Annotated in this window: 407 protein-coding genes, 1 tRNA gene, 1 other RNA gene, 4 pseudogenes and 1 riboswitch (1 of these 414 only partly in view); of the genes and pseudogenes, 207 read left to right on the top strand and 206 right to left on the bottom strand. The window is 68.7% G+C overall.

The features are described 5' to 3' along the window. Window positions 1–153, bottom strand: partial view of a DMT family transporter gene (locus tag Strain318_RS02065; RefSeq protein WP_367886877.1) — the beginning only. Its footprint begins 726 nt before the window's first position; 153 of the gene's 879 nt are visible here — the first part of the coding sequence; it begins with the start codon at window positions 151–153; its stop codon lies off the left edge, out of view. Window positions 154–226: 73 nt separating this feature from the next. Between Strain318_RS02065 and Strain318_RS02060 the strand changes: the two genes are divergently transcribed. Beyond that, window positions 227–649, top strand: a complete 423-nt coding sequence (locus Strain318_RS02060) for a DUF6941 family protein (protein WP_367886876.1) — start codon at window positions 227–229, stop codon at window positions 647–649. Here Strain318_RS02060 and Strain318_RS02055 read toward each other — a convergent pair. Genes Strain318_RS02055 through Strain318_RS02020 form a run of 8 tightly spaced genes read right to left on the bottom strand, consistent with a single transcriptional unit; the run spans window position 642 to window position 13776 of the window. Continuing rightward, complete coding sequence (locus Strain318_RS02055; RefSeq protein ID WP_367886875.1) at window positions 642–1601, bottom strand: P1 family peptidase; 960 nt, start codon at window positions 1599–1601, stop codon at window positions 642–644. The genes Strain318_RS02060 and Strain318_RS02055 overlap by 8 nt on opposite strands. Continuing rightward, window positions 1598–1777, bottom strand: coding sequence for a hypothetical protein (locus Strain318_RS02050; RefSeq protein WP_367886874.1), 180 nt, complete (start codon window positions 1775–1777; stop codon window positions 1598–1600). The genes Strain318_RS02055 and Strain318_RS02050 overlap by 4 nt, the downstream gene beginning before the upstream one ends. Window positions 1778–1786: 9 nt before the next feature. Next, complete coding sequence (locus tag Strain318_RS02045; protein WP_367886873.1) at window positions 1787–3133, bottom strand: sigma-54-dependent transcriptional regulator; 1347 nt, start codon at window positions 3131–3133, stop codon at window positions 1787–1789. 2 nt (window positions 3134–3135) lie between these two features. After that, on the bottom strand, window positions 3136–5085 hold the full coding sequence (locus Strain318_RS02040) for a PAS domain S-box protein (protein WP_367886872.1): 1950 nt from the start codon (window positions 5083–5085) through the stop codon (window positions 3136–3138). Next, window positions 5085–6023 (bottom strand): diacylglycerol/lipid kinase family protein, encoded by a 939-nt coding sequence (locus Strain318_RS02035; RefSeq protein ID WP_367886871.1) that lies wholly within the window; start codon window positions 6021–6023, stop codon window positions 5085–5087. The genes Strain318_RS02040 and Strain318_RS02035 overlap by 1 nt, the downstream gene beginning before the upstream one ends. Before the next feature lies 1 nt (window position 6024). Further along, the gene (locus tag Strain318_RS02030) at window positions 6025–10500 is read right to left on the bottom strand and encodes a translocation/assembly module TamB domain-containing protein (protein WP_367886870.1); all 4476 of its coding nucleotides are present in this window, start codon (window positions 10498–10500) and stop codon (window positions 6025–6027) included. A gap of 2 nt (window positions 10501–10502) precedes the next feature. After that, window positions 10503–12752 carry a BamA/OMP85 family outer membrane protein gene (locus Strain318_RS02025; RefSeq protein WP_367886869.1) on the bottom strand — a complete coding sequence of 750 codons (2250 nt, stop codon included), beginning with the start codon at window positions 12750–12752 and terminating at the stop codon, window positions 10503–10505. Window positions 12753–12756: 4 nt separating this feature from the next. Next, complete coding sequence (locus Strain318_RS02020) at window positions 12757–13776, bottom strand: NAD(P)/FAD-dependent oxidoreductase (RefSeq protein ID WP_367886868.1); 1020 nt, start codon at window positions 13774–13776, stop codon at window positions 12757–12759. 55 nt (window positions 13777–13831) lie between these two features. Here Strain318_RS02020 and Strain318_RS02015 point away from each other — a divergent pair, with 55 nt between their 5' ends. From Strain318_RS02015 to Strain318_RS01965, 11 genes are all read left to right on the top strand, one after another. Next, window positions 13832–14839 carry a serine/threonine protein kinase gene (locus Strain318_RS02015; RefSeq protein WP_367886867.1) on the top strand — a complete coding sequence of 336 codons (1008 nt, stop codon included), beginning with the start codon at window positions 13832–13834 and terminating at the stop codon, window positions 14837–14839. Between the two features lie 9 nt (window positions 14840–14848). Continuing rightward, entirely contained in the window at window positions 14849–15400 is a 552-nt protein-coding gene (locus tag Strain318_RS02010; protein ID WP_367886866.1) for a cob(I)yrinic acid a,c-diamide adenosyltransferase, read from the top strand. 10 nt (window positions 15401–15410) lie between these two features. Continuing rightward, window positions 15411–16529 (top strand): 3-dehydroquinate synthase, encoded by a 1119-nt coding sequence (gene aroB / locus Strain318_RS02005; protein ID WP_367886865.1) that lies wholly within the window; start codon window positions 15411–15413, stop codon window positions 16527–16529. 208 nt (window positions 16530–16737) lie between these two features. After that, window positions 16738–17631, top strand: coding sequence for a sigma-70 family RNA polymerase sigma factor (locus Strain318_RS02000; protein ID WP_367886864.1), 894 nt, complete (start codon window positions 16738–16740; stop codon window positions 17629–17631). A 167-nt stretch (window positions 17632–17798) separates the two neighbouring features. Further along, window positions 17799–19241 (top strand): FAD-binding oxidoreductase, encoded by a 1443-nt coding sequence (locus Strain318_RS01995; protein ID WP_367886863.1) that lies wholly within the window; start codon window positions 17799–17801, stop codon window positions 19239–19241. After that, the gene (locus tag Strain318_RS01990; protein WP_367886862.1) at window positions 19238–20137 is read left to right on the top strand and encodes an FAD-binding oxidoreductase; all 900 of its coding nucleotides are present in this window, start codon (window positions 19238–19240) and stop codon (window positions 20135–20137) included. Before Strain318_RS01995 ends, Strain318_RS01990 begins: the two co-directional genes overlap by 4 nt. Next, window positions 20137–21414 (top strand): (Fe-S)-binding protein, encoded by a 1278-nt coding sequence (locus Strain318_RS01985; protein ID WP_367886861.1) that lies wholly within the window; start codon window positions 20137–20139, stop codon window positions 21412–21414. The genes Strain318_RS01990 and Strain318_RS01985 overlap by 1 nt, the downstream gene beginning before the upstream one ends. A gap of 9 nt (window positions 21415–21423) precedes the next feature. Next, entirely contained in the window at window positions 21424–22113 is a 690-nt protein-coding gene (locus Strain318_RS01980) for an HAD family hydrolase (RefSeq protein WP_367886860.1), read from the top strand. Continuing rightward, window positions 22110–23048 carry a CAF17-like 4Fe-4S cluster assembly/insertion protein YgfZ gene (gene ygfZ, locus Strain318_RS01975; RefSeq protein WP_367886859.1) on the top strand — a complete coding sequence of 313 codons (939 nt, stop codon included), beginning with the start codon at window positions 22110–22112 and terminating at the stop codon, window positions 23046–23048. Before Strain318_RS01980 ends, ygfZ begins: the two co-directional genes overlap by 4 nt. Continuing rightward, on the top strand, window positions 23045–25123 hold the full coding sequence (locus tag Strain318_RS01970; protein ID WP_367886858.1) for a molybdopterin-containing oxidoreductase family protein: 2079 nt from the start codon (window positions 23045–23047) through the stop codon (window positions 25121–25123). Before ygfZ ends, Strain318_RS01970 begins: the two co-directional genes overlap by 4 nt. 53 nt (window positions 25124–25176) lie before the next feature. Then, entirely contained in the window at window positions 25177–26640 is a 1464-nt protein-coding gene (locus tag Strain318_RS01965) for a magnesium chelatase (protein WP_367886857.1), read from the top strand. On the opposite strand, the gene Strain318_RS01960 is transcribed toward Strain318_RS01965, so the two are convergent. After that, window positions 26587–27816, bottom strand: a complete 1230-nt coding sequence (locus Strain318_RS01960; RefSeq protein ID WP_367886856.1) for an MFS transporter — start codon at window positions 27814–27816, stop codon at window positions 26587–26589. The two genes, Strain318_RS01965 and Strain318_RS01960, sit on opposite strands and share 54 nt — an antisense overlap. A 142-nt stretch (window positions 27817–27958) precedes the next feature. On the opposite strand from Strain318_RS01960, the gene Strain318_RS01955 reads away from it, so the two are divergent. Further along, a complete protein-coding gene (locus Strain318_RS01955; protein ID WP_367886855.1) occupies window positions 27959–29242 on the top strand; it encodes a vWA domain-containing protein in 1284 nt (427 codons plus the stop codon). Here the strand turns inward: Strain318_RS01955 and Strain318_RS01950 are convergent. Then, on the bottom strand, window positions 29239–30072 hold the full coding sequence (locus Strain318_RS01950) for a hypothetical protein (protein WP_367886854.1): 834 nt from the start codon (window positions 30070–30072) through the stop codon (window positions 29239–29241). The genes Strain318_RS01955 and Strain318_RS01950 overlap by 4 nt on opposite strands. Window positions 30073–30122: 50 nt before the next feature. Between Strain318_RS01950 and Strain318_RS01945 the strand changes: the two genes are divergently transcribed. Continuing rightward, complete coding sequence (locus Strain318_RS01945; protein ID WP_367886853.1) at window positions 30123–31328, top strand: dipeptidase; 1206 nt, start codon at window positions 30123–30125, stop codon at window positions 31326–31328. An 85-nt stretch (window positions 31329–31413) separates the two neighbouring features. Further along, complete coding sequence (locus tag Strain318_RS01940; RefSeq protein WP_367886852.1) at window positions 31414–32355, top strand: IS481 family transposase; 942 nt, start codon at window positions 31414–31416, stop codon at window positions 32353–32355. A 9-nt stretch (window positions 32356–32364) separates the two neighbouring features. Here the strand turns inward: Strain318_RS01940 and Strain318_RS01935 are convergent, their stop codons facing one another. The 3 genes from Strain318_RS01935 to Strain318_RS01925 are packed head-to-tail and all read right to left on the bottom strand — an operon-like array spanning window position 32365 to window position 37873. Continuing rightward, window positions 32365–35439, bottom strand: a complete 3075-nt coding sequence (locus tag Strain318_RS01935) for an efflux RND transporter permease subunit (RefSeq protein WP_367886851.1) — start codon at window positions 35437–35439, stop codon at window positions 32365–32367. Then, window positions 35436–36482 carry an efflux RND transporter periplasmic adaptor subunit gene (locus tag Strain318_RS01930; protein WP_367886850.1) on the bottom strand — a complete coding sequence of 349 codons (1047 nt, stop codon included), beginning with the start codon at window positions 36480–36482 and terminating at the stop codon, window positions 35436–35438. The genes Strain318_RS01935 and Strain318_RS01930 overlap by 4 nt, the downstream gene beginning before the upstream one ends. Next, on the bottom strand, window positions 36479–37873 hold the full coding sequence (locus Strain318_RS01925; protein ID WP_367886849.1) for a TolC family protein: 1395 nt from the start codon (window positions 37871–37873) through the stop codon (window positions 36479–36481). Before Strain318_RS01925 ends, Strain318_RS01930 begins: the two co-directional genes overlap by 4 nt. A gap of 145 nt (window positions 37874–38018) precedes the next feature. Here Strain318_RS01925 and Strain318_RS01920 point away from each other — a divergent pair, with 145 nt between their 5' ends. Genes Strain318_RS01920 through Strain318_RS01910 form a run of 3 tightly spaced genes read left to right on the top strand, consistent with a single transcriptional unit; the run spans window position 38019 to window position 40138 of the window. Then, on the top strand, window positions 38019–38705 hold the full coding sequence (locus Strain318_RS01920) for a TetR/AcrR family transcriptional regulator (RefSeq protein WP_367886848.1): 687 nt from the start codon (window positions 38019–38021) through the stop codon (window positions 38703–38705). Window positions 38706–38717: 12 nt separating this feature from the next. Further along, complete coding sequence (locus tag Strain318_RS01915; protein ID WP_367886847.1) at window positions 38718–39356, top strand: spermidine synthase family protein; 639 nt, start codon at window positions 38718–38720, stop codon at window positions 39354–39356. Then, window positions 39341–40138 (top strand): A/G-specific adenine glycosylase, encoded by a 798-nt coding sequence (locus tag Strain318_RS01910; protein ID WP_367886846.1) that lies wholly within the window; start codon window positions 39341–39343, stop codon window positions 40136–40138. Before Strain318_RS01915 ends, Strain318_RS01910 begins: the two co-directional genes overlap by 16 nt. Here Strain318_RS01910 and Strain318_RS01905 read toward each other — a convergent pair. Continuing rightward, window positions 40135–41601: a serine/threonine-protein kinase gene (locus Strain318_RS01905; protein ID WP_367886845.1), complete on the bottom strand. Its 1467-nt coding sequence runs from the start codon at window positions 41599–41601 to the stop codon at window positions 40135–40137. The two genes, Strain318_RS01910 and Strain318_RS01905, sit on opposite strands and share 4 nt — an antisense overlap. A 106-nt stretch (window positions 41602–41707) precedes the next feature. Next, a complete protein-coding gene (locus Strain318_RS01900) occupies window positions 41708–43051 on the bottom strand; it encodes a citrate synthase (protein WP_367886844.1) in 1344 nt (447 codons plus the stop codon). Window positions 43052–43199: 148 nt separating this feature from the next. On the opposite strand from Strain318_RS01900, the gene Strain318_RS01895 reads away from it, so the two are divergent. Further along, on the top strand, window positions 43200–43991 hold the full coding sequence (locus Strain318_RS01895; RefSeq protein ID WP_367886843.1) for a sulfite exporter TauE/SafE family protein: 792 nt from the start codon (window positions 43200–43202) through the stop codon (window positions 43989–43991). Between the two features lie 396 nt (window positions 43992–44387). On the opposite strand, the gene Strain318_RS01890 is transcribed toward Strain318_RS01895, so the two are convergent. Next, window positions 44388–46694, bottom strand: a complete 2307-nt coding sequence (locus Strain318_RS01890) for a TonB-dependent receptor (RefSeq protein WP_367887971.1) — start codon at window positions 46692–46694, stop codon at window positions 44388–44390. 374 nt (window positions 46695–47068) lie between these two features. Between Strain318_RS01890 and Strain318_RS01885 the strand changes: the two genes are divergently transcribed. Next, window positions 47069–48541, top strand: a complete 1473-nt coding sequence (locus Strain318_RS01885; protein ID WP_367886841.1) for a pyridoxal phosphate-dependent decarboxylase family protein — start codon at window positions 47069–47071, stop codon at window positions 48539–48541. Window positions 48542–48619: 78 nt separating this feature from the next. Then, the gene (locus Strain318_RS01880; protein ID WP_367886840.1) at window positions 48620–49021 is read left to right on the top strand and encodes a DoxX family protein; all 402 of its coding nucleotides are present in this window, start codon (window positions 48620–48622) and stop codon (window positions 49019–49021) included. A 28-nt stretch (window positions 49022–49049) separates the two neighbouring features. Here the strand turns inward: Strain318_RS01880 and Strain318_RS01875 are convergent, their stop codons facing one another. The 6 genes from Strain318_RS01875 to Strain318_RS01850 all read right to left on the bottom strand — a co-directional run bounded on the left by Strain318_RS01875 (window position 49050) and on the right by Strain318_RS01850 (window position 54137). Beyond that, on the bottom strand, window positions 49050–49520 hold the full coding sequence (locus tag Strain318_RS01875) for an EVE domain-containing protein (RefSeq protein WP_367886839.1): 471 nt from the start codon (window positions 49518–49520) through the stop codon (window positions 49050–49052). 100 nt (window positions 49521–49620) lie between these two features. Next, window positions 49621–50928 (bottom strand): aminotransferase class V-fold PLP-dependent enzyme, encoded by a 1308-nt coding sequence (locus Strain318_RS01870; RefSeq protein ID WP_367886838.1) that lies wholly within the window; start codon window positions 50926–50928, stop codon window positions 49621–49623. A gap of 37 nt (window positions 50929–50965) precedes the next feature. Next, window positions 50966–52120 carry a glycogen-binding domain-containing protein gene (locus Strain318_RS01865; protein ID WP_367886837.1) on the bottom strand — a complete coding sequence of 385 codons (1155 nt, stop codon included), beginning with the start codon at window positions 52118–52120 and terminating at the stop codon, window positions 50966–50968. A gap of 7 nt (window positions 52121–52127) precedes the next feature. Next, window positions 52128–52796 carry a hypothetical protein gene (locus Strain318_RS01860; protein ID WP_367886836.1) on the bottom strand — a complete coding sequence of 223 codons (669 nt, stop codon included), beginning with the start codon at window positions 52794–52796 and terminating at the stop codon, window positions 52128–52130. After that, window positions 52793–53407 (bottom strand): isoamylase early set domain-containing protein, encoded by a 615-nt coding sequence (locus tag Strain318_RS01855; RefSeq protein ID WP_367886835.1) that lies wholly within the window; start codon window positions 53405–53407, stop codon window positions 52793–52795. Before Strain318_RS01855 ends, Strain318_RS01860 begins: the two co-directional genes overlap by 4 nt. After that, the gene (locus Strain318_RS01850) at window positions 53400–54137 is read right to left on the bottom strand and encodes an RNA polymerase sigma factor (RefSeq protein WP_367886834.1); all 738 of its coding nucleotides are present in this window, start codon (window positions 54135–54137) and stop codon (window positions 53400–53402) included. Before Strain318_RS01850 ends, Strain318_RS01855 begins: the two co-directional genes overlap by 8 nt. Between Strain318_RS01850 and Strain318_RS01845 the strand changes: the two genes are divergently transcribed. The 6 genes from Strain318_RS01845 (at window position 54111) to metH (ending at window position 61668) form a co-directional block, all read left to right on the top strand. Then, the gene (locus Strain318_RS01845; protein WP_367886833.1) at window positions 54111–54704 is read left to right on the top strand and encodes a YggT family protein; all 594 of its coding nucleotides are present in this window, start codon (window positions 54111–54113) and stop codon (window positions 54702–54704) included. The two genes, Strain318_RS01850 and Strain318_RS01845, sit on opposite strands and share 27 nt — an antisense overlap. Before the next feature lie 22 nt (window positions 54705–54726). Further along, complete coding sequence (locus tag Strain318_RS01840; RefSeq protein ID WP_367886832.1) at window positions 54727–55008, top strand: DUF167 domain-containing protein; 282 nt, start codon at window positions 54727–54729, stop codon at window positions 55006–55008. Window positions 55009–55011: 3 nt separating this feature from the next. Then, window positions 55012–55485, top strand: a complete 474-nt coding sequence (locus Strain318_RS01835; protein ID WP_367886831.1) for a hypothetical protein — start codon at window positions 55012–55014, stop codon at window positions 55483–55485. Window positions 55486–55533: 48 nt separating this feature from the next. Beyond that, complete coding sequence (locus tag Strain318_RS01830; RefSeq protein ID WP_367886830.1) at window positions 55534–56856, top strand: Vgb family protein; 1323 nt, start codon at window positions 55534–55536, stop codon at window positions 56854–56856. A gap of 79 nt (window positions 56857–56935) precedes the next feature. Continuing rightward, window positions 56936–57011: riboswitch (SAM riboswitch) on the top strand. 35 nt (window positions 57012–57046) lie between these two features. Further along, a complete protein-coding gene (gene metF / locus Strain318_RS01825) occupies window positions 57047–57967 on the top strand; it encodes a methylenetetrahydrofolate reductase (RefSeq protein ID WP_367886829.1) in 921 nt (306 codons plus the stop codon). Continuing rightward, window positions 57964–61668, top strand: a complete 3705-nt coding sequence (gene metH / locus Strain318_RS01820) for a methionine synthase (RefSeq protein WP_367886828.1) — start codon at window positions 57964–57966, stop codon at window positions 61666–61668. The genes metF and metH overlap by 4 nt, the downstream gene beginning before the upstream one ends. On the opposite strand, the gene Strain318_RS01815 is transcribed toward metH, so the two are convergent. Further along, the gene (locus Strain318_RS01815; RefSeq protein ID WP_367886827.1) at window positions 61669–62769 is read right to left on the bottom strand and encodes a 6-bladed beta-propeller; all 1101 of its coding nucleotides are present in this window, start codon (window positions 62767–62769) and stop codon (window positions 61669–61671) included. Window positions 62770–62908: 139 nt separating this feature from the next. On the opposite strand from Strain318_RS01815, the gene Strain318_RS01810 reads away from it, so the two are divergent. Continuing rightward, window positions 62909–64063 (top strand): EAL domain-containing response regulator, encoded by a 1155-nt coding sequence (locus tag Strain318_RS01810; protein ID WP_367886826.1) that lies wholly within the window; start codon window positions 62909–62911, stop codon window positions 64061–64063. Between the two features lie 42 nt (window positions 64064–64105). Continuing rightward, window positions 64106–65272, top strand: coding sequence for an acyl-CoA dehydrogenase family protein (locus Strain318_RS01805; protein ID WP_367886825.1), 1167 nt, complete (start codon window positions 64106–64108; stop codon window positions 65270–65272). 20 nt (window positions 65273–65292) lie between these two features. On the opposite strand, the gene Strain318_RS01800 is transcribed toward Strain318_RS01805, so the two are convergent. From Strain318_RS01800 to Strain318_RS01790, 3 genes are all read right to left on the bottom strand, one after another. Continuing rightward, window positions 65293–66741 carry a sodium:solute symporter family transporter gene (locus tag Strain318_RS01800; RefSeq protein ID WP_367886824.1) on the bottom strand — a complete coding sequence of 483 codons (1449 nt, stop codon included), beginning with the start codon at window positions 66739–66741 and terminating at the stop codon, window positions 65293–65295. Then, window positions 66738–67124, bottom strand: coding sequence for a hypothetical protein (locus Strain318_RS01795; protein ID WP_367886823.1), 387 nt, complete (start codon window positions 67122–67124; stop codon window positions 66738–66740). The genes Strain318_RS01800 and Strain318_RS01795 overlap by 4 nt, the downstream gene beginning before the upstream one ends. A 120-nt stretch (window positions 67125–67244) precedes the next feature. After that, window positions 67245–70034, bottom strand: coding sequence for a M14 family metallopeptidase (locus tag Strain318_RS01790; RefSeq protein WP_367886822.1), 2790 nt, complete (start codon window positions 70032–70034; stop codon window positions 67245–67247). Window positions 70035–70139: 105 nt separating this feature from the next. Between Strain318_RS01790 and Strain318_RS01785 the strand changes: the two genes are divergently transcribed. Then, the gene (locus Strain318_RS01785; RefSeq protein WP_367886821.1) at window positions 70140–71636 is read left to right on the top strand and encodes an aminopeptidase P N-terminal domain-containing protein; all 1497 of its coding nucleotides are present in this window, start codon (window positions 70140–70142) and stop codon (window positions 71634–71636) included. A gap of 9 nt (window positions 71637–71645) precedes the next feature. Here the strand turns inward: Strain318_RS01785 and Strain318_RS01780 are convergent, their stop codons facing one another. Continuing rightward, window positions 71646–73439 (bottom strand): M61 family metallopeptidase, encoded by a 1794-nt coding sequence (locus Strain318_RS01780; protein WP_367886820.1) that lies wholly within the window; start codon window positions 73437–73439, stop codon window positions 71646–71648. A gap of 95 nt (window positions 73440–73534) precedes the next feature. Here Strain318_RS01780 and Strain318_RS01775 point away from each other — a divergent pair, with 95 nt between their 5' ends. Continuing rightward, complete coding sequence (locus tag Strain318_RS01775) at window positions 73535–74044, top strand: hypothetical protein (protein ID WP_367886819.1); 510 nt, start codon at window positions 73535–73537, stop codon at window positions 74042–74044. On the opposite strand, the gene Strain318_RS01770 is transcribed toward Strain318_RS01775, so the two are convergent. Next, window positions 74045–74881 carry a glycerophosphodiester phosphodiesterase gene (locus tag Strain318_RS01770; RefSeq protein WP_367886818.1) on the bottom strand — a complete coding sequence of 279 codons (837 nt, stop codon included), beginning with the start codon at window positions 74879–74881 and terminating at the stop codon, window positions 74045–74047. Between the two features lie 70 nt (window positions 74882–74951). On the opposite strand from Strain318_RS01770, the gene Strain318_RS01765 reads away from it, so the two are divergent. After that, on the top strand, window positions 74952–76814 hold the full coding sequence (locus Strain318_RS01765; RefSeq protein WP_367886817.1) for a M61 family metallopeptidase: 1863 nt from the start codon (window positions 74952–74954) through the stop codon (window positions 76812–76814). Here Strain318_RS01765 and solA read toward each other — a convergent pair. Together solA and Strain318_RS01755 are read right to left on the bottom strand one after the other, a co-directional pair. Beyond that, window positions 76811–77914: an N-methyl-L-tryptophan oxidase gene (solA, locus tag Strain318_RS01760; RefSeq protein WP_367886816.1), complete on the bottom strand. Its 1104-nt coding sequence runs from the start codon at window positions 77912–77914 to the stop codon at window positions 76811–76813. The genes Strain318_RS01765 and solA overlap by 4 nt on opposite strands. 10 nt (window positions 77915–77924) lie before the next feature. Beyond that, the gene (locus Strain318_RS01755; RefSeq protein ID WP_367886815.1) at window positions 77925–78587 is read right to left on the bottom strand and encodes a hypothetical protein; all 663 of its coding nucleotides are present in this window, start codon (window positions 78585–78587) and stop codon (window positions 77925–77927) included. 175 nt (window positions 78588–78762) lie between these two features. On the opposite strand from Strain318_RS01755, the gene Strain318_RS01750 reads away from it, so the two are divergent. From Strain318_RS01750 to Strain318_RS01735, 4 genes are read left to right on the top strand one after another with little or no spacing between them, the layout of a single operon-like run. Further along, window positions 78763–80430: an amidohydrolase gene (locus Strain318_RS01750; protein WP_367886814.1), complete on the top strand. Its 1668-nt coding sequence runs from the start codon at window positions 78763–78765 to the stop codon at window positions 80428–80430. A gap of 3 nt (window positions 80431–80433) precedes the next feature. After that, complete coding sequence (locus Strain318_RS01745) at window positions 80434–80817, top strand: hypothetical protein (RefSeq protein ID WP_367886813.1); 384 nt, start codon at window positions 80434–80436, stop codon at window positions 80815–80817. Beyond that, entirely contained in the window at window positions 80817–81716 is a 900-nt protein-coding gene (locus tag Strain318_RS01740; protein ID WP_367886812.1) for a cobalamin-binding protein, read from the top strand. Before Strain318_RS01745 ends, Strain318_RS01740 begins: the two co-directional genes overlap by 1 nt. Before the next feature lie 11 nt (window positions 81717–81727). Continuing rightward, window positions 81728–82798 (top strand): M42 family metallopeptidase, encoded by a 1071-nt coding sequence (locus tag Strain318_RS01735; RefSeq protein WP_367886811.1) that lies wholly within the window; start codon window positions 81728–81730, stop codon window positions 82796–82798. A gap of 24 nt (window positions 82799–82822) precedes the next feature. On the opposite strand, the gene Strain318_RS01730 is transcribed toward Strain318_RS01735, so the two are convergent. Next, a complete protein-coding gene (locus Strain318_RS01730) occupies window positions 82823–84442 on the bottom strand; it encodes a HEAT repeat domain-containing protein (protein ID WP_367886810.1) in 1620 nt (539 codons plus the stop codon). A gap of 63 nt (window positions 84443–84505) precedes the next feature. On the opposite strand from Strain318_RS01730, the gene Strain318_RS01725 reads away from it, so the two are divergent. Genes Strain318_RS01725 through Strain318_RS01680 form a run of 10 tightly spaced genes read left to right on the top strand, consistent with a single transcriptional unit; the run spans window position 84506 to window position 93505 of the window. Next, window positions 84506–85831 (top strand): metal-dependent hydrolase family protein, encoded by a 1326-nt coding sequence (locus Strain318_RS01725; protein ID WP_367886809.1) that lies wholly within the window; start codon window positions 84506–84508, stop codon window positions 85829–85831. Window positions 85832–85885: 54 nt separating this feature from the next. Beyond that, the gene (locus Strain318_RS01720) at window positions 85886–86755 is read left to right on the top strand and encodes a histone deacetylase family protein (RefSeq protein WP_367886808.1); all 870 of its coding nucleotides are present in this window, start codon (window positions 85886–85888) and stop codon (window positions 86753–86755) included. Window positions 86756–86758: 3 nt separating this feature from the next. Then, window positions 86759–87652, top strand: a complete 894-nt coding sequence (locus Strain318_RS01715) for an alpha/beta fold hydrolase (protein ID WP_367886807.1) — start codon at window positions 86759–86761, stop codon at window positions 87650–87652. Continuing rightward, window positions 87652–88107, top strand: coding sequence for a hypothetical protein (locus Strain318_RS01710; protein WP_367886806.1), 456 nt, complete (start codon window positions 87652–87654; stop codon window positions 88105–88107). Before Strain318_RS01715 ends, Strain318_RS01710 begins: the two co-directional genes overlap by 1 nt. Before the next feature lie 8 nt (window positions 88108–88115). Continuing rightward, a complete protein-coding gene (locus Strain318_RS01705) occupies window positions 88116–89846 on the top strand; it encodes a helix-hairpin-helix domain-containing protein (RefSeq protein ID WP_367886805.1) in 1731 nt (576 codons plus the stop codon). Next, entirely contained in the window at window positions 89843–90505 is a 663-nt protein-coding gene (nth, locus tag Strain318_RS01700) for an endonuclease III (protein ID WP_367886804.1), read from the top strand. The genes Strain318_RS01705 and nth overlap by 4 nt, the downstream gene beginning before the upstream one ends. Next, the gene (locus Strain318_RS01695; protein ID WP_367886803.1) at window positions 90505–90981 is read left to right on the top strand and encodes an energy transducer TonB; all 477 of its coding nucleotides are present in this window, start codon (window positions 90505–90507) and stop codon (window positions 90979–90981) included. Before nth ends, Strain318_RS01695 begins: the two co-directional genes overlap by 1 nt. Window positions 90982–90990: 9 nt before the next feature. Continuing rightward, on the top strand, window positions 90991–91449 hold the full coding sequence (locus Strain318_RS01690; protein ID WP_367886802.1) for a peptidylprolyl isomerase: 459 nt from the start codon (window positions 90991–90993) through the stop codon (window positions 91447–91449). A gap of 42 nt (window positions 91450–91491) precedes the next feature. Then, window positions 91492–91659, top strand: a complete 168-nt coding sequence (locus Strain318_RS01685) for a hypothetical protein (protein WP_367886801.1) — start codon at window positions 91492–91494, stop codon at window positions 91657–91659. Between the two features lie 4 nt (window positions 91660–91663). Next, on the top strand, window positions 91664–93505 hold the full coding sequence (locus Strain318_RS01680) for a heavy metal translocating P-type ATPase (RefSeq protein WP_367886800.1): 1842 nt from the start codon (window positions 91664–91666) through the stop codon (window positions 93503–93505). On the opposite strand, the gene ccoS is transcribed toward Strain318_RS01680, so the two are convergent. The 8 genes from ccoS to ccoN are packed head-to-tail and all read right to left on the bottom strand — an operon-like array spanning window position 93471 to window position 101633. Beyond that, window positions 93471–93647, bottom strand: coding sequence for a cbb3-type cytochrome oxidase assembly protein CcoS (gene ccoS / locus Strain318_RS01675; RefSeq protein ID WP_367886799.1), 177 nt, complete (start codon window positions 93645–93647; stop codon window positions 93471–93473). The two genes, Strain318_RS01680 and ccoS, sit on opposite strands and share 35 nt — an antisense overlap. After that, window positions 93644–96091: a heavy metal translocating P-type ATPase gene (locus Strain318_RS01670; protein ID WP_367886798.1), complete on the bottom strand. Its 2448-nt coding sequence runs from the start codon at window positions 96089–96091 to the stop codon at window positions 93644–93646. The genes ccoS and Strain318_RS01670 overlap by 4 nt, the downstream gene beginning before the upstream one ends. Further along, a complete protein-coding gene (locus Strain318_RS01665) occupies window positions 96069–96800 on the bottom strand; it encodes a sulfite exporter TauE/SafE family protein (RefSeq protein ID WP_367886797.1) in 732 nt (243 codons plus the stop codon). The genes Strain318_RS01670 and Strain318_RS01665 overlap by 23 nt, the downstream gene beginning before the upstream one ends. A gap of 2 nt (window positions 96801–96802) precedes the next feature. Further along, window positions 96803–97285, bottom strand: coding sequence for a FixH family protein (locus Strain318_RS01660; protein ID WP_367886796.1), 483 nt, complete (start codon window positions 97283–97285; stop codon window positions 96803–96805). Continuing rightward, window positions 97282–98688 (bottom strand): cytochrome c oxidase accessory protein CcoG, encoded by a 1407-nt coding sequence (gene ccoG, locus Strain318_RS01655; protein ID WP_367886795.1) that lies wholly within the window; start codon window positions 98686–98688, stop codon window positions 97282–97284. Before ccoG ends, Strain318_RS01660 begins: the two co-directional genes overlap by 4 nt. Further along, the gene (locus tag Strain318_RS01650; RefSeq protein ID WP_367886794.1) at window positions 98685–99260 is read right to left on the bottom strand and encodes a cbb3-type cytochrome c oxidase N-terminal domain-containing protein; all 576 of its coding nucleotides are present in this window, start codon (window positions 99258–99260) and stop codon (window positions 98685–98687) included. The genes ccoG and Strain318_RS01650 overlap by 4 nt, the downstream gene beginning before the upstream one ends. After that, window positions 99253–99453: a CcoQ/FixQ family Cbb3-type cytochrome c oxidase assembly chaperone gene (locus Strain318_RS01645; RefSeq protein WP_367886793.1), complete on the bottom strand. Its 201-nt coding sequence runs from the start codon at window positions 99451–99453 to the stop codon at window positions 99253–99255. Before Strain318_RS01645 ends, Strain318_RS01650 begins: the two co-directional genes overlap by 8 nt. After that, the gene (gene ccoN, locus Strain318_RS01640) at window positions 99450–101633 is read right to left on the bottom strand and encodes a cytochrome-c oxidase, cbb3-type subunit I (RefSeq protein WP_367886792.1); all 2184 of its coding nucleotides are present in this window, start codon (window positions 101631–101633) and stop codon (window positions 99450–99452) included. The genes Strain318_RS01645 and ccoN overlap by 4 nt, the downstream gene beginning before the upstream one ends. Window positions 101634–102020: 387 nt before the next feature. Here ccoN and Strain318_RS01635 point away from each other — a divergent pair, with 387 nt between their 5' ends. The 10 genes from Strain318_RS01635 (at window position 102021) to Strain318_RS01590 (ending at window position 114515) form a co-directional block, all read left to right on the top strand. Beyond that, window positions 102021–102605: an HDIG domain-containing metalloprotein gene (locus tag Strain318_RS01635; protein ID WP_367886791.1), complete on the top strand. Its 585-nt coding sequence runs from the start codon at window positions 102021–102023 to the stop codon at window positions 102603–102605. A 103-nt stretch (window positions 102606–102708) separates the two neighbouring features. Beyond that, window positions 102709–103629 carry an IS481 family transposase gene (locus Strain318_RS01630; protein WP_367885752.1) on the top strand — a complete coding sequence of 307 codons (921 nt, stop codon included), beginning with the start codon at window positions 102709–102711 and terminating at the stop codon, window positions 103627–103629. A 159-nt stretch (window positions 103630–103788) separates the two neighbouring features. Beyond that, entirely contained in the window at window positions 103789–104331 is a 543-nt protein-coding gene (locus Strain318_RS01625) for an RNA polymerase sigma factor (protein WP_367886790.1), read from the top strand. Beyond that, window positions 104328–104714: a hypothetical protein gene (locus tag Strain318_RS01620; RefSeq protein ID WP_367886789.1), complete on the top strand. Its 387-nt coding sequence runs from the start codon at window positions 104328–104330 to the stop codon at window positions 104712–104714. The genes Strain318_RS01625 and Strain318_RS01620 overlap by 4 nt, the downstream gene beginning before the upstream one ends. Window positions 104715–104729: 15 nt before the next feature. Continuing rightward, entirely contained in the window at window positions 104730–105107 is a 378-nt protein-coding gene (locus Strain318_RS01615) for a hypothetical protein (RefSeq protein WP_367886788.1), read from the top strand. Continuing rightward, window positions 105104–106411 (top strand): TolC family protein, encoded by a 1308-nt coding sequence (locus tag Strain318_RS01610; protein ID WP_367886787.1) that lies wholly within the window; start codon window positions 105104–105106, stop codon window positions 106409–106411. The genes Strain318_RS01615 and Strain318_RS01610 overlap by 4 nt, the downstream gene beginning before the upstream one ends. Window positions 106412–106456: 45 nt before the next feature. Beyond that, complete coding sequence (locus Strain318_RS01605) at window positions 106457–108184, top strand: efflux RND transporter periplasmic adaptor subunit (protein WP_367886786.1); 1728 nt, start codon at window positions 106457–106459, stop codon at window positions 108182–108184. 4 nt (window positions 108185–108188) lie between these two features. Continuing rightward, the gene (locus tag Strain318_RS01600; protein WP_367886785.1) at window positions 108189–109409 is read left to right on the top strand and encodes an ABC transporter permease; all 1221 of its coding nucleotides are present in this window, start codon (window positions 108189–108191) and stop codon (window positions 109407–109409) included. Between the two features lie 247 nt (window positions 109410–109656). Next, complete coding sequence (locus Strain318_RS01595) at window positions 109657–111588, top strand: potassium transporter Kup (RefSeq protein WP_437436320.1); 1932 nt, start codon at window positions 109657–109659, stop codon at window positions 111586–111588. A gap of 194 nt (window positions 111589–111782) precedes the next feature. After that, window positions 111783–114515, top strand: a complete 2733-nt coding sequence (locus tag Strain318_RS01590; protein ID WP_367886783.1) for a M14 family zinc carboxypeptidase — start codon at window positions 111783–111785, stop codon at window positions 114513–114515. 9 nt (window positions 114516–114524) lie between these two features. On the opposite strand, the gene Strain318_RS01585 is transcribed toward Strain318_RS01590, so the two are convergent. Continuing rightward, window positions 114525–115361, bottom strand: a complete 837-nt coding sequence (locus tag Strain318_RS01585; RefSeq protein WP_367886782.1) for a carboxypeptidase regulatory-like domain-containing protein — start codon at window positions 115359–115361, stop codon at window positions 114525–114527. A gap of 223 nt (window positions 115362–115584) precedes the next feature. On the opposite strand from Strain318_RS01585, the gene Strain318_RS01580 reads away from it, so the two are divergent. The 3 genes from Strain318_RS01580 to Strain318_RS01570 are packed head-to-tail and all read left to right on the top strand — an operon-like array spanning window position 115585 to window position 120811. Continuing rightward, window positions 115585–118644 (top strand): SusC/RagA family TonB-linked outer membrane protein, encoded by a 3060-nt coding sequence (locus Strain318_RS01580; protein WP_367886781.1) that lies wholly within the window; start codon window positions 115585–115587, stop codon window positions 118642–118644. Between the two features lie 38 nt (window positions 118645–118682). Continuing rightward, a complete protein-coding gene (locus Strain318_RS01575; protein ID WP_367886780.1) occupies window positions 118683–120239 on the top strand; it encodes a RagB/SusD family nutrient uptake outer membrane protein in 1557 nt (518 codons plus the stop codon). Continuing rightward, on the top strand, window positions 120236–120811 hold the full coding sequence (locus Strain318_RS01570) for a hypothetical protein (RefSeq protein ID WP_367886779.1): 576 nt from the start codon (window positions 120236–120238) through the stop codon (window positions 120809–120811). Before Strain318_RS01575 ends, Strain318_RS01570 begins: the two co-directional genes overlap by 4 nt. Here the strand turns inward: Strain318_RS01570 and Strain318_RS01565 are convergent. Then, window positions 120789–121736, bottom strand: coding sequence for a PDZ domain-containing protein (locus tag Strain318_RS01565; RefSeq protein WP_367886778.1), 948 nt, complete (start codon window positions 121734–121736; stop codon window positions 120789–120791). The genes Strain318_RS01570 and Strain318_RS01565 overlap by 23 nt on opposite strands. 125 nt (window positions 121737–121861) lie before the next feature. Here Strain318_RS01565 and Strain318_RS01560 point away from each other — a divergent pair, with 125 nt between their 5' ends. The 3 genes from Strain318_RS01560 to Strain318_RS01550 all read left to right on the top strand — a co-directional run bounded on the left by Strain318_RS01560 (window position 121862) and on the right by Strain318_RS01550 (window position 127711). Continuing rightward, window positions 121862–125200 carry a VPS10 domain-containing protein gene (locus Strain318_RS01560; RefSeq protein WP_367886777.1) on the top strand — a complete coding sequence of 1113 codons (3339 nt, stop codon included), beginning with the start codon at window positions 121862–121864 and terminating at the stop codon, window positions 125198–125200. Between the two features lie 190 nt (window positions 125201–125390). Further along, window positions 125391–126551, top strand: coding sequence for an IS30 family transposase (locus Strain318_RS01555; RefSeq protein ID WP_437436301.1), 1161 nt, complete (start codon window positions 125391–125393; stop codon window positions 126549–126551). 221 nt (window positions 126552–126772) lie between these two features. Then, window positions 126773–127711, top strand: a complete 939-nt coding sequence (locus Strain318_RS01550) for an IS110 family RNA-guided transposase (protein WP_367886721.1) — start codon at window positions 126773–126775, stop codon at window positions 127709–127711. 32 nt (window positions 127712–127743) lie between these two features. Here Strain318_RS01550 and Strain318_RS01545 read toward each other — a convergent pair whose 3' ends face one another. Genes Strain318_RS01545 through Strain318_RS01535 form a run of 3 tightly spaced genes read right to left on the bottom strand, consistent with a single transcriptional unit; the run spans window position 127744 to window position 131627 of the window. Then, complete coding sequence (locus Strain318_RS01545) at window positions 127744–128340, bottom strand: YdeI/OmpD-associated family protein (protein ID WP_367886776.1); 597 nt, start codon at window positions 128338–128340, stop codon at window positions 127744–127746. After that, entirely contained in the window at window positions 128340–131114 is a 2775-nt protein-coding gene (locus Strain318_RS01540; RefSeq protein ID WP_367886775.1) for a UPF0182 family membrane protein, read from the bottom strand. Before Strain318_RS01540 ends, Strain318_RS01545 begins: the two co-directional genes overlap by 1 nt. Window positions 131115–131117: 3 nt before the next feature. Continuing rightward, window positions 131118–131627: a DinB family protein gene (locus Strain318_RS01535; protein WP_367886774.1), complete on the bottom strand. Its 510-nt coding sequence runs from the start codon at window positions 131625–131627 to the stop codon at window positions 131118–131120. 95 nt (window positions 131628–131722) lie between these two features. Between Strain318_RS01535 and Strain318_RS01530 the strand changes: the two genes are divergently transcribed. Both Strain318_RS01530 and Strain318_RS01525 read left to right on the top strand, forming a co-directional pair. After that, window positions 131723–132592: an alpha/beta fold hydrolase gene (locus Strain318_RS01530; protein ID WP_367886773.1), complete on the top strand. Its 870-nt coding sequence runs from the start codon at window positions 131723–131725 to the stop codon at window positions 132590–132592. 248 nt (window positions 132593–132840) lie between these two features. Continuing rightward, entirely contained in the window at window positions 132841–133020 is a 180-nt protein-coding gene (locus Strain318_RS01525) for a hypothetical protein (protein ID WP_367886772.1), read from the top strand. 84 nt (window positions 133021–133104) lie between these two features. Here Strain318_RS01525 and Strain318_RS01520 read toward each other — a convergent pair whose 3' ends face one another. Next, complete coding sequence (locus Strain318_RS01520) at window positions 133105–134784, bottom strand: DEAD/DEAH box helicase (RefSeq protein ID WP_367886771.1); 1680 nt, start codon at window positions 134782–134784, stop codon at window positions 133105–133107. A 24-nt stretch (window positions 134785–134808) separates the two neighbouring features. On the opposite strand from Strain318_RS01520, the gene Strain318_RS01515 reads away from it, so the two are divergent. Next, a complete protein-coding gene (locus Strain318_RS01515; RefSeq protein ID WP_367886770.1) occupies window positions 134809–135378 on the top strand; it encodes a rhomboid family intramembrane serine protease in 570 nt (189 codons plus the stop codon). 3 nt (window positions 135379–135381) lie between these two features. On the opposite strand, the gene Strain318_RS01510 is transcribed toward Strain318_RS01515, so the two are convergent. Further along, window positions 135382–137811 carry an ABC transporter permease gene (locus tag Strain318_RS01510; protein ID WP_367886769.1) on the bottom strand — a complete coding sequence of 810 codons (2430 nt, stop codon included), beginning with the start codon at window positions 137809–137811 and terminating at the stop codon, window positions 135382–135384. A gap of 142 nt (window positions 137812–137953) precedes the next feature. Here Strain318_RS01510 and Strain318_RS01505 point away from each other — a divergent pair, with 142 nt between their 5' ends. From Strain318_RS01505 to Strain318_RS01485, 5 genes and pseudogenes are all read left to right on the top strand, one after another. Continuing rightward, a complete protein-coding gene (locus tag Strain318_RS01505; protein WP_367886768.1) occupies window positions 137954–139633 on the top strand; it encodes a M14 family zinc carboxypeptidase in 1680 nt (559 codons plus the stop codon). A gap of 6 nt (window positions 139634–139639) precedes the next feature. After that, window positions 139640–141469 (top strand): M14 family metallopeptidase, encoded by a 1830-nt coding sequence (locus tag Strain318_RS01500; protein WP_367886767.1) that lies wholly within the window; start codon window positions 139640–139642, stop codon window positions 141467–141469. A 236-nt stretch (window positions 141470–141705) separates the two neighbouring features. Beyond that, window positions 141706–142014, top strand: a pseudogene (locus tag Strain318_RS01495) (leucine zipper domain-containing protein); the annotation flags it as partial. Window positions 142015–142108: 94 nt separating this feature from the next. Beyond that, entirely contained in the window at window positions 142109–142648 is a 540-nt protein-coding gene (locus Strain318_RS01490) for an integrase core domain-containing protein (RefSeq protein ID WP_367886156.1), read from the top strand. 70 nt (window positions 142649–142718) lie between these two features. After that, window positions 142719–142973: a putative signal transducing protein gene (locus Strain318_RS01485; protein ID WP_367886766.1), complete on the top strand. Its 255-nt coding sequence runs from the start codon at window positions 142719–142721 to the stop codon at window positions 142971–142973. 384 nt (window positions 142974–143357) lie between these two features. Here Strain318_RS01485 and dacB read toward each other — a convergent pair whose 3' ends face one another. The 10 genes from dacB to Strain318_RS01435 all read right to left on the bottom strand — a co-directional run bounded on the left by dacB (window position 143358) and on the right by Strain318_RS01435 (window position 156368). Further along, window positions 143358–144719, bottom strand: a complete 1362-nt coding sequence (dacB, locus tag Strain318_RS01480) for a D-alanyl-D-alanine carboxypeptidase/D-alanyl-D-alanine endopeptidase (RefSeq protein ID WP_367886765.1) — start codon at window positions 144717–144719, stop codon at window positions 143358–143360. A gap of 836 nt (window positions 144720–145555) precedes the next feature. Continuing rightward, window positions 145556–147142, bottom strand: coding sequence for a M12 family metallo-peptidase (locus Strain318_RS01475; RefSeq protein WP_367886764.1), 1587 nt, complete (start codon window positions 147140–147142; stop codon window positions 145556–145558). Between the two features lie 186 nt (window positions 147143–147328). After that, on the bottom strand, window positions 147329–148153 hold the full coding sequence (locus tag Strain318_RS01470) for a cytochrome c oxidase assembly protein (RefSeq protein ID WP_367886763.1): 825 nt from the start codon (window positions 148151–148153) through the stop codon (window positions 147329–147331). Window positions 148154–148260: 107 nt separating this feature from the next. After that, window positions 148261–148575: a cytochrome C oxidase subunit IV family protein gene (locus tag Strain318_RS01465; RefSeq protein ID WP_367886762.1), complete on the bottom strand. Its 315-nt coding sequence runs from the start codon at window positions 148573–148575 to the stop codon at window positions 148261–148263. A gap of 14 nt (window positions 148576–148589) precedes the next feature. Then, window positions 148590–149291 carry a cytochrome c oxidase subunit 3 gene (locus Strain318_RS01460; protein ID WP_367886761.1) on the bottom strand — a complete coding sequence of 234 codons (702 nt, stop codon included), beginning with the start codon at window positions 149289–149291 and terminating at the stop codon, window positions 148590–148592. 16 nt (window positions 149292–149307) lie between these two features. Continuing rightward, a complete protein-coding gene (gene ctaD / locus Strain318_RS01455; RefSeq protein ID WP_367886760.1) occupies window positions 149308–151224 on the bottom strand; it encodes a cytochrome c oxidase subunit I in 1917 nt (638 codons plus the stop codon). 17 nt (window positions 151225–151241) lie between these two features. Continuing rightward, the gene (gene coxB, locus Strain318_RS01450; RefSeq protein WP_367886759.1) at window positions 151242–152498 is read right to left on the bottom strand and encodes a cytochrome c oxidase subunit II; all 1257 of its coding nucleotides are present in this window, start codon (window positions 152496–152498) and stop codon (window positions 151242–151244) included. A gap of 199 nt (window positions 152499–152697) precedes the next feature. Further along, window positions 152698–153072, bottom strand: coding sequence for a hypothetical protein (locus Strain318_RS01445; protein WP_367886758.1), 375 nt, complete (start codon window positions 153070–153072; stop codon window positions 152698–152700). 15 nt (window positions 153073–153087) lie between these two features. Further along, entirely contained in the window at window positions 153088–154938 is a 1851-nt protein-coding gene (locus Strain318_RS01440) for an aspartate ammonia-lyase (RefSeq protein ID WP_367886757.1), read from the bottom strand. 8 nt (window positions 154939–154946) lie between these two features. Then, the gene (locus Strain318_RS01435) at window positions 154947–156368 is read right to left on the bottom strand and encodes a M20/M25/M40 family metallo-hydrolase (RefSeq protein ID WP_367886756.1); all 1422 of its coding nucleotides are present in this window, start codon (window positions 156366–156368) and stop codon (window positions 154947–154949) included. 87 nt (window positions 156369–156455) lie between these two features. On the opposite strand from Strain318_RS01435, the gene Strain318_RS01430 reads away from it, so the two are divergent. Continuing rightward, window positions 156456–157526 carry a N(4)-(beta-N-acetylglucosaminyl)-L-asparaginase gene (locus Strain318_RS01430; RefSeq protein WP_367886755.1) on the top strand — a complete coding sequence of 357 codons (1071 nt, stop codon included), beginning with the start codon at window positions 156456–156458 and terminating at the stop codon, window positions 157524–157526. Between the two features lie 104 nt (window positions 157527–157630). Here the strand turns inward: Strain318_RS01430 and Strain318_RS01425 are convergent, their stop codons facing one another. Next, window positions 157631–158911 (bottom strand): methyl-accepting chemotaxis protein, encoded by a 1281-nt coding sequence (locus Strain318_RS01425; protein WP_367886754.1) that lies wholly within the window; start codon window positions 158909–158911, stop codon window positions 157631–157633. Window positions 158912–158988: 77 nt separating this feature from the next. Between Strain318_RS01425 and leuS the strand changes: the two genes are divergently transcribed. Then, window positions 158989–161472 carry a leucine--tRNA ligase gene (gene leuS / locus Strain318_RS01420; protein ID WP_367886753.1) on the top strand — a complete coding sequence of 828 codons (2484 nt, stop codon included), beginning with the start codon at window positions 158989–158991 and terminating at the stop codon, window positions 161470–161472. 179 nt (window positions 161473–161651) lie between these two features. On the opposite strand, the gene Strain318_RS01415 is transcribed toward leuS, so the two are convergent. Both Strain318_RS01415 and Strain318_RS01410 read right to left on the bottom strand, forming a co-directional pair. After that, window positions 161652–162629, bottom strand: a complete 978-nt coding sequence (locus tag Strain318_RS01415; RefSeq protein ID WP_367886752.1) for an SRPBCC family protein — start codon at window positions 162627–162629, stop codon at window positions 161652–161654. Window positions 162630–162631: 2 nt separating this feature from the next. Beyond that, entirely contained in the window at window positions 162632–162985 is a 354-nt protein-coding gene (locus tag Strain318_RS01410; protein WP_367886751.1) for an ArsR/SmtB family transcription factor, read from the bottom strand. Window positions 162986–163043: 58 nt separating this feature from the next. Here Strain318_RS01410 and Strain318_RS01405 point away from each other — a divergent pair, with 58 nt between their 5' ends. Next, window positions 163044–163466, top strand: coding sequence for a secondary thiamine-phosphate synthase enzyme YjbQ (locus Strain318_RS01405; RefSeq protein ID WP_367886750.1), 423 nt, complete (start codon window positions 163044–163046; stop codon window positions 163464–163466). Here Strain318_RS01405 and Strain318_RS01400 read toward each other — a convergent pair. Further along, complete coding sequence (locus Strain318_RS01400; RefSeq protein ID WP_367886749.1) at window positions 163444–164034, bottom strand: thioredoxin family protein; 591 nt, start codon at window positions 164032–164034, stop codon at window positions 163444–163446. The genes Strain318_RS01405 and Strain318_RS01400 overlap by 23 nt on opposite strands. A 94-nt stretch (window positions 164035–164128) precedes the next feature. Beyond that, window positions 164129–165274, bottom strand: a complete 1146-nt coding sequence (locus Strain318_RS01395; RefSeq protein ID WP_367886748.1) for a saccharopine dehydrogenase family protein — start codon at window positions 165272–165274, stop codon at window positions 164129–164131. An 83-nt stretch (window positions 165275–165357) separates the two neighbouring features. On the opposite strand from Strain318_RS01395, the gene Strain318_RS01390 reads away from it, so the two are divergent. Beyond that, window positions 165358–165798 (top strand): CoA-binding protein, encoded by a 441-nt coding sequence (locus Strain318_RS01390; RefSeq protein ID WP_367886747.1) that lies wholly within the window; start codon window positions 165358–165360, stop codon window positions 165796–165798. Between the two features lie 20 nt (window positions 165799–165818). On the opposite strand, the gene Strain318_RS01385 is transcribed toward Strain318_RS01390, so the two are convergent. The 20 genes from Strain318_RS01385 to Strain318_RS01290 all read right to left on the bottom strand — a co-directional run bounded on the left by Strain318_RS01385 (window position 165819) and on the right by Strain318_RS01290 (window position 193159). After that, entirely contained in the window at window positions 165819–166910 is a 1092-nt protein-coding gene (locus Strain318_RS01385; RefSeq protein ID WP_367886746.1) for an outer membrane protein assembly factor BamB family protein, read from the bottom strand. Window positions 166911–166965: 55 nt separating this feature from the next. Then, window positions 166966–168432: an esterase/lipase family protein gene (locus Strain318_RS01380; protein ID WP_367886745.1), complete on the bottom strand. Its 1467-nt coding sequence runs from the start codon at window positions 168430–168432 to the stop codon at window positions 166966–166968. Window positions 168433–169533: 1101 nt separating this feature from the next. Further along, a complete protein-coding gene (locus Strain318_RS01375; RefSeq protein ID WP_367886744.1) occupies window positions 169534–170448 on the bottom strand; it encodes an alpha/beta hydrolase in 915 nt (304 codons plus the stop codon). Next, entirely contained in the window at window positions 170448–171290 is an 843-nt protein-coding gene (locus tag Strain318_RS01370; RefSeq protein ID WP_367886743.1) for a hypothetical protein, read from the bottom strand. The genes Strain318_RS01375 and Strain318_RS01370 overlap by 1 nt, the downstream gene beginning before the upstream one ends. A gap of 2 nt (window positions 171291–171292) precedes the next feature. Next, on the bottom strand, window positions 171293–172312 hold the full coding sequence (locus Strain318_RS01365) for a serine/threonine-protein kinase (RefSeq protein ID WP_367886742.1): 1020 nt from the start codon (window positions 172310–172312) through the stop codon (window positions 171293–171295). Next, the gene (locus Strain318_RS01360) at window positions 172312–173313 is read right to left on the bottom strand and encodes a threonine ammonia-lyase (protein ID WP_367886741.1); all 1002 of its coding nucleotides are present in this window, start codon (window positions 173311–173313) and stop codon (window positions 172312–172314) included. The genes Strain318_RS01365 and Strain318_RS01360 overlap by 1 nt, the downstream gene beginning before the upstream one ends. Beyond that, a complete protein-coding gene (locus tag Strain318_RS01355; RefSeq protein ID WP_367886740.1) occupies window positions 173292–174686 on the bottom strand; it encodes a hypothetical protein in 1395 nt (464 codons plus the stop codon). The genes Strain318_RS01360 and Strain318_RS01355 overlap by 22 nt, the downstream gene beginning before the upstream one ends. A gap of 178 nt (window positions 174687–174864) precedes the next feature. Further along, window positions 174865–175467: a SixA phosphatase family protein gene (locus tag Strain318_RS01350; protein ID WP_367886739.1), complete on the bottom strand. Its 603-nt coding sequence runs from the start codon at window positions 175465–175467 to the stop codon at window positions 174865–174867. Window positions 175468–175474: 7 nt separating this feature from the next. Beyond that, window positions 175475–175831: a DMT family protein gene (locus tag Strain318_RS01345; protein ID WP_367886738.1), complete on the bottom strand. Its 357-nt coding sequence runs from the start codon at window positions 175829–175831 to the stop codon at window positions 175475–175477. Between the two features lie 33 nt (window positions 175832–175864). Beyond that, a complete protein-coding gene (locus Strain318_RS01340) occupies window positions 175865–178876 on the bottom strand; it encodes an efflux RND transporter permease subunit (protein ID WP_367886737.1) in 3012 nt (1003 codons plus the stop codon). Then, on the bottom strand, window positions 178873–181989 hold the full coding sequence (locus Strain318_RS01335; protein ID WP_367886736.1) for an efflux RND transporter permease subunit: 3117 nt from the start codon (window positions 181987–181989) through the stop codon (window positions 178873–178875). The genes Strain318_RS01340 and Strain318_RS01335 overlap by 4 nt, the downstream gene beginning before the upstream one ends. Window positions 181990–182001: 12 nt before the next feature. After that, entirely contained in the window at window positions 182002–183135 is a 1134-nt protein-coding gene (locus tag Strain318_RS01330) for an efflux RND transporter periplasmic adaptor subunit (RefSeq protein ID WP_367886735.1), read from the bottom strand. 85 nt (window positions 183136–183220) lie between these two features. After that, window positions 183221–184384, bottom strand: coding sequence for an NHL repeat-containing protein (locus Strain318_RS01325; protein ID WP_367886734.1), 1164 nt, complete (start codon window positions 184382–184384; stop codon window positions 183221–183223). Window positions 184385–184494: 110 nt separating this feature from the next. Continuing rightward, window positions 184495–185763, bottom strand: coding sequence for an NHL repeat-containing protein (locus tag Strain318_RS01320; protein WP_367886733.1), 1269 nt, complete (start codon window positions 185761–185763; stop codon window positions 184495–184497). Window positions 185764–185929: 166 nt separating this feature from the next. Next, entirely contained in the window at window positions 185930–187063 is a 1134-nt protein-coding gene (locus tag Strain318_RS01315) for a hypothetical protein (RefSeq protein WP_367886732.1), read from the bottom strand. A 179-nt stretch (window positions 187064–187242) separates the two neighbouring features. Further along, entirely contained in the window at window positions 187243–189762 is a 2520-nt protein-coding gene (gyrA, locus tag Strain318_RS01310; RefSeq protein WP_367886731.1) for a DNA gyrase subunit A, read from the bottom strand. A 231-nt stretch (window positions 189763–189993) separates the two neighbouring features. Continuing rightward, window positions 189994–190713, bottom strand: a complete 720-nt coding sequence (locus Strain318_RS01305) for a mechanosensitive ion channel (protein ID WP_367886730.1) — start codon at window positions 190711–190713, stop codon at window positions 189994–189996. A 14-nt stretch (window positions 190714–190727) separates the two neighbouring features. After that, window positions 190728–191876: a hypothetical protein gene (locus Strain318_RS01300; RefSeq protein ID WP_367886729.1), complete on the bottom strand. Its 1149-nt coding sequence runs from the start codon at window positions 191874–191876 to the stop codon at window positions 190728–190730. A 25-nt stretch (window positions 191877–191901) separates the two neighbouring features. Further along, window positions 191902–192126 (bottom strand): hypothetical protein, encoded by a 225-nt coding sequence (locus Strain318_RS01295; protein ID WP_367886728.1) that lies wholly within the window; start codon window positions 192124–192126, stop codon window positions 191902–191904. Beyond that, the gene (locus Strain318_RS01290; protein ID WP_367886727.1) at window positions 192119–193159 is read right to left on the bottom strand and encodes a zinc-binding dehydrogenase; all 1041 of its coding nucleotides are present in this window, start codon (window positions 193157–193159) and stop codon (window positions 192119–192121) included. The genes Strain318_RS01295 and Strain318_RS01290 overlap by 8 nt, the downstream gene beginning before the upstream one ends. A gap of 26 nt (window positions 193160–193185) precedes the next feature. Here Strain318_RS01290 and odhB point away from each other — a divergent pair, with 26 nt between their 5' ends. Next, window positions 193186–194466 carry a 2-oxoglutarate dehydrogenase complex dihydrolipoyllysine-residue succinyltransferase gene (gene odhB / locus Strain318_RS01285; RefSeq protein ID WP_367886726.1) on the top strand — a complete coding sequence of 427 codons (1281 nt, stop codon included), beginning with the start codon at window positions 193186–193188 and terminating at the stop codon, window positions 194464–194466. An 8-nt stretch (window positions 194467–194474) separates the two neighbouring features. Here odhB and Strain318_RS01280 read toward each other — a convergent pair whose 3' ends face one another. Beyond that, a complete protein-coding gene (locus Strain318_RS01280) occupies window positions 194475–195008 on the bottom strand; it encodes a hypothetical protein (RefSeq protein ID WP_367886725.1) in 534 nt (177 codons plus the stop codon). Next, entirely contained in the window at window positions 195005–196630 is a 1626-nt protein-coding gene (locus Strain318_RS01275; protein WP_367886724.1) for a hypothetical protein, read from the bottom strand. Before Strain318_RS01275 ends, Strain318_RS01280 begins: the two co-directional genes overlap by 4 nt. Before the next feature lie 157 nt (window positions 196631–196787). On the opposite strand from Strain318_RS01275, the gene lpdA reads away from it, so the two are divergent. Continuing rightward, window positions 196788–198197 carry a dihydrolipoyl dehydrogenase gene (lpdA, locus tag Strain318_RS01270; RefSeq protein WP_367886723.1) on the top strand — a complete coding sequence of 470 codons (1410 nt, stop codon included), beginning with the start codon at window positions 196788–196790 and terminating at the stop codon, window positions 198195–198197. Between the two features lie 106 nt (window positions 198198–198303). Here lpdA and Strain318_RS01265 read toward each other — a convergent pair whose 3' ends face one another. Both Strain318_RS01265 and Strain318_RS01260 read right to left on the bottom strand, forming a co-directional pair. After that, window positions 198304–198828: a DinB family protein gene (locus tag Strain318_RS01265; RefSeq protein WP_367886722.1), complete on the bottom strand. Its 525-nt coding sequence runs from the start codon at window positions 198826–198828 to the stop codon at window positions 198304–198306. A 114-nt stretch (window positions 198829–198942) separates the two neighbouring features. Beyond that, window positions 198943–199881, bottom strand: a complete 939-nt coding sequence (locus Strain318_RS01260; RefSeq protein WP_367886721.1) for an IS110 family RNA-guided transposase — start codon at window positions 199879–199881, stop codon at window positions 198943–198945. 44 nt (window positions 199882–199925) lie between these two features. Between Strain318_RS01260 and Strain318_RS01255 the strand changes: the two genes are divergently transcribed. Continuing rightward, complete coding sequence (locus Strain318_RS01255) at window positions 199926–200471, top strand: GxxExxY protein (RefSeq protein ID WP_367886720.1); 546 nt, start codon at window positions 199926–199928, stop codon at window positions 200469–200471. An 85-nt stretch (window positions 200472–200556) separates the two neighbouring features. On the opposite strand, the gene Strain318_RS01250 is transcribed toward Strain318_RS01255, so the two are convergent. The 3 genes from Strain318_RS01250 to Strain318_RS01240 form a co-directional block, all read right to left on the bottom strand. Continuing rightward, entirely contained in the window at window positions 200557–200853 is a 297-nt protein-coding gene (locus Strain318_RS01250; RefSeq protein WP_367886719.1) for a hypothetical protein, read from the bottom strand. Then, a complete protein-coding gene (locus Strain318_RS01245) occupies window positions 200850–201398 on the bottom strand; it encodes an RNA polymerase sigma factor (protein WP_367886718.1) in 549 nt (182 codons plus the stop codon). The genes Strain318_RS01250 and Strain318_RS01245 overlap by 4 nt, the downstream gene beginning before the upstream one ends. Before the next feature lie 223 nt (window positions 201399–201621). Beyond that, window positions 201622–202722, bottom strand: coding sequence for a CaiB/BaiF CoA transferase family protein (locus Strain318_RS01240; protein WP_367886717.1), 1101 nt, complete (start codon window positions 202720–202722; stop codon window positions 201622–201624). A gap of 159 nt (window positions 202723–202881) precedes the next feature. On the opposite strand from Strain318_RS01240, the gene Strain318_RS01235 reads away from it, so the two are divergent. Genes Strain318_RS01235 through thyX form a run of 10 tightly spaced genes read left to right on the top strand, consistent with a single transcriptional unit; the run spans window position 202882 to window position 211516 of the window. Continuing rightward, window positions 202882–203364, top strand: coding sequence for a hypothetical protein (locus tag Strain318_RS01235; RefSeq protein ID WP_367886716.1), 483 nt, complete (start codon window positions 202882–202884; stop codon window positions 203362–203364). A 15-nt stretch (window positions 203365–203379) separates the two neighbouring features. Beyond that, a complete protein-coding gene (locus tag Strain318_RS01230; RefSeq protein ID WP_367886715.1) occupies window positions 203380–204564 on the top strand; it encodes an ArgE/DapE family deacylase in 1185 nt (394 codons plus the stop codon). Continuing rightward, a complete protein-coding gene (locus Strain318_RS01225; protein WP_367886714.1) occupies window positions 204552–204770 on the top strand; it encodes a hypothetical protein in 219 nt (72 codons plus the stop codon). Before Strain318_RS01230 ends, Strain318_RS01225 begins: the two co-directional genes overlap by 13 nt. Further along, on the top strand, window positions 204767–205387 hold the full coding sequence (locus tag Strain318_RS01220) for a ribonuclease H family protein (protein ID WP_367886713.1): 621 nt from the start codon (window positions 204767–204769) through the stop codon (window positions 205385–205387). Before Strain318_RS01225 ends, Strain318_RS01220 begins: the two co-directional genes overlap by 4 nt. 1 nt (window position 205388) lies before the next feature. Then, window positions 205389–206174, top strand: coding sequence for a zinc ribbon domain-containing protein (locus Strain318_RS01215; protein ID WP_367886712.1), 786 nt, complete (start codon window positions 205389–205391; stop codon window positions 206172–206174). Then, the gene (locus tag Strain318_RS01210; protein WP_367886711.1) at window positions 206135–207244 is read left to right on the top strand and encodes a hypothetical protein; all 1110 of its coding nucleotides are present in this window, start codon (window positions 206135–206137) and stop codon (window positions 207242–207244) included. Before Strain318_RS01215 ends, Strain318_RS01210 begins: the two co-directional genes overlap by 40 nt. Window position 207245: 1 nt before the next feature. Further along, window positions 207246–208019 (top strand): hypothetical protein, encoded by a 774-nt coding sequence (locus tag Strain318_RS01205; protein WP_367886710.1) that lies wholly within the window; start codon window positions 207246–207248, stop codon window positions 208017–208019. Continuing rightward, complete coding sequence (locus Strain318_RS01200; protein ID WP_367886709.1) at window positions 208016–209095, top strand: phytoene/squalene synthase family protein; 1080 nt, start codon at window positions 208016–208018, stop codon at window positions 209093–209095. Before Strain318_RS01205 ends, Strain318_RS01200 begins: the two co-directional genes overlap by 4 nt. 1 nt (window position 209096) lies before the next feature. After that, the gene (locus Strain318_RS01195) at window positions 209097–210752 is read left to right on the top strand and encodes an FAD-binding oxidoreductase (RefSeq protein ID WP_367886708.1); all 1656 of its coding nucleotides are present in this window, start codon (window positions 209097–209099) and stop codon (window positions 210750–210752) included. An 8-nt stretch (window positions 210753–210760) separates the two neighbouring features. Beyond that, complete coding sequence (gene thyX / locus Strain318_RS01190) at window positions 210761–211516, top strand: FAD-dependent thymidylate synthase (RefSeq protein ID WP_367886707.1); 756 nt, start codon at window positions 210761–210763, stop codon at window positions 211514–211516. Between the two features lie 36 nt (window positions 211517–211552). Here the strand turns inward: thyX and fusA are convergent, their stop codons facing one another. Together fusA and Strain318_RS01180 are read right to left on the bottom strand one after the other, a co-directional pair. Then, window positions 211553–213640 carry an elongation factor G gene (gene fusA, locus Strain318_RS01185; protein WP_367886706.1) on the bottom strand — a complete coding sequence of 696 codons (2088 nt, stop codon included), beginning with the start codon at window positions 213638–213640 and terminating at the stop codon, window positions 211553–211555. 165 nt (window positions 213641–213805) lie between these two features. Next, a complete protein-coding gene (locus tag Strain318_RS01180; RefSeq protein WP_367886705.1) occupies window positions 213806–214330 on the bottom strand; it encodes a hypothetical protein in 525 nt (174 codons plus the stop codon). Between the two features lie 155 nt (window positions 214331–214485). Between Strain318_RS01180 and Strain318_RS01175 the strand changes: the two genes are divergently transcribed. Beyond that, complete coding sequence (locus Strain318_RS01175) at window positions 214486–215427, top strand: polysaccharide deacetylase family protein (RefSeq protein WP_367886704.1); 942 nt, start codon at window positions 214486–214488, stop codon at window positions 215425–215427. On the opposite strand, the gene Strain318_RS01170 is transcribed toward Strain318_RS01175, so the two are convergent. Continuing rightward, window positions 215408–216004, bottom strand: coding sequence for a hypothetical protein (locus tag Strain318_RS01170; RefSeq protein ID WP_367887937.1), 597 nt, complete (start codon window positions 216002–216004; stop codon window positions 215408–215410). The genes Strain318_RS01175 and Strain318_RS01170 overlap by 20 nt on opposite strands. Here Strain318_RS01170 and Strain318_RS01165 point away from each other — a divergent pair. Next, a complete protein-coding gene (locus Strain318_RS01165) occupies window positions 215931–216239 on the top strand; it encodes a histidine kinase dimerization/phospho-acceptor domain-containing protein (RefSeq protein WP_367887869.1) in 309 nt (102 codons plus the stop codon). The two genes, Strain318_RS01170 and Strain318_RS01165, sit on opposite strands and share 74 nt — an antisense overlap. Window positions 216240–216515: 276 nt before the next feature. Further along, complete coding sequence (gene rho, locus Strain318_RS01160) at window positions 216516–218246, top strand: transcription termination factor Rho (protein ID WP_367886703.1); 1731 nt, start codon at window positions 216516–216518, stop codon at window positions 218244–218246. Between the two features lie 171 nt (window positions 218247–218417). Here rho and Strain318_RS01155 read toward each other — a convergent pair whose 3' ends face one another. Further along, window positions 218418–220178 (bottom strand): hypothetical protein, encoded by a 1761-nt coding sequence (locus tag Strain318_RS01155; RefSeq protein WP_367887936.1) that lies wholly within the window; start codon window positions 220176–220178, stop codon window positions 218418–218420. Between the two features lie 80 nt (window positions 220179–220258). After that, window positions 220259–220768 (bottom strand): annotated as a pseudogene (locus Strain318_RS01150) (serine/threonine-protein kinase); the annotation flags it as partial. Here Strain318_RS01150 and Strain318_RS01145 point away from each other — a divergent pair. Then, window positions 220733–220873, top strand: a complete 141-nt coding sequence (locus tag Strain318_RS01145) for a hypothetical protein (RefSeq protein WP_367887935.1) — start codon at window positions 220733–220735, stop codon at window positions 220871–220873. The pseudogene Strain318_RS01150 and the gene Strain318_RS01145 overlap by 36 nt on opposite strands. An 81-nt stretch (window positions 220874–220954) precedes the next feature. Here Strain318_RS01145 and Strain318_RS01140 read toward each other — a convergent pair whose 3' ends face one another. Genes Strain318_RS01140 through asd form a run of 4 tightly spaced genes read right to left on the bottom strand, consistent with a single transcriptional unit; the run spans window position 220955 to window position 224883 of the window. Next, window positions 220955–222349: a dipeptidase gene (locus Strain318_RS01140; RefSeq protein ID WP_367886702.1), complete on the bottom strand. Its 1395-nt coding sequence runs from the start codon at window positions 222347–222349 to the stop codon at window positions 220955–220957. Further along, window positions 222346–223866: a glycosyltransferase family 39 protein gene (locus Strain318_RS01135; RefSeq protein WP_367886701.1), complete on the bottom strand. Its 1521-nt coding sequence runs from the start codon at window positions 223864–223866 to the stop codon at window positions 222346–222348. Before Strain318_RS01135 ends, Strain318_RS01140 begins: the two co-directional genes overlap by 4 nt. An 11-nt stretch (window positions 223867–223877) precedes the next feature. After that, window positions 223878–224021 (bottom strand): hypothetical protein, encoded by a 144-nt coding sequence (locus Strain318_RS01130; protein WP_367886700.1) that lies wholly within the window; start codon window positions 224019–224021, stop codon window positions 223878–223880. Between the two features lie 4 nt (window positions 224022–224025). Continuing rightward, a complete protein-coding gene (asd, locus tag Strain318_RS01125) occupies window positions 224026–224883 on the bottom strand; it encodes an archaetidylserine decarboxylase (RefSeq protein ID WP_367886699.1) in 858 nt (285 codons plus the stop codon). Window positions 224884–225028: 145 nt separating this feature from the next. On the opposite strand from asd, the gene Strain318_RS01120 reads away from it, so the two are divergent. After that, window positions 225029–225484 carry a hypothetical protein gene (locus Strain318_RS01120; RefSeq protein ID WP_367887970.1) on the top strand — a complete coding sequence of 152 codons (456 nt, stop codon included), beginning with the start codon at window positions 225029–225031 and terminating at the stop codon, window positions 225482–225484. Window positions 225485–225506: 22 nt separating this feature from the next. Here Strain318_RS01120 and Strain318_RS01115 read toward each other — a convergent pair whose 3' ends face one another. The 8 genes from Strain318_RS01115 to Strain318_RS01080 all read right to left on the bottom strand — a co-directional run bounded on the left by Strain318_RS01115 (window position 225507) and on the right by Strain318_RS01080 (window position 234108). Continuing rightward, window positions 225507–226430 carry an IS481 family transposase gene (locus tag Strain318_RS01115; RefSeq protein WP_367886378.1) on the bottom strand — a complete coding sequence of 308 codons (924 nt, stop codon included), beginning with the start codon at window positions 226428–226430 and terminating at the stop codon, window positions 225507–225509. Window positions 226431–226528: 98 nt separating this feature from the next. Then, on the bottom strand, window positions 226529–227581 hold the full coding sequence (locus Strain318_RS01110) for a cytochrome d ubiquinol oxidase subunit II (protein WP_367886697.1): 1053 nt from the start codon (window positions 227579–227581) through the stop codon (window positions 226529–226531). Continuing rightward, complete coding sequence (locus Strain318_RS01105; protein WP_367886696.1) at window positions 227578–228897, bottom strand: cytochrome ubiquinol oxidase subunit I; 1320 nt, start codon at window positions 228895–228897, stop codon at window positions 227578–227580. Before Strain318_RS01105 ends, Strain318_RS01110 begins: the two co-directional genes overlap by 4 nt. Window positions 228898–228903: 6 nt before the next feature. Then, a complete protein-coding gene (gene nadC, locus Strain318_RS01100) occupies window positions 228904–229767 on the bottom strand; it encodes a carboxylating nicotinate-nucleotide diphosphorylase (protein WP_367886695.1) in 864 nt (287 codons plus the stop codon). Continuing rightward, window positions 229767–230780, bottom strand: coding sequence for a quinolinate synthase NadA (nadA, locus tag Strain318_RS01095; protein ID WP_367886694.1), 1014 nt, complete (start codon window positions 230778–230780; stop codon window positions 229767–229769). Before nadA ends, nadC begins: the two co-directional genes overlap by 1 nt. A 30-nt stretch (window positions 230781–230810) precedes the next feature. After that, on the bottom strand, window positions 230811–232322 hold the full coding sequence (locus Strain318_RS01090; protein ID WP_367886693.1) for an L-aspartate oxidase: 1512 nt from the start codon (window positions 232320–232322) through the stop codon (window positions 230811–230813). A 2-nt stretch (window positions 232323–232324) separates the two neighbouring features. Next, window positions 232325–233335, bottom strand: coding sequence for an MlaD family protein (locus Strain318_RS01085; protein ID WP_367886692.1), 1011 nt, complete (start codon window positions 233333–233335; stop codon window positions 232325–232327). Beyond that, window positions 233332–234108, bottom strand: a complete 777-nt coding sequence (locus Strain318_RS01080; RefSeq protein WP_367886691.1) for an MlaE family ABC transporter permease — start codon at window positions 234106–234108, stop codon at window positions 233332–233334. The genes Strain318_RS01085 and Strain318_RS01080 overlap by 4 nt, the downstream gene beginning before the upstream one ends. A 200-nt stretch (window positions 234109–234308) precedes the next feature. Here Strain318_RS01080 and Strain318_RS01075 point away from each other — a divergent pair, with 200 nt between their 5' ends. Next, window positions 234309–235523, top strand: coding sequence for an MFS transporter (locus tag Strain318_RS01075; RefSeq protein WP_367886690.1), 1215 nt, complete (start codon window positions 234309–234311; stop codon window positions 235521–235523). 290 nt (window positions 235524–235813) lie between these two features. Here Strain318_RS01075 and Strain318_RS01070 read toward each other — a convergent pair whose 3' ends face one another. From Strain318_RS01070 to Strain318_RS01050, 5 genes are read right to left on the bottom strand one after another with little or no spacing between them, the layout of a single operon-like run. Continuing rightward, on the bottom strand, window positions 235814–237169 hold the full coding sequence (locus tag Strain318_RS01070; protein WP_367886689.1) for an NAD(P)/FAD-dependent oxidoreductase: 1356 nt from the start codon (window positions 237167–237169) through the stop codon (window positions 235814–235816). Beyond that, window positions 237166–239829: a PIG-L family deacetylase gene (locus Strain318_RS01065; RefSeq protein ID WP_367886688.1), complete on the bottom strand. Its 2664-nt coding sequence runs from the start codon at window positions 239827–239829 to the stop codon at window positions 237166–237168. The genes Strain318_RS01070 and Strain318_RS01065 overlap by 4 nt, the downstream gene beginning before the upstream one ends. Beyond that, window positions 239826–242579, bottom strand: a complete 2754-nt coding sequence (locus Strain318_RS01060; protein ID WP_367886687.1) for a 2-oxoglutarate dehydrogenase E1 component — start codon at window positions 242577–242579, stop codon at window positions 239826–239828. Before Strain318_RS01060 ends, Strain318_RS01065 begins: the two co-directional genes overlap by 4 nt. Before the next feature lie 54 nt (window positions 242580–242633). Beyond that, window positions 242634–244643: a protein kinase domain-containing protein gene (locus Strain318_RS01055; RefSeq protein WP_367886686.1), complete on the bottom strand. Its 2010-nt coding sequence runs from the start codon at window positions 244641–244643 to the stop codon at window positions 242634–242636. 46 nt (window positions 244644–244689) lie between these two features. Next, window positions 244690–245409 carry a carboxypeptidase regulatory-like domain-containing protein gene (locus Strain318_RS01050; RefSeq protein ID WP_367886685.1) on the bottom strand — a complete coding sequence of 240 codons (720 nt, stop codon included), beginning with the start codon at window positions 245407–245409 and terminating at the stop codon, window positions 244690–244692. A gap of 60 nt (window positions 245410–245469) precedes the next feature. Between Strain318_RS01050 and Strain318_RS01045 the strand changes: the two genes are divergently transcribed. Then, entirely contained in the window at window positions 245470–246732 is a 1263-nt protein-coding gene (locus tag Strain318_RS01045) for a hypothetical protein (RefSeq protein WP_367886684.1), read from the top strand. A 33-nt stretch (window positions 246733–246765) separates the two neighbouring features. On the opposite strand, the gene Strain318_RS01040 is transcribed toward Strain318_RS01045, so the two are convergent. Genes Strain318_RS01040 through msrP form a run of 3 tightly spaced genes read right to left on the bottom strand, consistent with a single transcriptional unit; the run spans window position 246766 to window position 249530 of the window. Continuing rightward, window positions 246766–247938, bottom strand: coding sequence for a THUMP domain-containing class I SAM-dependent RNA methyltransferase (locus Strain318_RS01040; protein WP_367886683.1), 1173 nt, complete (start codon window positions 247936–247938; stop codon window positions 246766–246768). Then, window positions 247935–248585 carry a protein-methionine-sulfoxide reductase heme-binding subunit MsrQ gene (locus Strain318_RS01035; protein ID WP_367886682.1) on the bottom strand — a complete coding sequence of 217 codons (651 nt, stop codon included), beginning with the start codon at window positions 248583–248585 and terminating at the stop codon, window positions 247935–247937. The genes Strain318_RS01040 and Strain318_RS01035 overlap by 4 nt, the downstream gene beginning before the upstream one ends. After that, window positions 248586–249530 carry a protein-methionine-sulfoxide reductase catalytic subunit MsrP gene (gene msrP / locus Strain318_RS01030; protein ID WP_367886681.1) on the bottom strand — a complete coding sequence of 315 codons (945 nt, stop codon included), beginning with the start codon at window positions 249528–249530 and terminating at the stop codon, window positions 248586–248588. Between the two features lie 80 nt (window positions 249531–249610). On the opposite strand from msrP, the gene Strain318_RS01025 reads away from it, so the two are divergent. Then, window positions 249611–250048 carry a DUF6526 family protein gene (locus Strain318_RS01025; protein WP_367886680.1) on the top strand — a complete coding sequence of 146 codons (438 nt, stop codon included), beginning with the start codon at window positions 249611–249613 and terminating at the stop codon, window positions 250046–250048. On the opposite strand, the gene Strain318_RS01020 is transcribed toward Strain318_RS01025, so the two are convergent. Further along, a complete protein-coding gene (locus Strain318_RS01020) occupies window positions 250045–250542 on the bottom strand; it encodes a hypothetical protein (RefSeq protein ID WP_367886679.1) in 498 nt (165 codons plus the stop codon). The two genes, Strain318_RS01025 and Strain318_RS01020, sit on opposite strands and share 4 nt — an antisense overlap. Before the next feature lie 44 nt (window positions 250543–250586). Between Strain318_RS01020 and Strain318_RS01015 the strand changes: the two genes are divergently transcribed. Continuing rightward, the gene (locus tag Strain318_RS01015) at window positions 250587–251000 is read left to right on the top strand and encodes a VOC family protein (protein ID WP_367886678.1); all 414 of its coding nucleotides are present in this window, start codon (window positions 250587–250589) and stop codon (window positions 250998–251000) included. 23 nt (window positions 251001–251023) lie between these two features. Here Strain318_RS01015 and Strain318_RS01010 read toward each other — a convergent pair whose 3' ends face one another. From Strain318_RS01010 to Strain318_RS00995, 4 genes and pseudogenes are all read right to left on the bottom strand, one after another. Beyond that, on the bottom strand, window positions 251024–251554 hold the full coding sequence (locus Strain318_RS01010) for an integrase core domain-containing protein (protein WP_367886677.1): 531 nt from the start codon (window positions 251552–251554) through the stop codon (window positions 251024–251026). A gap of 97 nt (window positions 251555–251651) precedes the next feature. Next, window positions 251652–251960 (bottom strand): annotated as a pseudogene (locus Strain318_RS01005) (leucine zipper domain-containing protein); the annotation flags it as partial. An 85-nt stretch (window positions 251961–252045) separates the two neighbouring features. Further along, window positions 252046–253416, bottom strand: coding sequence for a TIGR01777 family oxidoreductase (locus tag Strain318_RS01000; RefSeq protein WP_367886676.1), 1371 nt, complete (start codon window positions 253414–253416; stop codon window positions 252046–252048). A gap of 17 nt (window positions 253417–253433) precedes the next feature. Next, entirely contained in the window at window positions 253434–254054 is a 621-nt protein-coding gene (locus Strain318_RS00995) for a DNA-3-methyladenine glycosylase family protein (protein WP_367886675.1), read from the bottom strand. Window positions 254055–254080: 26 nt separating this feature from the next. Between Strain318_RS00995 and Strain318_RS00990 the strand changes: the two genes are divergently transcribed. From Strain318_RS00990 to Strain318_RS00980, 3 genes are all read left to right on the top strand, one after another. After that, window positions 254081–255466, top strand: coding sequence for a sigma-54-dependent transcriptional regulator (locus Strain318_RS00990; RefSeq protein WP_367886674.1), 1386 nt, complete (start codon window positions 254081–254083; stop codon window positions 255464–255466). A gap of 162 nt (window positions 255467–255628) precedes the next feature. Then, window positions 255629–256339, top strand: coding sequence for a sigma-70 family RNA polymerase sigma factor (locus tag Strain318_RS00985; RefSeq protein WP_367886673.1), 711 nt, complete (start codon window positions 255629–255631; stop codon window positions 256337–256339). A 163-nt stretch (window positions 256340–256502) separates the two neighbouring features. Then, window positions 256503–256934, top strand: coding sequence for a hypothetical protein (locus Strain318_RS00980; protein ID WP_367886672.1), 432 nt, complete (start codon window positions 256503–256505; stop codon window positions 256932–256934). Window positions 256935–256980: 46 nt separating this feature from the next. On the opposite strand, the gene Strain318_RS00975 is transcribed toward Strain318_RS00980, so the two are convergent. Together Strain318_RS00975 and Strain318_RS00970 are read right to left on the bottom strand one after the other, a co-directional pair. Further along, on the bottom strand, window positions 256981–257640 hold the full coding sequence (locus Strain318_RS00975; RefSeq protein ID WP_367886671.1) for a hypothetical protein: 660 nt from the start codon (window positions 257638–257640) through the stop codon (window positions 256981–256983). Then, window positions 257637–258701 (bottom strand): DNA adenine methylase, encoded by a 1065-nt coding sequence (locus tag Strain318_RS00970; protein ID WP_367886670.1) that lies wholly within the window; start codon window positions 258699–258701, stop codon window positions 257637–257639. Before Strain318_RS00970 ends, Strain318_RS00975 begins: the two co-directional genes overlap by 4 nt. Window positions 258702–258834: 133 nt before the next feature. Here Strain318_RS00970 and Strain318_RS00965 point away from each other — a divergent pair, with 133 nt between their 5' ends. Together Strain318_RS00965 and Strain318_RS00960 are read left to right on the top strand one after the other, a co-directional pair. Continuing rightward, window positions 258835–261159 carry a 3-hydroxyacyl-CoA dehydrogenase/enoyl-CoA hydratase family protein gene (locus tag Strain318_RS00965; RefSeq protein WP_367886669.1) on the top strand — a complete coding sequence of 775 codons (2325 nt, stop codon included), beginning with the start codon at window positions 258835–258837 and terminating at the stop codon, window positions 261157–261159. Between the two features lie 22 nt (window positions 261160–261181). Continuing rightward, window positions 261182–262354 carry a thiolase family protein gene (locus Strain318_RS00960; RefSeq protein WP_367886668.1) on the top strand — a complete coding sequence of 391 codons (1173 nt, stop codon included), beginning with the start codon at window positions 261182–261184 and terminating at the stop codon, window positions 262352–262354. Here Strain318_RS00960 and Strain318_RS00955 read toward each other — a convergent pair. Both Strain318_RS00955 and Strain318_RS00950 read right to left on the bottom strand, forming a co-directional pair. Then, entirely contained in the window at window positions 262351–263820 is a 1470-nt protein-coding gene (locus Strain318_RS00955; protein WP_367886667.1) for a YiiX/YebB-like N1pC/P60 family cysteine hydrolase, read from the bottom strand. The two genes, Strain318_RS00960 and Strain318_RS00955, sit on opposite strands and share 4 nt — an antisense overlap. A 2-nt stretch (window positions 263821–263822) precedes the next feature. Then, entirely contained in the window at window positions 263823–266453 is a 2631-nt protein-coding gene (locus Strain318_RS00950; RefSeq protein WP_367886666.1) for a protein kinase domain-containing protein, read from the bottom strand. 144 nt (window positions 266454–266597) lie between these two features. Here Strain318_RS00950 and Strain318_RS00945 point away from each other — a divergent pair, with 144 nt between their 5' ends. Next, the gene (locus Strain318_RS00945; protein ID WP_367886665.1) at window positions 266598–266993 is read left to right on the top strand and encodes a hypothetical protein; all 396 of its coding nucleotides are present in this window, start codon (window positions 266598–266600) and stop codon (window positions 266991–266993) included. Window positions 266994–267240: 247 nt separating this feature from the next. On the opposite strand, the gene pufC is transcribed toward Strain318_RS00945, so the two are convergent. From pufC to Strain318_RS00890, 11 genes are all read right to left on the bottom strand, one after another. After that, window positions 267241–268284 (bottom strand): photosynthetic reaction center cytochrome PufC, encoded by a 1044-nt coding sequence (gene pufC, locus Strain318_RS00940; protein WP_367886664.1) that lies wholly within the window; start codon window positions 268282–268284, stop codon window positions 267241–267243. After that, on the bottom strand, window positions 268284–269366 hold the full coding sequence (pufM, locus tag Strain318_RS00935) for a photosynthetic reaction center subunit M (protein WP_367886663.1): 1083 nt from the start codon (window positions 269364–269366) through the stop codon (window positions 268284–268286). The genes pufC and pufM overlap by 1 nt, the downstream gene beginning before the upstream one ends. 12 nt (window positions 269367–269378) lie before the next feature. Further along, window positions 269379–270203 (bottom strand): photosynthetic reaction center subunit L, encoded by an 825-nt coding sequence (pufL, locus tag Strain318_RS00930; RefSeq protein ID WP_367886662.1) that lies wholly within the window; start codon window positions 270201–270203, stop codon window positions 269379–269381. Between the two features lie 144 nt (window positions 270204–270347). Continuing rightward, complete coding sequence (gene pufA, locus Strain318_RS00925; protein ID WP_367886661.1) at window positions 270348–270563, bottom strand: light-harvesting antenna LH1, alpha subunit; 216 nt, start codon at window positions 270561–270563, stop codon at window positions 270348–270350. 101 nt (window positions 270564–270664) lie between these two features. Continuing rightward, window positions 270665–270835: a hypothetical protein gene (locus Strain318_RS00920; RefSeq protein ID WP_367886660.1), complete on the bottom strand. Its 171-nt coding sequence runs from the start codon at window positions 270833–270835 to the stop codon at window positions 270665–270667. 25 nt (window positions 270836–270860) lie between these two features. Further along, on the bottom strand, window positions 270861–270992 hold the full coding sequence (gene pufB / locus Strain318_RS00915) for a light-harvesting antenna LH1, beta subunit (RefSeq protein ID WP_367886659.1): 132 nt from the start codon (window positions 270990–270992) through the stop codon (window positions 270861–270863). Between the two features lie 188 nt (window positions 270993–271180). Further along, window positions 271181–272635 carry a chlorophyllide a reductase subunit Z gene (gene bchZ, locus Strain318_RS00910; RefSeq protein WP_367886658.1) on the bottom strand — a complete coding sequence of 485 codons (1455 nt, stop codon included), beginning with the start codon at window positions 272633–272635 and terminating at the stop codon, window positions 271181–271183. A gap of 58 nt (window positions 272636–272693) precedes the next feature. After that, the gene (gene bchY, locus Strain318_RS00905) at window positions 272694–274220 is read right to left on the bottom strand and encodes a chlorophyllide a reductase subunit Y (protein WP_367886657.1); all 1527 of its coding nucleotides are present in this window, start codon (window positions 274218–274220) and stop codon (window positions 272694–272696) included. A gap of 4 nt (window positions 274221–274224) precedes the next feature. Then, a complete protein-coding gene (locus tag Strain318_RS00900; protein ID WP_367886656.1) occupies window positions 274225–275235 on the bottom strand; it encodes a chlorophyllide a reductase iron protein subunit X in 1011 nt (336 codons plus the stop codon). Next, window positions 275232–276173, bottom strand: coding sequence for a chlorophyll synthesis pathway protein BchC (bchC, locus tag Strain318_RS00895; RefSeq protein ID WP_367886655.1), 942 nt, complete (start codon window positions 276171–276173; stop codon window positions 275232–275234). The genes Strain318_RS00900 and bchC overlap by 4 nt, the downstream gene beginning before the upstream one ends. Window positions 276174–276316: 143 nt before the next feature. Continuing rightward, complete coding sequence (locus tag Strain318_RS00890) at window positions 276317–277456, bottom strand: methyltransferase (protein ID WP_367886654.1); 1140 nt, start codon at window positions 277454–277456, stop codon at window positions 276317–276319. Between the two features lie 224 nt (window positions 277457–277680). On the opposite strand from Strain318_RS00890, the gene bchI reads away from it, so the two are divergent. From bchI to Strain318_RS00875, 3 genes are read left to right on the top strand one after another with little or no spacing between them, the layout of a single operon-like run. After that, window positions 277681–278712: a magnesium chelatase ATPase subunit I gene (bchI, locus tag Strain318_RS00885; protein ID WP_367886653.1), complete on the top strand. Its 1032-nt coding sequence runs from the start codon at window positions 277681–277683 to the stop codon at window positions 278710–278712. Further along, window positions 278709–280487, top strand: coding sequence for a magnesium chelatase subunit D (locus Strain318_RS00880; protein WP_367886652.1), 1779 nt, complete (start codon window positions 278709–278711; stop codon window positions 280485–280487). Before bchI ends, Strain318_RS00880 begins: the two co-directional genes overlap by 4 nt. Next, window positions 280484–281263: a DUF3623 family protein gene (locus Strain318_RS00875; RefSeq protein WP_367886651.1), complete on the top strand. Its 780-nt coding sequence runs from the start codon at window positions 280484–280486 to the stop codon at window positions 281261–281263. Before Strain318_RS00880 ends, Strain318_RS00875 begins: the two co-directional genes overlap by 4 nt. Window positions 281264–281570: 307 nt before the next feature. Here the strand turns inward: Strain318_RS00875 and Strain318_RS00870 are convergent, their stop codons facing one another. Genes Strain318_RS00870 through Strain318_RS00860 form a run of 3 tightly spaced genes read right to left on the bottom strand, consistent with a single transcriptional unit; the run spans window position 281571 to window position 284095 of the window. Beyond that, window positions 281571–281900, bottom strand: a complete 330-nt coding sequence (locus Strain318_RS00870) for an ArsR/SmtB family transcription factor (protein WP_367886650.1) — start codon at window positions 281898–281900, stop codon at window positions 281571–281573. 1 nt (window position 281901) lies between these two features. Beyond that, complete coding sequence (locus tag Strain318_RS00865; RefSeq protein ID WP_367886649.1) at window positions 281902–283338, bottom strand: MBL fold metallo-hydrolase; 1437 nt, start codon at window positions 283336–283338, stop codon at window positions 281902–281904. A gap of 13 nt (window positions 283339–283351) precedes the next feature. Then, on the bottom strand, window positions 283352–284095 hold the full coding sequence (locus Strain318_RS00860) for a sulfite exporter TauE/SafE family protein (protein WP_367886648.1): 744 nt from the start codon (window positions 284093–284095) through the stop codon (window positions 283352–283354). A 443-nt stretch (window positions 284096–284538) separates the two neighbouring features. On the opposite strand from Strain318_RS00860, the gene Strain318_RS00855 reads away from it, so the two are divergent. Genes Strain318_RS00855 through Strain318_RS00835 form a run of 5 tightly spaced genes read left to right on the top strand, consistent with a single transcriptional unit; the run spans window position 284539 to window position 288156 of the window. After that, entirely contained in the window at window positions 284539–285357 is an 819-nt protein-coding gene (locus tag Strain318_RS00855) for a DUF1295 domain-containing protein (RefSeq protein WP_367886647.1), read from the top strand. Further along, entirely contained in the window at window positions 285354–285917 is a 564-nt protein-coding gene (locus tag Strain318_RS00850; RefSeq protein WP_367886646.1) for an SCO family protein, read from the top strand. The genes Strain318_RS00855 and Strain318_RS00850 overlap by 4 nt, the downstream gene beginning before the upstream one ends. Next, window positions 285880–286338: a copper chaperone PCu(A)C gene (locus tag Strain318_RS00845; protein ID WP_367886645.1), complete on the top strand. Its 459-nt coding sequence runs from the start codon at window positions 285880–285882 to the stop codon at window positions 286336–286338. Before Strain318_RS00850 ends, Strain318_RS00845 begins: the two co-directional genes overlap by 38 nt. 28 nt (window positions 286339–286366) lie before the next feature. Next, window positions 286367–286657, top strand: coding sequence for a cupredoxin domain-containing protein (locus Strain318_RS00840; protein ID WP_367886644.1), 291 nt, complete (start codon window positions 286367–286369; stop codon window positions 286655–286657). Next, the gene (locus Strain318_RS00835) at window positions 286654–288156 is read left to right on the top strand and encodes a glycoside hydrolase family 10 protein (RefSeq protein ID WP_367886643.1); all 1503 of its coding nucleotides are present in this window, start codon (window positions 286654–286656) and stop codon (window positions 288154–288156) included. Before Strain318_RS00840 ends, Strain318_RS00835 begins: the two co-directional genes overlap by 4 nt. A gap of 3 nt (window positions 288157–288159) precedes the next feature. On the opposite strand, the gene Strain318_RS00830 is transcribed toward Strain318_RS00835, so the two are convergent. Beyond that, window positions 288160–291384, bottom strand: coding sequence for a WD40/YVTN/BNR-like repeat-containing protein (locus Strain318_RS00830; protein WP_367886642.1), 3225 nt, complete (start codon window positions 291382–291384; stop codon window positions 288160–288162). Window positions 291385–291525: 141 nt separating this feature from the next. Here Strain318_RS00830 and Strain318_RS00825 point away from each other — a divergent pair, with 141 nt between their 5' ends. Further along, window positions 291526–291951, top strand: coding sequence for an HPF/RaiA family ribosome-associated protein (locus Strain318_RS00825; RefSeq protein WP_367886641.1), 426 nt, complete (start codon window positions 291526–291528; stop codon window positions 291949–291951). Window positions 291952–292284: 333 nt separating this feature from the next. Here Strain318_RS00825 and Strain318_RS00820 read toward each other — a convergent pair whose 3' ends face one another. Continuing rightward, window positions 292285–294459, bottom strand: coding sequence for a family 20 glycosylhydrolase (locus Strain318_RS00820; protein WP_367886640.1), 2175 nt, complete (start codon window positions 294457–294459; stop codon window positions 292285–292287). A gap of 121 nt (window positions 294460–294580) precedes the next feature. On the opposite strand from Strain318_RS00820, the gene Strain318_RS00815 reads away from it, so the two are divergent. From Strain318_RS00815 to Strain318_RS00805, 3 genes are read left to right on the top strand one after another with little or no spacing between them, the layout of a single operon-like run. Next, window positions 294581–294883, top strand: a complete 303-nt coding sequence (locus tag Strain318_RS00815; RefSeq protein WP_367886639.1) for a type II toxin-antitoxin system Phd/YefM family antitoxin — start codon at window positions 294581–294583, stop codon at window positions 294881–294883. Continuing rightward, a complete protein-coding gene (locus tag Strain318_RS00810; RefSeq protein ID WP_367886638.1) occupies window positions 294884–295264 on the top strand; it encodes a PIN domain-containing protein in 381 nt (126 codons plus the stop codon). It begins immediately after the preceding gene. Continuing rightward, complete coding sequence (locus Strain318_RS00805) at window positions 295261–296091, top strand: ion transporter (RefSeq protein ID WP_367886637.1); 831 nt, start codon at window positions 295261–295263, stop codon at window positions 296089–296091. Before Strain318_RS00810 ends, Strain318_RS00805 begins: the two co-directional genes overlap by 4 nt. A 22-nt stretch (window positions 296092–296113) precedes the next feature. Here the strand turns inward: Strain318_RS00805 and Strain318_RS00800 are convergent, their stop codons facing one another. From Strain318_RS00800 to Strain318_RS00780, 5 genes are all read right to left on the bottom strand, one after another. Beyond that, entirely contained in the window at window positions 296114–297037 is a 924-nt protein-coding gene (locus tag Strain318_RS00800) for an IS481 family transposase (RefSeq protein WP_367886378.1), read from the bottom strand. 91 nt (window positions 297038–297128) lie between these two features. Then, a complete protein-coding gene (locus Strain318_RS00795; RefSeq protein WP_367886636.1) occupies window positions 297129–298976 on the bottom strand; it encodes a DUF2779 domain-containing protein in 1848 nt (615 codons plus the stop codon). A 110-nt stretch (window positions 298977–299086) separates the two neighbouring features. Continuing rightward, complete coding sequence (locus Strain318_RS00790; protein ID WP_367886635.1) at window positions 299087–303241, bottom strand: Ig-like domain-containing protein; 4155 nt, start codon at window positions 303239–303241, stop codon at window positions 299087–299089. A 150-nt stretch (window positions 303242–303391) separates the two neighbouring features. Next, window positions 303392–303823 carry a TA system VapC family ribonuclease toxin gene (locus Strain318_RS00785; protein WP_367886634.1) on the bottom strand — a complete coding sequence of 144 codons (432 nt, stop codon included), beginning with the start codon at window positions 303821–303823 and terminating at the stop codon, window positions 303392–303394. After that, window positions 303820–304089 carry a hypothetical protein gene (locus tag Strain318_RS00780; protein WP_367886633.1) on the bottom strand — a complete coding sequence of 90 codons (270 nt, stop codon included), beginning with the start codon at window positions 304087–304089 and terminating at the stop codon, window positions 303820–303822. Before Strain318_RS00780 ends, Strain318_RS00785 begins: the two co-directional genes overlap by 4 nt. 68 nt (window positions 304090–304157) lie before the next feature. Between Strain318_RS00780 and Strain318_RS00775 the strand changes: the two genes are divergently transcribed. Together Strain318_RS00775 and Strain318_RS00770 are read left to right on the top strand one after the other, a co-directional pair. After that, entirely contained in the window at window positions 304158–305585 is a 1428-nt protein-coding gene (locus tag Strain318_RS00775; RefSeq protein ID WP_367886632.1) for a pyridoxal phosphate-dependent decarboxylase family protein, read from the top strand. A 67-nt stretch (window positions 305586–305652) separates the two neighbouring features. Next, the gene (locus tag Strain318_RS00770) at window positions 305653–307563 is read left to right on the top strand and encodes a DNA/RNA helicase domain-containing protein (RefSeq protein WP_367886631.1); all 1911 of its coding nucleotides are present in this window, start codon (window positions 305653–305655) and stop codon (window positions 307561–307563) included. Between the two features lie 28 nt (window positions 307564–307591). Here Strain318_RS00770 and Strain318_RS00765 read toward each other — a convergent pair whose 3' ends face one another. Further along, window positions 307592–308830 carry an HNH endonuclease family protein gene (locus tag Strain318_RS00765; RefSeq protein ID WP_367886630.1) on the bottom strand — a complete coding sequence of 413 codons (1239 nt, stop codon included), beginning with the start codon at window positions 308828–308830 and terminating at the stop codon, window positions 307592–307594. 123 nt (window positions 308831–308953) lie between these two features. Between Strain318_RS00765 and Strain318_RS00760 the strand changes: the two genes are divergently transcribed. From Strain318_RS00760 to Strain318_RS00710, 11 genes are all read left to right on the top strand, one after another. Beyond that, window positions 308954–309442 (top strand): MarR family winged helix-turn-helix transcriptional regulator, encoded by a 489-nt coding sequence (locus Strain318_RS00760; RefSeq protein WP_367886629.1) that lies wholly within the window; start codon window positions 308954–308956, stop codon window positions 309440–309442. Window positions 309443–309544: 102 nt separating this feature from the next. After that, window positions 309545–310621 (top strand): VOC family protein, encoded by a 1077-nt coding sequence (locus Strain318_RS00755; RefSeq protein WP_367886628.1) that lies wholly within the window; start codon window positions 309545–309547, stop codon window positions 310619–310621. A gap of 101 nt (window positions 310622–310722) precedes the next feature. Next, entirely contained in the window at window positions 310723–311256 is a 534-nt protein-coding gene (locus Strain318_RS00750) for a YceI family protein (RefSeq protein ID WP_367886627.1), read from the top strand. 112 nt (window positions 311257–311368) lie between these two features. Beyond that, complete coding sequence (locus Strain318_RS00745) at window positions 311369–311686, top strand: type II toxin-antitoxin system RelE/ParE family toxin (RefSeq protein ID WP_367887969.1); 318 nt, start codon at window positions 311369–311371, stop codon at window positions 311684–311686. Continuing rightward, window positions 311646–312026, top strand: a complete 381-nt coding sequence (locus Strain318_RS00740; RefSeq protein ID WP_367886625.1) for a HigA family addiction module antitoxin — start codon at window positions 311646–311648, stop codon at window positions 312024–312026. The genes Strain318_RS00745 and Strain318_RS00740 overlap by 41 nt, the downstream gene beginning before the upstream one ends. Window positions 312027–312100: 74 nt before the next feature. Continuing rightward, window positions 312101–312391: a helix-turn-helix domain-containing protein gene (locus Strain318_RS00735; protein ID WP_367886624.1), complete on the top strand. Its 291-nt coding sequence runs from the start codon at window positions 312101–312103 to the stop codon at window positions 312389–312391. A 60-nt stretch (window positions 312392–312451) separates the two neighbouring features. Then, window positions 312452–313984 (top strand): amidohydrolase family protein, encoded by a 1533-nt coding sequence (locus Strain318_RS00730; protein WP_367886623.1) that lies wholly within the window; start codon window positions 312452–312454, stop codon window positions 313982–313984. A gap of 91 nt (window positions 313985–314075) precedes the next feature. Further along, window positions 314076–316448: a S9 family peptidase gene (locus tag Strain318_RS00725; protein ID WP_367886622.1), complete on the top strand. Its 2373-nt coding sequence runs from the start codon at window positions 314076–314078 to the stop codon at window positions 316446–316448. 3 nt (window positions 316449–316451) lie between these two features. Next, window positions 316452–317327, top strand: a complete 876-nt coding sequence (locus Strain318_RS00720; protein WP_367886621.1) for an SDR family oxidoreductase — start codon at window positions 316452–316454, stop codon at window positions 317325–317327. A gap of 61 nt (window positions 317328–317388) precedes the next feature. Then, window positions 317389–318567, top strand: a complete 1179-nt coding sequence (locus tag Strain318_RS00715) for an acyl-CoA dehydrogenase family protein (protein WP_367886620.1) — start codon at window positions 317389–317391, stop codon at window positions 318565–318567. After that, on the top strand, window positions 318560–319606 hold the full coding sequence (locus Strain318_RS00710; protein ID WP_367886619.1) for a phosphotransferase family protein: 1047 nt from the start codon (window positions 318560–318562) through the stop codon (window positions 319604–319606). Before Strain318_RS00715 ends, Strain318_RS00710 begins: the two co-directional genes overlap by 8 nt. Here the strand turns inward: Strain318_RS00710 and Strain318_RS00705 are convergent. Next, entirely contained in the window at window positions 319593–320267 is a 675-nt protein-coding gene (locus tag Strain318_RS00705; RefSeq protein ID WP_367886618.1) for a hypothetical protein, read from the bottom strand. The two genes, Strain318_RS00710 and Strain318_RS00705, sit on opposite strands and share 14 nt — an antisense overlap. Window positions 320268–320360: 93 nt before the next feature. Between Strain318_RS00705 and Strain318_RS00700 the strand changes: the two genes are divergently transcribed. The 4 genes from Strain318_RS00700 to Strain318_RS00685 are packed head-to-tail and all read left to right on the top strand — an operon-like array spanning window position 320361 to window position 324168. Further along, window positions 320361–321464 (top strand): BamA/TamA family outer membrane protein, encoded by a 1104-nt coding sequence (locus Strain318_RS00700; RefSeq protein ID WP_367886617.1) that lies wholly within the window; start codon window positions 320361–320363, stop codon window positions 321462–321464. Further along, the gene (locus Strain318_RS00695) at window positions 321464–322603 is read left to right on the top strand and encodes a BamA/TamA family outer membrane protein (RefSeq protein WP_367886616.1); all 1140 of its coding nucleotides are present in this window, start codon (window positions 321464–321466) and stop codon (window positions 322601–322603) included. The genes Strain318_RS00700 and Strain318_RS00695 overlap by 1 nt, the downstream gene beginning before the upstream one ends. Further along, window positions 322600–323757 (top strand): BamA/TamA family outer membrane protein, encoded by a 1158-nt coding sequence (locus Strain318_RS00690; RefSeq protein ID WP_367886615.1) that lies wholly within the window; start codon window positions 322600–322602, stop codon window positions 323755–323757. The genes Strain318_RS00695 and Strain318_RS00690 overlap by 4 nt, the downstream gene beginning before the upstream one ends. 33 nt (window positions 323758–323790) lie before the next feature. Next, a complete protein-coding gene (locus Strain318_RS00685) occupies window positions 323791–324168 on the top strand; it encodes a VOC family protein (protein WP_367886614.1) in 378 nt (125 codons plus the stop codon). Here Strain318_RS00685 and Strain318_RS00680 read toward each other — a convergent pair. The 14 genes from Strain318_RS00680 to bchF all read right to left on the bottom strand — a co-directional run bounded on the left by Strain318_RS00680 (window position 324165) and on the right by bchF (window position 338115). Next, entirely contained in the window at window positions 324165–324605 is a 441-nt protein-coding gene (locus tag Strain318_RS00680) for a YdeI/OmpD-associated family protein (RefSeq protein ID WP_367886613.1), read from the bottom strand. The genes Strain318_RS00685 and Strain318_RS00680 overlap by 4 nt on opposite strands. 34 nt (window positions 324606–324639) lie before the next feature. Continuing rightward, window positions 324640–325146 (bottom strand): photosynthetic complex assembly protein PuhC, encoded by a 507-nt coding sequence (gene puhC / locus Strain318_RS00675; RefSeq protein ID WP_367887968.1) that lies wholly within the window; start codon window positions 325144–325146, stop codon window positions 324640–324642. Then, a complete protein-coding gene (gene puhB, locus Strain318_RS00670; RefSeq protein ID WP_367886611.1) occupies window positions 325143–325772 on the bottom strand; it encodes a photosynthetic complex putative assembly protein PuhB in 630 nt (209 codons plus the stop codon). The genes puhC and puhB overlap by 4 nt, the downstream gene beginning before the upstream one ends. Continuing rightward, a complete protein-coding gene (gene puhA, locus Strain318_RS00665) occupies window positions 325772–326311 on the bottom strand; it encodes a photosynthetic reaction center subunit H (protein ID WP_367886610.1) in 540 nt (179 codons plus the stop codon). Before puhA ends, puhB begins: the two co-directional genes overlap by 1 nt. Continuing rightward, window positions 326311–326514 (bottom strand): hypothetical protein, encoded by a 204-nt coding sequence (locus tag Strain318_RS00660; RefSeq protein WP_367886609.1) that lies wholly within the window; start codon window positions 326512–326514, stop codon window positions 326311–326313. Before Strain318_RS00660 ends, puhA begins: the two co-directional genes overlap by 1 nt. 93 nt (window positions 326515–326607) lie before the next feature. After that, window positions 326608–328056: a BCD family MFS transporter gene (locus tag Strain318_RS00655; protein ID WP_367886608.1), complete on the bottom strand. Its 1449-nt coding sequence runs from the start codon at window positions 328054–328056 to the stop codon at window positions 326608–326610. Between the two features lie 10 nt (window positions 328057–328066). Next, a complete protein-coding gene (acsF, locus tag Strain318_RS00650) occupies window positions 328067–329128 on the bottom strand; it encodes a magnesium-protoporphyrin IX monomethyl ester (oxidative) cyclase (RefSeq protein WP_367886607.1) in 1062 nt (353 codons plus the stop codon). A gap of 18 nt (window positions 329129–329146) precedes the next feature. Beyond that, entirely contained in the window at window positions 329147–329467 is a 321-nt protein-coding gene (locus Strain318_RS00645; protein ID WP_367886606.1) for a hypothetical protein, read from the bottom strand. Beyond that, on the bottom strand, window positions 329464–330210 hold the full coding sequence (gene bchM, locus Strain318_RS00640; RefSeq protein WP_367886605.1) for a magnesium protoporphyrin IX methyltransferase: 747 nt from the start codon (window positions 330208–330210) through the stop codon (window positions 329464–329466). Before bchM ends, Strain318_RS00645 begins: the two co-directional genes overlap by 4 nt. Then, a complete protein-coding gene (gene bchL, locus Strain318_RS00635; protein ID WP_437436319.1) occupies window positions 330210–331091 on the bottom strand; it encodes a ferredoxin:protochlorophyllide reductase (ATP-dependent) iron-sulfur ATP-binding protein in 882 nt (293 codons plus the stop codon). The genes bchM and bchL overlap by 1 nt, the downstream gene beginning before the upstream one ends. 87 nt (window positions 331092–331178) lie before the next feature. Next, window positions 331179–334811 (bottom strand): magnesium chelatase subunit H, encoded by a 3633-nt coding sequence (locus tag Strain318_RS00630; protein ID WP_367886603.1) that lies wholly within the window; start codon window positions 334809–334811, stop codon window positions 331179–331181. Further along, window positions 334801–336342 (bottom strand): ferredoxin:protochlorophyllide reductase (ATP-dependent) subunit B, encoded by a 1542-nt coding sequence (gene bchB / locus Strain318_RS00625; RefSeq protein WP_367886602.1) that lies wholly within the window; start codon window positions 336340–336342, stop codon window positions 334801–334803. The genes Strain318_RS00630 and bchB overlap by 11 nt, the downstream gene beginning before the upstream one ends. Window positions 336343–336346: 4 nt before the next feature. After that, the gene (locus tag Strain318_RS00620; RefSeq protein ID WP_367886601.1) at window positions 336347–337618 is read right to left on the bottom strand and encodes a ferredoxin:protochlorophyllide reductase (ATP-dependent) subunit N; all 1272 of its coding nucleotides are present in this window, start codon (window positions 337616–337618) and stop codon (window positions 336347–336349) included. After that, window positions 337615–338115 (bottom strand): 2-vinyl bacteriochlorophyllide hydratase, encoded by a 501-nt coding sequence (gene bchF, locus Strain318_RS00615; protein WP_367886600.1) that lies wholly within the window; start codon window positions 338113–338115, stop codon window positions 337615–337617. Before bchF ends, Strain318_RS00620 begins: the two co-directional genes overlap by 4 nt. 233 nt (window positions 338116–338348) lie before the next feature. On the opposite strand from bchF, the gene Strain318_RS00610 reads away from it, so the two are divergent. From Strain318_RS00610 to Strain318_RS00560, 11 genes are read left to right on the top strand one after another with little or no spacing between them, the layout of a single operon-like run. Next, window positions 338349–339119, top strand: a complete 771-nt coding sequence (locus Strain318_RS00610) for a cobalamin B12-binding domain-containing protein (protein ID WP_367886599.1) — start codon at window positions 338349–338351, stop codon at window positions 339117–339119. Between the two features lie 43 nt (window positions 339120–339162). Beyond that, the gene (gene ppsR / locus Strain318_RS00605; RefSeq protein ID WP_367886598.1) at window positions 339163–340593 is read left to right on the top strand and encodes a transcriptional regulator PpsR; all 1431 of its coding nucleotides are present in this window, start codon (window positions 339163–339165) and stop codon (window positions 340591–340593) included. 49 nt (window positions 340594–340642) lie between these two features. Beyond that, on the top strand, window positions 340643–341554 hold the full coding sequence (gene chlG, locus Strain318_RS00600) for a chlorophyll synthase ChlG (protein WP_367886597.1): 912 nt from the start codon (window positions 340643–340645) through the stop codon (window positions 341552–341554). Then, window positions 341554–342903, top strand: coding sequence for a BCD family MFS transporter (locus Strain318_RS00595; RefSeq protein WP_367886596.1), 1350 nt, complete (start codon window positions 341554–341556; stop codon window positions 342901–342903). The genes chlG and Strain318_RS00595 overlap by 1 nt, the downstream gene beginning before the upstream one ends. Window positions 342904–342905: 2 nt before the next feature. Continuing rightward, window positions 342906–344099: a geranylgeranyl diphosphate reductase gene (locus tag Strain318_RS00590; RefSeq protein WP_367886595.1), complete on the top strand. Its 1194-nt coding sequence runs from the start codon at window positions 342906–342908 to the stop codon at window positions 344097–344099. Beyond that, window positions 344099–344599 (top strand): TspO/MBR family protein, encoded by a 501-nt coding sequence (locus tag Strain318_RS00585; RefSeq protein WP_367886594.1) that lies wholly within the window; start codon window positions 344099–344101, stop codon window positions 344597–344599. The genes Strain318_RS00590 and Strain318_RS00585 overlap by 1 nt, the downstream gene beginning before the upstream one ends. Before the next feature lie 7 nt (window positions 344600–344606). Then, complete coding sequence (hemA, locus tag Strain318_RS00580; RefSeq protein ID WP_367886593.1) at window positions 344607–345911, top strand: glutamyl-tRNA reductase; 1305 nt, start codon at window positions 344607–344609, stop codon at window positions 345909–345911. Between the two features lie 26 nt (window positions 345912–345937). Then, a complete protein-coding gene (gene hemE / locus Strain318_RS00575) occupies window positions 345938–347008 on the top strand; it encodes a uroporphyrinogen decarboxylase (RefSeq protein ID WP_367886592.1) in 1071 nt (356 codons plus the stop codon). After that, window positions 347005–347970, top strand: a complete 966-nt coding sequence (gene hemF, locus Strain318_RS00570; protein WP_367886591.1) for an oxygen-dependent coproporphyrinogen oxidase — start codon at window positions 347005–347007, stop codon at window positions 347968–347970. The genes hemE and hemF overlap by 4 nt, the downstream gene beginning before the upstream one ends. A gap of 1 nt (window position 347971) precedes the next feature. After that, entirely contained in the window at window positions 347972–349315 is a 1344-nt protein-coding gene (hemG, locus tag Strain318_RS00565) for a protoporphyrinogen oxidase (protein ID WP_367886590.1), read from the top strand. Next, on the top strand, window positions 349312–349971 hold the full coding sequence (locus Strain318_RS00560; RefSeq protein WP_367886589.1) for a biliverdin-producing heme oxygenase: 660 nt from the start codon (window positions 349312–349314) through the stop codon (window positions 349969–349971). Before hemG ends, Strain318_RS00560 begins: the two co-directional genes overlap by 4 nt. Here the strand turns inward: Strain318_RS00560 and Strain318_RS00555 are convergent. Further along, a complete protein-coding gene (locus Strain318_RS00555; RefSeq protein WP_367886588.1) occupies window positions 349938–352145 on the bottom strand; it encodes a GAF domain-containing protein in 2208 nt (735 codons plus the stop codon). The genes Strain318_RS00560 and Strain318_RS00555 overlap by 34 nt on opposite strands. Window positions 352146–352363: 218 nt before the next feature. Between Strain318_RS00555 and hemC the strand changes: the two genes are divergently transcribed. Genes hemC through hemL form a run of 4 tightly spaced genes read left to right on the top strand, consistent with a single transcriptional unit; the run spans window position 352364 to window position 356399 of the window. Next, on the top strand, window positions 352364–353302 hold the full coding sequence (hemC, locus tag Strain318_RS00550; RefSeq protein ID WP_367886587.1) for a hydroxymethylbilane synthase: 939 nt from the start codon (window positions 352364–352366) through the stop codon (window positions 353300–353302). Next, window positions 353235–354083 carry a uroporphyrinogen-III synthase gene (locus tag Strain318_RS00545; protein WP_367886586.1) on the top strand — a complete coding sequence of 283 codons (849 nt, stop codon included), beginning with the start codon at window positions 353235–353237 and terminating at the stop codon, window positions 354081–354083. Before hemC ends, Strain318_RS00545 begins: the two co-directional genes overlap by 68 nt. A 7-nt stretch (window positions 354084–354090) precedes the next feature. Continuing rightward, window positions 354091–355092, top strand: coding sequence for a porphobilinogen synthase (hemB, locus tag Strain318_RS00540; protein ID WP_367886585.1), 1002 nt, complete (start codon window positions 354091–354093; stop codon window positions 355090–355092). 2 nt (window positions 355093–355094) lie between these two features. Beyond that, entirely contained in the window at window positions 355095–356399 is a 1305-nt protein-coding gene (gene hemL, locus Strain318_RS00535; protein WP_367886584.1) for a glutamate-1-semialdehyde 2,1-aminomutase, read from the top strand. Between the two features lie 111 nt (window positions 356400–356510). Here the strand turns inward: hemL and Strain318_RS00530 are convergent. Next, window positions 356511–356582 (bottom strand) — tRNA-Cys (locus Strain318_RS00530). A gap of 93 nt (window positions 356583–356675) precedes the next feature. On the opposite strand from Strain318_RS00530, the gene Strain318_RS00525 reads away from it, so the two are divergent. Next, window positions 356676–357356, top strand: coding sequence for a TVP38/TMEM64 family protein (locus Strain318_RS00525; protein WP_367886583.1), 681 nt, complete (start codon window positions 356676–356678; stop codon window positions 357354–357356). A gap of 45 nt (window positions 357357–357401) precedes the next feature. On the opposite strand, the gene Strain318_RS00520 is transcribed toward Strain318_RS00525, so the two are convergent. Beyond that, a complete protein-coding gene (locus Strain318_RS00520; protein ID WP_367886582.1) occupies window positions 357402–359093 on the bottom strand; it encodes an amidase in 1692 nt (563 codons plus the stop codon). A gap of 64 nt (window positions 359094–359157) precedes the next feature. Between Strain318_RS00520 and Strain318_RS00515 the strand changes: the two genes are divergently transcribed. The 4 genes from Strain318_RS00515 to Strain318_RS00500 all read left to right on the top strand — a co-directional run bounded on the left by Strain318_RS00515 (window position 359158) and on the right by Strain318_RS00500 (window position 364061). Beyond that, window positions 359158–360600 carry a hypothetical protein gene (locus tag Strain318_RS00515; RefSeq protein WP_367886581.1) on the top strand — a complete coding sequence of 481 codons (1443 nt, stop codon included), beginning with the start codon at window positions 359158–359160 and terminating at the stop codon, window positions 360598–360600. Window positions 360601–360758: 158 nt separating this feature from the next. Next, a complete protein-coding gene (locus Strain318_RS00510; protein WP_367886580.1) occupies window positions 360759–361295 on the top strand; it encodes a DUF4142 domain-containing protein in 537 nt (178 codons plus the stop codon). Then, window positions 361295–361636: a cupredoxin domain-containing protein gene (locus tag Strain318_RS00505; RefSeq protein WP_367886579.1), complete on the top strand. Its 342-nt coding sequence runs from the start codon at window positions 361295–361297 to the stop codon at window positions 361634–361636. Before Strain318_RS00510 ends, Strain318_RS00505 begins: the two co-directional genes overlap by 1 nt. Window positions 361637–361841: 205 nt before the next feature. After that, complete coding sequence (locus tag Strain318_RS00500) at window positions 361842–364061, top strand: glutamine synthetase III family protein (protein WP_367886578.1); 2220 nt, start codon at window positions 361842–361844, stop codon at window positions 364059–364061. A gap of 73 nt (window positions 364062–364134) precedes the next feature. Here the strand turns inward: Strain318_RS00500 and Strain318_RS00495 are convergent, their stop codons facing one another. Together Strain318_RS00495 and Strain318_RS00490 are read right to left on the bottom strand one after the other, a co-directional pair. After that, the gene (locus Strain318_RS00495) at window positions 364135–364638 is read right to left on the bottom strand and encodes a hypothetical protein (protein WP_367886577.1); all 504 of its coding nucleotides are present in this window, start codon (window positions 364636–364638) and stop codon (window positions 364135–364137) included. A gap of 6 nt (window positions 364639–364644) precedes the next feature. Continuing rightward, window positions 364645–365082, bottom strand: coding sequence for a hypothetical protein (locus Strain318_RS00490; protein WP_367886576.1), 438 nt, complete (start codon window positions 365080–365082; stop codon window positions 364645–364647). A 151-nt stretch (window positions 365083–365233) separates the two neighbouring features. On the opposite strand from Strain318_RS00490, the gene Strain318_RS00485 reads away from it, so the two are divergent. Further along, window positions 365234–368215 carry a M14 family zinc carboxypeptidase gene (locus Strain318_RS00485; RefSeq protein WP_367886575.1) on the top strand — a complete coding sequence of 994 codons (2982 nt, stop codon included), beginning with the start codon at window positions 365234–365236 and terminating at the stop codon, window positions 368213–368215. 32 nt (window positions 368216–368247) lie between these two features. Here Strain318_RS00485 and Strain318_RS00480 read toward each other — a convergent pair whose 3' ends face one another. The 6 genes from Strain318_RS00480 to glnA form a co-directional block, all read right to left on the bottom strand. Continuing rightward, window positions 368248–368640 (bottom strand): MmcQ/YjbR family DNA-binding protein, encoded by a 393-nt coding sequence (locus Strain318_RS00480; protein WP_367886574.1) that lies wholly within the window; start codon window positions 368638–368640, stop codon window positions 368248–368250. Between the two features lie 6 nt (window positions 368641–368646). Beyond that, window positions 368647–370095 (bottom strand): SET domain-containing protein-lysine N-methyltransferase, encoded by a 1449-nt coding sequence (locus tag Strain318_RS00475; RefSeq protein ID WP_367886573.1) that lies wholly within the window; start codon window positions 370093–370095, stop codon window positions 368647–368649. Then, window positions 370092–371243 carry a D-alanine--D-alanine ligase family protein gene (locus tag Strain318_RS00470; protein WP_367886572.1) on the bottom strand — a complete coding sequence of 384 codons (1152 nt, stop codon included), beginning with the start codon at window positions 371241–371243 and terminating at the stop codon, window positions 370092–370094. Before Strain318_RS00470 ends, Strain318_RS00475 begins: the two co-directional genes overlap by 4 nt. Before the next feature lie 85 nt (window positions 371244–371328). Continuing rightward, window positions 371329–372729, bottom strand: a complete 1401-nt coding sequence (locus tag Strain318_RS00465; RefSeq protein WP_367886571.1) for an MATE family efflux transporter — start codon at window positions 372727–372729, stop codon at window positions 371329–371331. A 1-nt stretch (window position 372730) separates the two neighbouring features. Continuing rightward, window positions 372731–373219, bottom strand: a complete 489-nt coding sequence (locus Strain318_RS00460; RefSeq protein ID WP_367886570.1) for an FKBP-type peptidyl-prolyl cis-trans isomerase — start codon at window positions 373217–373219, stop codon at window positions 372731–372733. Continuing rightward, window positions 373219–374580, bottom strand: coding sequence for a type I glutamate--ammonia ligase (glnA, locus tag Strain318_RS00455; RefSeq protein ID WP_367886569.1), 1362 nt, complete (start codon window positions 374578–374580; stop codon window positions 373219–373221). Before glnA ends, Strain318_RS00460 begins: the two co-directional genes overlap by 1 nt. A gap of 81 nt (window positions 374581–374661) precedes the next feature. Here glnA and Strain318_RS00450 point away from each other — a divergent pair, with 81 nt between their 5' ends. The 13 genes from Strain318_RS00450 to Strain318_RS00390 all read left to right on the top strand — a co-directional run bounded on the left by Strain318_RS00450 (window position 374662) and on the right by Strain318_RS00390 (window position 389917). Next, complete coding sequence (locus Strain318_RS00450; RefSeq protein WP_367886568.1) at window positions 374662–375381, top strand: hypothetical protein; 720 nt, start codon at window positions 374662–374664, stop codon at window positions 375379–375381. Between the two features lie 233 nt (window positions 375382–375614). After that, complete coding sequence (locus tag Strain318_RS00445) at window positions 375615–376685, top strand: HD domain-containing phosphohydrolase (protein ID WP_367886567.1); 1071 nt, start codon at window positions 375615–375617, stop codon at window positions 376683–376685. Between the two features lie 54 nt (window positions 376686–376739). Further along, window positions 376740–378167, top strand: a complete 1428-nt coding sequence (locus Strain318_RS00440) for a TolC family protein (protein ID WP_367886566.1) — start codon at window positions 376740–376742, stop codon at window positions 378165–378167. Then, entirely contained in the window at window positions 378167–379315 is a 1149-nt protein-coding gene (locus Strain318_RS00435; RefSeq protein ID WP_367886565.1) for an efflux RND transporter periplasmic adaptor subunit, read from the top strand. The genes Strain318_RS00440 and Strain318_RS00435 overlap by 1 nt, the downstream gene beginning before the upstream one ends. After that, window positions 379315–382500 (top strand): efflux RND transporter permease subunit, encoded by a 3186-nt coding sequence (locus Strain318_RS00430; RefSeq protein ID WP_367886564.1) that lies wholly within the window; start codon window positions 379315–379317, stop codon window positions 382498–382500. Before Strain318_RS00435 ends, Strain318_RS00430 begins: the two co-directional genes overlap by 1 nt. A gap of 69 nt (window positions 382501–382569) precedes the next feature. Further along, entirely contained in the window at window positions 382570–383298 is a 729-nt protein-coding gene (locus tag Strain318_RS00425; protein WP_367886563.1) for a hypothetical protein, read from the top strand. Window positions 383299–383361: 63 nt separating this feature from the next. Next, a complete protein-coding gene (locus Strain318_RS00420) occupies window positions 383362–383910 on the top strand; it encodes a MerR family transcriptional regulator (RefSeq protein WP_367886562.1) in 549 nt (182 codons plus the stop codon). A gap of 79 nt (window positions 383911–383989) precedes the next feature. Beyond that, on the top strand, window positions 383990–384829 hold the full coding sequence (locus Strain318_RS00415) for a replication initiator protein A (RefSeq protein WP_367886561.1): 840 nt from the start codon (window positions 383990–383992) through the stop codon (window positions 384827–384829). 116 nt (window positions 384830–384945) lie between these two features. After that, window positions 384946–386556 carry a S41 family peptidase gene (locus tag Strain318_RS00410; RefSeq protein ID WP_367886560.1) on the top strand — a complete coding sequence of 537 codons (1611 nt, stop codon included), beginning with the start codon at window positions 384946–384948 and terminating at the stop codon, window positions 386554–386556. An 18-nt stretch (window positions 386557–386574) separates the two neighbouring features. Continuing rightward, a complete protein-coding gene (locus tag Strain318_RS00405) occupies window positions 386575–387645 on the top strand; it encodes a TolB family protein (RefSeq protein WP_367886559.1) in 1071 nt (356 codons plus the stop codon). 30 nt (window positions 387646–387675) lie between these two features. Further along, window positions 387676–388707, top strand: a complete 1032-nt coding sequence (locus tag Strain318_RS00400) for an SPFH domain-containing protein (protein WP_367886558.1) — start codon at window positions 387676–387678, stop codon at window positions 388705–388707. A gap of 7 nt (window positions 388708–388714) precedes the next feature. Continuing rightward, on the top strand, window positions 388715–388936 hold the full coding sequence (locus tag Strain318_RS00395) for a hypothetical protein (protein ID WP_367886557.1): 222 nt from the start codon (window positions 388715–388717) through the stop codon (window positions 388934–388936). Continuing rightward, on the top strand, window positions 388937–389917 hold the full coding sequence (locus Strain318_RS00390) for a 3'-5' exoribonuclease YhaM family protein (protein ID WP_367886556.1): 981 nt from the start codon (window positions 388937–388939) through the stop codon (window positions 389915–389917). Here the strand turns inward: Strain318_RS00390 and Strain318_RS00385 are convergent. Then, on the bottom strand, window positions 389855–391129 hold the full coding sequence (locus tag Strain318_RS00385; protein WP_367886555.1) for a PepSY-associated TM helix domain-containing protein: 1275 nt from the start codon (window positions 391127–391129) through the stop codon (window positions 389855–389857). The two genes, Strain318_RS00390 and Strain318_RS00385, sit on opposite strands and share 63 nt — an antisense overlap. A gap of 115 nt (window positions 391130–391244) precedes the next feature. Between Strain318_RS00385 and Strain318_RS00380 the strand changes: the two genes are divergently transcribed. The 7 genes from Strain318_RS00380 (at window position 391245) to Strain318_RS00350 (ending at window position 396124) form a co-directional block, all read left to right on the top strand. Further along, on the top strand, window positions 391245–392771 hold the full coding sequence (locus Strain318_RS00380) for a fumarate hydratase (protein WP_367886554.1): 1527 nt from the start codon (window positions 391245–391247) through the stop codon (window positions 392769–392771). A gap of 8 nt (window positions 392772–392779) precedes the next feature. Beyond that, window positions 392780–393592 carry a TPM domain-containing protein gene (locus Strain318_RS00375; protein ID WP_367886553.1) on the top strand — a complete coding sequence of 271 codons (813 nt, stop codon included), beginning with the start codon at window positions 392780–392782 and terminating at the stop codon, window positions 393590–393592. Between the two features lie 10 nt (window positions 393593–393602). Then, the gene (locus Strain318_RS00370; protein WP_367886552.1) at window positions 393603–394325 is read left to right on the top strand and encodes a hypothetical protein; all 723 of its coding nucleotides are present in this window, start codon (window positions 393603–393605) and stop codon (window positions 394323–394325) included. Between the two features lie 61 nt (window positions 394326–394386). Continuing rightward, window positions 394387–394941 carry a LemA family protein gene (locus tag Strain318_RS00365; RefSeq protein WP_367886551.1) on the top strand — a complete coding sequence of 185 codons (555 nt, stop codon included), beginning with the start codon at window positions 394387–394389 and terminating at the stop codon, window positions 394939–394941. Further along, window positions 394941–395405, top strand: coding sequence for a nuclear transport factor 2 family protein (locus tag Strain318_RS00360; RefSeq protein ID WP_367886550.1), 465 nt, complete (start codon window positions 394941–394943; stop codon window positions 395403–395405). The genes Strain318_RS00365 and Strain318_RS00360 overlap by 1 nt, the downstream gene beginning before the upstream one ends. A gap of 265 nt (window positions 395406–395670) precedes the next feature. Beyond that, window positions 395671–395880, top strand: coding sequence for a hypothetical protein (locus Strain318_RS00355; protein WP_367886549.1), 210 nt, complete (start codon window positions 395671–395673; stop codon window positions 395878–395880). 37 nt (window positions 395881–395917) lie between these two features. Next, window positions 395918–396124 carry a cold shock domain-containing protein gene (locus Strain318_RS00350; protein WP_367886548.1) on the top strand — a complete coding sequence of 69 codons (207 nt, stop codon included), beginning with the start codon at window positions 395918–395920 and terminating at the stop codon, window positions 396122–396124. A 70-nt stretch (window positions 396125–396194) separates the two neighbouring features. Here Strain318_RS00350 and Strain318_RS00345 read toward each other — a convergent pair whose 3' ends face one another. From Strain318_RS00345 to argC, 10 genes are all read right to left on the bottom strand, one after another. Next, complete coding sequence (locus Strain318_RS00345) at window positions 396195–396524, bottom strand: hypothetical protein (RefSeq protein ID WP_367886547.1); 330 nt, start codon at window positions 396522–396524, stop codon at window positions 396195–396197. A gap of 95 nt (window positions 396525–396619) precedes the next feature. Beyond that, on the bottom strand, window positions 396620–397228 hold the full coding sequence (locus Strain318_RS00340) for an NrtR DNA-binding winged helix domain-containing protein (protein ID WP_367886546.1): 609 nt from the start codon (window positions 397226–397228) through the stop codon (window positions 396620–396622). A 69-nt stretch (window positions 397229–397297) separates the two neighbouring features. Further along, the gene (locus Strain318_RS00335; protein ID WP_367886545.1) at window positions 397298–397579 is read right to left on the bottom strand and encodes an oxidative damage protection protein; all 282 of its coding nucleotides are present in this window, start codon (window positions 397577–397579) and stop codon (window positions 397298–397300) included. 39 nt (window positions 397580–397618) lie between these two features. Next, window positions 397619–398527: an alpha/beta hydrolase gene (locus Strain318_RS00330; protein ID WP_367886544.1), complete on the bottom strand. Its 909-nt coding sequence runs from the start codon at window positions 398525–398527 to the stop codon at window positions 397619–397621. Between the two features lie 2 nt (window positions 398528–398529). Continuing rightward, window positions 398530–399666 (bottom strand): molybdopterin-synthase adenylyltransferase MoeB, encoded by a 1137-nt coding sequence (gene moeB, locus Strain318_RS00325; protein WP_367886543.1) that lies wholly within the window; start codon window positions 399664–399666, stop codon window positions 398530–398532. Window positions 399667–399768: 102 nt separating this feature from the next. Next, window positions 399769–401901 (bottom strand): M28 family peptidase, encoded by a 2133-nt coding sequence (locus Strain318_RS00320; RefSeq protein ID WP_367886542.1) that lies wholly within the window; start codon window positions 401899–401901, stop codon window positions 399769–399771. Window positions 401902–401918: 17 nt separating this feature from the next. Next, window positions 401919–402818: an aldo/keto reductase gene (locus Strain318_RS00315; RefSeq protein ID WP_367886541.1), complete on the bottom strand. Its 900-nt coding sequence runs from the start codon at window positions 402816–402818 to the stop codon at window positions 401919–401921. A gap of 85 nt (window positions 402819–402903) precedes the next feature. Then, window positions 402904–404064 (bottom strand): aspartate aminotransferase family protein, encoded by a 1161-nt coding sequence (locus tag Strain318_RS00310; RefSeq protein ID WP_367886540.1) that lies wholly within the window; start codon window positions 404062–404064, stop codon window positions 402904–402906. A gap of 31 nt (window positions 404065–404095) precedes the next feature. Further along, window positions 404096–404854 carry an acetylglutamate kinase gene (gene argB / locus Strain318_RS00305; RefSeq protein ID WP_367886539.1) on the bottom strand — a complete coding sequence of 253 codons (759 nt, stop codon included), beginning with the start codon at window positions 404852–404854 and terminating at the stop codon, window positions 404096–404098. Then, entirely contained in the window at window positions 404851–405813 is a 963-nt protein-coding gene (argC, locus tag Strain318_RS00300; protein WP_367886538.1) for an N-acetyl-gamma-glutamyl-phosphate reductase, read from the bottom strand. Before argC ends, argB begins: the two co-directional genes overlap by 4 nt. A 97-nt stretch (window positions 405814–405910) precedes the next feature. On the opposite strand from argC, the gene Strain318_RS00295 reads away from it, so the two are divergent. Further along, window positions 405911–406381 (top strand): arginine repressor, encoded by a 471-nt coding sequence (locus tag Strain318_RS00295; protein ID WP_367886537.1) that lies wholly within the window; start codon window positions 405911–405913, stop codon window positions 406379–406381. Between the two features lie 111 nt (window positions 406382–406492). Beyond that, a complete protein-coding gene (gene argH, locus Strain318_RS00290; RefSeq protein ID WP_367886536.1) occupies window positions 406493–407878 on the top strand; it encodes an argininosuccinate lyase in 1386 nt (461 codons plus the stop codon). A gap of 142 nt (window positions 407879–408020) precedes the next feature. On the opposite strand, the gene Strain318_RS00285 is transcribed toward argH, so the two are convergent. Further along, complete coding sequence (locus tag Strain318_RS00285; protein ID WP_367886535.1) at window positions 408021–408224, bottom strand: hypothetical protein; 204 nt, start codon at window positions 408222–408224, stop codon at window positions 408021–408023. Between Strain318_RS00285 and Strain318_RS00280 the strand changes: the two genes are divergently transcribed. Beyond that, a complete protein-coding gene (locus Strain318_RS00280) occupies window positions 408219–408419 on the top strand; it encodes a hypothetical protein (protein ID WP_367886534.1) in 201 nt (66 codons plus the stop codon). The genes Strain318_RS00285 and Strain318_RS00280 overlap by 6 nt on opposite strands. A gap of 85 nt (window positions 408420–408504) precedes the next feature. Here Strain318_RS00280 and Strain318_RS00275 read toward each other — a convergent pair whose 3' ends face one another. Beyond that, window positions 408505–408714 carry a cold shock domain-containing protein gene (locus tag Strain318_RS00275; RefSeq protein ID WP_367886533.1) on the bottom strand — a complete coding sequence of 70 codons (210 nt, stop codon included), beginning with the start codon at window positions 408712–408714 and terminating at the stop codon, window positions 408505–408507. A gap of 341 nt (window positions 408715–409055) precedes the next feature. Between Strain318_RS00275 and ispG the strand changes: the two genes are divergently transcribed. Further along, a complete protein-coding gene (gene ispG / locus Strain318_RS00270; protein ID WP_367886532.1) occupies window positions 409056–410294 on the top strand; it encodes a flavodoxin-dependent (E)-4-hydroxy-3-methylbut-2-enyl-diphosphate synthase in 1239 nt (412 codons plus the stop codon). A gap of 22 nt (window positions 410295–410316) precedes the next feature. Here ispG and Strain318_RS00265 read toward each other — a convergent pair whose 3' ends face one another. The 5 genes from Strain318_RS00265 to Strain318_RS00245 form a co-directional block, all read right to left on the bottom strand. Further along, window positions 410317–411240, bottom strand: coding sequence for an IS481 family transposase (locus Strain318_RS00265; protein ID WP_367886378.1), 924 nt, complete (start codon window positions 411238–411240; stop codon window positions 410317–410319). A 91-nt stretch (window positions 411241–411331) separates the two neighbouring features. Next, window positions 411332–411928: an HD domain-containing protein gene (locus tag Strain318_RS00260; RefSeq protein WP_367886531.1), complete on the bottom strand. Its 597-nt coding sequence runs from the start codon at window positions 411926–411928 to the stop codon at window positions 411332–411334. A 25-nt stretch (window positions 411929–411953) separates the two neighbouring features. Further along, window positions 411954–412394, bottom strand: a complete 441-nt coding sequence (locus tag Strain318_RS00255; RefSeq protein ID WP_367886530.1) for a DUF6992 family protein — start codon at window positions 412392–412394, stop codon at window positions 411954–411956. 6 nt (window positions 412395–412400) lie between these two features. Further along, the gene (locus tag Strain318_RS00250; protein WP_367886529.1) at window positions 412401–414047 is read right to left on the bottom strand and encodes a P-loop NTPase family protein; all 1647 of its coding nucleotides are present in this window, start codon (window positions 414045–414047) and stop codon (window positions 412401–412403) included. A gap of 102 nt (window positions 414048–414149) precedes the next feature. Then, window positions 414150–414647, bottom strand: a complete 498-nt coding sequence (locus tag Strain318_RS00245) for a plastocyanin/azurin family copper-binding protein (RefSeq protein WP_367886528.1) — start codon at window positions 414645–414647, stop codon at window positions 414150–414152. A gap of 375 nt (window positions 414648–415022) precedes the next feature. On the opposite strand from Strain318_RS00245, the gene hisG reads away from it, so the two are divergent. From hisG to hisIE, 9 genes are read left to right on the top strand one after another with little or no spacing between them, the layout of a single operon-like run. Continuing rightward, window positions 415023–415895 carry an ATP phosphoribosyltransferase gene (gene hisG / locus Strain318_RS00240; protein WP_367886527.1) on the top strand — a complete coding sequence of 291 codons (873 nt, stop codon included), beginning with the start codon at window positions 415023–415025 and terminating at the stop codon, window positions 415893–415895. After that, window positions 415892–417199: a histidinol dehydrogenase gene (hisD, locus tag Strain318_RS00235; RefSeq protein WP_367886526.1), complete on the top strand. Its 1308-nt coding sequence runs from the start codon at window positions 415892–415894 to the stop codon at window positions 417197–417199. Before hisG ends, hisD begins: the two co-directional genes overlap by 4 nt. Continuing rightward, complete coding sequence (locus tag Strain318_RS00230) at window positions 417196–418245, top strand: pyridoxal phosphate-dependent aminotransferase (RefSeq protein ID WP_367886525.1); 1050 nt, start codon at window positions 417196–417198, stop codon at window positions 418243–418245. Before hisD ends, Strain318_RS00230 begins: the two co-directional genes overlap by 4 nt. Beyond that, on the top strand, window positions 418245–418868 hold the full coding sequence (gene hisH, locus Strain318_RS00225; RefSeq protein WP_367886524.1) for an imidazole glycerol phosphate synthase subunit HisH: 624 nt from the start codon (window positions 418245–418247) through the stop codon (window positions 418866–418868). The genes Strain318_RS00230 and hisH overlap by 1 nt, the downstream gene beginning before the upstream one ends. Continuing rightward, window positions 418868–419581: a 1-(5-phosphoribosyl)-5-[(5-phosphoribosylamino)methylideneamino]imidazole-4-carboxamide isomerase gene (locus tag Strain318_RS00220; protein WP_367886523.1), complete on the top strand. Its 714-nt coding sequence runs from the start codon at window positions 418868–418870 to the stop codon at window positions 419579–419581. Before hisH ends, Strain318_RS00220 begins: the two co-directional genes overlap by 1 nt. Then, the gene (locus tag Strain318_RS00215) at window positions 419578–420120 is read left to right on the top strand and encodes an imidazoleglycerol-phosphate dehydratase (RefSeq protein ID WP_367886522.1); all 543 of its coding nucleotides are present in this window, start codon (window positions 419578–419580) and stop codon (window positions 420118–420120) included. Before Strain318_RS00220 ends, Strain318_RS00215 begins: the two co-directional genes overlap by 4 nt. Next, window positions 420117–420884 carry an imidazole glycerol phosphate synthase subunit HisF gene (gene hisF / locus Strain318_RS00210; RefSeq protein WP_367886521.1) on the top strand — a complete coding sequence of 256 codons (768 nt, stop codon included), beginning with the start codon at window positions 420117–420119 and terminating at the stop codon, window positions 420882–420884. Before Strain318_RS00215 ends, hisF begins: the two co-directional genes overlap by 4 nt. Then, on the top strand, window positions 420881–421642 hold the full coding sequence (locus Strain318_RS00205; RefSeq protein ID WP_367886520.1) for an inositol monophosphatase family protein: 762 nt from the start codon (window positions 420881–420883) through the stop codon (window positions 421640–421642). The genes hisF and Strain318_RS00205 overlap by 4 nt, the downstream gene beginning before the upstream one ends. Further along, window positions 421635–422234, top strand: coding sequence for a bifunctional phosphoribosyl-AMP cyclohydrolase/phosphoribosyl-ATP diphosphatase HisIE (gene hisIE, locus Strain318_RS00200; protein WP_367886519.1), 600 nt, complete (start codon window positions 421635–421637; stop codon window positions 422232–422234). The genes Strain318_RS00205 and hisIE overlap by 8 nt, the downstream gene beginning before the upstream one ends. 42 nt (window positions 422235–422276) lie before the next feature. Here the strand turns inward: hisIE and Strain318_RS00195 are convergent, their stop codons facing one another. Together Strain318_RS00195 and Strain318_RS00190 are read right to left on the bottom strand one after the other, a co-directional pair. Next, window positions 422277–423578 (bottom strand): M16 family metallopeptidase, encoded by a 1302-nt coding sequence (locus tag Strain318_RS00195; protein WP_367886518.1) that lies wholly within the window; start codon window positions 423576–423578, stop codon window positions 422277–422279. Next, the gene (locus tag Strain318_RS00190) at window positions 423575–424990 is read right to left on the bottom strand and encodes a M16 family metallopeptidase (protein WP_367886517.1); all 1416 of its coding nucleotides are present in this window, start codon (window positions 424988–424990) and stop codon (window positions 423575–423577) included. Before Strain318_RS00190 ends, Strain318_RS00195 begins: the two co-directional genes overlap by 4 nt. Window positions 424991–425038: 48 nt before the next feature. Between Strain318_RS00190 and murB the strand changes: the two genes are divergently transcribed. Beyond that, complete coding sequence (gene murB, locus Strain318_RS00185; protein WP_367886516.1) at window positions 425039–425965, top strand: UDP-N-acetylmuramate dehydrogenase; 927 nt, start codon at window positions 425039–425041, stop codon at window positions 425963–425965. On the opposite strand, the gene Strain318_RS00180 is transcribed toward murB, so the two are convergent. Then, window positions 425952–426548, bottom strand: a complete 597-nt coding sequence (locus Strain318_RS00180) for a hypothetical protein (protein WP_367886515.1) — start codon at window positions 426546–426548, stop codon at window positions 425952–425954. The two genes, murB and Strain318_RS00180, sit on opposite strands and share 14 nt — an antisense overlap. Then, window positions 426512–428665 carry a BamA/TamA family outer membrane protein gene (locus tag Strain318_RS00175; RefSeq protein ID WP_367886514.1) on the bottom strand — a complete coding sequence of 718 codons (2154 nt, stop codon included), beginning with the start codon at window positions 428663–428665 and terminating at the stop codon, window positions 426512–426514. The genes Strain318_RS00180 and Strain318_RS00175 overlap by 37 nt, the downstream gene beginning before the upstream one ends. A 62-nt stretch (window positions 428666–428727) precedes the next feature. Here Strain318_RS00175 and Strain318_RS00170 point away from each other — a divergent pair, with 62 nt between their 5' ends. The 3 genes and pseudogenes from Strain318_RS00170 to Strain318_RS00160 form a co-directional block, all read left to right on the top strand. Next, on the top strand, window positions 428728–430191 hold the full coding sequence (locus Strain318_RS00170; RefSeq protein ID WP_367886513.1) for an SLC13 family permease: 1464 nt from the start codon (window positions 428728–428730) through the stop codon (window positions 430189–430191). 30 nt (window positions 430192–430221) lie between these two features. Continuing rightward, window positions 430222–430746: a hypothetical protein gene (locus Strain318_RS00165; protein WP_367886512.1), complete on the top strand. Its 525-nt coding sequence runs from the start codon at window positions 430222–430224 to the stop codon at window positions 430744–430746. Between the two features lie 15 nt (window positions 430747–430761). Beyond that, a pseudogene (locus Strain318_RS00160) lies at window positions 430762–431358 on the top strand (DNA-3-methyladenine glycosylase I); the annotation flags it as partial. Between the two features lie 16 nt (window positions 431359–431374). Here Strain318_RS00160 and Strain318_RS00155 read toward each other — a convergent pair. From Strain318_RS00155 to Strain318_RS00145, 3 genes are all read right to left on the bottom strand, one after another. Beyond that, on the bottom strand, window positions 431375–431851 hold the full coding sequence (locus tag Strain318_RS00155; protein WP_367886510.1) for a hypothetical protein: 477 nt from the start codon (window positions 431849–431851) through the stop codon (window positions 431375–431377). 84 nt (window positions 431852–431935) lie between these two features. After that, window positions 431936–432925: a TerC/Alx family metal homeostasis membrane protein gene (locus Strain318_RS00150; RefSeq protein WP_367887868.1), complete on the bottom strand. Its 990-nt coding sequence runs from the start codon at window positions 432923–432925 to the stop codon at window positions 431936–431938. Between the two features lie 5 nt (window positions 432926–432930). After that, window positions 432931–433290, bottom strand: coding sequence for an arsenate reductase family protein (locus Strain318_RS00145; RefSeq protein ID WP_367886509.1), 360 nt, complete (start codon window positions 433288–433290; stop codon window positions 432931–432933). Window positions 433291–433316: 26 nt separating this feature from the next. Between Strain318_RS00145 and Strain318_RS00140 the strand changes: the two genes are divergently transcribed. From Strain318_RS00140 to Strain318_RS00130, 3 genes are all read left to right on the top strand, one after another. Further along, window positions 433317–434342 carry a hydrolase gene (locus Strain318_RS00140; RefSeq protein WP_367886508.1) on the top strand — a complete coding sequence of 342 codons (1026 nt, stop codon included), beginning with the start codon at window positions 433317–433319 and terminating at the stop codon, window positions 434340–434342. Window positions 434343–434379: 37 nt separating this feature from the next. Next, a complete protein-coding gene (locus Strain318_RS00135; RefSeq protein ID WP_367886507.1) occupies window positions 434380–435570 on the top strand; it encodes an acyl-CoA desaturase in 1191 nt (396 codons plus the stop codon). 90 nt (window positions 435571–435660) lie between these two features. Further along, window positions 435661–436506 (top strand): dienelactone hydrolase family protein, encoded by an 846-nt coding sequence (locus tag Strain318_RS00130; RefSeq protein WP_367886506.1) that lies wholly within the window; start codon window positions 435661–435663, stop codon window positions 436504–436506. A 3-nt stretch (window positions 436507–436509) separates the two neighbouring features. On the opposite strand, the gene Strain318_RS00125 is transcribed toward Strain318_RS00130, so the two are convergent. After that, window positions 436510–436800 carry a hypothetical protein gene (locus Strain318_RS00125; RefSeq protein ID WP_367886505.1) on the bottom strand — a complete coding sequence of 97 codons (291 nt, stop codon included), beginning with the start codon at window positions 436798–436800 and terminating at the stop codon, window positions 436510–436512. A gap of 46 nt (window positions 436801–436846) precedes the next feature. Here Strain318_RS00125 and mnmG point away from each other — a divergent pair, with 46 nt between their 5' ends. The 11 genes from mnmG to Strain318_RS00070 all read left to right on the top strand — a co-directional run bounded on the left by mnmG (window position 436847) and on the right by Strain318_RS00070 (window position 447754). Next, window positions 436847–438745, top strand: coding sequence for a tRNA uridine-5-carboxymethylaminomethyl(34) synthesis enzyme MnmG (mnmG, locus tag Strain318_RS00120; RefSeq protein ID WP_367886504.1), 1899 nt, complete (start codon window positions 436847–436849; stop codon window positions 438743–438745). Window positions 438746–438938: 193 nt separating this feature from the next. Beyond that, the gene (locus tag Strain318_RS00115) at window positions 438939–439697 is read left to right on the top strand and encodes an SIMPL domain-containing protein (RefSeq protein WP_367886503.1); all 759 of its coding nucleotides are present in this window, start codon (window positions 438939–438941) and stop codon (window positions 439695–439697) included. A gap of 124 nt (window positions 439698–439821) precedes the next feature. Next, entirely contained in the window at window positions 439822–440589 is a 768-nt protein-coding gene (locus Strain318_RS00110) for a ParA family protein (RefSeq protein ID WP_367886502.1), read from the top strand. Window positions 440590–440796: 207 nt separating this feature from the next. Further along, complete coding sequence (locus Strain318_RS00105; protein ID WP_367886501.1) at window positions 440797–441636, top strand: ParB/RepB/Spo0J family partition protein; 840 nt, start codon at window positions 440797–440799, stop codon at window positions 441634–441636. Then, complete coding sequence (locus Strain318_RS00100) at window positions 441636–442091, top strand: hypothetical protein (protein WP_367886500.1); 456 nt, start codon at window positions 441636–441638, stop codon at window positions 442089–442091. The genes Strain318_RS00105 and Strain318_RS00100 overlap by 1 nt, the downstream gene beginning before the upstream one ends. A 34-nt stretch (window positions 442092–442125) precedes the next feature. Beyond that, a complete protein-coding gene (locus Strain318_RS00095) occupies window positions 442126–442551 on the top strand; it encodes a bactofilin family protein (protein ID WP_367886499.1) in 426 nt (141 codons plus the stop codon). Window positions 442552–442775: 224 nt separating this feature from the next. After that, window positions 442776–443687 carry a BMP family protein gene (locus Strain318_RS00090; protein WP_367886498.1) on the top strand — a complete coding sequence of 304 codons (912 nt, stop codon included), beginning with the start codon at window positions 442776–442778 and terminating at the stop codon, window positions 443685–443687. Then, a complete protein-coding gene (locus Strain318_RS00085; protein ID WP_367886497.1) occupies window positions 443684–444460 on the top strand; it encodes a Nif3-like dinuclear metal center hexameric protein in 777 nt (258 codons plus the stop codon). Before Strain318_RS00090 ends, Strain318_RS00085 begins: the two co-directional genes overlap by 4 nt. Beyond that, a complete protein-coding gene (locus tag Strain318_RS00080) occupies window positions 444427–445911 on the top strand; it encodes an ABC transporter ATP-binding protein (RefSeq protein ID WP_367886496.1) in 1485 nt (494 codons plus the stop codon). The genes Strain318_RS00085 and Strain318_RS00080 overlap by 34 nt, the downstream gene beginning before the upstream one ends. Then, a complete protein-coding gene (locus Strain318_RS00075) occupies window positions 445911–446849 on the top strand; it encodes an ABC transporter permease (protein ID WP_367886495.1) in 939 nt (312 codons plus the stop codon). Before Strain318_RS00080 ends, Strain318_RS00075 begins: the two co-directional genes overlap by 1 nt. Then, entirely contained in the window at window positions 446849–447754 is a 906-nt protein-coding gene (locus Strain318_RS00070) for an ABC transporter permease (protein ID WP_367887867.1), read from the top strand. The genes Strain318_RS00075 and Strain318_RS00070 overlap by 1 nt, the downstream gene beginning before the upstream one ends. Here Strain318_RS00070 and Strain318_RS00065 read toward each other — a convergent pair. From Strain318_RS00065 to Strain318_RS00045, 5 genes are all read right to left on the bottom strand, one after another. Further along, window positions 447751–448086, bottom strand: a complete 336-nt coding sequence (locus tag Strain318_RS00065) for a hypothetical protein (protein WP_367886494.1) — start codon at window positions 448084–448086, stop codon at window positions 447751–447753. The genes Strain318_RS00070 and Strain318_RS00065 overlap by 4 nt on opposite strands. A gap of 32 nt (window positions 448087–448118) precedes the next feature. Beyond that, window positions 448119–448508, bottom strand: a complete 390-nt coding sequence (locus Strain318_RS00060; RefSeq protein WP_367886493.1) for a type IV pilin protein — start codon at window positions 448506–448508, stop codon at window positions 448119–448121. A 251-nt stretch (window positions 448509–448759) separates the two neighbouring features. After that, window positions 448760–451735, bottom strand: coding sequence for a DNA polymerase I (polA, locus tag Strain318_RS00055; protein ID WP_367886492.1), 2976 nt, complete (start codon window positions 451733–451735; stop codon window positions 448760–448762). A gap of 9 nt (window positions 451736–451744) precedes the next feature. Then, window positions 451745–452350: a diacylglycerol/polyprenol kinase family protein gene (locus Strain318_RS00050; RefSeq protein WP_367886491.1), complete on the bottom strand. Its 606-nt coding sequence runs from the start codon at window positions 452348–452350 to the stop codon at window positions 451745–451747. After that, complete coding sequence (locus Strain318_RS00045; protein WP_367886490.1) at window positions 452347–453723, bottom strand: GWxTD domain-containing protein; 1377 nt, start codon at window positions 453721–453723, stop codon at window positions 452347–452349. The genes Strain318_RS00050 and Strain318_RS00045 overlap by 4 nt, the downstream gene beginning before the upstream one ends. A 119-nt stretch (window positions 453724–453842) precedes the next feature. Between Strain318_RS00045 and Strain318_RS00040 the strand changes: the two genes are divergently transcribed. Further along, a complete protein-coding gene (locus Strain318_RS00040; RefSeq protein ID WP_367886489.1) occupies window positions 453843–454751 on the top strand; it encodes a serine/threonine-protein kinase in 909 nt (302 codons plus the stop codon). On the opposite strand, the gene Strain318_RS00035 is transcribed toward Strain318_RS00040, so the two are convergent. Next, window positions 454748–455656, bottom strand: coding sequence for a sensor histidine kinase (locus Strain318_RS00035; protein WP_367887866.1), 909 nt, complete (start codon window positions 455654–455656; stop codon window positions 454748–454750). The two genes, Strain318_RS00040 and Strain318_RS00035, sit on opposite strands and share 4 nt — an antisense overlap. A 42-nt stretch (window positions 455657–455698) precedes the next feature. On the opposite strand from Strain318_RS00035, the gene pyrE reads away from it, so the two are divergent. Then, on the top strand, window positions 455699–456250 hold the full coding sequence (gene pyrE, locus Strain318_RS00030) for an orotate phosphoribosyltransferase (protein WP_367886488.1): 552 nt from the start codon (window positions 455699–455701) through the stop codon (window positions 456248–456250). Between the two features lie 14 nt (window positions 456251–456264). Here the strand turns inward: pyrE and Strain318_RS00025 are convergent, their stop codons facing one another. Beyond that, complete coding sequence (locus Strain318_RS00025; RefSeq protein WP_367886487.1) at window positions 456265–457173, bottom strand: helix-turn-helix transcriptional regulator; 909 nt, start codon at window positions 457171–457173, stop codon at window positions 456265–456267. A 140-nt stretch (window positions 457174–457313) separates the two neighbouring features. Here Strain318_RS00025 and rnpB point away from each other — a divergent pair. Both rnpB and Strain318_RS00015 read left to right on the top strand, forming a co-directional pair. Beyond that, an RNA gene (gene rnpB / locus Strain318_RS00020) (RNase P RNA component class A) lies at window positions 457314–457695 on the top strand. 249 nt (window positions 457696–457944) lie between these two features. Next, window positions 457945–458616, top strand: coding sequence for a hypothetical protein (locus Strain318_RS00015; RefSeq protein ID WP_367886486.1), 672 nt, complete (start codon window positions 457945–457947; stop codon window positions 458614–458616). Window positions 458617–458640: 24 nt separating this feature from the next. Here Strain318_RS00015 and dnaN read toward each other — a convergent pair whose 3' ends face one another. Both dnaN and dnaA read right to left on the bottom strand, forming a co-directional pair. Then, window positions 458641–459747, bottom strand: coding sequence for a DNA polymerase III subunit beta (gene dnaN / locus Strain318_RS00010; RefSeq protein WP_367886485.1), 1107 nt, complete (start codon window positions 459745–459747; stop codon window positions 458641–458643). Window positions 459748–459975: 228 nt separating this feature from the next. Then, a complete protein-coding gene (dnaA, locus tag Strain318_RS00005; RefSeq protein WP_367886484.1) occupies window positions 459976–461373 on the bottom strand; it encodes a chromosomal replication initiator protein DnaA in 1398 nt (465 codons plus the stop codon).

Here is a 461373-nt window from a genome sequence, read left to right as displayed (position 1 = left end):
CACGCAGGCGATGCCCATGCGTAGCGCGTTGTAGACGGTCGGCACCATGGCCTCGGTGCCGTACTTCATCACCGAGAAGTTGACGCCCCAGATGACCGCCATGCCGACGAGGCTGAGTTCGGTACTGCGGCTGGCGCGGGCGAGAGCGGTCATAGACTGGGGAATCTAGCGGGATTTCCCTATGAACCCGGATGCGGACCCTCTCGTGCCCCGCTAGCTTCCCCTAATGCACGTCTCTTTCGCGCTTTTTGCGGACTCCGCCAACATCTCCCAGGAAGGCAAGCTCAACATCCTGGGCGTCTTTGACGCGCTGCAGGTCGCGGCGCTGCCGGCCGTGCACCCGCGCGCGACGATGGTCGTCCGCCTGAAGGCGCTGCCCGACGACATCGGGCGGCACACGCTGGGCTTCACCTGGCTCGGCCCGGAAGGCGACGAAATGTGGTCGTCGTCCGGCCAACTGGATGTCGGTGCCCCGCCGCCGGGTGCCACGGAACTCGACGTGCCGGTGATTGCGGCCATCGACCTGCCCATCCAGCACTCGGGCACCCACGTGATGCGCATCGTGCTCGACGGCGATGTCTGCGCGGAGCTGCTGCTGCACGTGCGCGCGGGCGCGCCGGTGATGCCGCCCGCCGGGATGGTCAGCTAGCGGCGAGTCCCGGTACGCCGTCGCGCCCGACCGCGAGGCGCACGGCGCGTTCGATGGCCTGCTCCAAGGCCTGACGCGCGAGCTGCTCGGCTTGGGCCGCCGATCCCTTGGGCCCGTCCATGGGCGCGAGCGCAAAGACCACGTCGCCATCGGCCAAGGTGCCCGCGGGCGTGATGCGCGAGAGCAGGCCCGTGCCCGCGCTGCGCGCGACGGCCTGCAGCTCCACGCGCGAGAGTGCGCAGTCCAGGGCAACCACGCAGATCGTCGTGTTGGTGCCGGCGGTGAAGCCACCCGACGGCGTGCCCGCGGCCACGGCGCGGGCGGTGTCGACGAAGCTGCCATCCTCGAGCCGCGCCCCGGCGATGATGTTGCCGGCCGCATCGCGCACGTCGCCGAAGGCGTTCACCACCGCGATGGCCGCGGCGGCGCAGCCATGGCCTTCCGCGACGGCGATGCCGAGTCCGCCTTTCATGGCACCGGCGGCGCCGCGCAACTTGCCGACCGTCGCGCCGGTGCCGGCGCCCACGCTGCCCTCGGCGATGCCCGTGCTGCGCGCGGTCTCGCAGGCCTCGTAAGCCATCTGCGCCGTGGGGCGGGCGTCGAAGCGCCCGAGCGGCAACAAGTCGAAGATGACGGCGGCGGGCACGATGGGCACCACGCCGGCGCCGACGTTGAAGCCGCGTCCGCGCGCTTCCATCCAGCGCATCACGCCCGCGGCCGCATCGAGGCCGTACGCCGAGCCGCCGGTCAGCAGGATGGCATCGACGCGCTCGACGAGATGCCCCGGCTCCAGCAGCGCTGTCTCCCGGGTGCCGGTCGCGCGACCGAGCACGGCGCAGGCGGCGCGATGTGCCGCGCTGACGCCACGGACGACCGTGCAGCCCGTGGCGCCGTCAGCATCCGTGGCGTGCCCGACCGCGAGCCCGAACCGCTCCAGCGATGCGGCGCTCACGCGTCCTCGTCGGCGTCCTTCGCGTCCTCGGCGGCCTGGCAGCTGGCGCAGAGCGTGACGCCCTTGAGGACGCAGATCTGGCAGATGAAGGTGCCGCAGGACTCGCAGGGATAGCCCTCGCTCGCCCGCTCCTGCTTGCCGCAGGCCCGACAGATCATCGCGTCGCGCTCGGACATCGGTTCCTCCTACTTCTGGCGGTCGGTGAGCTCGTACTCGCGGATCTTCTTGATCAAGGTCGCGCGGGAGATGCCGAGTTCCTTGGCGGCGTGCGCACGGTTGTGCGCGTGCGCGCGCAGCGTGCGGTCGATGTGCGCGCGTTCCACCTCGGCCAACGAGCGAGGCTCGTGGTGCGATACGTCGCCGCCGGCGGCATTGGCGACTTCGCGCGGCAGGTGCAGCACATCCACGGCGGGCAGCCCGCGAGCCATGAGCATCGCGCGCTCGAGCACGTTCCGGAGCTCACGGATGTTGCCCGGCCAGTTGTAGCGCAGGATGGCGTCGAGCGCCTCGTCGGTGAGCGCCGTCGGTGCACCGGGCAGCGACGGCAGCAACGCGTCCTGCACGGCGGCGATCAGCTCCAGCAGGTCCTCGCGCGTGCGCTGGCGCAGCGGCGGCAGGTGGATCGGCATCACCGCGAGGCGGTAGTAGAGATCCTCGCGGAAACGGCCGGCCGCAACGGCCGCCTGCAGGTCCACCGACGATGCGGCGATCACGCGGACGTTCGGCGTGATCTCCTCGCGGCCGCCGACGCGGCGGAAGCCCTTCCCTTCGAGCACGCGCACCAGCTTGGGCTGCAGCGAGGGCTCGAGGTCGGCGATCTCGTCGAGGAAGATCGTGCCGCCGTCGGCGATCTCGAAGGCCCCGGCGCGCGTGACGCCGTACTCACTGCCCGCCTCGACGCCGAAGAGCTCGCTGTCGAGCGACTCGGCCCGCAGCGTGGCGCAGTTCACTTCGACGAACGGCTTGCCCGCCCGCGGGCTCTGTGCGTGCAGCAGCTCGGCCACGCGACCCTTGCCGGCCCCGCTCTCGCCGAGGATCAGCGCCGTCGTGCGATCCGACGCGGCGAGCAGCTGCAGCTGCGCCTGGAGTTCGCGCATCGGCGGCGTGGAGCCGAACACGAGGCCCTTCTCGGCGCCGCGCTTGTCGCTGAGCCAGCGGCTCAGGCGACGCAACTGCGCCTTCTCGAGGGCACGCTCGGCCGCGGCCTTGAGATGGCTCAGGTCGACGGGCTTCGTGAGGAAGTTCTCGGCGCCCTTGTGCAGCGCGTCCACGGCCATCGGCACGTCGCCGTAGGCCGTGACCATGACGACGACCGGGTTGTGCTCGCGGATGGCGGCGAGCACATCGAAGCCGGTCATGTCTGGCAGGCGGACGTCGAGCAGGACGAGGTCGGGGCGAAGGCGCTCGAAGGCGGCGATGCCGTCCGCGCCGGTGTACGCCTCGGCAACGGTGTGCTGGCCATCGTGGCGGAAAAACATCGCGAAGGCAGTCGCGATCGCCACTTCGTCGTCAATGATGAGGATGCTGGCCATTGCTAGGGCGAGGGGGGCGCAGGCGGCGAGACGATCGGCAGCGCGACCTCGAACGTCGCGCCCTTCCCGGGCTCCGACTGCACGCGGATCGTGCCGCCGTGGTCCCGGACGATGCCGTCGGCGATGGACAGGCCGAGGCCCGTGCCGCTGCCGCGCGGCTTCGTCGTGTAGAACGGGTTGAAGATGTGCGGGAAGTGCTCCGGCGCAATACCGGGCCCGGAATCCGCGACGCTGACGATTGCGCTGTCGCCCGCGCGACGCGTCGTGACGCGGATGCGTCGCGCTCCGGGATGCTGCACCACCGCCTGCTCGGCGTTCCCGAGGATGTTGAGGAACACCTGCTGCAATTGGAACGGATCTGCCCAGGTGACGGGCAGGCTGCGGTCCAGCTCCACCTGCAGTTCGATGTCCTGCACGCGCAGCGGATAGCGGCGCAGCTCCACCGTGTCCTCGATGACGGCGTTCAAGTCGGTGGCCAGGCGCTCGGCGGGATTCTGCCGGGCGAAGGTCAGCAGCTTGTTCACGATGCGCGAGGCGCGGCGGACCTCGCTCGCCACGGTCGCCGCGCACTCGCGGGTGGCCTCGGGGAGCGCGGGCTCCTGCTCGAGCAACTGCACGTTGCTCAGGATGGTCTGCAGGGGCACGTTCATCTCGTGCACCACGCCGCTCACGAGCTCGCCGAGCGCGGCGAGCTTCTCGCGGCGCACGACCTGTTCCTGCAGGTTGCGCTCGTCGGTCACGTCGCGGGCGACGGCGAGCACGCCGGTGACGCGTCCGTGCTCGACGAGCGGCGTGGCCAGCACCGCGGCGATGCGCTGGGCGCCGTCCGGCCGCGTGAAGCGCAGCTCGCGGCGCTGCCGTTCGCCACCCAACGTGGCGGCGAACAGGCGCCAGAGGTCGGCCCGCTCCGAGGGCCGCAGGATCTCGACGAAATTGGTGCCGATGAGCGCGCTCCGCGGCTTGCCGCTCACCTTCTCGAGCGCGCGGTTCACGGAGGTGAAGCGGCCGTCCTCGTCGATGGTCGCGATGGCGTCTTCGGCGGAGTCGACGAGCCGCGTGTGCGTGGCTTCCAGCCGCTCGAAGGCGACGCTGCGCGTCCGCTCGTCGGTGAGGTCGCGGACCACGCCGAGGATGCCCGTGACCGTGCCGCGCGTGACGATCGGACTGTTCGCCACCGCGACCAGGCGGCGCGAGCCATCCTTGCGGATGATGTGGCACTCGTAGCGCTCGCGCTTGCCGCCGAGCACGGCCCGGAAGTGGCCGGCGACGGCGGACTGATCCTCCGGTGCGATCATCGGGATCGCGCTGCGGCCGAGCATCTCGCTGCGGCTGCGGCCCGCGAGCTCGAGCGTCGCCGGATTGACCGAGGTGAACAGGCCCCGGCGGTCCACCGTCCAGATCCCGTCCGTCGCGACCTCGGCGAGGTCGCGGAAGCGCGCGTTCGAGGCGGCGACCTCGTCGCGGGCGCGCGCCTCATCCGTGAAGTCGGTGAGCGAAACCACCAAAGCACTCACGTGTCCGTGCTCGCGCAGCGGGCTGATGCTCAGGTTGAGGCGGCGCAGGTCGCCGTCAGGCCGCACCACGGTGCACTGCGCCCGCACCGCATCGCCCTCGGCGGCACGCTGCACGTACTCGCGCAGCTGGACCTGCTCCTCACGCGCGACGAGCTCGGGCAGGCGTTGGTCGCGCAGGACGCGTCGGTTGACGAAGAGCTGGTGCGCCGCCTCGTTGGCGTACTCGATGACGCCGCCGATCGTGGTCACGAGGACGCCGTCCGTGACGGACTGCATCACCAGCCGATGCTGCTCGGCCAAACCCAACAGGCGCTCGCGCTCCCGCCAGAGCTCCTCGAGCACCGCGGCCTGCGCGGGCGGGAGCTCGCGCAGCAGCGCCCGCAGGCGCGGCTCCAGCGTAGCGTCGGGGATGATCCCCGTGGAATGGTGCTCCTGCATCACCGCCGATCCAGCGCGTGGTGGGGATTCGGAACGTACGGAACGGGCTGCGCCGGGGCAAACGTCGGCCTGGGCGCGAGGAAGCGCGCCGCCGCCGGCACCACCGACGCCTCGAGTATCGGCACGCGGAGCAGCTCGCCATCCGCTTGTGCCGGCACGTTGGCCGCCGCCTCGAGGCGGATGTGCCGGCCGCGGCGAAAGGTCATCCGCCGGTCCGGTCGGAAATCTCGGCGCGCCATGCGCCACGCGAGCCCCATCCCATCCCCGACGCCGGCCGCCGAGAAGAGGCAGAGGTCGAGTTGCCCGTCCGTCGGCGTGATGTCGGGGCCGAGCCCGAACCGGCCGTCCATCACCGCGCCCACGTTCGCGATCATGGCCAACGCCACGTCGACGTCGAGCGACTCGCCGTCCACGACGGCACGCACGCGGAACGAGCGCATGCCCGGCAGGGCCAGCGCCGCGCTCCACACATATGCGGCGACCCCGAAGCGACGCTTGGCCGCTGGATTCGCGCCCGCGATCATCGCCGCGTCGAGCCCGAAGCCGGCCGTGAGCGAGAAGTAGCGGCCGTCGCCGAGGCGCCCGAGATCCATCGCGGCGACCTCGGCATCTGCGACCGCGCGCACGGCACGGGAGACGTCGAGCGGAATGCCGAGATGCCGTGCAAGCTGGTTGCCCGTGCCGCCCGGCAGCACGCCCACGGCGATGCCGCGCCCCACCAACGCGCCCACCACTTCCATCACGGTGCCGTCGCCGCCGAGCACGAGCACGGAATCGCCATCGGCTTCGGCGGCGGCGATCTGCGCCGCGTGGCCGGCGGCCGTCGTGCGGCGCAGTCGCGGCTCGAGGCCCGCGGCACGACACGCCGTGAGCGCCGCGGCTTCGGCGGAGCGCCCGCCGCGCGCCGCGGGGTTCACGATCAGCAGCGGGGCGCGCATCTCAGAACCGCCACGCACGGAAGAGATCCACACCCACCTGCCGCGGCGTGGGCACGAAACCGCGCGCCGAGTTCGTGGCATCGGACGCGCAGAGCATCGCGCTGGTCGGCGGCTCCACACCGATCGAGGCGCTGAAGCCGCGGCCGAGGAGGTAGTCGAACTTCACGCCGAGGGCGTCGCCGAACGGCAGCGCGTTGCTGCCGCCGTTCTGCGAGACGAACTGGCCGACGCCGCAGAGCCCCGCGTCGAGACGCACGAAGGCGCGGTCGCCGACCTGCTTGGCGCAGTTGAAGCGCGAGCCCGAGAGGATGCCGCCGCCGACGTCGCGGGCACTGCCTTGGTATGCATCGAGGCCGGCCGTGGTGACCTGTGCATCGTCGCAGAGGCCGCCGGCGACCTTGCTGCCGAGCACCGAGCCCAGCGAGCCGAGGAAGACGCGCGCCGCCGTGGCCGACACGTTGCCGTCGCGCGCGATCTCGAAGCTCGGGCCGCCCGTCACGAGGTAACTCACGAGGTCGGAGTTCGTGACGCGCATCGAGTCCGGGGTCGAGAGTTCAGCCGTCGGTTGCCGGAGCGTGCCGCCCAGGTGTACGCGCACGCGCACATCCGGCCGCACACCCTGCTCCGAGTACTGCCGCACGGTGTGCAGGGCCGAGATGTTCAGCGTGGGATTGAGCTCGGTCTCGCCGAAGAAGCGGATCTCGCCCTGCTCCACGGTGAAGGTGCGCTGCACGGGTCCGAGGTTGAGGCGATACGTACCGCGCACCGTCTCCAGCGGGCCGGTGATGGCCAGCTGCACGCGTCCCGCGTCGGGACCGCGCGTGATGCGGCCGCGCGTGACCGTCAGCTGCCCGCCGAGGTTGATGTTCGCCTCGCTCGAGCGGATCCACACGTCACCACCCATCGCGATCGGGACGTTCGCGACGACGAGGTTCTGCAGGAACGGCGGCAGCCCACGCTGGCCGTTGCCGTTGCCGTTGAGCGTCAGCGTGTCGAGCGCGGCGAAGCGGTCCGGCCCCTGCAGCGAGATGACGTCCTTGGCGGCCAGCTCGGGAATGCCGATGATCGCACGGTCGGCCGTGAGGAATCCGCGCAGCGTGGCTTCGTCGAGGCTGCCGGCAAGGCGCAGCTCGCCGCTGAGGTCCACCTCGGCGGTGCCGGGCTGCGCGTACACGTTGAAGCCGCGGCTGGTGGCCCGCACATCGAGGCTGGGATTCTCGCGGTCGCGCAGGGACAGCCAGCCGTTGAGCGTCAGTCGCCCCGCACGCGAGATGCCCTGCACCGGCGAGTTGAGCGACACGCTGCGCACGGCGATCGAGTCGCCGAGGAAGCCGATGTCGGCTTCGACGTTGCGCCAGCGCACCTGACCGAGGCCGGGCGGCGTGAGGGCGCCGTTGCTCACGCGCAGGTCGCCGACGGCCGTCGGCTGTGCCCAGGTGCCGCCGAGCGTGAGGCCGACGCGCATCGTCCCGCGCGCGCCGCCAACGCCGGCGGTGAGGGACTCGAAGAGGCCGAGGTCAAGCGCATCGGCGGCGATGCGTCCGCTCACCGCGCCGTCCGGCACCATGCGCACGCCGCGGTCCGTGAGGTCAAGCTGCAACGGCAGCGTGGCCTCGGCCGTGGCGACGGGTGCCGCCGTCCGCCCGAGGGCGAGATTCAGGTTGAGGCGGTCGCGCTGCGCGCCGACGCGCGCGTTGAGCGTGTCGAGGCGCACGCCGCGCACGAGGGCGCCGCGCAGTTGGCCCTCGGCGTCGAGTGTCGGAGCCTCGCGCGTCCCGCCGAATCGCGCGTCGGCGTCGAGGCGGCCGCGCTCGAGATCGGGCGTCTGGAAGAGCTCGGCGATGTCGGCCATCGGCACATCGCGGCCCACGAGGCGGAAATCGAGCGGTCCAGTGGCGGGCAATCCGCCGCTGGCCTCGAGCTGGGCGCCGTTGCTCGCGGCGAGCCGCATCGGATCGATGATGAAGCCACCCTGCGAGACCCGCACACGCGAAGATTGCTGCAGCCGCCACGTATGCAGGGCCGTGCGGAGGAACAGCGAATCCGTGCGCAGCGTCGTCGTGTCGCTGCGCACGCTCAGTTCGCCACCGAAGGCGAGCTGCGTGCCGGCGGGTCCGGTGGCACGCAGCCGGATGGCCGCCGGGTCACGACCCGACAACACCGCATCGGCGCCGAGTGCCACCAGTTCCAGGCCGCCGAGAGTGAGCGTATCGCCGCGCAGCGACACGCTGCCGCCGGGTGCCGCCGGCAAGCCGGTGAGCGCGGCATCGAGCTGGGCCACCGTCGCGCGGTTGCCGTCGAAGAAGAGGCCGTTGGCCGTGGTCGTGACATCGGCGGCGAAGTCGCGAACCCAGCCGCGGAGACGCGCGTCGAGCAGCGCGCTGCCGGCCAACGAGTCGCCGACGGGGCGATCGAGCAAGGGCCGTACGCCACCGAGCGAATCGAGGCGGATGCGCAACCGCAGGGAGTCGGTGAATCCCTCGGCGAGCCCCAGCGCGCCCGCGCCCGCGACGTCGGCGGCAGCGGTCTCCAGCGTCAGGGTATCGAGCCGCGCGAAGCCGTCGGCGAAGGTGAGGCGCGCACGCCCGGCGAAGATGCGCACGCCCTCGAGCACGGAACGTTCGAGGTCTACGTCCACCGCCCCGATCAGGTCGGCCAGCGCCTCGAAGCCGATCTCGCTGCGCACGGTGCCCGTGAGTTCGCCCGTGGGTACCCGCGGATTGTCGAAGAGGATGCGCGGATCGACGGCCTCGCTGCGCAGCTCGCCGATCACGCGGTAGTTGGGCAGCGCGTTGTCAAGGCGCAGGTCGGTGGAGAAGCGGCCGGCGGGGCCGGTGAGCGTCGTGGCGAGCGTGAGGTCGTCGGCGGTGCCGCTGCTGCGCAATGGCCCGGCGTACTCACCGCGGAGGGTGAGCGCGGGAAACGAACGGGCGAGCGCGGTGAACGAAATCGGCAGGGCCTCGCCGTCGAGGTCCCAGCGCAGCGGCGAGGCGGCGTCCCAGCGCACGCGGGCGCGGCCCACGAGGTGCGAGGCCGGCGCGTCGCCGTCGACGAGGGTGAGGTCGGCCTCGCTCAGCCGCAGGTCGCCCCACGCGGAGTCGAGCACGGCGCGACCGCTGATCACGCCATTGAGCTTGGGCAGCGTCGGTTCCCACGCCTGCGCGGTGCGTAGGTCGAAGGCACCGAGATCGACGCTCACGCCGGAGAAGACCGGCACCGCGGGATCCGAGAGGTCGATGGTGCCACGGGCCCGCGCGCGCGCCACCGCGCCAGGCACGTTGCGGTCGTAGAAGGTCGCCGTGGCGTCGTCGACGGCGAACGCGGAGAGCGGACCGCCGCGCGCCCGCAGGCGGCCGACCACGCGGCCTTCGAGCGGGATGGGCAGCGGTCCGCGGTTGAAGCGGCGGATCAGCGCGGCGTCGAGCGGCGCCATCTCGAGGTCCACGTTGCGCAGCGCGACGTCGCGCCCCTTCACGCCCCAGGTCATCTGCCCGCTGAGTCGCGACGCGTGCGCCCGCACGTCCATCTGCGTGATGACGTACTCCATCAGTGCGGGATCGCGCGGGTTGTTGCGGATGTCCAACCGCATGCGCCCGCCGCCCTCGTTGGGAATCGCCGGGTTGATCCACGCGACGTCGGCGAGCGCCACGGAATCCGTGTCGATGCGGAAGAGGAAGCGCGCCTTCTCGCCTCCGCCCCAGGTCACGCGACCGATGGCCCTGCCCGCGGATCCGGGCAGCGTGAAGCGTGTGAGGTCGACACGTAGCGTGTCGGGGATGAGCGCGATGTTGCCCGCGACCTCGCGGAACGCGAACGGCGGATCGCTCTCGTCCACGTCGAGCCGCGCGATGTCCACGTGGAGACCCACCGAATCGGGGTAGGCGAAGCGCGCGCGCGGAACGTCCAACGCGATGCGTTCCCAGCGCCAGGCTTTCGTCCGCCGTGCCGAGGGCGCGCTGTCGGGCGCCCAGGGCAGGAGCAGCGCGAACTCACCGTCGCGCACGCTGGCCTGCTGCACGACGAACACCGCGCCGAAGGCCGTGCGGGCCCGGCGCGCCCGGCGGCGCTGCTGCCGGGGAAACAGCCGCTCGTGCGTCCATGTGCCGTCAAGCTCCTGCCGCGCCGCGACGAAGGGGCGTTCCACCTCGAGCGAGCGCAGGATGATGCGACCGTCCGCGAGGTCGCGCGGATCGAAGGTCACGCGGATCGGTCCCGACGCCACGAACACCGAATCATTGGCATCGGCGATGCGCAGCGAATCGACCCGCAGATCGGTGATGAACGAGCCGCTCAGCGTCCCCAGGTGCACCTTGGCGCGGAGCATGCGCTCGAGCTGTCCCTGGGCGACGCGACGGATCCACTCGCGGCCGCCCTCGGACTGGGTCGCCGCGACCAGCGCGCCGATGGCCGCCGCCCCGATGGCGATCATCAGGCCGGCGGAGACGAGCACGACCGCGGCGCGGCGGTTGAATCCCATGGCTAGAAGGCCTGCCCGATGGCGATCGACGGCGTCCAACGCCCGAAGAAGTCGCGCTGCGCGCGCGGCACGTAGCTGCCCGGGCAGCTCCCGCTGGCCTGGACGAGGACGACACCTTGCAGCGTGGCCGGCAAGCGGTTGGTCGGGCTGACGCAGTACAGTGCGCCACCGGCCGCGACCGGCGCGTCGAAGTACGCGGCGCCACCCGGGCGCGCGTACTGGTTGTACGCGAGGTCGGCGCGGAGGAAGCCGATCGGCGTACGAATCGAGATGCCGGCGCCCGGGGTCCACTTGAGTTGCTTGAAGCCAAGCCCGCGCACGCCGACGCCGCGGTTCCACAGCTCCCCGACGTCGGTGAACAGCGTCCACTTGATCAGCGAGGGCAGGAACGGACTCACGATGCGCAGCTCGAAGTTGCCGACGATGCTGGTGTTGCCGCCGGTGGGCACGGCGCGCTGGTTGACCTCGGCGCTGTTGGCGCGGAGGAAGACCGTATCGCCCGGCGCGACGGACGCCCGCGGAAGCCCGTCGGTGCCGACGGTATCGTACGACGTCGGGATATACACCTGTGGGCCAAGCTCGTTCTGGCGGAACCCACGCACGGAGTTCGGGCCACCGGCGTAGAGCCGCTCCTGTGGCGGCACGAAAGTCGCCGTGCGACTGAGCGAGAAGTCCGACCCGAACACCGTCCCGAGGCGCAGGCGCATGGCGAAGGTGACGTCGGCACCGAGCGACTTGAACCAGGCGCCGTCGAGCGTGACGCGCGCGAAGTCGATGTCGCTCTCGGCGCCGACGACGTCCGACGCGTAGCGCAGCTCAAAGCGTCCCATCACGCCGTTGGAGGGATCGATCGGATCGTTCGTGCGCTCGTAGGACGAGCCGCCGCTCAGCACGGCCAGGCGCAACGGACGTTCGAGCGCGGCGCGGTCGCGGTCCTCGCAGGCGTTGAACACGGCGCAGAACAGCGCCGGCTGCGCCTCGGTTCGGCCGTACTCCACCGTGTAGCCCAGCGATGCCGAGCGACGGCCGATGGCCCGCGCGAGGTTGAGGCTGCCACCGACGGGCGTCGTGCGCAGGTAGGCGTTGTACTCGGAGCGCCGTTCGGAGTAGAGCGTCAGCGTGGGCACGAAGCTGGCGCGCAGCACCGCGGGCTGCGAGAGCGTCGCACCGACGTAGTAGTTGAGGTCGCGCGAGTAGATGTCGTTCTGCGCCTGCGGGCAGAGCGACGAGGCACCGGCGAGCGGTTCGCCGATGCCGATCTTCGAGACGCGGCTGCGCATCTCCAGGCGCGTCGCCGAACGCAGCAGGTTGTACTCGGTGACGTCGGCGGTCATGCGGAAGCAGTCCAGCGAACCCCAGCCGCCGCCCAGGCGCGCCGCGCGGAGGTAGCCCTCCCGCAGGTCCACGTTCACGGCGATCAGCGAGTCCCCGAGCGCATCGCCCGGCTCGACGGTCACCTGCGCGAAGGCCTCGCTCTGGTAGAGCGTGCGCTTGGCGCGCTCGAGCAGCCGCTCGCGGTAGAGGTCGCCCTCTTCGATGCCGGCGAGGCGTCGCACGGCCCTGGGCCCGACATCGGGCGCCGCGCCATCGCGGCCCTGGTGCGTGATGTCGACGCGCCCGATGCGGCGGCGCGGACCGGTGATCACGCTGAGCGTGACCGTGGCGCGGCGCTCGCCGCGTCGCAGGTCGTACCCGAGGAACGTCTCGGCGTCGGGATATCCGTTGTCGCGCAGGCGGCGCGTGAGGGTGTCGCGCGTGGCGGCCGTCGCGTAGCGGTCGAACCACCCGCCCTCGACCGTCGGCAGGCGCCGCAGGATGCCAGCGCGCTCCGGCACGTCGTCGAGCCCGGCGATCACCAACGTGTCGATGATGACCGGCTCGCCCTCGACGATGAGGAAGCGCACATCCACGCGGCGCGGCGCGACGTTGCTGACGACGGTGTCGACCGTGGCGTCGAGAAAGCCGTGGTTGCGGTACCACAGCCGCAGACGGACGACGTCGAGCGGCAGCTCTTCCGGGTCGAGGCAGCGGCGTGCGCCGAGCACGCGCGTCAGCCGCCGCAGCCGCGAGCTCGGCGTGGTGACGATCCCCGCCTCGAGCTGCGCGTCGGGGAACGCCGTGTTGCCCTGGAAGCCGAGCGTGGCTACCTCGACGTCGCCGCGGTCGCAGCGGGTCTCCTGCGCGGCGACCGCTGCCGGCCCGAGGAGGGCCAGCAGCGCCGTCAGCGACGCCAGCGCTCGCGGCAGCCGCACGCGATCAGTCGTCCTTCTGCCCGAAGACCGCGAGGTTCGACGAGTGCCCCGGGTTCACCTTCTTCTCGGGGTAGATCCAGTGCACCGCCTGGTTCACCGCGATCGCCGACTCGGCGAATCCCAGCGCGATGAGCTTGAGCTTGCCCGGATAAGTGTTCACGTCGCCGGTCGCGTACACGCCGGGCCGGCCCGTCTCCATCTGTGAGTTCACGTGGATCTCGTCCTTCTCGACCGTGAGGCCCCACTGCGTGAGCGCGCCCATGTCGGACACGTACCCGAGCATCGGGAGCACCGCGTCGCAATCGATGCGCTTGGTGGTCTTGGCCTTGATGTCCTTGAGCTCGATCGCGTGCAGGCGGTCGCCGTCGCCGTAGACGTCGGCGAGCTCGTGGAAGGTGTGCACGCTGGCCTTGCCCTGCGCGGCGGCGGCCATCACCTCGTCCACGGTGGCCTGGTGCGCGCGGAAGCGGTCCGAGCGGTGCACTAACGTGATCTCCTTCGCGACGCCCTGCAGTTGGTGGGCCCAGTCGAAGGCGGAGTCGCCGCCGCCGATGATGACCACGCGCCGGCCGGCGTACTTCTTGGGGTCGAGCACGACGTCGTCGATGCCCTTGCCGTACCAGGGTTCGGCGCAGGCCTGCGGCAGGCGCCGCGGCGAGAACGCACCGATGCCAGCGGCGATGATCACCGCACGCGTGGGAAAGCGATCGGTCTCGGTGACGAGGACGAAATGGCCGTTCTCCTCCTCGAGCCCGACGACGTTCTGCCCGCAGTGGATGGGCTGGCCGAACTGGCCCGCCTGCTGCACGAGGTTGGTGACGAGATCCTTCGCGAGGACCTTCGGATACCCGGCCACGTCGAAGATGAACTTCTCGGGGTACAAGGCGGCGAGTTGGCCGCCGGGCTGCGGCAGGGCGTCGACGATTTGCGCCGTCGCGCCACGCATGCCAGCATAGAACAGCGCAAAGAGCCCCGCCGGGCCCGCGCCGATGATCGTGATGTCGCGGATGTCGTGAGTTGCCATCCATATAAAATCGCCCTAGGACGGGCGACTTCACAACGGCTAGTTTAGGGACACGATGAGTCTTGGACCCGACCTCCGGACCGAAACCCGCTTCCGCCTCCTCCGCGAGGTGGCCCGCGGGGGCATGGCCACGGTCTACGAGGCCGAGCAGCTGGGCGCGGCCGGCTTCTCCAAGCGGATGGCCGTCAAGATCATCCACGACCGCTTCGCCGAGCACCCCGAGTGGCTGCAGCTGTTCATCGACGAGGCCAAGCTCTCGGCCAACCTCGTGCACGGCAACATCGTGCAGATCTATTTCTTCGGGAACTCCGACCGCGGCCCGTTCATCGCGATGGAGATGATCAAGGGCATCACGCTGCGGACGCTGATCAACACGCACCGCAAGCGGAAGGAGCCGCTGCCGGCGGACATCGCCGCGTATTGCGCGAGCCGCATCTGTCGCGCGCTGGACTTCGCGCATCACTACGTGGATGACGACGGCGAGCGCATGGAGATCGTGCACCGCGACGTCTCGCCGGGCAACGTGATGCTCACCTGGGACGGCCACGTGAAGCTGGCCGACTTCGGCATCGCCAAGGCGCGCACGATGTTCGATCCGGCCAAGGACAAGACCGTCCTCCTTGGCAAGAAGCACTACATGGCGCCGGAGCAGCTGCTGGGCAAGCCCGTGGATGCGCGGGCCGACATCTTCTCGATGGGCGTCGTGCTCTTCGAGCTGTTCGCGCTCAAGACGCTGTTCACCGAAAACGAGACGCTGGCGGCGATCGAGGAGGTCGTGATCTCGCCGACGCCCGATGTGCGCTCGCTACTGCCGCTGGTGGACACGGGGATCCGCGGCATCATCTCGGGCGCGATCTCCAAGGAGCCTGAACAGCGTCCGAGTGCGGCGAAGCTTGGGCTCTCGCTCGACCGATGGAACATGGCGCAGGGCACGCCGGGCAGCCCCGAACGGCTGCAGCAGCACCTCGCCGCGCTGTTCCCCGAGAGCTATGCGCCACCGACGCGCCCGACACGGGCGATCGCCGCCGTCGACATCCCGGACACGAAGCCCCGCCAAGGCTAGATTTGGGGCATGACGCTCAAGATCTACACCAAGACCGGCGACGACGGGGATACCGGCCTGTTCGGCGGGGGCCGCGTGCCCAAGGATCACCCGCGGGTCACCGCGTACGGTGAAGTGGACGAACTCAACGCGGTGATCGGCCAGGCGCGCTCGGTCGAGATGATGCCGCGCATCGACGAAGTGCTCGCTCCCGTGCAGCGCGATCTCTTCGCGCTCGGCGCGATGCTCGCGACGCCGGACCTCGAGAAGATGAAGGAGCAGCTCGAGAAGGCGCGCATCTCGGACGCGCGCGTCGCGCAGCTGGAGCAGGCGATCGATGACGGTGAGGGCGAGCTGGAGCCGCTCAAGGCCTTCATCCTGCCGGGTGGCACGGCGAAGGCCTCGGCGCTGCACGTGGCACGCACGGTGTGCCGCCGCGCCGAGCGTGCGGTGATCCACCTGCAGCGCGATACGGAGGTGCCGCAGATCGTCATCGTGTACCTCAACCGCCTGAGCGACCTGCTCTTCGTGTTGGCGCGCGTCGCGAACAAGCGCGCCGGCGCCGGCGAAGTGACCTGGTAGGCCTGCGCCCATGACCACGCTCGCGCTGCACGGCTCGAGCATCGAGATCGCCCCGGGTGCGCTGGCATCGCTGGGCCAGCGCGTGGCGGCCCTGCATCCCGGGCGTCGCGTGGCGATCGTCGCCGACGCGCAGGTCGCGCAGCACTACGCCGCGAAGGCGCTGGCCAGCATGGTCGCGTCGGGCATGGCGCTGGGGTCCACGGTCGGCGGCACCGTCGCCCCGGGCGTGTTCACGTTTCCGGCTGGCGAGCAGCATAAGACGCGCGACACCTGGGCCAAGCTCACGGACCAGCTCATCGCCGCCGGTCACCGCCGCGACTCTGTCTTCGTCGCGCTGGGCGGCGGCGTCACCGGCGACCTCGTGGGATTCGTCGCCGCGACGTACCTCCGCGGCGTGCCGTTCGTGCAGATGCCCACGTCACTCACCGCCATGATCGATGCCGCCATCGGCGGCAAGACGGGCGTGGACACCACCGCAGGCAAGAATCTCGTCGGTGCGTTCCATCAGCCGTCACTGGTGCTTATCGACCCGCGGCTGCTGCGCACGCTGCCCCCGCTGCAGCTGCGGCAGGGGCTCGCCGAGGCCATCAAGCATGGCGTGATCGTCGACGCGAGCTATTTCGCGTGGATCGCCGCGTCGCTGCGCGACATCCTCGACGGCGAGATCGACGATGCGACCGCGATGCGACTCGTGCAGCGCTCGGTGGAGATCAAGGTCGGCGTCGTCGCGCAGGACGAACGCGAGGGCGACATCCGCAAGATCCTGAACTTCGGCCACACGATCGGGCACGCGATCGAGCATGTCACGGGCTACGGCATTCCGCACGGCGACGCCGTGGCGATCGGCATGGTGGCGGAGGCGACGTTGGCCGAACGGCTGGGCCTTGCGACACCAGGATTGGCCGACACCATCGCGACGGTGTGCGATGCCGCCGGCCTTCCCGTGCGACTGCCCGAGGGCGTGGCTCCGGCCGAGATCGTTGTCGCAACGCGCAGCGACAAGAAGACGCGCGGCGGCGTGGTCGAATACGCCCTCCCGAGCGCCCTTGGCGCCATGGCCGGAGCGGGGTCGGGATACGGCACGGCCGTCCCGGAGGCCGCCGTGCTCGAGATGCTCCAACATTTGTGAGCTTCCCTAACTCCTTGTACATCAAGGAGATGGCGTGATGATGTCGGCAACGAAATGGTTTGGCATGCTTTTTGGCTGTTGACCGTTTCGCGCCCCGACCCCTAGCCTATCGGTCCATGCCCCGGGGCAATGCACCCGGCTGGCCCGTCCGTGATCTTGGGGGTGCCCCCCGGCACCGTCTCCTTTCACACGCAGGTTTGGGGTGGGTATGCAGCACGAGTCCGCGACGCGTAGCAGAGGTTATTTCCGTTCGTCCCCGTCGTCCGCGTTCGACCAGTACCTGCTCGACATCCAGAAGCTCCCGCTCATCACCGACCCCGCCGAGGAGAAGCGCCTCGCGCGGCTCGCTCAGAAGGGCGACGAAGCCGCCGCCGAGCGGCTGGTGACGGCGAATCTCCGCTTCGTCATCTCCTATGTGAAGAAGTATCAGGGCCACGGCCTCGACCTTTCGGAGCTGGTCGCGATCGGCAACGAGGGTCTGTTGAAGGCGGTGCGCAAATTCGATCCCGACCAAGGCGTCAAGTTCATCTCGTACGCCGTGTGGTGGGTGCGCCAGGCGGTGCTGAAGGCGCTCGCCGAGCAGACGCGCTCGGTGCGCATCCCGCTGAACCAGAACTCGCAGTTGATCCGTCTGTCGCGTGCCGAGACGGTGCTGGCGCAGGTGCTGAAGCGTGACCCCACCGACCATGAGATCGGGCGTCTGCTCGACGAGACGCCGGAGCAGGTCCGGGCCGCGAAGTCGATGTCGTCCACGGAAGTGTCGCTCGACGCGCCGGTGGACCGCTCGGACCGCGAGGCATCGACGTTGGGAGAGCGCTTCGCCGACCGCGATGGCATCGAGATCGAAGAGCGCACGGATTTCAACCTGATGCGCGAGACGATCGACCGCGTGTTCCGGCAGTACCTGACGCCGCGCGAGCGGAAGATCCTGAACCTTTACTACGGGCTCGACGAGGGCGCCGAGGCGATGACGCTGGAGAAGATCGGCGCGTTGATGGGCGTGACGCGCGAGCGGATCCGGCAGATCCGGGAGCGGGCGTTTGACAAGCTGAGGACGTCGCCGGAAGGCCGGGCGCTGGCGGGCTTTTGGGGAGTGGCGTAACTGCAGACGGGAGATGTGAGATGTAAGATGTAAGTGCGTCGTCGCGCGCCCGGAATCCGCGGGACGACGGACCGATCGCTGAAGACGGACGGGGCGCGTGGGACGCGCTTCGTCCGTCTTCAGTTTTCCCCCTACACACGTCGCGGCGCCGGCGCCTAGTTTGCGGCATGGCCGGTGCCGCCTTGCGCGTGGAATCGCTCGCTGCCGATCTCGGGGCGATTGTGGGGGCGCGGCATGTGCTCACACGCCACTCGACGTTGCTGGCCTACGAGTCGGACGCGCTTCCGGGTTACCACAAGCGGCCGCGGCTCGCGGTGTTTCCGGGCACGCAGGAGGAGCTCGTGTCGGTGGTACGGCGGCTCGCCGCGGACGGCGTACCCTTCGTCGCGCGAGGAGCGGGGACCGGGCTCTCGGGCGGCGCGCTCGCCGATGATACGGTGCTCATCGGCGTGCAGCGCCTCCGCCGGATCATCAACATCGATGCCGACGCGCGCACGGCGACTGTTGAGCCGGGCGTCGTCAACGCCACGCTCACCCGCGCCGCCGCCGCGTTCCACCTGCACTACGCGCCCGACCCCTCGAGCCAAGCCGCCTGCACGCTCGGCGGCAACGTCGCCGAAAACGCCGGCGGGCCCCACTGCCTCAAGTACGGCGTGACGCTCAACCACGTGCTGCGCGCGACGGTCGTACTGCCGGACGGCGAGCTCGTGACCCTCGACCGCGGCGACCATGGCGGCTACGACCTGCTCGGCGCCTTCGTCGGCAGCGAAGGCTGCTTTGGCATCGCGGTGGAGCTCACGCTGAAGCTCACGCCGAACCCCGAAGCCATCATCACCATGCTCGCCGATTTCACGTCGGTGGCCGAGGCGGCGGATGCGACCTCGCGCATCATCGCGGCGGGCATCGTGCCGGCCGCGCTGGAGCTGATGGACCAGGCGACGATCCGCGCCGTCGAGGAAAGCGTATATGCCGCTGGATATCCCGTGGACGCCGCGGCCGTGCTGCTCATCGAAGTGGACGGCCCGCGCGCCGGACTCGACGCCGATGCCGACGCCGTCACGGCGATCTGCAGCGCCGCCGGCGCGCGCGACGTGAAGCGCGCGACCGATGCCGCGGCGCGCGAGCGACTCTGGCAAGGTCGTAAGAAGGCCTTCGGCGCCATGGGACGCGTCGCCCCGCACTTGGTGGTGCAGGACGCGGTCGTCCCGCGCACGCAGCTGGCCGAACTGCTCGGCGACATCGCGTCCATCGGCGCACGGCACGGGGTGCGCGTGTGCAACGTGTTCCACGCGGGCGACGGCAACCTGCATCCCAACATCCCGTACGACGCCGATGACGCCGACGAATCGGCGCGCGTGCATGCCGCCATGCAGGAGATCATGGAGCGCTGCATCGCCGCCGGGGGGACCATCACCGGCGAGCACGGCGTCGGACTCGACAAGCTGCCGTACATGGAACGGCTGTTCACCGCGGACACGCTCGACGCCATGTGCACGCTGCGCGAGACCTTCGATCCCGCGCGACGGGCGAATCCCGGCAAGGTCGTGCCCCTGCGCAGTTGCCGCGAGTGGCAGGGCCTCCCTGCCCTGCGCGGAGGATTGGCGGGATGAGTCTTGCACGCGAGGCGCTGCATCCGCATCGGGTGGAGGATGTCGCCGACATCGTGCGCGACGCCGTCGGGGGGCTGCGCATCCGCGGCGCCGGCAGCTGGATGCACGTCGGCGCGCCGGTGGTGGCCGCGCACGAGTTGCGGCTCGACGCGTTTCGCGGGGTCCGCCACTACACGCCAGGCGACCTCACCATCAGCGTCGGGGCGGGCACGACCCTCGCCGAGATCGACGCCGCGACGGCAGCGCACGGCCAGTGGTGTCCGCTGCTCCCGTGGGGCGACGACCGCGGCAGCGTCGGCGCCGCCATCGCCACGGCGACCGGCGGTCCCTTCGCCGAGGCGCTCGGGCGTCCGCGCGACTTGGTGCTGGGTCTCGAATGCGTGGATGGGCGCGGACGCATCGTGCGCGCCGGCGGCCGCGTGGTGAAGAACGTGGCCGGCTTCGACCTCACGCGGCTCATGGTGGGCAGCTGGGGCACGCTCGCGGTCATCACCGAGGTGCACCTGCGGCTGCGGGCGCGCCCGAGCGCGGATGTCACCCTGCTGGTGGAAGGCGCCACGACGACGGCGATGCGCGCGTTCCAGCACGGCGCGCTCCCGCCGTTGGCCGCACTCCCGTTGGGAGAGGCCACCGCACGGACGCTTGGCCATCCGGGGCCGGGCGCCTGGCTGCTGCGGCTCGGCGGCAACGCGCCGCAGGTCGCCGCGGCGCGTCAGGCGCTCGCTCGGATCGGCGCCTGCATTGAGCTCGGCGCCAGGAGTTGGGATGTCGTACGGCACGACCAGGCACCACCGCCGGCCACGCACTGGACGTGGACGCCACTGATGAAGCGCGTGCGCGAGGCCTTCGACCCACGTGGCGTGCTGAATCCCGGCTTGCTCGGCGAGGCCGCCTGATGCGCGAGACCAACAGCCACCGACACACCGTCGCCGACGACGCGATGCGCCACGGGCTCGACGCCTGCGTGCACTGCGGCTTCTGTCTGCCGGCCTGCCCGACATACCTCGCGCTCGACGACGAGAACGATTCGCCGCGGGGACGGCTGGTGCTCATGCGGGCCTTGCTGGACGGGCGCATCGCCGGAGACGATCCCGACGTGGCGCGGCATCTCGACCAGTGCCTCGGCTGCCGCGGCTGCGAGACCGCGTGCCCGAGTGGCGTGCCCTACGGCCGCATCCTCGAGGGCACGCGGGAGCGCCAACGCGTGACGACTCCGCTTCCCCTCCTGGCACGTGTCGTGCTCGCCGTATTCGCGCGCGACAGGCTACTGCGCATCGGCCTCTGGACGGCGCGCGTCGTCCGCGCGCTCGGCGTTACGCATGTGGCGGCGCGCCTCGCGCCGCGCGCGCTGCGCATGCCCGCCGCGATGCTGGCGACCACCGCGCGCGATCCGGTGCCGACCTACGAGCCACGGGGAACCGGAAGCCGCGGCCGCACGGCGCTGCTGACGGGCTGCGTGATGGAGGGCCTGTTGCCATCGCTCAACCGGGCGACGGAGCGCGTGCTGGTGGAGAACGACTTCGCGCTGGTGCGCGCCTCGGGCCAGGTGTGTTGCGGCGCGCTGCACGCGCACGCGGGCGATACCGCGACCGCGCGGGACCTCGCGCGCCGCAACATCGCCGCGTTCGAGGCCAGCGGCGCCGAGTTCATCGCCATGAACTCGGCCGGCTGCGGCGCCATGTGCCGTGAGTACGGCGAGCTTCTCGCCGACGATTCGACCTGGGCGGCGCGGGCCTCCGCGTTCAGCGCGAAGGTGCGCGATGTCTCGGAACTGCTGGTCCAGGCCGGCCCGAAACCGACAGCGCCGACGGCCAGCCAGACGCCTGTTGCCTGGGACGCGCCCTGCCACCTGCAGCACGCCCAGCGAATCGTCGAACCGCCGCTCCAGGTGCTGCACGCGGTCGGCGACGTCCGACTGGTCCCGCTGCAGGACAGTGCCCAATGCTGCGGCTCCGCCGGCATCTATGGAATTGTCCAGCCGGACGTCGCGCAGCAGGTGCTGAAGCCGAAGCTGGCCCGGATTCACGAGAGCGGCGCCCGCATCGTCGCGACCGCCAACCCGGGCTGTTTGATGCAGATAGGCGCCGGGCTGCTGGTCGAGGGATCGGCGGTGCTGGCGCGGCACCCGGTCGAGCTCCTGGACGCGGCCTACGCGAGGTCGCGGACCGATTAGCATTCGGGTATGGAGCTGCCCGTCCTGATGATCGAGTTCGAGAACGTCCTCGCGGACACCGCGACGCTGCGGCATGCCGCGCTCGCCGAGTCACTGGCGGCGGACGGCATCGCGCTGACGGGTGAGCTGTTGCCGCTCGCGCAGGGTCGCACGTTCGAGAATGCCATCCTGCGCATTCGCGAGGCGGCCGGTGCGCCGGACGATCCCACCGCCGTCGACCTCGCGCGGTTGCGCGCCGAACGGGCGTTCGCGGCGCGGCTCGGCAAGGGCGTCACGATGCCCGTGGGCCTGCGCGCCGCGCTCGAGAAGCTGTCGGCGATGGCGCGGCTGGCGGTGGTCACGCGCGCCTCGCGCCGCGACGTCGAGTTCGTGCTGCAGCTCGGCGGGCTCGACGGCGTGTTCCGTCCGGTCATCACGCTCGAGGACGTACCCGCCGCGAAGCCGACGGTCGCGCCGTTCAAGGCGGCACTCGCGCGGGTAGCCGAGCTGTTCCCGGGCCAAGTGCTGCGTGGCGTGGCGGTCGAGGACAGCGTCGTCGGCGTCCGCGCCGCGCGCGAGGCGGGCCTGCTCACGGTGCTGGTGGGCGCGCACCCACCGCAGGACGCGATGGAAGCCGATTGCTGGGTCGAGTCGCTGGCGGACTTCACGCCGGAACGCTTGCGCCTGCTCCTCAGCCCGGCGGTGAAGGGGATCGGATGACCGCGTTTCTCGTGGACCGCAGCACGCGGCTCCGGATGCTGTTCTCGGGTGAGAAGGCCAAGGAGTCGCTGGGTGGACTGGTGACGAACGACGTCGTGGCGTTGCAGCCGGGGCATGGCCAACGCGCCGTCGCGCTTACGCCGAAGGGCCGCGTCATCGCGATGATCCGCGTCGTCGACCGCGGCGCCGATCTCTTCGTCGACTGCGAGCCGTCGTCCGCCGACGCCTTCGTCGGGATGATCAGGAAATTCGTGAATCCGCGCACGGCGAAGTACGCGGTGATCACCGAGCAGACCGCCTGCCTCGGCGTCTACGGGGCGAGCGCGACGAAGCTCGTCGCGCCGTTGCTTGGCGCGTCGCACGAGGTCTTCGACGCGCTCGCACCGCTGGCGCTGTGGCGCAGCGAGGACGGCAGCGTCGACGTGATTCGCTCGGATGACTTCAGCGTCCCCGGCCTGGACATCGTGGCCGCTCCGGCGCGCATCGTCGAGTTGCGCTCGGCACTCGAGGCGCAGGGCATCCGCGACGTGAGCGCGGAGCAGCTCGAGGTCCTCAGCGTGGAGCGCGGCCTGCCGCGCTTCGGCGTCGAAATGGACGGCGAGACGATCCCGCAGGAAGCGAATCTCGACGCGTTGGGCGCGATTTCCTTCACCAAGGGCTGCTACACCGGCCAGGAAGTCGTGGCGCGCATCCATTTCCGCGGACACGTGAATCGGCACCTGCGCTGGTTGCGGGCGGAGTCGCCGCTGCCGCGCGGCGCGACGGTCGTCGACGCCGAGGGCAAGGAGATCGGCGAGGTGCGCTCGAGCGTGGTCTCGCCGGAGCGCGGCCCGCTGGCCATCGCGATGTTGCGCCGCGAGATCGTGCCGGGCAGTGCGGTGCAGGTCAAGCAGGGTGAGCTCGCGATGAGCGCGCAGGTCGAGGCGATCGCGTGACGGCGACCGTCGTCCGCGGCGCCTGCCCGCACGACTGCCCCGACACCTGCGCCACACTGGTGACGGTCGAGGACGGTCGCGCGACGCGCATCCAAGGTGACAAGGACCATCCCTTCACGCAGGGTTTCCTCTGCACGAAGGTGAACCGCTACCTCGAGCGCACGTACCATGCGGACCGCGTGCTCACGCCGCTCAAGCGCGTGGGACCCAAGGGTCCGGGCGCGACATTCGTCGAAGCAAGCTGGGATGAAGCCCTCGATGCGATTGCCGCGCGCTTGAATGCGATCCGCGCATCGGCCGACGGGCCGCAGAGCATCCTGCCGTATTCCTACGCCGGCACGATGGGCCTGCTGCAGGGCGAAAGCATCGACCGACGCTTCTTCCATTTGATGGGCGCATCGAAGCTCGACCGCACGATCTGCGCGACCGCTGGCATGTGGGGCATGCGCATGACCGTGGGCGCGAGCATCGGCGCGGACGCCGAGTTGGTGCCGGAGAGCGATCTCGTGATCCTCTGGGGCACGAACACGCTGACGAGCAATCCGCACCTCTGGCCGAAGGTGCTCGAGGCGCGCGCCAAAGGCACGCCGGTCATCTGCATCGATCCGATCCGTACACGCACGGCGGAGCAGTGCGATGAGTGGATCGGAATCCGCCCCGGTACCGATGCCGCCCTCGCGCTGGGCTTGATGCACGTGATCTTCGCCGAGGGGCTGCAGGACGACGACTATCTGACGCAGTACACGCTGGGCGCCGAGCAGCTGCACGAGCGCGTGAAGCGCTACCCGCCGGAGAAGGTGGCGGAGATCACGGGTGTGCCCGCCGAGCGGATCGTCACGCTGGCCCGGGAGTACGCGAAGGCCAAGGCGGCCTACGTGCGCATCAACTATGGATTGCAGCGCCACGGTGGCGGCGCGATGGCCGTGCGGACGATCGCCTGCCTCCCGGCGGTGGTCGGGCACTGGCGGCGTCCCGCCGGCGGCGTGCACCTCTCGTCGAGCGCGAACTTCGCGTTCAATCGCGCGATGCTGCACCGTGAGGATCTCTCGCCAGCCGGCACGCGCACGATCAACATGTCACTGCTCGGCGACGCCCTGACGAAGCCCGATGCGGGGGTCGGTGGTCCGCCGGTCAAGGCGCTGGTCGTGTACAACTCGAATCCCGCGGCGATCGCGCCGGACTTCCTGCGTGTGATCGAAGGCTTCAAGCGCGAGGATTTGTTTGTCGTCGTGCTGGAGCATTTCCGGACGGACACGGCGGACTACGCCGATTGGATCCTTCCTGCGACGACGCAGCTCGAGCACTGGGACATCCATTTCTCCTACGGGCACCTCTACGCCTCGCTCAACAAGCCGGCGATCGCGCCGGTGGGCCAGGCGTTGCCGAACACGGAGATCTTCCGGCGGCTGGCCGCACGCATGGGGCTCGAGCACGAGAGCCTGCGCGACGACGACGTGACGCTGGTGAAGCAGGCGCTGGATTCGCAGGCCGAGGCGCTCAAGGGCCTGAGCTTCGAGGAGCTGGAGAAGCACGGATGGCTGCGGCTCAACCTGCCCAAGCCGTACGTGCCGTTCGCCCGTGGCGGCTTCCGCACGCCGAGCGGCAAGTGCGAGTTCTTTTCGCAGCGCATGGCGGACATGGGGCTCGATCCCCTGCCCGACTTCACGCCGCCGCACGAGTTCCCCGAGCAGGTGCCGGCCTTGGCAGCGAAGTACCCGATCACGCTGATCTCCTCGCCGGCGCACCAGTTCCTCAACTCGACCTTCGTGAACATCGGGCCGCTGCAGCGTGCGGCGAAGGAGCCCGAGGTCTCGCTGCATCCGCGCGATGCGGAGCGGCGCGGCATCCATGACGGCCAGATGGTGATCGTCGAGAACGATCGCGGGCACTTCACGGCGCGGGCGCGGCTGCGCGAAGGCATCCGCGAGGCGGTGGCGTGGGCGCCGGGCATCTGGTGGGCCAAGCTCTCGACGGACGGCCGGAATGTGAACGCCGTGACGTCGCAGAAGCTCACCGACATGGGTGCGGGACCGACGTTCTACGATTGCCTCGTGGAGATCCGCGCGGCGGATTGAACCGCGGCGGCCCCTCGCGCGTTAGTGGGCTGGCCTCCAACCCCAGGCGTATCGTGACGAAGTCCCTGCCGCAGACCCTCGGCGCCCTGCGCGCCTCCGAGTTCGGTACCGCGCCCAAGAAGGGCCGCTCCGTGAAGGACGAGCTCCGCGCGAACCTGCTCGCGCGCATCAAGAGCGGCCAGCCGCTGTTCAAGGGCGTGCTCGGCTACGAAGACACCGTGATGCCGCAGATCGTGAATGCGCTGCTCTCGCGGCACAACTTCATCCTGCTCGGCACCCGCGGCCAGGCAAAGTCGCGCATCCTGCGCGCGCTGACGACGCTGCTCGATCCGGCGATTCCCGTCATCGCGGGCAGCGAGGTGAACGACGATCCGTTCGCGCCGATCTCGAAGTTCGGCCGTGAGCGCGTGAAGGAAGCCGGCGACGACACGCCGATCGCCTGGCTGACGTCGGACCAGCGCTACGTCGAGAAGCTCGCGACGCCGGACGTGACGGTGGCCGACCTCATCGGCGACTTGGATCCGATCAAGGCGGCGCGCGGCGGACACCTGCTCGCCGATGAACTGAGCATCCACTACGGCATGCTGCCGCGCGCGCACCGCGGCATCTTCGCCCTGAATGAACTGCCCGACCTCGCCGGCAAGGTGCAGGTGGGCCTGTTCAACGTGATGCAGGAAGGCGACGTGCAGATCAAGGGCTACCCCGTCCGTCTCGCGCTGGACGTGGTCCTCGCCTTCACCGCGAACCCCGAGGACTTCACGGCGCGCGGCAAGATCATCACGCCGCTCAAGGACCGCATCGGCTCGGAGATCCAAACGCACTACCCGAGCACGGTCGACCTCGCGCTGGAGATCACGTCGCAGGAAGCGTGGACGCAGCGCGACGGCCTGCCGGTCCGCGTGCCGGAGTTGGTGGCCGAGGTGGCCGAGCGCGTGGCCTTCGAGGCGCGCAAGGAGAAGCGCATCGACCAGCGCTCGGGCGTGTCGCAGCGGCTCAGCATCACGTTGATGGAGAACATCGTCTCGAACGCCGAGCGGCGGGCGGTGCGGTTGAATGAGCCGGCGGTGGTGCCGCGGCTCGCAGACCTCTACGCGGCGCTGCCGGCCATCACGGGCAAGATCGAGTTGGAGTACGAGGGTGAGCTCATCGGCGGCGCGGTGATCGCGCGCGAACTCATCCGCCGCGCGGCGGATGCCACGCTCAAGGAACGGGAGCCGTCGCTGCCGCTGGACGAGATCATCATCTGGTTCGACGAAGGCCAGGCACTGCAGGTGAGCGACGACGCGACGGCCGCGGCGGCGAAAGCCGGGTTTGGCGCGGTGCCGGGACTCATGGGCATCGTGCGCGAGTCATCGTTGCCGCACGGCGATGACGATGCGCTGGTGTCGAGCTGCGAGCTTGTCCTCGAGGCGCTGGTGGCGCGACGGAAGCTCTCGCGGTCCGAGGGCGGGCAGTACGGCCGCTCAGTGCGCCGTGAGCGCGGGTTCCCGTCGGAACACCCAGAGCGCGAAGAGTAGCATGAGCGCCGCGGTGCCGCCGATCGCCCAGGCGGTACCGACGGCTTTCGCGAGCGCGCCGGCCACGAAGCTGCCGATCGGCGAGCCCCCGATGTACACCATGATGTACAGCGACATCACGCGGCCGCGCATCGCGTCGGGGACGATCTCCTGCAGGCGCGAGTTCACCAGCGCGTTGTTGACGATCATCGTGATGCCCGTGGCGAAGAGCAGCAGCGCGTTGAGCTGCGGCAGGCGCACGAGGGCGAAGATCACGAGCAACAGCGGGAATGCGTGCGAGGCGATCCAGAGCGTGCGACCCTTGCGCCCACCGCCGCCCGTGGCGGCGATGGCCAATGCGCCGGCCATCGCGCCGATGCCCAGCGACGCCATCAGCGCACCGTAGCCCTCGGGCCCCAAGCCCAGCAGGTCGCGCGCGACGACAGGCAACAGGGTGATGACCGGAATGCCGAGGATCGAGAACACCATGGCGACGAGCATCAGCGCCGGCAGGGGCTTGGTGCTGCGGACGTAGCGCAGGGCCTCGAGCATGCCGTCGAGCGCGCCCTTGCGTGCGCCCTCGAGCTCGCGCGCCTCGACCGGGATGGCGATGAGCGCGAGGCTCAGCAGCACGGCGAGGAAACTCAGCGCGTTGAGGCCGAAGGTCCACGCGATGCCGAACTTCGCGATCACGACGGCGGCGATCGTCGGGCCCAGCACCCGCGCGAGGTTGAAGCCCATCGAGTTGAGACCGATGGCCTTGGGGAGGTCGTGCCGGTCCACCAGATGCACCCAGAGGGCCTGGCGCGCGGGAATCTCGAAGGCGGCCAGCAGGCCACCGATGCTGGTCAGCGCGATGAGCCAACCGATGGTGAGGTGCCCCGTCCACGCGAGCCACCACAGCGCCGTGGCCTCGAGCAGCATCAGCGCCTGGGCCGTGCGGATGATCTTCAGCTTGTCGGCGCGGTCGGCGAGGAGGCCGCCGGGCATCGAGAAGATGAGGATGGGGAAGGTTCCCGCCGCGGCGACGACACCGACCAGGAAGGCATCGTTCGAGAGTTCGAGCGCCAGCCAGCCTACCGCGATCTGCTGCATCCAGCTGCCAATGAGCGAGACGCTCTGCCCGATCCAGAAGATGCGGAAGTTCCGGTAACGGACGAGGGTCCGGAACGGATTCAGGGACGTGGCGGCGGACATTGCTGACGTAATCTCGCCGGATGCGGCCCCCCGTAACAGGTCACCGCCGTGAAGCGAGCTTCCATCGGCTGCCACGAGCCGCGTCTGGCACCTATCTCGCGCTTCTCGTGTTGATGCAGTAGCCCCGGCTGGAGAGGTTCGCGTGCGTTTCCATACCTACAAGAAGTTCAGCCCCGAGTCCGCGGATGCCGTGGACCTGCAGGCATTGCTGGACAAGCTCGCGGACTTCCTCCTCCAATCGGGATTCGCCGGCGGCGGACCAGCCAACCCTTGGGGCTTCGAAGACGAGGAACCGGGTGGCGACCGCTCCCTCGACGCGCTCAAGCAAGCCATCCTCGACGCGCTGATCCAAAGCGGCCAGTTCACGCCGGAGATGCTCGAGGCGCTGCGCGGCGATGGCGACGACATCTCCGAGGACAAGCTCGCCAAGCTGCTCGACGACATCGTGCAGCGTTTGATGGCCGAGGGCTTCCTGAAGGCCGAGCAGCCGCCCCAGGCGCCCGCGGGGCACCAAAGCGTGTTCGGGCCCGGAGGCTTGGCGAAGGCCGCAGCGCAGGACGTGCAGTTCGATCTTACCTCGAAGGGCATCGATTTCCTAGGCTACAAGGCGCTGCGCGGCATCCTGGGTGGCATCGGCAAGAGCAACTTCGGCTCGCACGACACGCCGTATTTGGCGACGGGCATCGAGGCCGATGCGGGCAGCAAGCCCTATGAGTTCGGCGACGTGCTGAACCTCGACGTCAACGAGACGCTCAAGGCCGCGATGCTCCGCACCGGCTCGCTCGACGTGCCGATGGACCTCGACTATTCGGACCTGATGGTGCGGCAGAGCGAGTACCGCTCGAGCTGCGCGACCGTGCTGATGCTCGACTGCTCGCACTCGATGATCCTCTACGGCGAAGACCGCTTCACGCCGGCCAAGAAGGTGGCGCTGGCGCTGACGCACCTGATCGCGACGCAGTTCCCGGGTGATTCCATCAAGACGATCCTGTTCCACGACTCGGCGGAAGAGATTCCCATCGGCGCGCTGGCCAAGGCGCAGGTGGGGCCGTATCACACGAACACGGCGGAAGGTCTCAAGCTCGCGCGGCGCATCCTGATGGCGCAGAAGAAGGACATGCGCCAGATCATCATGATCACCGACGGCAAGCCCAGCGCGCTGACGATGCCGGACGGCCGCATCTACAAGAATTCGATGGGGTTGGACGCCTACGTGTTGCAGGAGACGCTGCAGGAAGTGGCGGCCTGCCGAAAGAGCGGGATTCCCGTGAACACGTTCATGCTGGCGCGGGACCGCGCGCTGGTCGAGTTCGTGAAGATGGTGAGCGCGATCACGCGCGGGCGGGCGTACTTCACGAACACGATGTCGCTGGGGCAGTTCATCCTCATGGACTTCCTGAAGCGGAAGACCAGTCGGGTCAGCTAACGCCGACCGCCCGTCCAGATGGCGACGATGCCGCAGGTCCCGCGGCCTGAGCTTACGGCGGCCTGCAGCTCCGCCGGTGCGTTCGCAACGCTCGGATAGATCTCGATGGCCGCCATCTCGTTGCCGCCGACCAACCCATTGATGTCGAGGTTGCCGCCCCGTCCCATGGTCGGCGGCCGGTACGTGCCGGAGCGGTTGATGGACGTCGGCACCTGTTCCACCACCTCGTCCTGCGCGGTACCCTGCACCAGCATTCCGTCGACGACGATGTTCATCGGGCAGCCACCGCGGCCGAGCAGCACGTCGCGGCCCGGTCCCACGCGATTGATGTTCACATAGCGTGCGCTGCGCAGCGCCTGCGAGAGATTCATCGGAAGCTGCAGCTCGAGCTCCTCGGGCGTGATGAAGTGCCCGACCGTCGCGCCGCGCCGCACGCGCTCCATCCGGTCATAGAACCCGCGCGTGGCCAGCGGTGTGTCCCGCGCGCCGACGACCTCCACCGACTCGAGTTGCAGCACCACGCGTCCCAGCGTGAACTCGATGCTGTCCGGGGCGGGCAGCCGCACCCAGCGATCGAGCGGCGTGTACCCGATGCGGCGTACACGTACGAACACCGAATCACGCCCGCGCAGCGTGACCAGCGCCCGACCGGCGGAGTCGGCCGTCGCAGACGTACCCGAGACCGGCGCGACGTACGCGAAGGACACCGATGCGCCCGTGCCGTCACGGACGACCACCGTCGTGCGCTGTGCTCCTAGCGCGCTCGCTGCGACCATCGCACCAAGGAGCATCGCCGGCGCGCGCACGAGAAAACGAGGTGGCTTCGGCATGGTCTACGTTACCCCTTGTGAGCGATGACCGCCACGCGCACATTCGCGCGATGCAACGTCGCTCCCTCCTTCGCCTCCTCGCCGGCGCGTCGGCCGCGAGCCTCCTGCCGCGCAACGCCTTCGCCGCGCCGGCCATCCTCACGCGCCGCTACGCTCTCGGCCCGCTCGGCGACGAATACTCCGCGCGCACGATCCGGCTGATGCAGGAATCGCCCGTCGTCGACATGCTCTGCCAGTTCGCCTTTGCCGATATGCGCGAGCAGGGTACGCCCAGAGCCGACCGCTGGCTGCAGGATCCGGGCACGTTCACCGCCGAGGACTTCGCCGCGTTCCGCGGCTCCGGCGTAAAGACCCTCGCGTTGGGACGCGGCGGTCCAAGCTACGAAGCCATGCTGCAGTTCATGGCGCAGTGGAACGGATTCGTTGCCTCGCACCCGGAATGGTTCATCCGCGTGGATGACGCTGCGGACCTCGCCAGCGCGCGCGGCGATGGCCGCGTCGGCATCATGATCACCACGCAGAACTCGGACCATTTCCGCGCCGTCGGCGACGTCACGACGTTCCATCGGCTCGGTCAGCGGCTCTCACAGCTGACCTACAACGTCCAGAATCGCATCGGCGCGGGGTTCCTCGAGCACAACGACGGGGGCTTGAGCATCTTCGGGCACGAGATCGTGGCCGCGATGCAGCGCGTGGGCATGACGGTGGACCTCTCGCATTGTGCCGACAAGACGACGATGGACGCCATCGCCGCCGCCAAGAAGCCCGTGGTGTTCACGCACGCGGCTGCGCGGGGCCTCATGCCCGGCTACGCGCGCTGCAAGTCTGATGACGCGATTCGCGCGCTCGCCCGCAACGGCGGCGTCATGGGCATCGCCGCCATTCGCTTCATGATCAAGCCCGAGGGACCGGTGACGGTCGAGCATTTCGTGGATCACATCGACTACGTCATCAAGCTCGTGGGCGCCGAGCACGTAGGCATCGGCTCGGACCTCGACATGGCAGGCCTTGGCATGCCGATTCCGAGGGCCGGCGCCACGCCGGAGATCGCGAACCAAGTGAACTTCGATCGCTACAAGCCGCACTACGCCGAGGACGGCGGCGTGCACGTGGACGGCATGAAGCATCCCAAGCGGATCTTCGACGTGGTCGAGACGATGGTGCGTCGGCGGCACTCCGACGACACCATCCGCCTCGTGATCGGCGGCAGCTTCGTGCGCGCCGTCAGCGCCAGCTGGGTGCCCGACCCCGCTTAGCTGTCGGTTCTAAAGAGGTTGTTCACTGAGGCATAACTGAGGAAGCTGGAGGTGCGAGCCACCCAACCTTCAGCCAGAGGCCTCAGTGAACATCCACAACAATGCGCGATTGACCGCCTGGGGGCGAGCCGAGCTCGTCCGCCGGGTGGTCCTCGACGGCGAGCCGGTGCGCGCCGTCGCCGCGGCCCTCCACATCAGCCCGAGCACGGCTTACAAGTGGCTGCGCCGCTTCGCGGCCGGGGGCTGGGCGGCGCTGGCCGACCGCTCCTCGCGCCCGCATCGCTCGCCGACCGCCACGCGGCCGGCGCTCATCGAGCGGATTCTCCGCCTGCGCGCGACGCGGCTCACCGGGCCGGAGATCGCGGAGCGGCTCGGGCTCGCGGTCTCGACCGTGGGCCGGGTCCTCACGCGCGCGGGCCAGGGCCGGCTGAAGGGCCCGGGGGCGACGGGCGGGCCGCGCTGCCAGCGCGAGACGCCCGGCGAGCTCGTGCATGTCGACACGAAGGCCCTCGATCGCTTCGTCACGGCGGGCCATCGCGCGCACGGCAACCGCTCGAAGGTCGGCCGCCGTCGGGGGCTCGGGCAGGACCATCTCCACGTCGCGGTCGACGACGCGACGCGGCTCGCGTACGCGGCGCTGCTGCCGACACAGGACGCGGCGGCGTGCACCCGCTTCCTCGAGGCGGCGCGCCGCTGGTTTGCGCAGCTGGGCATCGCCGTCACCGGTGTGATGACCGACAACGCCAAGGCGTACACGAGCCACGCGGTGCAGGCCGCGCTGGCCGCGCACGGGATCCGGCACCTGCGCACCAAGCCCTACCGCCCGCAGACGAACGGCAAGGCGGAGCGCTTCATCCAGACCGCGCTCCGCCGCTGGGCCTACAAGAAGCCATACCGGACCTCGGCGCACCGCAACGCGGCGCTGCCCGACTTCCTAGATTGCTACAACGTCGAACGGCCGCACCGGTCGCTCGGCCGCGTCCCGCCGCTGCTCCACTTCCTCATGCAGCGTGAACAACGTCCTTAGAACCGACACTTAGCCCGCCACCACCGCGAACTCGCCGGTCTGCGTGACTTCCTCCTGCGTGGGCGGCAGCAGCTTGTAGAGCACCGGCGTCACCAGGCGGGAGAGCAGCGTCGAGCTCACCAGGCCGCCGATGATCACGATGGCCAGCGGCGAGTACAGCGAGCTGCCCTGGATGGCCAGCGGAATGAGGCCGCCGATGGCCGTCATCGACGTGAGCACGATGGGTACGAAGCGGATCTTGCCGGCCCGCTCGATGGCGTCGTCGAGTCCCACACCTTCGGCGCGCAGCTGGTTCGTGAAGTCCACTAGCAGGATCGAACTCTTGATCTCGATGCCGATCAAGGCAACGAAGCCGATCACCGAGCTGAAGCTCAGCGTGTAGCCTGTCACCCAGAGACCGACGAGACCGCCGATCACGCCGAGCGGAATCACGGAGCTCACGATGAGCATACCGCGGAAGGTCTTGAACTCGAGGATGAGGATCGCGAGGATGCCGAAGGTCGCGATGAGGATCGCGGCCCCGAGTCCGCCGAAGCTCTCCTGCCGGCTCTCGATCTCGCCCGCGGCCGTGATGGCGTAGCCCTCGGGCAGGCTGAGCGTGTCCACCACCGAGAGCACGGCACGCGTGACGCGGTCGGTGTTGTAGCCGGTGCGCACCTGCGACGTCACCGTCACGGCGCGCTCGCCGTCGTAGTGTTGGATGACCGGCGGCGAGGTCTCGAACTCGAGTGACGCGAGTTGGCGCACCGGCACCTGCGCGCCGGTGACCGAGCCGGCGTAGAGCCGATCGAGGACCTCCGGGCCCTTTCGCGCCGGACCAGGCAGGCGGAGCGTCACATCATACTCCTCGCCGTCACGGTCCCGGACGCGCCCCGCGACAAGGCCCTCGAGGCCGAGTCGCACGGCGCGGTCCACCTCGGCCGTCGGTACGCCGTACAGGCCCGCCTTCGCGCGGTCGGCGCGGAGCCGCAGGTCGGTGCGCGAGACACGGAGGGGGTTCAGTACGTCGCGCGTACCCTCGGTGGCGTCCAGCACGCGCTCCACGCGCGCCGCGATCGCGCGCAACGAATCCAGATCGTCACCCGTGATGCGCATGGCAACGGGCGCATCGATCGGCGGACCGTTCTCGAACTCGGTGACCTGGATGCGCGCGTCCGGGTAGGCGTCAAACTCCACGCGGAGTGAGTCCAGCAGCGCCGGCGTGGACGCAGGATCGTACTCCCGCGTCAGCACGAACAGCTCGCCGCGCGTCGAGCGCTCGGCCAGCGATTGGATGTTGTAGTAGATATTGGGATTGCCGCGCCCGATGTTGGCGTACACCTGGCGCACTGACTCGCGCTTGACCAACGCGCGCTCGGCGAATGCGACGGCCGAGTCGACGACGGTGAGCGAAGACCCCTCCGGCGCGTTGACGGTGACGAGGAACTGCGGCGTCCCGGCCTTCGGGAACAGCGAGAAGCCAATGGAGGGAATCAGCGCCAGCGTACCGGCGAACAGCACAGCCGCGACGGCAAGCGTCTGCACGGGTCGCGCCAGCGCCCGGTGCAGCACCCTGCCGTAGGTGGCGTCGATGCCGCGATTCAGCGCCCGCATGAACACGTTGCCGTGCTCATCGCCCTCTTCCTTGAGGAACATCGCCGCGAGGAACGGGATGATCGTGATCGAGACCAGCAGCGATGCCGCAATCGTCAGGACGACCGCCGCGGGCAGCGAACGGATGAACTTGCCCGCCGTACCCGGCAGCATCATCACCGGGAGGAAGGCGAACACGAGGGTCGCCGTCGTGCCGATGACGGCGACGAGGATCTGGTTCGTGCCCTTGATCGCGGCGCTGACGCGGCTGCTGCCCTCGCGCAGCCAGCGTGCGATGTTCTCGACGACGACGATCGAGTCATCGACCAGCAAGCCGAGCGCGATGACGAAGCCGACGATGCTCAGCTGGTTGATGCTGAATCCGAAGACCTTGAGCAGCGTCACGCCGATGGCCAGCGAGAGCGGGATGGACACCATCACGATGGCCGAGGCGCGGAAACCCAGCGGCAGCAGCGTGAGCACCACCAGCGCGATGGCGATCATGAAGTCGGCGGTGAGCCGCGACAGGCGCGCCTGGACGTTCTTCGACTGGTCGAACGGGCGCTCGAAGGTCATCGACGCCGGCAGCGACGCCTCGAACGCATCCGCCGCTGCCCACACGCGGTCGCGGACGGCCATGATGTTCTGGTTCTCCTGCATGGCGACCGTGATCCAGACCGCGCGCTTGCCGTTCGACCGCGCCGTGTACTTCACGGTTTCGTAGTCCCATTCCACCTCGGCGACATCGCCGAGGCGCAGCGTCGAACCCGGCGCACCGGCGATCACCGTGGCGCGAATCTGCTCCAGCGAGCGGTAGCCGCCACTGGTCTTCACGTTGAAGCGACGGTTGCCGGCGTCCACCGAGCCACCGGGGATGTTGAGGCTCTCCCCGCCGACCGCCTGGAGCACGCGGGTGAGCGGGATGCCCAGCTCGGCGAGCCGACCGACGTCCAGCGCGACGCGCACCTCGCGCCGCGGGTAGCCCCAGGTCTCAGCTTTCTTCACACCCGGCAGCCGGGCGAGGTCGTCGCGCAGGGCGCGAGCGGCTTTATCCAGCTCGTGGTACGGCGCGGTCACGGAGACCAGCGCGAACTGCGCGATGTTCACGTCGGCGGCGTTGATGCGCTGCACTTCGAGAACGGCGAGGTCACTGGGCAGGTCGCCGCGCAGGGCGTTCACCTCGCGCAGGATCTCATCGTACTTGCGGTCGGCATCCACCGAGACGTCGAACTCCGGGACGATGACCGCGAGACCGTCTTCGATGCTCGTCTTGACGTCCTTGAGGTCTTCGAGGGCGCGGATGCGATCCTCGATGGGATCGACCACGAGCTGCTCGATGTCCGTCGGGCTCGCCCCCGGGTAGACCGCGACGACCGGGAACACCGGGATCGGGAACGTCGGGTCCTCGGCGCGCGGGATGGTGAGCATCGAGAAGGCGCCCGTCGCGAGCAGCGCGACGAAGGCCACCAGCATGAACTGCCGGTTGCGGACACTGAAGCCGACGATGCTCACGGGGTACGCTCGGTCACGACATGCACCCGCGTTCCGTCGGCGAGTCGGCTCGCGCCAGCGATCACGACGCGCGCGTCAGCCGCAATCTCTCCGCTGACGGCCGCGAAGGGCCCGTCGAGCCAGAGCACGGTGACGCGCTTGCGCTGCGCGGCGCTTTCCGCCGCATCGAGCACAAACACCGTGGCCTCGCGTCCCTCGACCTCGAGCAGCGCTTCCGCCGGAAGCGTCAGGACGGGTGCCGCGCTCTGCGGCGTCACGCGCGCGCGGCCGATGAGCCCCGAGGCCAGCCGGCGTCCGGCGGGTTCGACGGCGATCTCCACTTCGTACGTGCCCGTCATCGGCGCCGCTGCGACGCCCACCTGCTCGATGCGGCCGTCGAAGACGACGCCGGGGTACGCATCGAACTCCACGCGCGCGCGCATGCCGGTGGAGAGCCGCACGGCGTCGCGATCTGCAGCTCCGGCGCGCAGCACGAGCCCGGTGCGCTCGGCGCGCAACAGGAACACCGGGGCGCCCGGCGCCACCAGCTGCCCGCGCTCAAGCTGCTTGCGCAGGATCACGCCCGCCGCGGGTGCGCGCACCTCGGCGTACTGCCGGTTGAATTCCGCCGCACGCAGTTGCGCCTCGGCGACTTCGAGTCCCGTGCGCGCGTCTTCGAGTTGGGCCAGCGTAGTCACGCTGTCGCGCTGCAGGCGCTCGACGCGCGCGAGATCGCGACGCGCCTTGTCGCGCCCTTCGCGCGCGGCAGACACCGAGGACTCGATCTCCACCGGCGAGAGCGCCGCGAGCAGTTGGCCTTCGGTGACGCGGTCACCGGCCTCGACGCCGACGCTGGCGACAACGCCGCCGATCTTGAAGCCGAGCGGAATCTCTTCCTTGGCCCCAAGCATGCCGGTGAGCTGGATGTCTGGCTCCGCGCTGCGCGGCTGGGGCTGGACGACGCGCACGGGGATGGGCGCCGCGGATTCGGACCCGAGCTCGGCGTCCCTTCCGCACGCGGTGAGCGCGATGAGGACGAGGAGAAGCGAAAGGCGAGCGGTCACGGGGCGGTCCTCGGATAGAGCGCAGCCGCGCGATCGAGTTCGACGCGGCGCAGGTAGTAGTCGTAGGTCGTGAACACCGCGTTGAGCTGCGCCGCCGTGCGCTGCACGCGCGCTTCGCTGAGTTCGAGCGGCGACGTGAGACCTTCCTCGTAGCGGCGATTCACTAACTGGTAGGTACGGTCGGCGGCGGACTCCTGGGCGGCGGCCGTCTCGATGGCCTGCTTGGCGACCGCTGCGGCCTGCCAGGCGAGCCGTACTTGCAGTTCGATGCCGCGGCGGGCGTCCTGGCCCTGCAGCGAGATGCGCTCGGCGTCGAGCTTGGCCTGCTGCACGCGGGCGGCGTCGCGGCTGCCGTTGAAGACGTTCCAGGACGCAACGACGCTGACCAAGGCGAAGTCCGCATCGCTGCGGAACCGGTATTCGTTGCCCTGCACGCCGTAGTCGAGCGCGACGGCGAGGTTTGGCAGGTAGCTGCCCCGTGCCACCGACGCCTGGGCATCGGCCGCGCGCTTGCCTGCATCCAGCGCACGGAGTTCCTCGCGGGTACCGAGGGCGCTCTGCAGCGCATCGTCGAGGGTCGGCAGCGCATCGAGCGCGAGTGCCTCCGCGGGAATCACTTCGACCTCTTCGGTGATCTGGCGGCCGACAATGAGGTTGAAGCTCTGGCGCGAGGCGTCGACCAACTGCTGCGCCTCGGACTCGCGCTGTTGGGCCTCGCTGAGTTCGGCGCGGGCGCGGGACAGCGCATCAGGCGTCGCGCGCCCGGCTTCGACGAGGCGCGACATCACGCGTACCTGTTCCTCGAGCAGCGTGCGCGTCGCGACGCGAAGCTCGTGCAAGCGCAGGGCCTTGCCGTAGTTCAGGTAGCCCGCACGGATCTGCGCGGCCAGTTCTCGCTCGGCGACGCCGAACGTCGCCTCCTGTACCTGCCGCGCGGCGCTGGCGGCGCGATAGCCCGAGTAGATCTCGGCCTGGAAGATCGGCTGCGCGACGCGCACTGCCGTCTCCTGCTTGAGCGGCAGGCGCAGGTCGATGTCCGTCGGGAACTGCGGCGCCCCGATCAATTGATTGAGTGCCGCGAAGGCCGGATTGATGAGTTCGCCGAGGTTCACGACCTGACCGCTCACATTGGTGTAGCGGGCGTTGATCGTCGCGGTGGGCAGGAAGTTGCCGCGAGCCTCACGCAGCGCCGCATCGGCGCGCTGGACCTGCAGCGCCTGCTGGCGGATGCCGAGGTTCTGGCGGAGTCCGTCGCGGACATAGCCGTCGAGCGCGGTCTGCGCTTGGAGCGCAGGCGGCAGCAGCGCGACTGCGGCGAGTGCAAGGGCAACCAAGGCGAGCCCTGCGAGGAGGTCGGCGGCCAGTACGAGAGTCGCGAGGCGACCCGGCACTGCGCCCTCTTCTAATCGGAGGCGATCCATCGGCGAGCTGGATTGGACGTGGACGTTTCTAGAGGTTTGCCTCTACTTACGGCACAAGTATTAGAGGGTTTCCACTACTTGTCAATAGTGGAGGGTATCCTCTATTTTGTAACAGATGCCAAAGACCACCCCGCCAGCCCCGGCCCCAGCCCCCGCCCCAGAGCCTGAAGCGCGGGAGCGCGCACCCCGCGCGCCCCAGCAGGAGCGCGGGCAGCGGCGCGTGGAGCAGATCCTCGACGCGGCCGAGCAGGTGTTCGTGGAGCAGGGTGTAGGCGCCGCGACCATGCAGATGATCGCCGATCGAGCCGGAGCCTCGATGGGCTCGCTCTATCATTTCTTCCCGAACAAAGACGCCGTGGTCGAGGCACTCGGGGCGCGCTACGCCGATGCCGTGCGCGACACGAACCAGAAGGCGATGCCACTCGAGCACGTGCACCTGCCCGCGGAGCAGCTGTTCCAGCGCATCCTGCAGGCGCAGGTGAAGCTGATCGAGCGCACGCCCGCCTTCGATGCGGTGCATGAGGCGGTGCAGCGGAACTGTCCGGCCATCAACGACGCCCTCAACCAGGCGCTGGTCGGACACGTGGGGCAATTCCTCGCCCTGCGCTATCCGAAGCTGCCTGCCGAGGAGCGCGTCGCGTCGGCGATGGTCTCGGTGAAGATGGTCCACGCGGTCGTCGAGCTGGCCAGCCAGCTGCCGCAGGGACACCGGATGCAGGTCATCAACGAGGCGCATCGCATGCTGGTGGCGCACTACTCGCAGTACGACCAGCGCTACGGCCCCGGGGCCGCATCCATATAGATTCCGCGCGACATGTTCGACGCCCTCACGCCCATCCTGCTCGGCGTCCTGCTCGGACTCCGCCACGCCACCGACGCCGACCATGTCGTCGCGGTGACGACGATCGTCGCGCGCGAGCGCTCTCTGGCGCGCGCGGCTTGGGTGGGCGCGGTCTGGGGCGTCGGGCATACGCTGACGCTGGTCCTGCTGGGCGGAGCGATCATCGCCTTTCGCATCGTGATCCCGCCCCGTATCGGTCTCGGACTCGAGTTCGGCGTGGCGATCATGCTCATCGGGCTCGGCTATTCGAACATCCGTCGCAGCAATGACGACGCGGCCCCCAAGCTCTCGCGTCCGCTGCTGGTGGGCGTGGTCCATGGACTCGCCGGCTCGGCAGCGGTCGCGCTGCTCGTGCTGGCCACGATCCGCGAGCCGCTCGCCGCGGCGGCGTATCTCCTCATGTTCGGCCTCGGCACGATCCTCGGCATGATGCTGGTCACGGCGATCCTCGCCGTGCCGGCGCTGTATGCCGGCAACCGCGTGCATCGCATGCGCGTGGGGGTGCGCGTCGCGGCGGGCGCGCTGAGCATCGTGTTCGGTGTGCTGCTCGCGCGCGAACTGATCGTCGACGGCGGGCTGTTCTCCGCGGTGCCGACTTGGGAGCCGCACTGACGCCAGCGCGTCGCCGGTCCGCCGGTCCGCGGCTCGACAAGGCGGAACTGCGCGCCTTCGGCACGAAGCTCCGCGCCTGGTATCGCCGCAACGCCCGCGATCTCCCGTGGCGCAAGACGCGGGATCCCTACGCGATCCTCGTCAGCGAACTGATGCTGCAGCAGACGCAGGTGAGCCGCGTGCTGGAGTACTGGCAGCGATTCCTGCGACGCTTCCCTACCCTGCAGCAACTCGCCAAGGCCGACGAGCGCCATGTGCTGGAGCAGTGGCAGGGACTCGGCTACTACGCCAGGGCGCGAAACCTGCACAAACTTTCGCGCGCCGTCGTGCGCGAAGGTGCCGCGGCATGGGGAGACGCCGACGCAGCGACCGCCGTCGCGGCGGATGGTCGGCCGTCGCCGCTGCCGGCCGAGGCCGAGAAGCTTCGACGTCTGCCGGGCATCGGCGCGTACACCGCCGGCGCCGTCAGCACCTTCGCCTTCGAGCGCCGTGCCGCGCTCGTGGACACGAACGTCGCCCGCGTGCTCGCGCGCGTGTTCGCACCCAAGCTGAACCCCAAGCGACCGCGCGACCTCACTCTGCTCTGGCAGATCAGCGAGGCCACCCTGCCGCGCACGGGCAAGGCGACCTGGACGCATAACCAGGCGCTTATGGAACTGGGCGCGCTCGTGTGTACGGCGCGCGTGAAGCGTTGCGGCGCTTGTCCCGTGACGAGCGTGTGCCGCAGCGCCGAGACGGCACGCGCGGACGCCGATTCGCGGGGCCGCGCGCGTCGTCGCTAAGTCTTCGCGCGCGCGAGCTCTGCCGCGTAGCGGCGCTCGGCGCGTGCGAACATCCACCGCCCGGCCGCGCTGAGCCAGAAGCGGCCCGCGAGCCGCTGCGCCAGCGTGATGCGCACCGGCCGCATGGCCCAGAGTGCCACCGACGCCCCGATTGCCATCGCCCCGATCAGCACGATCACGATGCCCAGCGTTTGCACCTGCCGCACGCCATCGATGCGAGCCGACACGAACATCGAGATCGCGACGGGCTGACTGAGGCCACCGAGCAGGCCGCCGAAGAACGCGATGCGCTTCCGGCGCTGGAGGCGCGCAAACTCCAGCGGATCGGAGAGCAGTTGCTCACGGGCCCGCGCCGTCTCATCGGTGATGGCCTCGACAGCCGTACGCACGTCAGGCGCCGTGAAGCCTTGGCGGACGGCGAATCGCACGCGATCGAAGGATTGCCCGAGGATGGTGATGAGCATCGTCAGGAACAACACGAGGATGAACGCCCGCATCACGTCATCCTGCCGCGGCGAGAGACTCCATAGCACGACGAACAGCACGCCCATTGTCAGCACGGCCTGCAGCGACTGCGCCGTCTGTTGGTGCAGCAGGCGCAGCAGCGGCGCGACCTCGCGCGCGCGCAGGTGAAGGGCCGCAATGGCCTCGGCCATCTCTTCGCCGGTCTCGAAGCGTTCGCCGCGATCCTTGCGCAGGGCTCGCGCGATGACATCGGAGAGCGGCTTCGGAAACTCGGGGCGCAGTTCGGTCACGTCCTGCGCCGCCTGCGTGAGATGCAGCATGAGCAGCCGATGCGCGGCCTCCGCCTGGAATACCGTGCGACCCGTCGCGGCGAAGAAGCCGACGCAGCCGAGTGAATAGAGGTCGCTGCGGCCGTCCACCTCCTCGGCGGCGGCCTGCTCGGGGCTCATGTAGTGGGGGGTGCCGATGGACTGACCGACCTCGGTGAGTCCCTTCGCCTGCTCGGTGCGGGCGATGCCGAAGTCCAGGATCATCGGGCGGCCGGTACCGCGCTCGATGAGGAGGTTGTCCGGCTTCACGTCGCGGTGCACGATGCCACGGGCGTGGGCGTAGCCGAGGGCCCAAGCGGTGTCCTGCAGCAGGCGCGCCGTGTCGGCGGCGTCGTAGGGTCCGGACCGCGCCACGCGTTCGGTCAGCGTTTCGCCGTCCACGTACTGCATCACGATCGCCAACAGCTCACCATGCTCGAGCACCGCGTGCACGTGCACGATGTTGGGGTGCGAGAGCGAGGCCGCCAGCCGCGCTTCCCGGACGAAGCGCTCCCGCAACGTGGCATTCGTCGCGAGGTCCGGCGGCAGGACCTTGATCGCCACCTCGCGGTCCAGCGCCAGGTCGCGCGCCAGGAAGACCGCGCCCATCCCACCGCGGCCGAGCTCGCGCTCGATGCGATACGCACCGGCGACGGCGGACTCGAGGGCGCGGCGGATGGGATCGGACACGTCTACAAAGTGGGGAGAGATGGGATGAGACGGAAGGCTAGAGAGGGGGCACCGAGCAATCTCGGCGCCCCCTCTCGTTCAGCTTAGAGCTTACAGCTTACAGCTGCTACTTCGTCACCTTATGCGACAGGTTGATGCGGTTCGCCGCATAGTCGCGGGTCTCGATCCCCGTGTAGATCTGCCGCGGACGGGCGATCTTCTGCTCCTTGTCGAGCAGCATCTCCTCCCACTGCGACATCCAGCCGGCCGTGCGCGCGATGGCGAACAGCACGGTGAAGTAGTCGGTGGGGAAGTGCATCGCGCGGTAGATCAGGCCCGTGTAGAAGTCCACGTTCGGGTAGAGCTTGCGCGAGATGAAGTACTCGTCGCTGAGCGCGATACGCTCCAGCTCCAGCGCGATTTCCATGTCCTTCGTCATGCCCGCGACCTTGAGCACCTCGTCGCAGAGCTTCTTCACGATCTTCGCGCGCGGATCGTAGCTCTTGTACACGCGGTGGCCGAAGCCCATCAGGCGGCTGCCGCCCTTCCCGCTCTTCACGCTCTCGATGAACGCGGGGATGTTCTTGACGTCCCCGATCTCCTCGAGCATGCGCAGCACGGCTTCGTTGGCACCGCCGTGCAGCGGACCGTAGAGCGCGGCGACGCCGGCCGCCACGGCCGAGTACGGATCCACGTGCGAGCTGCCCACCGCGCGCACCGCGTTCGTCGAACAGTTCTGCTCGTGGTCCGCGTGCAGGATGAACAGGATGTCGATCGCACGGGCGTACACCGGATGCGCCTCGTACTTGGGCTCCGACATGCGCGCGATCATCGAGAGGAAGTTCTCGGCGTACGACAGCGCGTTGTCGGGGTACACGTACGGCAGGCCCTTCACGTGGCGGTACGCGAACGCCGCCAGCGTCGGCATCTTGGCGATGAGCCGGATGAACGCGATGTCGCGCTCCCGCTCGTCGTAGATCTCCTTCGACGTCGGATAGAACGACGACAGCGCCGCCACGCCCGCCGTCAGCATCGCCATCGGATGCGCATCGTAGCGGAAGCCTTCCATGAAGCGCTTGATGTTCTCGTGCACGTACGTGTGGTACGTCACGTGATGCTGGAACTCGTCGTACTCCTTCTGCGTCGGCAGCTCGCCCTTGCGCAGCAGCCAGGCGACCTCGAGGAAGTTCGAGTGCTCGGCCAGCTGCTCGATCGGGAATCCGCGGTAGCGCAGGATGCCCTTGTCGCCGTCGATGAACGTGATGGCCGATCGGCAGGAGGCCGTGTTCATGAAGGCCGGGTCGTAGCCCATGATGCCGAAGTCGTCGGGCTTGACCTTGATCTGCTTCAGGTCGGCGGTGCGGATCGTCTCGTCGGTGATCGGGACGTAATAGATCTTCCCGGTACGCGAGTCCTTGATCTCAAGATGGTCGCCGGCAGGGGCGGCCGCGGTATTCGGAGTTCCTGCCATCGCTAAGGTTCCGGCTGGGGTAATCACCTCCGAGCCCTCGCATCGCTCGGGCTCGAGCGCCGCCTGCTGTGACGCGCTGCAGAAATCTAACGGGTGCACCCACCCAAAAGGGTGGGGGGATTCGCGCGCCCGCTATTGTTCCAGTAGCATGGACGCCCCGTACTTCCTCCCCCTCGTGGGACTCGCCGCGGCCCTCGGGGCGATGATGAACGCCGTCGCCGGCGGCGGCACCCTCGTCACCTTCCCCGCCCTCGTGGCCCTCGGCGTTCCGCCGATCACGGCGAACGCCACATCCACCGTGGCCCTCTGGCCGGGCACCATGGCGTCGATGTGGGGCTACCGCGCCGAGCTCTCGGGCGGCCGCCGCTGGGCCACTGCGTTCGCGGTGCCCTCGTTCGCCGGCGGCGTGGTGGGGGCACTGCTCCTCCTGCAGACGCCCGAAAAGCGCTTCGCGGCCATCGTGCCCTGGCTCATCCTCGGCGCCACGGCCCTCTTCATTGCGCAGAAGCCGCTGATGATGGCCCTCGCCGAGCGCGGCGGCGTGCGCCGCGAGATCGCCGGGGCGGACGGACACCTTTTGCCTCCGAGCGCGGCGTTCCTGCTCTACCAGTTCGGCGTGGCGGTGTACGGCGGTTACTTCGGAGCCGGCGCGGGCATCCTGATGCTCGCGGCACTTGGGCTGATGGGGCTCACGAACATTCACCAGATGAACGGGCTCAAGAACTGGGGCGGCGGGGTGATGAACCTCGTCGCCGTGATCATCTTCGCACTCTCGGGCGTGGTAATCTGGCCGGTCGCGCTCGCGATGGCACTCGGCGCGGGCATTGGGGGGATCGGAGGGTCGCTCCTGGCGCAGCGGGTGGGGCAGGTCTGGGTGCGGCGGTCAGTCGTCGCGATTGGCCTGGCCAGCGGACTCTCGCTGCTGCTGGGGTTGATCTGACCGACGCACAGCGCGCGAGACGGAGCAGACACCTATGCGCGGCCGAATGACGCCGTACCGGGGCCATGAACACGCCGTCGTGTGAGGCCCGCCGGGCGACGGCTCGCCCACGCACTTCCCGGCGCGCGGGCGGCGGCTCGCCTGAGCCGCCTGCCGGGCTCGGGGGGGAGGCACGGCGACGAGGCCCGAGCGCGACCGACCCAGCTCACTCGTGCACGACGCGACGGAATCGGCCGCAGAACGCTCGTGTGCTGCGAGTAGCGAGCGTGGCTGATGAAGCCGTTGTGGTACGAGGCGGCGGAAGGGATGTGAGCCCTGCGGCGCGGCCGCTGACCGTAGCGCCCGGATGTCGAAGTGAGTCCCGGGGGCGCTACGGTCAGCCTTCAGGTCATCACATCACGGCAGATTCGGTCGCACGCTGATGCCCACCAGCAGGTTGCGACCCGGCATCGGATTGAAGAATCGCTGCACGCCGTTGTTGATCTCTGCCATCGACACGTACCGCTCATCAAGCAGGTTGTCGACGGCGACGAACGGGCCAAGGCGAACCGACCCCATCCGGATGTTTTCGTGCCCGATGCGGATCCCGACCACCGTGTATGCAGCGTTGCTGACGGTATTCGCGTCGTTGAGGAAGAAGCTGGCGGCCGACCTCACATCGGCTTGGGCGTATGCACCGCTCTCGCGGCGATATGAGAGTTCGACGAACGCTGCCTGACGCGGAATGCCCGCGAGGCGGTTGCCGCCGAAGTCGTCGCCCGCGGCCTGGAACCGTTCAAAGGTGTAATCCGAAAAAGTATAGGTCGCCGCAAGCGTGAGTGGGCGTGCGATGACGACCGTGGCGCCCACCTCGAGGCCGAGTTGCTGGACCTCCGCCGCGTTGAGCGAGGCGGCGAACGTTGTCCCATCGCCCCGGGGGAAGTTGCGGGTCACGATGAAGTTGTTGATCGACTGGCTGAAGGCGGCCACCTCGAATGACAGTCGCTCTCCGCGCTGCCCCTTGGCACCCAATTCGCTGCTCCGGACGACCTGCGGGGACAGGCCCTGATTGAGCACGAACTCGCCGCCCGTGATCGGCGAGTTGCGGAGTTGCTCGCTGACCGGCGCTTCATATCCCTCGCTGTAGTTTGCGTACAGCGACAGGTTCTCCGAGGGCTTCACAACTAGGCCGACTTTCGGCGTGAAGCGCGTGTACCGCTGCGTGAACTTGCTCCCCGGAGCGCCCGGGCGCATCAGGTTGTCGAAGCCAAAGCTGATCTGGTCATACCGGCCGCCGGCGTTGACGAGCACGCCGGGACGTAGCGTGAACTCGTTTTGCACGTAGAGCCCCACGCTGCCCAGGTTCTCCTGCAACTGTTGCGACGCGGCGCCGGTCGTGCGGTTGAATATGCTGTTGGAGAGCGGCGTGCCTTGGTAGTCCAAGCCGACGGTAAGCCGATTTGCCCGTCCGAAGAGCGCGGCGGATGAAAGGAACCGCGCCGTTGCCCCACGATTGATGAAGAACTGCGAGTTCCGGATCGGCCCGGAGAATGTGGAGTAGATCGGCCGCGGGACATAGTAGCCGGTCAGCTCGATTTGACCGGTGCTGCCGACTGGCGCGCGCAACGCCACCGCAGCGCGGAACTCGTCGATGTCGCCACGGACGCCACCTGTGGACACGAGCGCAGGGTTCGCCTGCTGCGGGTTGGCGGCCATCTCGGCTGCCGTGAGGCTGCCCGGGATCCGCTGCAACAACTTGTCATAGGCGAAAATCGTCGTGAGCGTCGCCCCGTTGCCGAACTGATACCCGAACTTAGAGTTGAATCCAGTGTTCTCGAAGCCGGAGAATTGCCGCCAGCCGCCGAGTTGTGCGCGGAAGGCACTGGTGAAATAGCTGACGTTACCGACTCGGCCGCCAGCCTTCACGTGCGACTTGAAGTAGCCGTAGCTGCCGGCCCACTGCCGGACCTCGCGCACCGGCGTATCCGTGCCTTCCTCCGTGATGAAATTGATGACGCCGCCGGCTTGGTTCCCGTACAGGGCGGACGATGGACCGCGAACGACTTCGACGCGCTGCACAGAGGCAAGGTCGATGTTGATGAAGTCCTGAGCCGAACCGCCGGCGTTGTTCTTCGGAATGCCGTCCACGAGGATGCGCACACCGCGCGCGCCGAAGCTGCTCTGGGCTCCAGCGCCTCGAATGCTCACCGTCGAGCGCGAACTGCCTCCGGTCTGGACGCGCATCGCGAGTCCCGGGACACGCCGCAACGACTCGTCGATGTTCGTCGATTGACGCGCAAGCTGGACATCGCTGGCGCGAACCACGGATAGGGCTGCGGGAATGTTGCCAATTTCTTGCTCCGCCCGCGTACCCGTGACGACGATCTGCGCGAGACCGCGGGGCACGGCAGCCAGTGCGATGTTGACGCGCAACTCGCCTTCGTTGGGCACGGCAATCGGCTCTGCCTGGCGAACGTAGCCCACCGCGCGCACCACAAGCGTGTGGCGGCCAGCGGCCACGGAAGCGAGTACATAGTCGCCGTTCGCATTCGTCACCGCCGAGGCGATTGATTCGATGCTGACGTTGGCGCCGGAAACCGGCGCACCGCTTTGCGCGTCCGTCACCCGACCGACGACGCGCGCCGCGCGTGTCCGGAAGTCGCGGGAGTCAATCGCGTCCGAGGGCTGCGCGTGGACCACGCGCGGGCCGAGGCCCAGCGCCAAGGCGCAGGCGATGACAGCTAACGCCCGAAAATTGAAGAGCGTGACGCATCGAGACGTTTGTGGTGGGGCTAGAGGGTTCGCCGCGAACATCAGCACGAGAGTCCCGCGTGACGGCGCAACGGTGGGAATGCCGTGCGCGCCTACCAAGCGCACGGCATTCTACGCTGAGTAAAATGAGAATGTCAACCCCCGGAGGCGGCGAGTGACCGTCGAACTACCCGGATGCATTTCGTCGGAGGCGGCGCTGCGGACGCGCTCGTGCGCGCTGCGGCGAGCAGGCGAGGGGAGGCGCGCCGCCCACCTCGTGAGGCGTTCGCTCAGATTCCCGGAACGACGGAGTCGTGCGGCCGCACTCCCGGCTGCATCTTGTTTGCATGCCAGACGCTTCCACTCCGCTGCGTCCCCTCGACCCCACCGACTGGGACGCCTTCCGCCGCCTCGCCCACCAAATGGTGGACGACTCCCTCGACTACCTCCGTGATGTCGCCACACGCCCGACCTGGACGCCCACGCCCGCCGCGGTGATGTCGGCGATCCACGACGAGTCCGTTCCGCGCGCCGGCATCGGTGACGCCGCAGCGTACGACGACTTCCTCCGCTTGGTCCGCCCCTACCCCAACGGCAACATTCACCCCCGCTTCTGGGGCTGGGTGATGGGCACCGGCACACCGCAGGCCGCGATGGCCGAATTCCTCTGCTCCGTCGTCAACCCGCAGATGGGCGGCCTCGATCACGCCCCCGTCTACGTCGAGCAACAAGTCGTCCGCTGGTACGCCGAGTTGATGGGACTGCCGGGCAGCGCGGGCGGCATCCTGGTCAGCGGCGGCACGATGGCCAACGTGCTCGGCCTCTCCGTCGCCCGCCGGCAGCGCGCCGCCTGGGACGTCCGCAAACTCGGCGCTTACGGCGGCGCGCCGCTACGCGTGTACGCGAGCACCGAAGTGCACAGCTGGCTCAAGAAGTCCTGTGACTTCCTCGGACTCGGCGAGGACGCCTTCCGCCGCGTACCGGTCGGCGCGGACTTCGCGGTGGATGTGCCGGCGATGGCGCAGATGATCGCCGAGGACCGCGCGGCGGGACTGAATCCCTTCTGCATCGTCGGCACGGTGGGTACGGTGCAGACCGGCGCCAGCGACGACGTCAACGCACTCGCCGACCTGGCCGCGCGAGAGAAACTCTGGCTGCACATCGACGGCGCATTCGGCGCGATGGCCAAGCTCGCGCAACACCCGCAAGCGGCGGCCGCCGTGCGTGGAATGGACCGCGCCGACTCCATCGCCTTCGACCTGCACAAGTGGGGCTACCTGCCCTTCGACATCGCGATGCTGATCACCCGCGAGGACCGTCACCTCACGGAGACCTTCGCGAACCAAGCGCCCTACCTCACGGGGATGGCCGGCGGCATCAACGCCTCAGGCAGCATCTACTTCAACGACCGCGGCATCGAACTCACGCGCAGCTTCCGCGCGCTCAAGGTGTGGATGACGCTGCGCGCGCAGGGCAGCGAGCTGCTCGGTGCCCACATCGGACGCAACATCACGCAGGCGCAGTACCTCGGCGGGCTCGTCGCGCGGGAGGCTGAGCTCGAGCTGCTCGCGCCGGTGCCGCTGAACCTCGTGAACTATCGCTTCCGTGCGCCGGGACTCGACACCGACGCGTTGAACGCGCTCAACCGCAACATCCTGGTGCGCCTGCAGGAGGATGGCATCGCGGTACCAAGCGGCACGGTGATCCGCGGGCAGTTCGCCATCCGCGTGGCAATCACCAACCACCGCTCGCGCGACGAGGACTTCGACCTGCTGGTGCGGGAATCGCTGCGAATCGGACGCGAGCTGCTGCGCGCCTGATCGGGCGTGGCGGGGAGGTGCGGCCCGACCCGAACCGTGCTATGTTCGCGGCGTTGGTCCCCCCAACCCGGAGATCCGATGCTCTCCCTTCGTCCCGCCCTCGGCCTCGCGCTGCTGCGCCTCAGCGTCGGCATCATCTTCGCGGCGCACGGCTACCAGAAGTTCTTCCAGTACGGCATCGCCGGCGTGACGCAGGGATTCACGCAGATGGGCGTTCCGCTCGCCGCGGTGGCCGCACCGGCCGTCGCGACGATCGAGTTCGTCGGCGGCCTGCTGATGATCGTCGGCTTCTACCACCGCGTGGCCGGCGCGCTGCAGGCCTGCGTGATGGTGGGCGCGATCGTCTTCGCCAAGATGTCTGGCGGCTTCTTCGCGCCGAGCGGCATCGAGTTCGAGCTGATGCTCGGCGTCGCCGCGCTGACTGTCGCGCTGGCCGGCGGCGGCGCCTACACCGTCGAGGAGATGCGCGGCAAGAAGTAGTGCGTCCGGCAAGCCGCGGGCATGGCGCTCAGGGCGCCACGCCCGCGTGCTTGCAGACGATCGCCCATTCCTTCGCGGTGACGGGCTGTACGCTCAGGCGCGAGCCCTTCTGCAGGAGCACCATCTTCTCGAGTCCCTTCACCGACTTCAGCTCGGCGAGCGTGATCAGCCGCGGCATCGGCCGGACGGCCTTCACGTCGACCATGAACCAGGTCGGATTGTCGGGGTCGGACTTCTCGTCGAAGTGCTCGTGCCCCTTCTCGAAGGCCGTCCAGTCCGGATAGCCCTCCTTCACCACTTCGCAGATGCCCGCGATGCCGCTGGGCTCGGCGTTGGAGTGGTAGAAGAAGCAGCGGTCGCCCTTCTTCATGAGGTCGCGCAGCGTGTTCCGTGCCTGGTAGTTGCGGACGCCGTCCCAGTAGGTGGTCTGCTTGGGGGACTGCTCCAAGTCGGCGTACGAGCACATCTCGGGCTCGGATTTGATCAGCCAGTAGTTCATTGCCTGATGGGTGGACGGAAGACGGAAGACGGAAGGTAACTGCGGGGACGCACTCCTTCCGTCTTCCGTCTTCAGACTTCAGTCTGTCGTCAACGCCGCCTCACGCGATCCCGTTCCGCATCGCCGTCTGCACCGCCCCCACGAACGTGTCGAGCTCGTCCACCGTCGTGTAGATGCTCGGCGTGATGCGGATGCCCGCGAACTCGGGGTGCACGATCGGCGTGTTCACGATGCGGTAGCGGCTCATCAGCCAGTTGCCCAGCGCCGACGGGTCGAGACCGTCCACGGCGAACATGCAGATCGCGCCGGCCTTGTCCGGCCCGAGCTCGGTGAGCACACGCACGCGCGGGCTCGCCTGCTGCAGCGCGGTCGCCCACCGGTCGCGCAGGTAGCGGAGCCGCGCGGCCTTCCGCTCCACGCCGATGCCGCGGTGGAACGTGAGCGCCGTGCTCACGGCGTTGAAGTTCGCCTGCGGATGCGTCCCGATCTGCTCGTATTTGCGGATGTTCGCCGTGTCCTTCTCCTCGGCGGCCATGAGCGGCCACAGGCCGGGGATGCGGTCCTTCCGCACGTACAGGAAGCCGGCGCCGATCGGTGCGTGCAACCACTTGTGCAGCGAGGTCCCGTAGTAGTCGCACTCGAGCTCGTCGCGCGTGAACGGGAAGTGCGCGAAGGCATGCGCGCCGTCTACGAACACCGGGATGCCGCGCGGGCGCGCGAGGCGCACGATGTCGCGGATGGGCAGGATCTGCCCCGTGAGGTTCGTGATGTGCGGCAGCTCGATGGCCTTCGTGCGTGGCGTCATCTGCTCGGCGATGCGGCGCACGAGCAACTGCGGGTCGGTGAGCGGCACGGGGAAGCTCACGGACTTCACGACGATGCCGTCGCGGCGCTCGCGCTGCTGCCACGCGGTGATCATCCGCCCGTAGTTCTGGTTCGTGATGATCACTTCGTCCCCGCGGCGCAGGTCGAGGCCGAGGATCATCGTCTCCATCGATTCCGACGCGTTGCGGGTGACGGCCATCTCCTCGCCGTCGCAGCCGAACTCGCGGGCCAGCTCGCGGCGCGTGCTCTCTATGCGCGGCTCGAGCACGCGCCAGTTGTGCTCCACCGGCAGTTCATTGACGAACTGCAGGTCGCGCAGCATCTGCTGCAGCACATGCGTCGGCGTCGGCGAGATTCCCCCGTTATTGAGGTTGATCATCGTCCGGTCCATGTCGAAGGCGCGCTGGATGTGGCTCCAGTACGTCTCGTCGTTGGACAGCGACTGCGCGCTGCGGTCGCCGGCGACCAGCTCGGCGTCGAAGAGTCGACGGAAGGCCGTCTCGTTGAGTGCGGGAAGTGCGGCGACGCCAGCGGACGCGGCGCTCAGGCCAGCGAGGAAGTCACGGCGGGAAGTGATGGGCACCGCAGTCGCTCCAGACGAGAGGGGGTGGGCCGACCCCTCAAGGTATCACGACCAAGCCCGCTTCGCCGCCAAAGTCGTCGCGCACACGCGCGAGATTGCGCGGGGCGCGCCACTCACCGCCGTTCACCTGCACCGCGACGCGATACTTGCCGCTCGGCAGGCGCACGCGCGCCACCCAGGTGCTCTGCTCGCGCTCCATGCGGATGGGGCGCCAGTCGCTGAAGTCCCCGGCGATGATGATCTCAAGCGAGTCCGAGGCGAACACGCGCACGACCAACTCGCCGCCGCCGGCGCTCATCGGTTCGATGCTCGCACGGGCGATCAACGAGCGTTCGAGCACGGGCAGCGGCTTGGGGCCCAGCGAGACGCGCACCGAGCCCGTGATGACATTCGCCTGCGGCAATCCGCGCAGCGGATCGGCGAGCTGACGGCCCGCCGCGCCGACCAAGGCCACACGATCGGCAATCTGCAGCGTGCCGCTCCACATCAGCGCCTGGAATGCCGCGTCCGTGCCGGCGACGCCATCGCGCGCGGTGTAGGTGAGCGCGAGATCGTGCGGCCCGAGCCGCAGCTGCGCCGTGAGCTGTGCGTCGCGCAGATCGAAGACGTCATCGTCGGGATCGCGCGTGACACCGGAGGCGAGCAGCAGCGGCCAGTCGGCCGACTGCATGCGCGCCGCGACGGCCGAGACGTAGAGCGGACCCCAGCGCTGCCAGAGTCCGAGGTCGCCGGTCAGGGTGCGACTGAAGACGCCGTCGCGATCCGTATTGCCGGTGCCGATCCCAACCCACACGCCGTAGTTCGACGAGGCGACCACATGCTGGCGCACGAAGCCGTTGCCGTTGCCGCCACGTCCAGCGCTGCGCAGCGAGAACGAGGCGCCGGCGAGGCCCGCCTCGGTGCGGAAGCAATCACTCGGACCCCAGGGCACGTCGATGGCCGCGACGCCCTGCGCCGCGGCCAGTGAGTCCTGCGCGTAGGTGAGGTTCGCGCTGGTGACGAAGCCCCACTTCTCCGATTCCGGCCGCCAGAGCACGGCCAGCAGGGCCGCATTCTCGAGCGAGAAGCCACGCTGCGTGATCGCCGCGATGCCACCTTCGATGCGCAGTTCGGGCAAACGCTGCGCGCCCGCCGCGGGAGCGGCGAGCGCGAGGAGGACGAGCCCCCACGCCGCGAGGCGGCGGGGCGTCACGCCGGCACTATGGCCTCGTGCCGCGGGGAGCGAGCGCGGCGGCGGCGGCGGGTGACGGGAGCAGCGACATCACTCCACGCGCCCGCACCTCTAACGCCGCATCGGGCGTCAGGCCGGCGGCCACGTCGGATTGCACCGACGCGCCGAGTCCGGCGATATGCGACGCGGTGGCACCGCGTCGCATCAGTTGCGTGATCTGCTCAAGCGCGTTGGACGCGGGAACCCCGCGCGCGACGAGTTCGGTGAGCACGTCCAGTGGCATGGCCACGGACTGGTTCGCCGGATACGCCGCGCGGATCTGTCGCAGCATCGGGGCGGGCACGCCGACCGCGAGCGCGTCTGCGCCGGCGATGACGTCCGCGTCCGATGGCGAGGGAGCGAGAAGGTCCCGCGCCTGCTCCAGGCGCCTGGCCAACGTCGACACGGCCACCCGGATGCGCTCCCCGGTGGCCTGCTTCGTGACCCCTTCATTTGCCTTCGCGACGAGGGCCCGGACCGGCAGCCCACGCTGGGCGGCGCGCGCAATCTCGCGCTCCACCACTTGGCGTGTCCTCGCGTCGGCGATGGTGAGCACGGGCGTTCCCTGCGACGCTTGAGCATCAAGCGCCGCCGGAGCGACCATCGCGCTGATGAGCATCAGCGCGGCGATTGTGGGTGCGAATCGCGGCATCATCATCGGGCGAAGACCATCACGACACTTCCCTCGCGGCCGTAATCCTCGTCGCCCGACTTGGGCGCGCGCGGATCGGCCACGAGCAATGTACCGTCAATGAGGTAGGCGTACACATGGCGGCCCGGCGGCAGGGGGAGCGTGGCCTCCCAGACCCCGGGTGTCACCTGGGTCATGGGCAGGGCCGAGCCGTCCCAGCCGTTGAACTCGCCAACCACGGCGACACTGCGCGCCGTGCTCGACTCAAACACGAACTGCGTCGCGACGCGGACCTCGCCGCCTTCGTTCGCCGCCAAGGTGACCGGGTACTCGCCCGTCGCCGGGCCAGCGGCCGGCGTGGGCTCAGTGGCCGTGCGCGGCGTCACCGCCCCACGCGACACGAAGCCGATCACCAGCGCCGCGGCAGCCAGCGCCGAGGCGCTGAGCCCCGAGAGTGCCGGCGAGCGGAAGGCCTCGACCGCCCGTCGCCACAGCGAGGGCCGCGGGGCCGCCCACACCGCCTGCAGCAGACGGCCAACTGCCTGCGGATCCGTCGCCGCACGGGCGTCAGACCGCAGCGTGCCGCGCACGCGGGCGATCACGGGGTCCATCTCGGGGTCTCGTTCCATGTCAGTCATCTCGCATCATCTCCGAAAGCCGCGCACGCAGCGTGTCGCAGGCGCGCTTGACGCGCATCCGCAGGGCACTCATCCCCACACCGGTGATCGCCGCAATGTCCTCGTACGCCATGTCCTCGACGTGCCGCAGCAGGAAGGCTTCCTTCTGTTCCGCCGGCAGCGTGTCGAGCACCTTGTAGACCTCTTCCGTCCAATCGCGCTCGACATCCGACGTGGCACCGATCCGATCGGGCAGTTCGCCGTACTGGATCACCGTCGCGTGTCGTGCACGCTTGGCGAGCAACGTCCGGCAGCGATTGGCCAGGATGCGAAAGAGCCAAGGCTCAAAGCGCGCATCGTCGCGAAACCGCCGCAGGTTGTGGTAGACCCGCACGAAGGTGTCCTGCACCGCTTCCTCCGCGTCTTCGCGATTCGCCACCATGTGCAGGGCGAAGCGCAACGCGCGGGGATAGGTTGCATCCACCAGCTGGGCGAACGCCTGCCGATCCCCCGCCTTGGCCCGCAGCGGAAGGGTCGGATCGATCGAGGGTGCACCGTGGGCTTGAGGCATGAGCGAGGTCTGGGGAGGATACCCCGGACGTTGCTGTCCTCGCCACGGCGTGCCGCCGACCAGCGACTCGTCCATCGTGTTGTCCATCACGTCCAGCCATACCCCGTACCGAGCCAGGCTGTCACATTTCGTGCCCAGGCTCCCGCCCCGCCAATGGCCGATTTCATCCTTCTGCTGCACATCATCCGGATTCCGCTGCAGATCGGCATCGCCATCGCGCTGCTGGTGGCGGCACCGCTCACGCTGTGGGCCTGGCTGGAGCGCTCACGCCGGTTGAACCCCTTCGGGGCCGCCGCCCGCAGCGCACGCCGCCTTTTCGACCTCCCGCTGCGTCCGCTGGACCGCCTCGCGGCGCGCTTCGGCGCCCCGCGCACGAGCGTGCCGTGGTGGGGCCTGCTCGCCGTGCTGCTCATCGGCGCCCTCCTGCTGGGCGTCATCGATTTCGTGCGCGACACGCTGTCGTACGCGTACTACGCCACGCACCAAGGCCCCTACAGCGTCCTGCGTCTCGTCGTCGGCTGGACCTTCTCGATTCTCCAGCTCGGCGTGATGGCGCGCGTGATCATGAGTTGGATCGGCGGCCACTACACGGTGGTCGGTCGCGCGGCGACGGCACTCACCGAGTGGTTTCTCGGACCGCTGCGGCGTGTGCTGCCGACGATCGGCATGATCGACATCTCGCCGATCGTCGCGTGGTTCTTGCTGTCGCTGCTGCGCAGCGTCGTGCTCGACGCCATCGGCGCCTGAGCACGAGATCCACTTGTTGCAGGTGACCGCGACCGCGCAGGGCATTCGCCTCACGGTGCACGTGCAGCCACGCGCGAAGTCCCCCGGCGTCGGCGGCCTGCACGGCGATGCGCTCAAGGTGCGCGTGAGCGCCGCGCCGGTGGACGGCGCCGCGAACGAAGCCGTCACGCAGGCACTCGCCGCTGCCTTCGGCGTCGCCGCACGCAACGTGCGCGTCGTGGCCGGGGCCAGCGCGCGTCGCAAAGTCGTGGACATCGACGGCGCGAGCGTCGCCGCCGCCGAGACGCTCGCCCGCGGCGGCTGAGCGATGCCCGAGTTCGACCTCAGCTCACCCGCGCTGGCACTGTGGTCCGCCGCGGCGGCCGGCATCGCCACGGGCATCCTGCCCATTGGCCTCGCCGAGGCGACCGCACTGGCCATCGGCCTCGTGATGCCGCGCTGGTTGGCCTTTGCGATGGGGCTCGCGTTCACGCTCGGCCACGTGGCCGCGAAGTTGCCATGGTACGCGCTGGGTCGACACGCAGACCGCGCGGTCGGGCGCGTGGGGGCAAGGTACGTCGCGCGCGCCATGGCGATGCTCGAGGCTCGGCCGGGCTACGGGATCGGCGTGCTGGGATTGAGCGCCGTGCTCAGCGTGCCGCCGTTTCATCTCGCGGCGATCGGCGCGGGCCTGGTGCGCCTGCCATTCCTGCCCTTCGTGGCGACCTGCCTCGGCGGCCGGCTGCTGCGCTTCGGGGTACTCGTGACCGCCCCGCAGCTACTGCGTCCATTGTTTGGATAGCCGCGCCCCGCGATTGCGCGGCCACTGCACGATTCACAGACTCCGAGTATGCCGCGTTCTCCATTGCTGACGACCGTCGCCGCGAGCGGCGCCCTGTTGATCGCCGCCTGCGGTGAGGCCATTCCGCCTGTGCCCTGCACCGAAGGCGGCACCGGCAACCTCACCGTCTCGGTGTCCGGTGTTCCCGACGGCGAGACGGCTGCAGTGACGGTGAGCGGTCCCGGCGGCAGCTTCGCGCTCAGCGCCACGCAGACCTTCACGGGCATCGCCTCGGGCATCTACACGGTGAACGCGTCCGCCGTCTCCGTCACGGACCCGCTCATCGACGCGGTACACGGCGATGTGACCTTGCCGCGCAGCGTCTGCGTGTATGACACGCGCAGCGCGACGACCAACGTGACGTACGCGCGGATCCCGACCAGCGGCAATCTCTGGTTCGGTGCGGGCTACTACACGCTGGGCTTCTCCACCTCGCAGCTGGCGGCCACCGCGACCCTGGCGCCCAACGTGACCGCAGGCACCCGCGGCGGTGCCGGCGTCACGTTCGATCGCCAGGGCAACCTGTGGGTGCGCGGCCAGTCGAACAGCGACCCCGCGCTCATGCGCTACGCGTCCGCACAGCTCTCCGGCACGGGCAACCCGGTCGCGGAACGCAGCATCAACATCGCAAGCCTCAGCTGCCTCGGCCCGGGCGCATTGGCCTTCGATCCGTACGGCAATCTGTGGATGAGCCTCGGCTGCCAAGGCCGCATCGTGCGCCTGACGCCGGCGCAACTGCTGACCTCGGGCACGGTGTCGCCGACGGTGCAGATCACCGGGCTCACGAACCCGAATGGCATCGCCTTCGACGTGGCGGGAAATCTGTGGGTGGCTGACCAGACACACCTGCGCCGCTATGACGCCGCGCGCCTGGGGACGACGATCACGACGGCGGCGAATCTCTCCGTGGCGTTCACCACGCCGACGCCGCCGACGCCAGGGGCCACCGCGCTGAGCGCGTTCCATCTGGCCTTCCGCCCGAACGGCGAACTCTGGGTGAGCAGCTTCGAGGAGAAGGCCTTGTACCGTGTCGAGCCGTCGGTGGTCGCTGCGACCGGCACGCAGGCCGCGACGCCCACGCGCATCCTCTACTTCAATCAGTTCACGATGCCCAAGGGCTTCGCCTTCGATAACGCCGGCGGGCTCTTCATCGGGCATGAGCAGTCGAAGTTCGTGCGCCTGGCACCGACACAGCTGGACGTGAACAGCACGCCGGCCTCGCCGACGGTGCCGCAGCGCACGATTGCCTCCGCGTCGATCCTCGGCTTCGGCGACGACGTGGCGATCTTCCCGGCACCGGCCACGACGCCGCTGTATCACCGCGCGCCGTAGCGCGCGCCCGCGCGCGCCATGGCGCGCCGAGACCGGCCACCTTGCCATCCGTTCATCCGGATGCTAGGATATAGTCCACAACCGATTCCGTGGCGATTTCGAGGCAACTTGCGGCCACGTTAAACATTCAGCTAAAGCGCCGGCCCGGTGCGCCTCCTCGCTCCGGGCCTTCGTGCTTTTGGGAACCACCGTGACAGCCAGCTCCGCCAGCGCAGCCGCGCCCGCCCCCGCGCCCTTCCAGATCTCCTTCGAGTTCTTCCCGCCGAAGACCGACGAGATGGAGGCCACGCTCTGGAAGTCCATCCAGCGGCTCGCGCCGCTCACGCCGCACTTCGTGTCGGTGACCTACGGCGCCGGCGGCTCCACGCGCGAGCGCACGCACCACACGGTGCATCGCATCCTGCAGGAGACCTCCCTGGTGCCGGCCGCGCACCTGACCTGCGTGGCCGCGACGCGCGAGGAAATCGACGCCGTCGCCGACGACTACTGGAACGCCGGCGTCCGCCACGTGGTCGCGCTGCGCGGTGACATCCCCGGTGGCGATGCGCCCTACTTCCCCACCCCGGGTGGCTACGCCTACGCCGCGGAGCTCGTGGAAGGCCTGCGCAAGCGCCGCGACTTCGAGGTCTCGGTCGCTGCGTATCCTGAGGTGCATCCCGAGGCGAAGTCGCCGCAGGAAGACCTCGACAACCTCAAGCGCAAGCTCGACGCCGGCGCGACGCGCGCCATCACCCAGTTCTTCTTCGACAACTGGGCCTACCTGCGCTTCGTGGACCGCGCCCGCAAGGCCGGCATCACCGCGCCGATCGTGCCGGGCATCATGCCCGTCACGAACTTCACGCAGACGGCGAAGTTCGCGAAGGTCGCCGGCGCGAGCGTGCCGAGCGCCTTCGCGAAGCATTTCGAAGGGCTCGAGGACGATCCCGAGACCCGCAAGCTGGTCGCCGCGTCGCTGGTCGCCGAACAGGTCACGCAGCTCGCCCAGGCCGGCGTGAAGGAGTTCCACTTCTATACGCTCAACCGCGCCGACCTCACGTACGCCATCTGCCACCTGCTCGGCCTTCGCGCACGCACGGTGCAGGCGGACCGGGGCACGGAGGCGGCATCATGAGCACGTTCACCCGCGCCTCTCGCATCGAGGCCCTCCACGCCGAAGCCAAGCATCGCCTGCTGATCATCGATGGCGCGATGGGCACGATGGTGCAGACCTACGGGCTCACCGAGAAGGATTACCGCGGCTCGCGCTTCGCCGACTGGTCGCGCGACCTCAAGGGCAACAACGACCTGCTGATCCTCACGCGGCCTGATGTGGTCGGCGGCATCCACCGCGCCTACCTCGAAGCCGGCGCTGATATCATCGAGACGGCGACGTTCAACTCGACGCGCATCTCGATGGCCGACTACGGCATGCAGGAGATCGTGCGCGAGCTCAACACGGAAGGCGCACGGTTAGTGCGCCATCTATGTGATGAGTTCGAGGCCAAGGACGGACGCCCCCGCTGGACCGCCGGCGTGCTCGGCCCCCTCAATCGCACCGCCTCGCTCTCGCCGGACGTCAACGACCCCGGCGCGCGCAACATCACCTTCGCCGAGATGGTGGAGGCCTACGCCGAGTCCACGCAGGGCCTGCTGGACGGCGGCACCGACATCATCCTGATCGAAACGATCTTCGACACGCTGAACGCCAAAGCGGCGATCTTCGCCGTCGAACGCGTGTTCGACGAACGCGGCGAGCGTGTGCCGGTGATGATCTCCGGCACCATCACCGACGCCTCGGGCCGCACACTCACCGGCCAGACCACCGAGGCCTTCTGGAACTCGGTGATGCACGCCAAGCCCTTCAGCGTGGGCCTCAACTGCGCGCTCGGCGCCAAGGACCTGCGCGGATACGTACAGGAGCTCGCGCGCGTCGCCGACTGCTACGTGACGGTGCATCCGAACGCCGGCCTGCCGAACGAGATGGGCGGCTACGACGAGACGCCGGCCTACACCTCGTCGATTCTGAAGGAGTTCGCCGAGAGCGGCCTCGTGAACGTGGTCGGCGGCTGCTGCGGCACGACGCCGGCGCATATCAAGGCGATCGCCGAGGCGGTGAAGGGCCTGCCGCCGCGCACGATTCCCGAGATTCCGAAGCGCCTGCGCCTCTCGGGTCTCGAGCCCCTGGTCATCGGCCCCGACTCGAACTTCGTGAACGTCGGCGAGCGCACGAACGTCACGGGTTCCAAGAAGTTCGCCGAGCTGATCATCGGCAATCGCTACGACGAGGCGCTCGAGGTCGCGCGCCAGCAGGTCGAGGCGGGCGCGGTGATCATCGACATCAACATGGATGAGGGCATGCTCGACGCCGAGGCGGCGATGACGCGCTTCCTCAACCTCGTGGCGTCGGAGCCGGGCATCTCGAAGGTGCCGATCATGCTCGACAGCTCGAAGTTCAGCGTCATCGAGGCCGGCCTGCGCTGCGTGCAAGGCAAGGGCATCGTGAACTCGATCTCGCTGAAGGAAGGCGAAGCCGAGTTCATCCGCCAGGCGACGCTGGTGCGCCGCTACGGCGCGGCCGTGATCGTCATGGCCTTCGACGAGCAGGGGCAGGCGGACACGGTCGAGCGCAAGGTCAGCATCAGCGAGCGCGCATACAAGATCCTCACCGAGCGCGTGGGCTTCCCGCCTGAAGACATCATCTTCGACCCGAACATCTTCGCGATCGCCACGGGCATCGAAGAGCACAACCGCTACGCGCTGGACTTCATCGAAGCCACGGGGCTGATCAAGCAGCGCTGCCCGCACGCGCGCATCTCCGGCGGCGTCAGCAACGTCTCGTTCTCGTTCCGCGGCAACAACCCGGTGCGCGAGGCCATCCACTCGGTGTTCCTGTACCACGCCGTGAAGGCGGGCATGGACATGGGCATCGTGAATGCCGGCGCGCTGGTGCTCTACGAGGACATCCCGGCCGACCTGCGCGAGCGCGTCGAGGACGTGGTGTTGGCTCGCCGCGCCGACGCCACCGAACGCCTGCTGGCCGTCGCCGACCAAGCCAAGGGGCAGTCGCAGGCCAAGAAGGCGGATCTCACCTGGCGCCAAGGGCCGGTGCACGAGCGCCTCTCGCACGCGCTGGTGCACGGCATCGCGGATTTCGTCGTCGAGGACACCGAGGAAGCCCGCCACCTCTTCGACCGCCCCATCGAGGTCATCGAAGGCCCGCTGATGCAGGGCATGAACGTCGTCGGCGACCTCTTCGGCGCCGGCAAGATGTTCTTGCCGCAGGTGGTCAAGTCGGCCCGCGTGATGAAGCGCGCGGTCGCGCACCTGATTCCTTACATCGAAGCCGAGAAGGCGCTCAACCCGGAGTCACGGGCCAAGGGCAAGGTCGTGATGGCCACGGTCAAGGGCGACGTGCACGACATCGGCAAGAACATCGTGGGCGTCGTCATGCAGTGCAACAACTTCGAGGTCGTGGACCTCGGCGTCATGGTGCCCTGCGCGAAGATCCTCGAAGCGGCGCGCGAGCACAACGCGGACATGATCGGCCTCTCCGGCCTGATCACGCCTTCGCTCGAAGAGATGGCCTTCGTCGCCAGCGAAATGCAGCGCGAGGGCTGGACGATTCCGCTGCTCATCGGCGGCGCGACGACATCCAAGGTGCACACGGCCGTGAAGATCGCGCCGAACTACACGGGCCCGGTGGTGCACGTACTCGACGCCTCGCGTGCGGTGGGGGTGGCCAGCTCGCTGACGAGCGACGGCTTGAAGGACCAGTTCGTGCGCGAAGTCGCCGACGAGTACGAGGCCGTGCGCAAGCATCGCGCGGCGCGACAGAAGGACCAGAAGCGGCAGACGATCGCCGAGGCGCGGGCCAACAAGCCGAAGCTCACCTGGACTGGGGACGCCCCGGCGCCGTCTTTCGAAGGCGTGCGCGTCTTTGACGAATTCCCGCTCGAAGAGCTCGTGCCGCGCATCGACTGGACGCCGTTCTTCCAGACTTGGGAGCTGGCGGGCTCGTATCCGGCGATCCTCGAGGACAAGGTCGTCGGCGAAGCCGCGCGCAACCTATGGAACGACGCGCAGGCCATGCTCGAGAAGATCGTCGACGAGAAGTGGCTGCGCGCGCGGGCCGTCGTCGGCTTCTTCCCGGCGTGGTCGGATGGCGAAGAGCAGATCTACGTCGAACGAGGAACGGTGAAGGGGGAAGGGCGTGAGACCGTCACGATCCAGACCATTCGCCAGCAGATGGTGAAGAACGACGGGCGTCCGAACTACGCCCTCGCCGACTTCGTGGCGCCGAAGTCCGCCGGCGTGCGCGACTACCTCGGCGGCTTCGTGGTCACCACGGGCATCGGGCTCGATGCCAAGGTCGCTGAGTTCGAGGCGGCGAATGACGACTACAACTCCATCATGGTGAAGGCGCTGGCCGACCGTCTGGCCGAGGCCTTCGCCGAGCGGCTTCACGAGAAGGTGCGGCGCGAGTTGTGGGGCTACGCGCCGAACGAGCATCTCGACAACCAGGCGCTGATCAGGGAGCAGTACCAAGGCATTCGCCCCGCGCCGGGGTATCCGGCCTGCCCGGACCACACGGAGAAGCGCACGCTGTTCGACCTGCTCGACGCCGAGAATCTCTCGGGCGTGCATCTCACCGAGAGCTTTGCCATGCAGCCGGCCTCGGCGGTGAGCGGCTGGTACTTCTGGCATCCCGAGGCGCAGTACTTCGGCGTCGGGAAGATCGAGAAGGATCAAGTCGAGGCGTATGCGGCGCGGAAGGGCGTGTCGCAGGCAGAGGCGGAGCGTTGGTTGGCGCCGATCCTCAACTACGACCGCTGATCAACGTCGCGTCGTGGGCGTGACGCGGTAGCGCTGCAGCTGCGGGAACGGGTCCTCGACCGTGCGGAACGTCGAGGGCCCTCCGCCGCTGATCAGGCTGGGCAGCGCGGTACTGCGTCCGAGCAGGCGGCCGCTCGCCGCGTCGATGAAGTACGTCGTCACAGAGACGATCGTCGGATAGAACGCGCCGCCACTGCGCGCGCGAGTTCCGCCGGAGGCGAGATCGCGCCGCGAAACCTGCAGCACCAGTGTGTTGGCATCAAGAAACCACAGCGCCGATGTGAAGTCATCGCCGTAGCCGATTGTGGCTGCACCGCGGGATCCCCCGGGCCCTCGCGTCATCAAGTAGAAGGTGTGGCGATACGACGGCAGCACGATCTCCCAGCGCAGGCGATCGTCCGCGCCATAGAGCCGCACATTCGGACCACTCGGCTGGGCAAAGGCAACCGCCCCATCGGATGCGCAGGCGAGCATGCCACCGCCTCGATTCTCCATCTCGACGAGCGACGGAATCGAGTCCTTGCTCCAGCCTTGGCCGAACGCCCGAAGCCTGGAGAGGTCCGGCGCCAGACGGAGCAGCGAGTGCGTACCGTCCCAGACGGCGACCACAGCGCCAGTCGGCGTCACACAGCCCGAGATGAAGTCCCACTCACGCGTCGCGGCGCGCGCGAGCGTCAGTTCGCCTCCTTCGCGATGCAACAGCGTGGCGCCGAAGAACGCCTGCATCACCAAGAGGCGCTGCTCGTCGAGCTTGAGCAACGTCACCGGATTGGTGAACTCGCCGGGTCCGCGACCGCGACGGCCGAATGTCGAGACGTGCCGGCCCTCGCGATCAAAGACGCGCAGCGTGTTGTCAGAACTTTCCGCGACGACAATCGTGCCATCGGCGAACTCTGCCACGCTCGAAATGTGGGCAAAGAGCAGCGGACCCTCGTCGGCATCTTCACCGACTGCGAGGTCCGGACCGCGCAGCGTCAGGAACTGCTGGGGTCGCACGGAGGGCACGCGCGCAGCCGGCGTCTCCGGCTTGGGCACCGGTCGCCGCGCCTGGGCACCCAGCCGTGTGGTCGGCAGGACGCCCCCCAGCGCCGTGAACAGCATCAGGGCCAGCGCCGTTGCAGGCAGTCGCCGCCTCCGACCGATACTCAGGAGTCTCCACGGCACTCGCATGCGGGACGATGCCGCGGCGCGCCGGACCTGTCCAGCCCGAGTCGGCCCTCCGGCGTTAACTTTCAGCCCTATGTCCGAACACCACCGCCGAGTCCTGATCGTGGACGACGACGCCGCCGTGCTGCAGGCGTCGTCGATGCTACTCAGCCGCTCCGGCTTCGTGGTGGACCCGGCTCCGTCCGGCGAGGTCGCGCTGCGCTTGATCGCCGAGCGCACGTACAGCGCCATCCTCTCCGACATCAACATGGACGGGATGAGCGGGCTGGACCTCCTGCGGACCATTCGCGAGAGGGACCTCGACACACCCGTCATCCTGATCACGGGCGGTCCGTCGCTGCAGACGGCGATCGATGCGATGGCCTGGGGTGCGCACCGCTACCTGCTGAAGCCAGTCGCCCCGAAAGAGCTGATCGAGGCCGTCACGCGCGCCGTGCTACTGTCGGATCTCGCGCGACTCAAGCGCGAGGCCTTCGCCCTGCGAGGCGCACAGGGGCTGCCGGTGGACGACGAGAAGGCGCTCAACGCGTCGTTCACGCGAGCGCTCGACCGCCTCGCCATCGTGTTCCACCCGATCGTCTCGATGCGGCAGCGCCGCGCGTTGGGCTTCGAGGCCCTGGTACGCTCTGCCGAGCCGACGCTGGAGCACCCTGAAGCGCTGCTCGGCACGGCGTCGTTGCTCGGACGCTCCGACGAACTCACGCGGGCCATCTACACGAAGATCGCGTCGCACGCGCCGTCGCTGCCCGACGGCCGTCTGCTGTTCGTGAACGTGCACCCGCCCGACCTGCTCGACCATTCGCTGCACGGACTCGGGTCGCCCTTGGCGCCGTTCGCGGAGCGCATCGTCCTCGAGATCACCGAGCGCGCGAGCATCGAGAAGATGGGCGACATCAGCAACATCGTGCGCGATCTGCGCCTCCTCGGCTATCGCCTCGCCGTGGACGACCTCGGCACCGGCTATGCGGGGCTCTCGAGCTTCACGCAGCTCAGCCCTGAGATCGTGAAGCTCGACCGCTCGCTCGTCGAAGGCATCGACGAGAACCCGACCAAGCAGCGCGTCGTCCGCGCGATGCTGCAGCTCTGCGAAGATCTCAAGATGCAGGTGATCTCCGAGGGCATCGAGAAGGCCAGCGAGCGCGATGCGCTCGTGTCGCTGGGCGCCGACCTCCTGCAGGGGTACCTGTTCGGGATGCCGGCGTCGCATTTCAACGACCCACCGATCTGACCGGCGCCCTGCGCCGCGATATCCCCCCAACGCGTGCCTGACATGTCGTCTGATCTCCTGACTCCCCGCCCCGCCCTCACGCAGCTTTCCGAGGACGAACAGGCCTTCAAGTCCGCCGTCGCCGAGTTCGTGAACGGCGAAGTGCGTCCGCGCATCGCCCAGATGGAGCGCGAAGCCAAGCTCGACCCGGCGCTCATCAAGGGCTACTTCGAGATGGGCCTGATGGGCATCCAAGCCGCCGAATCACACGGGGGCGCCGCTGGCTCCGTGATGATGGTGACGCTGGCCGTGGAGGAGATCTCCAAGGCCGACGCCTCGAGCGCGATCATGGTGGACGTGCAGAACACGCTCGTCGCGCACCCGCTGCTCTCGGCGGGCACGAAGGAGCAGCTCGACAAATGGATGCCGGCGCTGTGCTCGGGCACGGTTGGCGCCTACGCGCTGTCGGAGGCGTCGAGCGGATCGGATGCCTTCGGCCTGCAGACGCGCGCCACCAAGGTGGACGGCGGCTGGAAGCTGAACGGTCGCAAGATGTGGATCACCAACGGCGCCGAGGCGGGCATCTTCGTGCTCTTCGCGACCGTTGACCCGGCGAAGGGCTACAAGGGCATCACCGCGTTCATCGTCGAGCGCGACATGCCGGGCTTCGCCGTCGGCAAGAAGGAAGACAAGCTCGGCATCCGTGCCTCGAGCACGACCGAGCTGATTCTCGAGGATGTGTTCGTCCCCGACTTCAACGTGCTCGGCCCCGTCGGCCAGGGCTACAAGATCGCCATCGAGACGCTGAACGAAGGACGCATCGGCATCGGGGCGCAGATGATCGGCGTGGCGCAGGGTGCGCTCGACGCCGCGGTGGCCTACGTGAAGGAGCGGCAGCAGTTCGGGAAGTCGCTGGCCGAGTTCCAGGGCATCCAGTTCCAGCTCGCGCAGGCCGCGACCGAACTCGAAGCCGCGCGACTCATGGTCTACAACTCGGCGCGGCTGCGTGACGCCGGCGAGGATATCGCGCAGGCTGGCGCGATGGCGAAGCTGTATTCGTCGCAGGTCGCCGAGCGCGTGACGTCGCTGAGCCTCGAACTCTTCGGCGGGTACGGCTATACGAAGGATTATCCCGCGGAGAAGTTCTATCGCGATGCGAAGATCGGGACGATCTATGAGGGGACGTCGAACATGCAGTTGTCGACGATTGCGAAAGGCTTGCTGAAGTAACTGAACGGCAGCTGTGAGCTCTAAGCTGTAAGCTGAGAGCTTCTGCGCTCACGCGTCGGTTGGCTGGCGAGTGATACCGTGACGTACACGAGGATACTCGTCACGAGGCTGAGGCCGCTGACGGTTACGCCGGTGGGGAGGCTGATGAGCTTGGCGTAGGCGGCGGTCTCGAGGGCGAGTGTGAGTACGAGGCCGGTGAGGATGCTGGCGAGGGCTGCCTGCTTGGTGCCGTGCTCCCAGGTGAGGCCGATGGCGAGTGCGGGCACCAGCGTGCTCGCGAAGAGGCCGTAGCCGAAGATGCCGAGGAACGCGACGAGCGTGCCGCTGAGTTGCGCGGTGACGGCTCCCATGACAGCGAGGGTGACGGTCCACAGGCGTGCGCTGCGAAGTCCCTGCGTGGCGTCGAGTGTCCGGCCGAGGGCCTTGGGGATATCGCGCGTGATGGCGGCGGCACCGATGTTCAAGAAGCTGTTGACCGTGCTCATGATCGCCGCGGCGACGCCGGCGAAGACGAGGGCACTCACGAACTCCGGTACGTAGCGCAGCAAGAACTGCGGCGTCGCATCGTCAGCGGTGGCGAGCGCGGGCATCTCGCCACGTGCGACCAGCGCCTTCACGGCAAGCCCGACGCCCACGAAGAGCAGCTGCGCGAGGATCATCGCAACAGTCATCAGCGCAGGATACCAGCGCAGGCGCCGCGCATCCTTGAGCATGAAATACTTGTGCGCGATATGCGGCTGGCCCAGCGAGCCGACGGCAAAGACGAAGAAGAAGCTCAGCGCGACCATCGCCCCGCGCGCGCCCCAGGGGCCGACGAGCGCAGGGTTGACCGTTTCGATTGCCCGCGTGATGGCGGCGAGTCCGTTGCCTGAATCCAGTGCGAATACAAAGACGATGCTGCTCGCAATGGCCATCAACGCACCTTGGAAAACATCCACCCAGATACCCGCGAGGATGCCGCCGCTCGCCGAGTAGGCGATGAGCACGGCGGTGCCGATCCACAGCGCCGCCGTGAGCTCAAGGCCGAACAGGGCGCGCACCACGAGCCCGAGGGCGAGCACGTTGGTGCCGAGGTATCCGACGACACCCACCAGGATCGCGACCGCGCTCCAGCCCTGCACCGCGCGCGAGCCGTAGCGCAGCGCGAGAACGTCCGGCACGGTCATCAATGCATGCTGCTCGCCGAGGGCGCGCATGCGCGCACCGAGCACCAGCGCGCCGTAGGTGTTCGTGAGCGCCGCCGGCAAGATGATGAACAGCGCGGTGAGGCCAATCGAGTAGACCAGCCCCGGTCCACCGATGAACGAGAACCCCGAGAGTGTCGTCGCCATCGCCGCGATGGCGAAGGGCAGCAGTCCCACCGAGCGGCCGGCGAGGAAGAAATCCTCAGCGGACTTCGTACGCCGTGCAGCGAGCCAACCGATCAGGGCGCAGGCGGCGAAGTAGGCGATGCCCACAGTGAGAATCACTTGGACTCGACCTCACGCGGAAACGCCCACGCGTATGCCAGCGGCAGCAACACGAGCGGGATGCCACCCGTGAGCAGGAGCATCAAGGCCGTGGCACGCGGCAATCCGAAGAGCAAGGGACCATTGGCCGCGTGCGGCGTCATGGTCAGCGCGACACAGAAGCCAAGCAGCGTACAGCCGCAGGCAACGAGCACTGCCGCCGCTAGGCGCGGCGCACGCGGGCCCGCGCCGAGCAGTCCGAGTCCCGTGAGCACGAGCACAGCCCCCGTCGCGAGCAACCACGGCGCCATCGCCGGCACGGCGGCGAGAAGCGTCAACGCATACGCCGCCGCAACCGCGAGGGCACCTGCCGCGAGAATGGCGATGGAAAGCGAACTACGCATCCGCCAAAGATACGCAGGCCACCACCCAACCCCCATCGAACGAACGGCGGAGGAAGCTTTCGCTCCCTCCGCCGTTCACCGTTCACCCTTCACCTTTCACCCTTCACCCTTCACCCTGCCTCAGCGCGTCCCGATCAACCCGTTGAACACCAGCTTGAAGGTCCCGTGCGGCTGCGCACGGAACAACGCCTCGGGGCCGATCAAGCGCACCATACCACGGCCCACGCGGGCGTCCGCGGCGGCCACGCCACCCTCGAGATACGTCTCACCCCAGGCCCAGCCGCTGCGCAGGGCGTTCGGGGTGTCGAACCACGCGATCGGCGTCACGCCCTTGGCCTGCGCATCCGGCGCAAGGCGGAACACGGGCGAGTTGTCGTACATGACGATCGCGCGCGAGGTCATGCCGCGACCGGCCGCCGTGGTGCTGTCGACCGCGACCTCCAGCAGCGAGCCCGGCACGTAGAACTTCTCGCTGCCGAGTTCACGCTCCTCGCCCGTGGGCATGCGCTCCACGAGATGGTTGCTCATCGGCAGCCCGAAGTGCTGCGCGATGTTGGTCGAGCTGCCGATCGTGATGATCGTGCCGCCGTTCTCGGCGAACTGCTTGAGCTGCGGGACCGTGCGGTCCTGCGTGACGTTGCCGAGCCAGCCGCGGAACTCGGCCGGAATCGCGTCCGCAGCCCCTGCACCGCCCTGCTGTCCGGGGCCACCCTGGCCCTGCGCGCCGGCCGCGGCGGGGCCGCTGCGGTACGCCGGGATCGCACCGTCGACGAAGAGGAGCGCGTCGTACTTGGCGTTCAGATTGCCCGCGTCGAGTTCCTGCGGATACACGACCGTGAACGGGAACTCGTACTGCTCGAGCAGCCAGCGCGTCCAGCCGCTGGGCATCGAGCCGCCGAAGCGATCCCACAGGCCGATGCGCATCGGACGCACGGCGGTGGCACCGGTGTTGTTGCCGCTGGTGAACGACAGGCCAAGTTCAGTGGCCGCGCGCTGTACGATCGGGCGGCTGCCGGCGGTGGCCGGGATCACCCAGGTGCCGTCCGGCTTGCGCAGCACCATCTGGTTGGCCTTGAGCAGACGGTTCACGACGATGAACGCATCGTTGTGCGCGCCGGAGAGATGCCACACGTTCGCGCTCGCCACCGTGCCGGCCGCCGGACGCACGCGGTTGGTCGGCGCGATCTTCTCGAACGGACCCGTGAGGTTGTCGAGCACGCGGTCGTAGACCACGCCCATCTGCATCGCCAGCGTCCAGCCGGCGTTGTCGTAGGGCGGCGTCGGCGGGCCACCGGGCACGCGGAAGTCGTTCGGGTGATCCTGCGCCTCGAACATGTCGAGCACGTGGGCACCGAAGGCCTGGCCGACCTTTACCACGTACGAGCCGGCCGGGTACTGCTTGCCGCCGTGCGAGAAGGCCGCCGTCGCGCGATGCACGTCGATGCCGGCCTTCTGCAGCGCCACGATGAAGCGCACGGCCGTCGGGAAGTCGCGCTGGTTGGCCGGGATGATGTACGCACGCGGATCGCGGTTCTCCGGCGACTTCATCGCGGCCATCATCTGCTGCGCCGCTTCGCCGGTGCGCTGCTGCGCGGCATTGCCGAAGCCGCCGAGGAAGGCCATCGGGTTGTCGGCCTGCTGCTGCGAACGGCGCTGGCGGTTCTCCGCGTCGATGCGCGCGGCCACGGCCGCGTTGCGCTTCGGCCAGATGGTCCAGCTGTCACGGTTGCCCTGCTCGATGCGGTCGTTGCCCATCTTCCAGATGTTGAACAGGAAGTGCTCGCGGTTGCGCGAGACGACGTCCAGCACGGCCTTGTTGGCGGTCACCGAGTACTCGACCGACGAGCGGAACTTCCACGGACCCGGCTGCACGGGCAGCGGCAGGTCGGCGCTGGCGATCTGCCGGCTGGCGATGAACGGGATCTCCATGCCCGACGGCGTCCCGATCGTCTCGGTGAGCAAGCCGATCATGTTGTGGAAATACACCGTCGTACGCAGGCCGCCGTTCCACCACGTGGAATAGCCGGCGCCGGAACGCATCACGACACCGCCCTTCTCCTCGAGCACGAAGCGGTTGTGCATCGCGCCGCCGACCACATCGAGGCCCGTCTTGATCAACGGGTGGATGTTGAAGTTCATCGGATCGCGGAACGGTGGCGCGAACATCACCGTGCCGGCCGGACCCGTCTGGTGATGGTTGTACATCACCTGCGGATACCACTCGGTGTACAGCACGCGGTTCAGGTTCTCGGACTCCGGCTGCGCCGCGAGGTAGAAGTCGCGGTTGTTGTCGTGCCCGATGTACTTCTGGTACAGGCGCGGGATGTTGTTGTACGTCCGACGGCGCGGATCCGGATTGCGCATGTACCAGTCGCTCACCAGCTCCATGCCGTCGGGATTGGCGTGCACCATCACGATGATCAGGTCATCGAGGAAGCGCTTCGTCTCGTCGTCCTGCCCGCTCACCAGCTGCCAGTTGGTCTCGATCAGCTGCTGCGCACCCAGCACCTCGGTGGCGTGCAGGCCGCCGTCGATCCAGACGATGCCCTTGCCCTCGCGGGCCAGCTGCCGGGCCTGCTCCGCCGTCACGCCCTCGGCGCGCGCGAGTCGCTCAGCGATCTGCCGGTAGCGCTCCTTGTTGCGGAGGTTCTCGGGGCTGGAGACGATCGCCATGATCTGCGGGCGACCCTCGGCCGTGAGCCCGATGGTGTCGAGCTCCATGCGGTCCGACTCGTTGGCGAGGCGGATCCAGTACTCGTGGAACTTGCTGTAGTTGGGGAGCACGTAGTCGGCGCCGATCTGGTGGCCGAAGAACTGCTCCGGCGAGGTCAGCCGCGGCTGCTGCGCGGCCAACGGAAGGGCGGCGACCGCCGTGAACGGAAGGGCGAAAGCCAAGGAACGCCAAGACATCGCGAACGACTCCAGGTGGGAGTGAAGGGCTAGCCTAAACCTACGCGGCCGGCGCGGGGTACGTTGGGGACGCCTAGATTTCCCCGACACACTTCGCACGACACGATGCGCCTCATTGGATTTGCCTTCTCCGCGCTGCTCCTCGCCGCAGCGCTTCCGGCGACGCCGCTTGCGGCTCCGCTGGACGCCCAGATTGCGCAGGCGGAGTTCGCCGCGCGCCGCGAGGCGCTGGTTGCGCGTCTCGACGACGGCGCGGTCTTGGTGCTCGCGGCGCCAGAGGCGGCGCAGGACTACCTGCCGTGGTCGCAGTCGCGGCCCTTCTATTATCTGACGGGCTTCCGTGAACCCGACGCGGCGCTGCTGCTCGCCCGCGTCAACGGCAGCATCCGCGCGACGCTCTTCGTGAGTCCGCGCGACCCCGCGCAGGAAGTCTGGACCGGCGCCCGGCTTGGCGTGGATGGCGTCGGGCCGGCCACCGGCATGCAAGGGCGCGACGTCGCGGAGCTGCGCAATGCCGTGGACTCGGTGCTGCGCGGCGACATCCGGCTCTACGTGGTCGGCGACTTCTTCGGCGGTCCAACCACGCTCTCGGCGCATGAACAGTACGTGAATGCGCTCAAGGCATCGTTTCCGACGGCGCGCATCGAAGACGGCACGGGCGCCGTGGCGCGGCTGCGCGGCAGGAAATCCGAGGCCGAGCTCGAGCGCCTGCGCATCGCCGCCGAGATCAGCGCTCGTGGGCATCTCGCCGCCTTCGCGCTGGCGCAGCCTGGCGTCGGCGAATGGGAGTTGCAGGCGGCAGCCGAGGCGGTGTGGCGCCGGGAGTCCGGTGACGTGCCGGGCTACGGCTCGATTGTCGGCTCCGGTCCCAACGCGACGACGCTGCACTACAACGTGAACACGCGGGTGACGCAGGCCGGCGACGTGGTCGTCATGGACATGGCGACGCAGTTCGACGGCTATTCCGCCGACATCACCCGGACGATTCCCGTGAGCGGACGCTTCTCGCCCGCCCAGCGCGACATCTACGACGTGGTGCTGGCCGCACAGAAGGCCGCGGAACGGTTGATCGAACCCGGCGCACGTTGGCAGTCGCTCACGACCGCCGCAGCGAACACCCTCGCGCAGGGCCTCACGCGGCTCGGTCTCATGGACTCCCCGAACGCGACCTACGACTGCGGCAGCGCGCAGCGTCCGCGCCGCTGCCCGCAGCTCGCCCTGTTCTACATGCACGGGCTCGGCCACGGCATCGGCCTCGACGTCCACGACCCGGATCAGTACGAGCAGTCGGCAATCGGTGTCGGCAGCGCGTTCACGATCGAGCCCGGCATCTACGTGCGTGAGAACCTGCCGCAGATCCTGCCGCGCACGCCGGACAACGAGGCCTACCTGCGCCGGACGGCACAGGCCTTCGAACGCTACAAGGGCATCGGCGTGCGCATCGAGGACGACTACCTCGTCACGGCGCGCGGCGTCGAGCGCCCGAGTGCGCTGGTTCCGCGTGAACTCGAGGACGTCGAGCGTGTGATGCAAGAGCCCCGGACACCGTGGGACAGCGCCAGCACCCAGCGCGTGCAACGGATGCGCAGCGGCACGCCCTGAGCCGACGGCTCAGGGCCGCGGAATGCCCTGCAGGATCCCGGTACGGATGCGCCGCGCGCGCGAGTTTGCGTTCGGATCCGGTTCGATACGCCGCTCGCTGCGCGTATCGAGCTCCACGCGCGCCGTGAGGGGCACGCGCGCCTCGCCGCGCAGCGCGACCACCGGGAGCTCCGCGCCGGGACGCGCGCCCCACACCGCGCGCCACTTGCGGCCGAACTCCGCATCCGTCGTGGCGAAGCCGCCGATCTGCACCAGCACATCGCCGAGTTCGACGCCGGCCTTCGCGGCCATGCCGTCGGGGTCGAGTCCTGTGACCATCACGCCGTCGGGGTGGCTGCGCAGCAACACGCCGAGCCGCGGTTCCGTCACCTTCTCGTCGACGAGCCGCCAGCCGCCGAGGCGGAGCCATTCCGCCCACGGATACGCGTCTCGACCGTCGATGTAGCGCCGTTCGAAGTCGCCCCAGGCCTTGCCACGCGAGGCGCGGGCGACGGCGTTCCACACGTCATCGTGTGTGAAGCCGCGACCGGACTTGTAGGTACGCGCATACAGCTCGCGCATGATGGCGTCGAGCGAGCTGCGGTTGTCCGAGGCATCGCGGATGAGGATGTCGAGCGCGAGGCCGGCCAGCGAGCCTTTGTCGTAGTAGAGATCGCCGGTACCGTCGCGCATGCCGAGCCAAGTCTGGAACGACGCGTCTTCGAGCGCCGTGGCTGGGCGGTCCTCGACGCTGGCGATCTTGCCGAGCGTCGTCTCGAGGAACTGCACCTCGTCGATCAGCCCGCTGCGCACGAGCGCGAGGTCGGCGTAGTAGTCGGTGACGCCCTCGCTGATCCAGAGCCACGGCGTCGGCTGCGCGACGTCGTAGCGGTAGGGCCACATGTCCGCCGGGCGCAGGCGCTTCACGTTCCAGGCGTGCGCGATCTCGTGCGCGTGGATGCTCGCGACGAACGGTTCGTCGAGGAACGGCGTCCCGACCAGCGCGAGCTCGCTCTCGGCGTGCTCGAGTGCCGCCATGCCGCCGACGTCCGGGTGCGCCACCTGCAGCACGGTGTAGCTGCGCCACGGCACCTCGCCGAACACCGCGGCCAGCGGCTCGACGCTGCGCGTGAGGGCATCCCAGAGCGCCGCGCGGCGCGGGCCGCTCACGCTGCCCACGGGCCACGTCGCGAGCCGCATCCAGCGATCGGCGACACGTGCGCTATCGAAATCGAAGCGACCGACGAAGATCGGATGGTCGAGCAAGTCGTGCACGTCGCTGGCGCGGAAGCGATGCGCGGAGTCTCCGGGCGCCATGCCCGTCGCCACGCGCCACTCGGCTTCCGTGCGGACGCTGAGGCTCGCGGGAGTGTCGAGCCGTCCCTCCGGGTACAGCAGGATGTTCGTGCCGTTCAGGAAGGCGAAGTCGCGATCGCTCCAGCTGCCCGCGACGTCGAGTGCATCCGTGCGCACCGAGTACGCGACCTCGACGGTGCTGGCACGCGTCGCGTGAATGCGCCAGGTGTCGGGGTCCAGCTTGTCCCAGCGCAGCGGCTGACGCCCGTCGCTGGCCGCGAAGCCCGAGACGGCGCGGGCGTAGTTCGCGATGTCGTACGAGCCCGGCGTCCACGCCGCCATCGAGAGCAGCACGGGACCCGCGGAGTCGACCTGCACGCGCAGCGTAATGTCGACGCGTGCCTCGCTGAGTTGCGCCCGGCCGGCGTGGATCTCGATCCCGAGGTCCCGGAGCGGCACCGAGCGCGGCGGGCGCCCCTGGGCGGCGAGCGGCGCAGCGGCGAACAACGCCAACAGGAGGATTCTCATCGCCGAAGGCTCGGGGCTCCCTCCCCCCGCTGGCAAGGGGCCGTGCCGTTTTTGGGGGGTGGTTCGTCTCTCCATGGAACCCCACCTTACCCGCCATGACTGCCCCGACCGCCCGCGTCCGCACCCAAGAGAGCAAGCGCATCCATGTGGTGATGCGCGATGCGTCCCTGCTCGAGGGCTCGATCTACATCGCCGAAGACATGTCCCTCGTTGCGTTCCTCGGGAACCGCAAGGGCGGCTACATGAACATGGTCGATGCCCGACGGCCGAAGCTGCAGGAAGCCCCCGGCCACCTCATCGTCCAGACCGATCTCGTCGTCATGGTCTCGGCGCCCGACGGCAACGTCATCGTGGTGGGCCAGGCGGGTGCCGGCGCCGGCGAACGCGAAGTCGAGGTGTACCTGATCGGCGGCAAGTCGCTGCGCGGCGTGATGTACGTCGCGCCGATGCAGCGCATGAGCGACTACTTGCACCACTGCGGCAAGTTCGTGGGCATCGCCCGCGCGGTGTTCACGGCCGACAACGCCGAGATCGGCGACATCGCGGTCAACACCTCGGCGATCGCGATGATCCGCGAGGCCAAGCCGGTCGGGCAAGGCGAATAGTCAGCGGCGAAGCATCGCGCGCAGGGCCGCGGGGCGGTCGGTGAACATGCCGTCCACCCCCAGATCAAACAGGAAAGCCATCACGGGCTCGGCGTTCACCGTATACGGATGGACGTCGAGCCCTCGTGCATGTGCGGCATCGACGAGCCGCTGGGAGACCAGGCGCCGCGCCGGCCCGAACCCCACCGCATACGCGCGCACCGAATCGAGCAGCGCCTCGAGACGATCCGGCGCGATGTCATCATCCCAGAGCTGCACCAGCTGCAGCCGCGGCTCGAGGGCGTGCAAGCGCCGCAGGCTCGCCGGACTGAACGATTGCACGAGCACGCGCCCCTCCTGCGCGCCACGCCCGACGAGGCCATGCCGCCGCAGGACCGCGAGGAGCGAGTCCTCCATGCCAGGCGCGTCTTCCGGGCGCTTGGTCTCGATGTAGAACCGCGCCCGCCCGGCGTAGCGCGTGAGCACCTCGTCGAGCGTCGCGATGCGCGCGCCCACGTACGAGGCCTGCGCCCGATCGGGATACTCGGCGTTGAACCAACTCCCCACCTCGCAGTTGGCAAGCTGGGCGCGCGTCTTCTCGCGCACCAAGCCGGTGCAGTCGGCGGCGGGGCCCCGCGCGGTGCGATCCAGCGAATCGTCATGCAGGACCACGAGCTGGCCGTCGCGGGTCATCTGGAGGTCCTGCTCGATCCAATCCGCGCCCTGCGCGAGCGCCAGGTCCCACGCGGCGGCGGTGTGCTCAGGGGCGTCCCATGAAGCCCCACGATGGGCGATCACCTGTACATCGGCGGCGATGCAGCCGGTGAGCAGCAGGGGCAGGGCGCGAAGCAGTCGCATGGGCGGAGATTCGCGATTTCGCCACGTGCCGCGCAATCTTCAAGGCGTCACGACCTTGTCCCGGAATCCGATGCGATCGCTCCCGACGCCCGTCCTCGCCCTCCTCGTCGCCGCCGCGCCGCTGGCCGCCCAGCGCCCCCTCGACGTGCCCCACAACGCCACGCTCGCGTACATCGCGTTCCCCAACGCGGTGCACCGCGAAGCGGAGGTCGCCGTGACCTTCCGCGACGTGCCCACCGGTCCGCTCGAGGTGCGCATGGCGCGCAGCTCACCCGGCCGCTATGCCGCGCACGACTTCGCCAAGAACGTCTACGGCGTGCGCGCCTCCGACGCCGACGGGCGTCCGCTCGCCGTCGAACGCGTGCGCCCCAACGTGTGGCGCGTCAGCGGCCACCGCGGCACCGTGCGCTTCGCCTACACGCTGTTCGCCGACCGCGCCGACGGCACCTACGCCGGCGTGGACCGCACGCGCGCGCACCTGAACATCCCGGCGACGTTCGCCTATGCCCCCGCCCTGGCCGAGCGCCCCGTCTACGCCACGTTCGTCGCGCCGGACTCCACCTGGCGCATCGCCACGCAGCTGCAGCCCACCGACGACCCGCGCGTCTTCCGCGCGCCGCACCTGCAGTACTTCATGGACTCGCCGACGCACCTCGGCGCGCTCGACATCCGGGAGTGGCAGGTGGGCCCGGCCGAGTCGCGCCAGACGGTGCGACTCGCCCTCAACCACCTCGGCACGCAGGATGAGGCCACGCGCTTCACCGACCTCACGAAGCGCGTCGTGAACGAGATGGCCGCCGTGTTCGGTGAGTTCCCGCGCTTCGACTTCGGCACGTACACGTTCGTCGCCTGCTACCGACCCAACTGCGCCGGCGACGGCATGGAGCACCGCAACTCGACGTCGCTCACATCCTCCGGCTCGCTCGCGCAGTCCAGCGCGCAGCTGCTCGGCACCGTCTCGCACGAGTTCTTCCATGCGTGGAACGTCGAGCGCATCCGGCCCGCCTCGCTGGAGCCCTTCGATTTCTCCGACGCGAACATGAGCAGCGAGCTCTGGTTCGCCGAGGGCTTCACGAACTACTACGGACCGCTGGTCATCCATCGCGCCGGCATCACGAACACCGCGCAGTATGCGCGGCAGATCTCCGGCGCCATCAACACCCTCACCACGCACCCCGGCCGCCGCTACTTCGGCCCCGTGGGGATGAGCCAGCAGGCGCCCTTCGTGGACGCGGCAACGAGCATCGACCCGAACAACCGCGCCAACATGTTCATCTCGTACTACACGTACGGCGAAGGCATCGGGCTGGCGCTGGACCTCACGCTGCGCGCCCGCGGGCATACGCTCGACGAAGTGATGCAGCTGATGTGGCGACGCTTCGGGGCGCAGACAGCGGGCTATGCGCCGGCGCGGGGCTACACGGTCGCCGACGTGCAGATGGCCGTGGCCGAGGTCGCGCGCGACTCCGTCTTCGCACGCGACTTCTTCCGCGACTACATCTACGGCAGCGAGCTCCCGCCATACGCGTCGCTGCTCGCGCGTGCCGGATTCCTGCTCCGACCGGCCGCGTCGCAGGAAGCCTGGATCGGCGACACGCGGCTCTCGGCCTTCGAAGGCGAAGTCGTGGTCGCCGGACCGACGACCTACGGCTCCCCGATGTACGAGGTCGGCCTCGCGGCCGGCGACCGCATCCTCACGCTGGATAGCACCGCGATCGCCACGACCGAAGATGTGGCGCGCGTCCTTTCCGGAAAGCAGCCGGGCACGCAGCTGCGCGTCACGTGGCAGTCACGCGCGGGCGAGATGTCGGGGACGATGCGCCTGCGCGGAAATCCGCGCCTGGAGGTCGTGCCGTACGAGGATGCCGGTCGCAAGCCGACGGCCGAGCAATTGGCGTTTCGCCGCGCCTGGCTCGGCAGCCGTCAGCGCTAGCCGATACCCCACGAGCGGACGTCCACGGGCGGCGTCTTGCCGAGGGCAAGCGCCGCCAGGGCCTCGCCGACCGCCACGGAGAACTTGAAGCCGAATCCGTTGCAGGCGCTGGCGAACACCATCTGCGGCGCATTCGGCATGCGGTCGATGATGAAGTGTCCGCTGGTCGTGCACGTGTAGAAGCAAGTCACGCTGCGGGCGACCGCGCCGGCGTGCCGTGGCAAGTACGTGCGCAGGATGCTCTCGGCGCCAGCGATGTCGTCCGTGTGCACTTGGCGATTGAGGGCGTCGAGCGGACCGATGCGTCCCGAACCGTGGCCTGCGACCTTGATGAATCCGTGCTGCGCGGGAAACACGGCGGTCGCGTGACCGTGGCCGTCGCCGAGCAGCAGCACCGGCGCATCGGCCCGCGAGGCAGCCTCGGTGAACCAATGCTGCGTGACGCGCTCGACCTGGAGCGCGGGTCCGGTCCAGCCCTCAAGCCCGTTGGTCCAGCCGCCGGCACAGAGCACGATGGCATCCGCCTCGTGCGCGCCGCGCGACGTCTCCGCGCGCACACCGCTGCCTGTGGGCGCGATGCCGTGCACCACGGTGTCGTAGTGCAGCGTCGCGCCGCGCGATTCCGCCATGGCGAGCTGATCCTCGACGATGCGCTCCGGCGCGAGGACGCCGGCGCCGGGGTCCCAGAATCCTTCCGCCTCTGCGGATACCTCAAGCCACGGCCAGCGCCGCGCAATCTCGCGCGATGTCAGCCACTCATGGGGCAGGTGCCGCTCTCGCGCTGACGTCAGCGAACCCGCGAGGTGGTAGTCATCGGGCCGGCCGACGAACAGACCGCCGCTCGGGGTGAAGTACCGACGGCCCGTTTCGCCAGCGAAGTCGGCCCAGAGCCGCTGCGCCCGCGCCACGAGCGGCACGTAGCGCGCGCCTTCCCACGCCGTCGCCCGCGTGATGCGTGATTCACCGTGGGTGGAACCATGCGGATGCGGCGGGCGCCAGCGGTCAAACCCGATGACCGTGGCGCCCGCGCGAACCAGATGCAGCGCCGCCGCACTGCCGACGGCGCCCAACCCGATGACGATGATCCGAGGGCGGCTCACGCCGCCCAAGCTACCGATAGCGGAACTTGTACGTCAGCCCCGCTTCGTACGCCGGGCCTTGGTACGTGCGCGCGCCACCGAAGTCCTCGAAGAAGCGCGTCCACTGATACCGCGCACCCACATTGAGCGCGAGCGAGCGGCTGAACCACCACTCCGTGCCGACGCCGCCCTGCAGCGAGAAGCCGGGGATGATGCCGACACCCGAGCCACCAGTGCTGCCGCCAAGGATGCCGCCGCCGGTGGTCTCGCGATCGTCGATGCCGAGCGTGAGGCCCGCACCACCGAGCACCCAGGGCTCGAAGCGCGCGCCCGCGTCCGTCGCCGGGTAGAACCGGACCGCCGTGGTCTGGGCGACGACCCAGCTCTGCACCGTCTCACCCGGCGTGCCGCCGAGGCCGCCGGTCGCCGGCGTGGACTGCTCGCGCCGCCACACGCCGATGCCGTTCTCGAGCGCGAGCCGCACATCGAGCCCGCGGCGCACGAAGCCGTAGAACATCGGCATCGTGGATACATCGACGCCGCTCGGCGGCTCGATGCCACGCAGTTCCCACGGGCCGACCGTGAGCCCTGCCGCCTTTCGTGCCAGCCGCGCCTCGGCTTCTGCTGTGGACTCGGCGCTCCGCGTGCTATCCTGTGACCGCCGCTGCGCGTGCGCCGCGATCGGGATCGTCATGGTAAGGACAAGACTGAGCAGTACTGCGTTCCTGTGGTACATTTTCAGCTCCGACAATGGTTGGGGGATGCCGTGAAGGAGACTGCGTACCATACCGCCGTGGTCACGCGTGCGTTCCACCCGTGATGCGCGGCAACTCCCCCTTGTGATCGACCTCACTCGAGACCGTTTCTTCATGTCACGCTTGCGCATTTTCGTCGCGACGCTTGCCTTCGCCGCCGCTCCGCTCGCCGCCGCCGCACAGTCGGCCGCCGATGTCGTGGTCTTCAACGGCCGCATCTACACCGCCGATGCCGCGCGGCCGATCGTGCAGGCGATGGCCATCCGTGGCGGACGCGTCGTGTTCACCGGCGACGTGGCCGGCGCCCGCGCGCTCGCGGGCCCGAACACCCGCAGCATCGACCTCGCCGGGCGCACCGTCATCCCCGGCATGACGGACGCGCATGCGCACGTGGTCGGGCTTGGCGACAAGCTCCAGGCCGTGGATCTCGTCGAGACGAAGTCCTACGACGAGGTGATCGCCCGCGTGGTCGAACGCGCCAAGGACACGCCGAAAGGCCAGTGGATCCTCGGGCGTGGCTGGGACCAGAACGATTGGGGCAACACGAATTGGCCCACGCACGATGCGCTCTCGCGCGCCGTCCCCGACCATCCGGTGCTGCTCACGCGCGTCGACGGCCATGCCGTGCTCGCGAACGCCGCGGCGATGCGCGCCGCCAACCTCACGCGCGCGACGCAAAGCCCGGCCGGCGGCGAGATCATCAAGGACGCGCAGGGCAATCCCACGGGCGTGCTGATCGATAACGCCGAGAACCTGGTGGCGCGCGCCGTCCCGGCGCCATCACGCGCGCAGGTGAAGGAGATGATCACCGACGCGATCGCCGAGATGCACCGCTGGGGACTCACCGGCGTGCATGATGCGGGGGCGTCGGGCCTCACGCTGGAGCTCTACGAAGAGCTGGGCCGCGAAGGCAATCTCAACATCCGGCTCTACGCGATGATCTCCGATCACCAGCCGACGATCGACGCGTGGTTCCGCCGTGGTCCGCTGGTGGGCGGCCACAACGGCATGCTGTGGGTGCGCAGCATCAAGCTCTACCAGGACGGCGCGCTGGGCTCGCGGGGCGCCGCGTTGCTCGAGCCTTACAGCGATGCGGCGACGAGCGGGCTGCTCGTCTCGCCGGCGGCGCACATCAAGGACGTCGCCAGCCGCGCGCTCGTCGCCGGGTTCCAGGTGAACACGCACGCCATCGGTGACCGCGGCAACCGCCTGGTGCTGGATTCCTACGAGGCCGCGCTCAAGGAACGCCCGACGGCCGACCATCGCTTCCGCGTCGAGCACGCGCAGATCCTCCACGCCGACGACATCCCGCGCTTCGCGCAGCTGGGCGTGATTCCCTCGATGCAGGCCTCGCACCAGACCAGCGACATGTACTGGGCCGGCAACCGGCTGGGTGAAGGCCGCCTGCGCGGCGCGTATGCCTGGCGCTCGCTGCTCAACACGAACGTCGTCATCCCCAACGGCTCGGACTTTCCGGTCGAGTACGTGAACCCGCTGATCTCCTTCAACGCCTCGGTCGCGCGCCAGGACGCCAACGGCTGGCCGGCCGGCGGCTGGTATCCCGAGCAGCGCATGACGCGCGAGGAGGCGCTGCTCTCGATGACGCTGTGGGCCGCCTACGCTGGCTTCCAGGAGGCCGAGCTGGGATCGTTGACGCCGGGCAAGCATGCGGACTTCGTCGTGCTCGACCGCGACATCATGCGCGTGCCGACGTCGGACATCCTCGGCACGCAGGTGCTGTCCACGTGGGTGGGCGGCCGCAACGTCTACGAGAGGCGCTAGACGATGCCGACCCGCAATCTCTTCATCATCCGCGTGGCGCTGATGACCGGCGTGTTCATGTTCGCCGGCATCGGCTACTTCGGACCGCGTGTCGGCATGGCCCCGACGCTCGAACTCGGCGAGCAGGGCGAGATCCTCCGCTGGCTGGCCCGCGCGCTGTTTGCGATCGCGATCGCGGTCGCGGTGGTCATCCGCCCGAAACTGGAGTCTGCACCGCCCGATCGGCGCTCGCTGTACCTCATCGGCGGCTGGGCCGTCGGCGAGGCCGCGGCGTTGATGGGCATCGTCACCTTCATGGCGGGCGGCGGGCTCGCGCCGTTCTCGCTGGGCCTCCTGGGCTTCGTGTTTACGCTGGTGATGCTGCCCATCCCGAGGCCGCGGCGCTGATGCGCGTCGTCTCGCTATTGCCGAGCGCGACGGAGATCGTGGCCGCGCTCGGCGGCATGGAGCATCTGGTCGGCGTGACGCACTGCTGCGATTACCCGCCCCAGGTGGACTCGCGCGTACGCGTCACGCGCACGGCGATCGACGCCGATGCGGCACCGGGTGTCGTCGATGCGCAGGTGCGGGAGATCACCGCCAGCGGTGCGCCGCTGTACACGCTCGAGGAGGAGCGCATCCGCGCGCTCAAGCCCGACCTGATCCTCACCCAGGCGCTCTGCGAGGTCTGCGCCGTGATGGAGACGGACGTGCGCGCGGTCGCCGCACGCCTCACGCCCACGCCGCAGGTGCTGACACTCTCGGCCACGTCGCTGGATGGCGTGCTCGACGACATCGTCGCGGTCGGCGCCGCCATGGACCTGGCCGACGAGGCGACGGAGTTCGTCGCTGGCGCGCGGGTGCGCATGCGTCGCGTGCACGAGACCTTGAAGGCCGCGCAGGCGCCGCGCCCGCGCGTCGCCGTCATCGAGTGGGGCGATCCCATCTACGCCGCCGGCCACTGGGTGCCCGAGATGGTCAAGCGCGCCGGCGGCATCGACGTGCTCGCCACCGCGGGTGAACATTCGGTCGTGAAGTCCCTGGAGCAGGTGCGTGCGGCGGACGCCGAGATCTTGCTCATCGCGCCTTGCGGCTACGACCTGCCCCGCGCCGTCGAGGAAGCGGAACGGCTACTCGCGCTCCCGGATTGGGCCTTTGCGCGCGGACGGAAGGTGTTCGCGCTTGACGCCAACGCCTTTGCCTCGCGCCCCGGCCCACGGCTGATCGACGGCATCGAGGTGATGGCACGCTTGTTCAACCCGCAGCTCTTCACACCGCTCGACCCCGCATTCGCGCGCGCCATCTGAGGACCCCACCGATGCTCAAGCCGCCCGCCGTCACCTTCCTCAAGCAGCTGCTCGACACGCCCGGTCCCTCGGGCTACGAGTCCGCCGCCGCCAAGGTCTGGCGCGACGAAGCGAAGACCTTCGCCGACGAGGTGCACGCCGACGTGCACGGGAACTCGATGGCCGTCGTCAACGCCAAGGGCGGCCCCACCATCATGCTCGCCGGCCACATCGACGAGATCGGCGTCATCGTGACCTACATCGACGATGACGGCTTCGTGTACATCGCGCCGATCGGCGGCTGGGACCCGCAGGTGCTCGTCGCGCAGCGCATCCGCTTCCAAGGGCGCGACGGCGAGGTGCTGGGGGCCGTCGGCAAGAAGCCGATCCACCTCATGAAGCCCGACGAGCGCGAGAAGGCGTCGAAGATGACCGACCTCTGGGTCGACATCGGCGCGACGACCCGCGCGCAGGCCGAGGCGGTGCTGAGCATCGGCGACGCCGGCGTGATCGACTCGCGCACGCTGGACTTCCCGAACGACCGCATCGTCTCGCGCTCGATCGACGACCGCATCGGCGCCTTCGTGGTGCTCGAGGCGTTGCGCCGCTACGCCGCCGAGCCGGGCGAGGCACGCGTCGTCGCGGTGGCGACGACGCAGGAGGAGATCGCGTACCGCGGCGGCGGCGCACTGGTCGGGGCGCAGCGGGTGAATCCGGCGATGGCCATCGTCGTCGACGTGACCTTCGCCACCGACCATCCGGGTGTGGAGAAGAAGGAGCTGGGCCACTCTCCGCTAGGCTCCGGCCCCGTGCTCACGCGAGGCTCGGTGATCTCGCCCGTCGCGTTCCGCATCCTGCGGGACACGGCGGAGTTGGCGCGCATCCCGTTCACCTTGCATGCCGCCGGCCGCGAAACCAGCACCGACGCCGACGCCATCCACCTCGCGCGCGAGGGCGTGGCGACGGCGCTACTCTCGGTGCCGAACCGCTACATGCATTCCCCGAACGAGATGGTCTCGCTTGTGGACCTCGATCACGCCGCTGCGCTGATCGCCGCGGCCTGCCGCGCGGTCACCACGGACACCGACTTCACCGCGCGCTGAGCCCGCCGCGCGCTCGGCTGCGCCTCAGGCGTCGGCCAGCGCGCGCACGGCGGTGGTCCCCCGACGCGCCGCCTGCGCGACGAGGCGCATGGCGCCCTCGCGCACTTCGCGGTCGCGATCGTCGCGCAGCACCTGTACGGCGGCCATCGCCTGCGGCGTGCGGATCAGCGCCAGCGCCGCACACGCCTGCAAACGGTACGAGGCGCCGCGTCGCCGCTGATGCTGCGTCTCGCCGTTCGCCGCCTTGATCAGCGCCTGCACCGCATCCGCACCGCCGATCGTGCCCAGCCCGGCGATCGCCGCGTACAGCACTTCGCGGTCGGGCTCCGCATCCAGCAAGGGCGCGAGCAGCCTCACGGCGATCTGACCCCGAGGGATCACCGCCGCCACGGCGCGCAGGCGCACGATGGGCTCGTCATCGGTGAGTCCCACGCCGATGGCATCGAGCGCCGCCGCCGACGGGAATCGCTCCAGCGCTGCCATGACCTCGCGACGCGTGCGCGCGTCGGGATGCCGCAGTTGCTCCAGCACCAACTGCTCGGCCCGGGCATCGCCGAGCGCGGCGAGCAGCTCGATGCCTTGGCGCACGCGGAGGTCGTCGGTGTGGCGGACGAGGTCGAACAAGGCATCATGCGTGCGGCGCAGTGCGCGCAGCGCTTCGAGGCAGGCCTTGCGAGCGTCCGGCGTCGGCGCGTTCACCAACTCGTCGATCATCGCCTCGGCGCCGTCCGTGCCGTAGCGGTGCAGGATGGCCTGCAGCTGCCGCGTGGCGACCGCATCGGCGGCGCGCGTGCGGCGCAGCGTCGCCACTTGCCGCAGGATCACCGGCGTGGCCAGCCGACGCACGGCGCGCGCGAACTCACGCCGGCGCTCATCGGACGCATCGCGTTCCAGCTGCGCGTGCTCGATGGCCACGAGGCCGGCCAGCGCATGGGTCATGCGGTCGAAGCGCCCGGTACGGAACGCCAGGTCGGCGAGCAGCGTGAGCCGGTCCAGGGGATCGCGCAGCAGCTCGACGTCTTCCGTGGCGAGCAAGGTGCCGAACAGCGCCTGCAGCTCGTCGTCGCCGCCCTCCGGCAGCGGCAGGGCTTCGACGAGACGGTCGGACCGCGCATCGCCGGTCGCAGTGGCCTCGTCCGGCGTCGGCGCCTGGGCCGACGCCGGCTCGCGCACCGATGCGGGCTCCTTCACCGACGGCGCTTCAGGTTCGTCCGCGACCACCGCCTGCCGCAGCGTCCGGGGGATCGCACGCGCATCCACGGCGGCGGCGCGCGCCGCGAAGAAGGCAACCGGATCCGCCTGGTCCGGCGTCGTCGCGAGCAGCTTCACGAGATCGAAGAGGTCCGCGTCGGTGGCCTTGTCCGACAGCACGAGCCGTTCGACACCGTAGGACTGCAGGCGTCCCGCGAGCAGCGTGAGCGCCGCCTGGGTGTCCGCGTCCTCCGATGTGACGGCGCTCTCGCCGTCACGGAGCGCACCGTCCGCGCTGACCCCAAGCTCGGCCTGCGCCTTCTTCAACGCCTTCACCAGCGCACGCAGCTCGCCGCGGTGCTCGGCGAGTGCCGCCGGCGCGGCGACGATGTGCGCAACCACCCGCGCGAGGCGCACGGGAATCCTCGTGTCGGGGGCGGCGGCGTCGCTCACGGTCTGCTGGTGTGCATCTCGGGTTCCGCGTAACATACGCGCTCCACCCCCGCTGAGACCATCATGCGCCAGCTGATCCCTGCCCTCGCGTTCTTCGCCCTCGCCACCACGGCGGCTGCCCAGGAGTATCCCACGCGTGGCAGCGGCACGGTGGTGCTGCGCGCCGCGCGCGTCATCGACGGCACGGGCGCCGCACCGATCCAGAACGGCGTCGTGGTCGTCACGGACGATCGCATCGTCGCCGTGGGCGCGGCCAACGCCGTCCGCATCCCCGCCGGCGCGCGCACGCTCAACCTCGGCGACGTCACGCTGCTGCCGGGATTCATCGACCTGCACGTGCACCTCATCGGCCGCGAGGTCGAGGATCCGGGCGCGCAGACCTCGGCCACGCGTGACTATCCCGGTTTCCTTGCCGCGCTCGGGACGGAGTACGCGCGGCAGACGCTGATGGCCGGCTTCACCAGCGCGCGCATGGTCGGCGCACCGGGCTTCCAGGATGTCGGCCTCCGCGCCGCGATCGACGCCGGCTACGTGCCCGGCCCGCGCCTGCAGGTGGCCGGCCACTCCCTCGGCATCACCGGCGGCCACTGCGACGAGAACAACTACCGGCCCGGCCTGTTCGACGGGACGCCGGAGACGGGCATCGCGGACGGCGTGGATGAAGTGCGTCGCGCCGTGCGGTACCAAGTGAAGTACGGCGCCGACGTCATCAAGACCTGCGCCACCGCCGGCGTGCTCTCGGGCGGCTCACAGGGCATCGGTGCGTCGCAGTACAGCGTCGAGGAACTCGAGGCGATGGTCACCGAGGCGCGCACCCTGGGCCGCAAGGTCGCCGCGCACGCGCACGGCACCGAAGGCATCAAGCGGGCGGTGCGCGCGGGCGTGGCGAGCATCGAGCACGGGTCGTTCCTGGACGAAGAAGGCGCACGGCTGATGGCCGAGCGCGGCACGTACCTGGTGCCGACCTTGATGGCCGGCGAGGCCGTCGAGCGCGCCGCCGCCGCGGGAGGGCTGCCGCCGTTCATCGCGGAGAAAGCCCGCGCAGCCGCCGCCGCGATGCGCAACGCCATCAAGATCGCCAAGGCCGCCGGCACGCCGATCGCCCTCGGGACCGACGCAGGCGTCGGTCAGCACGGGCAGAACGGCCATGAGTTCACGCTCATGGTGCAGTGGGGCGGCCTCACGCCGATGGAATCGATCGTCGCCGGGACCGCGAGCGCCGCCAAGGTGCTCGGCTGGGAGGACCGCGTCGGCACGCTGCGCGCCGGCCTGCTCGCCGACATCGTCGCCGTGCCCGGCGACCCGCTGCGCGACGTGACGCTGCTCGAGCGCCCGAGCTTCGTGATGAAGGGCGGCGTCGTGTTCCGCGGCGAGGGCGCGGTGCGCTAAGCGCCCCGCGGGCATCGCGCCGTGCCGCTGCACTGCTGGTCGAGCGCGCACTATGTGATTGCGCTCCCCGAGGGGCATCGCTTTCCGATCGCCAAGTACGCGCTGCTGCGCGACGCCGTCCTCGCCGAGGGCGTCGTCGCGCCGGCCGCGCTGCATGATCCGGCACGCGCGCCGCTCGAGGACGTGCATCGCGTGCACGATGCCGAGTACATCACGCGGCTCCTGCGCGGCACGATGCCCGCCGCCGAGCAGCGCGCACTGGGCTTCCCGTGGAGCGAAGGGCTGGTCGAGCGCTCCTTCCGCGCGTCGGGCGGTACGCTCGAGGCGGCACTGCATGCCTTGGACGCCGGCATCGCGATGAATCTCGCGGGCGGCACGCACCACGCCTTCGCGTCGCACGGCGAGGGATTCTGCGTGCTCAACGACGTCGCCATCGCCGTGTGCGCCCTGCGCGCCCAGGCCCGCATTCGCCGCGCCGCAGTGATCGACCTCGACGTGCACCAAGGCAACGGCACGCACGCGATCTTCGTCGGTGACGACGACACCTTCACCTTCTCGATGCACGGCCGGCGCAACTATCCGTTCCGCAAGGTCGCGGGCACGCTCGACGTCGAACTCGAGGACGGCACGGGCGATACCGAGTACCTCGAGAAGCTGGCCGAGGCGCTGCCGCAGGTGCTCGCCGCCGCGCGCCCGGACCTCGTGCTGTACTTGGCGGGCGCCGATCCCCACGAGGGCGACACGCTCGGCCGCCTCAAACTCAGCTTCGACGGCTTGATGCGCCGCGACGCGCTGGTCCTCGAGGCCGCCCGCAGCGTCGGCGTGCCCGTGGCGATCGCCATCGCCGGCGGCTACGGCGCCGACATCCGCGACACCGTCCGGGTGCACGTGAATACCGCCCGCGTCGCCGCGAGCTTTCTTTAGGGCATGCCTCCGATTCCTCCGCCCTCCGCCGAGGGCGTCACGACGACCACCGCGCTGCCGCTGTACTGGTGCCGCTACGACGCCCCGCAGCCAAAGGGCACGCTCGTGCTCCTGCATGGAGGTCCGGGCGCGCACCTCGACTACCTGCTGCCGCAGATGCTCGAGCTGGCGCGCCATCACGACGTGCTCCTGTACGACCAGCGCGGCGGAGGCCGTTCCAAGACCGACGACCGCACGCCGATCACCTGGCACACGCAGGTGGAGGACCTCGCGGCGGTGCTGGCCGAGCTGCACGACGGACCGGTCACGCTGGTCGGGTACTCGTGGGGCGCGATGCTCGCGATGCTGTACGCCATCGAAGCCGCGGCCGGCCGCGTGGCCCCGGCGCCGGATCGGCTCGTGCTCATCAGCCCCGCGCCCCTGAACCGCAGCTGGCGCGCCGAGTTCGAGGCGACCTTCAGCGCACGCCAGACCGGCCCCGCCGTCACGGCAATGCGCGCCGAGCTCCAGGCCAGCGGCCTGCGTGAGTCCGACCCCGAAGCCTACAAGCAGCGCAGCTTCGAACTCTCCGTCGCCGGCTACTTCGCCGATCCGTCACGCGTGCACGACCTCACGCCCTTCCGTGTGACGGGCCGCGTGCAGCAGAGCATCTGGGAATCGTTGGGCGACTTCGACCTGCGGGACGCGCTCCGGACGCTCCGCATCCCCGCACTGGTGGTGCACGGGCGGCAGGACCCCATCCCCCTCGCCTCCGCGCAGGCCTGCGCCGCCGCGCTCGGCGCCGAGAGCCTGTGGCTGGATGACTGCGGGCACGTGCCGTATGTTGAACAACCGGCACGGCTCTTCGCCGCCGTCGAGGACTTCCTCGCACGCACGGCATCCTCACTCGGCCCCTGATGGCGACGCACGACGAGATCATCCAACCGTATGTGGCGACCGTCGAGATGGACGGGCGCCGCTACAACGTCTCGGTGCGCATCACCTACGACGGCATCGAGTACGTGGGCCGTCTCTGGTTCGCCGACGAGGCCTGGGATGATCTCGGTCTGCCCGACCGCGGCGCGTTGCCCGGCCGCTCCCGCGAGGAAGTGATCGCGCTCGCCAAGCGCATGTCGCCGCAGGAGCTCATCAAGCGCCACCGCCGCGCGCTGGCCGAAAAGCGCCGCTTCCTCGGGCTGCGCAAGCACACCGACGAGATCCTCGCGAAGATCCGCTATCTCAATCAGGTGGCGGTCTCCATGCGCGCCGGCTTGCTCGATGTCGAGGCCGCGGCGGAGGAGATCGACCTCACCGAACGACAGTTGCACCAGCTCATCGACACGCTGTCGGAGCACGCGGGCAAGGAAGAGTGAGCGCCGGGATGGATTCGAAGGCCGCGTCGCACCTGCTGCACGAAATCGTCGCGCTGCTCGAGCTGCAGGGCGAGGATCCGGCCGTGCCCGCCCCCTTCGCCGACGCCGCCCGCTCGCTCGCGGCCGACGAAGCCAAGCCGCTCAAGGAGCTCCTCAAGCGCGACAAGCGCCGCTTTGCGCCGGAAGTGATCGAGGTCCTCGAGCAGCTCCGCGACGACGGCGACTCCGAATTGCTCGACCGCCTGCGCGAGAGCACGCCGGAAGGCCTCTTCGAGATGATGCGCGTGCCGGGCCTCGGTCCCTCGCGCATCCGCCGCATCCACGAAGGGCTCGGCATCGACACCCTGCAGGAACTCGAGGACGCCGCGCGCGATGGCCGCCTGGCCAAGCTGCCACGCTTCGGCGAGCGCACCGCGGAGCAGGTGCTGCGTGGCATCGCCTGGCTGAAGGAGAGCGGCGCGCAGATCCTGCTGCCGCATGGCCGCGCCGAAGCCGAGCGCCTGCTCTCGGCGGTGCGTCGCCTGAGCGGCGTCGTGCGCGCCGAGATCGCCGGCGCCGTGCGCCGCCACTGCGAGACCGTACGGGACGTGGAGATCGTCGCGGCCTGCGTGCGCGAGCCGGAAGCGATCGCCGCGGCCTTCGCCCGCTCGCCGGGCGTGCGCGACTCGGTGGGCAGCGGCACGCGGCACGTCGCCATCCGCTTCGACGACGGCGTGCGCCTGCAACTGCATTGCGTGCCCGCCACTGAGTTCGTCGTCGCCTGGTTCCGCGCCACGGGGTCCGCCGCGCACGTGCAGGAGGTCGTCACGCGCGCCGCGCTGCGCGGACTCACGCTCGGCGACCACGACCTGCGCGACGCCAGCGGCCGCGTCATCGAACTCGCCGACGAGCCCGCGCTCTACGCCGCCATCGGGCTGCCCTGGTTGGCACCCGAGCTACGCGAAGGCATGGGCGAGAGCGAGCACGCCGAGACCGAGGGCTTCGCCGGCCTCGTCACCCTCGAGGACATCCGCGGGGTGCTGCACTGCCACTCGCAGTATTCCGACGGCGGCGCGACGATCGCCGAGTTGGCGGCGGCGGCGCGGGCGCGCGGCTGGAGCTACCTCGGCGTCTCCGACCATTCGCAGAGCGCGTTCTACGCGGGCGGCTTGAGCGCGGAATCGCTGGCGCGCCAGCACGATGAGATCGACGCCATCAATGCCTCGTTCTCCGACTTCCGCGTGCTCAAGGGCGTCGAAGCGGACATCCTGCCCTGCGGACGCATCGATTATCCCACCGACGTGCTCGATCGCTTCGACTACGTGATCGCGTCCATCCACTCGCGCCTCGGCATGAACGAGCGCCAGATGACGGATCGCGTGCTGAAGGCACTCGACGACCCGCACATCAGCGTGCTCGGGCATCCCACGGGGCGGCTGCTGCTGACGCGTGAACCGTTTGCAATCGACATGGACGCCGTGCTCGAGAAAGCCGGCCGGCTCGGCGTCGCCGTCGAACTCAATGCCGACCCGCATCGCCTCGACCTCGACTGGCGGCTCGCGCGCCTCGCCCGCAAGTACGGCGCGACGATCGAGATCGGACCGGATGCTCACTCCGTAGATGGCCTCGAGAACATGGCCCTCGGCATCGGCATGGCCCGCAAGGCCTGGCTGCGCCCCGAGGATGTGATCAACACGCGTAGCGCCGAGGACTTCGTGGCCTTCGCGACGCGTCGGCGCCGCGCGGCGGCCGCGCGTTGACGCGCCGGAAGGCCCTGCGCGGCGCGGCGCTCAAGGCCCACGCCGCCGAGATCCACCGTCGGCTGCTCGCGCTCTACCCCGACGCGCACTGCGAACTCGACTACCGCAATCCCTACGAGCTGGCCGTCGCAACAATCCTCTCGGCGCAGTGTACGGACAAGCGCGTCAACATGGTCACGCCCGAGCTGTTCCGGCGCTGGCCCGACGCCGAGGCGCTCGCCCAAGCCCCGCGCGAGGAGATCGAGCAGGTCATCCAGAGCACGGGGTTCTACCGCAACAAGGCCAAATCACTCTCCGGCTTCGCCACGCAAGTCGTGGAGACACACGGCGGCGAAGTGCCGGCGGACATGGATGCGCTGGTGACGCTGCCGGGCATCGGCCGCAAGACGGCGAACGTGGTGCTCGGCAACGCCTACGGCATCAACGAAGGCGTCGTGGTCGATACGCACGTGCAGCGGCTTGCGCGGCGCTTCGGTCTCACGAAGGAAAGCGACCCCGTGAAGGTCGAGCGGGCGTTGATGCCGTTGTTCCCGCGCGAGAGCTGGACCATGCTCTCGCACCTGATGATCTGGCACGGCCGTCGCACCTGTGATGCCCGCAAGCCGAAGTGCGGCGACTGCGCACTGGCCGATATCTGCCCCTCTGCTGAACTTCCGTGATGCCCAAGCCTGCCCTGCCCCGCCTCGTCGCGCCGCTCACGGCGCTGGCCGCCGTTCTCGCCGTCTCGGCCTGCGCCACGAAGACCGCCGAGCCGGAGACCCGCAACGCCCAGGTCCTCGCACCGCCGGCCGACTCCTGCGTGCTCGCCCGCGAAGACGCTGCGCTCAACCCGCGCCTCGACGTCGAGCGCGTGCCGACCCCCGTGCGGATGCAACCGCCGCCCATCCGCACGCCGGTCCCACGCGCGGCCGTGCGCCGCGATGGCAGCTCGTCGCTCAAGGTCGAGGTCCTGGTCGATACCCTCGGCAAGCCCGACATGAGCACGTTCACGGTGATCGAATCCACGAGCGCCTGGCTCACGACAGGGGCCCGCAACGCGATCGCCCAATGGACCTTCGAGCCCGCGCTGCGCAACGGCTGCAAGGTGCCGCGCTACTACCAATTCGTGGCTACCTCACCGCCCCGGCGGCGTTAGATTTCGGGCATGAAGACCGCCACGTTCGAAACCAACAAGGGCACCATCACCGCAGAGCTCTTCGAGAAGGACGCTCCCGGCACGGTCGCCAATTTCGAGAAGCTCGCCAACGAGGGCTTCTACGACCAGATCCGCTTCCATCGCGTCATCCCCGACTTCGTCGTCCAGGGCGGTTGCCCGAACGCGAAGATCGGCGGCACGCCCAAGGGCCCGCCGGGCACCGGCGGCCCGGGCTACAAGATCAAGTGCGAGACCGCGGGCAATCCGCAGACGCACAAGGTCGGCGCGCTGTCGATGGCCCACGCCGGCAAGGACACCGGCGGCTCGCAGTTCTTCATGGTGCTCAGCGAAGCCAACACGCGGCACCTGAACGGCGTGCACACGGTGTTCGGGCAGGTCACGTCCGGTCTCGACGTGATGAACCAGCTGACCGACCGCGACCACATGGTGACGGTGCGCGTCAGCTGACGCGCGCCAGCGCCTGATCCCCTCCTTCCTCCGGACCCCCCAATGACTGCCGGAACTCCCATGACGGGCCGCGACACCAAGGCCCACCTGACAGGCTTCTTCGTCGGGCTCGTGTTCGTTGCAATCGTCGTCGTCGTGACGATGACGCTCACCAACAAGAAGTTCGAGGGCCACGCGGCCGAAGGTGCCGCCGCCTCGACGCAGCACTAAGCCCATGCTGCGCGCAGCCCGCGCGCCGGCGTTCGCGGTTCTCGCGCTCGTCGTCGGCGGGCTGCTCCACATCGGCGAGCGCTTCGACACGCTCGCGTTCTGGCTCCAGTACGGCGCGCTGATCCTCCTCGGCGCGCCGGTCGCGTTCCGGACCCTGCGCGGCATGGTCCGCGGCGAGTTCGCCGCCGACGTCGTCGCCATGCTGGCCATCGTCACGGCCATCGCGCTGCGCGAACCCGTCGCCGGCCTCGTCATCGTCCTCATGCAGACGGGCGGCGAGCTCCTCGAGCGCTACGCGGAAGGCCGCGCCTCGGCCGCCGTGCGCGAACTGGAGGCCGCCGCACCGCGCATCGCGCATCGTCTCCGCGGCAACGACGTGCACGACCTCGAGGACGTGCCGGCCGACGCGGTCGCGGTCGGCGACGCAATCCTCGTGCGCCCGGGGGAGATGCTGCCCTGCGACGCCACGGTGCTCGAAGGCTCGAGCTCGCTCGACACGTCGCGCGTGACCGGCGAACCACTGCCCGAGCGCGTGGGGCCAGGGGCACACGTGAGCTCTGGAGTGGTGAACCTGCAGAGCCCGCTTGTCCTGCGCGTCACGGCGCCGGCGCGCGAATCGCTCTACGCGCGCATCGTCGACTTGGTCCGCACGGCGCAGGCCGAGAAGGCGCCCATCCAGCGCCTCGCCGACCGCTGGGCCGTGTGGTTCACGCCGCTCACGCTCGCCGCCTGCGCGATCGCGTGGTGGATCTCCGGCGACGTGAGCCGTGTGCTGGCCGTGCTCGTCGTCGCCACGCCCTGCCCGCTCATCATCGCCACACCGGTCGCGGTGATCGGCGGCATCAACCGCGCGGCGCGGCGCAGCATCGTCGTCCGCAACGGCTCGGCGCTCGAGCTGCTCTCACGCGTCGACACCGTGGTATTCGACAAGACGGGCACGCTCACCATCGGGCGGCCGGCCGTGGCGCGCGTGGAATCGCTGCGCGGTCCCGACGCCAACGCCTTGCTGCGCCTCGGGGCAGCGATCGAAGTCGGCAGCGGCCACTTGTTGGCGCGCTCGACGGTCGCCGAAGCGCTGGACCGCGGGCTCGACCTCCCCAAGGCGTCGGACATCACCGAGTACGCGGGCCGCGGCGTGAGCGGTACCGTGGACGGCCGCCGCGTGACGGTCGGCGAGCGGTCCATCGTCACCGAGCGGCATCCCGCGCTGGCGGACACCGTGGCAGCGTTCCATGATGGGCAGTCCGGCGGGCTGCGCGCCTTCATCGCCGTCGGCGACGACTCGCTGGGCGTGATCCACTACGCAGACCGCCTGCGCGCAGGGCTCGAGCAGCTCGGACCGCGGCTGGCCGCGCGGGGACTGACGCGCGTCGTGCTCCTCTCCGGCGACCACGCCGACAACGTGGCGAAGATCGCCCGCGAAGTCGGCATCACCGAAGCTCGCGGCGACCAACTCCCGCAGGACAAGGTCGCAGCCGTGAAGGCGCTGGAAGCCGAAGGCCGTCGCGTGCTCATGGTCGGCGACGGCACCAACGATGCGCCCGCGCTCGCCTCTGCGACCGTGGGTGTCGCGTTGGCCGCGCACGGCGGCGGCATCTCCGCCGAAGCGGCCGGCGTGGTGCTGCTCGCCGATGACGTGATGCGCGTGGAAGAAGCCGTCGCCATCGGGCAGCGCACGGTGCGCATCGCGAAGCAGAGCATCGGTGCCGGCCTCGCGCTCTCCGCGGCCGGCATGGTCGTCGCCGCGCTGGGCTACCTGCCGCCCACGGCCGGAGCGCTGGTGCAGGAGGCGATCGACATCGCCGTCATCGTCAACGCGCTTCGGGCGGCCGCGGCGGAGGGGTGACGGTCCCGTCGTCGTGCACCGCGCGCATCGCCGGCGTGGTGAGATCGTCGAACTGCCCCGTGCGCGTGCTCCACACGTAGGCGCCGACAAAGATCGCCACCAGCAGGATCGCCAACGGCACCAACAGGAACAGCACGCTCACAGGGCCTCCTTCGGGAACGTCGTCGCGCGCCAGGTGGCGAGGATCACCGTCACCGAGCCCAAGGGCATCAGCACCGCGGCGAAGAGCGGATCCAGGATCCCCATCATCGCCATCGCGACGCTGATCGCATTATAGCCCAGCGCGACCGCCATGTTGCGTTGGATCACGCTGGTCGTGCGGCGTGCGCCCGCGAACAACTCGCCCAGCGAGGCCACCCCGCGCTTCGCCAGGTACACATCCGCCGCCGCCATCGACGCCTCGGCGCCGCCCCGCACGGCGATGCCCACCGTGGCCGCCGCGATAGCCGCCGCGTCGTTCACGCCGTCGCCGACCATGACCACGGTGCCCTGCGCACGCGCAGCCGCAATCGCCTCGCGCTTTCGCTCGGGGCTCGCCGCACCCTCGGCTTGCTCGGCGGGGATGCCCAAGGCCGACGCCACGGCCCGCACCACCTGCGGCGCATCGCCGCTGAGGAGACGCACCTCCCAGCCATGCGCCTGCAGTTCGCCGATCATACCCTTGGCGGTGCTGCGCAGCGGATCGCCGAAGCCCGCCCGCGCCACAACCTCGCCATCCACGGCGATGAGCACCGGCGTGAGCCGCGCATCGAGCGGCGACGCACCCTGCAGGCGCTCCGCGACACGTGCGCTGCGCGCGAGCACCCACTCAGGGCGTCCGACGATCAGCTCCCGACCATCCACGCGCCCGCGCAGGCCGCCGCCGAGCGTCTCCTCGTACTCCACGACGTCGCGCGGCTCGACATCCGCCCAGGCCTGCGCAAACGCCGCCGCGACGGGATGCCGCGAGTGCCGCTCGAGCCCGAGAATCGCGCTGCGCAACTCCGCCGGCCCGTCGAAGGCCTCGAGCTCCATGCGGCCTTCGGTGAGCGTGCCCGTCTTGTCGAGGAAGATCGTGCCGCGCCCCGTGAGCGTCTCGAGCGAATGCGCACCCTTCACCAGGATGCCGCGCCCCGCCGCACGCCCGACCGCCACCGTGAACGCCAGCGGCGTGGCGATCGCCAACGCACACGGACAGGTCACGACCAGCAGCGCGATGGCGCTGTCGATCGCGAAGTACATGTCGCGCTGCCACCAGAGCGTCGCGGTGATGGCTGCCAACACCAGCACGACGGCGATGAAGTAGCCGGCGATGCGATCCGCCAGCAGCACCACCGGCGGTCGTTCACGCGAGCCGTCCTCCACGTCGCGCAGCAGGCGGCCGAGCCGACTCGTAATGCCCGCTTCCTCCACGTGCACGCGCAGCGGCGACGAGAGGTTCACGGTACCGGCGAACACTTTCTCCCCCTCGCCGACGCGCACCGGCCGCGATTCACCCGTCAGCAGCGCGAGATCCAACGATGAGGTGCCGCGGACCACGGTGCCGTCGGCAGCGAGCGTGTCGCCCGGTCGCACGTCCAGCGTCATGCCGGGCAGCACGGCCTCGCTCGGCACTTCCTTCACGTGCTCCCCATCCACCACGCGCGCCGTGGCCGGCGACAGTGCGCCAAGCAAGGCCGCCGAATCCGCCGCGCTGCGCTGCGCGCGGTGCTGCAGGTAACGGCCGACGAGCAGCAGGAAGATCAGCGTGCCGACGGCATCGAAATAGATCGGACCACCGTCGCGCAGCGTGTTCACCGCGCCCTGCACGTAGCCCAGCGCCAGCGCCAGGGCGATCGGCACGTCCATGTGCAGCCGCTTGTTCTTCAGTGCCTGCCACGCGCTCGTGAAGAAGGTGCGCCCAGGCCAGAACAGCGCCGGTGTCACGAGGATCCAACTCAACCAGCGGAAGTAGCGCTCGAATTCGCGCTCCATGCCGCTGAAGATCCCCGAGTACAGCGCCAGCGCGATCGTCATCACGTTGCCGGCGATCGCCCCTGCGACGCCGATGCGCGTCAGCATCGCGCGCTCCTCGGCCTTCCGCGCCTCGTCCGCGCGGTGGCCGCGGAAGGCATGCGGCGGGTATCCCAACTGGTCCAGCGCCCGCGCCAGCGCGCTCAGCGACACGGCCGTCGGATCCCACGCGAGCCGCGCCACCGCGCGCGTTACGTCCAGCTCGGCGCGCACCGCGCCGGGCACGATCAACGGCACGCGCTCCACCAACCACACGCAGGACGCGCAATGCACGCCCTCGAGGTAGAACTGCACTTCGCGCAGTCCGTCGGGCAGGGCCTTCACATGCGCGGCGTGGAAGGCCTCGTGATCGAACTCCGCATAGCTGCGCCCGCTCGGCGCCACACGGCTCGAGCGGCGCTCCGGCAGCGCGTAGAAGCCGCCGCTGAGCCCACTCTGGCGGATGATGCTCGCCGCCGTCTCGCAGCCGGCGCAGCAGTAGGTCGCGCCATCCACAGTGCGCGCGTCGCCCGCCGTGGCCTCGAGGCCACAGTGCGCACAGCGCGCATCGGCGCCGACGCCGAGCGTCAGCTCAGTGGTGAGTGTGCTGCCCATCGGCGCTGCTCGAGGTCGTCATGGCGTTGGCATGGGGCATCGCCGGCGTCAGACGGCCGGCGACGGTGAGCACTCCGAGAATCACCAGCACACTCGCGGTCATCACGGGCAGGCGGCTGCGGAAGCGCCCCAGCAGGCGCTGCGCGCCAAGGCCGACAGCGGCAAGCAACGGCACGGTGCCCAGCCAGAACGCGGCCATCACCGTCGCGCCGCCCAGCGCCGAGCCCGCGGCCGCCGACGTGGCCACGAAGGCGTACAGCCAGCCGCAGGGCAGTGCCGCCGAGAGCGCGCCGATCGCCAGCGCGCGCACGCTCGGCGGACGGTCCTGCACCACGCGCACCGCGCGCGCGACGCGCGTCGCGAGCGCGGGCGGCACATCCAGCGAAGGAATGCGCAGGCCAAGCGCTGCCAGCAGGGATGCCAGACCCCAGAGGATCAGCAACACACCGGCGACGATGGCCGCCGGACGCGCGAGCCCGGCGATTGCTCCCGCCTTGTTCAACCCGGCCCCCGCCGCGCCGGCGAGTGCCCCCAACGTCGCGTAGCTGAGCAGACGCCCGAGATTGTAGGCCGCCGTGGAGCGCAACACCGCCGGCCCGCGTGAGGCATCACCACCCGATGCGAGGCAGGCGAAGCTGCCGCACATCCCGGCGCAATGCGCGCTGCCGAGCAATCCGGCGACGAAGACCGAGCTGGCGAGCGCGAACACGCCTACGGCGCCTTGACCCGCAACGACGTCTCGAAGCGCTCGCTCCCGCGCCGCGCGACGATGCGCACTTCCCACTGGCCGGCGTGCACGAGCGCACCGTCCACCACGTATCGTCCGCCACCGTCGGCACGCAGCGTCAGCGCAATCGGCGTGGACGCTTCGCGATTATGGATCAGCGTCGCGCTCACCTCGGCATCCGAAATGGCTGCGCCGGCGGTGTCGCGCAACGCCACGGCGAGCGCACGCGTGCGGTCGCCGGCGGCGTCCATCGCTCCCAGCGTCGCCGTCGCCGTCCACCCCAGCGCCGCGCTCGCCGCGCGGCGCTCCATCGTGCGGTCCCACTCCACGGCCTTGCGGTAGTAATCGGGCTCCACCACCGTGCCGTTGGGATCCGACCCCGCGGCCAGCAGCATCACCACGTTCACGCCCACCGTGAACGCCAACGCGAGCGTGATGAGCACTGGCCACTGCCAACCGCGCTTCACGGAACCTCCGGGGTGGATGCGTCGCCCACGGGCCCGGGCAGGCGCCACGTGAACTCGCGCTCGAACTTCGCGTTGTCGTCGATGCGTAGGCGGACGCGCCGCTCGCCCGCGGCGAAACGCGCGGCCGGCTGCACGATGAACACCGACGTCGTCACCGTCGCGCCCGCCGCGACGCGCAACGGGTTCTCCGGCGCGATGAAGTTGGCGCCCGGTTCGTCGAGGTACGCGATGTCGTACGACTGCTCGCGCCCCGTGCGGTTGGCGATCTTGATGCGCACCTGGTTCACCACCGACCCGTCGGCCTCGCGCGTGAACGGCGCGCCGATCGGCCCGAGCAACGTGACGTCGGCCGTCGACCGCGTCGCCAGCGCGATGAGGAAGGCACCGAAGAACAGCGTGAAGACCAACGGATACAGCACCGTGCGCACGCGCAGGAACTTCGGCGGCTTGCCCGCCAACGCATCCTGCGAGGTGTAGCGGATGAGGCCGCGCGGCTTGCCGACCTTGTCCATGATGGCGTCGCAGGCGTCCGCGCACTGCGTGCAGTGGATGCACTCCATCTGCAGGCCGTCGCGGATGTCGATGCCCGTCGGGCAGGTGTTCACGCAGGCGTTGCAGGCCACGCAGTCGCCGAGTCCCGGACGTGCGCCCGTGCCGTGGCCGCGCGGCTCCCCGCGCGTCACGTCATACGCGACGATCACCGACTGCTTGTCGAGCAGGGCCGACTGCCAGCGGCCGTAGGGGCAGGCCACGATGCAGGTCTGCTCGCGGAACCAGGTGAAGTCGAGGAACACGCCGAGCGACACCGTCGCCATCACGAGGAACGGCGTCGGATGCTCGAACGGCGACTGCGCCATCCAGCGGAACAGCGACTCCGTGCCGACGAAGTACGCGAGGAAGGTATTGCCGAGCACGACGGCCAGGACGCCGTAGATCGCGTACTTGAGCAGGCGCCGCGGCGTGAAGTGCTTCTTGTCCCGGTCGAGCGCGCGCGATTGCGTGTAGCCGCCTTCGACCAGCCGCTCGATCGGCCGGAAGAGGAACTCCATCCAGACCGTCTGGGGGCAGGCCCAGCCGCACCACACGCGGCCGAACAGCGCCGTGAGCAGGAAGATGAACACCAGCACGCTCACGAACAGCAGCATCAGCAGCAGCGTGTCCGTGGGCAGGAAGGTGCTGCCGAAGAACGTGAACTCCCGCTTGGGCAGGTCGAGCAGCATCCACGGCTTGCCGTTCCAGCGCAGGTGCGGGAACGCGAGGTAGAAGGCCATCAGCGCGTAGGCCACCACCCGCCGCCGGATCAGCCACTTGCCCGGCGACGGGCGGGGGCGGATCCAGCGGCGCGAGCCGTCCTCGTTGAGCGTCGCGAGGACGCGTCCCTTGGCGACCGGGGGCGCGGTCACGTCCCGCTCGCGGGCGCGGCGGGGGCGCCCTCCGGCGCCTTCGGGTTCGGCGGGTTCGTGCCCTTGAGCGAGAGCACGTACGCGGTCACGTGATTCAGCTGCTCGGGCTTGAGGATGCGCTCCCAGGGCGGCATCCCCTTCTCGAGCACGCCCACCGCAATCGTGTGGCGCACCTGCACCGGCACGCCGCCGTGGATCCACGCGTCGTCGGTGAGGTTCGGGCCGATCAAGCCGCCGCCGTCGGCGCGATGGCAGGCGGCGCAGTTGGCCGCATAGACCGCCTTTCCGTCGGCCAGCGCCTCGTCGTCTTCCGAGAGCTCGTGCAACTCCTCATCGGTGACCGTCGCAGCGACTTGCGTCGGCTGCGCGGCCTGGTGCCGCGCGACATCGGCCTCGTACTGCGCCACCGTGCCCTCACCCTCGCCGAACGGCGCGGGCAGGATGTAATAGAGCGGCACGAACACGATCGTCGCCCAGAACACCCAGACCCACCAGCGCGGCATCGGGTTGTCGTACTCTTGGATGCCGTCGTACTCGTGGCCCAGGAGCTTGTCGTCGCTTTGCTCAGCCATTGGTGCTCCCGGTCCCCTGGGGGGACCGCGTGTCGTCGTCGAGGGGCAGCTGCGCGGCGCGCGCCATGCGCGCCGTGGAGCCGGGGGCAAGGATCATCGCCAGCACCATCAGGAACGCCGCGAAGAACAGCAGCAGCGCCACGATGGCGTAGCCGGAGAGGCCGGAGGCGCTCATCACGTCGACCAGTTTCACGGCTGCGTCCCTCCGTCCGAGACCACCGGCGTCTTGATGTCGCGCCCCAGGCGCTGCAGGTACGCGACCAGCGCGATCACTTCCTTGTCGGCCAGCCCGCTCGGACCGCCCTGCGACTCGATCGCCGCCGCCATCTGCACCGCCTGTTCACGCGCCATCTCGGGCGCGCGTTGCACGGCCTCGCCGTACGGCACGCCGAGCATCACCATCGCGTCGACCCGACGCTGGATGCCCGCGAAGTCCAGCGGGCGCTCCTGCAGATGCTTGTACACCGGCATGATGGAGTTCTGCACGATGCTCTTCGGCTCGGCGAAATGCCGCACGTGCCAGAGGTCCGGATACTTGCCGCCCACGCGCGCCAAGTCGGGTCCGATGCGACGCGAACCCCACAGGAACGGATGGTCGTACACGAACTCACCCGGCTTCGAGTACTCGCCGAAGCGCTCCGTCTCGTAGCGCAGCGGCCGCACCATCTGCGAGTGGCAGTTGAAGCAGCCTTCCTTGATGTAGAGGTCGCGGCCGGCGAGTTCCAGCGGCGTGTACGGCTTCACGCTGGCGATCGTCGGCACGTTGCTCTTGATCAGGAACGTGGGGATGATCTCCGCCAGCGAGGCCACCACCACCGCGAGCACGGTCATCACCGTGAACAGCAGCGGCAGGCCTTCCCAGCGACGGTGCCAGTTGAGGTTCGCGAACTTGCCGATGACGCCGCCCGTCTCGGGCACGCGGTGCTCCTCGTACGCCTTCGCCAGCGGCGGCGCCGACACCTGCGGCACCTCGTACGCCGCCGGACGCGCCTTCCACGTCATCGCGATGTTGTACAGGAAGATCAGCGAGCCGATGATGTACAGCGTGCCGCCCGCCACGCGCACCCAGTACATCGGCATCAGCTGCATCACCGTCTCGACGAAGTCGGGATACGCCAGGCGACCCGTCTCGTCGAACGCGCGCCACATCAGCCCCTGCGTGATGCCAGCCGAGTAGATGCTGGCCACATACAGCAGGATGCCGAAGGTGGCGATCCAGAAGTGCACTTCCGCGAGCTTCTTGGAATGCAGCGGCGCCTGGAACAGCCGCGGGGCCAGCCAGTACACCATGCCGAAGGTGAGCAGGCCGTTCCAGCCTAGCGCCCCCGTGTGCACGTGCGCGATGATCCAGTCCGTGTAGTGCGCGAGCGCATTCACGCTCTTCACCGAGAGCATCGGGCCCTCGAAGGTGCTCATGCCGTACGCCGTGATCGCGACGACGAAGAACTTGAGCACCGGCTCTTCCGTGACCTTGTGCCAGGCGCCGCGCAGCGTCAGCAGGCCGTTCACCATGCCGCCCCAGCTCGGCATCCACAGCATCACCGAGAAGAGCATGCCCAGCGTGCTCGCCCACTCCGGCAGCGCCGTGTAGTGGAGGTGGTGCGGCCCGGCCCAGATGTACAGGAACACCAGCGACCAGAAATGCAGGATGCTCAGCTTGTACGAGAACACCGGCCGCTCGGCGGCCTTCGGCATGAAGTAGTACATCAGGCCGAGGAACGGTGTCGTCAGGAAGAACGCGACGGCGTTATGCCCGTACCACCACTGCATGAACGCGTCCTGCACGCCGGCGTAGAGCGAATAGCTCTTCAGCCAGCCGGCCGGGACGCTGAGGTTGTTGAAGATGTGCAGCAGCGCCACGGTCACGATGCTGGCGATGTAGAACCAGATCGCCACGTAGATGTGCCGCTCGCGACGCCGCGCGATCGTGCCGAAGAAGTTCACGGCGAAGGCCACCCACACCACCGCGATGGCCACGTCGATCGGCCACTCGAGTTCCGCATACTCCTTGGCCTGCGTGAAGCCGAGCGGCAGCGTCAGTGCCGCGGCGACGATGATCGCCTGCCAGCCCCAGAAGTGGAACGCGCTCAAGCGGTCGGAGAACATCCGCGTCTTGAGCAGTCGCTGGGTGGAGTAGTAGGCGCCGGTGAAGATCGCGTTGCCCGCGAACGCGAAGATCACCGCGTTCGTGTGCAGCGGGCGCAGGCGTCCGAAGGACAGCCACGAGATGTCGAAGTTGAACCAGGGATTCGCGAGCTGCAGCGCGATCAGCAACCCGACCGTGAATCCGACGATGCCCCAGATGATGGTCGCCCAGAGGAACTTGCGGACGATCGCATCATCGTAGGAAAAAGTCTCGACGTGCGTACTCATTACCCGGCTCCGCGGGTTGGGGGGTGGGCAGCCCCGACCGCGCGGCCGGGGGAGGGCCGCGGGTAAACTCGCCCCAACCCTCCCCCAAGGGTGTCAGACTTTAGGGGAAACTCTGTAGGGGAATCCCTCGTCTCCCGTCGCTCGACCCTCTCCCGTCTCCCGCGACCGTCTCCCGCCCCGCCGCGGCTGGGAGACGTAAGACGTGAGTACGGGCGGAGATGGAGAGACGCGAATGCGGGAGACGGGGGGCAGACGGGCAAGGTTCGGGAGACGACGTGGCAAACATTAGATTGGCCTACGCCTCCCCCCTCCCCACCGTCTCCCATATCCCGTGAGACGTCTCCCCACCCCCGCCCGTACCTCCCTCTCCCCTCTCCCACCGAAAGAATGAACCGGACTGAGGCCCTCAAACTCATGGAAGATTGGACCACCAATCCCTCCCTGAGAAACCATATGAAGAGCGTAGAGGCCGCCATGGTCGCCTACGCCCGCCATTTCGGGGAGAGCGAGAACGACTGGGCCGTCGCGGGCTTGCTCCACGACTTCGACTACGAGCGCTATCCCAACGACGCCCACGCCGCCGACGCCGAGCATCCCGCGGAAGGTGTGCGCCACCTCCGCAGCCTCGGTGTTTCCGACGAGATCTGCCAAGCCATCCTCGGCCACGCGCACTACACCGGCGTCGCCCGCGAGACCCGCATGGCCAAGACGCTCTTCGCCGTCGACGAGCTCTGCGGCCTCATCACCGCCGCCGCCCTCGTCCGCCCCTCCAAGAGCGTGCTCGACCTCGAAGCCTCCAGCGTCAAGAAGCGGATGAAGGACAAGGCCTTCGCCCGCGGCGTCAGCCGCGAGGACGTCATCCTCGGCGCACAGGAGCTCGGGGTGGAACTCGAGCCGCATATCGCGTTCGTCATCGAGGCGATGCGCGCCCGCGCCGACGAGATCGGCCTGCGCGGCACCGTCGCCGCGTAACGTTTGACAGCCTAGGTGTAGTGACTCAGGAGGTTGTTCACAGGGCGTAGCCTCACCAAGCTGGGGTTGTCGAGTCCACTCAACCGGCAACGCCAGAGGCCCCATGAACACCCACAAGAATGCACGCCTGACGCCCTATCTGCGACGGGAGGCCTGCCGCCGCGTCGCCGCCGGCGCGAAGGTGGCGCAGGTCGCCCGCGACCTCGCGGTCTCCCGCCAGACGATCTACGCGTGGCTCGAGCGCCCCCACGACGTCGAGACCCGGTCGTCGCGCCCGCACCGGTCGCCGACGCGGATCCCGCGCCGCTGGCGGCGGCAGATCCGCAAGCGCCGCGGCCAGCGCTGGTCCAGCCGCCGCATCGCCCAGCACTACGGCATCCCGCTCTCGACCGTCGGCCGCGAGCTGCGCCGCCTCGGCCTGGGCCGCCTGCCGCGCGTCGACGGGCCGCGGCGCATCGTCCGCTACGAGCGGGACCGGCCCGGCGAGCTCGTGCACCTCGACATCAAGAAGCTTGCCCGCATCTCGCGCGTGGGGCACCGCATCCACGGTGACTACACCCGGCGGACGCACGGCCGCGGCTGGGAGTTCGTGCACGTCGCGATCGACGACCACACGCGCCTCGCGTACGTCGAGGTGCTGCCGGAGGAGACCGCGGAAGCCGCGGCCGGCTTCCTCGCGCGGGCGGTCGCGTGGTACGCGGCGCTCGGCATCACGGTCGAGCGCGTGCTCACCGACAACGGCAGCTGCTACCGCGCGCTGCCCTTCGGCGAGCAGGCCCTGGCCCTCGGCATCGGCCAGCGCTTCACGCGGCCCTACCGGCCGCAGACGAACGGGAAGGCGGAGCGCTTCATCCGCACGCTGATCACTGAATGGGCCTACAACCGGGCGTATGCGCGCTCAGGCTGGCGGACCCGGGCGCTCGCGCACTATCTCTCCTTCTACAACACCGAGCGGCGGCACAGCGCCCTCGGCAACACGACCCCGGCGATGCGGCTCGCCCAGCACCTGTCAACAACGTGCTGAGCCACTACACCTAGGGCTGTCCAATGCCGGATAGCCTGTCGCACCCCATCCCCCGCCCAACGCCGCGGCCCCGTTTCGCGTACAGGAGAGCGTGACCAGTGAGCGTTGCCAATGACCTCGATTGCCCTCCCCTGGCGGGGAACCTCCGCGCGGCGGACCGTGACTGAACGGCCCGCCGACGAGAAGGACATCGTGCTCGCCGCCCAGCGCGGCGAGCAGGCGGCCTTTTCGGAACTCGTGCGTCGCCACCAGCGGCGGGCGTATGCCGTGGCCCGGGCCATCGTGATCAACCACGAGGACGCCGAGGACGCGGTGCAGGAGGCCTTCCTCCACGCCTACCGCGCCATCGATCGCTTCCTGCCGGACCAGGCCTTCGGGGCCTGGCTGCACCGGATCGTGGCCAACGCCGCATTGGATGTGACGCGCCGCCGCAAGGTGCGCGACGCAGACGAACTCCCCGAGACGGTGGCATCGCCGTTCCGGGATCCGGCCGAGAAGGGCGAGCTCCGCGCGCGCCTGACCGAGGCCCTCAACACCCTTCCCGCCCGGCAGCGCGCCGTCATCGTGCTGCACGACGTGGAAGGCTACAAGCACGCAGAGATCGGCCAGATGCTCGACATCCCGGAAGGGACGGCGCGCTCCGATCTGCACTACGCCCGTTCACAGCTGCGCCAAGTCTTGGGCGCATTGAGGCAATCATGAGTGAGAATCCCCTTGGACCCCGCATCGTCCGCGACGAGGACGAGCTGACGCGCGAGCTGCGCGCCATCGTTGCGCCCCCGGCCGACGCGTCGTACTGGACCACCCTCGAGCAGCGCATCCTCGCGCGCATCGAACGCGGCCGCGAGGAGCGGGCGTGGTGGGTGATGTCCGAGCGTGCCTATCAGTTCGGCCTCATCGCCGCGGGGCTGACGCTGATCGTCGCCGCGTCGGTGTTCCTGCGCGAGCGCGCCCTGGAGCGCCGCATGGCCATCGAGTCGGTCATCGAGACGCCGGCCGGCCGGACGGCGCCGCAGACCTTCGCCCGCCGGGGCCTCGTGCCCCCCGACGCACAGGCAACCCTGCGCGCCGTTACCGACCACTAACGAACGGCGGGTACGATGCGTCGAACCAATGGGTACGCCGTCGCGTTCTTCATCGCGGCCTTGCTGGCTGGGGCCGCGATCGGGGCGGCGGCGGACCGTGCGATCCTCCGGGAACGCATGCAACGCGAGTGGGGCGATGCCCGTGCGATGCGGGCTCGGCTGGCCGACGACCTCGGCATGGACGCGAGCCAGCGCGCCCAACTCGATTCCATTCTCGATGACCGGAACCGCCAGGTCGACAGCTTGATGGCCCCCGTGCGTCCGCAGCTCGATTCTGTCGGCGCCGCGGCCCGTCAGCGGATCCGGCAGCTGCTCACTCCCGAGCAGCAGGCCACCTACGATCAGATACAGCGTGAGCGCGAGGAAGCGCGACGCCAGGAGAAGCGGCAATGAAGGCGATGGTTCGGTCGATGATGGTCGCGGGACTCGCAGTGCTCCCCCAGGTGACGGTCGCGCAGGATGCGCGGCCGATTGCGCTTGAAGAGGCCGTGCGGCTCGCCCGGCGCAACGCGCCGGCCGCCGTGCAGGCCCGCAACGCCCTGCGCACCAACGCCGCGGCGGTGCGCTCGCGCTATGCGGCGTTCCTGCCCAACCTCTCGTTCGGCGCCGGCGTCTCGCGCCAGGACGGCTCGCGCTTCGTGCCGGACTTCAACCAGGTCGTGTCCACCGACCAGCCCTGGCGCGGTTCTCACCGCTTCAACAGCAACCTCGAGATCTTCGACGGCGGCCGCCGCTACTTCGAACTCCAGTCCGCCCGCGCCAACGTCGACGCCGCCGAGGCCACCGAGGTCTCGCAGTCGTTCAACGTCGCGCTGCAGGTGAAGCAGCAGTACTACGGCGTCCTCGCCGCGCGTGAGCAGCGCGCCGCGGCGCAGAAGCAGCTCGAGCAGGCCGAGCAGCAGCTCCGCGCGTCCACGGCCCGTGTGCAGGCCGGTGCCGCCACCCGCTCCGACTCGCTGCGCACGTCCATCCAGGTCGGCAACGCGCGCCTCGCCATCCTCCAGGCCGAGAACTCGCTGGCCACTGCCAACGCCGCGCTCTCGCGCCTCGTCGGCACCACGTACATCGTCACGGCCGCCGCCGACGACACCGCCGAGACCGGCACGATCTCGCTTTCGGATGTAGAGCTGCTCGAGATCGCCGAGCAGGGCCCGGCCGTGAAGCAGGCGCAGGCGCAGGTTGCCGCCGCCCGCCAGTCCTCCCGCGCCGCCAAGACGCCGTACCTGCCCACCGTCTCCGCCGGCCTCGGCTGGAGCTTCGCCGCCGCCGACTCGGGCTTCCGCTTCCTCGGCGACCAGCGCAACCGCAACATCTCGACCTCGCTGAGCATCAACTTCCCGCTCTTCAACAATCTCAACCGCGAGCAGCAGGTCGTCGCGGCCGCCGTCGCCGAAGACAACGCGGAAGTGCAGTTGCGCGACGCGCGCCTCAACGCGCGCCAGCTCATGATCCAGCAGCTCGGCGCCTTCCGCACGGCCGAGGCGCGCGTGCAGATCCAGCTCGCCAGCGTCGCCGCCGGCGAGGAAGACCTGCGCGTGCAGCAGGAGCGCTATGCCCTCGGCGCCTCGACGCTGCTGGACGTACTCAACTCGCAGACCACGCTCGACCAGGCCCGTCGTGACCTCATCCAGGCGCGCTTGGATGCCCGCACGGCCAAGGCGCAGATCGAGGCCCTCATCGGCCGCGACCTGCAGTAATCGCCGATCCGACCCCCGCCCTTTCGTTTTCTCTCGGAGTTTTCCGTGTCGCCCCGCCGCCTTTCCCTCGCCTTCCTCGCCGCCCTCGGCCTCGTCGCCGCCTGCGGCAAGAAGGCCGCCGCGCCGCTCCGCATCTCCACGGCGCCCATCGAGCGTCGCACCATCATCGTCCAGGCGGAAGCCACGGGCATCATCGAGCCGATCAACGTCGTCGAGGTGAAGTCCCGCGCCTCCGGCCAGATCATCGAGATGCCCGTCGAGACGGGCTCGCTCATCAACCCCGGCGAGCTGATCGTCCAGCTCGACACGCGCGACGTGCAGAACCAGTTCGACCAGTCGAAGGCCGACCTGGAGTCCGCGCAGGCCTCGCTGGCCGTGGCCGAGCAGAACAAGAAGCGTTCGGACGAACTCTTCCGCTCGCAGATCATCACGGCGCAGGAGAACGAGCAGGCCGGCCTCACGTACCAGAACGCGCTCTCGCAGATCGTGCGTGCGCGCACCAACCTCGACCTCGCGCAGCAGCGTCTCGACGACGCGCGCGTCGTCGCGCCGGTGCGCGGCACGGTCATCGAGAAGCCCGTCGCGCTGGGTCAGGTGATTCAGTCCGGCACGCAGGCCGTCGGTGGCGGCACGACCATCATCAAGATGGCCGACCTCACGAAGGTCCGCGCCCGCGCGCTGGTCAACGAAACGGACATCGGTCGCGTGATGCAGGGCCAGGAAGCGACGGTGATCGTCGACGCCTTCCCTGATCGTCCCTTCCGCGGCACCGTCGAGAAGATCGAGCCGCAGGCCGTCGTGCAGCAGAACGTCACGATGTTTCCGGTGCTCGTCTCGCTCGAGAACCGCGAGGGCCTGCTCCTCCCCGGCATGAACGGCGAGGTGAGCATCATCTCAGATCGCCGCGAGAACGTGATTGCGGTGCCGAACGAAGCGATTCGCTCGGTGCGTGAAGTGGCGCAGGTGGCCGGACTCCTGGGCCTCAACGCCGACAGCGTGCAGGCGCAGCTGCGCAGCGCGATGGGCGGCGGCTTCGGCGGCGGTGCCCCCATGGGCATGAACGGCGGCGCGCGTCCGCAGGGCGGCCCGCCGGCCGGTGGCGCGCAGGCGCGACCGGGCTATGCGGACTTCTCGGCGCAGCAGGGCGGGCGTCAGGGCGGCCAGGGTGGCTTCCAGATGCCCGACGTCACGGACGCGCAGTGCAAGGCGGTTGCGGATGCCCGCGCGGCCAAGCCGGCCGTCGCGCGGCGCCTCGACTCGCTGCAGACGGCGATGCGCAGCAATGATGCGGATCGCCCGGCCCTCATGGGCGGCATTCGCGCGGCGTACACCGAGCTCGGCGTCGACGCGATGGTCGCACGGGCCTGCCTGGCGCGCCAGCAGGGCGGCGGCGCACGCACCGCAGGGCCGGCGGCCCCCACGGGCCAGCCCACGCCGGCGCGCAATGGTCCGCGCGCGCTGCAGGCACCGGGCGCGCAGACCGGTGGCGCCGCCCGCAATGGCGGCAGCCGCGCCGGTTCGCGCTCTGGCCTCGTCTTCGTCCAGAAGGCCGACTCCACCTGGGAGCCGCGCATGGTCCGCCTCGGCGTCGCCGATTACGACTACACCGAAGTCCTCAGTGGTCTCGAGGAAGGCGAGCAGGTTGCGCTGCTCAGCGCCGTCGCGCTCCAGGCGCAGCGGCAGGAGAACCAGGACCGCATGCGCGCGATGACCGGTGGCGCGTCACCGCTCGGCGGCGCGCCGGCAGGCCCTGGCGGCGGGCGGCCGAGGTAATTCGATGCTCATCGGCGAAACGATCCGCGTTGCGCTCGGCGCACTGCGCGCCAACAAGATGCGCTCGCTGCTCACGATGCTCGGCATCGTGATCGGCGTGTCCGCGGTCATCGCCGTCGTGGCCCTCGGCCGCGGCGCGCAGAAGGCCGTGAACGACCGCATCTCGTCCCTCGGCACCACGCTGCTCACGGTGTCGCCCGGCCAGGCGCGCTCCGGCGGCGTGATGAGCTTTGACGTCCGCACGCGGCTCACGATGGAAGATGCGCAGGCGCTCGTCGAGCGCGGCACCGTGCTCACCGCGGTGCAGCCCGAGATGTCGTCCAACCTGCAGATCCAGTTCCTCAACAAGAACGCCGGCACGCAGGTCGTGGGGACGTCGGCCAACTTCCCGGAAGTCCGCAAGTACGAGATGGAAGCCGGCCGCTTCTTCACCCAAGGTGAGGACGAGAGCCGGCAGCGCGTGGCCGTCGTCGGCCCGACCGTGTGGCAGAACCTCGGCTTGCAGAGCGCCGACGGCATCATCGGCGAGAACATCCGCATCCGCGGCATCCAGTTCCTCGTCGTCGGCGCGTTCAAGTCCAAGGGCCAGGCCTCGCCGTTCAACAACCCGGATGACCAGGTCCTCATCCCGATCCAGACGGCGCGCTTCCGCGTCATGGGCTCCAACCGCTTGCGGTCGATCTCCGTGCTCGCCCCGAGCGAGGCGCAGATTCCCGAGACGATGGCGGACATCCAGAAGATCCTCCGCCGCGAGCACAAGCTGCGCCCCGAGCGACCGGACGACTTCCAGATCCGCAACCAGGCCGACTTCCTGAACACGTTGGGCGAGACCACGCAGGTGTTCTCGATGCTGCTCGCCGGCATCGCCGCGGTGTCGCTGCTCGTCGGCGGCATCGGCATCATGAACATCATGCTCGTGTCGGTCACCGAGCGCACGCGCGAGATCGGCATCCGCAAGGCGCTCGGCGCGACGAAGATCAACATCCTCTTCCAGTTCCTCATCGAGGCCGTGGTGCTCTGCCTCGTGGGTGGCGCGATCGGCATCGCCGTCGGCGCCGGTGGTGCGATGGCGTTCACGAAGCTGCTGGGCTGGAACACCGAAGTCGGCAGTTCGTCCGTCGTGCTGGCCTTCGCCTTCTCGGCATTCGTCGGCGTCGTGTTCGGCGTGTACCCCGCGCGACGCGCGGCGAAGATGGATCCGATCATCGCCCTGCGCTACGAGTAGCGCCGGCCGCCTTCTTATATAACTGCAGGCCGAAGCGGGCGATGCGCGGTGCGCGTCGCCCGCTTCGTTTGCATCCCCTGCGCCCCGCCATACATTCCCTGACGCGGCGCGGGCAGCCCACGCCGCGGTGTGCGCCGACATTCGGCGCACCCAGCCCGCTGCAATCCCTGGGGTGCAGGACCGGCCCCTCCCCATAATGTCGGACGACAACCCTCAGGCGACTCCCGACCCGCGACCGTCGGTGCGGATGACCGCCGAGTACAAACCGCCGGAACGGCATCACGTCGAGGCCAATCCCACCGGCAAGCGGCTCGCGATCCTCGCCCTCGGCGCCCTCGGCGTCGTGTACGGCGACATCGGCACCTCGCCGCTCTACGCGCTGCGCGAGGTCTTCAGCGAGAAGTACGGTATCACGCCCACGCCAGAGCACGTGCTCGGCGTGCTCTCGCTCGTCTTCTGGGCCCTCGTGCTGGTGATCACGGTCAAGTACATCGTGTTCATCCTCCGGGCCGACAATCGCGGCGAGGGCGGCATCCTCGCGATGCTCGCGCTCATCCTCCAGAAAGAGCCGGGCAAGCGTTCCAATCGCTTCCTCGTGATCGCCATCGGCCTCATGGGCGCGGCCCTGCTCTACGGCGACGGCATGATCACGCCGGCCATCTCGGTGCTCTCGGCCATGGAAGGCCTCACGGTGGTCTCCGACGCCTTCGAGCCGGCCGTCGTGCCGCTCTCGGCCGTCATCCTCGTCGGGCTGTTCGTGGCGCAGAAGTTCGGCACGGCGAGGGTCGGGGCCTTCTTCGGCCCCATCACGCTGCTGTGGTTCGCCGTGCTGGCGATCCTCGGGACGCTGTCGCTCCTCAAGCACCCGGGCGTGCTCGCCGCGGTGAACCCGCTGTACGCGCTGCGGTTCTTCCAGGACGTCGGCGCGGCCGGCTTCTTCATCATGGGCGCCGTCGTGCTGGTCGTGACCGGCGGCGAGGCCCTCTACGCCGACATGGGCCACTTCGGCAAGCGGCCGATCCGCGTCGCCTGGCTCACGATCGCGCTGCCGGCGCTCCTGCTGAACTACTTCGGCCAAGGCGCGCTGCTGCTCACCGACCCGACGGCCATCGAGAATCCGTTCTTCCTGCTCGCGCCGCGCGCGCTGCTGTATCCGATGGTCGCGTTGGCGACGATGGCGACGGTCATCGCCTCGCAGGCCATGATCTCGGGGGCTTTCTCGATCACGCAGCAGTGCATCCAGCTCGGCTACTCGCCGCGCATGACGATCACCCACACCTCGGCGAAGGAGTTCGGGCAGATCTACATCCCGGAGATCAACAGTGCGCTGGCCGTCGGCTGCCTGCTCATGGTGTTCGGCTTCCGGAGCTCGGAGGCCCTCGGCGCCGCATACGGCATCGCCGTCACCGGGACGTTCGTCCTCAGCACCATCCTCTACAGCATCATCGCGCTGCGGCGCTGGCATTGGCCGCTGTGGAAGGTGCTGGCGTTCCTGCTCGTCTTCGGCGTCATCGACGTCGTGCTCTTCAGTGCCAGCGCCTCCAAGTTCATCCACGGCGGCTGGGTCCCCGTGGTGGTCGCCATCGCGATCTTCACGATGATGACCACGTGGAAGCGCGGGCGCCTGATCCTCACGGAGCGCATGCAGGACATCTCGCTCCCGATGGAGACCTTCCTCGCGGACATCGGCGATCACCCGAAGACCCGCGTGCCCGGCACGGCCGTCTTCATGACCTCGGAGATCCAGGGCACACCGGTCGTGCTGCTGCACCACCTGAAGCACAACAAGGTGCTGCATGAGACCGTGATCCTCATGTCCATCCGAACGGCCGACGTCCCCGAGACCCAGCGGCACGAACGCGTGAGCATCGAGGCGTTGGGCCACGGTTTCTTCCGCGTGATCGGCACCTATGGCTTCATGGAAGGCCCCGACGTGAAGGAGATCCTCCAGCGCTGCCGCGACGCCGGCATCGCCGCGCGGCCGCTCGACACCAGCTACTACCTCGGCCGCGAACAGCTCATCCCGCGCAGCGGGCCGTGGAAGAAGGGCGCCATGTCCATGAACATCTTCCGCAAGAAGCTCTTCGCGGTGATGTCGCGGAATGCGCGCAGCGCCACGCAGTACTTCCAGCTGCCGCCCAACCGCGTGGTCGAGCTCGGGACGCAGATCGAGTTCTGAACAGACGAGGAGCGAAGAGCGAAGGGAGGGATCGAGCGGCGAGGGACGAGGCAAGGAGGGGCGGAGGGGGAGGGGGAAATGGCCCCTTCCCCCTCTCTTTCGTAGCTTTCCGTACCTCGGATCCAGGGCCGAGCCGTTCCCTTCGGCCCCATTCCTTCGGTTCCTCGTTCCTTCCCCTCGCTCCTCGCTCCTCGATGCCGCGCCTACTCCTCGCACTGATGCTCCTCGCGCTGCCCGCGGCAGCGCAGCACCCCTGGGACAACCCCCTCCGCGACGACGCGAAGTTCTCGTTCTACGATCGCGGCCCCTACCGCCAAGGCGTCCCCCGCCCCGAGAGCATCCTCGGCTTCAACGTCGGCGATGCGCACACGCAGTACCACCTGCAGGAGCGCGTGCTGCTGGCCATCGCCGAGGCGGCCAAGGATCGCGTGCGTGTCGAGGAGATCGGCGTGAGCAACGAGCGCCGCACGATGCGCATCTACATCGTGTCGTCGCCGGAGAACATCGCGCGGCTGGACGCCATCCGCGCCGACTTGGACCGCATCGCCGACCCGCGCGGCGCCACGCAGGCTCAGCTCGATGCCGTGATCGCCCGCACGCCGGCCGTGGTGTGGTTCTCCGGCTCCGTGCACGGCGACGAGGTGCCGGGCTTCGAGGCCTCGATGCAGTTGCTCTATCACTTCGCCGCGTCCAACGAGCCGGCGACGCTGGAGCACCTCAAGAACGCCATCGTCATCATCAACCCCAGCTCCAACCCCGACGGCCACGAGCGCTTCGCGGTGTGGAGCAACTCGATCGCCGTCGGCAGCGCCGAGGCCACCGCGCTCGAGCAGCAGCGCGGCCAGCCCTGGGCCACGCGCGGCCGCTTCAACCACTACCGGTTCGACATGAACCGCGACCTCATGGCCATCACGCAGCGTGAGGTGCAGGCCATCACGGGCGGCATGCTGCGCTGGCACCCGATGGTCACCGCCGACCTGCACGGCTACACCTCGACGTACTACATGGCGCCCGCCGCGCGGCCGGTGAACGCGAACATCTCCGGCTGGCCCTTCAAGTGGAGCGAGGCCATCGGCCGCGGCAACGCCGCCGCCTTCGACCGCTACGGCTGGCTGTACTTCGTCCGCGACGCCTTCGACCTCTACTATCCGGGCTACTACGACTCCTGGCCGTCGCTGAACGGCGCCATGGGCACCACGTACGAGACAGACGGCGGCCCCGCGCTGCTGCAGTACCGCGAGGACGGCACGCTGCTCTCGCTGCGCGACGGCATCAGCAAGCACTACGTCGCGAGCATCGCGACCTTCGAGACCTCCGCCGCGCGCGCCCGCGAGATGGTGCGCGACTATGCCGCGTTCCGCGCCAAGGCCGTCACCGACGGCCGCAACGGCACCATCAAGCGCGTCGTCTTCGTGCCGGGCAGTGACCCGGTGCGCGCCGCCGAGCTGGCCGCGGCGCTGATGCGCGCCGGCATCGAAGTCACGCGCACCACGGCCGGTTTCAGCAGCACGCGGGCCTCGAGCTACACCGAGGACGGCACGCGCGCCCGCAACTTCCCCGCCGGCTCCTACGTGGTGGACCTCGCCCAGCCGCAGGGCAAGCTCGCCAAGGCCCTGCTCGAGGCCGACCCCGAGCTCGATCCCGTGTTCGCGCGTGAACAACTCGCCAAGTTCCAGCGCAACCAGCAGCGCTCGCGCAACGCCGACGACACCGAAGGCTACGAGTTCTACGACGTCTCGGCGTGGGCGCTGCCCGTCGCCTACGGCGTCGAGGCCTACTGGACGGAGGACGCCCCGGCCCTGCAAGGCCAGCTGCTCTCGTTCACCAACGGCGTGCGGATGGGCGCCGAGGTGCTGCCGCATGCCATCACGGGCGGCATCGTTGAGGGGCGCGATGCTCGCTCGGCCTATCTCTGGCGCAACGATCGCAACAACGCCGCCAAGCTCGCGGCACAGCTGATGCAGGAGGGATTCCGCGTCGCCATCGCGGCGCAGCCCATCCAAACGGGCAACGTCACCTGGCCGCGCGGTACTTGGGTAGCGCGCGTGTCGCGCAACGAGACGACGCTCGCGGCGCGTGTCGACACGCTGGCCAAGCTGGCCGGCGTCGAAGTGCGCGGCGTCAACAGCGCCTTCCCCGACGACGCGCAGTACGGCACGGGATCCAGCGTGGTCGTGGACCTCAAGCGGCCGAGCATCGCCGTAGTCGCCGAAGGCAACATCTCGCACACCAGCTTCGGCGCCGTGTGGTGGTCGCTGGAGCAGCGCTACGGCGTGCGCTTCACGCCGATCAGCGCCAACGCGCTCAACGGCGACCTCTCGGCGTTCACGGGCATCATCATCCCGAGCGGCGGCGTGCAGGGCAACGGCGCCAACCTGAAGCGCTGGGTGGAGAATGGCGGCGCGCTCGTGACCTTCGGCGGCGCCACCAGCTGGGCCACGCGCGAGGACGTGGGCCTCACCAGTGCGCGTCGCATCACCTGCGCGGACAAGAAGGCCGAGCCCACGCGCTCGACGGCCGCCCCGCTGGATTCCACGCGCGCCACGGCCAGCCCGAACGCCTGCGCCGATCAGCTCGCCGACCTGCCGGGCTCGCACTTCGACGTCGTGCTCGACCTCACCAACTGGGTCACGCTCGGCATGGAGAAGCAGCGCATGCCCGTGCTCGTGGGCGGCAGCAGCGTGCTTGGCTTGAGCCACGACGGCGGCAACGTCGCCGTGTTCCCGACCACGGGAACGCTTAAGCGCGGCGGCTTCACCTTCCCGGACAACTCCGAGCGCCTGCTGCGCGGCAGCGCCTTCATCGTGCAGGAGCGCGTCGGCCGCGGCAACGTGGTGATGTTCACCAACGATCCGATGTTCCGCGGCTGGTGGCGCGCGTTGGACCGCATGGTCTTCAACGCCGTGCTGCTCGGCGGCTCCTTCTAGGCGGCGTGGTCAGGGCCGGCGGCGGCGCGGGCCGCCGCTGGTCCAGATCACGATCGTGCCGCAGCCTGCATTGCGCCCGGCGAACTCGCCGGGCGTGTCGGTGGGGCCCGTGTACACTTCCATCGCCTCGATGTCGCGCACGGGGATCACGGGCCCCCAGGCGTTGTTCAGCTGGCCGTCGATCCAGTATTCCGGATAGCACTGCATCGGCGCTCGGACCATGCGGATCTGGCAGCCGGACCCGCCGCCGCCGCAGTCCATGGTCACGCCTCGCATCGTTTGCACGATGTCGGAGAGCCGGTTGTAGTTGCGCCGTGTGATCTCGTCGCGCGTGACGTACTGCCCGCGTCCCGTCTCGCGGCGGCGTTCGAAGTCCCGCAGCCACACGGGCGCGAGGGGGGTGGCTTCGACCGTGACCTCCGGCAGCGCCTGCGCGGTGCCGTCGCGCGCGGGCGTGGGAGCGACCGAGGTCGAGTCGAGTTCGAGCACCCGCTCCATCTCCTCGCCGGAGGCGAACGCCAAGGTGACGTTGGCGCGCGGAAACTCCGCGGCCACCACGTAGAAGCGGACGAGGCCCGGCGGCACGACCGGGATGTCGAAGCGGCCCACGGAGTCCGTGACGGTGATGGCGCTCAGGCTCGGCGAGGAGATGCGCGCCCCGGCGATGGGTCGCTTCGTGGAGGCATCGACGACGGTGCCGAAGAACCGGCCGGGAAGGCTCGGTGCGCTCTGCGCCGGGGCCCCGCGCCGCTCAGGCGCGCGCTGGCCCGCAGCCTCGGCGTCGGCCCAGAACAGGGCCGCGCAGCAGACACCGAACCGCAGAAGTGACAGCAGAGGGGAACGCACAGGTACACACGTAGCGATGATGGGAGTACCCCCGCAAGGGCTGGGGGGTCACCGGTGCGGCGGCCGTGGCGAGCCGGTGGGGGGCTATTGCGGTTACATCCTATTTACGTCATTGTTGCTCGCCGCGACTTCGTCCAGCATTGCTCGGCGAGTACGCGTCCCACCCCTTCACTCAGGAGCGGCCCTCCGTATGGAACGGCGCACCCCCACTTGGAAGCGAACGTTGTTCGCCCTCGCCACGCTGCTGCTCACGAGCAGCGCCTTGGCCGCACAATCCACCATCAGCGGGCGCGTGACGACGGGCGGAGGCCCGCTCGAGAACGCGCTCGTTGCGCTTCCGGAGCTTCCGGGGGCCTCCGCCCGCACCGATGCGCAGGGCAACTATCGCATCGTGGCGAACGTGCCCGACGGCCAGAGCGTGATCGTCCTCGCCCGCGCCGTCGGCTACAAGCCCAGCCGCATCACGATCACCATCAGTGGTCGCGCCGGCACCGCCAACTTCCAGCTGGAGCGCGACGTCCTCAATCTCGACCAGATGGTCGTGACCGGGACGTCGGACGCGATCTCCACGCGCAAGACGGCCTTCTCCGTCGGCGTGGTCGACGCGGCGCAGCTGAAGGAAGTCCCAGCCACGTCGGCGCTCGGCGGCATCAACGGCCGCGTCGCCGGTGCGACGGTTTCGGCCCCGTCCGGCGCACCTGGGACGGCCCCAGCCATCCGCCTCCGCGGCGCCACCTCGCTCACCGGGCGCCAGGACCCGCTCGTCATCATTGACGGGACCATCACGCGCATCTCCCTCGCCGACATCAATTCGGAGGACATAGAGCGCATCGAGGTGATTAAGGGTGCCGCCGCGAGCTCGCTGTATGGGTCGGACGCCGCGAATGGCGTCATCCAGATCTTCACCAAGAGTGGACGGCAGCTGTCAGAAGGCCGCACCGAGATCACGGTGCGCAACGAGTTCGGCCAGAACGCAATCCGTCGCACTATCCCGAACAACATGTCGCACGCCTTCCAGCTGAATCCGGACGGCTCGTTCCGGCTGGACGGGTCTGGAAACCGGATTCCCGAGGCGGACGGCATTTCGGACAACCCGTACCCTGAGTACTTCAACCAGCTCGAGCAGGTGTACAGCCCCGGCACGTTCATGACGAACTACATCTCCGTCGGCCAGCGCCGTGGGAATGCGTCCATCAACGCGTCGTTTCAGAACTCGCGCGACCAAGGCGTCCTCAATCTCGTCGACGGGTTCACGCGCCGGAACTTCCGCGTGAATGCCAGCGTCGCACTCTCTGACCGCCTCGACTTTCAGACTGGCGCGTTCTTTGGCACGTCGACGGCTGACAACACGGACGGTGAGGGTGCCGGGTCCGCGTTCTTCGGCCTCCGCATGCTCGAGCCGAACATTGACCTTGAGCGCGACGGCGCGAACGGCGAACCCTACGATCCGCGTGTGCGCCAGCCGGGCCGCACAGGCAACGTTTCGAACCCCCTCTACACCGCGTACTTGACCGACAATACGATCGACCGCACGCGCTTCACAGGCTTCGGTAAAGTCAACTTCCGTGTGCTCGACTGGCTCACGGCCGAGGCGAACGCCAACTTCGACACCGGCAATAACCGTAGCAAGAACTTCACACCGCTGGGTTTCACGAACTCGTCCGGCAATGTCGACGACGGCTCGCTGTTCATGGCGTCCTCCGAGACCCGCGCGTACAACCTCGGCGCTTCGCTCACGTCCGTGCGCCGCTTCGGCGACTTCACAAACACCACCAAGGCCGCGTGGGTCTATGAAGACCAGCGGAACCTGCAGCTGACGGTCTTCGCGCCGTCGTTCCAGGTCCCGCGCGTACCAGAGTTCTCGGGCATCGTCCGCGGCCCGTCGGCGCCGGTGGCCCCGGGTTCGTTCACGCAGGACATCCGCAACAACAACGTCTTCCTCGTCAGCACCTTCGACTACAAGGAAAAGCTGATCGTCGACGGCCTCGTTCGGCAGGACCAGTCCTCGCTGTTCGGCAAGGACCAGCGCTCGGCCATCTATGGCCGCGGCTCGATCGCCTACCGCGTGTCGGAGGACTTCACGCTGCCGGGTGTCGATGAGTTCAAGCTCCGCGCCTCGTTCGGTACGGCCGGCCTGCGCCCCGTGTACGACGCGCAGTACGAGCAGTTCGCCCTCGTCGGCGGCGTGCCGGTAAAGGTGACGCTCGGCAACCCCAACCTCCGCCCCGCGCAGTCCCGTGAGACCGAAGTCGGCTTCAACATCGACTTCCTCCGCAATTACACGCTCGAGTACTCGTACTCGGACAAGCTGACGACGGACCAGATTCTCCAGGTCCCGGTTTCGGCCGTTACGGGCTACCAGAATCAGTGGCTCAACGCCGGTTCTCTAAAGGCAATCACGCACGAGATCGCGGTGGGCGCCGTCTTGATGCAGACCCAGAACTTCTTCTGGCGCCTCAACATCGCGGCCGACCGCACCCGTCAGACTGTTGAGTCTCTGAACGTTGCGCCTTTCCTCGTCGGTCCGGACCCCACCGACGACAACACGGCCATCTTCCGGATCGCGCCCGGGGAGACCTTCGGCGTCGTCTACGGCTCGCGCTGGATTCGCACGCCGCAGGAATTGCAGCAGACCATTGCGCGCGGTGGTCTCACGGGCACGGCGGCTGACTACGTCCGCAACGAGGAAGGCTACTTCGTGCGTGCTTCGCAGTGGCGCACCTCCGCCGAGGTTCCGCTCCGTTACGTGGATGAGAACGGGTCCAACGTCATGCAGATCGCCGACGTGAATCCGGACTTCAACCTCGCGTTCAACACGCAGGCGACGTGGAAAGGCCTGTCGATCTCAGCTGTGGTCAACTGGGTTCAGGGCGGCGACATCTACAACTACACCCGCCAGTGGCCGATCTTCGACCTCCGCGATCCGGTCATCGACCAGCGCGGCAAGCCGGAAGTTGAGAAAAAGCCTGTGGGCTACTACTCGGCGTTCTACAACAACTTCGACCCGTCGACGTTCTTCGTCGAAGACGGCTCGTACATCCGCCTCCGCGAGCTCGCCATCAATTACTCGCTGCCGTCGGCGCTCACCGAACGCGTCGGCCTCGGCGGCCGCACGGTCCGCCTCGGCCTCGTCGGCCGCAACCTCTTGACGTTCACCAACTATTCGGGCTACGACCCCGAAGTCGCTGGCCCGGGCGGCGGCAACCCCTTTGCCTATCGCGTCGACTACTTCACGTACCCCGTCTTCCGCACGCTGACGGCCATGGTGGAGATCGGCTTCTAATGCATACGACCACTTCTTCCCTCCGGAGTCTCCGCGCCATGCGCACCCTGACTCGCAAGGGGATCGTGGCCCTTGGCGCCCTTCTGGCCCTTGGCTGCAACTCCCTCGATGTGACCAACCCGAATGCGCCCGACGCCAGCCGCGCACTCTCCGACCCCGACGCCGTCGAAGCGATCGCGGGCGGCACCCTCATCTCGTTCTACAACACGTATAACGGGCTGCAGGCCGTCGGTCCGCTCACGACGCAGGCGCGCTCGCACACTGCGTCGTGGAACAACTTCAACATGAACTTCTACTCGTCGGTCGACGGCGACGGCACGCGCAACACACGCAGCTGGCAGAACGACCCGGCCGCCGCCGGCCGTACGAGCATCGAGTGGTACTGGGAGGGCTACTACTCCGTCGCCGCCACGGCCATGGACGTGCTCGTCGCGATTCGCAACAACAACCTTGTCATCGGCAATGCGGCCCGCACGGCGCGCGCCGAGGCCGTTGCCGAGCTGATGCTCGGCGCCGCGCTTGGCCAGATCGCCCTGAACTACGACAAGGGCTATTTCATCGACGAGAACGCGGACCTCGGCGCCCTCTCGTATGTGCACCGCTCCGTGCTCCGCGACTCGGCCGTCGCGAAGCTGCAGAGCGCCGCGGCCATCGCCACCGCTAACACCTTCACCGTGCCCGATGCCTGGCACGGCGACGGCGGCGATTACACCAACGTCGACATCGCGCGGCTCGCCAACACGGTGGCGGCGATGACGTTGGCCTACTGGCCCCGCACCGAAGCCGAGAACGCCTCCGTGAACTGGGCACAGGTCGCCACGTTCGCCGCGGCGGGCCTCACGCAGGACTTCGTCTTCGTCGGCGACGGCTGCGCCTCGATCTGCCCCATGATGCAGTCGTGGACCAACGACATCTTTGGCATCCGCGTGCACACGCGCGTCGCCAACCTGCTCGACCCGGTGACGCAGGCCACGCCGTATCCCGATGGCGGCAACGCCCAGCCGAACTCGCCGGACCGCCGCCTCGGCGACGGTTCCTTTGGTACCGCGGACATGGAAGGTGACTACGGCACGGTGGCACGTACCGCCAACGCCGGCACTGACTTCGCCTGGTCGGGCTACGAGGCGTTCTTCGCCTCGCGCGGCCAGTACCACCAGTCGAACATCGGCCACATCCGTTGGGACGCCTCTGGTACTCAGGACCTGAACTCGATTTACTCAGGCTACGGTCCAGTTCCGCTCATCATGAGCGCCCAGAATGACCTGATCCACGCCGAGGCCCTCGCGCGCGCGAACACCAACCTCACGCTCGCGGCCACGCTCATCAACCGCACCCGCGTGACGCGTGGCGGGCTCTCCGCCGCCACCGCCGGCGAAGGTGCCGCGTCACTGCTCGACAAGATCATGTACGAGAACGAGATCGAGCTGCTCTCACAGGGCGCATCCGTGTTCTACGTGCGGCGCCGCGCGACGAACGGCCTGCTCGTCGGGACGCCGCGCGAGATGCCCGTGCCGGCCAAGGAACTCGGCGTGAAGAACGAAGCCCTCTACACCTGGGGCGGCAGCGGCGCAGCCAACTCCTCGCCGACGCCGTGAGTCCGCAGGACCAGTTGCACACGCGCGGCCGGGGACACTCGTCCCCGGCCGCGCGGTACTTCCTCCCGCTCGTGTGTGCAGTGCTCGTCATCGGCTGCGCGCGCGAGACGCAGGACGCCCCGCCCAATGACCGCCGCACGATTGTGGCCGAGGCGGGGGCCGGCGCAGACCCCACACTCTGCGCGATGTTGCCGGATACGGCCGTCGAGCTCCTCTCGGCGCGGCCGGACGAGAACGACCTGCCGCTGACGCGCATCGAGCTCGACCCGGCCTGTCCGCGCGCGACGGTGCTGTTCACCGCCGGCGCGCACATCCAACGCACCTACCGCGTGCCCATGAAGGCGGGGCAGCTCCTCGTGGCGCGCGTGCGCGGCGAGTCCGGTCCGGTGGCGCTGAACTTCGATTTTCCGGCTGCCATCAAGCCCGACAGCAGCAACTTCGGCTACTCGGTGGTGGACTCGATCCGCGTCACCGAGGACCGCGACGTCTCGATCCGGGTCGCGCTCATCCCGCGCGCCAAGGAAGCCGCGCGGGCGAGCCGCGTACTGCTCACAGTACTCGCACGTCCCTGAGCATCACCCGCCCGCGCGTCGGGGCCGTCGGCGCGACCGGCTGCACCGGCGGGGTGGGCGGCACCGGCGGCGTGGTCCACATGAAGAATCCGCCCTCGTTGCCCGGCAGCGTGCTCGAGAGCACCGGCGTCACACGCACCGTGCGGCTGCGGCCAGCGCTGACGACCGTGAGCTCCACCGACTGGCCGTTCTCCACCTTCGCCAGCTCGCTGCGCAGGCGGTTCGCCTTCGCCATCGCGACCTGCGCATCACCCGCATCCTCGCGCGCCACGCGCAGCGAGACGCCGTTGACCGCGGCGATGCGATCGCCTTCGATGATGCCGGCCTTCGCCGCCGGACCGTCCTCGGTCACCGCGCTCACGAACACGCCGAGGGTGTCACGCGCATTGCCGCTCGGCGAGGTCGTCACGCCGATCACCGGTCGGTCATCCGCCACGCGACGGCGGAGCAGGCTGCGTTCGTTCTGGTAGAGTTCGTCGGCGCGCACCGGCACCACGCGGACCTCGCGCGAGCGGCCCTCGCTCAGCACCTGCAGGCGCACGGTGTCGCCCGCCTTCACCTTCTCCATCTCGCGCTGCAGCCGGCGCATCAAGACGCCGTCGTAGTCATCTTCGCCCGCGTCGGCACGATTGGCGCGCAGCGAGGTACCGTTGATGCTCTGCAGCCGGTCGCCCGCCTTGAGGCCGGCCTTCTGCGCCGGCGACTCCGGCGTCACGTCGCTGACGCGCAGGCCGAGGGTATCGGCACGCTCGCTGTCGTCGACGAGCGTGAGTCCGAGCACCGGGCGATCCATCACCACGGATCCACGGATGATTTCGATCTCGCGCGGCGATCCGGAGAAGACGCGCACCTGCTGCGCGTCGGCGGCCGCGAGGGGAAGCGCCGCGAACAGGACGGCGGCACGGAGGGTTGTCGGGGTCATCATGAGGCCTCTGGAACAAGGGTTCGCCCCTTCGGTCACCCGACATCCAGCGGAGGGTTGCCTCGGGGCGTAGAATCCTGTGTCCCCGGCGCCCGGCCGGGTGCCTGTCCTCGACCCCACGCCCCACCATGCGCGCGTCCTCGAGTTTCGCTCTCCTGCTCGCCCTCCCGCTGGCGCTGGCCGCCCAAGGCCGTCCCGGTGCCCGTCCGGCCGCGGCTGGCCCCAATACCACACAGGCCGACTCCGGCGGCGGCGCCCTGCCCAATTCGGCGCTGAGCGCCTTCCGCTTCCGCGCCATCGGCCCCGCCACGTACTCCGGCCGCATCGGCGACATCGCCGTCGCGCCCGACAAGAAGACCTGGTATGTCGGGGTCGCCTCCGGCGGCGTCTGGAAGACCGAGAACGCCGGCACCACCTGGGCGCCGATCTTCGATAGCCAGCAGGATGTGTACTCCGTGGGCACCGTCGTGCTGGATCCCAAGGATCCGAACACCGTGTGGGTCGGCACCGGCGAGAACAACGCGCAGCGCTCGGTCAGCTACGGCAACGGCATCTACAAGTCCGAGGACGGCGGCCGCACCTGGCGGAACATGGGCCTCAAGGAGTCCGAGCACATCGGACGCATCGCCTTCGACCCGCGCGATTCCAAGGTGATGTACGTCGCCGCGCAGGGCCCGCTGTTCTCCGAAGGCGGAGAGCGCGGCCTCTACAAGACCACCGACGGCGGCGAGACCTGGACCAACATCCTCAAAGGCACGCGTTGGGCCGGAGTGAACGACGTGCTCGTGGACCCCAACAACCCAGACATCCTGCTCGCCTCGACTTGGCAGCGGCATCGCCACTTCTTCGGCTACCTCGCCGGCGGACCGGAGAGCGGCCTGCACCGCTCCACCGACGGCGGCAAGACCTGGAAGCAAGTCAGCGGCGTGCCGAACGGCGAAGGCCGCATCGGCCTCGCGCGTTCGCCCTCGCATCCGCACGTCGTGTATGCGATTGCGGAAGCTGGTGGCCAGCGCGGCGGAACGTTTCGCTCCGACGATGGCGGTGCGAGCTGGCGGCGGCAGGGCAGCTACGCGACGATCGGTCTCTACTACCAAGAGATCTTCGTCGATCCGGTGAATCCGGACCGCGTCTACTCCATGGACGTGCGCACGCAGGTCTCCAACGACGCTGGCCGCACCTTCAGCGCGCTCGGCGAGGACGGCAAGCACGTCGACAATCACGCGCTCTGGGCCGATCCCGACGATCCGGAACACCTGCTCATCGGCTCCGACGGTGGCCTCTACGAGAGCTTTGACGGCGGCCGCACGTACAAGTTCTTCGCGAACCTTCCGCTCGCACAGTTCTACAAGATCGACATCAGCCGCGAGGCACCGTTCTACCTCGTCTGCGGCGGCACGCAGGACAACTACTCGTTCTGCGGCCCGACGCGCACCAACAACGACAACGGTATCCGGAACTCCGACTGGTTCGTCACCAACGGCGGCGACGGCTTCCAGAGCCGCGTCGATCCCGCGGATCCGAACACCATCTACGCCGAGTCGCAGAACGGCGGCCTCACGCGCTTCGACCGCCGCACGGGCGAGGGCGTGAACATCGTCCCGCAGCCGGCGCCCGGCGAGCCGGCCTCGCGCTTCAACTGGGACTCGCCGCTCATCATCTCGCCGCACAACCGCACGCGCCTCTACTTCGGTTCGCAGCGGCTGTGGCGCTCGAACGACCGCGGCGATTCGTGGACGGCCATCTCGCCGGACCTGACGCGCAACCTCTCGCGGCCCGAACTCAAGATGCAGGGCCGCGTGTGGAGCGTGGACGCCGTCTCGCGGAATACGTCGACGGCCTTCTACGGCAATCTCTCAGCCGTCGATGAGTCGCCACGCGTGGAAGGCCTCATCTATGCCGGCACCGATGATGGACTCATTCAGGTGACCGAGGACGGCGGCGCCAACTGGCGTCGCATCGATCGCCTACCCGGCGTGCCGGACACCTCGTACATCGCCGACATCGTCGCGTCGGCCCATGACGCCAACACGGTCTACGCCTCGGTCATCAACTACCAGCGCGGCGACTTCAAGCCCTACGTGCTGCGTTCCACCGATCGCGGCCGCACCTGGACGTCCATCGCCGGCAACCTCCCCGCGCGCGGCAGCGTGCACGTGATCGCAGAGGACCCGAAGATGAAGGGCCTGCTCTTCGCGGGCACCGAGTTCGGGCTCTTCGTCTCGATCGACGACGGCGCGCGCTGGCAGGCCATGCGCGGCGGTATGCCGCCCATCTCCATCCGTGACATCGCCATCCATCCGGAGATGGACGACCTCGTCGTCGCCACCTTCGGACGCGGCATCTTCGTCCTCGACGACTATTCCGCGCTGCGCGCGCTGACGCCGGAGCTGCTGCGCGCCGAGGCGGCGCTGCTCCCAAGCCGTGCAGCGCACCTCTTCATGCAGGATTCGCCGCTCGGCGGCAACGGCGTCAGCTTCCAGGGCGCGAGCCATTACTTCGCCAACAACCCGCCGGTCGGCGCGGCCATCACGTACCACCTGCGCAGCCAGTACCGCTCGGCGCGGCAGCAGCGTGAGCAGCGCGAGCAAGGCCTCAATCGCTCGGGTGCGGACGTGCCCTTTCCGGGCCGGGAGGCACTGAAGGCTGAGCAGGAGGAAGAGGCGCCATCGGTCGAGGTCGAGATTACCGATGCCAGCGGCGCGGTCGTCTCGCGCTTCGACGGGACCAACACGGCGGGAACCAACCGCGTCGTGTGGAACCTGCGCTGGCCCGGCGTGAATCCGGTCGGCGCTCAGCAGCAGGGCGGCTTCGGGGGCGGCGGCGGTGGTGGCGGCGGTGGCGGAGCTGCCGGCGGCGCCAATGGGCCGCGCGGCGGCAACGGACCCTTCGTCGTCCCCGGCACGTATCGCGTACAGCTCTTCAAGCGCGTGGCGGGCCAGCGGACGGCCATCACGCAGCCCAGCACCTTCGAGGTCAAGCTGCTGCCGAATGCACCCGTGACCGTCGCGGACCGCGAACGTGCCCTGCAGTATCAGCGCCGCGCGCAGGAGCTCCAGCGCGTGGTACTCGGTACCAACGCGGTGATGGCCGAGGTGAGCACGCGGCTCGATGCGCTGCAGCAGGCCGTGGAGCGCATCACCAAGCCGACCACGCTGGACGCCGACGTGCGCGCGGCCATCGCGCGCCTGCGCGGCATCCGCGAGCAGTTGAGCGGCGACAACACGCCGGGGCGGTACTCGGAACCCGTCGCGCAGTCGTTGCTCGGCCGCATGAACCGCGCCGCCAGCTTCGGCGAGACACTCGGCGTGCCGACGCAGACCCAGCAACAGCAGCTGGAGATCGTCGCGCGGGAGTTCCCGGCCATCAAGCAGGCGCTCGACGCGTTCTTCGCCAACGACCTCGCCCGCCTCGAGCGCGAGGCCGAGGCGCAGGGCGCGCCGTGGACGCCCGGGCGGCGGATGTAACGGCATTCACCACGAAGGCACGAAGTCACGAAGGAATTGATGGGCAAGCATTCGAAAGGTCCTTGGGGGTCCGCACCGAAGATTCGGTGCGGACCCCCAAGCATTACATGTCGACATCACGGAATGACTACTGGATTCAGAGGGTCGATGCAACACCTTCCATAGTTCCTTCTATATGGAGGTTGTCGCGATGTTCATCCCCAGCCCGCACGGCTACACGTGGCAGCAGCGCGCTGAACTCTGGGCGCGCTATCGCGCCGGTGACTCGGTCCGCGAGATCGCCCGCGACCTCGCCAAGGATCCCGGCGCACTTCACGGCGTGATTCGCAAGCAAGGGGGCATCTCGCCGCGCCTGCGTGCACGATCGGCGTTGGCGCTGTCGCTCGACGAACGGGAGCGCATCTCGCGCGGGCTCGCCGCCGGCGAATCCTACCGAGCGATCGGCCGCGCCCTGGGCCGTGCCGCATCGACCATCAGTCGTGAGGTCGCACGTCATGGGGGCCCGACGAAGTATCGGGCCGTCCGCGCCGACGCGGTCGCGTGGAAGTCCGCGCGTCGGCCGAAGGCCTGCCGCCTCGCGTCCCGGCCGCGCCTGCGCTATCTCATTGCAGCGAAGCTGAAGCTGCGCTGGTCACCGGAGCAGATCAGCGCGTGGCTCCGCCGCACCTACCCGCACGAGCCGGAGTTGCACGTGTCGCACGAGACGATCTACCGCTCGCTGTACGTCCAGGCGCGCGGCGTGCTCAAGAAGGAACTGCTGAGGCACCTGCGCACGGGACGCGTGGTGCGGCGCGCCCGCGCCTCGACGCGCAAGGGCCAGGGGCGCGGGCAGATCGTCGATGCCATTCCCATCAGCGCGCGCCCGGCCGAGGTCGAGGACCGCGCCGTGCCCGGCCACTGGGAGGGCGACCTCCTCGCCGGCGGCGGCAACACGCACATCGCCACGCTCGTGGAGCGCACGTCGCGCTTCACGATCCTCGTGAAGGTCGAGAGCAAGGAGCCGGGCCGCGTCGTGCCCGCGCTCATCCGCCAGATCCGGCGGCTGCCGGCGCACGTCGCGCGCTCGCTCACCTGGGACCGCGGCAAGGAACTCGCGCACCACCAGCGCTTCACCGTCGCCACCGGCGTGCAGGTCTACTTCTGCGATCCGTACAGTCCGTGGCAGCGCGGCACCAACGAGAACACGAACGGCCTCCTGCGGCAGTACTTCCCCACGGGCACGAGCCTCGCCAACGTTACGCAGCGGCAGCTCGATGCCGTCGCGGCTCAGCTCAATGGACGGCCCCGCAAGACGCTCGACTTCCGCACCCCGGCAGAAGTCTTCGACGAAGCTGTTGCATTGATTGCTTGAATTCATCCTCTCTTCGTGTCTTCGTGCCTTGTATGTCTCACACGAATGGTGGTAAGTCATCGGGGCGGCGACAGCTCGATTGTCGTGCCAGGGGCGTGCAGAGCCCGTCACGAAGCGGGAGCGTCGTCGAACCGATCGCGGGACGCCCGAACAGCCGCTGGGGCCGCGAGCCCGCATGGCGCAAGGCCGGGCGCGCGCGGTCCTCACGCGGCGAGGGACGGATGACGTACATCGGGATCGATGTGAGCCAGGGCACGCTGGACGGCGCGGACGCGACGGGCGCGGCGTGGCAGCACGCGAACGACGCGGCGGGCATCGCCGCGACGGTGGCGCGCGTGGGCGCGCAGGGGCCGACGCTGGTCGTGCTGGAGGCGACGGGCGCCTACCACGTGCCGCTGACGGCGGCGCTCGCGGCGGCGGGCGTGCCGGTCGCGGTGGTGAATCCGCGGCAGGTGCGGCGCTTCGCCGAGAGCGTCGGGCAGCTGGCGAAGACGGACCGGCTCGACGCGGCGCTGCTCGCGCGCTTCGCGGCGACGGTGCGCCCGGCCGCGCGGCCGCTGCCCGACGCGGCGACGCAGGAGCTCGCGGCGCTCGTCGACCGGCGGCGGCAGCTCGTCGAGATGCTGACGATGGAGCACAACCGGCTCGCGGTGGCGCGCCGCAGCGTGCAGCCGAGCGTCCGGCAGACGATCCGCGCGCTGGAGCGGGCGCTCCGGGCCCTCGAGGACGAGACGGACCGCTGGATCCAGGGCTCGCCGCTCTGGCGCGCGCAGGAGGAGCTCCTCACGAGCGTGCCGGGCATCGGGCCGCAGACGGCGCGGCTGCTGATCGCGCGCCTCACGGAGCTCGGCGCGCTGTCCGCGAAGGAGATCGCCGCCCTCGTCGGGCTGGCGCCCTACGCGCAGGAGTCGGGCCGCTGGCGCGGCGTGCGGCGCATCCGCGGCGGCCGCGCCGACGTCCGCACGGGGCTCTACATGGCGACCCTCGCGGCGATCCGCTGCAACGCCGTCGTACGCGCGATGTATCGGCGCCTCGTCGCCGCCGGCAAGCCGAAGAAGCTCGCCCTGACCGCGTGCATGCGCCGCCTCCTCGTCATCCTCAACGCGATGGTCAAACATCAAACGCGGTGGCAGGCGTCACCGACGCCCACCACCGCTTGACTTCCAACACAGCCACTTCGTGGTAAGGCAGTTCAGCGCGTCTCGTACTTCCAGTTCCGCCGCTTCCCCTCGCCAAGCCATTGCACCGCCTGCGCCACTCGCTTCGCGCGCGTCGCCGGCTGTTTGGCCTCGGTGATCCACTCGACGTAATCGCGTTTCGCCGAGGGCGGGAGCGTGGCATAGAACGCCTTCGCCGCGGGCTTCGCCTTTAACGCGGTAGCGAGGTCCGCCGGCAAGCGCAGCACTGGCTTTGCATGCTTCACTGTGCGCGGCGCCGTGGCACCGGCCTCGTTGAGCTTCGCCGCCTTCTTCACCATCGCGAGGAGCTGGCGCTTCTTCGGCAGGTCGTCGAGCGACGTGATACGCCCGAAGCTCCACATCGCCTCGCGGGACCGCGCGGCGTCGCCCGTCACCAGCCTGCCCTTCCAGAAGCCAAAGGCCACATGCGCCTTGAACGCCGCCATGCCCGCGAGTATGCCATGGTGCATGAAGCTCGGCATGCCCCACTTGATCGTCTCCTCCACCTCCGGACAGGCCTCGTGCACCACCGCACGCAGGTGGTGCATGATCGGCTGGGCGAAGGGCTGGGCCTTGGCGATGTAGGAGTCGACGCGTGGGTCTCGCGACATCACTGCCTCAGCCGCTGCAGCACCTCACCGAGACGCTTCATCGCGTCGCCGTAGGTCGCCCAGTCGTCGTTGCGCTGTGCGTTGCGCGCCCGTTCGTACAGCTGGACCGCCTGTTGGATGAGTGCGGCACGCTCGGCATCGAGGGGCCGGGCCGCCGTGTCGCTGCCGCGCGCCGCTCCGCCCGCCGTTGCATCCGCAGCATGCGACGAGGCACGCGAGCTAGCGCGGGCGAGTCCCGTCCCGTCGCCGAAGAGCACCGACAGCCCGCCCTCCAGCGTCTCCTCCATGACCACGCGATCGTTGTGCGCCACGATCACGCGCTTGAGCTCGGGAATCTTGCCGCCCTGCGCCCGCAGGTACAGCGGCTGTACGTAGAGCAGCGACGCTTCGATCGGGATCACCAGCAGTTCGCCGCGAATCACCTCCGAGCCGCCTTGGTCCCACAGCGAGACCTGCCGCGAGACTTCGGTGTCCTGGTTGATGCGGTTCGCGATCTGCGTCGGGCCGAACACCAGGCTCTGCCGCGGGAACCGGTACGAGATCAGCTTGCCGTAGTGCTCGCCGTCGTTCCGCGCGACCATCCACGCCGCCAGGTTGTCCTTCTGACGCGGCGTGAACGGCCGCATCATCAGGTACTCGGTGTCGCGCTCGCCGGGCAGCCGCATCACGATGTGGCGTGCGTAGCCGCTGCGCACCGCGCCTTGCTGCGCGGCGGGGATCTGCCACTGGTCTTCGCGGTGATAGAACGTCTCGGGGTCCGTCATGTGGAACGTGGCGTACAAGCCCGTCTGCGCGCGGAACAGGTCCTCGGGGTACCGCATGTGCGCGCGCAGGTCCGCCGGCATGCCGGCCAGCGGTCGCAGCAGGTCCGGATAGATCTTCGAAAGCGTGTTGATCATCGGATCGGCCGGGTCCACGAGCCAGGCACGGATGTCGCCGTCGTAGGCATCCACCGCCACCTTTACGCTGTTGCGCAGGTAGTTGAGCCCGTCGCTGGTGCGTGCCGAATACGGATAGCGGTCAGTGGCGGTGTATGCGTCGAGCATCCACACGAGCCGCCCGCTGTCGGTGACGACGAGGTACGGGTCGTTGTCGAAGGCGAGGAACGGCAGCGCCAGTTGCGCCCGCTTGCGGACCTGCTGGTTGAAGAGGATGCGCGTACTGTCCGTGAGGTCCGATGACAACAGGATGTTCATCGATCCGAAGCGCAGCGCGAACGCCAGCTTGCGCCCATACGAGCTCAACGGCACCCCGGCGCGTCCGGCGTACGTCGAGTACTCGGCCTCGTCTCCTTCCGCCGAGGGGAAGTCGAACTCCCGCTGCCGCGACGGCGCCAGCACCCAGGTGCGATCGAGCTCGCCGAAGTAGATCTGCGGACGCCCCACCTGCTGCGTGATCGTCGACGTCGGCGGCAGGTCCTGCATCCAGAGCACCGGCAGGCCCTGCGCCGTGAACTCGTTGGAGGGACCGAGCGTCAGGCCCATGCCGTGCGTGAACGTCAGGTGCTCGTTCACGAACGTCCGTGTCGGCAGCGATGCCGGGTCGAGCTCGCGCGCCGAGAGCAGCACGTGCCGCATCTGCCCGTCCACGATGTAGCGGTCGTCGTCCACGGCGACGAAGTCGTAGTACGTGCGGATCGACTGGATCTGCCCGAAGGTCTGCAACAGCGGCTCGCGGTCCCAGAGGCGGACGTTGTCGATCGTCGAGCGGTTGGCGGCGATGTCGCGCGCCGTCAGCTGCTGGTCGCCGTCGAGCTCGCGCCGCTCGACCGCATCGAGTCCCCACGCCCGCCGCGTGGCCGCGATGTGATGGGCGATCTGCGGCGTCTCCTTGGCCAATTCGTTCGGCTGCACGACGAGCCGCTGCACGACACCCGGCACGACGCCGTTCACCAGTGCCGTGAGGAGGAAGTTGCCCACGACCACCACGACCGCGACGCGCGCAAGATTGCCGCGGCGCGCGCCCCACAATAGCGCCACGGCCCCGAGCAGCAGCAGGACGGCCAGCAGCTTCAGGCCGGGCATGCGCACGTAGAGGTCCGTGTAGCTCGCGCCCTGCAGCGGCCCGTGCGTGCCGAACAGCAGGTTGGGCATGCCCACGACCCACGTGCGCAGCGCCGAGAGGACAAGCCAGAGCGCGCCGAGTGCGGCAAGATGCCACTCCGCCTGCGGCGCAATGCTCAAGCGCCCGAGCCGGACGCCCACATCGCCGCGCACGAGGTAGATCGGCAGCGAGACGAACAGCAACGACACGAAGACCACGCCCCAGATCCAGTCCAACGCGACCTGTACGGCCGGCAGCGTGAACACGTAGTACGAGATGTCGCGCTGGAAGATCGGATCCACATCGCCGAACGGCGTGCGATACCAGAATTGGATGAGCGTGCGCCAGCGCGACGCCAATCCGCTCCCGAGCAGCAACGCGAAGAACGCAGTGGCCGGCAGCGCCAGGCGATGCGCCGCCGCGACGAGGAACTTCACCCGCATCTCGACGCCGCCGGCGGCCAGGACGCGGATGCTCTCGGCGCTGCGCTCCATCCCGCGCAGCGCCAGGCGAGCGTTGCCGTACAGCAGGCCGAAGCCCAGCAGCAGCGCGATGCCGCCGAGGACCAGCTGCGCCGTGATGCGCAACGTGAACACGCGCTCGAAGCCGATTTCCTGGAACCATAGCCAGTCGGTGTAGACCGTGGCGATGGCGGGGATGCCGAGCAGGAGCAGGAGAACGCCGATGATCAGGATGCTCGATCGGCGCTGGGCGGTATTGATCGTGGCCACGGATTACTTGGGGGGAGAGGAGAGGGCCGACCGCGCGATCCGCTTGAGGATTGCGAGCTGCCCCGTGTGGTACACATCGTGTTCGGCGAGCGACCGGATCATCGCGCGCTGCGTGATGCCGCTGTCCGGCGGGTCATCGGGTCGGTTCGCGACGCGCTGCGCGCGCGCGGCGTCATCCATCGTCTCGACATGCCGCCACAGCGCTTCGTGCGCCGCGTCCAAGGAGCGCAGTGTCGCCCGCCAGGCGGTCTCGTCGGCCGGATCGAGCATCGGCGGCCAGTCGCCGGCAGCGGGCTCGTCCGGCACGGCGCCCCGCGCACGGGCCAGCACCTCCTCCGTCCAGCTGCGCATGTGCAGGACGAGCTCCCAGATCGTATGGGCGTCCGGCGCCGCACGGAAGCACGCCTCCCGCGCGGTCACGTCACGCAGCACCTCGCTGCGCGAGGGGCCATGCCACGGCTGGCCATCGTGCGCGCGCCGCAGCGCATCGAGCAGGCGGTCGCGAGGGGACATGTACCAAATATGACCCGTGGACCCGACACGCGACAGCGAAGAAAACCTCTGCGGCACCGCCACGTAGGGAAAGGCAACTCTTGCCAGGACCTTGCATGTTCCGTTCAATCGTCACAGCGGCGCTCCTCGCCGCCACGCCCGCACTGCACGCACAGGAACCGTTCCGCGTCGACGTCGTCGGCAACGGCCCGCCGATGCTCCTCATCCCCGGGCTCACGAACAGCGGCGAGGTCTGGCGCGCCACCGCCGCCGAGTTCGCCAAGGACCACCAGGTGCACGTGTTCTCGCTGGCCGGCTTCGCCGGCGTCCCGCCGATCGCCACGGACACCGGGTGGCTCCGCATGCAGCGCGAGGCCATCGTCGCGTATGTCCGCGAGCGTCGCCTCGAGAAGCCCGTCATCGTCGGCCACTCGCTCGGCGGCTTCCTCGCGCTCTGGATCGCCGCCGACCATCCCGACCTGCCCGGCGCCGTCGTCAACATCGACGGCATGCCGTTCTTCGGCACCCTCATGAATCCCAATGCCACGCGCGAGACCATGCGTCCGATGGCCGCGCAGATGCACCGCATGATGATGTCGCCGGGCGCCCGGGAGAACTACATGCGGATGCAGGACGCGCAGCTCAAGATGATGGCGCGCGATACGGCCGCGCACGCGATGCTCGCACGGCATGGCCGTGACAGCGACATGGGCACGATGGCCGTCGCCATGCACGACATGTACGTCGAAGACCTACGCGCCGATCTCGCGCGCGTGCGCGTCCCGGTCCTCAACGTCCACGCGTGGGCCGCCTACGCGACGATGGGACAGTCGCGCGAAGGCCTCGAACGCATCGCCGCGAACCAGTACGCATCGCTCGCCACACAGCGCCTGCGCATTCACGACACGGCGTATCACTTCATCATGCTCGATGAGCCAGCGTGGTTGCACCGCGAGATGCGGGAGTTCCTCGCCAGCCCGCGTTAGTGCGAGGGCGCGCGGCGACTGTCCGGGGCGCACACCCGCGGCGGGAAAGTCACCCAAGTTGTTGTCTGGCAATGTCTTACTAGCTTCAGTCTCAGTCAGACTGACAGCGATTCGCCGTAACCTCCTGTTAATAAACAACTTACGGCGTTGACGAGGCACCCCCTCAATAGGTAATCTTCTCCCTAGTGTGGCGAGCGCGAACAGGTCGCGCGTACCCGCACCAACAATTCCCTGGAGATTCACCAAGTATGAAGCGCCTTGCTCTTCTCGCCGCCGTTGTGCTGTTCGCCGCTTGCGCCCCCAAGGCCGAGGAGACGACCCCGGCTGAGACCACCACGCCTGCCGCGACGGATTCTGCCGCTGCGATGACCGACTCGACGAAGACGGATTCGACGAAGACGGATTCGGCCGCCACGAAGGCGATGTAAGCTGCGTCGTTCCTGACGCATCGAAGGCCCGGTCTCTCGCGAGATCGGGCCTTCGTGTTTGTGGCGCGGCGCTACGCGTCGCGTTCAGCTGCCTTCGCGATCCCGGCGCACGAGGATCTTCTTGCCCTTGATCGTCGCCTTCGCCATCGCGCGCAGCACGTCATCGGCCGCCGCGGCCGGCACCTCGACGATGCTGTGCCGATCGAAGATCGTGATCGTGCCGAGCGTCGCGGCATCGACGCCCGCTTCGTTGGCGATCGCGCCCACGAGGTCGCCCGGCCGCACCTTCAGCTTGCGGCCGGCACCCACGTAGAGCTTCGTCATCCCGCCACCCTTGGCACCGCGGGCGATCGTGCGCGCCTTCTTCACGTCCTCTCGCGCGCGCGCCGGATGCTTCTCGCGTGCCGGCGGCCCCGCCGGAATCTCGGTCTCCTCGTCCGCCGGCGTGGCCCCCTGCTTCAACGCCGCCGCGGCGATATCCATCGGATCGAACTCCGTCGCCATGCCCGCCACGATGCGCCGCCAATCCTCCAGCCCGCCGTCGAGGATCGTCGCACGCAGCTTCTCCTGCACCTGCTCCACACGCGCCGCCTTCAGGTCCGCCACCGTCGGCACCGGGGCGACCTCCACCGGACGACCCGTCGCGCGCTCGAAGCTCTTGAGCAAGCGATGCTCGCGCGGCTCCGCCAGCGTGATCGCCGTCCCCTCGCGCCCCGCACGGCCCGTGCGGCCGATGCGATGCACATACGCCTCGCTCGCGTTCGGCACGTCGTAGTTGACCACGTGCGTCACGTGCGACACGTCCAGGCCGCGCGCCGCCACGTCCGTCGCGATCAACAGGTCCGTCGTCTTGCCCCGGAAGCGCTTCATCACGCGGTCGCGCTGGTCCTGGCTCAAGCCGCCATGCAGCGCCTCGGCCGCATAGCCGCGCGCGTTCATCGTCTCGGTGAGTTCGTCCACCTCGGTGCGCGTCCGGCAGAACACGATCGCGCTCTCCGGCTGCTCCACGTCGAGGATGCGACCCAGGGCCGCCATCTTGTGCGCCCGCGGCACGATGTAGGCCACCTGCCGCACCTTCGCCGCCTTGCCGGCCTTGAGCTTCTCCGGCTCGATGCTGATCAGTTCCGGATTGCGCAGATGCGACTTGGCGATCGCCATGATGCGCGGCGCCAGCGTGGCCGAGAACAGCGCCACCTGCTTCTCGGCGGGCGTCTCGGCGAGGATCGCCTCGAGGTCGTCGGCAAAGCCCATATCGAGCATCTCATCGGCTTCGTCGAGCACCACCGTGCGGATCCCCTGCAGGTGCACGGTCTTGCGCCGGATGTGGTCCAGCGCGCGCCCCGGCGTGGCGATCACGATGTCCACGCCGCGCTTGAGCTGGCGGATCTGGCCGTCGATCGCCGTGCCGCCATAGACCGGCACCGCGTGCACGCCCATGGACTTGCCGTAGCGGTAGATCGCCTCTGCAACCTGCATAGCCAGCTCGCGCGTAGGGACCAGCACCAGTGCGCTGGTCCGTTCGCGTGGCGGCGCATCGGTGCGCAGGTGCTGGAGCAGCGGCAGCGCGAACGCCGCCGTCTTGCCGGTACCGGTGGCCGCTTGCGCCAAGACGTCGCGGCCGGCGATCTGCAGCGGGATGGCCGCCCGCTGGATGGGCGTGGGCTCCTCGTACCCAAGGGCGGTGAGCGCCGCGAGGACGCGGGCATCGAGGCCGAGGGACGCGAATCCGGCGGCAGGCATGGGGTCGGACGCGCGATTTGTCATTATGAAAGATACACTTCTTTACCGATGAAAACCGTCGTCAAAGCCACCGCGCGCACGCTCAAGCAGCAGGCCACCACCATCGGTGGCTCCGTCACCGTCGTGTGGGCCGGCTTCGCCGCCCAAGTCGTCACGAACAACGCCGTGATGGCCTGGGGCATCCACCCGCGCACGAAGCAGGGCCTCTGGGGCATCCTCTTTGCGCCCTTCCTGCATGGCAGCACCGAGCACCTGATCGCCAACACCGTGCCGCTGATCGTCCTCGGCTGGCTCGTGATGCTGCGCGACAGCAAGCACTTCGTGCCGGTCACGCTGCTCTCGATGCTCGGGGCCGGCCTCTGCGCGTGGACATTCGGTGCGCCGGGCAGCGTGCACATCGGCGCCAGCGGCGTCGTGTTCGGCTACCTCGGATTCCTGATGCTCGCCGGATGGTACGCGCGGTCGGTCGGCGCCATCCTGCTCAGCATCGCGGTCACGGTGACCTGGGGCTCCGTGGTGCTTGGTGTGCTGCCCGGCCAGCCGGGCATCAGCTGGCAGGCGCACCTGGGCGGCTTCCTCGGCGGCGTACTCGCGGCGCGCTGGCTCGCGCCGCGCTAGGGCTTACTCCACCCGCATCGCCTCCGACGGATCCACCCGCGTCGCGCGTCGCGCCGGAATGAGGCAGGCCAGCGCGCCCGACGCGCCCAGCGTGAACGCCACGAGTCCGAACACCATCGGATCCAACGGCTGCACGTCGTAAAGAATCACGGTGAGCAGCCGTGAGATGCCGGCCGCCATCGCCATGCCGATCGTCATCCCGATGCCCAGCTGCCACGCGCCGCTCGAGAACACCAGACGGATCACACGTCCGGGCGTCGCGCCCAGCGCCTTGCGGATGCCCATCTCCCGCGTGCGCCGGCTCACCGCGAAGCTCATCACCGCGTAGAGCCCGATGCTCGCCAGGAACAGCGCCACGAGTCCGAAGATGGCGAACATCGTGCCGAACACGCGCACGAACCACAGGTTCTGCGCGGCCGCCTGCTTGAGCGTCATCGGCCAGTAGATCGGGATGTCGGGATTCAACGACGCCACCGCTTCGCGCACCGGCTGCGTCAGCGTCATCGGGTCCGTGCCCGTACGCGCCGCGATGTACGCAAACTGCGAGCGCGCCTGCGCAAACGGACGCAGCAGCAGCGGCGGGCGCGGGTCATCGGGATTGCCGACCATCACATCGCCGATCACGCCGACGATCGTGAGGTACGGATTCTGGTTCTCCGGCGCGATGCCGCCGAGGCGCACCCGCTTGCCCAGCGCCTCGCCATCGGGAAAGTACTCGCGCACGAAGCGCTCGTTCACGACCGCCACGTCCAGTGCGCCCGGACGATCGGTCGCGTCGATTGCGCGTCCCTGCCGCAGCGGGATCTCCAAGGTCTCGAGGAAGCCCGGCGTCACGCTGCCGAAGCGCGTCGCGCCCACTTCACTGCCGTCGTTATACACGCGCCCTTCGATCGTCACGCCGTCCTGGCCGAACCCTTGCTCGGCGCTCGGCAGCCCCGACGCCAACGCCATCGCCTGCACGCCGGGAATCGCCGCGACGCGGTCCGGCAGCTGTTCCCAGAATGCGCGCTGCGTCACCGTGTCCGCCGAGCCGGTCGGGAAGCCGACGCGCGCCGTGAACACCGTTTCCATGGCGAAGCCGGTGTCGCGCGAGTTCGCCTTCACCACGCTCTTGATCATGAGACCGCCCGCCACGAGCAGGCCGCAGGACAGCGCGATCTCGAAGACGACCAAACCTTTGCTCAGCTTGCCGATCTTGAGACTCGACGCGCCGCGCGTCTCATCCTTCAGGATCTCGGCGATGTCGCCCCGTGACGCCTGGTACGCGGGAATCAACCCGGCGAGCAGCGCCGCGAGGAACGACACGCCGATCGCGAACGCCAACACCGGCGGATACAGCTCGAAGGTCAGGAAGAACGGCGGGTCGGTATCGACGATGGCCCGCGTGAACGCGTCGATGCCGACCTTGGCGATCACGATGCCGAGCACCGTGCCGATCATCGAGAGCACGAAGGCCTCGGCGAGGAAGATGCGCACGATCTGCCCGCGCGTCGCCCCGAGCGCCGACCGCACCCCGACTTCCTTGCTGCGATGCGCCGCGCGGTCGAGCAGCAGGTTCGCCACGTTCGAGCAGGCGATCAGCAGCACGAAGAACACCGCGCCGAGCATCGTGTAGAGCAGCTGCGTCGGCTCGTCGCCGATGAACGCGCGCGTAAACTCCATGGCGTAGGCCGTGTAGTCGCGATTGGACTCCGGATGCTCCGTGGCGAGGCGCCCAAAGATCGTCGCCAGCTCTGCGGAGGCCCCGTCGAGCGTGACGCCCGCATTCAACTTGCCGACCACGTTGACGAACTGCCCGGCGCCGCGCGCCGTGGCCAGCGGGTCCGTCTGCAGCGGAAGCCAGAGTTCGCCGTTCTCGGGATACGCGAAGCCCTCGGGCATCACGCCGACGATCTCATACGGCTCACTGTTCACGCGGATCGTTTGGCCCAACACCGACGGCGAGCTGCCGAAGCGGTCGCGCCACATCGCGTGCCCGATGATGGCGACCTTGGCGCCGCCTGGGCTGTCTTCGCCGGGCCGGAAGGTGCGGCCCAGCGCCGGCAGGATGCCGGGTATCTCCAGGGCCTGCGCCGTGATCCAGGTGCCCGCGTACCGCTCGGCACGTTCGGTGCCCGAGACGTTCATCGTGCCGCCGGTATACGCCCCGAACTGCGCGAAGACCCGCTGCTGGGCCGCCACGTCCACGTAGTCCTGGATAGGCAGCGACTGGCGATCGATGTTCGTATTGCGCGTGTTCGCGCGCCAGACGCTGACGATGCGCTCCCCGTCCTCGAAGGGCAGGCCGCGCAGCAAGGCACCGTACACGATGCTGAACATCATCGTGGTCAGGCCGATGCCGAACATCAGCGCAATCGACGAGATGATCGTCAGGGCAGGACTCTTGCGCAGGGTACGCAGGCCAAGGCGGATGTCGCGCAGCCAGGATTCCATGTCGGATGCTCTTGAGGGGTCTATCCGGCCTACGCGACCCGCGGCAATCGAGGTTTCACCCTGCCCTGTGTCGGATGGCCACAGGGCCCAACGGCCCCTCTCGGCGCCGCGTATACTCCCTGCACCCTTTTCCCACGAGACGATGCCTCTCATCCGCTCGCTCGGCGCGGCCACGCTGCTCGCGGTCCTCGCCCTCCCGTCCGGCGCCCAAGGGCGCCCCACCGACGGGTACCACACCAACGCTCGCCTCACGGCGGTGCTCGACTCCATCGCCCGCAGCAAGCCGGCGCTGGTGAACGTATCGGTGCTCGCCACCTCGCCGGGACGCCGTCCCGTGCACGTGGTGCGACTCGGCGCCGACGATAAGCCCGCGGTCCTCATCCTCGCCGGCGCCTACGGGCCGCAGGTGAGCAGCTCGGAGGTGGCGCTGCGCCTCGTGCGCGACCTCGCGCGGGATGCGGCGACCGCTCAGCTGCTGGCCCAGCGCACGGTGTACGTGGTGCCGCGGCTCAATCCGGATGCGACCGAAGCGTACTTCGGGGCACTCCGCTGGGAGCGCAAGGGCAACGACACCAAGTTCGACGATGACCGCGACATGGCGGACGATGAGGACGGGCCAGATGACCTCAACGGCGACGGCATCATCACGATGATGCGCGTGAAGGCCACGGACGGTGAGTGGATCGCCGACGCGACGGATCCGGCACTGATGCGCCGCGCCGACGCGTCGAAGGGCGAACGCGGCATGTATCGCCTGCTGGTCGAAGGGCGCGACAACGACGCGGACGGCGAGTACAACGAAGACGCCGTCGGCGGCACGGACATCTCGAGGAACTTCGCGAACAACTTCCGCTTCTTCTCCGACAACTCCGGCCTGCATCCGTTCTCGGCCGAGGAGGCGCGAGGCGTGGCCGAGTTCGTGAGCACGCATGACAACATCGCCGCGGTGTATGTCCTCGGTATGCAGGACAACCTGATCAAGGCCTGGGAAGGCCGCACCGTCCCAGGCATCGGCGGGAATCCACAGGGCACCTCGGCTGGCGGACCGCTCACCGCATCGCTGCCGGCCGACAACACGTGGTTCAACGCCATGTCGGCGGACTTCAAGCGCATCACGCGCTGGAGCGAGGGGCCGGCGTCGGCCGCTGAAGTCGGTGATCCGCTCTCGTGGTCGTACTTCCACATGGGGCGCTTCGCCTTCGGCTCGCGCGTCTGGTGGCCGGGCAAGGCTGCCGCGGACAGCACCCGTCGCGCACCGACGCCCGACCCACTCGCCGCGGAGCGCAACGACTACCGCTGGCTCAAGGCCAACAACCCGAGCGCGTTCGTCGAGTGGCAGGCCGTACAGGGCTTCACCATCGACGGCCAGCCGGTGGAAGTCGGAGGTTTCGCCCCCGGCGCAACGCTGAACCCGCCGGGCAGCGAACTCGACTCACTCGCCGCGCGGCATGGCGGCTTCGTCCGCAAGCTCGTCGAGAGCCTGCCGAACGTGAGCGTGAAGGACATCAGCGTCACCGAAGTCGGCCCGCGCGTGTATCGCATCCGCGCGACCGTGGTGAATGATGGCTTCCTGCCCAGCAACTCGGCCCTCGGTGTCCGCTCGCGGCTGCCGCAGCGCGTGCGCGTCGAGATGGCGCTTGGGCGCGACCAACAGCTGAGCGGCGGCCGCCGCATGCAGTACGTGAATGCGCTGCGTGGCAGCGGCGGCAACGAGAGCTTCGAGTGGTTGGTCGTCGGCGCGCCGAACTCGACCGTCACGTTGAACGTGGGCTCGCCGCACGCGGGGCTCAGCACCCAGACCATCACCCTCCGCGCCCGGTAATCGACGATGACCATCATTCGCACGACATCGATTGCAGCGCTCGGCACTGCGGCCCTGTTGGCTGCCTCCGCGCTGCACACGCTCGACGCGCAGCAGATCCGCACGGCACCCCCGCCGACGCGCGCCACACAGGCGCCGGTGGCCGGTGCGTTGGCCGCGCTCGGCTCCCCGCCGAACCCGAAGGTCGCGGTGAGCTGGGACCGCTTCTACGACCACGCCGGACTCCTCGAGATCGGCCGCCGCCTCGCCGCGGCGCACCCGGGCTTCGTGAAGCTCGGGAGCATCGGCAAGAGTACCGAAGGCCGGGACATGTTCCTGCTCACGGTGACCAACCACGCCGTCGGCGACGCAGACAAGAAGCCGGCCATGTGGATCGACGGCAACATCCACGCCAACGAGATTCAGGGCGCCGAGTTCTCGCTGTACACGGCCTGGTACCTCGCCGAGATGGCCGACCGCGTGCCGGCCGTGGATTCGCTGCTGCGCAACTACACGCTGTACATCGTGCCGTCCATCAATCCCGACGGCCGCGACCATTACATCCACCAGCCGAACAACGCGAGTTCGCCGCGCACCGGCCTCGCGCCGCGTGACACCGACGGCGACGGCCGCATGGATGAGGACGGGCTCGACGACCTGAACGGCGACGGTCACATCACGCAGATGCGCCGCCGCAACCCGAACGGCCGCTTCCGCGTGTCGCCGGAGGACCCGCGTCTGCTCGTGCCCGTACTCCCCGGCGAGCAGGGCGAGTACGACCTGCTGGGCGCCGAGGGCTTCGACAACGATGGTGACGGCGTCGTGAACGAGGATGGCCCGGGCGTCTATGATCCGAACCGCAACTGGCCGTGGCGCTGGGCGCCGCAGTACGTGCAGGGCGGCGCAGATCGCTATCCGGGTTCGTTGATCGAGACGCGCAACATCATGGACTTCGTAATCGCGCATCCGAACATCGCCGGCGCCCAGAGCTACCACAACTCCGGCGGCATGCTGCTCCGCGGCCCGGGCGTCCCACAGGACGAGTATCGCCCGCAGGACGTGCAGGTTTTCGATGTGCTTGGCCGCGTGGGTGAGGAGGTGCTGCCGGGCTACCGCTACATGATCGTCTGGAAGGACCTCTATACGGTGTGGGGCGGCGAGCTCGATTGGTTCTACGGCGCGCGCGGCATCCTCACGTTCTCGAACGAGCTGTGGACGCCGTTCCTGTACTTCTACCAGCAGCCGGAGCGTGGCGGCGGTGGCTTCGGTGGCGGGAACCCGAACAACCGCCAGTACCAGACGACGGAATCGCGCTTCAACCGCCTGCTGCTCATGGGCGAGGCGATGGTGGAGTGGACGGAGGTCGACCACCCGCAGTACGGCAAGGTCGAGGTCGGCGGCACGAAGAAGAACTTCGGCCGCGTCGAGCCCGGTTTCATGCTGCAGAGTGATGGCCACCGCAACATGATGTTCACGCTGTACCAGACCTCGCAGATGCCGCTGGTCGAAGTGGACAGCGTGACGACGCGGTCGCTGGGCAACGGACTGACCGAGGTGACCGCAGTCGTGGTGAACCGCCGCGTCGCGCCGACGCACACGCAGCAGGACCTCGAGAACCGCATCACGCGGCCGAACCTCGTGTCGCTCACCGGCGGGCGGGTGATTGCCGGCTTCACGATTGACAACCCGCTCAGCGGAGACGCGACGGAGCAGAAGCTCGACCCGGCGCGCATCCGTGTGGCGAACATCCCGGGCCAGGGCATCGTGCGCGTGAAGTGGATCGTGCAGGGCACGGGGCCGTTCACCGTGACGGCCGACTCGCAGAAGGGTGGCATGTCGACGCTGCGGTCGCGTTGATCACCTGAGCGGCTTTGCCACGAAGGCACGAAGACACGAAGGATTCGATTCCTTCGTGTCTTCGTGCTTTCGTGGTAAAGTCAGCTCCTGTCCACTCCTGGGAACCACCACATATGCATCGGAGTATGTCAGATACGCCGCGAGCGCCTAGCTGTCGGTTCTAAAGAGGTTGTTCACTGAGGCATAACTGAGGAAGCTGGAGGTGCGAGCCACCCAACCTTCAGCCAGAGGCCTCAGTGAACATCCACAACAATGCGCGATTGACCGCCTGGGGGCGAGCCGAGCTCGTCCGCCGGGTGGTCCTCGACGGCGAGCCGGTGCGCGCCGTCGCCGCGGCCCTCCACATCAGCCCGAGCACGGCTTACAAGTGGCTGCGCCGCTTCGCGGCCGGGGGCTGGGCGGCGCTGGCCGACCGCTCCTCGCGCCCGCATCGCTCGCCGACCGCCACGCGGCCGGCGCTCATCGAGCGGATTCTCCGCCTGCGCGCGACGCGGCTCACCGGGCCGGAGATCGCGGAGCGGCTCGGGCTCGCGGTCTCGACCGTGGGCCGGGTCCTCACGCGCGCGGGCCAGGGCCGGCTGAAGGGCCCCGGGGGCGACGGGCGGGCCGCGCTACCAGCGCGAGACGCCCGGCGAGCTCGTGCATGTCGACACGAAGGCCCTCGATCGCTTCGTCACGGCGGGCCATCGCGCGCACGGCAACCGCTCGAAGGTCGGCCGCCGTCGGGGGCTCGGGCAGGACCATCTCCACGTCGCGGTCGACGACGCGACGCGGCTCGCGTACGCGGCGCTGCTGCCGACACAGGACGCGGCGGCGTGCACCCGCTTCCTCGAGGCGGCGCGCCGCTGGTTTGCGCAGCTGGGCATCGCCGTCACCGGTGTGATGACCGACAACGCCAAGGCGTACACGAGCCACGCGGTGCAGGCCGCGCTGGCCGCGCACGGGATCCGGCACCTGCGCACCAAGCCCTACCGCCCGCAGACGAACGGCAAGGCGGAGCGCTTCATCCAGACCGCGCTCCGCCGCTGGGCCTACAAGAAGCCATACCGGACCTCGGCGCACCGCAACGCGGCGCTGCCCGACTTCCTAGATTGCTACAACGTCGAACGGCCGCACCGGTCGCTCGGCCGCGTCCCGCCGCTGCTCCACTTCCTCATGCAGCGTGAACAACGTCCTTAGAACCGACACCTAGCCGCGCCCGCGCGCCGGTGCTACGATTCCCGCTCACCTGTTCCGCCCGGAGGGCACGATGCCAGAAAATGCGTACGTGGTCCGGACGTTCCAGAACAGCATTGAAGCCGAGTTTGCGCAGGCGGTGCTCGACGCCAACAGCATCCCGTCGATGCTGCTGAAGGACAATGCGGGTGAGATGCTGCCGTTCCTCAACATCCTGCATCCCGTGCGGCTGGTCGTGCGGCAGGGGGATGTGGACACGGCGGTGCGGTTGCTCGATGCGGCGGCGGCGACGGATCCAAAGCCGCCGGAGAAGCCATTGCTCAGCTGAGTCTGAGTGAAAGCGTCGATGCGCGTCTTTCAGCCCAGACTAATGCTCGCGCTGGCCCTCGTCCTGCCGCGGGACGCAGAGGCGCAACAGACGATTCGGCACTTGCGTGCGAGGGCCGAGCCGCCAGCGGTCGCTGCGAATGGCGAACAACTGGTCACGGCGCCACCGGCTTGCTCGCGCGGGCCTGCCCGCGACATGGTGCTGGGCGCCGGGCTCGGTGCGCTCGCCGGCGCTCTCGTGGCAGTTTATGCGAGCGTTCCTCGCACAGTCGGCACGCGAGAGTCAGGTCCCGTTAAGGGCAAGGCGTACATTGTTGTCGGAGCAGTCGGTGGATTGGCGATCGGCTCGTGGAGCTGGTATCGGCGATGCTCCTGAGCGAGCCAGTCACCTAGCAAACCCCGCCAGCGTCACACCCATCGCGTCGATGGCCGCGCGCGCGCGCCACAGCTCGCGCCCATTGTAGAGGAACGCGAACGCCAGCAGCTCCCCGTCCTTCGTGCGCACGTACCCGGCGAGTGAACTGACGTCGTTCGTCGTGCCCGTCTTGCCGCGCAGGTTGTTGTCCGCCGCCGTGCGTCGCATGCGGGTGCGCAGCGTCTCCGAGCGGCCAGCGACTGGCAGCGTCGCCTGGAACACCTCGCCCCACGGCGCCTGTTGCGCGTAGGCCAGCAACTGTACCATCGAGCGCGTCGTCACGCGGTCCAGCGTCGAGAGGCCGCTGCCGTCTGCGGCATACACTGCGTCGCGGCGCACGCCGGCACGCTCGGCGAGAAAGCTGCGCAGCGCCTCGTTGGCCGCTTCGGCCGAGCCCACGCCGCGCACGGAGCGCGCTGCGTTGCGGAACAGCAGTTCGGCGAAGTGGTTGTTGCTCTCGCCGTTCATCGTCAGTACCAACTGCGCCAGCGGCGGCGAGGCCCAGGCCGTCAGCCGCTCGGCTTCCGGGGGCGCCGCTTCCGCACGGGCCCCGCCTTCGACGATGATGCCCCGTTTCTGCAGCGCCGCACGGAACGCGGCCGCCGCAAACCGCTCCGGCTGCTCGACGACCACGCGATACGTGCGCTCCGGACTCAAGGCCCCGATCCATCCGTGCACGCGGAATCGGTCCTCCGTGGTGTCCTGCCAGACGCGGATGCGTGCCGAACGACTGCCCGGGCGCACGGTGACGGTCGGATGGATCGGCAGGTCGATCAGCGGCTCGTCGAAGGTGACCGTCGCGCCCGACGCAGTGCTCCGCACGACGACGTTCGCGATGTTCTCGTTCACGGAGAGCGCCGAGACCCGCGCGGCGTAGCCCGCCTGCAGGTAGCGCGTGCGCCAGCCTTCGGGCACGCGCCGGCTCTCGAAGGCCGACGCATCGCCGACGATGTCGCCGCGGATGCGTCGTACGCCGCTGGCATACACCAACTCGGCGATCGACTGCATCGGCGGCGTGCCGTCGTTCCAGCGCGCATAGCGTGCGCCGAGGGCCGGATCGCCAGCGCCCTTGAGATAGAGATTGCCGTCGAGCGTGCCGTCGGCCGCGATGAATCCATCCCGCAGCACGTCCGTGCGGAACTGGTGGGCGGGGCCGAAGCGCTCAAAGGCAAGCGCCGCGGTGTAGAGCTTCATCGTCGAAGCCGGCAGGAGCAGCTCGTCCGCCTCGCGGGAGAACAGCGTGTCGCCGGTCGCGAGCGAGACGACCATCACGCCCCACTCGCCGCTTATCGTGCTGGCGTTGATGAGCTGAGAGAGATCGCGTCGGAGCATCTCGATGCCCCGCGGCGTGGTGGCACGCAGGGCCGGCCGCGGCGCGGGACGGCGGGCCGCGGTGGATGCGGGCGGACGCGCCGGCGGAGCCGCAGGACTTGGCGCGGCCTTCGTGCCGGGGGCCGCCTGCGCTTGGACTCCAGCACTGCAGACGACCACAACGGCGAAACACATGACTGAACGGCGGTAAAGCATGTACGAGTAGAATAAGGCAAAACCTCTTTTCCGGAAGGTCTGCCCATCAGGCGACGCAATAGCGAAGCATCATCCAGTGCGCAGGCACGAAAAAGGGGTCGCTGCGTAGGCACGAACGCAAGCTCAGCACGGCCGTGGATCAAGGCGAATGCTTGCTCGCGCTTCCAAGTACGGCGGCACATCCGTGAAGGCGTGCACGGTGCCGCGCCACGAGTCGTCGCCCCAGCCCCACACAAGGTTCGCCCTGACACCAACTACTCCTTCATTAGAAAACACGATGTACAAGTGCTCGGTCTCGAGTCGACGCCAGAAGGACATTGTAAAGGGCGAAGGTGCGTTCAACGGATATCCCCTCGCAAGGCGCTCGCCAGACTCGATCCCGACGGTTCCGAGTGAATCGAGCAAGACGATCACCGAAGGCGGGTTTGGCGACAGGCGTGGTCCGCTCCATCTGCTCAACGTCGTGGAGTAGCAGCCGACGACGTCTGTCGGTCGTTGCGTTGGGCCGAGCGGTGGGCGGCTTGGCGCACAGCTCGGCAACACAGCCAAGATGCACGAAAGTACAAATCGCAAACACGCTGAGTGCTTCGCAGGCGCAGGACACAATCGCGGCATTCGGCTCGCCGAGCGAAAGCGCAATGTCACGAGTTTCCGCCACAAGACGGGCCGTTATCGTCGACGGTTACCAGTAGCTCATGCACGTTGCCGCGCCCGTATGCGTCGTATACGACAACACTAAGGGTTCCCGTCGATGATACCACGTCAGTTATCGACGATCCAGAACCCGATGCGACGCCGCCCCACTGATAGGAAGCCGCAGGCACATTGCCGCTGATTACGGCGTTCCATGTACAGAACTCGTACGAGCGGACGGACGCTGGACCGTCGATCACCACCGAGATGTGGCGTCGGAACGCGCCTACTGTTGATCGCGTCTCGCTTAGAACGCGGGCGTTGTCCTCACTCTGAGCGCTACCCCGGACAGGGTTTGTGTCATCGTCGTTTGACCAGTGGTTCACGCGCGGCGCCGGTCCAACGACCGCCATAACCGTGCGGAATGAGTTGCTCGGAGCAACGAAACCGTGTCCGTACGCGAACGGCGACGTCGCAGGGTCATACGCCAGTTGATGCCGCGCACCTTGGAGATGCCCTATCTCATGCCCGAACGTGAAGTTTCCCGTAGCGCAAGCGTGGTGGACAACGGCAAATGCGCTCGTGTGGGTCGCAAGTATTTGGGATGCTAGGCCACACGCTTCGCCGTCATCCACCAGCAACACCGCGACATCTGCCAGATACTGGTCGCGCCAACCGTGCACGGCATCCATCACCCCATCCGCTGTAGCACGGAAGGCAGTGAGATGCTGATCGTGCGATTTTCCAAGTTCGCTGTACTGTACCTTTCCTGCGTGTACAAGTTGAATGAACAACGGGATTCCAGAATTCGCGTATCCAGTGTTTGTTTCGTCCACAGCAAGCTGAATGAACGATGCTGGCTCGAGGACGGCCGCTGTAACCGCTGAGGTGTATGCGACCATAACTGTCGTGGTGTCCGTCTGCGAAATACTGGCCGCCGTGCGACTTAGTCGGAGACTCGCTCTCTGGCTGCCGAATGCCGACTCGGACGCACTCAATACCAGACCTCCTGCGGTCGGGTCGATACCTCGGAGTGACGTCGAGTCGATTCTTCCGACCGAATCTGCGTCTAGAACGCCGCTGGCGGTTGGCTCCTCCGTCGGCAGGAGCCGGTAGTCGACGCGGGTGACTGCGTGAACTCCTCCCCCGACAGGCTCAACACGGTAGGTGTGCCGCCCCACTGTGGCGCTCGCGTACATGCCCAGACTTCCGAAGACAAGTTGAATCGTCTGTCCGGGGGAATCACCTTGCCCGCTCCATGACGTCCGTCCATCCGCATGAACGGTCATCGCATTCCTCGTGAACCCCACGATGCGGACGCTGTCTAGCGGAATCGTCACAGCAGTCGCGATTGCAATCGCGTTCGCCGTTGGCTCCTCGAAGCGCGCCAACTGGAGATCGACTACATGAGGCTGGGTGCGAATCCGCTCTATCCTCGTCGCTTGTTCAGGCGAGAGCGGAGCCGTCCCCTCGACCCTCAGCATTGCAAGCGAGTCCGCGATTGCCGCACGGAGTTCGTGTGGCGCCGAGCCTTCCGCCGAGCAGCCAGCCACCAGTGCCAGGGCGAGTAGAAGGGGGGGGGCGATTCTAAACATCACGGACCTCCGAGTTTTTCGAATCGATTGATTAGCGCATTGTTGGCAGAACCTCGCACGATGCTAGGATAGGCGCAAGTCCTGACGCAGTATTCTACGACGATCGGTAGCTCGCCCCTCTACCAGCATGACTACTTCGCTGCCCAGACACCGCTCTCCCTTTCTCGGTCGCTGTATGGGGCCGTACTAGCGCACCTGCGCCGCCGCTTGGTCGTCCCGCGCCGACGTGACCCACTTGAAGAAGATCACGCTGGTCAGGAGATAGAAGAACAGCCCGCCAGGGATCCACATGATGAGCCCGCCTAGGCGCTGGTCCTCGAGCGGCGACAGCCCCCAGAGCCGCGGCGAACTGGCGTAGGCCGGATACAGCACGTGATCGGCGTACACGATGAAGATCGAGACGATCGTCATCGGCAGCGTCATGACGAAGCTGTAGAGCATCTGCCCGGGGTAGCTGAGCCGCGGCAGCTCCGGCATCGGGCTCAGCATCGGCCACCACATCAGCACCGCGGTCACGAGGAACATGAGGTGCTGGATGATGTGCACCTCATGGTAGTACATCGCCGCGTTGTAGAGCGGTGGCAGGTGCCAGCCGGCGAGCACGAGGTTGAAGAGCGTGATCGCCGCCCGTGGCGTGGTCACGACACGCGCCGTCGCGTTCACCCAGCCCACCCGCAGGGCCGGCCGCAGCATCCAGCCCGGTGTGCCCATGAGCAGCAGCGGGGGCGTCACGATGGTGAGCACGAGGTGCTGCACCATGTGGCCCGTGAACAAGTAGTAGTCCGAGATATCGTGGATGGGCCCGTTCAGCGACAGGAACATGACCACGAGCCCCAGCGTGAACGACGTCGCCTGCCAGGGCGTGGGCCGGTGCTCGCCCCGATGCGCGCGCACGCGCAGGATCCACAGGGCCTGCAGGGCGAGCAGGCCGATGACCGTGGACCAGTGGACGGTGAAGCCGCCCTGGCTGAGGTCGACATTCGGGTGGAGGAACAGCTGCGGCAGGCCCATGGCTGAAAACTACTCGGGAGACGGAGGGCGTTCTGGGTGGGGAGTAGGGAGAGGGGCGCCGCGACGTCGTCGCGGCGCCCCTCGTGCCCACCGATCTGGCTGGCGCCTTAGAGCGCGAACTGCCCGAAGAGGAAGAGCAGCGCGACGATCGTGGCGCCGGCGATGATGAGCGGCCCGCTGAACAGCACCCGGAACAGCTTGTGGTCGAACTTGAGGTGCATGTAGAACAGGACGACGATGGCGAACTTGGCCGCCGACATCGCGATCAGCGACGGATTGAACAGCGGCGAGGCGACGAGGGCCGGGATGTAGTACGCCCAGACCTCGATGACCGTGATCACCGTGAGGATGACGAAGACCTTCAGGTACGTGTTGCCGCTCGGGTGCGCGTGGGCGGCGGCGTGCTTGTTGTCGTGTGCCATGTCGCTTGCTCCGCTCACTGGATGAGGTAGACGAGCGTGAAGATCACGATCCAGACGACGTCGACGAAGTGCCAGTAAAGCGCCGTGATGTCGACGAGCAGCTCGTCCCCCGGGCCTGCGAGGCCGCGCGTGCGGTCCACCCACAGCAACGACATCAGCCAGAGCACGCCGACCGTCACGTGCGCGCCGTGGAAGCCGGTGAGCGTGAAGAACGTCGAGCCGAACAGGTTGGTCTTGATCGTCAGGCCTTCGTGCACGAAGGCGGTGAACTCGTAGGCCTGGAAGCCGAGGAAGGTCGCGCCGAGGAAGGCCGTGACGCCGAGCCAGAGCTGCGAGGAGCGCTGGGCGCGCGTCCACCAGCCGGCGCCGGCGGGCAGCGGCACGCCCTTGAGCTGCACGGCCTGCAGGGCCAGCACCATCGCGAACGACGAGGCCAGCAGCACGAAGGTCGAGGCCGACGTGACGGGGATGTCGAGGATCGGCTTGAAGACCTTGCCCGCGGCGTCCACGTACTCCGTGTGCGGGAAGGGGCCGACCAGCGACTTGCCCTTGTAGATCAGGTACGTCGCGATCAGCGACGCGAAGAGCATGCACTCCGACCCGATGAACGCCCAGATGGCGATCTTCCGGTTGTCCAGCCCGGTCGTCGTGTAGTGATGGTGCACGTGGCCGTCCTCGTGACCGGCGGCGTGCGCAGCGGCAGTATGCGCAGACATCGTCAATAGCTCCGGTTTACTCGAGGGGGCTGGTGAGCCACAGGTAGAGGCCGACGGCCATCGCCGCGCCTCCGCCGATGGTGAGCGTCATCGCCACGGCGAACATGTCGTTGCGCAGGAAGAGCAGGCCGCTGAACATCACGACCATCATGAACGCCACGAACAGCGGCTTGGCGGTCGGCAACGGCATCGGGATGCCGAGTTCCTTGGCCGTGTGCCGCTCGGTCTCCTCGTGCACCGGCACGGCGTGCGCGTCGGTGATCGTCATCGCGTCGGCATGCGAGTGCTCGATGCCGGCGGTCTTCTCCGGGGCCTTGAGGTCCCAGAGCGGATAGCGCGACGTCACCTCGGGCAGCTGCGCGAAGTTGTACTCCGGCGGCGGCGAGGGGATGGACCACTCGAGCGTCGCCGCGCCCCAGGGGTCGTTGCCGGCGATCGCGCCGCGCGTGCGGCTGCGGACGAAGTTCCACACGAACACCGACGTCGCCACCACCAGCAGGTACGTGCCGTAGGTCGCGAGCAGGTTCCACAGGTCCCAGCCCTGGCCGGCGTCGTACGTATAGATGCGGCGCGACATACCGGTGAGGCCGCTGAAGTGCATCGGGAAGAACGTGAGGTTCATGCCGATGAAGTTCAGCCAGAAGTGCCAGTTGCCCAGCGTCTCGTCGAGATGCCGGCCGGTCATCTTCGGATAGTAGAAGTAGATGCCGGCGAAGATGCCCATGATCGAGCCGCCGAACAGCACGTAGTGGAAGTGCGCCACCACGAAGTACGTGTCCGTCTGCTGCAGGTCGGACGGCGGCGAGCTGTGCATCACGCCCGAGATGCCGCCGATCGTGAACATCGCGATGAGCGCGATGGCGAACTTCATCGGGACCGTGAAGCGGATCTCGCCCGCCCACATCGTCGCGATCCAGTTGAAGATCTTCACGCCCGTCGGGATCGCGATGAGCATCGTCATCAGCGAGAAGATCGAGTCCGCGACCGCGCCCATGCCCACCGCGAACATGTGGTGGGCCCAGACGCCGAAGCCGAGGAAGCCGATCATGATGCCCGAGTAGACCATCACGTTGTAGCCGAACAGCGGCTTCTTCGAGAAGGTCGGCAGCACCTCCGACACGAGGCCGAAGGCGGGCAGGATCAGGATGTACACCTCGGGGTGGCCGAACACCCAGAACAGGTGCTGCCACAGCAGCGGGTCGGCGCCGGCGGCGATGGCGTAGAAGTTCGTCCCGAAGAAGCGGTCCATCAGCAGGAAGAACAGCGCCACCGTGATCGGCGGGAACGCGAGGATGATCAGGAACTGCACCACGAACGACATCCACGTGAACATCGGCATGCGCATCAGGCTCATGCCCGGCGCCCGCATGTTGATGATCGTCGTGATGAAGTTGAACGCCGCGGCCAGCGAGCTCACGCCGAGGATCTGCAGGCCCAGCACCCAGAAGTCGATGTTGGGGCCCGACGAGAACCGGTTCGTCGTCAGCGGCGCATAGCCGAACCAGCCGCCGTCCGGCGCGACCTTGAAGAGGATCGGCATCGTGATGAAGATGCCGCCCAGCAGGTACACCCAGTACGAGAACGCGTTGAGCCGCGGGAAGGCGACGTCACGCGCACCGATCTGCAGCGGGATGAGATAGTTGAAGAACGCGGCCGAGAGCGGCATGACGGCGAGGAACACCATCGTCGTGCCGTGCATCGTGAACAGCTGGTTGTACGTCTCGGCGCTCACGAAGCCCATGTTCGGGCGCATGAGCTGCGTGCGGATCAGGACGGCCTCGAAGCCGCCGATCAGGAAGAAGATCAGTGCGGTCCAGAGGTACAGCGTGCCGATCCGCTTGTGATCGACCGTTGTGATCCAGCTCCAGATCCCGGTCTGCTCCGCCGGCGTGGACACCGAGCCGGCGTGCGTGGGGGCAGCAATGCTAGCCATTGGTCAGTTTCTCCCGGTCACTTGAGCGACCGCAGGTACGCCACGACATCGGCGATCTGCGCATCGGTGAGGCCCGCGGTGACGGGACCCTTGAGGATGGGGTCGTATTCGCCGACGCCGATCACGTTCATCTGCGCGCCCGGCTTCATCGCCTTGGCGTTCTTGATCCAGCGTGCGAGGTGCCGGTCGTCGTTCGGGAAGAGGCCGCCGCCCAGCGTGTGCCGGCTGGCGAAGTGCGTCAGGTTCGGTCCGATGTTGCTCAGCGCCATCGGGTTGCCGTTGATCGCGTGGCAACCGATGCAGCCACCCATCATGAACGACGTCTCGCCGCGCTTGGCATCGCCCTGCGCGAGCACGGCGTCGTCGAACTGCAGCCGCGCCGGCAGCGGCGTCTGCGGCATCACGTGCTCGGGCAGCTCGCTGGCCGGGAAGACGTACCCGAGGTCGGGAGACATCGCGGGCGCCGGCGGGGTGCCGGCGGCCGAAGCCACCGTCACAGTGGGAACCGCCGGCGCCGCGGTGGCTCGGGTCGAGTCGTGCGGAAGCGCCGGACGCGCCTGGTGCGCCACCCACGACGCGAACTCGTCGGGCTGCACCGTGAACATCCGGAACTTCATGTTCGCATGGCTCGCCCCGCAGTACTCGAGGCAGAAGCCGTTGTACGCATTCGTGCCCAGGTCCGCGTTCGGCGTGAACCAGAGCATGTTCGTCTTGTTCGAGATCAGGTCGCGCTTGCCGCCCATCTGCGGCACCCAGAAGGAATGCAGCACGTCCTTCGTGCGCAGCACGAAGTTCGCCGTGCGGCCCACCGGCACGTAGACCTCGTTGGCCGTCGTCACGCCGTACTCCGGGTAGTGGAACTCCCACCACCACTGGTGCCCCGTGACCTCGATCGTCAACGCCCCCGCCGGCGCCGGCGCCTGCGTCTGGAAGATCGTCTTCACCGTCGGCACGGCGATGAACGCCAGGATCACCGCCGGGATCGCCGTCCACGTGATCTCGAGCGCGACGTTGCCGTGGATCTGCTTCGCCTCCGGTCCGCCCGGACGCTTCCGGAAGCGGATGATCGTGTAGATCAGCGCAATCTCGACCACCACGAACACGATCGTCCCCAGCAGCAGGAGACGGTCCCACAGCCCATCGACGGCCGTGTTGAAATCCGTGGTGTGATTGAAGGTGGAGTTGGGAGCGGACTCCATTCCACCGCATGCGGTGAGCGCCAGGACCACCACTGCCGTGAGCAGGGCTGGTGCTGTCTGGCGCAAGCGCAGCATCGACATGATGTGTGTGGCTGGGGGGGATCGGGTCGGTCCGGGAATTGTCCGCGGACACGACCCGGAAAAGCTATCCCACCCTTTCGGGTGGGACAAGCGGAGCGGCCCCTATATTCCGCGTCTGGAATGGTTTAGGACCGAGCAGTCCCTGTGGCGGTCCTAGGACTGTCCATCTCTCGCAGGCCCGGCGGGCCCACGCTCACTCGGGCGCGAGCTCGATCGCCACCGCGTGGTCCTTCTTCACCTTCGCCGCGTTGATCTCGAGCGCCGTGCGAAGCTGCGCCACGGCCTCCCGCAGCACGCGCACCTTCCCCTGCTCGCCGCCCCCGCGCCCCATCGCCACGATCATCGCCGCGACTTGGTCCGCGATCAGCCCGAACTGCGCCTTCAGCTGCCCCTGCAGGTTCGTCGCGATGCGCTTGATCTGCCCGGGAATCACGCCGACGCCGCGGTTGTTCTTCACATCCACCGCCATGCGCTCCACCAGACCGTGGATCGTCTGCACGGTCAGCAGCGCCTCCTCGATCGTCTTCATCTTCTGCGTGCCCGCGCCGTCGAGCTTGATGCCTCCCATCGTCCCGCTCCCTGTTCAGTGACTCCCGCTGACCATCGCCGCGGGGTCCAACACCTCGTCGAGTTGCCGGCGCGTCATGAGCTTCTTCTCGATGACCAGCTCGGCCACTCCGCGCCCGCTCTCGAGCGCTTCCTTCGCCAACGCCGTGCATTGCTCGTAGCCCAACGCCGGCAGCAGCGCCGTCACGAGGCCGATCGAGCGCTCCACGTACTCGCGCATCACCTGCGGGTTGGCCTCGATGCCGACCACGCACTTTTCCCGCAGCACGCGCACCGCGTTGGTGAGCGCGCTGATGTTCCGCAGCAGCCGGAACGCGATGATCGGCTCGAACACGTTCAGCTGCAGCTGCCCCGCCTCGGCGGCCAGCGTCACCGTCACGTCGCCGCCGATGACGTCGAAGCAGACCTGGTTCACCGCCTCGGGAATCACGGGGTTCACCTTGCCCGGCATGATGCTCGAGCCCGGTTGCATGGCCGGCAGGCGGATCTCCGCCAACCCCGTGCGCGGACCGCTGCTCAGCAATCGCAGGTCGTTGCAGACCTTGCTCAGCTTCACCGCGCAGCGCTTGAGCACGCCGCTCACCTGCACGAAGCCGCCCGTGTCGCTCGTCGCCTCCACGAGGTCCGGCGCGGTGATCAACTGCAGGCCCGTCACCTGGCTCAGCTGCGCCCGCACCTTCTCCGTGTAGCCCGCCGGCGCCGTGATGCCCGTCCCGATCGCCGTCGCGCCCATGTTGATCTCGCGCAGCAAGGCCTTCGCTTCCTCGAGCCGGTCCACGTCCTCGGCGATCGTGTTGCCGAACGCCCGGAACTCCTGGCCCAGCGTCATCGGCACGGCGTCCTGCAGCTGCGTGCGGCCCATCTTCACATGCGGCGCGAACTCCTTGCCCTTCGCGCGGAACGCCTCGACGAGCCCGCGCATCTCCTGCTGCAGCGTGCCGATCGCGCTGTGGATCGCCAGGCGCACGGCCGTGGGATAGACGTCATTCGTGCTCTGCGCCAAGTTCACGTGCTCGTTGGGATGCACGCGCGTGTACGTGCCGCGCGGCACGCCGAGCAGCTCGCAGGCACGGTTGGCGATGACCTCGTTGGCGTTCATGTTCGTCGAGGTCCCCGCCCCGCCCTGGATCATGTCGACGCGGAAATGCTCGTGGTGGGTGCCCGCGGCGATCTCGTGGCAGGCCTTCACGATCGCTTCGGCGACGTCGGCGTCGAGCGTCCCGAGTTCGCGATTCGCCTTCGCGGCCGCTTCCTTCACCTGCGCCAGCGCGACGATCAGCTCCGGAAAGTCGTGCAGCGCCACGCCCGTGATCGGGAAGTTCTCGATGGCACGCAGTGTCTGCACGCCGTAGAGCGCCGCCTGCGGCACCTGCCGCACGCCCAGCAGGTCCTTCTCGTCACGCGTCGGCCCGCCGAAGCCCGCGGCGCGGTCGCGGCCAGAGAGCGTGGCGTCCGCGGCCTTGAGGCGCGCCGCGAGCACCCGCGCCGAACGCGCCAGCAAGGCGGCATGCAGCCGCGGCTGGTCCTTCAGCAGCGCCTCGAGCGCCCGCTTGCCGAACCGCACCGCCACCATCGGCGCGAGCACCGTGCCGTCGGTGTGGTGCGTGTCGTCCTGCAGCAGGATGCTCTCGCCGACCACATCGCCCGGTCCGAGCGTGGCGAGCCGGTGCGGCTCGCCTTCGCCCGTGAGCTCGATGGCGAGCGTGCCCTCGAGGATCACCCAGAAGGCTTGCCGCGGCTCGCCGTTGGAGAAGAGCTTCGCGCCGACGGGGTACTCGTGACGTTCGGCGACTTGCGAGAGGTGCCAGCGGAGCTGATCGGGGAGCCCCGCGAAGAATGGCGTCGTGCTGAAGTCCGGGGAGGTCATGCCCAAACTTACATCCCGGGCCCGGCCGTGAGACGTCGCACGAGCCGGTACATGAATTCGAGGCCCTGGTAGAACGCCTCGCTCTCGACCTGCTCGTTCATGCCATGCGCGTTGGGCGCGCTGTAGAAGAGGCCGCTCACGCCGTACACGGGAATGCCCGCCGCGCGGAAGTACGCGCCATCGGTGGCGCCCGTGCTCATCGTCGGGACCACCGGCACTCCGGGGAAGACTTCCTGCGTGGTGGCTTCGATGGCCCGCAACAACTCCGGCGTCAGCGGCGACGCCGGCGAGTTGGAGTCTTCGCGCTCGACGGTCACCTTCACCCCGGTGTCGTTCACCGCGGCGACGATGCGCTCCTGCACCTGCGCCCGCGTCTCTTCGGGCAGGATGCGGCAGTTCACGGTCGCGCGCGCGCGCTGCGGGAGCGCATTCATCGCGTGTCCGCCCTCCAACAGCGTCGCCACGCAGGTGGAGCGCAGGCGCGAATTGTTGGAGAAGTCGCGTGACACGATCGCCGCGGCCGCGGCATCGCGCTCGTTGGCCACCAACCGCCGCATCGCCGCGCCCGTCTCGCCGCCCAGGATGTCGGCCTGGCGCGTGAAGTAGGCGCGCGTGGTCTCGTTCAGGCGCACCGGCTGCTGGAGCTGCGAGAGACGGTCCAGCGCGCGGGCGAGCGAGTAGATGGCGTTGTCCGGGCGCGGGACGGAGCTGTGCCCGCCGGAATTCGTGGCCTCGAGGCGGAAGTTCACCACGTACTTCTCGGCGGCCTGCACGTCGTTCGAGATGCGCTTGCCCGCGTCCACCCGGCCGCCGCCGCCCTCGTTGAGCACGTAGGCCGCGTCCACCAACTCGCGTCGATTGGCCAACAGGTACTCCACGCCGTTCTCGGGACCGCCCTCCTCGTCCGCCGTCAGCGCCACGATGATGTCGCGGTCCGGCACCACCCCCTCAGCCTTCATGCGGAGCAGCAGCGTGAGGTGGATGGCGCTCTCGTCCTTGTCGTCCGCCACGCCGCGGCCATAGAACTTGCCGTCGCGCTCGATGAACTCGAAGGGCGGCAGCGTCCAGTCGGCCGGATTCGCCTCGACCACGTCGATGTGCGAGAGCAGCAGGATCGGCTTGAGCGAGCGCGAGCGGCCGCGGTAGCGCACGATCAGGTTGCCCTTCCGCGGGGCGTTCTCCACGACGACCACGTCTTCGCGCGGGAATCCGGCGGCGAGCATGTGCCGCGCCATCGCGTTGGCCGCATCGACCGTGCTGCCGGTGGAATGCGTCGTGTTGATCTCGACGAGTTCCTCCAACAGGGCGCGGGCCTGCTGCTCCCAGCGCGTCAGTTGCCGACTCTGCGCGGCGAGCGGCGTCGCGGTGGCGGTCGCGAGGGACGCCGCGCAGGCGACGAGGAGGACGAACGGGCGGAATCGGAGCGGCATCGGAAGTCCGGTGAAGGGCGGGCGCTGTGGTGAACGTCGCCGGAACGGGCTACGATATGCAAGACCACCGTCCACCCTGGAGCTGTCGTGAGCACCACCCGTCGCGATTTCCTGACCACCTCCGCCGCCGCGGTCGCCGCCGCCGCCCTTCCCTCCGTCGCGCAGGCTGGCGATGCGCCCCTGGGCGCACCCGCGCTGGTCGGACTCGGCGACTCGGCGCTGCGCGCGCGGCCCTGCGTGGTGTCGTCGTCCAACGGCATCCGCGGCGTGAAGGTCGCCTTCGACCAGATCGTCGCCGGCGGCGACACGCTGGACGCCATCATCGCCGGCGTGAACATCCAGGAACTGGATCCCGAGGACACATCGGTCGGGCTCGGCGGCTTGCCCAACCGAGACGGCGTCGTGCAGCTCGACGCCAGCTGCATGCACGGCCCCACCAAGCGCGCCGGCGCCGTGGCCTGCCTCGAGGACATCGCCACGCCCAGCTTGGTGGCGAAGGCGGTGATGGACTACACCGACCACGTGATGCTCGTCGGACAGGACGCACGGCGTTTTGCCATCGAGATGGGATTCCGGACGCAGAACCTGCTCACCGAGAAGACGAGGCAGGAGTGGCTGCGCTGGCGCGCCCGGCTGAATCCGAACGACAGCTTCCTCGACTACGATGGCGACGTCGCCATCAAGTTCACGACCGGCACGATCAACATGAACGCCGTGAACGCCGCCGGCGACCTCAGCTCCGTGACGACGACCAGCGGCATGGCGTGGAAGGTCCCCGGCCGCATCGGCGACTCCCCGATCGTCGGCGCGGGGCAGTATTGCGACAACACGGTCGGGGCCGCCGGCTCGACGGGCCGCGGCGAGGCGAACATCAAGACCTGCGCGTCGTATCAGATCGTCGAGTTCATGCGCAACGGCCTCTCGCCGCGCGACGCGGCGCTGCGCACGCTGGAGCGCGTGGTGGCGATGACGGAACGCCGCCTGCTCGACGACCGCGGCCGGCCGAAGTTCGACCTGCAGTTCTATGTGGTGCACAAGGACGGCCGCTATGCCGGCGCGTCGCTGTACGAGGGCTCGGACTTCGCCGTGTGTGACGAGCGGGGCGCACGCACCGAAGACTGCGCGTTCCTGTATCGGCGGAGTGAGCGGCCGCGATGAACGGCAGTTGGAAGTAGTGAGTGGTGAGTTGGGAGCGGAATCAGTCGAGTCGTTCTCTCCCAACTCCCAACTCCCAACTCGTAACTGCAGTTCAGCGCAAAACCCTACGACTGCGTCCTAAACCGGTTCGCCGTCCCCGCCACCCCTTCCGCCGCCGCGACCAACGAGTTCGCCACCGCCGCGATCTCCTCGGTGCTCGCGCTCTGTTCCTCGCTGGCCGCCGCCACGTCCTGCATCGAATCGGCGAATGCCTGCGTCCCCTGCGACAGCGACGAGAGCTTCTCGGTGATCTCCTTCGCGAGCGACTGCCCGGCTCCGGCTGAGGACGCCATCGCCGACACCCACTGCTCGCCGTCGGCGACCGCGCGCTCGACCTGCGTGAACGCCTGCCGCCCGCGCGCCGTCGCGCCGCGTACGGCCTCCACCGCGCCACGCGCCCGCAGGCCGGTGGCCCCTGCCGTCTCCATCTGCGCGATCAGCGCCTTCATGAGCTGATCCGTCTTCTCCGCGGCCTCGGCGGTACCCTGCGCCAACCGCCGCACTTCGTTGGCGACGACGGTGAAGCCCTCGCCGTGCTCGCCGGCCCGCGCCGCTTCCATGGCCGCGTTGAGGGCGAGCAGCTTCGACTGCCGCGCGATCTTCTGCACCAGCGCCACGAAGGCGCGGATCTCGTCCGACGCCTGCGCCAGCGCTTCCGTCGCGCGCGCGCCCTCCTGCACATCCGTCGCCAACTCGTCGAGGCGTCGCGCGCTTTCGTCAAGCAGGCCGGCGTTCTCCGTCGCCAGCGTCTTCAGCCGATTGTTGCGCGCCAAGCCATCGGCGGCGCCGCCGGACACGCCCGCCGCCAGCGCCGCGAGCCGGGCCGCGTCGGCATTCAGCGCGCGGATCGTCTCCGCCATCTGCGCCGACTCATGGCTCAGCGTGCTCGCCGTTTCGGCGATGCCACTCGCCGCCTGCGCCATGTGCTCCGTGCTGGCCGTGATCTCCGCGGCTCGAGTCGACGTCGCGCTGGCGTTCTCGCGGATCAAGGTGGCGAGCTGCCGCAGCGTCGCCGTCATGTCGACCATCGCGCGGCCGAGGCGGCCGAGCTGGCCGCCGGCGTTGGCAGCATCCGGGGCCTGCGTGAGGTCACCCGAGGCGATGGCTTCCGCCACATCCGCCAGGCCACGCAGCTGGTTGCCGACGATGGGCGAAATGATCAACCGAAACACCAGCGCCGAGGCGGCGACGGCGACGGCGACGAGCAGCGCGATCAGCCACCAGAGCGAGCCGGCGGTCGCTGCGTCGCGGAGATTCCCCCAGCCCATCCCGAGCAACAGCACCACCGCCAGCGTGCCGAAGATGGCACTCCAGTCGGCCAGGCGGTCGATGATGTGCGTCTGCACCCGCTCCGGAGCGGCTGGCGGCGAGTTGGAGGCCGTTCCCGGGGGGGCTAGATTCAAGGGATTCCTTTCAACAGACGATGACTGCATCGGTTCCGGAGCCGATCGGGTACGACCCGACGGCGATTGAGGCACGGTGGCGCGAACGGTGGGCCGAGCGTGGCACGCACCGCACCGACATCGCGCACGGCGAGCGCCCGTTCTACGCGTTGATGATGTTCCCCTACCCGTCGGCCGAAGGCCTGCACGTCGGGAATCTCTTCGCGTTCACTGGTTGTGATATCTATGCACGCTTCCAGCGCCTGCAAGGCCACACGGTCTTCGAGCCGCTGGGCTACGACGCCTTCGGCATCCACTCCGAGAACTTCGCCCTGAAGGTCGGGCGGCATCCGATGGAGCTCATCCCGAGCAACATCCGGAACTTCCGCCGCCAGTTGGATCGTGCCGGACTGATGGTCGATTGGTCGAAGTCGGTGGATACCACCGACCCGAACTACTACAAGTGGACGCAGTGGGTCTTCCTGCAGCTCTACAAGCAGGGCCTGGCGTACAAGAAGGCGGCCGCCGTGAACTGGTGCCCGTCCTGCAAGACCGTGCTCGCCAACGAACAGGTCGAGGGTGGCGCCTGCGAGCGCTGCGGCACGATGGTCGAGCAGCGCTTCCTCGAACAGTGGTTCTTCAACATCTCCAAGTACGCCCCGCGGCTGCTGGAGAACCTCGACACGCTCGATTGGTCCGCCACGACGAAGCAGGCCCAGCGCAACTGGATCGGCCGCTCGGACGGCGCGCGCCTGCGCTTCCCGGTGCTCGATCCCCTCGCCGACGCCGGCAGCTCGGCCGTTTCCGTCACGGCGGAAGTGCGCACCGGCGGCACGACGATCGAAGTCTTCACGACGCGCCCCGACACGATCTTCGGCGCGACGTATCTCGTGCTCGCCCCCGAGCACCCGTTGGTGGATGCGCTCACGACGCCGATGCAGGACGGCGCGGTGCGCGCGTACCGCGCGCGCGCGGCCAAGCAGGACTTGGTGAGCCGCAAGACGAGCAAGGAGAAGACCGGCGAGTTCACGGGCTCCTACGCGGTGAATCCCGCCACCGGCGAGATGATCCCGATCTGGATCGCGGACTACGTGCTCATGGAGTACGGCACCGGTGCCATCATGGCCGTGCCGGGTCACGATGAACGCGACTTCGAGTTTGCCACGAAGTTCGAGCTGCCCATCGTGCGCGTCGTCGCCGGGGAAGGCCAGACGGCCAAGACGCCGCTCGGCGAGGCAGCCTACGTGGGCGATGGCGTACTCGTGAACTCCGGGCAGTTCGATGGCTTGAGCGTCGATGAGGCGAAGGTGAAGGTCACGGCCTGGCTGGCGTCGCGGCACGCCGGTGACGCCGTGACCAACTATCGCCTGCACGACTGGTGCATCTCGCGCCAGCGGTACTGGGGCCCGCCGATCCCGATCGTCTACTGCGACAGCTGCGGTACCGTGCCCGTGCCGGAGTCGCAGCTGCCGGTGCTGCTGCCGAACATCCCGGACTTCAAGCCGGACGACTCGGGCATTTCGCCCTTGGCGCGCCACGAGGAGTGGTACCACACGCCCTGCCCGCAGTGCGGCAAGCAGGCGCGTCGCGAGACGGACGTCAGCGACACCTTCTTGGATAGCGCCTGGTACTTCCTGCGCTACCCGAGCGTGGGCCGCGACGATATCGCCTTCGACGCGGCGACGACGAAGAAGTGGCTGCCGGTCACCACGTACATCGGCGGCAACGAGCACGCGGTACTGCACCTGCTGTACTCGCGCTTCATCACGATGGTGCTGCACGACGGCGGCCTGCTCGACTTCGAGGAGCCGTTCACCAAGTTCCGCGCGCACGGCCTCATCATCCGCGAAGGCGCGAAGATGTCGAAGTCGCGCGGCAACGTGGTGAACCCCGACGAGTACATCGACAAGTGGGGCGCGGATTCCTTCCGCACCTACCTGATGTTCCTCGGGCCTTTCGAGGAAGGCGGCGACTTCCGCGACTCCGGCATCAGCGGCGTGAAGCGCTTCCTCGACCGCCTCTGGATCGCCGTGCGCGACCGCGACGAGTCGGCGGCCGCGGACGCCGAGGTGATGCGCAAGCTGCAGGCGACGATCAAGAAGGTCGGCGAGGACGTGCCGGCGCTGAGCTACAACACGGCGATCGCCGCGATGATGGAATACATGAACGTGCTCCGGAAGGGCGAGCGCACGCCGGCCCGCGCCGAGGTGGAGCCGCTGGTGCAGCTAGTCGCGCCGTTCGCGCCGCACATCGCCGAGGAGCTGTGGGCGATGCTTGGCCACGCGACGAGCGTGTTCGACTCGCGCTGGCCGACCTTCGATGCGTCGCTGCTCGTGAGCGACGAGATCGAGCTGGTCGTGCAGGTGGGCGGCAAGACGCGCGGCAAGGTGCTGGTGCCGAAGGACGTCACGCAGGACGCCGCGCTCGCGGCGGCCAAGGCGGATCCGGCCATCGGCAAGTTCATCACCGGCGAGCCGAAGAAGGTCATCCTCGTGCCGGGGCGGTTGCTGAACGTCGTGGTGTAGCGAACTGCGGCCACAGAGGCGCAGAGACACAGAGGATTGCGCTGGTTCGAGAACCGCAAGTGCCTGGGGGTCCGCACCGCGGTATCGGTGCGGACCCCCAAGTACTTGTATCGAACTTCGCACAGCCGACCGCGAGGCACGCAAAGCTCCGTGCCTCCGTGTCTCTGTGGCAAAGCAGTTCACGCCACCGCGAGGACCTCGCGCTCCAACCGCGCGTAGCTGGTCTCCATGCCGACCGTCATGCCCGTGCCGAGCACCATGTCACGGATCTCCTTGCTCGGATACGTGATCACGAGACTCAGCAAAGTGCCGGTCGGAAGTGCCGTCAGCGTCATCTCGTTGCGCGTGCCCGGTCCGTCCATGCCCATCATCTGCTCGCTGGTCACCGCACGGTAGGGCGCCGTCGACTCGAGCAGTTCGCCCGTGAAGCCGAAGCGCTGCGCCTTGTCGTCGGACTCCCACTCGTAGCGGTACGACTGCCCCACCCTCGTCGCGACTTCGCAGACCGGCATCGTCCAGCCATCGGGGCCGAGCAACCAGCGCTGCATCAATGCCGGCTCGTGATGCGCGCGCCATACCTGCTCCACGCTGCCGCGGATGACGCGACTGATACGCACCTGCGTGTCGCTGAGGATCTGCGCGTCCACCGTGCGATCGGCCGCAAAGGCCTTCAGGTCCGCCAGGACCGCGTCGATCTGGCCCATCGCCGACTTCGTGCCCTCGATCATGCCCATCTTCACCAGCTGTTCCATCGCTTCGAGGCTCGGGAAGTGCGTCACGCTGGTGTAGCGCGCGCCCTGCTTCGTGCGCTCGAAGCGGAACGACATCCGCATCGTCGGCATCGCCGCGTTGCGGTTGCCGTCCTCGTCGGCGAAGCCGTCTTCCATCTCCATCAAGGCGTACGGATCGACGCGCATGAACTTGAACCAGCCGCGCGACATCTCGCCGTTTGGGCCCGTCATGTAGTAGTGCGACTCGCCGCCGGGATACACCTCGTGCCGCGTAAACGTCGCCGGCCACTGCTCGGGGCCCCAGAAGCGCTCCAGCTGCCGCGGGTCCACATACGCCTCCCACAGCCGCTCCAGCGTGCAGGGATAGTCCGCGACGATGGTCAGCGTGAGCGTTTCGGGATCGGACGAAACTGACGAGATCGGCATAGTTACCTCTTCGGAGGACGGGGCTCGGCGAGGATCGCGTCGAGCTGGCTGAAGCGCTCGAACCACAGGCGTTCGAGCTGTTGGAGCAGCGTGCGCGCCTGCGCCAGCCGCTGGGGATTGCCGCGCACGATGCGCTCGCGGCCCTGCGCCTGCTTGGTCACCAGCCCCGCCTCCTCCAGCACGGCCACGTGCTTCTGCACGGCCGCCCAGGACATGTCGTAGCGCTCGGCGAGCACCGACACCGACGCCGGCTCGCCGGCCATCAGCCGCGCGACGATGTCGCGCCGCGTGCGGTCGGCGAGGGCCCGGAAGAGCTGGTCGAGCTCGTCCTCGGAAGGAGATATACGTGCAACCATTCGGTTGTACGTTACCGCCGCCCTACATTTCGCGCAAGACCCCGCCTGAGGAGCCCCGATGCCCGCCCATACCCACTACCTCTGGTTCAACACCAACCGACGCCAGGAGATCATCGACATCACCGACGAGGTCGCCGAGCAGCTGCAGCTCAGCGGCATCCGCGAAGGCTTCGCCTTGGTCTCCGCGATGCACATCTCCGCCTCGGTCTTCGTGAACGACCACGAATCCGGGCTGTGGCAGGACATCCTGCGCTGGCTCGAGGAGCGCATCGCGCCCTGGGACCCGACGCGCTACCGGCACAACGAGACCGGCGAGGACAACGCGGCGGCGCACCTGCGCTCGCTCACCGTCGGCCATGAAGTCATCGTCCCGATCACCGACGGCCGGCTGGACCTCGGCCCCTGGCAGCGCGTGTTCTACGGCGAGTGGGACGGACAGCGCCGCAAGCGCGTGATCATCAAGTTGCTGGGAGACCGGTGAAGTACTCCGGCGCCTGCTTCCACTTGATGTTGCAGCCGATGCTCGGCACCTGCGGTTCGGGCACCGCTGCGCCGGCGAGCACGGCATCGAGCGCGGCGCGCAGGTCGGCTCCGGTGACCGGGAGGTCGTTCTTCGGGCGCGACGCATCGAACTGCCCGCGATACGCCAGCAGCAGGTCGCGGTCGAAGAGATAGAAGTCCGGCGTGCACGCGGCGCGGTACGCCTTCGCCACCGCCTGCGACTCATCGTACAGGATCGGGAACGTGTAGCCGCGCTCGCGGGCCTCGGCGGCCAGCGCCTCGGGCGCATCGTCCGGATACGCCGTGGCGTCGTTCGACGAGATGCCGATGACCGCCACGCCGCGCGCCTGGTACTCCTGCACCAGCGTCGCCAACGCCGGCGCCACGTGCTTCACGTACGGGCAGTGCGCACAGAGAAAGACCACCAGCGTGGCGGGCGCCCCGGCGAACTCACTGAGCGCGACGTGACGGCCATCCTCGACGCGCGGCAGCGAGAAGTCCGGCGCCTTCGTGCCCAGTTCCAGCATCGTGCTCGCAGTACGTACCATTTGTGCTCCGGGATGAACTGAGAACTACTCTACCACGAAGACACGAAGGCACGAAGGATATCCTTCGTGCCTTCGTGCCTTCGTGGTGAACGCCTTACGAAACCGTCTGGCGGATCAGGATCCCACGCTTCCCGAGCTCCGTGACGTACGCATCGCCCGGCATGCACTCATCGGGCGTGTGCACGCCGTTCGGCTGCACCTTGCCCATGGCCTGCAGCTGCCCGGTGATCGACAGCGAGTAGCCCGTCGTGCGCATCATCGCCGAGATGCCGTGCTTGGCGTCGTAGCGATCCACGAGCTCGAACGTATGCGTCTGCGGCCTGCCGCCCGTCGTGCCCTTCACCACCACGCGCAGCGCGACGAGATCCGGCGAGTCCTTCTTGAACAGCCGCGGATGCATCTGCGCGATCGCCACGTCGCGGGGCGAGACCTGCTGGCCCTTCACGTCCACCGGCGCCAGGTCGATCAGCCCGAGCTCGCGGATCGCTTCCATGATCTTCGCGTGTCCGGGATAGCGCAGCGTCTTGTACTCCATCTCGGGAATCTTGCCTTCGTATCGATGGGCCATCGTCGAGAGGCCGCCCGCCGTGTGGAAGGCTTCCAGCTCACCCACCGGCGACTCGAAATGCACCGGCTCGATCTCGCTCAGCGCCGTGACCTGCACGCGCTTCTTGTCGCGCACGATCCAGCTGAGCGTCGTGTAGTAGTCCAGCACGCCTTCGATGGAATACACGATCTGGTACTTGAGCGGACCCTGGGGATCCTGCGGCAAGCCACCCACGTAGATGCGCACCGACTGCGTCTCGTCGAGCCGGTCGATGCCCAGCTGCGCGAGGATGTTGACCATGCCGGGCGCGAGCCCGCAATCGGGCACGACGGTCACGCCCTTCGCCTTCGCCGCCGCGTCAAGCGTCTTCTGGTCCTGCACGATCTCGGTGTTGCCGCCGAGGTCGCAGAAGTGCGCGCCGGCCGCGATCGCGGCCTCCGTCATCGGCTTGTTGAAGTAGTACGGCAGCGCGCACATCACCGCCTTCACGCCGGCCATCGCCTGGGCGACGGCCGCGGCGTCCTTCACGTCCAGCGTGATGAGCTTCAGGCGCTCACCGCCCACGTAGGGCTGGAGGAACTTCGGCAGGTGGTCGACGGATTTGTCCGCCAGGCGCACTTCGGTGATCGCGTCGTTCTGCAGCAGGTCGTATGCACAGGCGGAGCCCTGAAGGCCCGCGCCGAGAACTAGCATCCGCATCGTGGGGGTCCCGGATGGAGGTACTTTCTGGACAGCCTCCAAATCTACCGGATTTCCCCTCTGATTTTCACCCCACCATGGCCGACTGGCAGCAGCACCTCCTGACCTCCGACGCCGCCATCGGCGACCTCCTCGGCCGCGTGCGCAGCATCGCCGTGCTCGGCATCAAGACCGCCGATTCCGGCGCACCGGCCTTCTACGTGCCGGAGTACGCGCAGCGCGCCGGCTACAAGATCCACCCGGTGCCCGTCTACTACCCCGAGGTTACCGAGATCCTCGGCGAGCCCGTCGTGCGCAGCGTGCGGGCCATCGACGACCGCGTGGACCTCGTGAACGTGTTTCGCCGGCCGCAGGACATCCCGCAGCACCTCGATGACCTCCTCGCCGCGCGGCCGCGTGCGGTGTGGTTCCAGCTCGGCATTCGTCACGACGGCGTCGCGGAGGAACTCGCGCGCAATGGTATCGACGTGGTGCAGGACAAGTGCCTCATGGTGGAGCTGAGTAACCGCGGCCGCTGAGGCCTCATGCAACCCTGCCCCTATTTGACGAGCGCGTAGGAGCCGTCGCGTCCGGCCACGAAGATGCGGTCCGCGCCAACGACCGGACGACCCGAATAGACAGTGGGTGGGGCGCCGAACACCGCCGGCGTCTGCCACAGCAGTCGACCGGTTGCCGCGTCGTAGGATGCGTAGCGATAGCCGTGGTCCACCCATACGCTGCCGTCGGCGATGAGTGCCGGAGATGGTGACCCTCCGTTCTCGGTGTAGCGCCAGATCTCTCGACCATCCACGGGATCGTAGGCAACGACGAGGCCGCGGTCAGCGATACTCGTCACGACGAACACACCACTGCCGGCCGCCGCGTACCGGCTGTCGCCCAAGCCGGATGTCACGTCATGCACGCGCGGTGCGACCCATCGAACTACACCAGTGGACAGCTCGAAGGCGAAGACCCGGCCGTCCTCCTGGGCCTGGATGGCGACGTCACCCATCGACGCCGCGTGTCCGAAACATGCAGAGCCCTGTCCGGGAAGCTCTGGCTGAAAGTCGTAACGCCACCTCACGCTTCCATCGGCGGTGTTGAGTGCCCACAGAGTCCCACGTGACGGACCGTCGAGGGTTCGCGAACAGACGAGCAGCAGGCTATGGTGGAGCGTCGGGCGCAGTGCGCCGACTGAGACCTCCCCCGTCTTCAAATCGACAATCCAACGCGCCGTGCCAGACCCCGCTGCAACGGCGTGGATTTTTCCGAGCCGGGAGGCAGCGTAGACGGTTTGGCTATCGGCGGCAATTGTGCTGTAGCCGGTCTCGTCCAATTCTGGGTCGACGTATGTCCATGCCGGTTGACCGGACGTGGTGTCGAACGCATAGAGGTCCACACGGGGCGCCACGACCACGTGGGCGCTGCGCACGAGATTCCAACTCGCGCCGTTCTGTCGTGGAACCCCGCCTGACCGATCCCAGACGACGTGGCCGTCCGTCGCACGAATCTTCTGCAAACGATACGCCGAGTTCAGGAAGTAGACCATCGAGCCATCTGCATTCGCGACAGGCTCGTGTGGTCTTGCATCCGCGCCGGACGGTACCCGCCATAACACGCGCGGGTCGCCGTCCGTGCCAACGGGTGGCATTGGATCCCGGCACGAAAAGCCGAGCGCTGCCCCCGTCGTGAGCAAGAGAATCCGGCTACTGACTCTCACAGTTTGCGTTCTCGGTACCCACACTCACGAAGATGGAAGTCGAGGCGCTGGCGCCCTGTCCGTTGCTGACGAGCAGCGAGAGAGTAAAGCTGGATTGGACGCTTAGGAGAATCTCCGGCGATGCGCTTACGACTGCGCCGTCGACGCTCCACTGGAACGCGGCATCCGGGATGTTCGTGGCCGCTGACCAGCTACAGATGTTGCCGCTACGCGCGAGGGTAGGCCCGTTTATGCTCGCGACGTACGTTGGCGGGGGCGGTCCATCGCGAATCGGAATCTCGAATCGCTCGTTCAGTACTGCGAAGAGCGCGTCCGACACAGCTGCTGACCTGAGCTGCTTCGAGTGCGAAATTCTCCCAGGCAGCTCAATCTGAAGAGTCCCGCTAGGATAGGCCGCCGAGAGGTGAGGTACCAGCCCATCGCTTGGAAACGCCTCAAGATACGTGCCGTAGAAACCGGTGTTCTGGTCAAGGACCCTACTGTAGCTAACAAGCGTACCGGTTAGGGTCTGCCACCAATAATCGAGATCTATGAGTGCAGCGGCGCCATCAACCCAGAGCCATGCATTTGCCTGGAGAAAGTAGTCCCAGTGGTCACGGTAGTACTGATATCCCGAGATGTAGGACGCAATAGCAAGTTCCTGCGCGATCTCCCACGCCTCGGGCTCCTCGGTGAATAGGTCGAACATCGCCCCGCTAGGCGGAGTGAACGTGCGGATCCCGACGCGCTGCGCGACGGTCGCCTCCTCTTGTGTGAGGTTCGAAGACGAGTTCAACATCTGAGTAGCAGTGGATCCGACCGCGAGATCGTACACTACTGGCGCCGCGACGTATGTTCCGGCCTCAAGCACTAAGCAGAAGCCGGCAACAGGGCAGAGCAACGCGTCGATCACGTTGACCAACCAAATCAGCGGGTAAGACACCCAGTACGCCCAGTCAATGACGGAGGGCGCCTCGATGTCATTGAGCGAGTAGTAGCGGACCGGGTCTAGCAGCCGGTCCAGGATGAACTGGGATATCGAAATCGTGGTCCCGCTGAGCCAGTTATTGGCAAGCGGAGCTCCAAAATGAGGCGTTCCGACCGTCACCGCATGGCGCACGCGGCCGTCGCCCCTGCGGTACTCCCGGGTCACCAACCCGCCGTTGCTGTGCGCCACGAATGGCATCCGACGTGCGAAGCTCGCCGTCAGAGGATTTGCGTTCAAGATGCCCGACAACTGCGTAGCCTGCTCTCCCTCCGTTCGCGCCCAGTTGAGACTCGGAATCACGGGCGCAACGCGGAGCCGCTGCTGCAGGTTGCTCGCGATTCCCGTCCACACCTCGGCACTAGAGTTGATGCCGTGCACAAACACGACGGCCGTGTCCTGCGCCTGCAGGGCCGCTCCGGAGAGCGCGAGCAAGCAGAGGGAGCGGATTGCGAGAGCGGCGAATGCGCTCAATCCGAAGCGGCGCATTGTCATTGCCCTCCAAGGAGACGCGGATTCCGGTACACGAATGTCATGACTCTCGGGGCGTCGCTAGCCCGTTCGGGATACCGCGTCACGCGCTCGGAGCTCAGGACCCGAACCCCCGGATGGTACTCGCTGAACCTGCGCTCGATGAGGGTATGCAAGCGGCCGTCGCGCATCGCTCGAGTCTCCACGATCGCTCCGACCGACTCATCAAACACGATTTCAGTTCGGTCGCCTGCCGACTGACGCGAGAATCGAAGCCGTGCCCCGCTCCGCTGCCCCTGCCCTCCGGCACGAGCCAGCGCCGCTGAGACGCGTACGCCAGACTGCGCCGTAGCGAGGTACTGATCCAGCCAAGCGCGGCTGGTGTCACCGGGCACCGATGTTCCACGCGAACCGGGTGCAGGAAGCGTCGGAACCGCTGGCAGCTCGATCTGCCCGGCCGATCGCGGAGTTCCAGCCCCAACAATCCCGTGAGACACCATTCGAGGCCGTGGTGGGGCAATGGTTTGTCCCCGGCCGTCCGAGAACTGAGGCCGAGTATCGCGCGCGACTCCCACGACCTCTCGGAAGGACCCTGGAGCGAGCTCAAAACGCTCGCCAGCATTCACCGCCCGAAGGCGTCCTACTTGTATGTCCGCCACCCAGCGGTTGTCGGCGTCCAAGTACTTGATGAGCCGATAGGAGAATCCGCGCGAGACGGGTCGAGCAGTGGTCGGGGCAACATCACCCGCAATCTCGACGGAAACATCAACCTCGAAGCGTGTCCAATTGATGGAGTCTGGCTTCTCGGGTATCGAGGCCGTGCGCGCGTCCGCCAATCGATCAGCAAACTTCGCTTCCTGCGGCAGCTCGCTGCAACCGCCCAGCACGACTACCGCAGCGAATAGCAGTTCCGCACTGATGGAACGCCTTTTCCTGGCAGAGCGGGCGCTGCTCTGTCGAGGAGCAGGGGGGGGGGGAGCCGACCAATGTCAATGTGCATGCTTCCTCCGTTCGCGGACGAAAACTCGGTTGCGCTAGGCTCAATGGAGTTGCGGCTCGTCGCTGCGGCGCAATCGATACGGTGTCCCTGCCATCCGCGCAATAGGCCGCTCGCCGTCGTTACGCAATTCGGCCTAGGGCGCGCGCAGTCGCAGCCACCCATGCACCCAGCCGCCGCACCGAGGCGTTCGCCTCTGGCGTGAACGGCACCATCAGCTGCCAGTCGTGCGCGAGTCCGTCGTGCGGATGGAACTCCACCGCGACGCCGGCCGCCTGCGCTGCCTCGACGAAGCGCCGCGCGTCGTCCCACAGCACCTCGATGCGGCTGGCCTCGACGATCATCGGCGGCAGGCCGCGCAGATCGCCATAGACCGGTGAGATCAGCGGATCCGTCAGCGACGCCGCGCCGGCGTATAGCGCCAGCGTGTACGTGCGGTGCCGGAGTCCCAGCAGCGGTTCCGAATCAGCGTTCGTGCGCAGTGACGCCGACGCGTCGGTGAAGTCCGTCAACGGGCACACCAGCAGCAACCCTGCTGGCATGGGCTCACCGGCAGCGCGCAATCGCAGCGCCGTCGCGATGGCGAGCTGACCGCCGGCCGAGTCGCCGCCGACGGCGACCTGCAATCCGCGGGCACGCAGCGCGCGCACCGCCGCGACACAGTCATCGAGGGCCGCCGGATACGGATGCTCGGGCGCCAGCCGATAGTCGAGCGAGAACACCGCGACCCCCGCGCGATGCGCGAGCCATGCGGCGAACGAGCGATGCGTGCGCGGCGAGCCGGCGATGAATCCCCCGCCGTGAATGAACAGCAGCGCCACGCCCGTCCTGGCCCCGCGCGGATGCAGCCATTCACCGGGCAGTCCCGGCTCCCGCGAGGGCACGACGCGGAGGCCCCACGGCAACGCCGCCGGCATGGTCAGGCGCGAGGCCATCGCGCGACGTACGGCCGCGAGATCGAACCGCGGGGCATTCGTCACGCGCTTCACCAACACGCGCGCGGCGAGGTTCGCCAGGCGGGCGCGCAGCGACGGCATCAGCGCTCCACGCGGACGACCGCCCGGCGCGTATCGATCTGCCAGCGCCGTCCCTCCAGCAGCGCACGCCCCGCCGCGCTCTCGATGCGCAGCGGCGGCGCGCCCGCACGCGGCACGAGCTGCAGGCCCGGGAACGTGAGCAGCCACGGGATCTCCGTCGCACCGGCGGCGCTGGCGGTCGGCGCACGGCGACCGAGCGTCAGCGTGCCCGCGCGTTCGTCGACCAGCGGCTCCAGCGCCCAGAGCAGGTCGAGGCCCAACCGCGCATCGTCAACACCAAGCGCGGAGTCCACGCGCACCGGTACGTCTCCCAGGCGCCGCGTGCCCAACCAGAGGGCCGGCAATGCATCACCGCGCCGCAGGCCGAGTCGCGCCGCGACGCCGACACCCGCGACCAGCCCTGTGGCATTGGGGTCGATCTGCACCTGCACCGAAGACGCCGAGTCCTCGCGCGCGCGAACGGTGATGCTGCCCAGCAACCCGGGCGCAGGCGATCCGCGCCACGGCAGCGTGACCTCGGGCCCCGCGGCCGCGGCGCGCGTATACGGCCGAATTGCCGCGCGCGCGAGGTTCACGCGGCTCGCCGCGGCGCCGAAGCGCTGCGCCTCATCGAAGAGCACCAGCGCAATCGAAAACCGTCCGCGCGATGCGAGATACGCGGCCAGCGCGCCTCGCGCCGCGGGGTCGCGAGGCTTGGCATCCGACGCGGCGTAGAGCGCCGCTTCGGCGGCGGCGAGGCGGCCCTGCGCGATGAGCGAGTCGGCTCGGCTGGGCCCCGCCAAGCGAGGCGACTGCGCCCCGAGCCCGCCCGCCCAGAGGAGGCAGGCGAGCGCCAGCCGCACCGTCAGGCGATTGCCGCGCGCAGCGCCGCGGCGAACTCCGGCGCCGACGCATAGCGATCGGCCGCCTCGCGTGCCATGCCCTTGAGCAGCACGCGATCCACCGCCTCCGGAATATCCGGCCGCCGGTTGCGCGCCGGAATCGGCTCCGAACGCAGCCGCGCGATCATCATCGCCTGCTGGTTCGAGCCCTCGAACGGCAGCTTGCTCGTGAGCATCTCGTAGGTCATCAGCGACAACGAGTAGATGTCCGTGCGCGGATCCAGCGGCTTGCCGCGCAACTGCTCGGGGCTCATGAACTCCGGCGTGCCAAGGATGATGCCCGTCGCCGTGAGCTTCTGCAGCTCGCCGCTGGCCTTCCGCTCCTTCGCGAGACCGAAGTCCATCACGACCGCGTACTCCTCGCCGGTCCCCTGGCGCTTGCAGATCATGATGTTTTCGGGCTTCAGGTCGCGGTGCACGATGCCCAACTGATGTGCGACGTGCAGGCCATCGGCGATCTCGCTGATGAACTTCGCCGTGTCCTGCAGCGTCGTCTTGCCCACGCGGTAGTTGCGGTCGCTGAGGATCTCGCCTTCCACGAACGGCATCACCACGTAGCAGAGCCCGTCCTCGGTCTCGCCCATGCGCACGATATGGCACACATTGGGATGCGCGAGCCGGATGCCCAGCGCCGCTTCACGGCGCAGGCGGGCCATCGCATTCTCGTCCTTGCTCAGCGCCGGCGAGAGGATCTTGATCGCGTAGCGCTCATTCGTGGACACGTCGCGCGCCATGTACACGTAGCTCATGCCGCCTTCGCCGACCTTCTTCACGATCGCGTAGCGACGGTCGAGCACCTGGCCGGCCATGTTCGCGTGGCTGGTCGCGGCGGGCTTCGGCGACGCCGAGGGACCCTCCTCGCCACGCACGGCGGTTGCGCGCGCCGACGGCTCGCCGGCAGCCGCGAGCTTCGTGCCGTCCTTCGTGCAGAAGCGCGCGTCATCGCCATACTGGCTGCCACAGGTCGGACACCGCATCGGCATCAGGTCGTTCCTCCCGGCATCGCGTCACCCAGCAGGGCACGCAGGCCGTCGTATTCGATGTTCCCGCCGCTGAGCACGGCGACGGTCTTTCCCTGCGGTCGCAGCGTGCCGTCGAGCAGCGCCGCGAGCGTGATTGCACCACTCGGCTCGCACACCAGCTTCAGCCGTTCCAAGGCGTACTGCATCGCACAGGGCAGGCGGCCGTCGGGCACCGTCACCACCTCGTCGAGATGCGCCTCGAGATACTCGAAGTTACGCGAACCGATGCGCACCGCGAGCAGGCCATCGGCGAGACCCGTGGGATTCGCCGGAATCGTCACTGGCTCGCCGGCGGCGCGCGCCTTGGTGAACTTCGGGGAGCCCTCGGGCTCCACGCCGATCACCCGCGCGGTGGGCACCAAGAGCTTCACCGCCCGCGCCACACCGGCGCTCAGGCCACCGCCGCCGATCGGCACCAGCACCGTGCCCACATCCGGCAGGTCCTCGGCGATCTCGAGGCCGCAGGTGCCCTGCCCGGTGATGATCGTGTCGTCGTCGAACGGCGGGATGAACACGAGATCTTCCTTCTGCTGGATCTCGTTCGCCAGCGCGATGCGCTCGGCCGTCGTCACGCCATGGTAGATGCAGCGCGCCCCGAGGCGCTCGGCGCCGTCGCGCTTGGCGCGCGGCACCGTCGTCGGCATGACAATCGTCGCCTTGATGCCGAAGAGCTTCGCGGCCAGCGCGACGCCCTGGCCGTGGTTGCCCGAGCTCCCGGTGATGATGCCCTTGGCCCGCTGTGCGGGCGTCAGCCGCGCGACGTACGTGTACGCGCCGCGGAACTTGAAGGCACCGCCCCGCTGCAGCACCTCGGGCTTCACGAGGATGGGCGTGCCGAGCTTTTCGCTCAGGGCATCATCGGGGAGTAGCGGCGTACGGACCGCAACCGGCCGCAGCAGGTCCGCGGCGGCGCGGAAGTCCGCGAGACTGACGAAGGGCGTCAGCGGCCCGCGCCGTCCCACCGCGACACCGACTGCCCGCGCGCCTGCAGGTCCATCGAGAGCAGCGAGATGGACAGCACCGGAGCGTCGTTGCGGCGGCCGACGGCGAAGCGGGCGACCAGCGTCAGCGGCGTGCGCAGGATGTCGTACTGCCGCGCCGTGCCGCGCGGGATGCGCCACATGTCGCCGGCCTCGTAGACCATGCCCGCTTCCGTGCTGCACCAGAACACCGGGCGCGAGAAGCAGGTGAGGGTCAGCGTGCCGGGCTCGCTGCTGCTCGAGCGCGTGATCGGCAGGCCGAGGCCGTCGACGGTGAACTCGAAGATCTCGCGGTCCGGATCGTAGCGGACTTCGCGCACCGGCATCGCGACGTTGTAGGTCTTGCTGTTCTGCTGGAAGAACTCGCGCTCGCGGCGCTGCGTGGCCTCGAAGGCCGCGGCGCGCCGGGCCTCGAACTCGGCCGTGCTCTCGTAGGGGTCGCGCACGATGCTCTCGTTGCGCGCCTGCAGCTCGGCATACATCGTCGTCGCGCCCTGCGCGAAGTCGTTGAGCTTCTGCGAGAACTGCTGGGGCGAGACGTTCTCCGTCTGCGTCGGCACCGTCATGCCCGCCACGTCGATGTCGCGCGTGCCGGCGAGCGCCGAGGCCGGCACTGTGCTGAGCGGGCCCGTCGGCTGCTGCGGCGTGGCGCGACCCTGTCCCTGCGCCGTCTGCGTGCTCGGCGTCGCGGCGGGCAGCGGCTGCGCAGGGCGCGACGGTGTCATGCCCGTTTCGGGGCGCTGCACCGGCGTGCTTGGCGCCTGCTGCTGCCGCGGCTGCTCGACCTCGCGCGCCGGCTGGCTCGGAGTGGTCGTCACCGTGGGCGGCGTGACGGTCGGCTGCTGGGTGGTGGGCGTCTGCTGGGCACCCGCCTGCTGGCGCGGCTGCGTTTGCTGCGGCGCCGGCTGTTGCGGGGCCGGCTGCTGCTGCGCGCCGGTCTGTGCTCCGGTCTGCGCACCCGCGCGAGGCTGGGTCTGCGGTTGCGCGGGCTGCTGTGCACCGGTCTGCGGCTGCGCGCCGGCAACCGTGCCGCTGCCGGGACGTCCTTCTTGGCAGAAAGGCTGCGCGGCCGGGCCCGTCGGCTCCGCTGACGAGATGATGATGAAGCACGACACCGGCGAGAGCACCGGGTGGCTGGCATTCGCGGCCCACGCGTTCATCGAGGCGTAGGCGATGTTGATCGTGGCGCCGGAGGTCGGCGAGAAGCCGAGGTCGCGGGCGTCCGCGGCGTACACGCGGGTACGGTTGTGATGCGCCGTTTGGAGCTCGGAAAGCCGCGTCAAATCGGCCTTGACCGCCTCGGCGACTTGGGCCTTCTCCCCCGTCAGGGCGGGACGCTGGGCCGCGGCCGGCATCGCCCATAGGGCGAGGGCGGCCGCGGAAAGCAGAACACGGGACAAAGGCGGAACCATCGAGGGAGGGTCTCCAGAGGGGCGCGAACGAGCGTAATCTGCGCCCCCACCGACACTTCCGCAACGCTATTGATGTGCGTTTTTCACAGGGAAAACGCCGACGATTCGCCGCCGAGTCGGGTCACGGCCGCATCGAGGGGGCCGTCATCGTGTTGCAGCCCGGCGCCGGAGGCGGATTCGGACCGCCGTACTGGCCCTCCACGAGGTGCGCCTCGCCGTGGATCAGCACCAGCGTGTACAACCCGTTGTACTGGTGGTCGCAGAGGTCGCCGCGGCGGGGGCCCCCCAGCGCGGCGATGTACTGCATGATCGTGTTGGAGTGCCCGACTACGACGACCGTCTTGCCGTGGTGCTTGCGGACGGCGGCCGCCATGGCCTCGACGTGCGATGCGCCCGGCGTCAGCGGCACCACTTCCGGCGTGATGCCGAAATGGCGCGCCACAGGCAGCGCCGTGTCGCGCGTCCGCACGCGCGGCGTGTGCAGCACCACATCCACCTTGGCTCCACGCAGCGCCTCGACCAGCGCGAGGGCCCGCGCCTCGCCCGCGGGCGTGAGCCGCGGATCATCCGCCGGCTCCGTGCCGCGCTCGGCGTGGCGCACGACGATCACGATGGTCGGCTCCTCGTGCGCTTCGCCCGGACGGTGGTGCGTGGAATCATGCTGCTGCGCGACGAGTGCCGCGGGGAACGCCAGGGCGAGCAGCGAACGGAGGATCAGGCGCATGGAAGGCTCAGGCCGGGGTGAGATTGCCACGAAATACAAAGTACACCGCGCCCAGCAGGCACAGCGACGCCCACAGGAAGTCCAGCTTCAGCGGCTGCTTCATGTACACCACCGCGAACGGGATGAACACCGCCAGCGTGATGACCTCCTGCAGCATCTTGAGCTGGCCCAGGGACAGCACCGTGAAGCCGATTCGGTTCGCGGGCACCTGGAGCAGGTACTCGAACAGCGCGATACCCCAGCTGAGCAGCGCGGCGATGTACCACGCGCGGTGCTGATGGTGCTTGAGGTGCCCGTACCACGCGAAGGTCATGAACGCGTTGGAGGCGAGCAGCAGCAGGACGGTGCGGGAGATGGCGGACATGCGCGCAGGTGTCGGGGTGGAGGACCCCGAACGCTAGGCGCGCCGCCGGAGCCTCGCCAGCAACGCCGGCAGGATGAGCATCGCGCCGAGCGTGCCCGCCACCGTGCCGCCTGCGGTCGCGAGCGCGATGGCCCCGAACAGCGTCGTGGCGCTCGTGCCGACCGCGAGCGGGACTAGCGACGCGATGGTCGTGAGCGTGACCATGACGATCATCCCCGAACGGTCCAGCGCCGCCTGATACACCTGCGCCGCGCGCAGCCTGCCACCGCTCTTCCCGCGCCGCTCGAGCGCGGCGTCCACCAAGAGAATACTCTGGTTCACCGCCAGACCGACGACGAGGATCACCCCCACCGCGGCCTCACGCGTGAACGCCGCATCGGCGGCCCAGAACGCCGCCACGACGCCGCCCAACGCGATCGGCAGCGAGAGGAACACCATCGCCGCGCCCCACGCCGAGTCGAAGACCATCGCCACCGCCAGGATCACCAGCGTCACGCCGATGGCGAACACCAGCCACAGGCCCTTCTGGCTCGTGTCCTGGTTGTTCTGGAAGAACTGCTGGTCCTCCACCGTGAAGCCCGGCGGCACGCTGATGCTCTTCATGAACGCGTCGTGCGTGCGCTGCGCAAGGCGATTCGGCCCGCGGAACTCGTAGGCGACCACGCGCAGGTAGCGCTGGTCCTCGCGCGTCACCGTGGCCAGCTGCTCGCGCTCGTCGACGTCCGAGAGGTCGGCGATGCGCGCCGGCGTGCCCGTCGCCGTCGGCACCAGCGCATCGCGGAGCTGGTCCAGTGAACGCTCGCGCGCGCCCTGCGTCTTCACACTGACTGGGATCTCCTCACCGCCGATCTCCAGGCGCTGCCCGCCCACCGGGCCGCGCACCTCTCGCGCGACCGCACCCGTAAACGTCGCCGCCGTCACGCCGTAGCGTGCCAATGCATCGCGATCGGGATCCAGCGTCACCGCGAACGCCCGGTCGCTGCCGAAGAAGCTGCCGCTCGTCACGACGGCGTTCCGCACGCGCGTGATGCGCTCGAGCCGCGAGCGGATGTCTTCCGCGAGCTCGGCCACTGCCGCGTACGAGTAGCCCAGCACGCGGATGCGGAAGTTCGCACTCGAGCCGCCCCCGCCCCCCGAGCTGAACGCCGGTCCCTGCCCCGCCACGAAGATGCTCGCGCCGCCCACGTACACCGCGCGCGCGGTCAACGCCTCCTGGACCTCCAGCGGGATCGCCGTCGCCTCGGCATCGGGCGTGAAGCTCACCCGCATGCCCGCGCCGAACTGGCCGGAGTTCTGCGCGATCACTTCCTCGATGCCAGGGCGCCCCACGACCACCGCTTCCATCTCGCGCATCGCGGCATCCAGCGACGCCGGATCCGACCCGCGTGGGAAGCTGATGCTCACGGAGACGCTATTGCGCTGCACGCCGAATCCGCTGAACGAGAACCGCGGGATCTTCTTCACGAACACCCAGCCCAAGCCGCTCACCGTCGCCAGCGAAAGGACGATCGTCACGTAGCGCCAGCGCAGCGTCTTCTTGAGCATCCAGCCGTAGATGCGCTGCGCGCGCGGCCAGTGCGTCTCCTTCAGCCCGTGACCCGCCGCCAACGCCGGCACCATGACCAGCGCCGAGAGCACCGACCAGAACAGCCCCAGCGTGAACGCCGCGGCGAACGGGAAGAATGCGGCGCGCGCATTGCCCTGGAGATACAGGAAGGGGAACAGCACCACGGCCGTCGTGAGCGTCGTGCCGACCACGGCTGGCACCATGCGCGCTGCCACCTGCGCGCGGCCCTCCGGCGTGTCGGGGGCGCTGCGTAGGCGCTCCACCACCACGAGCCCGTTCTGCACCAACACGCCGATGCCCATACCGAGCCCGGCGAGGGTGAGCATGTTCGCCGGGATCTCCAGCAGGAACAGGCCCAGTGCCGTACCGGCGATCGCCACCGCCGCCGAACCCATCACCAGCGCCACCGCGCGCCAGTTGCGCAGGGCGATCGCCAACACCAACGCCACGGCCGCGAAGGCGATCGCGCCGCGCAGCATCAGGTCATTCAGTTGGCGCTCCAACTCCACGGACTCGTCGGCCGTGACCTTCCACGTGATGCCCGGCGGCAGCTCGGCCGTCACCTCGCGCATCGCGGCGCGCACGGCCTTCGCCGTCTTGATGGCGTCCGCACCCGCCTCGCGCGTCACCGTCAACGCCAACGCCGTGTTGCCGTTCACGCGGAAGAACCGACCCTGCGTGTCTTCCTCCGGCCGCACCTCGGCGAGGTCACCGAGACGGAACACGCGGCCGCCGCGGCCGCGGATCGGCAAGTCGTTCAGTTCCTCGAGTGCATCCGGCTGGTCGCGCAGCACCACCTCGCGTCGACTCGCGCCGAGCCGTTCGGTGCCGAGCGCCGCGACCACGCGGCTCTCGCGCACCGCCGTCGAAAGCGCCTGCGGGTCGATGCCGACCTGACGCAGGAGGAGTGGATCGTAGCTCACGCTCGCACCGAACTCCGTGCCGCCCTGCACGCTGACGGCGCTGACGCCGTTCACCGCGCTCAAGCGCGGATTCAGCACTTCGTCGGCGATGCGCTGCAGCGCGCCCGGCGTGTACGGTCCGTTCAGGAGTACGCGCAGCAGGGGCGGCTCCTGCAGCGCCTCGGGCACGAGGTTGCCCACGTAGGGCTGCGTCGCGCCGAGCGGGAAGTCCCCACGCAGCAGCTCCAGCCGCTCGAGGATCGCGAGGCGCGTCATCTGCACGTTCGCCTTCGGGTCCAGCTCCACCGTGATGCGCGACGTGCCGTCGCGCGACTCGCTGTTGGTCCGGCGTACGCCGCGCACGCCCTGCGCCGCCGCTTCCACCGGCGACGAGATGTACATCTCCACCAGTTCCGCGGACGCGCCCTGCCACGAGGACGAGATCTGCAGCCGCGGCAGCTCCACCGTCGTGCGCGTGGCCAGCGCCAATCGCGTGAACGAGACGGCGCCACCGAGGCAGATGGCCACGGAGGCCGCCCACACCACGGCCGGACGCGTTACCGCAGCGCGAATCACGCCTGCGTGCCCTCAACCACCAGCGCGTCCACCGCCGCGCGCTGCGCCCGCCGCTCCTGCCAGCCCTCAAGCTGCGCGTACGCCACCGGCAGCAGGAAGAACGTCACGACCTGCGCGCTGATCGCGCCGCCGATCACCGCCGACGCCAGCGGCTGGTACAGCGCACCGCCCGAGCCCCAGCCGAACACCAGCGGCAGCACGCCGAAGATGGTCGTGAGCGAGGTCATCGTGATGGCGCGCAGGCGCTGGCGCCCGCCGAGCAGCACGGCGTCGTGGATCGAATGTCCCTCTTCGCGGAAGCGTCGGATCGCATCGAGCTTCACGACGGCTTCGTTGTCGGCCATGCCGATCATCACCACGATGCCGATCAGGGACACGGCATTGATGCTCTGGCCCGTCATCCAGAGCAGCACGAAGCCGCCCGCGGCCGCCAGCGGCACGGTGATCATCACGACCAGCGGAATCGTGAACGACGCGAACTCGCCGGCGAGCACGAGGAACACCAGCGCCACCGAGAGGATCGCCACCAACGCGAGCTGCTCGGTGGTGCGGCGCTGTTCCACGTCCGCACCTGTGACGGCCCACGTGAGCCCTGCCGGCGGCGTGAGCTGCGCGAGCTGGGCCTGCACGTCCTCGCTGGCCTTCGCGGTGCCCCCTGCCTCGATGAGGCCCTCGACGATGCTCACCGGCCGCTGGTTCACGCGCACCACCTCGATCGGCGCGCGCACTTCGCGCCACGTCACCAGCTGGCTGAGCGGAATGCCGTTCACCGGCGTCGCGAGCGCCACCTGCAGGTCCTCGTTGGCGTTCCCCGCGAAGCGCACGCGGATCGGCGTGCGACGGTCCGTCTCGCGCAGCTCGCTCGCATCCACGCCACCCAATCCGCCTTGCAGCGCCCGCTGCACCGTCTGCACCGCAATGCCGCGCTCGGCCAAACGCTGTCGCTCCAACTGCACCTCGATCTGCGGCTGCGTCGTGCTGTACGCATCCCGCACGTCGCTGAGCGTCGGCAACGCGGCCAGGCGCCGCCGCACCGAATCCGCCCACGCTTGGGACTCGGCCAAGGTGCGTGCGCTCACTTCCACGCGCACCAAGCGCCCCTCACGGCCAATCAGCGACCCGAATTCGCTCTGGCCCGCGAGGTCCAACGCGAGCAGGCCGCCCTGCGCGAGGTCCGGCACGGCGTCACGCAGTTGCTGCGCGAACTGCGCGGCGTCGGCGCCGTCGGGGATCGGCACCAACAGCTGCGCCGTCGCCGACGTGCCGGGCTCGGCGCCCGAGAGCACCTCTTCGTCCGTCGCGATGCCAACGCGCGAGTACACGCCGCTCGATCCCAGCCGCTTCGCGGCCGCCTCGATGCGCGCCGCTTGGCGCGTCGTCTCGTCGATGGCCGTGCCCTCCGGCAGCTGCAGCGCCGCGACGACGATGCCTTCGTCGACCTGCGGCAGGATCTCCTTGGGCAGCTTCCAGAACGAGACGACCATCACACCGACGATCGCGAGGCCAAGGCCGAGCATCGCCAGCGGATTCCGCAGCGACCACTCCATGCCGTGTTCATAGACGTCCGCACAGCGCTCGCCGAAGGCCATCAGTTTCGCCTCCATCGGCCCCGGCACGCGATCGGCCCGCACGCGCGCGCGTGCCGCGAATCGCCGGCGCCCGACGATCATCACGGGCATGAGCGTGAGCGCGAGGATCAGCGACCCGCCGACCGAGAGCACCACCGCCAACGAGAGGTCGCGGAACAGCGCCGCCGCCAAGCCCTTCACGAAGATGATCGGCCCGAAGACCAGCAGCGTCGTCAACGTACCGGCGAACAGCGGACCCGACACCTCGTCCGTCGCGGCGATGGCCGCTTCGTCAAGCGGCAGGTCCGTCTCCGCCATCTTCCGGCTCGTCGCGTCCGCCACGACGATCGCGTTGTCCACCAGCAGGCCCACGCCCAGCGCGAGTCCGCCCAGCGACAGCACGTTCACCGTCACGTCGAAGAGCTGCAGGAACACCAACGCCATCATCACCGAGAGCGGCAGCACGACGGCGATTGCGATGCTCGACTTCCAGTGCCGCAGGAACACGAGGATCATGAGCAGCGAGAGCACGCCGCCGATGACGATCTCCTGGCCGAGGTTCGAGAGCGCGTCGACCACGAAATCGGCCTGCGCGGCCACGACGTGCATGCGGATGTCGGGGAACTCCGTCTGCAGCTGCTCGATCACGCCGCGCATGTCGTCGGTGACCTTCACCGTATTCGAACCAGCGTCCTTGTAGACCACGAGGCCCACCGCCGCACCGCCATCCAGCCGCGTCAGCGTGCGTGGCTCGGCCAGCGTGCTCGTCACCGTCGCGATGTCGCGCAGGCGCAGGTTCGCGCTCGCCGGCCCCACCGGCGTCTCGGCGATCTCGGCGAGCTGGCGGAACTCCGTGAGGGCGCGCACCGAGAACCGGAACTGCCCGCGGCGGATCGTGCCGCCCGCGCCGTTGGCGTTTGCGCTCTGCACCGCCGTCGCGACGTCGTTCGTCGAGATGCCCAGCGCGCGCATCTTCTCCGGGTCGACCTCGATGCGGATCTCGTCCTCCGGCGCGCCGACCACAGCCACGCTGGCCACGCCGCCGATCTGCTCGAGGCGCCGCGCGTGCACGTCATTGGCCGTGCGGCCGAGCAGGCGCAGGTCGTTGAGGCCCGTCAGGCCGATCACCGCGATGGGACGTTCACCCGGATCGCTGGTGAGCAGCGTCGGCCGCGCGGCGCCCTCCGGCAACCGCGACCGGGCCTGGTCGAGCCGCTCGCGCACCGTGAGGATCGTCGTGGGCATGTCCGTGCCCCACTGAAAGCGCATCGTCGTCACGGCCTCGCCGTTGCGACTCACTGAGCGCAGCTCCACCAAGCCCGGTGTGGCAGCCACCGCCGCTTCGATCGGCTCGGCCACGAAGCGCGAGACTTCCTCGGCCGCTGCGCCCGTGTACGTGGTGCGCACCGTGAGCACCGGCAGCGTGACGTCGGGCAGCAGCGTGACTGGCAGGCGCGTCAGCGAGACGCTGCCGAGGAGGACGATGGCCAAGGTCGCGGCCACCGTCGTCACCGGACGACGGACGGCGAATGCGGAGAGCGACATCGGGACGCCCGCTTAGTTGCGCTCGCGCGCCGCGACGGCGCGCACCGGCGCGTCGTGCGTCAGCGTGAGGTGCCCTTCGATGATGACGCGGTCGCCCGGATTCACCGGGATGATGCCACTGGTGGTGTCGGGCAGGATCTCCGTCTGCTGACCGTTGCTCCGCCCCGGCAGCACGTAGGTCCACTGCGCGCGACCGTCCTTCACGACGAAGACCAGCGGACGGCCGTCGCGCTCGATGATGGCGCGTGCCGGGACGAGGCGCCGGCCCGTGAGCCGCTGCGCCTCGAGGCGCACGTCGGCGTACATGCCGGGGCGCAGGGCGCTGTTGCCGGAGGCGCGCACGAAGGCGCGACCGGCACGGGTCGTGCTGTCCACCATCGGCAGCACGGCCGCGACGCGGCCCGCGATCGCCTGCCCCGGCATCGCCGCGCTGGAGATCACCGCTTCGCCACCCACGCGGATCAGCGGCAGGTCGTGCTCGAGCACCGCCGCCTCGACGCGCAGGTTGTTGAGGTCCACGAGGAATCCCAGCTCCTGCCCGGCGTTCACGCGATCGCCGATCACGGTGTTGATGCGATCGATCGTCCCGTCGAAGGGCGCGTAGATCGTCGAGCGCTCGCGAGCCAGCTTGGCGCGATCGAGGCGCACGCGCGCCGCGGCCAGGCCTGAACGGATCACGAAGGCATCGAGGCGTTGTTGCGAGGGCATGACACCGGTCGCCGCCGAGTCGGGGCGATAGAGGTCTTCGTATTGCTGCTCGGCCTGCTTCAACGCCACTTGGGCCTCGGCGAGGTCGATCTCGAAAGGCCGCGCGTCGAGTTCGATCAGCGCCTGCCCGCGCCGCACCCGCTCGCCGGGCCGCACGAGCACGCGGCTCACCGTGCCCGCGACTTCCGTACGGATGCGGCCCTCGGTCTCGGAGCGCACCTGGCCCGTGGTGTTGATCGACAGCACGAGGTCGCCGTCCTCGACGTCGGACACGACGACGGGCAACGACACCGTCGAGCCGCCGGACGTGCCGCCCGAGTCCGTGGCCGCCGCCGTGGAATCGGCGCTCGCCGTGGCGGCGCCACCGACGGCAGACTTGATCTTGTCACAGGCCGCGAGCGTCGTGGCGGCGAGGAGGAACGCGAGAGGACGGCGCATCGACATCTGGAAGGTGGTTCGTGGGAAGGTGTCCTGCGTTGGACCCTCTACGACAGCCTTTGGTTGCACGTGTCAGCGCAGTTCTTCAGCGGAGGACGCGCAGTCGGGCGATCACGAGCCCCCCGGACTCCTCGTCATCGATCGGCACGAGCAGCTCGCCGTTCGGCAGGAGCCCGACCGGCAGGCGATACCCGCGCACCGTGCCGACGTAGGCCCCGTCGGAACCGAAGACGTCGAGCACCCCCGGCTTCTCGTCGCGCAGCGACCGCTGCACCCACATCGTGCCGTCCGCGAGCAGCGTCACCCCGAACGCAAAGGGCAGCATCCCATCGAGCGCCGGTCCCGCGGTGAGTTCGCTGAGCGGAATCGTGCACTCGGCACCGGGGATCTGGAGCTTGAGACCATCGGGGAACTGGCGTCGCACGTCATCCACTGTCGGCGCCCGCGTCGGCAGGTCGCGACGCACCGAGGCGAGGAGCCGGTTGCCTTCGTAGAGCGCGAGTTCGTAGTGTGGACCTGCATACACCAGCGCGCGCGGACCGTCGGCGTCCCACTGGATGCTGCGCGCAAAGAAGTTCGGCTGCGTCAGCTGCACGCGACCGCCGCAGCCCGAGAGCATGCGCGCGTTTCGATTTGCCGGCTCGAAGACGGTGGCCAGCACCGCGCTGCCTGTGGTGTCGCCGCGCAACGTCATCGTGTTGCCGGTCGAATCCCAGCTGCTGACCTGCTGCCAGAGCCCACCGGTGCGGAAGGCTATGCGCATCGTGCCCGCGAGCCCGTCACGGAGCGGAATGTCGGCGATCGGGTCGAGATCCGGCCCCCAGCGCACCAGCGCGCTGCGGCCCACGTCGAGCACGGCGATGGAATCGCCCTGTTGCACGAGATGGAACGGCAGTCCCATCTCCCCGGGCGCGCCGCCCTTCCGGCCGATGCTCCGTTCGTAGCGACCATCGCGGCCGAAGCGACGGATCGCCGGTTCGCGCTCGAGCACATACGTCCGGCCCGCACGATCGGTGATCACCTGCTGCGGAGTGACGCCGGTAAAGAGCCACGGCTCGCCAAGCGAATCCGTGAGCACGCCGATCGTATCGAAGCGCCACGCCAAGGCCGTATCCGGCCCCGTGCTCATGACGATGCGCACGCCTGCCGAGTCCGTGCGGACGACATTCGCCTGCTGCGGCGCCTCGCCGCCGCAGGCCGCGCCCGCGAGGATGGCGGCGCCGAGCGCCGCAGCCAGAGTCCGTTGCATCGCCCTTATTTGGCCCTCGGGAGAACACCCGTCAACACGCTTCACCGAACCCTAATGAAAGCGGGGGTGAGCCCGATGGCCCACCCCCGCCGTCCGTGCCCGCGTGCGCCTCAGTTGCCGCGCAGCGGGATCTCCGTCGCGGTGTGGCGACGCAGGTACACGAGATCGTCCTCGTCCTTCCGCGTCGTATAGATGGTGTTGGTGCCGAAGCCCGCGAGCGTCACGCCGTCCTCAAGCCGCACCTGGAAGGCCACGGTGCCCTGTGCGTTGATCACGTCGTAGAGCGTCCCGCGTGCCTGCGCATTCTCGGTGCGGCGTACCCAGAGCTCGCCGTTCGGCCGCGCCCACACACTGGCCTGGCCCGCGCGGAACGGCGGCTTCACCTCCGGCCAATCCGTCAGCGGCTCGAGCGGCGGCGCGTTGGCACCCGGGCCCATCTGCGCGGTCGTCGAACGCTGTCCATTGTTGTTCGTCACCATGATCGACATCTGGGTGGCACGCGCCGCGTTGCGCAGGCCTTCCTCGTAGCGGATCTCCGCCGCGTTCATGCGTACCGGCGTGTACGCGATGCGCGGCCCCGAGCGCTTGCTGCCGTCCGGCGCGATGAACTCGATGTGATACGTCCCCGCGCGCGCCACGGCCACGCGCCCGTCGGGGAACACCGCCCACTCGTCACGCGGCGCCAGCGGATTCGCCCCGCCGATCATCACGCGCACGTTGCCCTGGCTCCCACTGACCTGCGAGTTGGACTTCGGCAGCACGATGTACGTGAGCGTGTCCATGCGGCGCGTGCTGCGGTCAAGGCGAATCAGCGGCACGGAATCGGCAACCACCGGACCGTTGGGCCCCGGCGAGATCGGGCTGCCCTCGCCATAGAGCCGGCCGCGTGCGTCGGAGGCGCGGGGGCTGAAGCCAGGCCCACCAAGCGAAATCTGCGGGCCGCCCTGCGGACGCCCCTGGCCCTGCCCGGGCGGCGGCGTCTGCGGGCGGCGCGGCGTCTCATCCTCGAGCCGGAAGGTGCTGATCGGCTTCGCGTCCGGACCGATGATCAAGTAGCGGGAGTTCAGCGGATCGAACAACAGCGTCGTGTCACCCGGCGCCGCATACAGACGCATCGGCAGGCCGAACTCCTGCGGCCCGCTGCCTTCGCGGCCGATCTTCGCGGCGGTGCCCGACCGGAAGTCGACGACGCTCACGATCTTGTCGCGCGGGTCCGCCACGATCACGCGGCCATCGCGCAGCTCGCGCACGCCACCGATCTGGCTGAAGGGCTCCTCGTACTCGGCCTGCGGGGCCGGCAACGTGCGCGGCGCCTGCTGGGCGGACAGCGGCGCGGCCAAGGCGAGCATCGCCAACGGCATCATGCGAATCGGCTTCACGGAAGATCTCTCGGAATCGGGGTCAGCCCGCCCCTAACACACGACGACCGGCGGGACACGAAATCTGTCACCGCCGGCCGCCGGTAGGGTTTCCAGGAGCCCCACGCTCCTGGCGTCCCTCCCTTCAGCCTAGGTACGGGAGGCACGCCGAGAACGTTGGGCGGGGTCACGGCAACGGATGCCGCCGAATCACCAGCAGATCATCCTCATCCCGCAGCGCCGTGTACATCCCGCTCGCCCCGAAGCCGAGCAGCTGCACCCGCGGCGGCAACTTGATCGCATCGACGATCGCGCCGTCCGCATTCAGCAGGTCATAGCGCTGCCCCGGCGTGCGATCCACGACCGGCACCCAGGCGCGCCCGCGCGGGTCGATGAGGATGCGATCGCCCGTGAACGGCGGCTTCTCCGTCTGCCACGGCTCGGGCGGCACCAGCTCGAAGCGCGGCATCTGCGTACCCGCCGGCACCATGCCCGCCGACTGCCGCAGGCCTTCGTCGAGCGCCTTCTGCACCGAGTCCATCATGGCCTTCTTGTCGGCCTCGGTCACGGGCAGCCGCGGGTACGGCAGCGCCGCCGCGCGACGCCGCTGGCCGTCCGGCAGCACGATCTCCGGCACATAGCCATTCGCGCGCAACAGCATCACGCGGCCGTCGGGAAACACGCCCCAGATGTCGTACTTGGGGTAGCCCGGCACCTGCATGCGCATGACCTGCGCCGAGATCTGCGGCGCACGCACGATGTTGAAGAACTTGATCAGAGAGTCGGCCTTGGCCGTGCGTGGATCGGTGCGCACCACCACCACCGAGTCCCCGAACGAGAGCCGACCGCCCTCGAAGCTCATGTCGCGCCCTTCGCCGTACCAGCGCCCCTGCGCATCCACGGTGCGCGTGAACGGCGTGCGCATCAGCGCCATGGGATCGCCCGCGCCGGCCATCGGCTGCGTGCGTCGTGCGCGGCCCGTGGGATCGAGCACGAGGATGCGTTGCTGCATGAGGTCGAGGATCTGCACCGAGTCGCCGACCGTACGCCACATCGCCATCACGCTGCGGTACTCCAACGGCCCTGACCCGTCGCGCGCCGCCTCACGCTGCTCCTGGCTGCTGAAGCTCGTCACGACCAGGCGCTTCTCACGCGAGTCGTGCACGACGATGTCGCCGTTCTTGAGCTCCACCAGCTGCAGGGGGCCGCTCCACGGCTCCTCCAACTGGGCGTTCGGCGCCGGCAGCGGCCGCGCGGCTCGGGGTTGCTGGGCGCTCAGCGGCGCGGCCGCGAGCAGGGCGATGATCAGGGCATTGCGCATGACGAATACTACGCGCGCCTGCCTCGCTTTGTGCCGACTGCCGAATGCACTCACCACGAAGGCACGAAGGGAGTCGCGACAAACGAAAGGCCCCGCAACTCCAAGAAGCATCGCTTCTTCAGGGTTGCGGGGCCGAAAGACTGTTGCGGCTCCCTTCGTGCCTTCGTGGTGAACCGCGGTTACTCGCCCGCCGAGAGCTCGATCTGCTCGCCCGGCCCGGCGTCTTCCCCGCCCTCGGCGCCGTCGTCCTTGTCGTCGGAGACCACGCGCGCGATCGCCGCGACCACGTCGCCGAGCTCGAGGTCCTTGAGCTTCACACCCTGCGCCACGCGGCCCGTCTCGCGGATCTGGTTCACCGCGCAGCGCAGCGACTGTCCGCCGCGCGTGATCAGCATCAGCCCGTCCTCCGGCAGCACCTCGAGTAGGCCGACGACGTCGCCCGTCTTCTCGGTGCGCTTCACCGTCAGGATGCCCTTGCCGCCGCGGCCCTGCACGCGGTACTCGTCGACGTTGGTGAGCTTGCCCATGGCCAGCGAGGTCACCACCAGCAGCGAGGCGTCGCGCTTCACGACCACCATGCCGACCACGCGGTCACCTTCGCCGAGCGCGATGCCGCGCACGCCGGTGGTGTCGCGGCCCATCGGCCGCGCTTCCTGCTCGTGGAAGCGGATGCTCAGGCCATGGCGCGTCACCAGCACCACGTCGTTCGTGCCCGACGTGATCTGCACGTCGATGAGCTCGTCGCCGTCCTCGAGCTTGATGCCCTTGATGCCCGTCGACCGGACGTTGCTGTACTCGGAGAGCGCGGTCTTCTTCACCGTGCCGTCCTTCGTGCAGAACATCAGGAACTCGTTCTCGGTGAACTCCTTCACCGGCACGATCGCCTTCACCGTCGTATCGGGCGACACGTTGATGAGGTTCACGATCGGCTTGCCCTTCGCGGCGCGCGCGCCTTCCGGGATCTCGTGGACCTTGAGCCAGAAGCAGCGCCCGTCGTGCGTGAACACGAGCAGGTAGTCGTGCGTCTGCGCCACGAACAGGTGCTCCACGAAGTCATCCGTGCGCAGCTCGGTGCCCTTGGTGCCCACGCCGCCGCGCCGCTGCTTGCGGTAGGTCGAGATGTTCGTGCGCTTGATGTAGCCGGCGTGCGAGATGGTCACCACCATCTCCTCGTTCGCGATGAGGTCCTCGATCGAGAACTCGCCCTCGTCGCTGACGATCTCCGTGCGCCGCTCGTCGCCGTAGGTGTCGACCAAGGCCTTGAGCTCGGCCTTCATCACGCCCATGCGCTTCTCCTTGCTCGCGAGCAGCGACTCCAGCTCCGTGATCTGCCCGCGCACCTCCGCCAGCTCCTCTTCCAGCTTCTCGATCTCGAGGCCGGTGAGCTTGGCGAGGCGCATGTTGAGCACGGCCTCGGCCTGGCGCTCGCTGAGCTTGAAGCGCCGCTGCAGCTGCTCGCTGGCCTGCGGCGTGTCCTCGGCCGCCCGGATGACCTTGATCACTTCGTCGATGTTGTCGACGCAGATCTTGAGGCCTTCGAGGATGTGCTCGCGTTCCTTCGCCTTGTCGAGGTCGAACTGCGTGCGCCGGACGATGACTTCGTGGCGGTGCGCGATGTAGTGCTGCAGCACGTCGCGCATCGGCATCACCTTCGGGACCAGGCGCTTGCTCACCGGGTCCGGCACCAGCGCCAGCATGATGACGCCGAAGGTGCTCTGCATCGAGGTGTGCTTGTACAGCTGGTTCAGCACCACCTTCGGGATCGCGTCGCGCTTGAGCTCGATCACGATGCGCGTCTGCGCATCCGACTCGTCGCGCAGGTCCGAGACGCCTTCGATCTTCTTGTCGCGCACCAGCTCGGCGATGCTCGTCACGAGGTTCGCGCGATTCACCTGGTACGGCAGTTCCGTGACGACGATTTGCGACTTGTTCGAGGACTCCTTCTCCTCGATCACCGCGCGGGCGCGCATGATGATCTTGCCGCGTCCCGTCTCGATGTAGTCCTTGATGCCCGCGCGGCCGTAGATGAAGCCGGCCGTCGGGAAGTCCGGGCCCTTGATGTGCTTGCGGATGTCCTCGACCGAGAGGTCGGGATTGTCGATCATCGCCGTCACGGCCGCGGCGACTTCACGCAGGTTGTGCGGCGGGATGTTCGTCGCCATGCCGACGGCGATGCCGGCAGAGCCGTTGACGAGCAGGTTCGGGAACGCCGACGGCAGGACGGTCGGCTCTTCCAGGCGGTCGTCGAAGTTCGGCGCGAAATCGACCGTGTTCTTGTCGATGTCGGTGAGCATCTCGACGGCGATGCGCGTCAGGCGCGATTCCGTGTAGCGGTACGCCGCCGCCGGATCGCCGTCCATCGAGCCGAAGTTGCCCTGGCCGTCCACCAGCGGATAGCGCAGCGAGAAGTCCTGCACCATGCGCACGAGCGCGTCGTACACCGACTGGTCGCCGTGCGGGTGGTACTTGCCGAGCACGTCGCCGACCACCGTCGCCGACTTCTTGTACGCCCGCCCCGGCACCAACCCGAGCTCGTTCATCGCATACAGCACGCGCCGGTGCACGGGCTTCAAGCCGTCGCGCACGTCGGGCAGCGCGCGGCTCACGATGACGCTCATCGAGTAGTTGATGAACGACTCCTTCACCTCGTCCTGGATCAAACGGGGAAGGATGCGCTCACGGTTGTTCGGGGCCGTCATAGACGCTCGATTTGGGGTCGATTTTCAGAGGGAACCGCGACCCCGAAAGTTAGCCGATTTCGCAGGCGCAAACAACGGGTTTTGTGGCCCGAAAACAGCGTTCACCACGAAGGCACGAAGGGGCTCGCGAACTGCCGACGGGCCCGCGACCCCAAGAAGCTTTGCTTCTTCTGCGTCGCGGGCCCGTGAGATTGTTGCGGCTCCCTTCGTGCCTTCGTGGTGACCCGCCGTTTAGCGCGGCTCCGCGCTCGGATGCTCGCCCTCGGCCTGTTCCGACGCCTTGCGCAGCGTCTCGCGCTCGTGGCGCCAGTCTTCGTACCAGCGTCGCGTCACCTCACCGGCGAGCTCGCGGTTGCCGAGCCCGAAGCTCAAGGCCAACGCCAGCGCGATCGCACCGAAGATGATCGCGAACGCCGTCGTCACGATACCCGTCGCCACGCCGAGCTCCTGCAGCGACATGAACACCGCGAGCAGCACCACGCCGCCCTTGCCCACGCGCGCCAGCGTGCTCGCGCCGGCCAGCGCGCCCGCGCTCGCCGCGATCAGCGCCGCCACGAGGTCGCCGAGCACCAAGCCAAGGATCACGATCACCACCGCCGCGATCACGCTCGGCACGTAGCTCACCAGCTCGGCGAAGGCCTGGCCGAGGTAGTCGATGCCCAACGTGTCCGCGGCAATCAGCATCGCCGTGAAGATCAGGAACCAGAACACCACATTGCCGATCACGCGCGACGGCGTGAGCGGCACGCCGTAGGGATCCAGCGGCGGCGCGACGCCGCCCTTCTGCAGCGCCTCGTTGAGGTGCACGCGGCGCAGCAGGCGATGGATCGTCCGCTGCGCGAAGCGCGCCACGAGGAAGCCGGCCACCATCACCACCGCCGCGCCGAAGAGCGCCGGCACATACTCCCAGAGCCGCAGCAGGCTGTCTTGCAGGCGATCGAGGAACGCCATGATTGAGTCCGGGATCAGAACGTGATGCGGAGAATGGAATGCTGCCCCGGCGTGCGCGCCGCGGCCGCAGCGATCGCCGACGGATTGAACTGGACGCGGCTACCGACCTCGAGGCGCCGCCCTTCGTCGCGCGCCGGCTGCGCGTAGCGCTCGGTCAGCCACGCGCCCGCCATCGCACCAACCGTACCCATGCCGAGCGTCGCCGCCGAACCGCGCTCGGCATCGCCGGCGATGAGGACGCCGAGACCGATGCCCATCAGCGCACCGGCGCCCGCGCCCGTCGCCACCAACACGCCTTCGCCACGCGTGTGGTCGAAGTTGCGCACGAAGTAGCGGTTCGCGCCCCACACGCCGAGCAGACCGCCAGCGAGCAGCGTTCCTGCCACCGTCTGCGGCTCGGGATCGCCCTCGATGAGCGTCGTCGCCGCGGCAGAGCCGCCGATTGCCGCGCCCAGCCAAAGCAGCGTAGCGTCGCCCGCCGTGACTTCGTACGACGCCGTGCCCGCCCACTTCCGGCCCAGTGCGTACCCGCCCCAGCCGAGCAGCATCGGTACCGCCAGACGCTGGCTGCGACGCAGTCCTTCACCGTCGTTCTCCCGCGGGTCGGCCATCCAGGTGACCGCGTAGGTGCTCAGGGCCACAAGGTCGTGCGCGACCACCGACGCAACCGCCTCGCCCTCCGTGAGACCCCCGCCCACCCACAGGCCAATCGCAGAGCCACCGAGGCCGCCAATCAGCGACACGGCGCCAATCTCGCTCTCGCTCATGCGCCACGAGTGGCCAAGCAGGAAGAAGCTCGCGCTGCCGCGCGCGCCCATCCGCGTGCTCAGCACCTGTCGGGCGGGCGTGACGTTCACCTGTTGCGTGATCTCATTGGCCACAAAGAACGTCGCGCCCGACATCAGCATGTATCCCGCGATGCGCGTTGCCGGTTCGCTCCCCAGCATCACCGCGAAGGCGGGGCCGTACGAGACCAGTCCGAGCGCGAGCTGGTTGCGCACGTACACATTGCGCATGTCGCGGGAGGTCTCGCCGTCGTCACGCGGCCGCTCGGCTTCCTGCACGGGCGTGCCGAGATCGAGACGGCGGGGCGGATCGTGTTGGGCGGTCAGCGACGTGGCGGCGAACGCCAGCGCGCCAAGGGATCGCAAGAGGGATCGCATTGGCGGAAAATCTAGTGCAGGGGGCCTAGTTGCGCGTCCCGCGCTTGAGGTCGAAGAGCACGCTGCGCTTGCACTGCGGGCAGAGCAGCCACTCCCGCTGCCGCGCGTAGCCGAGCCCGAAGCTCCCGCCGCCGATGGCCCGCTCGTGCATGCGCACCGCGCAGCGCGGGCAATCCGCGTGGCCGTCGCGCGCGTAGGCCTCGCGCACGCTGCGCTCCTCGTCCGCGGTGAACTGCGCCTTCTCAGCCATCGCTCACCCGCAGCACCAGTTTTCCGAACTGCTCCCCGCGCGCCATCCGCTCGAACGCCGCGCGCCCCTCGGCCAGCGGATACACCGCATCCACCGTCGGCCACAGGCGGCCCGCGTTGAGTTCCGCGGTGACCGCCGCGAACTCCGCATCGTTGCCCATCGTCGAGCCCATCAGCGACCACTGGTACCAGAACAGCCGGCGCACATCCATCTCGAGCTTCGGGCCCGACGTCCCGCCACAGGTGACGAGGCGGCCGCCGCGCGTCAACGCCTGCAGCGACGCATTCCACGTCTTCTCGCCGACGCTATCGATGACGACGTCCACGCCGCGCTTGTTCGTCCGCTCGCGGATGACACGCCCGACATCCTCGGTGGCGTGATTCAGGCACTCGTCGGCGCCCATCGCGCGCGCCTGCTCGAGCTTGGCCGGATCCGACGACGTGACCCACACCCGCGCACCGCGCTGCTTGCAGATGCGCAGCGCCGCCTGCGCCACGCCGCCACCGATGCCCCAGATCAGCACGTCCTCGCCGGCCTGCACCTGCGCCCGGCTCACGCACATGCGCCAAGCCGTGAGCGTCGCCAGTGTGAACGCGGCGGCGATGTCGTCGGGGACGTTATGCGCCACCTTCATCACATTCGAGGCCGGCACCACCACGTACTCGGCGAAGCTGCCCGGATGATGCTCGCCCAAGAGCCCGAACGTCACGCACAGCGGATGCTCGCCCTTCAGGCACCATTCGCAGCGGCGGCAGGAGATGCCGGGGTTGATGACCACACGGTCGCCGAGCCGGAGTCCGGGCGCCTCGCCGGCGATGCCTTGAATGACACCGACGCCATCGGCGCCCAACACCCAGGGCGGCGTGATCGTGACGCCCGGCAGCCCCCCGACGGTCCAGAGGTCGAGCCGATTGAGCGCCACCGCTCGCATCCGGACGAGCACCTCGCCCGGCTCGGGCGTGGGCGTCGCCACGTCCTCGCGATAGCGGACCTGCTCCGTCCCGCCATGGGCGTCGATTGTCAGTGCTCGCACCCTATCTCCGTTGCTATATTTCCCGCATGATCGAGATCAAGGTCCCCCCCCTCGGTGAATCGATCACCGAGGCGACCGTCTCCCGCTGGCTCAAGCAGGAAGGCGAAGCCATCGCGGTCGGCGACACGCTCGTCGAACTTGAGACGGATAAGATCACCGTCGAAGTGCCCGCCCTCAATGCCGGTGTGCTGCGCAAGCGCCTGAAGAATGAAGGCGACGTAGTGCAGCTGGCTGAGACGCTCGGCCACTTGGAAGAAGGTGCCAGCGCGGGTGCCGCGCCAGCCGCGGCGGCTCCTGCCCCCAGCGCTCCCGCAGCGCCGGCACCGGGCGCTCCCAGCGCGCCGGCCGCACCCGCTGCCCCTGCGGCTCCCGTCGCCGCGCCCAGCACTGGCGACCTCCGCGCCGCGCCGTCGGCGCAGAAGCTCGCCGCCGCCACGGGCGTCGACCTCTCGACGGTGCAAGGCAGCGGCCGCGGCGGCGTGATCTCCAAGCCCGATGTCGTCGCCGCGAGCGCCGCTCCGGCGCCGACGAAGGCCAACGTCCCCGCTCCGGCGCCGACCACCGCCCCGGTGAAGGCCGCGCCCGCGCCCGCGCCGCGCCCCGAGGGCACGCGCGAGACGCGCGAGAAGATGACGACGCGCCGCAAGCGCATCGCCGAGAACCTCCTGCAGGCGCAGCACGCGACGGCGCACCTGACGACGTTCAATGAGATCGACATGAGCGCCGTGAGCGCCGTGCGCGAACGCATGAAAGAGCGCGTCGAGAAGGAGCATGGCGTGAAGCTCAGCTTCATGCCGTTCTTCGCCAAGGCCGCCTGCATGGCGCTCAAGGCCTACCCGGTGGTGAACGCGCAGATCGACGGCGACTCCGTCATCTACAAGCACTACGTGAACCTCGGCATCGCCGTGGCCAGCGAGCAGGGCCTGGTCGTGCCGAACGTGAAGGACGCCGACCGCATGGGCATGGTCGGCTTCTCGCGCGCCATGAACGCGGTCGCCAAGCGCGCGCGCGACGGCAAGCTCACGATGGACGACCTTACCGGCGGCACGTTCACGATCACCAACGGCGGCGTGTTCGGCTCGTTGGTCTCCACGCCGATCATCAACTACCCGCAGGTCGCCATCCTCGGACTCCACAAGATCCAGGAGCGGCCGGTGGCGATCGACGGCAAGGTCGAGATTCGCCCGATGATGTACGTCGCGCTCAGCTACGACCACCGCATCATCGACGGACAGCAGGCCGTGCTGTTCCTCGTGCGCGTGAAGGAGCTGATGGAAGATCCCGCGGCGATGCTGATCGACGACTGACGCGTCGGTTACGGATCCGGTGGTGACGACGGGGGCGCTTCCACTTGGGGGCGCCCCTGTGGCCATCTGGCGAAGCGCGACAGCATCGCGGGCGTGACGCGCGCGACCTCGAGGTCGCGCGCCGACTCCATGGACGACGCCGCGAAGAATCCGAGCGCGCCGGCGATGAGCGTACTGGTCACGAAGACGCCGCCGCATCCCGTCGAAGCCTCGTCTCGGCTCAGCGAGGAGCAGGCGGCGTACATCCCGAGCCCCGTCACGGCACCGAAGACCACGCCGCGCATCGCGAGGCTTCCGACTCCCGCGCCGCGGTGCACGATGGCGTTCCGTATACGGCTGCGTCCGAGCGCCGTCGGACCAGCCGTCTCCGGCACCAACACCCACACGCTGTCGTCGTTGATCGCCAGCAACTCGCCGGACACCGTGCCCGAGCTGGCGAAGAGTGTCACGCGTGCGCCGAGCAGCGAGGGCTTGGTGCGGGCCGGCATGCACGCGCTCGCGACGAGCGCGAGCAGCAGGGTCGCGCGCCGCGACGCGCTCATGGCTGCCTCCCGAAGCGACTCGCCCAGAAGTTCTGCTCGAAGCCGGCCTCGCGCGCCTTGAAGAGCGGCGCCATCTGGCGCAGTCCTTCGCGCGGCGTCCGCATCAGGATGTCGGCCATCTGCGCATCGCCCTCGGCCAGCCACTCACCGCGCATCCATTCGAGGTAATAACCGGTGGACTCGAGGAACAGCGCATACTGCGGCGCCTCGCGCGGCATCACGAACTCCAGCGCGACGGTGTCGCCGGGAAAGGTCACGACGGTGCGTGCGGGATCATTGAGCACGGCCGTCACGTCGCCGGCATGCGAGCCGCTGCGCAGCGCGCGTGTCGGCTCCACGCGCACGGCCTCGATCGGCGGGCCCGCCTCGACCAAGGCCAGTTGGTCGATGCGCCAGTTGCCCTTGGCGTAGATCAGGCGCACGCGGCGCAGGCCGTCGGTCGCCTGGGGCACCGGCAGCAGCTGGCGGTCCGTGGCAATCGGGCCATGCTCATCGAAGCGCGCCACCCGATGCCACCGCCCCTCGGCATCCTCGGCTTCGACCGCGATCGCACCGATGGCGGCCTCCACGGCGGCGAGCGGCATCATCGCCTGCGGATCGCCGCGCTCGAGTCGCGCGAGCCACGGCGCGGCCTCGCGGCCCATCCACGCCATGGTCTGGTAGAGCACGAAGGTCGACACGAAGCTCTGCCGGGCGGCGAGCAGCAGCGCGGGCGTCTCGGTCACCGGCGCGTCGAACTCCACGAGCATCGTGTCGGTGGCCGCGAGGTCCGTCGAGTCCGCGAGGTCATGCCACGCGCGGCCGTCCAGCGCGGCCAGCGCCGTCCGGCAGTCGCCGCCACTCGCGGAGCAGCGCGTCGGCGCCTGGCCGCCGCGCAGCGCGTGGAACCGGCCCTCGCGCGACGCCACGACATCGCTGCCTGCCGGGGCGGGTACCACCTGCAGACGCACGGAGCGCACCACGTGCGTCTCCCACGCCTCGTTCAACATGTTCAAGGTCAGCGTTGCGCCGCCGTCGCGCCGCAGCCCGAGGTCGTCGATGTCGCGCGCCTCGAGGCGCCGGGCGATGCTCGACGAGAACCCCTCGGCGCGCGGTCGATCTGCATCCTCACCGTCGACGTAGAAGGTCGGGCAGGAGCCGAAGCAGCTCTTCGGATCCGCCATGCACATCACTGTCACGGCACCCCACACCACCGTCCACGCATGGTAGAGCCCCAGGCTTGCCGCCATCGCCACCTCGGGATTGTCACTCTCGAACAGGGCCACCGAGTCGATCGGGATCCGGTGTCCCTCGTCGGCGAGACCCATCAGGGTGCGCGTCGCGTCGAAGCGGGCGCCGACGCCAGCCAGTGTCCGCGTCACGGTGTCGAGCGACACCTGTTGCAGCAGCATCACGCCGCCGTCGAGGAGATGCAGCTTGACCGGCGTCGGCTGCGTGGACGACTTGGTGCCGGGGCCCGTATCGCCGCTTCGCGTGGTCCGCGAGCTATCGGAACGCGCGCGCGCCGCCTCGAGGCCCTCCGGTGTCGGCTGATGCAACAGGGGGTCGCGGACGTGCACTGAGCAGGCGACGGAGAGTGCCGCCACCGCTGCGAGCATGACGCCAAGTCGGGCAATGCGCACCAAAGGGCTCCGGGAGGCGGGGGACGCGCCAGTATGTACGCCGACGCCGATCCACGCCATAGGACGCGACGTCACATCCTAGGCCGCCGCCCGCGCAGGAGGGCGTGCCATCTCCGATTAGATTGCGGCACAGGACTCCAACCCGAGACACCCCCCAGTGGCAGACCAGAACCTCACCCCGGACCTCGTCGTCATCGGCGGCGGCCCCGGCGGCTACGTCGCCTCCATCCGCGCCGCGCAGCTCGGCCTCTCCGTCGTCTGCGTCGAGTTCGACAAGACCCTCGGCGGCACCTGCGTCAACGTCGGCTGCATCCCGTCCAAGGCCCTGCTCTCGAGCAGCGAGCACTACGAGTTCGCGCTCAAGCACGCCAAGGACCACGGCATCGAGATCGCCGGCGTGCAGCTCAACCTGCAGCAGATGCTCAAGCGCAAGGACGACGTCGTCGCGCAGAACACCAAGGGCGTCGAGTTCCTCTTCAAGAAGAACAAGGTCACCTGGGCCAAGGGCGTCGGCACGCTGAAGGCCGGCAACGTCGTCGAGGTGAAGGCCCTCGACGGCGCGCTCACGACGTACCGGCCCAAGCACGTGATCCTCGCGACCGGCTCCGTGCCGATGCAGTTGCCCTTCCTGCCCTTCGACGAGGAGCGCGTGCTCTCCAACGTCGGCGCGCTGCGCATCCCCGAGGTGCCCAAGCACCTCATCGTCATCGGCGGCGGCGTCATCGGCCTCGAGCTCGGCTCCGTCTGGCGTCGCCTCGGCGCCAAGGTCACGGTCATCGAGTACGCCCCGACCATCCTGCCCGGCAACGACGACGACATCACCAAGGAAGCGCACAAGATCTTCACCAAGCAGGGCCTGGAGATCCACACCGCGACCAAGGTTACCGGCGGAGGCCGCAACGGCAGCATGGTGACGATCGAAGCCGAGAAGGACGGCCAGGCGATGCGCTTCGAGGCCGACTACGTGCTCGTCTCGATCGGCCGCAAGCCCTCACTCACCGGCGTGGACGCCGCGGCGCTCGGCCTCGCGCTCGGCACGCGCGGCGAGATCGTCGTCGATGCGCAGATGCGCACCAGCCTCCCGAACGTCTTCGCCATCGGCGACGCCGTCGGCGGCAAGCTGCTGGCGCACAAGGCCGAGGAAGAGGGCGTGATCGCCGCCGAGGTGATCGCCGGCCATCACGCGAAGATGCACTACCACAACATGCCGGGCGTGGTCTACACGTGGCCCGAGATCGCGACCGCCGGCCTCACCGAGGCGGAAGCGCGTGCGACGGGCAAGGCGATCAAGGTCGGCAAGTTCCCGTTCAGTGCGAACGGCCGCGCACGGTCGATGGCGAGCACGGAAGGCTTCGTGAAGTTCGTCACGGACGCCGCGACGGACGAGATCCTCGGCTGCCACATGATCGGCCCGAACGTGAGCGACCTGCTCAGCGAGATCGTGCTCGCGATGGAGTACCGCGGCACGGCGGATGATGTGGGAGAGACGGTGCACTCGCATCCCACGCTCAGCGAAGTGGTGAAGGAGGCGGCGTTGGCGGCATTGGGGCGGGCGATTCACATTTGAACTGCAGATGTGAGATATGAGATGTAAGATGTAAGAGAGGGGGCTTCGCCAATGCTTGGGCGAAGCCCCCTCTTATACCTCACATCTTACATCTCACATCTGCAGTTCAGAGATACCGGTCTTGGATCACCGACAGATGGTGCAGGAGATGCCCCGCCGTGATCCACGCGATCCCTCGCACCGACACCGTCTTCCCTGACGCCTCGCCGCGCCGCGTCCAGGCCTCCGACGGCAGCCCTTGGTACAGCGTGACCGTCGCATCGCGCACCGACTCGAACTCATCGAGGATGCTGTCGATCGTGCGCAGGTTGGCGCCGCTCATCGGGGCGTAGGCGTTCTCGTCGAACCCGGGCAGCGGCGTGGTGTCGCCGCGGGCGATGCGCAGGGCGCGATACGAGAAGATGCGCTCGGCGTCGGTGCAATGCAGCACGACTTCCTTGAGCGTCCACTTGCCGGGCGCATAGGCGCGGGAGGCGACGTCGTCCTCGAGGTCGCCGAGGAGGGCCGAGGCGATCTCGGCGCCGCCGATCAACGCCTCGACGACGTCGCCGTCGGGGACCTGCGCGATGTAGTTGGCATAGTACGGCGCGAACTCCTCGGCCGTGGGGCGAATCCGCCGGTGGGCGCTCATGGCTGGCTCCTTGGTAGGCTGGGGAATCTACCATCCTCGCGGGATTTCGGTGCGGCGCTGGCTTCGTGGGGGGCTATGGTAACTGCAATCACCACGAAGTGGCTGTGTTGGAAGTCAAGCGGTGGTGGGCGTCGGTGACGCCTGCCACCGCGTTTGATGTTTGACCATCGCGTTGAGGATGACGAGGAGGCGGCGCATGCACGCGGTCAGGGCGAGCTTCTTCGGCTTGCCGGCGGCGACGAGGCGCCGATACATCGCGCGTACGACGGCGTTGCAGCGGATCGCCGCGAGGGTCGCCATGTAGAGCCCCGTGCGGACGTCGGCGCGGCCGCCGCGGATGCGCCGCACGCCGCGCCAGCGGCCCGACTCCTGCGCGTAGGGCGCCAGCCCGACGAGGGCGGCGATCTCCTTCGCGGACAGCGCGCCGAGCTCCGTGAGGCGCGCGATCAGCAGCCGCGCCGTCTGCGGCCCGATGCCCGGCACGCTCGTGAGGAGCTCCTCCTGCGCGCGCCAGAGCGGCGAGCCCTGGATCCAGCGGTCCGTCTCGTCCTCGAGGGCCCGGAGCGCCCGCTCCAGCGCGCGGATCGTCTGCCGGACGCTCGGCTGCACGCTGCGGCGCGCCACCGCGAGCCGGTTGTGCTCCATCGTCAGCATCTCGACGAGCTGCCGCCGCCGGTCGACGAGCGCCGCGAGCTCCTGCGTCGCCGCGTCGGGCAGCGGCCGCGCGGCCGGGCGCACCGTCGCCGCGAAGCGCGCGAGCAGCGCCGCGTCGAGCCGGTCCGTCTTCGCCAGCTGCCCGACGCTCTCGGCGAAGCGCCGCACCTGCCGCGGATTCACCACCGCGACCGGCACGCCCGCCGCCGCGAGCGCCGCCGTCAGCGGCACGTGGTAGGCGCCCGTCGCCTCCAGCACGACCAGCGTCGGCCCCTGCGCGCCCACGCGCGCCACCGTCGCGGCGATGCCCGCCGCGTCGTTCGCGTGCTGCCACGCCGCGCCCGTCGCGTCCGCGCCGTCCAGCGTGCCCTGGCTCACATCGATCCCGATGTACGTCATCCGTCCCTCGCCGCGTGAGGACCGCGCGCGCCCGGCCTTGCGCCATGCGGGCTCGCGGCCCCAGCGGCTGTTCGGGCGTCCCGCGATCGGTTCGACGACGCTCCCGCTTCGTGACGGGCTCTGCACGCCCCTGGCACGACAATCGAGCTGTCGCCGCCCCGATGACTTACCACCATTCGTGTGAGACATACAAGGCACGAAGACACGAAGGAGATGACTTGGAGTTTGAGCCGCTTTCTCGAGAGGTGATTGGCGCCGCGATTGAGGTCCATCGTAGGCTCGGGCCCGGCCTCCTCGAGTCGGTGTATCAGCGATGCTTGGCCATTGAGCTGGAGTATCGCGGGATTCCGAGCCGCCAAGAGGTTCCCGTGCCGCTCGCCTATCGAGGCCAGACGTTCGCGGACAGCTATCGCATCGATCTCGTTGTCGACGATTCTGTGATTGTCGAGGTGAAGAGCGTGCAACGATTGGAGCGCGTGCATCAGGCACAGCTGCTCACCTACTTGCGGCTCACCCGCATTCGGACCGGTCTGCTATTCAACTTCAACACCGCAGTGCTGAGACACGGCATCCTTCGCATGCGACTCTAGCCTTCGTGTCTTCGTGCCTTCGTGGTAAAAAGAAGAAACCGGCCCCCGCGAAGGAGGCCGGTCGAAAGCACCCGAGCGCGAAGAGTCAGTCGTCCGCGAGCTTGGCCAGGATCTGCACCGGCACATGCGCCGGCGTGGTCATGCGGCGGCGGCGGCCCGTCTCGGCGTTGATCTGGGTCCAGAGGGCGACTTCGCGCTCCGCCCCGGCCAGCGAGTCGGTCGACGCCTCGCCGTCCAGCCAGGCATGCACCGCGCTCGGCAGCTCGCGCGAGGCCAGCGGCACCTCACGGTCCGTCGCCTGCGGCTCGGCCTGCGCCGGCACGCGCGCATCAGCGGACGGCGTCGCCGTCTCGTTCCGGGAATCCAAGGGATCGTGCATCACGCGTATCGCTCCTCCAGCAGTTTCTGCAGCGCCTCACGGGCGCGATGGACTCGCATCTTCAGGGCACCGACCGTCGCGTCGAGCAACACCGCCATCTCCTCGTACGAGCGGCCCTCGACGTGCTTCATCACGAACGCTTCCCGCAACGAGTCCGGCAGGGCCCCCAGCGCACCATCGAGATCGCGCCGCAGCTCCCCACGATCCAGCTCCTCCTCCGGCGTCTCGAAGCCCGACGGCTGGTCGTCTTCCTCGTAGCTCAGGTGCGTGCGCCGGATGTTCTTCAGCCAATCCTTGCAGCCATTGGCCACGATCCGGAACACCCACGCGTCGAACCGGCCGCGCACTTCGGCGAGATGGTGATACGCCTTGATGAACGACACTTGCAGGATGTCTTCCGCGACGTCCGCGCTGCCCGTCATCCCGTAGGCGTGGCGATACAGCGGATCGCTGTAGCGCTCGATCAGGATGCCGAAGGCATTGCGGTCCCCGGCGAGCACGCGGTCAATGACCGCCTGGTCGGCGTCAAGCGTTTCGTCCGATGGCACGGGTGCAGTCTGTCTGGCAGGCACGACGCTAGTGTAACCCAACACGCGCGTCGCGGACAGCCCTCTGCACCCTCGGATTCCACGCCGGACTCCAGGTCCGTCGCATCAACAAGACGAAGACCCGGGGACCTGCGTCACACCGCGGTCACAGCCCCTTTGCCGCGACCCCGAAGACGCGCCGACACCGTTCACGCGACGCCACCGGAGGTCGGCTCGCAAGCGTTCAGCGTCGCGCCACCGCGAACGCCCCCCAGCCCTCGGCGCGCACGAGCGTCCCATGCTCATCCAACCGCGGCGGCGGCAATCGCACCGCACCCGGTGCCATCGGTGCCACACCTGTGAGCGGCGAGGCCTCCACTTTCCGCAACGCCTCGAGCACGGGCTTCACCACACCACAGGGCACGCCCGCCTCTTCGAGTGCCGCGATCCATTGCGCCGCAGGCGCCGTGCGCACGCGCGCGGCAAGCGCGGCCACGAGGCGGTCGCGATCGCGCACACGGCCCGCGTTGGTCGCGAGCGAGACGTCCGTCGCGAGCGCCTCGAGCCCCAGGGCGCGCGCGCAGGCCAGCCACTGCGCATCGTTGCCGACGGCAATCACCAACGGACGATCCGCCGCGTCGAAGCATTGGTAGGGCACGAGATTCGGATGCGCGTTGCCCCAGCGGGTCGCGTCGCGACCCGTGACGAGCGCGTTCTGCGCGACGTTCACCAAGGCGGCCGTCGCGGAATGCAGCAGCGAGACGCTCACGTGTCGCGAGCCTCGACGCCCGCCGGCGAGCGCCGCGAGGATCTGGATGGCCGCGTCTTTCCCGGCGAGCACGTCGGCGAGCGCCACGCCGACCTTCATCGGCGCGCCATCCGCCTCGCCCGTAATCGCCATCCAGCCGCTCTCGGCTTGCACCACGAAGTCATAGCCGGGACGCGGGCTCTCGAGCCCGAAGCCCGTGATGGTGCACCAGAGGAGCCTGGGATGCGCGGCCAGCATCTCGCGGACACCGAGTCCGTGACGCTCCAGCGTGCCGGGCCGGAAGTTCTCCAGGACCACGTCCGCGCCGGCGATGAGGGACGCCAGGAGCTCCCGGTCCGCCGCCCGAGAGAGGTCGGCGGCCACCGAAAGCTTGTTGCGATTGACGGACAGGTAGTAGGCACTTTCGCCCCGCGCATCGAAGGGCGGACCCCAGCCGCGCGTGTCGTCGCCGAGGCCGGGACGCTCGATCTTCACGATATCTGCGCCCAAATCGCCGAGAATCATGCTGGCGAGGGGTCCGGCAAGAACCCGCGAAAGATCGAGGATTCGGATGCCTTCAAGCGGCAGAGGTGGCATGATGGCTTCTTAGTGTGTTGTTACTGTATCATTAATCGACGGCCTGCAGAGTGAAAATTCAGCTAAACTCCGACGGCCCAGTCACTTGCGTAATCGCCGAAAAATCATATACTTGCCGCCGTTCATCTCGCGCAGTACCTCGCACCTGAGCAACTCCCGATGCCCGACACCGCCAAGCCGGCCGAAACCGCCGATAAGCCAGTCCCACCCAAGCGCAGCCCCGGCCACCGCGGCCAAGACGTCCGTGACACTGTCGCGGAAATGGCGGCCAAGGCCCACGAGATCTCCCTCGAAGCCGGCAGCAAGATGGCCGCCGCCATGAAGGACATCATCGGCGCCGCGTCCGGCATGGTCCCCTTCTCGCTCGAGTCCGCGCGCGACCTCATCCAGTTTATGGTGCGGCGCAGCCAGATGACACAGGACGAGGCGGACAAGCTCCTCGCCGAAGCCGAAGCGGTGTGGCTCAAGAAGAACAAGGGCAAGCTGCCGGCGCCGAAGGGCATCGCGACCGCTGGTAAGACGCCTGCCGCGAAGGCGGCGGCCGCCAAGCCCGCCCCGGCGAAGAAGGCAGCTCCTGCGGCGAAGAAGGCTCCGGCGGCCAAGAAGGCCCCGGCCGCCAAGAAGCCCGCCGCCAAGAAGTGATCCCCGGGGGCTCCCGTGCGGCGTGAGCTCGCTCCGCCCGGCGATGCCCTCGCGCTCACGCGCGCGCTCGTCGCGTGTGACTCCCGCAATCCCGCCTTCGCCCCGGACGCACCGGGCGAAGGCGCCGCGGCCCAGCTCCTCGCCGACACGCTCACCGCGTGGGGCTTCACGGTCGATCTCGTCGACGCCGCGCCCGGCCGCCCCAACGTCCTCGCGCGCATCGGCGGCGGGCATGGCGGCCGTTCGCTCATCCTGAACGGCCATCTCGACACCGTCGGCGTCGCCGGCATGACGCACGATCCCTTCGGTGCCGATGTCCGCGACGGCCGGCTCTACGGCCGCGGCTCCTGCGACATGAAAGCCGGCGTCGCCGCGATGTGCGCCGCCGCGCACCGCGCCGCCTCCACCGGACTCGGCGGGGAAGTCATCATCGCCGCCGTCGCCGACGAAGAGTGGGAGAGCATCGGCACGCGCCACCTGCTCGCGATGGGCCTGCGCGCCCACGCGGCGATCGTCACCGAACCGACGCGCCTCGCGATCTGCCCGGCGCATCGCGGCTTCTCCTGGGCCGACGTGCGCGTCGAAGGCCGCGCCGCGCATGGCTCGCGCTACGACATCGGCATCGATGCCGTCACCCACGCGGCGTTGCTGCTCGCCGAACTCGACGGATACCAACGCGATGTGCTGCCCGGCATCACGCATCCATTGCTCGGGCGCGCCTCCTTCCACGCGGGCCCCATCCACAGCGACGGTTCGCTGAGCGCCTACCCCGCCTGGTGCACGGTCGGGCTCGAACGCCGCACGCTGCCCGGTGAAGACGGCGCACACTTCGTGCACGAGATCGAAGCGGCGATCGCCCGCGTCGCCGCGCGTACGCCCAACTTCCGCGCCAGCGTGACGCCGGGCCTCATCCAGCAGCCGAACGACGTGCCCGTCGATCACGCGCTCGTGCAAGGTCTCAAGGCCGCCGCCACCACGCGCGGCGCAGCGGCGCCCATCGAAGGCCTCAGCTGCTGGACCGACGCCGCGCTCTTCACCGCCGCCGGCATTCCCGCCATCTGCTTCGGTCCCGGCGACATCGGCCTCGCGCACGCCGCCGAGGAGTATTGCCCGGTCGACGAGATCGCCGTCGCCACCGACGTGCTCACGCAGTTCGTCGTCGATTGGTGCGGACCCAAGGGCGTCGCATGGGGCAGCTGAGCGTCAAGCAGTACGACGCGCTGGAGCGCGCCGTCACCAAGCAGCAGCGCGTCATGGTGATGCGGCGCGGCACCGAGTTCCTCGTGATTCCCGAGCGCCTCACGCTGATCAAGGGCCGCGAGGCGATCATCGCGCGGCATCCGAGCACCGGCGCCTCGCTCACCTTGTACCTCGACGAAACCGACGCGCTCGAGGTCGTGACGTGAACGCGGGCGAGCTCCCGCTCGTCGCCGTCTACGCCGACGAGTCCTGCCTCGGCAACGGCAAGGAAGGCGCGAATCCCGGCGGCGCGGGCGTGCTGATCGAGTTCCGCCATGCCGACGGTCGCATCACGCGCCGCGACCTCTGGGTCAGCGATCCCGCCACGACGAACAATCGCATGGCCCTGCGCTCCGTCATCGAGACCTTCGATGCCTTGGGCGCCAAGGGCCAGCAGTTCCGCGTGCAGTTCACCACCGACTCGCGCTACATCGTCGATGGCATGACGGGCTGGGTGTTCGGGTGGGCGCGCGCCGGATGGAAGCGCAAGACCGGCCCGATCGAGAATCTCCCGCTGTGGCACGACGCGATCCGCAGCGCCGCCTCGCACCGCGTGAGCTGGCAGTGGGTGCGCGGCCACGATGGCCATCCGCAGAACGAGTACGCCAACCACCTGGCGACACGCGCCGCCGCGGACCAATCGCGGTCGGGCGGCGCCATCGAGAGCGGCTTCGACGCCTGGCTCGCGGCGTATCGCGCCAAGGGCGGACGCGTCACGGAGATCGCGGCGTTTCCCGATAGCGCGACGTTCAAGGCCTCGGCATCTTTGCCGCGGGTCCCCTGACATGACTACCGACGCGCTCGACGCACTGTTCCGCCGCCTGGTGCTCGCCGCCCAACAGGCCGGCGCGCTCGCGCGCCCGATCGACATCGGCGAAGTGCTCGACACGCTCGTGCCCTACCGCGCCGCACGCCGCGACGGCCTGCTCGATACCAACGACGACTACCTGCATTGCATGATGCAGCTGCTCGCCGGCGAGCGCGGGTACATCTTCTCCGACGACCTGCTGCAGGACGACCTGCGCAACGAGCTCTCGGCCATCAACCCCGACCTCGGCGTGCTCACCACCTACCGCACCGCGAAGGTGCGGATCGCCAGCGCCGAGGCGCAGCGCGTGCTCGCCGGGGATACGTCGATCGACCTGCGGCCGCCGACGCCCGCGGCGACGGACATCGTCGCGCCCGCGCCAACGCCGGCCGCAGCGCCTGCCACATCGCCTGCCACAGCGCCCGCCGTCGTCGCTCCGGCGGGGCCCGCCGTTCGTCCGTCGGTGCCCGCCGCGATCCCGACCGCCCCGCGCGGGGTATCACCCGTCGTGTCGCCGGCCGCGCCGACGACCGCGTCGCCTGCAGCACCGACGCCCGTGGTACAGGTGCCGCTCGTCGAACGGCCGGCAGAACCCGATACGCTCGACTGTCCGTATTGCTCGCAGTCGCTGCCGACGGACCGCACGCTCAAGTACTGCCCGCACTGCGGGCTCAACCTGCGCATCCGGCGCTGCCCCGGATGCAGCGCCGAGATGGAAGCCGAATGGAAGTTCTGCGTAACCTGCGGGCGCTCCGCGCCCTGATCCTGCCACTCGCGGCGCTGGCCCTCACGGCCGGCACCGCCGACGCCCAGCGCGGACGCCAAGCCGAACCGCTGCGTCCCGCCGGCGGACCGCAGTGGCCCGTGAAGACGCGCGAGCATGTGGACCTCTGGCTGCACGCCTTCGCGCTACTGCAGACGGACACCGCCAAGGTGCCGTTCTTCGACCGGGGCTACGCCGAGCGCATCACCATCGTGAAGAACTCGCGCGGCGTGTACACGAAGTTCGACGAGCAGCGCGCGGCACTCGCCGCCGATCCGGCCGGCGCCAAGCATCTGCTCGACGCGCAGTTCCTGCCGCTGTACTTCGGCACCTGGCAGGAGATGAGCCAGGCGATCGAGTACTTCCTGCGCGCCGAGGGCGACCCGCGCCGCGCCAACAACCGCGAAGTGCAGGCCATCGTCGCGTTCCTCGCGCAGACCTTCCCGCGCCCCGACGACCGCGCATGGCTGCGCAAGCTCACGGACGCCATCCAATCCGAGTACGACCAGTTCTACAAGGCGTACTGGCTCGAGCAGTTCCGCGCACGCGAGCGCGCGCTCGCCGTCGCGGACTCGATGTGGCAGTCCACCTGGCGCCCCGGGCTGCAGCGCTACCTGAACTACACGCGGCAGACCAGCGGTGACCTGATCCTCGCCATGACGCTCGGTGGCGAAGGTCGCGCCCTGCCGGCCGGCCAGCGCAGCAGCCAGTACGCCGTCGCATTCCCGGCGACGCCCGACTCCGCCGAGGTTCTGCTCTACGTGTTCGTGCACGAAGCCGCCGGCGAGATCGCGCGCGTTGCGGTGGCCGACCACCTCACGCCGGCACAGCAACGGCAGGGGCTGGGCAACGTCCTGGGGGCGTACGGGCTCGTGCGCGGCGGCGCGCTGCTGGCCGAGCAGGCGTCACCCGGCGCGGGGGAGCGCTATGCGCGCTACTACCTCGCGCAGGCGGGCAAGACCGCGCCCGAAGGCGGCGCGCTCGCGGCGCTCGCCGAGGCGTTCCCGATGCCCGAGGTCATGATCGAGGAGATGAAACGCCAGATCGCCCTCTCGTTCCAGGGCATCTGACATGGCGGATCCCACCCCGCCGGTCCTGCATCGCGCCGCGCTCGAACGCGTGCTGCAGCGCGCCGCGGAACTGCAGGCGGCGAGCACGGAAGTGCCGGAGACGCTGACCGAGGACGAACTCGTCGCGCTCGGCGCCGAGGTGGGGTTGAGCGCGACGGCGCTGCGGCAGGCCTTGGTCGAGGAACGCATGCGCGTAGTGCTGCCCGAGGAGCGCGGGTTGGTGGCATCGCTCACCGGCCCCGCCACCTTCGTGGCCACGCGCACCGTCCACGGTACGCCGCGCGACGTGCTGACCAAGTTGCACCGCATGATGGACGAGGGCGAGAACCTGCGCGAAGTGCGCCGCTTTCCCGACCGCGTGGTGTGGGGAGCGCGCGGCGGCTTCGCGGGGACGATCCGCACGCTCACGCGGCTCGACGGACGTGGCTTTCCGCTCGCGCGCGCCGATGAGGTCAGCGCGGTGGCGGTGGCGGCGGACGCCACGCGGGTCCACGTGCGCCTCGAGGCGCTGCTGCACGACCGTCGGTCGAACGCCGCCCAGGCGGGCGCCTTCGGGCTGCTGGGTGGCACGGCGACGTCCCTCGTGTTCGTGGCGCTGAACCTCATGCTGCCCGTGGCGATCGGCGCCGGTGCCGTCATCGCGGCCACGGCGGCGGCCAGCGCCCGCAGCAGCTACCGGCGGGACGCCCGGCTGGCCCAGCTGGCGCTGGAGCAGATCCTCGACCGCCTCGAGTTCGGCGAGGCGAGCAAGGGGAAGCTATTTTCCACGGGATGAGCAGCGGGCCACGCGCGTACATCCCTACAGCCGACCCCCTCGGTCGTATCCGGGAAGCGGAGGCCTTCGGCAAGCGGATCTTGCCGGAGGTCTCGCGCACGTTTGCCATCTCCATCCGCTTCCTGCCCGGTGACCTCGGCAAGGCGGTGCTGACGGCGTACTTGCTCTGCCGCATCGCCGACACGATCGAAGACGACAACACGACGCTGCCGGAGCGTCGCGCCGAGTTGCTGGAGTTGTTTCTCGCGACCCTGTTCGACCGCGAGCAGGCGGAGGCCTTCCCGGCGCTCGCGGCCGGCTTGCAGGGTGACGCCGCGCATCTGGAACTGGTGCGGCACACGGATCTCGTGCTGGTCAACTTCCGCAGCTTGCCGCCGCGCACGCAGGAGCGCGTGGCACACTGGGTGCGCGAGATGGGCGTCGGCATGGCGAAGTTCGTGCGCAACTATCCGCGCGGCATCCGCATCCAGACCGTGGCCGAGTACAAGGAGTACTGCTACTACGTGGCGGGCACCGTGGGCTGCATGCTCACGGAACTCTGGCACCTGCATGCGCCGGCCGTGGGCAAGCGCGAGTTCGACAAGCTGTGGGTGAAGTGCCAGGCGTTCGGCGAGGCGCTGCAGACGGTCAACATCCTGAAGGACATCGCCCACGACGCGCAGCACGAGAACTCGATCTACATCCCCGCGCAGGACCTGCAGGCGGCGGGCAGTTCGCACGAGACGCTGCTCTCGCCGCAGCACCTCGAGCACAACCACGCCGCGGTGCAGCGCTTCATCGAGCTGGCACGCCACGATCTCGACGATGCGCTCGAGTACATCCTGCTGATCCCGCGGCGGGCCTTCGCCATCCGCGCGTTCTGCGTGCTGCCGCTGCTCTTCGCCTACGCCACGTTGCGCGACCTCTCCGGCTCGCGCGCGATGCTCACCCCCGGCGGCAACGTGAAGATCTCGCGCCGCGAGGTGAAGGCGCTGATGATCGTCGGCGTGCTGTCGTTGGTGAGCAATGGGGCGCTGCGCCGCTTGGTGCGCCGCGTGAAGTCCAAGCCATTCACGCTCGCGCCTGCGGGCGCCTGATATGACCACGGCAGGGCTCGAGCTCGCCGCACCGCCGGGATTCCGGGGGACCTTCCGCACGGACCTCGACGCACGCGCGGTCTACAGCGAAGCCGCCGGCATCGAGCGCATCGTGCCCGCCGCCATCGCCGTGCCCGTCGACGCCGACGACGTCGTGACCCTCGTGAAGTGGGCCGCCGACACGCGCGTGCCGCTCACCGCGCGCGGCGCCGGCAGCTCGATGGCCAACGGTGCCGTCGGCCATGGCGTGATCGTGGACCTCTACCGGCTCGACGCCTTCGGCAAGATCGATCCGGACACACGACGCGTCGTCGTCGGACCGTCCGTTGCACGCAACCGCGTCGAGCGCGAGGCGCTGAAAGAGGCGTTGATCTTCCCCGTCGACCCCTCGAGCGGCGCGTTCGCGACCATCGGCGGCATGGCCGCCACGAACGCCGCCGGCGCGCGCACGGTGAAGTACGGCGCGATGCGGCGTTGGGTCACCGGCCTCGACTGCGTGTTCGCCAACGGCGCGCGCGCCTGGGTGCGCCGCGGCGAGGCTCCGCCCGATGACATCGGTGCGGTGGGGCGCTTCCTCTATGACGTGGGCCCCAAGCTCCGCACGCTCGACATCGCGCGCCTGCGCCACGACGGCGTGCGCAAGGAATCCTCCGGCTACGGCCTAGCCGCGTGGCTCGAGAGCGGCGATCTGGTCGACGTGCTCATCGGCTCCGAGGGCACGCTGGCGATCATCGTCGGTGTCGAGCTGCAACTGGCGCCGCTGCCCGGCGGCACGGCCGGCCTGCTCGCCGGCTTCCCGGACCTCGAAGGCGCGGCGGCCGCCGCCGTGAAGCTCGCCGAGCGCGGAGCGAGTGCGGTCGAGCTGCTCGACCGCACGTTCCTCGAGATCGCCGCCAGCGCCGGCGATCCCCTGCCCATCGCGTTGCCGGGCGGGCTCGAGGCCGTGCTGATCGTCGAGGTCGAGGGCGGCACCGAGCTCGAAGCCGTATCACGCCTGCGCGAACTCGCCGGCTGGTGCGAGGCCGGCGGTGCGACCTTCGTCGAGGAGGCCCGCGATCCGCACGAGGAGACGCGACTCTGGCAGCTGCGCCACGCTGCGAGCCCGATCCTCAACCGCCTCGCGCCGCGCGTGCAGTCCATGCAGTTCATCGAGGACGGCTGCGTGCCGCCGGAGCGCTTCGCCGAATACGTGCGGGGCGTCCGCCGCGCGCTCGACGACGCCCGCGTGCGCGGGGTCATCTTCGGCCACGCCGGCGACGGCCACGCGCACGTGAATCCGCTCATCGACATGCAGGAGCCCAATTGGCGCGCCCGCATCGACCAGCTCATCACCGACGTCACGGTGCTCGTCGCGTCGCTGGGCGGCACGCTGGCCGGCGAGCACGGCGACGGCCGCCTGCGCGCGGCACTCGCGGATACCGTCTGGAGCCAGGAAGCGCGCGACGCCTTCGCCGCCACCAAGCAGGCCTTCGACCCGCTCGGCGTCCTGAACCCCGGCGTCGTCGTGGCGCCCGTCGGTACGCGCCCCTTCACCGACATCAAGTACGACCCCCAGCTCCCCGCCCTGCCTCCCGCCGCGCGCCGCGCGCTCGATGAGATCGTGCAGACCAAGGGTTGGGGCAAGTTCCGGTTAGACCTCTTGGAGCGACAGAAGTAGCTTTAGGCATGCCCCACTTCTATACGGCGCCCCGCGTCACCGTCCTCGCCCGCCCGGTCTTCACGCAGCCGGAGCACCTCCCCGTCAACTGGATCGGCGACAGCACGGACGGCGAGAAGCTCGCCGAGTTCGCCGGCCGGCTCTGCTACATGAGCCAGAAGAATCCGGCCTCTCGCACCACGGCGGAGTATCTCGAGAACATCAAGAAGCAGGGCCACGGCTCGGTCTTCGAGCACGCCAACTACTCGCTGCTGCTCGAGGGCGTCTCGCGCTCGCTCACGCACGAGCTGGTGCGGCATCGCGCGGGTTTCGCGTACTCGCAGCTCTCGCAGCGCTACGTCGATGAATCCGACGCCGCCTTCGTGATCCCGCCGGCCATCATCGGCGACGACGCCTTGGTCGACGCCTGGAAGCAGCAGATCGAGAGCGCGCAGGCCACGTACATCGCGCTCGTCGACAAGCTCATGGCGCGCTACCAGTGGGTGGACGACAAGGTCCACCGCCGCAAGATGGCCCGCGAGGCCGCGCGCGGCGTGCTGCCCAACAGCACCGAGACCAAGATCGTCGTGACCGGCAACGTGCGCGCCTGGCGCACCATGCTCGAGCTGCGTTCGGCCGAGGGCGCGGAGTTCGAGATCCGCCGCATGGCGCTGGCCGTGCTGCGCGTGCTCCAGAAGGAAGCGCCGGCCTTCTTCAATGACTTCGAGGTCTACACCGCGGCGGACCGCGCCGAGTCGGCGCGGATTGCGTACCACAAGATCTAAGTCGCCCTGGCAGGACGCATCCGAAGGCGCAGGCCGCTACTCCGCGGCCTGCGCCTTCACCACTTTCTGCACCACCTCCGCCGGCGCCTGCTCGAACCCATGCATACGGTAGCGCACCGTGCCGTACCCATGCGTCAGGCTCTGCAAGCGCGTGGCGTAGAGATGCAGCTCGGCCATCGGCACGATCGCCTTCACCGCCGTGCCGTTGCCGTCCTCGAGCGGCTCCGTACCGAGGATATGCCCGCGACGTCCGGAGAGATCGCCCATCACGTCGCCTAGGTGCGCGTCCGGCGTGCGCACCTCGACCTGCATCAGCGGCTCCAGCAGCACGGGCTTGGCCTTCGGCGCGATGGTCTTGAACGCGAGGATGCCGGCCATCTTGAACGAGGCTTCGTTGGAATCCACCGAGTGGTAGGAGCCGTCGAAGACCTCGACCTCGAAATCCACCACCGGATAGCCCGCCAGCACGCCGCGCTCGGCGGCTTCCTGCACGCCTTTGTCCACGGCGGGGATGTACTGCCGAGGGATCACGCCGCCGCTGATGTTGTCGACGAAGCGATAGCCTGACCCGCGCGGGACGGGCTTGATGCGGATCCAGCAGTCACCGAACTGGCCCTTGCCGCCCGTCTGCTTCTTGTGCCGGCCCTGGCCTTCGGCCTTGCCGAGCAACGTCTCGCGATACGGCACGCGCGGGGCGCGGAGCACGGCCTTCACGCCGTACTGCCGCTCGAGCCGCGCGAGCGCGACTTCGAGATGGCGTTCGCCGAGCCCTTCGATGATGGTCTCGTGCGTCTCGGACTCGTAGTGCGTCTGGATCGTGGGATCTTCGTCGTGCAGGCGGTGCAGGCCCAGCTGCAGCTTCTCCTCGTCGGCGCGGGCGGCGGCTTCGATGGCGAAGCTCACCAGCGCATCCGGAAACGGGATCTGCGGCATGCGCACCGGATGCTCCTTGGTGGAGAGCGTGTCGTTGGTGTGCGTGTTGCGCAGCTTGGCGACGCAGCCGATGTCGCCGGGGTGGAGGCGCGCGACCTCGAGGCGCTCCTTGCCCTGCGGGATGGCGAGATGCGAGAGCTTCTCGGGCACGCTGCGGGTGGCGTTGTAGACCTCCGCGCCGTTGGCGACGGTGCCGGAGAAGGTCCGGAAGTAGCTCACCTCGCCGACGTGCGGCTCGGTCGTCGTCTTGAACACCAATGCCGTGAACGGCGCGTCGTCGCGCGGGTGGATCTCGACCGTGTGGTCGCCCTCGGCGCCCTTCAGGCCATGCTGCTCTTCCATCTCGTAGGCGCTGGGCATGAGCTGCACGAGGAAGTCGAGCACGGTGCGGACGCCGTAGGTGAGCTGCGAGGAGCAGCAGAGCAGCGGGAACAGCTCGGCCCGCTTCATCGCCTCCTTCATGGCGCGCATCTCTTCGTCGCCGGGAATCTCCTCGCCGGAGAAGAAACGTTCGAGCAGGGCATCGTCCGTTGCGGCGACGGCTTCGACCAGCTCGGCGTGGTAGCGCTCGAAGCGCGATTGTTCGCTGGCCGGGATCGGCCCTTCCTCGTACTCGCCCGCCTTGGTGCCCGGCTTGAAGAGATGGGCCTTCTTCGTGAAGAGGTTGATGATGCCCTTGAAGCCCGCCCCCGACCCGATGGGGATCTCCACGGGCACGACCTTCGGCGTGAGCTTGGCCTTGATGGACCGGTAGGCCTGGTCGAAGTCGGCGGTCTCCTTGTCCATCATCGAGACCACGAACAGCACGGGGTCCTGCCGCTTCACGGCCTCGCGGAACATGCGCTCCGTACCGACCTCGACGCCGGAGTTGGCGCCGATGGTGACGAGGGCGCCGTCGGCGGCGACGAGGCCGGCGATGGCATCGCCGGCAAAGTCGGCGTAGCCCGGGGTGTCGAGCAGGTTGATCTTGGCGTCCCGCCACTCGGCGTGGGCGCAGCCCAGTGAGATCGAGTAGCCGCGGCTCGTCTCCTCGGGCGAGGTGTCGGTGAGCGTGGTGCCGTCTTTGATCGCGCCGTGTCGTCGGGAGCTCCCGGAAACGAAAGCGAGCGCGTCGACCAGTGTGGTCTTCCCGCTCGCTCCATGTCCGACGACCGCCACGTTCCGGATTGCCGCGCTCTCGTACTCCCGCATCGGGACACCCTCCTCCCGCCGGTGGCGGGCGCATCTGGGGAGTAGATGTTGGCCCCGCGCGCCGCCGATGGCAATCGGGCGGTTCAGGACCCCCCTGTGAGGGTTTGCCCCAGACGCAAACGGGCGCCCCGAGGGGCGCCCGTGACGCTGCCGCGCGGCCGCGACCTACTCGTCGTCCGCGAAGTTCTGGGCGTCGGCCTCGCGCATGGCGGCGAGCTGGTCCGACGGACGCGTGACCGGAGCCGCCGAGGACGCGAACTGGAAGCCCAGGGCGCGGCGCGTGCCTTCCGGCCACTCCGGCATGAGCAGGTTCGCAAGCAGGCGCCGGATGCCTTGGCCGCCTTCGCGGAGGATCTCCTGCGCCGTCTCGGTGAGCACGGTGAGCGGGATGCTCAGCTCGCGCTTGATGATCTCGCCCGTGTTGCGGTCGGTGTAGGCGGTCTCGCCGACGGCGCCTTCGTCGCCGACGATGCGAATCTCACCGGTGGTGAACGCTTCGCCGCGCGACGCCTTGCGCGCCTCGACCGTCGCCGCGAGCGCGAGGGCCAGGGATTCGGGCGTCGGCTCGCCGTAGAGCGTGACGATCTCGCGCGTAGGGGCCTCGAGGGTCTCCCGCGAATGCACGGCGTTGACGCGCGCGACCGTCGCGCGCTCGTCATTGCCCTCGTGGATCTGCACCATCACGTCCATCGTCGCTCCCTGCGCTTGTGGCTGTTGCGTGTACTACCCTTGAAGAACCCGCAGCGTCACGGCGCGTTCCACCGCTGCGATGAAGATTTCATGACGATGCCGCTCGGCGAAGGGCCACTGGGCAATCGAGACGCGCTTGATACGTTTGAAGCGTGATGCGCCTCACGATTTTCCTTGCCTTGTTCGTCCTAGGTCGCGCTGCCGCGGCCCAGGCCACTCCGGCAGCGTCGCCCACTCGCGCGCCGAATGAACTCGGCCGCATTCCCGTCCTCGAGTACCACCTCATCGGTGAGCGCGAGGCCCGGTGGTCGCGCAACTGGCAGCGCTTCGCCCGCGACCTCGAGCTGCTCCATGCCCGTGGGTATCGGCCAATCACCGTGCGGCAACTCGTACGCGGCGAGATCGACCTGCCCGCGGGGCTCTCGCCGGTGGTGATCACCTTCGACGACGCCTCGCCTGGCCAGTTTCGATACATCGAGCGCAGTGGCCAGCTCGTCGTCGATCCGCAGTCCGCCGTCGGCATCTGGGACGCGATGGCCGCCAAGCACCCGGAATGGAGGGGCGGCGGGACGTTCTGCGTGCTGACCGCGGCGAGCGAGGGTCATGCCCTGTTCGGCGAGAAGGGCATCCAGGGCCAGCGCAGCGAGTGGCGGCATCGCAAGGTGCGCGAGCTCGTCGAGAAGGGCCACGAGGTCTGCAACCACACGCTCTACCACGTGAATCTCGCCCGGTCGTCGGCGGCGTTCGGCACGGAGCAGATTGCCCGCGCACAGCTGGCGGTGGACTCCGCGGTGAGCGGCTACCGCATGACGAGCTTCGCCCTCCCGCTCGGCGAGTGGCCCGCCGACCGCAGCATCCTGCGCAGCGGCCGCTGGACGGACCCGCGCACGGGACGCGAGGTACGCTATGAGATCGATGCGATCCTGATGGTCGCCGGCGGTCCCTCGCGCAGCCCGAAGGACCCGCAGTTCGATCCGCTGCGCATCCCGCGCGTGCAGGTGTTCGGCGATGAGCTCGAGCGCACGCTCGACCAACTGGACCGCAACAACACGCGCTACGTCAGCGCCGGCCGGCGGACTAGAGCTTCCAGGCCTTGAGCGTCGTGAGGGCGGCGGACAGCGCTTCCTTCTCGCGCGCGTCGCCGGCGGTGGCCATCAGCATCTCGTAGGTGCCGATGGCGAGCTTCATCGCCACGGGATCGTTCTCCGCGCTGGCCACGCTGGCGGCGTTGTCGGCCATCGCCGCGTGGGCGAGCTTGTCCTCGGGGAAGCGCGTCGTGACCTGCTGCCAGCGGCTCATGCGGCCGCGCGGCGAGCTTTCGGTCAGCGCCCAGAGGTGCCAGGCAGCGCGGTTCGCGGGGTCCGCAGCGAGGGCGCGGCCGGCGATCTCGCCCACCACATCCGGCCCACGTCCGGTGAGCCAGTAGGCGTTGGCCAAGGCGACGAGCGCCGCGGCATTGTCGGGTTCGCGCTCGACGACGCGCTCGTAGACGGGGCCCGCGACCTCATGCAGCTCCCGGTACGGCTCCACAGCCGCGATGAGTTCCGCCGTGGAAGGCGTGGACTCGCAGACGGCATCGAGAGCCGCCAAGAGCTTGGCGATGTCACCGTCCTGCCGATATGCTTTCACGCAGGCCGCGACGGCGGCGCGCGCGTCTTGCGCGGATCGAACCATACAGAAAGCTATCGGGCGCAGGGCGCCCCCGGCACCGGAGTGGGTCGTGGACAGCTCGCCAAAGAAGTCTCTCCAACACACCTTGAACAACCCGCTCGCCGGCTTGCTGGCGGAGCTCCAGCTGCTCGAGATGGAGGACCTGCCGGATGCGCATCGGGCCGCGGTCGAGCGCTGCGTCGAGTTGACGCGACGGCTGGTGCAGATTGTCCGCGAGGAGGTGCCGAAGGACCTCTGATCGCGCAGTGAATCGACACGGGTGGCGCTGTCCTAGGCTTGCCAAATGCCCCCGGTGACCCCATACTGAATCAACCGCCCGTCGCGGTGAGGCCCTTTGCCCACCCGGACGGCCGCGCTCCCCGACATAGCCCCCGTCGCGACGAATCGCGCGACGTCCCCCGGTCAGATGCACCGGGATCCGGACGGTAAACGTCAGGACGCTCCGCTCTCACATCGCTGGACCCCCGCGGGATTCGCTCCGCCACGACCATTCTGTGGTCCTACACCCCCTCGCATGACCGATAGTCCCCGTTCTCCCCGTCGCGGGCGCGGCCGTCCGCGCCGTGGCGCGGCTCCGGATGTTCCCACGGACGCCGATCCGTATCTCGAGACGCCCGCCCCCTCCGACGCGGCGCCCGCCCCCTCCGCTGATGACGCCCCCCGCCGACCCACCCGGTCGCGTCGCGGACCCCGTGCGGCGCGCGGCGAGCAGGCGGAGGCGATCGAGACGTCGCCCTCTGCCGACACGACGGAATCGCGCGAACCGCGGCAGCCCCAGGAGCCGCGTGAGTCCCGCGAATCGCGCGAGGGTGGCGATGCGATGAACGCCGCCAACGGCCCCGAGCGCAGCGAGAACGAGCCGCAGAACCGCGACGGCCAGGGCGGTCGCCCGTGGCAGGACCGGGGGGACCGCGGCGAGCGCGGTGACCGGCCGGAGCGTGGTGGCCGCGGCCGACGCGGCCGACGTCAGCGCGGACGAGGCCGGCGTGGCGATCGCGGAGATCGCGGCGACTTCGGCAATCGCCACGAGCGTGGCGACCGCGGCGACCGCAACAACGGCGAGCAGCGCCAGAACGGCAATCATCCCGACCGCGAGTACAACGGCGCCCCGCCGGTCATCCTCGTGGTGGATGGCGAGACCACCGGCTGGTTCGATCCGGCGCGCGAAGCCGGCTTCATCCGCCGCCCCGAATACAGCTACCTCGCCGAACAGGGCGATGCCTGGGTCCCGCCGCATCTCGTGCGGCAGTACGGCATCCGCCGCGGCGACATGATCAGCGGCAAGACCGGTCGTGACTCCCGCGGCCGCGTGTCGGTCGCCGAGATCACGGCGATCAACGGCGAAGAGCCCGTCGAGGGCAAGCGTCGCCCCGACTTCCAGACGCTGATCGCCTCGTACCCCGAGCGTCGCATCACGCTCGAGACCGGCCGCTCCGCGAAGGGCGGTCCCGAACTCACGCGCCGCGCCATCGACCTCATCGCGCCCATCGGCTACGGCCAGCGCGCGCTCATCGTCGCCCCGGCCCGCGCCGGCAAGACGATGCTCATGCAGGCGATCACCGAAGGCATCGCGCTCAACCACCCCGACGCGCACCTCATCATCCTCCTCGTGGACGAGCGTCCGGAGGAAGTGAGCGAGGCGATCTCCTGGGGTGTGGGTGAAGTGGTGGCCAGCAGTTTCGACCAGCCGGCCAAGCGCCATGTCGAAGTCGTCGAGATGGTGCAGGAGCGCGCGCGGCGCCTGGTCGAGCAGGGCAAGGACGTGATCATCGTCCTCGACTCGCTCACGCGCATGGCCCGCGCCTTCAACACGGCAGAGCGCGGCACCGGCCGTACGCTGTCGGGTGGTCTCGATACCAGCGCGATGGCCAAGCCGAAGGCCTTCTTCGGCTCCGCCCGCAACATCCTGCCGCAGCATGGCGGCGGCTCGCTCACGATCATCGCCACCGCGCTCGTCGAGACCGGCTCGCGCATGGACGACGTGATCTTCGAGGAGTTCAAGGGCACCGGCAACTGCGAGATCAAGCTCGACCGCTCGCTGGCCGAGAAGCGCATCTTTCCCGCCTTCGACGTCGCGAGCTCCGGCACGCGGCGCGAGGAGAAGCTCTACAAGGCCGAGCAGATCGACGCGATCTACACGCTGCGGCGTGGGTTGCAGCAGATGCCGCCGCAGTCGGGGATGGAGTGGCTGATCAAGCGGATTGCGAGCACGACATCGAACGATGCGCTCCTCGCTGGGCTTTAGTACAACAGCAGATGTGAGATGTAAGCTGTAAGATGTAAGGGAGGGGGCCTCGCCGATGCTTTGGCGAAGCCCCCTCTCATATCTCACACCTTACATTTCACATCTGCTGTTTAGATGTCTCACCCCACAAACACGCCATCGCCCTCATTCCCTTCTTCGCGTCCTCCACGCTCATCCACTCGTCCGGCAGATGCCACGCTGCAGCGTGTCCGATCCGCCGCGACTGCGCCGGATCGCGGGCCCGAGTCCGACGGCGTCGAGGACCCGCTCGTAGCGCGGCTCGCCGCGCAGCTGCTCGAAGACCCCCCAACCCAGGCTCGCGAACAGATCGCGGTCCCTGACGCGCAGCGACGCTTCGAGTTCGTCGAGTGCGCGAGCGGTCTGGCCCATCGCGAGGTGGGAATGGGCGAGGAACACACGCTGCACGTACGTCGCGCCGGATTGGGCGGACTGCAGGAGCTGCTCGTAGATGCGCTGCCGGGTGCCCGGCGTCGCCGCGCCGGCGCACTGCAGGTACCAGCCCACCATCCATGGACTGTTCGCCTGCAGGTCGAGCGCGCGTGCGGCGAATCGCTCCGCCTCGTCCGGCCGCCCCGCGTGCGAGGCGAGCACGGCACGGTCGAGCCACGAAAGCCACAAGGTCGAATCCATGGCCAGCGCGCGGTCGATGTACACGCGCGCCTCGTCGGCCCGTCCCGTCGCGGCGAGGGCGCTGCCGAGGTAGCCGACGCGGAAGGGATGGTTGGGTTCGAGGGCTACCGCCCGTCGCACTTCCGCGATGCCGGAGTCGGGAAGTCCGATGATATGCAGGTCTTGGCCGTAACCGAAGTGAAGCGAGGCGTTGTTCGCGTAGCGGCGGATGCCGCGAATCATCTCGCGGTCGTATCCCGCTTGGTCGAAGTCGAACATCAGGCGGGTCCGCGCCCGGAGCAGGATGAGGTCGGGATGCAGGCTGTCGAGCGACGAGGCCCGCGCGAGCGCCTCCTGCAGGCGACTGATGAGGCTGGTCGGCGCCTGCGACGAGAGCTGCAGCAGCTGGTCGAGCGCCGTCGCCAACCCGATCCACGCGTCGGCGAAGGCGGGATCGCGGGCCAGCGCGAGCTCGAAATGCCGCTGCGCGAGCGATGCGCCCCCCAAGCGGACGTCCCGTAGGGCACGGATGCCGTGCTGATACTCCTCATACGCCCGTGCGTCGTCGGTCCCGAGGCCGCGCGGCGGCTGGCCAGCGCGATTCCCGAGCCGCGGCAGCAAGGAGATGAGGATGCGCTCGTTCAGGTCCCGGACGATCGTCGACGGATCGGCGAGCTTGCCGTCAGTCTCGAGTTCACCGGCGAACTGCTCGGCCCAGAGCAGCTCGCCGTCCTTCACGTCCGTGAGGCGGGCAAAGACGCCGATCGCGTTGCCTGCCACACGCACCGTCGCCGAGAGGATCGCATCCACACCGAGCGAATCGCCGATCATGACGGGATCGAGCGACGAACCACGGAACTGCTCCATGCGGGCGGGATCTGAGACGCGCAGGTTCTCGCGCACGAGCCCGACCACGAGGTCGTTGGCCAGCCCATCGGCGTAGACCAGCTTCTCCGGAGTGCCTTCGAACGAAAACGGGACGATGGCGAGCGACATCGCGCGTGGCGCGCGCCCAGCCGACGTGGAAACCAGCTGCCCCACCGAGACGGCGACGAGGACGAGCGCCGCGAGCGCCGACGCCTGGGCGACACGGCTGCGCCACCACGGCGCCGCCGCGACCGTCGGCCGTTCCGCGTCCGCGGTCGCAGCGCGCTCGAGCGCATCGGCAAACGCACGCGCCGACGGCCAGCGATCCGCCGGCGTCTTCGCGAGCGCCCGCAAGGCGACTTCCTCCAACGCGGCCGGCACCCGTCGCACCGTGCGGATCGGCGGGACGGGATCCGTGACGTGTCGGGCGAGCATCGCCTGCATGGTCGGGGCATTGAATGGCGGCTCCCCGTCAACATTTCGTAGAGCACGCAGCCGAGCGCGTACTGGTCGACGCGACCGTCGAGCCGGGCGCTACCGAGCGCCTGCTCGGGACTCATGTAGCGAGGCGTGCCGAGCGCGACGCCGGTCGCGGTAATCGGAGTCTCCGCGCCATCGGTCGTTCGGGCGACGCCGAAGTCGCCCAGCTTGGCGTGGCCCGACGACAGGAAGATGTTCTCGGGCTTCAGGTCGCGGTGGATGACGCCGCGGCTATGCGCGTATTCGAGGGCATCGGCCACTTCGCAGGCGATGCGGACCGCATCATCGATCGGCATCGCACCTTCCCGCGACAGCCGCGCCCGGAGAGTCTCGCCCTCGATGAATGGCATCACGAAGAAGACCGCGTCGTCGCTCGTGCCCGAATCAATTAGCGAGACGATGTGCGGATGCTCCAGGCTCGCGAGGAGCGCCACTTCCCGTGCGAAGCGGTCAGTCAGCGATGAATCATTCGGATCGCGTCGCAGGACCTTGATGGCGACATGCCGGGGATGCCGCAGGTCGCGCGCGAGAAACACCACCGCCATGCCCCCGCGCCCGAGCTCGCGCTCGATGGCGTATCGACCCGCAAGCGCGCGCGCGAGAGACTCGCCGAGCTGATCCATGGCCAGACGTTACAACCGGCAGGATAGCCCCACCAGAGCGGCGGACGCCGCGAGGGGGCCTCGCCGATGCTTTGGCGAAGCCCCCTCTTATCTCTCACATCTTACATCTCACATCTGCTGTTTGGAAATCTCGTCCCACAAACACGCCATCGCCCTCATCCCCTTCTCCAAGTTCTCGACCGAGATCCACTCATCCGGCGCATGCGCATTCTCGCCGGGCAACCCGAAGCCCACGAGCAGCACCGGCGCCCCGAGAATCGTCGCGAAGTCGTTCACCACGGGAATCGACCCGCCCTCTCCCGTAATCACCGGCGTCCGCCCGAACGCCGCCTCCAGCGCGCGTGATGCTGCGTCGTACAGCGGCCCATCCAGCTCCGCCCGCCATGCATGCCCGCCGTGCAGCTCCGTGACCTTCACCGTCACACCCTTCGGCGCGTGCTTCAGCACGTGGCGTTCGACGAGCTTCGCGATCTCCTTCGGATCCTGATCCGGCACGAGCCGACAGCTCACCTTCAGCATCGCCTGGCCAGGCAACACCGTCTTCGCGCCCTCGCCAGTGTAGCCGCTGAGCATCCCGTTCACCTCGCAGGTCGGGCGATGCCAGAGCCTTTCCAGCGTGCTGTAGCCCGGCTCGCCGCCCAGCGCCTGCACGTCGAGGTGCTCCATGAACTCGCGCTCATCGAAGGGCAGCTCACGCAGCCCTGCCCGCACGGCGTCGGGGAACGGGCGGACCTTGTCGTGGAAGCCTTCGATGGCGATGCGACCGTCGGCATCGTGGAAACTCGCGACGATGCGCGCCAACGCCGTCGCCGGATTCACCACCGCGCCGCCGTACATCCCCGAGTGCAGGTCTGAATTGGGGCCCGTCACATCGACCTGCAGGTACGCGAGGCCGCGCAGCGAACTGAGGATGCTCGGGATGCCCGGCGCGAACATCGTCGAGTCGCTGATCACCACCGCGTCGCACTTCAGGCGCTCGCGATGCGCCTTCACGAACTCGGCCAGGTGCTCGCTGCCGACTTCCTCCTCGCCTTCGGCGAGCACGATCACATTCACCGGCAGCGTCCCGCGCGTCGCGAGGTGCGCCTCAAGCGCCGCGATGTGCAGCCACAGCTGACCTTTGTCGTCCACGCTGCCGCGCGCGAAGATCTTGCCGTCGCGGATCGTCGGCTCGAAGGCCGGCGAGGTCCACAGCTCCAGCGGCTCCGCGGGCTGCACGTCGTAGTGCCCGTACACGAGCACCGTCGGCGCGCCCTTCGGTGCCTGGCGCCATTCGGCGAGGACGATCGGGTGTCCGGCGGTCTCGAGCGTCTCGACCTGCATGCCGATGCGCGCGCACTGCGCGTGCAGCCACTGCGCGGCCGCGCGCACATCGCCCTTGTGCTCGGAGCGCGCGCTCACGCTCGGGATGCGCAGGAACTCGAAGAGCTGGTCGCGCACTCGCGCATCGTTGGCGTCGAGCCACTGTGCGAGCTTCGGATCGATCGTCGTCTTGGTCGTCATCGGTTCTTGAGGGGATCGTTGGGGTCCGCTGGCCAGGTGCCGCGCCAGTCGGCGAGCGTCCACACGCGACGCAGGGTCAGCGTATCGCCGCGGTAGGTCACGGCAGCCAGCGCGCCCGGCGTCGCGCTGCCGAAATGCGCACGCAGCGTGTCGACGAGGGCCGGCCGCTGTGACGTGTCGGGCACGACGAGCACCAGCGTCGCGCCCGGAATGGCGACATCCTGGAAGCGCGGCCACAGGTCGTATTGGTTGCGCCGGCCGAGCAGGTTGATGGCGCTCACGGCAGGATGCGCGGGGTCATGCCAGGCAATCAGCGCCGCTTCCTGGTAGCGAGCCGCTGCGACAAAGCGCGCCGCAGTGGTCGAGTCTGCACGCACGGCCGTGGCGAGCGCGTCCCAACCGCGCAGCCGCGCCCCCGGATCCTTTCGCGGCGCGATCGGGAGGAATGGGAACGCGATGTGCGCCAAGACCAGCGCCGTCAACGCACCTGCCAGCCACAGCGCCCGTCTCTCCCACACGCTGCGCAGTTCCTGCGTGGCCGCCGCGAGCAGCGCCAGCGCCGGCAGCCAGCCGATGGCCGGCCAGTTGGCCTCCACCCGGCGCCGCGTGGCGCTGTAGATGAAGAACCCGAGGCAGAACAGCGCGACCTGCGCCAGCGCGAAGCGCCGCGGCTCCCCGTTCGGGTTGTAGTCCCGCCAGATGGCGCGCACGAGCAGCACGAACAGGATCGGCGTGACGAGCCCGAGCTGACCGCCGATCAATTCCAGTTCACGCTGCCACCAACTCCCGTTGCCCACGGCATTGAGCCCGTGACCCAGCTGGAAGCGGAAGGCGATCCACTCGTGCGTGGCGTTCCACTGCAGCACGGGCAGCATCACCAGCGATGCCACGGCGACGGCCACGTACGCACCCGGGCGCTTCAAATGGATGCGCAGGGCCGGATGGATCACGCAGGCGAGCAGCAGCGCCATCGGCACGAACACCGCCGTGAACTTCGACGCCATCGCGATGCCGATTGCCACACCGGCACCTGCCCAGGCGAGCAGCGCTTGCCGCGCGGTCGCCGTGGGATCGATGGCGCGCTCGACCAGCATCAGTGTCATGGCGAGCGCCGCGAGCAGTGGGGCGTCCGGCGTCGCGAGCACGAACCCGATGGTGAACGGAGTGGCGGCGAGGAGTAACGCGGCGAACCGCGAGGCGCGCACACCGGCCAGCCGCTCCGTCAGTTCCGCGAGCGCGAAGGCGGCCATCGCGCCGCAGAGCACGGGGAAGAACCGCACCCCGAGCGGCACATCGCCGAAGATCGCCGTGCCGGATGCGATGAGCCACGCGATCGCCGGCGGATGGTCGAAGTACCCGAACGCCAGGTGCCGCGACCACTCCCAGTAGTACGCTTCGTCGGCGACGAGCGGCAGCCGCGCGGCGAGCACCATGCGCAGCGCCGTCGCGATCATCGTGATCGCCACGGCCTGCCGCTGCAGCATCGTCACATCATCGGTCTTGGCCGCATCCGTCATCGGATCGCTCGTTAGAGGTCCGCACAGGACTTGTTGATCTGCTTGCAGTCGTCGCAGATCAGCTTGCACTTCCGCCACGTCAGCGCGGGGCTGCCGCAATAGTCGCAGGTCTCGCCCTGTGCCGGTCCGTCGGGTTGGGTTGCGTACTTCGCCACCGGATCAGCCCTCCCCTGCGGTCGCCATGGCCTCGCCCATGCGCGTCGCGCGGCCCGGCAGCCAGTCGTTGCCGAATCGTGTGCCGGGCTTCGGAAACAGCATCACCACGGTCGAGCCGAGGAGAAAGCGTCCCATCTCCGCGCCCTGCGCGAGCGTCACGCTTCCGTCCCCGGTCGCGGGATAATCCCAGGCGCGCACCTGGCCGGGTCGCGGCGGGTTCACCACGCCATGCCACACCGTCGCCATGCTGCCGACGATCGTCGCGCCGACCAGCACCAGGACGAACGGCCCGAATGCCGTCTCGAAGTGGCAGACCACTCGTTCATTGCGCGCGAACAGGCCCGGTACGCCACGCACCGTCTCGGGGTTCACCGAGAACAGCGCGCCCGGCACGTGCACCATCCGCGTCAGTCGTCCCGCCACCGGCATATGGATGCGGTGGTAGTCCCGCGGGCTCAGGTAGATCGTGGCGAAACTGCCGCCGGCGAACAGCGCCGCCCGCTCCGCATCGCCGCCAAGCAGCGCCGTCGTCGTGTAGCTGTGGCCCTTGGCCTGCACGAGGCGGTCGCCGTCGAGTGCGCCGACGACGCTGACGGCGCCATCCACGGGGCAGATGAAATCGGCCTGCGCGAGTGGCCGCGCTCCCGCGCGCAGCGGGCGCGTGAAGAACTCATTGAAGCTGCGGTAGCTCGCGGGATCCGGCTGCTCCGCTTCCGCGAGGTTCACGCGATAGCGACCCGCGAACCAGCGAATCGCCCCGGTGGTCAGACCGCCGAGCTCCGCGCGTGCGAAGGCGCCGGCAGCGCTCGTAAGCAGCTGCTTCGGCAAGAGATGCTGGAGGACGACGAAGGGCGTAGTCACGCGGGGGGAGTACGGAAGGAGTGACCCTGAAAGTTAACCGGACGTGCGGGCCGTACATGCGTGACGCGCGCCGGCTCGACACCGTCCTTGTACGCCAGCCGACGGACCGTCCCGTGACTCACCTGTGCCAGAACTCCCCATGCCCATGCAGGAACCCTGGAACAGCATCCGCGAGTTCGCGGGCATCTTCCTGCTCCTCGGCGTCGTGGTCTGGGGTCTGGTCACCGTGCGGCACCGGCTGCGGCCCTGGTACCTGCTCTTCTGGGGCGCCGCCGCCCTCGTCTCCCTTCCCATCACGATCTACCTCATCACGGAGGCGCGCGCCGGCAACTTCAGCGGCTGGGGCGGCTTAGGCATGGTCATGATCCTGCTGCCCGCTGCCTTCATCGCGGCATTGAGCGTCACGGCGTTGCTCACCCTCGCGGTGCTCGTGCCGCGCTACGGCTTCAACAAGCAGTCGCCGGAGGAGCGAGAGGCCGAGCGGCAGCGTCGGCGCGACCCGGCCGTCATCCGCGCGAAGGCGATCCGCGACCTCAAGATCTACGCCGTCGTCATCGCGCTCGCCGTGCTGTACCTGAAGCTGCGGACACTCGGCCGCTAGCTGTTGTTAGTGAGGACGTTGTTCACAGGGCCGCAGCGAGATGCAGCATGGGGGGGAGGTAGTTGAGGGCTGAGTGTCCGCGCGCCTCATTGTACGTCCGCAGGTAGCGCGCGAGCCACTCCGTGCGCACCCGCGAGGAGGGGTAGGGGCGCGCGTACGCCCATTCCCGCAGGAGCGTCTGGATCAGCCGCTCGACCTTGCCGTTCGTGCGCGGCGTGTAGGGCATGGTGCGCTTGTGCGTGATGCCGTCGCAGCGGAGGAGCGTGCGCACCGCGTGGCTGCGATAGCAGCTCCCGTTGTCGGTGAGCACGGCGCGCACCCGCACGCCGAGCGCCGCGTACCACGCGATCGCCCGTGCGAGGAAGGCCGCCGTGGTCGCCGCGCGCTCATCGGGCAGGACCTCGGCGTAGGCCACGCGCGAGTAGGCGTCCACCGCGACGTGCACCGCCTCCCAGCCGATCCCGCGCACGCGGGTCCGGCGGTCGCCGTGGATGCGGTGCCCCACGCGGCCGATGCGCCCGAGCTTCTTCGTGTCGACGTGCAGCAGCTCGCCCGGTGCCCGCATCTCGTAGCGGCGCACCGCGCGCGGCGGCTCGAGCCGAGGGAGCCGCTGCAGGCCGTGGCGGCGCAGGAAGTGGATCACCGTTGAGAGCGGGATGCCCGTCTCCTGGGCGATGCGCGTCGAGCTCCAGCGCCGCCGGGTGCGGCCCCGAAGGATCGCGCGGCGCTGCGGCCGCGGGAGCTGGGTGAGGCGATGCGGGCGCGACGAGCGGTCCGCGAGCGCCGCCGCGCCGCCGGTGCGGAAGCGGGCGACCCACTTCCAGACGGTGCGGACGGAACAGGCCGCGCCCCGGGCGACGGCGGCGGGATCCTGCCCGCCCAGAACGGCGGTCGCGACGGCGAGTCGCCCCGCGACGGTCAGACGTGCATTCTTGTGGATGTTCACAGGAGCCTCTGGCGGGGTGCCGGTTGAGCGTCTCAGCAACCCCAGCTTGCATCCGCTACGCTCCTGTGAACAACCTCCTCACCAACAACAGCTAGCGCTCAGGGCTCGGGCGGGCGTCGGTATTCCGCGGTGTCCACGCGTTCGAAGGCCGACATCGAATCCGACTTGAACACGCGGAACAGGTACCACAACGACGGCACGAGCACGCAGGCGCCGCCAACGAGGCCGTAGCTGACCAGCCGCAGCGTGATCGCCGGCGCCGCCGCCGACTCGATCGTGTGCACACCGGGAATCAGGTACGGCGCCTGCGCCAGCGCCCAACCCCACATCAGCGCGCTCACCTGCGCGGCCGCCGCAGCGCGTGCGAGGCGATACCGCCGCGTCAGCAGCGCGCCGATGGCCGCCACGGCAAGCACGCCCGTGATCAGCTGGAACGGCAGCGCCCATGGCTGCGTGAGCAGCGAACCCATGACGGGGAGTCGATCGCGGCTGCCCAATACGAGGGCGATGCCCGCGAACGCGCCAACGGCGATCGCCGCCGCGATCGCCATGCGCCGGAAGTCTTCCTGCAGCTCGTGCTCATGGACCTCGACGCAGAGATACACCGCGGCCAAGAAGGCGAACACGGACAGCGTGAGCCCCCCGATCGCGAACGCGAACGGCGTCAGCCACGGCCGCACGTAGGTCGCGAGGAAGTCCCCACCCTCAGGCAGCGCGAGCGCGCCGCTCACCAACGCGCCCACGCACACGCCGAGCAGCACCGGCGTGATCGTGCTCGAGATGGAGAAGATGCGGCCCCAGTACTTCTGCACGGGCGACTTGGTCGAGTCGTACGCCCGGAACGTGAACGCCGAGCCGCGCAGCACGATGCCCACCAACAGCAAGGAAATCGGGATGTGCAGCGCCACCGAAAGGTGCGCGTAGACCGGCGGGAAGCAGGTGAAGAGCAGCACGACCACGAGGATCACCCACACGTGGTTGGCTTCCCAGATCGGCCCGATGCCCTCTTCGATCGCCGCCCGCTGCCGCGCCGCACGCGGCCCACGCGCGAACAGGTCCCACACGCCCGCGCCGAAGTCCGCGCCGCCCAGCAACACATAGGCGTTCAGCGCGAGCATCGTCACGCCGGCGAGGACATAGGCCAAGGTCACGGGACGCGCATCTCCTGCGTCATCGGCTTCGTCTTGAGGATCTGCGCCCACAGCAGATACGCCACGACGACGCCGAGGAAGCAATAGAGCAGCGTGATGCCGATGAGCGGATACACCAGGCCCGGCATCGGCGTCAACGCGTCCTTCGTGCGCATGAAGCCGTACACGATCCACGGCTGCCGCCCGACCTCCGTCACCACCCAGCCCGCTTCCACCGCAATGAAGCCCGCGGGTGTCAGTAAGGCCAGGAAGGTCAGCAACGGCCGAGACTCCGCGACCTCACGCTTCCGCCACCACAGCACAAGCACCCACAGCGACGCCAGCATCATCAGCGTGCCCAGCCCGACCATGATCTGAAAGGCGAAGTGCGTGATGGCGACCGGCGGCCAGTCCTCTTCCGGGAACGCCTCGAGACCCTTCACCTCGGCGTCGAAGTCCGCGAACGCCAGGAAGCTCAGCGCCTTCGGGACCTCGAGCGCGTACTTCGTCTCGCGCGTCGCCTCGTTCGGGATCCCGCCGATGCGCAGCGGTGCGCCGCGCTCGGTGGCGAACTGGCCCTCCATGGCCGCGAGCTTGGCCGGCTGGTACTTCGCCACGAACTTCGCGCTGATGTCGCCCGAGATCGGCTGCAGCAGCGAGGCGGGGATCGCCACGAGCAGTGCCACGTGCAACGCGCTGCGATGGAACACGTCGTGCGGGTTCTTCCGCAGCATCCAGGCGTGGATTCCCGCCACCGCGATGCCAGTCGTCGCGAAGGCCGCGATGGTCATGTGCAACGTCTGGTGGAATGACGCCGGGTTGAGCATCGCCGCGATCGGATCGATGTTCGTCGGGAGGCCGTTCACGATCTCGAAGCCCGCCGGCGCATTCATCCACGCGTTGGCGAACACGACGAAGATCCCCGACACCGTGCCGCTCACCATCACCGCCACGCCCGCCCACCAATGCGCCTTGGGCGACAGCTTGGTCCAGCCGTAGAGATAGGTGCCGAGGAAGATGGCCTCGGTGAAGAACGCGAAACCTTCGAGCGAGAACGGCATGCCGATGATCGGCCCCGCGTACTCCATGAACGTAGGCCACAGCAAGCCCAGCTCGAACGAGAGCACCGTGCCGCTCACCGCACCCACGGCGAAGAGGATTGCCGTGCCCTTGCTCCAGCGCTTGGCGAGGTCCAGCCACACCGGATCGCCCGTCTTGAGCCACTTCCGCTCCGCCAACACCATCAGCGCGGGCATGCCGATACCAATCACCGCGAAGATGATGTGAAAGCCCAGACTCAAGGCCATCTGAGTGCGGGCGGCAAGCAAATCCGTCATTGGGGCCTATTCGAAGTCGAGGGCGAGATCGAGGCTCGGGGCACTATGCGTCAGCGCGCCGATCGAGATGCGGTCCACCCCGGTCTCCGCGATGCCGCGGACCGTGTCCAGCGAAACGCCGCCGGATGCCTCGGTCCATGCCTTGCCTCTCGCCAGCTCAACGCATTCACGCAGCGCGTGGTTCGGCATGTTGTCCAGCAGCAGGGCCTCGGCCCCCGCCGCCAGTGCCGCGCGCACCTGCGCCACCGTGTCGCACTCGACCTGCACCAGCATGCCCGTTGGCGCGTACTCGCGTGCGCGTTGCACGGCCACGCCCACGTCGCCGCCACAGGCGGCCAGGTGATTGTCCTTGATCAGCACCGCATCGGCCAGCGTGGCGCGATGGTTCGTGCCGCCACCGCAGGTGACGGCGTACTTCTCCAGCATGCGCCACCCGGGCGTGGTCTTGCGGGTGTCGAGGATCTTCGCCGACGTGCCGGCCACCGCCTTCACGTACTGCGCCGTGAGTGAGGCGACACCAGAGAGTCGCTGCGCGAAGTTCAACGCCACGCGCTCCGCCGAGAGCAGGCCGCGCGCCGTACCGGAGAGATGCAGCACCACGTCGCCTTTCTTCACCGGCGTGCCGTCGCGCACATCGATGCGGATCTCGACGTGTGGGTCGAGCTGCTTGAACGCCGTCACCGCCAGCGGAACGCCGGCGACCACGCCATCGCGCCGCGCCACGAGATCCGCCCGCGCATGATGCCCCGGCGTCACGGTCGCCAGCGTCGTGACGTCCTCGAACGCGCGGTCCTCCTCGAGCGCCGCGCGCGCCAGCGCGAGCAACGCGCCGTCATGGAGCGGGAAGCCCGCCGCGGCGCCGTTCGGCATCACTCGCCCGGGTCGACGCCCGGACCCGGTGGCGTCACCTGCGACCCGCCGATGCTCACCATCCGCTCGATCGCCAGCTTGGCCTTCGCCGCGATGTCCGGCGCCACCGTGATGCGATGCTCCAAGCGCTCCAGCGCTCCCAGCACCTTCGGCAGCGTCGTGACCTTCATGTAGGCGCAGCTGGCGCGCTCATTGGCCGCGTAGAACGTCTTGCCGGGGTAGGCCCGCTCCAAGCGGTGCAGGATGCCGACTTCCGTCGCGACGATGAAGCTCTTCGCGCTCGACTCACCCGGGCGCTTGATCATTCCCTCGGTGCTGAGGATGTGCACGCCCTCCGGATCCACGTCGCCGGCGCTCACCGCCTCGACGACGCTCGTCGCGCAGCCGCACTCGGGATGGATCAGGAACTCCGCCTCCGGATGCAGCTTGCGCTGCAACCGGATGTTCTCGGGGTCGATGCCCGCATGCACGTGGCACTCGCCCATCCACACATGGATGTTCTGCCGGCCCGTCACGCGACGCACGTGCGCGCCGAGGAACATGTCCGGCAGGAAGAGGATCTCCTTCTCGGCGGGGATGGCGTTGATCACCTCGACGGCGTTGCCCGACGTGCAGCAGTAATCGCTCTCCGCCTTCACCTCGGCCGTGGTGTTCACGTAGGCGACGACGACGGCGCCCGGATGCTCGGCTTTCCACGCGCGCAGCTGCTCGGCGTCAATCGTGCTGGCCAGCGAGCAGCCCGCCGCGAGATCCGGTAGCAGCACGGTCTTCTCCGGCGAGAGGATCGCCGCGGTCTCGGCCATGAAGTGCACGCCGCAGAAGACGATCACCTCAGCGTCGGTCTTTGCCGCTTCGCGTGAGAGGCCGAGGGAGTCGCCTACATAGTGCGCGACATCCTGGACTTCCGGACGTTCGTAATTGTGCGCGAGGATCACCGCGTTGCGCTCCTTGGCGAGCGCCTTGATACGGCGCTGGAGCTCCGCGACCTCGCGGTCAGGGACGGACTGGGACATGCCGAAAGCTACCGTGCCCCTGTCTTGGCGTCACCACTCGATATGCCGGCCCCGCCACTTGTTCTTGGGCTTGGGGAAGTCGCTGCGGTAGTGCCCGCCGCGCGACTCACGGCGCATCAAGGCGGAATCGACGATCAGCCGCGCCGTCTCGACCATGTTGATCTCCTCGGTCGCGCCCGCCGAAAGGCGCGCCCGGATGGCGTCGAGCGCCTTCTTGGCCGTGCGCAACCCGGCGGCGTTCCGGTCGATGCTCGCGTGGGCCCACATGACCGAGCGGATCTCGTCGGCCGCCACCTGCGCGGCGCCGCGGTCCCGCAGCCGCGGCACGTCCCACTCCGTCGCGCGCGGCACCCGCGGCAGGCGCGGCTGGTTCACCATGTCCCGCGCCACGCGCTCGGCGAACACCAGGCCCTCGAGCAGCGAGTTCGACGCGAGGCGGTTCGCCCCGTGCACGCCCGTGCGCGAGACCTCACCGCAGGCATACAGCCGCTCGAGCGACGAGCGTCCCGCGAGGTCGGTGACGATGCCGCCCATCATGTAGTGCGCCGCCGGCGTCACGGGGATGAGGTCCCGGCGCGGGTCGATGCCGCGGTTGAGGCAGAGCTCGAGGATGCCCGGGAAGCGCCGCGCGAACGTGCGCGAGAGCTTGCGGGCATCCAGCCACACGCGGCTGCCCGACTGCTGCATGTGGAAGATCTCGCGGGCGACCACGTCACGCGGCGCGAGCTCGGCGAGCTTGTGCGCCTTCGTCATGAAGCGCGCCCCGCGGTCGTTCAGCAACACCGCCCCCTCGCCGCGCACCGCCTCGGAAATCAGCGCGAGCGGATTCTCCGGCGTGTCGAGCGCCGTCGGATGGAACTGCACGAACTCCATGTCGGCGAGCTTGGCGCCGGCGCGATGGGCGATCGCGTAGCCGTCGCCGGTCGCGACGAGCGGATTGGTCGTGTAGCGGTACAGCTGCCCGCAGCCGCCGGCGGCGATGACGGTCGCATCGGCGACGATCTCGACGGCCTTGCCGTTCACGTTCGCCCGTACGCCGCAGCAACGCCCGTTCACGACGATGAGATCCAGCGCGCGCGCCGTTTCGAGCACGGTGATGTTCGCGCGCTCCCGCACGCGGTGGATCAGCGCGCGCGCCACCTCGGCGCCCGTCTGGTCGCCCTTGGCGTGCACGATGCGCTTGCGCGAGTGCGCGGCTTCCTTGCCGAGCGTGAAGCGGCCGCTGGTGTCGACATCGAACTGGGCGCCGGCGTCGGCGAGTTCGCGCACGCGGGCCGGGCCTTCCGCCACGAGCACCTCGACCGCCGCGGCGTCGCAGAGCGCCGCGCCCGCGGCGAGCGTGTCCTGCCGGTGCAGGTCCGGCGAGTCGCCGGCACCGAGGGCGGCGGCGATGCCGCCCTGTGCCCACGCCGTCGACGAGTCGCGCAAGGAGCGCTTGGTCAGCACGACGACGTCGCCTTGGTCCGAGGCGCGCCAGGCCGTGTGCAGGCCGGCGATCCCCGACCCGATCACCACGAACCGCGTGCGTATGCGCTGCGCCATCCTCAGAAGATACTGAGATTGATGTAGCGCTTGGGGTTCCGGCGGAAATCCGCGATCAGGGACCGCAGGTCGATGACCAGCGAGTCCGAGTTGTTGTACAGGGACGGGTTGTTGACCATCAGACCCAGCGAGCCCTCGCCGCGCTCGATGCGCCCAAGGATGGTATCGGCCTTGCCGAGGGCACCGCGCAACGAGGCTTCGCTGCGTTCGAGGGACGCGGACATCGTCGCCAGCCGTTCGCTCACCTGCCGCAGGTTGATGGCCGCCTGCTGGGTCTCGCCGATGATGCGTTCCACCTCGCCGCGCGAGGTGGCGGAGTCGAGGCGGGCGATCGAGCGCTGGAAGTTGCCCATGCCGCGCGCCAGTTCGTTGGCCCCTACTCGCACGTCGACGGCCACCGAGTCGAGGTTGCGCGACTGCTCGCGAACCGTGCGCGTGAGCTGCGTGGACATCGCGTTGAAGTTGCGGATCGTCCCGCGCAGCTCGCGGGCGGCGCTGTCGTCGAAGGCGACGCGCACGCGCTCGGCCACGGAGGCCACGTTGCCGGCGATGCCGCCCGCGACGGACGTGAGCTGCGCGATGTCCGGCAGCACGCCGCCCGGCAGGGTCGCGGCCGGAGCGCCCACCGTATCCTCGAGCTGCATCGCGACTTCGCGGATGCCCGGCGCCGCGCTGCGCGCCGTGATCACCGCCTGCCATTCGCCGAACAGCGTCGCCGCCTGGATGAGCACCACGGGATCCGAGGGGAGCGTGATGCCCTCGTTGAGCTTCATCTCCGCCACCACCCAGCCCTTCTCGGCCAGCGAAATGCGTTCGATGCGACCCGCGTTGACGCCGCGGATCACCACGCCGTTGCCGACCTGCATGTTGCCGACGTCGCGGAAGCGCGCGCTGATGGACGTGCGTCGCGCTCCGAGATCCGCCTGTTGGAGGTACATGGTGCCCGCGATGAGCACGAGCATCGTGCTCAGCACCGTCAGGCCCACGAGCCAGTCGTTCCGCCGCTTGCTCATCGTGCTCTCCCGAGTAGCCACACCATCGCCCAGAATGCGTCGAGGACGAGGATCATCACGCAAGACTGCACCACCGCGCGCGTCGCCGCGCCACCCACGCCCTGCGCCCCGCCGCGCGTCCGCAGGCCCGCCGCGCTCGCCAGGATCGTCACCGCGAAGCCGAAGCTCGCCGCCTTCACCAAGCCATAGCGCACGTCGAAGGTGTCGAAGAACAACCGGACGCCCTTCAGGAACTCCGGCGTCGACAGGCCCAGCAGCAGCAGCGAGGCCATCCAGCCGGCCAGCATGCCCACGGCCATCGCCGCACCGACCACCACGGGGAACATCAGCACGCCGGCCAGCACGCGTGGCACCACGAGGTACGCCACCGGGTCGTAGCCCAGGGTCTCAAGCGCGTCCACCTGCTCCGTCACGCGCATCGTCCCGATCTCGGCGGCGATGTTGGCCCCCACCCGGCCCGCCAGCGCGAGGCCGGTGAGCACCGGCGCCAGCTCCATCATGATCGTCTTCTGTACCAGCGTGCCCACGAGATACCGCGGCACCGCACCCGTGAAGCTGTAGCTCGCGAGCAGCGCCAGCACGATGCCCGTGAAGCCGGCGATGAGCATGCCGATCGGCAGCGAGTCCACGCCGAGCTGCTTGGCCTGCTGCGCGAAGTTCGGTCGCCAGGTCGGGACGTCACGCAGCGCGCGCGCCGATTCCGCCGTGAGGCGGCTCGCCGTGCCGATCGTCCCGAGCCCCATCCGGAGCCCTTTGCCTACCGTCTCGAACACGCTGGGAAGTTACCGTGGCTGGTGGAGGGAGCCAGCACCTCGGGAGAAGACGAACCAGCAGGCCGAAAGGGCACCGAATTGCCGGCGCGCGACCTCGCCGCCGCGGCCACGGGCCTCGCCGTGTTAGTTTACCCGTCGCCGATGGGCTTGTCGCCCCGGTTTCTGCTGAGGACGGGGTTCTGGGCAAGCTCGTAGTGCTGATGGTCACGGCGTTCGTGGACATGGTGGGGCTCCTCATGGTGCTCCCACTGCTCCCGTTCTACGCCCAGCGCTTCGTCGGCCAAGGCCCGCTGTGGCGGGCGCTCGATACCGTCGGCCTCGGGGGCGAAGGCACCGTCATCGCGATCCTCGTCTCCAGCTTCGCGATTGCACAGCTGGTGAGCGCCCCGCTCTGGGGCCGCGTGTCCGACCGCTACGGGCGGCGCCCCGCGCTGATGATCGGACTCGCGAGCTCGGGCATCGCCTACGTGGTGTTCGCCTACGCCGGCTCGCTCGAGCTGCTGTTCCTCTCGCGCATCGTGCAGGGCGCCGGCGGCGGCACCGTGGGCGTCATCCAGGCCTACGTCGCCGATGCAACGGAGCCGAAGGACCGCGCGAAGGCACTCGGCTGGCTGAGCGCCGCGACCAACGCCGGCGTCGCGCTCGGTCCCGCCATCGGCTCGTTCGCCGCGCGCATCGGCCCCGAATGGCCCGGGCTCTTCGCCGCGATCATCACGCTGGTGAACGTCGGCTTCGCGTGGAAGTACCTCACCGAGAGCAACGAGCACGCCGGCGTGAAGACGGCCGACCGCCCCAAGGTCTCCGGCTCGCGCGAGACGCTGCTGCGCGTGACGACGCATCCCGGATTGCCGGCGAGCCGCTTGATCTGGATCTACGCGATCGGCATGGGCGCGTTCCATGGCATGAACGCCATCCTCGCGCTGTTCCTCAACGCGCAGTTCGGCATCGACGAGACGAGCATCGGCTGGGTCTTCGTGTACATCGGCGTGCTCAGCGTGCTGACCCGTGCAGTCTTCCTCGGGCCGCTCGTGGATCGCTATCGCGAGCCACGGCTCTCGCGCTACGGCGGCATGTTCCTGATGCTCGGCATGCTCGCGCTGCCGTTCACCACGAACTACGCCTCGCTGGCACTGGCGATCCTGCTCATCCCGCTCGGCACGGCCTTCACCTTCCCCTGCGTGACGGGCATGCTCTCGCAGGTGATCCCGAACCATGAGCGCGGGTTGTACATGGGCGTGCAGCAGACCTTCGGCGGCATCGCGCGCGTCGCGGGACCGCTCTGGGCGGGCTTCGCCTTCGACTACCTCGGCAAGGGCGTCCCCTTCTTCACAGGTGCGGCGCTGGCGGCATTCACGATCTTCCTCGGGCTCGGCATCGAGCATCACCTGCCCGATCACAAGCCTTCCGTGGCGTAACGGCGCTTCACCACGAAGACACGAAGGCACGAAGGACTTCGAACTGCTTTGCCACAGAGGCACGGAGACTCGGAGGTTGCACAGAGCACGACAACGACTTGGGGGTCCGCGCCGAAACATCGGTGCGGACCCCCTAAGTCGTTCGCTGTTGCTGTTGGCCGTGCACTACCCGGCCACTGCAGTAGCTCCCACCACACGTCCTTCGTGTCTTCGTGCCTTCGTGGTGAAAAGCAGTTGCAGTCCTCCGTGCAACCTCCGTGCCTCTGTGCCTCCGTGGCATCAGTTGCCGTTCAGCCTCCACCCGCCACGGAATCAGAAGCCCGCGCATGGTATTCCCCCGTGCGCCCCTGCGTCGCCGGATGCCGCGACATCGACGCGTCTTCCGTCTCCGTGATCAACCGCACGCCGCGCTCGAAGAAGATGTAGTTGTACGCCCACTGCAGCAGCACGCTGATGCGGTTGCGGAAGCCCACGAGATACGCGATGTGCACGAACAGCCACAGGAACCACGCGATGTACCCGCGGAACTGCAGCTTGCCGTCGAAGAAGCTCGCCACCGCCTTGTGCCGGCCGATCGTCGCGAGGTCGCCCTTGTTGAAGTAGCGGAACGGCCGCGACGATTCGCCATCGAGCTGACGCAGGATGTTGCCTGCCGCCCACTTGCCCATCTGATTCGCCGCCGGCGCCACGCCCGGCACCCAGCGACCATCCGGCTGCTTCACCGCCGCCACGTCGCCGACCACGAACACGCGACCATCGCCCGGCAGCGAGAGATCCGGCTCGACCAACACACGCCCCGAGCGATCGAGCGGCACGTCGAGCGTCTTCACCAGCGGCGACGCTGCGTTGCCCGCCGCCCAGAACACCGACTGCGTCGGGATGAACTCCTCACCCACGCGCACGCCCTGCTCGGTGATGTCCGTGACCATCGTGTTCACGCGCACTTCGACCCCGAGCCGCTCGAGGTCGCGGCAGGCGCGCTGCGAGAGACGCTCCGGGAACGCCGGCAGGATGCGCGGACCGCCTTCAAGCAAGATCACCTTCACCATCGACGTATCGATGCGCCGGAAATCCGGACGGAAGGCGACTCGGCACATCTCCGGCAACACGCCGGCGAGCTCCACGCCGGTCGGACCACCGCCGACGATCACAAAGGTCAACAACGCCTTGCGCGCGGCTTCGTCTTCTTCCCACTCCGCGCGCTCGAAGGCCAACAGGAAGCGCTTGCGGATACGCCGCGCGTCCTCGACGCTCTTCAGGCCCGGCGCCCAGCGCTCCCAGCCGTCGTTGCCGAAGTAGCTGTGCCGCGTCCCCGGCGCCACGATCAGATAGTCGTAGTGCACCGGCTCCGGCTCGCCCACCACGCGGATCGAGCGGTTGCGGCGTTCGATCTTCTCCACCGTGCCCAGCAGCGTCGTCACGTTCTTCTGCTCGCGCAGCACCCAGCGGATCGGCGCGGTGATGTCACTCGGCGCCAACGACGTCGTCGCCACCTGGTACAGCAACGGCTGGAACAGATGGTGGTTCGTGCGGTCGATCAGCAGCACTTCGACGTCCCGGCGCTTCGCCAGCGCACGCGCCGCGTTGAGGCCGCCGAACCCACCGCCGATGATGACGACCCGCGCCTTCGGCTTCGCGGCGTTCATCGTGCCCCTCCCTCGGGAAGTCCCGCCGACAGCAGGTTCACGAACAACCGCGCACCGCCCGGCACGCCAGAGGGCAGTTGCCGGAACAGCGCCAGCGAGGTGTAGACGTAGCGCCCACGGCCCATCGGCAGGTCGAGGATCGCCCCGCTCTGCTCGGGCTCCTCGGGATCCTGCATCGCCAACGGCGTGCGATAGCGTTCGTCGATCGTGCTCGGCATATAGAGGGCGCGCTCCTGCACCCAGTCGGACCAGTCAGCGTCAGTGATGCGGTTCGGCCAACGCAGCAGCTTGCTCTGCGCATCCAGCACCCGCACGGGCGCGTCCTCGCGCGTGACGCGCGCCGCCGGCCGCGAGAACTCCACCGGATGCGGCATCATGCCCGGCTGCGCCATCTCGAACTGGCCGTACTGCACGACCAACGTGCCGCCGCCGCGCACCCACTCGAACAAACGCGGATTGGCCGCGCGAAGTTCGGCACTGGTCTCGTAGGCCCGCGGCCCGATGACCACCGTCGAGTACTGCGTGAGGTCGAGCAACGGCAGCTGGTCGGCCTCGAGCGTCGTCAGCGGGATCTCCAGCTGCGAGAGCACGGGGGCGCTCGCGTCGGACACGCCCCGCACGTAGGCCACGCGCAAGCCGCGCGGGATGTTCACGGGCACCGCCTGCAGGTACGCCGCCGACTGCCGGTACATCCGCTGCGGGCGGATATGCGGATACTCGATGGTCGCGAACCCTTCGACGAAGATCGTCCCCTCGCTCTCCACGCCGACGCCGAACTCGTGCCGCCCCGCGGCGAGCTGGCCCTTGAGCGTGATGTAGAGCTCCGAGGTCGCGCCGGGCTCGAGCAGCAGCGAATCGGGCAACCCTTCGCCGCGCACGCCGGGCGGAATCAGCGTCCGGAACCGCAGCATGCGCGGGCGCTCCGTGTGCGAGCGCACCGTCACGCGGAGGCGGCGGTCGAGCGGTACGCCGGCGCGCACGTACTCCAGCGTGCGGTCCAGCGCGATCGTGATCGGCGGCACGCCGCCCAACGGACGATTCTGCTCGCCGAGCACCGGATCGGCGAAGCGGTACACCACCGGGCCCGCATCGACGATCGTCTCCGTCCCCGCCACCATCACCCCCACGCGGACATCCGTCACGCGTCGGACGTCTTCGGCCACGCTCACCGCGGGCACCGAAGCCGTGGCCGGCCCCATCGTGACGCGCGCGAGGCCATCGCCAGCCGATTCCTGGTCGCGGAACATCGCCGTGCCCTGCCGCGTACCGACCCACCAAGGGCGGAGGTCGACGAGGCCCGTGACCGGCGCGGCGAGCACCGTGTCGCGGCCCGGTGCGATCGGCACCGGGCGCGGAAAGCGCTGCGGCGGGAATCCCGAGGCGGCGATCGACCGCAGCTCCACCGTGTCGCGCCCCCGGTTATAGACCGTGACCACCATCTGCACCGCATCGCCGAACGCCACGAGTTCCTGCCGCGCCGTCGCTTCGACGAGCACACCGGCCGCCTGCGCCAGCGCCGCGCGCGCACGCTGCAGGCTGCGCTCGAGCGCGGCGTCGAGTTCGATCAACTCGGCATCACAGGTCGTCGTCGCTGCCGGTGCCGGCACGAGCGGACACTGCGGGACCGCCGTGCGCAGGTACTCCAGCGTCGAGACGACCCGCGCCAACCCGGGCGCAATGCGCCCCGGCTCGCGCAGGTCCACCACGCGCCGCAGCGAATCCATGCGCGCCGGAATGCCGGCCAGCGCCGACGCACGGCCACCGGCCAGACGTGCCAGCCGCGCGAACGCGGTATCGACGCCGTCGAACAGCGTGCGCTCCGATTCCGCCGGCGTGCTGTCGTTGACGCGCGTCTTCAGGCGACGCAGGCCGACATTCACCGCCCCGCGCCGCTGCACGGCACCGAAGCCCTGCGAGCGATGCATCGAGCGACTCTCCGCCGCGATCTCCGCCGGCGAGCGACCCAGCACGGGATCGTACGCGCCGGCCGCGAGCATCAGCGGCGCCGGCCGCGTGCGCGTGCCGTAGTACAGCTTGGCCGGCGTCCACGGCGTCCCGTGCGATGCCACGGGGAAACGCAGCGTGTCCCCGGCCACGTCGAAGCCCTCCTGCGCCAGCAGGCCCGCCGCCTCGTGATGCCCGTGCCCATCCGCGCGCGTCCCCGACCACACGCTCACCACCACGTGCGGCTTGAAGCTGCGGATCACGCGCACCACGTCGCCCAGCAGCGCCTCGCGATCCCACTGCTCGAAGGTCTCCTCGGCGTTCTTCGAGAAGCCGAAGTCATACGCCCGCGCGAAGTACTGCTGCGCCCCGTCCACCCGACGCGCCGCGAGCAGCTCTTCCGTGCGGATCGCGCCAAGCGCCTCGCCCAACTCGTTGCCGATGAGGTTCTGCCCGCCGTCGCCGCGCGTGAGCGAGAGGTACGCCGCATGCACCTGGTGCCCGCGCGCCAGCGTCGCGAGCAGGTTTGTGTCTTCGTCGTCGGGATGCGCCGCGATCATCAGCACGCGCCCGGTGACCGTGATGCCACGGAGCAGCTGGTCCAACGCCGGCGCGCCGCGCTCTTGCCCGGAGGCAAGGCGCGGCGCGATCAGCATGGAGAGCGCGAAGCCGGCCAGCGCAGCCCGCGCGCCGGCCCGCAGTCGCCGCACGCTCACGGAGCCTTCATCGACATCGCGGTCACGCGACGCGCTCCCGTGTGGCGCACCGGCGCCGACAGCGCCTCGGTCACGATGCGCGTCTGCTCCTCCGTGTGCGCCGACGGATAGCCCTCCGCCGGGCTCGCCCGCTCCGGACGGCCGTAGTAGCGGATCACCAGCGCATTGCCCGTCGACACGCGCAGGCGCGGTGCCACGAAGGTCCACGCGCCCATGTTCTTCGGCTCTTCCTGCACCCAGGCGACTTCGTCGATGTGCGGGTACAGGTCCACCGTGCGCGCGATCTCCTCGTGCGGCCACGGATACAGTTCCTCGACCCGCACCACTGCCACGCTCTCCGGGATCCCCGCCGCGAGCAGGTCGTAGTAGACCTTGCCCGTGCAGAAGATCAGGCGCTTCACCGCCTGCCGCTTCTCGGCGCCCTTCGGGTCGTCGATCACCGGACGGAACGCGCCTTCGCTCAGGTCCTTCACCGTGCTCGACGCCTGCGCGAGGCGCAGCAGCGACTTCGGCTGCATGAGGACCAATGGTCTCCGCGCCAGCTTCACCTGGCGACGCAGGATGTGGAAGTACTGCGCCGGCGAGCTCGGATACGCCACGCGCATGTTGCTCTCGGCGCACATCTGCAGGAAGCGCTCGAGCCGCGCGCTCGAATGCTCCGGCCCCTGGCCCTCGTAGCCGTGCGGGAGGAGCATGACCAGCCCCGAGTCCTGCGCCCACTTCGCGCGGTCGCTCACGATGAACTGGTCGATCATCGGCTGCGCCATATTCGCGAAGTCGCCGAACTGGCCTTCCCAGAGCGTGAGCGTGTCCTTGGCCGCGACGCTGAAGCCGTACTCGAAGCCGAGGACGGCGAGTTCGCTCAGCGCCGAGTTGTAAGCCTCGAACGTGCCCTTTGCATTCGGCAGCGCCGCGAGGGGCGCGTACTTGCGGCCCGTATTCACGTCGTTGAGCACGGCGTGGCGGTGCGAGAACGTCCCGCGCTCCACGTCCTGGCCGCTCATGCGGATGTGCGTGCCTTCGGCGAGGATGCTCGCGAAGGCCAGTTGCTCCGCATGCCCCCAATCGATCGCGGGTTCGCCGCTCAGTGCCTCACGGCGACGCTCGAGCTGCTTGGCGAGCCGCGGATGCGGCGTGAAGTCGCTCGGGTAGGTGAGCAGCGCCTCGTTCCAGCCCTTGAGCCGGTCCGCCGCGACGGCCGTCGGCGCCGACGCCGACGTCGCCTCCACCGGATGCGGGTGATGCGGCGCGTCGGGGGCCTTCGACTCCTCGTACGCCGCCTGGAACACGGCCGCGACGTCCTTATCGAGCGCCTCCACCTGCGCCTCCGTCACCACGCCCTCGGTGACCATGCGCTTGGCGAACACCTGCCGCGGCGTCGGATGCGCCTTCACCTTCTCGTAGAGCTGCGGCTGCGTGTACGTCGGCTCGTCGCCCTCGTTGTGGCCCCAGCGGCGGTAGCCCACGAGGTCGATCAAGAAGTCCTTCTTGAAGCGCGCGCGGTACGCCACCGCGATGCGCATCGCGACGACGCAGGCCTCGGCGTTGTCGGCGTTCACGTGGATGATCGGCATCTCGAAGCCCTTCGCGATGTCCGACGCATAGTGCGTCGAGCGCGAGTCGATGGGATCCGTGGTGAAGCCGATCTGGTTGTTCACGATGATGTGCAGCGTGCCGCCGACGCGGTACGCGCGCAGCCGCGACAGGTTGAACGTCTCCGGCACGATGCCCTCGCCCGGGAACGCCGCGTCGCCGTGGATGCACACCGGCACCACCTTGCTCTCGTCACGCTGCGCACGGTCCTGCGCGTCACGCTGCCATGCGCGCGCCGCGCCCTGCAGCACCGGGTTCACGATCTCCAGGTGGCTGGGGTTCGGCACCAGCGAGAGCTTCACGCGCTTGCCGTTGACCTCGCGCACGTTCTCGAAGCCGAGGTGGTACTTCACGTCGCCCGTGGACGCATCCGCGAGATGCCCGTGCTTGCCCTGGAACTCGCCGAGGATGTGCGGCAGCGGCTTGCCCATCACGTGCCCGAGCACGGAGATGCGGCCGCGGTGCGCCATCGAGATCGCCACGTGCTCCGCCCCATGCGCCGCGCTCTCGCTGATCGCCGTGTCGAGCATCGGCACCAGCGCGTCCGTGCCCTCGATCGAGAAACGCTTGTAGCCCACGAAGGTGCGGCCGAGGAAGCGCTCGAAGCCGTCCACCTCCGTGAGGCGACGCAGCACCTGCTGCTTCTCCTCCACCGTGAGCGGCCGCGTCAGCTGCTCCTCCGTGAAGAGCTGGCGGAACCACGTGCGCTCCTCGTCGGAGCCGAGGTGCCCGACTTCCACGGCGAGGTGGCGCATGTAACGCTTCCGCAGCCGCTCGGCCACGTCCTTCGCCGTGGCGAGATGCGGCCAGCCCAGCGAGGCGCCCGAGACCAGCTCGAGTTCCGCCTCGGTGATGCCGTGGAACTCCGGCGTCAGCTCCTCGGCACCCGGCGGCGGACTGCCGAGCGGATCCAGCTGCACCGCCATGTGGCCGTAGTAGCGGATGGCCGTCGTGTAGCGCGCCGCGCCCGCGACGATGCGCGCGTAGTCGTCACCGCCGCCCGACGACGGGCCGCGGCCCATCGCTTCTTCGGCGAAGCGGAAGAACTGGCGCCACGATTCCTCCACGGACGCGGGGTCCTGGCGGTAGCGCTCGAACTGCTCGGCGGCGTAAGCGTCGTTGAAGACGCTGGCGATGGGGGGCGTGTCCTGTGCCATGCCCCAAATCTAATGATTTCGCGCGCGGAATCCGGCCCGGCCGAGGCGGAATCGCTACCCGATTTCCGCCAGCCGGTCGTGCACCTCGAGCGCCGTCTGCGGCCGTGCATCCGCCTTCTTGGCCAGCATCTGCACGATCAGCGCGTCGAAGGCCGCCGGCAGCTCCGCGTTGTACGCCCGCGGCGCGTCCGGCGTGTCCTCGAGCAGCCGCGCAATCATCTGATACGGCGTGTCCGCCGTGAGCGGCGTGCGGCCGGTCACGCACTCGTACAGCACCGCGCCCATCGCGTAGATGTCCACGCGCTGATCCACCGGCTCGCCCGTCACCTGCTCGGGCGCCATGTACTCCGGCGTGCCGATGATCGCCCCCGCCTGCGTCACGCCGCTCTCCTGCGGCCGCGAGGCCAGTCGCGCGATGCCGAAGTCCATGACCTTCAGCACGCCGTCGGGCTCGACCACCATGTTCTGCGGCTTGATGTCGCGGTGGATGATGCCCTGCTCGTGCGCGACCTCCAACGCACGCGCCAACTGCTTGCCGACGCTCAGCGCCACGGCGATCGGCAACTTGCCGCGCGAGCGGATCAGCTGCTTCAGCGACGTGCCCTCGACGTACTCCATCGTGATGAAGTACAGGCCGTCGCGCTCGCCGATGTCATGCGTGCGCACGACGTTGCGGTGCGAGATCTTCCGCGCGAGGCGGATTTCGCTCTTGAACCGCTCGAGCGCCGTCGGATCCTCCTTGAGGAAGTCCGGCTTGAGCGTCTTGATGGCGATCGCCTCGCCGAGCTCGCGGTCCACCGCCTTGAACACCGTGCCCATGCCGCCCTGGCCGAGAATCTCCTTCACCTCGTAGCGGTTGGCGAAGGTGCTGCCGGGGACGAGCCCCGCCGCCGCCGCGCGATTCGCCTGCGTCCCGGTCAGCGCAGCGGCGTTGAGCTGCACGGTCTTGGCGTCGTCTCCGGCGCCCGAAAGGAACTCCACGAGCTGCTGCTTCTCCTTCAAGTCGCCGAGCAGGCGGCGGAACGCCGAGGCCAGCGCGCCGATCTCGTCCTTTGACGCCGCGGTGATCTCGGCGTTGTAGTCGCCGTCCGAGGCGCGCATCGCGGCGTCGGCGAGCTTCGTGACGGGCCGCGTCACCCAGCGCGCCACCAAGAGCGAGAACAGGAACGCGGCCAGCAGGCCAAGCGCGCCGCTCAGGAGGATCGTGCGCTCCAACTGCCGGAACAGCGCAAACTCGGCATCGCGGTTGCGCAGCAGCACGTAACCACCCAGCGGAGCGCCACCGGCCGATTGGAGGATGCCACCGAGCGCCACGTAGTCCGTGCCGGCGATGTCGACATCCGCGCGCATCACATCGCCCTCGGCGCTGGCGACGCCGTGGAGCTTCTCGAGCAGCGCCGGCGTCAGGTCCGCCCGGTCCAGTGTCGACGCGTTGACGTGCGGGACGCCCGCGTCATCGAGGGCATAGAACACCACATCCACGGCGTCGGCCGCCGACTGCTTCACCTGACGGGCGAACTCGTCGGTGATGTAGCTGACCGCCATCAGCGCGCCATACACCACGCCGTTGTCCTCGATCGGCACCACGGCGGCTTGGAAGAGCAGCGTGTCGTCCCAGATGCCGAACGCGTCGATCTCGTTGCCTTCGAGCGCGCCGCCGATGGACGGCGAGGACGCCAATGACTCGGCCGGCGCGTCGGGATCGTCGCTCTTCGCCAGCCGCGTACCCTGCCCGTCCGTGATCTGCACCCAATCCGCGCCCACCGCGTCGGCCGCGACGTTCGCCTGGTCCAACAGGTCGGCGACGATGCCCTGCCGCACCTGGTCCCGGAACACGCCGTTGTTCGTGAACGTGCGGGCCGAACCGATCAGCCCCTTGAAACGACCGCCGATCTGGGCGTCCAGCGCGAGCTGCGCCGCGGCGCCCACGCGCGCCACGCTCGCCTCGGCCGCCGTGCGCGCCGAGCGCGCCGTGATCGCCAGCGTCGCGCCGAGGACGACGAGCACGACCACCGAGATGCCGATGAAGATCTTGACCGAAAGCGAAAGGCCGCGCGAAGCCACGGAGGAGAGGGCGAAAGGGGGACCGCTGGGCAGCGGCGAGGAGGCGCTAGTAGCGGTTGGGGCCGCTGCGGTCGTACTCGCGACCGAACTTGTTGCGGTGCTGCACGAAGCGGAAGCCGCGGGCGTCGAGCGTGACGTCGAACGACGGATTGCCGCTCGCCACGACCGTCAGCGGCCGCTCGACCGGCGTCGCGCGCTCATGCCAGATGTGCACGGTATACTCGCCCGCCGGCACGTTCGGGATGCGCCAGCGCCCGTCCTCGCCGACCTGCGTGTAGTACGGCGTATCCACCGCCAGCACGAACGAGGTCATGCGCGGATGGATGTTGCAGTAGATCGGCACCACGCCCGCCCGCCGGAACGTCACGTCGCGCGAGCGCCCCGACGGATACAGCCCGAGGTCGAAGCGCGCCAACGGCGACGTCGAGAACACGTTGTGGCTGAACGGATCCTGGTTGGGGAAGCTCACCTTGCTGCCCACCGGCACCACACGCACGCGCGGCACGAACGCGCGGCCGTTCATCGCGATGGTGGCGTCGGCCGCGCCACGCCGCGCGGTGGCACTGCCGCTGCGCACGAGGTAGATAATGGTGTTGCCGAGGTCCTCCGTCGACTCACCCGCGCGCTCGGTGATGCTCACGCGGCCCTCGACGACACCCTGCGCCGTCGCCGGTCGCGATACCCACGCCACGAGCGCCGGCAGCGCTCCGCAGAGCAGGGCCAGTCGCCGCACCTTCACGCCTTTCGTGGATCCGTCTCGATGCATCACGCGTCCCTCCGGTCGACACCTGCCCGCGCGCGCTCGGCGCACGCTGCCCAGAACATAATGCGCGGCGCAGCCCTCGCGTTCGCGCTCGTGACGTCAGTCACACCGGCGCAAGCGCAGGATCCGACTCCACCGGCCGTCGACTCCCTGCGGCAGCGCCTCGAGGACCTCGAAGCCACCATCGAGATGCTGCGCGAGCAGCTCGCCACTGAAGCGGGCACCGCGGTGCGCACCCGCTCGCGCGCGGCGCTGGAACTGCGCGGGCGCGTGCTCATGAACTCCCTGTTCACGAGCGGCCGCACCAACAACGTGGATGTCCCGCTCGTCGCCGCCGCGACACTGCCGGAGCAACGACCGGGCGGCGGCACGATCACGATGCGCCAGACGATGCTCGGCTTCGCCGTCACCGCCCCGGACGTCGTCGGAGCGCACTTCACCGGCGACCTCGACGTGGACTTCTTCGGCGGCCAGGTCGCGAGCACGGGCGGCCGACACTTCCCGTTGCTGCGCCTACGGACGGCACGCGCCACGCTGGCGTGGAATCGCGTCACGCTCATGGCGGGGCAGGAGACGCCATTGATCGCCGACATCGATCCCGTGAGTCTCGCGTCGGTCGGCACGCCAGGATTCACGACCGCGGGCAATCTCTGGCTGTGGTTGCCGCAGATCCGCGCGACCGTCGAATCACCAGGCGCCGTGCGCGTCGCCTTCCAAGGCGCCGTGCTCGCACCCACGCCGATCACCGCACAGACCGCCTTCAACACCAGCTTCGACGCCGCCGAACGCTCGCGCATGCCGTCGCTGCAGGCGCGACTTAGCGCCCGCTGGGGCAGCGAGGAGTCCGCCGCCGAGGTCGGCATCGGCGTGCATCGCGGCCGCGCGAGGGCGCAGGCGGACTCGGTGGAACGGCACAGTGAGGCGATTGCCGTCAGCGCGAGCGTGCCCTTCCTCGGCATCTTCGAGTTCCGCGGCGAGGCCTTCGATGGCCAGCTCCTCAGCGGTCTCGGCGGCGGTGGCATCGGCCAGGGGTTCTCGGACGACGGGCGTCCCGTGCGCGCGCGCGGTGGCTGGGGCCAGCTCAACCTGCGTCCGAACGCGCGCTGGGTCCTTGGCATCGGTAGCGGCGTGGATGCCGCGAACGTCGACGACGTGCCCGCGGTCTCGGCGCGGATCCGCAACGACGTGGATGCGCTGCACGCGCAGTGGACACCGACAGGCCCGTTGCTCTTCGGCCTTGAGTACCGCCGCATCCGGACCGCGTATCGCGACGCGGCGCGGCAGAAGGCCCATCACATCAACCTCGCCGTCGGCTTTCAGTTCTGAGGCATGGGCGGGCGTCGCGCATGCGACGCCCGCCTAGCCCTGCGCTTCCACCACGCGCACCGGAATCCCACCGTTGCTCGTGCGCAACCGCTCGGTGAACCGCAGCCCCGTGTGCCCATCGAGCGCACGGTCAGCACTGAGCATCGCGAAGCGCCAGCCACGCCCCTGCTCGCGCAGCACACGGCCCAGCGTCGCGTACAGGTCGCGCAGCGGTCCGCGTTCGCTCACGCGCACGCCGTAGGGCGGATTCGTGATGAGCAGCCCCGGGCCCGGCGGCAACTGCGTCGCCGCCAGCGGGCGCTGCAGCACCTCGAGGTCGGCGCGCACGCCCGCGCGCTCGGCGTTGGCAATCGCCGCCGCGACGGCGCCGGCATCGCGGTCGGCCCCGATGATCGCCGCCGGCGCCTTCGGCAGTACCTGCTCGGCGGCCTGTGCGCGCTGCCGTGCCCACGCCTCAGCCGGCACTTCGGGCCACCGCTCGGCCGCAAAGCTGCGCCACGACCCCGGCGCGATACGCCGCGCCATCATCGCCGCCTCGATCAACAGCGTCCCTGACCCGCAGAACGGATCCACCAGCGGCTGCCGCACGTCGTAGCGGGCGGCGCTCAGCATGGCCGCCGCGAGCGTCTCGCGCATCGGCGCCTTCGCCACCGCCTGCCGATATCCGCGGCGGTGCAGCAACGCCCCGGAACTGTCGGCGCTCACCGTGCAGCGGTCATGCTCGAACCGCACCACGAACAGCTGCGCACTCGCCGCATCGGCGGCCACGCCGAGCGCATGTGGCGTGTCGTCGAGCGGCTCGTCCTCATCCTTCGCCGGCCCGTCCACGCGCCGCGCACCCGGCACCGCCCGTTCGATCGCCTCCGCCACGCGCTGCGCGATGGCGTCGGAATGGTAGAGCCGCGACTTCTTGGCTGTGACGCGCAGCCGGTAGCTCGCGTTCGGACCCAGCATGCGCGTCCATTCCACGCGCCGCGCGGCACGCTCGAGCTCGTGGAACGCCAGCGCCTTGAACGTCGCGAGTCGTACGACGACGCGGCTCGCGAGCCGCGACTGGAGGTTTGCGCGCGCCAGGCCGCTCGCATCACAGGCGAAGCGCACGCCGCCCGTGCTGGCCGCCGCGTCGGCGAAGCCCAACGTGCGCAGTTCGGCTTCGAGCAGCGGCTCGAGGCCCGGTGCCGCGACGGCCCATGCGTCGTAGGTCATGTCGTGCGGCGGCGTGCGTCGACGACGCGCCAGCCGAGCAGCGCCGTCAGGATCAGCGCGTACACGAGCGGCTCACGCCAATCGAGCTTCACCGCCATGAAGAAGTGGATCAAGCCAAGGACCGCAACGACGTAAACCAAGCGGTGCAGCTTCACCCACGATTTCCCAAGCCGCTTGATCATGCCCTTCGTGCTGGTGACCGCCAACGGCAACATCAGCAGCAGCGCCAGCATGCCGATGGTGATGAACGGCCGTTTCAAGAGGTCCGTCTGCACGACGTCCCAGCCGACGAGGTCATCGATGATGAGCTGCACGTCGATGATCGCCCACACCAAGAGGTGCAGCACGCCGTACGAAAACGCATAAAGCCCCAGCGCGCGCCGATGCTTCGCCAGCCAGTTCCAGCCCGTGAGGCGGCGCAGTGGCGTGATTGCAAGCGTGGCCAGCAGCGCGCGCAGCGTCCACGCGCCGTACGCATGCTCGGCGGCCTTGATCGGATCGGACCCGAGATAGCGCGACCCGAGCGCGAAGTCCGAGTAGATCGCCCACGCGTACCACAGCGCCGGTACCGTCGCCGCGACGATCAGCACGACGCCGAAGCCCCGCGGCTGGCGCTCGATGCCGCCGAGTGGCTTCGCCGCCGCCACTCAGTAGTTCCGGCGGAGATCCAGCCCCGAATACAGCGACGCCACCTGGTCTGCATACCCGTTGAACGGCAGCGTCGGCCGGCGGCGGAACTCCCCGATGCGCCGCTCCGTCGCCTGGCTCCAGCGCGGATGGTCCACCTGCGGGTTCACGTTGGCGTAGAAGCCATACTCCTGCGGCGCCGACTTCTCCCACGAGCTCAGCGGCTGCCGCTCCGTGAAGCGGATCCGCACGATGCTCTTGATGCCCTTGAAGCCGTACTTCCACGGCACCACGAGCCGCAGCGGGGCGCCGTTCTGGTTCGGCAGGTCGCGGCCGTAGACGCCCGTCGCCAGCAGCGTCAGCGGATGCCGCGCCTCATCGAGCCGCAGGCCCTCGACGTACGGCCAGTCGAGGATCGGGAAACGCTGCCCCGGCATGCGCCGCGCGTCCATCAACGTCGTGAACTCCACGAACTTCGCCGACGCGCGCGGGCGCGCCCGGTCGATCACGTCCTTCAGCGGGATGCCGCGCCACGGGATCACCATCGACCACGCTTCCACGCAGCGCATGCGGTAGATGCGGTCCTCGACGCGCGACGGCTTGAGGAAATCTTCCAACTGGAAGTCGCCCGGATTGTCGCAGAGCCCGTCCACCTTCACGGTCCACGGCCGCGGCACGAAGTTCACGGCGTTGCGCGCCGGATCCTCCTTGCCCGTCCCGAACTCGTAGAAGTTGTTGTAGCCCGTCACGTCGGCCCACGGCGTGGGCGTGTCGTTGGGCTGCAGGCCGTACGGCGTCCCGCGGGCCTGCGGTGCGTCTTGCTGACCCTGCGTCGCGGCCTGCGCGATGCGGGCGGCGCCGAGCAGGCCGGCGCCGGCCACGCCGGCGGCCGCGAGGAACCTGCGACGGTCGAGGTACCACGCCTCGGGCGTGAGCTCGCTGGACGGAAGCTTGGGAATGGGCATACTAGAATGTAGGGCAGAACTCTTGTCTGGGTTCCCGCGTTCGTCCGGTGCCGAACGCAGTCCAACCTTCGCCAATCCCCATGTCCTCCCGCCCACAGTCGTTCCAGAGCCACACGGCCTGGCAGCCCATGTTCCACTTCATCGCCTCGCCGCTCACGATGCTCTACATGCTGTACGCCATCAACCTGGCGTTTCGTGAGCCGGTCAAGGCGAACCTCATCCACGCGGTCTGGGCGACCGCGATCGCCGTCGGCGTGTTCGCCTCGCGCATCATGGTACTCACGGTCCAGAACCGCGTGATTCGCCTCGAGATGCGCCTGCGCCTCAAGGAGCTCCTGAGCGGCGACCTCCTCGCGCGCAGCAAGGCGCTCACGGTGCGCCAGCTGATCGCGCTGCGCTTCGCCTCCGACGCCGAACTCCCCGCGCTCATCGAGCGCACGCTCAAGGGCGAGTTCAAGTCGGGCAAGGAGATCAAGGCCGCCATCAAGGACTGGCAGGCCGACTGGCTCCGGGCCTAAGACTCCTTCAACAGCTGGCGGTGCCAGCTGTCGCGGGCCGGGCCCTCGAAACGCTCGCGGTACGCCCCAAGCGTCGTCACGGTGGTATCGAACACCACGGTATCACCGCTGGCGTCGCCCTCGGCGACCATGCGCTCGAACTCCGGCAGCGGCAGGCAGTGCACCATCTCGCCGGCATCGCGGAAGTAGACGTTGCCGCCGCCCACCATCGACGTGCCGATGCCCGCCTCGATCTCCTGCAGCGTCCGGAAGAGGCCGTCGATCGAGCAGCCCGACGCATCGGACGCGCGCTCATCCACGGCGACCACGAGGAAGTGCTCGTCGCGGAAGATGCGGCCGCAGACCAGCGGCGTCCCGTGCGCCTTCCACTGCTTGAGGTAGCGATCCACCGCCGCCATGAGGCGCGGTTCGTCCACCTCGTCGATCGGCGCGCGCGCGCCGAAGACCCAGCAGCGGGAGTCGTCGGGAAGGCTATCGAAAGGCACGAGAGGCATCGGCGAAAGTTACAATATCCGGCAACCCCGCACCCGAGTCCGTCATGGCCGCCACCGCCGGATGGTTCACGCCCATGCTGCACGCGATGGACCTCGCGCGCTCCATTCGCTTCTACGAGACCCTCGGCTTCGAACTCATCGACACCGACCGCTGCGAGCCGCTGGGCTGGGCCCGCCTCCACTGCCAGGGCGGCGCCGTGATGCTGCTGCGCGCCGAGCACCCGCCCGAGATCGACAAGCAGGGCGTCATGTTCTACATGTACGCCGACGACCTGCCGCCGTATCGCCAGCGCCTGGTGGACGCGGGACTCGAGCCCACGGAGATCCAGTATCCCGACCACGGCCCGAGCGGCGAGATCTACCTGCGCGATCCCGATGGCTACTTCATCGGCGTGGCGCACTGGGGCGAGAAGGAACACTCGGAGTGGCTCAAGCGCATCGGACGCACAAGCATCTGAGCCCGCCCGCCTAGATGTCGGTTCTAAGGACGTTGTTCACGCTGCATGAGGAAGTGGAGCAGCGGCGGGACGCGGCCGAGCGACCGGTGCGGCCGTTCGACGTTGTAGCAATCTAGGAAGTCGGGCAGCGCCGCGTTGCGGTGCGCCGAGGTCCGGTATGGCTTCTTGTAGGCCCAGCGGCGGAGCGCGGTCTGGATGAAGCGCTCCGCCTTGCCGTTCGTCTGCGGGCGGTAGGGCTTGGTGCGCAGGTGCCGGATCCCGTGCGCGGCCAGCGCGGCCTGCACCGCGTGGCTCGTGTACGCCTTGGCGTTGTCGGTCATCACACCGGTGACGGCGATGCCCAGCTGCGCAAACCAGCGGCGCGCCGCCTCGAGGAAGCGGGTGCACGCCGCCGCGTCCTGTGTCGGCAGCAGCGCCGCGTACGCGAGCCGCGTCGTCGACCGCGACGTGGAGATGGTCCTGCCCGAGCCCCCGACGGCGGCCGACCTTCGAGCGGTTGCCGTGCGCGCGATGGCCCGCCGTGACGAAGCGATCGAGGGCCTTCGTGTCGACATGCACGAGCTCGCCGGGCGTCTCGCGCTGGTAGCGCGGCCCGCCCGTCGCCCCCGGGCCCTTCAGCCGGCCCTGGCCCGCGCGCGTGAGGACCCGGCCCACGGTCGAGACCGCGAGCCCGAGCCGCTCCGCGATCTCCGGCCCGGTGAGCCGCGTCGCGCGCAGGCGGAGAATCCGCTCGATGAGCGCCGGCCGCGTGGCGGTCGGCGAGCGATGCGGGCGCGAGGAGCGGTCGGCCAGCGCCGCCCAGCCCCCGGCCGCGAAGCGGCGCAGCCACTTGTAAGCCGTGCTCGGGCTGATGTGGAGGGCCGCGGCGACGGCGCGCACCGGCTCGCCGTCGAGGACCACCCGGCGGACGAGCTCGGCTCGCCCCCAGGCGGTCAATCGCGCATTGTTGTGGATGTTCACTGAGGCCTCTGGCTGAAGGTTGGGTGGCTCGCACCTCCAGCTTCCTCAGTTATGCCTCAGTGAACAACCTCTTTAGAACCGACACCTAGAGCAGCCCCAGTTCGAACCGCAGCGCCGTCGCCAGCGACGGATGCGCGAACGCGAATCCGCTCGTCTGCAGCGCCTTCGGCATTACGCGCTGGCTCGCGAGGATCGTCCCCGCGGCCATCTCGCCGAACAGCGTCTTGAGCGCGAACGCCGGCACAGGAAACAGGTTCGGCCGCCCCAGCACGCGCGCCAAGGTCGCGGCGAAGGTCGCGGCGGTCACCGGCTCCGGCCCCACGAGATTCACCGCACCGCGCACGGTATCGGTGAACAGCGCGTGATGCGCCGCGCCGATCCAATCCTCGCGGCTGATCCAACTCATCCACTGCGCACCGCTGCCGAGCTTGCCGCCCACGCCCGCCTGGAACGGCGTCACCATCTTCGCCAGCGCGCCGCCCGCCGGGTTGAGCACGATGCCCGTGCGCAGATGCACCACCCGCACGCCCGCGTCTTCCGCCGCGCGCGTCTCGGCTTCCCACTCGCGCCCCACGTCGGCCAGGAAGTCGTCGCCGAGCGTCGACGACTCGTCCAGGACCTCGTCGGCGCGCGACCCATAGATGCCGATCGCCGAGCCGCTCAGCAGCACGCGCGGCTTGCGCGTGAGCTTCGCGATGGCCTGCGCGATCAACCGCGTCGACTGCACGCGGCTCTCGCGGATGCTGCGCTTGTGCTCCGACGTCCAGCGCTCGGCCACGCTCGACCCCGCGAGGTGGATCACGGCGTCCACGCCCTCCAGGGCGCTCGCATCGAGCTGCCCGCGCGCCGGATCCCAGTGCACGTCGTTGCCGCGCCCGCGCCCGATGCGCAGTACGCTGTGCCCGCCCGTCGTGAGAAAGGCGCAGAGCGATGTGCCGAGGAATCCGCTGGCGCCCGTGACCGCGATGCGCAGCCGCGGCTGCGCGGCGAACTGCGCGTGTCGCTCGAGGTCGAGCTTGGTCAGTGCATGCCGCCACTGCAGCAGGCGCTCGAGGCGCTCGCGCGTGAACCAGCCGGCGACCACGTCGCCGAAGGGCGGCAACGGCAGCGCATACGTGATGCGGTCATCGAGCACACTCGTGGAGTCGCCGAGCGGCTCCATCCGGTGGATGTGCTCCCAGTGCGCGAACGGGCCCGAGCGCTGCACATCGCGGAACTCGCGGCCCTGCACGTAGCCGACGTGTTCCATTTCCCAGGTCGTCGTCACCGGCCCGACGGGGATGCCCAGCGTCACGCGCGAGCCGTCTGTGATGCCGCCGCTGCGCGAGAGCACGCGCGCCGGCATGAACCCCGGGGTCAAGCGCTCGAACGCACCCGGCCGCTCGTGCCAGGCGAACAGCGCCTCGGCGCTCACCGGCATCTCGGTGCGCCGCTGCACCACCGTGCCGCGCGGCAACGCCGAGCCAGTCGCCGCTACTGCGGCGGATCGTCCACCACTCTCCACAGATACCACGAAGCCACCGTCCGGTAAGGCGCCCACTTGGCGCCGAGTTTCGCCACGCGCTCCGGTTTGGGATGCGAGCGCAGTCCATAAAGCCGCTTGATGGCGGTCTGTATCCCGAGGTCCAGCGTCGGCAGCACATCAAGCCGCCCCAGCCGGAACATCAAGAACATCTGCGCGGTCCACTCCCCCACCCCGCGCACCTGCGTGAGCGTCTCGATCACCTCGGCGTCTGGCATCGCGTCCACGCGCTCGAGCGGGATCCGCCCCCGATGCACGTCTTCCGCGAGGCCGCGCACGTACTCGGCCTTGCGCTCCGAGAGCCCGATGCCGCGCAGCGCCGTGTGCTTGACCTTCAGCACCTCGTGCGGCTCCGGCGACCGTCCGTCGAACAGCGCCTCGAAGCGCGCGTGGATGGTCCCGGCCGCCTTGCCGCTCAACTGCTGGTAGATGATGGAACGCGCGACAGCGGCGAAATGGGTCCCGCTGCGCTCGCGCGTCAGCGAGCAGGGGCCGGCCTGCGCGATCCAGCGGCCGAGGATCGGATCGACGGCGCTCAGGTGCGCGATGGCCTTCGCGTGGCGTGGAGGCATGCGCGGAAGTTACCTTCGTCCGAGCGATGGCGACCATCCTCTACGTCGACGACGAACCGGCAGTCGGCCAGCTGCTCGGCCACATGATCGAGCGCGCCGGCCACCATGCGGTCGGGGCCTCGTCCGTCCACGAGGCCCTGAAGGTCCTCGCGCGCGAACGCGTGGACCTCATCGTCTCCGACCACCAGATGCCGGGCCTCACGGGCCTCGACCTGCTCGAGCTCCTGAAGACCGAAGGCTACGACATCCCGCTCATCATCCTCACCGGCTATGCGAGCATCGAGCACGCGGTGAGTGCCATCAAGGCCGGCGCGGTGGACTATATCACCAAGCCCGTCGATGGACCGCATCTCGAGATCGCCCTCGAGCAGGCGCTCAAGTTCGAGAGCCTCAAGCGCGAGAACGCCGCGCTGCGCGACGAAGTCATGCAGCTGCGGCAGAACCAGCAGATCCTCGGCGACTCGCCGGCGATCCAGAAGGCGCTCAACGAAGTCGCCATGGCCGCCCCGACCCGCGCCTCCGTGCTCCTGCTCGGCGAGAGCGGCACCGGCAAGGAACTCTTCGCGCGCGCCATCCACGAGCAGAGCGAACGGCGCAGCCAGCCGTTCATCAAGATCAACTGCGCGGCCATTCCCGAAGGCCTCATCGAGAGCGCGCTGTTCGGCCACGAGAAGGGCGCCTTCACCGGCGCCATCAAGCGCGTCGAAGGCGCCTTCGAGCGCGCCAACCGCGGCACGCTGCTGCTCGACGAGATCAGCGAGATGCGGCTCGATCTCCAGGCCAAGCTCCTGCGCGTGCTGCAGGAAGGCGAGTTCGAACGCGTCGGCGGCGAGACGCCGATCAAGGTCGACGTGCGCATCATCGCGACGTCCAACCGCGCGCTCGCCGAGGACGCGGCTGAGGGGAGGTTCCGCCAGGATCTCTATTTCCGCCTCAGCGTCATCCCGATCCACATCCCGCCGCTTCGCGAACGTCGCAGCGACATCCCGTTGCTCGCCATGCGCTTCGCGATGCGCGCGGCGCAGGAGTACAAGAAGGACATCCAAGGCATCGCCCCCGACGCCATGGAGTGGCTGCGCGCCCAAGCCTGGCCCGGCAACGTCCGCGAGCTGCAGCACCTGGTGGAACGCGCCGTCGTGCTCTCGCGCGATCCGGTGCTGACCTTCCCGGCCTTCGCGGGGACCGACCGCCGCGCCACGCCCGTCGCCGTCCCCGCGACCAGTGCCGCGGCAAACCCCGCGACGCTTCCCGACGGCGCCATCGTGCTCGACTCGCTCGACATCGCCAGCGCCGAGCAGCGCTTGATCGAGGTCGCACTCGCGCGCACCAACGGCAATCGCACGAAAGCCGCGGAGCTGCTCGGCATCTCGATCCGCACGCTCCGCACGCGCCTGAACGCCCCGGACGCCTAACCATTACAACTCGGCGAAAACTGCCGCTCGGCGAGATTCGCCGGGCGATTTTGCGTTGCCCGCTGAGTGTAAGTCGTTGATTTGAAGTAGTTTAGCAGAATTTCGCTGCGGCACGATTCCTGAACTCCCTATCGGCGGACCATCACGCCTCGGAGTCTCAGGATGTCTTTCCACCGCGACGAACTCGTGCAGCGCCACATCGGGCTGGTGCACTATCTCGCCCGCCGGCTGCACACGACGCTCGCCGACGACGCCGATCTCGACGAGCTCGTCAGCGCCGGCCTCGGGGGACTCCTCGCCGCCGCCGAAGCCTTCGACGCCTCCCGCGGACTCGCGTTCTCCACCTACGCCGCCACGCGCATCCGCGGCGCCATGCTCGACGAACTCCGTCGCGTCGATCCGCTCACGCGCGGCGCGCGAACCCGCGCCCGCCGACTCGAACGCACCCGCGATTCCCTCGCGCAGTCGCTGCACCGCAATCCCGACAGCCAGGAACTCGCCGACGCGCTCGACACCGACCTCCTCGGACTGCTCGCCTGGGAACGCGAGGCGCTCGACGCCACACCCTTGAGTCTCGACGCCAGCCAGGCGCCGCCGCACATCGACACCCCGCGCCGCGAAGATCGCATTCCCGCCGTCGACCCCGACCTCGATCTCGAACTCGATCGGGAGCGCGAACGCGAACGCCTGCGCGAGGCCCTGCACTCGCTCGACCGCGACGCCCTCGAAGTCCTCGTCCTCTCCTTCTTCGAAGACCGCCCGCTCCGCGAAATCGCCCCCCGACTCGGCGTCACCGAATCGGGCGCCAGCCGCATCCGCGCCCGCGCCCTGCGTCAACTCAAGCTCCGCCTCACAAACCCGCGCGTCGCCTGACGCAACAGAACTTGCTCGGCAACTCTTGCCACTCGGCGAAAATTGCCGGGTGGTGAACCCTAGGATGAAATTCAGTAAGTCATTACAAAGCAATCACTTACGAGGATACAAAGAGCGGCACAGAACGTGAAATAGAAGGGGTCAGAACCTAACGGAGCTCGATATGCGCACCCTGACCCTCATCCTCGCCGCAGCGCTGATCACCGCAGCGCCGGTTGCCGCGCAGACCACTGCGCTGGCCGTTGGGAACGGGGCGCGTGCCACCGTCCGCGTCACCGCCGGGTTGACGATCCCCGCCTACCTCCGCGCCACCGAAACGGTCGCCCTCACCCAGACCCATAAGGGCAACGGCTTCACCGAGTACCTCGCCACCTACACGGTGCGCGGCAACGTCCGCTGGACGCTCGACGCCCTCGAGCTCCCGGAAGGCGTCACGGTGCTCGACCAGAACGGCAACTGGACCGCCACGCCCGCCACCATCGGTTTGGGCGACGTCACCAACGGCGCCACCATCCCGGTCCGGGTCCGCGTCACCGACGCCGCCGGCACCGACTGGCAGCAGCACCTGCGGATCGACGCCGAGCGCGCGTTCTAACGCGAGCACCCCGCGCGACACGCAGCGGTAGTACCCGACGGCGCGGCTAACCCCGCGCCGTCGCCTTTTGCAGACCGGGCAACGCGAGCAGCAGCAGCACAGACCCGTCGGGCCCCGGCGCGCTGCGGAGGCTTCCCCCTTCGCGCTCTGCCGCCTGTGCCAACGCCGTGAACTCCTCGCGTGCACGCAGGTCCGCCTCGCGCCCCGGCGCCGTGATCGTCACCAGCGTTTCGTCGAGCACCCGCGCCACCGACGCCGTCACGCCACCGCCCTTTCCCGCGCCGGCCGCGGCGGCCAAGTACGCGAGCAGTGCGAAGCGCAGCGGATCGCCCGTCAGCAGGAGCACCGGCTCCACGTCCGGAGAATCCTCGGGCGCGGTGAACTGCGCCTGGCGCGCCTCCAGGTGATACGCCAGCAACGCCGCCGCCGACCGCAGCGCCTCGCCCATGCGCGCCGGCTCGCGACGCGAGCCACCCGTCGCCGACACCAAGCGGAACATCGCCATCAACTGCCGCATCCGCTCCACTTCGCCCCCCAACTGCTGCATGCCCTCTTCGCTCGTGGAGAGCTGCGCTTCGTAGAGCTGCGTGATGCCGCTGAGCGCGGCCACGCGATTGTTGCAGGCGTGCACCAAGCCCTGCACCAACGCCGTGTGCACCGGCAACCAGTGCTCCGCCGCGACCGCCGAATGCCCAGGCGCGTTCACGCGACCTCCGCCAGCGCCACGCCGTCCGCACGCGCCGAGATCCCCGCGGCATCGGGCCCCGCGACGAACAGCCACTCCGTGTTCATCAAGTGGCCGGGGGCCCCGACCAGGCTTCCATCGGTCGAGTAGATGCCGATCTTCGCGCCCACATAGCGCTTCGACGGCACCGGCACCGCCGCCACGTCGCCGAAGCGCGCCTGCAGCATCGCGCGCAGCGCATCCAACGACACGAATCCTTCGTCCGAGAACGAGAGGATCACATGCCGCGCCGGCACCGCGGCGAGCACCTCACCGAGCGCGCGCTCCGCCGCGCCGGCCCGTGCATTGAACACGCTGCGCGTCGTGCGGCAGTCCTCGCGCTTGCGCGCCACGCCGTAAGCGGGCGGCGCATCCCCGCGCACCAAGGTTTCCCACACGTGATAGTTCCGATAGTAGGAATGCTGGTTATACGGCGGATCCAGGTACGCCACGTCGTACTGGCCGAGCAGGGTCACCGCCTCGCGGGCGTCAAGCCGCAACGCGCGCCCTGCTCCGTCCAGGAGTATCGGCAGGCGCAGCCGCAGCGGCCGGTGACTCCGCGCCGACCACTGCTTCAGGTAGGCCATCTGCAGGCCCGTCGTGGAATCCACGCGGTCCGTCGCCTCCAACAGCGCCGCCAGCAGGATCGCGCGCTCCGTCGCATCCGCCGTGATCGTCTCGATGCGCCCGCGGATGGCATCGACGCGCATGCCGTTCGCCGGCTGCACGTAGCGCGCGTCCTCGCAGAACGTGCGCGTGAAGTACCCGCGCACCCCCGGCAGCGCGTTCAGCTCGGCCAACATCGCCTCCACGGCCGCCACGTCCACCGCGCGCGCATCCGCCGCGATGTACGCCTGCGCCAACACCTCGCTGTAGCTGGCGAGGTCGTTGGCGGTCACCATGAAGCCGGCGCGCTTGAGTCCCTGCGCCACGCGCGTCGTCCCCGTGAAGAGGTCCAACGCCGTCCGCGCCCCGGGAATCGCCTGCGCCAATCCCACGATGCGCGGGACGAGCTTCCGCTTGGAGCCGAGGTACTTGATCACCCGCCCAAGGTAGGCTCGGACGCGAACGCCAGCCAGTGACAACTACTACATTCCGTATGGCGGCCCGAGCCCTGCGACGGCCGCCGTGGCGCCCTGCGCCACACCCCGCAGACCCTTTCCTGTAGGAGCAGCAATGCGGATCACCAAGGTCGGCGTCATCGGCGCCGGCGCCATGGGAGCCGGGATCGCCGCCCTCGCGGCCTCCGCCGGACTCCCCGTCGTCCTGCTCGACATCCCGGGCCACGACGACCCCACACACCCCGACCGCTCCAAGCCCGCCCGCGAGGGGCTCGATCGGGTACGCAAGGCGAAGCCTGCCGCCTTCATGGACGCCAGCGCCGCGTCTCGCATCACCACCGGCAACACCGCCGACCACCTCGCGCTGCTCGCCGACTGCTCCTGGATCTGCGAAGCGATCATCGAGAAGCCCGCGCCCAAGCAGGAACTCTTCGCGAAGTTGGAATCGCTCGCCCCCGACGCCATCGTGACCTCGAATACCTCGGGGATCCCGATGGCGATCTTGCTCGAGGGTCGCAGCAAGCGCTTCCGCGAACGCTTCCTCGGCACGCACTACTTCAATCCGCCGCGGTACATGCACCTCCTCGAGCTGATCCCCACGCCCGAGACGCATGACGAGGTGCTCAGCAGCATCCGCCACTTCCAAGAGCGCATCCTCGGCAAGGGCATCGTGCTCGCCAAGGACGTGCCCGGTTTCGTCGCCAACCGACTCGGCGTGCATGGCATGGTCGTCGCCGGCCGCTTGATGGTGAAGCACGAGCTCTCGATCCCCGCGGTCGACACGCTCACGGGCGCCCTCATCGGCCGTGCCAAGACCGCCACCTTCCGCACCGGCGATCTCTCCGGCCTCGATGTGCTCGTGCACGTCACCGCCGGGCTCTCGCAGACCACCGGCGAAGACCTCGCCCTCGTGCCCTTCGTGCATGAGCTGGTCAAGCAGGGCCGCCTCGGCGACAAGACCAGACAGGGCTTCTACAAGAAGGACAAGCAGGACATCCTCGCCCTCGACTGGAAGACACTCGAGTACCAGAACGTCGGCCGCTACACCACCGACGCCATCGACGCGATACTCAAGAAGCCGCTCACCGAGCGCCTCCGCGCCGCCCGCGACCTGCCGGGCAAGGACGGCGACTTCCTGCGCGAGCTGCTCGTCGAGCAGTGCCACTACGCCTGCACGCTCGCCCCGGAGCTGGCCTTCGACCTCGCCGCGATCGACCGCGCGATGGAGTGGGGCTACGGCTGGGAGCTCGGCCCCTTCAAGGCGATGGACGCCTTCGGTCTCGATTGGCTGCGCTCGGCGATCCAGCAGCAGGGCAAGTCCGTCCCCGACCTGCTCGCGCGCGCCGGCAACGCGTTCTATGCCGACGTCAACGGCAGCACGCTCGTCCCGTCGCTCGGCGAAAACAACCGCGTCGCCGTGCCGGCCATTCCCGGCCAGATCGCGCTTGGCCACCTGCGGCGCGCCGGCAAGGTCGTCCGCGAGAACGCCGAGGCGCGCGTCATCGATCTCGGCCACGACGTCGCCTGCCTCGAGTTCTGCGGCAAGATGAACACGCTGGGCGTCGGCGTCATGGACCTCGCCGAGTGGGCGCTGGACTACGGCGTCAAGAACGGACTCGCCGGCCTCGTCATCGGCAACGACGATCCGCGCACCTTCACCGCCGGCGCGAACCTCGCCGGCCCGCGGCAGCTCCTCGAGAAGGGCGACTGGAAGTCGCTGGAAATGCTCACCAAGCGCTTCCAGGACACCGTGATGTCCTTCCGCTTCGCGCCGATTCCCGTCGTCGCCGCACCGTTCGGCCTCACGCTGGGTGGCGGCTGCGAGATCTCGCTGCACTGCGATCGCATCCAGGCGCACGCCGAGCTGTACATGGGCTTGGTCGAAGTCGGCGTCGGGTTGATCCCCGGTGGCGGCGGCACCAAGGAGCTCGCCTTCCGCTTCACCAACGCGCTCGCCCCCTACGAGGAAGCCGACGCGTTCGAGGGTCTCAAGCGCGCCTTCAAGCTCATCGCGCTCGCGCAGACCAGCACCAGCGCGCACGAGGCGCGCAGCATGGGCTTCCTGCGACCGATCGCCGATCGCATCACCATGAACCGCGACGTGCTGATCGCCGATGCCAAGGCCCGCGTGCTCGACTTGGCGCCGGACTACGTGGCGCCGACCATGCGCAAGATGACGTCGATGGGTCGCGCCGCCGTCGCCAACCTCGACTACGCGCTCTGGTCGTTCAAGGAAGCAGGCCAGGCCAGCGACCACGACCTCCGCATCGGCCACGAGGTCGCGGTGATCCTCGCCGGTGGCGACGGACCGCCGCGCGAGGTCACCGAGCAGGACCTGCTCGACCTCGAGCGCGACGCCTTCCTCCGCCTCCTCGGCACCAAGGAGACGCAGGCCCGCATCGCGCACACCCTCACCACCGGCAAGCCGCTGCGCAACTGAGCGGCGCTCACACGGAGATCATATGAAGAACGAAGTCGTGATCGTGAGCGCCGTCCGTACGGCCGTCGCTCGTGGCAAGAAGGACGGATCGCTGGCCAGCGTGCATCCGATCGATCTCTCCTCCGCCGTGCTCAAGGCGGTCGTTGAGAAGGTGAAGCTCGACCCCAAGCACGTCGATGACGTGATCTGGGGCTGCGCCATGCCCGAGGCCGGCCAAGGCCTCAACGTCGCGCGCCTTGCCGTGCTGCGCGCGGGGTTCCCGGTCGATGTCAGCGCGATGACCATCAACCGCTTCTGCTCCTCCGGCCTGCAGAGCGTCGCGCTCGGCGCGCAGGCCATCCTGAGCGGGATGAACGACGTCATCATCGCCGGCGGCGTGGAGATGATGAGCGCCGTGCCGATGAGCGGCTTCCACACGCGCCTGCATCCGGAACTGACGGAAGAGAACATCGGCATGGGCTTCACGGCCGAGCGCGTGGCCAAGCGCTGGGGCATCACGCGCGAGATGCAGGATCAGTTCGCGCTTTCGTCCCAGCAGAAGGCCGCCGACGCGTGGAAGCGCGGCGTCTTCGCAAACGAGATCGTGCCGATCGACGTGGAACGCGTGACGTGGAAGGGCGCAAAGGCCGAGCGCACCACGGTCGCCTTCGCCACCGACGAGCTCGTGCGCGGCAGCACCACGCTCGAAGGCCTCGCCAAGTTGCCACCCGCCTTCAAGCCCGGCGGCAGCGTTACGGCGGGCAACGCGTCCCCGCTCAGCGATGGTGCAGCGGCGGTGCTCATGATGAGCGCCGAGAAGGCCAAGGCGCTCGGACTCAAGCCGCTCGCGAAGTTCATCACCTTCGCCACGGCCGGCGTCGATCCCGATGTCATGGGCATCGGTCCCGTGAAGGCCGTGCCGAAGGCGCTGGCCCGTGCCGGCCTCGCACTCGGCGACATCAAGCTCATCGAGTTCAACGAGGCCTTCGCCGCGCAGGCGCTGGCGGTCATCAAGGACCTTGAGATGGACACCACGCGGATCAACGTGAACGGTGGCGCCATCGCGCTCGGGCATCCGCTCGGTGCGACGGGCGCGAAGCTCACCGTGCAGTTGGTGCACGAGCTGGGTCGCCGCGGCGGCGGGCTCGGCATGGTGACGATGTGCATCGGCGGCGGCATGGGAGCCGCGGGCGTATTCGAGGTGCTGCCCGCCTAGCGCGAGGCAGCCACCGCCTCGCGCGCCAACGCCACCAGCGCCCAGTACGGAGGCGGATATCCCTGCGCCGCGCGCCACGCCTCGGCGCGGCGCAGGACCTCCGCGCTGAGTGCGTCGTGTCGCGCGTTGTAGCCGCGGTTGCGCAGCGCCGCAGCCGCTGCCATGCCTTCGGGAATCGGGCCCACACCGCCCGTGCGTTCCCGCAGCCAGCTCCAGCCCTTCAGCACGCGCGCAACCGGAAGCTCGTGCCAAGCATACCCCAGCCGGTCACCGCGGTCGGCGCCTTCGAGCATCGCGTCGACGACGGCGTTGTCCACGTGATCCTCGAAGAGCGTCGTCGGGTCACGCCACTCCGCCACGACGGCGAGTTGTGGATCGTACTCGAGGTCGCTCGGCTCTTGGGTCTCGAAGTGCTCCACGCCGAATGAGGCCAGCCACTGCCGCAGTCCCGGGCGTGAGATGGTCGACGTGCCCATCCAGAGCGTGAGCCCCTGCGAGCGATATCCCTGCGACGCCACTTCGGAGCAGAACAACTTCGCCGGATCCTGGTAGTCCATGGCGAAGTCGTAGGGAATGTGCTCGCGCTGCGCGCGGTCCAGCATCGCCTGCGCCGCCTTGTGGGGCAGCTGCGGATCGGCGATGAGCGCAGGTAGATCGGGCCGCGGACGCAGGAGCATCACGCGCAGCTTCTTGTCGGCGAGATATCCCTCGGCCGTGGTGACGGCCACGCCGAGTTCGATGTGCGCCTCGATCACCGACACCGCGCGTGTCGCCGGGTCGATGTGCACCAGCGCGATGTGCGAGAAGTTGCCCGCGTAGTCGTTGCCCCGTGCGATGAGCGCCGAAGTCGGATAGCCGCCGCGCGAGACCAGGATGTCGCCGGAGTGCAACAGGACACCTTGCACCACCGCGCTCGGCGTTGCGGATGCCACCTCTGCGTCCTGCACGAGCGCCGGCACCATGCGCGGCTGCTGTAGGATCACTTCCTCGACGGCGGCGCGACCGCCGTAGAGCGCGCGGTACAAGGCATCCCGCGTCGTGCGCTCGCGTGGATCCCAGTCGACGGAGACCCGTTTCGCCGTGCTGCGCCACGTCGCCTGCAGCTGCACGAAGCGCGGCACCAGTTCCGCACAGCTCGCCACACGCGGCGCCAGCGCGAAGAAGCGCAGGCCCAGCGAGTCGAGCGTCGCGGCATCGGCGCGCCGCAGCACCTGCACGTCCGTCTCGAAACGGCGCATCTCCGCAGCCGTCGACGCGGAATCGGCACAGCCGCTGGCGCGCTCCGCCGCGAATTGCGCTTCGAGCGCCGCCCAGAGCGAATCGCTCCCCCACACGAACGGACTGCCCTCGGGCGGCATCGGCGGAACACTGGGCCCGGCGGCCGGAATGACAAGGAGCAGGAGAATCGCCAGCGTGACGCCGGCGACCGCGCCGATGCGTCGAGCGCGAGATTGCGCCGCAGGCATCGCTAGCGGCCCTCAATCGCGGCGGCGGCCTGCTCCACCACCACCATCTGCGCCCGCATCACGCCGCCCGCGCGTCGCACCATCACGAATCGCTGCCCGTCCGCCTTCACGTCATAGTTCCGGCGCGACACCGCACGTGTCGCCAGGTCACCCGCAGCGAAGAGCACCGTCGACTCGCCGACGCTGAACGCGGCGCCCGTCGTCACCTGCGTCGCGACCATGTTGCCGCGCAGGTCGAGGAAGAAGAGCTCGTTGCCGCGCCGTGACCACGTCGGTGCAATCCCTCCGGCCGAACTCACCTGCCATTTGCGCCCGTCGGGATCCGGGAATGGCACGACGTACACCTCCAGCCGTCCGCTCTCGTTCGACGCATAGGTGAGCCAGCGGCCGTCCGGCGACACACTCGGCGTGTACTCCGACCGCGGACCCGCCACGATCGGCACCGCCGCGCGGTCCACGCCCGGACGCAGCCGCAGCACGTCCCCAGCCCCGGGCGTCGGCGTCGTCGTGCGCACCACCAGTGTTCGACCGTCCGGCGACCACGACTGCTCGGAGATCGATCGCTCCATCACCAACAGCGACTCCGGCGCGGCACCGCCCTCGAGCGCGCGCCGCCACACGCCGGCCACCGACCCCTCGTTGGCGAGGTAGCTGACGCTGCGGCCATCCGGCGACCACGACGGCTCTTCATAACGCGCGGTGCCCAGCGTATGCCGCCGCGGCGTCGCAGCGCCGAGCGGCACGATCCAGACCTGCGAGTCATCGCCGTCCTGGCGCGTCACGGCGACCATGCGGCCGTCGGGCGAGAGCCGGGGCCCGACGAGCGCGCCGCGCCACGTGGAGTCGACGGCCGATCGCTCACCCCGTCGCGTCACCCAGATCAGCTCGCGACGCGCACCCGCGGGATCCTCGGCATACACCACCGTCCCCGTGCGCGACGCCGCGAAGTCCGTCGGACCAAGCATCGTCATCGGCACACCGTCGCCGATCGCCACCGGTTCGCCGCGCAGCGCGCCGGCATCGAGATCGAACGGCACGATCCACACGCGGCCGTCCGCCGACGTGTACACGAGGTGTCCGCTCGAGAGGTATCGCGCGCGCACCGCGGCGAGCAGCGTCCGGTGCGGCTTGCCCGGTCCCTCCGTGAACGCCACGGAGACCTGACCGTCGCGGAGCTGCACTTGGAAGAGCAGGCCGCGACCGCCCGGCAGTGCCTCGGGCAACGAATGCGTGAGCTCGCGCGCGGTATCGGGCAGCGTCACCGGCTCGACATCCGCGGCTCCGCTCGCCGCCACGCGCACCAACGTCGACTGCACACCTTCCTCGAGGTAGAGATACCCGTCGTCGCTCCACGCACAGGCCACCGGCGACGGAACGTCGGGCAGCACCACATGCACCACGCCGCCGTCGAGCGCCGTCGACACCAGCCGCCCGTTGCTGAAGAAGGCCAGCTGCTTGCCATCCGGCGAGAAGCACGGCGCCTGGGCGCCGACGGTCCCGGCAATCGGCGCAAACTCCAAGGCGTCGCGATCGCGGCGCAGCAGCGGGCCTCCGGGCCCGCTCGCCCGCACGATCGTCTTGCCGTCCGGGGAGATGGCGATGCTCCCGGTCCAGTCGCGCACTTCCACGACGGAGTCCGCGCTGAGGCGATACCGCAGCAGCGTCGAGGACTCGGCGCGCGGACGCATCCAGCCCGCCACGGCCATGCCCGCCGCTGCCACCAACGCCACACCCAAGGCCGCCACGCGCCAGTCGCGTCGCTGCGGCACCGCGCGCGTGCCCGTGCGCTGGCCGGTCGCCTCCGACGCGTTCAGCGCCGCCGCGAACTCCTTCGCGCTGGCAAAGCGATCCGCCGGCAGCTTTTCCAATGCGCGGAACACGGCCTCCTCTGCCGCCGGCGGCACCGCCTTCCGCTGCGCGCTCAACGGCCGCGGCTCCTCGCTCAGCACCCGCGCCACGATCGCCTGCACGCTCGGCCCTGTGAACGGCGCTTCGCCCGCCAGCATCTCGTACGTCACCGCCGCCAGCGCGTAGATGTCCGAGCGCGCATCGATGCTGCGCTCGCCCATCGCCTGCTCGGGGCTCATGTACTGCGGCGTGCCGAGCGAGAGCCCGGTCTGCGTCATGCGCGCGCCGCCCGCGCTCTGCACCGCCAAGGCGATGCCGAAGTCCGCCACCAACGCGTGCCCATCCTGTAGCAGGATGTTCTCCGGCTTGATGTCGCGGTGGATGATGCCCTTCGCATGCGCGTGCGCGAGGGCGTCGGCCACTTCCGTCGCGATGCCCAGCGCGTCGGCGATGGGGAGCTGTCGCTCGCGCTCGAGGCGCGCCCGCAGCGTCTCACCGGTCACCAAGGGCATGACGTAGAACAGCAAGCCGCCCGCCTCGCCGCTCTCGAGCAACGGCAGGATGTGCGGATGCTGCAGTCGCGCCGTGGTCTTGATCTCGCTCAGGAACCGCTCGCCTCCCAGCACCGCGCCGAGCTCCGCGTGCAGCACCTTGATCGCGACCTGGCGCTCGTGCCGCAGGTCCTGCGCCAGGTACACCGTCGCCATGCCGCCGCGCCCGAGCTCGCGCTCGAAGCGGTAGCGGTCGGCAAGGGCGGTGGCGAGGGCTGAGGGAATCTCGGACATCAGCGGCGACGGATGGGGGTGGCGAAACGCGCGCCCCAAGATACGACGCCACGGCCCAACTCGCTCGGCGAGTGACAGCCCACCCACACGGGTGGGGGCTTTTCGCTCGGGGAACCATAGCTTTCCCTTGGGCGCTCACTGAGGGTGAGCGCGCTTCGCGCCACCCCATCCGCGATGGATTCCATGAGTGCCGTGATGACCGATTCGATGAGTGCCGCCGACCGCCAGCAGCGTTCCCTGGCGATGACCCGCGCCGAGAAGCTCGACCAGCTCGAGGCGGAGATCCGCGCCCGCGCCCCGCGCCCCTCGGCGCGCCTGCACATCTCGCTGTCGAATCCGCCCATCCGCACCGCGTACCAGACCCAGATGCGCGTCGCCGGCAACCGTGACGACGTGCTCGACTTCGTCGCCGCGCTCTACGACGAGGTGAAGGGCATGGTCCGCCCCGATGGCACGCTGCCGCTCTCCGTGCAGGCCATCGAGAGCGAGAGCACCGAGCACATCCAGCTCCTCCTCGCGCGCGATCTCTACGAGGGCTGAGCGGCGGAACTGCCGTTCACCACGAAGACACGAAGGCACGAAGGACATCGATTCAACCGAGACCAGCTTGCCTCTAGGGGGTCCGTACCGATTCGTCGGCGCGGACCCCCAAAGCATTCCGGCTTCCTCGCAAAGCCACCTCCTTCGTGTCTTCGTGCCTTCGTGGTGATTGTAGTTGCCGTCGATAGCCAACGGGCCCGGCGCACGAGTGCGCCAGGCCCGTAGCCCGTGCTCGGAGGTGGCAATGCTATTGCTGCGGCATCCCGCTGCCGGCCGTGCTCGCGGACTCAGGCATCGCCGCCACCGGCGTCGTGAACTTCGGCCCCGGCGGCGTATCCCAATCCGTCTTGCCTCCCCACAGCGCCGGATAGTGCCGCGCCATCGGGAGACCGTACAGGGGCTTGTACACCCCGTTGTGGCAGGTCGAGCACTGCGCCTTCGGCGCGTCGCCCATCGGCCCGAGGCGCGACGGGTGATACACCGACGCCAGCGGCGCCAGGTACTCGGTGTTCAACTGACGGATCATCTGCAGGCCCGCGTACGCCGTCACGCGCTGCGGCGGCGACTGCTCCCAGCTCGCGAACTGCCGCGAGTTGTGGCAGAACGTGCAGTTCACGCCGAGCCCCTGCGACATGTTGATCATCGTCGCCCAGATCCACTCCGTCTGCTTCACGCTCGAGCGGTTGGCCTCCGTCGGCCCGACCGTGTGCGACACCACGCGTCCCGCCACGTTGTCGAGATAGTGCCGCAGCACCTGGTTCTCGTCCGTGTAGAACCACAGCCCGTTCGGCAGCGGCTTCCCCATGTGGCAGGTGTAGCAGGTCACGCCCGTGTTCGCGACGTGGTCGCCCCAGTTCGCGTTGATGTTGCGCGTCATCTCGATCATGCGGCGCGCCACGGCCTTCGTGTAGATCGCCTCGCCGTCGGGATACGTGTCCGCCGCGAAGTTCGCGAGGTTGTGGCAGTAGCCGCAGTTGCCCGCGCCGCCGGCCACCCACGTCGCCATCGAGATCATCGTGCGGTTGAACTCGTTCACCGAGATGTCACCCAGCACCTGCACGTTCTGCCACGCCGGGGCCGGACCGCCCTCCGGCGCCGGCGGCAACATCGCCGGGATCTGCTTCTGCAGGTCGGCCATCGCGACCTGCACGTCGCGGTTCACGTAGTTGATCTCCATCGCCGTGCCGCGATACCCCTGCTGCACCACCGCGCGGTCCTTCGACTTGAAGAACTGGCAGCTCGACGCCGTCAACACCAGCGCCGCGAGTCCTGCATAGCGGAGGGTACGCATTATCGAGTCCCTCCCGCCGGAGCGGTGGTCGTGGGAGCCGCCATCGAATCCATCGGCGCGGCGGGTGCCGGCACGACATACGTCGGATAGCCGTTCTGCATGCGGCCCATGTACTGGCCGCGCAGCTTCTCGAGCTGCTCCGGCGTCAGCGTGTTCTGCGCCGGATACTGCGGCGCCACGCCGTGCTTCACGGCCCAGAGATACCAGTTGTCCACCACCGTGCCCGTGAGCAGGATGCCGATGCCGCCCGTGAAGGTCGTCAGCACCGCGAACCACCAGGCCCAGCGATGGATCGACTCCATCGTCGCGTTCCAGCCCATCGTCCAGCGCCAGAAGATCGCCGAACGCTCGGCCGCCGTGCCGCGGTCCGTGATCTGCTCGATCTCGCGCTCGCCGCCCAGGCGGCTCACCGCGAGGATCGTCGCGCCGTGCATCGCGAAGAGCAGCGCCGATCCATACAGGAAGGCGATTGACAGCGCGTGGAACGGATTGTAGTAGAGGTTGCCGTAGCGGATCGAGAACGCGCTCGTCCAGTCGAGGTGCGCGAAGATCCCGAACGGCACCATCTCGCTCCAGCTGCCGAGGAACAGCGGCTGGAAGAAGAAGCTCAGGTAGAGGAAGATCGCCGACCCGAACGCCCAGGCGAGGTGCGTGCCCATGCCGAGCGCGCGGGCGCGGCGGTACGTGCGAACCCACCAGAGGAAGATGCTGATCGTCAGGAAGAAGCCGGCGATCAGGTACCATCCGCCCTGGCGCAGCGGCGGGAAGCGCAGCCCGTACTCCGGCGGCGGCGGTTCCAGCGCGAGCCATGGCAGCTGGCGGATGAACTCCACCGGGCTCCAATCCACCTGCACGAAGAAGTTCAGGCCGATGATCTCGATCGCCACGAAGCCGAAGAACAGCGACCAGATGCCCCAGGGGCCGAGATAGATCGGGCCGATCTGCGCATCGCCGAGCTTGCCCATCCAGTAGGAGAACCACCCCGTGCCGTAGCGCTGGCCGAAGGTCGTGTCCACCGGAAGGCCCATGTCGGGCGCGTGTCGGACTTGGACGCGCGTGAAGAGATTCTGGTATTCAAGCATGAGGAATCTCCGTTAGCGCCAAATGGGAAGATTGAGCCACCAGCCCCACCACTCGGGCCAGCCCTTCGTCCAGAAGGGCCCGCTGATCACGATGCAAATCGCCGACCAGATGCCGGCGCTGAGCGCCAGGAACAATCCGAGACGGTGGATGCCGATCGCGCCGATCGAGTAGCCGAGGAAGTCGCGGAAGAACACGTTCTCGTGTTCGCTCGTCTTCACCGGCTCGCCCTTCTTCGGATTCGTCACCGAGAGGATCAGCGAGCCGTGCATGGCCAGCGCCAGGCACGTCGTGAAGAAGAACGTGATGGCGATCATGTGCGCCGGATTGTAGTGGAAGTGCAGGTACTGGTACCCGACGTTCGACACCCAATCGAGGTGGCTGAAGATGCCGTAGGGGAAGCCGTGCCCCCAGGCCCCGAGCAGCACCGGGCGGATGATGACCAGCGTGACGTAGGCGAGCACGGCCACGGAGTATGCCCATGGAATGTGCATGCCCATGCCGAGCTTGCGGGATATCTCCGCTTGCCGAAGCGCCCAGGAGACGAATGCTCCGACGGCGCAGAAGGTGATGATCTGCCAGAGACCGCCCTCGGCCAACGGCGCCATGCCGAGGCCGTACGAGAGATCCGGTGGCGCGATGTTGATCTGCCAGATATTCCAGGTCGGCCCGATCGCCGCTCCGTAGATGATCAGGAGCGTACCGAGCGCCGTGAAGAAGATCGTCGTCACGCCGAAGAAGCCGACATAGAAGGGGCCGAACCAGAAGTCGAACAGGTCCCCTCCCAGCAGCGTCCCGCCGCGCACACGGTACTTCTTTTCAAAGTCGAGCATCGCCATCGCGAAGTTCTCCGATAAGGGCGCCTGTGGTTGCTACCGCCGGCAGACGCGACCGGGCCCTGCAGACAACTGGGTCCTTCGGTGGCGGTGGGGGGGATGAGGTCCTGCTGGTCCTCATCCCCGCGCCACCAACCCGAAGCCTGCTTACCGGCCCGCCGGCAGCGGCGCCATCTCGGCGGCGGCCATCGGGGACGAGGCACCCACCGGCGCTTGCGCGGCCGGAAGCGTCCCATTCTCGATCCAGGAGAACCGGTTCGAGCTCAGCAGGATGAAGTGGATCAGAAGTGCCAGCACCGCGAGGAAGCCCGTCAGGGCCACCATCACGCGCCGCGGGTCGAACGACAACCAAATGCGGTGCATACGAATTCCTCTGTGGAATTGGGTCCGGACTGGGGCCCGTGGGGCGGATACGGTGGGGACACCTTACCCGACCCCGACGGGTCAGTCCTTCTCGGTGCGACTCAGCGGAGTGCTGAGGCGACCGCCGGCGGGTTGTACTTCGCCTTCGTCGTCTTCGGATACCCGAGGACGCTGAACGCGAAGATGTGGATCACCATCGCCAGGCTACCGAGGAAGAAGCCCAGTCCCGCGAGCAGCACCTGCGGGTCAGAGCCCTGCCAGATCTTGTGCATGATCTATCTCCCTAGGTTGTGTGGCTCAAAGCCACGGACGCCACGACCAGGCGAGGAAGTGTGCCACGATGGCCACTGCCGTGAAGCCGATGAACCCCATCACGAAATAGCCGTGAAAGGCTCGGGCTTCCTCTTCCGTCATGCCCTTGTCACTCATACGCCACCTCCACGTGGGTATAGTGTGTCCCGCGTATACCCGCGCGGTCCGGGTAGATGCGCTCATTCGAGTCGCATCCAACAACATTTGCTGCACCTACAGTCCTGCTATCCCCACAACTGCAGTTGGTAGTAGTGAGTTGTGAGTAGTGAGTCTTCCAACTCCCCACTCCCAACTCGTAACTGCAGTTAAACCCCTGCCCCCGTCAGCACCCGCCTCCCCGCCAACACGTGGTCCCGTTCGACCACCGTATCCCCCAGCCCGCGCGCATCCTTCTCGCACGCATCCCGCAACCGCTTCGCCGCGGAAATCCGGATGAGGATCGGCTGCTGCTCCACCAGCTCGTCGTACAGCTCCTTCGCCTCCGCACTCCACGCCATCTCCTCGTGCAGTCGCGACGGCGTCGCCTCCACCTTGTCCATCTCGATCGCCAACGGCAGGATGTGGAACAGCGCATCGAACAGCGCGTTGCACACTTCCTGGATCAGGTACGTCGCACCCGCGTAGCCCATGAACGGCGTGCCCGTGTGCCGGCGGATGATCGCGCCCGGAAACGACGCCGGGATGTACATCCCGCGCCCTCCCGCTTCCGCCATGTACATCCGCTCGTTGTAGCTGCCGAACAGGATCAGCGGCGGCTTCGTCTTCACCAGCCCGCGGATCTCGTCGTTGTCGGTCTTCTTGCCGACCAGGCGGCTCACCGAGAACGTGCAGGGCAGCCCCATCTCCTCCTCGAGGAAATGCCGGACGCCGCGCGCATAGGTCTCGTTCGCCACCACGGCGAAGCTCGCCGTACCGAAGAAGTCCTGCGTCACCGAACGCCACAGGTCCCACACCGGCTTGATCGTCGTATGCTTCTCGCGCGTGATGAACGGCTCGGGGTCCAGCCCCAGGAGCTCGCCCAGCGTGCGCAGGAACTTCGTCGTCGAATGCAGCCCGATCGGCGCCTGCAGGTACGGCGTGTCCAAGGCCTCGCAGAGCATGCGGCCGAACTCGCGGTACATGCAGACGTTCACGTCCGCATCCACCAAGCGCGGCACGTCCTGCAGGTGCGAGCCCAGCGGGAAGACCATGTTGATCTCCGCACCGATGCCTTCCACCAGGCGACGGATCTCGTGCAGGTCGCTGGCCGTGTTGAACATCCCGTACGCCGGCCCGATGATGTTCACGCGCGGCTTCGCACCAGGCGCACGCTCCGCCTTCTTCGGCTTCACGCCCTTCTTGAGGCCGTACTCGGTCCACAGCCAGTAGATGGCGCGATTCGCGCTCTGCCACTGGTCTTCGTCGATCGTCCGCGGCAGGAAGCGCTTGATGCCCGTCCCTTCCGGCGTCACGCCACCGCCGATCATCTCGGCGATCGACCCCGTCACCACCACAGCCGGCAACTCGGGATCCATCACCGAGTGCGCGCGCTTCATCGCGCCTTCCGTACCGTCGCGCCCGAGCTCCTGCTCCGACAGCCCCGTCACGACAATCGGCAACTCATGCGGCGGCAAGCCATCCGTGTAATGCAGCACCGACGTCACCGGCAGATTCTCGCAGCCCACCGGCCCGTCAATGACAACCTGCAGTCCCTTAATGGCCGTGAACACATACACGGCCCCCCAGTACCCACCCGCACGATCATGATCGAGCACTAGCATGCGCAGTGCCCTCCCATAACTCCCAACTCCCAACCCATAACTGCTGTTGTAGTTGTCATCAGATCATCTCCTCAGCTTTCCGCTGCCGAGCGAGCTTCTGCAGATGCCGCTTGTAATGCTCCCGGAACTCCGGCCGATCCTCCGGCACCGATTCCCACACGCCAGCGGCGTAGCCTTCCCCGACGCCAGCGAAGAATTCCTTCATCGTATCGAAGCGGCGCTTGTTCCCCATCGCCGCATTCACCACCTGCGCCAGCGATCCCGCCCCCGCCGGCCCCATCAACGGCCGCGCCGAGATCAGGTTCGTGAAGTACAGCGCCGGGATCGTGAGTTCCTTCGCCTTCTGCACCACTGGCGTCGTGCCGATCGCCAGGTCCGGCTGGAACTCCTGCATCGCCGCGAGATCCTGCTCCAGCGAGGCGCGGAACTGCACGTGCACACCCTTCGCCTCCAGCCATTCGCGGTCGGCATCGCTCCACCTCGTGCGCGGCGCCGCAGATCCCACATAGCGCACATCGGCGCCGCTCTCGATCAACAGGCGCGCCACCAACAGCTCGGAGCCTTCGTAGCCGCTCATCGTGATGCGGCCGTTGATCGGCATCTTCGCGAGCGCGCCCTTGATCGCCGGCAGCATCTTCTGCTTGGCCAGCTCGATCTTGTCGGCGCCCACGTTGTACGCGTTCCCGATGTTCTCCAGCCAGGCCGCCGTGCCGTCGTAACCCACGGGCGCGGAGCCGACGATCGTGCGGCCGGCCGCCTCGAACTCGCGGATGCTCGCCGTATAGAACGGATGGATCGCCGCGATCACCTGTGAATCCAGCGCGGCGTACAGCTCGCGCCATTCGCGCGTCGGCACCACCGGACCTGCGGCGAGCCCCATGGGCTCAAGCATCGCGCCGATACCCATCGGATCGGCCGGGAACATCTCCCCCAACAGCGTGACCGTCGGCTTCTCGCTCTTCCCACCGCGCGGCGCCGCCACCGGACCCAACTCGGCTTCCGTGCGCGCGTACTTCAGCATCGCCCCGGCCAGCACGTCCTTGGCTTCCGCATGCGTCGGCACGCCGAAGCCCGGCACGTCGATGCCGATGATGCGCACGCCGTTGATTTCCTTCGGCAGCAGCTGCAGCGGCACGCCCGAAGCGGTCGGCACGCAGAGATTCGTGATCACGATCGCGTCGTACTTCTCCGGATCCGCCGTCGCGTGCACGGCGTCACGGATGTCTTCGAAGAGCTTGCCCGTGACCAGCGACTCGGAGTTGAACGGCACGTAACCGACTGTGCGGCGCGCGCCGTAGAAGTGCGAAGTGAACGTCAGTCCGTAGACGCAGCACGCCGAGCCGGAGAGGATCGTCGCCGTGCGCCGCATGCGCAGCCCCACGCGCAGTGAGCCGAACGCCGGGCACATGCTCTGCGGCTGGTCGTGCGGACCCTTGGGATAGTCCGCGGCGTACTGGTCGAGCGTCTCGCTCTTCCCCGCCGCGCGGGCCGCCGCCTGCAGCTGTTCCTTCCCCGAATGGCAGCCCATCCCGTCGCCCTTGAGGGCGTCGGGATTCTCGACCATGGGAAGCGGAATCGACGTCATCGGCTCAGACCGTGTCGTAGACGACTTCGAGCGACGGCTTCGAGATGTCGGCGCGGCCGACCATGTCGACCATCGTCGCCGGCTCGAGCACCACGTCGCGCCCCGTCACGTCGCTGGCGAACAGGCCGAGCAGCTGGTCCTGCGTGAGCGGCTTCGGACGTACCGGCGGCGCTTCGGCGACGTTTGTCGACAGCGTCTCGAACAGCGAGCCCCACTGACCGCCGGGCAAGCCGACGATCTCATAGTTGGCGCTCTTGCGGCGGATATCCTCGTGCGCCGGGATCGCGCTTAAGACCGGGATGCCGACGATGTCGGCGAACGCCGCAGCCTCACCCGTGCCGTCATCCTTGTTGATCACCATGCCCGCGACGCCGACGTTGCCGCCCAGCTTGCGGAAGTATTCGACCGCCGAGCAGACGTTGTTGGCGACGTAGAGCGATTGCAGGTCGTTGGAGGCGACGACGATGACCTTCTGGCACATGTCGCGGGCAATCGGCAGGCCGAAGCCGCCGCAGACCACGTCGCCCAGGAAGTCGAGCAGCACGTAGTCGAAGCCCCATTCATGGAAGCCCAGCTTCTCGAGGAGTTCGAAGCCGTGGATGATGCCGCGTCCGCCGCAGCCGCGGCCGACTTCCGGACCGCCCAGTTCCATCGCGAAGACGCCGTCGCGCTTGAAGCACACATCGGAGATGGTGACTTCTTCGCCGGCCAGCTTCTTCTTGGAGCTCGTCTCGATGATCGTCGGCGTCGCGCGGCCGCCGAAGAGCAGCGACGTCGTGTCGCTCTTCGGGTCGCAGCCGATCAGCAGGACCTTCTTGCCCTGCTGCGCCATCATATAGGAGAGGTTCGCCAGCGTGAACGACTTGCCGATGCCGCCCTTGCCGTAGATCGCGATGATCTGCGTTTCCTTCTTGACCTCGCCGGTGCTGACCGGCTCGGGCGTGGAGGCGGCTTCGTCGCGGAGGCCGCGGTGCAGCTGGACGAGCGCGTCGGTCGGTGTGCCGTTGTCAATCACGATAGTGTGCTCCAGTCGAGGACCATCTTGAGGCAGTGCGGATCATCGAACGCGGCGCGATAGGCATCGGCAGCGCGTTCGGCGGGGGAGATATCCGTGATGAGTCCGTCCAGCGAGAGCCGACCGTCGCGGTGCATGGCGACGCAGTCGGCGAGATCCGCCGGCGACCATTCGGCCGCGATGCGGAAGCGAGCTTCTTTCATGAAGGCCGGCGGAAACACGAAGGAGATCGGCGTCGAGTAGAAGCCCGCGAGCACGATCTCCCCGCCCTTGGCCAGGCGCATCACCAGCGCATCAAGCAGCGACGCATCGCCGGAGGCGTCGAAGATGCAGCGGTAGTCCTTGCGCGGATCGTTCGCCGCGTCGAGCACGGCGTAACCGGTCGCACCGCCCATGCGGGCGTCGTTGCGCTCCCACACCGTGGGGCTGCCACCCAGCGCTTGGATCAGGCGCGCCGTGAGACGGCCGAAGACGCCGTGGCCGATCACGAGCTCGGGCAGCGCGGATCCGCCGCGCAGCGCGTGCAGCGCCGTGGCGGCGAGCGCGAGCAACGTCGCGCGCTCCTTCAATGACGGATCGATGGCGATCACGCGCGATGCGGGCACGACGACGCGACGTGATGCGCCGCCGAAGAGCCCGCGCACGTCGGGGCCATAACAGTTCGCGCCCGGCACGAAGACACTCGTACCCGGCGCGAGTTGCGTGACCCCATCACCGACTTTCATTACTGTGCCTACCGACTCGTAGCCCGGCACCAGCGGATACGCGAGGCCCGGAAACATCGGCATGCGGCCTTCCCACAGCAGACGTTCCGTCCCGGCGCTAATCGACGACCACGCGATGTCGACAACGACATCCGATGCACTCGGTGCCGCGAGTGTGAGCTCGCGCACGCTGAGTTGCCGTGGTTGTTCGAAGACAATCGCCCGAGTCTGCACCAGCGTCCTCAATAAGGAAGGAGCCTTCAGTCCGTAACGTACGACTGACACTACAAACCGTCAAGACAGATTTACACTACCGGAAAAACTTGAGGGCCGGAGGGCCGGCCCGCTAGTCCCCAGCTCAAATCGAGCCGGTGCGTCTATGGAGTCGCCGAAATCAGCCCCGCGTACACCGGGTACCGGGTCCGGTGCACTTTGCTGCCAGAGAACCCCGCCTTCATTAGTAGGGCCTGGAGCTCATCCGCCCGACGCGCCCGACCCCGTCCCATCGCCCGCAGGTACAGGCCGAAATAGGCATCGCCGACCGTCTCCGCCCCGCGCACTCCCGAGAACGGCTCCACGATCAACAAGACGCCACCCGGCTCGAGCGCCGCGCGCACCCGCCGCAGCAGCCCCAGCACAGAGGCGTCATCGTGGTCCAAGAGCACGCGCACTAACGTGATTACGTCGGCACCGGTTGGGAGGGGGTCCTGATGAAAGTTCCCCCCGGACAATTCCACCCGCCCCACAAGACCCAACCGGGCCAGACGTATCTTCGCCCCCTCTACCACAGCAGGGAGGTCGAACAACTTCAAACCGATCCCCTGATACCTCCAGGCGACCTCGGCGAGGAACGCGCCCTCACCACCACCCACATCCAACAGCGCCTTTCGACCGTCCAGCGAGTACCGGTCGAGGATGTCCTCCGCCAGCGGCCGCACAGTCTCCGCCATCAGTGAGGAGTAGTCGGCGACCACACCGCGGCCGAACTTTTCAGGATCAGTGACGCTTGTGTACGGAAAGTGTTGCAATACTGCTCTGTTACTGCTCTGACTTGACCGGAAGAACTCGATAGGATCCGTCAAGTCCTGATATAGCAAGGCATTGTGCTCAATCATTCGAGCCAAGCCGACATTTCCAATCAACGGCGCACCCATCGGACCGCAGCCGAACCGGTCGCCTGACCGCCCCTGCACCAGCTTGAGCGCAATCGCCGCACGGAGTAGCCGCTCGGTCTCTTCCAGCGGGATTCCCACGTGGGCGGCAATCTCCGCGCGCGTGCGCGGCCTCTCCGCCAGGAAGTCAAACAGTCCGACCCGCACACACGCCGTGAGCGTCTGCGTGTAGACGAAGCCGGCCGTGAGGTCGAACAGCGCGCGTGACCGTCGCAGGGCGATCGGTCGCGTGAGCGGGAAACTCGCAGCCCAGCGCTGGAACGTGGGGCTCGACTGGATACGATCACGCCAAGCCAGCAGGCGATCGCGCCAGGTCATCGGCGGCGCCTCATCAGCGACCGCCACCCCAACCATCGTATTCTCCGGAGGTGCCATTCGGAGTGAAGCCCGGGAGAGGCCGGCACTGTTCCCCACACCGAGCGTCGGAGTGGGGGTGTGCCGACAAGGCGACGATAAGACCGTGTTTTCAATCTGTCAAGTCTACTGGACATATTGAGTGTCAGGGGATTGCGACACCTGCGGTCCCTCCTATAATCTAGGTCTGACACTTACCCCCCGGAGTGCTCCCGTTGCGACTCGCCTTCCCGTTTTCGGCGATTGTCGGCCAGGAGGAGATGAAGCGCGCCATCCTCCTCACCGCCGTTGACCCCACCATTGGTGGGGTGCTGATCCTCGGTCATCGCGGCACCGCGAAGTCCACCGTGGTGCGTGCACTGCCCGCCCTGCTCCCGCCGATGTCCGTCGTGCGCGGCTGCCGCTACGGCTGCGATCCCGACAATGACACCCGCCGCTGCGACGACTGCCGCGCGCGCATCGCCGCCGGCGAGAAGCTGCGCCACGACAAGCACCCTGTGCCAGTGGTCGATCTCCCGCTCGGCGCCACCGAAGACCGCGTCGTCGGCGCGCTCGACCTCGAACGCGCGCTCACGCGCGGCGAAAAAGCCTACGAACCCGGCCTGCTCGCGCGCGCCAATCGCGGCTACCTCTACGTCGACGAGATCAACCTCCTCGAGGATCACCTCGTCGATCTCCTGCTCGACGTCGCCGCCACCGGCGAGAACGTCGTCGAACGCGAAGGCATCTCCGTGCGCCATCCCGCGCGCTTCGTCCTCGTCGGTTCGGGCAATCCCGAGGAAGGCGACCTGCGGCCGCAGCTGCTCGATCGCTTCGGCCTCTCCGTCGAAGTCACCACCACCACCGACCTCGATGCGCGCGTCGAGGTGATCAAGCGCCGCGATGCCTTCGACCGCGACCCCGAAGGCTTCACCGCCAAGTGGGCATCCGAAGACCTCGACGCGCGCAAGCACGTCGAACGCGCCCGCAAGAGGATCGACGCGCTCAAGGTGCCCGACGCCGTGCTGCGCGACGCCGCCCGCCTCTGCGCCGCCGTCGGCACCGACGGCGTGCGCGGCGAACTCGCGCTGCTGCGCGGCGCCCGCGCCCTTGCCGCCTACGACGGCGCGCGCGCCGTTACCACCGCGCACCTCCGTACCATCGCGCCCTCGGCGCTGCGTCACCGCCTGCGCCGCAACGTACTCGATGACGTCGGCTCGGCCGTGCGCATCGAGCGCGCCGTCGTGGACGTGCTGGGCGCGGCGTGAACGAAGCCGCGGCTGCGCTCGATCCCGCGACGCGCGCCGAACTCGCGGCGGCCGTGCTCGCGCTCGACGGCGTCGCCCTCGGCGGCGCCGTACTCCGCGCGCCGCGCAGTGACATTGCCGAGGCGTTCGTCGCGCGTCTGCGGTGCTTGATGCCTGAAGCCGCGCCACATCGTCGCTTGCCGCTCGCCATCCCCGACGATCGGCTCCTCGGCGGACTCGACCTCGCGATGACGCTTGCCCACGGACGGCCCGTCGCCGACCGCGGACTGCTCGCGGCGCTCGACGGGGGCCTGCTCGTCATCCCCGGCGCCGAACGCATCGGAGCCTCGCTCGCCGCGCGTCTCACCCAGGTGCTCGACCTCGGTCACGTCGCACAGCGCGTACGCATCGAGGATGCGCCGGAGCATCATGCCGCGCGGGTCACGATCGTCGCCATCGATGAAGCCGAGGCCGACGAAGATCCCGTGCACGGCGCAATCGCCGACCGCTGCGCGTTTCATCTGATGCTCGACGCGCAGCCGCTGCCCGCACTGTATTCGCGGGATGACATCTCGACCGCCGCCGCGTTGCTGCCCAACGTGATCGCCGACGAGGCGCAGCTGCGCACCCTCGTGCACACCGCCGAGCTGTATGGCATCGACTCCCTGCGCGCGGTGCGCGCGGCCCTGCGCGCGGCGCGTTGCTTCGCGGCGCTCGATGGCCGCCGCGCGACCACCGACGGCGATCTCGCAACGGCCGCGGCGCTCGTGCTCGGGCCCCGCGCGACGCGCCTGCCGGCGCCGCCACCGGAGGCCAGCTCCGAGCCGGAGCCCCCGCCGCCGCCGCCCGACGACGCGCAGAACCAAGACGACAGCGCCGAGCGCGACGAGCAGGATGTGCGTGAGCTTGAGGAGCGCATCATCGAGGCGATGGTCGCCGCGTTACCTGTCGGCCTCACCATGGATGCGCCGACGCGCACACCCAAAGCCGGCCGCGCGGCCGGACGTGCCGGTGCGGATCGCAGTGGCGGCCTGCGCGGCCGCCAGGTCGGCACGCGCCGCGGCGATCCGCGCGGCGGCGGACGGCTCGACTTGGTGGAGACGCTGCGCGCCGCCGCGCCCTGGCAACCGCTGCGCCGCCGCACGCGCGACGCCCAGCATGCCGCCGAAGCGTCCACACCGCAGCCGCGTGTGCTCGTCCGCCCCGACGACTTCCGCATCCGCCGGCTCTTCGAACCCGCCGGCACCACGGCCATCTTCGTCGTCGACGCGTCGGGTTCGTCGGCCGCGAATCGCATGGCCGAAGCCAAGGGCGCCGTGGAGTTGCTGCTCGCCGAGAGCTACGCGCGCCGCGATGAAGTCGCGTTGATTGCGTTCCGCGGCGCGCAGGCCGAGATCCTCCTGCCGCCCACGCGTGCCATCGCCGCCGCCAAGCGCGCGCTGGCCGCGCTGCCCGGGGGTGGCGGCACGCCGCTGGCCTCGGCCATCGACCGCGCCGTGGAGCTCACGCTGCGCGCGCGCCGCGAGGGCAACGACACCGTCGTGGTCTTCCTCACCGACGCCCGCGCCAACATCGCACGCGACGGCAGCGGCGGCCGCGAGCAGGCGATGGCCGACGCGCTGCAGTCGGCGCGCGTTCTGCGCGGCCTCGAGGGCCAGGTGCTGGTGATCGACACGTCGCCGCGCCCCAGTCCGCAGGCGCAGGACGTCGCCGCCGCGATGGGCGCGCGCTATGTCGCCCTGCCGCGCACGGATGCGCGCAGCATCCACGCCGCGGTCACGGCGGCGCGCGCATGAATGCGCACAGGGGCGCGTTGCGCGGCATGATCGGCCGCGGCATCGCGCTGGTCGTGCTGTTCTGGTGGGTCGCGACCGGCCTGATCATCGCCATGCAGCGCGCCGGATGGACGCGCGTCAGCGCACTGGTCGTTGCGACGATGCTCGCCGTGTATGGATTCTGGGAGCTGCGCTCGTCCGCCAACGACGACACCGCCGTCGGCGCGCGGCGCAGCTTCATGGGCGGCGCGCTGCTCTGGGGCTGGGTCTCCGTCACGTTCTACGGCGGCTATCTCACCGGCTTCCACGTGGACGCGCTCGGCATCGCTGCGCCCTCGTGGGCGCTGGTGCTGCCCGCCATACAAGCCACGCTGCTCAGCGATGTCGCCGCCCTGCTGCTCATGGGCGCCGTCGCGCTGCTGCTCCACGGTGACCGCAACAAGACCGGTCTCTGGGGCCTCGTCATCTTCTGGGCCGTGCAGCAGGTCGCGAAGGTCAATGTGTTCCTCGGCGTCGAGAACCCCGCCGGCAACTTCCTGCCGCCGCACCTCGCCTACCTGCGCCAGTTCTTCGGGCCGCTCGAGAACTCCTGGTTCCTCGGCGCCAGCATCGTCGCCCTCAGCCTGGCGACCTTCGCGACGGCATGGCTCTGCCGCCGCGCCCCCAGCGAAGGTAAGCGGCAGTCAGGAATCCTCTACGCGACGATCCTCGGACTCGCCGTCTTCGAGATCATCGTCCTCGGCATGACCCTCGAGAGCACGCCCTGGGACAGTTTCCTCCGCGCGAGAGGCCACTGATGCACGCAGCAAAGTCGAAGTGGCGCCAACCGCTCTCGTTCGAGGTGCAGTGCTGGATCGCATGGAGCGGACTATTCGCCTTCGGACTCAGCGGAATGCTCGTCTACCGCGAAGTGGGAGCATACCCGCCGCTTGAGCTGGGAGCGGTGGTGCTGGCGATCTGTTGGGCGATTGATCTGGTGAGGACGGGACGCGCTGTACGGAAGAAGGACTGAACAGCAGTTACGAGTTGGGAGTTGAGAGTTGAAAGTGCACAACTCCCAACTCCCAACTTTCAACTCGTAACTGCAGTTACCATCTCCCCCTCTTACCTGCCGATCCTCTCCCGCCGCATCCGTACCTCTTCGTCAATCCGCGAACACATCACATCGCAGAGCATGAACACATCGTCGCTCGCGATCCGATAGTACACGAATGTCCCTTCCTTGCGCCGCGTGACGTAGCCGCAGTCCAGCAACTGATGCAGGTGCTTGGACACATTCGCCTGCCCCAGCCCCGTCGCTGCGACCAGCTCGCCCACCGACATCTCCTTCTTGCGCAGCGCCTGCAGCAGCGAAAGCCGCACCGGCTCGCCCAGCGCCTTGAAGCGCTCCGCCACCTCGGCCAGCATCGCCGGCGTCATCGTACGATGTGCCACGTCACACTCCTGCCGTCGCGGCTTCGCGCACCACGTCCTTGCCCGCGTTGGCCCAGGCGACGAAGCCACCGACCAGATCCGTCGCATCCGTGACGCCGAGCTTCTGCAGCACCGACGTCGCGATCGCCGAGCGCGCGCCGCTCTGGCATTGCACCACGATCGGCTTGTCGCGCGGGATCTCGGCCAGACGCTCCGGCAGGTAGCCCACAGGGATGTGCAGCGAGCCCGGCAGGTGCCCCGCCTCGTACTCGCTGCGATTGCGCACGTCGACCACCGTCACGTCACCCGCCGCGAGCTTCGGCGCGAGGTGCGCGACGTCGATCTTCTTGACCACGCCGAGCACCTGGCCCGCGTTCTGCCACGCCCCGACGATCGTCGGCTGGTACCAGGCCGTCACATGGTCGAGCCCGATCATCGCCAGCTCGCGCACGGCCTTCTGCACCTCGAGCTCCTCGCCGATGAGATGGATCGGCTGGTCATACTTCACCAGCCACCCCGCCCACGTGGAGAAGCTCTTGTTCAGCGGGATGTTGAGCGTGAAGGGCACGTGGCCCTTGGCGAACTCCGTCGCCGGGCGCAGGTCGATCACGGCCGCGTTGTTGGTCAGCGCCAAGCCCAGCGACTCCCGCGTGCCTCGCGGCGGCTGCTTGAAGCCGCCGAGGATCGCCGGACCGTCGCGGTTGATGCGTTTCATCTCGGCGAAGTACAGCGGCGGCTCCGGCTGGCCGGCCAGCACCATGTCGACGAACTGCTGCTCGTCCGTCGTGCCCACGCCCCAGTTGAAGCGCTTCTCGTAGCCCACCGTGCTCATCGGCACGGCGCCGAGGGCCTTGCCGCATGCCGAGCCGGCGCCGTGGCCCGGCCACACCTGGATGTAGTCCGGCAGCTTGCGGAAGCGCTCCAGCGAGTGGAACAGCGTGCGCGCGCCGTCTTCCATGGTGTTCGCCACCTTGGCGGCCTTCTCGAGCAGGTCCGGGCGACCTACGTCGCCCACGAACACGAAGTCGCCCGTCACGATGCCCATCGGCTCGCTGGCGCCGGCCGTGTCCGTGACGAGGAACGAGATGTGCTCCGGCGTGTGGCCCGGCGTGTGCATGACTTCGATCTTGATGTTGCCGACCTTGATCACGTCGCCGTCGCGAACAAGTGTCGCGCCGTCCTGCTTGGCGAAGCCGTACTGCCAGTCCGTACCGCCCTCGGCGGACAGGAACAGCTGCGCGCCCGTGCGCTTGGCCAGCTCGCGCGAGCCCGACACGTAGTCAGCATGGATGTGCGTCTCGCTCACGTGCGTGATGCGGAGCTTCTCGGCTGCGGCGGCATCGAGGTACTGCTGCAGGTCGCGGTTGGCGTCGATCACCATCGCGTCGCCGGTCGCCTGGCAACCGATCATGTACGAGGCTTGGGCGAGTCCGTCGTCGTAGAAGCGCTTGAAGAACATGGGAGTCTCCGGATCAAGTCTGCTGCCAAAGGATGAGCGCGCCGAGGAAGATCAGCAGCACGCCGAAGGATTTCTTGAGGGCGAGTTGCGGGATGCGCGGCACCAACGCCGAGCCGATGATGATGCCGACGCCGGCGATGGCGCTGAACTGCAGCACCAGCGTCCACGGCAAATCGACCTGGCCGAGGTAGCCGAGGTAGCCCGCGGCGGTGTTCATGGCGATCACCGTGAGCGAGGTACCGACCGCTTGCCGCATCGGCACCTGCGCGAGCAGCACTAGCGCCGGCACCAGCAGGAATCCGCCGCCGATGCCGAGCAGGCCGGTAAGCACGCCGACGCCGAGGCCCACGGCCAGCACGCCGACGCTGAGGTTGCGGGTGTCGCTCTCCGCTGCGGCCTTGGGCCCGGCGCCGCGCAGCATGGAGAACGCCGAGCCGAGCATGAGCAATGCGAGCAGCGTGAGCTGCAGGCGCCCGCTGACGAACTGCGCCAACCGCGCGCCGCCGTAGGCGCCGCCCATCGCCGTGAGGCCGAAGGCACCGGCCGTGCGGAAGTCCACGTTGCCCTGGCGCCAGTGCTGCACGACGCCGATCAGCGACACGCCGCCGACGATCGGCAGGGCCATGACGACGGCCAGCTTGGCGTCGAGCCCGAGCGCATAGACCAGCACCGGCACCGTCACGATGGCTCCGCCGCCGCCCAGCAACCCGAGCGTCAGGCCGACCAGCACCGCCCCCACCGCCGCGATAAGCGTCATATATAACCAAATAGTAATATAACATAACTGCCGCCGCAAGCCTGCGAGCACCGTGGTGGCGATTACGGTCCCGGTGCGAACTGCGGAGCGGTGGCCGAGAGCTGGGGACTGAGCGCCGGGGACTGGGGGCCGGGGATTGTGGGCCGGTCACTGGGAGCTGCACTGGGAGCTGCACCAGTACCTACTCCGCGCACTACGGCATTTCGGACAACTGGTGAACCCCTTAGCACCACGCCGCGCCACGCCGCGCCACCCCGCGCCACGCGACGAGCGCAGCGAGCTCCGCGCCGCACGACAAGGAGACCACCTAAGGGGACCACCTATTGTCCGATATCCGTGAGCATCGAATACCAACACCATTCAGAACCCCCGTCTCGCGATCGGGGCTGCCAGGCCGAACATGGCCCCGCGACAAGGCGCGGCCGCGCATCTTTCTCATACCCATGATTCCCACCAGCGCCGGCCTCGCCGTCCTCACCGCCCACCTGCTCGTCCTCGGCCTGCTCATCACCACGCCGGTGATGCTCGCGCTCTGGGCCCTGCATCTGCGCACGCGCAACGCCAGCTGGGTGGACGTCGGCTGGGCCGGCAACGTGGGCCTCCTCGCCGTCGCCTACGCCATCGTCGCGCCGGGACACCTGCCGCGCCGCATCCTCATCGCGGCCGTGGTCGGGGTGTGGAGTGCGCGGCTCACGCTGCACCTCATCACCCGCACCATCGGCGCCACCGAAGACCCGCGCTACGGCGACATGCGCGCCCGCTGGGGCGGCAACCTCGGCCTCAAGTTCTTCACGCTCTTCGTCGGCCAAGGCCTGCTCGACGTGCTGCTCGCGCTGCCCTTTCTCTTCGCGGCCATCGATCCCTCGCCGGCGATCCACCCGCTCACCTGGCTCGGCGCCGCCGTCGCCGCACTCGGCATGCTCGGCGAAGCCACCGCCGACGCGCAGCTGCGCGCCTTCAAGGCCGATCCCGCGAATCGCGGCCAGGTCTGCCGTGTTGGGCTCTGGGGCTGGTCGCGCCATCCCAACTACTTCTTCGACTGGCTCGTGTGGGTCGGCTTCGCGCTGCTCGGCCTCGCCTCGCCCTGGGGCTGGACCGGGCTGCTCGGGCCCGCGCTCATGCTCTACTTCCTCACGCGCGTCACCGGCATCGCTGCGACGGAGGCCCACGCGCTGCGGTCGCGCGGCGAGGCATATCGCCAATACCAACGCGAAGTCAGTGCCTTCGTACCTTGGCCGCCGCAGCGGGGTAAATTGCCATGATGTCTCGCCTCATGCTCGCGGCCGCACTCATGCTTGCGGCCTGCTCGGGGAAGCTCGAGCGCGGGATCGTCATCGAAGATGCCGATCCCGCACCTGCGTTGGCGTTCACCGCCGCCGACGGCCAGCGCTTCGATCTCGCCGCCGAACGCGGCAAGGTCGTGATGCTGTACTTCGGCTACACGCATTGCCCGGACGTCTGCCCCACCACGCTCTCCGACTGGGCCCGCGCCAAGCGCGCCCTCGGCGCCGACACCACGAACATCCGCTTCGTGTTCGTGAGCATGGATCCCGATCGCGACACGCCAGAACTCGCGCTTACCTATGCGCGGCAGTTCGATGGCGCCTTCGTCGGGCTAACCGGCACGCCGCTCGAACTGGAAGATCTCAAGAAGCGCTGGAGCATCGCGGCGTACCCCGAAGGCGATCCGCGCGACGGCTTCTACACCGTCGCGCATCCCGCCCATACCTTCGTCGTGGACCGGCAGGGCCGGCTCCGCGTGCTCTTCCAACCGGGAGTCAGTGGTGAAGAACTCGCGCAAGACCTTCGTAAGCTGTTCTAGCCTGCTCGCGGCGGTCGTGCTCGGCGCAGCCTGCGCACCCAAGGACGCGGCGCCCGTCGTGAACGCCCTCGAGGCGCGCGAAGCTTGGGCCCGGCCCGCCGACAGCGGCGCCATGTCCGCCGTCTACTTCACGCTCGGCAATGGCGGCGTCGAGTCCGACACCCTCGTCGGCGTCTCGAGCGAGATCGCGGCGCGCACGGAGATGCATGTCTCCATGCAACAGGGCCGCACCATGCACATGTCGCCTGTGACCTCGCTGCCCGTGCCCGCTGGCGATTCCGTCGCCTTCCGCCCCTTGGGTGCCCATGTCATGCTCACGGACCTGCGTCGCCCGCTCGTGCCTGGCGATACGCTCAGCGTCACGCTGCGCTTCCAATCGGGCCGCACGGTCGAGGTGAGAGCCGGTGTCCGCCAGCCGTAGCCTGACGCTGGGGTCAATCGTCCTTGTAGTGGCTGCGCTCACCTGGTGGACGTGGCCGCGCCCCGCGGTGACGATCCGCATCGCGCCGGGGGGCATCGCGACCGTCGCCGGTGCGGTCCTGCCCGAAACGCTGTACGTCAAGGCGCGCGGGCGCAGCACCGTCATCCGGGTGGTGAACGGCGACTCCACGCGGCACCAACTGGCGCTCTTCGGCGCCGATGCGGGCGAGACGCGCGACTTCACGATTCCCTACCCGGGCACCTACGGCGGCGTTTGCTCCACCCATCCCAGCGGCAACCTCGTCTACGTCGTGCAATGAATCGCGTCTTCCTCCTGCTCTCGCTGTTGCTCGCCGCGCCCGTCGCGGCGCAGGAGCGCTGTGAGCAAGAGGATGCGAGCTGCGTCCCGCCGCCCGTCGCCCGCGAGTTCCGCGGGCTATGGATCGCTTCCGTCGGCAACATCGACTGGCCCTCACGCCCCGGCCTGCCGCCCGACTCCGCACGCCGCGAGCTGACCCGCCTGCTCGACCGCGCGCAGGCCAGCGGCCTCAACGCCGTCATCTTCCAGGTGCGCCCGCAGGGCGACGCACTCTACGCCAGCGAGATCGAACCCTGGTCGGAGTTCCTCACCGGCCAGGAAGGCGTCGCGCCGCGCCCCTGGTGGGATCCGCTGCGCTTCGCCGTCGACGAAGCCCACAAGCGCGGCCTCGAGCTGCATGCGTGGTTCAATCCGTATCGCGCGCGGCACACCAGCGCCAAGGGTCCGCACTCACGCGGCCACATGCGGCTCGCGCGGCCCTCGCTCGTGCGGCAGTACGGGCGGCAGGAGTGGATGGATCCCGGCGAGCCCGCCGTGCGCGCCCACACCGTGCGCGTCATCCTCGACGTCGTGAAGCGCTACGACATCGACGGCGTCCACATCGACGACTACTTCTATCCGTACAAGGAGCGCGATCGCGCCGGCCGCACGATCCCGTTCCCCGACGACCGCAGCTTCCAGCGCTACCAACGCAGCGGCGGCACGCTCAACCACGACGACTGGCGCCGTGAGAACGTGAACGGCCTCGTCGAGGAGCTGTACACGCGCATCCACGCCGAGAAGCCTTGGGTGAAGTTCGGCGTCTCGCCGTTCGGCATCTGGCGCCCGGGCTTCCCCGAGCAGGTCGTGGGCTTCGATGCCTACAGCGAGCTCTACGCCGACGCACGCAAGTGGCTGCAGGAAGGCTGGCTCGACTACTTCTCGCCGCAGCTCTACTGGCCCGTGCAGCAGCGCGGCCAGGAGTATCCCGTGCTGCTGCGCTGGTGGAGCGAGCAGAACGCCTTCGGCCGTCACCTCTGGCCGGGCAACTTCACGAGCAAGGTCGGCGAGCCCTCGCGCACGGCGTGGCGCACCAACGAGATCGAGCACCAGATCCGCGTGACGCGCGCCGAGGCCGGCGCCAGCGGCAACGTGCACTTCAGCGCGAAGGTGTTCCTCGAGGACCGCGACTCGCTCGCCACGCGCCTCTCGCGCCATGTGTACGACACGCGCGCCCTCGTGCCCGCCTCGCCGTGGATGCGCGTCGTACGCCAGGGCGAACCGCAGGTCGAGCTGCGCTCCGGCGCGAACGGCACGCTCGTCGCGCGCCTCACGCCGCAGCCCGATACGCCGCGCTGGTGGTTGATCCAAACCCGCCGCGGCGACGGCACCTGGGAATCCACCGTGCTCCGCGGTGCCGCACGCGAGATCACCGTCAACGCCACCACCGACCGCCTAGCAGTACGGGCCCTCGACCATGCTGCTGTCGAGGGCCCGCCTGTGGTCCTGCGCCTGCGGTAACGCTTAGCGCTGCGTCCGCAGCCAGCGCGTGTAGGCCTTCTCCATCTCCTCGACCTCGAAGGGGAAGCCGCTCGAGCCACCGCCAGCCATCCGCTCCACGCGCAGCGTCTGCGTGTAGGTCTGGCCCTCGATCGTCATCGCCACACGGTAGTCACCCGGCTCCGCCGTCGGCGCACCGCCGCCACCGAAGCCGCCACCGCCGCCGCCCATGATGCCGGCCGCGCGGATGATCGCGAACAGGTCTTCCTGCGTGATGCCGCCCATGCCCTGCGCGCCGGCACCCGGCGCACCGGCACCCGGCGCACCGCCCGGACGTCCGCCCGCCCCACCCTGCGGACGCGCCGCCGGCGGCGACTGCTCGGCCGGACGATCCTGCCACACACCAGGCTGCGCGCCGCCACCACCGCCGCCACCGCCGAAGCCGAACTGACGCGCGATCGCCTGCATGCCCGTCGCGCCCTGCGACAGCGCACGACGCAACTGTGCGATCGCCGGCGCCGGGATCTTGCCCTCCGCCTCGACCGAGTCGAGCACGAAGGCCACACGGCGCGCCTGCAGGACGGAGTCGCGCAGCGCCGCACCGCGCAGCGCCGGACGCGGCGCCGGGCGGCCGTTGAAGCCCCACGTCACCTTGTGCACGCCGGCCTGACCCTGACCCGTGAGCGTCTGCAGCGTGTCGCCGTTCACGTCGAGGATCGCGATGCGCACCGGTCCCACGTTCTTGCCCACGCGGTACCAGATGTCCGCGCCGTACTGCGGGCTCGGCGCCTGGAACAGCATGTTGCCCGTCGAGTGGCCTTCCATGCGGCGCTCGCCGTACTGGAACGCCGGACGCGGCGCGTACAGATGCGCCGTCTGCGACAGCGCCCCGCCCATCTGCTGCAGCGGCGCGATGTCCACGATCCAGATCGAACGGCCATGCGTGCCGGCGATCAGCTCGGCGTCGCGCGGATGGATCCTGAGGTCGTGCACCGGCACGTTCGGCAGGCCGGTCATGAACTTCTGCCACGTCGCGCCGCGGTCGCCCGACACATACGCGCCGACGTCAGTGCCCACGAAGAGCAGGTGCTGGTTCTTCACGTCTTCGCGGATCACGTGCACGAAGTCCGGTCCGCCCTTCGGCAGGTTGTTCGCGATGCTCCGGAACGTGCGGCCGTTGTCGTCCGAGACGAACACGTACGGCGTGAAGTCGCCGCGGCGATGGTTGTCGTACGTCACGTACACGCGGCCCGCGTCGAACTGCGACGGCTCGATGCGCGACACATACGTGCCCGCCGGGACGCCCGGCACGCGCGACGTGAGCTCCGTCCACGTCCCGCCGTCGTTCTCCGTCATCCACAGGCGGCCGTCGTCGGTGCCGGCGTACAGCTTGCCCGCCACCAGCGGCGACTCATTGAGCGAGACGATCGTGCCGAAGGTCTCGGCGCCCGTCGCGTCGATCGTGATACCGCCCGTCGTGCGCGTCGACACGCGAATCTTCATCGTGTCGGCGTACGAGAGGTCCGCCGAGATCGGGAACATGTTGTCGCCGCGCTGCAGCGACTTGTACACGCGGCTCGCGCCCATGTACACGATGCTCGGGTTGTGCGGCGAGAGGAAGAACGGCGTGTTCCAGTTCCAGCGCGGGCTGTCGGCGATCGAGTCCGTGCGCTGCTGCGCGCGCAGGCCGGCGATCGTGCGCTGCAGCGCCGCCGAGGCCGGACGCGTCGTGTCGCCGCGCACGACCATGATCGAGTCCTCCCACTTCATGTAACGCTCGCGGTAGTTCGGCTTCTGCAGGCGCGTGCTCGTGCCCGTCGAGACGATGAACCGCGCCATGTTGCCGCCCTGCGAGGTCCCGTAGATGATGTCCGGGTTCGTCGGGTCCTGGTTGGTGACGAAGCCGTCACCGCCGTTGAACGTGTACCACATCGCGTTCGTGATCGGCCCCTGGCGGCGGCGCGACGGGCCGCACCACGAGCCGTTGTCCTGCAGGCCGCCGCAGACGTTGTACGGCACGGCCATGTCGAACGAGATGTTGTAGAACTGCCCGATCGCGAAGGTGTTCGGGAAGATGTAGTTGCCGCCGTTGTCGAAGGTGATGCCGATGCCGCCGTCGTTGCCGACGATGTGGCGGTCCGGATCCTTCGGGTCGATCCACTGCGCGTGGTGGTCCACGTGCAGCCCGATCGTCGCGTTGCGGGCGTTCTTGCCGCCCTCATCCGACACCTTCACCGGCGTGGAGCTGAACCACACGCGGTTCGGGTTGGTCGGGTGCACGCGCACCTGGCTGTAATAGAAGGGGCGCACGTTGTCGTCCGCCGTCTTCTCCCAGGTCCGGCCGCCGTCCGCCGAGCGATACAGGCCGCTCGGGCTCTTCTGCGCCGCAGCGCCAGCCGTCGGACGCGGATTCGGATTCGTGTCCGCTTCCACCATCACGTACATCACGTTGCCATCGCTCGGGGCGATCGCGATCTCCATGCGGCCCTTCATCGTCGCCGGGAATCCGCCGCCGCGCACTTCCGTCCAGGTCTCGCCGCCGTCCTCGGACTTCCAGAGGGCCGAGCCGCGACCGCCCGACTGCAGGAAGTACGGGCCGCGCAGGCGATGATAGCTCGTCGCGAACAGCACGTTCGGGTTCGTCGGGTGGATGTCGATATCCACGAAGCCAGTCGTGTCGTTGATGAACTTCTTCAGTTGCCAGGTCGTGCCGCCGTCGGTGGTCTTGTAGAGGCCACGTTCGCGGTTCGGACGCCACGCCGCGCCGAGGGCGGCCACCCAGGCCACGCTCGGATTCGTCGGGTGCACGATGATGCGGCCCACGTGCTCCGTCTCCTTAAGGCCCATGTACGTCCACGTCATGCCGCCGTCGGTGGACTTGAACACGCCGCCGCCCGGAGAGATCGAGTTGCGCGAGTTCGGCTCGCCGGTGCCGAGATAGATGATGTTCGTGTCACTCGGGGCGATCGCGAGATCACCGAGCGAAGCGATTCCATAGTTGTCGAACACCGGGCGGAAGGTCACGCCGTTGTTCGTCGTCTTCCAGACGCCGCCCGCCGCCGCGGCGACGAAGAACGTCTTGCTCGGGCTGGGAATGCCCTCGACGTCGGCGATGCGGCCGGACATGTTCGCCGGGCCGATCTGCCGCCAGCGAAGGCCGTCGATCACCGATTGGTCGACCGACTGCGCGGAGAGCGAGGTCGCCGCAAGCGCCGCGACGCCGCTCAGCGTCGAAAGGAACCGTGTCACACGCATATGGGTATGGAGGTTGTGGGGTCCGCCCCTGATGGGGCACATAGTCTACGGCCCCCTCCGCGCAGGCGTTGGATTGCCGCGCCCCAGTCGCGAGATTTCAGGCAGCGACACACACTCGAGACCGCGAGGCTTCGCATGGCCCGTTCCACCCGTTCGCACGCCACCCGACGCGCCCCCATGGGCGTGGCCGCCAACGCCGCCCCCCGCGCCGAGCGCGGCCGTACGGATTCCCCTGAAACCCCGCTGGCCGTCCGCACCAAGGACGTCGAGGTGGACGAGGCGCTCCGCGAGTACGTCGCCAAGCGCGCCGGCTTCAAGCTCGGCAAGTTCGCCGAGGCCATCGAGCGCATCACCGTACGCTTCGAGGACCTCAACGGCCCCAAGAAGGGCTCCCCCGCCGATCGCTGCGCCATCAAGGTCGTGATCTCGCGCCACGAGAGCGTCCTGGTCGAAGTCGTCGACGCCGACCCGCGCGCGGCGTTCGACAAGTGCATAGACTCCGTGGAGCGCGCGGTGCGCCGCGCACTGGAGAAGACCAAGTCCAAGGCGCGGAGGCGCTGAACCGTATGCTCAAGCGTTCGTGGGTCGCAGTGTTCGCCATCATCCTGGCCGCATGCGGCCCCGAACGCCTCGAGAAGACCGAGGCCGACTTGGTCGAGGCCGTCGCCGAGGCCTCCGCCCGCGGCGACACCGCCACGCTCTGGCTCTACGTCGAAGTGCCGTTCGCGTACGACCGCGTGTACATCGCCGGCCCGCGCACACCGGCTGCGGTGATCGAAGCCGCGATGAAGAGCGACGCCTGGATCCCCGAGATGACCCGCGGCATCGAGAACGCCGACCACTTCCACCTGCTGCTCTTCGAGACCCGCGGCAAGCTCGTGCCGGCGACGCTGCTCAGGTCAGTGGCGGACTTTGACCCGGCGTTGGTGGGACGGGTCTACGGGCCGGAGGACGCCCGCTTCCGCCTCCGCATGGCATCGGGGCCTGGCGCGGGGGCGCCAATCCTGACGGCACTCCAACCGACTGCGGATCCGGCAGCTTCCGCTCCCGAGTGAACTTCCGCCGCGCGGCGTCCATCGCGTTGATCCGCTCCACCCAACGCTGCGTCTCCACGTCGTAGCGCGCGAGGTTGTTGCCCAGCCAGTACGGCCGGTTCTCGTAGCGCCAGCTGCGCTCGAACAGCTCGCGCGTCAGCACCCAGCCGTCGCGCATGTCCTGCAGCTTGCCGTTGATCCCCGTGAACTCGGCCAGCTCCTTCCACGTCACCGTGTCGAGCGTGGCGAGCGCGTACACGCCCTGCGCGACTTCATCGGCGATCTGGAACTTCATGCCCAGCCAGTCGATGCGCCGCGCGCCGAGTTCCATGGCGTCGACGGCGCTGGGCTCACGCAGGTGCCGTTGCGTGCGGGCCTGCGCGATCTGCACCAGCGCGCTCTCCGCGTGGATGCGCACCTGCGCGATGTGCGGACGCAGGCGGAGCGTCTCGATCACACCTTCGTCACTCCACGGATCGAGGAAGAACAGGTACGAACCCGCATCGCCGGCGCCTGAGCGCTGCAGCGCTGCGTGCGCGGCCATCAGATGCCGCTGCGCCGCGTCGATCGCACCGAGCGTATCGCCGTGGAAGTTGAGACCGTAGGACGCCTGGAACGCCGGGATGCTCGACTCCCCGCTCTGCCACGACGCCGCCGCGCCGAACACCAGCCCGTACCACACCTGCTCGAAGATCGCGTCGCCCCAGTCGTCCCAGGTGGTGTTGATGACACCCGTCGCACCGGCACGCTGCCCGTCGCGAATGAAGCCCTGGATGTTCGGCAGCGCCGTGTTGCTGTTGGGGTAGACGCCGTTCCAGTTGCTCACGCCCGGCGCCACCCAGGTTTCCATGCCCGCGTCGCGGAAGGGCTTGAGATAGCGGTCGAAGTTGTTGCGTGACCAGTAGTCCCAGCCCACCGCGATGAGATCCTTCGGCAGCCGGTTCACCAGCTCCGGCGAGTTCATCGCGATGTCGCCCCAGAACAGGTAGCGCTTGTCCGGCTTGCGCACCGTGTTCACGATGTCGCGCAGATAGTTGATGTACACGCGCCCCAGTCCGGAGTCCGCGACCATCGGCTTCGTGCGGCCGGCGCCCAGCTCGAAGGTCTCGTCGGCGCCCAAGTGCACGAACGGCGACGGGAACATCGAATCGATCTCGGCGAAGATCCCGCGCGTGAACTGCAGTGTGCCCGGCTGGCCCGGTGCGAGCACGTGCCCATGCGGCGTCTCGGCTAGGTCCGCGTAGAGCTCCAGCTTGAGCGCGTGATGCAGGTGCCCGAAGGTCTGCTGCTGCGGGATCACCGTCACGTGATAGCGCTTCGCGTAAGCCACCAGCTCGGCTACGTCCTCGCGGCTCATCGACCCGCCCGGCGGCGCAATCACCGGCTGCGAGGCGAACTGCAGCGTGTGCTCGAAGTACAGCGTGAACGCGTTCACCTTGTAGCTCGCGAGCAGCCGCACCTGACGCTTCTGGTACTCGATTGTGGGCATCGGCCCGCGCGAGATATCGTCCTGCGCGCCGCGCCAGCGCATAGCTGGCCAATCCCGGATGGTTACGCGGTGCAGGCGCGCGCTCGTGCCCGCGCCCACGAAGAGCTGCTTGAGCGTCTGCAATCCATAGAAGGCGCCCGCCGCCGTTTCGGCGATGAGCGTCGCGCCCGTGGTGTCGGTGACGAGGATGTAGCCTTCCTCGCGCATCGGGGCCTCGAAGCGGAGCGAGAGCTGGGCGAGCACGCGGCGCGCCTGCTCGGAGCCATTGCGCAGCATCGTCACGTGCCAGCCGCGGGAGGTCGCGTGCAGGGCGGCCTGGAAGCCGCGTTCGCGCATGGCGGCGGCGAAGTCCTCGGCGGCTTCGATGTCCGCGCGCTCGGAGCCCGGTGCGATCGAGATCGGCGCGCGGAACAGCGCACTGCCGTCGAAGCGGACAATCTCGCGCGGCATCGGCAGCAACCGCGGCGGGCTGGCGGGCTCCACGGAGGCCTGCGCGGTGAGGGCGGCGGGCAGGAGGAGCGCGGCGAGGAGGGCGATTGGGCGCATCGGCAGAATGTAATGATTGCGGCTGGTGCCGCCGCTGGGTGTAGTGTGGCGCATGATTGATCGCGCCGAGGGTGAGGGCGACGGGTTTGCCAAGGTAGCTACTAGTAGCTACCTTGAAAGCATGAAGACTGTCGGCATCAAGGAGCTGAAGAACAAGCTGAGCGAGTACATCCGCCTCGCGAAGGCAGGCGAGGTTATCGCCATCACGGATCGAGGACAGGTGGTCGCTGAACTCCGCGCACCGAAGCATGTCGATCATCCCCTGATGGACGATCCCTGGTTCGCCGAGCAGGTGCGGTTGGGGCATATCACGCCCTCGAAGGTTCCACCAGGGACGCCGCTCGAATTGAAGCGCGACTATCCACTCGTGCCCCTTGAAGAAATTCTTCGTGACCTCGACGAGAGCCGCGAGGATCGCTTCTAGATGTACGTGGACTCTTCCGTGGTGCTCGCCACGGTGTTCGCGGAAGCCCGAAGACCGGATGACCGATTCTGGCTCGGCCCACGATTCGCAAGTCGGCTCGCTGACCTCGAGGTCCGCGTACGAGTCGCTGGGCGAGCGCCTCGCGGGTCTGTCGAGGACGTCGACGCGGTACTGGCGCACATGCAGTTTATCGAGATGAGTGCCGCGTCTCTCAGCCTGCTCTACACACGGCCGCCTGCCGGCGTCCGCACCCTCGACGCGATTCACCTGGCGACACTCGAGCATCTGCACCGAACCGGTCACGGGATGCCCCTCGCCACCTACGACCGCCGCCTCGCCACCGCCGCCCACGGCATGGGCTTCCAGGTCATCGTCCCATGAGCGAAACGCGCGCGATGGACCCCCGCACCTTCTGGCGCCGCGTGATCTTCGATCACGACACCCGCGCCGGCCGCGCCTTCGACGTCGCACTCATCGTCGCCATCCTCGGCAGCGTCATCACGATGCTGCTCGACAGCATGCCCGGGCTGCCGCCGCTCGCCCACCGCGTGCTCTATGTGTTCGAGTGGCTGTTCACGCTGCTCTTCACCGCCGAGTACGTGACGCGCCTCTGGTGCGCCGCCGACCGCCTGCGCTACGCGAAGAGCTTCTACGGCGTGATCGACCTCCTCGCCGTGCTGCCCACCTGGATCGCGCTCGTGTTGCCCGAGAGCCGCTTCCTCGGCGTGATCCGCATCATCCGCGTGCTGCGCATCTTCCGCATCCTCAAGCTCACGCAGTATGTGGCCGAAGCCAGCATGCTCACGCAGGCGCTGGTGGCGGCGCGCTACAAGATCGTCGTCTTCATGTTCACGATCGTCACCGCGGTGAGCGTGGTCGGTTCGCTGATGTACCTCATTGAAGGCCCCGAGCACGGCTTCACGAGCATCCCCACCGCGATGTACTGGGCGATCGTCACGATGACCACCGTCGGCTACGGCGACATTTCGCCGGGCACGCCGTTCGGCCGCCTGCTCGCGAGCGCGCTCATGATCCTCGGCTACGGCATCATCGCCGTGCCCACGGGCATCGTCACCATGGAGCTGCAGCGCGCGGGGCGTGTGCCGCGGGCGGTCACCTGCCCGCGCTGCGGACGCGACGGGCACGACCTCGATGCCGTGTTCTGCAAGGCCTGCGGCACCGCGCTGCCGGTGAAGGGTGTGCTCTAGCTGTTGTTAGTGAGGACGTTGTTCACAGGGCCGCAGCGAGATGCAGCATGGGGGGGAGGTAGTTGAGGGCTGAGTGTCCGCGCGCCTCATTGTACGTCCGCAGGTAGCGCGCGAGCCACTCCGTGCGCACCCGCGAGGAGGGGTAGGGGCGCGCGTACGCCCATTCCCGCAGGAGCGTCTGGATCAGCCGCTCGACCTTGCCGTTCGTGCGCGGCGTGTAGGGCATGGTGCGCTTGTGCGTGATGCCGTCGCAGCGGAGGAGCGTGCGCACCGCGTGGCTGCGATAGCAGCTCCCGTTGTCGGTGAGCACGGCGCGCACCCGCACGCCGAGCGCCGCGTACCACGCGATCGCCCGTGCGAGGAAGGCCGCCGTGGTCGCCGCGCGCTCATCGGGCAGGACCTCGGCGTAGGCCACGCGCGAGTAGGCGTCCACCGCGACGTGCACCGCCTCCCAGCCGATCCCGCGCACGCGGGTCCGGCGGTCGCCGTGGATGCGGTGCCCCACGCGGCCGATGCGCCCGAGCTTCTTCGTGTCGACGTGCAGCAGCTCGCCCGGTGCCCGCATCTCGTAGCGGCGCACCGCGCGCGGCGGCTCGAGCCGAGGGAGCCGCTGCAGGCCGTGGCGGCGCAGGAAGTGGATCACCGTTGAGAGCGGGATGCCCGTCTCCTGGGCGATGCGCGTCGAGCTCCAGCGCCGCCGGGTGCGGCCCCGAAGGATCGCGCGGCGCTGCGGCCGCGGGAGCTGGGTGAGGCGATGCGGGCGCGACGAGCGGTCCGCGAGCGCCGCCGCGCCGCCGGTGCGGAAGCGGGCGACCCACTTCCAGACGGTGCGGACGGAACAGGCCGCGCCCCGGGCGACGGCGGCGGGATCCTGCCCGCCCAGAACGGCGGTCGCGACGGCGAGTCGCCCCGCGACGGTCAGACGTGCATTCTTGTGGATGTTCACAGGAGCCTCTGGCGGGGTGCCGGTTGAGCGTCTCAGCAACCCCAGCTTGCATCCGCTACGCTCCTGTGAACAACCTCCTCACCAACAACATCTAGCGCCCGGTGGCGGCGCTGCCCGTGATGCGCTGCCAGTGCTCCCAGATGAGCACCATCGCCAGCGTGTCGAGCTTGCAGTACTCGAGCAGCAGGTTCGACCACTGCGATTTGATGGTCGGGTCCTCGCGCTCCAGGCCGTAAGCCATGCGGAAGTACGCACGCACCGCGCCCGTGCCTTCCTTCACCTCGGCTTCCGATCCATCGATGATCTCCGGCGGCAGCGTCGCGTAGGGCCCGAGCTCCGGATCGCCCTCGCGCCCCGCCAGCGCGGCGAAGCGCGAGCGCGCCTCGGACGAATGCTTCCAGAGGGCATCGAGTACGTACTTGATCGAGTTGCTGCCCTGCATGCCCGGATGGTAGTAGCGCTTGCGGCAGAGCTTGAGCATGTCGAGCTGCCGCCCCACGCCGTCGCCCAGCGGCAGCGCCGCCTCACGCAGCCAGTTCGCGAGCTCTGCATCGCCAGAACCCAGCGATGACATCTCCTCGGCCACCGCCGAGAGAATGCTCTTCTCGAAGGCCGACCACACCAGCAGCGTGCCGTCGTGGCCCACCGCGTCGCGCAGCTCGCGCGCGAAGAGTTCGTTGGGCCAGATCGGATCGGTATTCAGGAAATGGCGGTGCTCCAGCTCCGCGCCCGGCGCACGCTGCGTGTGGCAGCTCCACTGGAAGGCGAGCAAGCCGTACGGCGTCATGCCCTTGTGATGCGGGATTGCGATGCGCGCGGCCTCGAAGTCGATGAAGTGCAGCGGGTACCGCGCCTGCGCGATCTCGTGGCCGAGTGCGGGGTCGAACCACTCTTTGCCGAGCCGCGTCTGCTCGATCTGCACGCGCTGGCGCTCGCCGTACACGCCTTTAAGCGCCGCCACGTGTGCGTCCGGGATGTCCGTCACACGGTCGATGCCCTGCGCGATCATCTCGTCGATGAGATCGCCGCCGCGGAAGAGCTGCAGCACGTGCGGATGCGCCGTGCCGCGCTCGCCCCAGCATTCGTGAAAGCCACTCGGTCCCTCGGCGGGATCCGTGCGGAACTCGCAGTTTCGGCAGGCGCGCGTGAGCACCGGCTCGATGCGCGTGAGCTCCGGTGCGAGGCTCGCGGCCAGGTCCTGCGCGGCCTCGCGCACCCCCGGCTCGAGCTCCTCGACTTCTGAAGTGCAGTCCACCGCAATGACGAGGCGCGATTCGCGGGCCAGCGCCGCGTCACCGATGAACTCCGCCGTGGCGAGCCGACCGTCATCGGCCTTCACAATGCGGAACCACTGCGGCATGCCGTCGTGCGGCACGGGCGCGCGCTTGTCCATGAGCATCAGGTGCGCGCGGATCGGCACGTCTGGGTAGAGGTCGCGCAGCAGCGCCACCTGGTAGGTGACGTCTTCGAGGTACTCGCGCCAATCGCTGTGGATGCCGAAGGGCGTACGCTGCGACTTGAACAGCGAGCCGGTCTTCTCCAGCGCCTTGGCCTGCTTCTCAAAGTCGATGGACGAGGACTTCACCTCGTAGAGATCGAAGCCGCGCGGCGTGCGCTTGAGGATGTCTACGCGGGCCTGACGCACGCCGTCGAACAGCGTGGCTTCGAAGAGCACGACCTCTTCACGCGCGCCGCGCTCCAGCTGCGCGGCCGTCTCCTGCGCGGCTGCTTCGAGCGGCTTCTTGCCGTACTCCAGCGTGAGGCCGGTCGGGAACATCTGCTTGGCCAGCAGCTCCACCATGTAGCCGCCCTCGGCCAGCAGCTGGAGGTACTCGTTCTGCTGCATGGTGTCCGGGTACTTCAGTTCGCGGTAGTAGAGCTTGGTGCCGCAGCCGCGGGCGGTCTTGAAGTCGGACTTGGAGAGGGTGTGGCGGGGCATGCCACAAGTTGGCACGGGGGACTGACGGGCGCGATAGGATTCAGGTGGGGAAAGCACAGGAGCCCGGCTCGCGAGGCGGGCCGGGCTCCTGTGTCGCTCAGATTCGGGCGCTATGGTTGGTGCGAGACGCGTCTTGGCGTCAGTATCGGAGTGTTGTTCGGTTCAAAGACACCGGTGCCGGCCTGCCCATACTCGCTGTCACCCCAGCAATACAACAGATCGCGGGTCGCCAGGGTGTTCTGCGTCATGCTGGCATTGGATGCCACGCCACATGAATGGAATTCGCCGGTCGCAATCGAACGGAACTTTAGACCTCCCCTCACAGCTGTCGGGCTGCTGCGGTTTGTAGTCGTGCTGTCGCCCAGCTGCCCAGCATCGTTCCGCCCCCAACAGTATGCCGTCGAGTCCGTTGTCGTAAAGCCACAAGTGTGGTCGCGGCCAGCTGCGAGGCGGCGGAAGGTCAACCCGCCGGCCACGAGTGCCGTATCACGGCTCAACGCCGTGGTTCCATTACCCAGTTGGCCGTAACCGTTCGCTCCCCAACAAATCGCCTGGCCCGCAGAGTTCAGGGCACAGCTGTGTGAGTCGCCCGTGACGAGGCTCGTCGTATCCCACGTGACGCCACCGCCGACGCTGACAGGGGTTGGCACGAGCAGGCGCGGCGTGGTTGTGCCATCGCCCACCTGGCCGACCTGATTGTCACCCCAGCACATCAGGCGTCCGGAACCACGCACCATACCGCAGGTGTGCAGGCCGCCCGCCGACACGGCAGAGTAGCTGCTGTCCACTGGTGTGTACGGCGTTGCGTTCGCGGCGACCGTGTTGATGCCAAGCTGTCCGCGAAGATTGTCGCCGACGCACGCTACGGTTCCGCTGGCCGTCAGGAGGCAGCTATGTCCGCTACCTACCGTGACATCCTCAATGATTGAAGCATTGGCGAGATTGATGACCGTCGGGGTCGAGACGCCGAAGCTGCCCTGCCCGAGCCCCCAGCACATGGCCTGACGGGCGATCGTGACGCCGCAGCCGTGGTTCTCGCCGCCATCAATCTTTCGGAACACCGGAATCTGCGACCCCGATGTTACCGGCAGCTTTGGCGCGTTGGTGGCATCCTCCGTCGCCGACGACCCGAGCTGCTTGTTCTGGTTGAAGCCCCAGCAATACGCCTCGCCGCGCTCGGCTAGGCCGCAGGTGAAGTAGTTGCCCGCCCACACGCTCGTGAACGCCGCCTGCGTCGTCAACGTGAACGTTCGGGACTCGGTTCGACCCGACACCGTCGCCGTCACGCTTGCCGCACCAAGCGTCGTTCCCGTCGTGACCGTCACGCTGGCGTCGCCACTGGCGTTCGTCGTCGAGCTCGACGACGAGAACGTCACGCCGTTCGTGCCGGTCCAGTCAATCGTCGCACCCTGCACCGCGTTGCCAAAGCGGTCCAGCACACGCACCACCAGCGGCGCACCGAGCGCCTTCGTCAGCGTCGTGTCCTGGGCATCACCCGACTGCACGCTGATCGCCCGGCTCGAATCCACCCGCGCCGTCGCCGACACGTTCACCGTCGGGCTCGCGCCCACCGATGCCGCCAAGGTCTGCGCCCCAGGCGTCGTGCCCAGCGTCCAGCGCACCGACGCGATGCCGCTCGCATTCGTCGTCGCCGTCGCCGCGCTCACCGAGCCAGCGCTCGGCGCAAAGCTCACCGACACACCCGGCACCACAGCGCCGCCGCGATCCGTCACACGCACGCGCACCGTCGAATCCAGCGCGGTGCCCACGAAGCCGCTCAGCGAGCCCTGCGTATCCAACGCAATCGCGTCGGCCGCCAGCGCGGTCGCGCTCACCGCCAGCAGCTGCGTCACAGGGGTCGTCACGTTCAACGTCATCGGTCCGCGCGCGGCACCGAGCGTCCACGTCACCTGCGCACGGCCAAAGCTGTCCGTACGCACCGTATCCGCGGAGACCGTGCCGCTGCCCGTGGTCGGGGCGAACGTCACGAGCACATTCGATTGCGGTTCGTTGGCCGCATTGGTCACGCGCACACGCACGGCCGGGCTCAGCGCCGTGCCCACGAGGGCCGAGAGGCCGCCGCCCGCTTCGAGCGCGATGGCATCACCCGTCGCCGTAGCGTTGACGATCTGCGAAGTCGCGCCCGTCGCGCTTACCGTCACGCGCATCGCGCCCGGCGTGCCGCCGAGCGTCCAGGTCGTCGAGGCGCGGCCCAGTGCGTCAGTCGTCACCGAGGTGGCGGCCAGCGTGCCGCTTCCCGCATCCGGCGTGAACGTCACGGTCGCGCCCGCAACCGCATTGCCATCGAGGTCAGTCAGCGTCGCGACGATCGGATTCGTCAGCGCCGTCCCGAAGCGCGCCGACTGGCCATCCCCCGTCACGGCAATCGAGGCCGCGGTACGCGCGGTCGCCGTCACCGTCGTCGGCAGCGTCGTGCCCGATGACACGTTCAGGACCTGCGTGCCGGCCGCGGCACCCAGCGTCCACACCGTCTGCGCGCGTCCATTCGCATCCGTCGTCGCCGTCGTCGGCGCCACCGTGCCGTTGCCGGCCTCGGGCGCGAACGTCAGCGTCACGCCAGACACCGGAGTGCCGTCGGCGCGACGTACCTGCATCACGACCGGCGCGGGCAGTGCCGCGTTTGCAGCCGCCGCCTGACCGCTGCCGCTGGCCACCGTGAGGTTGTCACCCGACGCCGTCGCGCGAATCTCCACCGACTGCGCCGCCGTCGCCGCCGACGCGACCACGCGCATCGGACCCGGCGCAGCACCCAGCGTCCACAGCGTGCGCGCCACACCCGTGGCGTCCGTCGTCACCGACGCCGGCGCCACCGTGCCGCTGCCCGCATCCGGCGTGAACGTCACCACCACACCTGCCACCGTATTGCCCGCGAGGTCACGCGCCGTCACTGCCAGCGGCGTGCCCAGCGCGGCACCGAAGCGACCCGTCTGGCCGTTGCCAGCCGTCACCGTCAGCAGGTCTGCCGTCGTCGTCGCCTGGAACACCAGCGTATCTGAACCGGAGATCGCACGCAGTCGCATCACGCCGACGCTCGCGCCCAGTGTCCAGCGCGCGTTCGCCTGACCCAGCGTGTCCGTCGTCGCAATCGCCGGATCCACCGTGCCGCTGCCGGAATCCGGCACGAAGCGCACCTGCGCGCCCGGCACACGACGACCCGTCGAGTCCGTCACCAACACCACCAAGCTGCTCGGCACCGGCGTGCTCACGCGCGTGATCTGCTGGTTGCCGCTCACCACGAGGATCTCACTCGGCAGCAGGCCCGCCGCGTTCACCGTGATCGGCGACGCGAAGTTGGAACGCGCGGTCAGTGTCTGCGCGCCGGGCGTCGCGCCCAGCGTCCAATTGGTCTGCACGATGCCCTGCGCGTTCGACTGCGCGCTCACGGGGCTCACCGTCCCGCTCCCCGTCCCGGGCTCGAAGTTCACGATCACGTTCGCGACGGGCGTGCCGTTCTGGTCCGTCACCCGCACCTGCACCGGCCGCGGCAGCGTCGTGCCAGCGCGCGCGCCTTGATCGCCGCCGGACGCGAGGTTGAGCACGTCCTGGTTGGCGATGGCGCTGAACTCGACCGGCGAGCTCGTCGCGACGGTCGCCACCACACGCATGGCACCGGCGGCGTTGCCGAGCGTCCAGGTCGCGCGTGCGAGGCCTTGTGCGTCCGTCGCGATCAACGCGGGGGCGACCGTGCCGCTGCCCGAGTCGGGCGTGAAGGACACCGAGATGCCCTGCACCGTGCGGCCCTGGAAGTCCGTCACGCGCACGACGAGCGGCTGCGACAGCGTGCCCGTCACGCGCGTCTGCTGCGCGTCACCGCTCACCACTTCGACGCGATCCGGCACGGCCGTCGCGGTCACCGTCACCGGCGTGAGATCCGCGAACGACGCCGTGAGCCGCATGGGGCCGAGCGCGGGGCCGAGGCGCCAGCGCACGCTGGCAACGCCTGTGCTGTCCGTCGTCGCGACGAGCGGAGTCGGCGCGCCGCTGCCGGAGTCGGGACTGAAGAGCACGGTGGCGCCCTTCACGCCCGCGCCGCTGCGATTCGTCACGCGCACGACGATGGGATCGTCGAGATCGCTGCTCACGCGGCCTGCTTGGTTGTCGCCGGCGATCACCGTCAAGCCGACCGCAGAGTCTTCAGGTCCCGTGACTTCCTTGCACGAGATGCCGATGAGGAGGGCAAGCGCGCCGAGGAAGAAGGGGCGCGCGCCGAGGCGCTGCGAGAGCGAGCGGTGGGAGGCTTGCATCGGAGTGAGCGAAGGGGAAGCGGACGCACGACGCGCGGTCACGCGTGGTGCGCCAATTATCGTCCTACGCTCAGACGATGCAACACAAAACATCGCAATAACGGCCTAGGGCATTGACCTAGGCTGCGTGCGTCAACTCCATCGCGATGTTCAGGCCGGCCGGGACGGGTCCGTCCACCTCAGGCGAGGAAAGCGCGCGAAGTCCACGTCTGACGAGCAGAGCTCGGCGCCATTCTCGATCGTGAGGGCAGCCAGGTGCGCGTCCGAAACGAGCGGGCCGAACGCCGGGAGCTGCTCAACAAGCTCACGAAGAATCTCCCAGTGCCTTTCGCCGGGTTGCACGACTCTCACGTGCGGAAGCGCGAGCCATCCATCCACGATGCTGGCGGCGGCTTCGGGCGTCAGATGCGGTTCGAAGCGATGATCCGTCGTGATGCGCAGGAAGCCGAGCAGGGAATGCCAAGGCATCGCCACCACTTCATCGGCATTGAGCAGGCGCTCCAGGAATGCCGAGGCCCGCGCGTGATTCGGGCTGGTGGTGTTGACCGCGTCGATCAACACGTTGACATCGAGGATCTTCACTGCGGCTCGTCCGCGGTGGTGCGGCGCGCGTAGCGTTTCAGTTCATCCTGCGCGAGGAACTCCTTCATGCGCCGCGCGTCCATGGACTTCGGAATGCCGAGCGCGACTTTCGGAAGCGTGTACGGCTGCCGGCCAGCGATCGGGGATTCGGAGAGTCCGCGCGTGACGACGCGGTTCAGGGCATCCTTGAATGAGATGCCCTCGTCGTCCGCGAGCTGGCGGATGCGGTTCAGGAGGTCCGGATTGAGGTCCACGGTGGTACGCACAACGTGATGCTAACGCATCAGTTGAATGATGTCAAAGCATCGCAAATGGCATCAATACATTGCAGGCCATGACCGACCCCCGCACCGCCGAACTCCTGGCCGCGCTCGAGGCCGACACCCGCTTTGAGGCTGGCGCCCAGTTCCTGAAGATCGCCGCTGACTACTTCGAGCGGACCCGCGCCGGCGAAGGCCCCGTGTCCACGCGGTTAGATAAGCGCGAGATCACCGCGCGCTTCGACGAGCCTATCCCCATGGGCATGCAGCCGCTCGCCGACGTCGCCGCGCGCGTCGAGCGCGACGTCATGCCCGACATCATCCAACTGATGCACCCCAAGTACATGGGCCATCAGGTCTCGGCGCCGCTCGCCGCCGCCGTGTGGACCGATGTCGTGATCAGCGCCATCAACCAGTCCCAGGCCGTGTGGGAGATGTCGCCCGTGACCACCGTCATCGAGGAGCGCGTGATCGGCTGGATGTGCCAACTCGCCGGCTACGGCCCCGGCGCCGCGGGCACGTTCACCAGCGGCGGCACCGAGGCCACGTTCACCGCGCTCCTCGCCGCGCGCGCGGCCAAGTATCCCGACGCCTGGCGCACCGGGTGGTTCGGCAAGCAGCCGCCCGTGCTCGTGCATGGCGAGCATGCGCACTACGCGGTGCAGCGTGCTGCGGGGGCGATGGGACTCGGCACAGACAACTGCGTTGCGATCGGCAGTACGCCGGAGTTCAAGATGGATCCGGCGTTGCTCGCTGAGACGTTAGAGCGCCTGCACCGCGCAGGGCGTGATGTGCTGGCTGTCGTTGCGACGGCGGGATGTACGGCCGTCGGGGCCTTCGATGATCTCGAGGCGATTGCCGATCTGTGCGACAAGTACGGGCACTGGCTGCACGTGGATGGTGCGCACGGCGCGTCGGCGTTGCTCAGCGAGAAGCACAAGTGGCGAGTGAAGGGGATTCACCGGGCGCGGTCGCTGGCTTGGGATCCGCATAAGATGATGCTCATGCCTTTGTCTGCCGGCATGGTGCTGGTGCGGGATGGGAAGGACTTGGAGCGGGCGTTTGCCCAGTCGGCGCCTTACCTGTTCCACGGGGCGGACTCGGAGGTTGAGCTTAGTCCGGATCTTGGGAAGCGGAGCTTTCAGTGTTCGCGGCGGGCAGATGCGTTGAAAGTTTGGGTTTCGCTGCAGCGGTTCGGTGTTCGCGGCATCGGCGCTCTTTACGCACAGCTATGCGACCTGTCTTCGAGGGTCGCTGCCGAGGCCCTTGAGTCACGCTTGGCGTCCGTCATCCACGTACCAGAGTCAAACATTATTTGCTGGCGTCCTGCCACGGTTGATACCTCTGCGATTCCAGACCTGGTGGCGGCGCTGAACGAGCGCGAGATTGGCTGGGCCACCTCTACCGTCGTTGGTGGAACTCGGACGCTTCGCATGACAGTCATGAATCCGCGCACGACTCCGGAACTTGCCCTGCGGGCGATGCAAACAGACGGCACATAGACTTGCGCCTGCAGTCGCCGGGTTTCCGGTGCCTTCGCAGGGCACAAACGACATCGGGAACCGGTTCATGAGCGAACGTGAGGCTGGGCATGGCTGGGGTTCTGACTTTCCTGAGTTCAGATCGACACCAGCCCGTTCAATTCGCGAACGCCTCGAGAGATTCCTCGGCGTCGCATCGCCTGAACAGATACGCGCTTGGGATGACTCCATTCCGCCGCTGCAGCGCGAAGTCGACAAGGCACTTCTGCGCGACACACTTGCAGCGACGTACTCGACGATCCTCGAGTACGAGCTTCCCATGGAATCGCGGCGACCGGACGTGATTCTGCTTGTCGGCGCAGCTGTCGTAGTTCTCGAATTGAAGGGCAAGTCAGAGCCGACTATTGCGGATCTAGACCAGGTGTCGGCCTACGCGCGAGACTTGCGCTGCTATCATCGCGAGTGCGAATCCAGAAGCGTTATCCCGGTGCTGGTTCCTACACGGGCGCGAGGGTACGCAGGTTCTATCGAAGGTGTCCATGTTGCCGGTCCGGATGCTCTCGATGACCTCGTTAGTCGCTTTGTCCGAGACATCGCAGGCGACCCCGTGCCTCGTGACCGGTTTCTGGCGGAGTCGGCCTACCGCCCGCTTCCCACTCTTGTGGAAGCAGCTCGCGAGCTTATGAGCTCGGGAACTCTTCGCTCGATTCATCGCGCAAAAGCCGCTACGGACCCCTGTGTGAATGAGATATCAAGCATCATCCACACAGCAGCGCTCACTAAGTCGCGCCACCTAGTCCTCGTGACTGGCGTCCCGGGTGCGGGAAAGACTCTCGTCGGGCTCCGGACTGTCCATGCGCATTTCCTTGACGACCTTGCGGTCGCGCGAGGCAGAGAGAAGCCGTCGGCTCCCGCGGTCTTCCTTAGTGGAAATGGCCCACTCGTCGAAGTTCTTCAGTATGAACTCAAACAGGCGGGCGGCGACGGCAAGACTTTCGTGCGTGGTGTAAAGGACTACGTCAAGAAGTATTCGCGAAATCGGGAGTCAAGGCCGCCTGAGCACGTGCTCGTATTCGATGAAGCCCAGCGCGCCTTCGATGCGGCGAAGATGGCCGACTCACACGATGGAGCGGTGACCGGCTCTGAACCCGAGCAGTTCATCGAGTTTGCGGAGAGAATCCCCGACTGGTGCGTTGTTGTTGCTCTCATTGGTTCAGGCCAAGAGATCAACACCGGGGAGGAAGGAGGTGTCGGCCAATGGCGACTCGCCCTAGAGAAGTCATCGCGAGGGGCTGAGTGGACCATACACTCGCCCCCAGCGCTTGCAGATGAAATGCGTTCACATTCGGTCACATCTGAGTTCAAATACGCGTTGAATCTCGATCGTGAACTCCGCTTTCACGCCGCGACTGATCTACACAAGCTGGTCGCTGACGTTCTATCAGACGCTGAGCCGTCGGACGAGCTGGGGCGACGGCTTGAGGCTGACGGATACCGCCTGCGGATCACCCGTGAACTGGAGACTGCGAAGCGCTATCTGCGAGAGCGCTATTCAGACGACCCTCAGGCCCGCTATGGGCTGCTGGCCTCGGCGCGTGACAAGTCGCTTTCGAACTTCGGAATCCCGAATGAATTCCAGGCGACCAAAGCCTTAAAGCACGGCCCGTGGTATGGAGACGCCGAGGATGCTCCCGGTGGCCGGAGCTGCAGGCGACTCGAGTCCTGCGTTACAGAGTTCGGTGCCCAGGGACTTGAACTTGACGCCAGCCTGCTTGCCTGGGGCACCGACCTTCTCTTCGAACGCGGGAGATGGTCTGACCGGCGCGCTCGCGGTTACAAGCGTGGTGCGCTTGTCCATGACCCGCTTCGGCTCCGAATCAATGCCTATCGCGTTCTCATGACACGCGGACGAGACGCGCTCGTTCTCTGGATTCCGCCCCTCAGCGAGCTCGACCAGACATGGCAGCGTCTTTCAGCATCTGGGTTTCGGGGCCTCTAGAATAGCGACTGATCCACGCAAACAGTGTTCATCCTGCACCCTTCTTTGCATTGCACGCGGGACAGAGCACTTGTCCGTTGCTGATCTTCGTCTTTCCACCTTTCGACCACGGAACGATGTGGTCTGCGTGGAACAATGAGTCTTTACAATTCTGGCCGCACTGCTGGCAGACACCTTTGTCACGCAAGAAGATCGCCTGTCGCTGATCTTCAGAAAACATACGCTCCTCGTCCTTTCGCACTAGCTCGGGCAGCATCGCTACAATCTCTCGCCTCAGTGTCTCGTGCCTAAACTCGAGATCCTGAACGCGATCCGCTCGCGCCGCGCTCGTGTACGCACTCAACCGCGGGTCCTGAAGATGCTCCTCGAGGTCGTCGTTTGAAATGCGGCGTTCTTCGAAAGCGAGATAGGCTGCCGCAAACTCCTTTGGATAGTCGCCGACGTTGTACTTCTCGCGCAGATCAACTACGAGATGTCCTAGCGATACGATTGAGAACTTCTTCAGCTTCGGATTGGGTCCGCCCTTGAACGCCTTCACCAAGTAGTTCAGAGCACTCTTCAGCGCTGCTGGAGCTGGATCGGTGGCTTTGATTGTCTTGTTTGCTTCGTACGTGCGCTTCAGCGTCGAGTGTTTGATGTCCGTGATCTGTCCTTCAATCGTCAGATGAAGGAGCTTTGCAACTGCATCCTCATAAGCAAAGCGCTTCCCCGTGAAGCCGCAGAAGTCGGTAGAAAACAGATCATGTGCCGCGAGTTCTTCCACGACGTGTCGCATGTTTCCTGCCAGAGCACGTCGCTTCTCTGCGGCATTGAGCGGTGTGCCGTTCTGCAGTCTCAGGAAGATCTCTTCGATGTCGTCGTCGCTGTAGCCTGATTGAAGCACACACACGTCGAGCTGTGTGTTTTGAAGCTTCATTTGCAATTCGTGGTGCAGTTCGCGCATTCTCTGGCCAGCAACCTTATGGCTATCGATCGCGTCAGCCTCGTCGGCAAGCGGGTAGTCGTTTCCGAGAAATTCGGAGATGGCGCGAAGACGCTGTTGCCCGTCGACGACTTCGTAGTGATACCCATCCGTGTCGACTGACCGGAAGTAAAGCTTGGGAATATCGATGTCCTGCAGGAGTGAATCGATCAGCAGCTGCTTCTGAGATCGCGTCCAAACTGCTTCGCGTTGATAGGTCGGATTTAGCCAGACCTTCTTGGTATCAATGAGAAATCCGAGGTTTGCAATCGTGAACGGCTTTGTGTGCTTCTCTCGACGCGTCATCGAATTCGGGGCAATGGGTCAATTGCTTGGATTCGAGAACCTCGCCCCGGGTACGCGCGTGATCAAGATCAGATGGAGCGAGGCATATCAATTCCACGATCTGCGTATTATCTTAGAAGTGAGATGAATTCCACCTCCGACCCCCTAAGACTCTACGTCGTCCTCTCAAGGGCGTCGGAGGCGTTGCACGTCCACACCAAGTCCGACATCGAATCCCACGGCCTAACCCAAACCGAGTTCGCCATCCTCGAAGCCCTCTACCACAAGGGCTCAATGCTCCTCGGCGAAGTCCAGAAGAAGATCCTGGTGAGCAGCGGCGGCATCACCTTCCTCATCGACAAACTCGTCCAACGCGGCCTGGTCCAACGCCGCCTCTGCGAGTCCGACCGCCGCGCCCGCTACGCCGAGCTCACCCCCGCCGGCCGCGACCTCATCGCCCGCATCTTCCCGGGCCACGCCGAGGTGATCCGCCGCGCCGTCTCCGGCCTCACCCCGGCCGAACAGCAAACCCTGGCCGATCTCCTCAAGAAGCTCGGCCACTCCGCCGCCGCCCTCGAGCTCCAGCCCTCCGGCCCCGGCGCACCCGCCGCGGCAGCCGGCGCCAAGCCCTAGGTCATCTATATAGAAGGACCCCCTGCCACCCCGGCCCCCTTGCCGGGAACCATTCCAAGAACCATTGTCTTAGTAGTGAGAAGTTCACCAGCAGAGGTATATATGGCCCGCACCGCTCCCACCACACTCGGCTTCCACCACATCACGCTCGTCGCATCCGACGCGCGCCGCACCCTCGCGTTCTACCACACGGTGCTCGGGCTGCAGCTGGTGAAGCAGACGGTCAACTTCGACGACCCGTCGTCGTACCACCTCTACTTCGGCAACGCCGAGGGCGCGCCGGGCACGCTGGTCACCTTCTTCGAATGGCCGCAGGCCCCGCGCGGACGCTTCGGCGTCGGCGGCGTCCACCACCTGGCCTTCTCGACGCCCACCTACGAATCGCTGCTCAAGTGGAAGCGCCGCCTCCAGGACCTGGGACTCCCCGTCTCCGGCCCGATGCCGCGCGGCTACTTCAACTCGCTCTACTTCCGTGACCCGGATGGTCAGGTCCTCGAGATCGCCACCGCGGGCCCGGGCTACGACATCGACGAACCCATCGCCGAGTTGGGCCAGCATGTGCTCGGCCAACAGCCGCACCAGCTGCCCGGCACGCGCGATGAAGCGATGATCGCCCGCACCACGCATCCGGAGCCGGTGCCGACCATCACGCCCGACATGGCCCTCACCGGCCTGCACCACATCACGGGCATGACGGACGACATCCAGCGCACCAGCGACTTCTATGAAGAAGCGCTCGGCCTGCGCTTGGTGAAGAAGACCATCAATCAGGATGACCCGGACACGCCGCATTGGTTCTGGGCCAACTACGATGGCAGCCGCGTGCTGCCCGGCAGCTCGTGGACACTGTTTGGCTGGAACCCGCGTTCACCGCATGCACGCAATGGCATCGGCCAGACGCATCACGTCGCCTTCCGCGCCAAGGACGACGAGCAGCAACTCGCCTGGCGCGAACATCTCATGACAATCGGGCTGCAGGTCTCGCCCGTGATGGATAGACAGTACTTCAAGAGCATCTACTTCCAAGCACCCGACGGTCAGCTGCTGGAAATCGCGACGGATGGTCCAGGCTTCGCAGTAGATGAACCGAAGGGCGCGCTGGGAGAGGAACTCAAGCTCCCGGCTTGGCTCGAAGCGGAGCGCGAAGAAATCGCCGCCGCACTCGGCCCGCTCAAGTAAACGACAACAGAAGTAGGAAGTTGGTAGTTGGCAGTTGGAAGTGGCAGTTCTCTCACAACGTATAACTCACAACTCGTAACTGCAGTTACAAGGACCCCACCATGATCTGGAACCTGGATACCACTCACGCCAATGTCGACTTCTCCGTGAAGCACATGGCGATCTCCACCGTCCGCGGCTCGTTCAACCTCTTCTCCGCCTCCGGCGAGACCGACGACGCCACCGGCCTGCCGACCAAGCTCTCGATGGAAATCGACGCCACCAGCGTCAACACCAACAACGAGCAGCGCGACGGCCACCTGAAGTCCCCGGACTTCTTCGACGTCACCAACTTCCCGAAGATCTCCTTCACCGCCACGAAGATCACCGGCACGCCGAGCGAGCTGACGATCGTCGGCGACCTCACGATCCGCGGCGTCACCAAGAGCGTCACGCTCACCGGTGAGCTCTCCTCGCCGATGAAGGATCCGTGGGGCCTGCAGCGCTGCTCGATCGAAGTCTCGGGCAAGATCAAGCGCTCCGAGTTCGGCCTCACCTGGAACCAGGCCCTCGAGATGGGCGGCGTGCTGGTCTCCGACGACGTGAAGCTCACCGTCTCGGCGCAGGCCGTGGCGGCGGTTGAGGTGGCGGCGTAAACGAAGTCGCTCCCGCTCCACCGGGAATTTGAAGGGCCAGCTCGCTGAGGCGGGCTGGCCCTTTCTGCGTTTCCACGATCGGTGAGGCAATGATTCGGTTGCACCGGATATAATGGGTGGCGTTATATCGCGACTCGTGATATACTCCTTCGCAGATGTCGGCACCGAGGATGTCCTCAACGGCAGGAATACGGCGGCCGCACGGCGCGCGTGCCCGCAGCAGCTGTGGAACGTCGCTCAGCGCAAGCTGGACCAGTTGCGGCGAGTGCGCCGGCTAGACGAGTTGCGACAGCCACCGGGCAATCGACTCGAACCGCTTCAGGGCGATCGGTTCGGTCAGTACAGTATCCGAATCAATCGTCAGTATCGTATCTGCTTCCGATGGGAGGATGGGAATGCCGCGCAAGTCGAGATCACAGACTATCACTGAGTCCGCCAAGCAGACGTCGCGGCTGGTGCATCGTCGACTACCGACCCACCGGCCTCCGACGCACCCCGGAGAGATGCTAGAGGAGGAGTTTCTCAAGCCCCTCCGCATTTCCCAGTCGGCATTTGCCGCGAGACTGGGCGTCTCGTTCGTTCGACTGCACGAAATTGTGCGGAAGAAGCGCGGAGTGTCCGCTGACACTGCTCTTCGACTGGCCCAGGTTACGGGAATGAGCGCCGACTTCTGGCTGGGCCTTCAGTCTGACTGGGACCTCTGGCACGCGTTGCGCTCGCCGCAGGGGCGGCAAATCACCAAGCTAGAACCGATCCGGCGTCCAGCATGAAGACCTCAATCACGACGAATCGCCTCAATCCCGGTCAGTTGCATCGGTTATATTGATTTGGATATATTTCAAGCATGCCTCGTCATCACTTGAAATACTACGACAACGTCTGGGAAGCCGGCGGCTACCCGCCCGCCGAAGCGGCGAACATGCAAATGCGCAGCCGCCTGATGATGGCCCTAGAAGACATCATCGAAGAGCGCGGACTGACCCAGAAGGACGCCGCCGCCCTGTTCGGTGTGTCCCAGCCGCGCGTCAGCGACCTGGCCCGGGGGCAGATCGAGAAGTTCAGTCTCGACGCGCTGGTCAAGATGCTGCATCAAGCGGGCTACACAGTCTCCCTGACCCTCAAGGCCGCGGCATAGCGCTCCCACCCCCTCGCGCGTAACCTTCGCAGACCCTCCATCCCTCGGAGAACCTGCGTCGTGCGTCCCACCCGCCCGCTCCGCGTTTTGCTCGCGCTCGGCCTCGCTGCCGGCACCCTCGCCCCGGCACTTCTCGAGGCCCAAGCCGGCAGCGCCCCCGCCCGCCACAACGTCCGCAGCCGATCGCTCGCGATCCGCAACGCGACGATCGTCGACGGCAACGGCACCCCCGCCCGCGGCCCGGCCGACATCCTCATCGTCAACGACACGATCGCCCAGATCGTCTGGCTCGACCCGGTCGCCCTGCGCGCCGGTCGCGCGCGCCGCCCGCAAGCCGAGTCGGAGATCGACGCCACGGGCAAGTTCGTGCTCCCCGGCCTCATCAACGCCCATGCGCACCTGCAGCACGAGCGCGCGGCGTACCCGCAACCATATGAATACACGTTGAAGCTGTGGCTGGCTTCTGGCATCACCAGCTTCCGCGAAGTCGGCACCGACTCCAATCCTGGCCTGCTCGCCGTGCGCGCCGCCGAGCGTGCGGGCACCATCGTGTCACCGCGGGCATTCGCCTACCTGCGCTTCGGCGGTGCCCGCACACCCGAACAAGCCCGCGAACGCGTGCGCGGCCTCAAGACCCTCGGCGCCGACGGCATCAAGATCACCGGCCTCGACCGCGACATCCTGATGGCCATGCTCGACGAGGCCAAGAAGCAGGGCCTGCGCGTGGCCCATCACGTGGGCGTCGAAGAGACCAACGTGTGGGACGACATCGCCGGCGGCACGACGACGATCGAGCACTGGTACGGCATCCCCGACGCGGCCATCCGCAGCAAGCGGCAGAACTTCCCCTCCGACTACAACTACAACGACGAGACCGACCGCTTCCGCTGGGCCGGCCGTCTCTGGCGCGAAGCCGACCCTGCCCTGCTCGACACCGTGTTGATGTCGATGGTGAAGGCCAACGTGGGCTGGGTGCCGACGCTCGACATCTACGAAGCCTCGCGCGACCTACAGCGCGCGCAGACGCAGCCCTGGTTCCGCGACTACTTGCACCCGGCGCTCGAGGAGTACTTCAAGCCCGATCCCGCCAACCACGGTTCGTACTTCATCGGCTGGAGCAGCACCGACGAGACCTTCTGGAAGGAGAACTACCAGATCTGGTTCCGCGCGCTGCGCCGCTTCGAAGAACTCGGCGGCACCATCGGCTGCGGCGACGACGCGGGCTTCATCTACCAGCTCTACGGCTTCGGCCTCATCCGCGAGATGGAGCTACATCAGGAAGCCGGCTTCCACCCGCTCAAGGTCATCCAGCACTGCACTGGCAACGCCGCCCGCCTGCTCGGCGAGGAGAACCGCCTGGGCCGCGTGCGCGCCGGCTTCAAGGCGGACTTGATCGTTGTCGATGGCAATCCGCTCGAGGACTTCAAGGTGCTCTACCCCGGCGGCACCACACGCATCGTCAACGGCGAATCGCAGCCGACGCTCGGCGTCGAGTGGACCATCAAGGGCGGGATGCCGTACCACGGGCCTACACTCATGAGAGAAGTGAAGGCGATCGTGGATGAGGCGCGGGCGAGACGCGGGGCACGGTAGGGCAACTGCAGTTACGAGTTGGGAGTAGGGAGTTGGAAGTCACCTACTTACAACTCACAACTTCCAACTTCCAACTGCCGGTAGAACCTCCATGCGCGTCGTAGTCCTGCTTGCACTGCTGACCTCAGCAGTAAATGCCCAGTCTCTCCCGCTCCGACAGAGCCAGCTCGACTTCTCAGCCCGCGACGAGAACTATCGCGTGCCGCTGGACTCAACCGTCAACGCGAGGTGGCTAGGCGGCGGAGTCTCCGCCCCCCGCTGGAGCCCCGACGGCCAGTGGCTGTACTTCCAGTACGCGCTCACGCCCTCGCCGGCGATGGAGGGCATGCAGCCCGACGATCCCTGGTGGCGCGTCTCGCGCGATGCGCGGCGCGTGGAGCAGGTGACGCGCGAGGCGGCGCTGGAGATTCCCGCCCAGATGCGCCACACGCGCAACGGACAGCGCGCGGTGTGGTTCCACCGCGGCGCGCTGCAGTACTGGAAGCGCGGCGCCATCACTCGCACGCTGCTGCAGCGCGTTGAGGCCATCACCCCGCAGTGGACGCCGGACGAACGCGCGGTGCGTTGGCTCGAGGACAACAACCTCTGGGAGATCGATCCGGAAACCGGCTCGCTGGTGCAGCTCACTCGCGCCCTGCAGCAGCGCGATTCCTCGCGCACCGACCGGCAGCGCGCGGAGCTCGTGCGGCAGCAGCTCGACATCTTCGACTTCACCGAGGCGCGCAAGGCAGCGCGCGACTCGATGTACCGCCGCCAAGTCGCGGAGCGCTGGCCGCAGCCGATTACGGTGCCATATAAGGAAGGCGAGACGATCTCCTTCCTGCAGGTGCCGGCCGGCGGACGTTACGCCACGTTCCTCATCACGCCGCGCGTGCAGACCACGCAGACGACGTTCTCCGACTACGTAAACGATTCAGGCATCGTGGTGCAGCGCACTTCGCGCCCGAAGGTCGGCGCACCGGTGCCCGTGCGCCGCGCGATGATCGTGGTGCACAATCCCACGGCCACGCCGGACTCCGTGAAGGCGATCGCCGTCGAGTCCGACACGGCGAAGTTCGGCGGCAAGCGTGTCACCGCCACCTCGGCGCTGTGGAACGGCGCCGGCACGCGCTTCGTGGTAGAGTTCCAGTCGCTGGATCACAAGGATCGCTGGTTCGTGCTCGTGAACCCTGCCGATGGCAAACACGAGCGCATCCTGCACCACATCCATGACGACGCATGGTTCGGCGGCGCCGGCCAGGCCATGGGCTGGCTGAACGCGAGCTGGGCCGAGTTCCTGCCGGACGGCGAGACGTTGGCGATCACCAGCGAGGAGACGGGATGGGCGCATCTCTACCTCGTGAAGATGGACGGCACGAAGCAGGCGCTGACCAGCGGCGAGTGGGAGATCCGCAACATCACGCGCAGCAACGACGGCAACAGCTGGTGGATCATGGCTGGCGTCGAGCATCCCAACGAACTGCATCTCTACGAGCTGCCCCTGCGCGGCGGCATGCTGACGCGCATCAATCCGCCGGGTGAAGGGGAGGCACAGCCGACGCCGTCACCCGACGGCACCGTGCTGGCGTATCGCTGGTCTACCCCGACGGAGTTGCAGGACCTCTACCTCATGCCGCGCCGCGCCGGCGCGCCTGCCACGCGCATCACGCGTTCGGGTACGGACGCCTTCTATAGGATTGCCTGGCCGCAGAGCGAGTTCATCCAGTTCCCCGACGACCGCGGCAAGCCGGTGTTCGCGCGCGTGTACAAGCCGCTCACCACGGTCGCCACTCGGCCGGCCGTGATGGAGATCCACGGCGCTGGCTACGCGCAGGGCGTGCACAAGACGTTCAGCAACTCCAGCGCTCACGGCGGCTCGCTCACCGCCCAGTACCTCGCCGCGCGCGGCGTCACCTACATGGTGCTCGACTACCGTGGCTCGGCGGGCTACGGCCGCGATATGCGCACCGACATCTACCGCTCGATGGGCGACCGAGACGTGAAGTCGGCGATTGCGGCGATTCCCGTGCTCGAGCAGCGCTACAACGTGAACCGCCAGAAGATCGGGCTGTTCGGCTGCTCCTACGGCGGCTTCTTCACGCTGATGGCGCTGTTCCAGCATCCGGGCGCTTTCCAGGGCGGCGTGGCGCAGTGCTCCGTGACCGACTGGGCGCACTACAACCACGGCTACACGGCGCGCATCCTCAACGGTGCTCCCGTCGACGACACCACGGCCTATAAGGTCAGCTCCCCCATCTACCACGCCGAGGGCCTGCGCGATCGCCTGATCCTCCAGCACGGCCTGGTGGACGGGAACGTGCAGTACCAGGACGCTGCGCGACTGGTACAGCGCATGATGGAGCTCGGCAAGGACTTCGAGTTCGTCACGTATCCCATCGATGCGCACGGCTGGACATCGCGCTGGGCACGCCTGGACTCGCAGCGGCGCATGATGCGGCTGTGGGACGACGTGCTGCTGAAGTAACCGATGTCATTCTCCACCGATCTCCTCAAAGGCAAGACGGCGCTCATCACGGGCGGCGGCACCGGACTCGGCCGCGCCATGGGCGAGCGTTTCCTCGAGCTCGGCGCCACGGTCATCATCTGCGGCCGCCGGCAGCAGGTGCTCGACGACGCCGCGCGGGAGATGATGGCAGCGTGTGGCGGCAGAGTGATCGCCATTCCATGTGATGTGCGCGATCCCGCCGCCGTGGATGCGCTGATGGAGCACGCCTGGGCCGAATGCGGCGGCATTGATATCCTGGTCAACAACGCCGCTGGCAACATCGCCTCCCCCACCGAGCGTCTCTCGCACCGCGCGGTGGACGCCGTGCTCGGCATCGTGCTGCACGGGTCGTTCTACTGCACGCTCGCGGCCGGCAAGCGTTGGCTGGCCGAGGGCCGCAAGGGCAAGGTGCTGAGCATCGTGACCACGTACGCCGAAGGCGGCAGCGCGTACGTGGTGCCGAGCGCCGCGGCAAAGGCCGGCGTGCTGGCGATGACGCGTTCGCTGGCCGTGGAGTGGGGCCCACGCGGCATCATCTGCAATGCCATCGCCCCCGGCCCCTTCCCCACGAAAGGCGCCTGGGACCGCCTCCTCCCCGACCCCTCGCTGCTCGGCGAGGCGATCGACCGCATCCCGCTCCGGCGCCCCGGCGAGCTGATCGAACTCGCCAACCTCGCCGCGTTCCTGGTCAGCGACCTCAGCGACTACATCAACGGCGAATGCATCGCCATCGACGGTGGCGAGAAGCTGAAGGGCGGCGGCCAGTTCAGCTGGATGGGCTCCCTGAGCAAGGAACAGTGGGAAGCCTTGGAACAGACCGCCCGCGGCACTACCGCAAGAGACAAGAAGCAGATGTAAGTGGTAGTAAGCAGTTCGCAGTTCCCTTCCAGCTTACAGCTTAGAGCTTCCAGCTGCCGTTATGCCTCTCCCCTCCCAGTACCGCACCTTCCTCGAAACTCACGCTCATCCCCTTGAGCGCGAGTTCTTGAGCAAGCCCTTCCGCGACCTCGTCCCGCAGCTCGCCAAGCTCCGCGAGCAAGCGAAGCGCGAGCACCTCTGGGCCCCTCATCTCCCCAAGTCTCACGGCGGCCTCGGCCTCTCCCTCCCCGAGTTCGCCGAAATCAGCGCGGTACTCGGCGAAAGCCCCATCGGCCATTACCTGTTCAACTGCAACGCCCCCGATATCGGCAACCAGGAGCTGCTGCTGACGCACGGCAGCGCTGAGCAGAAGGCGAAGTGGTTCGAACCGCTGGCCCGCGGCGAGATCCGCAGCTGCTTCGCGATGACCGAGCCGGAGTTTGCCGGTTCGAATCCCGTGTGGATGGACACCCGGGCGGTGCGCGAGGGAGGCGAGTACGTAATCACGGGCCACAAGTGGTTCACATCGAGCGCCGACGGCGCGGCATTCACGATCGTCATGGCCGTGACCGACCCTGACGCCCCGCCGCACAAGCGCGCGAGCCAGATCATCGTGCCCATGGATGCGCCGGGCGTGGTGTTCGTGCGCAACATCCCCGTGATGGGCGAGCAAGGCAGCGATTATGCGAGCCACGCGGAGCTGCGCTTCGAGGGCGTGCGCGTGCCGGTCACGAACCGCATCGGCGATGAAGGCGCAGGCTTCGCGCTGGCGCAGGAACGCTTGGGGCCCGGTCGCATCCATCACTGTATGCGCTGGTTGGGCATCAGCGAGCGGGCGTTCCGCATGATGGTGCAGCGCGCCGCGACGCGGGAGATCGCGCCGGGCGAGGTGCTGGGGCAGCAGCAGGCGGTGCAGCACTGGATCGCCGAGTGTCGGGCGGAGATCGATGCGGCCAAGCTCTTGGTACTCGATGTCGCGTCCCGCATCGAGCGCGACGGCGCCCACGCGGCGCGAGATGGCATCTCGCTCATCAAGTTCCACGTAGCCGGTGTGCTGCAGCGCGTGCTCGACCGCGCCATCCAGGTGCACGGCGCGCTTGGCATGACCGACGACACACCGTTGGCTTACTGGTACCGGCATGAGCGTGGCGCGCGGATCTACGACGGACCGGATGAAGTCCACAAGAGCGCCGTGGCGAAGCGCATCCTCGGCGCCGCGGGGATGAAGCGTCATGGCTGAGTCCGTGCCCGTGCGCGCCGGCGAGGAACTTCCGCTCGATGCGTTGAACGCATGGCTAGCCGCTGAGGCGCCGACGGTCGGGCGCGTCACAGGCGTAGAACAGTTTCCCGGCGGGTTCTCGAATCTCACCTACCTGCTGAAGACTACGAACGGAGAGTGCGTGCTGCGGCGCCCGCCTAAGGGAATCGCGGCGGGCTCGGCGCACGACATGGGCCGCGAGGCGCGCATTCTCTCGGTGTGCGAGCTACGGGGAATTCCCGCGCCACGCGTGATTGCCGGCTGCGACGATCCGTCGGTGATCGGCGTGCCGTTCTACGTGATGGAGCGCGTGCGCGGCGTGATCCTGCGCGGGTCGAAGGCGCCGCCGGGCTACGATGCGGCTGCCTTCGCGCAGCTCGGCGAGCGCTTCCTCGACACGCTCATCGCGATCCACGGCGCGACGCCGTCAGATCCGGTAATCGGTGGACTCGGTCGGCCGATGGGCTACGTGTCGCGACAGATCGACGGCTGGACGGAGCGCTGGCAGAAATCGCGCACGGATGACGTGGCGAGCATCGAGCAGTTGGCGAGTTGGCTTGCCGAGCATCAGCCGAGCGAGAGCGGGGCCTGTCTCATCCACAACGACTTCAAGTACGACAACCTCGTGCTCGATGCCAAGCAGCCCGGGAAGATCGTTGCCGTGCTGGATTGGGAGATGGCGACGCTGGGCGATCCGCTGCTCGATGTCGGCACCTCACTCGCGTATTGGATCGAGGCCGGCGACCATCCCGCGTTCAAGTCACTCGGGCTCGGCATCACCGCGTTGCCCGGCAACCTCACGCGCAGCGAGCTCTGGGAGCGCTATCTCAAGAAGAGCGGGCGCATGCAACGGCCGGCCACGTGGTATCACGCCTTCGGCGTGTTCAAGGTCGCGGTGATCGCGCAGCAGATCTACGCGCGCTACCGGAAGGGGCTCACCAAGGACGAGCGCTTCGCCGGCTTGGGTGACGTCGTGCAGCTGCTCGGCGAGTTCGGCGGGAGTGTCGTCAGCCGCGGGTAAGGCGCTCGAGCTCTGCGGCGAGGGTGTCGAACTGCTGCCGACGTTCACCCCGCCATTTCTTGCTGGCGCCGCCGGCCACGGCCGCGATGACGAGCCCGACGACGCCGACGATGCCCGAGCTGCCGAAGGCCGCCCAGCCTGCATCGGCGCTGACGAAGGACGCGACCAGCGTCACCGTAAGCCCGAAGCCCGCCGTGAGGCTGCCCGCGACGAGGCGGACACGGAGTCCCGCGTTGAGCGACGTGAAGCGCACGCGATGCCCGTTCATGCCGGGTTCGAGCATCACGCGCAGGTTGCCGTTGGACCAGGTACGGAGCGAGCCGTGCGTCTCGAGCTTCCCGGTGGCATCGAAGGTCTCGCGAAGCCGCGTGACCAGGAACTCCCACTCGCGCTCGGTGAGATTGCGTGGCAGCTCGACGCTACGCGAGACGCTGATCGGCACCCCGACCGCGCGACGCGGGGCGGCCGACGGGGCATCGAGCTCCCGCGCCGCCGCGGCGATACGCGAGGGTTCGATGCCAGCTTCCTGGGCGATCGCCTCGAGTTGGGCGAGCGTCATGCCATCGGACGCTGCCAGCGGCACCCGTGACTCGGGGCGCAGCACGGTGGCGCGGCGAAAGATCTCTGCGACCTCGTCGTCGGAATACCGGCGGTCAGTCATAGGAAGGAATCTCGCCCTAGGCCTCTCGCCATGCCAACTGCAGAGGTGCTAGGCCTATTGCGCCCCCACCCTGCGAGGGTGAGAGATGATGGCATGCGACGACTCTTGCTGGGCGCAGTCCGACTCCTCTGCGCCCTTGGGATGGCGCTGCCGCTCGCGGCCCAGGAGAAGAAGGCCGCGGTGCTGCCGTTCATCGGCAGCGCGCCGGAGACCGGCCTGCAACTCGGGGTGGCGTACCTGCGCACCTGGCAGCCGGAGGATACGCTCGGCACGCGGCCCAGCAGTCGGATGGGCAACATCGTGTTCACGCAGAAGGACCAGTTCCGCGCGTTCATCGAGTCGGACAAGTGGACGGCGGGGAACGCCAAACGGCGGCAGTGGGGAGCGATCGTCGCGCTGTATCCCCTGCCGTTCTACGGCTACTCGGTGGACGCTCAGGGGCCGCGGCAGACGATCGACAACCGCAGCGCCGAGTTCTGGGTGACGGCGAGTCGCAAGGGACGTACGGCGGTGTGGAATAGCCTCGGGGCGCGGCTGGTGCTCAATACGACGCCGGAACAGGATCTCGGCTGGTGCACGGGCGGCGATTCTACGTTTGTCGTGGATTGCGCCCCTGCGCCGGCCATACGGCACACGACGCTGCTCGTGACTGCTGCGCGCACGCGCGATACTCGCGATTTCCTGTTCGCACCGACGACGGGACGGTTCATTGACCTATCGCTGACCGGCATGAGCACGCGAGAGCGCGACCGTCCGGACAGCGACCTCTATTTCCGCTTCCGGGCCGATGCCCGTGGCTACCGCACGCGCGGTCGCCACACGATCGCGGTGCAAGGCTTGCTCATCAACGCAGATCCGTATGCGCCGCTCGATCAGCAAGTCGTGATGGGCAGCAACACCATGCTTCGTGGCTACGAGATGGGGCGGCTGCGCGCCGACTTCCTGCTCGGCGCGCAGGCGGAGTGGCGGTATGCGACGCCGCTGCTGCGCGAGCGGCTCGGGTTCGCGCTGTTTGGCGGTGGGGCGCAGCTCGACAGCGAGTTCGACTTCGATGAAGGCGGCACGTTCTTCCCGAGCGTGGGCGGCGGCATCCGGTTCCGCCTCGATGCGCGCACGCGGTCGGCGGTGCGCATCGACTTCGGGGTCGGGCGGAAGGGCAACTCGGGGTTGTACGTGGCGTTCAACGAGGCGTTTTGATGCACACGATCCACGCGCTGCCCCGCCTGGGACTCGCGCTGCTGGCCACCAGTGCGGTTCCGCAACCGCGTGCACTGGCGCAGACGACCTCGGTCGTCGTGCCGACCGCGCTGGTGATTCCCGATCGCGTACAGTCGGTGGGGGCTGCCCTGCTGCGCGTCACGTTAGCGAGCGACAGCCTTGGCACGCGGCCGAGTAGTGTCGTGGCGGATGTCGGGGCGGGCGTTGACGGCGGATGGCGCGCGTCGTTTGCGCTCGACAAGTGGCAACCGGGCAATCGGCGGCGGCTCACGGCGAGTGCGTACGTCTCGCGGCTCACGATCGAGGTGTTCGATGACTTCGAGTTCCAGCCCGAGCGCGTGGGCTGGGAGCTGCGGCAGCACTGGCGGCGCGGAGCGGGCACCTGGCTGTACGCAGGCCTCGGTGGCCGGAAGAGCAGCGGAGGGACGGACCCGTACCGGCCCTGGGGCGGTCCGTTCTGCGATTCCGCCGGGAACTGTGCCGCCGCGACGGGACATGATGCGTTGTCGACTGTCGGGTCCTTCTGGGTACCGGGGACTGAGCGATTCACCGCGCTCACGGCGCGCGCTGGCTGGCTGCGCGACACCCGAGACAACATCTTCGCGCCGGAATGGGGTCGGTACGTCGATTTCGCCGTGCACGCGCATCGCTATGGCCGCGACGAATGGGATGAGGAATCATACTCGGTGCGGCTGGATGCGCGCGTCTATCGTCCAGATGCGGCCGGCGGCGTGTGGGCACTGCAAGGGCTGTTCGGCCTCGACAGCGAGAAGTGGAACCCCATTCCGATCGACGAATCGTTTGACCTCCCCATGGGGCGTTACTATGCCGGCGGATACCGCGACCAGCTGTTGCTGTTTGCGCAGGCGGAGTGGCGCGGTCCGAAGCGGTGGATGCGCAACCGCTTGGGTGCGGCGGCGTTCGGATCCGTCAGCGGTTCGCATTGGCAGCGCGCCGGCACATCGGCGACACTCTTCGGGGCGGGGGCCGGCCTGCGGTATCGCCTGAATGCCGACACGCGGACGACGCTTCGTCTCGACTACGCGGTGTCGTTCATCGTCGACCGCTATAGTAGGCCGAGGAGCGGCCTCCACCTCGCGCTGCAGGAGGCATTTTGAACACGTTCGTGCGCGTCTGCGTCGGCGTCCTGGCAATCGGACCGTTGGTTGCATCCGCACAGGTCAAGAGTGTCGTGCTCCCTCTGGGCAGCACCGGCTACGAATCCGGCCATGTACTCGGCGTCGCCGTGCAGGGTGTCCGACAAGCCGTCGATACGCTCGGCACGCGTCCGACGGTCATGATCGCCGAGTACCGCCAGTCCGCGAATGACGGCTGGTACCTCGGTGGTACGTACGATCGCTGGACGGCCGGAAATCAGCGTCGCACGGCCGTGCACGCATTCGTGTCGAAGGAGCCAATCGTCTTCTTCGACTCGGACGCGCGCCTGATGCCGCGTCGGCACGGCATCGACCTCACGCAGCAGTGGCGGCGCACGGAGCGGACGTGGACGTACTTCGGTGTGGGACTGCACGAGAGTGAGGGCGACGGCTCGTACAGTTTTCCGATTGGCGGCATTCCATGGACGCCCTGCGATACCACCGGTCCCTGCGGCGCACCGCTGCATCTGCAAATTCCGCCGAACGGCGTGACGACTGTCATTCGGCGCCCGGACGACTTGAGCGTCGGCATCGGTGGCGGTGGTGTCACGCCGGAGTATCAAGCGCTCTCGGCCCGCCTCGGCAGCGTGACAGACACGCGGGACAACATCTTCGCGCCAAGTCGCGGCCGTGTGCTCGATCTTTCCGTGCGTGCGAGCTCAATCTCCTTTGGTAACCCGGATTCGGAGCGCTACTACAGCGCGCGTGCCGAACTTCGCGGCTACCGGAGCCTTGCCTCGGGCGCCGTGCTTGCCGGGCAGATGTTTGTCGGTCTCGACAGCGAGTTGCTCCCCGAGTTCGAATCCGCCGGCTTCTGTCGCATCGGCCGTGGCTTCGCGCCCGGCCGCGCGCCCGGGGATCTGGCCGTCAGTCTGGAGGGCGAATGGCGCGGACCCACGCAGTGGATGCGCAATCGACTCGGCAGCACCCTGTTCGGCTCCATCTCGAGCGTGCACTATAACCGCGGGAACCCGAATTTCGGCCCCTTCATCGCCGCCGGCGTGGGCCTGCGCTACCGGATTGATCCCGAGACCCGCAATACGCTGCGTCTCGACGTCGCCTTCAACAGCGACCAGAAGCCCGTGCTGCTGCTCGCCCTCCAAGAAGCCTTCTAGCATCTTTGGGGCACCCCTCGCGGCGAGCGCCCCATGACCGAGATCCGACTCAGCAAGATCCAGCAGATCGCCCTCGTCCAGCACGACGTCGAGCGCGCGGTCCCCTTCTACCGCGACGGGCTCGGCCTCACGCTGCAGTTCGCGATGGCCGGCATGGCGTTCTTCGACGCCGGTGGCGTGCGGCTCATGTTGACGAAGCCCAGCAGCGCGGAGTTCGACCACAAGAACTCGATTCTCTATTTCGAGGTCGCCGACTGCGCCGCGGCGTATGCCGCGCTCAAGGTCCGCGGCGTGCCCTTCGACGACGAGCCCCATCTCGTGGGCAAGACCGCGACGCATGAACTGTGGATGGCCTTCTGCCGCGATCCCGAAGGCAACGTCATCGGCCTCTCGGAGTCGAGGCCGCTCTAGTCGCGCCACCAGGCGGCGCGCTTGCCCTTCGCGGCGCGCTTGTCGTTCGCGGCACGCGTGGCCTCGCCGGCGTCGAGCCGCGTCCATGACCCGTCGGCCTTCGCCGCCGCAATCTTCGCGAGTCCGGCCGGCTGCATGCGTTTGGCCTTGATCATCTGCTCGGCGCGCTGCTTGTTGAGCGCGGACCAGCCCGTGTTCTTCGACCGCGGGGAGAAGCGCAGCATCGTGCGCTCGGCGTCCAACTTGCGCGGCAGCGAATCGATCCAGCCCCAGCAGAGCGCCTCGCTGACGAGATCGTCATAGGCGACGTGGGGGCGACTCGCGCCATTCTTGTACGTGACCACCCACACACTGGCGCGGCGCGTATGGTTCGCCTGCAGCCACCCCCGCCATTCGGCGAGCGTGGTCACCTCGACCGAATCTTCGGGAGGCGGCATCGGGGGCGGGATTACGGCCCGCCCCGCAGCAGGATCACGGCGGGCCGGCGAACATCGTACCGTCCTTGTCGAGCAAGGCGACGAAGCTCTTCACCTGCGTGGGACCGAACGAACTCACGGCAATGCGCTCGCGCGTCTCGGGATCCTCGATCGTCACGCGACCATCGCCCCAGGCGGTGAGCAGGAAGGGCGCGTCCGGCGACTTCTGCGCCACGCGGCGCCGGTCGGCCATCGCACGCAGGGCGCCACGCAGGAATCCGTTTGTGCCGGCAGGAAGCGTCAGCGCCGTCTCGCCCGTTGCGCCATCGCGCACGAGGATGCCGCCGTCCGCCGCATCGGCGAAGCTCAGCGCGCGCTGCGCCACGGGGTTCTCATAGATGTCCGGCGACTTGAAGATGCCGAACTGCGACGCCAGGAAGGCCATGGTGAACGTCAACGCGACCATCGCCACCGCCACCCGCAACGCAGGCTTCGGCGGCGTGATGTTCGGCATCGCCGACGTCGAACCGGGTTCCGGCTCGAAATGGATCTCGGCGCTCATGCGGACTCCTTCGCGGGCACCGCCATCACGGCCTCACGCAGGATCTCGCCGACCTTCACCGGATCCTTGAGGCCGCGCAGCAGCGGCTCCGGATTGTTGAACGTCCACGGCCGCACGTGCGGGAACAGGACGATCCACGCCAGTTTCTCCTTCGTGCCCAACTTCACGGCAATCTGGCCCGTGCGATCGGGGAACTGCCGCGCACTCGCGCCCTGCACGTAGTGCAGCGGTACGTTGATCGTGAGCGGGAACACCACGCCGAAGCGCATCACGATGCGCTTGTCCGTGATCGCGTAGGTCGTACCGCCGGCAATCGCCCGCGCGAACCACCAGGCGCCGAAGAGCAGGCCGCCCGAGAGCAGCAACTGCGTGCCGAGCGTGGCCCAGAAGCTCGCCGTGCCGATCTCGGCGCGGTTCACCCCGACCCACCAGAGCACCATGACGGCGAGGTACGCCGCCAGGGGTCGAACGAAGAACAGGTGCCGCGCCACGGCACGGGCATCGGGCGCGCCTTCCCACAGCACGCGCTCGCCCGGCGGCAGGGGCTCATTGACACCGCGGAGCCGCGCGCGCGGGAGGTCGCGCACAGCGTCCGACACCCCGGGGGGGAGGGCCGTTGCGGTCATCAGATGATCGGCTCCGCACGCGACGGCGTCGCGTACAGGTGGCCGCCTGCGTAGTACGCCATGATCTTGTCCTCTTCCAGCAGCGTGATGCGGTCATCGCGCTTCGTGGTCGGGACGTCCGCGAACTGCGCGGCGGTGATCGCCTTCACGATCACGTGGTCGTTGCCCCAGAGCCCGAAGTGCGGCCACTGCACCAGCGCGGCCGGCAGCAGCTTGCGCGCGCCGCTCGTGAGCTGCACTTCATAGAAGCTCACCTGCGGTTCGGAGCGATTCACCCAGAGGTCCACGATCGTGCCGGCGATGTTGCCGTCGCAGGCCTTCACGGGGAGTCCGCGCGGATCGGGATCGCCCGCGGCGATCGTATAGCCGGGCGCGACGCGCATCGGCACGATCTTCGGCTCGCCACGCACCGTGAGGTCGGCGACATCAGCGCGATTCGCCCACGCGGCAGGACCCACGCCGTCGATCATCGGGTTGCCGGTCGGCACCAACGGCGAGCCGTTGTAGTGGTCCACCGGCGTAGCCTTGAGTTCCGACATCAGTGCGACCCTCCGTCCACGTGGTTGGTGACGTGCAGGTACTCCTTCTTGGGCGGCACCGTCGGCCAACCCTCACGCTTGCCTTGCGGCGAGTCGAGCGGATAGCCCTCGCGCTTGTCCTCGCGCCGCAGGTAGAACACCAGGCCGAGGAAGAACGCCCAGAATGCGTACAGGGCGATCTGTGCTCCATCGATGTACTCCATCACTCCCTCCCCCCGTTCAAGTAACCAGCAAGAACCAACCGTCCGCATCGTCGTTCCACTTCCAACTCACAACTTCCAACTCGTAACTGCAGTTCAAGCCGGCAACTCCGCCAACCCAAACTCCTTCCCCGTCTCCCGCGCAATCGCGCCCGCTCGCACCAACCGCACCAGCGGCCCCAAGGCCACCAGCGTCGCGAACAACAGCAAGGTTTCGATGTGATAAACCACGCTGTACGGCACACTGGGATCCGCCATCGCCCCCGTGATGCGACCATCGGCGATGCCCCGCACCACCCAGTCGCGGATCACGCCGGCGCCGAACATCGACAGTCCCTCGGAGCTGGCGAACACCGCGCCCCAAGCCCCCAGCGCGATGCCGTGCTGCGTGGCATCGCGCAGCCCCATCGCCGCACTCAGCGTCCCCACGGCGAACAGGCCTTCGCCCATACCCATCAGGAACGCCCCGCCCGCGAACATCGTCGAACTCTGCAGCGGCGAGGCGAAGATCACGGCGCAGAAGCTCATCACGCCGAGGAAGCAGCCGAGGGCCGCGACGCGCACGGCGTCGGAGCCGCGCTCCATCATCCGCGCCGCCCAGAGGAACGCGACGATGGCGCCAGCGGCCGTAAGGCCCGTCAACGAGGTGGTCTGCCCCACGGTCCATCCGAGGATCTCGCCGCCGTACGGTTCGAGCAGCACGTCCTGCATGTTGAAGGCGAAGAAGCCGAGGCCCGTCGCGACCAACAAGCGGATGGCGTTGCCGCCCTTGAGGAACGCACGCCAAGCATCGAGGAACAACGGCCGGCGTTCGCCCTTGGCGTACGGCACGACGCCGCGGCGCCGTGCCTCCTGTTTCCACAGCGAGATCGTGTTGATCACCAGCGTGAACAGCGCCGCACCCTGGATGACCTGGATCAGCTTGATGCTGGTGAAGTCCTGCAGCAGGCCGCCGAGCACGAACGCCGAGATGAGCGCGCCCAGGAGCATCATCACGTACATGAGGGCGATGACGCGCGGGCGCTTCTCTTCCGTAGAGAGGTCGGTGGCCAACGCCAGACCGCTGGTCTGCACGGTGTGCGCGCCGGCGCCAACCAAGAAGAACGCCAAGGCGGAACCCGCCAACGGGATCCAGCGACCGCCCCAGATCTGTTCGCCGCTCAGCACGATCAGCGCGAACGGCATGATGGCCAACCCGCCGAACATGGCCAGCGTGCCGAACCAGATGAACGGCACGCGCCGCCAGCCCAGCACGTTGCGGTATGTATCCGACTTGAAGCCGATGAGCGCCCGGAACGGTGCCACCAACAACGGGATCGCGATGAACGCCGCCACCAGCGTCGCCGGCACGCCCAGCTCGAGAATCATCACGCGGTTCAGCGTGCCATAGAACAGCGTCGTCGCCATGCCCACGGTGAGCTGGAACAGGCTCAGCCGCAGGAAGCGCGACAGCGGCACGTCATCCGTCGCGATGTCCGCGAACGGCATGAAGCGCGGACCCAATTGCTGGATCGTCCGCGTGATGATTGACGGCGCGGCGCTCATCGCATACCCCTTACCACACCGGCTCGAGCCGGAAGTTGGCGGGCAGCGGCTTGTGCACCGCCGGCAGCAGCATGAGCCGCAGGAAGGTCCAGCCGTTGCTGAGCTTGGCGCCCGTGCTCGTGAGCCAGCCGCCGAGGCCGCCGGCTTTGTTGCCGCGCTCGATGGCCTGCATGTTCTGGTTCATCGTCTCGAGCAGGGCCCAGAACTTCGGGTTGTCCGTGTCGATGGTCACCGGGAAGCACTGCTGGCTGATCTCGTTCGTGAGCTTGATGACGCGGCGGTCGAAGTCATCCACGTCGAAGCCCAGCGACTCGAAGAACCCGCGGCGCGCATGGTCGCGCACGTACATCGTCGCGAACACGGCGAGCAGGAAGAAGCGGATCCAGATCTTGTTGCCGCCCTGCAGGAACTGCGGATTGGCCCGCATCAGCACCGCGAAGGCCTCGCCGTGGCGGAACTCGTCGTGGCACCAGTTCTCGAACCACTTGAAGATCGGATGGAAGCGGTACTCCGGATGCTTCTCCAGCTGGCGGAAGATCGTGATGTAGCGCGCGTAGCCGATCTTCTCCGACAGGTACGTGGCGTAGTAGATGTACTTGGGCTTGAAGTACGTGTACTTCTTGGCCTTGGTCAGGAACGAGAGGTCCACGGCCACGTTGAAGTCGGCCAGCGTGTGGTTGATGAACCCGGCGTGCCGGCCCTCGTCGCGGCTCATGAAGCCGAAGAGGTCGCGGATGTCCTGGTTCTTCACGCGCTTCTTGATCTCGGCGTAGAGGATGCAGCCGGAGAACTCCGCCGTCACCGAGCTCACGAGGAACTCGATGAACGCCGTCTTGAGCTCCGGGCTCCAGCCCGTGAAGTCCAGGGCCTCGAACTCCTCGTTGCGCTTGAAGTGGTTCTTGTTCGGGTCGCGGCGGAACTCGTCCACCAGCTCGTCCCAGTCCTTGCGCAGGGCGGAGACGTCCAGGCGGTCCATCTCGGCGAAGTCCGTCGTATAGAAGCGCGGGTTGAGGACGGCGTCCTCGGTCGCGGCCTTCGTCGACTCGTTCACTTCCTTCATGGGGGGCTTCATCGTCGCTTCGTACATGGCTCAGCCCTCGAATCCGACTTCGTACAGCTCGGTGATGCCGCTGGTCCCGAGCACGCGCACGAGCACTCGACGCGGCCAGCTCGCCTGCTTGACCGTCGCCGTGGACTCGAGCACCCGCTTCTCGACGAGCTTCACGCGATTCGGCGCGTTGTGCACCAGCACCTCATCGCCCTCATGCACGTCGTAGCCCTTGAGCTCGACATGGGCATGCAGGTGCGTCGGATGCGACTCGAGGTCGATCGTGCAGGGAACCACGCGCGTGCGTCGGTACAGCGCCCAGGCGCCGATTACGGCGGCTGAGAGGACAATCCAGGACATCATGGCGAGATCCTCCGGGGGGTGGACTGCAGTTCCATCGCCTGCGAGGTGTAGAACGAACTCTTCACCTGCTGCGTCCGCCCGGCCGTGAAGCCGGGCAGCGCCTGCTGCAATGCGTCGCGCAGCGCCTGCTCCGCGGTCGGCACGATCTGCGGCGCGCGATCGGCGCGCGGGAACCACTTGCCCACGGCATGCATGGTCGCGAGCAGCGGCGTGCGCGGGGCGAAGGTGAAGACGAAGCCCTGGCGCACGCGCGGAGCCAAGGCGCTGACCGCGGCGACCGCGTCGGCGAGCTCGTAGTGGATGAGCGAGTCCATCGCGAACACGTAGTCGAACTCGCCGAGCGCCGCGTCGAGCATGTCGCCGGCGCGGAAGTCGATGCTGCCGCGCAGCGTGCTCTGGGCCGCCCGCTGCCGCGCGACATCCACCAGCGTCGGCGAGAGGTCGATGGCCACGACCTCGGCGCCGCGCCGCGCCAACTCGATGCTCGCCGCGCCCGTCCCGCAGCCGGCGTCGAGCACGCGCACCCCGGACAGGTTGGTCGGCAGCCACGAGAGCATCAGCGTGCGCATGCGATCGCGCCCGGCGCGCACGGTCGCGCGGATACCGCTCACCGGCGCGTCCGAGGTCAGCGTCTCCCAGGACTTCGCCGCCTGGCGGTCGAAATACTCGTGCAGCCACGCACGCGTGCGCGCGTAGCCGCCCGGGAGGGCGGCGGTCGGCGGCGTGGAGGGAGTGCCCGGCATCAATCGTAGCCCAGCAGGTCGAAGATCTCGCGGTCGCGCAGCGGCGTGCCCGGCTGCGCCGGCACGCCGGCGGCCAGCGTCGCCGCGATGCGCATGTACTCCTCCTGCACCAGCTTCACTTCCGGCGTCTCGTCCATCTCGAAGATCGTGCACTTCTTGAGCCGGCTGCGACGGATCGCGTCGAGGTCCGGGAAGCGCCCGCTCAGCGACATGCCCGACGCGCCGTTGAAGCGGTCGATCTGGTCGGTGTCCGCGCTGCGGTTCGCGATCACGCCGCCGAGGCGCACCGCATAGTTCTTGGACTTCGCGAGGATGGCCGCCATGATGCGGTTCATCGCGAAGATCGAGTCGAAGTCATTGGCCGTCACGATCAGCGCGCGCTGCGCATGCTGCAGCGGCGCGGCGAAGCCGCCGCAGACCACGTCGCCGAGCACGTCGAAGATCACGACGTCGGTGTCTTCCAGCAGGTGATGCTCCTTGAGGAGCTTCACCGTCTGGCCCACCACGTAGCCGCCGCAGCCCGTGCCCGCCGGCGGCCCGCCCGCCTCCACGCACTGCACGCCGCCGTAGCCGATGTACACGAAGTCCTCGGGACGCAGCTCTTCCGAGTGGAAGTCCACGGTCTCGAGCACGTCGATCACCGTCGGCACCATCTTCTTGGTGAGCGTGAAGGTGCTGTCGTGCTTGGGGTCGCATCCGATCTGCAGCACGCGCTTGCCCAGCTTGCTGAATGCCGCGCTCAGGTTCGACGAGGTCGTCGATTTCCCGATGCCGCCCTTTCCATAGACCGCAAACACCTGGGCGCCCGTGATCTTCTGATCATCGTGCACCTGCAGCGAGCCCTCGCCGTCCTCCCGGGTCGGTAACACCGGCAATCGCATCGTTCCAGCCACGTCCACGCTCCGTTCACTGCGTTCCGTCTCGCACCGGGTCCGTCCCGCTGCGCAGTCCCTGGCAACACCAGGCCACTACGCCACCGCGCTGACGCCCTCGAGCCGGTCCTCCAAGTCCTCCGACGCCTCCCGCAGCTTGGCGAGCATCTCCTCGCTCGGCTGCCAGTAGCCTCGGTCATGCGCTTCCATCAGGCGCTGGGTCATGCCCACCGCCGCATTCGGATTCGCCTTCGCCAGCCGCTCCCGCATCGCGGGATCGAGCACGAAGGTGTTCGTGATGTCCGTATAGACCCACTGCGGCACGTTCCCCGCCGTGGCGCTCCAGCCCAGCGTCGTCGCCACGTGGCCGGCGATGTTGCGCGCGCCCTCGTAGCCCTGCTGCAACTGGGCCTCGTACCACTTGGGGTTCAGCATGCGCGTCCGCGTCTCGAGCGCGACCTGCTCGCCCAGCGTGCGCACGCGGCCGTCCTTGCCCGTGTGGTCGCCGAGGTACACCGGCACCTCGGCGCCCTTGGCGCGTGTGATCACGCGGTTCATGCCGCCCAGCGACTCCACGTATTGGTCGATGTCCGTCGCACCGAGCTCGACGGAGTCGAGATTCTGGAACGCGACGTCGGCACCGCCGAGCGCGCGCTGCATGAGCGCGGGCATCGCCTTCACGCCGGCCTTCACGCCGTAGGCAAAGCTCTTGCGTTGCACGAACTGCTCGGCGAGCTCGTCTTCCTGCTGCCACTGGCCGGTCTCGACCAAGAGGTTGACGTTCGATCCGTAGGCGCCGTCGGCATTGGAGAACACGCGCAGCGCCGCTTCGTCGAGCGAGAGCCCGAGCGACTGCATGTGCTCCAGCGTGTGCTTCTTGATGTAGTTGCCTTCGATGGGCTCGTCGGCCTGCGAGGCCAGCAGCGCCGCTTCGGCGATCAACTTGGTCTGGAGCGGCAGCAGGTCGCGGAAGATGCCGGAGAGCGTGCAAACGACATCGATGCGCGGACGGCCCAGCGACTCGAGCGGAAGGAGTCGGGCGCCCGCGAGCCGTCCAACCGCATCGAAGCGCGGGGCGGCACCCATGAGCGCCAGCACCTGCGCGATCGGCGCGCCTTCCGTCTTCATGTTGTCCGTACCCCAGAGCACGAAGGCCACCGTCTCCGGCAGCGCGTGCCCATCGGCCACATGACGCGCCAGCAGCAAGTCCGCACGCTTGCGGCCGTCGATCAACGCATAGGCGCTCGGCACCTTGTAGGGATCGAAGCCGTACAGGTTGCGGCCCGTCGGCACGATCTTCGGCGTGCGCACGATGTCGCCGCCCGGTGCGGGCGGCACATAGCGCGCATCCAGTGCCCGCAGGATGCCAGGAATCTCATGGTCCTCGGCAAGCAAGCGATCGAGCTCCGTCGCCTCGGCATCCGAGAAGCCATCGGGCATCGAATCGCGGATCGCCTTGATCGTGTCGCGGCGCGCCTGCTCGGGCATGCCCTCGCCGACTACGTGGAGACCCATCGGGATCAGCGAATACTCGAGCTCCAGCAGCCGCGCCCGAACATCCGCGACGCGTTCGCCAGTGTCGCCGTTCCACTTCGGCTCGAGCTTGCAGAGGTCGAGGGCAGCCGCCTGCTCCTGCAGCACCTCGGCCAGCGCATGGTCCGGATCGTCCTGCGAGCGGAAGGCATCGAGCGAGGCCTTGAGCGTCGCGAGATCCTTGTAGAGCCCGGCCTGCGCGATCGGCGGCGTGAGATAGCTGACCAGCGCCGCGCCACCGCGCCGCTTGGCCATCGTGCCTTCCGACGAATTGTTCGAGGCGTAGAGATACACATTGGGCAGATCGCCGATCAGGCGCTCCGGCCAGCACTTGTCCGTGAGGCCGACCTGCTTGCCCGGCATGAACTCCAACGCGCCATGCGTGCCGAAATGCAGCACGACGTCCGCGCCGAAGTCCTCGCGCATCCAGCGATAGAACGCACAGAAGGCGTGCGTCGGCGCGAAGTTGCCCTGGAACAGCAGGCGCATCGGATCGCCTTCCCAGCCGAAGGCCGGTTGCACGCCGACGAACACGTTGCCGAACCGCGCGCCCATGACGAAGAGCTCGCGGCCGTTGCTCAGCTGCTTGCCCGGCGCCGGTCCCCACACCGCTTCGATTTCCTGGAGGAACGGCTCGCGGCGCACGTGGTCGTCGGCCCGGATCAACGCATGCACGTTGGCCGGCGCACCCACCTGCTGCGCGTTGCCCTCGGTGATCATCTGCCGCAGCGCATCGGCGCTCTCGGGGACGTCCACCGTATAGCCTTCGCGCTGCATCGCCTGCAGCACATTGAACAGCGAGTCGAAGACCGCGATGTACGCGGCGCTTCCCGTATTGCCGGCGTTTGGCGGGAAGTTGAACAGCACGATGCTCACTTTGCGCTGGCTGCGCGGCCTGCGCCGCAGCTGCACCAGCTTGGCCACGCGGGCCGCCACGGCATCCACGCGTCCGACGATCGGCTCCGACGCCGCGGCTGTGCCTTCCTTCGGTTCACCCTTGCCCCCGTAGACCAGCGGGCCGATCGCGCCATCGAGCTCGGGAATCGCCACCTGCAACGTCGCCTGCAGCGCGTTCAGTCCGCGCGGGTCGCGCTCCCACTCGCTGACGGTCTGGAACTCCAGCGTCTGCAGCGAGAGATACGGCACGTCGAGCGCCGTCAGCACCGCCTGCGCGGCTCCCGCGTCGTTGTAGGCCGGTCCGCCCACCAGCGAGAAGCCGGTGAGCGACACCAGGGCGTCGATGGTCGCCTTGTGCGTGCCGCGCAGCGCGAGCTTGCGGTCCATGAAGTACTCGTGGATCGCCGCACGCGCGTCGAGACCGCTGGCAAAGGCGGGAATCACCGTCAGGCCGCGAGACTCCAGCGCGCGGATCACCGCATCGTAGTGTGCCGTGTTGCCGGCGAGCAGGTACGAACGCCCGAGCAGCACGCCAACCGTGCCCGCCTTGCCCTTCGTCGGCAGCTTCTTGAGCTCGGCGCTGATCCCGCGGCCCGGCAACGACGGGTGATACACGCCCACATCCGGATACTCCTCGGGCTCCTGCACGTCGAGCGTGCCCCGGAGCACCGCGCGCGGCCCCGCCGCATAGCGGTGCACGAGCATCTTCACGAGGTTCGCGAGGTTCGTGTCCGAACCCGCCAGCCAGTACTGCATCGCGAGGAGCCAGGCGCGCAGGTCCTGCGCCGCGCCAGGAATGAACTTGAGCAGCTTCGGCAGCTGGCGCAGCACGTTGAGCTGGCGCTCGCCGGCGCTGCGGCCCTCGTCGCGCGAACCGCGCAGCTTCTTCAGGATGTTCAGCGGCGACCACGGACTCGGGGACCGGTCTTCGTCGGCCATCGAGTACTTGCCCAGCCGCGTCAGCTTCACGATCTCGTTCACGCAGAGCATCGCGCAGACCGCGTCGCAGTCCTTGCGCCGCGCCGCGATGGCGTCCTTCACCGGCCCCGCGCTCTCTTCCGTGAACAGCTGCCCCGCGATGATGATGTCGGCCTGCGCGATATCCGCCCGCGCGCGCTCGGCCAACGCCTCGTTGGCGCTGTAGTCCGCCGCGATGTGCATGCTCAGCGTCAGGCCCGGCAGTTCGCGGGCCAGCAACGCCTTCGCGCGTCCGAAGGCATCGGCAAAGTGCGCATCCAGCGTCACGATCGTGACGCGGACGTTCACCGCCGAGGCCCCGGCCGCGCGCTTACTTGCCATAGTGTGCCTTGGCCTCGTAGAGCGTGTCCACGCCGATCTGCGCGATGCCGCGCTCGACGGCGAACTTCTCCGTGTTCATGCGCGCCTTCTTGCGCACGAAGAACGGGATCTTCTTGAGCTCCTTCTCGCCGTCCGCCGTCCACGCCGGCGCGCCGGCGGCCACCGCCACGAGCAGCGGCTCGGGCTCCTGGCGCTTGGCTGGGGCCTTGCCGTGGTGCGAGCCGTGCTCGCCGAACTCAAAGTCCTCGCGAAACATGCCGATCAGGTGCTCCTCGAGCCCCATCATGAGCGGGTGCACCCAGGCGTCGAAGATCACGTTGGCGCCTTCCCAGCCCATCTGCGGCGAGTGCCGCGCCGGCACGTCCTGCACATGGAAAGGCCCGCTGATCACGGCGCAGGGCACGCCGAGGCGCTTCGCGATATGGCGCTCCATCTGCGAGCCGAGCACCAGCTCCGGCGCTGCGGCGGCGATGGCCGCTTCCACTTCGAGGTAGTCGTCGCTGATCAGCGCCTCGAGTCCATACTGCTGCGCGGCCTCGCGGACGTCGCGGGCCATCTCGCGCGAGTAGGTGCCGAGCCCGACCACGGTGAAGCCGAGTTCGTCGCGGGCGATGCGCGCCGCGGCGATCGCATGCGTGCCGTCGGCGAAGATGAACACGCGCTTGCCCGTGAGGTAGGTCGAGTCCACCGAGCGCGAGTACCAAGGCAGGCGGCTCTGCGCGGCGTCGAGGGCGTCGCTGACATCGACACCGGCGAGCTGGCCCACTTCGGTGAGGAAGTCGCGCGTGGCGCCGACGCCGATCGGCACCGTCTTCACGAACGGCATGCCCTGCGTGCGCTGCAGCCAGCTCGCCGTCGTGAGGGCGATCTCCGGATACAGGCAGATGTTGAAGTCCGCGTCGGTAAGCGACTGCAGCTGCGCCGGCGTCGCGTCCCAGGGCGCGACGACGTGCACGTCCACGCCAACGCTTTCGAGCAGGGCGCGTACCTCGCGCACGTCATCGCGGCTGCGGAAGCCGAGCGCCGTGGGGCCCAGCAGGTTGGCCTTGGGGCGCTGCCCCGCCGACCGCTGGGGACGCTCGCGCTTCGCGCTGCCGACCATCGCGCGCACGAGATGGTAGAACGTCTCCGACGCGCCCCAGTTCTCCTTCTTGGAGTACGCCGGCAGTTCAAGCGGCACCACCGGCACGGGGAGATTCATCCCCATCGCCAGCGCGCCCGATTGATCCTGGATCAGTTCGGCCGTGCAGGAATCGCCGACCAGCAGCGCCTGCGGCTTGAAGCGCTCGTAGGCATCGCGCACGGCACTCACCACGAGGTTCGCGGTGTCGCCGCCCAGGTCGCGGGCCTGGAACGTCGTGTACGTCACGGGCGGGCGCTTGTCGCGGCGCTCGATCATCGTGAACAGCAGGTCCGCGTAGGTGTCGCCCTGCGGCGCGTGCAGCACGTAGTGCACCTCGCGCATCGACGTGGCGATGCGCATCGCGCCGACGTGCGGCGGGCCCTCGTAGGTCCAGAGCGTGAGTTGCATCGCTTTACACCTTGAGCCGGCCGACGCGGTCCAGTGGCCGCGCGAAGAGTTCAGCGAGGTCGCCCGCCTGGTCGAAGCCATGGATGGGCGAGAACACCAGCTCGATGCTCCACTTGGTGCGCATCCCCTCGGCTTCCAGCGGATTCGCGAGCCCGAGCCCGCAGACCGTGAGATCGGGCGCCGCCGCCTTGCAGCGGTCCAGCTGCTTCTCGACGTCTTGGCCTTCGCTCAATGCAGTACGCGGCAGCAGGTCCAGCTCCGCGTCGACGAGCAGCTTGTCGAGGTAGGGCGTGCCGACCTCGATGTTCTCGACGCCGAGTTCGCGGGCGAGGAAGCGCGCGAGCGGGATCTCGAGCTGCGAGTCGGGGAACCAGAACATGCGCTTGCCTTCGAGCGCGGGCTTGTAGCGCGCGATCGCCGTGCGGGCCCGTTGGGCGGGCGCGGCGATCGCGCTGGCAAGACGTTCTGGTGCGACGCCGAAGGCATCGGCCGCGGTCCGGAGCCAAGCGGTCGTGCCTTCCACACCTAGGGGATAGGGTGCCGAGAGGAGCGTCGCACCGCGCGCTTGGAGAGCGCGCACGGTTTCGTTCAGGAACGGCTGCGCGAGCAGCAGCTTGGTGTTCGGGCCGATCGGCGGCAGCTGCGTCGCACGCCGCGGCGGGAAGTACTGCACGTTCGTGATGCCCAGCTCGCGGAACAGCCGCGTGAACTGGTCCTCGACGACGTCGGCGATCGTGCCGCAGACGAGCAGGTTCTGCTCCTGCGTCTCCGGCAGCGCCGGGACCATCGCCTTGAGGCAGGCGTCCTCGCCTTGGGTGAAGGTCGTCTCGATGCCCGAGCCCGAATAGCTCAGGATGCGCACCTTGCCCACGTACTCGACGGCGAGGCGCTGCGAGGCCTTGGCGAGGTCGAGCTTGATGACTTCGCTGGGGCAGGAACCGACGAGGAACAGCGTGGTGATGTCCGGCCGACGCGAGAGCAGTTGCCGCACGACGCGGTCGAGCTCTTCGTTGCAGTCGGCCATGCCGGCCAGGTCGCGGTCGCCGAGAATGGCCGTGGCGAAGCGCGGTTCGGCAAAGATCATCACGCCGGCGGCGCTCTGGATGAGATGCGCGCAGGTGCGCGAGCCGACGACGAGGAAGAACGCATCCTGCATCTTGCGATGCAGCCACACGATGCCGGTGAGCCCGCAGAAGACTTCGCGCTGCCCGCGCTCCTTGAGCACGGGCACGTCGCGGCAGCCGGTGTCGACGACAGGCAAGGCGGTGCCGGTCACGCGAGCACCTCCTGCATGCGCTCCTGCGTGTGTCGTTCCTGGAGCCGCGCGGCGCGCAGCTTGAGGATGAACTGCACCGCGTTGACGATGTACGCCGCGTACGCCACCAGCGCGATCGCCATCAGGCCCTGCGGCGAGAACCAACTATAGAAGAGACCCGCCACGTACAGCAGGTGCAGCGCGATGACGCCCATCGAGACGACGTCTTCCCAGAAGAAGGGCTTGGCGAACAGCCATTCGTCGAAGACGACCTTCTCCCAGATGGAACCGGTCACCATGATGGTCAGCAGCAACGCCGTCTTCACCAGCACGGAGGCGTTGGCGATCCACAGGCCATCGCCGGTCGCGAGGAAGCGCAGCACGAGCGCGGCGGAGATGACGCAGACCAGGAACTGCACGGGCGCGAGGATGCCCTGCACGAGCGTCCACTTGGTGGCATCGCGCCGCGCACGCTGCTCCGGAGTGTAAAGACCGCTTGACGCTTGGTTGCCTGACACGCCGAACCGCTCCATACTTGGGGGGAGTTGGCAGACCTCGACGTCGCAGACCGACGGCCTGCGCCACCCAGATATTGGCAGACGGCCCAGAGGTTGTCAATAGAAGTTTACGTCAGGCTCTCTTGACAGCAGACGGCCCCAGCGCGACCATTGTACGCGTGGTGCGTGGGTAACCCCCCAACCAGCTCCGCTGGAGGCCGAAGATGTCAGGTCCTCAACCTCGCTCGCAGCCGATGGCTGATGTGGCCGCTTCCATAGGAAGCGGCTCGCACGTCCGTGGGCACCATAGCAGTACGCGAGCACAGCACCACCGCGGCGAATCGCCCGGCACGGTGCAGCAGGAGCGCCCGCACATCGGGGAGCTCGACGTCGCCCGCTTCATCAAGATCCTGCTCTCCTACGACGAACAGGCTGCCCATGCCTTCGCCAACGAGATGCTCGATCGGGGCATCTCGGCCGAGCAGCTCTACGAGCAGCTTTTCGCCGAGGCCGCCCGGAAGCTCGGGGACATGTGGACCTGCGACGACTGCAGCTTCTATGACGTGACCCTCGGCACCGGCCGGATCCAACGTCTGGTGCGCGAGTTTTCCCATCAGTTTCTGGCCGATAATGTCTATCCGGGCTCGACCGGTCGGCTGCTGCTCTGCAGCGCCTCCGACGAGCAGCACTCCCTCGGCTTGGCCGTGTTGGCCGAGTTTTTTGTACGGGACGGGTGGGATGTTCACGTGGGCCCGGGCCTCGGGTCCGAAGCTTTGTTAGACAAGGTCCGAGAAACCGACTATCATATAATCGGCTTCTCGGTGGCGGTGACTTCCCGTATCGCCAAGCTGCAGCAGGACATACGACGCGTGCGCCAGGTGTCTCGCAATCGCGACATCCGGATCATGCTCGGCGGTTCCCTCATCACCGAAGATCCATCGCTCGCCGAGCGTATCGGTGCCGATGGATATGCCAACGACGCTGCGTCTGCGATTGCAGCCGCGCGGCGGCTTCTCACTGCCTGAGGCAATGGGCTCTCGAGCATTACTCCCATCGGGGCAAGCATCGATGGAACCCGGCGATCGCCACACAGACGCCTCCCGCCCCACCCTCTCCGACCTTGCGCCGGATTGGGCCGCGAAGCTCATCACGGCCACGAGCGAAGTCGCACTCGTCGTCGACCGTGATGGCGTGATTCGACATGTCTCATTCTCCGGCGCCGAACCGCCGATCGAAGGCGCCGATGAATGGGTCGGCAAGCCGTGGGTCGAGACGGTCACCGCCGATTCGCGCGGTAAGATCGACCTTCTATTGAAGGAAGCCGCCACCACCGGCACCACGCGACGCCGCCAGGTGAACCACCCGGCGCGCACCGGTGCTGACATTCCGGTGGCCTACAACGCGGTGCGCGCCGAGAACGGCGCGGTGATCGCGGTCGGGCGCGACCTGCGCACGATCTCGATGCTGCAGCAGCGACTCGTCGACACGCAGCAGGCGATGGAGCGCGACTACTGGCGCCTGCGCCACGTCGAGACGCGCTACCGCCTGCTCTTCCAGCTCTCCACCGACGCGATCATCGTCGTCGACGCCGACACGATGCGCATCGTCGATGCCTCGGGCGCGGCGGCGCGGCTCTTCGACGTGCCGGCCGACAAGTTGGTCGGCAAGGGATTCCCGCTCGGCGTCGCCGCCGAGCATGTGCGGGCGGTCGATGATTTGCTCGCGACGGCGCGCACGACCGGCCACGCCACGGATGTCCGGCTCAAGCTCACCGGGGATCGCGGCGACGTCCTCGCTTCGGCGTCGTGCTTCCGCCAAGACAATCTCACGCTGTTGCTCGTCCGCCTCTCGCGGCACGCGACCCCGTCGGCGGCGAACACCTCGCACCGCCAGCGTCTGCTCGAGTTGATCGATCGCACGCCCGAGGCATTGGTCGTCACCGACGCCGAAGGCGACATCCTCACGGCGAACCGCAGCTTCCTCGACCTCGCGCAGCTCGCGAGCGAAGAGCAGGCCAAGGGTCGCTCGCTCGGCAACTGGGTGGGACGTCCGGGCGCGGACCTGAGCGTGTTCCTCTCGACCGTGCGCAAGCACGGCGTGGTCCGCGTCGCGGCGAGTTCCATTCGCGGCGACTTGGGCCTGGCCACCGAGATCGAACTCTCCGCAGTATCGTTGCCCGCCGAGCACGGCGCGGGCGTCGGCTTCGTCATGCGCGATGTCGGACGTCGCGTGACGACGGTGCCGCACGGCGCGCGCGATCTCACGAAGGCCGTGGAAGAGCTCACCACGCTCGTCGGCCGCGTGTCGCTGCCGACGCTGGTGCGCGATACGACCGATCTCGTCGAACGTCATTTCATCGAAGCCGCACTCGAGCTCACCGGCGACAATCGCACGACCGCCGCCGAAGTGCTCGGGCTTTCGCGTCAGACCTTGTATGTGAAGTTGCGTCGCCACGGACTGTCGTCCTCCGGCGAAGTCGACACCGCCGACGCGGGCTGAGGTCTCAGTCCGTGTCGGCGGTTTTGTCTCCCCCCAGTGTCAGGCTATCATGGCATCAATCGGTGTCAATGAACAGCTACAGCACCCTCGGACGCTCCCCGCGCCCGGGGCTGTGCTCGAGTTGCTCAAACCGATCACCTGGTTCCCGCCGATGTGGGCGTTCGCCTGCGGCGCCATCTCGTCGGGCGTCCTGCTCGGGGATCGATGGCCGCAGCTCGCGCTCGGCCTGCTCATCACGGGGCCGCTGGTCTGCGCGACCTCGCAGGCCGCCAACGATTGGTACGACCGTCACGTCGACGCAATCAACGAACCGCATCGCCCCATTCCGTCTGGCCGCATGCCGGGTACCTGGGGCTTTCGCGTCGCGATCATCTGGACCGCGCTCTCGCTGCTCGCGGCCGTTCCACTCGGCGTCGCCGGCATCGTCGCCGTCGCCGTCGCCCTCGCGTTCGCGTGGGCCTACTCCGCCCCGCCGTTCCGCTTCAAGCAGAATGGCTGGGTCGGCAACGCCGCCGTCGGTGTCACCTACGAAGGCCTCGCCTGGATCACCGGCGCCATCGTGCTCCTCGGCGGCGCGATTCCCAACGGCAAGGTCCTCGCGATGGCCGCGCTCTACTCGCTCGGGACGCACGGCATCATGACGCTCAACGACTTCAAGGCGATCGACGGCGATCGCCAGATGGGCATCAAGTCGCTCCCGGCGGCTCACGGCGAACACGTGGCGGCGTGGGTGGCCTGCCTCCTGATGCTCGTGCCGCAGTTCGTGGTGATGCTGCTGCTCGCCAGCTGGGGCAAGCCCGTGCATGCGAGCGCCATCGGCGGACTCGTCGTCGTGCAGACGATGATGATGGCGAGCTTCCTCGCCGCGCCGCGGCAGCGTGCGCTGTTCCTCTCGGCGGCCGGCGTCCCGTTCTATGTGTCCGGGATGATGGTCGCGGCCTTCGCCCTGCGGGGACTCTGATGACGGGGACCGCACGCATCGCCGCCACGCGGACCTACATGGAATGGGGCGGCATCGCCCGCCTCGGCCTCGCGCAGATCGCCATCGGCGCCGTCGCGGCCATCATGACCTCCACGCTCAACCGCGTGATGGTCGTCGAACTCGCGCTCCCGGCGACAATTCCCAGCGTGCTCGTCGCGCTGCACTTCGCCATCCAGATGTCGCGCGCGAAGTTCGGCTTCGACTCCGATCGCTCGGCGTCGCGGGCCCCATGGATCCTTGGCGGCGCCATCGTGCTCGCCGTGGGCGGCACGCTCGCGGCGATGGCCGTCTCCGTCGCCAGCAGGCAGCTCATGCTCGGGCTCACGCTGGCGTTCTTCGCCTACGCCCTCATCGGCGTCGGCATGAGCGCGGCCGGCACGGCGCTGCTCGCGCACGTGGCCGAACAGGTGGAGCCGCGCAAGCTCGGCGGGGCGGCGGCGCTGCTCTGGATCATGATGATCTTCGGGATCGCGGTGACGGCCGGCGTGTCGGGCCAGATGCTCGATCCCTTCACGTTCCCGCGCCTCATCACGGTGACGGCGGTGGTCTGCCTGATCGCGGCGATCCTCGCCGCGATTGCGGCCTGGGGATCCTGGGGTATGCAGCGACCCGCTCTCGAGAAACCGGCCGTTGCGGCGGACGCCAGCTTCCGCACGACGATCCTCGACGCCCTGCGCGACCCCGTGACTCGGCGCTTCGCGTTCTTCGTGTTTGCGGCGATGCTCGCGTACTCCGCGCAGGACCTGATCCTCGAACCCTTCGCCGGTCGCGTGTTCGCGATGACGCCGGGCGAGAGCACGAAGCTCGGTGGCCTGCAGCACGGCGGCGTGATGCTCGGCATGCTCGGCGCGGCGATCCTCTCGGCGCGCATGGGATCGCTGCGCGTGTGGGCCGCGGCGGGCTGCGTGGCATCGGCGGTGGCGCTACTGGTGTTGGCCAACGCGCCCTGGTGGGGCGGCGTGGCGCTGCTCAAGGGCACGGTGTTCGCGCTGGGCGTGGCGAACGGCGTGTTCGCCGTGGGTGCCATCGGCTCGATGATGGCGATGACGGCTGCGGATACCACGCGCGGCACGGGCATCCGGCTAGGCGTGTATGGCGCGGCGCAGGCGATCGCGTACGGCGTGGGCTCGTTGGGCGGCGGTGTCGCCAGCGACCTCACGATTGCCGCGATGGGCGATGCGGCGCGTGGGTATGTGGCCGTGTTCGGCGTCGAGGCCGTGCTGTTCATCGTGGCGGCGTTCATGGCGCTGGCGAGCACGCCGTCGGTCTCGGCGCGGGTGATGCGGGAGCAGGCGACGGGTGATGTCATCCTTGGAGCGATGAGGTAAGCGTGGCGGAGCAGACGTATGACGTCGTCGTGATTGGCGGCGGACCGGCGGGATCCACGGCGGCGCATGACCTAGCGCGCGCGGGGCGCTCCGTGTTGCTGCTCGACCGCGCCTGGCGCGTGAAGCCCTGCGGGGGTGCGGTGCCGCCGCAGCTGCTCAAGGACTTCGACGTGCCGGAGTCGCTGTTGGTGGCGCGCATCAACGAAGCGCGCATGATCTCGCCCAAGGGCAAGACGGTCGACATCCCCGTCGGCAAGGGCTTCGTGGGCATGGTGGACCGCGAGGTGTTCGACGAGTGGCTGCGCGCCCGGGCGGCGACTGCCGGCGCGGAGCGCATGACGGGAGCCTTCGTGCGTCGCGATCGCGATGCCGACGGCGTGGCGCGCGTGGTGTTCACCGACGGACGCTCGCGGCACGGGGCGGAGAAGTCCGTGCGTGCCCGCGCGATCATCGGCGCCGATGGCGCGCTCTCGCAGGTGGCGCGCCAGTGCGTGCCGCGCGCGGACGAAGGCAAGTTCGTCTTTGCGTATCACGAGATCATCAAGAGCCCGACGCAGAACAGCGAGCTCTTTGCGCATGACCGTTGCGACGTGTACTACCAAGGCCCGCTCTCGCCGGACTTCTACGCCTGGATCTTCCCGCACGGCGCGACGACCAGCGTCGGCACGGGCTCGCTGCAGAAGGGCTTCGGCCTCAAGGAGAGCGTCGCGCAACTGCGGGCGGCTACGGGGCTCGATACCCTCGAGACGATCCGCAAGGAAGGCGCGCCGATCCCGCTGCACCCGCTGCCGCGCTGGGACGACGGCCGCGAGGTGGTGCTGGCCGGCGATGCCGCGGGCGTCGTCGCACCGGCCAGTGGCGAAGGGATCTTCTACGCGATGACTGGTGGCCGCTATGCCGCCGATGCCGTCGAGGAGTTCCTGGCGACGGGCAAGGCGAAGTCGCTGGCGAAGGCGCGGCGGCGCTTCCTCTGGGATCACGGCCAGGTGTTCTTCGTGCTCGACGTGATGCAGAAGTTCTGGTATTCCAACGACGACCGCCGCGAACGCTTCGTGGCGATCTGTCGTGACAAGGACGTACAGCAACTCACCTTCGACGCGTACATGCAGAAGAAGCTCGTGCGCGCGAAGCCGTTGTCGCATGCCCGCATCTTCTTCAAGAACCTTGCGCATCTCACTGGCTTGGCCACCGCTTGATGGACGGCTCGCTGTGGGGCCCGATCACCGCGGCCGTCGCCTTCTGGGCGACGGTCGCGGTGGCGGGGGCGCTGGTCACGGACATCGGCCCGTGGTACAAGGGCTTGAAGATGCCGGCGTGGAAGCCGCGCGATGCGCTGTTCGGTCCCATCTGGACGACCGTGTTCATCGGCGCGGGCACGGGCGGCGTCATCGCCTGGCGCGGGGACGGTGGCACGCCGATGGAGCGCAAGCTCTTTCTGCTGGCCTGTCTCGTGAATGCCATCGGCAACGTCCATTGGTCGTACCTGTTCTTCCGCACGCGCCGGCCGGATCACGCGCTGGTGCAAGTGCCGTTCTTCTATCTCTCGATCCTCTTCATGTATTGGACGTCGCGTCCACTGGCGTACGAGGCGGGCATCTGGTTCGCCCCGTACATCGCCTGGGTCACGGCGGCCATCAAGCTCAATTGGGACGTCGTGAAGCTCAACGGTCCCTTCGCTGGAACTCCCAAGGGGTGAACGGCCCATGCTGATCTCCCTTGCCGTGGACTACCGGCACGCCAACGTCGCGACACGCGAACGCTTTCACTTGAGCGATGCGCGCATCGCGAAGCTGTATGCGCGCGAGCCGAACTCCGTCATCCGCGAACTCGTCTGCGTCTCCACCTGCAATCGCAGCGAGATCTACGCCTGGGCCGGCGGCGCCGACCCGGCCACACCGGCGGGCTTTGACCACGCCATCACTGCGCTGGCGCGCGCCTGGATGGGCTCCAAGACGGAAGCCCGCGCGCTGCTCGCCGTGGCCAAGAAGCGCGGCGGCCTCGACGTCGCACGCCGCATCCTGCGTATCTCCTCGGGCCTCGACTCGCAGGTGATGGGCGACGGACAGATCCTCGGGCAGCTGCGCGAGTCGTACCGGCAGGCCGATGCGGCGGGCACGGCGGGCTCGGTGTTGCACCGGCTCTTCGATACGGCGATGCGCACCGGCAAGCGCGTCGCCGCGGAAACGGGATTGCACGCGGGCCGCCGCTCCGTCGGCGCCGAAGCCGCCGCGCATGCGCACCAACGCTTCGGCAATCTCGCGCATGCGCGCGTGGTCGTCGTCGGCTGCGGCAAGACCGGGCAATCGGTCGCGCGCCAGCTCCAGAAGCTCGGCGCACGCGACATCGTGCTCATCAATCGTTCGATGCCACGCGCGCTGACGCTCGCCGACGAAGTGGGCGGGCGCGCCGCGCCGTATGAAGCGCTGCACGTGGAAGTCGCGATGTCCGACGTCGCCATCGCCGCGACGGCGGCCAGCGAACCCGTCGTGATGTACCAACAGCTGCGTACCGCGCGCGAGAACTGCGGCACGGCCACGTATCCGCTGCTCCTGCTCGATCTCTCGATGCCCCGCAACGTCGATCCGGCGCTCGGCGGCGTACCAGGGGTGACCATCGCCGACCTCGATGCCCTGCACATCCCCGTGCTGGCCGCCGAGGAGCTGCGCAAGGCGGCGGTGCCGGCCGCCGAAGCGCTCGTCGAAGCCGAACTCGAGAGCTTCGTGGAGTGGGTGAGTGCCGCGGCCGCCCGCGAGGCGATCCGCCCGCTGGCCGAGGCGCTCACCGAGATTTGCCGTCGCGAACTGACCTTCGCGGCAGGTGATGAAGTAGCCGAGCATGCGACGAGCCGCATCGTGGCGAAGCTGCTGGCGCGCCCGATGACCAAGCTCCGGACGGCGGTGGCGCATGGCGAGGCTCTGCATGCGTTCACCATGACCCTAGATTCCCTCTTTGCGGGGCCGGCCCCGGTGCCCGTGAAGGCGCCGCGCGCCAAGCGCCGCGCTCCGTAGCTCCACCCGCTGTTCTGAGGCCCCCCGTGAACGATCGTTTTCTCCGCGCCCTCAAGCGCGAGCCCGTCGACCGCCCGCCGGTCTGGATGATGCGTCAGGCCGGGCGCTACCTTCCGGAGTACCGGGCGGTGCGCAAGAAGGCCGACTTCCTCACCATGTGCCATACGCCGGAGCTCGCGACGGAAGTCACGTTGCAGCCCGTGGACATCCTCGGCGTGGACGCGGCGATCATCTTCTCCGACATCCTGGTCGTGCCGCACGCGATGGGCATGGACCTCACGGTCGACGAAGGCATCGGGCCGCAGTTCTCCGATCCCGTGCGCACGATGGCCGAACTCAAGCGCCTGCGCGACGTCGAGCCGGAAGATGGCCTCAAGTACCATCTCGATGCGCTGCGCATGACGCGCCGCGCGCTCAATGGCCGCGTGCCGCTCATCGGCTTCGCCGGTGCGCCCTGGACGCTCTTCGCCTACATGACCGAGGGTAAGGGCACGAAGAGCTTCTCGATCGCCAAGAAGGCGCTGTTCGCCGATCCCGCGTTCTCGCATGCGCTGCTGGGCAAGTTGGCCGACAATGTCGGGCGCTTCTTGGTCGCGCAGGCCGCCGCCGGTGCACAGGCCCTGCAGGTCTTTGATTCGTGGGCCGGCTCGCTCGGTCCGCGCGAGTATCGCGAGTTCGCGCTGCCGTACATGGCCCGCACCATCAAGATCGCGAAGACCGCCGGGGTGCCGGTGATTGCCTTCGCACCGGGCGCGGGCTGGGCGTTGGGTGAGATCGCCGAGGCGACGGGCTGCGACACGCTGGGCGTGGATTGGCACACGGATGCCTCGTGGGCGCGCGGCGTCGCCGATGCCACGGGTCGCGGCATCCAGGGCAATCTCGATCCGACGACGCTCTACGCCGCGCCGGCGACCATCAAGGAACGCACCGAGGCCATGCTCTCGGCGATCGACGGGCCCGGCTACATCGCCAACCTCGGCCACGGCATCCTGCCGGACATCCCCGTCGATCACGCGCGCATGTTCATCGACACCGTGCAGGCCTGGGATTCGCGTGCCGCGCACCAGCGCGCGATGTCGGCGGAGGCCGCGCGATGACCGCGGCGCCGGCACGCATCGGCGCCGCGAGTCGGGAAGCGATGGCGCAGTGGACCTCCGGCTTGCACGACGCCGTGACCGCGATGTTCGAGCGGCTCGACGGCGCGCGCTTCGAAGAGGCCTCGTGGCAGCGCAAGGGCGGCGGTGGCGGGCAAGCGCGCCTGCTCGCCGAGGGCAAGGTGTTCGAGAAGGCGGGCGTGAACCGCGCGCTGGTCGAGGGCATCCTGCCGCCTGACGCGGCGGCGCGGCTCGGCGGCAACATCCCGGCCGGCACGACGCCGCACTTCTTTGCGACGGGCGTCAGTGTCGTCGCGCACCCGCGCTCGCCGATGGTGCCCACCGTGCACCTCAACGTGCGCTACTTCGAGCTGTCGGATGCCGACGGCAATCGCCACGATGCGTGGTACGGCGGCGGCACGGACCTCACGCCGATGCACCCGTTCCCCGAGGACGCGGTGCATTTCCATCGCGTGCTCAAGTCCGCCTGCGACAAGTTCAATCCGGCGATCTTCCCCGCGTACAAGCGCTGGTGCGACGAGTACTTCCGCAACACGCACCGCGAGAACGAGGCGCGCGGCGTCGGCGGGATCTTCTTCGACCACGTGCGCCCCGACGATGCGCCGTTCGGCTTCGATGCCGCATCGCTGCATCGCTTTGTGGACTCCATCGGCCGCGTGCTCGAGGAGGCCTATGCGCCGCTCGTCGAGCGCCGTCGCGACCTGTCGTATACCGAGCGCGACAAGCGCCTGCAGCTCTTCCGCCGCTCGCGCTACGTGGAGTTCAACCTGCTGCATGACCGCGGCACCTTGTTCGGACTGCAGACGGGCGCGCGAACGGAAAGCGTGCTGATGTCGATGCCGCCCGTGGCGGCATGGCCGGCGCCGGTGGAGCCCGAGCCGGGCAGCATCGAGGCGCAGCTCGCGGAGATGCTGGTCCCTCGCGACTGGGCGGCTGGGAGCTGAGATGCGCGTCGCGGTGATCGGTGCCGGCATCACCGGCCTGTCCGCCGCCATCGAGCTGCGTGACCGTGGGGCGCAGGTGACGGTGCTGGAAGCGTCCGACCGCGTGGGCGGCGTCATCACCACGATCCGGCGCGACGGATGGCTGGTCGAGGCCGGCCCTACCTCACTCACGGCCACGGCCGCGCTCGAGTCCTTGATCGACCGCACGTCGCTGGGTGCCGCGCGCATCGCCACGCAGCCGGCGGCCAAGCGGCGCTTCATCGTGCGCGGCGGCCAGCTCGTGGCGCTGCCCGACGGACCGGGGTCGCTCGCGTCCACGGATGCCATCTCCGCCGGTGCCAAGTTCGCGCTGCTGCGCGAGCCCTTCGTGACGCCGCGGCGCGACGACGGCGAAGAGTCGCTCGCCGCGCTGGTGCGACGCCGCCTGAATGGCGAGATCCTCGATTATCTCGTGAATCCGCTCATCGCCGGCATCTACGCGGGCGATCCCGATCGGCTCTCGGTGAAGTACGCGATGCCGATGTTGCACGACGGCGAGCGCAAGCATGGGTCGCTGATCGTCGGCGCGATGAAGGAAATGAAGGGCAAGCGCGGCGTCGTGCGGCAGAAAGGCATCACCTCGTTCACCACGGGGCTCGGCAGCCTGCCGGACGCCATTGCCTCGACGCTCGGCGCGGCGGTGAAGACCGCGGCGCGCGTCACGCGCGTCGAGCGCGTGGGGTCGACGTGGCAGGTCACCGCGGCGGGCATGCCGACGATTCCCGTGGATGCGGTGCTCTGCGCCACGCCGGCCTATGCCCTCGACAGCCTTGGCTTGCCGGGCGAAGTGAGCGCGGCGCTGGGCAACATCACGCGATTGCCGCATCCGCCGGTCGCGACGCTTGCGTTGGGCTTCCGCCGCGAGGACGTCGAGCATCCGCTCGACGGCTTCGGCGTGCTCATGCCAGCGGTCGAGCGTCGTACCGTGCTCGGTGCGCTGTTCTCGTCGAGCGTGTTCGCGGGACGCGCACCGGACGGGCATGTGCTGATCACCTGCTTCCTCGGCGGCATGCGCAGCCCGGCCGACGGCCGCGCCGACGTCGCCGAAGTGCTGCCGCGCGTGCTCGCCGACCTGCGTCCGCTGCTCGGCATCCGGCGCGATCCGGTGTTCACCAACCACCAGCGCTGGGACCGCGCGATTCCGCAGTACGAACTCGGCCACGGCGGCGTGCTCACCGCGGCGGCGAACATCGAGGCGGCGCTGCCCGGCCTGTACTTCAGCGGGCAGTGGCGGCACGGCGTCTCGCTCGGGGATTGCCTGGCGCAGGGCCAGCAAGCCGCGGCGCGCATCATGGCGGAGCGGTGATCGAGACCGCGCTCTCCACCGCGCTGCGCACCGAGACGCGCGAGCTGCACGTGCGGGCCGAGCGCAGCGGCGCGATGGCCGCGTTGCTGCGTGGCCAGCTCTCGCTGGCCGGCTACGGCGCGATGATCGCCGCCTTGCACGAGATCTACGCGGGGCTGGAGGAAGGCCTCGAACGCAATGCGGCGCATCCGGCCATTGCCGCCCTGCGGCACCCGGGGCTCGCGCGGCGCGCGGCGCTGGAGAGCGATCTCGCCGTCTTGCGGCGGTTGGGCATGGCGCCGCTCGCGCCAATCGCTGAAGCCCGGGACTACGCCGATCACCTGCGCGGGCTGGCGGGCACGGACCCGGTGCTGCTCGTCGCGCATGCGTGGTTGCGCTACCTCGGCGATCTCAACGGCGGCCGCGTGCTGGCAAAGGTCGTGCGCGATCGGCTCGGCGTGCCCGAGGGCGCGATGGCGTTCTATCGCTTTCCGGCGATCGCCGACCCCGCGGCCGCGGCCGTGGCCTGGCGCCTGTCACTGGATGCGATCGATGCGGATCCGGCGCTGCAGTCGCGGCTCGTCGAAGAGGCTCGCGACGGTTTCCGGCGGCACATCGCCTTGTTCGAGGCGTTAGCCCCCGCTCAGGACGCGGCCGACTCGTCTTCCGAGGCGTAGCGCCCCAGCAGGGTCGAGAGCCTGGCCGCCTGGCGCGTCGCCGCCTCGACCTCGCGCAGCAGCGGCGCGATCGCCACCAAGTCCGCGCTGTCCGCGATCTCGCTGACCGCCACGCCGGCGTTGGCCCACACCGCCGAGACGAGCGCCTGGACGTCGGGTGCCAACGGGCCCTGCATCGCCTCGAGTTCACTCACCGTCGTCGGACGCTGCGCGGCATAGATGGCGCGCTGCAGGCGCTCGCGCGCATGGTCCGCGGCTTCGCGGGCCGTGAGGTCGTTGATGACGAAGATGAACCCGAAGAGGCCGCCGTGGAGCTGCGGGATCGGATCGGCGCGCATCGCCACGGGCGTGCCGCTGCGGTCGCCGCGCGCCAGCCGGAGTTCGCCGCGCCACGGCCGCCGGTCGCTGCGCAGGCGCTCGATGAGCTCGTGCACGCGCTGCGGCTGCTCGAACTGCTGCGCGAAATCCTGCACCGTCTCCAGGGCGCGGAACGGACCGCCCATCAGGTGCGCCAACGCGTCGTTCGCGAGCAGGACGCGGCCCGATTCGTCCGCGATGACGATCGGCTCGGCGGCGCCCACGACCGCGCGGCGCATGCGGTCGAGCTGCGCCTCGGCGATCAGCACGCGCACCGCGCGGATCTGCAGGACGATGTCGCCCAGCGACTGGCCGATGGCCCGCGCGATCGCCGTCTCGCGCGGCGTCCACGGGATGGACGTCTCGCGCACGAGTTCGTGCCAGGCCGCGAAGGACCGACGCGGCGAGAGTTCCATCTTCGCGTTGAACACCACGGCCTTCTTGGGATCGCCGCCCCAGGTGACGTCCTGCACCTGCTCGCGGCGGAACCAGACGAGATACTCACCCGGCCCGCCGCCAAGTCGCACGGCGAGGACGCCGGCCGCGACCGGGGTGATGGCGGCGAGCGACGGCGCGAGCTTCGCGATGCTCGAGCAGGCGAACAGCGGCTGCGCGTCCTGCTGGTCGAGGAACGCGAACAGGGCGCGGAGGTCCGGCGTCGACGGCACTTCACCCGTCGTCTCGACTTCGCCGTCGAAGAGCAATGCCGCTCCCGTGGCGCCCACGGGCTGCAGCAGCTGCCGCGGCGTATCGAACAGCGCGCGGCGCCAATCACCGTCGGTGGAGGTCGCCTCGATGAGCCGATGCTCGAGCCGCCGGACCAGGACCTCCGCCTGCGCCTCCGCGAAATGCTCCAGCGCCGAAATGCGCGTGGACACGACTTCCGCCACGAGCTCCACGGCGGCGCGCAGATCATACGGCAGGTACTTCGCCGAGTAGTGGTGGCAGGAGATCAGGCCCCACAGCTTGCCCTCGTGGATCAGCGATGCGACCACCGTGCCCGTCACGCCCATGTTCTGCAGGTACTGCGTGTGCATCGGCGAGATGCTGCGCAGCCCGGCCATCGACAGGTCGATGTCGTCGCCGATGAGCGGATTCTCGCGCGGCACGAGCGGCACCGGGACGTACCGCGCGTCGACGAGCAGGCGCACCTTGTTGCGCAGGTACAGCTCGCGTGCACGCTGCGGAATGTCGGTCGCCGGGTAGTGCCGGTGCAGGAACGACTCGAGCCCGTCGCGCTTCTCCTCGGCGATGATCTCGCCGTGGCCGTCGGCATCGAAGCGATACACCATCACGCGGTCATAGCCGATGAGGTCGCGCATGTCGCGGACGACGAGGTCGGCGAGCGCGGGGATCGAATGCGCGGCCGAGAGGCGCGTGACGGTCTGCGTGAGGCGCTGCGTGAGGGCGGGGGTCGTGCGGCGGCGGGCCGCGACAACGATCTCCTCGAGCTCGAGGATGAGGCCGCCGGCCGGGGGGCGATGCAGCATCGCGCTGCAGCTCAGGCGACCACGTGGCGTCTCGAGCACGAGGCGCAACGGCTGCGGAGCGACCAGCGACGGTTCCGCCGCGAGCGCGCGCACCTGCTCGGCTGCCGCGAAGCCCAGCGCCTCGATCGGCGACCCGAGCAGGACATCGGGCGCCATCCCAAGCATCTGGTCGACGTTCGCGCTCAGCTGAACGACCACGAACCGCGGCTCCGACAGCACGAGGAGCACCCCGTGCGGCTGGATCGAGCCACTGAGGTGAATCAGCTCGCGTTCACAATTGCTGAGGTCGGCTTCCCCGAATCGGGGTTCCGCTGGCGATGCGCCCATTGGGACTCAGTGGCGCCCGGGATGACCCGGACTGGGGGGACACAGAGTCCTCTATCGTAGCACCAAACACGGGAATCCGCACTCGGGAATTATTCCGACAGGTCCGTCAGAAGTCCTTGACACCCCGGCGTGACAGGCCGATGCACCATCCATACATTCCCCGAGGGCCCTGGGGGCGGCCCCCCGCCGCCCTCCCCCTTCATATAGATGGAGGCAGGTTGGCAGAACCCACCCGAATCGTCATCGGCACGCGGGCGAGCAAGCTCGCGCTGTGGCAGTCGCACCATATCCGCGACCGCCTCTTGGGCCTGGATCCCTCGCTCGACATCTCGCTCGAGCGCATCTCGACGCGCGGGGACGAGGTACAGGACCGTCCCCTCGCCGCCATCGGACGCAACTCGCTGTTCGTCGCGGAGATCGAGGACGCGCTGCGCTCCGGCCGGATCCGGATTGCCGTGCACAGCGCCAAGGACCTCCCGTCCACGCTGCCGGCGGAGTTCGCGATCGTGGCGTTCACCACGCGCGCCGATCCGCGCGATGTGTTGGTGAGCAAGCACGGGACGCTGATGCAGCTCCCGCAGAGCGCGCGCGTCGGCACGAGCTCGCCGCGTCGCGCCTGCCAACTCAAGGCGATCCGCCCGGACATCGTCTGCCTCGACATCCGCGGCAACGTCGACACGCGCCTCGCCAAGCTCGAGCGCGGGGATTACGACGCCATCGTGCTTGCCGCCGCCGGACTCGATCGCCTGGGGTGGTCGCACGTCGCGACCGAGCGGCTCGAACCGGACGTGATGCTGCCCGCCGTGGCGCAGGGCATTCTCGCGGTCGAGGCCCGCGCCGACGATGCGGCGATGGCCACGCTCTGTGCCGCGCTGGAAGATCCCGTCGCGCGCGCCTGCGCCGTCGCCGAACGCGCGTTCCTCGCCGCGATGGGGGCCGGTTGCAACGCGCCACTCGCCGGTTTCGCCACGTTGGACGGCGACACGCTGTCGCTCTCGGCGCTCGTCGGTGCGCCCGATGGACGCCACGTGAAGGTCACGCGACGCGCGCCCACGTCCGCCGCTGCGACGCTTGGCGTCGACGTGGCCGATGCGCTGCGCGCCGAAGGCGGCGCCGAACTCCTCGCTGCCGCCATCGGCGGCAATGTCGGTGGGTGACGATCGCCCACTCGCAGCCGTGCGCGTCGTCGTGACGCGCCCGGCCGCGCAGAGCGCCGAGCTGATGGAACGGCTCCGCTCCGTGGGTGCAGTGCCCGTCGCCGCGCCGGCCATCGAGATCCTGCCCGCTGACGACGAAACGCCGTTGCTCGAGTGCGTCGCAGGGCTTGGGCGCTATGCGTGGATCGTCTTCACCAGTGCGAACGCCGTGACCTTCACGGCGCAGGCCGTCGACGCACACATCCCGGACACCTGCCGCGTCGCCGTCGTCGGTGCCGGCACGGCGTCGGCCTGCGCGTCGAAGGGTATCCCCGTGCACTTCCAGCCGAGCACGGCGCTCGGCGAGACCTTGGCCCGCGAACTCCCGCTCGACGCGGGACAGCGCGTGCTCTGGCCGCGTGGCTCGTTGGCGCCCGACACCGTGGCCGACATCCTGCGCGAACGCGGTGCCACGGTCGATGCGCCCATCGCCTACCGCACCGTCACGAACCTCGATCTCCTCGGCATCGTCGATGCCATGCGCGACCGGCGCGTCGACGCGGTGACGTTCACCAGTCCGAGCACGGTGCGGCATTTCGTCGACGGCCTCGCCGCCGCCGGCGTGCGCATGCATCGCCTGCCCGAGCATGAGCGCCCGCGCGTCGTCTGCATCGGGCCCGTCTCCGCCGCCGCGGCGCGTGAATGCGGCCTCACGGTGGATGCCATCGCCGAACCACACGACGACAGCGGCCTCGTCGCCGCGCTCGTCCGCATCTTCTCCGAACGTCCAGCCCACGCCTGAGCTCCCTGTGTCCGACGACGCCTCGCCCCTGCTCTCCCACGACCGTCCCCGCCGCACGCGCCGCAGCGCCGCGCTGCGTGCCTTCGTGCGCGAGACCGACCTGCACGTCCGCGATTTCATCCATCCGCTGTTCATCGCCGAGGGCAACGGCGTGCGGAAGCCGATCGACACCATGCCCGGCCACGCGCAGCTCAGCGTCGACCAACTCGCCGCGGAAGTCGCGGAGCTCAAGGCGCTCGGCATCACCAGCGTGCTGCTCTTCGGCATTCCGAAGCGCAAGGACGACACGGGCAGCGGTGCCTGGGACGCGAAGGGCCCGGTGCCGCAGGCCATCCGTGAACTCAAGCGGCTCGCCCCCGAGCTGCTCGTCATCGCGGATGTCTGCCTCTGCGAATACACGGCGCACGGCCACTGCGGCGTCGTGCGCGACCAGTCAGGCGTCGTCGTCAACGACGAGACCATCCCGCTACTCGGCAAGGCCGCCGTGTGCTACGCCGAGGCCGGCGTGGATATCGTCGCCCCGAGCGCGATGATGGACGGCCAGGTGATCGCGATCCGCCACGCACTCGACGACGCCGGCTTCACCGACATGCCGATCCTCAGCTACGCGGCGAAGCACGCCTCGGCGTTCTATGGACCGTTTCGCGGTGCGGCCGAGAGCACGCCCAGCTTCGGCGATCGCCGCGCGTACCAGATGGATCCCGCCAACGCGCGCGAGGCGCTGCGCGAAGTGCAGCTCGACGTCGACGAAGGCGCGGACCTCCTCATGGTGAAGCCGGCCGGATCGGCCCTCGACATCATCCATCAGGTGCGTGCGCACTTCCCGCATCCGCTCGTCGCGTATCAAGTGAGCGGCGAGTATGCGATGCTCAAGGCCGCCGCCGAACGAGGCTGGCTCGACGAACCCCGTGCCGCGCTGGAATCGCTGCTCGCCATCAAGCGCGCCGGCGCCGAACGCATCATCACCTACTACGCCAAGGAAGCCGCGCGCTGGTTGGCGCAGGCCTGACCATGACCACCACTGCCCCGATGATCAGCTCCACCAGCAGCGAATCCGAGAAGCTCTTCGCACGCGCACGCGCGGTCATGCCGGGCGGCGTCAGCTCGCCCGTGCGCGCCTTCCGTTCCGTGGGTGGCACACCGCGCTTCATGACGAAGGCCAAGGGCCCCTTCATGTGGGATGCCGACGGCAATCGCTACGTGGACTACGTGCTCTCCTGGGGCCCGATGATCCTCGGACACTGCCATCCGGAAGTCGTGGAAGCCGTGCGCGAGCAGGTCGGCACGGCGATGAGCTTCGGCGCGCCGTCGGACCTCGAGGCGCAGTTGGCCGAGAAGGTCATCGCGATGGTGCCAAGCGTGGAGATGCTGCGCTTCGTCTCCAGCGGCACCGAGGCGACGATCAGCGCCGTGCGCCTCGCGCGCGCCGCCACCGGCCGGGCGAAGATCATCAAGTTCGCCGGCTGCTATCACGGCCACGGCGATTCGTTCTTGGTGCAGGCGGGCTCGGGCGTCGCGACGCTCGGACTTCCGGATTCTCCCGGCGTGACGCCGACGACCGCCGCCGACACGCTCACCGCGCCGTACAACGATGTGGCCGCCGTGCAGACGCTCGTCGATGCGAACCCCGGACAGGTCGCCGCGGTGATCGTCGAGCCCGTGGTCGGCAACGCGGGCTTCATCCAGCCGAAGCCGGGCTTCTTGGAAGGTCTGCGCGCGCTCTGCACCAAGGCCGGCATTGTCTTGATCTTCGACGAAGTGATGACCGGCTTCCGCGTCTCGCTCGGCGGCGCGCAGCAGAAGTACAACGTGATGCCCGACCTCACGACGCTCGGCAAGGTGATCGGCGGCGGCATGCCCGTCGGCGCATACGGTGGGCGCAAGGACCTCATGGAACAGGTCGCGCCGGCCGGCAAGATGTATCAGGCCGGTACGCTGAGCGGGAATCCCGTCGCCATGGTGAGTGGCCTGAAGACCCTCGAGGTGCTCACGCGCCCCGGCACCTTCGAGAAGGCCGAGCGCGCCGCATCGCAGACCGTGAAGATGCTCAGCGCCTGGGCGCGCGGGCACGGCTATCCCTTCCAGGCCGCGCACGCCGGCACGATGTGGGGCAGCTTCTTCACCAACACGCCGATGGTGGATTACGAGACCGCGAAGACCGCGGACACGCAGCGCTACGCGCGCTTCTTCCACGCGATGCTCGCCCAGGGCGTGTACCTGGCGCCGAGTCAGTTCGAGGCGGCGTTCACGTCGGCGGAGCACACGGATGAGGTGCTCGGGTTGGTGACGGCGGCACTGGGGCGCATTTCGGTTTGAACTGCCTAGTGCAGTTGGAAGTTGCGAGTCGGCAGTAGAAAGAGGGGCGTGCCGATCACTCGGCGCGCCCCTCTGATTACTCACAACTCCCAACTTCCCACTGTAGTATAGAGGCGCCGGTCGGAATCGAACCGACGAATAGCAGATTTGCAGTCTGCCGCCTTACCACTTGGCCACGGCGCCTAAGTCCTTGGAAGCTAACGGGGTGGCTTCCCGACCTCAACCGAACGGGCCCCGGGCGGTGGGCAACGCCCTCCCGGCCGCGTACCTTGAGGGGTGCACCGATTACGCCTCACGGTTGAGCGGCTCCGCCCCCTCGCCACGCGCGCGCTGTTGCTCGTCCTCCTCGTCGGTGGCCTGATTGCCCTCGGTCGCTCCGACGCGCTGCACGCGGAGCTCCTCGACGTCCTCGAGGCGGCCAAGCGCGTCATCGCCGCTCATCCCGTCGGCGGACCGCTGGCCTTCATCGGCCTGTCAGCGCTCTCGGCCATGCTCGGCTTCGTTTCCAGCGCCGTGCTCGTGCCCGCGGCCGTCTACGCCTGGGGCGCGACCCTCACGGCGCTCATGCTGTGGATTGGCTGGACCCTCGGCGGCCTCACGGCGTGGACCCTCGCCGCGCTCTTCGGCCGCCCGGTCCTGCGGTGGATCGTCGCCAGCGAGACGTTGAGACGCTACCAACACTTGCTCGACAAGCGACCGCGCTTCTCGTCGGTGCTGCTGTTCCAACTCGCGTTGCCCTCGGAGATTCCCGGGTACCTGCTCGGGCTCGCGCGCTATCCGTTGCCGCGCTATCTCGCCGCGTTGATGCTCGCGGAGCTGCCGTATGCCGTGGGCACGGTGCTGCTGGGCGTCGGCTTCGTACAGCGCGACACGGCCACGTTGCTCGCGGTGTGCCTTGTCGGCGCCGTCGCGCTGGCCATCATCGCCCAGGCGCTGCGCAAGCGAAACGGCGCGTAGCCCCGCGAGGCCACGCGCCGTCGTCTGCGGTGTTCCGCGCGTCGATCAGTCGAGCGCGGGCGGACGCTTCAGGTGGAAGTCCGTCCGCTGCTGGTATGCATGCGCCACCCGCAGCAACGTCTCCTCGTCGAAGAGCCGCCCCACGAACGTGAGCGACACCGGCGTGCCGTTCTCGCGGAATCCGTGCGGCAGGATGACCGCCGGATGCCCCGTCAGGTTCGTCGCGAGCAACTGGCCCGAATTCGTCGGCGCAACAATCACGTCCACGCGTTGCATCAACGCGTCCCAGGCCTGCATGGCCTGCGTGCGCGCGCGGTTCGCATTGATGTACTCGGTAGCCGGAATGAAGTGCGCCGACCGGAATGTCGCCGGCCACGCGTTCGGGCCTTGGCTCACCAACTCCGCGGCGCGCCCGCTGCGCACGAGTTCGTCGAATGCGGCACCGGCTTCCGCGTTGAGGATCAGGCGCATCGCGTTGTACGGCTGCTCCGGCACCTCGACATCCACGAACGTCACGCCGAGCTCGGCGAGCACCGCCAGCGCCGCGGTATCGAAGGGCTTGGTAATCGTCTGCCGTTCGAAGTCGGCGCGCATCACGCCCACGCGGAGTCCGCGCACGCTGGCATTCCCGTCCCAGCGGAACGGTGCGGCATGCACCGTCGCGTCTTGATCGTCCGGTCCGTGCAGCGCACTGAACACCAGCGCGCAGTCTTCGACCGAGCGCCCGATGGGGCCAAGCTTGTCCATCGTCCAGCTCAACGCCATCGCGCCGGTGCGCGGCACGCGGCCGAAGGTCGGACGCAGCCCCGTGGCGCCGCAGCGCGTGCTCGGCGAGGAAATCGATCCGAGGGTCTCGGAGCCAATCGCAAACGTGACGCAACCCGCCGCGGCGGCCGACGCCGAGCCCGCCGACGAACCGCTCGAGCCTTGCTCGAGATTCCAGGGATTCCGCGTCATGCCGCCGAACCACACGTCACCCATGGCGAGCTCGCCGAGGGTGAGCTTCGCGACGAGGACGGCACCGGCTTCGTCGAGACGCTTCACCACCGTGGCGTCCGTCTCGAAGCGCTGGTCCTTGTACGGCGCCGCACCCCAAGTGGTCGGTGCGCCGGCGACAGCGAGGAGATCCTTCGCACCCCATGGGATGCCGTGCAGCGGCCCGCGATAGCGTCCGCGCGCGATCTCGGCGTCCGCTGCACGCGCCTTGGCCAGCGCCCGCTCGCGCAGCACACTCGTCGCGAACAGCAGGCGCGGATTGTGCCGCTCGAGGCGGTCGAGGTACAGCGTCGTCAGCCGCTCGGAGGTCACGACGCGGCGGCGCAGCAAGTCGGCCTGCGTGGTCAGCGAGGCGAAGGCGAGGTCCGCGTCCGTCGGCGGCAACGCCGCGGCGGGCCGACGCGTCATGACCGGCGGCCGACTCTCCCCCTTCGGTAACGCACTTGGCCGCGGCAGCGGCGAGAACGAGATCGCGGGCGACACGGCGTTCGGCAGCTGCACCGCATGCAGCTCCGTGATCTGCACCGCTTGGCGGCGCAGCGCCGCGACGATCTGTTCACGCTCGGCGTCCGCGTACTGCACGCCGGCGATCTCCTCGGCGGCGGCAACCGTCGCCGTGGTGATCTCGGCACCGTCGGCGATCTTGGCCCAGAGGACACCGGGCAGGAGCGTGCCGCCGAGTCCCAAGGCGGAACAGGTGGCGAGGAAGTTCCGGCGCGATGCGTTCGACGATTCGGTCATGGAGGCATGGGGCTGGGGTCGCCGAAATCTGGTCGCTCCGCGCGCCGTGCGCGATATTCTCGCGATGCGACCCTTCCGCCTCATGCTGCCTGCCCTTGCGCTCGTGCTCTCGGCCCTCGCCGGCGAGGAGGCCGCCGCGCAGCCGGTCTCCCGTCGCGATCTTGCGGACGCATACCTCCTCGTGGACCGCATCGTCGCCGAGCGCGGCATGCCGGCCACGGCACGCGTGCGCTGGAACGAGGACTTCGACCGCACGACGCTGGCGTTCTTCGGGGGCGACTTCGCGAAAGTCCTGCGGGACATGCACGACCTTGCGGCGCGCATGCTGGGCGACAGCGCCGCGGCGAGCCCGACGCGACGCTTGCTCGCGCTGCGGTTGCGGCCGCAGCCCCGCGTGGTGACGCCGCAGGCGCCCGCAGTCCGCATCGGCGTCACGGTCATGTACGCCGACAGCGGCGAAGCGGCGCGGACGCTCCGCCTGCGCGTCGTGGACGCGGCGGGCACGACCGTGGCCACGGCCGCGCTCCGCGTGGCCGCCGCGGCGCGGGCGGGGGAGGTGTTCGCCGTGGAGCTTCCGCGTCGTGCACTGCCCGGCAGCAATGCGCGGCTCACCGTCATCGCCGAGCTCGACGGCGCGGCGACGGCGCTCCGCGCGCCGTTGTTTGCACTCGAAGCGCCAGCCGACAGCATCCGCGCCGCGTTGGACGCGGAGATTACCGCGCTCACGGCGCCTGTCGATGCGCAGGTGCTCGCCTCGCTGCGCGCCCGCACGACGCTCATCGCGGACGTGCCCGACGAATCCAACTCGGCACAGTTCCTCGCCGATCCCGTCGCGCTCGCCGCGCTGCTCCAGGAGGAGATTGCCGCGGTGGCCGCAGGGCGCGATCCCTACCGCCGCACCGGCGACACCTGGCGGGTGCTGCAGATGCCCGATGCGCGCGTGCCCTTCCGCCTCTACATCCCGCCGCAGGCCCGTGCGCAGCAGGCGCTCCCGGTGGTCATCGCGCTGCATGGTGCCGGCGCGGACGAGAACATGTTCCTGGAGGGCTACGGGCACGGCCGCCTGCGCACGCTCGCCGATTCACTGGGCTTCATCGCCATCTCCCCGGCGACGGTGGACTTCGCCCGGCACCCCGCGACGCTCGACTCCATGCTCGCCGTCGTCGCGCGCACGCAGGCCTTCGATCGCACGCGCGTCTACATGCTCGGCCATTCGCTCGGGGCCGGCATCACGCAGCGTTTCGCGGCGCAGCGCGGTGACGTGTTGCGCGCGACGGCGTTGATCGCTGGCGCCGGTGCCGTCGCCGCCGACCAACGCGTCGTGCCGACGCTGTTCATCGCCGCCGAGCGCGATCTCATCATTCCGGCGGCGCGGGTGCGCGCGGCGTACGATGCGTTGCGCGCGCGGGGCAACCCCGTGGAGTTCGCCATGGCCGAGGGTTGGGGACACACGCACGTCGTCGGCGTGGAGTTGGGCCGCGCGCTGCAGTTTCTCCTCGCACGCTGACGGCGTTTGGTGATGTATGTCGCACGCGCAGCGATGCATCCATCACAGGTGCCGTCACAGGTTGATGATACGGGCACCGCGAGCCTGCGCCGTGCATTGATTACGGCATCGCAGCAGTCTCGCGCAATCCAATTTCTCTTCAGCCTCTCGAGTCCCCCATGATCCAGCGTCTCCTCGTCGCCACCGCGGTCGTTGCGGTCGCCGCCTGTGCCCGCCCCGCCGCCGAAGCGCCGGCACCGACCATCAGCGATGCCAACATCGCGGCCATCGTCGTCACGGCGAACACGATCGACATCCAGTACGCCGACCTCGCGCTCGCCAAGAGTCAGCACGCAGAGGTCCGCAGCTTCGCCGAGATGGTGAAGAAGGACCACCAGTCGGTGAACGAAGCCGCCGGCGCGCTCGTGACGCGGCTCGGCGTGACGCCGGAGATGAACGGCGTGGCCTTCGACCTGCGCGATGACGCCGAGACGAAGCGGCTCACCCTGCGCGACCTCGAGGGCGTGGCGTTCGACAGCGCGTATGCGGCAAACGAGATCACGTATCACACCACGGTGCTCGGCGCGATCGACAACGCGTTGATCCCGTCGGCGCAGAACGCGGAGCTGAAGGCGCTGCTGGTGGCCGTGCGTCCCGCCGTCGCCGCGCACCTGGATCACGCCCGCGAGCTCGCCGCAAAGGTCGCGCGGCGCTGATGTCACGCGCGCGCGTCGTTATCGCGGCCCTCGCGCTCGTGGCCGCCGTCGCCTGCGGCGCGGCGGCGGCGTCGATGCGCACGAGCGGTCGCACGGAAATCGCGATGCGCGGGAACTCGTTCCGTCCGCGACGTGCAGAGATCCTCGTCGGCGACACGGTGGTCTGGGTGAACCGGGACATCGTGCGCCACGATGCCGTAAAGCCTGGACTGTTCGATTCCGGCGAGCTGCGCGGGGGCGAGTCGTTCGCCTGGGTCGCCGCCGACACCGGTCTCATTGAGTACCGTTGCACCATTCACCAGCGCATGCGCGGTGAGCTTCTGGTTCGTCCGGCGAAGTAACGTCATACACAGCAACAAGTTACGAGAATGGCGACGGGCTTTGACCCGTCGCCATTTTTGCTGATTTATCGGCTTGGTGGACCGTGTTTTGTGCAGATTCTGCGATTTTGCGGTGACAGTTTGTCAATTTTGGCGTTGCGTTGTGCCAAATGTCCGCTAAATTTTGCAACTTCTGCAGCAATCCCATCCCACCACGCGCATTTCCATGTCCGCCTCAGATACGCCCCGCCTCTCGGCCATCCGCGCCATCGCCACGCGCACGCCGATCGTGCCGAACGTGCCGTCGATGCTGCCGAACCCCAAGCCGACCTCCGCGTACTTCGGCAGCCACACCTTCGGCGCCAAGCAGATGAAGGACAAGCTGCCGAAGGACGTGCACGCAAGGCTCGTCGAGGCCATCCGTCTTGGGAGGAAGCTCGATCCGTCGATCGCGCCGGCCGTCGCCAGCGCGGTGAAGGAGTGGGCGATCACGCAGGGCGTGACGCACTTCTGCCACTGGTTCCAGCCGCAGACCGGCCTCACCGCCGAGAAGCACGACGCCTTCCTCACGCTCGACGCCAATGGCAACGCGATCGAGAAGTTCACGGCCGAGCAGCTGATCCAGTCTGAGCCGGACGCGTCGTCGTTCCCGTCGGGCGGCCTCCGCGCGACCTGGGAAGCCCGCGGCTACACGGCGTGGAACCCGGCCTCGCCGCTCTTCATCATGGAAGCGGCCGGCACCAAGACGCTCTGCATCCCGTCGGTGTTCATCGGCTACAACGGCGAGGCCCTCGACGAGGTCGCCCCGCTGTTCCGTTCGAGCGAGATCCTCTCCAACGCCGCGCGTGAGCTGCTCGACCTGATCGGCGACAAGGGCGCGCTGCGCGTCTACACCACGATGGGCACGGAGCAGGAGTTCTTCGTCATCGACCGCACGCACTTCGCGATGCGCCCCGACCTCGTGATGGGCGGCCGCACGCTCGTCGGCGCGGCCCCGCCGCGCGGCCAGCAGCTCGAGGACCACTACTTCGGGGGCATCCCCGAGCGCGTCCAGGCCTTCCTCGCCGAGGTGGAGTTCGAGCTCTACAAGCTCGGCGTGCCGATCGTCACGCGCCACAACGAGGTCGCGCCCTGCCAGTTCGAGATGGCGCCGATGTTCGAGGAAACCGACATCGCCACCGACCACAACCAGCTCGTGATGTCCGTCCTCAAGGACGTGGCGCTGCGCCATGGCCTGCAGGTGCTGCTCAACGAGAAGCCCTTCGCCGGCATCAACGGCTCGGGCAAGCACTGCAACTGGTCGCTGTCGATCGCCTCGGATAACGAGCTCAACGGCATCAACCTGCTCAAGCCGGGCAAGACGCCGCACCAGAACATCCGCTTCCTGATGTTCCTGGCCGCGGTGCTGCGTGGCGTGCACCGCCACCAGGGCCTGCTGCGCGCCGGCATCGGTACCAGCGGCAATGAGCATCGCCTCGGCGCCAACGAGGCGCCGCCGGCCATCATCTCCGTCTTCATGGGCAATGCGCTCACGAAGATGATCGAGGACATCATCGCCGGCCGCGCGGGCACCAAGGCCGAGCAGGCGATGCTGCAGCTCGGCGTCGCCAAGCTGCCGGAGATCGAGCAGGACAACACGGACCGCAACCGCACCTCGCCCTTCGCCTTCACCGGCGCGAAGTTCGAGTTCCGCGCCGTGGGCTCGTCGCAGTCGATCGCCTTCCCGGTGATGATCGTGAATGCCGTGGTCGCCGAGGCGCTCACCGAGATCGTGGCGGCGCTCAAGAAGGAACTCGCCAACGGCACGCCCGTGGACGATGCCGCGCTCAAGGTGGTGCGCAGGATCTTCAAGGAGACCAGCCCGATCCGCTTCGAGGGCAACGGCTACAGCGAGGAGTGGGTGAAGGAGGCCAAGAAGCGCGGCCTGCTCAACCTGCGCCGCGCGCCCGAGGCGCTCGCGCAGCTCACCACCAAGGAGGCCAAGGCGCTCTTCAAGGGCACGGGCATCCTCACCGAAGCCGAGCTCGAGAGCCGCTACCACGTCCGCGTCGAACGCTACGTGAAGGACCTGCTCATCGAGATGGAGACGCTGGCCGAGATGCTCGACACGATGATCCTGCCGGCGGCGTACAGCTACCTCGGCGACCTGGCCGAGGGCGCCGCCAAGGCGAAGGCCGTGGGCATCAAGAGTATTCCGCAGAAGGCCGCGCTGGCCTCGGTGGGCAAGCTCGTCACCGCGCTGCAGGGCAAGACCGCCGCGCTGCATACGGCGATCCACAAGGCGCACACGCTGCATGGCGACATCAGCAAGTGCGCGGCGTTCCTCACCGGCACTGGGGCCAGCACCATGCTCGCCTGCCGCGAGATCTCGGACAAGCTCGAGGTCAGCGTCGGCGACGCGCACTGGCCGCTGCCGCGCTACCGCGAGATGCTGTTCCCGGTCTGAGTGGGTTCACGGCCCGAACGAAACGGGGGGACGGCGCGATGCCGTCCCCCCGTTTCCGTTCGGGCGATCCTGACTACTTGAGCATCACCGTCACGCGAAAGCCGCACGGGGCTTGCCGACAGCCGAGCATCCGCACGCGCGCAATCGTGCCAGGGCCCCAGTTGTGGCCGCCGTCGAACGCGACCGCCGGCACGCCATCCATCACCGCTGACTTCGCGAGCTCGCGCCCCTGGGTATCGAGCAGCCGGAACGTGACGCCGGAGCAGGCATCGTCGCAGACGGCATAGACGAGCCCCTCACCGCGCAGCGAGAGCACGACGTCCGCTTCATCACCCGCGGAGGCGAAGCCGGTCTCCGACGCCGTCGCGTGCAGATCCGGCAAGCTGTCCGTCCAGCGCTGCTGCACTTCTGTCGCGCGGCGGATCAACGCGGTGCGGATTGCCGTGAGCCGCGCACCCGTCGGCGCCGCGGGGGCCGCCGAAGTCGCACTTTGCGCGGCGAGCGGCGCCACCACCAGCGGTGACGCCACCAAGGCCAGCAGCACGAGCCATGATCGCCGGGCAAGCATCGCGCGCATCGGCGATTACTTCCCGAAGACCATCACGCGGAACGCGCACGGCGCCACCGAGCAGGCAGGCATCTCCACGCGCACGCGCACCACGCCGCCGCCGTAGCCCTGCAGGCGTACCATCGGCGCGTCGTCGTCGAGGATGTCCTCGCCGAGCAGGGTGCCGTTTCGCGTGACGCGCATGTCCAGGTCCGAGCAGTCTTGGTCACAGAATCCGGCGATCACGATGTCGCTGCCGGCGGAGATGTCCATCACGAGCTCGATCGCCTCAGACTCGTGCAACTGCCCGTCGCGCTCGGCGCGCTTGGTGAGCCCGTTGTCTCGCATCAGCTCCGTGACCTTGGAGGCCTGTTGGTCGATCACATTCTGGGCCCGCAGGGTACCGGGGGCCAGAACCGTCGCGAGGAGGGCGGCAAGGACCGGCAGGGCGCGACGCAACGAACGGGTGAACATCTCGGGTCTCCGCTGGGGTGGGGGTGATGCGCGCGGAAGCTACCGCCGCGCCGTATCGGCGGATAGTCCTCCCACCCCTGACACGAGCGTCCAGCGCGTGAGCCGCGTCACACGTAGCTTCTCGTCCACCACTCGCTTCGACGGAGACCCGATGGCCCCCATCGTCCGCCCGCGCCGCATGCCGCACATCGCCGCGCACACCCTCGCCCTGCTGCTCATCGCGGCCCCGCTGGCCGCGCAGCAGCAACAGCCGATCGACCAGGAGTACACCGCGAAGATCCGCGAATACCTCCAGGATCCGCGCATCTCGACGGAGCTCGTCGACCACCTGCCGGCGCATCCGACGATTCCCACGCCGCTCAAGTTCTTCGGGCGCATCGTCGGCACGCCGGGCGAGCTCACCTACGCCGCCGACATCCATCGATACTACCAGGCCCTCGACGCAGCGTCCGACCGCGTGAAGGTCTGGAAGATCGGTACGTCGGAGGAAGGCCGCGACATGTACGTGCTTGCCGTCGCCGACGAAGCCACCATCCGCGACCTCGATCGCTACCGCGGCTACCTCAAGGAACTCACCGATCCGCGGCGCACCAGCGAAGCGCGCGCGCGCGAACTGATCCAGACCGCCAAGCCCATCTATTGGGTCACGACCGGCCTGCATTCCGGCGAGACGGGCGGACCCGAGATGGTCATGGAACTCGCCTACCGCCTCGCGGTGAGCGACCAGGCGCTGATCAAGAACATCCGCGAGAACGCCATCACGTTCATCACGCCGGTGCTCGAGGTGGACGGCCGCGAACGGCAGGTCGACACCTACTACTTCAACAAGACGCGTCCCACCGGCGAGTCCCGCCTGCCCCTGATGTACTGGGGCAAGTATGTCGCGCACGACAACAACCGCGACGGCATGGGCCAGTTCCTCGCGCTCACGCGCCACACCAACAGGTTCTTCCTCGAGTGGACGCCGCAGGTGATGCACGACCTGCATGAGTCCGTGTCCTACCTCTACACCTCCACCGGCACGGGCCCGTACAACGAGTGGCTCGACCCCATCACCGTCACCGAGTGGTGGACGATGGCGCAGGTGGACGTGATGGAGATGACCAAGCGCGGCGTGCCGGGCGTGTGGACCTACGGCTTCTACGACGGCTGGACACCCAACTACCTGTTCTTCGCCGCGCACGCGCACAACGCCATCGGGCGCTTCTACGAGGTGCAGAGCTACGGGCCCGACAACAATCCCTCGCTGCGCGTCGGGCCGCAGACGACCTCGCGCGAGTGGTTCCGTCCGAATCCGCCGCTGCCCGAGATCAAGTGGGGCCCGCGCAACTCGGTGAACATCGGCCAGTCGGGCCTGCTGTTCTCGCTCGACCACTTCGCCAGCAACCGCCGGCTCTACCTCGAGAACTACTGGCTCAAGAACAAGCGCTCGGTCGAGAAGGGCCGCGCCGGCCCGACCTACGCGTGGCACGTGCCCGCCAACCAGCGCCGGCGCGTCGACGCCGTCGACGCCATCAACGAACTGCAGCGCCAGGGCCTTGAGATCCACGTCGCCGACGCCGACTACACACTGAACGGCACCCGCGTGCAGCGCGGCGACTGGATCGTCCGCGCCGACCAGCCCTACCGCACGCTGGCCGACATGTACTTCAGCGTGCAGAACTTCTCGCCGGCCAACCCGCGCCCATACGACGACACCGGCTGGACCTTCCAGCTGATGCGCAACGTCGTCGTCACCCCGGTCACGGATTCGAGCGTGCTCACGCGCCGCATGACACCGCTCACGGCGCCGGCCCGCGCCACGGGCGGCATCAGCGGCAGCGGCCGCGTGGTCATCGTCGACCACACCACCGACAACGCGCTCGTCAGCATGCGCTTCCGCCTCAGGGACGTGCCGATGCGCGCCGCGCAGGCGGACTTCGAGGCCGGTGGCCGCCGCTATCGCGCCGGGGCGTTCATCATCCCCGACGCGGACCTCGCGCGCGTCGGCGCGACGCTCACCGAACTCGGGCTCCAGGGTTACGCCGTGGCCGCGGCGCCGAGCGTCGCGACGCATGACCTCGACGTCCCGCGTATCGGCTACGTCCACTCCTGGCAGCGCACGCAGGATGAAGGCTGGGTGCGCGCCGCCTTCGATACCTACGGCGTGCCGTACGAGTACTTCGCCGACCAGCGCCTGCGCGAAGGCAACCTGCGCAGCAAGTACGACGTGATCGTCTTCCCGCACGTCGGCGGCACCGCGCAGGCACAGGTCAATGGCCTCGCGATGACCGGCACCTTGCCGCTGCCCTACAAGAAGACCGAGCAGACGCCCAACCTCGGCGCCAACGATTCCTCGGACGACATCCGTGGCGGCATGGGCATCGAAGGGCTCATGGCGCTGTATGAGTTCGTGAAGGCCGGCGGCACGCTGATCGTCGAAGGCGCGACGAGCACCATCTTCCCCGAGTACAACCTCACCACGGGCATCACGGTCGAGGAGCCGGACTCGCTCTTCGCGCGTGGCTCGGTGTACCGCGGCATCGTCACCGATCGCCGCAGCCCCATCGCCTACGGCTTCAACGCGAAGGTACCGGTGTACTTCAGCCAAGCGCCGGTACTCGCCGTGCAGGGCGCCACGCCGGGCGGCGGCGGCGGCTTCGGCGGAGCGGCCGGCAACAGCCAGCAGCAGAACACCACGCCGATGGCTACGCGCGTGACGGTCTCCTCGTGGGACTGGAACGCCATCGAAGGCATCGCGCCGGCCGACGCGGCAGCGGCTCCCGCCGCCGCTGGACGTGGAGGCGCGGCCGCGGGCGGTGCACGTGGTGGTGCCGCGAGCGGCGCTGCGGCCGGCGGCGCTGCGGCCGGCGCCAACGCCGCGACGGCGGCGGCTCCGCGTCCCGCCATGCGCGACACGCGGCCGCGCGCCGTGCTGAGCTTCCCCGCGAACCCCGCCGAGATGCTGCTCTCCGGCACGCTCGCCGGCGGACAGGCGCTCGCCAATCGCGCGCAGGTCGTCGACGCGCCGATCGGCGACGGCCACGTCGTCATGTTCGGCATCCGCCCCTTCTGGCGCTGGCAGACGCACGGCACGTTCTTCCTCGGCTTCAACGCCATCCTGCACTGGAACGACCTCGACGCCGGACGCTGAGCCCGCGTCGGGCGCAGACACGAAGGGCCGCGCTACCTCGCGCGGCCCTTCGTGCGTGTGGGATCGTCGTACGCCTTGCGGAGCTTCGCCGGTGCCATGAGCCGCCAGCTCTCCTCGACGAGCAGCGCCACCTCCTTCCAACTCACGCGCTTGTCGAGCCACACGCCGATCCACCCACTCTTGCCCACATACGGCGGGAAGTAGAAGCGATCCGGTCGGTCGGCGAGCATCAGCGATTGCACCCCCGGCGCGACCTTGAGCCACACGCCGGGTCGCCCGCCGCTGTGCTTGCTGTCGCTCGGCTGCGCATACATCGCGAAGATCTTGCCGACGCGGAACGTGGAGGTCTCCCACGCGGGCACTTCCGTCGCGCCGGGCAGCGCGAGGCAGATCTCGCGCAACTTCGCCAGCGCGCCGTCCGCCATCGGACGCTAGGCCGAGAGTGGTGAGCGCGCGGCGGCCTCGCGTGCGGTCACCGAGTTGCCGGCGGTCCCCGTCACGAGGCCGCGGCAGCGCGCGGCGCCGCAGGCGCACTCGAACGGCTCCGCCGCGGTGTCGAGGAACTGCGCGTAGTCGAGCGTCAACTCCTCGCCCGCGCTGACTGCCCGCGCGGCGACCACGTCCAACCCGAGATACACCGTGTTCGGCTCGCAGGAGTGGTTCTGCGGCGCCCATGCGGACGGTTCGCTGTCCCAGATCGCGTACACCTCGGCGCTCATCGGGTAGGCGTAGCGGCGGAACAGCTCCTGCTCGCTGGCGCTCCAGCGCGTCTCCACGTGGCGCCGCGTCACCAGCCGGAACGGACGCTCCTCCCCGCGGAAGATCACCTCACCGGCCGCGAGGTCTCGCGTCGCGACGATGCCGTAGCCGGCGATGGCGTCGCCGCGCATCGCGTATGCCTTCCGCCGGCGCGCGTGCCGCGCCCGGCCTTCGGCGATGATGCGCTCGAGGAATCCCGCCTGCCCCAATCCGTCGAGCCTGAGGATGTGGTCCGCCGAGCCTTCCCATCCCTCGGGGTAGAACACGCTGCAGGTGAAGTTGATCTCGAGGAAGTACAGCCGGCCCGCCGCATCCATGCGGAAGTCCATGCGCGCATAGCCCGTCGCGTCGAAGCTGCGGAACACCGTGCGCGCGGCGTCCTTGAGCTGCGACGCCAGTGGCTCGTCGCGCACCGGCACGTTCGCGTCCGGGTGCAACTCGCTGGTCTTGAGCGCGTAGCTCTTGTAGCTCCGCCCCTCGGGAAAGCGATACTCCACCGGCGTGAGCGCCGTGCTGCGCCCATGGCCCTCCGGATCGCCGATCACGAGCACCGTGAACTCCCGCCCCTCGATGAACTCCTCGACGAGCAGGTCAGGGTACTCGGGTTGGATACGCGCCACCTGCGCCTGAAGCGCCGCCGCGTCCGCGATGCGCGCCGACTCATCGACGCCGAGCGAATCGCCCGCCTTCGCCGGCTTCACGAACAACGGATACCGGAGCCTGGCACGCGCCACTGCCGCGACGGCATCGTCGCCGGGCGCGAGCACTACATGACGGGGCGTGGTGATGCCCGCCGAGTGCGCGACGTACTTCATGAGCGGCTTCGACGGGTCGTAGAGCTGCGGCGTCGGCCCGGTGTAGGGCAACCCGAGCTGCTCGAGCGCGTGGATCACGTCCACGCTGGGGACATCCCACTCGAGATAGCCCTCGCAGAGGTTCACGTAGATGTCGAAGCCCTGCGGCTTGAGCGCCTGCAGCTGCTTGTACGTCGTGAGCTTGTGCAGGAACTCGTGGTGCACCGTGTGGCCGGGCGCGAGCGCGGCGAGGTCCCGCGGCGGATCGTAGTGCCGGTAGTCCACCGTGGAGGTGGAGTAGTCCGGCTGCAACACGCAGATCTTCACGCGGCGCGGCGAGCGGCCTGGCGGACCCGTTGGCGCGCGGCGGCGAGGATCGCGGCGACGGCGTGCGCGTACGGCCGGCGCGCGAACTTGAGGATGGCCCCGATGCTGGTGTACAGCTCGTCTTCCGACAGCCCGCACTGCGCATTGACCTCGAGTACGGCCAGCTCGCCCGTCTCGGCGTCCTGCCGCAGGTCCACGCGGCCGTAGCCGCGACCGCCGACCGCGGCGTACGCCGCCCAGCTCACCTCGCGGATGCGCGTCGCCTCGGTCCGGGAGACCGGCGCGTAGCGCCACAGGTCCTCGTCGCGCTCGAAGCCGCCCACCGGATCCTCCGTCTCGTACATCCCCCACAGGCGATCGAACGAGAGGAAGCGCTCCTCCATCGGCAGGCGCGGGTTGAAGCTGCGCTCCACCGGCGGGTAGACCAGGCGCCGCGACGCGGCATCGTGGTTGCCGACGATGAACGTCGTGAACTCGCGCCCGGTCACGAAGCGCTCGGCGATCACGCCGCCGCCCGTGAGGTCCCAGCCGTGATAGCCCATCCGGAGACGCTGCATCTGCTCCCGCAGCTCGGCGGCCGTGCGCACCACGCTCTTGGTCGTCACGCCCATCGAGCCCGCGGAGATCGCCGGCTTGATGATGACCGGCCCGCCGCCGAGGCGGGCGAGGAGCTGTGCGGCACCCTTGCCGTCGCGCGGCACCACTTCCCACGGCGAGGTCGGCACGCCGGCGCGGTCGAACGCGCGCTTCATGTCGATCTTCGACGTCGTGCCTTCATAGAAGGCACCGTCGGCGCCGGTGTAGCGCAGGCCGTGGCGTTCCAACGCGTGGATCACCGACAGGCCGGGTACGCCGTTCGTCTCGTCACCGTCGCAGAGGTTGAACACGGTGACGTCGCGCTTCTCCGCGCTGCGGGCGATGCGCGCGACGACGGCGTCGCGGTCGGTGAGCGTGATCCGCTGCCAGCGCCACGGGATGCCAAGGATCGCGAAGGCGCGGCGGAACTCGGCGCGACTCTGCTTGAAGTCGCAGTACCAGGCGAGATTCTCGTCCGCCGTCTCGAGATGCGGCACCAACACCCACACGAGCGGATCGCGCGTGCGGGGGACTTGGGGACGCGGCGCCCGGACGCCTGCGGCCAGACTCATCGCCGGAATACGAAGAGCATCGGTAGTGGAATGTAGTGCAACCGGCGAAAAAGGAACACAGGGCGTCTATTCGCCCGATGCAGCGTCAGCGCGCCGGCGCGACCTGGATGCTTCGCCATGCCCCGCGCCGGAAACGCCATACACTCAGCGTGCAGCGCGTCACGTGGCCGCACAGGATCGCCAGCCAGATATCGCTGGGCTGCAGCGGCCGCATCGCCTGCAGCACCGCGAGCAGTCCCAACGGAATGCCGATCTGCGAGACCAGGGAGATGTAGAGCGGCCCCTTCGTGTCGCCGGTGCCCTGCAAGCCGCCCGTGAACGTCAGTGCGACGGAGACGAACATCCCAGAGACCGCCAGCCAGCGCAGCAGCTGCGTCCCGAGTGCGAGCACCGTCTCGTCCTGCATCCCGAACAGGCCGAGCAGGAGCCGCGGCACCGTGAGGAACAGCGCGCCGACGAACAGCGCGATGCCGATGCCGTATCCTGCCGCCGTCTGGACCGCCGCGGCGGAACGCTCGGGCTTGCCGGCCCCGAGGTTCTGGCCCGCAACGGCCGCCGCCGCGCCCATCAAGCCCACCGACGTCCACGTCACCAGCGAGAACAGCTCGGTGTAGCCGATCGCGTACGCCGCCTGCGCCTCCGCGCTCTGGGCCAGCGAACCGATGTACCGCAGCAGCAGCACGCCCGCGACGTTCATGGCGATGCCCTGCAACCCGGCGGGCAACCCGAAACGGAAGAGCTGCCGCACCGTCGCCCAGTCGATGCGTCGCGACTGCGACGTCGGCCAGTGCACCACGAGGCGACCGCTGAGCAGCAGCCAGAGGCCGACGCCCGAGACCGTGAGCCCGGCGATCACGGTGCCCAGCGCCGCACCGGCCACGCCGAGCGCGGGGAACGGGCCCACGCCGCGGATCAGCAGCACGTTGAGCAGCACGTTCAGCGCGGTCATCGCCAGGCCGAGGCGGAGCGGCGTCTTCGCGTCGCCCGCCGCGCGCAGCGCACCGCCGAGCAGGAAGAACGTCATCGTGCCGGCACAGCCCAGGAACGAGATGCGCAGGTACTGCAGCGCCTGCGCCTTCACCTCGGGCGCCGCCCGCACGAGATCGAGCAGCCAGGGCGCCGCGAACCACCCGATGGGCGCCAGCACGAGCAGTGACAGCAGCATCGTCGCCAGGAACGCCTGGTACACCACGTGATTCACGCCGTCGTGGTCATCGGCGCCGGCATGCCGCGCGACCAGCACGCCCATGCCCGTGTAGAGCGACATCACGAAGACGATGACGACGATGAAGATCTGCAGCGACACGCCGACCGCGGCGTTGCCGGCGTAGCCCACGTAGTGGCCGACCATCGCATGGTCCACCACGCCCTGCAGGCCCCCGATGACGTTCTGGAGCACGGTCGGCCACGCGAGCTTCCACACGGCGCCGCTGATGGGGCCCTCGACGATCGAGCGGTCGAAGCGCTTCGTGCCGGGGGCCGCCACGTCAGTCGACCTTCACGAGGCGCACGATCATCACCAGCGTCGCGTTCGGCGGCACGCGTCCACGCCCACGCGCGCCGTAGGCCAGGTGCGGCGGGATCACCAGCTGGCGCACGCCACCCGTGTTCATGCCGCGGAGGCCGAGCTCCATGGCGACGATCGACTGCCGCTCGCCGAGCTTGAACATCAGCGGCGCCTCGGGCTCGGCGCGGTCCACTTCCGCGCCGTTGGGCATGCGCACCACGTAGGCGATGTGCACCGTCAGGCCCGGTGCCGCCTGGCGGCCCTGTCCGACCACGATGTCACGCCAGTAGAAGCCGCGCTCGTGCAACTGCAGCTGCGCGAGCTCGACTTCCGCTTCCGGAGAGAACAGCTCCTGCGTGATGGGCTGCGGCGGCGCGGCGGCGGGCGCCGGGGCACAGGCCGCGCCTACGACCGCGAGCAGCAGCAGCACCGCCCGACGGAGCGCGCACACTTCGCGGCGGCGGCCCATCAGTACTTCGCCAGGTAGCGGTCCAGCTCCCAGGCCGAGACCTGCGAGATGTACTCGCGCCACTCTTCGCGCTTCGCGGCGAGGAACTGCTGGGTCACGTGCGGCCCCAGCGCCTCGCAGATGTCTGCATCCTTCTCGAGCTCGTCGCAGGCCTCGTTGAGGTCGTGCGGCAGGTCGTCGATGCGCAGGCGACGGCGCTCGCGGAAGCTCATCTCCCAGATGTTCTCGTTCACCGGCTCGCGCGAGGTCGCCTCGGTCGCGATGCCGTCGAGTCCCGCGGCGAGCATGACGGCCAGCGCCAGGTAGGGGTTGGCCGAGGGGTCCGGCGAGCGCAGTTCCACGCGCGTCCCCGCCCCGCGGCGCGAGGGCACGCGGATCAGCGGCGAGCGGTTGTGCAGCGACCACGCCACGTTCACCGGCGCCTCGTAGCCCGGCACGAGCCGCTTGTACGAGTTCACCAGCGGGTTGGTGATCGCACTCATGCCGCGCGCATGCTTGAGCAGCCCGCCGATGTAATGGTGCGCGACCTTCGAAAGCTGGTACTCGGCCTTCGCGTCGAAGAACGCGTTCTCGCCCTTGGCGAACAGCGACTGGTGCGTGTGCATGCCGCTGCCGTTCTGCCCGAACACCGGCTTCGGCATGAACGAGGCGACCAGGCCGAACTGCTGCGCCACGTGCTTCACGACGAAGCGAAACGTCGCGATGTTGTCCGCCGTGGTCAGGGCGTCGGCGTAGCGGAAGTCGATCTCGTGCTGGCCGTGCGCGACCTCATGGTGCGCACCTTCCACCTCGAAGCCCATCTGCTCCAGCGTCGCGACGATCGCGCGGCGTGCATCCTCGCCGCGGTCCATCGGCGCGAGGTCGAAGTAGCCGCCCACGTCGTGCGTGAGCGTCCCCGCGCCGCCGTCCACCGCGGGCCGGAACAGGAAGAACTCGGCTTCCATGCCGGCGTTCATCACGAAGCCCATCTCGGCGGCGCGCGCCACCTGGCGCTTGAGCACCTGCCGCGGATCGCCGGCGAACGGCGAGCCGTCGAACATCGTCACGTCGCAGATCACGCGCGCGACGCGCTGCTGCGGATCGCCCCAGGGAAACACGCGGAAGGTCGAGAAGTCGGGCTTGAGCAGCATATCCGACTCCTCGACGCGCACGAATCCCTCGATCGACGAGCCGTCGAAGAGCATGTCGCCCGCCAGCGCCTTCGGGAATTGCGACGCCGGCACCTCGACGTTCTTGTTGATGCCGAGGATGTCGGTGAACTGCAGGCGCAGGAATCGCACCCCCTGCGACTCCGCGAGGGCGAGAATGTCCTTGGCGGTCGCGCCGCTGAGGTCGGCGGGGACGGTCGAGGGCTTGGGCATCCGGGTAATATCCGTCCTCCGAGGGCGCGCGCGCCATTGCCGCGCCATCGTTGCGCCACGGGGGCGTTTAGCTTTCTGCGCATGGCAAAGCACTGCGCACACTGTGGAGCGGCGCTCGGCGAGCGCGGCAAGTTCTGTCATCGCTGCGGCGCCCCGCGGGAGGGCGGCGCGGCGGACACGGCGACGGGCGCGGGCGCAGCGGGAGCGGCGCGACCGGCCGCCCTGCTGCCGTGGGCCATCGCCGGCATCTCCGTACTCGCGCTCGTGGCGTTCATCGCCGGGCAGAAGTTCGGCGGCTCGGGGAGTGCGGCGGCGACCGCCGCCCCTCCAGCCGCGGCGACCGGAAGCCGCGCGGTCGACATCACCTCGATGTCGCCGCAGGAGCGCGCCGACCGCCTGTTCGATCGCGTCATGCGCCTCGCGTCGCGCGGGGAAGGCGACTCGGTGCAGTTCTTCGCCCCGATGGCGATCCAAGCCTTCGAGGCCCTGCAGCCACTCGACGCCCACGGGCGCTACGACCTTGGCCTCCTCGGCGTGTTCACCGGTGATGGCTCGCTGGCGGCCGCACAGTCCGACACGATTCTCGCCGCGCAACCGACGCACCTCCTCGGGCTGATTCTCGGCATGCGGGCCGCAGGACTGCGCACCGACACCGCGGCCTTCGCGGACTACGCGGGCCGCCTGCGGCGTGCGTTGGCCAGCGAGCGCGCGAAGGGGTTGCAGGAGTACGTGGATCACGCGGTAGATATCGATGCCGCGGTGCGAGAAGCAGACGGTATGGCGCCAGTTAGAAGTCAGTAACGAGCCATTAACTGCATTTCAGCGGTCGCTTCGTGAGCCGGGTGTAGCCCGGAGCCGCGCGCGAACGCGGGCAGTCAGCCGCAGCGACGCGAGCCCTACAAGCAGCGCGCACCGCGGTCGATGCGTTCCATAGTGGATTTCCCTCGCACATCGTCGCACATTCTGCGCGTCCCCTTCTCCCACGTGGCATGACGGCTCCGCGATCCGCTACTCCCGGCAGACTCACCACGGCGATGCGCGCCGTGGTCGAGCCGTCCGCGCGGCACGTCCTCGTGGTCGACGACGAAGAGGTGATTCGCACGTCGCTCGCGCGCTTCCTGCGCGCGCGCGGATTCGACGTCACCACCGCGGAGTCCGGCGCCGCCGCGCTCACGGCCCTGCAGCAGGAACGATTCGTCGCGATGCTCTCCGACATCCGCATGCCGGAGATGACGGGACTCGAGCTGGTGCCCAAGGCGCACGGGCTCGATCCGGACCTCGCCATCATCATGCTCACGGCCGTGAACGACGCGCCCACCGCCACCGAGGCGTTGGGCATGGGGGCGATGGACTACCTCATGAAGCCCGTCGAGCTCGGCGATCTCGCGACGGCGCTCGAGCGTGCACTGCACAAGCGCGCCCTCGCCATCGAGCAGCGCAAGGTCGAGCGCCTGATCCGCGAGGAAGTCGCCGCGCAGACCGAGGAGCTGCGCCACGAGCGCCAACGCCTGCACTCGATGGTCATCGAGACCGTGCAGGCGCTGGTCCGCGCGCAGGAAGCGAAGGACCCATTCCTCCGCGGCCACTCCGACCGCGTCGCCGATCTCGCCGGATCCATCGCCTCCGCGCTCGGCCTTACCGACGATGACGTCGATGCGATCCGCATGGCGGCGCGCGTCATGGACGTCGGCAAGATCGGCATCCGCGAGTCCGTGCTCAACAAGCCCGGCGCCCTCAGCGCCGACGAGTTCGAGCATGTGAAGAGTCACGTGACGATCGGGGTCGAGATCCTGTCCGCGATCAAGCCGCTCGCCGCGACGCTCGACCCCGTGCGACACCATCACGAGCACTTCGACGGCTCCGGGTATCCGGCCGGCCTTTCCGGCGAGCGGATCTCCCTCGGCGGACGCATCCTCGCCGCCGCCGATACCTACGATGCGCTGACGTCCGTCCGGGCCTGGCGCGAACCGATGACCCCGCCCGACGCCATCGCCTTCCTCGAGGAGCGGAGCGGGACCTTGCTCGACCCCAAGGTCTTTGCCGCCCTGCGCGCCATCGTGACCCGCCGGAAGACGCTCTCGTTCCTCGACCCCGAACCGGCCTGACGCGCGGCGGTCCGTCGTGAACGGACGGGCCGCACTGCGCGTACATCGTAGACGATGCAATCCCTGACTTTCCGCGGCGCCCTTCGCTGGGTCGCCGCCGTTGCCGTCTTCGCACAGCCGCTCGGGGCGCAACAAGCCTCCGACACGCTTCGCCTCACGGTGGAGGACGCCGTCGCGCGCGTGCTCCGCGCCTCCGACGAGTCGCGCATTGCCGACGCGCAGCTCGAGCTCGCCGATGCCGCCGTCCTCTCGGCGCGCGCCGCCGGCCTGCCGCAGCTGCGCCTCAGCGGCTCCAACCAACAGGTCCTCAAGAACGCCCGCGCGGCCATCGTCGGCGCGGTGTTCAACCAGAACTACGTCTACACGGCGAACCTCAATCTCCAGCAGGCCGTGTTCCAGGGGGGTCGCGTGTTCGCGGCTGCACAGGCGGCGTCTCGCGCCGAGCAGGCCGCGGCGCTCACGCGCGACGAGACGCGTGCCCAGCTCGCCGTGCAGATCCAGGCCGTGTACCTCAACGCCGTCTTCACGGCGCGCATCGCCGAGATCCAGGCGACGAACCGCCAGCTCGCCGAGGAGCGCGTGACCCAGGCGGAACAGCTCGAACGCGCGGGCCGCGCCTCGCGTTATGATGTCCTCCGCGCCCGCGTCGAGCGCGACAATCTCGAACCGGAGCTCCGCGCCGCCGTCGCGGCGCGCACGCTCGCCGACCTCGAGCTGCGGCGCTTGCTTGACCTTCCCGCCACGCAGCCCGTCGCCCTCGTCACCGCGCTCGACGGCGAGCGTGTGCGCACCCTGGCGACCACGGCCGATGCCGGACCGGCCAGCGAGCGTGCGGCGGTCCGCGCGGCGGAACTCACCGCAGCGGCGCGACGCGCCGGCATCCGGGTGGCGCGTGCCGATCTGCTGCCGACGTTCACCGCCGGCTTCACCTACGGATACCTCGCGTTCCCCACGTCGCCCGGAATCCCGACGGTGCTCGGCGACCGCGGCAACGAGTTCTGCCCACCGGGCGCGCCGCCCGCCCAGCAGTGCCAGAACAGCGGCTGGTTCCCCGACCGCAACTTCTCGATCCAGATGAGCTGGCCGCTCTTCGACGGCCTCCGCGCCAAGGGCCAGATCGACCTCGCGCAGGCGCAGGCGCGCATCGCCGAACTGCAGGCCCGGCAGGCGCGCGAGTCGGCGTCCATCGAGGTCGAGCAGGCGCGCGCCGAACTCGCGCGCGCACAAGCCGTGGCCAGCGCCCGCGAGACCACGGTGCGCGAAGCCCAGGAAGCCTTCGAGCTCGCCACGCTGCGCCTCGCCCGGGGCGTCGGCACGCAGCTCGAGGTCTCCGACGCCCAACTCGCCTTGCTCCGCGCGCGCACGACCGACGCGCGCGCGGTGTTCGACCTCTACCTCGCCGTCGCGGAGCTGGCGCGTGTGCGCGCCGAACCCATCCCGCTGCCCGACGGTGGCTCAGTCTCCATCCGGCCGACCCATTGATGCGACGCCCCGCGTTCTTCCTCCTCGTGCTGGCGGCTGCGGCTGCCGGTTGTGACAAGTCCGACTCCGCCGCCGCTGCGCCCCCGGCGACGGGCGGTCCTGCGGCGCCGCGTGCGGCGGGATCGGTCGTGCTCTCCGGCGCCGACCTCTACACGCTCGCCCCGGACCGCATCGAGGTCGGCATCGCCATCTCGGGGGGGCTGCGGCCCATCGAGTCCATCGTGATCCGCGCGCGCCTCGAGGGCGATGTCGTCGAAGTCATCGCGCGTGAGGGCGACCGCGTCGCGCAAGGCGCGCTGCTCGCGCGCTTCGAGAGCACCGAGCAGGAGGCGGCGCTGCGCTCGGCGGAAGCCGACAAGCTGGCCGCCGAGACCGAAGCGAAGACGGCCCAGTGGAACTTCGAGCAGACGCGCGACCTCTTCCGGGCCGGCGCCGTCCCGGAGCGCGAGTTCCGCGCCGCCGAACAGGCGGCCGCGACGTCGGCGGCACGGCTCGCCGCCTCGGAGGCCCGTCTGCGCGCCGCCGCCCTGGTCGAGCGGGATACGCGCGTCGTCGCGCCGGTCGCCGGCACCATCGAGCGCCGGATCATCCAGTCCGGCGTGCGCGCCCTGCGCGGCGGCGAGCTCTTCACGCTCGTCCGCACGGACATCCTCGAGCTCACGGCCGCCGTGCCCGCACGGCTCGCTGACGAGGTCCGCATCGGCCAGCCGGTGCGCTTCGTCGCCGACGCGCGCCGCTTCGACGGGCGCGTCGCCCGGGTCAGCCCCACGGTCGACCCGGCCTCGCAGTCGGTCACCGTCTACGTGCAGGTCCCCAATGGCGACGGCACGCTCAAGGGCAACAGCTTCGCCACGGGCCAGATCGTCGCCAGTGCCTTCGACAACCAGCTGCTCGTGCCGCAGCAGGCCGTCCGCCAGCCCGCCGCGGGTGCCGGCGCCGCGCCCTTCGTGTGGCGCCTCAAGGGCGGCGTGCTCGAACGCGCCGTCGTGAAGCTCGGCGTGGTCGACGAAGGCCGCGGCGTCGTACAGGTGCTCGACGGCCTCGCAGCCGGTGACCAGGTGGTCGTCGGCAACGTCGGCATGCTCGGGGCCGGCATGCAGGTCCAACTGATCGGCGGCGAGCAGCCCGCCGCCGTGGGAGCGCGCTGATGTTCCTCTCCGACATCTCCATCAAGCGTCCGGTCTTCGCGACCATGATGATGGTCGCGCTCGTCGTCATCGGCGCGGTGGGGTTCGCGCGCCTCTCCGTCGACGAGTATCCCGACGTCACGTATCCCGTGATCATCGCGCAGACGGTGTATCCCGGCGCCTCGCCGGACGTGGTCGAACGCGAAGTCTCCAAGCCGCTCGAGGAAGCGCTCAACACCACCGAGGGCCTGAAGGAGATCAGCTCCACCAGTACGGAAGGCGCCTCGCTGGTGCGCCTGCAGTTCAACCTCGGCGTCGACGTGCAGAAGATGCAGCCCGAGGTGCAGGGCAAGATCGGCCGCATCCGCCGCCAGTTGCCGCGCGACATCGAAGAGCCCGTCATCATCCGCTTCGACCCCAACGACCGGCCGATCATGAGCATCGCGCTGCAGTCGGAGGCGCGGCCGATGCGCGAGGTCACCGACCTCGGCCGCGAGGTCATCAAGCCGCGCATCGAGGCCATTCCGGGCGTCGGCGGCGTCACCTTGGTCGGCGGCGCCACGCGCGAGATCCGTGTCGAGCTGGACCCGAACGCGCTGCGCGCCTACGGCCTCTCGCCGGCCAACGTCGTTGCGGCGCTCGAACGCGAGAACCAGGAAGTGCCCGCCGGCCGCATCCAGCGCGGCGACTCCGAACGGCTCGTGCGCGTCACGGGCCGCATCGTCGACCCGATGGCCTTCCGCGACGTCACCGTCGCCGTGCGCAACGGCGCGCCGGTGCGCGTGCGGGATGTCGCCTCCGTGCGGGACGGCGTCGCCGAAGCGCGCTCGGCCTCGTTCATGGGCACGGACCCCGCGCTGTCCCTCGACGTGCTCAAGATCAGCGGCGCCAATACCGTGGACGTCGCCGACCAGGTGCAGGTCGTCGTCGCCGAGCTGCAGCGGCAGCTGCCCGAGGACATCAAGCTCACCATCATCCGCGACGACTCCGCGAAGATCCGCGAGGCGCTCTGGGACGTGGAGCTCACGCTCGTGCTCGGCGCGATCCTCACGGTGCTCATCATCTACTTCTTCCTCGCGTCGTGGCGCTCGACCGTCATCACCGGCCTCACGCTCCCGGTGGCCATCGTCTCGAGCTTCTTCGCGATGTGGGCCTTCGGCTTCACGCTCAACACGATGACGCTGCTCGCGCTGTCGCTGTCGATCGGCCTGCTCATCGACGACGCGATCGTCGTGCGCGAGAACATCGTGCGCCACGTCGCGATGGGCAAAGACCACTACACGGCCGCCCGCGAGGGCACCAGCGAGATCGGTCTCGCCGTGTTCGCGACGACGCTCGCCGTGATCGCCGTGTTCATTCCCGTCGCCTTCATGGGCGGCATGATCGGCAAGATCTTCTTCCAGTTCGGCGTGACCGTCGCGTTCGCCGTGTCGGTGTCGCTGTTCGTGAGCTTCACGCTCGACCCGATGCTCTCGTCCATCTGGCACGATCCGGAGGCCGAGCACCACGATCCGGTCGCCCGCGCCAACAGCGGTCCGGTGCGCCGGCTCGCCCTCGCCTTCGACGGCTGGTTCGAGCGCATGGCCGACCGCTACCCGCCGCTGCTGCTCGCCTCGCTCAAGCACCGCTGGCTGGTGCTCGCCGGCGGCGGCGTGTCGGTCGTCATCGCCGTGATCATCGCGGCCCGCCTCGGCTTCACCTGGATGCCCGATTACGACGCCGGCGAGTTCAACGTCTCGTACCGTGTGCCGCCCGGCGCGCGCGTCGAGTACACCGTCGGCAAGGGGATGTCGCTCGACACGATCATCCGCCGCATTCCCGAAGTCGAGTTCACCTACCTCACGGTGGGCTCGGGCTTCCGCGGCGGCGTGTCCAACGGCCAGCTCTTCGTCAAGCTCAAGCCGGTGCACGACCGCGAGCGCTCGATGGCCGAGATCCAGAACGCGCTGCGCCCGCAGCTGCGCAACGTCAGCGGCACGCGCGCCAGCATCGACGGCACGCGCTCCATCTTCGGTGGGTATCGCCAGCCGATCGTCGTGAACGTGCAGGGTCCCGAACCGGCGCGCCTCAAGCTCATCGCCGGCGAGGTCAACGAGATCATGCGCGCCGTGCCGGGCATGGCCGAGCCGTTCTCGTCCGACGAAGGCGACATCCCGCAGCTCGACGTCCGCGTCGACCGCCAGCAAGCCTGGGCGGCCGGCCTCGGCATCGGCGCCATCGCCGGCACGCTGCAGCCGCTCTTCACCGGCACGCGCGCCACGCGCTGGCAGGATGAGCAGGGCTACTCGCACGACGTGCGCGTCGTCTACCCCGACTCGCTGCGCGCCTCCGCCGAGGATGTGGCGAACATCCCCGTCGCCGCACCCGCCATCGACGCGCGTGGGCTCCCCGTCGCCATCCCGCTCAACCAGGTCGCCGACGTGCGCGCCGGCGTCGGACCGCAGCAGATCGAACGCCGCCAGCTCGAGCGGCAGATCTCCATCTCCGCCGGCGTCCTGCCCGGCTATGCCGTCGGCGACGTCGCCGACGCCACGCTCGCCGCGCTGGATTCGCTCGTGCTGCCTGCCGGCTACCGCACGGTGTTCACGGGCGACGTCCAGAACCTCAACGAGACCAAGGGCTTCGTCCTCGAAGCCATCGTCCTCGCCGTCATCTTCATCTATCTGATCCTCGCGTCGCTCTTCGGCAGCTTCCTGCAGCCGCTGGCGATCATGTTCTCGCTGCCGCTCTCCCTGCTCGGCGTCTCGCTCGCCCTGTGGTGGACGAAGGGCACGATCAACGTCATGTCGATGATCGGCATCATCATGCTCATGGGCCTGGTGACCAAGAACGGCATCCTGCTCATCGACTTCGTGAACCAGGCCCGCGGCGAGGGCAAGGATCGCCTCACCGCCATCCTCGAAGCCGGACGCATCCGCCTGCGGCCGATCGTCATGACCACCGCCGCGATGATCTTCGGCATGCTGCCCCTCGCCCTCGCCATCGGCGAAGGGGCCGAGCAGCGCGCGCCGATGGCCCACGCGGTCATCGGCGGGCTGATCACCTCCACCCTGCTCACCCTGTTCGTGGTGCCCGCGGTGTACACGATTCTCGATGACCTTTCCGGGGGCCTGGCGCGCCGCCGGCAGGCCCGGACGGAGGAGGCCGCCGTCGAATCGCCGGAGGCCCCGGCGCTGGCCGCCACGCAGGCCGGGAACCCGGCTTGACGCGAGGGGGTTGCCCAGTGTATTCAGCGGTCATCACGCAGGGCCAATTTTCGGACTTAGGAGGCAACGATGCCTGGCAGGGAGCTCTTCGATAGCCTGTTCTCGGATGGAGACGACGAGGAAGAAGCGGGTTATGGCGGTGGCCGTTCCTCCTCCTATGATGATGACGACGACGAGGACGGCGGCTGGGCGGTGACCAAGGACCAGTCCGACTCGCTGTGGGATTCCACCGAGGAGACGGACGAGGACGAGGAAGAGGGTGGCATCGCCCCGCTCGCTGCCGAGGAAGACGAAGAGGACGGCGATCTCTTCGGCGACTCGATCGCGCCGCGCCGTCGTGGCCGCAAGCCGGCGCCCAAGCCGATCGTGCGCAGCATCTTCGAGGTCACCGGTGAGTTCCAGGCGCCGGATGCCGCCGAGGTTGTCGCTCCGGTCGTGAAGGCCGCTAAGGACGTGCAGCAGAAGGCGGCCAAGGCCGTCGCCGACGTCGCCGCCAAGGCGAAGGTCGAGGTGCAGAAGGGCGCCAAGGCTGCCGAGAAGACGGCGAAGGCCGTCGTGAAGGACGCGAAGAAGAAGGTCGCGGTCGCCAAGAAGTCGGCCACGAAGTCGGCCGCCAAGGCGCAGAAGAGCGCCAAGGGCGCCGCGAAGAAGGCCGTCTCCAAGGCCAAGGCCGTGCAGAAGAAGGGCAAGGCCGCGGCGAAGAAGGTGATCAAGAAGGCCGCAACGAAGGCCAAGGCGGCGAAGAAGAGCGTGACGAAGGCGGCGAAGAAAGCCGTCAAGGCCGCGAAGAAGAAGTAGTCGTTGTAAAAGGCAACGGGCGAGCTATCCGCGCCGCCCATTCCGCGTTAGTCTTTGCGGACGATGTCGGACTCGCCCGTCGCCTTGCTCCGCGCCCATGCGCGGCACGCCCCGTGGAATGCGCGGGGCCTCGCGTCCCACGCCACCGCCTTGGTGGATGCTGCCGGCATGCGTCCCACCAATACCTCGGCGCGCGCGACGCCGAGCGCGCGCGCGATCCGCTTCTACGTCGCGAACGGCCTGCTCGACCACCCGGAAGGCAAAGGCACCGCCGCCACGTATCACTACAAGCACCTCCTGCAGCTGCTCGCGATCAAGATCCGCCAGCGCGAGGGGCAGACGCTCGACGTCATCAAGCAGGAGATCGCCGGCATCCACGGCGACCAGCTCGAGAAGCGCGTCGCCGCCTCGCTCGCCCCGGCGCTCGGCGCCGGCCTCGGCGGTACGAACGCGCCTGCGGACGACGCCAGCGATGCCGCCTGGCGGCGCATCGGCGTCGCCGATGGCATCGAGCTGCACGTGCGTAGCGATTCGCCCGCCGCGACCGATGGTGCACTGGTCGCGCTGCGGGAGGCCGTGCGCGCCGCGCTGGGCCGCGAAGACATTCGCTGAGCGCTGACGCAGGACGGCCCTCGCTCGTCCTACCCGTGATGCTTGCCCGCAATCACGAGCGACACGACATTCTCCGGTGATGGCTGCCGCCCCGCGACGCCGCCCCCAGTCGCGCACGGTGCTGCTCGACCGCGTGATCGAGGCCTTTCCGCTCTTCCGGCTGTCCGACAGTTCGGACGACGCGGCAGTCGCATACACCACGCCCGATGGTGGACGCTGGCGCGTACTGCCCGCCCCCGGCGAGCGCTTGCCCGGCACCTTCGATCAAGACGTCTACGTCGAGTTGCTGCGCCGCTTCCATGAAGCCGGCGCGCCGAGCGACGGGACGCTGTCGTTCACGCTGCACGCCTTCCTTCGCGCCATGGGACGGCGCGTCGACGGCCGCACCTACGAGCAGCTGCGAGCGGCGCTCGCGCGACTCGAGCGCACCGTCCTCGAGAGTGACGGGGCGTGGTACGACGCGGCGGCCCAGGCACGCCCGCACGCCCGCTTCACCCTGCTCGCGGCCGTGGCGATCGATCGCCGCCGTTTCACGGACCGCGACCAGCTGGCGCTCTTTCCCGCGCTCGCAAGCAACGAACCCGGCGACGCGCGCGTCACGTTGGCCCACCAGCTGCGCGACAACATCGCGGCCGGGCACGTGAGCACCCTCAATGCCCAGAAGTACGCCGCGCTGTCGTCGCCGGTGGCCCGACGGCTGTATCGCGTGCTCGAGGCGGAGCGCGCCGGCGACGGCGATGCGACGTGGCTGCTGCCCCTCGACCAGTTGGCCGAGCGCCTGCCGCTCACGCAGCGCTTTCCCTCGCATCTCCAGCGCGTCCTGCAGCCGGCCCACGAGATGCTGCTCGCGGCCGGGCTCGTCCGCGGCGCACGCTTCGTCCAGGACGGTCGCCTCTGGAGCGTCGAGTACCGTTTCTGAGGCCGCGCGCCGCCAAGCGCCGGCGGCGCTCCGTCATGGTTTCCTGACGGAACCCTCCGTAGCCCACCGAGTATTGGGTGAGTAGGTTCCGAGAGCCTTTCCCTCAGGGATATCGCATGCCCCGTCGCCGGATCTTTGCGCTCGCCGCTGTTCTCGCCCTGCCGCTCGCGGCCGGCGCTTTCGTCGTGCAGGAACGCGCCGCCACGGCCAGCGCCACGCTCTTCGACCAAGTGCTCTCGCTCGTCGGCGATCGCTATGTCGATTCCATCGGCACGCGCGAGCTCTATGAGCGCGCCGCTCGCGGACTCGTCGAGCAGTTGCGCGATCCGTACTCCGAGCTCTACACGCCCGCGCAGCTCGAGGCCTTCAACACCACGACCGGCGGCTTCTACGGCGGCGTGGGCATGCTGATCGAGGACCAGGAAGGCACGATCATCATCAGCAAGGTGTATCCGCACACGCCGGCCGAGGAAGCGGGCATCCGCGAGGGCGACCGCATCGTCGGTGTCGACACCTCGTCCACGCGCGGCTGGCGTCTCGATCAAGTCTCCGGCGCCCTCCGCGGCCAGCCCGGCTCGCGCGTGAAGGCACGCTTCCAGCGGCCGGGCGTCGCCCAGGCCTTCGAAGTCGAGTTCACCCGGCGCACCATCCGCATCCCCGCGATCCCCTTCGGCCTCGTGCTCGACGGCGGCATCGGCTACATCCCGGTGCAGCAGTTCAACGAGACGACCACGCGCGAGTTCGCCGAGGTCTATGCGCGCTTCGTCAATGAAGACGTGAAGGGCCTCGTCATCGACCTCCGCGGCAACTCGGGCGGCTTCCTCGACCAAGCCCTCGAGATGACGAACTTCTTCCTCGCGCGCGGCCGCGAGCTCGCATCGGTCCGCAGCCGCAGCGGGCAGGTCGAGCGCTACGTCGCCGAACGCTCGCCGCTCATCCCCAACATGCCGGTGGTCGTCCTCACCGACGGCTACTCCGCCTCGGCCTCCGAGATCGTCGCCGGCGCCCTGCAGGACCAGGACCGCGCGCTCGTCGTCGGCCAGACGACCTTCGGCAAGGGACTCGTGCAGTCGGTGTATCGCCTCGACGGGGGCTACGCCATCAAGCTCACCACCGGCAAGTGGTTCACCCCCAGCGGTCGCACGATCCAGCGTGAGCGCGTGCTCGATGCCTCGGGACGCCTCGTCGAGGTGAACCCCGATTCCTCGGAGAGCGATAGCGCACGCGCCGCACGGCCCATGTTCCGCTCGACCAGCGGGCGCGCGGTGTTCGGCGGCGGCGGTGTCACGCCCGACATCGTCGTGCCCTACGACACGCTCACGGCTGCCGAGCTTCGCCTCGCGCGGGCGCTCGTGCCGCGGCAGCAGGACGTCTATCTCGCGCTGTACGACTACGCGTTCGGGCTCAAGGACCAGGTGCGTCCGGACTTCACCGTCACGGCCGCCATGCGCGACGGCTTCCGGCAGAAGCTCGAAGCCAAGGGCGTGACCGTCGACCGCGCCGAGTGGGACGCCGGTCGTGCGTATGTCGATCGCCTCCTGCTCAACCGCATTGCCCGCCTCGCCTTCGGCGACTCGACGGCCAAGCGCCGCGAAATCCCGGAAGACGTGCAGCTCCAGCGGGCGATGGACCTCCTGCGCCGCGCGAAGACCACGCAGGAACTGCTCGCCCTCGCTCCCGCTTCCGCGCCCGTCCCGGCCGCGGCGTCGGCGCGGCGACCCGACTAACCCCTCCAGCTTCCCCCGATGTCCTACCGTGTCATGATCGCCGCCGCGCTGCTTGGCGCGGCGGCCTGCGGCGGCACTGCCGCCGAACAATCGCCCATCGTCGCCCGCGAAGGCGATGCCCGTGAGTCCCGGCTCTCCAATCTCCGGCAGATCACCTTCGGCGGCGAGAACGCCGAGGCGTACTGGAGCCAGGATGGCGAGTACATCACCTTCCAGTCCACGCGCGACGGCCGCACCTGCGACCAGCAGTACGTCATCAAGGCCGACGGCACGGGCCTGACGCGCGTCTCCGACGGCCGTGGCAAGACCACCTGCGGCTGGTTCTTCCCGGGCGGCGAACGCCTCTTCTTCGCCTCGACCACGGCGCATGATGAAGGCTGCCCCGTGCGCCCGGACCCGTCCAAGGGATACGTCTGGCCGCTGGATCGCTACGACATCTACACCGCCAACCGTGACGGCAGCGACATGCGCCGCCTCACGAACTACGACGTGTACACGGCCGAGGGCATCCTCTCGCCGGACGGCTCGAAGATCGTCTTCACGTCCATGAAGGACGGCGACCTCGAGATCTACACCATGAACGCCGACGGCAGCGACGTGCGCCGCCTCACCAACACGCCCGGGTACGACGGCGGGCCGTGGTGGTCGCCCGACGGCACGAAGATCGTCTACCGCGCGCATCACCCGAAGGACAGCACCGAACTCGCGCAGTATCGCGAGCTGCTCGCCCAGGGCCTCATCCGCCCCAGCAAGGTCGAGCTCTTCGTCATGAACGCCGACGGCAGCGACCAACGCCAGGTGACCGCGCTCGGCGGCGCCAACTTCGGGCCCTCGTGGAGCCCGGACGGCACCAAGATCATCTTCTCCACCAACTTCGTCGCGCCGCGCTCGGGCAACTTCGACCTCTACCTGGTCGACGCCAACGCCTCGATGGCCGGCCCCGACCAGGTGGAGCAGATCACCTTCGACGGCGTCTTCGACGGCTTCCCGATCTTCCACCCCAACGGCAAGCAGCTCCTGTGGGCCAGCAACCGCTTCGCCGCCAAGGAAGGCGAGACCAACCTCTTCGTCGCCGATTTCCGGTGGTAGATTAGGGGCGTCTCTCCCCGGAGGAGCCCCTTGGAGTACTTCGTTGGCATAGTTGCCCTTGGCATCGGCGTCGTCCTCGCCAAGAGCATCCGCATCATCGGGCAGGCCGAGGTCATGGTCGTCGAGCGCCTCGGCCGCTTCAATCGCGTCGCGCGCTCGGGCCTCAACATCCTGATCCCGTTCATCGAACGGCCGCGCAGCATCGACGTGCGCTACTTCGAGGCGGACGTCACCGGCCTCAAGAAGATGATCGCCAGCACCGTCTCGCGCATCGACCTGCGCGAGCAGGTGCTGAACTTCCCGTCGCAACCGGTCATCACGAAGGACAACGTCACGATCGACATCGACGCGGTGCTCTACTACCGCGTCGCCGATCCGCAGAAGGCCACCTACGCGGTGCAGAACCTGCCCTTCGCGCTCGAGACGCTCACGCGCACCACGCTGCGCAACATCGTCGGCGAGATCGAACTCGACCAGACGCTGGCCTCGCGCGACATGATCAACAAGAAGATGCGCGAGGTCATCGAGGAAGCCTCGATCGGCTGGGGCGTCGACGTCACGCGCGTCGAGCTGCAGAGCATCGAGCCCCCGCGCGACATCCAGCAGTCCATGGAACTGCAGATGCGCGCCGAGCGTGAGCGCCGCGCCGCCGTCACCAACGCCGAAGCCAGCAAGCGCGCCGCGGTGCTCGAGGCCGAAGGCCTCCGGGAGTCGCAGATCCGCAAGGCCGAGGGCGAGAAGGAAGCCGCCATCCTGCGCGCCCAAGGTCTCGCCGAGGCGCGGCTCGCCATGGCCGACGCCGAGGCGGAAGCCGTGCGCCGCATCGCCGCCGCGCTGCCGCCCGGCGAAGCCGCCACCTATCTGCTCGGCCTCAAGTACCTCGAGGCCCTCCCGGCGCTCGCCCAGGGCAAGGGAACCACCGTGTTCCTGCCCAGCGAAGCCACGGGCGTGCTCGGCGCGATCGGCGGGATCAAGGAGCTGCTCAAGGCCGGCGGCAGTTCGTCGGAACCGCAGCCACAGCGTCCCAGCGGCGCGCTCGGCAGCGGTCCCTTCGTACCGTAAGCTCCACGTGCCCAAGCTCACGAAGGAGAAGGCAGAGAAGATCGCCCGCGCGCACGCCTGCTCGCACTGCAAGGAATACACCTACCGCCGCTTGACCGTGAAGGCGGCGCCGAAGGCCATCACCGAGGAACTCGGCGCCGTCTGGGTCGCGAACAAGACCTGCGGGGTTTGCGACTACAAGGAAGAAATCGGTATCGCCGAGGACGGCGACATCGTGTACGCTTCCTGAATGGCGCCCCTCGAGATTCCCAAGCTGGCGGTCGGTGACCGCGTGCAGCACGAACTGCTCGTGCGCGAACGCGAGGACAAGGTCACCAAGGCTGGCGATCCCTTCCTGACCCTCAAGCTCGGCAACGCCACCGGCGTACTCGGCGCCAACGTGTGGAAGGAGATGGTGCCGCAGGTGCAGGGCGTGCGGCCCGGTCAGGTCGTGCAGGTCATCGGCGTCGTCGAGGAGTACGCGGGGCGGCGGCAGCTCAAGCTCACCGCGCCGCCGCGTGTCGTCCCGATGGGCGGCGCCGACATCGAGCAGTTCCTGCCGCGGATCACCGTACCCGAGGAACGGCTCTGGGCCAAGATCGACGCCTGGCGCGCCGAGATGCACGGGCCCCTGCGGCGCGCGGTCGATCTCTTCTTCGCCGACGAATCGTTCCGCGCCGAGTTCGCCCGTACGCCGGGCGCGACGCGTGGCCACCATGCGCTCGTGGGCGGACTGCTGTTGCACACCTGCGAAGTCGCCGACATCGCGCGCGCCTCCGCGCAGACCATGGGTGGCAACGTCACGCTGGTCACCGCCGGCGCGCTGCTGCACGACATCGGCAAGACCAAGACCTACACGGTGGATCTGGCGGGCTTCGACTACACCCGCGCCGGCATGCTGCTCCAGCACATCGTGCTGGGCTCGCTCATGCTCGAAGAGCGCTTGCGCACGCTACCTCCGCAGGATCAGCTCAGCGACGAACAGCGTCTCGAGCTGCATCACTTCATCCAGTCGCATCATGGCCAGCTCGAGTTCGGCGCGGCCGTGCGCCCGATGACGCTCGAGGCCGAGATCCTGCACTTCGCCGACAACACCTCGGCGAAGGGCAACGATTTCACCGAGGCGGTGGAGGATGCCGAGTTGTTTCCCAGCGCCGAGCTGGAGTTCTCAGCCAAGCGCAGCTGGCGACTCGAGCGACGGGTCTGGAAGCGCAGCCACCGCTGGGACTGAGCGCCTCCGGCGGCGCAGTGCCTGGCGCAGTCGCCGCCACGCCAAGGCGAAGCCGGTCCAGACCAGCAGCACGCCCACGGCGCTCGCAAGCGTCGCGACGATCTGCCCGGGAATCCCGAACACTTCGCCCGTGTGGCCGAAGCGCACCCACGCACGCAGCTTGCGGGCCGTGCTGAGGTCGTCGTAACCTGACGACGTCGCGACCGTCGCGCTCGCACGGTCCACGTCGAGCGTCCACCGCAGGTCCGGGCGATACGTGTTGCCTTCGGCGACCGCGATCCGGACGACGGATGCCTTCGCGTCGGGCAGCGTGAGGGTGAGCTGCGCCCAATCCGGACGGGCGCTCGCCGCGGCCGCGATGTACGTCGCCAACGCAGCGTCCTCCGCTCGGACGGGATGCGGCGGCGGTTCCTCGGTCGCCGCGTCGCGGCGCGACTCTGCAGCCGCTGGAGCGTCCTGACGGGCAGCGCGCGCCTCGGCGATCGCCACTCGGGCCGCCGCGCGTTCCTGGTCGCTTCCGAGTGCGAGATCGAGATACTGCCCCGGCCAGCGGAACGAGAAGAACGCGGCCGTCGCGATGATGATCGCCAGCGGCAGCGCGAACCAGAAGCCAAGGCTGTTGTGCCAGTTGAAGTCGCGCGCCTGTCCGGCGCGATGCTTCCACTGCGGCCACGCCGTCGCCCGGAGTCGCGCGACGCTCCAGCGCCGCGGCCACCAGAGATACAGCCCTGAGAGCACGAGCGCGAGGAAGATCAGGTTCGCCACGCCATTCAGCACTTTCATCTGCGCGCGCAGCGCTCCCGCCTCCGCACCGACATAACGGTGCCACCGGCGCAGTGCCGAGAAGAAGCGCTGGCCCGATCCATCTCCCGAGGGCGTGAGCACGGCGCCGGTCGTGGGGTGTGCGAGGATCGGAGCCGCACCGCGTTCGCGCTGGCGAATCGTCACGGGCTGCGTCGGGTCGCGCTTGATCAGCACACTGGCGACGTCCGCCCGCGCAACGCCCGCGCGCGCGAGCAGCGTATCGAGGGGAAGCGGCGCGGCACCATTCGCCTCCACGCGCGGCGCGCCGTCGATCCACGCGATCATCTGCCGCTCGAATCCAAGCAGCACACCCGTCACGCTCATCAACAGGATGAGCCCACCCGCCAGCAATCCGATGCTGAGGTGAGTCCAGAAGAACACGGTGCGGATGGCTCGGCGGGCGGACATGACGAGTATAGGTTGAGAACGCTTCTCAAATAGCGAGAATTCAGGCTAATCCATCTCCGATAGTTTCGCTAGGTTTTGTCGAACTCCCTCCAGCCAAAGGGCTTAGATTGAAACCATGACCACGACGATCCGCCAAGACGATTTCATCCAGTCCATCGCCGACGCGCTCCAGCACATCAGCTACTATCACCCGCTGGATTACATCCGCGCGCTCGCCGAGGCCTACGAACTCGAGCAGTCCCCGGCCGCAAAGGACGCCATCGCGCAGATCCTCACGAACTCGCGGATGTGCGCCGAGGGCCATCGGCCCATCTGCCAGGACACGGGCATCGTCGTCGTCTTCCTCAAGATCGGCATGGACGTCCGCTGGGATGCCACGCTGTCTATCCAGGAGATGGTCAACGAAGGCGTGCGCCGCGCCTATCTGCACCCCGACAACACGCTGCGCGCCTCGATCGTCAGCGACCCGGCCTTCTCCCGCAAGAACACGCGCGACAACACGCCGGCCGTCGTGCACTACGAGGTGGTGCCCGGCCATCACGTCGAGGTGAAGCTCGCCGCGAAGGGCGGCGGCTCCGAGAACAAGTCGAAGTTCGCGATGCTCAACCCGTCCGATTCCATCGTGGACTGGGTCATGAAGACCGTCCCGACGATGGGCGCCGGCTGGTGTCCGCCAGGCATGCTCGGCATCGGCATCGGGGGATCGGCCGAGAAGGCGATGCTCATGGCGAAAGAGTCGCTCATGGAGCCCATCGACATGGCCCAGCTCAAGCAGCGCGGTCCGCAGAACAAGCTCGAGGAGTTGCGCATCGAGCTGCACGACAAGATCAACGCCCTCGGCATCGGCGCGCAGGGCTTGGGCGGTCTCTCCACCGTGCTCGACGTGAAGATCTTCGACTTCCCCACGCACGCCGCGTCGAAGCCCATCGCGATGATCCCGAACTGCGCCGCCACGCGGCACGCGCACTTCCATCTCGACGGCTCCGGCGTCGCCAAGCTGCCGGTGCCCTCGCTCGCGGATTGGCCGAACGTCACCTGGATGCCGGACGCGAACGCGAAGCGTGTCGACCTCGACACGCTCACGCCCGAAGTCGTCGCGAGCTGGAAGGCCGGCGATCGCCTGTTGCTCAACGGCAAGCTGCTCACGGGGCGCGACGCGGCACACAAGCGCATCGCCGATCTCTTCGCCAAGGGCGAGTCGCTCCCGCCGGGCGTCGACTTCACGAATCGCGTGATCTACTACGTCGGCCCCGTGGATCCCGTGCGCGACGAAGCCGTCGGCCCCGCCGGCCCGACTACCGCGACGCGCATGGACAAGTTCACCGAGATGATGCTCGAGAAGACCGGCCTCATCGCGATGATCGGCAAGGCCGAGCGCGGTCCGACGGGCCTCGAAGCCATCCGCAAGCACAAGGCAGCCTACCTGATGGCCGTCGGCGGCGCGGCGTATCTCGTCTCCAAGGCCATCCGTTCCTCGCGTGTCGTCGCCTTCGAAGATCTCGGCATGGAGGCGATCTACGAGTTCGAGGTCGAGGAGATGCCGGTGACCGTCGCCGTCGACGCGGCGGGCCACAACGTGCACGAGAGTGGCCCCAAGGAATGGCAGGAGAAGATCCGCAACCTTCCCGTGCTCTCGGCGTAGTAGTGGATGTGATTCGCCACCTCCTCGCAGGGCTCTGCCTCCTGCCTGCCGCGCTCGTCAGCGCCGGTGCGCAGGAGGCGCTGTTTCCCGCCCGTCCCACCGGGCTCGTCAGCGATTTCGCCGGCATCATTCCCGACGCCACCGAAGCGCAGATCACGCGCCTCATCGAGATCGTGCGCGCCGGTTCGCAGGGCGAGATCGCCGTCGTGACGCTGCGCGACATCGGCGGCCGCGAGGCGCTCGATGTCGCACTGCAGATCGGACGCGCGTGGGGAGTCGGCGCGCGCGCCGACATCGGCGACCGCGCCCGCAACGCCGGCGTGGTCGTCTTGCTCATCCCGAAGGAAACGAGCAGCGACGGCAGCGGCCAGATCGCCATCAGCGTCGGCCAAGGGGCAGAAGGCTTCATCACCGACGGTGTGGCCGGCGACATGCGCCGCGAAGCGACGCCGCTGCTCGCCGCCGGCAACTACGGCGATGGCCTGGCGCTCATCACGGCACGGCTCGCGCAGCGCTACAGCGCGGAGTTCGGCTTTGCGCTCGACTCCACGTTGGTCCCGCGCCAGCGTCCGCGTGAGTTCCAGATTCCGCCGATCGTCATCGTCATCGCGATCATGCTCCTCATCTCGCTGCTGAACTCGGGCGGCGGGGGTGGACGCGGGGGCCGACGCCGCCGCGGCGGTGTCGCGATCCTCCCGTTCCCGATGGGCGGTGGATTCGGCGGGGGTGGGTTCGGGGGCGGCGGCTTCGGTGGTGGAGGCTTCGGCGGGTTCGGGGGCGGCGGCGGATTCTCCGGCGGCGGCTCCGGCGGACGGTTCTAGGGAGAGATCCATGACGATCGAACAATTCTCGGCCGCGCTTGCCTCGGCCTTCGGCGGCGATTGCACGGCCGTGGTGCTGTACGGCAGCGCCGCCGCGGCGGCGCCTGCGACCAAGGGCGTCGATTTCAACGTGCTGGTCATCGTGCGCAGCCTGAAGGCGGACGCCCTGCGCGCGGCGGCGGCTCCGGTGCGGCAGTGGCAGGAGCTCGGCCATCGGCCGCCGCTCATCTTGACCGACGCCGAGTGGCGTTCGAGCCGCGATGTGTTCGCGATGGAACACGCCGACATCGCCGCGCGCCACCGCGTTCTGCACGGTGCGCTGCCCGCCCTCCCGCCCGTCGCCAGCGACGACCTCCGCCGGCAACTGGAGTTCGAGGCGATGGGCGCGCTGCTGCACCTGCGCCGCGGCGTGCTCGCCGTCGGCCACGATCCGCTGCGCACGCTTGACTTCCTCGTGGCCGCCAAGGGCACCGTCGTCACGCTGCTGCGCTCGCTGCTGCGCGTGCACGGCCGCGATGTACCGGCCGGCGCCAGCGCGGTGCTGGCGGCCGCGGCACCGCTCGCCAGCCTCGACACGACGGCGCTCGCCGAGGTCGTGGCGCACGCCCAGGGCACGCGCTCCATCCCGCCGGCGCGCGCCGCCGATGTCCTCGACGGCGTGCACCGGATGCTGAAGACTTTGGTCGCGCACGTGGACGCCATGTGGCATCCCGACGCGCCGGCCGTCGACTGACACGCGTACCGCACGATGCGCGTAGTGTTCTTGCTGACCTGACATTCACCCGGAGTCGTCGATGAAGGCCAAGTGGTTGCTCCCTGTCCTCACCCTGTTCCTCTCTGCCTGCGGCTACAACACGATCCAGACCATGGATGAGACCGCGGCCGCCGCGCGTCAGCAGATCGAAGTGCAGCTGCAGCGCCGCGCCGACCTCGTGCCGAACCTGGTCGAGACCGTGAAGGGCTACGCGGCCCAGGAAGAGCGCATCTTCACCGAAGTCGCCCAAGCGCGCTCGGCGTTGCTCGGCGCGCGCAGCGGTGGCAACATCGGCGAGATGGCGAATGCCAACCAGGAGCTCACCGGGGCGCTGGGGCGCCTGCTCGCCATCTCGGAGAACTACCCGCAGCTGAAGAGCGACCAGAACTTCCTGCGGCTGCAGGATGAGCTCACCGGGACCGAGAACCGCATCGCGGTGTCGCGCACCGACTACAACAACGCGGTGCGGGACTACAACGCGTACATCCGTCGCTTCCCGGCCGTGCTCACCGCCAAGGTGACCGGCGCGAAGGCCCGCGAGTACTTCGAGGTCACGAACGCCGCGAACCGCGAAGCGCCCAAGGTGAGCTTCTGATGCGGCGTACCGTCTTGCTGCTCGCCGCGCTCCTCGTGCCGGTCGGGGCGGCGACGGCGCAGTCGCCGGACCACGAGGCGGCCTACGCGGTCATCACGAAGCTCTTCGACGGCATGCGCACGCGCGATACGGCAGCGATGCGCACGGCGTTCGCGCCGGGCGCATCACTGCAGAGCGTTGCCGCCAGCGGGCAGGTGCGCAGCGATGCCATCGATGCCTGGATCGGCTCGGTGGCATCGGCGCCGGCGGGTGTCGTCTTGGACGAACGACTGGGCACGCCCGTTGTCCAAGTGAACGGGAATCTCGCGACGGTGTGGGTGGAGTATTGGTTCTATGCCGGTGAGCGCTTCTCGCACTGTGGCTTCGACGCCTTCGTGCTTGCCCGGACGGCTGGCACGTGGCGCATTCTTTCTGTCGCCGATACACGGCAGCGCGAAGGCTGCTCGCCCGCTCCGGTGCGCTGAACTCGCGTTCTCGAGCGCCGGACACCGTCCAAGTTCGGGCAGTCGCGCACGAGTTGGACTGGCGACCTAGGGCGTTGTCAGGAAATCCCTCTCCCGCAACATCTTAGGAGGAGCCGGGTAATAGGACCGCATGGTCCTTACTTGAATGTTACGTGCAACTCTATGCGCCACTTTGATTTACGAAGTGGCGCATTAGTTTGTATGTAACGGCAACGAACTGCTGGCCCTCGGCCAGCGGCTTCGCCGACCACTTATCGGAGACCACATGCGGAAGCCACGACCCAACTCGTACAACCCCGCGCAGGCCCTCCACTTGATCGCGAGCGATCGCAACGGCGATCCGCTCAGCTGCCCGTCGTGTTCCGGCTCCATCGAACGCGAGCCGGGATCCGCGCCGCCGCCGCCGCGTTCGCACGTGACGCTGAAGTGCATCGGCTGCGGGCGCGTCGCTCGGTACATCGCCGGCGCAGCCTGATCAAGTTCCCCGTCCACCCCGCAGGAGTACGTACGCGATGGCTCGCATCACCGGCACCGTGAAGTGGTTCAACGACGCGAAGGGCTTCGGTTTCATCCAGCGCGAGGGAGGGGCTGACGTCTTCGTCCATTTCAGCGCCATCCAGGGCAACGGCTTCAAGTCGCTCGCCGAAGGCGATAAGGTCGAGTTCGAAATCGTCGACGGACAGAAGGGTCCGCAGGCGGCGAACGTCAACAGGATCTAACGGCAGCGTCCGCACACATGCGAAGCGCCCCCGACCATCGCGGTCGGGGGCGCTTCGTGCATCAGCGGGATTATGCGGAGAGCGGCAGTTCCATCTGCTGCGGCCGTGTCGCGCGTCGGCTCCGCACCGTGGGCGGCACGGCGACCCGCGACGCGTCGGGCAACACCTCGGGTCGGTCGGCGACGGCCGCATCGCGCAGGAGCTCGGCGGTTTGGTGGCGGAGTTGCATCGCCCGGAGCGGTGCCGCCAAGGCATCGCGCGCGCCGGACTGGAAGGTGCCGGCCTCCTCCCGCACTTCGAGCGGCAAGAGCCGTCCGAGCGGGTGTGCCAGCAGGCGATCGACTTCGGCGCCGTCCCGGACGGACAACGCGGCAATCAGCGCATCGAGGTAGCCGAGCATGGACTCCTCCTTTTGCCGTTAAGTACACTTTGCAACTAAAAGGTTCCCTCGGCAAGGGGAGGAGCCGCCAGCATCGTAACGCTATCGTGACCGAATCAGCCCAACAGGTCGAATCGGACGGCGCGTTGCAGCCCCCGGCGGCGGCGCGGCGCGTACCGGAAGAGCTGTGCCGGGCGACCCCGACCCTCCGAGCGCCAGGCGTCCGTCGGCTCGATCAGGTGGGCCGCCATCAGCGAACGCCGGAAGCTCGCCTTGTGCACCCGCCGCTCCAGCAGGAGCTCGTAGACCGCCTGCAGGTCGGACAGCGTGAAGGTCGGTCCGAGCAGCCGGAACGCCACTGGCTCCCGATCGATGCGCTCCCGAAGGTGGACGAGCGCCGCCCGCAGCATGGCGCCTCCGCCGCCGCGTGGCACGGGACGCCAGAGATAGGCGTCGCCGACGTCGGTGCCGGTCGGCAGCACCGCCACGTAGAGGATCGCGAGCCCAGTCTCGTCACGCAGCGCTCCCACCTGCGAGCGCCACGCGGGCGCCCGTCCCAGCGTGCGCCGCGCCAAGGCGTCGGCCGCGTCCGCGGGTGCCTGCGACGCCGCCAACACCGCCGCCGGTAGCTCAGCGCCACGCGTCGCCGCGCCGAGCACTACGAGGTCGCCGTCGCGCCAGCTGACACAGGCGAGGACGAGGCGCGGGGCGGGGGTCGAAGCCATCCGCCCAATAAGTATCAATCTGTAACTAAAGTCAACCGACGCCGCAGTCGCGACGCGGACGACGGCGGCTCAGTGCGCGATCGTCCCTTGCTTCGACGTGTCGACGTCGTCCTGCTGGCCGGTCTTGAACAGGAAGGCCTCCATGTTCCGCGTCAGGAACTGGCGCGCCTGCGGATCCATCACGTTGAGGCCGTAGTGGTTGATCAGCATCGTCTGCTGCTTGAGCCACTGGCCCCAGCAATCGGGGCAGATGCCCTCGAGGACGCGCGCGCCGATCGCACCCGGAAACGGGGCGCGCTCGAACCCAGGCTTGGTCGCGCCGCAGCGCGCGCAGGTGATGTCCGCCATCATGTGCTCCGTACGAATCGGGGAATCGCTGCCGAAATCTAGTCAGCGCGCGCCGGAGACGCGGCCGGCCGGCGCGGCCGGCCATCGCGCCTCGAGCCACGCCACCACCGTCGCGGCCAACGCGGGCCAGCCGAAGTCCATCGTCAGCACATGGCCCGCGCCCTCGACCCAGTGCACCGTCTTGTCCGCCGCGCCGATGCGCGCGATCGCCCGACGGCTCTGGTCCTCGGGCAATCGGTTGTCTTGGCGCGACTGGCACACCAGCGTCGGGGCGTGCACGAATCCCAACCGGGGAATCACGCCCTCGGCCACGTACTCCAGCGCCTCCAGCGAGCGCCGCGTCGAGCAGCCGTAGCTGATGCTCCGCCGCTGGGCTTCGGGATCCCACAGCGAACGCGCGCCGCCACCGCTCACGTGCTGCGTCACCAACGACCACATGCGCGCCGTGCTGACCGCCACCTGCATCGGCCGTGGCACGAAGAGCATCGGGGCGAACAGCAAGAGCCCATCCACATCCGCTTCCGCGGCCACCCACGTGGCCAGTGCGCCACCCATGGAAAGGCCACCGACGACGACCGTCCCGTGCCGCGCGCGCAGCGCGGCATACTCCGCGCGGACCGCCGCCACGGCCTCCTCGCCGCGCCAGGCATCCCAGGCTTCGAGGGAACGACCGTGCCCGGGCAGCAGGGGCAGGCGCACCGTCCACCCGGACGCATGGATGGCCCGCGCCATGTCGTCGAGCGAGGCCGGAGAGTCGTTGTAGCCGTGGATGAGCAAGAGCGCGCGATGCGGGTCGCCGACATACGTGCGCGCCTGCGCCCCGATTACGACGCCCTCGACGTCGGCGGGAAAACGTCGGCGGAACCGCTGCGCGCGTCGCGTCGCGCGCCAGGCCCGCTGGGCCCACAGCAGCACGGTCGCTGCCAACGCGAACGCCAGGGCGGCCGCCACCGTCAGTAGCGCGGGACCTGCGGATCTGCCTCGACGCTCCAGCGATCGATGCCACCGCGGATGTTGAGGACGCGCGCATGCCCGGCCGCACGCAGGTAGTCGGCCACCATCGCGCTGCGCATGCCGTGGTGGCACAGCACGGCGATCGGCTTGTCACGCGGCAGCAGCGCCTGCTGCGCCGGGATCAACCCCATCGCGACATGCATCGCGCCGCGCACGGCCGCGGCGTCGACTTCCCAGTCCTCGCGCACGTCGAGCACGTAGAGCTCACCGCGGGCAAGCGCAGCCGCCGCATCGCGGGGATCGATGTCGCGCAGCGTCACGTCCCAGGTCGGCGCCCCGGCCTCGCCGCAGAACGCCGCGTAGTCTGCGAGCAGCGCCGTCGCCGTGCGCGTCGCACACCACGCACAGGACGGATCGCGCGCGAAGCGCATCTGCGTCATGCGCATGCTCAGCGCGTCGACCGCCAGCAGGCGCCCCACCAGCGGCTCGCCGATGCCGAGCAGCCACTTGAGCGCCTCGGTCGCCTGCAGCGTGCCGAGCAAACCCGGCAGTACGCCCAACACGCCACCCTCGGCGCAGCTTGGCACGCTCCCGGCCGGCGGCGGCTCGGGATGCAGGCAGCGATAGCAAGGACCGTCCGCCGTGGCGAAGACCGACACCTGGCCTTCGAAGCGATGCACGCTCGCGTGCACCAACGGCTTCCGTTCCAGGACGCAGGCATCGTTGAGGAGATAGCGCGTCGTGAACGTGTCGGTGCCGTCGAGGACGATGTCGTAGTCCGCGACGATGCCGCGCGCGTTGTCGCGCGTGAGCGCGACCTCCCAGGTGTCGAGCGTGACGCCCGGATTGAGGGCCTCGAGGCGCGCGCGCGCCGACGCGACCTTCGACGTACCGACGCCTGCCGTATCGTGCAGCACCTGGCGCTGAAGGTTGTGCACCGCGACGCGATCGTGATCGAGGAGCCCGAGTCGCCCGACGCCGGCCGCGGCGAGATACAGCGCCGCCGGCGAACCGAGCCCCCCGAGTCCGACGATCAGCGCGGAACTCGCGCGCAGGCGTTCCTGTCCGGCGGCGCCCACCTGCGGCAGGCTCAGGTGGCGCGCGTAGCGGTCGCGATCCTCAGGCGTGAGCGGCATCACGGCGGAATATACGCGAGGGGGCATCGCCGTTCGGCGATGCCCCCTCGCTCACGCGGGAGTGGTCCCGGAACCACCCCCGCCGGCAACCGCGCGGCGGCGCTACTGCCCGCGCACGCTGCGTGTCGCCCGTTCGATCGCGGCCGTCGCGGCATCGAACCGCCCGACGAGATCCTGCAACTCCGCCGCGTACAGCGCTTCGGTTCCGTAGCGAATCGCTTCGTTGACCGAAGGAAAGACCATCGTGCCGTAGCCATTATCGACGTCGGCGACGTATATGAGATTCCTATACCACGGCCGCGAGCGCAAGCCCTCCGGTCGCGTCATCGCGCGCTCGACCTCGCGCAACGCCGCGTTGGTGCTGACCTGCCGGGCGCGCGGAACGCCCGCCGCGAGTGCGGAATCGCGCGTCGCATTGAAGGCCGTCGCCGCGCGTTCCATGCGATCGATCGCCGCGGCGAGCGACGCGGACGAGCCGCCCCAGCTGCGCTGCGCCAGAGCGCGATCGATCGGCGCGAGGTACCGCCGCATCGTCCGCGCGAACTCCGCGTAGTCGTACGGGAGCACGTCGGCGTTCGCGAGGCGCATCATCATCACCGCGCCGATGCGCGCCGCCGCGGCGTGGTAGCGGTAGCCCGGATCCCCGAAGCGCTCCATGAACGTGTAGGAGTCGTAGTTCGAGTGATAGATCCCGTTGCCGCCGCCGAAGCCCCAATCGCTGTGCGGGATGCCGAGGTGGTTGTAGAACCCGGCGAAGTCGCTGCCGCCGCCGGGATCGCCCATCGCCGGCTCCTCGCCGTCCGCCGGGCGCGTGCGCGCACGCCAGACGTCGTACACGCTGCCACTGCCGCTCGGGTCCGGCACACCCTTGGCGACGTCGCGCAGCAGGCCGCGCAGGCTCGGGCTCCCGCCGCCGCCGAACGACGGCCCGCTCGCCGACACGTCTTGGTTGAGATAGGCCACCGCACCGCGCATCAGGCGCAACGAATCATCTTCGACGTATTCCGTCGAGCCGACCAATCCCCACTCCTCGGCGTCCCAGGTGGCGAAGATCATCGTGCGCCGCGGGCGCCAGCCCGCCCGCACCTGCGCCATCACCGCGCGCGAGGCTTCCACGACGCTCACCGTCCCCGAGACGTTGTCCACGGCCCCCGGACTCCACGCATCGCGGTGCGCGCCGATGATCACCACTTCGTCCGGGAAGTCAGAGCCGCGAATGATGCCATAGGTGTTCCAGATCGGTTTGTACGCCGCCGTGGCCGAATCGCTGAAGACGCGCACCCGCGCCACCACCGGGCCGGGCCCGACGTGATAGTGGAACGGCAAGCCGCCCTGCCACGTCGCGGGGATGTCCGCGCCACGCACATCGCGCAGCAGCTCGATGGCGTTGCCGTACGAGAGGGGCAGCACCGGAATCCGCGGCACCGGGAGCGAGTCGATGGGGATGCGGCGCGCGCCGCGCCGCGATGGGTAGCCCGGCGTCGTCGGATCGCCGGCCCCGTTCATCACGCTGCCGCGTTGCACGCCGCGGTCGTTCCGGTATGCCCCCTCGGGATACACGTCGCCGCGCACGTAGCCGTCGTCCTGTGGATCCGAGTACATCAGCAGCGCCAGGGCGCCGCGCTTCTCCGCCTCACGCGCCTTGATGCCGCGGAAACTCCGGCCATAGCGCGCAATCACGACCTTGCCGCGCACACTCACGCCGATCGAGTCGAGCTGTGCGTAGTCCTCGATGAGGCCGTAGTTCACATAGACCACTTCGCCCGTCACGTCACCCGTGCCGCTGTAGCCGTTCACGGTCGGGTATTCGTCGTGCTGCATCGTCGTCGGATCTTCCGGCACGCGGCCTTCGCGCAGCTCCAGTTGCTTCGGCTGCGGCTGGATGCGCCACACGCCGTAATCCACCGTATGCGGCAGCCAGACCTCATACTCCCCGACTTCCGTCGCGAGCCCCGCTTCGCGCATCGCGGCGATCACGAGATCGCGGGTGCGCGCCTGCGCGGGTGTCCCCGCGATGTGCGGCCGGTCGGCCAACGCCCGCGCCAGCGCCTGGGCGCGCGCCGTATCGGGAGTGGCGATCGCCGCACGCTCGGCGGCGCGTTGGGCCTCGGTCGACTGCTGCGAGAAGCCCGGTACGCGCGCGTGCTGCGCCGCGAGCGTGATCGGCGCGGAAACCAGCAGGAGGAACGCCACGAACGCCGCGCGCGGGGCGCGGCTCGTCGAACGGATGTGCATCGCGTTGGAAACCGGGGTCAGTAGCCGTGCACCGCCAAGCCGGCGGGCATGTCGAATTCCTGCGTGGTCTTGTAGCGCTCGAAGCGCCCGTCACCCGCCACCGCGCGCGCCTTCGCACGCAGCGCGTCCATCTCGCCCGCGTGGAACGGCTTGTACGTCGCCGCGGACTTCAGCGTCTTCTTGAGGATCGGTCCGCTGTCGCAGCCCACGAGCACGCTGCTCACCGGCAGCGACCACACGTAGCGGAAGGCGTCCTCCACCTTCACGACCTTGCTGCCGTTGACCGCGCCGCCGGCCAGCGGCTTGGTACCGATCACCGAGCCGCCGCGGCGGATCACTTCGGGCAACACCTGCTTCTCGAAGCTCCGGAACGATGCGTCGAACGGATTGAGCGGCATCAGGCCCACGTCCCAGGCGAAGCCGCGCGCCAGCAGCTTGAGTGCGATGTGCGGGGACTTCTCGCTGTGGAAGCCGAGCCAGCGTGCGCGGCCCTGATCCCGCGCTTCCTGCGCGGCATCGAGCCCGCCGTGGTCGTAGAGCCAGTCGGGATCGTTGTCGTAGATCATCTGGTGGAAGGAGAAGACCTCCACCCGATCCGTCTTCAGCGCCGCCAACGTCGCCTCGAGCTGCGCCATCGACGTCTTGTAGTCGCGCAGGTACGCCGCGCATTGCCACACGAGGTTCACCTTCTCGCGGTAGCCGTCCTTGAGCGCCATCGCCACCCAGCGCTCCGCACGGCCCTCCGCGAAGCCGGGCGAGATCTCCAACACGTTCACGCCCGCATCGATGGCCTCGCGGATGACGCGGATCGTCGCCTGCTGCCCCGCCTCGGCGAGGCGGCGCGTGCCGAGGCCAAGGATGGTCGTGGCGCCGGTGCGTCCGAGGCTGCGGAGCTCGAGGGGTGGCGGAGCGCGCATGGAAGTTGGGCGGGGGTGGATTGGCGCCCCAACGTTGCGTCCGGCGACGGCATCCCACCAGAGGGGGCCGCCGCCGACGGTCCGATCAGCCGATCGCTGCCTCGAGGGCGTTGAGGCCTTGGGCCAGGTCCCGGCGCTCCATCACCAGCGGCGGCAGCAGGCGCAGCGTGTGGTCGCCGGCGCCGACGAGGATGAGGCCCTGCGACAGCGCGCGGGCCACGACGTCCTTCGCCGGATCCGTCACGTCGACGCCCCACATGAAGCCGCGGCCGCGAATCGCGCGCACCTTCGCCGAGCGCGCGGACAGCGCCAGCAGCTGGTCGCCCAACCATTCGCCCTCCCGACGCACGTGCGCCAGCAGCGCCGGGTCGCGCAGGCGGTCGAACACGTGGTTGGCCACATGGGCCACCAGCGGACCGCCGCCGAACGTGGTGCCGTGGTCACCGGGCTGCACCGCCTCCGCCACGCGCTGGGTGAGCAGCACCGCGCCCATCGGGAGGCCGCCGGCCATCGGCTTCGCCATCGTCAGCAGGTCCGGCGTGATGCCGTACTGCTCGTAGGCGAAGAAGCTGCCCGTGCGGCCGTAGCCGCACTGGATCTCGTCGAGGATCAACAGGACGTTGCGCTCCGCCGTCAGCGCCCGCAGCTCACGCACGAAGCCGGCGTCGAGCACACGCACGCCACCCTCGCCCTGGATCGGCTCCGCAATCACGGCCGCCGTCTGCTCGTCGCTGATGACGCGGCTGAGCTCGTCGATGGAGCGCTCGTGGATGTGGATGCCGCCCGCGAGTGGGCGGAAATGGTTGCGGTACTGCGGCCGGTCGGTCGCCGCGACCGTGCCGAACAGGCGACCATGGAAGGCCCCGCGCAGCGAGATGATCTCGTGCTTGGCCGGCCCGCCGACGTTGCGCGCCCAGCGCCGCGCGAACTTGAACGCCCCCTCGTTGGCTTCGGCGCCCGAGTTGCAGAAGAAGACCTTATCGGCGAACGACGCCGCGACGAGCTTGTCCGCGAGTTGCTCGCCCGGTGCCGTGCGGAAGAGGTTCGACGTGTGGATGAGTCCCGTGGCCGCGGCTTCCGCGATGGCCGCGTTCACGCCGGCATCGTTGTATCCGAGCGCGTTGACGGCGATGCCCGACGCGAAGTCGAGGTACGCCTTGCCGTCGGCGTCATACAGGCGCACGCCCTCGGCCCGCACCAGCTCCATCGGGGCGCGACGATAGGTACCAAGCAGGGAATCGGTCATCGGGAGAGCGGCTGCGGTCACGGGGCGGTCCTTATGTGGCGGAGACAGCGGGAACGATGGTGGTACCGGCCTGCGGATCGTGCAGGAGGTCGAGCGTGCCAATGCGGATCGCGCCGACCCCGGCCTCGAGGGCCGCGACCGCGGCTTCGAGCTTGGCGAGCATGCCACCTTGGGCGATGCCGCGTGATGCGAGGTCATGGATCCCCGCGGGATCGAGACGCGGAATGCGCTGCCCCGCCTCAAGGACGCCGTCGACATCGGCCACGAAACACAGCTCGTCGGCATGCAGCGCGACGGCGATCGCCGTCGCGGCGTCATCGCCGTTCACGTTGAGCCCGAGACCGTCGGCAGAGTCGCGGTCGCGCGCGAGCGGCGAGACGACGGGGAGCCAACCGGCGGCCAGTAGGTCGCGCAGCAGCGCCGGGTCCGCAATGACGTCGCGCCCCACGCGGCCGAACGCGCTGTCCGTCACGCGCGCCGTGAGCAACCCACCATCTTCACCGCTGATGCCGACCGCACGCGCACCGGCCGTGAGCAGGTGTGCGACGAGCCGCTTGTTGACGCTGCCGGAGAGCAGCATGCGCACGACGTCGAGGTCGGCCTCGCTGGTCACGCGCCGGCCACCGATGAACTGCGGCTCCAGCCCCAGGCGACGCTGCATCGCGCTGACCTCGTCGCCGCCGCCGTGCACGACCACGACCTGCGCCTGCGCGGCCGCCGCCGTGATGGCCGCGGGCAACGCGGCGGCGCCTTGGGCGCGACCGCCGAACTTGAACACGCGCGTGGTCATCGCGGCAGTCCGAGCGTCTCGTCGAGGCCCAGCATCAGGTTGGCGTTCTGCAGCGCCTGGCCGGCGGCTCCCTTCACGAGGTTGTCGATGGCCGAGAAGATCTGCAGGGTTGGTGTACGCACATGTTCGACGCGGCGCACGGCAATGCGCGCGACGTTGCGCCGCTGCACCTGGCGCAGTTCCGGTAGCGCGTCGACGACCTCGATGAACGGCTCGCCGGCGTAGCGCGTGCGCCACGGCTCGAGCGGATCCGCCAGGGGCGCGCGTAGCGGCACGGTGATCGTCGAGAGGATGCCGCGCGCGATGGGCAGCAGGTGCGGCGTGAACAGGAGGTCGACGTCGCGCGCGAGCAGCTGCACGGCGGCACGCATCTCGTTCAGGTGCCGATGCGAGTTGCCCACGCCGTACGCGCGGTAGTTCTCCGTCACTTCACCGAAAAGCAGATCGAGGCGCGGGGAGAGACCGGCGCCGGTGACACCGCTGGCGGAGGAGATGGAGACCGTCGCGCCCGACGCGATCAAGTCGCGCTCGAGCAGCGGCAGCAGCGCAAGCAGTGCCGAGGTCGGATAGCAGCCAGGGTTCGCGACCACGCGCGCGCTGCGAACCGCCTCGCGGGTCCACTCGGTGAGTCCGTACGGCACGGCTTCCGCCGCACCATTCCCGATGCGCAGGTCCGTGGAGAGATCCACGACGCGTGCACCCGCCGCGCGCGCGCGCGCGACCCATTCGGCGCTCGCACCATGCGGCAGCGACGAGAACACCAGCTCGGCGGACGCCAACGGCGCATCGTCGGTGGCGATGAACGTGACGGCGCCGCCGGGCAGCTCCAGCGTCTCCCCGCGCTGCGCGTTCGCCGTGGCGAACGCGAGCGTGAGGCGCGGATGTTGGGCGATGAACGCCGAAAGCTCGCGCCCCGCGTAACCGGAGGCGCCGAGCACGCCGACTGGAATCTTATGCACGCATAATGCATAATAATGCCTTGGCGGCGTGTCAATGCGCGCGCTTCCTCTGCCTTCGCCCCTGTGGTACACTCCCGCCGTCCCCCTTCCCCGCCCCGTGACCGTCAACAAGCGCGAACGCCAGCACGCCATCCTCGAGCTCATCGCCACGCGCGAGATCGGGAGCCAGGAGGAGCTTCGCCAGCTCCTGCATCGGCAGGGCTGGGACGTCACGCAGTCCACGCTGTCGCGGGACCTGCGCGACCTCCGCGTGGCGCGCGTCGCGTCGCCGGAGGGCCTGCGCTACGTCGCCGGAGATTCCGCCGCGGCCGATGACGGCAGCCGCGCGCCACTCGCGGCAATCCTGCCACAACTGTTCCTCTCGCTCGACGGCGTCGGACCACTGCTGGTGCTCAAGACCGTCATCGGCGGCGCGCAGCCCGTGGCCTCGGCCATCGACGCCGAGGCGTCGCCCGATGTGCTTGGCACGATCGCCGGCGACGATACGATCCTGATGATCTGTCGCAGCGAACAGGCGCGGGAGCGCCTCGCGCGACGGGTGACCTCGCTCGCGAAGCGGCCGCGATAGCGGCGGGCGCAGCGGGCTGCGCAGCGGGCGTTCCCTTCCAATCGCATATCTATGCGGCTAGGTTTCGGGTCTTCCTGAACCCACGGCGCCGCGCGGCGCAGGAGTCTCGCAGTGAGCAGTCACGACGGCTCGCACAAACTTTGGGGCGGCCGTTTTGCCGGTGGTCCCGCGCCCGAACTCGAGGCCGTCAACCGATCCATCGGGACGGACCTTCGCCTCTGGCCCTTCGACGTGAAGCTCTCGCAGGCCTGGGCGTCGGCGTTGGCGACGGCCGGTGTCTATAGCGCCGAGGAGGCCGCCCTCGTCCGCGACGGGCTCGATCGCGTCGCCGCGCGCATTGCGGCGGGCGAACAGCCCATCGCCTCCGATGAGGACGTCCACACCTTCGTGGATCGACTGCTGCACCTCGAAGTCGGCGGACCGGCCGGGCGTCTGCAAACGGGCCGGAGCCGGAACGACCAGGTGGCCACGGACACGCGGATGTGGACGATGGACGCGCTCGACCGCGTCGATGTCCTGATCCGGCAGCTGCAGGAGGCGATTCTCCTGCAGGCGGAAGCGCAGCAGGATGCGATCATGCCGGCGTACACGCACCTGCAACGGGCGCAGCCCGTGTCGGTGGCGCACTGGTTGCTGTCGCACTTCTGGCCCCTTGCCCGCGACCGGCAACGCGTCGCCTCCGCGCGCGCGGCGGCCGCCGTCCTGCCGCTCGGCTCCGGTGCCATCGCGGGTTCCGCGTTTCCCGTCCCCCGTGAGCAGCTGCGCGATGCCCTTGGGTTCGCGGCGATCTCGCGCAACTCGATCGACGCCGTGGGTGACCGCGACTTCATCGCCGAATCGCTGTTTGCGCTCACGATGCTCGGTACGCACTGCTCGCGCATCGCCGAAGACCTGATTCTGTTCGGGTCGAGCGAGTTCGGGTTCGTACGCTACGGCGACGCCTACTCCACGGGCTCCTCGATGATGCCGCAGAAGCGGAATCCCGACGCGCTGGAGCTGGCGCGAGGATCGGGCGCCCGCATGCTGGGCGATCTCGTGGCCTTGGTGGGCACGCTCAAAGGCCTTCCGAGCGGCTACAACAAGGACCTGCAGGAGGACAAGCGTGCCCTGTTCGATGCGGTCGACGGGATGACGCTGTTGCTTCCGGCCGTCGCGGGTTCCGTGGCGACGCTGCGCTTCGAGCTCACGCGAATGCGCGAGGCGGTCAGCGGCGCGATGATGGCGACCGATCTCGCGGATTATCTCGTGCGGCGCTCCGTGAGTTTCCGCGATGCGCATGGCGCGGTCGGGCGGCTGGTGCGCGAGGCCGAGGAGCGCGGAGTCGACCTGAGCAGCCTGCCGTTTAGCTCCTTCGTCGCCGCGCATTCTGCCTTTGAGCAGGATGTGCTCGCCGAACTCGCGCCGGAGCGCTCGCTGAGCCACCGAGACATCGCCGGAGGCACCGGGCCCTCGTCGGTACGGCGGCAGATTGCAGACGCGAAGCAATCGCTTCTATAGAAGGGCCTCGAGCTCGATATACTCTGGTCAAAGTATTATTCGATTGCGATTTTCTGCGCGCAATCGTACATTTTTGTAATACTGAGACTAGAGGTTCTTTTTGAGAGCGGTTACCGGAGCCACTGCGGCTGCCATTCTTGAGCTAGACCAGAAGACGTTTGACAATCTTCTGCTTCGCCTGGGCGAGCTCGCGCTTGCTCCCGGTCGGCAAGGGGTAGAGCGCCGCATTCCGGTGGCGCTGCTCGAAGAGCTGCTGCTCACGCGTGACCTGCATCAGGCGCTTGGGATCCCGACGCGGGACGCGTTTCTGGTCTCCCGCCGACTGCTTGGCCGTCAGGATGTGCATCGCGCCAGCGTATCGCCCGCGGCGGACTTCGTGGGTAGCCTGCATGCCGGTGCGTTCGTCCACGTCGGGGCGGACTTGCAGCAGCTGCGCGACCATCTCAACCAGCGACTCGCCGCGGCGGTCGAGACCGTCGTCCGGCGCCCCCGGGGCCGTCCCGCCCGGGCGGCTGCGCCGCCGCCGCTCGGCGACGCCTGACTCGGCCGCCGCTCACACCTGCTGAAAAGTCAAACGGGGCCCGGAGCTTTCGCTCCGGGCCCCGCCCGATTGTGCCGGCTCGTGGTTACGAAACCTTGTTCACATTTTCGGCAGCCGGGCCCTTGGCCCCCTGCACGATGTCGAACTCAACGGTGTCACCCTCGGCGAGCGACTTGAAGCCGGTGCCCTGGATCGCGCTGTAGTGCACAAAGCAATCCTTGGTGCCGTTGTCGGGCGTGATGAACCCAAAGCCCTTCGCATCGTTGAACCACTTCACCTTGCCGGTCGTACGCATTCCCTACTCCTGATGATGTTGATTGATGCTGGGAGCGGAACGCGCCGCACCTGCACAATCGGACTCGCGAGACTCTATGGTCCCTCGCGTTGGACCATCCCCCAGTCAGTCTAGGGGACTCTGGAAAGGTAGGGTGGCCGGGAACGCCCCGCAATAGCACGGGGTTCCCAGCCGCATCGGAATGTTGCGTGACATCGGGGGCGGCGGGTCGTCCGGCCCGGCTCCGTCAGGCGCAGCCGCCGGCTGTCGGGACCGTTGGGCACGCCCTCGCGCGTTGCTACCATTGTAGGTATCGGAGGTGCCTTCCGAGGCCCTTCCCCACCCCATTCCGCAGGTTTTCCGTGTCGTCGCCTTTCAAGCCCCGTCGCAAGACTGTCACCGCCACCGTCGGATCCGTAAAGGTCGGGTCCGACCATCCCATCGTGGTGCAGTCGATGACCAACACGGACACCGCCGACGCCGCCGGCACGGCGACCCAGGTCGCGGCGCTGTGGCGGGCCGGTTCGCAGATCGTTCGCGTCACGGTGAACAATGACGAGGCGGCCGCAGCCATCCCCGAGTTGATGCAGCGACTGGCCGACAAGGGCGTGGATGTGCCGATCGTCGGCGACTTCCATTACAACGGCCACTTGTTGCTGCGGAAGTTCCCGAAGACCGCCGAGTTGCTGGCGAAGTACCGCATCAATCCCGGCAACGTCGGCACCAAGCATCGCGACGACAACTTCCGCACCATCGTGCAGGTCGCCGTCGACAACGACAAGCCCGTGCGCATCGGCGTCAACTGGGGGTCGCTCGACCAAGACCTGCTGACGTCGATGATGGACGAGAACGCGACGCGCGCCGAGCCGCTCGAGGCGAAGGAGGTGTACTTCGAGGCGATGCTCGAATCGGCGTTGCGCTCGGCCGCACTCGCAGAAGAGACCGGACTGCGCCACGACCAGATCCTCATCTCGGCCAAGATCTCGCAGGTGCAGGATCTCGTGACCGTGTACCGTCGCCTCGGGGCGCGCTGCGATTATCCGTTGCACCTCGGGCTCACCGAGGCCGGTCTCGGCACGAAGGGCGTGGTGGCCACGACCGCCGCGCTCTCGCTGATTCTCGCCGAGGGCATCGGCGACACCATTCGCGTTTCGCTCACGCCGCGGCCTGGCGGCGACCGTACCGAAGAGGTGCTGGTCGCACAGCAGATCCTGCAGTCGCTCGAGTTGCGCTCCTTCACGCCGCAGGTGACGTCCTGCCCGGGCTGCGGACGCACGACGTCGACGTTCTTCCAGAAGATGGCCGAGGACATCCAGAACTACCTGCGCGACCAGATGCCGGTCTGGCGCGAGTCGCACCCGGGCGTCGAGGAGATGAAGGTCGCCGTGATGGGCTGCGTCGTGAACGGACCCGGCGAGTCGAAGCACGCGAACCTCGGCATCTCGCTGCCCGGCACGTTCGAGGAGCCGAAGGCGCCGGTCTACGTGGACGGCAAGCTGAAGGTCACGCTCAAGGGCGACAACATCGTGCCCGAGTTCCTCGAGATCCTCAACGACTACGTCGCACGGACGTATCCGGCGACGAGCGGGGCGGGGCGCTAGCTGTTGTTAGTGAGGACGTTGTTCACAGGGCCGCAGCGAGATGCAGCATGGGGGGGAGGTAGTTGAGGGCTGAGTGTCCGCGCGCCTCATTGTACGTCCGCAGGTAGCGCGCGAGCCACTCCGTGCGCACCCGCGAGGAGGGGTAGGGGCGCGCGTACGCCCATTCCCGCAGGAGCGTCTGGATCAGCCGCTCGACCTTGCCGTTCGTGCGCGGCGTGTAGGGCATGGTGCGCTTGTGCGTGATGCCGTCGCAGCGGAGGAGCGTGCGCACCGCGTGGCTGCGATAGCAGCTCCCGTTGTCGGTGAGCACGGCGCGCACCCGCACGCCGAGCGCCGCGTACCACGCGATCGCCCGTGCGAGGAAGGCCGCCGTGGTCGCCGCGCGCTCATCGGGCAGGACCTCGGCGTAGGCCACGCGCGAGTAGGCGTCCACCGCGACGTGCACCGCCTCCCAGCCGATCCCGCGCACGCGGGTCCGGCGGTCGCCGTGGATGCGGTGCCCCACGCGGCCGATGCGCCCGAGCTTCTTCGTGTCGACGTGCAGCAGCTCGCCCGGTGCCCGCATCTCGTAGCGGCGCACCGCGCGCGGCGGCTCGAGCCGAGGGAGCCGCTGCAGGCCGTGGCGGCGCAGGAAGTGGATCACCGTTGAGAGCGGGATGCCCGTCTCCTGGGCGATGCGCGTCGAGCTCCAGCGCCGCCGGGTGCGGCCCCGAAGGATCGCGCGGCGCTGCGGCCGCGGGAGCTGGGTGAGGCGATGCGGGCGCGACGAGCGGTCCGCGAGCGCCGCCGCGCCGCCGGTGCGGAAGCGGGCGACCCACTTCCAGACGGTGCGGACGGAACAGGCCGCGCCCCGGGCGACGGCGGCGGGATCCTGCCCGCCCAGAACGGCGGTCGCGACGGCGAGTCGCCCCGCGACGGTCAGACGTGCATTCTTGTGGATGTTCACAGGAGCCTCTGGCGGGGTGCCGGTTGAGCGTCTCAGCAACCCCAGCTTGCATCCGCTACGCTCCTGTGAACAACCTCCTCACCAACAACAGCTAGCGCTCCTCGAGCGCGGCGACGAGCGCGGCGAGCTCGTCGACGATCGGCGCGGAGAATCCCAGCGCGCGCAAGCGCGCGAGCGCATCGCGATACCACTGCAGCACGGCGCCGCGCCCTCCGGGCAGGCGACCCCAGGCCGCTTCGGGATCGAAGGTGCGGCGGAGATCCGCGAGCAGCGAGCCGGCGTGATGCACCTTGTCAGCGGCGAACACCCAGCGGGCCGCGTCCGACGCCTGCGCGAGCCGCTCGAGACAGTCGGCGCGCACGTCATCGCGCGCGAGCTCGATGCCGTCGTCGTCGTGCTTGCGCCGCGTCACGGCGAGCGCGGCCTCGAGCGAGGCGTCCCCGAACTTCGCGGCGATGCGCTCGTCGAGCATCTCGCGCGTCCAGCCCTCGCGCTGGCAGTCCTCGACCACGTCATGGAGGATGCCTGCGACGACCGTATCCTCATCTCGCCCGTAGCGCGTCAGGATCAGCGCGACGTTGGCGGGCTGGGTGAGGTAGGGCAGGCGCGTACCCTTGCGGACTTCGCGGTCATGGTGCTTGGCGGCGAAGGCGAAGGCGTGATTGATGCGGTCGGAGTACCCAGTCATCGTCCGTCGGGAACTTAGTCGGCGGTCACGCTGCACGCACGATGGCGCCGCTCAGGATTGCATCCAGCACCGCCAGTGCGAGCCCCTGCACGATGATCGCCGCGCCGGCGCCCATGAGACCGGGGCGCGTCGGTGCACGCCGGCCGATGACGAGCAGCGTGATGCCGACCATGACGTAGCCGACATCGAGTCCGATGTTGAGCCACAAGAAGCGGTCGAGCGCGATGGCCTCTGGCAGATCGCGCAAGACGAGCCCATGCCACGCGAACGCCACAATCGCGAGGTCGACCGCGCCCCATGCGGCAGTCTGGATGCCGGCGTGCCGCCAGAAGCCGGGGATCCCGCTGCGCCGCGCCCAGACGATGAGCCCTGTGCCCGCGACGATGGAGGCGAGCGCCCATACGCCGAGCCGTACCAAGTGCGCCCGCTCCAGGGACATCAGTTCCGTCCCAATTATGTAGTTCATGTGCCGTTACTGCCCTTCTACTGGCTTTCTGATGGCCTCTTGAACGGCCTTGAACGAGCCACCGGGTGTCCGGCCCTTTCGCTTCGACAACCACGCCGCCAGCTCTGCCCGTGAGGGCAGGGGCGGGCGCGGCGCGTCCCAGAGCACGAGGCTGTGCAACGGAGCGGAGGCGCGCTCCACCAGCTCGGCGGAGCGTTGCAGCGCGTCGACGGGCGTGACGCCGATCGATGCCGCGAGCACCACCGGTGCATCCGGCGCGAGGGCGCGTCCATGCGCGAGATCGGCGAGCGACACCGCAACGATCGAAAACTCGAACGCCGCGCGAAACTGCTGGAACTCCGCGAGCGCCGCGGCGCGTTGCTCGTCCGTCACCGGTGCTTGCGTCGTACCGGCGGGCAGCATGGCGATCGAGAGTCCGTCACTCGATCCTACGTTTCGCGCCACCTCGCGCCAGGCGAACGCCCCCGCCATCGCGTCGCTCACCCCGGGCTCCGGGTGATCGCGGAAGATGCGCGCCAACGCCACCTGCTCCGTATCCCATTCCGCCACGAGCGTCGTGCGGTGATCGGCGGCAGCGGCAATGGCGAGCCGCGCCGCGACGGCGGCGACCACGGGCGCGTCGTCTCCAGTGACGATCACCGCACGAGCGCGCGTGCCGGTGGACGTCAGGTGCAGGTAGAGGACGCGAAACGGATCGACGCCTGTGGGGCGGAAGCGCAGCGGTCCTTCGGGGAGCGCGTCGCGCACCCAGGAGAGCGCAGGGGCGCCGACCGCGCGTTCGGCCTCAAGGGGATGGGCGAGCGTCGGCTCCCGCAACTCCCGCATGAGCGTCACGGCCACGCGCACGACCAGACCGAGCAGCACCAGCACGAGCATCGCGAGGCCGGGGGAGACGAGTGGCACCGTGGAGCGCGCGGCGTCCGCCGCCTGCGTCGCTTCGATGGCTGCGGCGCGCGCGGCCTCGTGCTGGCGGCGCGCGGCATCCAAGGTATCGCGTTCGGCGCGGAGGATTGCGTGTGCCGCCGCCGTGTCGACGCCCGCCGTCACCGTCACGCTTGGTGGTGCAACGGACGGTTCGTCGTCTGGACTGAGGCTTCGCAGCCGATATTCGGCCATGGCGAGAATGGTGCCCGAGAGGCGGTAGGCGTCACCCGGGTCGCGTGCGTTGCGGAGCGAGTCGGCAGTCGCGCGCATGCGTGGGCCCGCGACGAGCGCGGGATGCGCCGCGAGCGCGAGCACGGCCTCGCGTGCACGTCCGTCTTGCGCACGCGCGATCGCCGCCGCGAGCGATGCGGCGGACGGCGCGCGGCGCGGCGGCGCGGCGCGCGGAACCGATGCGGCCGCGAGCACCGACTCGGCCGCGGTCACCAGCGAATCGGCGACGGCGGCGCGCTGCACGGCGCGCTGCAGCCGCACGGCGCTCCGCACGCTGTCGGCGACCGCGCGCGACGCGGTTTCCGCCAATGCCGAGTCGGGCGTGCGCGTCGCGACCGGCAGCAGCAGCGCGATCACGGTGACGGTGCCACCGACGCTGAGCCACCAGCGACGGAAGCGGCGCGTGCGACGCAGGGCGAGCGAGAGTCGCGCGCCGAACCACAGCATTCCGGTGAGCGGTGCGCGCGGCGGACGCGAGCGGACGGTCGCAGGGGGCATACGGGACTAGTAGCGCGTTCAATGCACCAATGCAAACGGGCGGTGGCGAGCCTCGCTCGCCACCGCCCGTCGTGCCCTCGCCCGAAGGCGCGGCAGTCCTGCTTACTGCACCGTGATCACGCCCTTCATGTTCATCGCGAGGTGCGGCGTGCAGTTGTACTCGTACGTGCCGGCCGGGATGTTCGCGAACGACATCGTGAAGCCCTCGTTCGCCGCGAGGTACATCTGCGACGAGAGGTCGGCGAGGCGCGCCGGGCCGAGGTTGGCGTTCAGCTGCGCCTTGACCGCGTCGGCCAGGCCCGTACCGACGAACGCGACGTTGTGCGGGAAGCCAGACACCGCGACGAACTTGATGGCATCGCCCTGCTTGATCGTGATGTTGGCCGGCTCGAAGCGATAACCCTTGTCGTCGCCAACCATCTTGATCTCGTGCGTCGTGCCCGTGGCGGGCGCAGCAGTCACCGCGCCGGCGGCCGGAGCGGCCTCGGCAGCAGGTGCGGCGGCCGGCGACGTCTCGGCAGCCGGCTGCGACTCGGAACCGCCGCCGCAGGCGGCGAACATGATCGCGCTCGCGACGAGCGCCAGACCCTTGAACTGCATTTCGAATGGCCTCCAGGCCGAACAGAAAAAAATGTGATGGTTTGCAGCTTCGGGGATTTCCCCGAGGTTGTGAAAAATATCACAATCCCATGCGCTGTGCCAACTGTAACTCGCGCAATGGCTTCGCAGTTCCGTTTCCAGATAAGTTGGACAATGGGTTGACCGGGGCTGGGGGGGCCAACTAGGGTTCGGCATGGCGTTCATCCAGCACCATCACGCGCATCTCCACCACGGCCCGGCGGGTCGGGGGTGGGCATCGCGCGTGTCCCGGAGCTGCTGACCGCCGCTCGCACGCTGGCCCAGACACCCTCGACCCGTCCGGAACTGCCGGACGGGTCGTTTTGTTTTTTCGCCTTTCCTCCGCTCCCCGCTTCCATGCTCCGCCTCGCCATTCCCAACAAGGGCCGTCTGCACGACGACGCCCGATCCTTGCTCGCTGACGCCGGACTTGAGGTCCGCGCCTCCTCGGAGCGCGCACTCGTCGCATCCCTCGGGGGCGAATTCGAGGCGATCTTCGTGCGCGCCCAGGACATCCCGGAGTTCGTCGCGGACGGCGCGGCCGATGCCGGCATCACCGGCTGGGACCTCGTCAGCGAGTCCGGCCGGCCGCTCGAATCGCGACTCGACCTCGGGTTCGGCCGCTGCCGCCTCGTGGTCGCCGCCAAGGATGACGGCAGCGTGCGCAGCATCGCCGAGATTCCCGACGGCACGCGCATCGCGACCGTTTTCCCGCAACTCACCCAGCGCTTCTTCGCCGCAGCCGGCAAGCGCGTCGAGTTGGTGCCAGTCTCCGGCGCCGTCGAGATCGCGCCGCACCTCGGCATCGCCGACGTGATCGTCGACCTTACCTCGACCGGTTCGACGCTGCGGGTGAACGGGCTGCGGGAGATCGGCAACGTACTCGAGTCCACCGCGCACCTCGTGGTCGCCGGTCCTGCGAGTGGCCGCGCCCCGGTCGGCGAACGCGATCGCACGTTGCGCGAACTCGTGGATGCCCTGGGGTCGGTGTTGGCGGCGCGTGGCCAGCGCTACCTGATGGCCAACGTCCCGCGCACCAGGCTCGACGAAGTCAAGCAGATCCTCCCGGGCATCTCCGGCCCGACGGTGATCGACGTGATGAACGGCGGGAGCAAGGTCGCCGTGCACGCGGTGTGCCCGGCGTCGGGCATCTACCGCACCATCAACGCCCTCAAGGCGATCGGCGCCGAGGGCATTCTCGTCACACGCATCGAGAGGTTGCTGGCGTGAGCGCGCTTCGCTTCGCGGCCGTGGGTCCGCTCACCTCGCTCGACGCGACGGCGCGGCGCGCCCTCTTCGACCGCAATACCACGACCGACGACGCCGTCCGTGAGCGCACGCGCACCGTTCTCGCGCGCGTGCGTGCCGAGGGCGACGCGGCGCTGCTGGCGTACGCGCGCGAGTTTGACGGCGCGACGCTGGACCGCCTTGAGGTACCGCGTGACGCGTGGGAGGCCGCGCTCACATCCCTGGATGCGACGTTGCGTCGTGCGCTCGAGCGCGCCGCAGCCAACATCCGGCGCGTGCACGAGGCTTTCCGCCCCGAGCCGCGGGAAGTGGCGACGCCAGACGGCGCGATCATCGGGCGTCGTCCCGACCCACTCGCGCGCGTTGGCGTCTACGCACCGGGGGGGCGCGCGACGTACCCGAGCTCGCTGCTCATGGGGGCCGTGCCTGCGCGCGTCGCCGGCGTGCGCGAAGTGATCGTGTGTTCGCCTCCCGACGCGAGGGGCGCGCCGAGTGCCGTCCTGCTCGCGGCGGCGGCGATCGCCGGCGTCGATCGCGTGTTCGCCGTGGGCGGCGCCGGTGCCGTTGCGGCGATGGCCTACGGCACGGCGAGCATTCCCGCCGTGGATCGCATCGTCGGCCCCGGAAACGCCTACGTCGCCGAAGCGAAGTTGCAGGTGTCCGGCCGCGTCGGCATCGACTCACCGGCGGGCCCGAGTGAGCTGCTGGTGCTCGCCGACGCGAGTGCGACACCCGCCGTCGTGGCGCGCGAGATGCTCGCGCAGGCGGAGCACGATCCCGTCGCCGCCGTGGTCTTGGTCACGGATAGCGACGCGCTGGCCACCGAGGTCCGGCGCGAGCTTGAATCGCGCGTCGATGCCGAGCCGCGCGCGGACGTGATTCGCGCAGCGTTCGCGGCGCGGGGTGGGATCCTCACGGTGGAGTCGCTCGTCGATGCCGTGGAGTTCGCCAACGCGTGGGCTGCCGAGCACCTGCTGCTGGCGGTCGCGCCGGCCGTGGAGGGCAGGGTGCTGGCCGAGCTGCGCGGCGCCGGCACGGTCTTCATCGGTGAGACGGCGAGCGTGGCGTTCGGCGACTACATGAGCGGCGCGAATCACGTGTTACCGACTGGGGGGTTGGCGCGCATCTGGTCCGGCCTCTCGACGCTGGACTTCGTCCGCTGGACCACGTGGCAGCGCATCGATCGCGAGGCGGCGCGCCGATTGGCCGACGACGTCGACACGTTCGCGCGCGCCGAAGGCCTGCCGGCGCACGCCGCGGCTGCGCGGCAGTGGGGTGGGGCATGATGCCGCTGCGCCCTGACCTCGGCGGCATTCCGCTCTACGCGCCGTCCCCGCTCGATGACGTGTCACTCGACCTGCGGGACAACGTGAACCTCTGGGGCACGCCGCCCTCGGCGCTGCGCGCCGTGCAGGCGGCGACGACCGAGCTGCTCCGCGAGTATCCGCGGGTCAGCGCGGGTGCGTTGACGCAGGCGGTGGCCGCGCCGCTCGGCATCGCCGCGGATCAGGTGGTCGCAGGCTGCGGCAGCGACGACGTGCTGGACGCATGCATCCGTGCGGTCGCCACCGACGGCGCAACGCTTGCGCATGCCGATCCGACGTTCTCGATGATCCCGACGTTCGCGCGGCTGAACCGCGTGACGCCGATCGCCGTGCCGCTGCGCCGCGATGGAGCGATGGACGTGGACGCGCTGCTGGCGACGCGCGCGGCGATCATCTATGCCTGCTCGCCGAACAATCCGACCGGGACGGTGACGCCGCGCGGCGAGCTCGTGCGGCTGTTCGACGAGGCCCCGGGGATCGTGCTGCTCGATGAAGCCTACGGGGAGTTCACTGATGCGCATGACCTGCGCCGCGAGGCCGCGCAGCGCGAAAACGTGCTCGTGACGCGCACGTTCTCGAAGGCTTGGGGACTCGCAGGCCTCCGCGTCGGCTATGGCGTGGGCAGCGCGGCCCTCGTGGCGGCGGTGACGAAGGCGCGCGGTCCGTACAAAGTGAATGCGGCCGCGGAGCTCGCGGCGGCCGCGGCACTGACGCAGGACGGCGAATGGGTGCGCGAGGTCGCACGCCAGACATGCATCGAGCGCGATCGCCTCGCGGCGGCGATGCGTCGCCTTCCGGGGGTGACGGTGTGGGCCTCGGAGGGCAACTTCGTCTTCGCGGCGCTCGACCGACCAGCGAAGGACGTGGCCGATCGCTTCCGCTCGCGGGGCATCGGCGTCCGCGCGTTCTCCGGACTCCCCGGCATCGGGGATGCGCTGCGCATCGGCGCCGCGCCGACGGCGGAGACCGACCGCGTGATTGCGGCGCTCGACGAGGTCTTCGCGTGATGCGCATCCACGTCTTCGATTACGGCGCGGGCAACCTGCATTCCTTGCTGAAGGCGCTGGACGGTCCGGAGCGCAGCCTGCAGGTGAGCACCGACCCCGGCGCAGCGGCGGAGGGCGCCGACGTGCTCATCCTGCCGGGCGTTGGAGCCTTCGCGCCTGCCGCCGAGCGGCTTGCCGGTGGCAGGGATGCGATGCGTGCGGCCATCCTCGCCGGCCTGCCCACGCTGGGCATCTGCCTCGGCATGCAGTTGATGTTCGACGGGAGCGATGAAGGTCCCGGCGCTGGGTTGGGGATCTTCGCGGGACGCGTCACGCGGATTGACGCCGACCGGCTGCCGCAGATCGGCTGGAATGCCCTCGACGACCGCCGCGACGGGATGTTCTCCGCCAGCGGGCTCGATGTCGCATACTATGCCAATAGCTTCGCGTGCCGGCCGAGCGATCCGTCGGTCGTCATCGCGTGGTCGACGCACGGTCGCGATCGCTTCCCCGCAGCCGTTCGTCATGGGCGCTGCGTCGGCGTCCAGTTCCATCCCGAGAAGAGCAGCACTCCCGGCCGGCGGTTCATCGAGGCGTTCCTCGACGACGCGCGGCGCGCGGTTCCCACCCTCCGTTCTGTGTAATGCTAGCCATTCCTGCCATCGACCTTCGCGACGGCCACTGCGTGCAGTTGGTCGGCGGAGATTATGCGAAAGAGGCCGTGCGCCTCGACGACCCGCTGCGCGTTGCGCAGCGCTGGGTGGCCGCGGGGTTCTCGCGCCTGCACCTGGTGGACCTCGACGCGGCGACAGGCCGCGGCGACAACCGCGAGTTGCTGCGGGAGCTCATCACGCGCTCGGGCGTGCCGGTGCAGGTCGGCGGGGGCGTGCGCGACGCGGAGGCCATCGATGCACTCCTCGACGAAGGCGCGGACCGCATCGTCGTCGGGACGCGCGGCGTCGAGGATCCGGAGTGGTTGGCCGAGCAGGCCGACCGCGCACCGGGTCGGCTTGTGCTCGCCGCGGACGTGAAGGGCCGCACGGTCGTCACGCGGGGATGGGCCAAGGAGTCGACGCGCGAAATCGTCGAGCTCGTGCGGGAGCTGGAGGCGCTGCCGCTCGCGGGTCTGCTCGTGACCGCCGTGCAGAAGGAAGGGAAGATGCAGGGCACGGATCTCGCCTTGATGGCCGACGTCGTGGACGCATCGCCGTGGCCGGTGATCGCTTCCGGCGGCGTGGGCACGCTGCTGGACCTGCGCAGCCTGGAAGACCGCGGGGTGGCCGCGGCCGTGCTGGGCATGGCGCTGTACACCGATGCGCTCGATGCGCGCATCGTCGCCGAGGAGTTCGCCGAATGAAGCCCGTGGTCGTGGAACGCAGCACCAAGGAAACGCAGATCCGCGTCGAAGCGCGGCTCGGGGAGGGGAAGGCGACGGTGGATACGTCGATTCCCTTTCTCGATCACATGCTGACGGCGCTGGCGAAGTACAGCGGCATCGACCTCACCATCCACGCGCGCGGCGACCTGCGGCACCATTTGATCGAGGACGTCGCACTCACCGTCGGCCCGGCCATCGCGAAAGCCTTGCCCGCGACGGCGGCGCGCTACGGCGATCGCACCGTGCCGATGGACGAGGCGCTGGTCCACGCCGTGCTCGATGTGGGCGGGCGGCCGTACTATGAAGGTCCGATCCCCAGCTCGCTGTACGACCACTGGATGCGCTCGTTCTGCGACGCGGCGCGCTTCACGCTCCACCTGCGCGTGCTGCGCGGCGAGGACCGGCATCACATCGTCGAGGCGGCGTTCAAGGCGCTGGGTTTCGCGCTGCGCGATGCCGCCAAGGACTCCGGCGCGGTGTTCTCGACCAAGGGCGCCATCGCGCTGGAGGTCGAGTGACGCTGACGCGACGGTTGATCGTGTGTCTCGACGTGGACCGCGGGCGCGTGGTGAAGGGCACGCAGTTCGTCGGGTTGCGCGACGTTGGTGACCCGGTCGAACTGGCCACGCGCTACGAAGCGGAAGGCGCGGACGAGATCGTCTTCCTCGACATCACCGCCACGCACGAAGCCCGCGGCACCACGCTGGAGCTCGCGCGGCGGACGGCCGAACGCCTGTTCATCCCGCTGACGATCGGCGGCGGCATCGATTCGGTCGACGCGATGTCGGCCGCATTGCGCGCGGGCGCCGACAAGGTCGGCGTGAACAGCGCGGCCGTACGGCGCCCGGAACTCATCACGGAAGGCGCGGAGCGCTTCGGCGCGCAGTGCATCGTCGCCAGCATCGACGCCAAGCGGGAAGGCGACGGATGGCGCGTGTACGTCGCGGGTGGGCGTCGCCCGACCGGCCTCGACGCCGTGGAGTGGGCGGCGGAGTGCGCGCGACGTGGGGCGGGGGAGATCCTGCTCACGAGCATCGACCGCGACGGCGCGCGGGATGGCTACGATCTCGCGTTGACGCGCGCGGTCGCCGACGCCGTCTCGGTGCCGGTCATCGCGTCGGGAGGTGCGGGCACGGCGGCGCATGTGCGTGAGGCGATCGTCGCTGGCGGCGCAGACGCCGCGCTCGTGGCCGGTATCCTGCACGACGGCACGACGACCGTCGCGGCGCTCAAGGATGCGATGCGCGCGGCGGCGCTTCCGGTGCGCGAGGTGGCCGCATGAGCCGCGACTTGCTGCAGGCCGCCGAGGCGCTCGCGCGCCACATCGGTGCCGTCGCGCTCGGACACTATCGGTCCGTGCTCACGGTCGAGACGAAGGCCGACGGATCGCCAGTCACGGTTGCCGACCGCGAAGCGGAAGCCGCCGCACGCGCGTGGATTGCCGAGCGCTTTCCGGACGATGGCGTCCTCGGCGAGGAGCTTGGCGAGCACGAGGGAACGTCGGGCCGCCGCTGGATCATCGATCCGATCGATGGCACCAAGAGCTTCGTGCGCGGCGTGCCGCTCTGGGGATCGCTGGTCGCGGTGGTGGAGGGCGACCGCGTGTTGGCCGGTGCGGCGTGCTTTCCGGCCGTGGACGAGACCATCGCGGCCGCGCCGGGAGAAGGCTGCTGGTGGAACGGTCAGCGGACCGGGGTCAGCGATTGCGCGACGCTCGCCGGCGCGACCGTACTCATCACGGACGAGCGTACGTTCCGCAGCACCGCCCTGCTCGATGGGTGGCGGACGCTCATCGGTGAGGCGGCCATCGCCCGCACATGGGGTGACTGTTACGGGTACCTGCTGGTGGCCACCGGCCGCGCCGAGGCGATGGTCGATCCCATCGTGAATCCCTGGGACGCCGCGTGCTTCCAGCCAATCATTGAAGAAGCTGGCGGCGTGTTCACCGCCCTCGATGGCACGCCGAGCGCCTTTGCGGGTTCCGCCATTGCCACCAACAAGGCCCTCGCGGCCACCGTGCGGGACTATTTCGATGATTGACCTGGATCGCCTCGACTTCACGAAGGGCAACGGCTTGGTGAACGTGATTGCCCAGGACCTGCGCTCCGGCGCCGTGCTCATGGTCGCGTGGGCCGACCGCGAGGCGCTGGAACGCACACTCGCGAGCGGCGAACTGCATCTCTTCAGCCGGACGCGCGGACCGTGGCACAAGGGCGCGACGAGCGGCAACGTGCTGCACGTGCGTGAGTTGGTCGCCGACTGCGACGGCGATGCGGTGCTTGCGCGCGTCGAGCCCACCGGACCCGCGTGCCACACCGGCACGCGCACCTGTTTCGGCGAGACGGCGCGCGGCGACGCGCTCGCGGCGCTCGACGCCACGATCGCGGCGCGCGCCGCGGAACCCGCGGCTGCCGGCAAGGGCTACACGCAGAAGCTGCTGGCAGATCGCAATCTCCGCCTGAAGAAGATCGGCGAAGAAGCCAGTGAGTTGGTGACCGCCTGTGCGGACAACGACGTCGCGCGGGCCACGGAAGAGGCCGCGGACCTGATCTATCACGCCCTCGTGGCGCTCCGTGCGGTCGGCGGTTCGCTCGACGGTGTCCGCGATGTCTTCACGCAGCGCGCGCGCTGAACGCCTGTAGAGCGCGCGCCGCGCGTGCCTGCCGCTTCCGCCTCAGAATCCCATGAGGCGGAAGCGATTCACCTGCGTCGGGTTGCCGATGTACGCGAACCGCATGCTGCGCATGTAGGTGCGGGCGACGCGCTGCACGTCCTCGCCGGTGACGGCGCGTAGGTCCGCGACGAACCGCTCGGCCGCCCGGAAGTCGCCGCGATACAGCTCGGCGCGCGCGAGGAAGTCTGCCTGCTCACCCGACGACTCGTTGTCGAGGAAGTACTCGGTGAGGAACTGCTGGATGAGCGGCCGCAGGTTCTCCGTCGGGATCGCGAAGGTCTGCAGGTTGCGGATCTCGACGCGCATGATGCCGAGCGTCGTGTCCGGACGCGTGGTCGTCACGTAGAGGCCGCCCGACGTGAGGGCTTCATCCCGATAGCGCGCCTCGACGGCATACGTGAGGTTGCGGCGCGACCGCACTTCGGCGAAGAGACGGCCCGAGAGGATGGCCGAGGCGACGCGCAGCGCCGGCACGTCCGGATGACCGGCCGGCGGGCCCTCCCACCACCCAAGGATGTAGTTGGTTGGCAATCGGCGCGGTTCGATATGCACGCTGGATCCCGGTCGCTGCTGTCCGGCCGCCGGCGTCGTCCACCGGTACTCGCCGCGCGGCAGCGTCCCGAGCGACGATGCGACCATCTGCCGCAGCTTCTCGCGGGGCACGTTGCCCACGACGACGAGCAGCATGCGTGACTGCTGGAGCTGTTCGCGGTGAAAGCGCTGCAGCTGCTCGCGGCTGATGCGGCCCACCGATTCCGCCGTGCCGCGCGGGGAGAGCCCGTAGGAATGTCCCGCGAAGGCCACGCTGTCGGCGAGGTAGTCGAGCAGCGCGTCCGGCGAGTCCTGCCGCTGGGCGAGCGCGGCGACCGTCGTCGCGCGCACGAACTCCACGTCCTCGGCGGCAAGCGTCGGCCGCAGCAAGCGGTCGGTGTAGATCGCCCACGTGGAGTCGAGGCGGTCGGTGGTCGTACCCATGCCGAAGACCGTCCAGTCGCGGTGCGCCTCGACGCCCATCTGGCCGCCGGTGCGCGCGAGCGCGCGCCGCAGACGCTCCCCCGGGTAGCGCGCCGTGCCGCGTTCGCTCACGTCGAGCAAGAAGGGCTCGATACCCGCCGTCTCCGCCGTGACAAGCTGCGTGCCGCCGAGGAGGTAGAGCTTCGCGAAGAAGAGGTTGTTGTCCGTCTGGCGATGGATGATGCGGACGCCGCCGACCTCGAAGCGGATGGTGCCCGTGTCGGGAAGGGTCTGTGCCGGCAACGCCTGGACGGCGACGAACAGCAGCAGGAGGATCGTGCGGATCATCGGGCGCTCCCGAGCGTCGCCAGCTCGGCCTCGGTCAGGTTCAGGCGTTCACGGGTCCCGCGCGGCAGCATCACGCCGGTGATGTGCGGCTTGCCGACGATGAACGTGCGCGCGTAGCGCTGGAGGTCGCTCGCGGTCTGGCGGGCCATTTCGTCGATGTAGCGGAAGTGGTAGTCGAGTCCGATGACGCTCCACCAGAACCCGATGGTGTGCGAGTTCTCGGTCGCGCGCTCCTGGCCGAACGCCGTCGTCACCGCGCGGTGCGCCTTCACGTCCTCGAGTTCGTCGGCGCTGAAGTAGCCGGGCGAGAGCGTCGCGCGGAGCTCTTCGTGCAGCGCCGCGAGTGCTTCGCGCAGGCGTTCCGGCGACGTCTGGCCGCTGACGGTGATGGGCCCCACGTGGTTCAGCGTGTAGTAGTTGACGACGACCCCCTGCCAGAGTCCGCTCTCGACCAGGCGTTGCTGGAAGCGGGAGGTGGGCTGGTTGAGCACGTCCGAGTACACGTCCGCCGCGAAGGTCGCGGCCTCGTCCTTGGACGCGCTGGGCCCATGCCACTGAATCTGCACCGTCACGGCGTTGACGTCTTCCTCCACGATGATGCCGCGGTTCTCGCGCAGCGGCGGCACCGCGGGCACCGGAGCGCGGCGGAACGGATCCTCCCCGCGCGGCCAGCTGCCGAACACGCGCTCCGCCAGCGCGAACATCGCGGGCGCGCTTACGTCGCCGCTCACGATGAGCGCCGAGTTGTTGGGCACGTAGTAGAGATCGCGGATCGTCTTCATCTGCTCGGGCGTGACGTTCCGGATGACGTCGCGGTCGCCGATGGTGTTCTTGCGGCTCCAGAAGTCGCCCCAGAGCACGCGGCCGATGGACTCGTCCAATCGGAAGAACGGCGAACTCTCGGCGCGGTCGTATTCGCCGAGGACGACCTGCTTCTCGCGCGCCAGCTCATCGGCGCGGAACTGCGCCCCGCGCAGCGCCGCGTTGAGGAACTGCATGCCGCCCTCGACGGAGTCGGAGACGACGGTCACGTAGTAGTTGACCAGCTCTTCGCGGGTGGTCGCGTTAAACAGCGCGCCCAGATCCGCCGCGCGGTCGAGGAAGGCGTCGGGCTCCGGATAGGTGTCGTTCGCCTTGAAGAACATGTGCTCGAAGAGATGCGCGAGCCCGGCGTACTCCGGCGGCTGGGTGAAGGCGCCGTTCTTCACGACGAGTTCGATCGTGGCCAGCGGCACGCCGCGACTCGGCACGACGATCACCTCGAGCCCGTTCGCGAGGACCCGGCGCTGGATGGTGCGCTCGAGTTCGGCACGCAGCTGCGCGGCGAGCATCGCCGGCGCGAGGAGCAGCAGCGCCAGCGCGGCGATTGCGAGCCGCAGCGGCCGCAGGTTGATTTCCCGCATCGTATGCATTCGTCCTCGTCAGTTACGCCGGCCCAGACGCCGGAAACGCTCGCGGCCATGCTCGCACCCGCTCTTGGCGCCGAGCGACTCCGACTCCGCGAACCTCTTGCTCCGTACACCACGTTCCGCATCGGTGGTCCCGCGGACGTGCTGTACGATGCCATGACGGCCGACGAACTCGCCAGCGCCATCGTGGCGGCACGCGAGGCTGGCGTTCCCGTGTTCGTGCTGGGCCTGGGAGCGAACATCCTGGTCGGCGATGCCGGCTTCCGGGGATTGGTCGTCCGCAACCGTGCGAACGCCATCCGCTTCGGCAGCGACGGGCGCGTCCAAGCCGAGAGCGGCGCGACGGTCGCGGAGCTGATTCGGCAGACTGTGGCCGCCGGGTGGTCGGGCCTCGAGCACTACGTGGGGATCCCGAGTACGGTGGGCGGGGCGGTGTGGCAGAACCTGCACTTCCTCTCACCCGCACCCGAGCGCGAGCGCACGATGTTCATCGCCGAGGTCGTGGCGAACGTGGAGCTGCTGCTACCCTCCGGTGCACGCACCGTCGTCTCCGCCGACGAGATGGCGTTCGGCTACGACACCAGCCGCCTGCACGGAAGCGGCGAGATCGCGCTGCGCGTGGATTTCCAGCTTACGCCGGGGGAGCAGGATACCCTGCAGCGCATCCTGCAGGAGAACCTGGCGTGGCGCGGCGCGAGGCATCCGTGGCTCGAGGTACATCCGAGCGCCGGATCGATCTTTAAGAAGATCGAAGGCGTGGGCGCAGGGCGCCTGATCGATCAGTGCGGCCTCAAGGGCTTCCGGATCGGCGATGCCCAGATCTCGTTCATGCACGCCAACATCGTCGTGAACGTCGGTCGTGCGACGGCGGCCGACGTGCGGGCCGTGATCGCGCACGCGCAGGCTGCGGTGCGCGAACGCTTCGGTCAGTCGCTGGAGCCCGAGATCGGCTTCATCGGCGAGTTCACGGCGCCGTAGTCGGCGACCCGGTCTCGGCGCTGTCGGCCGGCTCCGCACACGGCGACATCATGAGTTGGCGGCCCAGCGCGCGCAGCGCGCGAGGCAGCGGGCCGCCCCGCGGGATGTCGCCGCGCTCGACGCGCCGTGACAGGCCCCAGCGCGTTTCGCTCCACCAGGTCGAGGTCGTGCGGTCCCGCTCGCCGTCCCAGATGAGGCCGCGCTGACCGCGTGTCGGGATGCGCCGGATGTACTCCACGCGGTCCAGACGGCCCGTGGAATCGTCGGCGACCGCGTACAGCAATACGCGCGACGAATCCTCGAACGTGAGGCGGAAACGACGGCGCAGCTCGTGGCGCTGCCGCGAGGGCATGAGGTCGCAACGGCTATTCGACGCGCCGTCCAGCGCTGCGCGCACGACCAGCAACTCGTGCAGCGCCGGCGGCAGCGTGGCGAGCGCGGCCGAGTCGCCGGCCAACGAGTCGGCCAGCACACGCTCGAAGGGCGTCAGCGCCGCTTCGGCGGCCGGCGGCCCATCACAGGCCACGACCGCGAACGCGGCGACGATTACAACCGCTGCCCGAGCTCCAGCACCCATCGCCATCCTGCAGGATAGTCCAACGGGCGGGCGATGCCCAGTCCCACGGCCTGTCCGAAGAAGCGCAGCGTCAGCGAGGCCGAGGACCGTACGTGGCCCGTTTCGGTCGATCCGAGTTGCATGACCGTGTTCCGCGACGCGGCCGTCGTCGCCCGCACGTACCCGGCCTGGACGTTGAGGGCCAGCCCCGGCGCGATCGGCGGCAGCCAGACCCGCTGCGTGATGCGCACCGGCGCACCAAGGATGCCGAAGCCACGGTAGACCTGCCCCCGGAGCACCGCCGCTTGATCTCCCGCAAACTGCTTGTAGTCGTAGCCCGGCAGGTTCTGGTTCGCGCCAAGTTCGAAGAATTGCTGCGGAGGCGCATCGGGACTGACGGCACCGACGTCGAGACGGGTGCCCAAGGCCAGCCGTCCGCGATTCACGCGAACCGTGAACCGACCTTCGGCTCGTTGATATCGGAGCTCCCCGTCGCCCCGTTCGTAGATGAGTTTCGTCCCGACACCCGGCCGCAGGAACTCCAGCGCGACATCGGGGCGCCATTCGAATGTGATGACGTTCCGCCAATAGTCGCCCGAGCGCGCAGGTCGGTTACGGCGGAAGGCGCCACCGAGGCCTACCGGACTCTCCAGCCAACGTTCGCGCATGTCGCGATCCTGCGCGTACCCTGATTCGAGGCGTACCAAGCCGTCCCAATCGTTGCCGAGGAATCGTTGCAGGAGCAGCGTGGCGCTGCGTCGGTCGACGTAGTCGTAGTCGTCGCGACCGAAGAGCGCGCCGGTGGTCGTGCCCGAGTCGTAGGGGTTCCGGAAGTCGTTCGTGAGGTCCAGCGAACGCGAGGCCCGCAGCTGTGAGAGATTGCGACCGCGCCGGTGCTCGACGATGGCCCGCCCGCGAACGGTCCCTTCATTAAAGGAGTATCCGGCAGCGCTGCGCAACGCCCAGCCAGGCGCAGCGTCGCGGAAGCGATAGACGCCGCCGATGCCGAGGAACACACCCTGCACGCGGTCCGTGCGGATGACGTCCAGGAACCGTTCCGTCTCGAGGGAGAATCGCGGCCGTCCGCGTGGGTTCCACTGGTCCGGCGCCACGTCGTTGAAGTCCTCGGCAGAGACATCGACGTTGGCGGCGCCGAGTTCGCTGGTCCAGCCACGATACCGCGAGAGCGAGTCCATGGACTCGACCGCGAGCCGAAACGGCTGTACGCGCAGCGTATCCCCGGGCGTGCCGACCGCGACGTCAGGTGGCGGCGGATAGAGTTCACGGTCACGATAGCGCGTGATGATCCGGAAGATGGCGCGGCTCTCGCCGACGGTGTTCGAGGTGGCGTGCGCCTCGAAGCGCTGGTAGCCTGGCAACCAGAACTGCCCGTCGACTTCGGCGTTCACCGCCTCGATGAAGGCGATGCCCTGCAGGCGCGCTTCGCGGAGGATGTCGAAGCGCGGCTTGGGCCCGCCGACGACCGCGAAGTAGCCGCGCATCCGCACGAGTTGCTTGCGCGTCGCATCGAGGTCGAGTTCGCCGACGAAGACGACGCTGCGGGCTGGCACGTCGTCGCGCAGGTGCACGTCGACGCGCACGATCGGAATCTCGCGCCCATCCACCTGCATCGTGAAGACGGTGTCGCCGCCCGAGAATCGATAGTAGTACTCCCGGTCGTCGGCGAGGGGATGCACCGCGTACTGCGGGTCCGTCGGACGTCGGCGCCGCATGGCGTCGACGGTGTCACGCCCGAAGAGCAGCGCGAGTCGGTTGCCGTACAGGGATGGCACCGCCCAGCCCGAGCGAAACAAGCCGAGCGTGGCGATGCTCGTGCCGAGTTGCTGCGAGCGGTAACCGATGACCGTCTGGCGGTAGCGCCCGGTGCGGTCCCACTCCAGCGTGCTCGCGATCTGCTCGAGCTGGACGGACATCTCCATGCGCTCGGAGCGTCGGTTGCCGATCGAGATCTCGGATTCGAGCTGGGCGCGATATCCGCCGAGCGCCGCCGGCACGCGTCGGTTCACCTCGGCGGCTTCGGCCACGAGGGCGCGCAGGGCTTCGGTGCGATAGGTCGCCGTGTCGCTGCGCGCTGCAGCCAGCGTGTCTTGCAGGGTGAGGGCGAGCGCGAGAGCGAGGAACACCGAGTCGGGACTGAAGGGCGGCTGTGCTTGTCTTTACCCCACGAGCGGGTCAACTTGCCGCCGTGGACCCCACTTCGTCTACTCCCGCGACGCTGCCGCGTCGATTGCCGCTGGTTGCCGGCCCGTTGGCCTTTGTCGCACTGCGACTCCTGGCACCCGGTGGGTTGGACGCCGCGCAGGCCACCGTGCTCGGGGTCGGTACCTGGATGGCCATCTGGTGGATCAGCGAGTGCCTCCCGTTGGCGGTCACGGCACTGCTCCCGATCGCCTTGTTTCCCGCGCTGGGTGCGACCTCGGCGCGCGAGGCGACCGCGCCGTTCGCGAATGAGGTCGTGTTCCTGTATCTCGGCGGTTTCCTGCTGGCGGAGGCGCTGCAGCATTGGCGTGCACACGAGCGCATGGCGTTTGGCGTGATTCTCCGGGTGGGTACCGACTCGCGGCGGTTGGTGCTCGGCATCATGCTGGCCACCGCCTTCATCTCGATGTGGATCTCGAACACTGCGACAGCCGCGATGATGTACCCGATCGCGCTGGCGATCGGCGCGCGGTTCGGCGACGATGCCGCGGCACGCAGCCAGCAGGTCGCCCTCCTCCTCGGCGTCGCGTTTGCGGCGAGCATCGGGGGCATGGCGACATTGATCGGTACTCCGCCGAACCTGATTCTCGCCGGCGCGGCACGTGAGCTCATCGGCGTGAATCTCGATTTCTTCGCGTTCCTTAAGTTTGGATTGCCCATCGCGGCGATCCTGCTGCCCGTCTGCTGGGTGCTGCTGGTGCACGTGTTCCACCGGGAGCGAGTGGTGCTGGATGCCGAAGGCGTGCGCGCGCTCCGGGAGCAACAGGCCGCGCTCGGTCCGATCTCGAGCGGCGAGCGGCGGGTGCTTTGGGTGTTCCTCGGGATGGCGCTGGCCTGGTTTTTCCGCGAACCGAAGGTGATCAGCCCGGTGACGGTGTTCGGGCTCACGGATCTCGTGCCTGGGCTGACGGACGCCGGCGTGGCGATCATTGGCGGCATCTCGCTGTTCTTGCTGACCGGTCAGTCAAGCGCCCGGAGTGCGCCGCGACCGTTGCTGACATGGCGAGAGGCGCGTGCCTTGCCCTGGGATGTGCTGCTGTTGTTCGGCGGCGGGCTCTCGCTCGCCGCAGCCATGGAGTCCAGCGGCTTGGCGACTCGCATCGGTCAGTGGATGGGCGGACTCGAGGGTCTGCCACTGCCGTTGGTGCTAACTGGCATCGCCGTCGTCACCGTGATCGTGTCGGAGCTGGCGTCCAATGCCGCGACGGCGTCGATGGGAATGCCGATTGCCGTTTCGCTCGCGGCCGCGCTTGGGCAGCCGCCGCTCCTCTTTATGCTGACCATCGGGCTGGCGGCGTCCGTGGGCTACGCGTTGCCGATGGCGACTCCGCCGAATGCCATTGTGTTCGGCAGCGGCGTACTGAGCGTACGCCAGATGGCGCGAGCAGGGTTGGCATTGGATGCGGTTGCCATCTGCGTCGTCGTCGGCGTGTTGCTGCTGGTGTTCTGAGCGGACGGGGTTCGTCTCTACATTTGTCGTATGGCTGAAGCGCTCCGAAGCTATTCGTTCATTGCGGACACCGATTCCCTCGAAGCGTTCCGCCGCCTGCGGCATGGCTGGGCCGCGTGGGAATTGGCGGAGGGCGAGTTCCGCGTGCGGTTGCGCAGCGGCGGGACGGTGCGCGCACACGTGGATCGCGCGGAGATCGAAACGGGCTTCGAGGTCTCGTGCGTCGTTGCGGATTTCCTGCCGGATTCCGAAGCGCTTCCCGCGCGCGACTCGGCGTTCACCTCGAACGGCAATGACGTCGTGGTGTTCCGTGGTGTCACCTGGCTTGAGCGGCGACCGGACCTGGGGCCCGACCATACGATCCAGTTCAGCGGCATTCCTGGCATCGAGTTGCCGGATGATGCTGTGGCGAAGTGTGATTTCACGGATGCGATCGCCGTGGTGTCGGAGTCGGGGTCGCTGGTAGTCCGTTTGGCGCTGCGCCCGGGCTGGTTGGAGGTGGTCGAGGACGCGGAAGAAGTGTCGAAGTTCTTCGCGCTGCGTGGCTACGCCTGATTATGTATTCTGCGTATGCCTAAGGGCTCGTTAGTGCGCTGTTGGTGGTGTGGTGATGACGCTGAGTACGTGCGCTATCACGACACCGAGTGGGCGGTTCCTGTCAGCGACGATCGGCGTCTCTTTGAAAAACTCTCCCTTGAGGGTTTTCAATCTGGCCTCAGTTGGATCACGATCCTCCGGAAACGCGCGGCGTTTCGAGCCGCGTTTGCTGACTTTGACCCGATGGTGGTGGCGCGGTTCGGCACTCGTGATGTGACCAGGCTCCTGGGCGATGCCGGCATCGTGCGGCACCGCGGTAAGATCGAGGCCGTCATCAACAACGCCCGGACGTACGCTGAACTTGTCGAGCGGGAGGGGTCGCTCGCGCGCTTCGTGTGGGGGTTCGCTCCGGAGCGCCAGGCTGTGCGGCGGCGGCGCGAGGACGTCCCGAGCGTGACTCATGAATCGACCGCAATGGCCAAGGAGCTCCGCCGTCGCGGCTGGCGCTTCGTTGGGCCCACTACCGCCTACGCGTTCTTCCAGGCCATGGGACTGGTGAACGATCACCTGGACACGTGCTTTCGCCACGAGGAGATCGCAGCACTTCGTTCGCGCACCACGCTGCCGACGTCGGCGCCGGCGAGACCTAGCTCCCGAACAGCGCTTCGAGCGCCGCCCGCGCGTGCGGACGCACTCGGGGATCACCAAGGCGCAGGGCATCGACGATCGTCAGCGCCCGATACGTGTCGGGCGAGCGGTCGATGAGCAGGGGCGCACGCCGAAATAACGGCGTCACGCTGAAGCCGCGAACGGCTTGCGGATGGCCGGGGGCCGGCCAGACAACCACATCGATGGCGTCGACCGTCGCGTTCAGGGGCGCGGCCGAGTAGGCGGTGGGCACCCCCTCGCGCAGCGGTCCGCGCTGGGCGGGATACGCGAATCGCACGCCGCCGGTGAGAAACTCGAGGAGGGCCCGCGTGTTGGTGGCGCGTGAATCAGGCCGCAGCAGCCCGGCGAGCTCCAGGCGACGCAGCGCGGCATGCACTTGGCTCGGCGATGCCGCCAGCTCATCACCGATTGCAACGAGCGTTCCCGCCGGCTTCGTGAGTCGGAGGGCAACCACGAGATCGAAGGGTCGGGTCTGGGGTGCTTGCTGCACACTGTATTCTGTTTTTCAGAATAACGAAAGTCAATGACTAGAAGAGCGCTATGAAGCGCTCTTCGATTCCCCACGATCGGCGGCCCAGCTGGCAATACCACCGCCAATCAACACGCCAAAGATGATGCCCAGCAGCCAGAAGTTCGTATCCTCCCCCAACCAGCCCTTAATCCACTTCATTCCGAGCATCTTTACGCCGACGATGCCGAGTACCAGCGCCAGCGACACCTTGAGGTAGCGGAACTTCTCAATGAGTCCGGCGAGCCCGAAGTACAGGCTGCGCAGGCACAGAATCGCGAACACGTTCGACGTGAACACCAAGAACGGATCGGCGGTGATCGCGAAGATCGCGGGAATCGAGTCCACCGCGAAGATCAGGTCCGTCGTCTCGACCAGCACGAGGGCGACCGCGAGCGGCGTCAGGAACTTCTTGCCGTTCATCTCCACGAGGAAGTGCTGCTCGTGGTACCGATCCGTCACCGGGAAGTGGCGGCGGAGCCAGCGTACCACAACGCTCTCAACCTCGGCCTCTGACTCCTCCTCCTTGCGCCACAGCATCCGGATCGCCGTGATCACCAGGAAGGCACCGAACACGTAGAGGATCCAGTGGTAGCGCGCCACCAGCTGCGCGCCGATGCCGATCATCGCACCGCGCATGGCCAAGGCGCCGAGGATGCCCCAGAAGAGCACGCGGTGCTGGTAGACGGGCGGCACCTTGAGGTGCTGGAAGATCAGCGCGATCACGAACACGTTGTCCATGCTCAGCGAGAGCTCGACGACGTAGCCCGTGAGGAACTTCACGGCCGCCAATCGCCCGTCGTTCACGTTCTTGTCTACCGCGTCGATGGCCGTGCCCAAACCGAGCCAGTGGCCGTTGTACGCGGCGTACACGAACACCGCGAACCCCAACGCCATCACGACCGTGCCGGCCGTGAAGAGCAACGCCTCGCGCAGGGTCGGCGCATGCGGCGTGCGGTTGAACACGCCAAGATCCAGCGCCAGCACGATGCCGACGAACACCAAGAAACCGGTCCACATCCAGATCACGCCGTACGCTCCGAGGCCACCCAGGCCTTCCAGTCGTCTTCCGCGAGGCCGATGGTCAGCTTGCTGCCCCAACGGGTCAGCGGCTGCGTCAGCACGAGCGGTTCATCGGTGAGGACTTGCATCCACTTCTCATCGGAATAGCGCGCGGCCCCCAAGCCAAGTGCGGCATAGCGCTTCGCGGCCTTATCGATGAGCGCTGTCACGCCGAACTTCTGCGCGAAACGCTGCAGCTCGCCCTTGCTGGCCGCGCGTTGGGTGAGGTCCACGAAGTGCACATTGACGCGTCGCTCGCTCCAGAACCGCAGCGCCCGTCGCGTGTCCTGATGCTTCTGCGTGCCAAAGACCTGCACTTCCACCCAGTATTCCCCTGATATTGCGGACAATGCTGCGCACGCAGTGTGCGGCGCAACAGAGACGGAAATCTACCGGGTACGCTGTGTCCGACCAAACGTTTCGTCCGGCCTGGTGGCTGCCGGGTCCCCATCTGCCCACGGTATTCGGCAAACTGGTGCGCCGCGTGCCGCCCGCGCACGACCGCATCGAACGCTGGGCCGTGCCTGACGGCGACGAGGTCTCCGTGGCCCTCATCGATCCGCCGACAGCCGCCGCGCCGATCCTCACGATCTTCCACGGCCTCGAGGGCACCATCCGCTCCACCTATGCCCAAGGCCTCCTGCACCAAGCGCGGCGGCGAGGCTGGGGGGCCGCGATGCTCATCTGGCGGAGCTGCGACGGCCGCATCCCGCGCGCGCCGCGCATGTATCACTCCGGCGAAACCTCGGATGCGCAGTTCTTCCTTCACGCCCTCGCGAACCGGCACCCCGAGTCCCCCCTCCTCTCCGTCGGCGTGTCCCTCGGCGCGAACGTGCTGCTCAAGTGGCTCGGCGAACACACCGCGCCGCCGACGCTCCGCGCGGCCGCGGCCGTCTCGACGCCGTTTGACCTCGCCGAGGGCGCCCGCCACCTCGAACGCGGCTTTTCCAGGGTGTATGTGCGGCACTTCGTGCAGAGCCTGCGCCGCAAGGCGCTCGCCGCCCTCGACGTGCATCCGACGCTGCCCGTGGATCGGGCCCGGCTCCTGCGCGCGCGGAGTTTCTGGGAGTTTGACGACGTCTTTACCGCACCCGTCCACGGATTCCTCGGGGCGGACGACTATTACCAGCGCTCCAGCTCGCTCGGCTTCCTGCCGCGCATCGTCACGCCGGCCCTTCTCTTTTCGGCCGTCGACGATCCATTCCTGCCGTCAGCTGTCCTTGACGAAGTCCGCCAGCACGCGCGGACGAACCGGGCGCTGCACGTCGATTTCACGCCGACCGGCGGACATGTCGGCTGGATCGCCGGATCGCCGATCGCCCCGCACTACTATATGGAAGCGCACGTGGCCGATTGGATGGCCCGTTTTGCGTGACGATTAGCTTTCACGCATACCCCTGCCTGAGCACGACTTGAGTCAGACCGCCGAATTCCACGACGACATCATCTATCCCAACACGGTGGCCTTCATCGTGGTCCATCTGGCGCCGATCGCGGCGTTCTGGACCGGCGTGACGACCACCTCGATCGTCTTGGCCCTTCTGCTGTATGTGGTCCGCATGTTCGGGGTCACGGCCGGCTATCACCGCTACTTCTCGCACCGGTCGTTCAAGACGTCGCGCGTCGGGCAGTTCCTGCTGACGATGCTCGCCATGAGCTCGGCGCAGAAGTCGGTACTCTGGTGGGCGGCCCTGCACCGGCACCATCACCGGCATTCGGACCAGGAAGACGACGTGCATTCGCCGCTACACCGCGGCTTCCTGTACTCGCACGTGCTCTGGATCTTCGACCAGAAGCATGGCTCCACGCGCCTCGACGAGGTTCCGGACCTGGCGAAGTATCCGGAGCTCCGCTTCCTCGACCGGCACCAGTTGCTGCCGGCGATCCTGCTCGCCGTCGGCTGCTTCCTGCTCGACGGCTGGTCGGGCTTGTTGATCGGCTTCTTCGGCAGCACGGTACTGCTCTACCACGGCACCTTCTTCATCAACTCGTTGGCGCACGTGCATGGCTCGCAGCGCTACGTCACCGGCGACACCTCGCGCAACAATTGGTGGCTGGCCGTCATCACGCTGGGCGAGGGTTGGCACAACAACCATCACGCGTACCAGCGCTCGACGCGCCAGGGGTTCCGCTGGTACGAGGTCGATCCGACGTACTACGCCCTCAAGGCCATGTCGTGGGTCGGCCTCGTGTGGGAGCTCGGCGAACCGCCGCGTGAAGTCGTGCGGAACGAGCGCCGGGTGGGCACGGCCGTGCTGGAGCGCGTGGCGCGCCAGCTCGCGGAGCAGTTCGCGACGACGCGTGCCGACGCGGCCCATGCCCTGCAGCACGCGCGCGAGCAGTTCGATGCGCACCCGAAGGTCATCGAGCTTCGGGCGCGGCTCGCCGCGGGCCAGGCGCGCAGCGAGGACGCGTGGCACGAGCTGCAGGCGCACCTGCCGCACTTGCCGCAGCTGCCCTCGGCCGCCGAGCTGCGCGAGCGCCTGCTGCAGGCGTATGCCGACTCGCCGTCCACGGACGAGATCGTCGCGCGGGCGCGGCAGCTGTTGGCGGAGCGCCTGGGCGCGGTGGCCTTCCCCGAACTGGCGCCGCGTCCCGCGTAGGCGAACGGTCCGGGCACACTGTACGTTCATGCGGGAGGTGGCTGCGGCCATCTCCCGCATTCCGTTTCGCGATCTTCCCTGGAGTACACGATGCGCTTCGTAGCCTTAGCCCTGCTGCCCCTCGCGCTCACGGTGGGCGCCTGTTCCGTGGAGTCGGTATCTGCCGAATCGCAGGGCACCGCGATTCCCGCCGGTGCGGCCGACGTCGCCGCACGCCTGCAGAACAGCCCTCGGCACGCCGAGTGGGCGATGATTCCTGCCGCTCCCGGCTCGCGCGACTCGATTGCGGCATGGGTCGTGTATCCCGAGCGCCGTGACAACGCGCCGGTCGTCGTGGTCATCCACGAGATCTTCGGACTTTCGAGCTGGGTGCGCGGCGTGGCGGATCAGCTCGCCGCCGATGGTTTCATCGCCATCGCGCCGGACCTGCTGTCGATCGAGCGCGGAGGCGCCACCACGGACTCCATGGCCGCCGCTGACGCGCGCGCGATGATCCAGCGCGTCACGCCCGACAAGATGAACGCGATGGTCGCGGCCGTCGGGCAGTATGGCATGAACCTGCCGGCCGCGAAGAAGGTGTACGGCGTGGTGGGCTACTGCTGGGGCGGTTCGGCGTCGTTCAATCACGCCGTCTTCAACGCGCCGGGCCTCAAGGCCGCGGTGGTGTACTACGGCTCGTCGCCGTCCGCCGAGGACATCGCAAAGGTCCGCATCCCGGTGCTCGGCCTCTACGGCGAAGACGATCAGCGCGTGAATGCGACGATCGGCCGCGCGGACTCAACGATCAAGGCAATCGGCGGGACCTTCGAGCAGCACATCTACGCCGGCGCCGGCCACGGCTTCCTGCGGGCGCAAGACCAGCGGCCGGCCAATCTCGAGGCGGCGCGTCGAGCGTGGCCGGAGACGCTGCGCTGGTTCCGGCGCCATCTCAACTGATGGTCAGCGCCGCGCGGCCATGGCGTGCAAGCTGACCCAATCGGGCCAGCTGCCGCTCATCTCAAAGAAGTCGTCGTAGTACACCAGACCCTTGTCTTCCAATGCGGAGACGAGGGCCTGGAGCGCTTCGGCATCGAACACCGGCCCGACGGCGATGAGTTCGCCCTCCACGCGAAACTCCTCGGGCGTCAGCGTCAGCCACGCATCGATGGTGGCGCGCGTCAGGCCGGCGCGCTCGAAGGCGGCCTTCTGGAAGAGGAGGGTGGACGCGTTGGCGGAGAGGGGAATCGGCATCGGCGGTGCGTGGTGATGGGTCTGGCGGCTCCTGTAGATTAGGGGAATGGCCCGACCTGCGCACGACGTAGACGTTTGCGTGATTGGCGGCGGCCACGCCGGTACCGAAGCCGCCGTGGCCGCCGCACGGCGTGGTGCGCGCACCGCGCTGCTGACGACGTCGCTCGAGACCATCGGCCAGCTTTCGTGCAATCCCGCCATGGGGGGCATCGCCAAGGGCACGGTCATCCGCGAGATCGACGCGCTGGGTGGCGTGATGGGCCGCGCGACGGATCTCGCAACGCTGCAGTTCCGCATGCTGAACCGCGGCAAGGGGCCGGCGGTGTGGGCGCCGCGCGCGCAGGCCGATCGTGGACTGTATCGTCGGGCGGTGCGCAGCCTGCTCGAGCGTCAGCCGCTGCTGACGACGGTCCAGGGCACGGCGGAGCGCCTGTTGTTCGGCAGCAACGGTCGTCTCACGGGCGTGTTGACGACCGATGGACGGGAGATCCGTGCGCGTGCCGTCGTGATCACCACCGGCACGTTCCTGCGCGGACGCATTCACATCGGCACCGGCACGAGCGTGAGCGGTGGCCGCGCCGGCGAGGCGGCGACGGTGACGCTCGCCGAACAGTTCGGGGAGCTGGGTCTCGAGACCGGTCGCTTCAAGACGGGAACGCCACCGCGCATTGACGGCCGCAGCGTGGACCTCGGGCGGCTCGAACGGCAGGACAGCGAGATCGAGCGCTTCGACTTCTCCTGGTCGGCCTTCTGGGACACGCCGCGTCGCGCGAGCGGCCGCACGCGCCATCCGGAGCAGCTGCCCTGCTTCATCACGTACGTCGAGCAGCCGGCAAAGGACGTGGTGCAGCGGCGGCTCGAGGAGTCCGCGATGTACGGCGGCGCCATCGGCACCCGGGGGCCGCGCTATTGCCCGAGCATCGAGGACAAGATCGTGCGCTTCCCCGATGCGGAGCGCCATCAGCTGTACCTCGAGCCGGAGGGCCACGACACGCAGGAGATGTACGTCAACGGCCTGTCGACGTCGCTGCCGGTCGACGCCCAACTGGAGTTGCTCCACGCGGTCCCGGGCTTGGAGCAGGCGGTGATGACGCGGCCGGGTTACGCGATCGAGTACGACTATGTGCCACCGACGCAGTTGTGGCCGTCGCTGGAACTGCGGGCGCTGCCGGGTGTCTTCCTGGCCGGGCAGATCAACGGCACCACCGGCTATGAGGAAGCGGGCGGGCAGGGCGTGGTGGCCGGCCTCAACGCCGCCGCCGCGGCGCTGGACCACGCGCCGGTGACGCTTGGGCGCGACACGTCGTACATCGGCGTCTTGGTAGACGACCTGGTCTCGCGCGGCGTGGATGAGCCCTACCGCCTGTTCACCTCACGATCGGAGTTCCGGTTGACCGTGCGGCAGGACAACGCCATCCCGCGCCTGTATGCCATCGGCGACGCGCTGGGCCTGTACACGGACGCGGAACGCCGGCTGGCGGAGCGTCGGCTCGAGGACGAGCGCGAGGCCCGCGTACTGGCCGCGCGCACCAGCCTCACCCCGCAGGCGGCCGAGGCGGTGCTGGTTGCCTGCGGCGAGTCGACGCTCACGCAGGCCGTTCCGCTGATTGACGTCGCGAAGCGTCAGAAAGTAGCACTTCGCGACTTATTTGCCGCGGCGGGCGTCGGCGTGACGTTGGGTCCGGACGCCGTCACGACCGCCGACCTGGAGATCAAGTACGCGGGCTATCTCGAGCGCGAACGGACGGCGGCGGCGCGGCTGCAGCGGCTGGCCTCGCTCGCGCTCCCGGCGGACCTAGCCTACGATCGCCTCATCAACGTGAGCGTCGAGGCTCGGCAGAAGCTGGCCGCCCGACGTCCGGCGACGCTGGCCGAGGCCGCGAGCGTGCCAGGCGTCAGTCCCGCAGACCTCCAGAACCTCGCCTTTGAACTTGGCCGGTGGTGACGCGCGGCGCGCATCGGGCGCACGGCGGCGGCTTTTTTGTGGCGGTAGGGCGGACACCGTTCGTGCGGGACATGGAAGAGCGTCCGGGGTATCTCTAGGCGGCGCCCGCTGGCGGCTTCATCGCACGCTCGAGCGGCGACGCGGCGCAGCTAATTTTAGTATCGTTGTGAAACTATTTACTCGTGAGGTCCAGATGTGCAGCAGCATCCTCCGCGCGACGCGCGTGAACGCCGCGCTCTTCGCCGTTGTCGCCGTAGTTGCCCTGTGGCCGGCGTCCACTCAGGCGCAGACCGCGTCGCAGCGGGCGGAGGCGGAGGTCATTCCCTCACTGACCGTCTCGGGGCAGGCGAGCGTCTCGATTGCCCCGGATCGCGCCGAGATGGGAGTCGCCGTGGAGAGTCGCGCACGGACGGCCGCTCAGGCAGCGAGCGACAATGCACGGATCCAATCGTCCGTCTTGGATGCGCTTCGCAGGCTCGGTGTCACGGGCGCGCAGGTGCAAACGCGCAGTGTCCAGGTGAGTCCCGAGTTCCAGTACCCGCGGGAGGGCGGGCGCCCGACGCTCACGGGCTACGTGGCGCGGAATGAGATTCAGGTGACGCTCAGCGATCTTACGAAGATCGGGCCGGTCCTCGATGCGGCGCTCGGCCAGGGAGCGACACAGATTTCTGGTCCGCATTTCACCCTCGCCAATCCGGATTCGGCGCGGCGTGAGGCCCTCGATGCGGCCGTGCGGAAGGCACTAGCGGACGCTCAGGTCATGGCGCGGGCTGCCGGAGTGCGTGTGGGCCGGATTCTCGAGATGTCGAGCGGCGGCAGCCCCGGAGCGCCGGAGTTTGCGCGGCCGGTTGTGATGATGCGTGCTGCCGCAGACGCGGCCCCGACGCCCATCGAAGCAGGCTTGATCACAATCGAGGCTTCCGTACAGCTGCGAGTCGCCATCTTTCCATAGGTTTCACGTGGAACATACCCACTGAAGCGTGTGGGAATGTTCCACGTGAAACACTGTGACTAGTTACTGCGGGGGTGCGTCGGTATATTCGCCGACACACCCCCCGCTTCTTTTTCGCAGACACGTGGCCAGAATCATCGCAATCGCAAACCAGAAGGGCGGCGTCGGAAAGACGACGACCGCCGTGAACTTGGCCGCCTCGCTCGCAGCGGCGGAGCAGCGCACGCTGCTCGTCGATGGAGACCCCCAAGGGAACGCCACGAGCGGTATCGGGCTCTCACGGGACAGCTTCGAGGAGACCGTCTACGATGCTCTCTTGGATCCCACCCGGGTCAGCGAGGCCATCCGCCGCGGCGTGCAGTTCAAGCACCTCGATGTGCTTCCCGCGACGCCCGATCTCGCAGGGGCCGAAATCGAACTGGTGAACGAGGACGAGCGCGAGCTCGCAATGCGCCGCGCCCTGGAGCGGGTGCGCGAATCCTATGATTTCATCTTGATCGATTGCCCGCCATCACTCGGCTTGATCACGATCAACATGCTGGCGGCTGCGGATTCCCTGCTCATCCCACTGCAGTGTGAGTACTACGCCCTCGAGGGCTTGTCGCAGCTCCTGAATACCGTGCACTTGGTGCAGCAGGGCGTGAATCCGTCGCTCGGGATCGACGGCGTGCTGCTGACGATGTACGACGCGCGCCTGAACCTGTCGCGCCAGGTCGCGGCCGATGCGCGCGAATACTTCGGCGCCAAGGTGTTCGATGCCGTTATTCCGCGAAATGTCCGACTCGCGGAAGCTCCGTCGTTCGGGAAGCCTATCATTCTCTATGATGTGGCGAGTGTTGGCGCACAGGCATACATGGGTGTTGCCAAGGAACTGATCGAACGAAATTCCTAAGTCGTTGTACTGCAACAACTTGTGCGATTTTCGCGCGTTATTGATTTATAAGTTGTTGTAAGTAAAGCAGTTATGAATAATCCATCGTCGCAGGGAATTATGAACAACGAGAAGGGTCGCCGGCTCGGCAGGGGCCTAGAAGCGCTCATCGCAAAGGCGCCGACCCGGGCGCCGGTCATTGAGCCGGCTCCTGGTGAGACGAGGGTCGTGAGGACGGCGACGACAGAGGAGCCGCGCACCCCGTATCGCGTGCTCGCCCTCGCAAAGATTCGGCCGAACCCCCTGCAACCGCGCAAGGAGTTCCGCGAGGAGGATCTCGCAGATCTCGAGGCATCGCTGCGCGTAAGCGGCCTGCTGCAACCCATCACGGTGCGTCCCGCGCCTCGGGGCCAAGAGGGATTCGAGTTGATTGCGGGCGAGCGACGCTTCCGCGCTGCGCAGCGCTTGGGGTGGTCAGAAATTCCGGCAGTCGTGCGCGATGTCGACGACCAGACGCTGCTCTCGCTGGCCATGGTCGAGAACCTGCAGCGCGCCGACCTCAATCCGATCGAAGAGGCCGAGGGATACGACCAGCTGATTCGCGAGTTCTCGCTCACGCAGCAAGAGGTCGCCGACATCGTCGGTAAGGATCGCTCGACGGTGGCGAACATCCTCCGCCTGCTGGCGCTGCCCGCGTCAGTGCGTCGCCTCATCTGGGACGGCGCGCTCACGGTCGGCCACGCGCGCGCGCTGCTCGGCCTCGGCGACGCGACGGCGATGGCTGACTTGGCCCGCGCTGCGGTCGCGGAGGGGCTCTCGGTGCGGGCGGTTGAAGAACGCGTCCGGAGCGAAGGCCAGCGAAAGAAGCCCGCGCGCAGCACCGCAGGTACCGATGCGCGAACGGCAGAGGTGCGGGACCTCGAGGACCGCCTGCGCCGCCACTTGGGCACCGACGCTCGCATCGTGCAGGCAGGCAAGTCGCCGCGGGGGGAGTTGCGCATCCCCTTCTACACCCACGAGGATTTCGAGCGTGTGCTTGAACTCATCCTCGGCCGAACCCTAGACTGATGCCCGCACGGCCCACGCCACGGCAGGTGAAGGCGACCGGCGCGCGCGATGCGCACGGCCACATCCTCGATGCGGAGGGCGGGGCGCTATACGTGCATCTGCACCGCGAGTCCGGGCTCGCACACCGGCACTACGTGATCAAGCCGTGGCAGGTGCGTGCGCTGGCATTCGCCACCTCGCGCGTGACGCTGCTACTGCTCGCCATCGCCGCCGTCTCGTGGAGTTGGATGGCAGCACAAGCGGCGCGGGTGCCGCTCATGACACAAGAAATCGCGCGCCTTCGCGCGGAGGCCGAGCGCATCGACACGCTCTCGGCGACCCTGACGGAACTGCAGGCCCGCTACGAGCAGGTACAGCGCATGCTGAGCGCGGCGACGGCGCAGCAGGCCCTCGCGGCGGCCCGTGATACGGCCGCAGCCGTCCCCCGCACCCCACCTGGCATCGGGGGGCGCTGACGCGCCCCGGTGTCGCATCCGAGCGAACGAGCACATGGCAATCTTTTCGAAGGACGAGAATACCGGACGCAGCGCTCCGCGGGCGGGCGGTGAAACCACGCTTTCCATCGTCTCCGCAGGAACCACGGTGAGCGGCGACATTTCCTGCGCGGGCGTGCTGAAGGTCGAGGGCCAGATCGACGGCAGCGTGCGGCAGGCGCGCCAGGTGATGCTGGCCAAGGACGGCGCGATCCGCGGCGACGTCAGCGCGCACGAGATCGTGGTCGGTGGCCTCGTGGACGGAAACGTCTCGGCGGCCGATCGGCTTGAGTTGCAGCCCACGGCGGTGGTCAACGGCGACATCGTGACAAAGTCAATTGTCGTGATGGAGGGCGCGCGCATCAACGGCACGGTGAAGATGACCGAGCTCGCACTGGTGGGACGCAGTGCGGACGGTCGCGAGGCGCGCGTCGCGCGTTAGCTGGAAGTCGGCAGTAGCGCGCCACCATCGGCACCCTGTCTCGGTCACCAGACACACGATATCCACAGAAATTGTGGGTTGTGAACATTTGATTACTGGAACTATCTAAATTGTTGTCAAGTAAACATTTAGGTTGGTATCACTTTCGCGGCAGCGCGAAGCGAATCGTTCTTATCCACAGCCTCGTCCTCGGGATTCTTGGTTGTGGTGGTCGCGATGCGGATGTGCAAGAAAATCAAGGGTTTCGGGTCGCTCTCCTCACACCCGGTCCCATCTCGGATCAGTCGTGGAACGCCGCCGCCTACGACGGCTTGATACGGGTCCGCGATACGCTGGGTGCCGAGGTGCGGCATGTCCAAACGCGCACGCCGGCGGAGTTCGAAGAGAACTTTCGCCAATACGGTGCGAGCGGCTATTCCCTGGTGATTGGGCACGGCTTTGAGTTTCAGGACGCGGCGCAACGCGTGGGACCGGAGTTCCCGAAGACCGTGTACGCCACGACGGGCGGCACGGGTACCGGCGCCAACATCGCCGCCATGAGCTTCGCATTCGACGAACCGTCGTATCTCGCCGGCATTGCCGCCGCGGCCGTGACGCGGACCGGCGTGCTTGCCGTCATCGGTGGCACGGAACTTCCGCCGGTCCGCGCGAGCTTCGACGCCTTCACCGCGGGCGCCAAGTCCGTGAACCCCAACGTGACGGTGCTCACGGCATTCATCGGCAACTGGGACGACGCGGGTGCCGGCAAGGAACAAGCGCTGGCCCTCATCGCCCGACGCGCAGACGTGATCTTCCAGAACGCGGACGCGGCCGGTCAAGGCATCTTCCAGGCGGTGCGCGAGACGCCGGGTGTCTGGATCGTCGGGTCCAACGCTGACCAGAACGCGCTCGCACCCCAAGCGGCGCTCGGATCGGTGGTGATCGATATCCCGCACGCGTTCCTTCTCCTCGCCCGCGAGGTGCGCGACGGCTCGTTCACGCCGCGCGTGGTGCGCTTCGGCACGGCATCTGACGTCGTGCGCTGGGTGCCGAACCCTGCCGCGCCTGCGCTGGCCGCATCCGTGCAAGCGCGCATCGACTCCGTCCGTCGCGCCTTCGCCGACGGTCGCGGTCCGACGCTCGTCGCGACCCCATGAGCGTTGCGCTGACCGAACTCGCCGCGTACCTGGATACCGAGCTCGCGGTCGCGACGACGCCCGACTATCCGCCGGCGCTCAATGGCGTGCAGGTCGGGCACCGCGGCCCCGTCACGCGCATCGCCGCCGCGGTGGATGCCTCGCTGCAGACGATTGCGATGGCGGCGGATGCCGGCACGAACCTGCTGCTCGTGCATCACGGCTTGTTCTGGGGCGGCCTCCGCCCACTCACGGGCCCGCACGAGGCGCGCGTGCGCGCGCTCTTCGCGCACGACATCGCCGTCTACAGTGCGCACTTGCCGCTCGACGCCCACGCCACGTTCGGCAACTCGGCGCTCTTGGCACGTGAGCTCGGCCTCAGCGTGACCGGCGGCTTCGCGAAGCACCAGCATATCCATTGTGGCGTCCGCGGCGACGCGGACCTCGACACCGCAACGTTGATCGCCCGCGTGCGCGCGTGGGCCGAACCCTGGGGGCACCACACCGTGGCCAGCGCGGTGCCGGCCGGGCATCGCACGCATCGCTGGGCGATCTGCTCGGGATCCGGAGCCCAAGTGGACACCCTGCGCGAAGCGTACAGCAGCGGCGTCGACACGCTCATCGTCGGCGAGGGTCCGCACTGGAGCGCCGTAGAGGCAGCCGAGTACGGACTCGTCATCGTGTATGCCGGCCACTATGCGACGGAGACGCTGGGCGTGCGCGCGCTGGCCGCGCATCTCGAGACCCGCTTCGGCGTGCCGTGGCAGTTCCTGCACGCGCCCACGGGCCTGTGAGCGCACTGGCGCTCGCCCTCACCGACATCCACAAGTCCTTCGGCGACACACGCGCGCTTGACGGCGCGACGTGTCATGTCCGGCGCGGCAGCATCCATGCCTTGCTCGGCGAGAACGGCGCCGGCAAGACCACGCTGATGCGCATCGCGTTCGGCATGATCCCGGCGGACCGCGGCACGTACGAACGCAGCGGCCGTCCCGTGCGATTCGCCTCCGAACGCGACAGCATCAGCGCCGGCATCGGCATGGTGCACCAGCACTTCATGCTCATTCCGGCCTTCACCGTCGCGGAGAACGTGGCGCTGGGCGGCCACGGAAGGTTCCGGGCGTCAGACGCCGTCGCGGCCGTGCGGCGTGTCGGGGAGGCGACGGGTCTCGCCCTCGATCCGCACGCGCGCGTGGCGGACTTGCCGATCGGTGCGCAGCAGCGTGCAGAGATCGTGCGCGCGCTCGCGCGCAACGCCGACACGTTGATACTCGACGAACCGACGGCGGTCCTGACGCCGTCGGAGAGCGAGGACTTGTATCGCTGGATGCGGCGCTTCGCCGCGGCGGGTGGTACGGTGGTCCTGATCACGCATCGGGTGCGCGAGGCGCTGGGCGTCGCCGATGACGTCACCGTGCTGCGTCGCGGACGCACGGTGCTCACCGGTGCCGCGGACGCGTTGGAAGAGAATGCGGTTGTTGCGGCCATCGTCGGCGATGCGCTGGCGGCCGACGGTGCCGCGCCGTTGGATGCGACGGACGGCCCTGTCGTCTTTGCCCTGCAGGGCGCATCGGTGCGCGACGCCGCGGGACGCGTTCGCCTCCGCGCCACCGATCTCGTGGTGCGCGCGGGCGAAGTCCTCGGCGTGCTGGGCGTGGAAGGTGCGGGTCAGCGCGAGCTCCTGCGGGTGCTCGCGGGCCGGATCGCGCCGACGTCCGGCAGCGTGCAGCGCCCGGCGACCGTGGGCTTCGTGCCCGAGGATCGTCTTGAGGACGCGGTGATCCCGGAGTTCACGCTCACGGAAAACCTCGCCCTCGCGCATGCCGGCACACTGCGCGGCCGCGTGGACTGGGCACAAGAGCATCGTGTCGCCGAGCGGGTGATCGCGCAGTACGACGTGCGCGCAGCGGGGGCGGAGGCAGCCATGCGCTCCCTCTCGGGCGGCAACCAGCAACGCTTTGTGGTCGGACGCGAACGGCATCGCGCGCCGCAGGCGCTGGTCGCGGAGAATCCGACGCGCGGGCTGGACGTTCGGGCAACGGCGCGCGTGCTCGCGACCATCCGCGAGCTCGCGCGCGCGGGGCAGGGTGCCGCGGTGGTCTATTCGACGGATCTCGACGAGATCCTCGCGCTGACCCGCCGTATCGTGGTGTGTTTCGACGGGACGGTGCGTGAGGTCGCGCCGCCTGCCGACCCGACGGACCGCAGCCCATACGCCCGCGCCCTCGTGGGGGCCGACGCGTAATGGAAGCGTTGCTCGCCTTCTGGGACGGAGCCTTCGGCTCCGCGTTCGCCGTGCTGTCGGCCACGCTGGTGCGCGCGACCCCGCTGCTGTTCGTCGGGTTGGCGGTGGCGCTCGCTTTCCGCGCCGGCGTGCTGAACATCGGTGCTGAAGGGCAGTTGGTGCTGGGTGCCATCGGGGCGTCGGCCGTGGCGCTCGCCACGCCGACCTGGCCCCGTGCGCTGGTGGTGCTGGCGATGCTCCTGGCCGGCGCCGCAGCGGGCGGCCTCTGGGCCGGAATCGCCGCCCTCCTGCGTCGTCGCTTCCACGTGCTCGAGGTAATCAGCACGATCATGCTCAACTTCGTCGCTGCGGCGTTGGTGAGTTGGATGGTGCGCGGTCCGCTGCAGGAACCGACACGCGTGTATCCGATGTCGGAGAGCTTCGCGGCCGCGGCGCGCTGGCCATTCCTCGTGCCGGGGCAACGCCTGCATCTGGGCTTTGCGCTCGGCCTGCTTGCCGCGGGCATGCTGTGGTTCGTGCTGCGACATACCGCCGCGGGCTTTCGCATCCGTGCCGTCGGAGCCGGCCCACGTGCCGCGGCGAGCGCTGGTGCCGTCGATGTCTCACGCGTGACGGCGCGGGCGTTCATCGCGAGCGGTGCGCTGGCCGGCCTCGCCGGGGCGTCGGAGGTCGGCGGGGTGACGTGGGCGCTCTATGAGGGCATCTCCCCGGGCTACGGTTACACCGCCATCGCCGTGGCGCTGCTCGCGCGGCTCGATCCGCGCTGGGTCGTGGTCACCGCAATCGGGTTCGGCGCGCTCGAGGCCGGCGGCGCGGCAATGCAGCGCACAGCGGGTGTGCCCGCGGTCGCCGTACAGATCGTCACCGCGACCACGCTGCTGGCGGTGCTGGGCGCGACGCGCTGGCGCGCGCGCCGACGCCGCGAGGCGGGAGCGTGATGCTGGAGCTGCTGCTCGTGCCGTTCCTCGAAGCGACGATACGCACGGCCACGCCGCTCGCGTTCGCGGCGCTCGGGGAGTTGGTGTCGGAGCGTGCGGGCGTGATCAACCTGGGGATGGAGGGTGCGATCATCGCGGGTTGCCTCGGGGGTGCGGCGGCCGCGCTCGCGGGTGGCAGCGGCATCGGATATCTCGGCGCGGCGGCGGCGGGGCTCGCACTGGCGAGCGTGTTCGCCTTTTTCGTGGTGCGCGTCGGCAGCGACCAAATCATCACGGGCACCGCCATCACCGTACTCGGACTCGGTGTCACCGGCACCGTATTCCACCTGGCACCGACGTTGGTCGGCGTCGGTGCCGCGCTGCCCACCACCGGTCCGATCGCGCTGCCCATCCTCTCACACATCCCGGTCGTTGGCAGGGTGCTCTTCACGCAACCGGCGCCGACGTATGCGCTCTATGTGCTGGTGCCGCTGGTCGCGTGGTGGATGCGCCATACGCATGCGGGCTTGGCGTTGCGTGCGGTCGGCGAGTCTCCGGCCGCCGCTGCAGCCGCGGGCGTCGCAGCCGGTCGCGTGCGTGCGCTGGCGATTGCGTTCAGCGGCGCGATGGGCGGCCTGTGCGGCGGAACGCTGGTGCTGGCGCAGGTCGGGAGCTTCAACGAGAACATGAGCGCGGGCCGCGGGTTCATCGCGATCGCCATCGTCGTTCTCGGTCGGTGGACGCCGTGGGGCACGGCAGGCGCGGCGCTGGTGTTCGGAGCGGCCTTCGCGCTGCAGTACCTCGTGCAATCGCTCGGACTCGCCCTCCCGTACCAGCTCTTTCTCGCGATGCCGTACGTGCTCACGTTGGTGCTCTTGGCGACGCAGCGAGGACGCGCCGTCGCCCCGGCACACCTGGGCCGCTAGTCCGCCGACTCGACCGTCGCGTCCGATCGTCGCGGCGGCAGGTACGGGCCGCCGAGGTCCCAATGCCACGCCTCGCGGCGTTCGCCGCTGCGCGGATCCTTGAGGGGATGATGCTGCAGGCGTTCGGCGGGAATGCCGACGCGACGTCCCCACGCGAGGAGGCGCTCGCGATCCGTGGACACCAAGTGCGCCATGGGTCGGCCGAGCCACACGTGGCGATGCAACCAGAGTCCGCCGTCCATCGCGTGAATCATGCCATCCCGCCGACGCGCGAACTCCACCCACTCGTCGAGCAGGGCGGCGGCGTCCTTGGGGGGTGGGATGGGTGGCACGCGAAACGGCGTGCCGTCGCGCGCGTCTGCGCTCAGCGGCAGACGACGACCCCTTCGGGGTCGCCAGGCGTCGGGGCGCTGACCTGGCCCCAGAAGATGGCGCAGGTCAGCGGATACGACTGTGGGTGCGTGGCCTTCGCCGACCAGCCGCCGGTGTTGGCGGCGATGATCGTGAGATAGACGCCCTTGGATCCCCGGTACTTCAGGTCGGACGTGTCCGTGGTGTAACGCGCGTGCTCGTAGAAGTACGCTTCCTGGGCGCTCGCCAGGTTGCGCAGGTCGGCGCGCAGGGCCGCGGCGTTCGCCTTGCCCTTCGTGTTCTGGAACTTCGGCACCGCAATCGCCGCAATGATGCCGATGATCACGACGACGATCAGAAGCTCGATCAGCGTGAATCCGCGCTTGGCGGTGGCAACAGGCACAGGGTGGCTCGGGGCGGGGCGAAGGGGGACCGCTAAGTGACGCGCATCACGCCGAATCGTGACTGCGTGGCGATGCTGCGCTCGGTACCGCGTACGATAGCAAACACCGGGCCGCATGACATCTACGAGGGCAACGGGTTGCCATCAAAGGATTTACAGCGGAAGCGCTGACCCCGCTAGGTCTGCCTGTCCGGAATTCCGCCGACAGTTGACGCAAGCTGCAACGGCGTCACGAATGGCGACGGCCGTCTTTAGGCCTTAGCCAGGAGCCAGTTCTCGCCGCTCCCGATGTCCACCACCAGCGGCACGCGGAGCTGCACGGCACCGGTCATCTCGCGATCGACCAAGGCGCGGAGCGCCGTCTCCTCGTCAGGCGGACACTCGAACACCAGTTCGTCGTGCACCTGGAGCAACATGCGGGCCGTATGCTTCGCCTCCCCCAGCGCGTGATGGATGCGAATCATCGCCTTCTTGATGAGGTCCGCCGCCGAACCCTGGATCGGCGAGTTCTGTGCGAGACGTTCGCCGAAGGCCCGGGTGTTGAAGTTCCGGTCCTTGATCTCGGGGATGTAGCGTCGGCGCTTGAAGATGGTCTCGACGTATCCGCGCTCGCGGGCCTCGGCCACCGCGGTATCGAGCCAGGTGCGCACGCCGGCAAACCGCTCGAAGTACGTCTCGATGAAGGCCTTCGCCTCGGCGTGATCGATCTTGAGCTGGCGGGAGAGTGCGTGTGCGCCTTGGCCGTAGATGGTCGCGAAGTTGATGGTCTTGGCGCGTGCGCGCATCTCTGACGTGACGGCCTCGAGCGGCACGCCGAAGATGACGCTCGCCGTCTGGCGGTGGATGTCACCGCCGGCCTCGAAGGCCGCGACGAAGGCCGGGTCCCCGCTGAGATGCGCCAGCAGGCGCAGTTCGACCTGCGAGTAGTCGGCGGCGAGCAGGCGCCAGCCCGCGCGGGGGATGAACCCTCGGCGGATGTCTTTCCCGAGCTCCCGGCGAATCGGGATGTTCTGCAGGTTCGGGTCGTGCGACGCGAGTCGGCCGGTACTCGCGACCGTCTGCGCATACGAGGTATGGAGACGGCCCGTATGCGGATTGACGAGTCCGGGCAGCGTGTCGAGATACGTGCTCTCCAGCTTCGCCAGCTCGCGGTACTCCATGAGCAGCTGCGGGAGCGCGTGCCCCTCGTCGGCGAGCTCCTGCAGCACGCTGGCGTCGGTGCTCGGGCCTGTGGCGGTCTTCTTCTTGATGGGCAGGCCGAGCTTCTCGAAGAGGATCGTCCGCAGCTGCGGGTTGCTGTTGACGTTGAAGCTCTCGCCGGCTTCGGCGTGGATCTGCTTCTCGAGGTCGAGGCGCGCCGCCTCGAAGCGCGTCTTGAGCGACCGGAACCACGGCACGTCGATGGTGATGCCGGTCCACTCCATCTCGGCGAGCACATCCACGAGCGGGAGCTCGACCTCGTGCAGCAGCGCCGTTGCGCCCTGCTCGGCGAGCCGCGGCAGGAACAGCTCGCGCAGCCGCAGCGCGATGTCGCTGTCGGCACAGGAGTAGTCGCGCGCCGCCGCGATCGGCACTTCGTCGTACGGCATCTGCTGCTTCCCCTTGCCGCAGAGTTCGTCGTAGCCCGTCATGGCCACGCCGAGGAACTCGACCGCGAGCGCGTCGATGGCGTGCGAGCGGCGGCTCGGGTCGAGGACATAACTCGCCAGCATGGAATCGAAGTCGACGCCGCGCAGCGTGATGCCCGCGCGGCGGAAGACCAGCAAGTCGTACTTCACGTTGTGCGCCGTCTTCTTGACGCCCGGGTCCTCGAGCAACGCGCGGAGCGGGGCCATCGGCTCGCTCTCCAGCGGCGGCAGATTCACCACCGGCTGTGGTCCCTCGGCGAGCAGGCGCGCGGCGATGCTGGCGGGTGCGGCGCTGGCCTTGGACTTGGCTGGTGCGGGCTCATCGCCCAGCGCGAGGCCACCCTGTGCGCTGCCGGGCATGCGGTGCGCGAGCGGGAAGTACCACGCCTTGCCGGGCGCCGTCGCCATGGAGATCGCGACGAGATTCGCGCGCATCGGCGTGATGATCGGCGGCGCTCCCGCATCGAGCACCGTCTCGGTGTCGACGGCGATGACGCCAGCGGCGCGCGCCTCGGCGATGGCCTCGGCCAGCAGCGCCGGTGTGTCGGCCACGCGATAGTCGGTCGCCACGGGCGCCGGTGTGCCGGGCACGGCGGCCCGCGCCGCGCGCGCACTCACCATGTGCCCTTCCACGTCCACCGCGGCTTCCGCCGCGCGCTCGAGCCCCGCGTTCGGCGCCGCGCCGGCAGCTTCGGCATTCACGGCAGCCGTGCGCGCCGCCGTGCCGAACTCGAGCTCCACGAACAGGTCGCGCAACGCGACCCAGTCAGGGGGATCGAGCGTGAGCGACGAAAGGTCGAGGGCGATCGGGAGATCGCGCTTGAGCGTGACGAGTTCCTTCGAGAGCCGCGCCTCGGCTTCCGCGTTCTTCAGCGCGTTGCGCGCGCGCGTGGGTTCGATCTCGTCCACGTGCGCCAGCATGTTCTCGACCGTGCCCCACTTCTCGATGAGTGCGAGCGCGCCCTTGTCGCCGATGCCCTTTACGCCAGGGACGTTGTCGGCCGTATCGCCGACAAGCGCGAGGTAGTCGATGACGCGCTCGGCCGGGACGCCGAGGCGCTCGTGTGCGTTGTCGACGCCGTACCACTTCTCGGTCGTGCGCCCCGGCGGGCCGTGCCACGGATTCAACACCCAGACGCCGGGCTGGACGAGCTGCAGCAGGTCCTTGTCGCCCGAGACCACGCAAACCTCGAGTCCGGCCGCCACGCCCTGCGGCGCAAGCGTCGCGATGACGTCGTCCGCTTCGAAGCCATCGAGTTCGAGCGTGGGGATGCGATAGCCGGCGAGCAGCTGGTGCACGCGCTCGACGCCGGTATCGAAATCCTGCTGCTCTTCCTCGGGCAGCGCGACGCGGTTGGCCTTGTACGCCTCGAGCAGTTCCTCGCGGCCGGAGGAGCCGGCGTCGTTCACCCAGCCGAGGTACTCCGGCTTGTGCTTCTCGATGAGGCGGCGGAGAAACTCGCTGACGCCCTTGGCCATGCCGGTGTTCTCGCCGCGCGCATTGCGCAGCGGGACGCCGCCCCCGAGGGCGTGGAACGAGCGGTAGATCAGCGCGTAGCCATCGATCAGATAGAGGCGCGGACGTCCGGGAGTGCTCATGGGCGTAAACTATCGCAGGCCCGCGAGGACGGCGGCGACGGCGACGGCGGTGGCGACGCGGAGGTTGTCATCGAGCGGACGGCGCGGGTACTCGGCGATCGCCGCGACGGCTCCGAGCCCGAACGCGACGGGCCACGGAGCCTGCGCCAGCAGGTGACAGCCGATCGCGGTGGACACCACGGCGGCCAGCGACCCGACCCACGACTTCTTGCCCTGCGGCGCGTTGCGGAGCGCGGCAACGCTCCGCCCGACGACGGCCGCGCTCGCGTCCCCGACGGCAGCGGCCCAGAGCGCAGCCACCGCCGCGCGCTCCGGCGCCACCCACACGACAGCGGTCATCGCGATGGCCAACCACGTCGCGCCCGTGAGCGCCTGCGTCTCGTGGCCGCGCAGCAGCGGGCCGACCATCGCCATGAACTGCCGGCCAATGGCGGCGGAGTTACGCCGCAGCAGCTCGATGGTGAGGGCAACCAGCACGGCCGATGTCAGCACGGCGCGCAGCTGGGCCGTGGTCACGGTTCCGGCGACCCACGCGAGCGGCAGCGCTGCCGTGAGAAGGTGCAGCGCCTTGCGCGCGAGCTCGGCGCGCAGCGGCGAGGGCGGTGCGACTGTCACCGCAGTTGGCGACGCAGCTCCACTTCGAAGCGGGATTCGCTGGCCTGGGTGAGGCGCCAGCGTCCGGCACCGGTCTGGTCGAAGAACTGCAGCTGGATCGCCCGGTCGCGATACTCCCACACCTGCTGGCGCGTCCGCGAGAGGTCGGTGAACGAGGGCTCGAGGATCTGGTCGGGTTCGCCGAGGACGATGAACACCCTGCCGCGATCGGACTGCCAGCCCGCGACCCCGTCTTCGCGGAAGCGCGCATTGGCGCGTGCGAGCCGCGCGAAGTAAGCCCGGAGATCCTCGTTGACGGCCGTCACCGGAATGGAGTCGGTGTCGCGCATGAAGGCCGCCCAGGCCGCGGGGCGTTGCTCTTCCGGCGCTTCCCGCAGTGCCTGCAGGCGCGCAGGGCGCGCAAAGAACCGCAGGAACTGCAGCATGTCCTCGAACCGCGCGATCGGCAGGTCATCACCGAACCCGACGAACACGTACGCGGACGACGTGTCGGCGCCATTGCTGCCGACGAGGGCAACCTGCGAGACGCCGACGCCGAGGCGCGTGACCGGCACGAGCACGATGCCCGATGCCATGGTCGCGTGGCCGTCGAGCCGCACCGTATCCCGCCACAGCAGCCGCCCGCTCTCGCCGCGCGCGAGAAGCGCGAGGACGGTGTCCGCCGGATTCGCGCTTTCGACGTACATGGGAATCGTGCTGTCCTGCCCGAGGGACGCCACGGCGCGCGGTCGCGCGAGGAGGAACGGCAACGTGTCGCGGGATTCCCGCGGAATGATGCGATTCACCGGCAGGGGCGCAGACAGCGGGTGCCGCGCGAAGTCTGGCACGTCGACATCCACTTCCTCGACGATGCCACGCTGGCTGCTCACGTCGCGCACCGAGATCGTGAGGCGATAGCGCCCCGGCACCAGATCGAGGATTTCCTGGAAGAGGATGCTCTCGTCCGTGCGCTCCGTCTCGCGGAACGCCCCGACGACCACGCTCTCGGTCGTCTGTGCGTTGACGGGGGCGGCGCCATCGCGGGCCGCGGAGACGGAGACGGTGTAGTTCGCCCGGAAGCGATCGTCCGTCTCGCGGTTGAAGCGCAACGCGGTGGGCGCAAAGCCCAGGACGACGACGACGTGCGTGCTGTCGGTGGTTCGCGCGGGCAGGGCGCCGATGCGGCCGACCACCGGGAACGGCTGGCCCCGCGCAATCATGCCCATCTGCCGGTAGAGCGGCAGTGGGTCGAAGGACAGGTTGCGCTGGTCCCGCTGGACGGCGGGCGCCGGACCGGCGCCCGCGTTGGGCGTCGAGCCGCCGCCGCAGGCGGCGCTTCCCAGCAGGAGCAGGCCTCCAACGAGGCGAACAGTCGCGGTGTGCAGACGGAGCATCGGGAACGAGGGCAGAATGGCCAGTAATCTACACCGCAGGCTGGTGCATGGCCCTCGGGAACCGTCCAGCTTCGCGCCGGTGCTTGCACGCCTGCGTGCAGGCACGTAGGTTCGGCGCCGTGACGCGTGACGCATTGGTAGGCACGACGCTGGCCGGGTATACCCTCGTCGACCGGGTCGGTGAGGGGGGGACTGCAACCGTGTATCGCGCGTCGCACGCCGAGCATGGCACGGTCGCGTTCAAGGTGCTGCGCGAGAAGCTGCGACAGGACCGTACGGCGGTCGCGCGATTCACGCGCGAGGCGGGCTTCGGCACCCGCGTCCAGCACCCCAACGTCATCCGCACGATCCAGACGGGCGAAGAGAACGGCGTGCCATTCCTCGTCATCGAATGGGCGGCCGGCGAGCTGCTGGAGTCGTACGCCAAGCGGCACGCGCCGTTTCCGCCCGACGAGGTCTGTGCCATCGTCAGCCAGATCGCGAGCGCCGTGTTCGCGGCGCACCAGGCCGGCATCGTGCATCGCGACCTGAAGCCCGACAACGTGATGTACGATCACGAGAGCCGCACGGTCAAGCTGCTCGACTTCGGCATCGCGACGGCCACGGATACCACGCCCGATCAGCGTTTGACGCGCGCCGGGTTCTTCGTGGGCACCTTGATGTACGTGGCGCCCGAGGCGCTGTCCGGTGAGATCGTCTCGCCGGCGGCCGACCAGTACTCGCTGGCGACGATGGCGTATCTCTTCCTCACCGGTGCGCTGCCGTACACCGCCCGCAGTCCGCGCGACATGTTCACGCAGTTGCTGTCGCAGCCGCCCGTGCCGCTCAACAAGGCGAAGCCCGAGTTGCAGTTCACGTCCGAGGTCGAGGCGGTCGTGATGAAGGGGCTCGCCAAGCTGCCGAGCGATCGCTACGCAGACGTGGTCGCGTTCGCCGATGCGCTGTGCACGGTGCTCAAGGACCCGTTCCCGGCGGCCGCGCCGAGCGGCGGGCTCTTCTCGAAGATGAAGGGGCTCTTCGGGCGTTAGGGCTGCACCGGCAGCGACGGGTCGAGCGGCAACCAGCAGGTAAAGACGCTTCCGCGCCCGGGCAGGCTCTCCACCGTGATGTCGCCGTCCAGCAGGCGGGCCAGCCGTCGCGTGATGGTCAACCCGAGCCCGGTGCCGCGCCGCACCGAATCGGCGCGCGCGCCGGAGCCCACCTGTTCGAACTCCTCGAAGATGCGCTGCAGGTCGCGCTCGGCGATGCCGATGCCGGTGTCGGCCACCTGCAGGGCGATCCACGGACCGCCCGCCGCAAGGAGCGGCCGTTGGCGTGCCGCCCGTGCCTCGAGATTGCGGGCCACGTCGCGCACCAGCGTGGCCCGCACGGTGATGCTGCCCTCGGTGGTGAACTTCACCGCGTTGCCGAGGAGGTTCACGAGGATCTGCCGCAGGTGCATGGGGTCGGTGCTCACCCGCGGCAGCGACGCCGGCACCTGCACCGAGAGCGCGAGCCCCTTCTCGATCACCAGCGGTTCGATCTCGCTGGCCACGTCAATGACGAAGGCGCGCAGCGAGAGGGGCTCACGTTGCACGTCGAGCCGCCCCGCCGAGAGCTTGGCGAGGTCGAGGATCTGGTCGACGAGCGCCTGGAGGTGCTCGGCGGATTGCTGGATGCGCTCCACGGGACCGATCATGCGCGGCGTGAGCTCGCCGTACGAGCCGTCCCGCAGCAGGTCGACGTAGCCGACGATCGCGGCGAGCGGCGTGCGCAGTTCATGCGACACGTTCGCGAGAAACTCGCTCTTGGCGCGGTTCGCACGCGCAAGCTCGAACGAGAGATGCTCGAGCTCCGCACTGCGCTCGCGCAGGCGGCGGCGGCGTTCACGCTCCGTAAGGAGCAGCGCGAGCAGCGCGACGAGTGCACCGGCCCCCAACACCCAGCTCAGCATCGGCACATTGACCGGACCGCCCTCCGCAGGTAGCCTCCGCGCATGGATCCTCGCTCCCGTCTCCTCGACCTGCTCGCCACGCGCAGCGCGCGCCGCGGCTCATTCACGTTGGCCTCGGGTCGCCAGTCGGACCTCTACATCGACTGCCGCCCGACAACGATGCATCCCGAAGGGCTTGCGACGATCGGCCCGCTGGGCTTGCACGCCATCGGCGAGCGCGGCTGGGCGCCGCAGGCGATCGGCGGCCTGACGCTGGGCGCCGATCCCGTGAGCTACGCCATCGCGTACGCCAGCCAGCTCGCCGACATGCCCATCCGCGCGTTCACCGTGCGGAAGGAAGCGAAATCGCATGGCACCGGCAAGGTGATCGAGGGCGCGTTCGAAGCTGGCGACCGCGTGGTGGTCGTCGAGGACGTCATCACCACCGGCGGCTCGGCCCTCCGCGCCGTCGAGAGCGTGCGGGCAGCCGGCGGCGAGGTGCTGGGCGTGCTGGCCGTCGTCGATCGCGGGGAGGGCGGACGCGAGGCGCTCGAGCAGGCCGGCCTCGAGGTCGCCGCGCTCGTCACCGCCGCGGAGATCGTCGCGCGGATGTAGGTGCCGCCCGCCGCCTAGCTGGCGCGGCGATGCACGGCGGGACGGCGATCCGCAACCGTCGGCGGAAGCGCGCGCATGCCGGGCCGGAGCGCGAGGGGACGCAGCTTCCGCAACGCGTCGCGGTGCGGGCGCACGAGTTCCGTGACGAAGCGGTCGAGCATCACGGCCGACGTGAACTCCCGCCGGAACTCCCCTGCCGAGCGCCCGAGAAACGTCTGCACGTGGCGCCCGAAGCTCTGCGGCGACGAGAAGTCGAGGGCGTTCGCCACATCGGAGACGGAGTGGCCCTGGTCCTCGAACAGGCGCGCGGCACGGAGCAGGCGCGCATAGGCGAGATAGCGCTTGGGGGCCGGCAGCTTGGCGCGGAAGAAGCGGCTCATGAGCGTGCTCGGCAGCACCTGCAGCCGCAGCGCCAGCGTCTGCACGGTGTCGTTGCGCTCGCTCGCGGCGAAGAGCGCCTCGAAGAACTGCCACGTCTCGTCGGGCACCGGCGCCAGTTCCTCGCGGATGCAGGCGAGGGCCTGCCGGTCCGTCGCGCGCATGGCCTCGGCCGCGAGGATCCGCCGGAGCTGGCTCCAGCCCGCCGGAATGCGCACGTCGACGAGGCGCGTGATGCCGGCGTTGCCGATGCGCAGCAACGTCTCGGCGCTTGGCGGCTCAGCGCCCAGCAGCGCCACCGTCGGCACGCTCGGGAACTCGCGCACCACGGTCGCGACGCGCCGATCCAGCTGCCGGCCACAGCGCACGACGCCAAGCAGCACCGCGCCGACGCGGCCGCGCTTGAGGTCCTCGAGCGCGTCGGCGACGGTCTCACGGTGAATCGCGCGATAGAGCCCTTCGCCGGCGGCATCGACGCGCGCACGTTCGTCGGGATCAAGGACCGTGACGACAGGGGCCTTCAGCGTAGGCAGCGGGGCGCTCATGGATCCTCCGGCGGGGACGGGACATGAAGTGGATCGGCGGACCTGCGCCGCGACGATGCGCGCGCGAGGTCATCGTCTCGTCACCGCCTGCGCGACAGGCGCCGCGGCGCTGTCATCGTTTCCGCGCTAGATTGCGGGAGAGGTTCCGTCGGACGATCGCGTCGTGGCTTCGGCTGCGCCGAGGAAAGTCCGGGCTCCTTGGACACGCTGCCAGGTAACGCCTGGGCACGCACGCGCGCGAGCGCACTGCGTGACGGACAGTGCAACAGAAAGCAAACCGCCTTCGGGAAACCGGAGGTAAGGGTGAAAGGGTGGGGTAAGAGCCCACCGCGTCGGCGGTAACGTCGGCGGCACGGCAAACCCCAGCGGGAGCAAGGTCAAATAGGCGGCGAGCAGCAGTCCTCTGCGAACAAGACGCCGCGGGTTGGCCGCTAGAGCGCACGCGCGAGCGGGCGCCGAGAGGAATGATCGTCCGGTGCGGCAACGCATCGACAGAACCCGGCTTACAGACGGAACCTTCGAGTGCCGCGGCGGGGGCGGGCGCACCAGCGCTCGCCCCCGTCGTGCGTCGCGATGTATGCTTCGGCCATGCACCGCCGGCTCCTGCCTGTCCTTGCCCTCGTGATCGTTGCGTGCGGACCCGCAAGCCCGGGGCGTGGGCGCGCGCCAGCCGCACGAACGACGCCCGCTGCCGCACCGGACTCGCTCGCGGGCCCGTGGTCGCTCCGCAACATCGGGCGTCCGCGGACCCAGGTGGTCACCCTGAGCGCCGTGTTGCGCTCGCGCGTGGACTCCGCGCAGCGCGAGGACACCCTGGCGAGTCAGGCCGTACTCGAATGGTCGCTCGTGCCGAACGCGACCCCGCGTCGCGCCGTCGGCATGGTCCGCGCGTTCAGCACGATCGTCGGCAGCGACTCCGCGTGGCAGCCGCTCGCGGGACTCTCCATGCCGGTGACGTTCGCCGCGGAAGTGCGGAGCGCCGACGCGCAACCGGCGTTCATCACGCCGGCCGACGGTGCCTGCGATGCGCGCGCAGCAGTCGTGCAGGCGTTGCGCGAGACCTGGCTCTCACCCCCGTCGTCGCTCGCGCGCGGCAGCACCTGGCGCGACTCGGCCTCCTATCCGCTCTGCCGTGACGGCATCGTGCTCCAGGTGCAGAGCCTCCGCGTGTTCACGGTCGAGGACGCGGTGGTACGCGATGGCATCCTCGTACTGCGCGTGCGTCGTGAGACGACGTCGTCCCTCGCGGGTCGGGGCCAGCAGTTCGGCGATTCGATCGTCGTGACAGGCACGGGCCGCGCGACCGCAGCGCTCGAGGTGTCGTTGGACGGTGCGGCGATTCTCTCCGGCAGCGGGTCGTCGGAACTCCGGCTCCAACTGCAAGGGCGCCGGCGCACGCAGGATCTCGTGCAGCACGGCGCCCTCATCATCCGTATGCCGTAGTCCGCACGGCGCGGGACTGCGAACTCAGTCGACCAGGCGCAACGGCATCAGGAGACAGAGGTACTTGGCCGCATCGGTCCAGCCCTCGGGCTCGATCGTGCTCGCACGCTCCGGTGCGCGGAACGTCATGCGCACTTCGTCCGTCGGCAGGTAGCGCAGGATCTCGAGGAGGTACGCCGCGTTGAACCCGATGTCGAGCGGATCGCCCTCGTAGCGGATCGGCAGCTCGTCCTGCGCTTCTCCCAGGTCCGGCGTGCTCACGGAGAACTTGAGCATGCCGGCGTTGAACGACAGCCGAATGCGGTGTGTCTGGTCCGAGGCGACCACGCTCATGCGGCGCAGGGCGCTCACGAGCGCCGCGCGATCGACGATGGCGTACTTGTCGTTGTCCTTCGGGATGACCTGCTCGTATCCCGGATACGGACCTTCGATGAGCCGCGTGTAGACCGACGTGAAGGGAGAGCGGAAGCCGAGGTGGTTCTCGCCCTGTGCGACCTCAAGTTCCTCCTCCGCGGGAAACAGGCGGCGGATCTGCTCGAGGGCCTTCGGCGGGATGATGAGATCCGCCTTCTGCCCGGCCTTCACCGGCACCTCCATCTTGGCCAGGCGATGTCCGTTCGTCGCGACCATGCGCATCGCGTCGGTGCGCAGCTCCCACAGCACGCCGTTGAGGATCGGGCGGCTCTCCTCGGTGCTCGCGGCGAAGGCGGTGTGGCCGATGAGCTTCTGGAGATCGCCCGACGGCACGCGAACCGCCTTGTCGAACTGCACGGCGGGAAAGCTCGGGAACTCGGACTTCGGCAAGCCGAGCAGCTTGAACTTGGATCGCCCGCACTCGAGGGTGATGCGCTGGTCGCCCGTCGACGAAATGCGCACCGGAGCCGGCGGCAGTTCGCGCGCAATCTCGCTGAGCTTCCGCGCCGGAATCGTGATTGCGCCGGCCGCTTCGACATCCGCGGTGACTTCCGTCGAGACGGCGATGTCGAGGTCGGTGCCGGAGATGCGGATGCCCTTCTCCGTGGTTTGCACCAGGAGATTGGCGAGCACGGGCAGCGTCGTCTTGTTGGGCACGGCCGGCGTGACGGCGGCGAGCCCTTCCTGGAGCTTCTCGCGAGTGATCGTGAAGCGCATCTGCGGCTGCGGGAAGAATGTTGAACAGCGCGGAACCCGGCTGTTGCTGTCTACTGAAATTCTTAAGTAGTAGACGTAGTAGAAAGGTGTGGATTGTGGACGAACCGCGAAAGTGCTTGTCGGAGCGTATCTTCGCCGCCGTCGCTCACGTGAACCATCAGTGGAGAGCGTGGGGAGTGCCGGGGGAAACGCGCACTGCCCGCCGCGGCGATGTGGACGGTGTGGACACTATGAGGAATGCCGGACGGTTTCCCGCACGCGTTCCACACGCCCGCGGAACTCGGCGCTTTCCTTCATCGTCTCCGCCACGCGTTCCAGGGAATGGATGACCGTCGAGTGGTCGCGGCCGCCGAAGGCCTGCCCGATCTCGACGAGCTGCAGGCCGAGGATCTCGCGTGCGAGGTACATGGCGACCTGCCGCGGGATCGTGAGGGTCTTGGTGCGCGTCTTGGACTGGAGCCCCTCGACCGTGACGCCCCATTCCGTGGCGACCCGCTGCTGGATGACGCCCATGCGGTCTTGGCGCTCGGAGCGCATGGGCGCGCCCTCGCTGGTGCGGATCTTGTCGCGCAGGGCCTCGCGGGCCAGGTCGACGGTGACGACGCGGTGCTTGAGCGACGCGTACGCCAAGAGCTTGATGATGGAGCCCTCGAGCTCACGGACGTTCGACTGGACGTGATCGGCGATGAAATGCAGCACGTCGTCGGGAATCGTGTGCTCGAGGTGATCCATCTGCGCCTTGCGGCGGAGAATGGCGATGCGGTGCTCGAGGTCGGGCTGCCCGATGTCGGCGACCATGCCCCAGGCGAAGCGTGATGCGAGGCGCGCCTCGAGCTTGGAGATCTCGGAGGGCGGGCGGTCCGACGTCAACACGATCTGGCGCCCCGCTTCATAGAGGGCGTTGAACGTGTGGAAGAACTCTTCCTGCGTGGAGTTCTTGCCGCCGATGAAATGCACGTCGTCGACGAGAAAGAGATCCGTCTCGCGATAGCGGCGACGGAAATCGTGCATGGCGCCCTTGCCGATGGACGTGATGACGTCGTTGGTGAACTGCTCGGTGGTGATGTAGGTGACGCGGGTCTGCGGGTTCTTGCGCACGATCTCTTGCGCGATGGCCTGCATGAGGTGCGTCTTGCCGAGTCCGGTGGGCCCGTAGAAGAAGAGCGGGTTGTAGGTCTTGCCCGGGGCCTGCGAGACGGCCATCGCGGCAGCGGCGGCGAGGTCGTTGGACTTGCCGATGACGAAGGTATCGAACGTATAGCGGTCGTTCAGGGACGACAGCGTAACGTTGTTCGGCTGCTTTTCTGGCTCTAGTGTGGCCTGTTCCTGTCCCTTTTGTGGCACGAACAGGTCCATCTGGCTGCGTTGCAGGCGCTCCTGCTGCACCCGCAGGGCAATCTTGACCGGATGGCCCAGCGCGACCGGGGCGTAGGATTCGAGGAGTGCCGAATGCCGGCGCTCGTTCCACTCGACCGAGAATTGGTCAGGGGCGTTGAGCACGAGCTCCTCGCCCGAGTACTCGGCGGCTTGGAGAGGGACCAGCCAGGTCTCAACTATGTGATCCGACAGCTCGGTACGAGCGCGATCCAACAGGCGCGACCAAGCGTCGGTGGCCGAAAGCGACAT

Origin of the sequence: Pseudogemmatithrix spongiicola (assembly GCF_030623445.1) — a bacterium.
GTDB classification, from domain to species: domain Bacteria; phylum Gemmatimonadota; class Gemmatimonadetes; order Gemmatimonadales; family Gemmatimonadaceae; genus Pseudogemmatithrix; species Pseudogemmatithrix spongiicola.
Note: the sequence above shows the minus strand (reverse complement) of the source record. Positions and strands in the feature narration are given on the sequence as shown.

What these genes read in the sequence shown, in the direction of transcription:
- Strain318_RS01620 (WP_367886789.1), top strand. Translation starts at nt 104,328, where the DNA reads ATGAGTGAGAATCCCCTTGGACCCCGCATCGTCCGCGACGAGGACGAG.
- Strain318_RS01735 (WP_367886811.1), top strand. Translation starts at nt 81,728, where the DNA reads ATGCTCAAGCCGCCCGCCGTCACCTTCCTCAAGCAGCTGCTCGACACG.
- Strain318_RS01435 (WP_367886756.1), bottom strand. Translation starts at nt 156,368, where the DNA reads ATGCCGCTCCGATTCCGCCCGTTCGTCCTCCTCGTCGCCTGCGCGGCG.
- Strain318_RS00630 (WP_367886603.1), bottom strand. Translation starts at nt 334,811, where the DNA reads ATGGCAAGTAAGCGCGCGGCCGGGGCCTCGGCGGTGAACGTCCGCGTC.
- Strain318_RS01010 (WP_367886677.1), bottom strand. Translation starts at nt 251,554, where the DNA reads ATGTCGACACGAAGGCCCTCGATCGCTTCGTCACGGCGGGCCATCGCG.
- Strain318_RS01610 (WP_367886787.1), top strand. Translation starts at nt 105,104, where the DNA reads ATGAAGGCGATGGTTCGGTCGATGATGGTCGCGGGACTCGCAGTGCTC.
- Strain318_RS00230 (WP_367886525.1), top strand. Translation starts at nt 417,196, where the DNA reads ATGATGCCGCTGCGCCCTGACCTCGGCGGCATTCCGCTCTACGCGCCG.
- argB (WP_367886539.1), bottom strand. Translation starts at nt 404,854, where the DNA reads ATGACCACGCGCGTGTTCAAGTTCGGCGGTCGCGCCCAAGGCGCCGCC.
- Strain318_RS00190 (WP_367886517.1), bottom strand. Translation starts at nt 424,990, where the DNA reads ATGCATACGATGCGGGAAATCAACCTGCGGCCGCTGCGGCTCGCAATC.
- Strain318_RS01575 (WP_367886780.1), top strand. Translation starts at nt 118,683, where the DNA reads ATGCGCACCCTGACTCGCAAGGGGATCGTGGCCCTTGGCGCCCTTCTG.
- Strain318_RS01515 (WP_367886770.1), top strand. Translation starts at nt 134,809, where the DNA reads ATGAAAACCGTCGTCAAAGCCACCGCGCGCACGCTCAAGCAGCAGGCC.
- puhB (WP_367886611.1), bottom strand. Translation starts at nt 325,772, where the DNA reads ATGACCGCAACGGCCCTCCCCCCCGGGGTGTCGGACGCTGTGCGCGAC.
- Strain318_RS01040 (WP_367886683.1), bottom strand. Translation starts at nt 247,938, where the DNA reads ATGACCTACGACGCATGGGCCGTCGCGGCACCGGGCCTCGAGCCGCTG.
- Strain318_RS00245 (WP_367886528.1), bottom strand. Translation starts at nt 414,647, where the DNA reads ATGCAGTTCAAGGGTCTGGCGCTCGTCGCGAGCGCGATCATGTTCGCC.
- msrP (WP_367886681.1), bottom strand. Translation starts at nt 249,530, where the DNA reads ATGCCCATTCCCAAGCTTCCGTCCAGCGAGCTCACGCCCGAGGCGTGG.
- Strain318_RS00750 (WP_367886627.1), top strand. Translation starts at nt 310,723, where the DNA reads ATGATCTGGAACCTGGATACCACTCACGCCAATGTCGACTTCTCCGTG.
- Strain318_RS01790 (WP_367886822.1), bottom strand. Translation starts at nt 70,034, where the DNA reads ATGTCTTGGCGTTCCTTGGCTTTCGCCCTTCCGTTCACGGCGGTCGCC.
- Strain318_RS01090 (WP_367886693.1), bottom strand. Translation starts at nt 232,322, where the DNA reads ATGGCGCAGCGCATACGCACGCGGTTCGTGGTGATCGGGTCGGGGATC.
- ctaD (WP_367886760.1), bottom strand. Translation starts at nt 151,224, where the DNA reads ATGGCTAGCATTGCTGCCCCCACGCACGCCGGCTCGGTGTCCACGCCG.
- Strain318_RS01445 (WP_367886758.1), bottom strand. Translation starts at nt 153,072, where the DNA reads ATGGGAGGCATCAAGCTCGACGGCGCGGGCACGCAGAAGATGAAGACG.
- Strain318_RS01200 (WP_367886709.1), top strand. Translation starts at nt 208,016, where the DNA reads ATGAGCAGCGGGCCACGCGCGTACATCCCTACAGCCGACCCCCTCGGT.
- Strain318_RS00070 (WP_367887867.1), top strand. Translation starts at nt 446,849, where the DNA reads ATGCTGGAGCTGCTGCTCGTGCCGTTCCTCGAAGCGACGATACGCACG.
- Strain318_RS00440 (WP_367886566.1), top strand. Translation starts at nt 376,740, where the DNA reads ATGCAATCCCTGACTTTCCGCGGCGCCCTTCGCTGGGTCGCCGCCGTT.
- Strain318_RS00430 (WP_367886564.1), top strand. Translation starts at nt 379,315, where the DNA reads ATGTTCCTCTCCGACATCTCCATCAAGCGTCCGGTCTTCGCGACCATG.
- thyX (WP_367886707.1), top strand. Translation starts at nt 210,761, where the DNA reads ATGCCCCACTTCTATACGGCGCCCCGCGTCACCGTCCTCGCCCGCCCG.
- Strain318_RS01375 (WP_367886744.1), bottom strand. Translation starts at nt 170,448, where the DNA reads ATGCCGTCGCTGCGCGCCCGCCTGGCGAACCTCGCCGCGCGCGTGTTG.
- Strain318_RS01765 (WP_367886817.1), top strand. Translation starts at nt 74,952, where the DNA reads ATGCGATCGCTCCCGACGCCCGTCCTCGCCCTCCTCGTCGCCGCCGCG.
- pufB (WP_367886659.1), bottom strand. Translation starts at nt 270,992, where the DNA reads ATGAGTGACAAGGGCATGACGGAAGAGGAAGCCCGAGCCTTTCACGGC.
- Strain318_RS01280 (WP_367886725.1), bottom strand. Translation starts at nt 195,008, where the DNA reads ATGAGCGCGTCGCGGCGCGCGACCCTGCTGCTCGCGCTCGTCGCGAGC.
- Strain318_RS01710 (WP_367886806.1), top strand. Translation starts at nt 87,652, where the DNA reads ATGGCGACGCACGACGAGATCATCCAACCGTATGTGGCGACCGTCGAG.
- Strain318_RS01750 (WP_367886814.1), top strand. Translation starts at nt 78,763, where the DNA reads ATGTCACGCTTGCGCATTTTCGTCGCGACGCTTGCCTTCGCCGCCGCT.
- Strain318_RS00140 (WP_367886508.1), top strand. Translation starts at nt 433,317, where the DNA reads ATGCTGCGCACGCAGTGTGCGGCGCAACAGAGACGGAAATCTACCGGG.
- Strain318_RS00480 (WP_367886574.1), bottom strand. Translation starts at nt 368,640, where the DNA reads ATGGCGGACGGCGCGCTGGCGAAGTTGCGCGAGATCTGCCTCGCGCTG.
- dnaN (WP_367886485.1), bottom strand. Translation starts at nt 459,747, where the DNA reads ATGCGCTTCACGATCACTCGCGAGAAGCTCCAGGAAGGGCTCGCCGCC.
- Strain318_RS01880 (WP_367886840.1), top strand. Translation starts at nt 48,620, where the DNA reads ATGCTCTCCCTTCGTCCCGCCCTCGGCCTCGCGCTGCTGCGCCTCAGC.
- Strain318_RS00445 (WP_367886567.1), top strand. Translation starts at nt 375,615, where the DNA reads ATGCGCGCCGTGGTCGAGCCGTCCGCGCGGCACGTCCTCGTGGTCGAC.
- Strain318_RS00860 (WP_367886648.1), bottom strand. Translation starts at nt 284,095, where the DNA reads ATGACGCTTATCGCGGCGGTGGGGGCGGTGCTGGTCGGCCTGACGCTC.
- Strain318_RS00990 (WP_367886674.1), top strand. Translation starts at nt 254,081, where the DNA reads ATGGCGACCATCCTCTACGTCGACGACGAACCGGCAGTCGGCCAGCTG.
- Strain318_RS00820 (WP_367886640.1), bottom strand. Translation starts at nt 294,459, where the DNA reads ATGCGCCCAATCGCCCTCCTCGCCGCGCTCCTCCTGCCCGCCGCCCTC.
- Strain318_RS01265 (WP_367886722.1), bottom strand. Translation starts at nt 198,828, where the DNA reads ATGAGCGCCCACCGGCGGATTCGCCCCACGGCCGAGGAGTTCGCGCCG.
- Strain318_RS00425 (WP_367886563.1), top strand. Translation starts at nt 382,570, where the DNA reads ATGCCTGGCAGGGAGCTCTTCGATAGCCTGTTCTCGGATGGAGACGAC.
- Strain318_RS01795 (WP_367886823.1), bottom strand. Translation starts at nt 67,124, where the DNA reads ATGCGTAGTTCGCTTTCCATCGCCATTCTCGCGGCAGGTGCCCTCGCG.
- Strain318_RS00645 (WP_367886606.1), bottom strand. Translation starts at nt 329,467, where the DNA reads ATGATGTCCTGGATTGTCCTCTCAGCCGCCGTAATCGGCGCCTGGGCG.
- Strain318_RS01535 (WP_367886774.1), bottom strand. Translation starts at nt 131,627, where the DNA reads ATGTCCCCTCGCGACCGCCTGCTCGATGCGCTGCGGCGCGCGCACGAT.
- Strain318_RS00490 (WP_367886576.1), bottom strand. Translation starts at nt 365,082, where the DNA reads ATGTTCACCCGTTCGTTGCGTCGCGCCCTGCCGGTCCTTGCCGCCCTC.
- Strain318_RS01770 (WP_367886818.1), bottom strand. Translation starts at nt 74,881, where the DNA reads ATGCGACTGCTTCGCGCCCTGCCCCTGCTGCTCACCGGCTGCATCGCC.
- hisH (WP_367886524.1), top strand. Translation starts at nt 418,245, where the DNA reads ATGCGCATCCACGTCTTCGATTACGGCGCGGGCAACCTGCATTCCTTG.
- Strain318_RS01565 (WP_367886778.1), bottom strand. Translation starts at nt 121,736, where the DNA reads ATGATGACCCCGACAACCCTCCGTGCCGCCGTCCTGTTCGCGGCGCTT.
- Strain318_RS00165 (WP_367886512.1), top strand. Translation starts at nt 430,222, where the DNA reads ATGGCTGAAGCGCTCCGAAGCTATTCGTTCATTGCGGACACCGATTCC.
- Strain318_RS00555 (WP_367886588.1), bottom strand. Translation starts at nt 352,145, where the DNA reads ATGGGCGCATCGCCAGCGGAACCCCGATTCGGGGAAGCCGACCTCAGC.
- Strain318_RS01875 (WP_367886839.1), bottom strand. Translation starts at nt 49,520, where the DNA reads ATGAACTACTGGCTGATCAAATCCGAGCCCGAGATGTGCTCGTACGCC.
- Strain318_RS00215 (WP_367886522.1), top strand. Translation starts at nt 419,578, where the DNA reads ATGAAGCCCGTGGTCGTGGAACGCAGCACCAAGGAAACGCAGATCCGC.
- Strain318_RS01950 (WP_367886854.1), bottom strand. Translation starts at nt 30,072, where the DNA reads ATGCCGAAGCCACCTCGTTTTCTCGTGCGCGCGCCGGCGATGCTCCTT.
- aroB (WP_367886865.1), top strand. Translation starts at nt 15,411, where the DNA reads ATGACCACGCTCGCGCTGCACGGCTCGAGCATCGAGATCGCCCCGGGT.
- Strain318_RS00805 (WP_367886637.1), top strand. Translation starts at nt 295,261, where the DNA reads ATGAGCGAAACGCGCGCGATGGACCCCCGCACCTTCTGGCGCCGCGTG.
- Strain318_RS01235 (WP_367886716.1), top strand. Translation starts at nt 202,882, where the DNA reads ATGCCCGACACCGCCAAGCCGGCCGAAACCGCCGATAAGCCAGTCCCA.
- Strain318_RS00130 (WP_367886506.1), top strand. Translation starts at nt 435,661, where the DNA reads ATGCGCTTCGTAGCCTTAGCCCTGCTGCCCCTCGCGCTCACGGTGGGC.
- Strain318_RS00365 (WP_367886551.1), top strand. Translation starts at nt 394,387, where the DNA reads ATGAAGGCCAAGTGGTTGCTCCCTGTCCTCACCCTGTTCCTCTCTGCC.
- Strain318_RS00865 (WP_367886649.1), bottom strand. Translation starts at nt 283,338, where the DNA reads ATGTTCTTCAAGCGCTTCTACGACGACGGACTCGCCCAAGCCTCGTAC.
- Strain318_RS00095 (WP_367886499.1), top strand. Translation starts at nt 442,126, where the DNA reads ATGGCAATCTTTTCGAAGGACGAGAATACCGGACGCAGCGCTCCGCGG.
- Strain318_RS01365 (WP_367886742.1), bottom strand. Translation starts at nt 172,312, where the DNA reads ATGCCGATGCGGTGTCCGACCTGTGGCAGCCAGTATGGCGATGACGCG.
- Strain318_RS01690 (WP_367886802.1), top strand. Translation starts at nt 90,991, where the DNA reads ATGAAGACCGCCACGTTCGAAACCAACAAGGGCACCATCACCGCAGAG.
- Strain318_RS01755 (WP_367886815.1), bottom strand. Translation starts at nt 78,587, where the DNA reads ATGACGATCCCGATCGCGGCGCACGCGCAGCGGCGGTCACAGGATAGC.
- Strain318_RS00415 (WP_367886561.1), top strand. Translation starts at nt 383,990, where the DNA reads ATGGCTGCCGCCCCGCGACGCCGCCCCCAGTCGCGCACGGTGCTGCTC.
- pufM (WP_367886663.1), bottom strand. Translation starts at nt 269,366, where the DNA reads ATGCTTGAATACCAGAATCTCTTCACGCGCGTCCAAGTCCGACACGCG.
- pufL (WP_367886662.1), bottom strand. Translation starts at nt 270,203, where the DNA reads ATGGCGATGCTCGACTTTGAAAAGAAGTACCGTGTGCGCGGCGGGACG.
- Strain318_RS00745 (WP_367887969.1), top strand. Translation starts at nt 311,369, where the DNA reads ATGGGTGGCGTTATATCGCGACTCGTGATATACTCCTTCGCAGATGTC.
- Strain318_RS01520 (WP_367886771.1), bottom strand. Translation starts at nt 134,784, where the DNA reads ATGACAAATCGCGCGTCCGACCCCATGCCTGCCGCCGGATTCGCGTCC.
- Strain318_RS00775 (WP_367886632.1), top strand. Translation starts at nt 304,158, where the DNA reads ATGACCGACCCCCGCACCGCCGAACTCCTGGCCGCGCTCGAGGCCGAC.
- Strain318_RS00760 (WP_367886629.1), top strand. Translation starts at nt 308,954, where the DNA reads ATGAATTCCACCTCCGACCCCCTAAGACTCTACGTCGTCCTCTCAAGG.
- Strain318_RS01885 (WP_367886841.1), top strand. Translation starts at nt 47,069, where the DNA reads ATGCCAGACGCTTCCACTCCGCTGCGTCCCCTCGACCCCACCGACTGG.
- hemG (WP_367886590.1), top strand. Translation starts at nt 347,972, where the DNA reads ATGCGCGTCGCGGTGATCGGTGCCGGCATCACCGGCCTGTCCGCCGCC.
- Strain318_RS01210 (WP_367886711.1), top strand. Translation starts at nt 206,135, where the DNA reads ATGGAAGTTCTGCGTAACCTGCGGGCGCTCCGCGCCCTGATCCTGCCA.
- bchM (WP_367886605.1), bottom strand. Translation starts at nt 330,210, where the DNA reads ATGCCGGGCACTCCCTCCACGCCGCCGACCGCCGCCCTCCCGGGCGGC.
- Strain318_RS02015 (WP_367886867.1), top strand. Translation starts at nt 13,832, where the DNA reads ATGAGTCTTGGACCCGACCTCCGGACCGAAACCCGCTTCCGCCTCCTC.
- Strain318_RS00115 (WP_367886503.1), top strand. Translation starts at nt 438,939, where the DNA reads ATGTGCAGCAGCATCCTCCGCGCGACGCGCGTGAACGCCGCGCTCTTC.
- Strain318_RS01845 (WP_367886833.1), top strand. Translation starts at nt 54,111, where the DNA reads ATGGCCGATTTCATCCTTCTGCTGCACATCATCCGGATTCCGCTGCAG.
- ygfZ (WP_367886859.1), top strand. Translation starts at nt 22,110, where the DNA reads ATGACCGCGTTTCTCGTGGACCGCAGCACGCGGCTCCGGATGCTGTTC.
- moeB (WP_367886543.1), bottom strand. Translation starts at nt 399,666, where the DNA reads ATGCCGCTCACGCCTGAGGATCGCGACCGCTACGCGCGCCACCTGAGC.
- rho (WP_367886703.1), top strand. Translation starts at nt 216,516, where the DNA reads ATGACCGATAGTCCCCGTTCTCCCCGTCGCGGGCGCGGCCGTCCGCGC.
- Strain318_RS00850 (WP_367886646.1), top strand. Translation starts at nt 285,354, where the DNA reads ATGATGTCTCGCCTCATGCTCGCGGCCGCACTCATGCTTGCGGCCTGC.
- Strain318_RS01530 (WP_367886773.1), top strand. Translation starts at nt 131,723, where the DNA reads ATGTTCCGTTCAATCGTCACAGCGGCGCTCCTCGCCGCCACGCCCGCA.
- Strain318_RS01180 (WP_367886705.1), bottom strand. Translation starts at nt 214,330, where the DNA reads ATGGACGTGATGGTGCAGATCCACGAGGGCAATGACGAGCGCGCGACG.
- Strain318_RS01635 (WP_367886791.1), top strand. Translation starts at nt 102,021, where the DNA reads ATGAACCGGACTGAGGCCCTCAAACTCATGGAAGATTGGACCACCAAT.
- Strain318_RS00380 (WP_367886554.1), top strand. Translation starts at nt 391,245, where the DNA reads ATGACCACGACGATCCGCCAAGACGATTTCATCCAGTCCATCGCCGAC.
- Strain318_RS00260 (WP_367886531.1), bottom strand. Translation starts at nt 411,928, where the DNA reads ATGACTGGGTACTCCGACCGCATCAATCACGCCTTCGCCTTCGCCGCC.
- Strain318_RS02035 (WP_367886871.1), bottom strand. Translation starts at nt 6,023, where the DNA reads ATGCGCGCCCCGCTGCTGATCGTGAACCCCGCGGCGCGCGGCGGGCGC.
- Strain318_RS00790 (WP_367886635.1), bottom strand. Translation starts at nt 303,241, where the DNA reads ATGCAAGCCTCCCACCGCTCGCTCTCGCAGCGCCTCGGCGCGCGCCCC.
- Strain318_RS00035 (WP_367887866.1), bottom strand. Translation starts at nt 455,656, where the DNA reads ATGCTGAGCTGGGTGTTGGGGGCCGGTGCACTCGTCGCGCTGCTCGCG.
- Strain318_RS01510 (WP_367886769.1), bottom strand. Translation starts at nt 137,811, where the DNA reads ATGGAATCCTGGCTGCGCGACATCCGCCTTGGCCTGCGTACCCTGCGC.
- Strain318_RS00370 (WP_367886552.1), top strand. Translation starts at nt 393,603, where the DNA reads ATGACGATCGAACAATTCTCGGCCGCGCTTGCCTCGGCCTTCGGCGGC.
- Strain318_RS00410 (WP_367886560.1), top strand. Translation starts at nt 384,946, where the DNA reads ATGCCCCGTCGCCGGATCTTTGCGCTCGCCGCTGTTCTCGCCCTGCCG.
- Strain318_RS00450 (WP_367886568.1), top strand. Translation starts at nt 374,662, where the DNA reads ATGGCAAAGCACTGCGCACACTGTGGAGCGGCGCTCGGCGAGCGCGGC.
- Strain318_RS01595 (WP_437436320.1), top strand. Translation starts at nt 109,657, where the DNA reads ATGACCGCCGAGTACAAACCGCCGGAACGGCATCACGTCGAGGCCAAT.
- Strain318_RS00685 (WP_367886614.1), top strand. Translation starts at nt 323,791, where the DNA reads ATGACCGAGATCCGACTCAGCAAGATCCAGCAGATCGCCCTCGTCCAG.
- Strain318_RS00610 (WP_367886599.1), top strand. Translation starts at nt 338,349, where the DNA reads ATGGCTGATGTGGCCGCTTCCATAGGAAGCGGCTCGCACGTCCGTGGG.
- Strain318_RS01105 (WP_367886696.1), bottom strand. Translation starts at nt 228,897, where the DNA reads ATGACGGATTTGCTTGCCGCCCGCACTCAGATGGCCTTGAGTCTGGGC.
- Strain318_RS01300 (WP_367886729.1), bottom strand. Translation starts at nt 191,876, where the DNA reads ATGCGATCCCTCTTGCGATCCCTTGGCGCGCTGGCGTTCGCCGCCACG.
- Strain318_RS00125 (WP_367886505.1), bottom strand. Translation starts at nt 436,800, where the DNA reads ATGCCGATTCCCCTCTCCGCCAACGCGTCCACCCTCCTCTTCCAGAAG.
- Strain318_RS01785 (WP_367886821.1), top strand. Translation starts at nt 70,140, where the DNA reads ATGCGCCTCATTGGATTTGCCTTCTCCGCGCTGCTCCTCGCCGCAGCG.
- nadA (WP_367886694.1), bottom strand. Translation starts at nt 230,780, where the DNA reads ATGTCCCAGTCCGTCCCTGACCGCGAGGTCGCGGAGCTCCAGCGCCGT.
- hisIE (WP_367886519.1), top strand. Translation starts at nt 421,635, where the DNA reads ATGATTGACCTGGATCGCCTCGACTTCACGAAGGGCAACGGCTTGGTG.
- Strain318_RS00980 (WP_367886672.1), top strand. Translation starts at nt 256,503, where the DNA reads ATGCGCACCCTGACCCTCATCCTCGCCGCAGCGCTGATCACCGCAGCG.
- Strain318_RS00875 (WP_367886651.1), top strand. Translation starts at nt 280,484, where the DNA reads ATGAATGCGCACAGGGGCGCGTTGCGCGGCATGATCGGCCGCGGCATC.
- Strain318_RS01590 (WP_367886783.1), top strand. Translation starts at nt 111,783, where the DNA reads ATGCCGCGCCTACTCCTCGCACTGATGCTCCTCGCGCTGCCCGCGGCA.
- Strain318_RS02040 (WP_367886872.1), bottom strand. Translation starts at nt 5,085, where the DNA reads ATGCAGGAGCACCATTCCACGGGGATCATCCCCGACGCTACGCTGGAG.
- hemF (WP_367886591.1), top strand. Translation starts at nt 347,005, where the DNA reads ATGACCGCGGCGCCGGCACGCATCGGCGCCGCGAGTCGGGAAGCGATG.
- Strain318_RS00275 (WP_367886533.1), bottom strand. Translation starts at nt 408,714, where the DNA reads ATGCGTACGACCGGCAAGGTGAAGTGGTTCAACGATGCGAAGGGCTTT.
- Strain318_RS01050 (WP_367886685.1), bottom strand. Translation starts at nt 245,409, where the DNA reads ATGCATCGAGACGGATCCACGAAAGGCGTGAAGGTGCGGCGACTGGCC.
- ccoN (WP_367886792.1), bottom strand. Translation starts at nt 101,633, where the DNA reads ATGAGTACGCACGTCGAGACTTTTTCCTACGATGATGCGATCGTCCGC.
- puhC (WP_367887968.1), bottom strand. Translation starts at nt 325,146, where the DNA reads ATGAGCGCCGAGATCCATTTCGAGCCGGAACCCGGTTCGACGTCGGCG.
- Strain318_RS01985 (WP_367886861.1), top strand. Translation starts at nt 20,137, where the DNA reads ATGCGCGAGACCAACAGCCACCGACACACCGTCGCCGACGACGCGATG.
- Strain318_RS01335 (WP_367886736.1), bottom strand. Translation starts at nt 181,989, where the DNA reads ATGTCGCTCTCCGCATTCGCCGTCCGTCGTCCGGTGACGACGGTGGCC.
- Strain318_RS00500 (WP_367886578.1), top strand. Translation starts at nt 361,842, where the DNA reads ATGTCCGCCTCAGATACGCCCCGCCTCTCGGCCATCCGCGCCATCGCC.
- Strain318_RS00765 (WP_367886630.1), bottom strand. Translation starts at nt 308,830, where the DNA reads ATGACGCGTCGAGAGAAGCACACAAAGCCGTTCACGATTGCAAACCTC.
- Strain318_RS00725 (WP_367886622.1), top strand. Translation starts at nt 314,076, where the DNA reads ATGCGCGTCGTAGTCCTGCTTGCACTGCTGACCTCAGCAGTAAATGCC.
- Strain318_RS02020 (WP_367886868.1), bottom strand. Translation starts at nt 13,776, where the DNA reads ATGGCAACTCACGACATCCGCGACATCACGATCATCGGCGCGGGCCCG.
- Strain318_RS00180 (WP_367886515.1), bottom strand. Translation starts at nt 426,548, where the DNA reads ATGGCGATGGGTGCTGGAGCTCGGGCAGCGGTTGTAATCGTCGCCGCG.
- Strain318_RS00770 (WP_367886631.1), top strand. Translation starts at nt 305,653, where the DNA reads ATGAGCGAACGTGAGGCTGGGCATGGCTGGGGTTCTGACTTTCCTGAG.
- Strain318_RS01240 (WP_367886717.1), bottom strand. Translation starts at nt 202,722, where the DNA reads ATGCCACCTCTGCCGCTTGAAGGCATCCGAATCCTCGATCTTTCGCGG.
- Strain318_RS00255 (WP_367886530.1), bottom strand. Translation starts at nt 412,394, where the DNA reads ATGAACTACATAATTGGGACGGAACTGATGTCCCTGGAGCGGGCGCAC.
- bchY (WP_367886657.1), bottom strand. Translation starts at nt 274,220, where the DNA reads ATGACGTCGATTCCGCTTCCCATGGTCGAGAATCCCGACGCCCTCAAG.
- bchL (WP_437436319.1), bottom strand. Translation starts at nt 331,091, where the DNA reads ATGCGATTGCCGGTGTTACCGACCCGGGAGGACGGCGAGGGCTCGCTG.
- Strain318_RS01460 (WP_367886761.1), bottom strand. Translation starts at nt 149,291, where the DNA reads ATGTCTGCGCATACTGCCGCTGCGCACGCCGCCGGTCACGAGGACGGC.
- Strain318_RS00755 (WP_367886628.1), top strand. Translation starts at nt 309,545, where the DNA reads ATGGCCCGCACCGCTCCCACCACACTCGGCTTCCACCACATCACGCTC.
- Strain318_RS00825 (WP_367886641.1), top strand. Translation starts at nt 291,526, where the DNA reads ATGGCCCGTTCCACCCGTTCGCACGCCACCCGACGCGCCCCCATGGGC.
- Strain318_RS00405 (WP_367886559.1), top strand. Translation starts at nt 386,575, where the DNA reads ATGTCCTACCGTGTCATGATCGCCGCCGCGCTGCTTGGCGCGGCGGCC.
- Strain318_RS01550 (WP_367886721.1), top strand. Translation starts at nt 126,773, where the DNA reads ATGACGTACATCGGGATCGATGTGAGCCAGGGCACGCTGGACGGCGCG.
- Strain318_RS01135 (WP_367886701.1), bottom strand. Translation starts at nt 223,866, where the DNA reads ATGACGGATGCGGCCAAGACCGATGATGTGACGATGCTGCAGCGGCAG.
- Strain318_RS01525 (WP_367886772.1), top strand. Translation starts at nt 132,841, where the DNA reads ATGAAGCGCCTTGCTCTTCTCGCCGCCGTTGTGCTGTTCGCCGCTTGC.
- Strain318_RS00390 (WP_367886556.1), top strand. Translation starts at nt 388,937, where the DNA reads ATGGCGCCCCTCGAGATTCCCAAGCTGGCGGTCGGTGACCGCGTGCAG.
- Strain318_RS02000 (WP_367886864.1), top strand. Translation starts at nt 16,738, where the DNA reads ATGCAGCACGAGTCCGCGACGCGTAGCAGAGGTTATTTCCGTTCGTCC.
- Strain318_RS01315 (WP_367886732.1), bottom strand. Translation starts at nt 187,063, where the DNA reads ATGCGCAATGCCCTGATCATCGCCCTGCTCGCGGCCGCGCCGCTGAGC.
- Strain318_RS00985 (WP_367886673.1), top strand. Translation starts at nt 255,629, where the DNA reads ATGTCTTTCCACCGCGACGAACTCGTGCAGCGCCACATCGGGCTGGTG.
- Strain318_RS01165 (WP_367887869.1), top strand. Translation starts at nt 215,931, where the DNA reads ATGTCACCGTCCTGCCGATATGCTTTCACGCAGGCCGCGACGGCGGCG.
- Strain318_RS00350 (WP_367886548.1), top strand. Translation starts at nt 395,918, where the DNA reads ATGGCTCGCATCACCGGCACCGTGAAGTGGTTCAACGACGCGAAGGGC.
- Strain318_RS02010 (WP_367886866.1), top strand. Translation starts at nt 14,849, where the DNA reads ATGACGCTCAAGATCTACACCAAGACCGGCGACGACGGGGATACCGGC.
- Strain318_RS01470 (WP_367886763.1), bottom strand. Translation starts at nt 148,153, where the DNA reads ATGGGCCTGCCGCAGCTGTTCCTCCACCCGAATGTCGACCTCAGCCAG.
- Strain318_RS01685 (WP_367886801.1), top strand. Translation starts at nt 91,492, where the DNA reads ATGACTGCCGGAACTCCCATGACGGGCCGCGACACCAAGGCCCACCTG.
- Strain318_RS01385 (WP_367886746.1), bottom strand. Translation starts at nt 166,910, where the DNA reads ATGCCACCCGTTGGCACGGACGGCGACCCGCGCGTGTTATGGCGGGTA.
- Strain318_RS02045 (WP_367886873.1), bottom strand. Translation starts at nt 3,133, where the DNA reads ATGGCCAGCATCCTCATCATTGACGACGAAGTGGCGATCGCGACTGCC.
- chlG (WP_367886597.1), top strand. Translation starts at nt 340,643, where the DNA reads ATGGCATCAATCGGTGTCAATGAACAGCTACAGCACCCTCGGACGCTC.
- Strain318_RS00470 (WP_367886572.1), bottom strand. Translation starts at nt 371,243, where the DNA reads ATGAGTCTGGCCGCAGGCGTCCGGGCGCCGCGTCCCCAAGTCCCCCGC.
- Strain318_RS00695 (WP_367886616.1), top strand. Translation starts at nt 321,464, where the DNA reads ATGCACACGATCCACGCGCTGCCCCGCCTGGGACTCGCGCTGCTGGCC.
- Strain318_RS00335 (WP_367886545.1), bottom strand. Translation starts at nt 397,579, where the DNA reads ATGATGGCGGACATCACCTGCGCGCGCTGCGGCGCGACCAAGCCTGGG.
- Strain318_RS01170 (WP_367887937.1), bottom strand. Translation starts at nt 216,004, where the DNA reads ATGGTTCGATCCGCGCAAGACGCGCGCGCCGCCGTCGCGGCCTGCGTG.
- Strain318_RS01415 (WP_367886752.1), bottom strand. Translation starts at nt 162,629, where the DNA reads ATGCCGATCTCGTCAGTTTCGTCCGATCCCGAAACGCTCACGCTGACC.
- Strain318_RS00505 (WP_367886579.1), top strand. Translation starts at nt 361,295, where the DNA reads ATGTCACGCGCGCGCGTCGTTATCGCGGCCCTCGCGCTCGTGGCCGCC.
- Strain318_RS00585 (WP_367886594.1), top strand. Translation starts at nt 344,099, where the DNA reads ATGGACGGCTCGCTGTGGGGCCCGATCACCGCGGCCGTCGCCTTCTGG.
- Strain318_RS01630 (WP_367885752.1), top strand. Translation starts at nt 102,709, where the DNA reads ATGAACACCCACAAGAATGCACGCCTGACGCCCTATCTGCGACGGGAG.
- Strain318_RS01725 (WP_367886809.1), top strand. Translation starts at nt 84,506, where the DNA reads ATGCGCCAGCTGATCCCTGCCCTCGCGTTCTTCGCCCTCGCCACCACG.
- Strain318_RS00995 (WP_367886675.1), bottom strand. Translation starts at nt 254,054, where the DNA reads ATGCCTCCACGCCACGCGAAGGCCATCGCGCACCTGAGCGCCGTCGAT.
- Strain318_RS00705 (WP_367886618.1), bottom strand. Translation starts at nt 320,267, where the DNA reads ATGACTGACCGCCGGTATTCCGACGACGAGGTCGCAGAGATCTTTCGC.
- polA (WP_367886492.1), bottom strand. Translation starts at nt 451,735, where the DNA reads ATGAGCACTCCCGGACGTCCGCGCCTCTATCTGATCGATGGCTACGCG.
- Strain318_RS01485 (WP_367886766.1), top strand. Translation starts at nt 142,719, where the DNA reads ATGCCAGAAAATGCGTACGTGGTCCGGACGTTCCAGAACAGCATTGAA.
- Strain318_RS01380 (WP_367886745.1), bottom strand. Translation starts at nt 168,432, where the DNA reads ATGCGCCGCTTCGGATTGAGCGCATTCGCCGCTCTCGCAATCCGCTCC.
- Strain318_RS00700 (WP_367886617.1), top strand. Translation starts at nt 320,361, where the DNA reads ATGCGACGACTCTTGCTGGGCGCAGTCCGACTCCTCTGCGCCCTTGGG.
- Strain318_RS00045 (WP_367886490.1), bottom strand. Translation starts at nt 453,723, where the DNA reads ATGCTCCGTCTGCACACCGCGACTGTTCGCCTCGTTGGAGGCCTGCTC.
- Strain318_RS00435 (WP_367886565.1), top strand. Translation starts at nt 378,167, where the DNA reads ATGCGACGCCCCGCGTTCTTCCTCCTCGTGCTGGCGGCTGCGGCTGCC.
- Strain318_RS00835 (WP_367886643.1), top strand. Translation starts at nt 286,654, where the DNA reads ATGAATCGCGTCTTCCTCCTGCTCTCGCTGTTGCTCGCCGCGCCCGTC.
- dnaA (WP_367886484.1), bottom strand. Translation starts at nt 461,373, where the DNA reads ATGTCGCTTTCGGCCACCGACGCTTGGTCGCGCCTGTTGGATCGCGCT.
- Strain318_RS00360 (WP_367886550.1), top strand. Translation starts at nt 394,941, where the DNA reads ATGCGGCGTACCGTCTTGCTGCTCGCCGCGCTCCTCGTGCCGGTCGGG.
- Strain318_RS00720 (WP_367886621.1), top strand. Translation starts at nt 316,452, where the DNA reads ATGTCATTCTCCACCGATCTCCTCAAAGGCAAGACGGCGCTCATCACG.
- Strain318_RS00460 (WP_367886570.1), bottom strand. Translation starts at nt 373,219, where the DNA reads ATGGGCCGCCGCCGCGAAGTGTGCGCGCTCCGTCGGGCGGTGCTGCTG.
- Strain318_RS01740 (WP_367886812.1), top strand. Translation starts at nt 80,817, where the DNA reads ATGCGCGTCGTCTCGCTATTGCCGAGCGCGACGGAGATCGTGGCCGCG.
- Strain318_RS01715 (WP_367886807.1), top strand. Translation starts at nt 86,759, where the DNA reads ATGCCTCCGATTCCTCCGCCCTCCGCCGAGGGCGTCACGACGACCACC.
- Strain318_RS01560 (WP_367886777.1), top strand. Translation starts at nt 121,862, where the DNA reads ATGCGCGCGTCCTCGAGTTTCGCTCTCCTGCTCGCCCTCCCGCTGGCG.
- Strain318_RS00715 (WP_367886620.1), top strand. Translation starts at nt 317,389, where the DNA reads ATGCCTCTCCCCTCCCAGTACCGCACCTTCCTCGAAACTCACGCTCAT.
- Strain318_RS00320 (WP_367886542.1), bottom strand. Translation starts at nt 401,901, where the DNA reads ATGCACATCCGTTCGACGAGCCGCGCCCCGCGCGCGGCGTTCGTGGCG.
- Strain318_RS00520 (WP_367886582.1), bottom strand. Translation starts at nt 359,093, where the DNA reads ATGACCGAATCGTCGAACGCATCGCGCCGGAACTTCCTCGCCACCTGT.
- Strain318_RS00340 (WP_367886546.1), bottom strand. Translation starts at nt 397,228, where the DNA reads ATGGCTTCGACCCCCGCCCCGCGCCTCGTCCTCGCCTGTGTCAGCTGG.
- Strain318_RS00680 (WP_367886613.1), bottom strand. Translation starts at nt 324,605, where the DNA reads ATGCCGCCTCCCGAAGATTCGGTCGAGGTGACCACGCTCGCCGAATGG.
- Strain318_RS01920 (WP_367886848.1), top strand. Translation starts at nt 38,019, where the DNA reads ATGCCAAAGACCACCCCGCCAGCCCCGGCCCCAGCCCCCGCCCCAGAG.
- Strain318_RS01345 (WP_367886738.1), bottom strand. Translation starts at nt 175,831, where the DNA reads ATGTCCGCCATCTCCCGCACCGTCCTGCTGCTGCTCGCCTCCAACGCG.
- Strain318_RS00195 (WP_367886518.1), bottom strand. Translation starts at nt 423,578, where the DNA reads ATGATCCGCACGATCCTCCTGCTGCTGTTCGTCGCCGTCCAGGCGTTG.
- Strain318_RS00345 (WP_367886547.1), bottom strand. Translation starts at nt 396,524, where the DNA reads ATGCTCGGCTACCTCGATGCGCTGATTGCCGCGTTGTCCGTCCGGGAC.
- Strain318_RS01805 (WP_367886825.1), top strand. Translation starts at nt 64,106, where the DNA reads ATGTCGTCTGATCTCCTGACTCCCCGCCCCGCCCTCACGCAGCTTTCC.
- Strain318_RS01140 (WP_367886702.1), bottom strand. Translation starts at nt 222,349, where the DNA reads ATGACGACCAAGACGACGATCGATCCGAAGCTCGCACAGTGGCTCGAC.
- Strain318_RS01475 (WP_367886764.1), bottom strand. Translation starts at nt 147,142, where the DNA reads ATGTTTAGAATCGCCCCCCCCCTTCTACTCGCCCTGGCACTGGTGGCT.
- Strain318_RS01900 (WP_367886844.1), bottom strand. Translation starts at nt 43,051, where the DNA reads ATGGCAGGAACTCCGAATACCGCGGCCGCCCCTGCCGGCGACCATCTT.
- Strain318_RS01355 (WP_367886740.1), bottom strand. Translation starts at nt 174,686, where the DNA reads ATGCCGGCCGCGGCCCAGCGTCCCGCCCTGACGGGGGAGAAGGCCCAA.
- puhA (WP_367886610.1), bottom strand. Translation starts at nt 326,311, where the DNA reads ATGTCGGAACTCAAGGCTACGCCGGTGGACCACTACAACGGCTCGCCG.
- Strain318_RS00660 (WP_367886609.1), bottom strand. Translation starts at nt 326,514, where the DNA reads ATGGAGTACATCGATGGAGCACAGATCGCCCTGTACGCATTCTGGGCG.
- Strain318_RS01440 (WP_367886757.1), bottom strand. Translation starts at nt 154,938, where the DNA reads ATGACCTCCCCGGACTTCAGCACGACGCCATTCTTCGCGGGGCTCCCC.
- Strain318_RS01405 (WP_367886750.1), top strand. Translation starts at nt 163,044, where the DNA reads ATGCCCGCCCATACCCACTACCTCTGGTTCAACACCAACCGACGCCAG.
- metH (WP_367886828.1), top strand. Translation starts at nt 57,964, where the DNA reads ATGAGCACGTTCACCCGCGCCTCTCGCATCGAGGCCCTCCACGCCGAA.
- Strain318_RS01695 (WP_367886803.1), top strand. Translation starts at nt 90,505, where the DNA reads ATGCCCAAGCCTGCCCTGCCCCGCCTCGTCGCGCCGCTCACGGCGCTG.
- Strain318_RS01895 (WP_367886843.1), top strand. Translation starts at nt 43,200, where the DNA reads ATGGACGCCCCGTACTTCCTCCCCCTCGTGGGACTCGCCGCGGCCCTC.
- Strain318_RS01255 (WP_367886720.1), top strand. Translation starts at nt 199,926, where the DNA reads ATGCGGGCTCGCGGCCCCAGCGGCTGTTCGGGCGTCCCGCGATCGGTT.
- Strain318_RS00220 (WP_367886523.1), top strand. Translation starts at nt 418,868, where the DNA reads ATGCTAGCCATTCCTGCCATCGACCTTCGCGACGGCCACTGCGTGCAG.
- Strain318_RS00710 (WP_367886619.1), top strand. Translation starts at nt 318,560, where the DNA reads ATGGCTGAGTCCGTGCCCGTGCGCGCCGGCGAGGAACTTCCGCTCGAT.
- Strain318_RS01980 (WP_367886860.1), top strand. Translation starts at nt 21,424, where the DNA reads ATGGAGCTGCCCGTCCTGATGATCGAGTTCGAGAACGTCCTCGCGGAC.
- Strain318_RS01830 (WP_367886830.1), top strand. Translation starts at nt 55,534, where the DNA reads ATGCCGCGTTCTCCATTGCTGACGACCGTCGCCGCGAGCGGCGCCCTG.
- Strain318_RS01680 (WP_367886800.1), top strand. Translation starts at nt 91,664, where the DNA reads ATGCTGCGCGCAGCCCGCGCGCCGGCGTTCGCGGTTCTCGCGCTCGTC.
- Strain318_RS01225 (WP_367886714.1), top strand. Translation starts at nt 204,552, where the DNA reads ATGGGGCAGCTGAGCGTCAAGCAGTACGACGCGCTGGAGCGCGCCGTC.
- Strain318_RS01860 (WP_367886836.1), bottom strand. Translation starts at nt 52,796, where the DNA reads ATGATGATGCCGCGATTCGCACCCACAATCGCCGCGCTGATGCTCATC.
- Strain318_RS01395 (WP_367886748.1), bottom strand. Translation starts at nt 165,274, where the DNA reads ATGCTAGTTCTCGGCGCGGGCCTTCAGGGCTCCGCCTGTGCATACGAC.
- gyrA (WP_367886731.1), bottom strand. Translation starts at nt 189,762, where the DNA reads ATGACGGCCCCGAACAACCGTGAGCGCATCCTTCCCCGTTTGATCCAG.
- leuS (WP_367886753.1), top strand. Translation starts at nt 158,989, where the DNA reads ATGACTGCATCGGTTCCGGAGCCGATCGGGTACGACCCGACGGCGATT.
- bchB (WP_367886602.1), bottom strand. Translation starts at nt 336,342, where the DNA reads ATGCAACTCACGCTCTGGACCTACGAGGGCCCGCCGCACGTCGGCGCG.
- nadC (WP_367886695.1), bottom strand. Translation starts at nt 229,767, where the DNA reads ATGCCGAACGGCGCCGCGGCGGGCTTCCCGCTCCATGACGGCGCGTTG.
- Strain318_RS01855 (WP_367886835.1), bottom strand. Translation starts at nt 53,407, where the DNA reads ATGACTGACATGGAACGAGACCCCGAGATGGACCCCGTGATCGCCCGC.
- Strain318_RS01835 (WP_367886831.1), top strand. Translation starts at nt 55,012, where the DNA reads ATGCCCGAGTTCGACCTCAGCTCACCCGCGCTGGCACTGTGGTCCGCC.
- Strain318_RS01650 (WP_367886794.1), bottom strand. Translation starts at nt 99,260, where the DNA reads ATGGCTGAGCAAAGCGACGACAAGCTCCTGGGCCACGAGTACGACGGC.
- Strain318_RS01205 (WP_367886710.1), top strand. Translation starts at nt 207,246, where the DNA reads ATGGCGGATCCCACCCCGCCGGTCCTGCATCGCGCCGCGCTCGAACGC.
- Strain318_RS00385 (WP_367886555.1), bottom strand. Translation starts at nt 391,129, where the DNA reads ATGTCCGCCCGCCGAGCCATCCGCACCGTGTTCTTCTGGACTCACCTC.
- glnA (WP_367886569.1), bottom strand. Translation starts at nt 374,580, where the DNA reads ATGCCCAAGCCCTCGACCGTCCCCGCCGACCTCAGCGGCGCGACCGCC.
- hemA (WP_367886593.1), top strand. Translation starts at nt 344,607, where the DNA reads ATGCTGATCTCCCTTGCCGTGGACTACCGGCACGCCAACGTCGCGACA.
- Strain318_RS00075 (WP_367886495.1), top strand. Translation starts at nt 445,911, where the DNA reads ATGGAAGCGTTGCTCGCCTTCTGGGACGGAGCCTTCGGCTCCGCGTTC.
- Strain318_RS01960 (WP_367886856.1), bottom strand. Translation starts at nt 27,816, where the DNA reads ATGTCCGCCGCCACGTCCCTGAATCCGTTCCGGACCCTCGTCCGTTAC.
- murB (WP_367886516.1), top strand. Translation starts at nt 425,039, where the DNA reads ATGCTCGCACCCGCTCTTGGCGCCGAGCGACTCCGACTCCGCGAACCT.
- Strain318_RS01915 (WP_367886847.1), top strand. Translation starts at nt 38,718, where the DNA reads ATGTTCGACGCCCTCACGCCCATCCTGCTCGGCGTCCTGCTCGGACTC.
- Strain318_RS00595 (WP_367886596.1), top strand. Translation starts at nt 341,554, where the DNA reads ATGACGGGGACCGCACGCATCGCCGCCACGCGGACCTACATGGAATGG.
- Strain318_RS01465 (WP_367886762.1), bottom strand. Translation starts at nt 148,575, where the DNA reads ATGGCACACGACAACAAGCACGCCGCCGCCCACGCGCACCCGAGCGGC.
- Strain318_RS00955 (WP_367886667.1), bottom strand. Translation starts at nt 263,820, where the DNA reads ATGCCTGCGGCGCAATCTCGCGCTCGACGCATCGGCGCGGTCGCCGGC.
- Strain318_RS02060 (WP_367886876.1), top strand. Translation starts at nt 227, where the DNA reads ATGCACGTCTCTTTCGCGCTTTTTGCGGACTCCGCCAACATCTCCCAG.
- Strain318_RS01670 (WP_367886798.1), bottom strand. Translation starts at nt 96,091, where the DNA reads ATGGGCAGCACACTCACCACTGAGCTGACGCTCGGCGTCGGCGCCGAT.
- odhB (WP_367886726.1), top strand. Translation starts at nt 193,186, where the DNA reads ATGATCGAGATCAAGGTCCCCCCCCTCGGTGAATCGATCACCGAGGCG.
- Strain318_RS01775 (WP_367886819.1), top strand. Translation starts at nt 73,535, where the DNA reads ATGACTGCCCCGACCGCCCGCGTCCGCACCCAAGAGAGCAAGCGCATC.
- Strain318_RS01295 (WP_367886728.1), bottom strand. Translation starts at nt 192,126, where the DNA reads ATGGCTGAGAAGGCGCAGTTCACCGCGGACGAGGAGCGCAGCGTGCGC.
- Strain318_RS01410 (WP_367886751.1), bottom strand. Translation starts at nt 162,985, where the DNA reads ATGGTTGCACGTATATCTCCTTCCGAGGACGAGCTCGACCAGCTCTTC.
- Strain318_RS00815 (WP_367886639.1), top strand. Translation starts at nt 294,581, where the DNA reads ATGAAGACTGTCGGCATCAAGGAGCTGAAGAACAAGCTGAGCGAGTAC.
- Strain318_RS00515 (WP_367886581.1), top strand. Translation starts at nt 359,158, where the DNA reads ATGCGACCCTTCCGCCTCATGCTGCCTGCCCTTGCGCTCGTGCTCTCG.
- Strain318_RS01015 (WP_367886678.1), top strand. Translation starts at nt 250,587, where the DNA reads ATGGCCGCCACCGCCGGATGGTTCACGCCCATGCTGCACGCGATGGAC.
- Strain318_RS00495 (WP_367886577.1), bottom strand. Translation starts at nt 364,638, where the DNA reads ATGCGCGCGATGCTTGCCCGGCGATCATGGCTCGTGCTGCTGGCCTTG.
- fusA (WP_367886706.1), bottom strand. Translation starts at nt 213,640, where the DNA reads ATGCGGGAGTACGAGAGCGCGGCAATCCGGAACGTGGCGGTCGTCGGA.
- Strain318_RS01070 (WP_367886689.1), bottom strand. Translation starts at nt 237,169, where the DNA reads ATGAACGCCGCGAAGCCGAAGGCGCGGGTCGTCATCATCGGCGGTGGG.
- Strain318_RS01500 (WP_367886767.1), top strand. Translation starts at nt 139,640, where the DNA reads ATGACCATCATTCGCACGACATCGATTGCAGCGCTCGGCACTGCGGCC.
- Strain318_RS01075 (WP_367886690.1), top strand. Translation starts at nt 234,309, where the DNA reads ATGGTCACGGCGTTCGTGGACATGGTGGGGCTCCTCATGGTGCTCCCA.
- Strain318_RS00100 (WP_367886500.1), top strand. Translation starts at nt 441,636, where the DNA reads ATGCCCGCACGGCCCACGCCACGGCAGGTGAAGGCGACCGGCGCGCGC.
- Strain318_RS01995 (WP_367886863.1), top strand. Translation starts at nt 17,799, where the DNA reads ATGGCCGGTGCCGCCTTGCGCGTGGAATCGCTCGCTGCCGATCTCGGG.
- mnmG (WP_367886504.1), top strand. Translation starts at nt 436,847, where the DNA reads ATGGCCCGACCTGCGCACGACGTAGACGTTTGCGTGATTGGCGGCGGC.
- Strain318_RS01815 (WP_367886827.1), bottom strand. Translation starts at nt 62,769, where the DNA reads ATGCTGTTCACGGCGCTGGGGGGCGTCCTGCCGACCACACGGCTGGGT.
- Strain318_RS00655 (WP_367886608.1), bottom strand. Translation starts at nt 328,056, where the DNA reads ATGAGCGCCGCGCCGTCAATCATCACGCGGACGATCCAGCAATTGGGT.
- Strain318_RS01085 (WP_367886692.1), bottom strand. Translation starts at nt 233,335, where the DNA reads ATGAGCAAGCGGCGGAACGACTGGCTCGTGGGCCTGACGGTGCTGAGC.
- Strain318_RS01060 (WP_367886687.1), bottom strand. Translation starts at nt 242,579, where the DNA reads ATGGCACAGGACACGCCCCCCATCGCCAGCGTCTTCAACGACGCTTAC.
- hisG (WP_367886527.1), top strand. Translation starts at nt 415,023, where the DNA reads ATGCTCCGCCTCGCCATTCCCAACAAGGGCCGTCTGCACGACGACGCC.
- hemL (WP_367886584.1), top strand. Translation starts at nt 355,095, where the DNA reads ATGACCACCACTGCCCCGATGATCAGCTCCACCAGCAGCGAATCCGAG.
- Strain318_RS01545 (WP_367886776.1), bottom strand. Translation starts at nt 128,340, where the DNA reads ATGTCGCGAGACCCACGCGTCGACTCCTACATCGCCAAGGCCCAGCCC.
- Strain318_RS00735 (WP_367886624.1), top strand. Translation starts at nt 312,101, where the DNA reads ATGCCTCGTCATCACTTGAAATACTACGACAACGTCTGGGAAGCCGGC.
- acsF (WP_367886607.1), bottom strand. Translation starts at nt 329,128, where the DNA reads ATGAAGCCCCCCATGAAGGAAGTGAACGAGTCGACGAAGGCCGCGACC.
- Strain318_RS00810 (WP_367886638.1), top strand. Translation starts at nt 294,884, where the DNA reads ATGTACGTGGACTCTTCCGTGGTGCTCGCCACGGTGTTCGCGGAAGCC.
- Strain318_RS00950 (WP_367886666.1), bottom strand. Translation starts at nt 266,453, where the DNA reads ATGTCCGAGATTCCCTCAGCCCTCGCCACCGCCCTTGCCGACCGCTAC.
- Strain318_RS00420 (WP_367886562.1), top strand. Translation starts at nt 383,362, where the DNA reads ATGTCGGACTCGCCCGTCGCCTTGCTCCGCGCCCATGCGCGGCACGCC.
- Strain318_RS01615 (WP_367886788.1), top strand. Translation starts at nt 104,730, where the DNA reads ATGCGTCGAACCAATGGGTACGCCGTCGCGTTCTTCATCGCGGCCTTG.
- Strain318_RS01555 (WP_437436301.1), top strand. Translation starts at nt 125,391, where the DNA reads ATGTTCATCCCCAGCCCGCACGGCTACACGTGGCAGCAGCGCGCTGAA.
- Strain318_RS01505 (WP_367886768.1), top strand. Translation starts at nt 137,954, where the DNA reads ATGCCTCTCATCCGCTCGCTCGGCGCGGCCACGCTGCTCGCGGTCCTC.
- coxB (WP_367886759.1), bottom strand. Translation starts at nt 152,498, where the DNA reads ATGCTGCGCTTGCGCCAGACAGCACCAGCCCTGCTCACGGCAGTGGTG.
- Strain318_RS01325 (WP_367886734.1), bottom strand. Translation starts at nt 184,384, where the DNA reads ATGCAACGGACTCTGGCTGCGGCGCTCGGCGCCGCCATCCTCGCGGGC.
- Strain318_RS00150 (WP_367887868.1), bottom strand. Translation starts at nt 432,925, where the DNA reads ATGTGGACCGGTTTCTTGGTGTTCGTCGGCATCGTGCTGGCGCTGGAT.
- Strain318_RS00960 (WP_367886668.1), top strand. Translation starts at nt 261,182, where the DNA reads ATGAAGAACGAAGTCGTGATCGTGAGCGCCGTCCGTACGGCCGTCGCT.
- pufA (WP_367886661.1), bottom strand. Translation starts at nt 270,563, where the DNA reads ATGCACCGCATTTGGTTGTCGTTCGACCCGCGGCGCGTGATGGTGGCC.
- Strain318_RS02050 (WP_367886874.1), bottom strand. Translation starts at nt 1,777, where the DNA reads ATGTCCGAGCGCGACGCGATGATCTGTCGGGCCTGCGGCAAGCAGGAG.
- Strain318_RS01195 (WP_367886708.1), top strand. Translation starts at nt 209,097, where the DNA reads ATGACCACGGCAGGGCTCGAGCTCGCCGCACCGCCGGGATTCCGGGGG.
- Strain318_RS00205 (WP_367886520.1), top strand. Translation starts at nt 420,881, where the DNA reads ATGAGCCGCGACTTGCTGCAGGCCGCCGAGGCGCTCGCGCGCCACATC.
- Strain318_RS01600 (WP_367886785.1), top strand. Translation starts at nt 108,189, where the DNA reads ATGCTCATCGGCGAAACGATCCGCGTTGCGCTCGGCGCACTGCGCGCC.
- Strain318_RS01390 (WP_367886747.1), top strand. Translation starts at nt 165,358, where the DNA reads ATGGCCGACTGGCAGCAGCACCTCCTGACCTCCGACGCCGCCATCGGC.
- Strain318_RS00795 (WP_367886636.1), bottom strand. Translation starts at nt 298,976, where the DNA reads ATGCCCCGCCACACCCTCTCCAAGTCCGACTTCAAGACCGCCCGCGGC.
- Strain318_RS01145 (WP_367887935.1), top strand. Translation starts at nt 220,733, where the DNA reads ATGCCGCAGGTCGCGCGCGAGAAACACCACCGCCATGCCCCCGCGCCC.
- Strain318_RS00285 (WP_367886535.1), bottom strand. Translation starts at nt 408,224, where the DNA reads ATGCACATCCTGACGGCCAAGCAGTCGGCGGGAGACCAGAAACGCGTC.
- Strain318_RS01120 (WP_367887970.1), top strand. Translation starts at nt 225,029, where the DNA reads ATGCAGGAACCCTGGAACAGCATCCGCGAGTTCGCGGGCATCTTCCTG.
- Strain318_RS00085 (WP_367886497.1), top strand. Translation starts at nt 443,684, where the DNA reads ATGAGCGTTGCGCTGACCGAACTCGCCGCGTACCTGGATACCGAGCTC.
- Strain318_RS01990 (WP_367886862.1), top strand. Translation starts at nt 19,238, where the DNA reads ATGAGTCTTGCACGCGAGGCGCTGCATCCGCATCGGGTGGAGGATGTC.
- Strain318_RS00920 (WP_367886660.1), bottom strand. Translation starts at nt 270,835, where the DNA reads ATGCACAAGATCTGGCAGGGCTCTGACCCGCAGGTGCTGCTCGCGGGA.
- pyrE (WP_367886488.1), top strand. Translation starts at nt 455,699, where the DNA reads ATGGATCCTCGCTCCCGTCTCCTCGACCTGCTCGCCACGCGCAGCGCG.
- Strain318_RS01780 (WP_367886820.1), bottom strand. Translation starts at nt 73,439, where the DNA reads ATGAGAATCCTCCTGTTGGCGTTGTTCGCCGCTGCGCCGCTCGCCGCC.
- Strain318_RS01945 (WP_367886853.1), top strand. Translation starts at nt 30,123, where the DNA reads ATGCAACGTCGCTCCCTCCTTCGCCTCCTCGCCGGCGCGTCGGCCGCG.
- Strain318_RS01305 (WP_367886730.1), bottom strand. Translation starts at nt 190,713, where the DNA reads ATGGCGTTCCTCGATCGCCTGCAAGACAGCCTGCTGCGGCTCTGGGAG.
- Strain318_RS00025 (WP_367886487.1), bottom strand. Translation starts at nt 457,173, where the DNA reads ATGAGCGCCCCGCTGCCTACGCTGAAGGCCCCTGTCGTCACGGTCCTT.
- bchZ (WP_367886658.1), bottom strand. Translation starts at nt 272,635, where the DNA reads ATGCTAGTGCTCGATCATGATCGTGCGGGTGGGTACTGGGGGGCCGTG.
- Strain318_RS00315 (WP_367886541.1), bottom strand. Translation starts at nt 402,818, where the DNA reads ATGCGCGCTCCGCCACCCCTCGAGCTCCGCAGCCTCGGACGCACCGGC.
- Strain318_RS01215 (WP_367886712.1), top strand. Translation starts at nt 205,389, where the DNA reads ATGACTACCGACGCGCTCGACGCACTGTTCCGCCGCCTGGTGCTCGCC.
- Strain318_RS01745 (WP_367886813.1), top strand. Translation starts at nt 80,434, where the DNA reads ATGCCGACCCGCAATCTCTTCATCATCCGCGTGGCGCTGATGACCGGC.
- Strain318_RS00250 (WP_367886529.1), bottom strand. Translation starts at nt 414,047, where the DNA reads ATGCCCCCTGCGACCGTCCGCTCGCGTCCGCCGCGCGCACCGCTCACC.
- Strain318_RS01705 (WP_367886805.1), top strand. Translation starts at nt 88,116, where the DNA reads ATGGATTCGAAGGCCGCGTCGCACCTGCTGCACGAAATCGTCGCGCTG.
- Strain318_RS00355 (WP_367886549.1), top strand. Translation starts at nt 395,671, where the DNA reads ATGCGGAAGCCACGACCCAACTCGTACAACCCCGCGCAGGCCCTCCAC.
- Strain318_RS01330 (WP_367886735.1), bottom strand. Translation starts at nt 183,135, where the DNA reads ATGCGCCGTCCTCTCGCGTTCCTCCTCGCCGCCACGACGCTCGCGGCC.
- Strain318_RS00485 (WP_367886575.1), top strand. Translation starts at nt 365,234, where the DNA reads ATGGCCCCCATCGTCCGCCCGCGCCGCATGCCGCACATCGCCGCGCAC.
- Strain318_RS01260 (WP_367886721.1), bottom strand. Translation starts at nt 199,881, where the DNA reads ATGACGTACATCGGGATCGATGTGAGCCAGGGCACGCTGGACGGCGCG.
- dacB (WP_367886765.1), bottom strand. Translation starts at nt 144,719, where the DNA reads ATGCTCCGACGCGATCTCTCTCAGCTCATCAACGCCAGCACGATAAGC.
- Strain318_RS01020 (WP_367886679.1), bottom strand. Translation starts at nt 250,542, where the DNA reads ATGCCTCTCGTGCCTTTCGATAGCCTTCCCGACGACTCCCGCTGCTGG.
- Strain318_RS02030 (WP_367886870.1), bottom strand. Translation starts at nt 10,500, where the DNA reads ATGGGATTCAACCGCCGCGCCGCGGTCGTGCTCGTCTCCGCCGGCCTG.
- Strain318_RS01810 (WP_367886826.1), top strand. Translation starts at nt 62,909, where the DNA reads ATGTCCGAACACCACCGCCGAGTCCTGATCGTGGACGACGACGCCGCC.
- pufC (WP_367886664.1), bottom strand. Translation starts at nt 268,284, where the DNA reads ATGCGTACCCTCCGCTATGCAGGACTCGCGGCGCTGGTGTTGACGGCG.
- Strain318_RS00855 (WP_367886647.1), top strand. Translation starts at nt 284,539, where the DNA reads ATGATTCCCACCAGCGCCGGCCTCGCCGTCCTCACCGCCCACCTGCTC.
- Strain318_RS01045 (WP_367886684.1), top strand. Translation starts at nt 245,470, where the DNA reads ATGCGCGGCGCAGCCCTCGCGTTCGCGCTCGTGACGTCAGTCACACCG.
- Strain318_RS01400 (WP_367886749.1), bottom strand. Translation starts at nt 164,034, where the DNA reads ATGGTACGTACTGCGAGCACGATGCTGGAACTGGGCACGAAGGCGCCG.
- Strain318_RS01025 (WP_367886680.1), top strand. Translation starts at nt 249,611, where the DNA reads ATGTCCTCCCGCCCACAGTCGTTCCAGAGCCACACGGCCTGGCAGCCC.
- Strain318_RS00510 (WP_367886580.1), top strand. Translation starts at nt 360,759, where the DNA reads ATGATCCAGCGTCTCCTCGTCGCCACCGCGGTCGTTGCGGTCGCCGCC.
- Strain318_RS01175 (WP_367886704.1), top strand. Translation starts at nt 214,486, where the DNA reads ATGCGCCTCACGATTTTCCTTGCCTTGTTCGTCCTAGGTCGCGCTGCC.
- Strain318_RS00545 (WP_367886586.1), top strand. Translation starts at nt 353,235, where the DNA reads ATGCGCTGCGCGCCGAAGGCGGCGCCGAACTCCTCGCTGCCGCCATCG.
- Strain318_RS00965 (WP_367886669.1), top strand. Translation starts at nt 258,835, where the DNA reads ATGCGGATCACCAAGGTCGGCGTCATCGGCGCCGGCGCCATGGGAGCC.
- Strain318_RS00310 (WP_367886540.1), bottom strand. Translation starts at nt 404,064, where the DNA reads ATGACCGATTCCCTGCTTGGTACCTATCGTCGCGCCCCGATGGAGCTG.
- Strain318_RS01350 (WP_367886739.1), bottom strand. Translation starts at nt 175,467, where the DNA reads ATGCGCCTGATCCTCCGTTCGCTGCTCGCCCTGGCGTTCCCCGCGGCA.
- Strain318_RS01155 (WP_367887936.1), bottom strand. Translation starts at nt 220,178, where the DNA reads ATGCTCGCCCGACACGTCACGGATCCCGTCCCGCCGATCCGCACGGTG.
- ppsR (WP_367886598.1), top strand. Translation starts at nt 339,163, where the DNA reads ATGGAACCCGGCGATCGCCACACAGACGCCTCCCGCCCCACCCTCTCC.
- Strain318_RS00740 (WP_367886625.1), top strand. Translation starts at nt 311,646, where the DNA reads ATGGGAATGCCGCGCAAGTCGAGATCACAGACTATCACTGAGTCCGCC.